Below are 335005 nucleotides of genomic sequence, written 5' to 3'. Positions count from 1 at the left end.
CATGGCGGCCCCTATCCCGCCAGCACCAACTTCGGCGCCACCAGCGTCGGCACCCTCTCCATCCGCCGCTTCATGCGCCCGGTCTGCTTCCAGAACCTGCCCGACGCGCTGCTGCCGGAAGACGTGCTGTCCACAGACCTGCGCGGCTGACCCCTTTCCCCTTTTCCAGGAGTATTCCCATGATCGCCCCCGATACACTGCGCGAGATCATCCGCCACGGCCTTTTGTCCTTCCCGGTCACCCCGTTCGACGGCGAGGACAATTTCGCCCCCAAGCCCTTCGCGGCGCATCTGGAATGGCTGTCGGGCTTCCCCGTCGCCGGGTTGATCGTCGCGGGCGGCACGGGTGAGCTGTTCTCGCTGACCCCGGCCGAGGTGGTGGAGGTGGTGCGCACGGCGCTGTCCGTGTCGGGCACCGCCCCCGTGATCGCCGGCTGCGGCTATGGCACGAAGATCGCCTGCGACATGGCACGCGAGATCGAGGCGGCGGGCGGCGACGGTATCCTGCTGCTGCCCCATTACCTGACCGAGGCGCCGCAAGAGGGCGTGGCCAACCGCATCCGCGCGGTGTGCAAGGCCACCAACATGGGGGTGATCGTCTACAATCGCGGGCAGGCGCGGGTGTCGGCGGAAACACTGGCGCAGCTGGCGGATGAATGCCCCAACCTCGTCGGCTTCAAGGACGGCACCGGCGATATCGACATGGTGCGCCGGGTGACGGTGATGCTGGGCGACCGGCTGTCCTATATCGGCGGGATGCCGACGCATGAGCTGTTCGCGCAGGCCTACAAGGGGGCGGGAATGCCAACCTATTCGTCGGCCGTGTTCAACTTCGTGCCCGAAACCGCGCTGGAATTCCACGGCGCGCTGATGGCGGGCGACGATGCCACCTGCACCCGGCTGCTGCGTGACTTCTACTATCCCTTCGCCGCCATCCGCGACCGCAAGACCGGCTATGCCGTGTCCGCAATCAAGGCCGGGGTCGCGCTGCGCGGCTTTGCCACCGGCGCGGTGCGCGCCCCGCTGACCGACCTGACCGGCGAAGAGGTCGAGATGATGCAGGCGCTGATCGCCGGTCGCAGCTGATGGCGCGGATCGAACCGGGTGCGCTGGCGGCCTTTGCACAGGCGCTGCTGGCGAGCGCGGGGATGGAGGCGGACAAGGCTGCCGCCACCGCCGCCGTGCTGGTCGAGGGCGACATGATCGGGCATGACACCCATGGTGTCGGCCTGCTGCCCTGGTATATCGACGAGCTGGCAGCGGGGCGGCTGGCGGGGGCTGGCAGCTATGACGTGGTCGCCGATCGCGGCGCCAGCTTCGTGTGGAACGGCAACAGCCTGCCCGGCGCCTGGCTGCTGACCGAGGCGCTGGACCTGGCCTGCGAGCGGGCGCGGGAGTTCGGGGTGGTGACGGGGGTGATCGGCAATGCCCATCACACCTGCGCCCTGTCGGCCTTCATGCGCCGGGTGACGGAGCGCGGGCTGATCGTGCAGATGCACGTGTCGAACCCCGCCGCCTCGCGCGTGGCGCCCTATGGCGGTACCCAGCCGGTGCTGACGCCGAACCCGATTGCGGCGGGGTTTCCGACCTCGGCCGATCCGGTGCTGATCGACGTGTCCTGCTCGATCACCACCACGACCATGACCCAAAGCCTTGCCGCGCGCGGCGAGCGCTTCCCCGAGCCTTGGGCGCTGACCGCTGCGGGCGAGCCGACCGACGACCCGCGCGAGGTGACGGAACGGGGCGGGTCGATGATGCCGCTTGGCGGCGCGCTGAAGGGCCACAAGGGCTATGGGCTTGGGCTGATGGTGGAGTTGCTGGGGCAGGGGCTGTCGGGCCGGGGCCGGGCCAATACACCGGCAGGGCCGCTGGCGCAAAGTGCCTTCCTGCAGGTAATGGACCCCGAGGCCTTTGCCGGCCTTGCCGCCTTTACCGCGCAATCCGACCATCTGGCCGATCTGTGCCGCAGCAACCCGCCTGCCGCCGCCAATGGCGGCCCGGTGCGGGTGCCGGGCGATGCGGCGGCGGCCAAGCGGCGACGCGCATGGGCCGAAGGCGTGCCGGTTGCGGATGCACTGTGGCAGCGGCTGGCGGGGATTGCCGGGGCAGCGGGCGTTGCGGTGCCCGCGGCCGCGTGAGCCCCCCTGCGTCAGCAGGGCCGCAGCATCTCACGCACCCGGCGCAGGACCGGGTTGGCATTCTCGCGCGACCAGCTGGCGAACATGTCGGCATGGCAGGCCAGCGGGCGGGGCAGGGGGCGGAACACGATATTGTCGAAGCTGGCATTGCGCGCGCAGGTCGGGACGATGGCCAACCCGATCCCGGTGCTGACCAGCGACAGGATCGCCTGCGAATGGGTCATCTGCAGCACCACCCGCGGCGCGATACCGGCCTTGTGCAGCAGCCCGGCCAGCATGTCATGCAGATAGCGGGCGGCAGGCGCGAACATGATGAAGGGCTCGCCCTGCAGCGTCTCGGCGGGCGGGCGGCGACGGCTTGCCAGCGGGTGGCCTTGCGGGATCGCCAGCATCATCGGCTCATGCGCGATGCGGAGGCTGTGGATCATGGGGCTGGCGTCCAGCGGGCGCGACAGGCCAAGGTCGATGCGCCCGGCGCGCAGGGCCTCGTCCTGCTCTGCGGTTTCCAGCTGGATCAGCTCCAGCTCCACCCCTGGCAATTCTGTCCGCGCCATGCTCACCAGCTGCGGCAGCACCTCATAGGTTGCCGCGCCGACGAAGCCCACGGTCAGCTTGCCGGACACCACCCGCGCCGCGCGCCGCGTGGCGGTGACCGCGGCGTCAGTCTGGGCCAGCAGGCGTCTGGCCTCGACCAGGAATGCATGGCCCGCGGGGGTCAGCGTCACCCGGCGGCTGGTGCGGTCGAACAGGCGCACGTCGAGCTGCTGTTCCAGTTGCTGGATATGCCGGCTGAGCGGCGGCTGCGAGATGTTCAGGCGCAGCGCGGCGCGGCTGAAATTCAGCTCTTCGGCCAGGATCACGAAGTAGCGGACTTGCAGCAGCTCGATCATCTATTCTGTTTCCGTATCGATTCTGGTCAAAACCGATCTTGGACTTGATGGCGCGAACCGCAATAGCCTTGCCCAACTCCCGCATCATCGAAGGCTGCCCCACATGACCACGACCCCTGACAAGATCGTCTGGATCCGCCTCTCGGCCATCCATCTGCCGCTGAAGAACCCGATCAGCGATGCCAAGGTGCTGACCGGCCGGCAAAAGCCGCTGACCGAGGTCGCCTGCCTCTTTGCCGAAATCGAGACGGTGGAGGGCCATTCCGGCATCGGCTTCAGCTATTCCAAGCGCGCGGGGGGGCCGGGGCAGTTCGAACATGCCAAGGAGATTGCGCCGGTGCTGCTGGGGGAAGACCCCAATGACATCGCCAAGCTGTGGACCAAGCTGGCCTGGGCCGGCGCCTCGGTCGGGCGCAGCGGGCTGGCGGTGCAGGCGATTGCCGCCTTCGACATCGCGCTGTGGGACATGAAGGCCAAGCGGGCGGGGCTGCCGCTGTCCAAGCTGCTGGGGGCGCACCGGGATTCGGTCCAGTGCTACAACACGTCGGGCGGGTTCCTGTCCTCGCCGCTGGAAGAGGTGCTGGACAATGTGGAGCGGTCCATCGAAGAGGGGATCGGCGGTATCAAGATCAAGGTCGGCCAGCCCGACATGGCCGAAGACCTGCGCCGGGTGGAGGCAGTGAACAACAAGATCGGCGGGCGGGTGTCGCTGATGGTCGACGCCAACCAGCAATGGGACCGCCCGGCCGCGATGCGCGCCTGCCGGCAGCTGGAGGCCTTCAACCTCGTCTGGATCGAAGAGCCACTGGATGCCTATGACAGCGAGGGCCATGCCGCGCTGGCGGCCGCGCTGGACACGCCGATTGCCACCGGCGAGATGCTGGCCAGCGTCGCCGAGCATATCGACCTGATCCAGAAGAACGCGGTGGACTTCATCCAACCCGATGCGCCCCGCGTCGGCGGCATCACCCAGTTCCTGCGGATCTGCGCGCTGGCCGAGCAGAAGAAGCTGAAGCTCGCCCCGCATTTCGCCATGGAGATCCACCTGCATTTGGCAGCGGCTTACGAGTTCGAGCCTTGGGTCGAGCATTTCGACTGGCTGGACCCGCTGTTCAACGAGCGGCTGGAAAACAGGAACGGCCGGATGATCGTGCCAAGCCGCCCCGGGCTAGGCTTCACCCTGTCCGATCAGGCCTTGGCGTGGAAACGCGCCGATGCCGAATTCGGCAAGCGTCCCTAGGCCGCAGAGCCCCTGCCAGGATTCAAGCCGTAGCGTGGGGGGAATGCTGCAGGGGGCACTCACAAACTCAGGTCATGACATCAGCCTGCTTCCACTTGCCGCGGAACAGGCGGATGTGGAAGGCGGGCAGCTTGACCAACTCTTCGGCCAGCAGCAGCGAGAAGACCCAGACGGCAGAGAGGTCGAACCACAGGATCATCACCGCCGTCGCCGGCACACGGAACAGCCATTGCGACCAGATGAAGACATGCATGACATAGACCGTCTCGCCCCCGGCCCGCAGGGTGTTGCCGCAGACCGCGTTCGATTCCTTGGGGAAGGGCAGCAGCAGCAGGATCGGCAGGAACTGCGCCAGCGTCGCGCGGGTCTCGGGGTGCAGGTCGGGGTAGAGGATCGGCGTGACCAGCCAGACCAGCAGATAGATCAGCGCGACCAGCGCCGCCGTCACGAAGGCCGCGCGCCAGGCGCTGCTGAGGAAGCGGTCAAGGGCGGGGCCGCGCTGGCCTTGGCCGATCAGTTGCGCGACGATGATGCCCGTGGCCTGTGCCCAGGACATGCCGATGGTGCCGGCGATCATCACCCAGGGCATGATCAGCACCATCGCCGCGAACTGGTTCACGTTGAGGCTGGCGAAGATCATCGTGCAGACGCTGCTGGACAGGGTGGCGCTGATGAAGGTTGCGGCGATGGGCAGGGCGAACAGCAGATGGCCCCTGAAGGCGGGCCAGAACGCCTCCCGCAGCCAGCCCGCGACCCCCAGATAGCTGCCGAAGTGCCGGTGAAACATCAGCGCCAGAAACGCCGTCCGCAGCGCCGAGCCAATCGCGCTGCCCGCGGCGGCGCCGCTGACGCCCATCTCCGGCAGGCCGCCAAGCCCGTGGATCAGCGCGATGCTGGCGCCCACGTTCACCGGCAGCGAGATCAGGTAGCTGTAGAAAGGCAGGCGCGTTCTGCCGCAGGCGTTGAAATGGCTCGACAGGACCAGCGCCACGGCCTCGGCAAGGATCACCAGTAAGAACACGTTCAGGTAGCGCCGGGCATCTGCCGCGATCTGCGGGGTATGGGCGAGGCTGTCCAGCAACCTTCCGCCGTAAAGCAGGACCAGCACGGCCCCGGCACCGGCAACGGCAAGGTTGATGAACAGCCCGCAGTAGAAGCCGGACTTCATCCCCACCTCGCGGCCCGAACCGAAGGCCTGCGCCAGCCGGATCTGGGTTGCCATGGCGAAGGCCGAGAGCATGCCAAGCAGCAGGTTCGCGACGGACCCGGCCACGCCCATGGCGGCAATGGCCGCCTCGCCCAGGCCGGCAACGACATAGGTGTCGATCACGACGATGCCGTGCAGCATGATCGCCATCATCGTCATCGGCCAGGCCATCAGCAGCACGGTGCGATTGGTCGGGGGCGGCAATTCGAGGCGGGAGCTGGACATTCGGGTGGGGGCGTTCTTGTTGGGCGCGCTGCCGCGCGCTGCACGGGGCGGGCAGCGCGGCGTGGCCGTGCCGGGGGCACAGGAAAGGTCAGGCAGACGCGGGATCCGGCTCGAAGTAATGGGCGCTGTCGGCGGTGATGCCCTCGATGGTGGCATCGAGGCGCGAGAGATGGAGCATCCCGGCGGCGACGGCAGCCTCGGCATCCCCCGCCTTGATGGCGCGGACGATCTCTTCGTGATCTGCGATCAGCTGCGGCATCCGTTCGCCCTGGCGCAGGCTGAGGATGCAGAGCCGGTCGACCTTGCTTTTCTCGGCCGAGATCACCTCGAAGGCGAAGGCGACGCCCGCGACGCGGCACAGGGCTTCGTGGAACTCGTAGTCCAGCCGGCTGAAGTTGCGGTAGTCGCCGCTTTGGGCGACCGTGCGCTGTTCGGCCAGGCAGGCGTCCAGCAGCGCCGCGCTGGCCGCATCGCAGCACTTCACCGCCCGGCGCAGCACCTCGGCCTCGACAGCGGCGCGCACGAAGCGCGACTTCTCGATCTCGCGCGCGGAAAAGCGCTTCACCTCGGTGGCGCGCTGCGGGCGGATCACCAGCAGGTCGAGGTTCTCCAGCCGGCTGAACGCATCGCGGACCGGCTGGCGCGACACGCCAAACTGCGCGGCGATGTCGGCCTCGGAAATCTTGTCACCGGGTTTGAGGCGCAGGGAATGGATCTCTTCGTAAAGGTAGTCGAAGATCTGTTCGACGCTGGTCCGTCGATCCCGGGCTGTGGGCAACTGCATCACTCAAACATCCTCTGCCATCTGGCCAAATACCGTGTAGCGCCCGGCCGCGGCGCGTGCGCGGGGCGGGGTGGCGCCATCCTTACCATCTGGGCACCTTTCGCACATAGTCCGGCACATATTTCAGCATCTCGTCCGTGTCATCGCGGTCGACGACCATCACCCGGTTGTAGAGATCGTGCAATTCGGCGACCGCCTCATGGTCAAGCTCCACCCCAAGGCCCGGGCCCTCCGGCACCTGCAGGGTGCCGTCCCGGAACTGCGGGCGGCCGCCCTTGACGATTTCCTTGCTGGACCACGGATAATGGGTGTCGCAATCATAGGTCAGGTTCGGAGTGGCGGCGGCAACGTGGCACATGGCCGCCAGCGAAATGCCAAGGTGGGAGTTGGAGTGCATCGACACCCCAAGCCCCGCCGCGCGGCACATCTCGCCCAGATGGATCGCTCCGGTCGCCCCGCGCCAGTAGTGATGATCGGACAGGATGATCTGCACGGCGTCCTTCTTGACCGCCTCGATGATCTGCTCGAACTCCACCACCACCAGATTGGTGGCCAGCGGCATGTCGATCTGGGCTGACAGCTCTGCCATCGCATCCATGCCGCGGCAGGGGTCTTCGAGGTATTCGAGCACGCCGCTGAGCTGATCGACCACGCGCTTGGCGGTCGGCACGGTCCAAGCGCCCATCGGGTCGATGCGCAGAGGATGGTGGGGGAAAGCCTCGCGCAGCTTCAGCATCGTCTCGACCTCAAGGTCCGGCTCCAGCACGCCGCCCTTCAGCTTCAGCGAGCGGAAGCCGTATTCGCCGACGAAGGTGCGGGCCTGTTCGACAAGGGCATCGGGCGTCATCACCTCGCCCATGATGTCGGGGCCGAAGGTCAGGTCGCGCTTGGCGAACTTGAAGAACAGATAGGCGCCGAACGAGACCGTCTTGCGCTTGGCACCGCCGAGGATGTCGTAGAGCGGGCGGCCGACCTCCTTGCCGCGGATGTCGAGAAGGGCGATCTCGAAGGCGCTGTAGACGACATCGACAAGCTGGTGATCGGCAAGCGCGGTGGGGGCATTGATGCCACCCGCATCCGGCAGGGCGCGTTCGATGCGGGCGCGAAGGTCGCGCAGATCGTAGGGGTCGAGGCCTTCCAGCAGCGGCGCAACCGTTTGCAGGCCGGCCAGCGTGCGCTTGGCACCGTAGGTTTCCGACAGGCCGACAAGGCCGGTATCGGTCTTCACCTGAATGATGGATCGCAGGAACACCGATTGGTGGACGCCCTTGGTATTGGCCAGGGGCACGTCCGGAACGGCGATCGGTGTGACGGTTATTTCGGTGACTCTCATGACGGCTCCCCGGCCCGGCGATTCCTGAAACTATCACTAGTATCCCAGATGCACGACTAGTATACCAGTCTAAACTTCGCTCGAATCGCAGGCATTCCGATGGCTGCCTCGAACGGAGGAGGGGTGGAGGGCGCGCCAGCGACAGGGGTGCGCAGAGAACGGGAGGCGTGATGGCTGGGGTTCGTCTGGAGGGCATCGTCAAGGCCTATGGCGCGTTGCAGGTTGTGCATGGCATCGACCTTGAGGTGGCGGAGAAAGAGTTCGTGGTGCTGGTCGGCCCCTCGGGCTGCGGCAAGTCCACCACGCTGCGGATGATCGCCGGGCTCGAGGAGATCTCGGATGGCGACCTGACCATCGACGGGCGCCGGATGAACCGCGTGGCCCCCAAGGACCGCGACGTCGCGATGGTGTTCCAGAACTACGCGCTCTACCCCCACCTCAACGTCGCCGACAACATCGCCTTCGGCCTGCGCATCCGCAAGGAAAGCAAGGCCAACATCGCCGCGGCGGTGAAGGAGGTCGGCGGCATCCTGGGCCTGACGGAGTATCTGGAGCGGCGCCCTGCGGACCTGTCGGGCGGCCAGCGCCAGCGCGTCGCCATGGGCCGGGCGATCGTGCGGCGGCCCAAGGTGTTCCTGTTCGACGAGCCGCTGTCGAACCTCGACGCCAAGCTGCGCACCCAGATGCGGGCCGAGATCAAGCGCCTGCACAAGCGCCTTGGCGCGACCAGCATCTATGTCACCCACGATCAGGTCGAGGCGATGACGCTGGCCGACCGGATCGTGGTGATGAACAACGGCCGGATCGAGCAGATCGGCACGCCGACGGACCTGTTCCTGCACCCTGCCAACGTGTTCGTGGCGGGCTTCCTTGGCTCGCCGCCGATGAACATGGTGACGGCGCGGATCGTGGAGGGCACCGCCGGCCCGGTCGCCGAAGTCGCGGGTGCCCGCATTCCGCTTGCGCCACTGCCCGCCCTGCAGGGCAGTGCCGGGCGCGAGGTCATCCTGGGCATCCGGCCCGAGTTTGTGGAACTGGCCGCTGCGGACGCACCGGGCGCGGTTCTGGTGGATCTGGATCTGGTCGAGACGCTGGGGTCCGAGGCGCTGCTGCACACCACGCTGGCGGGCGAGCCCTTCGTGATCCGCACCAACACCGTCGGGCGGGCAACGGCGCTCGACAGCGCCGCGGCTTTCACCATCGCGCCGCATCTGATCCGGGTGTTCGATGCCAGGACCGGCGACGCGCTGGCGGGGCAGGGGACCGCGCCATGAGCGAGACCTCCGACATCCCCGGCCAACGCACCGAAACCATCGTCATCGAGGCACGCGAGGCGCAGCGGGATCGCCGCACCGGCCGCGTGCAGCGCATCGGCGACCATCTGAAGCGCGAATGGCAGCTGTATGTGATGCTGCTGCCGACGATCATCTGGCTGGTCATCTTCCTGTACAAGCCGATGTACGGCCTGCAGATCGCGTTCAAGGATTACAGCCTGTTCCGCGGCGTGGCCGGCAGCGCCTGGATCGGGCTGGAGCATTTCGACACGCTGTTCAACAACGACCAGTTCCTGCGGGCGCTGCGCAACACCGTCATCATCAGCTTCTACGGGCTGATCTTCGGCTTTCCGGTGCCGATCATCCTGGCGGTGATGTTCAACGAGGTCCTGCATCAGAAGTTCAAGAAGACCGCGCAGACCATCGTCTACCTGCCGCACTTCATCTCCTCGGTGATCATCGCGGGGATCGTCATTACCGCCTTCTCGCCCTCGGCGGGGATCGTGAACACGATGCTGGGCTGGTTCGGGATGGACCCGGTCTACTTCCTGACCAAGCCCGAATGGTTCCGCCCGATCTTCGTGGGCACTGGCATCTGGCAAGAGGCGGGCTTCCAGTCCATCGTGTACCTTGCGGCCATCGCCGGGATTTCGCCCACGCTGTACGAAAGCGCCGTTGTCGACGGGGCCTCGCGCTGGCAGATGATCTGGAAGATCACGCTGCCTTCGATCCTGCCGACGATCATCATCATGCTGATCATCCGCATCGGCAACATGCTCGAAGTGTCGTTCGAGATGATCATCCTGCTGTATCAGCCCGCGACCTACGAGACCGCCGATGTGGTGAACACCTTCATCTACCGGCAGGGCATCCAGGGCGGGCAATACGACCTTGCCGCCGCCGCGGGCCTCTTCAACGCCGTCGTGGCCTTTGCGCTGGTGATGACCGCCAACACCATCTCGAAGCGCTATTCGCGCACGTCACTGTGGTGAGGGGGACAACGCCATGGCCAACATGAATCTCTATTCGCGTGGGGACCGGCTGTTCGTCATCGTCAACATGGCGCTGATCGGGCTGTTCACCATCTCCACCCTCTATCCATTCATCTACATCGCCTCGCTGTCGCTGAGCACCGGGTTCGAAGCGCGGGCCGGGAACGTGGTGCTGACACCCGTGGGTTTCACGCTGGAGGCCTACAAGCAGGTGCTGTCCGAGCCGGAGTTCTGGACCTCGTACCGCAACACCTTCATCTACACGATCGGCGGCACGCTGATGAGCCTGCTGTTCATCATCCCCGGCGCCTATGCGCTGTCGCGGCCGCAGCTCTATGGTCGGCGGTTCTGGAACCTGATGGTGGCCTTCACCATGTGGTTCAACGCGGGCCTGATCCCGTTCTTCCTGAACATGCGCGACCTTGGCCTGCTGGACAGTTACTTCGGCATCATCATCGGCTTCGCGGTCAACGGCTTCAACATCATCTTGCTGCGCAACTTCTTCGAGGCGATCCCGCAAAGCTTTGAAGAGGCGGCCCGGATGGACGGCGCCAACGAATTTCAGGTGCTGTGGAAGGTCTATATCCCGCTGTCGAAACCCGCCATCGCCACCGTTGCGCTATTCTGCATCGTGGCGCGGTGGAACGGATTCTTCTGGGCGATGGTCCTGTTGCAGGACAAGGACAAGATCCCGCTGCAGGTCTACCTGCGGCAGGTCATCGTCGCGCTGTCGGATGACGAGGAATTCGCCAACACGCTGATGAGCTCTGCCTATTCGTTCGAAACGGTCAGCGCCGCGATCATCGTCTGTTCGATCATCCCGATCCTGATCATCTACCCCTTCCTCCAGAAGTATTTCAGCAAGGGCATCTTGCTGGGCGGGGTGAAGGAATGACCGTGTTTCGCAAAGAGGAGGAGACTATGCGAAATCTGACGCTGACCCTTGCCATTCTGGGCACCACGGCGCTGACCGCGCCGGCCTGGGCGCAGGACGCCCACAAGATCGTCGACGAACCGCTGGAGCTGACGATTCACATGCACTGGCCGCGCTCGCAGGGCTATGACGAGACCTACCCGGTCGAGCGGGCGGCGCGCGAGATGACCAACATCCATCTCATCGACCGGACGGCGGGCAAGAACTCCACCGACCATAACGAGGCGATGAACCTGCTGCTGGCGCAGGGTGACCTGCCCGACATCGTCGGCGGCAACCGGATCAAGGATGCGGTCAACCAATACGGGCCCGAAGGCGCCTTCGTGCCGCTGAACGACCTGATCGAGGAGCACGCCCCGAACATCAAGGCGTTCTTCGACGAGCGGCCAGAGCTGTTTCAGGCGATCGCCTCCTGGGATGGCAATGTCTACTACATCCCCTACCTGCCCGACGGGAAGTTCGGCCGCGCCTGGTATGTCCGGCAGGACTGGCTGGACAAGCTGGGGCTGGAGCAGCCGACGACCGTGGAGGAATATTACACGGTCCTGAAGGCGTTCCGCGAGCAAGACCCCAACGGCAACGGCAAGAAGGACGAGATCCCCTTCTTCGCGCGCCAGTGGGAAGAGGTCATCCGCCTTGTCACCCTGTGGGACGGCCGGTCCAGCGGGTCGGACACCTATCACGACTTCTTCGTCGATGAGGGCGAGATCCGGCACCCCTATGCACAGGTCGAGTATCGCGAGGGCATCAAGAACATCGCCCAGTGGTATGCCGAGGGGCTGATCGACCCCGAGATCTTCACCCGCGGCGCCAGCTCGCGCGATTATCTTCTGTCGGAAAACCTTGGCGGATCGACCCATGACTGGTTCGCCTCGACCTCGGGCTACAACGTGGCGCTGCAGGACCGGGTGGAGGGGCTGAACTTCATCCCGTTCCTGCCGCCTGCCTCGGTCAGCGGCGTGCGGATGGAAGAGCACCGCCGCATCCCGATCAAGCCCGATGGCTGGGCGATCAGCTACATGAACGAGAACCCGGTCGAGACGATCAAGTATTTCGACTTCTGGTTCACCGAGGAGGGCCGCCTGCTGGCCAATTTCGGTGTCGAGGGCGAGACCTGGGACATGGTCGACGGCGAGCCGGTCTACAAGCCCGAGGTGCTGAACAGCGACTCGCCGGTCAACAGCCAGATGTATCTGGTCGGCGCGCAGATCCAGCGCGGCTACTGGCAGGACTACCGCTATGAAATCCAGTGGACCAGCGAAGAGGCCCTGGCGGGGATCGAGCTTTACGAGGCGAATGACCTCTTGATCCCCGACTTCCTCGGCGTGTCGTTCACCAAGGAAGAACAGGCCGTCTATGACCGCCACTGGCCGTCGATCATGACCTACATGCTGGAACGCCAGCAGGCCTGGATCCTGGGCACCGGCGATGTCGAGGCGGATTGGGACAGCTACACCAACACGCTGAACAAGATGGGCTACCAGGACGTCATCGACGTGATGAACTCGGCCTACAAGCGGCAATACGGCTGATCCTTCCGGGGCGCGGCCTTGGTCGCGCCCCTTCCAACCGAACCTGACGAGAAAGCGATCCGATGTCCGGCAATACCCTTCCTGCGCTCGATGAACCCAAGACCGGGGGCCTGACCGTCCGCTATGCACCGGCCGAGGCCGCCGAGGTCGTCGAGAACCCGCCGCGGTTTTCCTGGCTGCCGGTGATCGAGGACGAGGCGACCTATGTGCTGCGGATCTCGGCCGATCCTGGGTTTCCGGCCGGCAGCACCCGCACCTACGCTCGCCTGCCGCTGAACTTCTTCACGCCCGATGCGGTGCTGGACCCCGGCACGCATCACTGGTCCTACGCCGTCTGCGACCCGGCAACCGGCGCCCCGGTGACGGGCTGGAGCAAGACGCGCAGCTTCCATCTGGCGACCGGCCTGCCCGAAACGCCGTTGCCCGCCCGCGATCGGCGCTTCAAGGGTGCCAGCCGCGCGCACCCGCGCCTGTGGCTGACGCCGGACCGGCTGGCGGCGTTCAAGGAGGCCGTCGCGGCTGATCCCGATCATTGCACCTGGGCGACGTTCTACGAGGCCTCGGCGCGGCCCTGGATGGACCGCGAGATCATGGCGGAACCTGTCGGCTACCCCGGGCACAAGCGCATCGCCTCGGTCTGGCGGCAGACCTATATCGACTGCCAGGAACTCCTGTACGCGATCCGCCACATGGCCATCGCCGGGCAGGTGACAGGCGATCCCGCGATGCTGGAGCGGGCGAAGGCGTGGCTGCTGAGCGCGGCCGCCTGGAACCCCGCCGGCACCACCTCGCGCGTCTATACCGACGAATGGGCGTTCCGGGTGAACCTGGCGCTGGCCTGGGGCTATGACTGGCTGCATGACCAACTGACCGAGGACGAACGCGCGCTGGTCCGCAAGGCCCTTCTGGTGCGCACCCGCGAGACCGCCGACCACATCATCAAGAACGCCAAGATCCACCTGTTCCCCTTCGACAGCCACGCTGTGCGCGCCGTGTCGGCCGTGCTGATCCCCGCCGCGATCGCGCTGCTGGATGACGAACCCGAGGCCGAGGAGTGGCTGCACTATTCGGCAGAGTTCCTGTTCACCCTCTACTCGCCCTGGGGCGACGAGGACGGTGGCTGGGCCGAGGGGCCGCACTACTGGATGACGGGCATGGCCTATCTGATCGACGCGGCCAACCTGCTGAAGGGCTACTCGGGCCTCGACCTCTACCGCCGGCCGTTCTTCCAGAAGACCGGGGATTTCCCGCTGTACACCAAGGCGCCGGACACCCGCCGCGCGACCTTTGGCGATGACAGTTCGCTTGGCGATCTGCCTTCGGTCAAGATCGGCTACAACCTGCGCCAGTTCGCCGGGGTCACCGGCAACGGCGCCTATCAGTGGTATTACGACGAGATCCGCCGCACCAACCCGGGCACCGAAAAGGCCTTCTACAACTGGGGCTGGTGGGACTTCCATTTCGACGAGATGCTGTACCGGTCCGACTTCCCGATCATCGAGGGCGCGGGCCCGGCTGAGGGCGACAGCTTCCGCTGGTTCAAGGGCACCGGCTGGGTGGCAATCCAGCACCGGATGCAGGAGCCGGGCGAGCATCTCCAGTTCGTCATGAAATCCTCGCCCTTCGGGTCGGTCAGCCACAGCCACGGCGACCAGAACGCCTTTTGCCTTGCGGCCTTTGGCGAGGATCTGGCGATCCAGTCCGGGCATTACGTCGCCTTCAACAGCACCATGCACAAGCACTGGCGCCGCGACACCCGGTCGAAGAACGCCATCCTGATCGACGGCAAGGGCCAGTATTCGGGCGACAACAAGGCAGAGGCGATGGCCGCCGCGGGCCGGATCGTGACGGCCGAGGAGCGGGGCGACCATGTGTTCATCCGCGGCGATGCGACCGCCGCCTACAAGCTGCTGTCGCCTGCGGTGACGTCGGTGCTGCGCGACGTGTATGTGGTGAACAAAGAATACCTCGTCATCGTCGACAACATCGACGCGGATGAACCCGTCGCCATCGACTGGCTGCTGCACGCCAGTGCGCCAATGGCCCTTGGCGACAGCTCATTCCGCTACACGGGGGATCGGGGGGGCTTCTACGGCCAGATCCTGTGGTCCGAGGCCGGCGCGCCGAAGCTGTCGCAGGAAACCGGTTTCCCCGGCGTCGATCCGTCCGAGATCGAGGGGCTGCCGGTCAGCACCTGCCTGACCGCCCGCTTCCCCAAGGCGGTGCGCCACCAGATCGCCACGCTGATCGTGCCCTATCCGGCGGCCGCGCCGCGCCGCGTGTTCTCGTTCCTCGATGACCAGGGCTACGACTGCAACCTCTACTTCACCGATGCCGAGGACCGGACCTTCAAGGTCGTGCTCCCCAAGACGTTCGATGTCGGCCGCGTGCCGGCCGCCAGCCCTGCCAAAAAGGAAAACGCATGAAACTCAACGGAAAAACCGCAATCGTCACCGGCGGCGGCCGCGACATCGGGCGCGCCTGCGCGCTGCGGCTGGCGGCGGAAGGGGCAAGTGTCGCCATCAACTACTTCTCCAGCAGTGCGGGCGCCGAGGCGGCCGCCGAAGAGATCCGCGCCAAGGGCGGCAAGGCCTTCGCCCTTCAGGGCGACCTGAGCGCCGAAGCGGATGTGGCGGCGCTGGTCGGCCGGACGGTAGAAGAGTTCGGCGGCGTCGACATCCTCGTGAACAACTCCGGCGGCATGATCGCGCGCAAGAAGATTACCGAAATGTCGCTGGACCACTGGCGCGCGGTCATGGACCTGAACCTGACAAGCACCTTCCTCATGATCAAGGAATGCCTGCCGCATATGTCGGCAGGGGCCATCGTCAACCTTGCCAGCCAGGCGGGGCGCGATGGCGGCGGGCCGGGGGCGATCCCCTATGCCACCTCCAAGGGGGCGGTCATGACCCTGACGCGCGGGCTCGCCAAGGAGCTTGGCCCCAGGATCCGCGTCAATGCGCTTTGCCCCGGCATGATCGACACCGATTTCCACAACGTCCACACCAAGGACGAGGTTCGCCGCAATGTCGAGGCGGCCACCCCCGTCAAGCGGCAGGGCACTCCCGAGGATATCGCGAACCTCGTGCTGTTCCTCGCCTGCGAGGACTCGGCCTTCATCACCGGGGCCAATGTCGATATCAATGGCGGCATGTTCTTCAGCTGACATCGGACAAGGAACGCGAAGATGACCAAGTATCCCGTTGTAACGACAGGCGAAGGTGTGACGCGGCAGGTGCTGGCCGATCACCCGGATCTTATGGTGGTGGCGTTCCGCTTTGCAGCCGAGGGCGCGGAGGGCGCGCTGCATAACCATCCGCATGTGCAATCGACCTTCGTCGAAAGCGGCCGGTTCCGGTTCTTCCTTGGCGAGGAGGAACGCGAGGTGGGCCCCGGCGACAGCTTCGTCATTCCCTCGGGCCTGACCCATGGCTGCGTTTGCCTGACGCCGGGCACGCTGGTGGATTGCTTCACCCCGCGCCGCGACGACTTCCTGTAGGCACTGCTGCCGTCAGCCCCGCCCCTCCGGCAGCAGCATCAACTGCAGATGGCTCCCCGCGCCCGTGCCAACGTGAAGGCTGTTCACCGCGACACGGGTGCGGCGCGAGGTGCCCTCGGGCTCCCCCGTGTTGGGGTTGATGTCGTATTTTGGGAAGTTCGACGACGAGATGTCCAGCCGGATCCGGTGCCCCTTGGCAAAGCGATTGGCAGTGGCAAAGGGCGTGATGGTGATGTCGAACGCGCCTTCATCGGCCCCGACCGGTTCCGGCGCGTCGAACCCGTTGCGGTAGCGCACCCGGAAGATGCCGTCGGTGATGTTCAGCGCATAGCCGCGCGGATAGTCGGCCGAGGGCGGATAGACATCGACCAGCTTGGCGGTGAAATCGGTGTCGGGCGCATCGGTCGACACCCGCAGCCGCGCCGTCACCGGGCCTGCGATGACCATGTCTTCCACAAGCGGCGCGGTCTCGAAGCTCAGTACATCGGGCCGTGCCGTCAGCGGCATCCCCGGCGCGGTGCAGCCGAAGAGCCCCTCCGCCTCCACCTGATCGAAGCCGCCGCCCGCGAAGATCGGCTCGCCCGAGGTCAGCGATCCGCCGATGGTCGGCACCGGGCTGCGCGGGTCATAGTCGTAGGACAGCACCGCATCCGCGCCCGCGTCCTCGCCAAGGCTCATGTCGGCGCGCAGATGCAGGGTCAGCGGCACCGCCTCGGGCACTGGCCAGTCGGTGGTCTCGATCCAGCGCCCGCCGTGGTCCAGGTGGCCCTCGGCCGTCTTGCGCCCGGTTCCGCCGCCCATCACGAACAGATGCACCCGTCCGTCCAGCACCGGCGCCGGTTCATCCTTCAGCCAGCGCGCGAAGAACTTCAGCCGATAGGCCAGCCAGTCGCTGTCCACCTGCCCATCGAAGGTCGCCTCCGCCCCGAAATCTACATCGCCAAACACCCGTTCGGACCGGTTGCCGTGGGTCCAGGGGCCCATGATCAGCGTCAGCGGCCGGGCCGCATCGCCCTTCAGGCCGGTGAAATTCTCCAGCGTGGTCTGCACATAGGCGTCATACCAGCTCGACATGAAGATGATCGGCACCTTGGGGAAGGTGTCGTAATAGCCCGCCGCCCACAGGCCCGTCTTCTTCCAGAACGCATCGAAGGTGCCGTGCTGCCACTGGTCCAGCAGATAGGCCTCGTAGTCCGGATCCCATTTCACCGGCGAGCGGCCCTTGGTCCAGGGCGTGCGCGCCATCCAGCCGTGCAGATCCTCGGCCTCGATGGCGCGCAGGATCGCGGGGTCGGCCACGGAAGCCGGGCTTTCCATCGCGCGGTTATAGGCCCAGGTGGCCTGCTTCATCTCCAGCGCGCCGCCCTGGCGGATGCCGCAGGTGAAGGCGTTGGAAAAGCCGCCCGAATCCACCGCCATGCAGGCAAGGCCCGGCGGGTTGAGGCAGGCCAGCGCCATCTGCACATGGGCGTCATAGCTGAGGCCCATGGTGCCGATGCGCGAATTGCTCCACGGCTGCGCGTCGATCCAGACCATGGAATCATAGCCGTCCTCGGCCTCGTTCACATATTTGGTGAATGCGCCCTCGGATCCATAGCGGCCCCGGCAGTCCTGCCAGATGACGATATAGCCTTCGCGCACCAGCAGCCGTGCAAGCTCGGGCCGGCTGTAGGAGGTGGGGCGCGCCACGGACAATTCTGTCCGCGGCGTGCCCGACTTGTCATAGGGCGTGCGTTCGAAGATCACCGGAAGCGGTGCGTCGAGGGGGCGGCCGCCCTTTGCCGGGCGGTAGATGTCGGTGGCAAGATGCACACCGTCGCGCATCGGGATCATCACATCACGATGGACGACGATGCCGTCTTCCACCGGCTCCGCGGGCGAGAGGGCGACCTGCAAGTTCATTCCACGCTCCGCACGTTCTGGGGCAGCGTGTCTTCGGAAAGGCCCGCCGAGATTTCCAGCCCGTCGCGCAGGCCCCAGTGGATTACCTGCCAGTACAGCGGCACGACCGGTGTTTCGGCGAAGACAAGCCGCGTTGCGCCTTCGAGCATGGTGATCCGCGTGGCCTCATCGAACTCCTGGTTCGCCGCGTTCACGGCCGCGTCGAACTCGGGGTTCGAGAAGCGGACGCGGTTGAAGGCGCCGACGCCGGCATCCTTGTCATAGCTGTGCAGCAGCGCCTGCAGGCTGGGGCCAGAGGTCGGGGTGGAGGACCCGAGCGAGAACACGAACGCGCCGTAATCGCCTGCCGTCGCCGCCTTGGAATAGACGTTGTAAGGGAAGACCTGCACGCCGGTCACCTTCAGCCCGCCGCGGGTCAGCATCTGGCCAAGCGCCTGCGCCAGATCGGCATCGCCTGGGAAGCGGTCGTTGGAGGAAGAGATGGTGATGCCGAAGCCTTCGGGATAGCCCGCCTCGGCCAGCAGCGCGCGGGCCTGTTCCGGATCGGGCTGGTCGGGGGTCACGTCGGCGGCATGGCCCCCCAGCACCTCGGGCACCAGTTGCCCGGCGGGAACGCCCGATCCGCCAAGGATGCGGTCCACGATCAGTTGCCGGTCGATCATCAGCGATACGGCCTTGCGCACGCGGGGGTCCTTGAAGGGGTTCTCGGACAGCGGCTCGCCGTTGATGTCTGTCACGCCGGGGGCGGTATCGCCGCGCATCGACAGGCCCAGATAGATGATGCGGCCCGACTGCGCCGAATAGATGTTGAAGCCTTCGCTGTTCTCGATCGTGGCCACGTCGGTCGGCGGCACCGCGTCGATCACGTCCACCGCGCCCGACAGCAGGGCCGCCACCCGCGCGGCATCGTTCGAGATGAAGCGCACCTCGACATCCTTGAACTCGGGCGCGTCGCCGTAGAAGCCGTCATAGGCCTCAAGGTCCAGCGCCTCGCCCGGGGTCCAGGACACGAACTTGTAGGGCCCGGTGCCGACAGCCACTTCGGCGGTCATGAAATCCTCGCTGCTCCGGCCTTCGGAGGCGGCTTTCGAGATGATGAAGACCCGCCCGATGTCTTCCATCAGCGTCGGCGCGGGATCTTTGGTGGTGATGCGGATGGTCAGGTCATCGACCTTTTCCATGCCCGCGACCGCGGACACCTGATCGGTATAGGGCGCGGGCGAGTTCGGCACCTCATCCGCCCGCTCCAGCGAGAAGATCACGTCATCGGCGGTGAAGGGGTTGCCGTCGTGGAAGGTCACGCCCTCGCGCAGCTTGATCTCCCAGGTGATCGCGTCGATATTCTGCCAGCTTTCGGCAAGGCCGGGGCTGACCTGCAGGTTCGCGTCGAACTCCACCAGACGCCCGAAGATCATCGTCGAGGTCATCTGGTTGTTGCCGGTCCGCGAGAATTGCGGGTCGATCGAGGATTGCTCGCTCGACCGGCCGATGGTCAGGTCCTGCGCCAGCGACGGCAGGGCCGTTCCGCACAGCAGCGCCGCGAGGGCGGCGGATTTCATGGTGGTCATCGGTAGTCTCCCTGTTGTCATTGTTGTGTCTGGGTCTGGGTTTCAAGTGGCAGCCGCCCTTGCCCGCCATTCAGGTGGCAGGCGGCGCGGTGCCCGGCGGCGACGTCCAGCAGCGGCGGGCGCGTGGTTGCGCAAATCTCCATCGCAAAGGGGCAGCGTGGGTGGAAATGGCAGCCCGAAGGCGGGTTCACCGGCGAGGGGATCTCGCCCTTCACCGGCGAGAAGCTGCGCGCCCGCCGGTCCAGCCGCGGGATCTCGTGCAGCAGCGCCTCGGTATAGGGGTGGCGGGGTGTGTCGAAGATCGCGTCGGTCGAGGCCTCTTCCACCACCCGGCCCAGATACATGATCACCACGCGGTCCGAAATGTGGCGCACAACCGACAGGTCATGGCTGATGAACAGCAGCGTCAGGCCCAGTTCGGCGCGCAGCTGCATGAAGAGGTTGATGACCTGCGCCTGGATCGACACGTCCAGCGCGGCGATGCTCTCGTCGCAGATCAGGAAATCGGGGTTCACGGCCAGGGCGCGCGCAATGCCGATGCGCTGCCGCTGCCCGCCCGAAAACTGGTGCGGGTAGCGATCCGCCATCGCCGGATCAAGGCCGACGCGGGCCAGCAGATCCTCGACCAGCTTGCGCGTGCCGCCGCGGGGCACCAGCCCATGGACGCGCGGCGCCTCGCCGATGATCTCGCGCACCCGCTTGCGGGGGTTCAGCGAGGACATCGGATCCTGAAAGATGATCTGCGTGGCCAGCCGCATGTCCCGCGCCGCCTTGCCGCGAAGCTGGGCGATGTCCTTGCCGTCATGCTCCACATGGCCCGAGGTGGGCGGCAGCATCCCCGCGATGACCCGGCCAAGGGTAGACTTGCCGCAGCCGGATTCGCCCACCAGCCCCACCACCTCGCCCTTGCGCACCTCGAGGTCCACCGCGTCGAGCGCGTGGACGGCCGGCGGCGGCGCGGCGAGCCCGAGGCGGATCGCCAGCCGGTCGGCAAAGTCGGTCTTGCGCTGGAAGCGCTTGGTCACGGCGACGGCGCGGGCGGCGGGGGGCGTCTGGATCATGTCGGTCATGCGCGCACCTCGGCGGCGTCTTGCAGCGGATGGAAACAGCGCCAGCCATGCCCGCCGGCCAGCGTCTCCTGCGGTTCGGTCCGGCAGATGTCGGTGGCAAAGGCGCAGCGGGGGCGGAAGGGGCAGCCCTCGGGCCGGCCAAGCGGCGGCGGTGCAGTTCCGGGGATCTGCCGCAGCGGCTGCCCACGCACATTCGCCATCGGGGTCGAGCCGATCAGGCCGGCGGTATAGGGGTGGCGCGGGGTGTCCAGCACCTCGTCGATGGTGCCACGCTCGACGATCCGGCCCGCATACATCACTGCCACCCGCTGTGCGAGCGCGGCGACCACGCCCAAGTCATGGCTGATCCAGATCAGGCCGAGGCCCATCTCGGCCGCCAGTTTCTGCACCTCGGCCAGGATCTGGCTCTGGATGGTCACGTCCAGCGCGGTCGTGGGTTCATCCGCAATGATCAGGTCGGGCTCGTGCAGCAGGGCGATGGCGATGGCCACACGCTGCCGCATCCCGCCCGAAAACTCGTGCGGATAGGCGTCGATCCGTTCTGCCGGGCGCGGAATGCCGACCTTGCCAAGCGCCTCGACCGCCTTGGCCCGTGCCTCGGCGCGGCTGACATTGCGGTGGGCGCGCACCGTCTCGATCATCTGGGTGCCGATGCGCAGCACCGGGTTCAGCGTCATCATCGGATCCTGAAAGATCATGGCGATGCGGTCACCGCGCAAGCTGCGCAGCCGCGCGGGCGAGGCGGTGCGCAGATCCTCGCCGTTGAACTCGATCCGCCCCTCGACCACGCGGCCGGGTGCGTCCACCAGCCCGATCAGCGAAAACCCGGTGACGGACTTGCCCGACCCGCTTTCGCCCACCAGGCCCAGGATCTCGCCCCGGCGCAGCTCCAGATCCACCCCGTCCACCGACTTGACCATACCCCTTGGTGTATCGAACCAGGTTTTCAGCCCTTCGACCTTCAGCAGCGGTGCGGTCATGTTTCCAGCCTCGGGTTCAGCACTTCGCGCAGCCGGTCGCCAACGATGTTGACCGAGAAGACGATGGCAAGCAGCAACAGCCCCGGATAGACGCTCATCCAGTACAGCCCCGCCAGCAGCACCTGATAGCCATTGGCGATCAGCAGGCCGAGCGAGGGTTCGGTGATCGGCAGCCCGATCCCGAGGAAGGACAACGTCGCCTCGGCGGCGATGGCGTTCGCCACCTGGATCGTGCCGATCACGATCAGCGGCGGCAGGCAGTTGGGCAGGATATGCGCCGCAAGGATGCGGGTGGAGGACAGGCCAAGGCAGCGCGCCGCCTCGACATAGTCCTTGCCGGTTTCCACCAGCGCCGCGCCGCGTACGGCCCGCGCGAAATAGGCCCATTGCACGAAGACCAGCGCCAGGATCACCTTCCACGTGCCCTGACCGAAGACCACGAGGATCATCAGCGCCACAAGGATGGTCGGAAAGCCCAGCATCAGGTCCACGAAGCGCATGATGAAGGCATCCATGCGCCCGCCCATATAGGCCGCGATCAGGCCAAGCGTCGTGCCGACCACCAGCGCGAGCAGGCCCGAGGTCAGGCCCACGGCAAGGCTGGTGCGCAGCCCGTAGAGCATGGCCGAGAACATGTCGCGGCCCTGCGTGTCGGTGCCCAGCCAGTAGGTCATGCCCGACAGGCTGTCGCTGCCCGGCGGCAGGCGGCTGTCGAAGAAGTCGATGGCGCCAAGGTCATAGGGATCTTGCGGCGCGATCAGCGGGGCCAGCAGCGCGGCGGCTACCAAGGTTAGGCAGACCAGCGCGGCGGCGGTGGCCTTGGGGCTGGCAAGGATGCCGCGCAGGATGCGGGCGAACATCGTCTCGCCGGACAGAAGCGCCCCCATCATGCCCGCCCCCGGATCCGCGGGTCGAGCAGCGAGTAGAGCACGTCCACAAGGAAGTTGATGACGATGAACATCGCCACGATGACGAGGATGTAGGCGACCACCACCGGCCGGTCGAGCGCGTTGATCGAGTCGATGATCAGCTTGCCGACGCCGGGCCAGGCAAAGATGGTTTCCGTCACCACGGCAAAGGCGATCAGCGATCCGAACTCCACCCCGATCACCGTGACGATGGGGATCAGGATCGTCTTGAACACATGCACGAACAGGATCCGCCGCTCACTCAGCCCGCGGGCGCGGGCGAATTTCACGAAATCCAGCGGCATGGTTTCCTGCACGCCGGTGCGCGTCAGCCGGATCACCAGCGCGATCTGCGCCAGCGCCAGGTTGGTTGCCGGCAGGATCAGGTGGGTGATCCCGTCCCATGTGGCAAAGCTGGTGCGGATGCCAAGGATGGTGCCGGTCTCGCCGCGCCCGGTAGAGGGCAGCCAGCCCAGCCAGACCGAGAAGATCATCACCAGCATCATGCCCTGCCAGAAGTTCGGCAGCGAAAACCCAAGGATGGAGCCGGTCATCACGCTTTCATCGACCAGCGTGCCGGGCCGCGTCCCCGCCCACAGCCCCAGCGGCAGGCCGATCACCAGCGACAGCACCAGCGCGGTGATCGTCAGCTCCAGCGTTGCCGGCAACCGCTCGAAGATCACCGTCAGGGCAGGGCGGTTGAAGACGAAGGAATTGCCAAAATCCCCGGTCAGCGCCGAGGTGAGGAAGGTCACGTATTGCAAAGGCAAAGGCGCATCGAGGTTCAGCGAGGCCGCGACCTGCGCCCGTTCCGCCGCCGTGGCATCGCCGGGCAGCAAGATCTCCAGCGGATCGCCGATGGCATAGACGCCGAGGAAGACGATCACGGACGTGACCAGCAGCACGATCACGGCCTGGATCAGTCGCCGGAATATGAAGACGGTCATACCGCGACCGCCCGTTGACGCGACCGCGCCACCGCCCGAGTGGATGCCATTTTGCTTGTTTACCTTCCCGTTACGCAACGACATTGCAGAACGATTCGCGGCTATGCAAGACTATGAGGGACGCCGCTTGACCTATGACGGATTCGCATAGATGCATTTCAGCCTGCTAGAGACCTTCCGCGCCGTAGTGGAAAAGGGCACGACTCAGGCCGCGGCCGAGGCGCTTGGCCTGTCGCAATCCGCGGTCAGCCGCCGCATCGCGCAGCTGGAGGAAGAGCTTGGCCTGCCGCTGTTCGTGCGCGACCGGGGCCGGCTGATCGCCACCCGCGAAAACCGGCTGCTGCAGGGCCAGATCGCCGGGCTTGTCGACCACGGCGCGCGGTTGACGCAGCGCGCGGGCGAGCTGAAGGCCGGCAACTATGCGACCGAGATGCTGCGCGTCGCCTTTCCCGCCAGCCTGACCATGTCGATCGTGCCGACGATCCTGGCGGAGTTTCTGGAGCAGACTGAAAGGGTGCAGGTCGAGCTGCATACCGGCGCCTATGACACGATCGAGCGGATGATCCTCGACGAGCGCGCCGAGGTCGGATTTCTGCGGATGCCCACGCAGCGCACCGGCCTTGGCACCACCCCGGTGATCGAGGTGCCGACCGTTTGCGTGATGCCGCGGGGCCACCCGCTGGCCGCGCGCAAGGTGGTGTCCATCGGCGATCTTCACTCCATCCCGCTGATCCTGCTGGGGCGGATGCGGCTGCCGCGGCGCGATATCGACGAGGCGTTCTGGGAGGTTGGCCTGCGCCCGCTGGTGCGGGTCGAGGCGCATTCGGTGCAATCTGCCTGTGCGCTGGCGGCCCGCGGCCTCGGCGTGACGCTGGTCAACGAGCTGATGGCCCGGGACTTCGCCCACCTGCCCATCGAGATCCGCCCGCTGAAAGAGCGGCTTCTGCACCGCTTCGCCTTTGCCGTGACCGATGGCGTTCCGCCGACCGAGATTGCCCGGCAGTTCATGGAGACCAGCATTGCCCGGTTTCGCAGCCTGCTGTCAGAGGGACCGAAGCCCGGCTAAGAGCCGCGGCAGCGGGCCTGCGAGCTCCAGCGTGGCCCCCGACTGCAGGCTGGCCGAGGGCACCGGCGAAGTGCCACAAACCATGCGGGCGGTGCGGGAACGTCTCGGCAAAGCCCGCGGCCGCCAGCGTGCCATCATGCGCGGCCAGCTGGGGGCTGCAAGGGCACGCGGCGGGTCAGGGCGCGCCGGGCGGCTGGTCGGCTTGCAAGACCGGCGCAGGCGGCGCAATCGCCACGGGGGCGGCGGGGGGCGGCAAGGCCTCGGTGCGGGTGGGCAACTCGCCGTCGATCAGATCTTCGATGAACAGCGACAAGAGCTGCGGGCGGCCGGTGACGCCTGCCTTGCGATAGATCGCGTTGGTCTGCGCTTTCACCGTGCCTTCCGAGGTCTGGCGCAGTGCGGCAATCTCGGCGGTGGACATTCCCTTGACCGCGAACAGCGCCACGTCGCGTTCCGCCGGGGTCAGCCCCCAGCCGGTGAAGCGCTCGTCCAGCAATTCCATGAACGCGCCCGAGGCGCGGCGCAGCTTTTCCTCGGCGACCCGGCGCCCGCGGATGCTGCGCGCCAGCGTCAGCCCCCCAAGCGCCAGCCCCAGCATCAGCCCGAGCGCCGCCCCGATCTCCAGCAGCTCTCGGTTCTGCCAGCTGATCGGCGCGACATAGATCCCCAGCACTGACAGCAGGATGTCGGACACGAAGAAGACGGCGCAGGCCGCCTGTACCGCCAGAATGAAAAGGACCGCGACGAGGCTTTTCATCGCGCGGGGCCCATGGCTTCGAGGGCTGTCATGGCCGCGCCTCAGTCATCGTCGCCGTCGCTATCGTCGTCATCGTCGTCGCGATCATCGTCCCGGTCGTCGTCACGATCGTCGTCGTCGTCATCATCGTCATCATCATCGTCGTCATCCCCCGACGATCCGCCGGGTGCGCGGCCGCCCGGCGATCCCCCCTTGCCACCGTCATCACCACCGGCCGTGAACGGGTTGGTCGGCGCCCCGCTTGGCGAGATCCACAGATCGCGCAGGATCTCGCCGGTGCGGGGGTCGAGGATGATCTCGCGGGTGCCGGCGGGGCCGCTTGCATAGATACGGGCGCGGCCGAGCAGGGTCCGCGTGGTCGAGACCTCCGGGAATCCCTCCGACCGCAGCTCCCGCGCGATGCGCTCCGCCAGCGTCTGCGAAAGCGCCGCCGTCGGCGACAGGGCCATGGCCAGAAGGGCGCTCAGGAGGATGCGGCGGTTCACTGCGGTGTCCATGGGGTCAGCGGGCGGGGTGCCAGCTTGCGGGGGTGGTTCATCGAGTATTCCCAGAACGGGGGCAAGGCGGCAAGCGCCGCCGCCCAAGCCGGGGTCGCCCCGCGCAACGCCTTGCGCGGGGCATCGGTTCGGTTGGCGGCGAGAGCAGGCAGAACTCCACCCGTCCCTCAGTCGTCATCGCCGGCGCGATCATCGTCGCGATCATCGTCGCGATCATCGTCGCGGTCGTCGTCACGATCATCATCGCGATCGTCGTCGTCGTCACGGTCGTCGTCATCGTCCCGCCCGTCCGAGTCGTCATAGCCGTCCCGCGAGTCGTCATCGCTGGAGCGATTGCGCGAGGGGCTGTCATCGCGGCCGCGGCCGCCGCGGTCCAGATAGACGCCGGGGGTGGTGTTCTCGCCGGGGCGGACGGTGTCGATCTCGGTCTTGATCACGTGGCCGGTGCGGCTCGCCACGTCCAGTTCCAGTTTTTCGGTGCCGCGGATCGCCTCGATCTCGGTGACGCCGCGGCCGGGCTTGACCTCGATGCGGGTGTAGCCCTGATCCTTGAGGTCGGCGACGATACCGGCGACGGGCGAGATCGGGGCGGTCTGCGCCTGTGCGGCGCCCGCCATCAGCACCAGCGCCGAGGCGGTGACAAGAAGTCGGCTCATTGGAATGCTCCTGTGCTTCGGGAAGACCGGATGTGGTCTTCCCCCAGACAGGGCCATTCGAACGGCGCCAACAATTGCCCCGGGGTTTAGGTCCGGGGTTCTATATCCCCGGACCCAGCCCGATATGCCTTGGGTTTATGCCGTCTGCCGCTCACGAAGCGCCAATAACGCGCCGAGGTGACTGGCCGTCAGATCTTCATGTCAAAGCCAAGGTGCTTGGCCACGGTGAAGATGTCCTTGTCGCCGCGCCCGCACATGTTCATCACGATGATATGGTCGGCGGGCAGCGTCGGCGCGATCTTGATGACATGGGCCAGCGCATGGCTTGGCTCCAGCGCCGGGATGATGCCTTCCAGCCGGCAACAGGTCTGGAACGCGGCCAGCGCCTCGGCGTCCGTGATGCTGACATATTCGGCGCGGCCGATCTCGTGCAGCCAGGCGTGCTCCGGCCCGATGCCGGGATAGTCGAGCCCGGCCGAGATGGAATAGCCCTCGAGGATCTGGCCATCCTCGTCCTGCAGCAGATAGGTGCGGTTGCCATGCAGCACGCCCGGGCGCCCGCCGGTCAGCGAGGCACAATGCTCCATCCGGTCATCGACGCCCTTGCCGCCGGCCTCGACCCCGATGATGCGGACAGAGGCGTCATCGAGGAACGGGAAGAACAGCCCCATCGCGTTCGACCCGCCGCCGATGGCCGCGATGATCGTGTCGGGCAGGCGGCCCTTGCCCTCATGCTCTTCCAGCTGCCAGCGGGTTTCCTTGCCGATGATCGACTGGAAATCACGCACCATCGCCGGGTAGGGGTGCGGGCCGGCCACGGTGCCGATGCAATAGAAGGTGTCGCGCACATTGGTGACCCAGTCGCGCAGCGCGTCGTTCATCGCGTCCTTCAGCGTGCCGCGGCCCGAGGTGACGGGGATCACCTCCGCCCCCAGCAGCCGCATCCGGAACACGTTGGGCGCCTGCCGTTCGACATCATGCGCGCCCATGTAGACCACGCATTTGAGGCCAAAGCGCGCGCAGACCGTCGCCGTCGCCACGCCGTGCTGGCCGGCGCCGGTTTCGGCGATGATCCGGCTCTTGCCCATCCGCATCGCCAGCAGGATCTGCCCCAGCACGTTGTTGATCTTGTGCGCGCCGGTGTGGTTGAGCTCATCCCGCTTCATGTAGATCTTGGCGCCGCCAAGCTCTTCGGTCAGCCGTTCCGCGAAATACAAAGGCGAGGGACGGCCGACATAGTTCTTCCACAGATCGTCCATCTGCGCCCAGAACGTCTCATCGGTCTTGGCCCGCTCATACTCCGCCTCCAGCTGCAGGATCAGCGGCATCAGCGTTTCCGACACGAAGCGCCCGCCGAAGATGCCGAAGCGGCCGTTTTCATCGGGGCCGTTCATGAAGCTGTTGATCAGGTCGTCGGGCATCTGTCGTCCTCCGTTGCGCACTTGCTGATCTAGCGCCCCGGCCCCTTGGGGTAAAGCGGCACAATGGCCCCGCCAGCCCACAGACCGTTGATCACGCCCTCGTTATCCGGGCCCCCGCAACTTCCCTGCAACTGCGTCCGTACCTTCACCATCGACCGACAGGCCCTGCGGACCTCCGCAGCGCCATCGACTTGAAAAATGGAGAGACACATGACCCGCCTTATCGCAGCCCTGCTGCTGACCACCGCCCCGGCCTTTGCGGATACCGCTGTTGGCCTTTCGGGGGACAAGACGCTTCTGATGATCGACACCTCCACCGCGACCGTCACCGGCGAAGTCGAGGTTCAGGGCGTGGACAGCCTTCTGGGCATCGACCTGCGCCCGTCGAACAACACCCTTGTCGGCGTGACCGCCGACCACGTGATCGTCGTGATCGACCCGGCGACGGGCGAGACCACGGAACTGTCGACCATGGACACCATGCTGCCGTCGACCGATGGCCCTGTCATCGTCGACTTCAACCCGATGGCCGACCGTCTGCGCTTCATGACCGGCACCACCAATCACCGCGTCAACGTCGATACCGGCGAAGTGACCGTCGATGGCGCGCTGGCCTTCGAGGCGGGCGACATGCATGCGGGCGAGGCACCGAACATCGTGGCCGCCGCCTATATCAACAGCTATGGCACGCCCGAGGCGACCGGCATGTATGACATCGACGCGACCCTTTCGGCGCTGATCAAGCAGACCGCGCCGAACGATGGCACGCTGGCCGCTGTCGGCAAGCTGGGGCCGGCGCTGGAAGGCCCGGTGGGCTTTGACATCGCCACCACCGCCGAGGGCGCGAACACCGCCTGGCTGGCCGCGATGGGCGGGATCCACACCGTCGATCTGGAAACCGGCGCCGTCATCGAAAGCTGGGAGCTGACCGGCGCCTCGGGCGAGATCCGCGACATCGCCATCCTTCCGGCGATGTAAGCGGCAAGTCGTAACGAGTGCAGTTGTAATCAGTCTGGTGACGAGTGCGGGCGCGAGGGGGAAATCCTCGCGCCCTTTTCTATCCGGCCGCGGCAATGAAGGCGGCAATGGCGGCGGGGTCCTTGACGCCGGGCGCCGATTCCACGCCCGAAGACACATCGACCTGCCGCGCGCCGGTCAGCCGGATCGCCTCGGCGACGTTCGCCGGGGTAAGCCCGCCCGCCAGCATCCACGGCCGCTCCCACTCGCGCCCCGCAATCAGCCGCCAGTCGAAGGCAAGGCCATTGCCGCCGGGCAGGGCGGCGCCCTTGGGGGGCTTGGCGTCGATCAGGATCTGGTCGGCCACCTGCGCATAACCGGCAATCGCCGCAAGGTCCGCCTCCTCGGCGATCCCCAAAGCCTTCATCACCGGCAGGCCATAGCGGGCGCGGATCTCGGCGACGCGGGCGGGGCTCTCATGGCCATGAAGCTGCAGCATGTCCAAGGGCACCGCCTGCACGATGGCATCGAGCGCGGCGTCCTCGGCATCCACCACCAGCGCCACCTTGGCGATGCCCATCGGCACCTGCAGCGCCAGCGCGGCGGCTTGGGGCAGCGTCAGGTTGCGAGGGGAGCGGGGGAAGAACACGAAACCCATATAGGTCGCACCCGCCATCGCGGCGGCGTCGACATGGGCGGCCTCGGTCAGGCCGCAGATTTTCACGCGGGTATGCATGCGCGGGGTTTAGCGGCTGCGGGCGCCGCCCTCAAGCAGCGCCAGAACCTCGTCCTTGGGCTGGCCATTGCTGCCCTGCAGCCGGTTCACCTCGGATTTCAGCTGCGCGGCCTCGCGCCGGTGCTGGCTGGCGGCGCTGCGATGCTTGGCCTCGCGCGCCCATTCCCAGACGAAGCCGATGAGCAGACCGGCCAGAACACCCGCAAAGATCACCAGGAACAGCGGCAGCTGGATCGCCCAGTCAAGGCCAAGGAACGTCCCCGCATCCTCGGGCAGTAGCCGCAGCGTCACCGGGGCACGGTTGGCCAGCGCCACCGTCAGCAGCACAAGGGCCAGCAGTCCCAGAAGGGCCAGTCGCAGCACACGTATCATCGCAGGGTCATCCTTCGCCGTTCAGCCGGTCTCGCAGCGCCTTGCCGGTCTTGAAGAACGGCACATGCTTTTCCTCGACCGAAACGGCCTCGCCGGTGCGCGGGTTCCGTCCGGTGCGCGCATCGCGCCCCTTGACCGAGAATGCGCCAAAGCCGCGCAGCTCGACCCGGTCGCCCCGCGCCATCGCTTCGGTGATCTCTTCAAAGATCGTGTTCACGATCCGCTCTACATCCCGCTGGAACAGGTGCGGATTCTCTTCGGCAATCATCTGGATCAGTTCGGACCGGATCATGTGAGTCCCCTTGCAGGCATCGGCAGCCCCCGCCGTATTGCGCGACTATAGGCGCAAACAGGGCCGGCACAAACAGGAAAGCCATTGGAATAGCGCGGGTTTTGCCGTGATCCGCGGGGAGTCGCCCATAGCGGCCCGGTGCCCCTGCGATGCTGCGGCGCGGCGCCGTCGCCGGGTGCGGGCCGCAAGCGGGCCGATTCGCCGCCCCCGCAATGCAAAACGGCCCCACCCGGGAAGGGTGGGGCCGCGATGTTCGCTTGCGCGAGGGTGCCGAGCTTACTTGTCGCCGCCCTTGAGAGCCGCACCGAGGATATCCCCCAGCGAGGCGCCCGAGTCCGACGAGCCATACTGCTCGACGGCTTCTTTCTCTTCCGCGATCTCACGCGCCTTGATCGACAGGCCCAGACGACGGGTCTTCGAATCGACGTTGGTCACGCGCGCATCGACATGGTCCCCGATCTGGAAGCGTTCCGGGCGCTGTTCAGCCCGATCCCGCGACAGATCCGAGCGGCGGATGAACGACTTCATCTGGTTGTACTCAACCTCGATGCCGCCTTCCTCGATCGCCGTCACGGTGACGGTGATGATCGAGCCGCGCTTCACGCCGTCAACCGCATCCGAGAACGTGTCGGCGTCGAGCGCCTTGACCGAGAGCGAGATGCGCTCCTTGTCCACGTCGACTTCGGTCACGGCGGCTTTCACCATGTCGCCCTTGCGATAGTTCGCAATGGCATCTTCGCCGCGCTGGTCCCAGCTGAGGTCCGAGAGGTGGACCATGCCGTCGATGTCGTTGTCGAGGCCGACGAACAGACCGAATTCGGTGATGTTCTTGACTTCGCCTTCGATGACGGTGCCGACCGGGTGGGTTTCGGCAAACACTTCCCACGGGTTGCGCATGGTCTGCTTGAGACCCAGCGAAACGCGGCGCTTGGCGGTGTCGATTTCCAGCACCATGACATCCACTTCCTGCGAGGTGGAGACGATCTTGCCGGGATGGACGTTCTTCTTGGTCCAGGACATTTCCGAAACGTGGACCAGACCTTCGACACCGGCCTCCAGCTCGACGAACGCGCCGTAGTCGGTGATGTTGGTCACGCGGCCCTTGTGGACCGAAGTGATCGGATAGGCCTTCTCGACGGCATCCCACGGATCGGCCTGCAGCTGCTTCATGCCAAGGCTGATGCGGTGGGTTTCCTTGTTGATCTTGATCACCTGGACCTTGACGGTCTCGCCGATGTTCAGGATCTCGTTCGGGTGGTTGACGCGGCGCCAGGCCATGTCGGTCACGTGCAGCAGGCCATCGACGCCGCCGAGGTCCACGAACGCACCGTATTCGGTGATGTTCTTGACCACGCCGTCAACGACTTCGCCTTCGGCCAGCTTGCCGATGACTTCGGCGCGCTGCTCGGCCCGCGATTCTTCAAGGATCGCACGACGCGAGACAACGATGTTGCCACGGCGACGGTCCATTTTCAGGATCTGGAACGGCTGCTTCAGGCCCATCAGCGGGCCGGCATCGCGCACGGGGCGCACGTCGACCTGCGACCCCGGCAGGAACGCAACAGCGCCGCCCAGGTCGACCGTGAAGCCGCCCTTGACGCGGCCGAAGATGGCGCCCTCGACGCGCTCTTCCTTCTCGTAGGCTTTCTCCAGCCGGTCCCAGGCCTCTTCGCGGCGGGCTTTCTCACGGCTGATGACGGCCTCGCCACGGGCGTTCTCGACGCGGTCCAGATAGACCTCGACGATGTCACCCACGGCGATGTCCGGGTTTTCGCCCGGGTTCGCGAATTCTTTCAGATCGATGCGGCCTTCCATCTTGTAGCCGACATCGATGATGGCCTGGCCCGCCTCGATGGCGATGACCTTGCCTTTGACGACCGATCCCTCGTCGGGGGTATCGATCTCGAAGCTCTCCTGAAGAAGGGCTTCAAATTCTTCCATAGTCGCTTTGGCGCACATGCGTGTCAGTTTCCTTTGTAAGCGTTTTTCTGGCCTTGCGGTTGGCTCCGCCGGTCTTTGGTTGCCCAAAATGATGAAAGGCCGCGGCGGCCCCGGTTCCCCGGCGCTGCGCGACTTCCGTCTACTGGATGGCGCGCCTATAGCCGCAAGCGCCCTTGCACGCAAGCGAAAGCGCGGCCCGTCGCCCAGGCCGCGCCTTGATTTTCAGGCCGATGCCGCGGTCAGGCGATCTCGGTGACCATGTCCTGCATCGGCTTGCGAACCTTCTTCTGCCCCAGCAGCCAGTCGCCCTCCTCCGCGCGGTAGCCAAGCGGCAGCAGCGTGACCGAGCGCAGGCCGCGGGCGCGCAGGCCCAGGATCTCGTCGACCTGATCGGGGTCGAAGCCCTCCATCGGCGTCGCGTCCACCGCCTCGAAGGCCGCCGCGGTCAGCGCCATGCCGAAGGCGATATAGGCCTGACGGGCGGCGTGCTGGTAGTTTTCTTCAGCGCTGCGGGGCAGATACATCGCCTTCAGCCGGTCGTAATAGCCGGTCATCACCCCCGTCGCTTCGCCGCGCTGGCGGGCGGTCTCGGTCACCACGGCGTCGATCCGCTCGGCGGTGTAATTGTCCCAGGCCGCGAAGATCAGCACATGGCTGCCATCGGTGATCTGCGCCTGATCGAAGGCCACGGCCCGCAGCAGCGCCTTCACCTCGGGATTGGTGACGACGATCACTTCGAAGGGCTGCAGCCCGCTGGACGTGGGCGCCAGCTGCACCGCTTCCAGAATACGGTCCACCTTGTCCTGCGGCACGGCGCGGGCCGGGTCCATCTTCTTGGTGGCATAGCGCCAGTTCAGCTTTTCGGTCAGCATCGGTGTTCCTTTCACATGCCGCGGCGCGGCACTGCAAAGATGGGGATGCGGAACCCCTGCGGAAGGAAAGAAACCTCGCCGGCCCGCACAGGCCCTGTGCAGACACGCAGGTCCGCCCGCTCTCCCGACCGTGCGGGAAGCCGATCAGCGACCCCGTAGCACCGTCCGGCCGATGCCTGCAGGGTCAGTCGCAGGGACGCGAGATCACCACATACTCCGGCGCCGGAAACCGCTCGTCGCCGCGCAGGAATTCTTCGGCCCGCCCGCCCGGTGGGGTGGAGTCTATCCGGCCCCAGGGCTGGCCAAGGCTGCCCGGGTCCAGCCGCAGCGTCTGGCAGATGCCCTGGCTGGTCACCTGCGCCTCGCCCGCCTCGCGCAGGTCGATCCGGTAGCCCGCCTTGCGCCCGGCGCCGGTGATCCCGAAGGTCAGCGGGGCGGCCAGTTCCACGGTGCCGTTCTGCGGCTCGCCGTCCTCCGCCCAGATGTCACCGGGCGCGAGGCTGACCCGGTAGCTGCCCGGCGGCACCAGCACCCGGAAGAACCGCCCGCCCTCGATGAACGCGGCCAGCGCCGCCTCGCCGGTGGCGGCATCGGTCAGCAGCAGCGAGCGATCCTCGCCGTCAAGGGTCTGCACCTGCAACGGAAACACCGCGGGCAGGCCAGTGCGGTTCCACAGCAGCCCATGGTCGCTGCCCGCGTTGGCGGGGAGTGCCGCCAGCAGCAGCGCGGCAAGGAAGGGAGGGCGTTTCAGCATCCCGCAAAGATGGGGCCGAAGCGGCAAAAGGCCAAGCCTCAGCCCCGCCTCGCTCGCACCGCCGCCACGGCGCGCGCCACCGCCTCGTCAATGCTCAGCGCCGAGGTGTCGAGGATCAGCGCATCCACGGCAGGCCGCAGCGGCGCATCGGCGCGGCCCATGTCGCGGGCATCGCGCTCCACCACCTCGGCCAGCACGGTGGCATAGGGCAGGGGCGCCGCCTCGCCGCCCAGTTCCTGCCAGCGCCGCCCGGCCCGAACCTCGGCGCTGGCGGTCACATACAGCTTCACCTCCGCCTCGGGGCAGATCACGGTGCCGATGTCGCGCCCGTCCAGTACCGCCCCGCCCTCGCGCCGGGCAAAGCGCCGCTGAAAGTCCAGCAGCGCCGCCCGCACCTCGGGAACTGCGGCAACCCGGCTCGCAGCCTGCCCGGCCTCGGCACTGCGCAGATCGCCGCGGGCCAGATCCCCGGGCGTCAGCGCGCAGGCGGCGACGGGGTCCGCCCCCTCGGCGACCTTGGCGCCGACGGCACGGTACAGAAGGCCGGTATCCAGATGCGCGAACCCGAACCGCTCCGCCACCGCGCGGCCGATGGTGCCCTTGCCGGCCGCGGCCGGACCGTCGATGGCAACGGTAAAGATCATGCGGTCCCCTTCAGCGCGAGATGTCGGCGCCAAGTGCGGCCATCAGCCCCTCGAACGCCGGGAACGAAGTGGCGATGGGCGAGCCGTCATCCACCGTCACCGGCCTCTGGCTGGCCAGCCCGAGCACCAGGAAACTCATCGCGATGCGGTGGTCGATATGGGTCGCACAGGTCGCGCCGCCGGGCACGCCGCCGGGGCCCATGCCATGCACGATCAACGTGTCCTCATCCTCCTCGATGCGCACGCCGCAGGCCTCCAGCCCCCGCGCCATCGCGTCGATGCGGTCGCTCTCCTTGACCCGCAACTCCTTGACACCGCGCATGATTGTGGTGCCTTCCGCAAAGGCGGCAACCACGGACAGCACCGGAAATTCGTCGATCATGCTGGCGGCGCGATGGGCCGGAACCTCGATGCCCTGCAGCGCCGAGAAGCGCACCCGCAGGTCCGCCACCGGCTCGCCGCCCTCTTCGCGGGGGTTTCCGAATTCGATATCCGCGCCCATCTCGACCAATGTTGTATAAAGACCATTCCGGGTCAGGTTCTGGCTGACACCAGGCACCGATATGTCGGAATTCTCCACGATCAGCGCCGCGCAGACCGGGAAGGCCGCGGACGAGGGATCGCGCGGAACCGCCACGGTTTGCGCGCGCAGTTCCGGCTGGCCGACAAGGGTGATGACCCGGCCCTCGGCCGTGTCCTCTACATGAAGATCGGCCCCGAAGCCCTTGAGCATCCTTTCAGAATGGTCGCGGGTGGGCTCCGCCTCGATCACCACCGTCTCGCCCGGCGCATTCAGCCCCGCCAGCAGCACCGCCGATTTCACCTGCGCCGAGGGCACCGGCGTGCGGTAGCGCACCGGCACCGGATCGGCGGCGCCCACCACCGTCATCGGCAGCCGCCCGCCAGAGCGCGCGTAAGCCCTTGTGCCAAAGAGAGAAAGCGGGTCCGTCACCCGCGCCATCGGCCGTTTGCGCAAGGAGGCGTCGCCAGTGAATGTGGCGGTGATCGGCGAGGTCGCCATGCAGCCCATGATCAGCCGAACCCCGGTTCCTGAGTTGCCGCAGTCAATGATATCAAGGGGTTCCGCGAAGCCACCGACGCCGACGCCCTGAACCGTCCAGTGCCCTGCGCCATGCCGCACAACCTCGGCGCCGAAGGCGCGCATGGCGCTGGCGGTGTCGAGCACGTCCTGACCTTCCAGAAGGCCGGTCACCACCGTCTGCCCCACCGACAAAGCGCCCAGAATCAAGGCCCTGTGGCTGATCGACTTGTCGCCGGGCACTTCGGCACTGCCGGTCAGCGGGCCGGATCTGCGGGCGGTCATCGGGATCGGGGCGGCGTGGCCGGACATGGGCTTGCTCCTTGGCAGGTCTGCGCCCGGGGTGATACCGCATGCCGCCCCCCCCGTCCATCACGGCATGTGGAAGCCATACAGAACCCATACATATGTCATATGCATAGCGAAACTCTCAGGAACTCGGCCCCGCTTTGCCTTTTCCAAATATCCTCGGGGGTCCGGGGGCAGACAGCCCCCGGCGGCCGGCCAGGGGCGCAACCTAAGCCGCCGCGGCAGACGGCTCCGCCAGCGCCACGATATCCATCATGATCCGGTTCAGCTCGAAATCCTTCGGCGTGTAGACCCGGGCCACCCCCTGCGCGAGCAGGGCCGCCGCGTCCTCCTCCGGGATGATCCCGCCCACCACCAGCGGCACATGGCCAAGGCCCGCCGCCGCCATCCGCTCCAGCACCTCGGCGATCAGCGGCAGGTGGCTGCCCGACAGGATCGACAGGCCCACCACATGCGCCTGCCGCTCCACCGCCGCCTCGACGATCTGCGCCGGCGTCAGGCGGATGCCGTCATAGCTGATCTCCATCCCGCAATCGCGGGCGCGGAAGGCGATCTGCTCGGCGCCGTTGGAATGGCCGTCGAGGCCGGGCTTGCCGACGAGGAAGGTCAGGCGGCGGCCGAGTTTCGACGACACCGCATCGACGGCCTCGCGGATCGGCTCCAGCCCTTCGGTGCGGTTCGAGGGGCTGCGCGACACGCCGGTCGGGCCGCGGTATTCGCCATGCACCTGCCGCATCACCCCGGCCCATTCGCCGGTGGTGGCCCCGGCCTTGGCGGCCGCGACCGAGGCCGGCATGATGTTGCGCCCGGCACTGGCCGCCGCGCGCAGGTCGGCGAGCGCCGCCGCCACCGCCGCGCCGTCACGGGCGCGGCGCCAGGCGTCCAGCCGGGCGATCTGGTCCTGCTCCACCGCCGGATCGACCGTCATGATCCCGCCATCGGTTCCCAGCAGCGGCGAGGGTTCGGCCTGCTGCCAGCGGTTGACGCCGACCACGATGGTCTCGCCCGTCTCCACCCGGCCGAGGCGGGTGGCGTTGGATTCGACCAGCCGCGCCTTCATGTAGTCGATGGCGGCAATCGCGCCGCCCATCGCGTCGAGCGTCGCCAGCTCGGCGCGGGCGCCGTCCTTCAGCGCCTCCACCCGTGCCGCGATCACCGGGTTGCCGTCGAAGAGGTCGCCATATTCCAGAAGGTCGGTTTCATAGGCCAGGATCTGCTGCATGCGCAGTGACCATTGCTGGTCCCAGGGGCGGGGCAGGCCAAGCGCCTCGTTCCAGGCGGGCAGCTGCACGGCGCGGGCGCGGGCGTTCTTGGACAGCGTCACCGCCAGCATCTCGATCAGGATGCGGTAGACGTTGTTTTCGGGCTGCTGCTCGGTCAGGCCGAGGCTGTTGACCTGCACGCCATAGCGGAAGCGGCGGAATTTCTCATCCTCGATGCCATAGCGGGTCTGGCAGATCTCGTCCCACAGCTCTGTAAACGCGCGCATCTTGCACAGTTCGGTGACGAAGCGGATGCCGGCGTTGACGAAGAAGCTGATGCGGCCGACCATCGCCGGAAACTCCGCCTCGGGCACCTTGCCCTTCAGGTCGTCCAGCACCGCCACAGCGGTCGCCAGCGCGAAGGCCAGCTCCTGCTCGGGCGTCGCCCCTGCCTCTTGCAGATGGTAGGAACACACGTTCATCGGGTTCCATTTGGGCAGATGCACGGCGGTATAGGCGGCGACATCGGTGATCATCGCCAGGCTGGGCTTCGGCGGGCAGATATAGGTGCCGCGGCTGAGGTATTCCTTGACCAGATCGTTTTGCACGGTGCCCTGCAGGGCAGAAACGTCGGCGCCTTGCTCCTCGGCCACGGCGATATAGAGCGACAGCAGCCAGGGCGCGGTGGCGTTGATCGTCATCGAGGTGTTCATCTTGTCCAGCGGGATGCCGTCGAACAGCGCCCGCATGTCGCCCAGATGCGTCACCGGCACCCCGACCTTGCCGACCTCGCCCCGCGCCAGTTCGTGATCGCTGTCATAGCCGGTCTGGGTGGGCAGGTCGAAGGCGACCGAGAGGCCGGTCTGCCCCTTCGCAAGGTTGGCGCGGTAGAGCGCGTTCGATTTGGTCGCGGTGGAATGGCCGGCATAGGTGCGGAACAGCCAGGGCTTGTCGCGGGCGGGGGCGGTGTCGGTCATGCGGTGCTCCGAATCCGGGGGCGGGCGGCCCGGCAAGATAGTTGCGCTGAAAATGGTGATAGGCGAAAGAATGTGTCGCTGTCAATTCGCCGCGCTGCGGCGGGGATGTGCCGCGCTGCGGCTGGGGATTTTTGTTGCAATGCGCCGGGGCGCCGATCACAGACTGGTGATGCCGACGGATTTTGGCGCCGGTGCGTAACCAACAGGTTCTTTCATGCTGACTCGTTCCCTGCTGTCCCTCGGGGTTGCCGGCGCGCTTTGCGCGGCCATGGCTTTGCCCGCCGCCGCGCTTGATCGCCGCGTCAAGATCGTCAACCAGACCGGCTACACGATCGTGGAATTCTATGCCTCCAACACCGGCACCAGCGACTGGCAGGAGGATATCCTCGGGCCCGACGTGCTGCCCTCTGGCTCCTCGGTGATGGTCAACATCGACGATGGCACCGGCTATTGCAAATACGACCTGCTGGCGGTGTTCGAGGATGGCGACGAGGTGGTGCGGAGCGATCTGAACGTCTGCGAGGTGGGCACCTTCACCTACAACTAGGGGTGGACCCGAGGCCGCAGGCCGGGTGGCGCGCCCGGCCTGCTGGTCATAAAATTACAAAAACGTAACGTTCCATATTGCATTGTTGCGCGGCCAAACGTATTTCCTGCTGCATGAGGCCGCGCGATTCTGCGCTGCGGCACACCCCGTTTCGGCCAAGGAGTACTGTCATGGCTCTTGATACCCAGACCGAGATTGCGCCCTATGACGCGCCCGAGAAGGACCTTTACGAGATCGGCGAGATGCCGCCCCTCGGCCATGTGCCGGCACAGATGTATGCCTGGGCGATCCGGCGCGAGCGGCATGGCGAGCCCGATACCTCGATGCTGGTCGAGGTGGTGGACACGCCCGAGATCGACAGCCACGAGGTTCTGGTGCTGGTGATGGCCGCGGGCGTCAATTACAACGGGATCTGGGCCGGCCTTGGCGTGCCGATCAGCCCGTTCGACGGCCACAAGGCACCCTATCACATTGCCGGGTCCGATGCCTCGGGCATCGTGTGGAAGGTCGGCGACAAGGTCAAGCGCTGGAAGGTGGGCGACGAGGTCGTCATCCATTGCAACCAGGATGATGGCGACGACGAGGAGTGCAACGGCGGCGATCCGATGTTCTCGCCCAGCCAGCGGATCTGGGGCTACGAGACGCCCGATGGCAGCTTCGCGCAGTTCACCCGTGTGCAGGCGCAGCAACTGATGCACCGCCCGCGGCACCTGACCTGGGAGGAGAGCGCCTGCTACACGCTGACCCTGGCCACCGCCTACCGGATGCTGTTCGGGCACCGCCCGCATATCCTCAAGCCCGGCGACAATGTGCTGGTCTGGGGCGCGTCGGGGGGGCTTGGCTCCTATGCGATCCAGCTGATCAATGCGGCGGGGGCGAATGCGATCGGGGTGATCTCGGAAGAAGACAAGCGCGAGTTCGTCATGGGCCTTGGCGCCAAGGGCGTGATCAACCGCAAGGACTTCAGCTGCTGGGGCCAGATGCCGAAGGTCGGCACGCCGGAATATGCCGCCTGGTTCAAGGAGGCGCGCAAGTTCGGGGCGGCGATCTGGGAGATCACCGGCAAGGGCAACAATGTCGACATGGTGTTCGAGCATCCGGGCGAGGCGACCTTCCCGGTGTCAGTCTTCGTGGTCAAGCGCGGCGGCATGGTGGTGATCTGCGCCGGCACCACCGGGTTCAACCTGACCTTCGACGTGCGCTACCTGTGGATGCACCAGAAGCGGGTGCAGGGCTCGCACTTCGCCAACCTCAAGCAGGCGGCAGCGGCGAACAAGCTGATGCTGGAGCGGCGGCTGGATCCGTGCATGTCGGAAGTGTTCCCGTGGGACGAGATCCCGGGCGCGCATATGAAGATGCTGCGCAATGAGCACAAGCCGGGCAACATGGCGGTGCTGGTGCAGAGCCCGCGTGCTGGCCTGCGGACCTTCGAGGACGCGCTGGAGGCGGGGCGGCCGGCGTGAGCTGGCGGTAGGGAGAGAGAAGAGCGCCCGTCCCGGGGAGGGGCGGGCGTTTTCGTTGGGGTGGAGGCTTGCGAGGCGAGATAGAAACGCCAGTCAAACACCACAGTCAGAGGGCGGTGCCCGTCCGCCGGGTGGGCGAGCAACGGCAGTTCTAGGCACTTTATGGTGCGGCACCTCCCTACCGTCGTTCTAGGCACTGGCGTTGCGGAGCGCCCGCCCGAGGGGGCGGACGGGCGCTGCCCGGCGGCGCTGAAGCGCCTTGTTCCGGGCAAGAGGGGGCTCTGCCTCCCGACGCTGCGCGCGTTGCCGGGCAAGAGGGGGCGCTGCCCCCCGGCGGCCGTTGGCCGCTCCCCCCGGGATATTTGGAAAAGGCAAAGGGCCAGGGCGCGGGGCTGGCTGAGGGCGCGCCGGGTCTGGTGCGCGCCCGCGCCCTTCGCTAGGGTCGCCGCCGATGACCGGCACCGCGCTCACCTTCTCTCCTGATCAGGCCGAAGCCTGGGACCGTCTGGCCGAAGCGCTGGAGGGGGCGGGGGTCGATATCGTCGGCAGCTCCACCGACCGGGTGGAGGAGGGCGCGCCGCGCACCATCATGGCGGTGGTGGGCAAGGCCGGGTCGGGCAAGACCATGCTGCTGGCCGCGCTGACCAAGGCGCTGGACGAGGCGGGCGTCGACATCATCTCGGGCGATTACGAGGGCAAGCGCCGCAAGGACCGGCGCACGCTGGCGATTCTGGCGCCGACCAACAAGGCGGCGAGCGTCTTGCGCAATCGCGGCGTGCCGGCGACGACGATCCACCGCATCCTTTATAGCCCGGTCTATGACCCGGAATATGAGCGCATCGCCGAATGGCTGGCGAATGGCGGCGAGCGCCCGGTGGTCGAGGGGCTGAGCGAGACGGCGCTCGACCGGGCCAAGGCCTTCTATGAGCAGGTGAAATCGGTGCCGGGGGCGCTGGCCGCGGCGGGCCTGCGCGGGTCTGATTTCATCCTTGGCTGGAAGCGGCGCGAGGACCCGCTGGATATCGGGCTGATCGACGAATGCTCGATGCTCGATGACCGGCAGTTCGAGGACCTGAAGGAGATTTTCCCGACGCTGGTGATGTTCGGCGATCCGGCGCAGCTGGCCCCCGTGAACCAGTCGGGCGCGATGGCCTTTGACCGTCTGCCCGAGGGGCAGCGGCTGGAGCTGCACCGCATCCACCGGCAGGAGGGCGACAACCCGATCCTCGACCTGGCCCATGCGCTGGCCGATGAGGACCTGACCTTCGAGCGGTTCGAGCGGATGGTGGAGGAGGCCGCGAAGCGCGACCCGCGCGTGGTCTGGGCCGAGCGGGTGGAGAGCGACCTGATGGCGCGCTCGCCGGTGTTGGTCTGGCGCAACCAGACGCGGATCCGGCTGATCCAGGCGTTTCGCGGCGCGTTCGGGGCGCCGCTGGATGCGCTGCTGCCGGGCGAGCCGTTGATCTGCGACGGGATCGAGCTGCCGCTGAAGCACCGCAAGAAGCGGATTGACCTTGAGGCGCGGGGGCTGATCAAGGGCGCTCAGGTGATCTATCTGGGGCCGGGCAAGAAACCGGGCTTCAGCCGTATCCACGTGATCGGGGCGGAGGAGCCGCAGGTCTCGGCCGCGTCGATCATCAAGATCGAACTGCCGGGCGAGGAGGAGCCGTTCATCCCCTATGCCGCGCGGATGGGGGCGGCCTTCCTGCACGGGGCGGCGGTGACGATCCACAAGGCGCAGGGCTCGCAATGGGAGAACGTGCAGGTCTTCGCGCCGGACCTCTACGCCGCCTCGCGCGCCGGGCGGTCCGAGGCGGGCATCCCGCTGTGGAAGCGGCTGGCCTATGTGGCGATCACCCGGGCCGAGAAGCGGCTGCTGTGGGTGGTGCGCAACCGGCTGTCGCGCCCGGTGGCGGGGCTGACGGTGGAGGACCTGCCGCAGAATGCCGCGCCGCTCGCGTTGCTGCGGGAAGAGGAGTGAGGGGCTCAGCGCGCTCTGCGGCTGGCCCGAACCGAGGGCGGCGCCCGGCCGCCGGGTGGGCGAGCTACGCTCGTTCTAGGCACTTTATGGTGCGGCCTACCTCCACAGAACTTCTAGGCGGAACCGTGGAATAGCGCCCGCCCGAGGGGGCGGACGGGCGCTGCCCGGCGGCGCTGAAGCGCCTTGATTCCGGGCAAGGAAGGGGAGTGGTTGGGGCTTTCCTCTCCTCCGCCCGCGCGGCTATCCTGCCCCCATCAAAGGAGGCCCCCCATGCGCTGTGTTTTCGTCCAGTTCCGCTGCCAGCCCGGCAAGACCTATGAGGTGGCTGACGCGATCTATGCCCGCGAGGTGGTGAGCGAGCTTTACTCCACCTCGGGCGAATATGACCTGATCGCCAAGGTCTACATCCCGGAGGAGGCGGATGTGGGCCATTGGCTGACCGAGGCGCTGTTCGATATTCCGGGGATCAGCAGGACGCTGACCACGATGACGTTCAAGGCGTTTTGAGTGGGCAAGGCGTTCTGAGCGGGCAGGCGTCCAGAACATAAGGCATTTTCGGGGCACCGCTGCCCCGTTCAGCGCTTCTGGCGCCCCTGTGGCCGAGTTGCACTAGCGCGATTGTGACTTTGCCGCTACAAAAGTTGTAATGACGGAAAACCGTCAACAGGCAGTGAACATATGAGGTCGGGATGGGCAGGTCCCCAAAGGCGCTTTGCGGCGCATTTACGCGCGCGGCGCTGGTCGGCGCGCTTCTGGTGGCGGGTGCGCCACTGGCAGCGCAAGAGCGGATGACGCTCGGCATCGGCCGGATGTTCAGCAACGACTATCTGGGCGATGGCGAGGATCGCTGGCGCACGGGTGGCTATCAGATGAGCATCCTGCGCGGCCCGATGTGGGATGGCATGCTGCCGGCCCAGCCGGGCAGCCTGCTGGAATTCCGCCTGCGGTCGGAAATCATCGCGCCTTCGGAACTCTCCACCCCGCCGGCCTGGGACCGGCGCTATGCCGGGGTGCTGTCCTTCGGCCTGCACAGCCATTTCGCGCTTGGCACGGCCGAGGCAACCGCCGGGCTCGACCTGGTGGCGATGGGGCCGAAGACCGGCGTCGGCAGCGTGCATGACTGGCTGCACGAGCAGGTCTCGGCGCCGGCGGTCAGCGTGGTCGATGACCAGATCGGCAACCGCATCGTGCCGACGCTGTCGGGCGAGCTTGGCCGGACCTTTGCCCTTGGCAGCCATGCCGAGTTGCGCCCCTTTGCCGAGGCGCGGCTGGGGGATGAGACGCTGGTGCGCGTCGGGGCCGACCTCAACTTCGGCCAGATCGAGCGCGGGGCGTTGTGGTCGCGCGATACCGTGACCGGGCACCGCTATGTCTCGATCTCGGGCAATTCCGAGCCGGGGGCCAGTTTCGTGCTGGGGGGCGACGCGGCCTATGTCGCGGACAGCGTCTATCTGAACGGCGGCGGCAATGATCCCGATCCCGAGGAGAACCGCTTCCGCGTGCGCGCCGGGATGCAGGTGCGGGGCGAGCGGATGGGGCTGTTCTATGGCGCGACCTGGCTGTCGGAAGAGTTCGAGGGCCAGCCTGAAGGGCAGGTGCTGGGGTCGATGCGGTTTCGGATGAACTTTTGACGCTGCGGCAGGCGCGCGCGCTTCCCAACATGAGGAACGCGTGCTAACATTCTGATATAACGGCCCTAAGGCCGAAAACAAGAAACGACGACGGCAGGTATTTCAGGCAATGAGAACGGGCTCTTCCGGCACGTTTGTCATCTCTTGGTCGCAGACGGAACTGGACGGCATTCGCGCCGCGCCGCTTCCCTCGCTGATCGTTGGCGCGCAATGGCGCTGGTGGGGCGAGGCAGTGCGGGTGGACGGGCCGGCCGGGCTTTTGGTCCTGCACAGTGCCGAGGGGGAGGCAGACCTACGCAGACGGGCCGCGCGCGCGGTGCGTCGGCTGATCGGCGCGGCGGGCTTTGGCGCCGCCCCCGAGAGCGACCCTGATACGCAAGTCGAAATCAATCCCTATGGCGATGCCGGCGTGCCCGAGCAGGGCTTTGTCGTCACCGATGGCCTCACCGCCTGGCAGGTGACGGTGATCGCGGTGGAGGGCAGTGCGGCGCGGCTGCTGATGGTCACCGGAGAGATGCCGCCCCCGGGGCGCGAGCTGTGGGTGGTGAACCGCACGCTGGACGGGGCGGAGGCGATGACCCGCGGGCCGCGGTCCGAGGCGGGGGTGATCTGCTTCACCACCGGCACGCTGGTCGATACCCCGCAGGGCCCGCGCCCGGTGGAGCGGATCCGCGCCGGCGACCGGCTCTGGACCCGCGATGATGGCGCGCAGCAGGTGATCTGGACCGGCAGCCGGCGGATGACCGGCGCGCGGCTTTATGCGATGCCCGAGCTGCGGCCGATACGTATTCGCCGGGGCGCGATGGGCGAGGACCGGCCGGAAGCCGACCTGATCGTCTCGCCCCGCCACCGGATGCTGCTGCGCGGCCCGGCGGCGATGGCGCTGTTCAACACGCCCGAGGTGCTGGTGGCGGCAGGCGACATGATCGACGGGGCCCGCGTGCATGTGGATCACAGCCTGCGCGAGGTGACCTATGTGCATCTGCTGCTGGAGCGCCACCAGATCATCCGCGCCAACGGGCTGGAGACCGAGAGCTTCCACCCCGCCAATGCCGCGCTGGACATGCTGGACCCGGTGCAACGCCGCGGGCTGGCCGCGCTGCTGCCGCAGGTGGAGGCGGACCCCCGCAGCTATGGCGACTACGCCCGCCGCAATCTGAGCGCGCCGGAGGCGGCGATCCTGCGGCATGAGGCGGCGTGAGGGATACTTGTACGGTCAAAGGGCGGTGCCTGTCCGCCGGGTGGGCGAGCAACGCCCGTTCTAGGCACTTTATGGTGCGGCCTACTTCCAACGGCGTTCTAGGCACGGCGGTTGGCTAGCGCCCGCCCGAGGGGGCGGACGGGCGCTGCCCGGCGGCGCTGAAGCGCCTTGATTCCGGGCAAGAGGAAGCAGCCCCGTATTGGGAACCCAGCCCCTCCCTGTTGACTCCCCGCCCCGCCCCTGTATAAGCCCGCCGTCCCGGACCCGTTTGTCCGGGGCTTTTTCATTGGTGTTGGTGGCCCTCGCAAGGGGATGCCTGTCGGCCAAGGGGGAACCCCCAAGGCAAAGGACAACGCCCTTCGAACCAAAAAACGCCGCCGGCCTGCCCGGGGGCACCAAGAACAACAACGAAGGAGATCAGCGGTGACCAAACGCACCTCTGCCAAGTACAAACTCGACCGCCGCATGGGCGAGAACATCTGGGGCCGTGCCAAATCCCCGGTGAACAAGCGTGAATACGGCCCGGGCCAGCATGGCCAGCGCCGCAAGAACAAGCTGTCGGACTTCGGCACCCAGCTGCGCGCCAAGCAGAAGCTGAAAGGCTACTACGGCGACCTGACCGAAAAGCAGTTCCGCAAGATCTTTGGCGAGGCCGAGCGCGTCAAGGGCGACACCGGCGAGAACCTGGTGGGTCTGCTGGAGCGGCGTCTGGATGCGGTGATCTACCGCGCCAAGTTCGTTCCGACCATCTTTGCCGCCCGTCAGTTCGTGAACCACGGCCACGTCACCGTGAACGGCCAGCGCGTCAACATCGCGTCGTTCCGGGTGAAAGAGGGCGACGTGATCGCCGTCCGTGACCGCTCGCGCCAACTGGCGATCGTGCTGGAATCGGTGAGCCTGACCGAGCGCGACGTGCCGGACTATCTGGAAGCCGACCACTCGAAGATGACCGCCACCTTCGTCCGTACCCCCTCGCTGGCCGATGTGCCCTATGCGGTGGTGATGGAACCGAACCTCGTGGTCGAATACTACGCCAAGAACTGATGCGGGCAGGCGCTTCGGCGCCGTCCCGTCAGCCTCACACGAAAGGGCCGCGGCGCAAGCCGGCGGCCCTTTTGCCATGCCGGGGGTCGGAGTCGCGGGTGCAGCAACATGCTGCTGGCATTGGCCCCCCCGGGCGGCTAGAAAGCCGGAAGTTTCGGAGTGTTCACCATGTCAGATCAGATCCGCCCGCAGCCCGGCATTCTTGATATCGCGCTTTATGCAGGCGGGGCTGGCCATGTGGCAGGCCTCTCCGATGCGATCAAGCTGTCCTCGAACGAGAATCCGTTCGGTGCCTCGGAAAAGGCCAAGGACGCGTTCCTGCGGTCGGTCCACAAGCTGCACCGCTATCCCAACACCGACCATGCCAGCCTGCGCGCCGCGATTGGCGAGGTCCACGGGCTCGATGCCGCGCGGATCATCTGCGGGGTCGGCAGCGACGAGATCATCCACTTCCTGTGCCAGGCCTATGCCGGGCCGGGGGATGAGGTGGTGTTCACCGAACATGGCTTCCTGATGTACCGCATCTCGACCATGGCCGCCGGCGCGACGCCGGTCGAGGTGCGTGAGCGCGAGCGGGTGACGGATGTCGATGCGATCCTGGCCGCCTGCGGGCCGGCCACAAAGCTGGTGTTCATCGCCAACCCCAACAACCCTACCGGCACGATGATCGGCCTGTCCGAGATCGAGCGGCTGGCCGACGGGCTGCCGCCGCAGGCGATCCTGGTGCTGGACGGGGCCTATGCCGAATATGTGGCGGGCTATGATGGCGGTGCCTGGCTGGCGACGACGCGGCCCAATGTGGTGATGACGCGGACCTTCTCGAAGATCTACGGGCTTGGCGGGCTGCGGATCGGCTGGGGCTATGGGCCCAAATCCATCATCGACGTGCTGAACCGCATCCGCGGGCCCTTCAACCTGTCCACCGCGCAGCTGGAGGCGGCCGAGGCTGCGGTGCGCGATCAGGACTGGGTGGATCGCTGCCGGGCGGACAATACGCGGCTGCGGGCCTGGATGGCCGAGGCGCTGGCGGAAAAGGGTGTGCCGTCAGACACTTCCACAGCGAACTTCATCCTTGCCCGCTTTGCCGATGAGGCCGAGGCCGCCGCCTGCGACACCTGGCTGCAAAGCCAGGGGCTGATCGTGCGTCGGGTGTCGGGCTACAAGCTGCCGAATTGCCTGCGCATCACCGTAGGCGATGAAGCCAGCTGCCGGCGGATTGCCCATGCCATCGGCCAGTTCAAGGCGCTGGCCAAGCCGCGCCCTGACCCCGAGACAGGGGCGGCGGAAGGCGGGGCTGCATGATCTATGACCGGGTGGCGCTGATCGGGCTGGGGCTGATCGCCTCGTCGATGGCGCATGCGATGCGGGCGCATGGGTTGGCGGGGCGGATCGTGGGCCATGCGCCGAGCGCGGAAAGCCGGGCCGCGGCGCTGGCGATCGGGTTTTGCGACGAGGTGTTCGCCACGGCCGCCGAGGCGGTGCAGGGCGCGGATCTGGTGGTGCTGTGCGTGCCGGTGGGGGCCATGGGCTCGGTCGCGGCCGAGATCGGCCCGCACCTGAAGCCGGGGGCGACGGTGACGGATGTGGGGTCGGTCAAGCAGGCGGTGATCGCCGCTGTGGCGCCGCATCTGCCCGAGGGCGTGGATTTCGTGCCGGGTCACCCGATTGCCGGGACCGAGCATTCCGGGCCCTATTCGGGCTTCGCCGGCCTCTTCCGCAACCGCTGGTGGCTGCTGACGCCGCTGCCGGGGGGCGACCCTGCCGCCACGGCGCAGCTGCGCGGACTGTGCGAGGGCATGGGCGCCAATGTCGATGAGATGGAGGCGGAGCATCACGACCTGGTGCTGGCCGTCACCAGCCACACTCCGCACCTGATCGCCTATACGATGGTGGGGGTGGCCGACGATCTGGCCCGCGTCACCGACAGCGAGGTGGTGCAGTATTCTGCCGCGGGCTTCCGCGACTTCACCCGCATCGCCGCCAGCGACCCGACGATGTGGCGCGACGTGTTCCTGACCAACAAGGACGCGACGCTGGAGATTCTCGGCCGGTTCACCGAAGAGCTGTTCGCGCTGCAACGCGCGATCCGCACCGGCGATGGCGAGATGCTGTTCGACTATTTCACCCGCACCCGCGCGATCCGCCGCGGCATCATCGAGGCGGGACAGGATACTGCTGCGCCGGATTTCGGCCGCAGCAAGGCCGGCAGATGAAGCTCGCGGCGCGGGCGCTGCTGGCCGCGCTTTTGATGCTGGGGCAGGTGAGCGGCGCGTGGGCCGAAGCGCCCGCTGCCGCGCCGCGCCCGCTGCCGCGGCCTGTGGCCGCGCCTGTGACGGCGCCCGTCGCCGCCGAGGCCGTCTTGAAAGCTGTCGAAGCGACCGTGCGACGGCCCAAGCCGCGGCCGGGAACGACGGCTGTCGCGGTGGCGGCCCCGGCTGGCCCCGCTCTGCCGGGGCTGCGGCCACGCCCGCGACCGGTGGCGGCGCTGCGCACCGAGGTGGTGCAGGTCTCGTCCGCGACCATCGCCTATGCGCCGACGAGTGCCCGGCCCGAACCGCGGCCCGAGAACCTGCAGCGCCGGTCGGCCGTCGCCGCGGCGGGCTTCCGCACCCAGCCGGTGCCCGAGGCGACCACGGGGCGCAAGGGATCGGTCTGCGGCAATCCGGGCATTCGCGGCACCACCATTCCGCCGATCAAGGCGCAGGTGCAGGGCTGCGGGCTGAAGGACGGGGTGATGGTGACGTCGGTTTCCGGCGTGAAGCTGTCGATGCCCGCGACCATCGACTGCGCCACCGCGGTGGCGCTGAACCGCTGGGTGGAGCGGGGGGTGAAGCCCGCCGTCGGTCGGCTGGGGGGCGGCGTCACCCAGTTGCAGGTGGCGGGGCATTACACCTGCCGTCCGCGCAACAACCAGCGCGGCGCCAAGATTTCCGAGCATGGGCGCGGCAAGGCCATCGACATTTCGGCGGTGACGCTGGCCAATGGCGTGTCGATCACCGTGCTGAAGGGCTGGAACGAGCGCGAGCACGGCAAGATCCTGAAGGCGATGCACAAGGCCGCCTGCGGGCCGTTCGGCACGGTTCTGGGGCCGAACGCGGATGTCTATCACCGCGACCACCTGCATCTGGATACGGCAGCGGGTCGCCGGACCGCGTACTGCCGCTAAATCCGGGGTGCGATGCCGATGGGCAGCGGGCCAAGCGTGATCCACCCGCCGGACAGCACCAGCGGCACCTGCAGGCGGTCCGGATCGGTGCCCGAGACCGCGGCCAATTGCTCCAGCGCGGCGGCGTAGGTCGGTGCGAGTTCCGCGCGGACCAGCCCCGTGGCGACGGCCAGCGCCAGGATCTCGCGCCAGTGATCCGCGTCGATCTCGATCCGGCCCTGCAGACGGCCATCGCCGCCGCGGGTAAGCTGGCCACTGGCGGTCAGGGACAGATCGCCCCAGCGCAGCGACAGATCGCGCAGGTCCAGCGCCACCGGGCGCGGCGGGGCGCTGGCGGCGTGACGGTCCAGCGGCCGGTCGAGGGTGAGGGCGGCGTTGAGGCGCAGCCAGTCCATCGCCTCGGGCAGCGTGCCCTCGGGATCGGCCGCGGCGCGCAGGCCGGGGGAGAGGGTCAGCCCCAGCAGTTCGGCCCCAAGGTCATGCACAAGGCGGCCCGCATCTGTTGCGCGGGTGGCCAGCCGTGCCTCGGTCAGGCGGACGCCAAGGTCGGCGCCTGCGCTGATGGCGAGATCCTCGGCGACGAGAACGGTGCGGTCCAGCGGCAGGTCGGCACTGACCCCGACCACGGCCGAGGCGCGCATGTCGGTGCTGGTGATCGTCAGCGGCAGGCCGTTGAGCGTCAACGTCTGTTCGTTCGGCCAGACCGCGATCAGATGGGTGGGGCGGTAGGCGAGCATGAACAGCTGCACGAAGGGGGCGGACCATTCGACGGCGCCGCTGCGCAGGGCCACGGGTTCCACCGTCAGATCGAAGCGGCTGGGAAAGCCGTGCAGCGTGATCTCGGCCGGGCCGGCGATGCCCTGGGCTTGCAGATCGGCCAACGCCGCCTCGGCCCCGCGCCGCATGGCGGTGGAGCCGGCGACCCAGTAGCCGCCGTAAAGCACGGCCGCCGCCGTGGTGATCCAGAGAAGCGCGCGCATCAGCCGGGGCCTTTCCTGTGCCGTTGCGCTGGTGTTTACAGGGGGGCGGGCGCAGGGGCCAGAGCGGAGGGCATCACATGTGGGTATTCGGCTACGGCTCGTTGATCTGGCAGCCCGAATTTCCGGTGGCCGAGGCGGTGGCGGCGCGGCTGGAGGGGTGGCACCGCAGCTTCTGCATGCGGTCGATCCATCACCGCGGCAGCGAGGCGGCGCCGGGGCTGGTGCTGGCGCTGGATGCGGCGGAGGGGGCGGCCTGCCTTGGGGTCGCGTTCCGGGTGGAGCCGGGCTCCGAAGCCGGGACGCTGGCAATGCTGCGGGAACGCGAGCTGGTAAGCTCGGCCTATCTGGAGCGGATGCTGGAGGTGGCGCTGACCGACGGGCGGACCGTGGAGGCGTTGGCCTATGTGATCGACCCCGCGCATGCCCAGTATTGCGGCGGCCTGCCGCTGGAGGAGCAGGCGCAGATCATCGCAAAGGCGCAGGGCGGGCGCGGGCCGAACCGCGACTATCTGTGGAATACCGCCGCGCATCTGGACCAGCTGGGGCTGGGGGATCCCGACCTTGACTGGCTGGCGGCGCGGGTGCGGGCACTTGCGCAACGGTGATCGCCGCGGGAATGCTGCACTGCCGATAACGGTTGGCACTGGCCGCGGCGAACCCTATTGTCGCGCCAAGGCAGACAGTTGTCGGACCAAGGTGGACAGCTGGGCCAAGGTATACTGGCGGGAGACCTCATGCAGCAGCCCCATATCGACCGGGCCCCGCAGGGCAGGGGCCTGAAGGACCGGATCCTCAAACAGCCCGAGCCCTCGTTCTCGCAGCCGGTGCGGCAGGCCGTGCTGATGCTGATCGTGACCGGGCTGGTCTGTACCGGGGCGTTCCTGGCCTATACCTCCATCGCCTCGATCTTCGCCTCGAACCCCTGGCTGAACGGGCTGATCATCGGGGTGTTCGTGCTGGGGATCCTGGCCTGTTTCTGGCAGGTTGTGGTGCTGGCGCAATCGGTCAGCTGGATCGAGGGCTTTGCCGCCGGCAATCCCGGGCATGACTTCGCCGCGCCGCCGCGGCTGCTGGCGCCGCTGGCCGCGCTGCTGCGGTCCCGCGGGGCACGCGGGCAGATTTCCAACTCCTCGGCGCGGTCGATGCTGGAATCGGTCGAGGCGCGGATCGAGGAAGCGCGGGATATCACCCGCTATCTGGGCAACCTGCTGATCTTCCTGGGCCTTCTGGGCACCTTCTATGGCCTCGCGATCACCGTTCCGGCGGTGGTGGAGACGATCCGATCCTTGGCCCCGCAGGAGGGCGAGAGCAGCCTTGCGGTGTTCGACAAGCTGATGCGCGGGCTGGAATCGCAGCTTGGCGGCATGGGCACGGCGTTCTCCTCGTCGCTGCTCGGCTTGGCGGGATCGCTGGTGATCGGGCTTCTGGAGCTGTTCGCGGGCCACGGCCAGAACCGGTTCTACCGCGAGCTGGAGGAGTGGCTGTCCTCGATCACCAAGCTGAGCTTTGCCGGCCCGGATGGCGAGGGCGCCACCGATCAGGCCGCGATGGCGGCGATGATGGACCATATGGCCGAGCAGATGGAAGTTCTGCAGACGCTGGTCGCGCAGGCCGACGGGGGCCGCTCGGCCGTGGATGAGCGGCTGGCGATGCTGGCCGGATCGGTGGAGCGGCTGGCGCGGCAGATGGAGGCCAATGCCGGCACCGCCGCGCTGCTGGACCGGATTGCGGGCGGGCAGGAGCGGATGATCGCGGCGCTTGAGGCGCAGGCCGAGGCGGGCGGACAGGGCGCCGATGCCGAAAGCCGGATGCGGCTGCGGTCGATCGACGTGCAGATGCTGCGGCTGCTGGAAGAGGTGGCCGCCGGGCGGCAGGAATCCATCGGCGAGTTGCGCGGGGATCTGGCGGCTTTGACCCGGGCGGTGCGCGGGCTGGCCGATCCTGCCCATGTGACCGGGCGGAGGGGCTGAGATGGCGCTGTCGCGGCGCAGCGGGCGGGGGCCGTCGAATATCTGGCCCGGTTTCGTCGATGCGGTGACGACGCTGCTGATGGTGCTGATGTTCATCCTGACCATCTTTACCGTCGTGCAATCGGTGCTGCGCGACCAGATCAGCAGCCAAAGCACGGAACTGGACGAGTTGGCGGCGCAGGTCGCGGGCCTTGCCGATGCGCTGGGGCTGGAGCGGGCGCAGGTGGCGCAGCTGCAGGCCGGGCTGGCGGCGGCGGGGGATGCGGCGGCGGCGCAGGAGACGCTGATCGCGTCCTTGCGGGGCCAGATCGAGGACCGCACCGCAGAGCTTGGCGCGGCCGAGAGCCGTATCACCAGCTTCGAGGCGCAGGTGGCGGCGCTGATCGCCGACCGGGACCGTGCGCTTGGGCAGGTGGCCGAGCTGGACGCGGCGCAGGCGGAATTGCTGAGCGAGCAGGAGGCGCTGAACCTCGCGCTGGCCGCGGCGCGGGATGAGACGGATGCACAGGCCGAGGCGGCGCGGCTGGCCGCGGCCCGGCGCGAGGCGCTGGAGGCGCTGATTGCCGATCTGCGGAACCGGACCGCGACGGCGGAGGCTGCGGCTTCGGCGGCGCAGGTGCAGATTTCCGAGGCCGAGGCCGCGCAACTCGCCGATGCCGCCGCCGCCGAGGCGCTGCGCGCGCGGCTGCAGAATGCCGATGCCGAACTGACGGCGATGACGCTGGCGCTGGAGGAACAGCGGCAACGGGCCGAGGACACGCTGACCCTGCTGGCCGCGGCCGAGGCGGCGAAGCGCGACCTCGACCTGCAGCTGGCCGAGGTGGCGGAGACGACCACCGAGGCGGAGCGGCAGGCGGCGCTGCTGGCTGTGGCGCAGGCCGAACTGGCCGAGGCGCGCGATGTGTCGGCCGACGGCCAGCGGCAGATCGCGGTGCTGAACGAACAGCTGGCGGCGATGCGCGGCCAGCTTGGGGCGCTGCAGGACCTGCTCGATGCCTCGGCCGCGCGCGACAGCGATGCCTCGGTGCAGATCGAGACGCTTGGCGGCCAGCTGAACTCCGCGCTGGCGCAGGTCGCCGCCGAACAGCGCCGCCGCGCCGAGCTGGAGGAGGCGGAGCGCAAACGGCTGGAGGCGCAGGCGCAGGATCTGGAGCGCTACCGGTCGGAATTCTTCGGGCGGCTGTCGCAGCTGCTGGAGGGCCGCGAGGGGGTGCGGGTGGTCGGCGACCGCTTCGTGTTCTCCTCCGAGGTGCTGTTCCGCACCGGGTCTGCCGATCTGGCGGTCGAGGGCCGGGCGCAGATCGCCGGGGTGGTGGCGATCCTGAACGAGGTGGCGGGGGAGATCCCGGCAGAGCTTGACTGGATCATCCGGGTGGATGGCCACACCGACAATGTGCCGCTGTCGGGCCAGGGTGAGTTCGGCGACAACTGGGAGCTGAGCCAGGCGCGCTCGCTGTCGGTGGTGCGCTACATGATCGACGGGCTGGGGTTCCCGCCCTCGCGGCTGGCGGCCACGGGGTTCGGGGAGTGGCGGCCTGTGGTGGAGGGGGATAGCCCCGAGGCCCGGGCGGCGAACCGGCGGATCGAGCTGAAGCTGACAGAGCGGTAACGCAGTGACCCTGCGCGAAAATCTGCCGTGCGCAACGCCCTAAACGGCTGAATGACGCTGATCCTGCATGGGCAACCCGTCAATGGGTTGACCCGACAGCGCCCTGCGCTCAACCTATAGATGAGATTCAATGGTGTTGCGACGTTTCGCGCGCCAAGTCCCAGTGCCCCCCGAGAGTTATCTCTTTTCACATCTCGCGAGAGGTCAACGTGATCCTATCGAAAGTTAAAGACAGGGCTCAGGCCCTTGGCTACGCCATTCAATCGAAACGCGCTGTCGCCCGGGGGCAAACTGTCGTTGCTCACCACGGTATTCAGCGCAGCGGATCGAACTACCTGCTCATGTGTTTGCGCAGCCTTCGGGTCCCGGTAATCAATTCGATCGATCCGGACCGCAGCAAGCCGAGCCACAAGCACTTTCGCTGGCAGGCTGACAAAAGCACCATCCTCGATCAGATCAGGGACGAGTATGGAAATGACCTTGTCGCTTCGTCGCTGACGGAAATCGAGGCGTTCGCGCGGTATCCGGCCCGTTGCCGGCATATCGTGATCCGCAAGGACGAAGCAGGGTGGCTGAAGTCGATCATGAACTGGGGACTGAGTTGCCAGTGGTTTGCGGACAAGTCCGAAGCCATGCAGGCGGCCCCTGAGCTTCTCGCAGACTTCCGGGCATATTATGGGGTCTGGCAGGGTCTGGCGGATGAAAATCCGGACTATGTCCGCATCCTGCGGTTCGAGGATATCATCGCGCGACCGACACTGCTTGGTGAAATCCTTGAAGCGTTGGATGTGCCGTTTGATGCGCAGAACTTCTCGGGCCGATTTGATGAAGTTCCGCGGTCTCCCAGGGCGCGTCAGCAAATCGTATCCGCGTCCGACATTGCAGGTCTGGGTTTGGCGGCTTTGGATGCATCGGAGCAAGGGCGCGGCACAAGGCATTAGCCCTTCCGCCAGGCGGTTGTCCTTGGGCGGCCGCCGAGGGGCCGCGGAAGTGCCGAGCGGTCCCACCCCTGGTATGCTGTTAGCCGGAATTGAAGGCCCGTAGCGGAGGGCCCTAAAGCAAAACCCCCGCCACTGGCGGGGGTCTGCGTCTTGTCTTACTCCGCCGTCAGCAGCGGCGGCTTTTGCCCGGTCAGCCTTGGTTTCACCGGCTCGGAGATGTCGAGCACGATGCCGCCATCGCGCACACCGACGCGGACCACGCCGCCCTTGGTCAGCTTGCCGAACAGCAACTCTTCCGCCAGCGGTTTCTTGATGTGCTCCTGGATCACCCGGCCGAGGGGGCGGGCGCCCATCTTGTCGTCATAGCCCTTTTCGGCCAGCCAGGCGGCGGCTTCCGGGGTCAGTTCGATATGCACATGCCGGTCGATCAGCTGGGCCTCGAGCTGCAGCACGAACTTGTCGACCACCTGCATGATCACCTCGCGCGGCAGCGGGGCGAAGCTGATGACCGCATCGAGACGGTTGCGGAACTCGGGCGTGAAGGTGCGCTCGATGGCGGCGGTATCCTCGCCGGTGCGACGCTCGCGCCCGAAGCCGATGGCGGATTTGGACATTTCCGACGCGCCGGCATTCGAGGTCATGATCAGGATCACGTTGCGGAAATCCACCGTCCGGCCGTTATGGTCGGTCAGCTTGCCGTGGTCCATCACCTGCAGCAGGATGTTGTAGACGTCCGGATGCGCCTTTTCCATCTCGTCCAGCAGCAGCACGCAATGCGGATGCTGGTCGATGCCGTCGGTCAGCATTCCGCCCTGGTCGAAGCCGACATAGCCGGGAGGCGCGCCGATCAGGCGGCTGACCGCGTGTTTCTCCATGTATTCCGACATGTCGAAGCGCAGCAGTTCCACCCCGAGGCTGTCGGCCAGTTGCTTGGCCACCTCGGTCTTGCCGACGCCGGTGGGGCCGGCAAACAGGTAGTTGCCGATCGGCTTTTCGGGCTCGCGCAGGCCGGCGCGGGCCAGCTTGATCGCCGAGGCCAGCGCCTCTATCGCCTTGTCCTGCCCGAAGACCACCCGTTTCAGGGTCTTTTCCAGATCGCGCAGCACCTCGGCATCGTCCTTCGACACGTTCTTGGGCGGGATGCGGGCGATGCGGGCCACGACGGCCTCGATCTCCTTGGATCCGATGGTCTTGCGGCGCTTGCTGTCGGCCAAGAGATGCTGGGCCGCGCCCGCCTCGTCGATCACGTCGATGGCCTTGTCGGGCAGCTTGCGGTCATGGATGTAGCGCGCCGCCAGTTCCACCGCCGACTTGATCGCGTCATGGGTGTAGCGGATGTCGTGATGCTCCTCGAAATAGGGCTTGAGGCCCATCAGGATCTTGACGGTGTCATCGACCGAAGGCTCGTTCACGTCGATCTTCTGGAACCGGCGGGCGAGGGCGCGGTCCTTTTCGAAGTGCTGGCGGAACTCCTTGTAGGTGGTGGAGCCCATGCAGCGCAGCTTGCCGCCCTGCAGCGCGGGCTTCAGCAGGTTGGAGGCATCCATCGCCCCGCCCGAGGTGGCGCCGGCGCCGATCACGGTGTGGATCTCGTCGATGAACAGGATCGCGTCGGGGTGATCCTCCAGCTCTTTCACCACCGCCTTCAGCCGTTCCTCGAAATCGCCACGATAGCGGGTGCCGGCCAGCAGCGCGCCCATATCGAGCGAGTAGATGGTGGCGCCCGACAGGATGTCGGGGGTCTGGCCGCGGGTGATCTTCAGCGCGAGCCCCTCGGCGATGGCGGTCTTGCCGACGCCGGGATCGCCGACCAGCAGCGGGTTGTTCTTGCGGCGGCGGCACAGCACCTGGATGCAGCGTTCCACCTCCTGCTCGCGGCCGATCAACGGATCGACCTCGCCCTTGCGGGATTTGGCGTTGAGATCGACGCAGTATTTGGCCAGCGCGGATTCCTTGGCATCGCCGCCACCCGAGGGGGCTGCGCTGCCGGTGCTGCCGGTTTCCGCCTCATCCTCGGTCGCGCCGGTGATCGGGCGGCTTTCGCCGAAGGATGGGTTCTTCGCGACGCCGTGGGCGATGAAGTTCACCGCGTCATAGCGCGTCATGTCCTGCTCTTGCAGGAAATAGGCGGCGTTGGATTCGCGTTCGGCAAAGATCGCCACCAGCACATTGGCGCCGGTCACTTCGGTGCGGCCCGAGGATTGCACGTGGATCGCCGCGCGCTGGATCACGCGCTGGAAGGCGGCGGTCGGCACTGCCTCGGAGCCCTCGACATCGGTGACGAGGGTGGAGAGGTCATCGTCGATGAACTCCACCAGCGTGCGGCGAAGGTCGTCGAGATCGACGTTGCAGGCCCGCATCACCTTGGCGGCGTCGGGTTCGTCGATCAGCGACAGGAGCAGATGTTCAAGCGTCGCAAGCTCGTGCCGGCGTGCATTGGCAAGCGCCAGGGCGGCATGGATGGCCTGTTCGAGTGTGTTCGAAAACGACGGCACGTGCGTGCTCCTTTCCTCAGGGTCGGAAGGGGGCGGAGCCCCGAGGGACATGTCCCTGCCGACCGTGGCCTCATGGTCTTAAAGTTCGGTGGAAATCGCCGGGCTTCAAGTCTTATTTCGAAGATTTGGTCTGTGGCCTTCGCACAGACGCAAAATGTGAACAGATTGCGACGATCCGTTCGTGCCCGCATCGCCAACCCGGCGACAAAAGCGTCAGAAGCGGTCCTTGGCAGCGCGGATCGCGCCGAAAACCGCGGCATCTTCTGCACCGGCCAGTCCAAGCGCGGATTTCACCGCGGCATGTCCCGCCCGCAAGAAGGGGTTGGTTTCAAGTTCCTCGCCCAGCATCGAGGGCACGGTGGGCCGCCCCTCGGCCCGTGCAGCCTCGATGGCTGCGATGCGGGATATAAGCGCGGGATTGCCGGGTTCAATGGTGCGGGCAAAGCGGGCGTTGCCGGCGGTGTATTCATGGCCCGAGCAGACGGTGGTTTCGGGCGGCAGCGCGGCGAGGCGCGACAGGCTGGCCCACATCATCGGCGCCGTTCCCTCGAACAGCCGCCCGCAGCCAAGCGCCATCAGGCTGTCGCCGGTGAAGACCATCGCGGCGGCAGGCAGGTGATAGGCGACATGGCCGACGGTATGGCCGGACACGTCGATCACATCGGCGCGGGTGCCGCAGAGGGTGAACTGCTCGCCCGGGGCCACGGCCCTGTCCAGCGGCGGAAGGCGGTGCGCGTCGGCGGCGGCGCCGGTGACGCGGGCGCCGGTGGCGGCGACCATCTCGGGCACGCCCTGGATGTGGTCGGGGTGGTGATGGGTCAGCACGATGTCGGTCAGGCTCCAGCCGTGATCCGCCAGCGCGGCAAGGATCGGCGCGGCTTCGGGCACGTCGAAGCAGGCGGTTTCCCGCGTCTCGGCGTTGTGGACGAGGAAGGCGTAATTGTCGGAAAGGCAGGGGATGGTGACAAGCTGCAGCATGGCGTTCCTCTGGGATCCGGGTATGGTGAGGGCCGACTTTGCCCAACGGAGCCGGCCGGCGCAATGCATCTTGATGTTCTGGACCTGCGCAATTTCTATTACCGCACGCAGCTGGGGCGGGTGGCGCAGAAGGCGATCCGCGACCAGATGGTCGCGCTCTGGCCCGAGGCACAGGGGCAGACCGTGGCGGGCTTCGGGTTCGCGGTGCCGCTGCTGCGCCCCTACCTGTCGACCGCGCGGCGGGTGATCGGGCTGATGCCGGCGCCGCAGGGGGTAATGCCCTGGCCGGCGGGTTTGGCCAATGTGTCGGTGCTGTGCGAAGAGGTGCAATGGCCGCTGGAGACGGGGATGGTCGACAAGCTGGTGCTGATGCACGGGCTGGAGACATCCGAGCATCCGACGGCGGTGCTGGAGGAGTGCCGGCGGGTGCTGGGGCCGGGGGGGCGGGCGATCTTCATCGTGCCGAACCGGGCCGGGCTCTGGGCGCGGCGGGACGTGACGCCCTTCGGCTTTGGACGGCCCTATACGCTGGGGCAGCTCGATGCGCAGCTGCGCCGGGCCGGGTTCGTGCCCGAGCGGCATCTGGCGGCGCTCTATATCCCGCCGACCAGCCGGCGGTTCTGGCTGCGGTCGGCCCCGATGTGGGAGCGGATGGGGACCAGGATCAGCTCTGCCCTCGCCGGCGGGGTGCTGATGATCGAGGTCTCCAAGCAGGTCTATGCGCCGACGCGGCCGGGGCTGGCGGCGGCGGTGCGGCGGCCCTTGCGGGTGCTGGAGGGGGCCGCGCAGCCGGTGCCGGGGACGGTCGCGGGCGCCTTGCCGAGCGCGTAGGGCCGGGGGCCTGACGCGCGGCCGGACCTTTGCGGCGCTGCGCATGCGAGGTGAATCGCCGCAGTGCGGCGCGGGCCGCATCAGGCGGACGCTGCAAGAATATCGACCCCTGCCGGGGTGTTAGCGCACAACACCCCCGTTTTATTTTACACCTTTTTGCTGACCCCCGGCCAAGTCCCAGACAAATCGACGTTTTTGGCCGATGCCGGGACGCTCTTGGCGGTTGCGACACGGGCTTTGCTCTGCTAAACCCGCGCCGAATTTGGGTGTGTGGCGGAACTCCGCGCAGACCACGGGTCGCCCTCTACCTGCAGGGAGCAGGTCCGGGGCAAAGACATCGGAAGGGTGGACGTGTCCGAACCAGCTTCTATCTCCGCAAACATCGCCGGGCGCTATGCGACGGCCGTTTTCGACCTTGCGAAGGAAGGCGGCAGCCTTGCGACGCTGGAGGCCGACGTTTCGGCACTTGGGGCTGCGCTGAAGGACAGCGCCGAATTCCGCGACCTGATCGTATCGCCGGTCTACAGCCGCGACGAGCAGGCGCGCAGCATCGCCGCCATCGTGGCGAAGATGGGCCTGTCGCAGCTGATGGCCAACACGCTGGCGCTGATGTCGGCCAAGCGCCGGCTGTTCGTGCTGCCGCAGCTGGTCACGGCGCTGAAGGACCGCATCGCCGCCGAGAAGGGCGAAGTGACCGCGGATGTGACCGCGGCCTCGCCGCTGTCGGCCGCGCAGTCCGAACGCCTTGCAGCCGCACTTTCCAAAACGGTCGGCAAGACCGTCATCCTGAACACGGCCGTCGATGAAAGCCTCATCGGTGGTCTTATCGTCAAGGTTGGCTCGAAGATGATCGACACGTCGGTCGCCTCGAAGCTCGCCTCTCTCCAGCATGCCATGAAAGAGGTCGGATAATGGGAATCCAAGCAGCCGAGATCTCTGCGATCCTCAAGGAGCAGATCAAGAACTTCGGCCAGGACGCCGAAGTTGCCGAAGTGGGCCGCGTGCTCAGCGTCGGTGACGGGATCGCACGGGTCCACGGGCTCGACAATGTCCAGGCCGGCGAGATGGTCGAATTCCCCGGCGGTATCCGCGGGATGGCGCTGAACCTCGAGGTCGACAACGTCGGTATCGTGATCTTCGGCTCGGACCGCGACATCAAGGAAGGCGATGTCGTCAAGCGGACCCAGTCGATCGTGGACGTGCCGGTAGGCAATGGCCTGCTGGGCCGCGTCGTCGACGCACTTGGCAACCCGATCGACGGCAAGGGCCCGATCGTCTCGACCGAGCGCCGCGTGGCCGACGTCAAGGCCCCGGGCATCATCCCGCGCAAATCGGTGCATGAGCCGATGGCGACCGGCCTGAAATCGGTCGACGCCATGATCCCGGTCGGCCGTGGCCAGCGCGAGCTGATCATCGGTGACCGCCAGACCGGCAAGACCGCCATCGCGCTCGACACGATCCTCAACCAGAAATCCTACAACGAAGCCGCCGGCGACGACGAGAGCAAGAAGCTCTACTGCGTCTACGTCGCCATCGGGCAGAAGCGCTCGACCGTGGCGCAGCTGGTGAAGAAGCTGGAAGAAAGCGGCGCGATCGCCTATTCGATCGTCGTGGCTGCCACCGCCTCGGACCCGGCGCCGATGCAGTTCCTGGCGCCCTATTCGGCGACCGCCATTGCGGAATTCTTCCGCGACAACGGCCGCCATGCCCTGATCATCTATGATGACCTTTCCAAACAGGCCGTCGCCTACCGCCAGATGTCGCTGCTGCTGCGCCGTCCGCCGGGGCGCGAGGCCTATCCGGGCGACGTGTTCTACCTGCACTCCCGCCTGCTGGAGCGGTCGTCGAAGCTGAACGAGGATTTCGGCTCGGGCTCGCTGACCGCCCTGCCGATCATCGAGACGCAAGCCGGTGACGTGTCGGCCTATATCCCGACCAACGTGATCTCGATCACCGACGGCCAGATCTTCCTGGAAACCGAGCTGTTCTATCAGGGCGTCCGCCCCGCCGTGAACACCGGTCTGTCGGTGAGCCGCGTCGGCTCTGCGGCCCAGACCTCGGCGATGAAGTCGGTGGCCGGCCCGGTGAAGCTGGAACTGGCGCAGTACCGCGAGATGGCGGCCTTCGCGCAGTTCGGGTCTGACCTCGACGCCTCGACCCAGCGGCTGCTGAACCGCGGCGCGCGCCTGACCGAGCTGATGAAACAGCCGCAATACTCGCCGATGACCAACGCGGAAATCGTGATCGTCATCTTCGCGGGCACCAAGGGCTATATCGACGGCGTCCCGGTCAAGGAAGTCGGCCGCTGGGAAGCGGGCCTGCTGTCCTATCTGCGCAACAACCGCAAGGACCTGCTGGACGACATCACCCGGAACGACCGTAAAGTTGCGGGCGATCTTGAAAAGTCGATCCGCGCTGCTCTCGACGAGTACGCGAAAACCTTCGCCTGAGCGGGGGAGAGGACAGGGTTATGCCTAGCCTTAAGGACCTGAAGAACCGGATCGGAAGCGTGAAATCCACGCGGAAGATCACGAAAGCGATGCAGATGGTCGCGGCCGCAAAACTGCGCCGTGCCCAGGAGGCCGCCGAGGCCGCGCGTCCCTATGCCGAGCGGATGAATGCCGTCGTCGCGGGGCTTGCCTCCTCGGTCGCCGGGTCCGAAGGCGCGCCGCGCCTTCTGGCCGGCACCGGCGCCGACAAGGTGCATCTGCTTGTCGTCATGACCTCGGAACGGGGTCTGTGCGGCGGTTTCAATACCGTCATCGTCCGGCTGGCCCGGGCGAGGATCAACGAATTGCTGGCGGCCGGAAAGACGGTGAAGATCCTCACCGTCGGCAAGAAGGGCCGCGAGCAGCTGAAGCGCGACTTTGGCCAGTACTTCATCGGCCATGTCGACCTGTCCGAGGTCAAGCGCATCGGCTATGACAACGCGCAGGGCATCGCCCGCGACATCCTCGCCCGCTTCACCGCGAACGAGTTCGATGTGGCGACGATCTTCTACAACCGCTTCCAGTCGGTGATCAGCCAGATCCCGACCGCGCAGCAGGTGATCCCGGCGGTGTTCGAAGGCGGGGCGGAAGCCTCGTCGCTTTATGACTACGAGCCTTCCGAGGAGGGTATCCTGGCCGATCTGCTGCCGCGCTCTGTCGCCACGCAGATCTTTACGGCGCTGCTGGAAAACGGGGCTTCGGAACAGGGTGCGCGGATGAGCGCGATGGACAATGCCACCCGCAACGCGGGCGACATGATCAACAAGCTGACCATCGTCTACAACCGCTCGCGCCAGGCCGCGATCACCACGGAACTCATCGAAATCATCTCGGGCGCCGAAGCGCTCTGACGGAACCGGAGAAACCACATGGCAAACGCAACTGGCAAAGTCACGCAGGTGATCGGCGCCGTCGTCGACGTGCAGTTTGAAGACAAACTGCCGGCTATTCTGAACGCCCTCGAAACCGTCAACAACGGCAAGCGCCTGGTTCTGGAAGTCGCCCAGCATCTGGGCGAGAACACCGTGCGGACCATCGCCATGGACGCCACCGAAGGCCTCGTGCGCGGCGCCCCGGTGACCGACCTTGAAATGCCGATCTCGGTTCCGGTGGGCGACGCGACGCTTGGCCGGATCCTGAACGTGATCGGCGAGCCGGTGGATGAAAAGGGCCCGGTCAACGCGACCGAAACCCGCGCCATCCACCAGCCGGCCCCGCTGTTCGACGAACAGTCCACCGAAAGCGTGGTTCTGGTCACCGGCATCAAGGTGATCGACCTGCTGGCGCCCTATGCCAAGGGCGGCAAGATCGGCCTGTTCGGCGGCGCCGGCGTGGGCAAGACGGTTCTGATCATGGAACTGATCAACAACATCGCCAAGGTGCACTCGGGGTATTCCGTGTTCGCCGGCGTGGGCGAGCGGACCCGTGAAGGGAACGACCTCTACCACGAGATGATCGAGTCGGGCGTTATCAACCCCGACGATCTGACGGCCTCCAAGGTGGCCCTTGTCTATGGCCAGATGAACGAGCCGCCGGGCGCCCGTGCCCGCGTCGCGCTGACCGGCCTGACCCTGGCCGAGCAGTTCCGCGACCAGTCCGGCACCGACGTGCTGTTCTTCGTGGACAACATCTTCCGCTTTACCCAGGCGGGTTCGGAAGTGTCGGCCCTGCTGGGCCGGATCCCCTCGGCCGTGGGCTATCAGCCGACGCTGGCGACCGACATGGGCGCCCTGCAAGAGCGGATCACCTCGACCAAGAAGGGGTCGATCACCTCGGTGCAGGCCATCTACGTTCCGGCCGATGACCTTACCGACCCGGCGCCTGCCGCCTCGTTCGCGCACCTCGATGCCACCACGGTGCTGTCGCGTGCGATCTCGGAACTGGGCATCTATCCGGCCGTCGACCCGCTCGACTCGACCTCGCGCCTGCTCGACCCGGCGGTGATCGGCGAAGAGCACTACAAGGTTGCCAACGACGTGCAGCAGATCCTTCAGCGCTACAAGTCGCTGCAGGACATCATCGCCATCCTCGGGATGGACGAGCTGTCGGAAGAGGACAAGCTGACCGTGACCCGCGCGCGGAAAATCCAGCGCTTCCTGTCGCAGCCCTTCGACGTGGCGAAGGTCTTCACCGGCGCCGACGGCAAGCAGGTTCCGCTGGAGGACACCATCAAGTCGTTCAAGGCGGTTGTGGCCGGTGAATACGACCACCTGCCGGAAGCGGCCTTCTACATGGTGGGCGGCATCGAAGAAGTGATCGCCAAGGCGCAGCGTCTCGCCGCCGAAGCGGCGTAAGGGGGCACAATGGCCGACACGATGCAGTTCGACCTCGTCTCGCCCGAACGGAAGCTGACTTCCGTTCAGGCGCGCGAGGTGCGCATTCCCGGTGCCGATGGCGATCTGACCGCCATGCCGGGCCATGCGCCGATGATCACGACGCTGCGGCCGGGCATCCTGACCGTGATTTCGGCCGAGGGCAGCACCGAGTATGCGGTGACCGGCGGCTTTGCCGAGATCACCGGCGACAGCGTGTCGGTGCTGGCCGAGCGCGGGTTGCCGACAACCGAGATGACCCAGGAAGTGTATACGACCATGGTCGTCGAAGCGAAGCGGCAGCATGAGAGTGCCCGCGAGGAAGCTGGCGAGGAAGCGGTGGAAGCCGCCGCCAAACTGCTGGCCGACATGGTGGCCATGGGCACGCATATCGGGCTCGACCCGAACCAAGCGTCGCTCTGACCTTGGCGAACGGTGTTTTTGCAAGGCCCCGGGAAACCGGGGCTTTGTGCTTTTCAGTGAAGCCTTTACACGTCAGACTTGCACAAAGAAGGCAGGGCGGGGGCGGTCGATGCGGCGACTGAGCAAGTTTCTCGTGGGGGTCGATCAGGGCTCCATCGTTCTGTTCTCCGACTACCAGCATGGCGGCGCGATGTGGACAGGCTCCGGCCCGCGCGAGCTGCGCCAGCTTGTGTCCTTCTCTGAGCGCTATTCCACGCCGCCTGCGGTGCAGGTGACGATCTCGATGTGGGATATGGACAAGAAGTCGAACCAGCGCGCCGACATTTCCGCCGACATGATCACGGAAGAGGGCTTTGCCGTGGTGTTTCGTACCTGGGGCGACACGCGGGTCGCCCGGGTGCGCGCCGACTGGCTGGCGATCGGCGAGCTGCCCAGTGACGATGACTGGGAAGTTCGCTGACCGCCACCAAGGCCCAGCTTTGGCTTTACCCGCGGGTGTAGAGGCCTTCGTAGATCGGCACGAGCGTGTCGGTCTCGAACAGCGAGGACACGCTGGTGCCGTTCCAGGTGTTCAGGATCGCCTGCGCGAACATCGGCGCGGTCGGCACGATGCGGATATTGGCGCAGGCCTTGACGGCGGCGGTCGGCTCGATGGAATCGGTGATCACCAGGTTCTTCATCACCGATTTGGAAATGCGCTCCACTGCCGGTCCCGACAGCACGCCGTGGGTGATGTAGCTGTGAACCTCGGTCGCGCCTGCTTCCATCAGCACCTCGGCGGCCTTGCACAGCGTGCCGGCCGTATCGCACATGTCATCGACGATGATGCAGGTCTTGCCCGCCACGTCGCCGATCACCGTCATGCCCGCCACTTCGCCGGCCTTCTCGCGCCGCTTGTCGACGATGGCCAGCGGCGCGTTGATCCGCTTGGCCAGTTCGCGTGCCCGCGCCACGCCGCCCACGTCGGGCGAGACGATCATCAGCTCGTCCATCCGGTTCTTGAAGTTGTGCTCGATATCCAGCGCGAAGATCGGCGCGGCATAGAGGTTGTCCACCGGGATGTCGAAGAAACCCTGGATCTGGGCGGCATGCAGGTCCAGCGTCAGCACCCGGTCGATCCCGGCCTCGGTGATGAGGTTGGCGACCAGCTTGGCCGAGATCGGGGTGCGGGCCTTGGAGCGGCGATCCTGCCTTGCATAGCCGAAATAGGGGATCACCGCGGTGATGCGCGCGGCCGAGGAGCGGCGCAGCGCATCGGTGATGATCAGCAATTCCATCAGGTTGTCATTGGCGGGGTTCGAGGTGGACTGCACGATGAACATGTCCTCGCCGCGGACATTCTCGAAAACCTCGACGAAGATTTCCTGGTCGTTGAACCTCTCGACCCTTGCGTCGACCAGCCCCACGGACATGCCGCGATGCATGGACATGCGGCGGGCGATGGAAGTCGCAAGCGATCGGTTGGCATTGCCGGAGATGATCTTCGGCTCGGTGATGACGGGCATTGGAGGTCCTTCGCGGCAGTCGAATGACGGATTCGTGACGTTGCCCCCGCCTTAGCACCCGGCTAGCCTTGCCGCAAACCGCTCCTGCTGTTTTCGCTGCGCCGCGGTGAAATCAGGCGCCGGTGTCACGGGGGAAACGGGAGCGCCATGCGCGATGATCTGAGGTCGGCGGCCTTCGTGCAGCAGTTCGGGCAGGGGCCGCGGCCCGCGCTTGGCATCCATTGCTCGCTGGCGCATTCGGGGACTTGGGCGCCGCTGATGGCGGCGCTTGGCGGGCAGCTGACGATGACCGCGTTCGATCTGCCGGGGCATGGCCGATCTGCCGACTGGGAGCCGGGGCTGTGGGGTGGCGCGAATTATCTGGGGGCGGCGACTGCCACGGCGCTGGAGCTGCTGCGGCAGGCCGAGGGGCCGGTGGATGTGATCGGCCATTCCTTCGGCGCACTGGTGGCGCTGGCGGCGGCGCTGGAGGCGCCTGCGCGGGTGCGGACGCTGACCCTGATCGAGCCGGTGCTGTTCGCGGCGCTGCAGGACGGGCCGCATTGGCCGGTCTATCTGGCGGAGTCCGCGCCGTTCCGGACGGCGATGCAGGCAGGTGACGCGGCTTTGGCGGCAGAGCTGTTCGTGGGGCTTTGGGGCAACGGCCTGCCTTGGGAAAGCGTCGATGCCCGCCAGCGCGGCAACTTCATCCGGCGCATCGGTCTGCTGGCCGCGATTGCCCCGGCGAATGAGGGGGATTCGGCGGGGCTGATGCGGCAGGGCCGGCTGGAGGCGCTGGCGATGCCGGTGCTGCTGATCCGCGGCGACCGTTCCCCCGCCTCGATCCCGGCGGTGATGGAGGTGCTGGCTGGCCGGATCCCCGGCGCGCGGCTGGAGGTGGTGGCGGGGGCCAGGCATATGCTGCCGCTGACCCATCCGGGAGAGGTGGCGGCGTTGATCGCGGGGCTGCTCAGCCGCGGATAAGCGATACGAAGGCGTCCACGTCTGCGTCTGTCGTGGACCACGAACAGACCAGCCGCGCGGCCAGCGACTCATTGTCCGGCCCATCCATCGACTGATCGCCGGGCCAGAGATAATAGGCCGCGCCCGCCGCCTGCGCCCGCTTGTGGCCTGCGCGGGGGAAGGCGGCGAAGACCGAGTTCGCCTCGCAGGGATGCACAAGGCTGGTCTGCGGCGCCGCCAGCAGCGCCGCCGACAGCCGCGCCGCCGCCGCATTGGCCCGGCCCGCCAGCCGCAGCCAGAGACCGTCGGTCAGGTAAGCTTCCATCTGCGCCGACAGGAACCGGTGCTTGGAGAACAGGTGCCCGCCGCGCTTGCGGCGCAGCTCGAACTCGCGGGCCTTGGCGGGATCGAAGATCACCACCGCCTCGACCCCCATGCAGCCGTTCTTGGTGCCGCCGAAGGACAGCACATCGACGCCGGCCTTCCAGGTCATCTCGGCCGGGGTGGCGCCGGTGGCGACGATGGCATTGGCGAAGCGGGCACCGTCCATATGCACCGGCAGGCCGAAGCCGCGGGCGACGGCGGCCAGTGCCTTCACCTCGGACGGGAAGAACACGGTGCCATTCTCGGTGGCGTTGGTAATCGTGACCATGCCGCGCTGGACGTTGTGGATGCCGCCGCGGCCGATGAAATTGATCGCCTTGTGCAGCGCGTCCGGCGTCATCTTGGCATGGGCGCCCTCGACCAGCACCAGCTTGGCGCCGCCGGTGTAGAACTCCGGCGCGCCGCATTCGTCCTCCTCGACATGGGCGTTGCGATGGCAGAACACCGCGCCCCAGGGCTGGGTCAGGATCGCCAGCGACAGCGCATTGGCCGCGGTGCCGGTGGCCACCAGATAGACCGCCGCCTCGGGCGCCTCGAAGATCTCGCGGATCTTCGCACGCACCCGCCCCATGATCTCGTCATTGCCATAGGGCGCGGCATAGCCGGTATTGGCGGCCTGCAGCGCGGCCATCACCTCGGGCGCGGCGGCTGAGGAGTTGTCAGAGGCGAAGTTCATTCACAGGTCCTCGATGATGTAGTCGTCCCAGTCTTCTTCGGGGACGTTGAATTCCGGCACCGTCCAGCCCTGCACCGATTGGCCCGCGGCATGGACCGAGTTCGGATCGCCCGAGATCAGCGGATGCCAGTCGAACAGCGGCTGGCCCTGATGGCGCAGGCGATAGGCGCAGGTGGAGGGCATCCAGTAGGCGATCTTGTTGATGGTCTTGGGCGACAGGCGCACGCAATCGGGCACGAACTGGTGGCGGATCTCGTAATTGGTGCAGCGGCAGCTTTGCCCGTCCAGCAGCTTGCAGGCGATGTTGGTGAAGGCGATCTCGTTGTTGTCTTCGTATTCGATCTTGTTCAGGCAACACTTGCCGCAGCCGTCGCAGAGCGCCTCCCACTCGGTGGGGTTCAGGCGGTTCAGCGGCAGCGTCCAGAACTCGGGGCGGAGGGGAGGGGCAGGGCGTGTCATCGGGCGGGACAGTGCAGTATGCGGGCGCGGAAGGGAAGGGGCGGGTGTCTCACAGCCCGGCGAGGATGGTGCGGGCCTGCGCGCAGTCCGCCGCCATCTGGTCCATCAGTGCCGGCAACCCGTCGAACTTCATCTCGGGGCGCAGATAGTCCACGAAAGCGACGGAGAGGTGCTTGCCGTAGAGATCACCCGAAAAGTCGAACAGGAAGCTCTCCAGGTTCGGGGTGTTCGTCCCGAACATGGGCCGCACGCCAAGGCTCGCCGCCCCGCCATAGCTGCCGGCCTGCGGCCCCTCGAGCACATCGACCTTCACCGCGTAGACGCCAAGGCGGGGCAGGTGCAGCCCGTCGACGCCCATGTTCGCGGTGGGATAGCCAAGCTCACGCCCACGCTTTTCGCCGTGGATCACCTCGCCCTCGATCCGGTGCCAGTGGCCCATCATCCGGGCGGCATCGCGGGGGCGGCCTTCCGACAGGGCGGTGCGGATCGCGGTCGAGGAAATCTCCTGCCCCTCCAGCCCCACCAATTCGGCGATGGTCACGCCGAAGCCGAAGCGGGCGCCGAACGCCTGCAGCTTGGCGACGGTGCCGCGGCGGCCCTTGCCGAAGCAGAAATCGGCGCCGACGGTGACGTTGGAGACGCCGAGGCCCTCGGCCAGAACCTCGCGGGCGAAATCCTCGGCCTCCATCCCGGCAAGGCGCGCGTCGAAGGGCAGTTCATACAGCCAGTCCACGCCCAGCTTTTCCAGCCGGTTAGCCCGCGATTCGGCGTTCATCAGGCGGAAGGGGGGCGCATCGCGGGCGAAATATTCGCGGGGATGCGGCTCGAAGGTCAGCACCCCCAAAGGGGCGCCGGGGCGGCGCGCCTGTGCAAGCACCGCCTGATGCCCGATATGGACGCCGTCGAAATTGCCCATTGCAATGGACGCGCCGCGGTCGGCATCGGAAAGCCCGGTCCAGTCGGTCAGTCTGCGCATCGTCCCCCGGGGCGGGGAGCGGCCCGCCGGATCAGTCGAATTTGCGGCTTGGCGCCAGAACCACGGCCTCGCCCTTCAGGACGACGGTATCGCCCACGGCGCAGTGGGTTTCAAGGGTCACACGGCGCTTGGCATGGTCGATGGCGATGACCTTCACCTCGGCATAGACCATGTCGCCGGGACGGACGGGGGCCATGAACTTCAGCGTCTGGCCAAGATAGACGGTGCCGTGGCCGGGCAGCTGCTCGCCTATCACCGCCGAAATCAGGCCGGCGGTCAGCATCCCATGGGCGATGCGCCCGCCAAAGATGGTGTCCTGCGCATAGGCTTCATCCAGATGCACCGGGTTGCGGTCGGTCGAGACCTCGGCGAACAGCTCGATGTCGCGGTCGGTCACCTCCTTGCGCAGGTAACGCACCATGCCGATCTCGAGATCCTCGATGCAGATCGTGCCGCGGGGTGAGTTGTCCAGCATCATTCCGATTCCCGACCTTGGGGCTATGTTGCAGTGCAGCATAGCACTGCGGGCGCCGGGCGCGCAACAGCCATAGGGTAACTAATTATCGTTTGATGGCTTAATATGGCAATAATGTTACTTTACGGATGCCGGGCGACCGCTCAGCGAAGGCGGCCAATCGCGTATTGGGGCACCAGCTGCTGCGCTTCCAGCCAGCTGTCCAGCGCGGCGGCCTCGGGATTTTCCACATCGTTTCCAAAGGCTTCTGCGGCAAGGCCGCCGGTGATGAACACCGTGTCGATACCCTCCCCCAGCCCACCTTCCACATCGGTGCGGATGCCGTCGCCGATGGCCAGCAGGCGGGGGTTGCCCGGGCCGCCGAGATCGGCGAGGCGGCGGCGGGCGAGGTCGTAGATGGGGGGGTGCGGCTTGCCGAAATAGAGGCTTTCGCCGCCCATCTCGGTGTAGAGCTGCGCGAGGGCGCCGGCGCAGTAGATGCGCTGGTCGCCCATGTCGACCACGATGTCCGGATTGGCGCAAAGCAGCTTCAGCCCGCCCGTCTTGGCCAGCAGGAACCGGGCGCGGTAATCGTCGGGCGTCTCGGTCAGGTCATCGAACAGCCCGGTGCAGACGATACCCTCGGCTTCCTCCAGCGGCACCCGCTCGATGGCGGGGGCATCCGCCCACCCGGACGGGATCTCATTGAAAAAGTTCAGGTCCTTGTCGGCACCGACGAACCAGACCTTGCGGCCGACAGCCCCGGCGAACATCGCGTCCTGTGCCGCATCGCCCGAGGAGACGACGACGTCCCAGGCATCGCGGGGCACGCCCATCCGGTCCAGTTGCACGATCACGTCGGCATTGGGGCGGGGGGCGTTGGTCAGCAGCACCACCTTGCCGCCGCCCGCCCGGAACGCCTGCAGCGCCGCCACGGCGGCCGGATAGGGGGCGATGCCGTTATGCAGGCACCCCCACAGATCGCAGAGCAGCGCGTCATAGTCCGCGGCGATTTCGGACAGCGAGGAGAGGATGCGGGTCATGGGGGGAACCTTCGGGGGAGGGGTGGAAAGCATATGGAAACGATATGGTTTCCATATGGCAGTTTTGCGGGCATCCCCGCAGCGCGGACAAGGGGCGCCCGGTGGGGCGCCCCTTGTCGGATCAGAGCTTCAGCGCCGGGATGATCTGCTTCTTGCGGCTCATGATGCCCGGCAGCACGACTGTGTCGCCGGTGACGGTGCAGCCGAAGCTGGCCTCGGCGATGCGCTTGACCAGGTCGTTGGGGACCAGCAGCGTCGCCTCTTCACGCAGGATGTCGATGACGAACAGCATGACATGCTCGGCGCCGTCTTCGGCGGCCACGGCGGGCATGGCGGCCATCAGGCTGGCCTTGCGGTCGAGCACGATGCGGGGCGAGGTGGTTTCCAGGACCGAGATCCGCAGCTCGGTGCCGTCGATGGTGTATTCCTTGCTATCCATCCGCAGCAGTTCCGCGTCCGAGAAGGCCGAGACATCGGATTTGGCGGCGAAGAGTTCGGCGGCGAAATCCGGGATCGAGACGCCCAGATCGGCGGCCAGCGCTTCGGCCACGGCCTTGTCATGCGGAGTGGTGGTGGGCGAGCGGAATTCCAGCGTGTCGGACAGGATGCAGGACAGGATCGCACCCTTGATGCCGCGCGGGGCGCGGGCCAGATCCGCGCCGATCAGGTCGTGCAGGATGGTCGCGGTGCAGGCCAGCGGTCGGATGGTGATGTCGATCGGGGTGCGGGTCTTGAGGCCGCCGACCAGCATGTGATGGTCGATGATGCCGAGGATCTTGGCATCGTTGATCGAGGGCGGCAGTTCTGCCGGGTTGTTGGTGTCGACGATGACCACGCTGTCCTCGGCGGTGACATCGGCGATGATCTGCGGCTTGGGCAGGTCCCAATGGGTCAGCATGAACGCCGCTTCGGTGTTCGGCTCTCCCAGCAGCACCGGGATGGCAGGGGTGCCGTTCACCTCGGTCAGGTACCAGGCCCAGATGATGGGCGAGCCGGTGGAGTCGGTGTCGGGGGATTTGTGGCCGAGAACCTTGATCATGAAATAGTCCCTTCGGGTCATGCCGCACTGGCAGAATGGAATGCGCCCGCCTTATAGGCGCTGCAGCATGGGTTGTCACCGGGGAAGGGGGGCGTGGTCTCGCCGGGGACGGGTGGACGGCCGGTGTCGGCGAAGAGGGGGGCGCTGCCCCCCGCGGCCGTTGGCCGCGCCCCCCGGGATATTTGGAAAAGGCAAAGGGGAAGGGGCGCGGTCAGTCGAGCGGGGTCTGCTGGTGCTGGACGATCTTCCAGCCGGACTCGCGCCGCACCCAGGCCGAGGAGCAGGCGGCGCGGTAGGGTGCGGCGCCTTCGCGGTTCGCTGTGGCGACGTAGCCAAGCACGCAGAGCCCGTCGGTTTCGGCCAGATGGCGGCCGGCCATGTCCACCTCGCGCCAGCGCGGGGCGGCCTCCAGGCTGGCGAGGATCGCCTCGCCCTGCAAGATGCCGGGCCCGGGCAGGACCATCATGCAGGATGGGTCCATCGACTTGCGGTATTCGGGGAGGCCGCCGGTCCAGAGGGCGGCTTCCAGGGTCCAGATCGGTGCGGTCATGGCGGGGCTCCTGTCTGCTGGCGGGTCAACGCCGTCAGAAGGGCTGGCGTTCCAGCTCCCACCCGTCCGCGGCCAGCAGGGTCAGCACGCCATCGGGGCCGGAGAGATGCGCGGCGCCGGCGGCGACGACCAGTTTGCGGGGGGCAGTGCCGTCCCCGGCCTCGGCCTCGATCACCTCCATCCAGGCGCGGTTGCGTTCGGTGAGGAGGGCGCGTTCGAGGAGGTCGAAATCCGCCTCGGCCTGCACGGGATTGGCGCCGGGGGCACCCAGCGTCATCATGCGGGAAAACTCCCAGATACGGCGGTGTTCCTCGGCGAAATAGGCGGCAGTGAGGGTGGCGAAGACATCCTCGGCGGCGCCCGCAAGCGGCAGCGAGGCGCGGATCATGTCGAGCTGCTGGTCCATGGTGAAGCGGGCGAAGATGTCGAAGACGGTATCATAGGCTTCGAGCGCGCGGGTGGGGGTGCCGGCCTTTGCGGCGCTGTCCATCAGCATCTTGTCGAGGCCCTGCATCTGCTGGCCGGGCTGCGGGATGGCGCAGGCGGGCATACCCAGCATCATCGCCACATACCAGGGCTGCATCTTGGCGGCCATCATGCCGGGGACGCCACGTTCGGACAGTTCGGTGGAAAGTTGCGCCCACTCGTCAGGGGTGAGGCGTTCCAGCAGGCTTGGCCCCTCGGTGAGGAACAGCAGGTCGGGGCGGCGGCCGAGTTCGGCCTGCATCCTGGCCATTTCTGCCTCGGTCGCTTCGACCAGCAGCACATCGGCGGCCTCGACGGTGGGGGCGAGGTTGTCCATCACGGCGGTCATCCGCGGGTCGAACATATGCAGAGTGCCGATCACCGTGATCTCTGCCGCGCCCTTGCGGGCAAGCCAGTGATTGCCCTCGGGGTAGGACTGCCCCTCCATCGCGGCGGCGAGTGCCTCTGCCTCGGGCGCGGGGAGGTCCACGAGGAGGTCGGTGCCAGCGCAGGCGGGGCGGGCCGTCGCCTCGGGTGCCGTCTGGTTCTCGGTCTGGCCCTCAGTCTGGAGCTCTGTCTGGGCCGGAACGCCGACCGGCAGCGCGACAAGGGCGAGGGTGCAAAGGAAGCGGCGGAGCATCGGGAACCTCGCGGATGGCAGGGGCGGACGCAGCCCCCATCCCAAGCTGGCACCTGCGGGGGCAGGTTTCCAGACCGACGCGCGATTTTCGGATCATTTTGCCGTGGGCGGGGAGTTGACACGGCATGGTGACCCGCTTACCTCTGCATCGCGTTAGCACTCACCCAAGACGAGTGCCAACGGATCTTAACCTGGAACCTAGGGAGTGTTACCAGATGGCTTTCAAACCGCTGCATGACCGCGTGCTGGTCAAGCGTGTGCAAGGCGAAGAAAAGACCAAGGGCGGTCTGATCATCCCCGACAATGCCAAGGAAAAGCCTGCCGAGGGCGAAATCGTCTCTGTCGGCGAGGGCGCGCGCAAGGATTCGGGCGAGCTGATCGCAATGTCGGTGAAGGCGGGCGACCGCGTTCTGTTCGGCAAGTGGTCGGGCACCGAAGTGACCGTCGACGGCGAAGAGCTGCTGATCATGAAGGAAAGCGACATTCTGGGCATCCTCTCCTGAGGGATTTCGGGTTCGGATGCCGGGGGGTGACCCCTGGTGCCCTGAGCCCGGCCCCAAGGCTGATGCAAGAACCGCTTTCCTCCCCGTAACCCAAGACAACCAGGAGCAAATCCAATGGCTGCCAAGGACGTCAAATTCGATACCGATGCCCGCAATCGCATGCTGCGCGGCGTCAACATCCTCGCGGATGCTGTCAAGGTGACGCTGGGCCCGAAAGGCCGTAACGTCGTCATCGAGAAATCGTTCGGTGCCCCGCGCATCACCAAGGACGGTGTCTCGGTCGCCAAAGAGATCGAACTGGAAGACCGGTTCGAGAACATGGGCGCCCAGATGGTGAAGGAAGTCGCTTCCCGCACCAATGACGAGGCCGGCGACGGCACCACCACCGCCACCGTGCTGGCCCAGGCCATCATCAAGGAAGGCCTGAAGTCGGTCGCAGCGGGCATGAACCCGATGGACCTGAAGCGCGGCATCGATCTCGCCACCACCAAGGTCGTCGCGGCGATCAAGGCGGCTGCCCGTCCGGTGAAGGACACCGACGAAGTCGCGCAGGTCGGCACCATTTCGGCGAACGGCGAAGCCTTCATCGGCCGCCAGATCGCTGACGCGATGCAGAAGGTCGGCAACGAGGGTGTCATCACCGTCGAAGAGAACAAGGGGATGGAGACCGAGGTCGAAGTCGTCGAGGGCATGCAGTTCGACCGTGGCTACCTGTCGCCCTACTTCGTGACCAACCCCGAGAAGATGGTTGCGGATCTGGAAGACGCGCTGATCCTGCTGCACGAGAAGAAACTCTCGTCGCTGCAGCCGATGGTGCCGCTGCTGGAAGCCGTGATCCAGTCGGGCAAGCCGCTGATCATCATTTCGGAAGACGTCGAAGGCGAGGCTCTGGCCACGCTGGTCGTCAACAAGCTGCGCGGCGGCCTGAAGATCGCTGCCGTGAAGGCTCCGGGCTTCGGCGATCGTCGCAAGGCGATGCTGCAGGATCTGGCGATCCTGACCGGTGGTCAGGTCATCAGCGAAGACCTCGGCATGAAGCTGGAGAATGTCACCATCGACATGCTCGGCAAGGCCAAGAAAGTCTCGATCACCAAGGACAACACCACCATCGTCGATGGCGGCGGTGACAAGGCCGAGATCGAAGCCCGTGTGTCGCAGATCCGCGCGCAGATCGAGGAAACCACCTCGGACTATGACAAGGAAAAACTGCAAGAGCGCGTGGCCAAGCTGGCTGGCGGCGTTGCGGTGATCCGCGTTGGCGGCATGACCGAGACCGAAGTGAAAGAGCGCAAGGACCGCGTCGATGACGCCCTGAACGCGACCCGTGCGGCCGTGCAGGAAGGCATCGTTGTCGGCGGCGGCGTGGCCCTGATCCAGGCTGGCAAGGCGCTTGAAGGCATGGTCGGTGAAAACAGCGACCAGACTGCCGGCATCGCCATCGTCCGCAAGTCGCTGGAAGCTCCGCTGCGCCAGATCGCGCAGAATGCTGGCGTCGACGGTTCGGTCGTGGCTGGCAAGGTGCGCGAGTCGAATGACCCGGCCTTTGGCTTCAACGCCCAGACCGAAGAATATGGCGACATGTTCGCTTTCGGCGTGATCGACCCGGCGAAAGTCGTGCGGACCGCGCTGGAAGATGCAGCCTCGATCGCGGGCCTGCTGATCACCACCGAAGCCATGATCGCTGAAAAGCCGCAGGACAAGTCCGGCGCTGGCGGCGGCGGCGGCATGGGCGGCATGGGCGGCATGGACGGCATGATGTAACTTCGGTATATCTTTTACCGGAACGGAAAGGGGCCCTTCGCGGGCCCCTTTTGCTTTGCAGAGGACTCCGCCGCCGCCTAGGGTGCTGGTTGGCGCGCTAACAGGGAGGGAATGGGTCATGTGGCTCTATTCCGCGATGTCTGGTGTATTTCCTCGTAGTTTCATGGCGAAGGTGTTCTTCGTCGCATTCGTCGGAACGCATGTTCCGTTGCTGGCACTGCTGGGATGGGCCCTCGGCCATCCGCATATGCTTGCGGGCGGAAGCTTGCATGTGCTGGGGGTCGCGCTGGTCGCCACCCTGCTTGGCACCGGGGCCACCTTGCTGGCGCTGCATGCGATCCTGAAGCCGATCTACCGGGTCGAGGAAACGATCCGCGCCTTCGAGACGGCGGGCACGGCAGAGCCCTTGCCGTTTGGCTATCACGACCAGGTGGGGCGGCTGATGTCGAGCACCAACCGGCTGATCCTTGCAGTGGATGATCGCATCGATATCGAACGCCGCGCCGCCGAGACCGACCCGCTGACCGGCCTTCTGAACCGCCGCGGCTTTGACGCGCGGGTGGCCGAAGGCACGCCGGGGGCTATGCTGATGCTGGATATCGACGGGTTCAAGGCGGTCAACGACCGCTATGGCCATGCCGTGGGCGATACCGTGCTGCGCGATGCCGCGGTGATCCTGACTGGCACGCTGCGCCGGCGCGACGTGCTGGCCCGGCTCGGGGGCGAGGAGTTCGGGGTGTTCTTGCCCGGACTGACCATCGGCGATGCGCGCGAGGCGGCGGAGCGGCTGCGCTCGGCCGTGGCGGGGCAATTGCGCGCCGAGCAGGAGCCGGTGACGATGTCGGTGGGGGTGGCGATTGCGCGCGCCGGGCTTAGCCGTGCGGCGCTGATCGCGGAGGCCGACCGTGGCCTTTACGCCGCAAAGCAGGGCGGACGGAACCGGGTCTGCATGGCGGTTGTTGCCCAAGGCGGAATGGCGACGGCATAGACCCTCGCGCCGCGATTGCGGCTGCGTCCCGGCGGAAGCGCGGGCGGCCGGACATCAGGGGCGCTGCCCCGGGAAGGGCGCGATGAGACTGTTCCAGTGCCAATGCTGCGGCCAGGTGCTGCACTTTGAGAACACAAAATGCCTGCGCTGCGGGCGCAATGTCGGCTATCTGCCCGAACGCGGCCAGATGCTGGCTGTCGAGCCCGAGGGCTCGGTCTGGGTGATTGCGGGGGACGGCGTGCCCGGCGAGGGCAAACCCAGCGATGACCGCAAGGACGATTCCGGCGCCGCGGGCGACCTTGGCGATCACGCGGCAGGCTACCGGTTCTGTGCCAACTGGGAGCGCAGCGCCTGCAACTGGATGCTGCCCGCGGGCGAGGGCGAGGCGTTCTGCCTTGCGTGTTGCCACAACCGCACCGTGCCCGACCTGTCGGACGCCGTGAACCATGCCCGCTGGCAGAAGATCGAGGCGGCCAAGCGCCGGCTGGTTTATTCGCTGCTGCGCCTTGGCCTGCCGCTGCCGCGGCCCGGCGAGGGCCATCCCGAGCCGCTCGTCTTCGATTTTCTGGCCGATGCGCCGGGCGCAAGCGAGCGGGTGCTGACCGGCCATGCTGACGGGGTTGTCACCATCTCGCTGACCGAGGCGGATGACGCCACGCGCGAGAAGATGCGCACCGACATGGGAGAGGCCTATCGCACGCTGCTGGGGCATTTCCGCCACGAGGTCGGGCATTACTACTGGGATATCCTGGTGCGTGATGGCGGGCATCTGGACGAATTCCGGGCGCTGTTCGGCGATGACACCGAGGATTATGCCGCGGCGCTTGGTCGGCATTATGCCAATGGCGCGCCCGCGGGCTGGCAGGAGGGGCATGTCAGCGCCTATGCCACGATGCATGCCTGGGAGGATTGGGCCGAGACCTGGGCGCATTACCTGCATATGGTCGACACGCTGGAAACGGCCGCTGCCTTCGGACTCAGCGTCGAGCCGGAGCTGGATGACGATGGCGAGCTGAGCGCCGAGCTGGATTTCGACCCGCACAAGGTGCGGCGTGTCCGGCGGCTGCTGGGGGCGTGGATGCCGCTGACGGTGGCGCTGAACGCGCTGAACCGCTCGATGGGACAGTCGGATCTTTATCCCTTCGTGCTGCCCCCGGCCGTGCTGAAGAAGCTTGGCTTCGTGCATGACCTTGTCGTGCAGGCGCGAGCCGCCCCGGGATAGCGCGAATTCTGCACAAGTTGGGCGCAACTGCTTGCGGAAGCGGCGCCATTCCTGCATCGGTTTGTCCGAAGATTGCGCTGCGCTGCAGCGTGGATTGCGCCGGTGCGGCGAGAGTGCAGACTGCGCATAGGCAGGCTGCTGCGCGGGCCGGGGCTTGTGATGGGGATTGGGGACGCCAATGGAACTGCGCGAAGTCGAAGAGCGGGACCACATCTTTGTGTCGATCCTGCTGCAGACCGCTTTCGAGCGGCCCGAGGAATCGCGGCTGGTCGAGGCACTGCGCAGCGCGGGCGATCTGGCGCTGGAGCTGGTGGCCGAGGAAGAAGGTCAGGTCATGGGCCATATCGCCTTTGCGCGCCTGACCGCGCCCGAGGGCTGGTGGACGCTGTCACCGGTCTGCGTGATGCAAAGCCGACAGGGCCGCGGGCTTGGCGGCGAGATCATCCGCCACGGGCTTGAGCTGTGCCGCCAGCGCCACGCCAAGGCGGTGGTGGTGGTGGGCGGATCGGCCTATTACGGGCGCTTCGGGTTCTCGCTGAAGGCGGCCGAATACCTGACCACGCCCTATGCCCGGGAATACACGCTGGTCTATCCCATCGCCCCCGGCACCGCCGGCGCGCATGAGCGGCTGATCTACCCCGAGCCCTTCGCGGGTCTTTAATTCGGATAGCGGATCGCCACGATCTCCAGCGTCACCGCCCCGGCGGGGCGCGGCCAATCCACCAAGTCACCGATCCCGGCCCCGATCAGCGCCTGCGCCAGCGGCGAATGCGGCGCGATCTTGCGATGGGCGGCGTCGGCCTCATCCTCTCCGACAATCGCATAGACGGTGGCGCGGCCAGTCTCGTCCCGCACGGTGACCTCGGCGCCAAAGGCCACGCGGTCCCGTGGCTGGCTGGCCGGATCGAGCGGGATCGCGCCGGCGATGCGGGCCTGCAGGTAGCGGATGTCCCGCTCGGCGCTGGCTTCGGGCAGCTTGTCGAGCCGGTCGGCGCGGGCCCGCAGCCGCGCCAGTTCCTCCTGCGCGGCGGCAAGGCGGGCGTGCAGCTGCGCAAGGCCGGCGGGCGTTACATGGTTGGGATGCGCGCTGACCGGCAGGTCCGGCAGCTGCGGGGCGGCGTCGGGCGCATCCTCGCGGACGAAGGCGCGGCTCATCGGGGGGATCGGGACTGAAGCATCCGCCAAGATTGCGACAGGGCGCGGGGGATGTCCATGCGCAGCTGGCCTCGCCCGTGGGCCTTGCGCGGGGGCTTGTGCGAGCTGGGGGCGCGGGGCAGGCTGGCCTGATGCGCCTGATCCTGCTGGTAAGCCTTGCGATGGTGGCCTTTGCCGCGAACTCCCTGTTGAACCGGCTGGCGCTGGTCGAGGGCGGCATGGGGCCGGCGAGCTTCGCCGCCGTCCGGCTGGCGGCGGGGGCCCTGATGCTGGCGGGGCTGGTCTGGGCGCGCAGGGGGGGCTTGTCTCTGGCGGGGCAGGGTCGGCTGCGGGCCTTTGGCGCGGTGACGCTGGCGGTCTACATGATCGGGTTTTCCTATGCCTATCTGACGCTGGAGGCGGGGACCGGCGCGCTGATCCTGTTCGGCGGGGTGCAGGTGACGATGTTCGCCGGGGCGCTGGCGCTGCGCGAGCCGGTGCCGCTGCGGCGGTGGGCCGGAACCGGGCTGGCGCTGGCGGGCCTCGCGCTGCTCGCCGTGCCGGGGATGGGGGCGGCGCCCGACCCGATGGGCGCGGCGCTGATGGCGGCGGCGGCCATGGGCTGGGGGCTTTACTCGCTGGCCGGGCGGCGGGCCGGCGATCCGCTCAGCGCGACGGCGGGAAATTTCGTGCTGGCCTTGCCGCTGGCACTGCTGGTGCTGCTGGCGATTCCCGAAGGCGAGCGGGTGAGCGGCGCGGGGTTCGCCGCGGCGGTGGCATCGGGCGCGGTCACCTCGGGCCTCGGCTATGCGCTGTGGTATGCGGTGCTGCCGCGGCTGGCCGCCAGCGTGGCGGCGGTGGCGCAGCTGACGGTGCCGGTGCTGGCCGCGCTGGCAGGCGCCGTGCTGCTGGCCGAGGTGCCGGGGCCGCGGTTCTGGGCCGCGGCCGCGCTGGTGATTGCCGGGGTGCTGCTGTCGGTGCTGCGGATCAGCCGCGGGCCGAGTTTGCCCTGAGCGGTTTCACGCGGTTGACATGGCCCATCTTGCGGCCGGGGCGCGCCTCGGCCTTGCCGTAAAGGTGGATCGCGGTGCCGCTGTCGCGGGCGAGTGACGGCACCTGGTCCACATCATCGCCGATAAGGTTCAGCATCTCCACATCCGCAAAGCGGCTGCCATCCCCCAACGGCCATCCGGCCACCGCGCGGATATGCTGCTCGAACTGGTCCACGGCGCAGGCGTTCTGCGTCCAGTGGCCCGAGTTGTGGACGCGGGGGGCGATCTCGTTGACGATCAGGCCCTTGGGCGTCACGAACAGCTCTACCCCCATCACGCCGACATAGCCAAGCGCATTCAGGATCCGGGCCGCGATCAGCACCGCATCGCTGCGGAGCGAGGGCGGAATATGGGCGGGCACCGTGGTGGTGTGCAGGATGCCGGACTTGTGGACATTCTCGCCGGGGTCGTAGGCGGCAATCTCGCCGCCGGGGCCGCGGGCGGCGATCACCGAGATCTCGCGGCTGAAGTCGATGAAGGCTTCCAGCACCGCGGGCTGACCGGCCATCGCGGCCAGCGCGTCTGCTGCGTCTTCGGGCGCCATGATCCGGGCCTGTCCCTTGCCGTCATAGCCAAGGCGGGTGGTCTTGAGGATCGCCGGTGTGCCGATGCGTTCCAGCGCGATTGCCAGATCGGCGGCGTCCTCGACCGAGCACCAGGGTGCGGTGGCCAGCCCCTCGCCGTTCAGGAAGGTCTTTTCCAGCAGCCGGTCCTGGCTGATCGCCAGCGCGCGGCGGTTGGGGCGGATCGGGCGCAGGCTCTCGATGAGATCGAGGGCCGAGGTGGGGATATTCTCGAACTCATAGGTCACCACATCGACCGAGGCGGCAAAGGCGGCCAACGCCTGCGCATCCTCATAGGGCGCGGTGGTGACGCGGTGGGCGACATCGGCGGCGGGCGGGTTCGCGGCGGGCTCAAAGATATGGGTGCGCAGGCCAAGGCGGCTGGCGGCAACCGCCAGCATCCGGCCGAGCTGGCCGCCGCCAAGGATGCCGATGGTAGCGCCGACGGGAAGGGGGGCATCAGTCATCGGCGGGTTCCTCGGGGATCGAGGCGGAGAGGGCCTCGCGCCAGGCATCCAGCCGGGCCGCCAGCGCGGGATCGTTCAGCGCCAGGATGCCGGCGGCCATCAGCCCGGCATTGGCGGCGCCGGCCGCACCGATGGCCATGGTGGCGACGGGGTATCCCTTGGGCATCTGCACGATGGAATAGAGGCTGTCCACGCCCGACAGCGCCCTTGTCTGCACCGGCACGCCGACAACGGGAATCCGCGTCTTGGAGGCCATCATGCCGGGCAGATGCGCCGCGCCGCCCGCGCCGGCGATGATAACCTGCAGTCCGCGCTCAGCGGCGGTCTTGCCATAGGTCCAGAGCCGGTCGGGGGTGCGATGCGCCGAGACGATCCTGGTCTCATAGGCGATGCCAAGCTCATCGAGGATCACCGCCGCCTCTTTCATCGTGGGCCAGTCCGACTGGCTGCCCATGATGATTCCGACCTTCACGCCCATTGCATCCCCCGGAAAAATAAGTGCGCACTATAGCGGGGGCGTGCCGGGGCGCAATGGCGCCTCAGGCGATGATGTCCGGCGTCAGCTCATCCTCGATCCGGGCAATCTGGTCCTTGAGACCGAGCTTTTGCTTCTTCAGCCGGCGCAGGGTCAGCTGGTCGCCGCGGCCGCTGGCCTCCAGTGCATGGATGGCGTCGTCAAGATCGCGGTGCTCGCGCCGCAGAACGCCGAGTTTGACCCGCAGCACATCCTCATGGTTCATTTCCCCGTGCGCATGCATGTCCATATGGGCGTTCATCTCGATCCTGCTGGCAGCTGAGTCGTTGCGCGGGCATTTCCGAAACATAGCAATTTCCGCTGCTTGCGGGAAGTGTGCTGTAAGGCGCCGCAAGCGGCGCGCCGCCGAGCACCGGCCTCTTGCCGAGCCCGCGATCCGTGCCCATATCTGATGGGAAGGGGCTGCCGGAACCGGGGCCCTGACTGCAATGTCGCTTGGACGAGGACTTGCCCGATGACGAAACTGACCTTTGGGGCGCATCCCTATCTGCTGGGCTTCGATCAGCTGGAACGGCTGGTGGAGCGGACGGCGAAAGCCGGCAGCGAGGGCTATCCGCCCTTCAATATCGAACAATCGGGTGAGAATGCCTATCGGATCACCCTGGCCGTGGCCGGGTTCCGCGAGGAGGATCTGGCGATCACGGTCGAGGATCGGCAGTTGCTGGTTCGCGGCCGGCAGGGCGAGGACGATGCAACGCGCATCTACCTGCATCGCGGCATTGCCGCGCGGGCCTTCCAGCGCAGCTTCGTGCTGGCCGAGGGGGTCGAGGTGGCAGGTGCGGCGCTGGAGAACGGTTTGCTGCATATCGATCTGAATCGCGCAGTGCCCGAGCCGGTGGTGCAGACCATCCGCATCGGGCGCAAATGACAGGAAAGGGGAGACGCAATGAACACCACTTTTGAATTCGGCCCCGAAGCCGGCGAGCGCATCGTCTACGTGCGCAGCGTGGCGGTGACGGACCTGCCGGGCGAGGTTCAGGCGCAGGCAGAGGGGCTGGAGACGCTTTATGCCGTGCATGACGCGGCGGGCGAGCGGCTGGCGCTGGTGCGCGACCGCAAGATGGCCTTCCTGCTGGCGCGGCAGAACGACCTGGCACCGGTCAGCGTTCACTGACTTCGGGCAAACGGACACGACAAAAGGCGGCCCATAGGGGCCGCTTTTTTGCTGGCGAGGATGGCGGGACGGCAGGACACGTCGGCGCGCAAATCGGGGTAGGCCGGCCTAGGCTTGCTGCGAGCTTTCGCTGCTGCCGTCCTGCGCATAGGCCGGCGCGTAGTTTTCGTTGTCCGAGTCGCGGTCGGCGTCGGCAAGGGCCTCGGCGAGGCAGGCGGCGATGCGTTCCGGGGTGCTTGGCTTGGTGCAGATCCGCGCCCGGCTGAACGCTTCCAGCAGGCTGGCAGGATCGGCGCGGCCGGTGTGGAACACGAAGGGCACGCCCTGTTCGTCAAGGTAACGCGCCAGCGGAAACACCGTCTCGCCGTTCAGGTCCACATCGAGGATTGCGCCATCGACCTTCATCTTGCGAACAAGGTCGAGCGCGGTACCCAAACGATAACAGGGGCCGACGACTGCCGCCCCCAGATCTTCCATGGTCATGGCTAGATCGAGCGCCAAGAGCGCCTCGTCCTCCACCACCATGATCTTCTTGCCTTCGAGCATGTTCCTAGTCCTTGCCTGTCGCCGTGACCTCGACCTTGTCTGCGCTGCTGAACGGAAATCTCAGCGTTGCGGTCAGTCCTTGTTCGCCCCAGCGTCGTTCCATCGTGGCCTTGGCCTGTTGCAGCGACAGGTCTATCATCGTCGATCCGAAGCCGTCGCGTCCGGGCTGTGGCGGTCCGTCCTCGGCAAGCCGCTCTTGCCATACCACAACCAGCGTATCATCGGAAGCAAACGTCCAATCGACCGTCAGGGTTCCCGAAGCTGTAGACCAAGCTCCATATTTCATACTGTTGGTTGCCAACTCGTTAAAAATCAGGCCCATCGGCGTCAGCAATCGGGCGGGCAGCACCAGTTTCGGGCCGCTCAGGCGCAAGATCGCCGCGGGCGGGCAGTAGGGCCGCACCACGGCCTCCAGCAAGTCACCGAACGGCGCGGTGCGCATCAGGTTCTGCCCGCTCGACAATTCATGCGCGCGGGCAAGGGCCTGGATGCGCGAGCGGGTCTTCTGCGCGGCGATCCTGGGGTCGCTCTCGCTGCGGGCGGTGACCGAGATGATCGACATCGTCACCGCGAAGAGGTTCTTCACCCGGTGGCTCAGCTCATGCGAGACCAGCTCGGCGCGGTCGCGCTGCACCTCGATCTCGCGCTGGTATCGCAGACGGGATTCGCTGCGGGCGCTGCGGAAGGCCAGCATCGCCGCCAGCACGATCAGCCCCAGCACCGCCAGCCCGATCATGCCGAGCGTGCGCTTGGCCCGCAGGCGTTCGCTATCGGCCCGTGCATAGGCGGCGTCCATCAGCGCGCTTTCCTCGCGGCGGATAGCCGAACTGGTCGCGCGCAGGGGTTCCATCGCGTCGCGGGGGCTGGGGTTTGACGTTGCCGCCGGCGCCAGGGCGGCAGAGAGGGCCGCCATCCGCTGCGCGGCCAAGGCGCCCAGCCGGCGCCCCTGCGCCGACAGATCGCTGCCAGCCCGGTCGAGCGAGGCCTGCATCTGCGCAGCGGCAGCGGGCAGTGCGGCCTCGGCGGCGCGGAACGGGGCTTCGGCCGCGGGATCGCCCAGCAGGACACCGCGCTGCGCGGATTCCGCCTCATAGAGGATCAGCATCAGGGTATTGACCTGCGTGAGGGTCTCGCGCGCCTCTGTCATTTCCTGCCGGGCGATGTTCTCGGCATGAAAGGCCCGGGTCACGGTCAGCGCCCCGGCGGCAAAGAGCGCTGCCAGAACCACCAGCATCAGCAGGCTGACCAGGGTGCGCGGGGCAAGGGACCAAGGCGGGCGCGCTGCATTCCTCACGAGGGTGCCCCCCGGGGCGGGTTGGAGGCGGTGGCGCACCGCCGGTTGACTGCTGCTAGCGTCAACGCGGGGGGCGGGATCGGGTTTCACCTGCAGCATGACACAACACGGACATGCGAACGGCGCGGCAACCTTCGTCGCCGCGCCGCCGGGTTGGGTTGGGGCAGGTCAGCCGCGGCCGATCAGGCCCATGCTTTCCAGCTTCAGGATCACCTGATGCGCGCAGTTGTCGACATCGACATTCTCGGTCTCGACGCGCAGTTCGGGGCTTTCGGGCACTTCATAGGGGTCGGAGATCCCGGTGAACTCCTTGATCTTGCCCTCGCGCGCCAGCTTGTAGAGGCCCTTGCGGTCGCGTTTCTCGCACTCCTCGATGCTGGTCGCCACATGCACTTCGACGAAGGCGCCGTATTGCTCGATCATCTCGCGCACGGCGCGGCGGGTCGCGGTGTAGGGCGCGATCGGCGCGCAGATGGCGATGCCACCATTCTTGGTGATCTCGGAGGCGACATAGCCGATCCGCTTGATGTTGATGTCGCGGTGCTCTTTCGAGAAGCCAAGCTCGGACGACAGATGCTTGCGCACCACGTCGCCGTCCAGCAGCGTGACCGGGCGGCCGCCCATCTCCATCAGCTTGACCATCAGCGCATTGGCGATGGTGGATTTGCCCGAGCCGGAAAAGCCGGTGAAGAACACCGTGAAACCCTGGTTGGCGCGGGGCGGACGGGTGCGGCGGAGTTCCGTGACCACGTCGGGGAACGAGAACCATTCGGGGATCTCGAGCCCCTCGGCCAGACGGCGGCGTAGTTCGGTGCCCGAGATGTCGAGGATGGTGGCGCCGGCCTCGACCTCGTCGCGCGGTTCGTACTGGGCCCGCTCTTGCACAAAGACCATCTGTTTGAAGTCGACCATCTCGACGCCGATTTCATCCTGATACTTTGCGAACATTTCCTGCGCTGCGTAGGGGTCGTAGAAATCCTGCCCGGCCGAGTTCTTGCCGGGGCCGGCATGGTCGCGCCCGACGATCATGTGGGTGCAGCCGTGGTTGCGGCGGATGATGCCGTGCCACACCGCCTCGCGCGGGCCGGCCATGCGCATGGCGAGGTTCAAGAGGCTCATGGTGGTGGTAGTGGCGGGATACTGGTCCAGCACCGCCTCGTAGCAGCGCACGCGGGTGAAGTGGTCGATATCGCCCGGCTTGGTCATGCCGACGACCGGGTGGATCAGCAGGTTGGCCTGCGCCTCGCGCGCGGCGCGGAAGGTCAGTTCCTGGTGGGCGCGGTGCAGCGGGTTGCGGGTCTGGAAGGCCACGATGCGGCGCCAGCCCATCTTGCGGAAGAAGGCGCGCAGTTCATTCGGGGTGTCGCGGCGGGCCTTGAAGTCGTAATGCACGGGCTGCTGGATGCCGACCACCGGGCCGCCCAGATAGATCGGGCCGGCCTGATTGTGCAGGTAGTTCACCGCCGGATGCGCAAGGTCATCGGCGCCAAAGACCATCTCGGCCTCGCGGGCCTTGTTGGGGGTGTATTTGTCGGTCACCGACAGGATCGCAAGGATCACGCCTTCCTGATCGCGCAGCGCGATGTCCTGGCCGGGCTCGACCGTGCCGGCAAAGGCTTCGCTGACATCGAGGGTGATCGGCATCGGCCACAGCGTGCCATCGGCCAGCCGCATCTCCTCGACGACGCCGGTGTAATCCGCCTCGGTCAGGAAGCCCTTCAGCGGGTTGAAGCCGCCGTTCATCAGCAGTTCCAGATCGCAGATCTGCCGCGGGGTCAGATCCCAGGAGGGCAGCGTCCCGGCCTCATGCTTCAGCTTCTGGGCGGATTCGTGGGAGACATAGAGCTCCGGGATCGGAGCAAGGTTCGGAAGGGACATGACGGCTTGCCTTCAGTTTGAAATTCGCGGGGGAGCACCGGAAATGGACGGTTTCCAGCGCACCTATCTACGGAAAGCGGTGGAATTCAAGCCGAACGGGCGGATGTGGCCGAAAAAGGGACTGGAGCGGCGTGTTTTCGCCGCACTGCAGCACGTCATTCCGGTTCTGCCGCCAAAAACCGCTCAGCGTCCGGCCATGAAGCCCATCGCCGACAAGGAGACACGTTGGCGGAAGGGCTTGGCTGGTCAGGTCCCCCACGGAATGATGCCGGGGAACACGGTCGGTCTTCACCGCTACAGTGCCGCAGAGCCCCGCTCCCCGTCCCTTGCGCCTCCAAGGTCGATCAGATGCTGGTTCTTCGCCCGCAGCGCGGCGGCGGCGTCATCATAGAGGAAGGGCAGGAAGGCAAAGCGCCGGCCCTTGGTGACGCGGCTGACCGTATGCAGCAGCGCGCAGGAGAACACCACCGCGCCGCCCGCCGGAGCCTTGAAGCTGCGCGGCCCGTATTCGGGAAAGCTGACCTCGCCGCCCTCGAAATCATCGTTGAGGTTGATCGAGACCGCAAAGCGGCGATGCGCGGTGCCGGCGGTGGTGTTGTCGCGGTGGGGCGCGAAATGGCCGCCTTCGGCCCCGTCGTAGCAGCTGACGATATAGCGCTCCATCCGGGTTGCGTGGAACATGTGGACCTTGGCGATCTCGGGGACGACCTTCTTCAGGATCCGCGCCTGCAGCGTGGCGATCAGGTCCTTGTCCTCCAGCGTGATGTCGCGGCGGACCTTGTGGTGGCTGTCATTGACGGACACGGTCTTGCCATCGCGCTGGCGCATGAAGCCCGACAGCTCGCCGCCCTGAGCGTCGTAGAGGTCGATCAGGTGGCGGCAGAGCCCCGGCTCGAACACCCGCGGCAGGAACAGGATCGGGGCCTGCAGTTCGATTCCGGCAAAGCGGCCGGGCGGGGGCAGGTCCGCCAGCACCGCCATAAGCCGCGCCATATCGCTGCCACCCGGCGCGAAGGGGATCGTGTCGATGACCCGCATGGTCGGGTCGATCACCACCCATGCGCCGATCCGCTCGCCCTCTGCCGACAGCATTCCGTAGAGGCCCGACACAAGAAGGTCATGGTCCCAGAAGAACCGGTAGCCCGGCATCCGGTTGGCCACCCGCTGCAGGCTCTCGTCCGCCGGGTCTGTCGAGACGCCGAAGAAACTGGCGAAGGCGTCGTTGAAGAGGTCTGGCCGCTCATCGGCGGCGCGCAGGCGCAACGCCGCCGCATCGGAGGCTGCCGAATGGAAGAAGCACAGCACCAGATAGCGCCCGGCGGCGGCATCGAAGGTGTAGCGCGGGTTGCCGGCCGAGCGTTGCGCAAAGGTCGGGGCGGGCTCGCCCGGCGCGGGCATCGGGGGCTGGCTCATGGGTGCGTCATCCTTGTCACCTTGAGGCGAGAATGGGGCCGAGAGCTTGCCGATTTGTCAACCGCGCCGCAGGGATGCGGCGCGGCTTCGGTTTCAGTGCGCCGCCAAAAAGCGTTCAGCGTCCAGCGCCGCCATGCAACCCATGCCGGCCGAGGTGACGGCCTGGCGGTAGATATGGTCGGTCAGATCGCCCGCGGCAAAGACGCCGGGAATAGAGGTGGCGGTCGAGCCGGGCTCTACCTTCACATAGCCGCCCGAATGCAGCGCCAGCTGGTCCTTGACCAGTTCCGAGGCGGGGGAGTGGCCGATGGCGACGAAGAAGCCGGCGCAGGGAATGTCGGCCACTTCGCCGGTCTGCACGTTACGGGCGCGGACGGCTTCGACCCCCAGCGGCGCCTCGGTGCCCAGAACCTCGGTCACCTCATGGTTCCACAGCAGCGCAATCTTCTCGTGCTTGAACAGGCGGTCCTGCATGATCCGCTCGGCGCGGAGGGTGTCCCGGCGGTGGATCAGCGTGACCTTGCTGGCGAAGTTGGTCAGGAACAGCGCCTCTTCCACGGCCGTGTTGCCGCCGCCGATCACCACGACCTCCTTGCCGCGATAGAAGAATCCGTCACAGGTGGCGCAGGCCGAGACGCCAAAGCCCTTGAACTTCTCTTCCGACGGCAGCCCCAGCCAGCGCGCCTGCGCGCCGGTCGCCAGGATCACCGCATCGGCGGTATAGGTAGTGCCGCTGTCCCCCTGCGCCGTGAACGGGCGCTGCGAGAGGTCCAGCGACAGGATGGTGTCGCCGATGATTTCCGTCCCCATGGTTCGGGCATGGGTTTCCATCTTGACCATCAGGTCGGGGCCCATGACCGAGGACTCGCCCGGCCAGTTTTCCACATCGGTGGTGATGGTCAGCTGCCCGCCCGGCTGGATCCCCTGCACCAGAACCGGCTGCAGCATCGCCCGCGCGGCATAGACGGCCGCCGTGTAACCCGCGGGGCCCGAGCCGATGATCAGAACCCGGCTGTGCTTGGTCTCGCCCATGATGTCGTCCCTCCTGCGGGGCACCCTTGCGCCCCGGTCCCGGCCGATATAGAGCCGCCGGCGCGGCACGAAAACCCCGGATCTTGCCGCAGCGGGCAGTTGCGCAGGGCAAGGCTTGCGTGGGGGCGACGGGCGCACAGCTCCGGCGGTCTGGCCCGCAGGGTGCGTAATCGCGCGCCGCAGGGTCGGTTTTGGCGCACGCTATGCTGCAATGGCAACGCGCGCCCGTGAAACTTTATTGCGCCGCCCCGGTTGCAGGGGTAAGTAACGACAAAATTCCGAAAGAGGAACGCAATGGCTGGCCACAGACTCGACGAGATCGACCGCAAGATCCTTGCCGAGCTGCAGGCGGACGGGCGCATGACCAATGTGGAACTGGCCCGCCGGGTGGGCATCTCGGCGCCGCCTTGCCTGCGCCGGGTCCGCACGCTGGAGGAAACCGGCTTCATCCGCGGCTTTCATGCCGATGTGAACCCGCGCGAACTGGGCTTCGAGGTTGCCGTCTTCGCCATGGTGCGGCTGCACAGCCAGGCCGAAACCGACCTGTCGGCCTTTGAGGCGCGCTGCAAGGCCTGGCCGCTGGTGCGCGAGTGCCACATGCTGAACGGCGAGATCGACTTCATCCTGAAATGCGTCTCGCCCGATCTGTCCAGCTTCCAGACCTTCCTGACCGGTGCGCTGACGGCGGCCGACAATGTGGCCAGCGTCAAGACCAGCCTGGTGATCCGCTGCGCCAAGGATGATCCGGGCGTGCCCTTCGAGGTGCTGGAAGACCGGCTGAACCGGACGGCCTGAGTCAGCCGGCCAGCAGGTCTTCGGCCTCGAACTTGGTCAGGCGCGGGTAGGACGGCGCGCCAAACCCGTCCAGCGCCATGCCGCGTTCTCGCAGATGCGGGAACAGCGACAGGAACAGCGACAGAAGCTGCGGGTCCATCATCTGGGCAAAGCCCATACCGGGGTGGAAGCTCTCGATCTCGATCCCGCTGGCGCTGAGCGTGGCCTGCCGGCCAAGCACAAGGTGATGCACGGTGACGGGGGTGGAGGGCGCAACCTCGATCACGCTGTCGCCGTCCTGCAAGGCACGGACCGGCACATAGGCTTCGGTGCCGCCCACCACAGGGCGCAGGCGCGCGTCGCGGCGCAGAACCCGCGCATGCGGGCCCAACACCACATCTGTGATCGGCCGGGCCATGCCGAAGCTGTCGGCCATGATCCGCGTCAGCCGTGCAGGCTCGGCCGCCGGCACGGGGGCGCTGCTGCCGGTATCGCTGTTCGCGGCGGGGTAAAGCGTGATGCTGCCGGACCAGAGCAGCGGTTCGGGCTCCCCCTCGGCGGTGGTGACAAGGGTTCCGGGCAGCAGATCCTCCACCGCGACCGGGCCTTGCGGCGTGGCGATCAGCGTGCCGCGGGCGACGGCCGAGAAAGCCTGCTCGAACAGCGGCATCGCCGGGGCGAGGCGCGAGAGGGTGCCGATTTCACCGCACGTCCGCAGGAAGGACGCCTCGTAGCGCCGCGCCAGAGGCATGGCGCGCAGCGGGCGCCGTTCAGCGCGGGTGGCCCAGTCGGGATGGGCCTTGGACATTGCTTCGGCGCCTGGCGTCGCAAGACCGGCGGCGGCGCGGTTGGGATAGGACATGCGATCAGCCTTTCGCTGGCCACATCTGCATCAGTCCTCGCAAGGACGGGGGAGATGCAGAGGCGGCAGGATCCGTCAGAGTCGTTGCAAGTATGCTGGCGGCTCGGGGCTACATTGAGGCAAGGCTGCGGCATTGTTTCGGCGGATGCACCGAGGGCGCGGAATCCCGCCGGTCGGCGCCGTGCTGCGCGGGAATCGGGCGGGTTGGGAAGGGGCAGACCTGCCGCCACTCCGTCAGCCGCGGGCAGCGGCGCGGAGCGGCTGGACGGCGGCGGCGCGCGGGGCGCGGATCGGGGCGGCGGCTTTCTTGTGCTGCCAGGGCATCAGCGTCGGGTTCGCGGCTTCACGGGCGGTTTCGGCCAGGATCGAGATCATCCAGCGGCGTTGCGGTTTCATCTTTGTGCTCCCTCATCCTGCGGGCGGTTCGTGCCCGTCTTGGCGCCTTTGTCGCCCGCCTTTGCGGCGGCGGCATGGCAACAGCGCGGCAGGGATCGGGTGGTTCCGCGGCGGGATCTGTCAGAGCCGGATGGCAGAGATCAGCCGGCCATAATCAGCCTCACCCGCGTGAACAGACCGGCGGTAGGAGTAGAAGCGCGCCGGGTCCGAATAGGTGCAATGGCGCGTCCATTCGGCCTCGGCCACGCCCGCCATCCGCAGGCGGTGCAGCGAAAAGCCCGGCAGGTCGAACTGCATCCGGTCGCCGCTGCCGCCCGCAAAGAAGCGGGCATTCTCACCATCCTCGGCCAGAAACTCGGCCAGGAACTCCGGCCCGACCTCATAGGCGCGCTGGCTGATGGTGGGGCCGATCACGGCCACGATGCGCCCCCGCCGCGCGCCAAGCGCCTCCATCGCCTCCAGTGTCGCCTCGAGGATGCCGCCAAGCGCGCCGCGCCAGCCGGCATGGGCGGCGCCGATCACGCCAGCGGTTGTGTCGGCGAACAGCACCGGCTGGCAATCGGCGGTCAGGATGCAAAGCGCGAGGCCGGGCACTGCCGTCACCAGCGCATCGGCGCGCTGTGCGACGGTCAGTGGGCCGGTGACCGTCACCACCTCGGAGGAATGGACCTGATGCACGCCGATCAGCTGCGCGGGTTGAACCCGCATCGCGGCGGCGACGCGGGCGCGGTTCACCGCCACCGCCTCGGTCAGGTCGGTCGAGCCATGCCCGCAGTTGAGACCCGAAAAGATGCCGGATGACGCACCTCCCCTGCGGGTGAAAAAGCCGTGGCGCAGGTCGCCAAGCGCGGGGGCGGTCAGGATTTCAAGGGTCATGTCATCAGGCGGAGGGCTCGAAACCGGGAGGGGGTGAGTGGTGCTGCGGGTGGATGGCCAGTGCCTTGAACACCCTTCCCATTTCGCCGGGGTGGGTCAAGCGGCGATGCGCCGCGAGGTGGCTTTCCAGCGCCGGGCCGCTCAGGCCCTGGGCCAGCCGCTCGGCCCGGGCGGCGATGCCAAGCCGCTCCAGCAGCACGCCTTGCGGCACGAGGGCGCTGGCCGCGGCCCCGGCGCCGCGGGCGGCGGCGGCCAGCGGTTCGAAGTCGACATGGGCGGTCAGGTCGGCTTCGCCGGGTGCGGCGAAGGGATCGGCCGTTGCGTGGTCCTGCACCGCCTGAAACGTGTCGCCAAGGCTGTGCCAGCCGCCATAATCCACGATCAGCGCCGCGCCGCCATGGCGGGCGATGCGGGCGGCGATGGCGGCGGCGATGGCGGGCGCGGCAGGGCAGATTTCCACCACATCGCCCTCCTTGGTATCCGCCAGCCGGTGGGCCAGCGCCGCCAGCGGGGCAGGGGTGGAGAGGCCGGGTTGCAGGGCACCCTCGGGCGAGAGGCCCACCAGCCGCTCGCACCAGCCGGGGTCCGCGCGGACGAACTGGCGGATCGGCAGCGCGTCGAAGAACTCGTTCGCAAGCAACAGCAGCGGCGCCTCGGGCAGGGTGTCGATGCCGTCATGCCAGGTGACCTGTTGGTCCGCGAGGGTCTCTCGCTGCCGGGCGCGCAGGGTGGCCGAGGCCTCGACCAGATGCACCCGCGCGGCGGCGAACATCCCCGGCACGGCGCGCAGGGTGCGCAGCACATCCGCCATCAGCGTGCCGCGGCCCGGCCCGATCTCGGCCAGCACGAAGGGCGTGGGGGAGCCCTGGTCCAGCCAGGCCTGCGCCAGGGCCAGCCCCAGCAGCTCGCCGAACATCTGGCTGATCTCTGGCGCGGTGGTGAAATCGCCGCCGCGGCCGAAGGGGTCGCGGGTGGAGTAATAGCCATGCTCGGGGTGCAGCAGGCAGTCGGCCATATACTCGGCCAGGGTGATCGGCCCGCCGGCTTCGATGCGGCGAGCCAGCAGATCGGCCAGCGGGGTCATGCCGGGGTGGCGGCCTGCCGGCGCGCGCGCAGGATCAGCCAGACCCCCACCGCAATCATCGGCAGCGACAGCAGCTGCCCCATCGACAGGCCGGTGCCGCCCAGTTGCAGCGCATTGCCCATCGGGTTGCCTTGGGTGATGAATTGCGGATCGGCCTGCCGGAAGAACTCCACAAAGAACCGCGCCGCGCCATAGCCGGCAATGAACAGGCCGGTCACCGTTCCCGGCAGCTTCAGCGCCCCGGCCCGCACCGCCAGAAGCAGCACCAGCCCCAGCAGCAACCCCTCCAGCCCCGCCTCGTAGAGCTGCGAGGGATGGCGGGCGCACAGGCCATAAACGATGCCCTCGCAGGTCTGCGCCGCCTCGCCGGGGAAGATCACGCCCCAGGGCATGTCGGTCGGGCGGCCCCAAAGCTCGGCATTGATGAAATTGGCAATGCGGCCGAAAAACAGCCCCGCCGGTGTGGCGAGGGCCAGCGCGTCGGCCAGCTGCAGCATCGGCACCCCGTGGCGGCGGCAGAACCACAGCCCTGCCAGCACGACGCCCAGAAAGCCGCCATGGAAGGCCATGCCGCCCTGCCAGACCTTCGGAATGTCCCAAGGGTTGGCCAGAAAATACCCCGGCTGGTAGAACAGCACGAAGCCGATCCGTCCGCCCAGGATCACCCCCAGCACGATGGCGGTCAGCAGATCCTCGACCCGTTCCACCGGCATCGGCGCGCGGCCCGCGGGCCACAGCCCCGGCCGCCGCATCAGCGCAACCACGATCCGCCAGCCGGCGATCAGCCCGGCAATATAGGCCAGCGCATACCAGCGCAGCGAAAAGGCGAAGCTGCCGATCTCGATCGTGAAGATCTCGGGCGACAGGAAGTCGGGGAAGAGGATGGCAGAGTTCATGGCAGTCCTTCTGGCCGCGGCCTTTGGCGGAGGAGTGACCGCAGGCGGCGCCCACTGTCAACCCGCAGCCCACCTGCGATTCATGGCCGCGCCGGGCGCCTGCGGCTTGCCTCGGCGGCTGGCTGTGCCCATATAAGCTCAAATCCCCGGGAGACCCAGATGCAGAGCAACAACAAGTTCTTCGACGACATGTCCAAGCTGATGACCAATGCCATGGGCGTGGCCCAAGGCGCCAAGACCGAAGCCGAGACAGCGATGAAAAGCTGGTTCGACCGCTGGCTGGCGGATCGCAACTTCGTGACGCGCGAGGAATTCGATGCGGTGCGGGCGATGGCCCAGAAGGCCCGCGAGGAGAACGAGGCGCTGTCGGCGCGCCTTGCCGCGCTGGAAGCGGCTGCCAAACAGGGCTGAACCGCGCCTGACTTAAAGCACACCGCAATTCGGGGGCAGCGCACCCGATTGCGGTGTTTTGCTTTTCGTCCACAACATATCGTGGGCCACCCCGAGAATCCCCTTTACACAAGCCGCCCGCCCTTGCACCATATCTTGTAAGGGCATTCGGAGAACACCGCCTGTCCTTGTGAATGCACCCTGCCGCTAGGCGATCCTCCTCGTCTCCGGCACAAGGCAAGAGGCGCGGCATGTCGCTTTCCGAAGACTTCCTGCTCTCCGACGACCTTCACCCCATCGACATCGTCGAGACGCTGGCCGAACACCATGAATGGGATTTCGACCGCGTCACCGAGGATCAGATCGCCATGGCCGTCGAGGGCCAGTGGCGGACCTATTCGCTCACCCTCGCCTGGTCGCCCCAGGATGAGACGCTGCGGCTGATCTGCACCTTTGAAATGGAGCCGCCGGCGCACCGGATGGCCGATCTCTACGAGGTGCTGAACCGCATCAACGACCAGGTCTGGTCCGGCGCCTTCACCTATTGGGCCGAGCAGCGGATGATGGTCTGGCGCTATGGCCTTGTTCTGGCAGGCGGACAGGTCGCGGGGCCCGAGCAGATCGACAAGATGATCGGCACCGCGGTGATCGCCGCCGAACGCTTCTACCCCGCCTTCCAGCTGGTCGGCTGGGGCGAGCAGACGCCCGAGTCGGCGATGAAGGTCGCCATTGCCGAGGCCTACGGCCGCGCCTAAGCTCCGGCCCCGTCAGGGATCACCGGAAGGACGGGCGAATGGATATGGAAACGGTCAAGGCCCGCGGTCTGGTTCTGCTGGGCTGCGGCAAGATGGGCTCGGCGATGCTGGAAGGCTGGCTGAAGCAGGGCCTGCCAGCAAGCAACGTCTGGGTGATCGACCCGCGCCCCTCGGACTGGCTGATGGCGACCGGCGTGCAGATCAACCAGCCGTTGCCGGACAGCCCCGCCATCGTGCTGATCGCGGTCAAGCCGCAGATGATGGCCGAGGCGTTGCCGACCCTGCAAGGCATGGGTAACGGGCCGACGCTGTTCCTGTCGGTGGCCGCCGGCACCACGATTTCCCATTACGAACAGGTGCTTGGGGCGGAGACCCCCATCGTGCGGGCAATGCCGAACACCCCCGCCGCCATCGGCCGCGGCATCACCGCGATCACCGGCAATGCGCAGGCGACCGAAGAGCATCTGGCACTGGCCGAGGCGCTGCTGTCGGCTGTGGGCCAGGTGGTGCGGCTGGAGGGCGAGCATCAGATGGATGCGGTCACTGCCGTGTCCGGCTCCGGCCCCGCCTATGTGTTCCACCTGATCGAGACGCTGGCCGCCGCGGGCGAGGCGGAGGGGTTGCCGCCCGCTCTGGCGCTGCAACTGGCCAAGGCGACCGTTGGCGGGGCGGGGGCGCTGGCCGAGGCTTCGCCCGAAACCCCGGCGCAGCTGCGCATCAACGTGACCTCGCCTGCCGGCACCACGGCGGCGGCGCTGGCAGTGCTGATGGATGAGGAGGCGGGCTTCCCGCCCTTGTTGAAAAAAGCCGTGAAGGCAGCCGCGGATCGAGGGCGGGAGCTTGGTAAATGAGTGAAAAGGACAAGCCCGCCGAGATCGGCTTTGACGATTTCCTGAAGGTGGATATCCGCGTGGGCCGTATCACCCGCGCCGAACCCTTCCCCGAGGCGCGTAAGCCTGCCTACAAGCTGTGGATCGATTTCGGCCCCGAGATCGGGGAGAAGAAGTCTTCGGCGCAGATCACCAGGCACTACCAGCCCGAGGATCTGATCGGCCGTCAGGTGCTGGCGGTGGTGAACTTTCCGGCCCGGCAGATCGGCCCGATGCGGTCCGAGGTTCTGACGCTGGGGGTGCCGGATGCCGACGGCGAAGTGGTGCTGATCGGGCCGGGTAGTCAGGTGCCTCTGGGCGGCCGACTGTTCTGATTCCGAGGTTTTTCCGGAACCCGGCCGTCCGTTTGGGAGTTGCTTTGGCATAACCTTATCAAGGAGACTGCCATGAACTGGGATATCGTTGAAGGCAACTGGAAGCAGCTCAAGGGCTCGGCGAAAGAGCAATGGGGCAAGCTGACGGATGACGACCTCGACGTGGCCGCGGGCAAGCGCGACAAGCTGGCCGGCCTCGTGCAGGAAAAATACGGCAAGACCAAGGACGAGGCCGAGCGCGAAGTCGACAAGTACTTCGGCGATCGCGAGCTGTGATCTGATCCACTATACGAAAAAAGGGGCCTTCGGGCCCCTTTTTTATGCGTCGCCGGTGGCGATGCGCCAATGGCGGCGGCAGAGCGACTCGTAGGTCTCGTTGCCGCCGATCTGCACCTGATCCCCCGCCACCAGCACCTGTCCGTCAGACCCCCGCCGCACCACCATCGTGGCCTTGCGCCCGCAATGGCAAATGGTGCGGACCTCGCGCATTTCATCGGCGAGGGCCAGTAGCGCGGCAGAGCCCGGAAACAGCTCGCCCCGGAAATCCACCCGCAGCCCGTAGCACATGATCGGCACGCCCAGATCATCGACGGCGCGGGCAAGCTGCCAGACCTGCGCCGGGGTCAGGAATTGTGCTTCATCAACAAAAACACAGGCGCAGGGGCCCGCGGCCATCCGATCCTTGATCTTTTCAAACATATTCGAGGTTGCGCCGAAGCCATCCGCCTCTGTGCCGATCCCGATGCGGCTGGCGATGCGGCCGGGGCCGGCGCGGTCGTCGAGCCGGGCGGTCAGCAGATAGGTCTGCATCCCGCGTTCGAGGTAGTTGTGCGATGCCTGCAGCAGGATCGTGGATTTCCCGGCATTCATCGTCGAGTAATGGAAATACAGCTTGGCCATGCCGCCACCCCATAAAGCGCGGGGCGGAGTGCTGCAAGCACCCCGCCCCTTGGCCGAATGGTCAGTCCGTCAGGCTCAGGCGGCCTGTTCGCTGCGCGGGCGGCGCGAAGGGCGCTTGGCCGGGCGCTTGCGGGCACCGTCAGCGGCCATCGGCTTGCCGTAGCCGCCCTGCTTGGGCGCGCCCGAGGGTTTTTGCCCCGGTTTGCGCTGAGGGCGGGCACCCGGCTGCGGCGTCTGCGCCACCGGAACCTCGCCGCCGATCACCGGGATCGGGGCCTTCATGGCCTTTTCGATGGCGCGCAGATCGCCGACTTCCAGCGGCGAGCAGAAGGCGACGGCCTTGCCATCCTTGCCGGCGCGGGCGGTGCGGCCGATGCGGTGGACGTAGTTTTCCGGCACGTTCGGCAGGTCGTAGTTGTAGACGTGGCGCACGTCGGGGATGTCGAGCCCGCGGGCGGCGACGTCGGTGGCGACAAGCACCTTGATCTCACCGGCGCGGAACTGCGCGAGGGTGCGCTCGCGCTGGCCCTGGCTCTTGTTGCCGTGGATGGCGCCGACCGAAAAGCCCCACGAATCCAGCAGCTTCATCAGCTTTTCCGAGCCATGCTTGGTGCGGCCGAAGACCAGCGCCAGCTCTCCGGGGTGCTTGGCGACATAGTCGGCCAGCAGCTTGGCCTTGTCGCCCTGGTTGGTGAAGTGGACGCCCTGGGTGATCTTTTCGGCAGCCCGGCCCGGCGGATCGACGGCGACGCGGACCGGGTCGGTCAGGTAGCTGTCGGCCAGCTCTTCCATCAGCTTGGGCATGGTGGCGGAGAACAGCAGCGTCTGGCGGTCGCGCGGCAGCAGCCGGGCGATCTGGCGCAGGGTGTGGATGAAGCCGATGTCGAGCATCTGGTCAGCCTCGTCCAGCACCAGATATTTGGTGTCGGCGAGGGTCAGGGCGCCGCGGTCCAGAAGGTCCATCAGGCGGCCCGGGGTGGCGATCAGCACATCGACGCCGCGCTTGAGCTTTTCAACTTGCACGTTAATCGAGGCGCCGCCGACGATGCGGAACACGCGGATCGGGGTGCCGTCGGCATAGGCGGTGATGTTGTCCGAGATCTGGGTGGCCAGCTCGCGCGTCGGGGCAAGGATCAGCGCGCGCACCGATTTGGGGGTCGGGCGCTTGCCGTATTCGATCAGCCGCGTGACCATCGGCAGGCCGAAGGCGGCGGTTTTGCCGGTGCCGGTCTGTGCGAGGCCCAGAAGGTCGCGGCCCTTGACGATATAGGGGATGGCTTCCGCCTGGATCGGCGTCGGCTTGGTCAGGCCCATGGCGGCCAGATTTTCGAGGACCTGTTTGGACAGGCCGAGATTGTCGAAGTTTTCCAAAGGTTTATCCGTAGTATGCGCCGGAGGGGGCGCAGCAAATGTCAACCCCGGAAGGCTCCGGGGCAGTGCGGCGGGGCGCGGGCAGACGTGCCCGCTGGACCCCTGGCGTGACATGGGAACCTGATCTCCGAGCCTGTCGCCTTCAAGGTGGCGGGGCTGCTCACGCGGCAGCGGGCTTCGGATGGTTGGCAGATGGGGCAGATTGCCGCGCATGTCAAGGGTTTCGGTGAACGGGGATGTGACCGGGGCGACGCTGTTGAGGGGATGCAAGCTGGGGTATGATGGGCGCAACAAGGGACGCCGGAAAGGCGCCACGAGCAGAACGGAGCCAGGATGTTCAAGCGATTTCAGATGGTTGCAGCCGCTGCGCTGCTGGCCGTGCCGATGGGGGCAGGCCCGGCGCGGGCCGAGCCGCAGATGTGTTCGGCGGTGGTCGAGGGCGTGGCGGTGACGCTGGGCTATAACGACGAGGCGGATGTCTGGTCCTCGCGCCGCGAGCGCTGGGGGCTGGACGAGGGCACCTGCCCGGCGCGGGTGATCATCGCCCATATGGCACCTGAACTGACGGAGCAGGAGCGGGGGGTATTCTGCCTGCAGCATGACCCGATGCTCAATGGTTTCAGTGGCTTGGCGATGGGCGAGCGCGACGCTTACGGGCTGTGCGAGACCACGGGGCGGGCCTGCAAGTTCGTCAATTCCACTGCGGAGGGCGCCAAGGATGTGGCCGGGATTGCGGTCACCACCGGGGTGGAGGCGGTGCGCCACAACTCGGGTGCGGTGATCCTGTCGGGATCGACCTCGGGCCTTGCTGCAACGCTGTCGGGCCTCGGAACGACGGTGGCGGGGGTGATGAGCGCGCCGGTGGCGCTGGCCGGGGCGGCGGCGAGCGTGGTGGTGGTTGGCGGGGCCGTGTGGGTGTGTTCCGACTGATCCGCGGGGGGCGGAACCCGTCTGGACCCCATACGGACGCTATATGTAAAGCTTTTTAATCAGCCATTGGCAGTCTTGGGGGCAGGTGTTTGCCCCGGAGACTGCCGATGACTGAGCTTGCGAAGCTGACCAAGACCCAGCGTGAGAATTACCACTACATGGCCGATGCGATGCGGCGGCTGGAATGGGACCTGCATCATACCATCGAGCAAAGCCGGAAGATCCCGGTTGGCTGGCACGCCATCGCCGAGCAGCGCTACCCCAAGCGCAAGGTGAAGGTGACGATGCTGGTCGAGGAGGACGTGGTGCGCTTCTTCAAGTCGATGGGCACCGGTTATCAGGGCCGGATGAACGAGGTGCTGCGGGTCTGGATGCATGGCCGCCTGGCGGGCATCATCCGCGGCGCCGACACGATGGATTACTACAAGCGCCGGGTGGTCGATCTGGAATGCGACGGGCCGCGGCCGGAGTGGGGCGAAGTGCAGGCGGAGGAGGACCGGATGGCGGAGGAGATGGGGAGGATGTTGGGGGAGTAGCTAGTGCAGGTGGAGGGCGGGGCCCGTCCGCCGGGTGGGCGAGCGACGGCGGGTCTAGGCACTTTATGGTGCAGCATCTCCCACCGTGGTTCTGGGCGGAACCGTAAGGAGCGCCCGCCCGGGGGGGCGGACGGGCGCTGCCCGGCGGCGCCAAGGCGCCTTGATTCCGGGCAAGGGAAGGGAAGGGGCTTTGCGGGGCTGGCCCCCAGCCCTCGGCATAGCCTCGGGCGTTCACGGTTGAAACGCTCCACTGGAGCGTTTCCTTTCCCGGCTCGTCCGGCCCTCGGCATGGCCTCGGGCGTTCGGCGCTGAAAACGCTCCACTGGAGCGTTTTCGCCCCGGCAGAGCCGGGGCCGCGCCTCACCCCTGCAGCGTCCTGACCCCGATGCCCTCATCCCGTGCCTTCATCGCCTCCACCGCGGCGATGCTGGCGGCGGCGGTGGTGAAATAGGGGATCTTGTCATAGAGCGCGACGGCGCGGATGTCGCGGCTGTCGCTGATCGCCTGGCGGGTTTCGGTGGTGTTCAGCACCAGCGCGATATCGCCGTTCTTGAGCATGTCCACGATGTTCGGGCGGCCCTCATAGACCTTGTTCACCAGTTCCGAGGCGATGCCGGCCCCGGTCAGGAACTCGGCGGTGCCGCGGGTGGCAACGAGGGTGAAGCCCATCGCCACCAGATCGCGGGCGGCGGCGGCAAGCTCGGGCGTCTTGTCCATGTCCTTGACCGACAGGAACACCCGGCCCTCTTCCGGCAGGATCGTGCCTGCGCCCATCTGCGCCTTGAGGAAGGCCAGCGGGAAGGTGCGGTCCCAGCCCATCACCTCACCGGTGGAGCGCATTTCCGGCCCCAGCAGGGTGTCGACGCCGGGGAAGCGCGCGAAGGGCAGCACCGCCTCCTTGACCGAGTACCAGGGGGTCTGCGGGTCGGCGAGGGTCATCGGGTCGGCATAGGGCAGCGGCGTATCGGGGCCGACGCCCTTGGGATAGGGGGCGCGCATCGGGAAGGCCGCCAGCTTCTCGCCGGCCATCACCCGGGCGGCGATGGAGGCAATGGCGCTATCGGTGGCCTTGGCGACGAAGGGCACGGTGCGGGAGGCGCGGGGGTTCACTTCCAGCACATAGATCTCGCCGTCCTTGATGGCGAATTGCACGTTCATCAGGCCGACGACGTTGAGGCCGCGGGCCATCGCCTCGGTCTGCACCTTCAGTTCGGCCACGGTCTCGGCGCTCAGCGAGTAGGGCGGCAGCGAGCAGGCGCTATCGCCGGAATGGACGCCCGCCTCCTCGATATGCTGCATGATCCCGGCGACATGCACGTCGGTGCCGTCGCAGATGGCATCGACATCCACCTCGATCGCGCCCGACAGGTAGCTGTCGAGCAGCACCGGGCTCGAGCCCGAGACCTGCACCGCCTCGCGGATGTAGCGCTCCAGCTGGGCATCGTCGCGGACGATTTCCATGGCGCGGCCGCCAAGGACGTAGGAGGGGCGGATCACCAGCGGGTAGCCGACGCGGGCGGCGATGGCGAAAGCCTCGTCGCGCGAGCGGGCCATGCCGTTGACCGGCTGACGCAGGCCAAGCTGGTTCAGCAGTTGCTGGAAGCGCTCGCGGTCTTCCGCAAGGTCGATGGCGTCGGGCGTGGTGCCAAGGATCGGGATGCCCTCATCCTTCAGCGCCTGCGCCAGCTTCAGCGGGGTCTGGCCGCCGAACTGCACGATGACGCCGTGGAGGGTACCGTTCTCCTGCTCGACCCGCAGGATTTCGAGGACGTGTTCGAGGGTCAGCGGTTCGAAATAGAGCCGGTCCGAGGTGTCGTAGTCGGTGGACACAGTCTCGGGGTTGCAGTTGACCATGATCGTCTCGTAGCCGGCCTTGGTGAGGGCATAGCAGGCATGGCAGCAGCAATAGTCGAACTCGATGCCCTGGCCGATGCGGTTGGGGCCGCCGCCGAGGATCACCACCTTCTTGCGGTCCGAGGGGCGGGCCTCGCATTCCACGTCGCCCATCGCGGGGGATTCGTAGGTGGAATACATGTAGGGGGTCTGCGCCTCGAACTCGGCGGCGCAGGTGTCGATGCGCTTGAAGACGGCGGTGACGCCAAGGTTGCGGCGGGCGCGGCGCACCTGCGCCTCGTCGCGCCCGGTGAGGGTGGCGAGGCGGGCATCGGTGAAGCCCATCATCTTGAGCCGGCGCAGGCCGGGGGCGGTGATCGGCAGGCCGGCGGCGCGGATCTCTGCCTCGGCATCCATGATTTCGCGGATGCGGGCGAGGAACCACGGATCGAAGCTGGTGGCGCGGTTGATCTCGTCATCGCTGAGGCCGTGGCGCATGGCTTGCGCGATCAGGCGGATGCGGTCGGGGGTCTGGGCAGAGATCGCCTTGATGATGGCAGCCTGCTCGGGGGCGCCGGGGATGGTGATTTCATCGAAGCCGGAGAGGCCGGTTTCGAGCGAGGCCAGCGCCTTTTGCATCGATTCGTGAAAAGTGCGGCCGATGGCCATGACCTCGCCCACCGATTTCATCGCGGTGGTCAGCTCGGCCTTGCTGCCGGGGAACTTCTCGAAGGCAAAGCGCGGGATCTTGGTCACGACATAGTCGATGGTCGGCTCGAAGCTGGCGGGGGTGACCTTGGTGATGTCGTTGTCGAGCTCGTCCAGCGTGTAGCCGACGGCGAGTTTCGCCGCGATCTTGGCGATGGGGAAGCCGGTGGCCTTGGAGGCCAGCGCCGAGGAGCGGCTGACGCGCGGGTTCATCTCGATGACCACCATGCGGCCATCGGCGGGGTTGATCGCCCATTGCACGTTCGATCCGCCGGTTTCCACCCCGATCTCGCGCAGCACGGCGATGGAGCCGTTGCGCATGATCTGGTATTCCTTGTCGGTGAGCGTGAGGGCCGGGGCGACGGTGATGCTGTCGCCGGTATGCACGCCCATCGGGTCGATATTCTCGATGGCGCAGACGATGATGGCGTTGTCGGCGGTGTCGCGCACCACCTCCATCTCGAATTCCTTCCAGCCCAGCAGGCTCTCGTCGATCAGCACCTGCGCGACCGGCGAGGCGTCGAGGCCGGTGCGGACGATCGCCTCGTAGTCGTCGCGGTTGTAGGCGACGCCGCCGCCGGTGCCGCCAAGGGTGAAGGCGGGGCGGATGATGGCGGGCAGGCCGACATATTCGATGGCGGCGATAGCCTCGGCCACGCCGGCGTTGATGTCATACTTGCCGTTCGGCAGCTTGGGCGCGGCGATGATGGTGGCCTTGGGATTCTCCAGCCCGATCCGGTCCATCGCCTCGCGGAACAGCTTGCGGTCCTCGGCCATCTCGATGGCCTCGCGCTTGGCGCCGATCAGCTCGACCCCGAACTTCTCCAGCACGCCCATGTCGGCCAGCGCCAGCGCGGTGTTGAGGCCGGTCTGCCCGCCCATGGTCGGCAGGATCGCGTCGGGGCGTTCCTTCTCGACGATCTTGGCGACGATTTCCGGGGTGATCGGCTCGATATAGGTGGCATCGGCCATTTCCGGGTCGGTCATGATCGTGGCGGGGTTGGAGTTGACCAGGATGACCCGGTAGCCTTCCTCGCGCAGGGCCTTGCAGGCCTGGGCGCCGGAATAGTCGAACTCGCAGGCCTGACCGATGACGATGGGTCCGGCTCCGATGATCAGGATAGACTTGATATCGGTTCTTTTCGGCATGGTGGACCCCTTCGTTCTTCGCGGCAAAAGGCACCCGGACGAGGGGTCCGGGCGCGCAAATTGGGGCGGTTATAGTCGGGGGGCGGCGCGGTGCAAGCGCGATTCCGGCGCGCCTGCGCAATTCGGCGGCGGGGTCTGGCCCTGTATGCGGGGCTTTCAGCGGCTGCGGGGCAGGCGCGCCAGCGCAACGAGGGTGAGCGCCAGCACGGCGGACCAGGTCAGGGTCGCAACCAGGGTGACCAGCAGCAGCCGGTCTGGCGCGGCAGAGCTCAACTGCAGCCAGAAGGCGGAGGAGGCGAACCAGACCGCAGCCAGCACCGGCAGCGCGAGCCGCATCGGCAAGGCGAGCGCCAGCGCCGGAACCAGCAGCAGCGGCCCCAGCAGATAGTGCTGCCAGTTGAGGGGGCCGAAGAGGAACAGTGCCGTGAACATCCCCAACAAGGCCAGCCCGTCGGCTTCGCGCCCCTTGCGGGTCAGCGTCAGCCAGGCCGCGGGGAGCGCCACCGCCAGCGCCGCCAGCGCGGCAGCCCGGCCCAGCCAGGCGGGCATCGGCACGATGAAGCCGGTCCCGGCAACCTCGAGCATCTGCACCCCGCCGGGCTCGCTTGCCCCGAGCCGGTCGGCGGCCAGCAGCGCCAGAACCCGCGGCGAGGGGTTCACCAGACCCCAGAAGGTGGTGGCGGAGGCGCCGTTCATCTGCGCGAGGAAGGCGGCGTGCAGCGCTCCGCCAAGGGAGAGCGAGGCCAGCGCCAGCCCGGCCGCGCAGATCGCAAAGGCCATCGCCGCACGGTGCCGCCGCCGCGCGAGCATCAGCAGCACGAAGGCGGCGGGTGTGAGTTTGAGCGCGGCGGCCACCGCCAGCGCGGCCCCGGCCCGGCCCGGCCTCTGCGCCATGATCCGGAAGGCGAGAAGGATCAGGAAGGTCGCGGTGATGGTCGGCTGGTTCAGGCTGACCCCGGAAATTGCCGGCACCGAAAAGGCCAGCACGCTGACCCCCCACAGGATGAAGACCGGGTAGGGAACCTCGGCTGGCCGCACCAGCCGCTCTGCCAGCAGCACCGAGCCTGCCATCATCGCAAGATGCGCCGCAAGGACAGCGTCAAAGAACGTCTGCGCCGACATCACCTTGGTCAACGGCGCGATCAGCCCGGCCCAGAGCGGCGGGTAGATATAGGGGAAGGCGGCGGCTGTGCCCGGGGCGCCCAACTGGTCGAGATAGGGCTGCCATTCGGGCGCGGTGCTGCCGAAGAACAGCGGCGGCGCAGCGTAGACCAGATCGGGTTGCCCCTCGGCCAGGAAATGCGCGGCAAACCACAGCGCCGCCAGATCATTGGGCCATTCGCCCCGCCAGGCCAGGAAGGCCATGACGACCCAGGCCCCCAGGATCGCCAGAGACAGCCGGGACGCCGCCCGCGCATAGCCAGGCGGCAGCTGAATGAAAGAGAGGGCTTGCTGAGTCATCACTGGCACACGCATTGAGGAGGCTTCTGCGCCAGATAAGAGGAGAATGCGGCGCGAGTTTGGCAATTGGTGCCAGATTGCAGACAATCACCGGCAAGGCGATCCCTTGACTTCCCGGCCCCGCCGCGGTGTATCGGCCGCGACGCCAGATGCCTCGGGGAAGGGGACGACCATGCACGCCTATCGCAGCCATACCTGTGCCGCACTCAACAAGGATCACGCCGGCGAGGCCGTGCGCCTGTCGGGCTGGGTGCACCGGGTGCGCGACCATGGCGGGGTGCTGTTCCTCGACCTGCGCGACCATTACGGCATGACCCAGATCATCTGTGACGGCGACAGCCCGGCCTTTGCGGCGCTGGAAAAGGTGCGCGCCGAATGGGTGGTGCGGATCGACGGCACGGTGAAGCTGCGCGATGCCTCGCTGGTCAATGCCAAGATCCCGACCGGCGAGATCGAGGTCTATGCCCGCGAGATCGAGGTGCTTGGCCCGTCGGAAGAATTGCCGCTGCCGGTGTTCGGCGATCAGGAGTATCCCGAGGAGACCCGGCTGACCTATCGCTTCCTCGACCTGCGGCGCGAGGGGCTGCATCGCAAGATGATGCTGCGCTCCAACGTGGTGCGGTCGATCCGCAACCGGATGTGGGACAGCGGGTTTACCGAGTTCCAGACGCCGATCATCACCGCCTCCAGCCCCGAAGGCGCGCGCGACTTTCTGGTGCCCTCGCGCCTGCATCCGGGCAAGTTCTACGCGCTGCCGCAGGCGCCGCAGCAGTTCAAGCAGCTGATCATGGTGGCGGGGTTCGATCGGTATTTCCAGATCGCGCCCTGTTTCCGCGACGAAGACCCGCGCGCCGACCGCTCGCCCACCGACTTCTACCAGCTGGATGTCGAGATGAGCTTCGTGACGCAAGAAGATGTCTTCGCCGCCGTGCAGCCGGTGATCCAGGGGCTGTTCGAGGAATTCGCGCCGGACAAGACCGTTCATGCCGACTGGCCGCTGATCCCCTACAAGGACGCGCTGCTGAAATACGGCTCCGACAAGCCCGACCTGCGCAACCCGATCGAGATGCAGGTGGTCAGCGAGCATTTCGCCGGATCGGGCTTTGCGATCTTCGCCAGGCTGCTGGAGCAGGAGGGCACCGAGGTCCGCGCCATCCCGGCGCCGGGCGGCGGGTCACGCAAGTTCTGCGACCGGATGAATGCCTTCGCGCAGCAGCAGGGGCTGCCGGGGATGGGGTATATCTTCTGGCGGAAGGCCGAGGATGGCAGCATGGAAGCCGCCGGCCCCCTCGCCAAGAACATCGGGCCCGAGCGGACCGAGGCCATTCGTGTGCAGCTTGGTCTGGGCGAGGGCGACGCCGCCTTCTTCCTCGGCGGCAAGCCGGAGACCTTCGAGGCCGTGGCAGGCCGGGCCCGCAACGAGATCGGGCGCGAGCTGGGGCTGGTCGAGGAGGGCTGCTTCCGCTTTGCCTGGATCGTCGATTTCCCGATGTTCGAGAAGACCGACGACGGCAAGATCGACTTCAGCCACAACCCGTTCTCGATGCCGCAGGGCGGCCTTGCCGCGCTGCAGGGCGATCCGCTGCAGGTGCTGGCCTATCAGTATGACCTGGCCTGCAACGGCTATGAGCTGATTTCGGGCGGCATCCGCAACCACACGCCCGAGATCATGTTCAAGGCCTTCGAGATTGCGGGCTACCCGGCCTCGGAAGTCGAAAAGCGCTTTGGCGGCATGGTGAAGGCGTTCAAATACGGCGCGCCGCCGCACGGGGGCTGCGCGGCGGGCATCGACCGGATGGTGATGCTGCTGGCCGATGAGAGCAATATCCGCGAGGTCATCATGTTCCCGATGAACCAGCGCGCCGAAGACCTGATGATGGGCGCGCCGAGCGAGCCGATGAACGAGCAGCTGCGCGAGCTGCGGCTGCGGGTAATCCCGAAGGACTGAGATTTCGGCAGTCTGACAAGGGCCCGGCCATCGCGCCGGGCCTTTTCGTGTCTGGGGCACCGCCGGGGATGCTGCACAAGCGAATTTTACCGCGCTGCGGCGGGTTCTCTGGCAGGGTGCGCGGAGCCCTTTCCCAGCCGGATTCGCTATGCCCTCGGTCTCCACCATCGCCGCGATCCGTTTCGGCAGCGGTCTTGTGCCGCGCGAGGCCGGGCCCGCGCCCGCGCCGCTGGATGCCGCTGCCTTGCTGGGGGATCTGACCGCGCCCGATACCATGGCCGCGCGCTTTCCCGTGATCACCCGGCCCGAGGCCGAGGAACTGGCCCGGCAAGTGCGCCCCGCAAGGCGCGCGGCGCAAGCGGGCACCGAGGCTGGCGATCCGGAACCGGAGCTGGCTTACCGCGCGCTGCGCCAGCAGCTGCGCGTGGCCACCAATCGCGGCGCGCAGCTGACCATGGCGCGCACCGTTGCCGCCGAGATCGGCTTTCGCGAGCGGCTGGTGCAGTTCTGGGGCGACCATTTCGCCACCCGTGCCCGCGGGCCAGAGCTGGGACCGATGGCGCAGGTCTTTGCCGATGAGGCGATCCGCCCGCACCTGGCCGGGCGCTTCCCGGACATGCTGAAGGCGGCGGCGCTGCACCCGATGATGCTGGTCTATCTGGACCAGACCTCCTCGGTCGGGCCGAACTCCGCCTCGGGGCGCAAGCGCGGCGGGCTGAACGAGAATCTCGCGCGCGAGATGCTGGAGCTGCACACGCTGGGTGTGGGCGGCAGCTATGCGCAGGCCGATGTGCGGCAACTGGCGCTGCTGCTCACCGGGCTTTCCTGGACCTACCGCGCCGGCTGGCATTTCGATCCGACCAAGGCCGAGCCGGGGGCCGAGACGGTTCTGGGCGAGGCTTACGGCGGCGCGGACCCGGCCGACGTGACCGAGATCCACGCGGCGCTGGAGGATCTGGCGCTGCATCCCGAGACCGGGCGGCACCTGGCGCGGAAGCTGGCGGTGCATTTCACCTCTGACGATCCCGATGCGGGGATGGTGGAGGCGATGGCGGCGGCCTATGCGGAGGGTCAGGGGGCGCTGATGCCCGTTTATGCAGCGATGCTGGAGCATCCTGCGGCCTGGGACACGTTCGGCGCCAAGGCCCGGCAGCCGCAGGATTTTCTGGTGGCGGCGCTGCGGGCGCTGGGGGTGACCGGCGAGCAGGTGGCGGCGCTGGAGCATGGGCCGGCAAACAACCATCTGCTGGGACCGCTGCGGCTGATGGGCCAGCCCTTCGCATCGCCGCCCGGCCCCGACGGCTGGCCCGAGGCGGCGAGCGACTGGATCAACCCGCAGGGCCTTGCGGCGCGGATCGAATGGGCGATGAAGGGGCCGCGCTTCTGGGTCAACCCGCTGCCAGACCCGCGCCGGTTGCTGCGCGCCGCGCTGGACGATGCTGCGGGCGAGCGGCTGGCCTGGGCCGTGGGCCGGGCCGAGACCGTGGCCGAGGGCACTGGGCTGATCCTGGCCTCGCCCGATTTCAACCGCCGATAGGAGGATGCGATGCTGAACCGACGGTTGTTCTTGCAAGGCTCGGCGCTGATCGGCTGCTCTGCCGCGGCGCACCCGCTGCTGTCCACCGCCACCTTTGCCGCGGCGCCGGGCGAGAACCGGCTGGTGGTGATCATCCTGCGCGGAGCGATGGACGGGCTGGATCTGGTGCAGCCGCGCGGCGATGCGGGCTTTGCGCGCTATCGCCCCGGCCTTGCCGCGCTGGCGGTGGGGGCTGAGGACGGAGCGCTGCCGCTGGATGATTTCTGGGCCGCGCATCCGGGGCTGGCCAAGCTGATGCCGCTGTGGGCTGCGGGGGAGCTGGGGTTCGTTCACGCGACATCGACCCCCTACCGCGACAAGCGCAGCCATTTCGACGGGCAGGACCTGCTGGAGGCCGGCACCGGCATGGATGTGCCGGTGGGCATGGCGCGCGAGGGCTGGCTGAACCGGATGCTGCAGGGGATGCCGGGGGTGCAGTCGCAGACCGCGTTTTCGGTCGGGGCCGAGGAGATGCTGATCCTGTCGGGGGCGGCGCCCTCGGCCAGCTGGGCCCCGGCCTCGCGGCTCGACCTGTCGGCGCAGGCGCGGCTGCTGCTGGACCATGTCTATCACGACGACCCGCTGTTCCGCGATGCCGCGACCGAGGCGGTGGAGATCAGTGCCGATATGGCGCCGGGAGATAAAATGGGCGGCGATGCCAACCGCCAGCCGCTGAAGCTGGCCGAGTTTGCCGCGGCCCGGCTGCGCGAGGAAACGCGGATCGCGTCGTTTTCGGTGGGCGGCTGGGACACGCATCGCAACCAGCCCGGCGCGATGAAGGCCGGGCTGCGGCGGCTGTCGGAGACCGTGCTGGCGCTGAAGGACGGGCTGGGGCCGGTCTGGGGGCAGACCACGGTGCTGGCGATGACCGAGTTCGGCCGCACCGTGCGCGAGAACGGCTCGATGGGCACCGACCATGGCACTGGCGGCGCGATGCTGGTCGCGGGCGGCGCGGTGCGCGGCGGGCGGGTGCATGGGCGCTGGCCGGGGCTGGCCGAGGCCGACCTTTACGCCGGGCGAGACCTGATGCCGACGAGCGACGTGCGCGCCTGGGCCGGCTGGGCGATGCGCGGGCTCTATGGGCTCGACGCCGGGCTGATCGAGGGCAGCGTGTTCCCGGGGCTGCAGATGGGCAGCGATCCGGGGCTGCTGCTGTAGGCGCTGCGCTGCGTGGCTGGGGGCCGGGGGCTGTCTGCCCCGCAGGAAACGAAAGAAGGCGGGGGGGCCTTCTGCCCCCCGCGCCCCCCGAGGATATTTGGACCAGAACGAAGGGAAGGGGCGCGGGGGTTGTGGCGCGAGGGGGCGTGCAACTCCTGTCGGGCGACGCAAAATCGCCCCGTGACGGCGCCTTGCGGGCGGCATAGGATCGGGGGACGGCGGACGGGCAGGGGCAGGGGCCCCGGCGGACCGGGTTTGAGCGGAGAGAGATCAGATGCAGCGCATGTTCGGCGAGCCGGTGGTGGATTGGACAGCGCCGCCGCGCCCGGGGCCAGAGGCGCTGGAGGGGCTTTGGGCGCGGCTGGAGCGGCTGGAGCCCGAGGACCATGCGGCGGACCTGTTCCGCGCCAATTCCGCCGATGATGCAATCTGGGACTATCTGCCCTATGGGCCCTTCGCTTCCCTGGCGGGCTATCACCGCTGGATGCGCGAGGTGGCCGGACAGGCCGATCCGTTCTTCTATGCGATCCGCGATCTGGAGACCGGGCATCTGGGCGGGGTGGCAAGCTATCTGCGGATCACGCCCGAGGTGGGCTGCATCGAGATCGGCCATATCAACCTGGCGCCGGAACTGCAGCGCACCCGCGCCGCAACCGAGGCGCTGGTGCTGATGATGGACTGGGCCTTTGGCGCGGGCTATCGGCGGTTCGAGTGGAAATGCGATGCGCTGAACATCCCCTCGCGCCGGGCGGCGCAGCGGCTGGGCTTCAGCCATGAGGGCACCTTCCGGCAGGCGACGATCGTGAAGGGCCGCAACCGCGATACCGCCTGGTTCGCGGTGACCGATGGCGACTGGCCGGCGCTGGCCGAGGCGTTCCGGGTCTGGCTGTCGCCGGGGAACTTCACCGATGCCGGGATGCAGATCGAACGGCTGTCCGACCTGACGGCGCTGGTGCGGGTGAGCTCGGACCCGGCGCTGGGGTAAGAGGCTCGCTCGGCGCGCGAATGGTGCGGAGGGGTGATTTTCGTGAAGAAGGCGGGGGGCTGTCTGCCCCCCGCACCCCCCGAGGATATTTTGACCAGCAAGAAGGATGGTGTGCGCTGCCGCGGGGGACGTCGCGCCTTGGATCGTGGCCGCATCGATGGGGCCGACGTTGGGCGCAAGCTCCCCGGGGATGGACTGCGGGGGCAGGGCGCGGGGGCCGCGGATTTCCGCCGCGTTGGCTGATGTCGCCCCTGGGGCGCCGCGGATCTGGCGAGGGCGCCCGGCGTGCAGATTGCAGGCGCAACGCCCAAGACCGCCCCTGATCGGGGCAGGCTGCGATGCCGGGCTGCAGGCGTGCCGGGTGGATGGGGGCGCGCATGACGTGCCGGCGCCTGTCGAGGCCGGGGCCAAGCGGTTCAGGGGCGCGAAGCTGCGGGTGCAGGGTGCGCCGTCCGCCTTGGTGCCGGGTCTTGGGCGCGCGGCCGGGCCGGGCCGATCTGATGGGCGCCCGGTTCACCTGTCTGCACGACACCGTCTGCCCGCGCGCTGCCCTCGCCTCAGATCGGGGCGCCAGCGGCGAGGCGGGCTTGCACCAGGCGGCTGAGGCGGGAGTGGTCGGCGCGGGTTTCGCGGCCTGCGGCGCGGTCCTGTTGCAGGGCGGTGGCGGCTTCGGCGAGGGGGCGGTCATGGCTGATCCGGGCGAGGCCGCCGAGGAATTGTGCGACATAGTCGAGGGTGGCTGGAGTGCCGGTGGCGGCAGCCGGGTTGCAGGGTGCAGAGTCCAGCGCGGTTGCGGCATGCGGGGATCCGGACGGCAGGGGGCCCGCTTCCACGTTCCCCTCCTCCTCGGTTCCGGCAAGCAGGCCGGCGGCCAGCACCAGATCGTCGCGCAGGGCCAGGAGGTCGGGGTGAACGATCTCGCCGGGTAGGGCGCGGGGGCCGCTGGGGCGCTGCGAGGGCGGCAGGGCGGCCAGCACGGCGGTCTGGAACAGGGCGAGGCTTTCGATGGGCTTGGGCAGGAAGCCGTCCGCCCCCGCCGCCAGCGCCAACGCCTCGAGATCATCCGAGCCGGAGGTGCCGAGGATCACCGACATCCGCGGCTGCAGCGCCGCAAGTTCGCGGATCAGGTCGGCGCCGGAGCCATCGGGCAGGCCCATGTCGACGATCACCGCCGAGGGCCGGTAGGTGGCCAGATGCCGATGCGCGGCGCGCAGGCTGTCGGCGCGGCGGATGCGGGCGCCCGAGCGCAGGCAGAGGAGCCGCATCGCCTCGGACGCGAAGCGGCTGTCCTCGACCAGCAGCACGGTCAACCCCTGCAACGGGCGCGCGGCCGAGGGTGCGGGATGGGTCATGTAGGCGGAAACGTCATGGTGCGGGGCGGGGGGCAGGTCATCGGTCATGGCGGCAGCCTTTGGGGGTGTTGCAGGGCGGGGGGTGTCCTTCTGGTCATCCACGACTCGCAGTAGAGCGCGGCAATGGCTAACAGGCGGTAAACCGGGCCGAGGCGGCGCGCCGGCCCGGCACGCGGCGATGCGCCGCTTGCACATGCCGGTGAGAATCGCGCCAGCGGCGATGCGCCGCTTGCACATGCCGGTGAGAATCGCGCCAGCGGCGATGCGCCGCTTGCACATGCCGGTGAGAATCGCGCCAGCGGCGATGCGCCGCTTGCGCGGGGGGGGCGCCCTGCCGCATAAGGCGGGCAAAGCGCGAGGAGAGCCATCATGATCGGACGCCTGAACCATGTCGCCATTGCCGTGCCGGACCTGACCGCGGCGGCGGAGCAGTATCGCAGCACCTTGGGCACAAAGGTCGGCGCGCCGCAGGACGAGCCCGATCATGGCGTGACCGTGGTGTTCATCGAGTTGCCGAACACCAAGATCGAGCTGCTCTACCCGCTGGGCGAGAACTCCCCTATCACCGGCTTCCTGGAAAAGAACCCGGCGGGGGGCATCCATCACATCTGCTATGAGGTGGATGACATCCTGGCGGCGCGCGACCAGCTGCAAGCCTCGGGCGCGCGGGTGCTGGGGACGGGCGAGCCGAAGATCGGCGCGCATGGCAAGCCGGTGCTGTTCCTGCACCCGAAGGATTTCAACGGCTGTCTTGTCGAGCTGGAGCAGGTCTGATGTCGATCACCTCTGCCATCGTCCTCTTCGCCGTCCTGTGGTTCCTGACCTTCTTCGTGGTGCTGCCGATCCGCTTTCAAAGCCAGGCCGAGGCCGGGTCGGTGGTGCCGGGCACACCGCCCTCGGCGCCCTCCACCGAGATGGTGGGGCGCAAGGCGCGGCTGACCACGCTGATCGCGGCGGGGCTGTGGTGCGTGCTGGCCGGGGTCATCGTGTCGGGCTGGATCACCGTGCAGGATTTCGACTGGTTCCACCGGATGGGGCCGGGCGGCGGGTGGTACGGGAACCAGCCGGACTGACCTTCAGCTCAGGTCCATCCGCAGCGTGCCGGTCCGGTAATCGCCGCGGATGATCCAGCCGGGCTCCTGAATCTCCGGGTGCCCGTCGGCCCAATCGCGGTAGCGGTCGTTGCTGACGATCCGCGCGCCCAGATCGCGGGCGGCGGCGAGAACCGTGGGGTCGGCGGGGCTGCCCTTGGGGACCACCATCACCCTGTCTTGCGGCAGCCCCAGCATCCGGGCAAGCGCCCGGTCATTGAGGTGCCGGCCCGAGATCAGGTAGCCGGCATTGGCATCGAAGACCACGCCGGGGGTGTAGCCGTGGCGGATCAGCTGGTCCAACACCTCCTGCAGCGTCTCGATCTGCGGGATATTGCCGTTCCAGTGCATCACGTTCGATCCGTCGACGACGATGCATTTCTGCCGGTCCTTGCCAAGCGCGGCGCGCAGCAGCAGCCAGAGGCTTGCCAGCGTGCAGGGCACGGCCAGCAGCAAGAGGTCCGCCAGCCCGGGCAGCGCGAAGCCGGCGGCGAGGGCGGTGAGCGAGAGGCCAAGCAGGATCAGCGGGGTGGTCATGGCGCAGGAGTAGCGCGGGGCCCGGCGGCTGCCAAGCCGCCAAAAGCGGCATCGGCTGCCAAGCCGCCATAAGCGGCATCGGCTGCCAAGCCGCCATAAGCGGCATCGGCTGCCAAGCGGCCAGTCGCGGTCAGCTTGCCCGGGCTTCGGCAGCGACGGTCTTGTGATAAAGATGGGTGAAGGTCGCGGCCCCCAGCAGCGGCACCAGCAGGTTCACCACCGGGATGGTCAGCGGCATCGCCATCAGCACCCCCGCCAGCCAGATCCGCCCCGAATAGCGCCGCCGCATCGCCGCCGCGCCCTGACGCCCGATCCGGCGCATCGCGACCAGCGTGAAATACTCGCGCCCCAGCAGATAGCCGTTCACCGCCCAGAACAGCACCGGCGCGAAGGGGCCGACGAAGAAATAGGCGATCATCGCCAAGAGGTTGACCGCAACCAGCACGCCGAAGAAGTTGATGGCGTCGATCAGCCCGTCGAAGAAGGGCGTGCCCTGGGCCGGGGGCAGGCCGGGGTAATGCTTTGCCTCCACCGCCTCGGCGACGTCATCCAGAAAGAAGCCGGTAAAGGCCGAGGCGACCGGCACCATCAGGAACACCGAGAGCGCGATCATCAGCAGGATCGAGCCCCAGGACAGCAGATCGTCGATCCATCCGACCTCGCCGACGATCGGCAGGGTCATGGTGTCGGGGGTGGCCCAGCCGATCAGATAGATGAAGGCGGTGTAGAGCGCGAAGAGCAGCGCCAGCGTCAGGCCGAGGCCGAGCAGCAGCACGCGCAGGAAGCGCCGGTCGGTGAGTTGGCCAAGGGCGGCGGTGAAGCTGGCAAAGATCATTCGGAAACCCAGGCGACGGTGGCGGAAAGGTCGGGGCGGGGGCGTTCCGGCGGGGCCACGGTTTCGGTGCCGATATGGACGAAGCCGGCGATGCGCTCGCCCGGGCCGAGGCCGAGGCCGGTAAGGAACGCCGCGTCATAGGCCGGCCAGCCGGTCAGCCAGCACGCGCCCCAGCCCGCGGCGAGGGCGGCGTTGACGAGGCTGAGGCAGACGCAGCCCGCCGACAGCTCCTGCTCCCAGGCCGGCACCTTGTCTGTGGGGCGGGGCACGGCGACGACGGCGACGCAAAGTGGGCTTTCCGAGAATTGCGAGACGCCCTTGGCGGTCTGTTCCGGCGGCTTGCCCGAGGCCTCCCCCAGATCGGCGGCCAGTTGCGCCAGCCGGGCCAGCGCCGCGCCTTCCAGCACCATCAGCCGCCAGGGCTCCAGCTTGCCATGGTCGGGCACGCGCAGCCCGGCGGTCAGGATCGGCTCCAGCGCCGTGCGGTCCGGCCCCGGCGCGGCGAGGGTCTTGGCGGGGCGCGAGCGGCGGGTCAGCAGGAAGTCGAGCGCGGCTTGGTTGGGGGCAGGCATGGGGGTCTCCGGAAGGCTTAGAGGAACATCGCGGCCAGTGCGTCGATCTGGCTGGTGTGGAAGGCGCTTGCGGCAGGGCCGGGCTGCCGGGCGGCGAGGGTGGCGGCCAGCGGGTCGGGCGCGCGGATGCCGCTGCCCGACAGCTCTTCCATCACGGCATGGCCGCAGAAGGGGACATGCACCTCGGAATAGCCGCCCTCATGCACCAGCACGAGGCGGCTGCCGCAGAGTTCCCCCGCGGCGGCCTTGGCCATGCGGGTCAGTTCGCGGAAAGTCTCGGCGGTGGCAAGCATCCGCCCCAGCGGGTCCATCGCCGAGGCGTCATAGCCGCAGGCGACCACGATCACCTCGGGCCGGAACCGCGCCAGAAGCGGCAGGATAATGCGGTCCATCACCTGCAGATAGCTGTCATGCCCGGCGCCGGGCGGCAGCGGCAGGTTGACGTTGAAGCCATGCCCGCGCCCAGCCCCCCGCGCCATCGCGTCGCCGGTATCCAGCGGATAGTTGCGCTCCTGATGGATCGAGAGGGTCAGGACCTCCGGATCCTCCCAGAAGATCGCTTCCGTGCCATTGCCGTGATGCACGTCCCAGTCGATGACCGCGACGCGGCGGGCCAGCCCCTCGGCCTGCACCGCGCGCACGGCGATGGCGATGTTGTTCAGCAGGCAAAAGCCGTTAGGGAAATCGGGCAGCGCATGATGCCCCGGCGGGCGCGAGAGGGAATAGGCATTGGCCAGATCACCCTTCAGCACGGCGCGCAGCGCGCCGGTCGCCAGCCCCGCCGACAATGCCGCAATCTCATAGCCGCCGCGGCCGAAGGGGGTGCGCAGGCCAAGCTCGCCGCCGCCCGCGTCCGAGGCGGCCTTGAAGGCATCGAGGTAGCTGGCGGGATGGACGCGCAGCAGCTCCTCGCGCGTGGCTTCGGGCGCCGATTGCACCGACAGCTCGCGCATCAGGCCGCTCACCTCCAAGAGGTTCTTCAGCCGCCGCTTGGTCTCGGGGCTTTCGGGCAGCCCGCCGCCCGGTTGCACGAAGCCGCCCACGGGCAGGGTCAGGGCGTAGTTTCCCCCGCCATGCCAGAAGCAGCGCTCGTCGGTGAAAAAGCCTGTGCCTGCGGTCATCGGGAGCCTCCGGGGGAAGGGGGGACGGATCTGGCGCGGAGCCTAGCCTTGGGCTACCCAAGTGACCAGAGACGAAAGGACCAAGGATGACGGGTGACCTGACCGCGCTGGCGCTGCCCGGTGCCGAGTTCGCGGTGCGGGTGACGCCCCGCGCCTCGCGCAATGCCGTGCTGGCGGAAGGCGGCGAGATCCGGGTCTATGTCACTGTGGTGCCGGAGGATGGGAAGGCCAATGCCGCCGTGCAAAAGTTGCTGGCAAAGGCGCTTGGGGTCGCGAAATCCCGGCTGGTGCTGATCCGCGGCGCCACCTCGCGCGACAAGCTGTTCCGGCTGGATTAGCCCGTCTTCAGCGTCGCCTTCATCCGGTAGACGCCCTCGGGCAGGTCCAGCGAGGCCGCCAGTTCCCGCACCTGCGCCAGCGACAGGGTGATGGTCACCACCTCGTCGCGGCGGGCATCGTATTGCTGGACGGTGACGCAATCCTCGAAGCCCTGCACCGTCACATCCTCTTGCAAATGGGTGGAGCCTTCATCGACCAGGGTGATGACGGTCGCGTCGAAATCGTGCTCGATGGTGAACATGGCGGGCCTCCGTGGGGACTGCGGATGGGAGGATGATGACAGGGATCTGGCGGGACTGCACCCCCGAAAGCTGAGGTCGGACGAGTTGGATCCGGGCGGGAAAAGGCGAGGCACTGCCTCGCCCCCGCCCGCGCTGTGGCGGTTGCCTCGGTGCCGCTGGCCACGCGAGACCGTATGAGGCCAGCGCCCGACCTGGCGGGCGAGAAGCGCCCGCCAGAGGGTGATGAGCGAACAGAAACCTTCCAGTGGAAGGTTTCCGCGAAGAACGCCCGGCCAAGGAATGCACAGCTTGGGCCGGGCCGGGAGGGCGGGCGCTGGCCGGGCCCTTTGGGGCCCGTCCGGTGTGGGTTGATACGGCGGTTTGTGGCCAAGGCGATGGCCTTCGCCAAGGGGAGCTACGCAGGTGCCCGGGATTTCGGGCGCAGGCCAAGCGGCACTGTAGACTCGTAGCCCACCCTTCAAGGAGCCCCCATCACCCCCGCGTGAGCGCTGCGAGAGCCCCTTCCCCCGCCTCGCAACCATCGGTAATTTGCCCGCCAGAGGTCCGCGTCCCCGCGCCCCGAAACTGGACCTGACAAGGAGCCGACCCCGGATGCGCTTGCCTGACTTCCTGCCGTCATTCCCCGGCCTGCGGCTGGCACCCGTCCTCGCCGCCAGCCTGCTGGCGCTCGCCGCCTGCGCGCCGCTGCCCGCACCCTCCCCGGTCTACACGCCCGCCCCGGACCCGGTCTATGAGGGCCAGGCGCTCTCGCCCAGCCAGGCCGCGCAGAACTTCGTCGCCGTGGTGAACCGGATGGAGCCGGTGATCCTGTCGGAATGCCTCAAGCGCGCCCGCGGCGCCAATTGCGACTACCAGATCGTGGTCGATGACCGTCCCGGCCAGTCGCCCAACGCCTTCCAGACGCTCGACGAGGCCGGCCGTCCGGTCATCGCCTTCAACCTGCCGCTGATCGCCGAGGTCCGCAATGTCGATGAGCTGGCCTTCGTGATGGGGCATGAGGCCGCGCATCACATCGCCGGCCATATCCCGCGCCAGCAGCAGACCGCCTCGACCGGTGCGATCCTGTTGGGCGGGCTGGCGGCGGCCTACGGCTATGACGAGGCCACGGTGCGCAGCGCCCAGAACATCGGTGCCGGTCTCGCGGGGCGCGCCTATGCGAAGAACTACGAGCTCGAGGCCGACCAGCTTGGCACCGTGATCGCCTGGAACGCGGGCTTCGATCCCGAACGCGGCGCCATGTTCTTCACCCGCCTGCCAGATCCGGGCGACCGCTTCATGGGCAGCCACCCGCCCAATGCCGCGCGGGTCGATATCGTGCGCCGCACCGTCGCCGACCTGCGCGCGGGCCGCGGGATGTGAGCCGGCCCAGCGGGAAACCGCCGCGCCGACCGGGCCCGCCCGCCGCTTGATCTGGATCATGGCAGCGGCGGCCCCCCATCGGCATCTTCTTGGCATCCGGTCCCAGCGATCCGGCCAGAAAGGAGCGCCCATGTGTGAAGCCCGCACGCTCAACCGCCACGCCGCGCTGGTCAGCCGCATGGCCGAAACGCTTGGCCTCGACCTGAGCCAAGCCACCCGTGAGGGGCGGCTTTCGGCCGAGACCTGGCGCGATGCGGTGATGTCCTGCACCTGCTGCGCCGATCCGGGAGATTGCATGACCTGGCTCGCCGAGCACCAGGACACCGGGGCCGAGGCCCCGCCGGACTATTGCCGGAACACCGATCTGATGGCGCGGCTGGCGCAGGGCAAGGAGGCGCGCAATGGGACTGCAGGGTGATGTCGGAACGCATCTGTGGCTGACCCGCGGCATGGCGGCGCGGGTGGGCGTCTCGCTGGACGCAGTGCTGCATGAGGGCACGCTGACCCGGGCCGATTTCGCGGGCATGGTCACGCGCTGCCGCAGCTGCAGCCAGCCGGCCGATTGCCTGGCCTTCCAGACGGCAGGCGGCGCGGCCTGCGCCGAGGCGCCCGACTACTGCGCCAACCGGGCGCTGCTCGCGGAGTTACAGGATCTGGGCTGAAAAGCCCGGGAAAGGTCCGCGCCGCAGGTCCTGCGGGGGCAGGCAGCGGCGCGAGGGACGGGGCGGGGTCTGGAGGGGCCGCGCCCCGTCCGCATTTTGGGGGCGGTCTTCCCTTTGGCCGCCGTTTCGTGGCACTTCCGGCAACAGGAGGCAGCCCATGCGCACCATTCTCGACGTCGCCACCGACCGCGGCTCCCGCTACGCCGTCACCGATGCGCCCGCCGCCAGCCGGGCCGAGGCGCTGGCGGTGGTGGCCGCGCTGAAGACATCCCGCCGTTTCGCTCGCGCTACCCATAACAGCTGGGCGGTGCTGCTGGACGGGCCGGAGGGCCGCGAGCCGGTGAAGGCCGACGATGGCGAATCCGGCGCCGGCGCGGTGATCCTGCGGATGCTGGAGCGGGCAGGGCGGGTCAATCACGTCGTCATCGTCACCCGCTGGTATGGCGGGGTGAACCTTGGCGGCGACCGCTTTCGCCATGTGCAGACGGCAGTGCGCGCGGCGCTTGGCGAGGGCGGTTGAAACGCGCCTGCCGCCGGGGAATGTCGGAACAGCTTTGGCCTGCCTGCGTTGTGTCTGCATCATCCCAGCCAACTGGAGGATCACGACATGACAGACCAATATACCAGCAGCGCGAGCCAGCCGCAGATCTCGTCCTCGGACGTGAACGGCACCAAGGTGTACAGCCCCACCGGCGACAAGCTTGGCCATATCGACGAGCTGATGATCGACAAGCAGTCGGGCAAGGTGGCCTATGCGGTCATGGGCTTTGGCGGCTTTCTGGGCATGGGCGAGGATCACCATCCGATCCCGTGGAGCAAGCTGCGCTACGACACCGAGCTGGACGGCTATGTGACCGACATCACCAAGGACCAGCTGGAAGGTGCCCCGGTGCGCAATGACAACTGGCGCAGCGACCGCCAGTGGGAAGAAGGCTATTTCACCTACTACGGCGCAGCCCCCTACTGGGTGTAATCGCCAAGGGCCCCCGCAGCCCGCTGAACGGAAAACCCCGCGCCAAGGCGCGGGGTTTTGCTATGTGGTGCTTGCGGAAATGCAATTATTGGCGGGCTTTCAAAGATAGCTTTGCCACTGGACTATCACAAACACGACTTTTTCGCCTTTACGCCCGCGTCCCCCACAGATCATACTCCCCGGCCTCGTCGACCGTCACCGGGACGATATCCCCCGGCGCCAGCCCCTCGAAGCCCTCGTCGATGAACAGATTGCCGTCGATCTCGGGCGCGTCCGCCATGGTGCGGCAGGTCGCGCCCTCGCCGTCCACCGCATCGACGATCACCTGCTGCACCGTGCCGACCTTGGCCGCCAGCTTCGCCTCGGAAATCGCCTGCGCCTTTTCCATGAAGCGGTCCCAGCGGTCCTGCTTCACCTCGGCCGGCACATGATCCGGCAGCGCGTTCGACCGCGCCCCGGCGACGTTCTCGTACTGGAAGCAGCCGACGCGGTCGAGTTGCGCCTCGTCCATCCAGTCCAGCAGCGTCTGGAATTCCGCCTCGGTCTCGCCGGGATAGCCGACGATGAAGGTGGACCGCAGGGTGATCTTCGGGCAAACAGCCCGCCAGGCGGCGATCTCGTCCAGCGTCTTCGCTGCCGCCGCCGGCCGCGCCATCCGCCGCAGCACGTCCGGGTGCGCGTGCTGGAACGGGATGTCGAGATAGGGCAGGATCGTCCCCTCGGCCATCAGCGGGATCAGGTCCCGCACATGCGGATAGGGATAGACGTAATGCAGCCGCACCCAGGCCCCCAGCTTGCCCATCTCGCGCGCCAGATCGGTGATGTGGCTACGCACCTCGCCGCCCTTCCAGGGATGCAGGTCATGCCTGCGGTCCAGCCCGTAGGCAGACGTGTCCTGCGAGATCACCAGCAGCTCGCGCACGCCAGCTTCCACCAGCTTTTCCGCTTCGCGCAGCACGGCATGGGCAGGGCGGCTTACCAGCTTGCCGCGCATGTCGGGGATGATGCAGAACTTGCACTTGTGGTTGCAACCCTCTGAAATCTTGACGTAACTGTAATGCCGCGGGGTCAGCGACACCCCCGTCGCCGGCAGCAGGTCGATGAACGGATCGGGGCTTGGCGGCACCGCCTTGTGCACCGCATCCAGCACCGCCTCATACTGATGCGGCCCGGTCACGGCCAACACCGAGGGGTGCGCGCCAGTGATGAACTCCGGGTCCGCGCCGAGACAGCCGGTCACCAGCACGCGCCCGTTCTCGCGCAGCGCCTCGCCGATCGCCTCCAGGCTCTCGGCCTTGGCGCTGTCCAGAAAGCCGCAGGTGTTGACGATGACTGCATCGGCGCCGCGGTAATCGGGGCTGATCGCATAGCCCTCGGCCCGCAGCCGGGTCAGGATCCGCTCGCTGTCGACCAGCGCCTTGGGGCAGCCAAGGCTGACCATGCCGATCCGGGGCTGACCCGGACGGATGGCGCCGGAGAAGACCGGGGCAGGCGCTAGATCGGGGCGAAGGCTGGGTGGGTTGGCGCTCATCGGCTGTCCCTGAGGATGGCGGGGACGGGCCCCTGAAACGTGTCTTCTGAAACGACAAGGGAAGAGCCGCGCCCTTCCCCTTCTTGCTGGCAAAAATATCCCGGGGGGAGTCCGCGTAAGCGGACGGGGGGCAGCGCCCCCCAACCCGGTATAGCCCTAGCGCCGACGGTCGCGGCGCGCGCTCATCGGCTGGAAGGCCACGCCCACATGCGCCTCGCAATAGGGCTTGCCCGGAATGCTGCCGAGGCCGCAGAACCAGAAGTCATCGGTCGCGGGGTCGCCGATCGGCCATTTGCAGGTGCGCTCGGTCAGTTCCATCAGCGTCAGCCGGCGGGCGCGCTTCTCGACCTCGCGGACGGAAGCCAGCGCCTCGGGGCTGATCTCGCCGGCAGAGGGCTGCGGCGGCAGCGGCTGGCCGGCGGGCACGATCTGCTTGCGGGCGGGGCTGACCGAAACGGGCGCGGCAGGCTGCACCGGGGTCGGCGCGGCGGCCGGGGCAGGGCGCGGCGGCTCGGCGCGCGCAGCGGCGGGGGCAGCTGCGACTGGCTCGTCCTCGACCTGCGGGGCGGCGCGCGGGGCAACCGCCTCGGGCCGCGGCGCGGCGGCAGGCTCGGGGCGCGCGGGCGCGGCCGGTTTCGGCTCGGGCGTCGCCGGGCCGCCGACGCGGTTCGACAGGCCCAGCCGGTGCACCTTGCCGATCACCGCATTGCGGGTGACCCCGCCAAGCTCCTTGGCGATCTGGCTGGCACTCTGGCCTTCGGCCCACATCTTCTTGAGCGTCTCGACGCGCTCGTCGGTCCAGGACATGGATGACCCTTCGGCTTGCCGGACACCCCGAGCTTGGGGCGGCCTTGCGAATTTCTGATGCTCCCGATCTAGTCAGGACGCCCGGTGATACAAGCTTGGGGGCGGAAGTTCAAGCCGCGTCGGGCACAGTCAGAGGGCAGCGCCCGTCCGCCGGGTGGGCGAGCTACCTTGGTTCTAGGCGCTTTATGGTGCGGCTTACCTCCCCCGTCGTTCTGCGCGGAACGGTTGGGAGCGCCCGCCCGGGGGGGCGGACGGGCGCTGCCCGGCGGCGCTAAAGCGCCTTGTTCCGGGCAAAAGAGGTGCATGCCATCCGGAAGACCCTCACACCCCGAGGCACCAGCGCAGCACCGCCTTTTGCGCGTGCAGGCGGTTTTCGGCCTCGTCGAACACCACCGAGTGCGGCCCGTCCATCACCGCGCTTGTCACCTCGTCATCGCGGTGGGCGGGCAGGCAATGCATGAACAGCGCATCGGGTTTGGCCAGCGCCATCAGCGCCTCGTTCACCTGATAGCCGCGCAACTGGTTGTGCCGCCGCTCGCGCGCCGATTGCGGGTCATGCATGCTGACCCAGGTATCGGCCACCACCAGGTCGGCACCCGCGACCGCCTGCGCCGGATCGCGCACCACCTGCACGTCGGATCCCTTCGACCGGGCGAAGTCCAGCCATTCCCGCTCCGGGTCCAGCGGCTCCGGCCCGGTGAAGGTGAAGTCGAAGCCGAACTGCCCCGCGGCATGCAGGAAGCTGGCGCAGACGTTGTTGCCGTCGCCGGACCAGACCACCTTCTTGCCGGCGATCGGGCCGCGATGCTCTTCATAGGTCATCACATCGGCCATGATCTGGCACGGATGGGTGCGGTTGGTCAGCCCGTTGATGACCGGCACCGTGGCATGCTCGGCCATCTCCTGCAGCGTCGCCTCTTCGAAGGTGCGGATCATGATCAGGTCGACATAGCGGCTGAGCACGCGGGCGGTGTCGGCAATGGTCTCGCCATGCCCCAGCTGCATCTCCTTGCCCGACAGCACCATGGTCTGCCCGCCCAACTGGCGCACGCCGACATCGAAGGACACCCGGGTCCGGGTGGAGGGCTTTTCGAAGATCAGCGCCACCATCTGCCCGGCCAGCGGCTGGTCGTCATCGGGCGTGCCGCGCGGGCGGCCATTGCGGGCGGCCTTCATCGCATGGGCAGAATCGATCATCTGCCGCAGGTCGGGGGCAGCGGTGGTGTGGATATCGAGGAAATGTTTCATCGCATCTGTCTTTCTTGCGGGGGTGCGGGGGCCCTTCGCCCTCTGCCGGCCACGGCCGGCGTCACCCCCGAATGTGGGATGTCAGGCAAGCCGGGTGGCGGCACGGTCCAGCCGCGCCACCGCCTCGGTGATCTCGCCCTCGGTGATGTTGAGCGGCGGCAGCAGGCGCAGCACATTGTCGGCCGCAGGCACGGTCAGCACATGTTCTGCATAGCCGGCCTTGACCATCTCGGCCGGGGCGACCTTGCATTTCAAACCCAGCATCAGCCCCTGGCCGCGCACGCCCTCGAGCACATCCGGATGCGCCGCGACCAGCCCTTCGAGCCGCTGGCGCAGCAGCGCCGCCTTGCGGTTCACCTCGGCCAGGAACGCCGGGTCGGCCACGATCTCCATCACCTTTGCGCCGACGGCGCAGGCCAGCGGGTTGCCGCCATAGGTGGAGCCGTGGGTGCCCGCGACTATGCCCGAAGCGGCGTTCTCCGTCGCCAGCACGGCGCCAAGCGGGAAGCCGCCGCCGATGCCCTTGGCGACCATCATGATATCGGGGGTGATCCCGGCCCATTCATGCGCGAACAGCCGCCCGGTCCGGCCCATGCCGCATTGCACCTCGTCGAGGATGAGGAGGGTGCCGGTCTCATCGCACAGCGTGCGCAGCGCCTTCAGGTCGGCGTCGGGCAGCGGGCGGATGCCGCCCTCGCCCTGCACCGGCTCGATCAGGATCGCGGCGGTGTCCGGGCCGATGGCGGCCTTCACCGCCTCCATGTCGCCCCAGGGCAGATGCACGAAGCCCGGCATCAGCGGGCCAAAGCCCTTGACCATCTTCTCGGCCCCCGAGGCGGCGATGGCGCCGGTGGAGCGGCCGTGGAAGCTGCCCTCGAAGGTGAGGATCTGGGTCCGGTTCGGCGCGCCCTTCTCATACCAGTATTTGCGCGCCATCTTGATCGCCAGCTCTGCCGCCTCGGTGCCGGAATTGGTGAAGAACACCGTGTCGGCGAAGGTGTGTTCCACCAGCATGTCGGCCAGCCGCTGCTGCTCGGGGATCTGGTAGAGGTTGGAGACATGCCACAGCTTGCCGGCCTGCGCGGTCAGCGCGGCGACCAGATCCGGATTGGCATGGCCAAGCACATTGACCGCGATCCCGGCGCCGAGGTCGAGATATCGGCTGCCATCCGCCTCGGTCAGCCAGGCACCCTCGCCGCTGGTGAAGGACAGCGGGGCGCGGTTGTAGGTCGGCAGGACGGACGCGATCATGGGTCAGCTCCATAAGGGAAGGCCAATGGGTGCCTCAGGCACCGGGCCAAGTCAACGAGGGACGATTGGGTGGGGTGTGGCCTGCGGCCACGGCAGATCGAAACGTCAGGCGCGGGTGGCGCGACGTCGGGACTGAGCAAGCGTGGCTGCGGTCTGGGCGATCATGGGCAGATGACTAGCGCATGGCGGGGCGTTGGGAAAGAGATTTTTGCGGGGGTGCTGGTGGAGAGGCCGGGGGTTTTCCACCCCCGGACCCCCGGAGGATATTTGGAAAAGGCAAAGGCAGGGGCGGCGGTTGCCTTGGGGGGCGAAAAGCCGGATAGGGGGAAGGGTTTTCAAGCGAGGCTTTGATGCTTTCCTATCAGCACATCTATCATGCCGGGAATCTGGCCGACCTGCACAAGCACGCGCTGCTGGCCTTCGTGCTGGACTACATGACCGCCAAGGACAAGCCGCTGAGCTATCTGGAAAGCCATGCCGGGCGCGGGGTCTATGCGCTGGACGGGGCCGAGGCGGCCAAGACCGGCGAGGCGGCGCAGGGCATTGGGCGGGCGCTGCGCGAGGGCTGGTTTCCCAAGGGCCACCCCTATCTGCGGCTGCTGGGGGAGGTGCGCGAGCAGTTCGGGCCGGACGCCTATCCCGGCTCGCCCTTGCTGGCGGCGCTGGCGCTGCGGCCGGGGGATGCCATGCATCTGGCCGAGCTGCATCCGCAGGAACATGCGGCATTGCTGGAGGTGATGGAGCCCTGGACCGGCAATTGCCACCGCGAGGACGGGATGGCGATGGTGCTGGCCCGCACCCCGCCCGAGCCGCGGCGGGGGATGTTGCTGGTGGACCCGAGCTTCGAGGTGAAGACCGATTACGAGACGATGCCGCGGTTCCTGGCCCAGGTGAACCGCAAGTGGAACGTGGGCGTGCTGATGCTGTGGTATCCGCTGCTGGCCTCGGCCCTGCACCGCCCGATGCTGGCGGCGCTGCAGGGAGCGTTCCCGGACGGGCTGCGCCACGAGGTCGCCTTCAAGCCCGCCCGGCCGGGGCATGGCATGGTCGGCAGCGGCGTCTTCGTGGTCAACCCGCCCTGGGGGATGGCCGAGGAGGCAGCGCGGCTGACGAAGGTGCTGGCCCCGGCGCGCTGAAGGCCCGCGCGCTGAACCTCAGTCCTTGGCGCGTTCCTGGTAGCTGTTGTCCTCGGTGTTGATCACCACCCGCGTGCCGGCGCTGATATGCGGCGGCACCATGACGCGCAGACCGCTGGTGGTCATCGCCGGCTTGTAGGAGGATTGCGCGGTCTGGCCCTTCATCACCGGTTCGGTCTCGGCGATCTCGACCGTCAGCTTCTGCGGCACTTCCAGCGCGATGGCGATGCCCTGATAGGTTTTCAGCGACACCCGCAGCCCTTCGGTCAGGTACACCTTCTGGTCGCCGACGACATCGGGGCTGACCGCCACCTGATCGTAGGAGACCGGCTCCATGAAGTGGAAGCCCTCGCTATCCTCATAGAGGAAATCATAGTCCCGCTCATCGACATGCGCCCGTTCCACCTGTTCCGTCGTGCGCCAGCGTTCCGAGACCTTCACCCCGTCGGAAATGCGGCGCATGTCGACCTGGGTGACGGGCGTGCCCTTGCCGGGGTGGAAATTCTGCGCGGTCAGAACCACGTAGAGCCGGTCTTCCAGCTCGACGACATTGCCCTTGCGCAGGGTCGAGGCGATGACTTTCACGTCGGGACTTCCTTGTTCCTGGTTGCGCCGCGTCGTAGAAGGCGCGCGTTTGCCGGTGCAGCTAGCGCATTTCGCGCCAAATCTCCAGCCGAAAGCCGATAGCCATGTCAACACCCGCCTCGCCCTGGTGGACGCCCCATGTCCATGCCGATCGCCGCCCGCTGCTGCTGGCGCGGGGGCGCATCCAGGGGGCGCTGCGTGGCTGGCTGGCGGGGGAGGGGTTCCTTGAGGTCGATCCCGCAGCGCTGCAGGTCAGCCCGGGGAACGAGGCGCATCTGCACGGGTTTGCGACGCAGATGATCGGCAATGACGGGCTGGCGCGGCCGATGTATCTGCACACCTCGCCCGAATTTGCCATGAAGAAACTGCTGGCGGCGGGGGAGGAGCGCATCGCCGCCTTCGCCCATGTCTGGCGCAACCGCGAGCGCGGCGTGCTGCACAGCCCGGAATTCACCATGCTGGAATGGTACCGGGTGGGCGAGCCTTACGCGGTGCTGATGGACGATTGCGCGGCTATGCTGCGGCTGGCGGCGGAGGCGGCGGGTTCGCGCGAGTTGCGGTTTCGGGACCGGGCTTGCGATCCGTTTGCGGAACCCGAACGGCTGGGGGTGGTGGAAGCGTTCGCCCGGTTTGCGGGCATCGACCTGATGGCGACGATGGCGGCGGATGGCAGCACCGATGCGGCGGCGCTGGCGGCGCAGATGGCGGCGGCGGGGCTGCGCTCGGCGGCGGATGACACCTGGTCCGACATGCTGTCGCGGGTGCTGGTGGAGAAGGTGGAGCCCAAACTGGGGCTTGGCCGGATGACCTTCCTCGACCGCTATCCCGCGGCCGAGGCGGCGCTGGCGCGGCCCTTGCCGGGGGACGCACGGCTGGCGGAGCGGTTCGAGCTTTACGCCTGCGGGGTGGAGCTGGCGAACGGCTTTGGCGAGCTCACCAACCCTGCGGAACAGCGCCGCCGCTTCGGGCTGGAGATGGACGAGAAGCACCGGGTCTATGGCGAGCGCTATCCGCTGGACGAGGAGTTTCTGGAGGCGCTGGCGCTGATGCCGGCGGCGAGCGGCATTGCGCTTGGGTTCGACCGGCTGGTGATGCTGGCAACGGGGGCGCCGCGGATCGACGATGTGATCTGGACGCCGGTGGCGGGGTGATCTCTGACCAGCTGAGGCAGAGGTTTCCGCTTGGAGCGCTTGCAGACAACTGGCCGCTCGGTTCAGGCGGAAAAAGGCGAGGCACTGCCTCGCCCCGCCCGTGCGTGACGAATGCACCCAGAGCCACCGGCAGCACGAAACCGATTGAGGCCAGCGCCCGACCTGGCGGGCGAGAAGCGCCCGCCAGGGGCGGGGCGGGCGCTGGCCGGGCCTTTGAGGCCCGTCCGGTGCAGGTGGGTATGTCCGCGCGTGGCGAAGGCGATGGCCTTCGCCAAGGAAAGCGGTGCGGGGAGGAGGGCGGCTGAGCTGGGCGCCAAGCGGCAAGGAAAATATCCGCCATGCCCTCCCCCCCCACCCCCTCTTGCCCTTTCCCCTTCCCCGGCCTAATCCAACCCCATGAAACTCCTCTTCCTAGGCGATGTCATGGGCCGCGCGGGGCGCGCGGCCATCACCGAGCGGCTCCCGGCCCTGCGTGCCGAGTGGGGGCTCGATTTCGTCGTGGTCAATGGCGAGAATGCCAGCAGCGGCGTCGGCCTGACCGGCGATCATGCCAAGGCGATCCTCGCTGCGGGGGCCGATTGCATCACACTGGGTGACCATTCCTTCGACCAGAAGGACATGATGCAGTTCATCGAGCAGGAGCCGCGGGTGCTGCGCCCGCTGAACTATGCCCGCGAGGCGCCGGGCAAGGGCGCGCGGCTGTTCAACGCGACCCAGGGGCGCAAGGTCTTTGTCGCGCAGGTGCTGGGGCAGGTGTTCATGAAGCGACCCTTCGACGACCCGTTCTCGGCCATCGACGCCGCCCTGCGCTCTCACCCCCTCGGCGGGCTGGCGCAGGCGAGCATCGTCGATATCCATGCCGAGGCGACCAGCGAGAAGATGGCGATGGGCCATTGGTGCGATGGCCGCGCCAGCCTGATCGTCGGCACCCATACCCATGTGCCCACCGGCGATGCGCAGCTTCTGGCTGCTGGCAGCGCCTACATGACCGATGCCGGAATGTGCGGCGATTACAACTCTGTCATCGGCATGGACAAGGCCGAGCCGATGCGCCGCTTCATCACCCAGATGCCGCGCGAGCGCTTTACCCCCGCAGCGGGCGAGGCCACCTTGTCGGGCGTCTATGTGGTGACGGATGACCGCACCGGCCTTGCCAAGCGCGTGACGCCGATCCGCGTCGGCGGGCGGCTGCAGGACGCCCGACCCTAAGCAAACCCTTGAGCGCCGCCAAAGCCGCATTTCCGCGCGGCTTTCCGGCCCGGCGCCGCTTTGCGGGGCGGCGCGGCAACGGCGCCCGCCCTTGCCGGCATGTCAGCCCTGCTGCCGCTTGTGCGGATGCAGCGCAAGCCGCATAAGGTGGGAGAAATTTCCCCTCAGGTGCCCCCGAATGTTCGACCTCGCCCTGTCCCCGCCGATCCCGGCCATTCTGGCGCTGGCCATCGTGTCAGGCATGTTCGTGCTGTTCGTGACCGAGATCTTCCCGACAGAGGTGGTCGCCATCGCCGGCGCGGCGCTGATGCTGGTCACCGGGCTGCTGCCCTACAATGACGCGGTGGCGGTGCTGTCCAACACCGCGCCCTGGACCATCGCCTTCATGTTCCTGATCATGGGCGGCCTCGTGCGCACCGGCGCGCTCGATGGGCTGACGCGGGTGGTCGAACGGCAGGCGGGCAGCCGGCCCAAGCTGACCATCGTGCTGCTGTTCGGCTTCGTCGTCGTCGCGTCCGGGTTCATGAACAACACCCCCGTGGTGGCGGTGATGATCCCCGTGGTCATCCAGATCGCGCGCAAGCTGTCGATCTCGCCGTCCAAGCTGTTGATGCCGCTGAGCTATTTTACCATCATGGGCGGGATGCTGACCCTGATCGGCACCTCGACCAACCTGCTGGTGGACGGGGTGGCGCGCGACCGCGGGCTCGCGCATTTCTCGATCTTCGAAATCGCGCCGCTGGGGATCGCCGTGGCCCTGTCGGGTGCGGTGTTCATGGCGCTGTTCGCGGACAAGCTGCTGCCCGACCGGGTGTCGATGAGCGATCTGCTCGCCGGGCGGCGGGCGATGAAATACTTCACCGAGGTCGCGGTGCCCGAAGACAGCGACGTGATCGGCACGCCGGTGCTCGACGTGCCGCTGTTCAAGCGCGAGGGGATCCGGGTCATCGACGTGCTGCGCGGCGATGCCAGCTTGCGGCGCGACATGGCCAGCGCGGTGCTGGCGGCGGGCGACCGGGTGGTGCTGCGCACCGAGATGGCCGACCTTCTGGACCTGCAGCAAAGCAAGACCCTGCGGCTGGTCGACAAGCTGAGCTCGGTGCAGACCGAAACGGTCGAGGTGCTGATCTCGCCCGGCTGCCGGATGATCGGCCGCACGCTGGGGGAATTGCGCCTGCGCCGCCGCTACGGCGTCTATGTGCTGGCCGCGCATCGTCGCAACCAGAATATCGGCCGCCAGCTCGATGATCTCGAGGTGCGGGTCGGCGACACGCTGCTGCTGGAAGGCGCCGCCGAAGACATCCAGCGCCTTGCAATGGACATGGAGCTGGTGGATGTCAGCCGCCCCACCGCCAAGCCCTTCCGCCGCCGCAACGCACCCATTGCCGTCGGCGCGCTGGTCGCCGTGGTGGTGCTGGCGGGGCTGGAGGTGGCGCCGATCCTGGCGCTGGCCGCGGTGGCCGTGGCCGTGATCCTCATCACCCAATGCATCGACGCGGATGAGGCCTTCTCCTTTATCGACGGCCGGTTGCTGGCGCTGATCTTCGCCATGCTGGCGGTGGGCGCGGCGCTGGATCATTCCGGCGCGGTCACGCTGATCGTCGATGCGGTTGCGCCCTGGCTGATGGGGCTCTCGCCGTTCCTGACCATCCTGTGCGTCTATTTCCTGGGGCAGGCGCTGACCGAACTGCTGTCGAACAACGCCGTCGCCGTGATCCTGACCCCGATCGCCATCGAGCTGGCGGCGACGCTGGGGATGGACCCGCGGCCCTTCGTGGTGGCGGTGATGTTCTCGGCCTCTGTGGCTTTTGCCACGCCGATCGGGTATCAGACGAATACGATGGTCTATGGCCCGGGCGGGTATCGCTTCACCGATTACATGCGCCTCGGCCTGCCGCTGAACATCGTGACAGGGCTCGTCGCCTGCGCGCTGATCCCGCTCCTGTGGCCGCTGTGAAAAGGATGACACCCATGCGCCGCATTTCCAGACCCCTCCGCGCCGCTGCGCTGGCCTTGCTGCCGGCGCTGGTGCTTGGCACCGCCCTCAGCGCCGCCCCCTGGCCGGTGCGCGCCGACCGCATCGGGCTGACCTCGCAAAAGCTCACCGTCTGGTTCGCCGACGGCGCGGTCTGCCGGGCAGCAATGCAGGTCGAGGGCGGGCAGGGCATGTTTACCGACTGCCCGCACCCCGCCCGCTTTGACGTGCGCATCCAGCGCCAGAGCTTCCTCGCGCCGGTGTTTGGCGATCTGGTCGCGCCGCTGGCCACGGTCACGGTGATCTCGGCCGACGGCCGGACGCAGGAGTTCCTGACGCCGGAGTCGCGGATGCCGGGATGGAAGCGGGACTAGCCACTGCGTAGGATGCTCCATAAGTGAGCAGATCATTCAAGATTGGTTTAACCACAGAAAAACATAGATTTTGCAGGAGTTTGTTTTGAAACGCACGCTGGCACTTTCGATGTCATTTCTGTTTGGCTTGGCCACACAGTCAATGTCCCAGAGCAGTCTGACACCACTCCCCGATCTTACCGTCGATAACATCGGCGATCAGTTACAAAGATGTTCGGCGCTCTATGCCGCTTCTCGGTCTGTGATCGCAGCGTCGCTTGTATCAACAGATGAACCGTTGGAAATGTCACGACTACAAGACCTGCGCACACGCGCTGAAGACAATTCAGACGGCCTCCTGAAGGCTGCGGTGATATTTCTGACTGTCCAAGAAGGAAAATCAGACGCTGAAGCGGTCAACTTAGCCGTAGATAACCGAGATGGTTTCTCTGCTTTATACCTACGAAATCTGGCTGAATCAGGGGACGACCTGTCCACTATTGTGCGCAATGATCTGTGGGCTAATGATGTGGCATCCTGCGGTGCTTTAATCTCAAACATTGGGCCTATCATTGAGGGGATTTCGAAAAAATAACCGATGAGCTACTTAAGGACCATTTCGTTCGGGCGGGGAAAGGCGAGGCACTGCCTCGCCCCGCCCGCTGCGGGACATGTCACCCGGAGCCGCTTGCAACACGAAACCGAATGAGGACAGCGCCCGACCTGGCGGGCGAGAAGCGCCCGCCGAGGGCGGGGCGGGCGCTGGCCGGGCCCTTGAGGCCCGTCCGGTGCAAACTGCGATGTCACCGCATGGCGAAGGCGATGGCCTTCGCCATGGGGAGCGGGCTGACAGTCGTCCGCTTAACCGCCGTCCACGCCCCCCTCTCGCCCCTCCCTTGCGGCCCCCCCGCCCGCTGGCCTATAGAGGCGCGTGTTTCCAGACAGTGACGGGAGAGGTCATGGCAGGCCATTCAAAATGGGCGAACATCCAGCACCGCAAGGGGCGGCAGGACAAGCTGCGCTCCAAGCTGTTCTCGAAGCTGGCCAAAGAGATCACCGTGGCCGCCAAGATGGGCGACCCCGATCCCGACAAGAACCCGCGCCTGCGGCTGGCGGTGAAGGCGGCCAAGGCCGTCTCCTGCCCCAAGGACGTGATCGACCGGGCCATCAAGAAGTCGATGGGCGGCGATGCCGAGGACTATTCGGAAATCCGCTATGAAGGCTACGGGGTCAACGGCATTGCGATCATCGTCGAGGCGATGACCGACAACCTGAACCGCACGGCCTCGAACGTGCGCAGCTATTTCACCAAATGCGGCGGCAACCTTGGCCAGACCGGATCGGTCTCGCACAGCTTCGACCGGGTGGGCGAGATCACCTATCCCGCGACGACCGGCGACGCCGACACGGTGATGATGGCGGCGCTGGAGGCGGGCGCCGATGACGTGGAAAGCGACGATGACGGCCACTGGATCTATTGCCAGGTCGAGGCGCTGTCGGACGTGTCGGACAAACTTGAGGCGATCCTGGGCGAGTCCTCGGAATCCAAGCTGGTCTGGAAGCCGCAGACCCGCACCGAGGTCGATCTCGAAACCGCGCAGAAGCTGATGCGGCTGATCGACATGCTCGAAGAGGATGACGATGTGCAGGCGGTGACGCATAACTTCGACATCCCCGAGGACGTCGCGGCGCAGCTCTGATCTTTGGCCGGGGAGGGGGGCGCTGCCCCCCGTCGCCTGCGGCGACTCCCCGGGGATATTTGGGCCAGCAAGAGATTGCGGGCCTATTTTTCTTCGATATCCCCCTGCGGATCGGCGGTCGCAGGCAGCGCGGCCCGAACCTGTGCCCATGCGGCGTTCCCTGGATAAAGCGCCGATTGCAGCCAGGCGGTCGTCACCGCCTGTACCGCGGCCAGCCGCGCGGGGCTTTCATCGGTGGTCTCGCGCGCCTCGTAGTTCGGGATGCCGCCCAGCGAGTGCTCGCCGCCGAAAACCGTGAACAGCGCCTTCGGGGCGGGGGCGAGGTCATAGGCCTCGCGCCACCAGTCGGGGCCCCGCACCGTCATCGCGCCGTTGTCGGCATCGCCTGCCACGATCAGCACCGGCGGGGTCATCGCCCCGAAGTCGGGGTTCATGAACGGGAAGGTCTCGGCCGCAAAGGGGCTGAGATTGGCGCCGCCGCTGCCGGGCACCGCCATCAGCACCCCGGCCTTCACGCGCGGATCGACGAGGGACACGGGCGTTCCATCCGCCGGGTCGGGATGGGTGGCGCCCAGCAACATGCTGGCGGTCTGCGCGCCCCAGGAATGGCCCGCGACGGCGATGCGGCCATGGTCGAGCCGGCCGCGGAGTGCCGGAACAGTGTCCTCGATGGCCACCAGTGCGTCCAGGATCTGCACCAGATCCTGCTCCCGATACCGCCAGATCTCGGGGCGGCGCGGATCGTCCGATGCCAGCGCCAGCAGGCGCGAGTCGAGATGCGTCGGCTGGATCACCGCAAAGCCCTGCGCCGCCCAATGGTTCACCAGCGGCCCATAGGCATGCAGCGACTGGCCATGGCCATGCGAGAACAGGATCACCGGCAGGTCGCTGCCGGTGGCGGGCGCCGAGATGCGCAGCGCGATGTCGGTGCCGCGCCGGGGGGCGGGCAGCAGGATCGGCGCGACAGAGAGGACGGCGCGCGCGGGCAACTGTGCCCCGGGGGTGGGGTGTGTCATCGGAATGTCCTGCAAAAAGGGTGGCGGTCCGGGGGCGGACCGGCTAGACGGATGAAGCGGATCTTTGTTCCGCTTGATGGATATAAGCGGATCATTGTTCCGCTTGCAAGGGGCTGCACGATGGAGGCGGAGAAAAATCCGGCCGGGCAGGGCGCCGGCGAGGACCGCCCGATGCGCGCCGATGCCCGCCGCAACGAGGATGCGCTGCTGGCCGCGGCCAAGGCCGTCTTCGCCGCGCAGGGCGTCGATGCGCCAGTGCGCGACATCGCGGCCGCGGCCGGGGTCGGGGTCGCCACGCTCTACCGGCGCTTTCCCGGCCGGGCCGATCTGGTGGCGGCGGTGTTCCGGCATGAGGTGGATACCTGCGCCGAGGCGGCAGGGGCTCTCGCCGCCGAGCATCCACCGCTGGAGGCGCTGCGGCGCTGGCTGACGCTCTACACCGGGTTCATCGCCACCAAGGCCGGCCTCTCCAAGGCGCTGCATTCCCGCGACCCGGCCTTCGCGCCGCTGCCGGCCTATTTCGAGAGCCGGCTGGCCCCGGCTTTGGCGGGGCTTCTGAGGTCCGCTGCCGAAGCGGGCGACATTCGCGGCGATGTCGAGGCGTTCGACCTGCTGCGCGCGCTTGGAAACCTGTCGGTGCCGCCGCGGCATGAGGGCGACGGGCATACCGGCCGGATGCTGGGCCTGCTGATCGACGGGCTGCGCTTCGGGGCCGGCGCGTAGGGGGGCGCTGCCCCCCGCCGCCTGCGGCGTCTCCCCCCGGGATATTTTTGCAAAGAAGATGGGGGCAGGCGAGGCGCGTGCGGCAGATCGTATGTATGATATACATACGGGTTCAGTATGGGGTCCGCATCGCCGGAGTTGACCGCCGGGGGCGCCCGTGGTCCCCTGCGGCATGGATATCTGCCGCCCCTATCGCCAGATGGCCCGCAATGCCCTGCTGGCCAATCGCCGCCTGCACGCGGCCATTGCCCGCTGCCTGCTGCCGAGTGGCAGGCGCCGCGGGTGTCGTTCTTCCCTTCCTTGCGCGAAACGCTGGCGCATGTGCTGCTGGTCGATGAGTTCTATCTGATGGCAATGGAGGGCGGCGTCTGGACCGATGCCCTGGAGGCGGGGGTGGACGCCTGCGCCACTCCGGATGACTGGCTGGCGGCGCAGGAAAAGCTGGATCTGCGGCTGCTGGACCGGGCCGAGGTGCTGGTGCCTCAGGATCTGGCAACCATCGTGCAGATCCACCGGCCGGGGCGGGTGCAGCTGGAAACCCTAGGCGATACGCTGCTGCATCTGTTCTTGCACGACCAGCACCATCGCGGGCAGGTTCATGCCATGCTGGCCGGAACCGCGGTGCCGCCGCCGCAGCTTGACGAGTTCATCATGGCCGACGATGCGGCGGCGCGGGCCCAAGATCTTGCGTCGCTCGGCCGCGATGAGCGTTGGATCCTGCGGTAGCGCTCAGAACCCCAGCGAGGTGGCGCTGTCCTTCAGCAGCCGGGCAGAGGCGGCGAGGCCCTCGCTTTCCTCGGCCGTCAACTCGGGATGCAGATCCGCCAGCACCCCCGCCGCGCCCACGACGCGGGGCAGGGACAGCGCCACATCCCGCACCCCCAGCACCTCGGGTGTCAGCATCGACACGGTCAGCACGTCGCGCTGATCGGCGGCAATGGCGCGCACGATCCGGGCGAGCCCGGCGCCGATGCCATACCAGGTGGCGCCCTTGCCGGCGATGATCCGGTAGGCGGCGCGGCGCACCCCCTCATCAATCGCGGCGCGGGCGGCTTCGGTCAGCGGCCGGCCCATCTGATCGGCGAAAGCACCGATCGGCACCGATCCGGCGCGGGCGGTGGACCAGGCCAGAACTTCGCTGTCGCCATGCTCCCCCAGCACCAGTGCATGCACCGATTGCGGCGCGATGCCCAGATGCCGGGCCAGAAGCGAGCGGAAGCGCGCGGTATCGAGGATGGTCCCCGACCCGATCACCCGCCCCGGCGGCAGGCCCGACATCCGCGTCGCCGCCTGTGTCATCACATCGACGGGGTTGGAGGCGATGAGCAGGATTGCGTCCGGCGCAGCGCTTCGCACCGCGGCCACCACCTCGGCGAAGACCTCGGCATTGCGGCCCAGAAGTTCCAGCCGCGTCTCTCCCGGTTGCTGCGCCACCCCGGCAGCGAGGATCACCACGCCGGCCCCGGCCAGCGCCGGATAGTCCCCGGCCTCCACCACGCAGGCCGAGGCGAAGGGCACCGCATGGGCAATATCCTCGGCCTGCGCCTGCGCCAGCGCGGCGTTGCGATCCACCAGCACCACATGGCTGGCATGTCCCGTCAGCGCCAGCGCATAGCCCGCCGCCGATCCGACCATGCCCGCGCCGACGATTCCCACCTTCATCGCTGCCTCCTGCCTGCTGCAACCGCAGCCTGACAGATGCGGGGCCGCAGCGATACGCCCCCTTTCACGCTGCCGCGATGTTGCCATGCCCGTGCCATCTTCCGCTGGCGTGGCGGGCCGATTTTCGCTAGACTCGGTGGCAGACCCGGCAAACGGGCGACCCTGAGGCAGTGAAAGCGGTAAATCCATGACGGAAATGGTCTTCGGCACCATGCCGGCGCGAGTGGGCGAACCCGTCCTTCCGCGCTGGTGGCGCACAATCGACAAATGGTCCCTGTCCTCGGTCCTGTTGCTGTTCGGCATCGGGCTGCTGCTGGGGCTTGCCGCCTCGCCGCCGCTGGCCGAGAAGAACGGGCTGCATCCGTTCTACTATGTGGAGCGGCAGGCGCTGTTCGGCTTCATCGCGCTGCTGGTGATGCTGGCGGTCTCGATGATGTCGCCCTCGCAGGTGCGGCGGATCGGGGTGCTGGGGTTCCTCGTGTCTTTCGTGGCGCTGATGGGGCTGCCGTTCTTCGGCACCGATTTCGGCAAGGGCGCGGTGCGCTGGTTCAGCCTGGGCTTCGGCTCGGTGCAGCCGTCGGAGTTCCTCAAGCCCGGTTTCGTGGTGCTGGCGGCCTGGCTGATGGCCGCGGCGCAAGAGGTGAACGGGCCTCCGGGGCGGATCTACAGCTTCGTCATCGCGCTGGTCGTGGTCATGTTCCTCGCGCTGCAGCCCGATTTCGGGCAGGCCTGCCTCGTGCTGTTTTCCTGGGGCGTGGTCTATTTCATCGGCGGCGCGCCGTTCTTCCTGCTGATGGTGATCGTCGGGCTGGCCGTGGTCGGCGGCCTTGGCGCCTATAATGCGTCCGAGCACTTTGCCCGGCGGATCGACGGGTTCCTGTCGGCCGAGATCGACCCGCGCACCCAGCTTGGCTATGCGACGAACGCCATTCAGGAGGGCGGCTTCTTCGGCGTCGGCGTGGGCGAGGGCCAGGTGAAATGGTCGCTGCCCGATGCCCATACCGACTTCATCATCGCCGTCGCGGCCGAGGAGTACGGGCTGATCCTGGTGCTGGCGATCATCGCGCTCTACTCGCTGGTGGTGGTGCGCAGCTTCTTCCGGCTGATGCGCGAGCGCGATCCCTTCACCCGGCTGGCCGGGGCGGGGCTTGCCGCCGCCTTTGGCGTGCAGGCGATGATCAATATGGGCGTTGCCGTGCGGCTGTTGCCGGCCAAGGGCATGACGCTGCCCTTCGTCAGCTATGGCGGCTCGTCCGTCATCGCCTCGGGCATTGCCGTGGGGATGCTGCTGGCGCTGACAAGGTCGCGCCCGCAGGGGCAGATCGGTGATCTTCTGATCAAGCGGGGCCGGTGACATGGCCCGCGCCGCCACGACACCGCCCCTGCTGCTGATCGCGGCCGGGGGCACCGGCGGGCATATGTTCCCCGCGCAGGCCCTGGCCGAGGCGATGCTGGCGCGCGGCTGGCGGGTGACGCTGTCCACCGATGACCGCGGCGCGCGCTATGCGGGCGGCTTTCCGGGGGCGGTGCAGATCCAGCAGGTCGCCTCGGCCACCTTCGCGCGGGGCGGGGTGCTGGCCAAGGTCGGCACGCCCCTGAAGATCGGGGCTGGGGTCTTGGCGGCGGTGCGCGAGATGCGGCGCGACCGGCCGGCGGTGGTGGTGGGCTTTGGCGGCTACCCGTCGATCCCGGCGCTGGCGGCGGCGGTGCTGCTACGCTTGCCGCGGATGATCCATGAACAGAACGGGGTATTGGGCAAGGTCAACCGCATCTTCGCCACCCGTGTCGATGCCTTTGCCTGCGGCACCTGGCCGACCGACCTGCCCGAGGGCGTCGCCGGCACCCCCACCGGCAATCCGGTGCGCGCGGCGGTGCTGGAGCGCGCCGGCGCGCCCTACATTCCACCCGGGGATTATCCGCTCAGCGTGCTGGCCATCGGCGGCAGCCAGGGCGCGCGGATCCTGTCCGACATGGTGCCCGCGGCGCTGGCCTCGCTCCCCGATCCTCTGCGCAGCCGCCTGCGCGTCTCGCATCAGGCCCGGGCCGAGGATATGGCGCGGGTCACCGCCGCCTATGCCGAGGCCGGCATCGACGCCGACGTGCAGCCCTTCTTCACCGACATCCCCCGCCGCCTGTCCGAGGCGCAGCTGGTGATCTCGCGCTCCGGCGCCTCTTCCGTCGCCGACATCTCGGTGGTCGGGCGCCCGTCGATCCTGATCCCCTTCGCCGCGGCGGCGGGCGATCATCAGACCGCCAATGCCCGCGGGCTGGTCGAGGCCGGGGCGGCCATTCTGGTGCCCGAGTCCCGCGCGACCCCGGCTTCCCTTGCGGAACAGGTGGCACTGGTGCTGGACAATCCCGCCGCAGCGCAGCAAATGGCGCGGGCCGCGATGTCCTGCGGCATTCCCGACGCGGCAGAGCGGCTGGCCGCGCTGGTCGAGACCGTCGCCACGACCACGAACAAGAAAGCCCAGACATGAATGCTGCCACCAAACTTCCCGGAGAACTCGGGCCGATCCACTTTGTCGGGATCGGCGGTATCGGCATGTCGGGCATTGCCGAAGTGCTGATGACTCTGGGCTACCGGGTGCAGGGATCGGACCTGAAGGCCAGCAAGATCACCGAACGTTTGGTGGGCCTTGGCGCCACCTTCTTCGAGGGCCAGCGGCGCGAGAATGTGGCCGATGCCGCGGTGGTGGTCGTCTCCTCCGCGATCCGCCCCGACAACCCCGAACTGGTCGAGGCGCGGCTGCGCAAGCTGCCGGTGGTGCGCCGGGCCGAGATGCTGGCGGAGCTGATGCGCCTGCGGTCCAACATCGCCATCGCCGGCACCCATGGCAAGACCACGACCACGACGATGGTCGCCGCGCTGCTGGACAAGGGCGGGATGGACCCGACCGTGATCAACGGCGGCGTCATCCATGCCTATGGATCGAACGCGCGGGCCGGGGCTGGCGAGTGGATGGTGGTCGAGGCGGATGAGAGCGACGGCAGTTTCAACCGCCTGCCCGCCACCATCGCCATCGTCACCAATATCGACCCCGAGCATATGGAGCATTGGGGCAGCTTCGATGCGCTGCGCAAAGGCTTCTACGATTTCGTCACCAACATTCCCTTCTACGGCCTGGCCGTCTGCTGCACCGACCATGCCGAGGTTCAGGCACTGGTGGGCCGCGTCGCCGACCGCCGCATCGTGACCTTCGGCTTCAACGCGCAGGCCGACGTACGCGCGGTGAACCTGCGCTATGAGGCGGGGGTGGCGCATTTCGACATTGCGCTGCAGAACGAGGATCAGGTGATCGAGGGCTGCAGCCTGCCGATGCCGGGGGATCACAACGTGTCGAACGCGCTGGCGGCGGTGGCCGTGGCCCGGCATCTGGGGATCAAGAAGGACGAGATCCGCACGGCGCTGGCCAGCTTCGGCGGCGTCAACCGGCGCTTCACCAAGGTCGGCGAGGTTCTGGGCGGCGTCACCATCATCGACGATTACGGCCACCACCCGGTGGAGATTGCCGCGGTGCTGAAGGCGGCGCGGCAGGCCGTCGGCTCCAACCCCGGCGCGCGGGTGATCGCGGTGCATCAGCCGCATCGCTACACCCGCCTGCATGCGCTGTTCGAGGATTTCTGCACCTGTTTCAACGATGCCGATGTGGTCGCCATCGCCGAGGTCTATGCCGCGGGCGAAGAGCCGATCCCCGGCGCCAGCCGCGATGACCTTGTGGCCGGCCTGATCGCCCACGGCCATCGCCACGCCCGCGCCATCCTGTCCGAGGAGGATCTGGAACGGCTGGTGCGCGAACAGGCGCGGCCGGGCGATATCGTGGTCTGCCTTGGCGCCGGCACCATCTCGGCCTGGGCCAATGCGCTGCCGGCGCGGCTTGCGGGGGCGGCCTGATGGCGATTGCGACCTGCCTTGCGCTGGTGCTGATCTGGATGCTGGCCGCGAATGTGCCGCTGCTGGTCGCGGATCGCCGCCGCCGCGCGGCCGGGTATGCGCTGGTGCTGCTGGGGGTGCCGATCCTGGGCTATGTCACCTGGCAGGTGGGTCCGGTCTGGGGGCTGATCCTGCTGGGGCTCGGCGCGGCGATGCTGCGCTGGCCGCCGCTGACGCTGGGACGGGCGCTGTTGCATCCGGGGCAGGGGCGGGGCAACAAGGGCCTGTCCGACCCTGCCGAGTGAGCCCGCCCCTTTCTGGATCAGCTTCCATGCCTGCCTTTCCCGATGACATCCCCGTTCGCGGCACCCTGACGCCGAACCGCCCTTTGGCCGATCTGACCTGGCTGCGCGTTGGAGGCCCCGCGGACTGGTTGTTCCAACCCGCGGATGCCGAGGATCTGGCGCAGTTCCTCGCCGCGCTTGGCCCCGCGGTGCCGGTCTTCCCGATGGGCGTGGGGTCGAACCTGATCGTGCGCGATGGCGGGTTGCGGGCGGTGGTGATCCGGCTCGGCCGCGGCTTCAACTCCATCACCGTGGCGGACGGGCAGGTGACGGTCGGCGCCGCCGCGCTGGATGCCCATGTCGCGCGCCGCAGTGCCGAGGCGGGGCTGGACCTGACCTTCCTGCGCACCATCCCCGGCAGCATCGGCGGCGCAGTGCGGATGAATGCCGGCTGTTATGGCAGCTATGTCGCCGACCACCTGATCTCGGCCCGTGCCCTGACGCGCACGGGCGAGGCCGTGACGCTGACCCCGGGCGACCTGCGCTTTGGCTACCGCCACTCGCATCTGCCCGAAGGCTGGGTGCTGGTGGAGGCGACCTTCGCCGCCCCCGCCGGTGACCCGGCAGAGCTGGCCGCGCGGATGGACGAACAGCTTGCCCGCCGCGATGCCAGCCAGCCGGTGAAGGACCGCAGCGCCGGATCGACCTTCCGCAACCCCGCCGGCTTCTCCTCGACCGGGCGGGCCGATGACATCCACGACCTCAAGGCCTGGAAGGTCATCGACGAGGCGGGCCTGCGCGGCGCACGGCTTGGCGGGGCGCAGATGTCGGAAAAGCACCCCAATTTCCTGATCAATGCCGGGGGCGCCACCGCCGCCGATCTGGAGGGCCTGGGCGAGGAGGTGCGCAAAAAGGTTTTGCAGCACTCGGGAATTTCGCTACAGTGGGAAATCATGCGTATCGGGGAACCGTAACGCCGGGGCGCGGCATTCAGGCAAGGGCCGTGTTGACTAAAAGCGAATAATATCAAGGGGTCGCAAAAGATCCCGGAAATGGCGAACGTGGCGGGTATGTCGAGCAGGACAACCCCCAAGGTGGCGGTGCTGATGGGCGGACCCTCGGCCGAGCGCGAGGTGTCCCTGTCCTCGGGGCGTGAATGCGCAACCGCACTGCGGGTGGCAGGGTTTGAAGTGGTCGAGCTTGATGCCGGCCGCGACCTTCCCGCGCGGCTGGCCGAGATTGCCCCCGACGTGGTGTTCAACGCCCTGCATGGCCGCTGGGGCGAAGATGGCTGCGTGCAGGGGATGCTGGAATGGCTGGGCCTGCCCTATACCCATTCGGGCGTGCTGGCCTCGTCGCTGGCGATGGACAAGACCCGCGCCAAGGCCGCCTTCCGCGCCGCCGGGCTGCCGGTGGTGGACAGCGTGCTGGCCGCCAAGGCCGAGGTGATGGCCGCCCATGTGCTGCCCGCGCCCTACGTGGTGAAGCCCAACAACGAAGGCTCCTCGGTCGGGATCTACATCGTCCATGCCGACTCCAACGGCCCGCCGCAGCTCTCGGACGAGATGCCCGAGACGGTGATGGTCGAAACCTATGCCCCGGGGCGCGAGCTGACCTGTTCGGTGCTTGGCGACCGGCCGCTGTGCGTGACCGAGATCGTGACCGCGGGCTGGTACGACTATCACGCGAAATACGCGCCGGGCGGGTCCAGCCATATCCTGCCGGCCGACCTGCCGGACGAGATCACCGATGCCTGCCTCGACTACGCGCTGCGCGCCCACCGCGCGCTTGGCTGCCGTGGCCTGTCGCGCACCGATCTGCGGTGGGACGCCTCGCGCGGGCTCGCCGGGCTCGTGCTCTTGGAAACCAACACCCAGCCGGGCATGACGCCGACCTCGCTGGCGCCCGAACAGGCGCAGCATCAGGGCTTCGATTTCCCCGCGCTCTGCCGCTGGATCGTGGAGGATGCCTCTTGCAACAGGTAACCGCGCCCCTGCGCCGCGATCCCGCCCCCAGCCGGGCCGCCTACCGGATGCACCGGCTGTGGCTGACGCCGGTGTTCCGGGCGCTGCTGCGGGTGGGGATGCCGGCCTTCGTGGTGACGATGGGCTTTGGCCTTTACCTGTCCGACGATACCCGCCGCGCCGCGCTTGGCGACAAGGTCGCCGCGATGACCAAATCCGTGCAGGAACGCCCGGAATTCATGGTCACGCTGATGGCCGTCGATGGCGCGTCCGACCCGCTGGCCGCCGCGATCCGCAATCTGGTGGTGGTGGAGTTTCCGGTCTCGTCCTTCTCGCTCGACCTCGAGGCGATGCGGGCGCAGGTCGAAACCATCGACGCGGTGAAGTCCGCCGACCTGCGCATCCGCGCCGGCGGCATCTTGCAGGTCGATGTGACGGAACGCGACCCCGCGATGGTCTGGCGCTCGGCGCAGGGGCTGTATCTGCTCGATGACACCGGCCACCGCATCGCCGGGCTGACGGGCCGCGACGCGCGCCCCGATCTGGCGCTGGTGGCGGGCGACGGTGCCGACAGGGCCGTGCCCGAGGCGCTGGCGCTGATGGCCGCGGCCGAGCCGATCGCCGGCCGCATCCGCGGGCTGGTGCGGATGGGTGAGCGGCGGTGGGATCTGGTGCTGGACCGCGAGCAGCGCATCCAGCTGCCCGAGGACGAGCCGGTGGCGGCGCTGGAACGGGTGATCGCCCTCGACCAGGCCGAAGACATTCTCGAACGCGACCTGACGGTGGTGGACATGCGCAACATGCAGCGCCCGACGCTGCGTCTTGCGGGCGACGCGCTGGCCCGGCTTCGGGGCGAAGAGCCGACGCCCGTCACGCGGATCTCGGGCGAACTGGCGGGCAACTGATGCAGGCGGATGGCAAGGTCATGAGGGCAGAACAATGACGGATCTCTACCAGTCGCAACGGGCCATGCGGAACATGCGCCGCGCCGCCATGCAGCGGGGCGTGATCGCCATTCTCGATGTCGGCACCTCGAAGATCGCCTGCCTCGTGCTGCGTTTCGACGGGCCGGAACGGTTCCGCGAGGACGGGCTTGGCTCGATGGCCGGGCAATCCTCGTTCCGGGTGATCGGCGCGGCCACCACCCGCTCGCGCGGCGTGCGCTTTGGCGAGATCGACGCGATGCAGGAAACCGAGCGCGCGATCCGCACCGCCGTTCAGGCCGCGCAGAAAATGGCGAATGTCCGTGTTGACCATGTCATCGCCTGCCTGTCGGGCGCCCGCCCGCGCAGCTATGGCCTGGCCGGCGATATCGAGATTGCCGCCGAACAGGTGACCGAACAAGACGTGGCCCGCGTCCTGGCCGCCTGCGACGTGCCTGACTACGGGTCGGAGCGTGAGGTGCTGCACGCGCAGCCGGTGAACTTCGCGCTCGATCACCGCTCTGGCTTGGCCGATCCGCGCGGGCAGAATGGTCACCGGCTTGCCTGCGACATGCACCTGCTGACGGTGGAGACCACGGCGCTGCAGAACCTGCTCTACTGCATCAAGCGCTGCGATCTGGAACTGGCGGGGCTGGCCTCGTCGGCCTATGTCGCCGGGATCGCCAGCCTCGTTGAGGATGAGCAGGAGCTCGGCGCGGCCTGCATCGACATGGGCGGCGGCGCCACCGGCCTGTCGATCTTCATCAAGAAGCACATGATCTATGCCGATAGCGTCCGCATGGGCGGCGACCACGTCACCTCGGACATCGCCAAGGGCCTTCAGGTGCCGATGGCCACCGCCGAGCGCATCAAGACCTTCTATGGCGGGGTGATGGCCACCGGCATGGATGACCGCGAGATGATCGAGATTGGCGGCGACAGTGGCGATTGGGAGCGCGACCGCCGCAAGGTCAGCCGCGCCGAGCTGATCGGCATCATGCGCCCGCGCGTCGAGGAGATCCTTGAGGAAGTGCGCGCCCGTCTGGATGCGGCGGGCTTCGACAGCCTTCCCAGCCAGCAGATCGTGCTGACCGGCGGTGCCAGCCAGATCCCCGGGCTGGACGGTCTGGCAGCGCGGATCCTTGGCCAGAACGTGCGCCTTGGCCGTCCCTTGCGCGTGCAGGGCCTGCCGCAGGCGGCCACGGGATCGGCCTTTGCCTCTTCCGTCGGCCTGTGCCTCTTTGCCGCGCATCCGCAGGATGAATGGTGGGATTTCGAGATCCCGGCCGAACGCTACCCGGCGCGATCGCTCAAGCGGGCGGTCAAATGGTTCCGTGACAACTGGTAACAGCTAGATACAGGGTGCTTCGGCGAAATACCGCTGGGGTCACCCCGGCGAACGCTATATTTTGCGCTGTTTTTTGTTTTTTCCGTGACGTTCTGGCCAATGAGCGCTAGAATCATAAGAGTGCGGGGTAAAACGACCGGGCGCCGGGGGCAAATCGGCGGCAGAGGTCGGGCAGAACAAGACAGGCGGACCAGACCGATGACATTGAACCTGATGATGAGCGATCACGAAGAGCTGAAGCCGCGGATCACGGTCTTTGGCGTCGGTGGTGCTGGCGGCAACGCCGTCAACAACATGATCGACAAACAGCTGGAGGGGGTCGAGTTCGTCGTGGCGAACACCGACGCCCAGGCGCTGCAGCAAAGCCGCGCCGCCGCCCGCATCCAGATCGGCATGAAGGTGACCGAGGGTCTGGGCGCCGGTGCGCGCCCGACGGTCGGCGCCGCCGCGGCCGAGGAATCGATCGAGCAGATCGTCGATCACCTGGCCGGCGCGCATATGTGCTTCATCACCGCCGGCATGGGCGGCGGCACCGGCACCGGCGCGGCCCCGATCATCGCGCAAGCGGCGCGGGAACTGGGCGTGCTGACGGTTGGCGTTGTCACCAAGCCGTTCCAGTTCGAAGGCTCCAAGCGGATGCGCCAGGCCGAGGCCGGCGTCGAGGCGCTGCAGAAGGTCGTCGACACGCTCATCATCATCCCCAACCAGAACCTGTTCCGGCTGGCGAATGAAAAGACCACCTTCACCGAGGCCTTCGCGATGGCCGATGACGTGCTGTACCAAGGCGTGAAGGGCATTTCCGACCTGATGGTCCGCCCCGGCCTCATCAACCTCGACTTCGCCGACGTGCGCTCGGTGATGGACGAGATGGGCAAGGCGATGATGGGCACCGGCGATGCCAGCGGCGAAGACCGCGCCGTCCAGGCGGCCGAGAAGGCCATCGCCAACCCGCTGCTGGACGAAATCTCGCTCCGCGGCGCCAAGGGCGTGCTGATCAACATCACCGGCGGCTATGACCTGACCCTGTTCGAACTGGACGAGGCCGCGAACCGCATCCGCGAGGAAGTGGACCCGGACGCGAACATCATCGTCGGCTCGACGCTCGATCCCGACATGGAAGGCACGATGCGCGTGTCGGTCGTGGCAACCGGAATCGATGCCGCGCCGCAGGCTGCCGAGGTTCCGGTGCCGCGCCGCGGGATGGCCAAGCCGCTGCAGCCGCAGCAGCATCAGCCCGCCCCGCAGCCGGCCCCGCAGCAGCGGGCGCCGCAACCGGCCCCGCAGCCGGTGGCCGCCCAGGCCCCCGCGCCGCAGCCGTCCCGCGCGGCCGAGCAGCATGACCCGCAGGAAAGCTTCCACGGCTTCGCGCCCAAGACCTTCGAGGAAGAGCTGACCGAGCAACTGGCCGAAGACGAGATGCCGGCCCCGGCCTACCGCCCGCAGCCCGCGCCGCAGCAGACCATGCGCGACGTCTATGTGGATGACGACGCCTCGGCCTTCGTCGCCCCGCGTCCGCGATCGCCCGGCACGCCGTCGCCGGAAGCGCTGGCTCGCCTGCAGGCCGCTGTGCAGAAGGCCCCCGCCGGCGGTGGCACCGCGCCCCGCGGCCCGGTGCAGCGCGCCGCCGCGCCGCAGCCGCGCGCTCCGCAGCATGCGCCCCAGCCGGCCCCGCAGGCCGACAAGCCGCGCTTCGGAATCAACTCGCTGATCAACCGCATGACCGGCGCCCCGGCGGAACAGGCAGAGCGCTCGGCCCCGCCGATGCGGCAGCAGCCGCCCGTCACCTCGGCCTATGATGACGAGCAAGATGCAGATCCCGATCACGACCGCATCGAGATTCCGGCCTTCCTGCGCCGCCAGGCGAACTGAGGCCGATCACAGATCATGTTGCAAGAAGGCCGGAGCAATCCGGCCTTTTTCGTTTTTTGACAACTGCTTGCCGCGCTGCGGCACGGAGCCGGGCAAGATGCCGCCCAAACTGTTCGTTAATATTTCATTGCGTTGCAAACAGTGAATTGTGCTGACGCCGGCCCCGTCCTAACTCCAGTCTTGCCGCAGTCACTCCGCAGACAGCGCAGCCCGCGACGGGGGGAAACCTCGTGCAGCAGACCAGAGGTAGAGCCCGTGCAGACAACGATCCGTTCCGCAGTGACTTTCAAGGGCGTCGGCCTTCACTCCGGCGCGCCGGTCCGCATGACGATCCACCCCGCCTCGGCCAATTACGGGATCTGGTTCCGCCGCACTGATATCGACCGGCTCGACCCGCTGATCCCGGCCCGCTGGGACGCGGTCGTCGCCTCGCGGCTCTGCACGCTCATCGCCAACCGCGCCGGCACCACCGTCTCGACCATCGAGCATATCATGGCCGCGCTGGCTGGCACCGGCATCCATAACGCGCTGATCGAGATCGACGGGCCGGAAGTGCCGATCCTCGATGGATCGGCCGCGCCCTTCGTCGCCGGCATCATGGCCCGCGGCCTGCGCGAGTTGGACGTACCCGTGCGCGCCCTGCGCATCCTGGCCACCGTGGAAGTGCGCGACGGCGAGGCCGTGGCGCGGCTGGAGCCGGGCGGCGATGCGCTCGACATGCGGTTCGACATCGACTTCACCGACCGCGCCATCGGCCGCCAGACCAAGCAGCTGACGCTGGCCAATGGCGCCTTCGTGCGCGAGCTTTCGGACAGCCGCACCTTCTGCCGCCGCGCCGATGTGGAAACCATGCAGGCCAACGGCCTCGCCCTTGGCGGCACCTATCACAATGCCGTCGTCGTCGATGGCGACCGGGTGCTGTCGCCCGGCGGCCTGCGCCATGCCGATGAGCCTGTGCGCCACAAGATGCTGGACGCGCTTGGCGATCTGGCGCTGGCGGGCGGCCCGATCCTTGGCCGCTATGTCGGCCACCGCGCCGGCCATGCGCTGACCAACCGTCTGCTGCGCGAGCTGTTCCGCCGCCCCGAGGCATTCTGCATGGTCGAACTGGGCCGCGAGGCCGAGTCGTTCTTGCCCGGCGCCGGCCTGTCGATGGAAGACCTCCCCGCCTTCGCATGACCTGACCTAAAGGTGCGAAAGGCGTTTTGCGCCCCGGATTTTTCTGTGCTAGGACGGGGCGGAACCGGCGTCTCCGGGTGCGTGGGGCACCGGGGGGAAGGCCGCGGGAACAAGCCGCGAAGGCTGGGATAACGTGAAGCAGGAACGGGATAGGCAGGTCATGGCGCGCGGTCGTAGAGCGGCAAACCTTGCGGCGGGCCTTGTGCTTGCAGCGACCTTGGCAGCATGTGGTGGCGGCCGGCAGCGCGAGGTGCCGATCGAGGACCTCACGGCCGAGCAGATCTACCAGAAAGCCGAATTCGAACTCGAGACCAATGGCGAGCCCGAAGTGGCTGCGCAGCTGTTCTCCGAGGTCGAGCGGCTCTATCCCTATTCCGAATGGGCCAAGCGCGCGCTGATCATGCAGGCCTTCGCCTTCCATTCCGACCGCGACTATGAAAACAGCCGCGCGGCGGCACAGCGCTATATCGACTTCTACCCGGCCGAAGAGGATGCCGCCTATGCGCAGTATCTGCTTGCCCTGTCCTATTACGACCAGATCGACGATATCGGCCGCGACCAAGGCCTGACCTTCCAGGCCCTGCAGGCGCTGCGCGTGGTGATCGAGCAATATCCCGACAGCGAATATGCCCGTTCGGCGATGCTGAAGTTCGACCTCGCCTTCGACCATCTCGCCGCCAAGGAAATGGAAATCGGGCGCTACTACCTCAAGCGCGGGCATTATTCGGCGGCGATCAACCGCTTCCGCATCGTGGTCGAAGAGTTCCAGACCACCACCCACACGCCCGAGGCTCTGCACCGGCTGGTCGAATCCTACCTGTCGCTGGGTCTGACGGATGAGGCGCAGACGGCGGGCGCGATCCTTGGCTACAACTTCCAGTCCACCGAATGGTATCAGGACAGCTTCAAGCTGCTGACCGGCCGCGGCCTGAGCATGGAAGCCAAGGGCGACAGCTGGCTGGCCGGGGTCTATCGGCAGGTGGTCAAGGGCGCGTGGCTGTAAGCCGGGGGACCGGGTCGATGCTGCGCAGCCTCGACATCCGCGACATGCTGATCATCGAGCGTCTGTCGCTCGATTTTCATCCCGGCCTCAACGTGCTGACCGGTGAGACCGGGGCGGGGAAATCCATCCTTCTCGATGCGCTTGGCTTCGTGCTTGGCTGGCGCGGCCGCGCCGAACTGGTGCGGGCCGGGGCCGCGCAGGGCGAGGTGACGGCGGTCTTCGACCTGCCGGTGGGCCATGCCGCCCGCGCCGTGCTGGAGGAGGCGGGCCTTGCGCCCGAGGACGAGCTGATCCTGCGCCGCGTCAATGCCGCCGATGGCCGCAAGACCGCCTATGTCAACGACCGCCGCACCAGCGGCGAGGTGCTGCGGGCGCTGTCGGACACGCTGGTCGAACTTCACGGCCAGCATGACGACCGCGGCCTGCTGGATCCGCGCGGCCACCGCACCCTGCTGGACAGTTTCGCCGCCACCGATCCTCTGCGCGCCGCGACCCGCGCCGCATGGTCCGCCCTCGCCGCCGCCCGCAAGCGCATGGCCGCGGCCGAGGCGGCACTGGCCGCGGCCAAGGGTGAGGAAGACTACCTGCGCCATGCGGTGGCCGAACTCGACAAGCTCGATCCCCAGCCCGGCGAGGAAGCCAGCCTCGACACCCGCCGCCGCGCCATGCAGGGCGCCGCCCGTATCCGCGAGGATGTGCTGCGCGCCGTCCACGCCCTCGGCAATGACGGCGCCGAGGGGCTGATGCGCGACGCCACCCGCTGGCTCGACGGTGCCGCCGAGGCCGCCGACGGCCGACTGGACGCCCCCATGGCCGCCCTGACCCGCGCCACCATCGAGCTGGCCGACGCCGCGCAGGGGGTAGAGGAGGCCCTCGACGCCCTCAGCTTCGACCCTGCCGAGCTGGAGGCGGCCGAGGAACGCCTCTTCGCCATCCGGGCGCTGGCCCGCAAGCATGGCGTCCTCGCCGATGACCTCGGCACCTTCGCCGGCGACCTGCGCCTGCGCCTCTCCGCCATCGACGGCGGCGAAGGCAACCTGCGAGCCTTGTCGGCCGAGGTCGCCACCGCCACCGCCGCCTATGACGCCGCCGCCGCCGCCCTGACCGAGGCGCGGCGCGAGGCCTCCGGCCGGCTCGACCTCGCGATGGCCGCCGAGCTTGGCCCGCTGAAGATGGAACGCGCCGTGTTCCGCACCGACGTGACCCCCGGGGACGCTGGCCCCGAAGGCCGCGACGCCGTCGCCTTCACCGTCGCCACCAACCCCGGCGCGCCCGCAGGGCCCCTGAACCGCATCGCCTCGGGCGGCGAGCTGTCGCGCTTCCTGCTGGCGCTGAAGGTCTGTCTTGCCCAGGGCGCCGATGCGGTGACGATGATCTTCGACGAGATCGACCGCGGCGTCGGCGGCGCCACCGCCGATGCCGTCGGCCGCCGCCTCGCCCGCCTCGCCGAGGGCGCGCAGGTGCTGGTCGTCACCCACTCGCCCCAGGTCGCCGCCAAGGGCGCGCAGCACTGGCGGGTTGAAAAGCGGGTCACGGGCGAGGTCACCACCTCCAGCGTCGTGCCGCTGTCCCCCTCCGAGCGCGTGGACGAACTGGCGCGGATGCTGGCGGGGGAAAGCGTGACGGATGCGGCGAGGGACGCTGCAAGGGCGCTGCTGGACGGCTAGGCACCCTCTTCCCATTCTTGCTGGCGGAAATATCCCGGGGGTCCGGGGGCAGCGCCCCCGGCGGCCGGCCCAAGCCTCACCCCTCTACGGTAAAGCTCGCCGACACCACCTGCCAGCCATCCGCGCCCGGCACCATCACCGCATTCAGCACCGCGCCCACGCGGCCCGCATCGCTGCCATCGGCATGGCGGATCCCCGACAGCACGAAGCGCTGCATCAGCACCGCGCCGCCGGTGCCAAGCTCGCGCAACTTGGTGCGGCCCGTGACCAGCTTGGCCCGCGCGAACGCCCCCGCCAGCTCGCCCGCCAGCACATCGGTGATCGCCTGCCGCCCCTCGGCCCAGGCCCCGGTCAGCGTCAGGAGGTCCGCATCCTCGGCGAACATCGCCGCCAGCGTGCCGACATCCCGGCTGCCCCAGGCCAGCGAGAACGCGCGCGAGAACTGGTCGGGCGTGCCGAAGCTCATGGCCGCTCTCCGGCACCGGCAACGATCTTGCCCGGGTTCAGGATCCCGAGCGGGTCCAGCGCCGCCTTGATCGCGCCCATCACCTCCCAGCCCGCGCCATGCTCGTCATGCATCAGGTGGCGTTTGCCCATGCCCACCCCATGCTCGCCGGTCATGGTGCCGCCCATCCGGTGCGCCCGCGCCGCCATCCGCGCCGCGATCCACTTGGCGCGGGTCAGCTCCTCGGGGTCATTGCGGTCGACCAGCAGGATCGCGTGGAAATTGCCGTCCCCCACATGCCCCAGGATCGGCCCGATCATTCCCTGCGCGGCAATGTCCTTGCGCGTCTCCTCCACCGCTTCCGCCAGGCGCGAGATCGGCACGCAGATATCCGTCACCACCCCCATGCTGCCGGGCCGCAGCGCGAGGCAGGCCGGATAGGCGCCGTGGCGCATCTTCCACAGTCGCGAGCGGTCCTCGGGCAGGTCCGCCCAGGCAAAATCCGCGCCGCCAAGCTCGGCCACGATCTCGCCAAAGCGTTCCGCCTGCTCGCGCACCCCGGCCTCGGTGCCGTGGAACTCCACCATCAGATGCGGCAACTCGGGCAGATCCGCCCCGGCATAGGCGTTGAACGCCGCCGCCGTCGCCGCATCCACGAACTCGATGCGGGCAATCGGGATGCCCATCTGGATGGTCGAAATCACCGTATCCACCGCCGCCGCCAGATCGGCAAAGGCGCAGACCGCGGCGCTGACCGCCTCTGGCTGGCCCTGCAGCTTCAGCGTCAGCTCTGTCATCACCCCCAGCGTGCCCTCCGATCCCACGAACAGCCCGGTCAGGTCATATCCGGCCGAGGATTTGCGGGCGCGGCTGCCGGTGCGGATCACCCGCCCATCGGCCAAAACCACCTCGGCGGCCAGCACATTGTCGCGCATGGTGCCATAGCGCACCGCGGCGGTGCCGCTGGCCCGGGTGGCGGCCATGCCGCCAAGGGTCGCATTGGCACCGGGGTCGATGGGGAAGAACAGGCCCGTGTCGCGCAGATGCGTGTTCAGCGCCTCGCGGGTGATGCCGGGCTGAACGACCACCAGCAGGTCATCGGCCAGCACCTCCAGCACCGCGGCCATCCGGCCCATATCAAGGCTGATCCCGCCCTGCGCCGCCAGCGCGTGCCCCTCCAGCGAGGTGCCGGCGCCCCAGGGCGTGACCGGCACGCCGTTCGCGGCGCAGACCCGCACGATCTCGGCCACCTCTGCCGTGGTCTCGGGGAAGGCTACCGCATCGGGCAGCATCTGCGGGAAATAGCTCTCATTGGCCCCGTGCTGCTCGCGCATCGCCGCGGTCAGGCTCAGGCGGTCCCCCAGCAGCAGTTTCAGGGCGTCCAGCGCGTCATTCAGGGTCATGGCATCCTCGGCTTCCGGGAGGCGACATTAGGGCCGGGGCGGGGCCGGGAAAAGCCCTCCTCGCGGAGGGGGAGAGGGGTTCGGCTGAAATCCTCTGCTCCGTGTCCGGCTTGCGCTCTTCTCTTGCCCGGAATCAAGGCGCCTTGGCGCCGCCGGGCAGCGCCCGTCCGCCCCCTCGGGCGGGCGCTCTTCACCGCCAGTGCCTAGAACGCCGGTGGGAGGTGCCGCACCATAAAGTGCCTAGAACCAGCGTAGCTCGCCCACCCGGCGGACGGGCGCTGCCCTCTGACCGGGAATGCGGCTTCAGAACAGGCGGGACCCGCCCCTAAACCCGCTCCACCGTCACCCGGACGGTGTCGAAGGCGACATGGCCGGCGATCCGCGTCGCCTCGGCCAGCGGCGCGGGATAGCTCCAGCCGGCATCGGCCAGCTCGCCGCTGTTCAGAGCGATGGTGAAATACTCGGCCTCGCCCTTGCGCGGGCAGCTGCTGCGGCGGTCCGAGCCGTCCAGGAACGCCATCGCCAGATCGTCCCGCGGGAAGTAGATCACCGGCGGCAGCGTGCCCTCGGTCAACTCCAGCGCGGCGTCGCTTTCGCCCAAGACGGCACCTCCGGCGCGCACGACCAGCGTGCCCGGCAGCTTGCGGATATGGATCTGGCTGTTCATGGTCGGTCCCCCAGTGATGTGCCCCAGCGGACAGTATCGTAGTGTGTTTGTAACAGACTTGCGTCAGATCGGCGCGGTTGCGGCCATCAGCCACGCCCGTGCGGGCTCGGTCACCCGCGGCGCGATCCGCTCGGCCACCTCGGCATGATAGGCGTTCAGCCAATCGCGCTCGCCCGGTGCCAGCCTCTCTGCGACGATCAGCCGCCGGTCGATCGGCACCCATGTCAGGGTGCGGAAGGCCAGCATCGCGCGGTCATCGGCGCCTTGCAGGGCAGGGGCCTCTTCCACCACCACAAGATTCTCGATGCGGATGCCGAACGCGCCTTCGCGGTAATAGCCGGGCTCGTTGGACAGGATCATCCCCGGCTCCAGCGGCACTTCGGAGAGGCGCGACAGCCGCGCCGGCCCTTCATGCACCGACAGATAGGCTCCGACGCCGTGGCCGGTGCCGTGGTCGTAATCCATTCCGGCCAGCCATTGCGGATAGCGCGCCACCGCTTCCAGATCCCGCCCCGCGCGGCCCGCGGGCCAGCGCAGGCGGCTGATGGCGATCATGCCCTGCAGCACGCGGGTGAAGCAGTCGCGCTCCAGCGTGCCGACCTCGCCGACCGCAACGGTGCGGGTGATGTCGGTGGTGCCGTCGACATACTGCCCGCCCGAATCCACCAGCAGCAGCTCCCCCGGCCGCACGGGGCGGTCGGTGCCGGTGGTCACGCGGTAATGCACGATGGCCCCGTTCGGCCCCGCGCCGCAGATCGTGTCGAAGCTGATGTCGCGCAGGGCGTTGGTGGCGCGGCGGAAGCCTTCCAGCGCGGTCACCACGGCAATCTCGGTGAGGTGCCCCTTGGGCGCCTCTGCATCGAGCCAGGCCAGGAACTCCACCATCGCCGCCCCGTCACGCAGATGCGCCTCGGTCGTGGCGGCGATCTCGGCGGCGTTCTTGCGGGCCTTGGGCAGCAGGCAGGGATCCTCGGCATTGGCGACGGGGATGCCGTCACCCTGCAGCCGACCGGCCTCCTGCAGCTCCTGCACCACCCAGACCGGCACCGTGGCCGGGTCGATCCTGACCGGCCCGGTCAGCCCTTGCAGCGCGGCGCGCAACGAGTCAGGGCGGTGGGTGCGAACGGTGGCGGGAAGGGTCACGCCGCCGAGCTTGGCGGGGTCGATGAAGAGGTCAAGTTTTCCGCGTGAAGACAGGATCGCAAAGGCTTGAACAACCGGGTTTTTCGGCACGTCCGACCCGCGGATGTTCAGCAGCCACGAGATCGAGTCCGGCGCCGTCAGCACTGCTGCCTCTTGGCCTGCCTCGCGCAGGACGGCGGCGATGCGCGCCAGCTTGTCCTCGGCGCTTTCGCCAGCGAATTCCAGAGGTTGCGAGGCGATCTTACCGCAAGCGGGCGCCGGCTGATCCGCCCAGACTGCATCCACCGCATTCGCGACCGGCACCAGCCGGATCGCGGTTCCCTTAAGACCGGCCTCCAACTCCTTGATTTCCTTCGGAGTATGCAGCCACGGATCGAAGCCGATGGTGGCATCCGCCGTCAGCTGCCGGCGCAGCCAGTCGGCGGCCCGGGTCTCGGGCCAGTTCACCGGAGTGAAGGCCGCCGGATCCACCTGCGCATTCACCTGCACCCGGTAGCGCCCGTCGATGAACACCCCCGCCACATTCGGCAGCACGATGCAGAACCCCGCCGAGCCGGTGAAGCCGGTCAACCATGACAGCCGCTCGTCATGCGGGCTGACATATTCGCCCTGCCAGGCATCGGCGCGGGGTATCAGGAAGCCGTCGAGCCCCTTGGCGGCCAGATGGGCGCGTAGGGCGGCGAGGCGCGGCGGGCCGTCCTCGGGGCGGGTGGGGGCGTCGAAGCTCTGGAACATGCCCTACCGCCCGCCGGCATAGCGCTTGATGCCCATCACCCTTGCCCGGGCGCGGGGGTCGCTGTCGAACAGGCTGGCGAGCTGTTCGGTCATCGCGCCGGCCAGCTGTTCCACATCGGTGATGGTCACGGCGCGCTGGTAATAGCGGGTGACATCATGGCCGATGCCGATGGCGATCAGCTCCACCGCGCGGCGCTTTTCGACCATGGCGATCACGTCGCGCAGGTGTTTTTCCAGATAATTCGCGGGGTTGACCGAGAGCGTCGAGTCATCCACCGGCGCACCATCCGAGATCACCATCAGGATCTTGCGCACTTCGGGGCGGCCGATCATCCGGCGATGCGCCCATTCCAGCGCCTCGCCGTCGATGTTCTCCTTCAGCAGCCCCTCTTTCATCATCAGGCCAAGGTTCGGCCGGGTCCGCCGCCAGGGCGCGTCTGCGGATTTGTAAATGATGTGGCGCAGGTCGTTCAGCCGGCCCGGTTGCTGCGGGCGGCCGTTCGCCAGCCAGCGCTCGCGGCTTTGGCCGCCCTTCCAGGCGCGGGTGGTGAAGCCGAGGATTTCCACCTTGACCTGGCAGCGCTCCAGCGTGCGGGCCAGCACATCGGCGCAGATCGCGGCGATGGAGATCGGGCGGCCGCGCATCGAGCCGGAATTGTCGAGCAGTAGCGTGACCACGGTATCGCGGAACTCGGTGTCCTTCTCGACCTTGAACGAGAGGGGCGTGGTCGGGTTCGCCACGACGCGCGCAAGGCGCCCCGCGTCCAGCACGCCTTCCTCCAGATCGAATTCCCAGCTGCGGTTCTGCTGGGCCTGCAAGCGGCGCTGCAGCTTGTTGGCAAGCCGGCTGACCGCGCCCTTCAGCGGCTCCAGCTGCTGGTCGAGATAGGCGCGCAGGCGTTCCAGCTCTGCCGGTTCGGCCAGATCCTCGGCGCGGATTTCCTCATCGAACTCCGTGGCATAGACGGAATAGTTCGGGTCGGCGGCCGAATAGGGGGCGGGGGGCGGCGGCTCCATCGGGGCGTCGCCATCAGGCATCTCTGCCTCGTCGCCATCCTCCATGTCGGCCATGTCATCCATGCTGACCTGGGCCTGGCTGGCGTCTTGCTGCTGCTCCTGGCTGCGCTCGGGCGAGGCGTCGCTGTCCTCGGGGTCTTGCTCATCCGATTGCTGGCTGTCGCCGGTGTCGGGGTCCTGGTCCTCGCCGGGCTGGTCGGCGTCTTCATCTTCTTCCGCGTCGGGGTCATCGCCGAGTTGGTCGCCATAGCCGAGATCGGCGATGACCTTGCGGGCAAGGCGGGCGAAGGCGGCCTGATCCGACAGGCTGCCGTTCAGGCCATCGAGCGTGCCGGCGGCCTGCTGTTCGATGAAGGGGCGCCACAGCTCCATGACATTGGCGGCCGAGGCGGGCAGGTCGCGCCCCGTCGCCAGATGCCGCACGAGGTAGCCCGCGGCCTGCGCCAGCGGCGCGTCGGCGGCGGCGCGGATCTGGCCATAGCCCTTGCGATCCGCCTCATGCGCGATTTTTGCGTCGATATTTCCGAGGGTTCCGGGCATGTCGCGGGCGCCGACAGCCTCGCAACGCGCATTCTCCATCGCCTCGTAGAGGTCGCGCGCCATCTGGCCCTGCGGCTGATAGCGCGCGGCGACGCCGTCATCGTGATGGCGGCGGCGCAGGGCGAAGGCGTCGGCGGTGCCGCGGGCCAGCAGCACCTCGTCTTGCGTCATCCGGCGGCTGACCTGCGGCAGGCGCATGGTTTCCGCGGTCATGCCCGGAGGGTCGACCGAGAAGCTGACCGCGATATCGCGGTCGTCGGCCAGCGTCTTGGTTGCCTCGGCGAGGGCCTTCTTGAACGGGTCTGCCGGGTTGTCCGAAGGTTTCATTTCGGCGCCTCCAGCGCATATGGAAAGCGTATGGAACCTGTATGGTTTCCATACATACGTTTGCCCTCAGCGGATGCTCTTGCTCGCGGCACTTTCCGGCAGTTCCTCGGCAAAGCAGCGCTGGTAGAATTCGGCCACAGTCTGCCGTTCCAGCTCGTCGCATTTGTTCAGGAAGGTCAGCCGGAAGGCATAGCCCGTATTGCGGAAGATCTGGGTGTTCTGCGCCCAAGTGATGACGGTGCGCGGCGACATGACGGTAGAGAGGTCGCCGTTCATGAAGGCGGTGCGGGTCAGGTCGGCGACGGTGACCATCTGGCTGATCTCGCGGCGGCCCTTTTCCGTGTTGTAGGTCGGGTTCTTGGCCAGCACGATCGCCGCCTCGGCGTCATGGCTGAGGTAGTTGAGCGTGGAGACAAGGCTCCAGCGGTCCATCTGGCCCTGGTTGATCTGCTGGGTGCCGTGGTAGAGGCCGGTGGTGTCGCCAAGGCCGACGGTGTTTGCGGTGGCAAACAGGCGGAAGGACGGGTGCGGGGTGATGATCTCGTTCTGGTCGAGCAGCGTCAGCTTGCCATCCGCCTCCAGCACGCGCTGGATCACGAACATCACGTCGGCGCGGCCCGCATCGTATTCGTCGAAGACGATGGCGGTGGGGTTGCGCAGGGCCCAGGGCAGGATGCCTTCGTGGAACACGGTGACCTGCTTGCCGTCCACCAGCTTGATCGCGTCCTTGCCGATCAGGTCGATCCGGGAGACATGGCTGTCGAGGTTCACGCGCACGCAAGGCCAGTTCAGCCGCGCCGCCACCTGCTCGATATGGCTCGACTTGCCGGTGCCGTGATAGCCCTGGATCATCACCCGGCGGTTATAGGCAAAGCCGGCGAGGATGGCGAGCGTGGTGTCGGGGTCGAACTTGTAGGTGCTGTCGATGTCCGGCACCCGTTCCGAGCGGTCGGGGAAGCCGCGCACCTTCATGTCGGTGTCGATCCCGAAGACCTCGCGGACCGAGATGTCTTCGGTGGGTTTCGCGTTCTTGTCCAGCATTCCGTCCGCCATCATTGCCCCTTGCGCCGGGAGGCGCTTGTCAGTTGCGCCGCTTGGCGCTGTCTTGCCCGCGCGTGCGCGGCCCTCGAACGCCCCCGGGGGCGCGGTGATCCCCGGATTGATGGAACATATCGGCGGGGGGTGCAAGGGCGAGGGCTGCAGTGCAGCGGCGGCGGGTGGCCGGGGCAGGGTGCCGCCCCGGCGTGTGGGGTCAGTCGCGGAAGTTGCGGCTGTCCTTGATCTGGTCCCAGGCCCAGACGACCTCTTGCAACCGGTCCTCGTCGCTGCGGTCGCCGCCGTTCATGTCGGGGTGCAGGTCCTTGACCAGGCTTTTGTACTGCTTGCGGATCTCGGGCTTGGTCCAGGTGTCGCGGGCATCGAGGATCTCGATGGCCTTGCGCTCTGTCGGGGGCAGCTTGCGGGTGGCGCCGGTTCCGCCGCCGCGGCCCGGGTTCTGGGTGGCGTTGGTGCCGAGGATCTCCAGCGGGTCATCGACGCCGAGGCGTTGCCAGGCGCGGTCTTCCTCGCGGCGCTGGCCGAAGGGCTTGGTCTCGCGGCCCCAGAGCCGGTCCTTCTCAAGGAATTTCTGGAACTCCTCGTCGGTGGTGCCCTGGAAGAAGTTCCACTTAAGGTTGTATTCGCGCACATGGTCGCGGCAGAACCAGAAGAACTCGTCCAGATGGTCGGGCGATTTGGGCGCACGGTACTGGCCCTGCTCGGCGCAGCCCGGATGGTCGCAGGCGCGGGTCGACGACTCGAAGGCCCCCGACATGCCGCGCTTGCCTTTGGTGCGGCGCTTCTTGTCCGAGGACACGCGCAGATCGAAGTTGAAGGGGTCGTTCTTGGTCATGGGTACCCTGCGGTGCTGCCTTTCCGACTCGGGAGGGCAAGTTTAGGGTTTTTCACGCCGCTTTGAAGGGGCAGTGACGGTGCGGGTGCAAAATAGCGAGAAGGCGGGGCAGTTATGACGATATCGGAGGAGATACGCCAGCGGTTAGACGCGCGCTTTGCCCCGGAAGCGCTGGAGGTGGTCGATGAGAGCGAGAGCCACCGCGGCCATGGGGGCTGGCGCGAGGGCGGGCAGACGCATTTCCGGGTGCGGATTCGGGCGGGCGAGTTGGCGCCGATGTCGCGGCTGGCGCGGCACCGGGCGGTGCATGCGGCGCTGGGGCCGGAACTGATGGCGCGCCTGCACGCGCTGGCGGTGGACGCGGGCTAGTCGGCGGGGCCGAGGCGCGGGGCCTTGCCCGGCTCCGGCGCCGCCTCGACCTTGGGCGCATCCCCCAGCGGGGCGGTGGCGCGCAGGGCCGGGGCGGGCTCGTCCTCGGCGATGTCGTCCGCCTCGGGGGCGCGGGCAGGCTGGCCAAAGCTGCCGAGCCCGGGGGCGGCGACCAGCGGGCGCTGCTGGGGCGCAGGCGCCGGCGCGGCAGGGGCCGCCAGCGCGCGTGGCATTTCCACCGCGGCGACGGCGGCGGGGATGCGGCGGAAGGTCAGCAGGTTCTGATAGGTGGTGGTGCGGCTGGTGAAACCGGACCGCTCCTCGCAGGGCAGCGTGTCGGCGCGCAGATATTCCCAGCCGTCGCGGGCCATGTCGTTCATCAACTCGGTCATCGCATGGGCAAACCGCTCGGCCGTGGTCTTCAGCCCGCGGACCTTTTCGCCGCGGCCCGGTGCGGGGATCACCTTGTACTCGTATCGCTGCATGACGTCTTCGTCTCCCTTGCCCCATCGGTGCGGCATCGGTTGCCTATGGGCCACAGCCACGCCGATTGCGCAAGATCAAGGCGCGGGCGGCTCGGCGGTTTCATGCTTCCTAAAGGCGGGCAAAGGGGCAAGGCCATGAACATCCTCGTGATCCAGGGGCATCCGGACAGCGGCGAGGGGCATTTGTGCCACGCGCTGGCCGAGGCCTATGCCGGCGCGGCGATGGCGGCGGGGCACGGCGTGCGGTGCATCGACGTGGGGGCCGCGCCGGTGACGCTGCTGCGCTCGCGCGCCGAGTGGACGGGGCCGCCGCCGGATTGGGCGGCCGAGGGGCAGGCGGCGATCCTCTGGGCCGATCATCTGGTGCTGGTGTTCCCGCTGTGGCTGGGCGGGATGCCGGCGCGGCTGAAGGCGTGGCTGGAGCATGTGTTCCGCGAGGACTTTGCCTTCCGCCGCGGGGCCAAGGGGTGGGAGCGGCACCTGTGCGGCAAATCGGCAAGGATCGTGGTGACGATGGGGATGCCGGCGCCGGTCTACGGGCTGTGGTTCGGGGCGCATGGCACGGCGCAGCTGTCGCGGTCGATCCTGGGGTTCTCGGGCATAAGGCCGGTGCGGGAAACACGGGTGGGCATGGTCGAGGGGATGAGTGCGGCAGCGCGGGAGGCCTGGCTGGGGCGGATGCGGAAGCTGGGAGCGAAGGGGGGGTGAGCCCATCCGTTGATTGCCGATCCATCGCGCGCGGGTTAACACTTTGGTGACCACGGGGCGGGCAAGCTTCGGGCGGCAGCAGGGGCGGGCGGCATGGCGAACCATCTTTACTATGGCGACAATCTGGCCGTGCTGCGCGAGAGCATCCGCGATGAGAGCGTCGATCTGATCTATCTCGACCCGCCGTTCAATTCGAATGCCAGCTACAATGTACTGTTCAAGGGCGGCGACGGCGCGCAATCGGCGGCGCAGATCGAGGCGTTTGACGATACCTGGCACTGGAACGACAGCGCCGAAGAGGCCTTTGGCGAGGTGATGCGGGGCGGCAATGCGGCGGCCAGCACCATGCTGCGGGCGATCCGGTCCTTCCTGGGCGACAATGACATGATGGCTTATCTCGCCATGATGGCGGTGCGGCTGATCGAATTGCACCGGGTGCTGAAGCCGACCGGCTCGCTGTACCTGCACTGCGACCCGACGGCGAGCCACTATCTGAAGATCTTGCTGGATGCGGTGTTTGGGGCGACGAATTATCGGAACGAAATTGTCTGGCTTCGTTCAAGAAATCCAAAGGGTTCTCAGCATGGCGTGAAGCAGCTCGGGAAATCCACGGACACGATTTTCTACTTTGTCAAATCTGCGTCTGCGCCGCTTTACCGTGAACGTATTATGCGCCCACTCACCAGCACAGAGATCGAGGAGAAGTACGCGTTTGTCGACGAAGTAGGCCGTTGGGACGATGGGCCAGTCATGCGCTCGGGAAGCATGGGAGATCGTGAAAACCTTGTCTATGAGTACAAAGGCTTTACTCCCGGTCCCGCCGGATGGCGCATGGAAATCGAGAAGCTGAAAGAGCTCGATAGGAAAGGCAACCTGTATTGGACGTCAACTGGTCGGCCGCGCCGCAAGCTTCGCCCAGAAGATGACAAAGGAACCACTATCAGCAACTATTGGGACGACATTCCGCCGCTCAATTCACAGGCCAAAGAACGCCTCGGCTACCCCACCCAAAAGCCCGTCGCCCTGCTCGAACGCATTCTCAATGCCTCCTCCAATCCCGGCGATGTGGTGCTCGACCCGTTCTGCGGCTGCGGCACCACCGTTCATGCGGCGCAGAAGCTGGGGCGGCAATGGGTCGGCATCGACGTGACCCATCTGGCCATCGGGCTGATCGAAAAGCGGCTGCGCGATGCCTTTCCGGGGGTGGAATTCACCACCCACGGCGTGCCGCAGGATATTGGCGGCGCGCGCGAGCTGGCGGCGCGGGGCAAGTATCACGAGTTCGAAAAATGGGCGCTGTCGCTGATTGCGGCGCAGCCGGGCAACCTGTCGAAGAAGGGCGCCGACAAGGGCATCGACGGCAACCTGTGGTTCGGCGCGAAATCCGAGGGCCGCGCCATCGTCAGCGTCAAGGCGGGCGGCAATGTCGGCGTGGGCATGGTGCGCGACCTGCGCGGCGTGATCGAGCGCGAGGGGGCGGGGGTTGGCATCTTGCTGACGCTGACCGAGCCGACGCGCCCGATGCTGACCGAGGCGGCAGGGGCGGGGCAGTATGAGCTGCCGGGCTTTGCCCCGGTGCCGCGGCTGCAGATCGTGACGGTGGAGGAGGCGATGCGCCTGCGCGACCGCGCGCTGCGCCTGCCCGCGCGGCGCGATGACGCCTTCAAGCGCGCGGTGGTGGAGAAGGACCCCGGCGCGCAGGGGCGGCTGGACCTGTAGGGGGCCGGGGCCTTACAGCCCCAGCTTCCGCGCCACCATCTCGTTCACCACGGCCGGGTTGGCCTTGCCGCCGGTGGCCTTCAGCACCTGCCCGGTGAACCAGCCGGCGAGCTTGGCATTGGCGCGGGCCTTTTCCACCTGGGCGGGGTTGGCGGCGATGATCGCGTCCACCGCGGCCTCGATGGCGCCGGTGTCGGTGACCTGCTTCATGCCGCGGGCGGCGGCGATTTCGGCGGGGGTGCCGCCTTCGGTCCACAGGATCTCGAACAGGTCCTTGGCCATCTTGCCGGAAATCTCGCCCGAGCCGATCAGGTCCAGCACGCCGCCAAGCTGCGCGGCGGAGACCGGGCTTTCGGCGATGGTCAGGCTTTCCTTGTTCAGGCGGCCGAACAGCTCGTTGATGACCCAGTTGGCGGCGGTCTTGCCGTCGCGGCCCCCGGCTACCGCCTCGAAGAAGACGGCGTTCTCCTTTTCGGCGGTCAGCACCGAGGCGTCATAGTCGGTCAGCCCGAAATCGCCCATGTAGCGGGCTTTGCGGGCGTCGGGCAGTTCGGGCATGGTGGCGGCGATGTCATCGACCCAGGCCTGCTCGATCTCCAGTGGCAAGAGGTCGGGGTCGGGGAAGTAGCGGTAGTCATGCGCCTCTTCCTTGGACCGCATCGAGCGGGTTTCGCCCTTGTCGGGATCGTAGAGCCGGGTTTCCTGCACGATCGACCCGCCATCCTCCAGGATCGCGATCTGGCGGCGGGCCTCGTAGTCGATGGCGGCCTGGATGAAGCGCAGCGAGTTCATGTTCTTGATCTCGCAGCGGGTGCCGAGATGACTGAAATCCTGGGTCGCCTGATATTTCTCATACTGCCCCGGCTTGCAGACCGAGACGTTCACATCGGCGCGCAGGTTGCCGTTCTGCATGTTGCCATCGCAGGTGCCAAGATAGCGCAGGATCTGCCGCAGCTTGGCGACATAGGCCGCGGCCTCTTCGGGCCCGCGGATGTCGGGGCGGGAGACGATCTCCATCAGCGCGACGCCGGTGCGGTTGAGGTCGACGAAGGACATGTTCGGGTCCATGTCATGGATCGACTTGCCGGCATCCTGCTCGAGGTGGATGCGCTCGATGCGGACGAGGCGGGCGATCGTTTTACCATCGGGGCCGGGGCCCATGTCGACGATGACTTCGCCCTCGCCGACGATGGGGTGGTAGAGCTGGCTGATCTGGTAGCCCTGCGGCAGGTCGGGGTAGAAGTAGTTCTTGCGGTCGAAGGCCGAGCGCAGGTTGATCTGGGCCTTCAGACCCAGCCCGGTGCGGACGGCCTGCGCCACGCAAAATTCGTTCACCACCGGCAGCATCCCCGGCATCGCCGCATCGACGAAGGCGACATTGGCATTGGGCTCGGCCCCGAAGGTGGTGGAGGCGCCGGAGAACAGCTTGGCGTTGGACGCCACCTGCGCGTGGACTTCGAGCCCGATCACCAGCTCCCACTCGGCCTTGGCGCCGGAAATCACCTTGGGCTGCGGGGCGGTGAAGGTCAGGTCGAGCATGTCGGTGCCTCATGTCTGCGGATCGCGCCTTCATACGGCGCGTGCGCGGGCCGGGCAAGGGTGGAGGGGCAGCTGTCTGAAGCAGCCTCCTTCGGCAGTCCGGCCCAACAGAGGGCAGGGCCCGTCCGCCGGGTGGGCGGGCAACAGGGGTTCTAGGCGCTTTATGGTGCGGCCCACCTCCACCGTGGTTCTAGGCGCTGGCGTGGAAAGCGCCCGCCCGGGGGGGCGGACGGGCGCTGCCCGGCGGCGCAGAAGCGCCTTGATTCCGGGCAAGGGAAGAAAGGGGCCAGTCCTCCCGGAAAACAGGTTCCGAACCCGTTAACGCAATACTGCGGTTTCTGTCAGGTTTGCGCGGGTTTCCGCCGAGGAAGCAAGGAATCGCCTAAGCGGTTTTCCGCGAATTGTTTCGTTAGGGGGTTTGCGGGCAGAAGGGCGGCTGCCGGGTGCATGGGTCCGGTGCCACTGTTCAGGTCCAATGTCAGCTTTCCGCCTTCCCCGTTCGTTTGCGCTGTGTGCGTTCGTCTTTCTTGCGGCCTGCGTGCAGCCGGCCGAGGCTCCGGCCACCGCGCCGGTCACCCGTTGGGACCATCGCCCCGAGGCGCTGAGCTGGACCGAGGCGACGCTGACCGCGCTGGAAACCGACGGGGCCGTGCTGGCCACCACCGTTCCCTCCGACATCGCCACCTTCTGCCCGGGCTACGCGACGGCTTCGCTGGAAGAGCGTGAGGCGTTCTGGGTGGGGATGCTCTCGGCGCTGGCCAAGCATGAAAGCACCTGGAACCCCAAGGCAAGTGGCGGCGGTGGGCAATGGCTGGGGCTGATGCAGATCGCGCCGGGCACCGCGCGGGCCTATAATTGCGAGGCGACCTCGGCGAGCGCGTTGAAGGATGGCTCGGCCAACCTCGCCTGCGCGGTGAAGATCGCGGCGCGGCAGGTCGGCAAGGACCGCGCGATCCTGTCCAACGGGCAGGGCGGCTGGGCCGGCCTTGCGCGCGACTGGGCGCCGATGCGGTCTTCGGGCAAGGTTGCCGAGATGGCGGCCTGGACCAAGGCGCAGCCCTATTGCCGGGTGCCGGCCTCGCGCACCTGAGGGTTTCGGGACTTGAGGTGGATGGGCGGGCTTCGGCCTGCCCTTTTGCGTTCCGGGGGCTTTGGGGGCCGGCCGCGGGGGCTTTGCGCCCCCGCACCCCCGCAGGATATTTGAGAAATGCAAAGCTGGAAGGCGCGGGCGCGCGGGAGCTGTGTGGCCCCGGCGGGCCCGTCAGCCGCGGATCACGGCGGGGCGGCGCTTGGGCAGCAGCTTGCGCGTTGCGTCGATCATCGAGATGCCGCGGCCATCGGGCTGGCCAAGCGCCAGCGTTTCCGCCTTCAGCATCTCGATGCCCTCGGCCGAGGTTTCGGGCAGGCGCTCGGGCGGGATCGGGCGGCCGACGGTTACCCGGTAGGGCTGGCGGCCCTTGTTCAGGGTCTCGTGGAACAGGGTGATGTCGCGCAGGGTCGGGTGGATCAGGTCGAACAGGTAGAACAGCGCCGAGTTGCGGGCGCGGATGTTCAGCGGCACCACCGGGATGTCGAACTTGCGGGCGATCATTGCGGCCGAGGGCATCCAGTCGCGTTCGTAGAGCCGCAGGCCCCGGCGCTTGGCCAGCCGGCCCGAGGGGAAGATCACCCCGAGGCGGCCCTGGTCCAGCGCGGCGCGGGTCAGCGTCATCGTCTCGCGGGTCTTGGCGAGGGTGCGCTTGTCCATCCGCCATTCCACCGGCAGGATCAGGCTTTGCATCTGCGGCAGGATCCGCAGGATATCGGAATTGGCATAGATGAAGAGGTCGGGGCGCACCGATTGCAGCACCGACCACAGGATGATGCCATCGGCGATGCCGGTCGGGTGGTTGGCCACCACCATCGCCGGGCCGTTGCGCGGGATATTGTCGAGCCCGGTAACCTGCACGTCCTGCGCGATGATCTGCGCCATGGTCGCCATGATGCGCTCCGTCGGCTCATGCTCCACCGCCGTGCCGATGGCGACGGTCTTGGGATAGCCCAGAAGCCGGGTCAGCAGATGACGCGCAACGGTATGATGCGGACGCCCGGTGAAGAGCCACGGCGCGCGTTCCGCGATTAAGGGGTCGATCTTGTCCTGCATGGCACACTCCGAACACAGGCTGACAACAGGAATATGACAGCTTAGTTCCCTGCGCCAGAGGGCCGCGTTCCCGGCCGCGGGATCGGCGGAAGCCTGCCATGGGCGGTGTCCCGGGTGCCTTGGGGCAGATTCAGCTGGCCCGCCAGCCTGTGCAGCGCCAGCGCGACCAGCGCCAGCGCGAAGGGCAGCAGTGGCCAGAGCCCGATGCGCCACAGCGACAGCGCCGCCAGCAGCCCCGCCCAGAGTGCCAGATACTGCGCCGGCCTTGGCCGCAGCGCAGGGTCGGGATGGCCTGAAGGGGAGTCGGGACGGGAGCTGCGCATGGCAGAAAGAGGCCGCCGAATTGTGGCGGGATTGTGGCTGAAGAAATTGGGGTCCGGGATCTGCGGAAACAATGCAGGTACCGGTATGCAATTGTTGCTGAATTGCGGACAATACTGCTCCAATCCTTGCCGACCCGGGCAATTCTGCGGCGGCCGGGATGGCCGGGCCGCCGCAGGAAGCGCTGTGTTCGGGGCCGGTCAGGCGTCTCCGGCCTTGAGGATTCGCCCCACCATCTCCCCCGTATCGCGGCTGAGTCCCGGGCGCGCGGCGATGCTCTGCAGGGCCCCCTGCGCCTGCGCCTGGCGGTCCGTGTCATAGCGGGTCCAGGTCTCGAAGGCGGTGCTCATCCGTGCCGTGGTCTGCGGGTTCACCGCATCGAGCTTGATCAGCCAGTCGGCCAGCAGGCGGTAGCCGGCGCCCGAGGGGTGGTGGAAGCCGGCATGGTTTTCGGCCAGCGCGCCCATGACGGACCGGAAGCGGTTGGGGTTCTTCCAGTCGAAATCGGGGTGACGGGTGAGGGTGGTTGCGACCTCTGCCAGCCGGTCCGGCGCGGCGTGCAGCACCTGCACCATGAACCACTTGTCGATGACCAGCCGGTTTCCCTGCCAGCGCTGGTGGAAGGCGGTCAGTTCAGCCGCGCCGCGGCCAGCGTCCAGCAGGCAGGAGAGCGCGCCGAGGCTGTCGGTCATGTTGCCTGCCTGCGCATGGGCGCGGGTAGCGGCCTCGCCACCGTCCAGCCGGGTCAGGAGGCCAAGGCAGGCGAGGCGCAGGGCGCGCTGGCCGGCCGCGGCGGCGCCGGGGTCGAAGGGGCCGTTGTTGGCAAGGCTTGCGATCATGCCGGGCAGCACCGGGGCGAGGCGCTGCGCCAGCGCCAGTTGCAGGCGCTTGCGGGCGGCGTGGATGGCGTCAGGGTCGGGGACCACGCCGCTGGCGTGCAGGGTCTGGGCCATGTCATCCTCGGCCGGCATCCGCAGGCAGAGCGCGCGGAAGGCGGGGTCGAGGCATTCATCGCGCACCACCGCTTCCAGCCCGGCAAGCAGGTCGGCGGCGGGCTCCGCGCCCTCCGTGACCATCCGCGCCAGCACCTCCTTGGCAAGGCCGCGGCCCGCCTCCCAGCGGTTCACCGGATCGGTGTCATGGGCCAAGAGGAAGGCGCGCTCGCCGGGGGGCGCGGTGCGGTCGAGCACGACCGGGGCCGAGAAGCCGCGCAGGATGGAGGGGACGGGGCGGGCGGAGAGGCCTTCGAAACGGAAGCTCTGCTGGCCTTCCGTCATCTCCAGCACGGTGGTCGGCAGCACCTCGTCACCGTTGGGGGCCAGGAGGCCAAGCGCGATCGGGATCACCCGCGGCGGCTTGTCCGGCTGGCCGGGGGTGGGGGGCGTTTCCTGGCGGAAGGTCAGCGTGTAGGTGCCGTCCTGCCAGTCATCCTCCACCGCCAGCCGCGGGGTGCCGGCATCGGTGTACCAGCGCTTGAACTGGGCAAGGTCGCGGCCCGTCGCATCCTCGAACACCTTCAGCCAGTCCTCGATGGTGGCGGCATCGCCGTCATGCCGGTCGAAATAGAGGTCGAGCGCGGCCTTGTAGCCCGCGTCCCCCACCAGCCGCTTGAGCATCCCGATCACCTCGGCGCCCTTTTCGTAGATGGTGGCGGTGTAGAAATTGTTGATCTCGACATAAGCATCCGGGCGGACGGGATGCGCCAGCGGCCCCATATCCTCGCGGAACTGGCGGGCGCGCAGCGTCAGCACATCCTCGATCCGCTTCACCGGGGCAGAGCGCATGTCGGACATGAACTGCTGGTCGCGGAAGACGGTCAGCCCTTCCTTGAGGCACAGCTGGAACCAGTCGCGGCAGGTGATGCGGTTGCCTGTCCAGTTGTGGAAATACTCATGGGCGATGACCCGTTCGATGCGCTCATAGTCGGTGTCGGTTGCGGTATCGGCGCTGGCCAGCACCAGCTTGGAGTTGAAGATGTTGAGGCCCTTGTTCTCCATCGCGCCCATGTTGAAGTCATCGACGGCGACGATGTTGAAGACCTCGAGGTCATATTCGCGGCCATAGACCTGCTCGTCCCAGGCCATCGAGCGTTGCAGGGCGTCCATCGCGAAGGCGCAGCGATCCTCGTCGCCGGGGCGGACCCAGATGTTGAGGGGGGTGGCGCGGCCCGAGCGGGTGGTGAAGCTGGCGGAATGCGCGACCAGATCGCCCGCGACCAGCGCGAACAGGTAGGCGGGCTTGGGCCAGGGATCGACCCATTCCGCCCAGCCGGGGCCGGAGGCGGCGGGGTTGCCGTTCGACAGCAGCACCGGCATGTCCGATTCGATGCGCACCCGGAACGGGGCCATCACGTCGGGGCGGTCGGGGTAGAAGGTGATCTTGCGGAACCCCTCCGCCTCGCATTGGGTGCAGTAGATGCCGCCGGACATGTAGAGGCCTTCGAGCGCGGTGTTGGTTTCGGGAGCGATCTCGACCTCGGCCTCCAGCGTGAAGGCGGTGGCGGGGAGGAGGGCGGCGGGGATGGTCAGGCCTTCGGCATCGGGGGCGATGTCGGGGAGTGGCGCGCCGTTCAGGGAGAGGGAGATGAGGGTCAGGTTCTCGCCGTGGAGGTGGAGGGGCTGGCCTTCGGTGGTGGGCTTGAGGCTCAGGCGCGAGAGGACACGGGTGTGCTGCGGATGGAGGCGGAAGGTCAGCGCCACTTGCTCCACCGTGAAGGGGAAGGGAGCGTAGTCGGCGAGGAGGGTGGGCTCGGGAGCGGTATCGGTCACGGGATGCGTCCTTCTGGGGGAAGCCGGGGATCGGGGGAGCCTAGGGCGCGGCGAGGCGGGGTTCAACCTTGTGTGGGGGGAGGGGGTGAAGGAGCTCTCCGACCCCTCGTCCCTCGCTTCTTGCCCGGAACAAGGCGCTTTAGCGCCGCCGGGCAGCGCCCGTCCGCCCCCTCGGGCGGGCGCTTTGCGATGCCAGCCCCTAGAAATTCTGTGGGAGGGGTTGCACCATAAAGTGCCTAGAACCAGCGTTGCTCGCCCACCCGGCGGACGGGCGCTGCCCTCTGGAGTGCGGGCTGAAACGCGGATTCTGTCGAACGCACACCCCACACCCGCCCACCAAATCATCACCCACGGGCCAGAACCGGCCGACCCGCCGAAACCGCCGCCCGCTTTCTTGCGCCTCTGCGGCCGCTCGCCTAATGCTGGTCCGGCCCCTCTGCGGGCCATTTGCGAGGGAGAGACGCATGAGCGAACGCGTGGACCGCCACGGCCTGCAGGTCGATACGGCGCTGGCCGATTTCATCGAGACGGCGGCGCTGCCCGGGACCGGGGTAGACCCCGCGACGTTCTGGGCCGGATTTTCCGCGCTGATCCATGACCTTGGCCCGAAGAACCGCGCGCTTCTGGCGCGGCGCGAGGCGTTGCAAAAGCAGATCGACGCCTGGCACATCGCCCGGCGCGGGCAGGTGCATGACGCCGAAGCCTATACCGCCTTCCTGCGCGAGATCGGCTATCTGCTGCCCGAGGGGCCGGATTTCACGCTCGCGACCCGGAACACCGATCCCGAGATCGCCACGCTGGCCGGCCCGCAGCTGGTGGTGCCGATCACCAATGCCCGCTATGCGCTGAACGCCGCGAATGCCCGTTGGGGCTCGCTGTATGACGCGCTCTACGGCACCGATGCGCTGGGCGATGCGCCGCAGGGCAAGGGCTATGACGCGGGCCGCGGGGCGCGGGTGATTGGCTGGGCCAAGGACTTTCTGGACCAGGCGGTGCCGCTGGCGGGTGCCTCCTGGACCGCGGCGCAGGCGCTGACGGTTGCCGGGGGCGCGCTGCGGGTGCGGACCGAGGCGGGCGAGATTGGCCTTGCCGACGCCGCGCAATTCGCCGGCCATGCTGGCGACGCCGCCGCCCCCACGCAGGTGCTGCTCAAGCATAACGGCCTGCATATCGAGATCCTCATCGACCCCGCCAGCCAGATCGGCGCCACCGATCCGGCCGGCATCTCCGATGTCTGGCTGGAATCCGCGCTGTCCTCGATCATGGATTGCGAGGATTCGGTGGCCTGCGTCGACGCCGAGGACAAGGTGCTGGCCTATTCCAACTGGCTGGGCCTGATGAAGGGCGACCTGACCGAGACCTTCCAGAAGGGCGGCGAGACGCTGACGCGCCGCCTGAACCCGGATTTCGACTATGTCGCCCCGGACGGCTCGACCCTCACCCTCAAGTGCCGCGCGCTGATGCTGGTGCGCAATGTCGGCCATCTGATGACCACCCCCGCCCTCCATGACCGCGAGGGGCGTGAGGCGGGCGAGGGGCTGATGGATGCGATGGTCACCACGCTGCTCGCCATGCATGACCTGCAAAAGACGACCGGCCCGCGCAATTCGGTCTGCGGCTCGGTCTATGTGGTCAAGCCCAAGATGCACGGGCCCGAGGAAGTGGCCTTTGCCGATGAGATATTCACCCGCGTCGAACAGGTGCTCGGCCTGCCCGCCGATACCGTCAAGCTGGGGATCATGGATGAGGAGCGGCGCACCAGCGCCAACCTCAAGGAATGCATCCGCGCGGCGATGCACCGGGTGGCCTTCATCAATACCGGCTTCCTCGACCGCACGGGGGATGAGATCCACACCGCGATGGAAGCGGGGCCCATGGTCCGCAAGGGCGAGATGAAGGCGCAGCCGTGGATTTCGGCCTATGAGGACCGGAACGTCGATATCGGGCTGGCTTGCGGGCTGCAGGGCAAGGCCCAGATCGGCAAGGGCATGTGGGCCGCGCCCGACCTGATGGCGGCGATGCTGGAGCAGAAGATCGCGCATCCGATGGCCGGCGCCAACTGCGCCTGGGTTCCCAGCCCGACGGCGGCGGTGCTGCATGCGGTGCATTACCACAAGGTCGATGTCTTCGCCCGCCAGGCCGAGATCGCGGCGATGAACCGGCCGGCGCGGCTGGGCGACCTGCTGACGCTGCCGCTGGCGACCGGGCGCAACTACTCGGATGCCGAGATCCGGGACGAGGTGGAAAACAACTGCCAGGGCATCCTGGGCTATGTGGTCCGCTGGGTCGATCAGGGCATCGGCTGCTCCAAGGTGCCCGACATCCATGATGTGGGGCTGATGGAAGACCGCGCCACTTGCCGCATCTCGGCGCAGGCGCTGGCGAACTGGCTGCAGCATGGCGTGGTGTCCGAGGCGCAGGTGATGGACAGCTTGCGCAAGATGGCGGCGGTGGTGGACCGGCAGAATGCCGGCGATCCGGCCTATGTGCCGATGGCGCCCGATTTCAGCGGCTATGCCTTTCAGGCGGCCTGCGATCTGGTGTTTCTGGGGAATGTGCAGCCTTCGGGCTATACCGAGCCGGTGCTGCATGCCCGGCGCGAACGGATCAAGCAAGCCGGGGTCAAGGGAGCGAGCGCATGAGCCTGACACTGACTGCCGCACGGCAGATCATCGAGGTGGCGATGGAAACCGGGCGCGGGCAGGGCTGGAAGCCGCTGTCTGTCGTGGTGCTGGATGCGGGCGGGCATGTGCTGTCCTTCGACCGGCCCGACGGCGCCAGCCCCGGCCGGTTCGAGATCGCCCGCGCCAAGGCGTACGGCGCGGTGATGCTGGGCATGGGCGGCTGCGCGCAGATGGCGCGGGCCGAGGCGCAGGCCTATTTCATGGCGGCGGTGAACGGGGTGTTCGAGGGGAAGGTGCTGCCGGTGCCGGGCGGCGTGCTGGTGCGCGGGCCAAGTGGGGCGGTGATCGGCGCGGTGGGGGTGACCGGCGATACCTCGGACAATGACGCCGCCGCAGCCTCGGCTGGCATCCGCGCGGCGGGGTTTGTGGCCGAGGCCTGAGCCCCTCCGCGCTGCGGGCAGGTCCGGCGCGGCCCGATCTGCCCGTTTCCCGGGCATCTGCCCTGATGCGCGGCGCACTGTGCGCGAGGGGCCCTTTCGCGCCCGGACTTCTGCGCCTATCTTCGCCTCATGCGACAGACATGCAGGAAGGACGCCCCATGACGCGCCCGGTCGTCGGGATCATCGGCAATTCGGCATTGCTGAATGACAGCTACCCCGCCCATGCCGGCGGGGTGATGAACAGCCAGGCGGTTGCGCAGGTGGCCGATTGCATCCCGCTGCTGATCCCGGCCGACCCCCGCTACATGACGGTGCCCGAGCTCTTGGAGGTCTGCGACGGCTTCCTGCTGACCGGCGGGCGCCCCAATGTCCACCCCTCGGAATACGGCGAGGAGGAGACGCCCGCGCATGGCGCCTTCGACCGCTCGCGCGATGCGATCACCCTGCCGCTGATCCGCGCCTGCGTGGAGCGGGGCCAGCCGTTCTTCGGCATCTGCCGCGGCTTCCAGGAAGTGAACGTGGCGCTTGGCGGCACGCTCTACCCGGAAATCCGCGACCTGCCGGGGCGGATGAACCACCGGATGCCGCCCGATGGCACGCTGGAAGAGAAGTTCGAGCTCCGCCATACCGTGCGGTTCTCCGACGATGGCCCCTTCACCCGCCTGTTCGGCGCGCCGGAGGTAATGACCAACTCGCTGCACGGCCAGGGGATCAAGACTCCCGGCAAATGCGTGGTGGTGGACGGGGTCGCGCCCGATGGCACCGCCGAGGCGCTCTATGTCGAGGGCGCGCCGGGCTTCACGCTGTCGGTGCAGTGGCACCCGGAATGGAACGCGGCGAACGACCCGGTGTCGCGCCCGCTGTTCTGCGCCTTTGGCGAGGCGGTGCGGGCCTGGCGGAAGGGGCTCGTGCAGCCCGTGGCGGGGGTGGCGCGGCTGAGTGCGTGAGGGGTGGGGAGGGATTGTGGCTCACTTTATTGCGACGAGCCTCACCGGGCCGCGTCGAAGGTGTGTCACAGTTGGTCGCCGAAAAGTGCACGACAATCACACCGAAATAGTCGGTGGCGCCGTCATCATACCCGTCAAGTTCGCCGCAGACAGAAAAAGCCCGCAAATGTTCTGATAGCCAAAATTGACTGTTCGCAGAAGGTTTGGCTGAGCCTTTTCGCCATCTCTTTCTAGGAATGATTTGACAAGAAACAGCTCTGGGTCACCCTCAGCTTGATATGCCTCAGTCACGCCTTCTCCCTCCGCCGTTCCATAGGGTGCCCGATGCGTAAACCGATTCCTGAGTTCGTTCGAGTACCAAAGCCAGGTATCGCTGCTGAAACGCAGTCGATCTTTCCCTTTGCTTTTTCCGGTGCCCTCTCCGGTCCGCAGGAGGCTATTTCTTTCAAGCAGTCTTATGATTGGGAGGCATCGCAGATCGTCCGGATCTACTTCGTTGAGAAGTTTCGGCATTGAATCGATTGTGATGCCGCCGACTTTCTGCCGCAAAAGCTGAATCGCAAGAAATAATGCATAGTGATCTCTTGCTGCACTAAAGGCTTGGTAAAAGCTATGGACGAATGCAGACAGGTCGAAGCCACGGATGTGGCTATATCTTGCCGGTGCTGGATCGGTTGTGGAAAGGTGAGCGAGCAGCTCATTCTGGAAATACTCGGCCATGTTCACTATTGCGAAGTTCAACTGATGCAGCGAGAGGGAGACGTGGTTTGCCTGTATTGCAAGCTTTTCCATGTCGTTGAAAGATAGCGGGTCGGATGCGGAACGCCCTATCACGCTATAAACTTCTCGGCGCTTAATCGCCCTTGAAATTGACGAAGACACCATGCGCCATCTATATGAGGGATTGTTGTCAGGCGGATTCAGGCATTCAACAGCGGGCGCCCAGCGCCAGTGCATTGAAGCTGGGCCCCGCGTGACCTGTTTTACGCCGATGACGTCTATCATTCTGCTTTTGATGTATTGTTTGAATTTTTTGTGGGGTATCGGTGAGCTTCTGGTTAGCTGACCATCCTTTAAAATAGGGTAGATGAACGCCGTCGTGTCACTACAGGAGAAGGCGCACAATCCACCAGTAAGCAGAATTATCTCTTCTACTTCAAGGCGCCCGGACGAAATGAGCTCTGCGTTTACTTGAAAATCAAGCTTATCCATATCGACAGCATAAAGTTCAGTCTCGACTGAGTCTAGATGAACGGATATCAGCGCCCCGCTGAGCGGATGTTTCTCCCCCACCCCCCACCACCGCCTTGACCTTTCCCCCCCGCGCCGCCACGGTGCCGGCCGATCAAGGGAGCCCGTCATGGCCAGCCGCACCGCCCCGTTTGCACCGTTCGAATTCATGATCGCCTGGCGCTATCTGCGCGCCCGCCGTGCCGAGGGCGGGGTGTCGGTGATGACCTGGATCAGCCTGATCGGCATCACGCTGGCCGTCTTCGCGCTGATCGCGACGCTGTCGGTGCGCGCCGGCTTCCGGGCGGAGTTCGTCGATACCATCCTCGGCGCCAATGCCCATGCGACGGTCTACTCGGCCCCCGTCACCACCGAGACCGGCGCCACCGTCCGCACCATTGCCGACTATGAGGCGATGACCGCGCGGCTGGCCGAAGTGCCGGGCGTGACCAGCGCCGCGCCGCAGGTGCGCGGGCAGGCGATGGCCAGCGCTGGCGACCGCGCCGCCGCCGCGGATGTCTACGGCCTCAGCGCCGAAGACCTCGGTGCCATCCGCCGCGTCGCCGACCCCGAAACCTCGCAAGGCGATATCGCCCGCTTCGACGAGGGCATCGCCATCGGCTCGGTGATGGCGCAGGAGCTGGGGGTGGGCCCCGGCGACCGCATCCGCCTGATCCAGCCCAATGGCGCGCGCACCGCATTCGGCACCTCGGCCCGGGTGAATGCCTATGAGGTCGTCTATATCTTCACGGCTGGCCGCTATGACATCGACCGCACCCGCATCTACATGCCGTTCCTCGAGGCGCAGAGCTACTTCAACCGCGAGGGCGTGGCGGATGAGATCGAGGTGATGGTCGAGGACCCCGAAGAGGTGGACCGGCTGACCGTGCCGCTGCTGATGGCCGCGGGTCCGACTGCCTATATCTGGACCTGGCGCGACAGTTCCGGCAGCTTCCTGCGCGCGCTGGATGTCGAGGACAATGTGATGTTCATCATCCTGTCGATCCTGGTGCTGATCGCGGCGATGAACATCACCTCGGGCCTGATCATGCTGGTCAAGAACAAGGGCCGCGACATCGGCATCCTGCGCACCATGGGCCTGACCGAGGGCTCGGTGCTGCGGGTGTTCTTCCTCTGCGGCACGTTCACCGGGGTGATCGGCACGGCGATGGGGGTGGTGCTGGGCTGCCTGTTCGCGCTGTGGATCGACCCGATCTTTTCCTTCGTCAACTATGTCGCGGGCGGCGGAGTCTGGGACCCGTCAATCCGCGGCATCTACAACCTGCCGGCCAAGCTGCAACTGGCCGATGTGCTGAAGGCGGCGGGGCTGTCGCTGGGCCTCTCGTTCGTCGTCACGATCTTTCCCGCGCGCCGTGCCGCCCGGATGAACCCGGTGGAGGCCCTGCGCTATGAGTGAAACGGTGCTGGATCTGGTGGGGCTGGAGAAGGTCTACAACCGCGGCAAGCCGTCGGAAGTGGCGGTGCTGCGCGGAGTCGATCTGACCGTGGCGCGCGGCGAGGTGGTGGCGCTGGTGGCCCCGTCAGGCGCCGGGAAATCGACGCTGCTGCACATCGCGGGGCTGCTGGATACGCCCGATGCAGGCACCGTGGCCATCGAGGGCGAGGCGATGGCCCGGCTCGGCGACCGCCGCCGCACCGAGGTGCGCCGCCAGAAGGTCGGCTTCGTCTACCAGTTCCACCACCTGCTGCCCGAGTTCAGCGCCGCCGAGAATATCGTGCTGCCGCAGCTGGCAAATGGAGTTGGCCGCGCCGAGGCCGAGGCGCGGGCGTTGGAGCTGCTGGACCGCGTCGGCGTGCTGCCCCGCGCGTCCCACCGCCCCGCCGCGCTGTCGGGCGGCGAGCAGCAGCGGGTGGCCTTCTGCCGCGCGCTCGCCAATGCCCCGGCGCTGCTGCTGGCGGATGAACCGACCGGCAACCTCGACCCCGGCACGTCAGACCGGGTGTTCGGTGCGCTGATGGAGCTGGTACGCAGCACCGGCCTGTCAGCCCTGATCGCCACCCATAACCTCGAGCTGGCGGCGCGGATGGACCGGGTGGTGCGGCTGGATGCGGGGCGGGTGGTGGCCTGATCCGGATCAAGGCGCAGGCGCGGCGGATGGGGCAGGGTGGCGGCAGAGAGCCCGCCGGAGGATCCGCCCATGCGCCTGCTGCCGATCGCCTGCCTTGCCCTGTCCCTTGCGCCGCCGCCCGCCGCCGCGGACCCTGTCGCCGAGGGGCGCGCGGTCTGGGTGGACGCCTGCGCCAGTTGCCACGGCCCCGCGGCGCGCGGCGACGGGCCCATGGCCGGGATTCTGGTGCTGCCGGTGCCGGACCTGACCGGGCTGGCGGCGGCGAATGACGGCACCTTCCCGTGGCTGCGGGTGGTGCATCTGGTCGATGGCCGCAGCGGCCTGCGCGGGCATGGCGGGCCGATGCCGATCTTCGGCGCGCTGATGCGCGGCGATGCGGTGGCGGCCGAGGCGCCGGATGGCACGCCGCTGATCACAAGCGCCCGGGTGCTGGCGGTTGTGGCCTGGCTGGACAGCGTGCAAGTGAAATGACAGCGGGCGGAGGACGGGCGGCCTGAGATGGGCCCGGCCCGCACCCCAAGAAGGAGCGGCAACATGCGATATGGATCAGGGCTGGCCATCGTGGCCTCGGCCACGGCGGCGCTGCTGGCGGCGGCCTGCGCGGTGGTGCCGCCCGAAACCGGCGAACGCGCCTTTGCCGAACACTGCGTCAGTTGCCACGGCATCACGGCGCGCGGCGACGGTCCTGCCGCGGCGGGCCTGCCGGTGCCAGACCTGACCGGCATTGCCGCGCGCAATGGTGGGGTGTTCCCCCGCGCCGCGGTGATGACGACCATCGACGGCTACAGCCGCGGCCTCCATGGCGAGCCGGGCGCGATGCCGCAGTTCGGCGACCTGCTGCGCGGCCGCACCGTGCTCTATGACAGCGGCGACGGCATTGCCACACCCACACCCGAAACGCTGGTGGCGCTGGCGGAGTATCTGCAGCGGATCCAGGGGTGATGGCTCAGGTCTGATCCCACCGTGCCACCTCCTCCGCCACAAGATGCTGCAGGTGCCACAGGTTGCGGTCGCGCAGCCCGTATTCATCCATCTTGGCGACGGTGCTGTAGAGGTACTCCGCCCCCGATCCGGCATGGCCGCAGGCATGGGCCAGCCGCCAGGCCACGGTCTCGGGCGCAAGGCCCGAGACCACGATCGGCCCCGTCGGCCCGGCCCAGAAGGTCAGTGCCCGGATATCCTCCCCCTCGGCGCGGGTCTTGATCCAGCGCGCCATGCCGGCATGTTCGCGCCCCGGCATCTCGCGGCGCAGCAGCGCGTCCAGCCCCTCGGCCTCGTGCCCCGGCGCGATCTCCATCAGCAGGCCGGTGGTCGAGCCGCCCCGCTCCAGCGCCATCATCAGCCCCGGGATCTCGGGCGAGCCGCGCCAGCTGGTCAGTTCGAGGCAGAAGCTGCGATGCCAGCCATGCGCCACGGCGGGGCGGATGCGGCCCACGGCAAAGCCGGGGTTCCAGATCAGCGAGCCATAGGCGAAGATCCAGAGCGGGCCCTTGTGGCCGTGCAGGAGCTGCTGTGACAGCCCGGCATAGTCCTCATCGGTCAGCGGGGTGAAGCTGGGGTCCGGCCCCGGATCGGGCACCTCGCGCCGGGTGCGCTGCACCTGTTCGGGGGTGAGCGTCATCGGGCGCGTGACCCGGTGGAACACGCGCCGCGCGGGGCTGAGGGAGGGGAGGGAGGAGTCGGGCATGGCCTGCGCAATGTAGGATGTGCCGCCCCGGGGGCAAGGGGCGGCCTCTGTGATGGCCGGTCGCGCCCCATCCGCTGCGCCGCACCTGCCCCTCAGACGGCGCGGCTATTCGCCGGCGGGCAGGGCGGCCGCACGCTCTTCTGCCGGCAGCGTCGCGGCAATCCCCTGCGCCAGCACGCCAAAGCCTGCCGGTGTGGGGTGGATGGTGTCCTTGTAGAGATCGGGGTCCCAGCCGGAGATGTCCTGAACAAGGTGAACCCGCTCGGGCGCGGCGCCGGCCCTTGTGGTCAGATCCACGCCCATGTCCACCACTGCCGGGGCACCTGTGGAGTCCTCCAGTTCGGCCTTTGTCGGATACAGCCAGAAATCGGCTTCGCACGAGCACGTCGCCAGAAAGGTCGCCAGCTTGGCAAACGGGTCCTCTGCGGGCACCACAAGCTCCGCTGGTGTGGGCGGCGCCTGGGGTTTCAACAAGTACTTCTGGGCATAATAATAAAGAGCCGAGACCGGCCGTCCTCTGGGATGGTACAATTCGTCACGCCATGAGGAAGGCGAACTGAAATCGCCGCTGTTCAGGACAAAAACGATTCGGTCGCTTCCCGCCACGACTTCCGGATGATCCTCGAGATAGTTCAGCTCGTTCACAAGGCTCCAGCTTCCGGCGCTGATCGGCCAGACCTGCGCGCCGGTCGCTGCCCGAAGTTGCGGGGCAAGCCGCTCTGGCTCCCGGTAGGGGTTGCCACCCCAGACGATACTGTCGCCGACCAGCAGGATGTCCAGTCCGGGGCCCGGAATGAACGGGTCAGCCGTGCCCATATGCTCGGCATTGACGGCGTAGTCGCGGGAGTTCAGGAACGAGCCGGACTGGTTCGCCGCGGGGATATAACCCGTCCGGTTGTCCGCGTCATAGAGCGGGAAATCGATGAAGCCTGCCATACGCAATGCCACCTCTGCGATGGCTATGGCCCCGACTGCTCCAAATGCCAGTATTTTGACAACGCGCATGAGAATCCCTTTGTGCAATTCGCGTCTGCAGCATTTCACACATCCAGCTCTTCCACAAACCGCGCATTTTCCTGGATATACTGGAACCGCAGCTCGGGTTTCTTGCCCATCAGCCGTTCCACAAGGTCGCTCGTGTCCCCCGGCTCGTCCTCGTCGATGCTGACGCGGATCAGCTTGCGGGTCAGCGGGTTCATCGTGGTGTCCTTCAGGTCCTTGGCATCCATCTCGCCAAGGCCCTTGAAGCGCTGCACGTCGATCTTGCCCTTGCCGCCGAGGCCCTTGGCCATCATCCGTTCCTTCTCGGCATCGTCCGAGACGTAGATCCGCCGCGCGCCCTGCGTCAGGCGGTAGAGCGGCGGGCAGGCCAGATACAAATGCCCCTTGTCGATCATCGGGCGCATCTGGGTGAAGAAGAAGGTCATCAGCAGGCTGGCGATATGGGCGCCGTCGACATCGGCGTCGGTCATGATGATGATCTTGTCATAGCGCAGGTCATCGACGTTGAAGCGGGTGCCCATGGTCACGCCAAGCGCCTGGCAAAGGTCATTGATCTCCTGGTTGGCGCCCATCTTGGCGCTGGCGGCGCCGAGCACGTTGAGAATCTTGCCCCGCAGCGGCAGCAGAGCCTGCTTGGTGCGGTCGCGCGCCATCTTGGCGCTGCCGCCGGCGCTGTCGCCCTCGACGATGAACAGTTCGGTTCCCGCGCGGTTGCTGGCCGAACAATCGACCAGCTTGCCGGGCAGGCGCAGCTTCTTGGTGGCGGTCTTGCGCTGCGTTTCCTTTTCCTGCCGGCGCCGCAGCCGTTCCTCGGCCCGCAGCACCAGGAAGTCGAGGATCGCGCCCGCCGCCTTGGTATTCGCGGCCAGCCAGTTGTCGAAATGGTCACGCACCGCGGCCTCGACCCATTTCGCCGCCTCCTCGGTCGCCAGCCGGTCCTTGGTCTGGCCGACGAATTGCGGCTCGCGGATGAAGACGGAGATCAGGGCGCAGCCGCCCGCCAGCATGTCCTCGCGGGTGATGTCGGCGGCCTTGCGGTTCTTGACCAGCTCGCCGTAAGCGCGGATGCCCTTCAGGATCGCGGACCAGAAGCCGGATTCGTGGGTGCCGCCTTCGGGGGTCGGCACGGTGTTGCAATAGGACTGCAGGAAGCCGTCGCGCGCCGGGGTCCAGTTGATCGCCCATTCCGCGCTGCCCGGCACGCCGAATTTCTCCTGGAACTGCACTTTCCCGGCAAAGGGCTTCTCGGCATAGGTGGTGCTGCCGGCGAGTTGATCGCCAAGGTAGTCGCCAAGCCCGCCGGGGAAGTGGAATGTGGCCTCGGTCGGCGTCTCGCCATCGTTGACGGCGCTTTTCCAGCGGATTTCCACACCCGAGAACAGGTAGGCCTTTGACCGCGCCATCTTCAGCAGCCGCGCGGGTTTCATTTGCAGCGAGCCGAAGATTTCCGCATCCGGGTGGAAGGTCACCGTCGTGCCGCGCCGGTTCGGGGCGGGGCCGACCTTCTGCACCGGGCCCTGCGGGATGCCGCGGGAAAACTCCTGCACGTAGAGCTCGCGGTTCCGCGCCACTTCCACCCGCATGTGATCGGACAGCGCGTTGACCACCGAGGCGCCGACGCCGTGCAGGCCGCCCGAGGTCTGGTAGGCCTTGCCCGAGAATTTGCCGCCTGCGTGGAGCGTGCAGAGGATCACCTCCAGCGCCGACTTGCCGGGGAACTTCGGGTGCGGATCGACCGGGATGCCGCGGCCATTGTCGCGCACCGTCACCGAGTTGTCGGCATGCAGCTCCACCTCGATGCGGCTGGCATGGCCCGCCACCGCCTCGTCCATCGAGTTGTCCAGCACCTCGGCGACCAGATGGTGCAGGGCCCGCTCATCCGTGCCGCCGATATACATGCCGGGGCGCTTGCGCACCGGCTCCAGCCCTTCCAGCACCTCGATCGATGAGGCGTCATAGGTTTCGGGCTGACCGGAAAGCAGGTCGTTCATGGGGCCTCGTCTGCGGTTAAGCGGGGTTTTGGGGCTGCTCGGGTGTTTTGGTTGCCGGCGATTAGACCATGCGGCCCCGGGCGGGGCAAGGGAGGGTGGGGGGATGGGGGGGCTCCATGGCGGGGGAGGGGACGCGTGGATCTGCTCTCGCCGATCCCATGGCGGCGCCAATCTCTGCCGAAGCTTCAAACGGTCGGGTCGGGCGGGAAAAGGCGAGGCACTGCCTCGACCCCGCCCGTGCGGGACATTTCCCCCGGTGCCGATGGCAACACGAGACCGGATGAGGCCAGCGCCCGACCTGGCGGGCGAGAAGCGCCCGCCAAGGGCGGGGCGGGCGCTGGCCGGGCCCTTTGGGGGCGCGTCCGGGGCAAGATGAACTGTCAGCGCGTGGCGAAGGCGATGGCCTTCGCCAGAGAGGACGAAGCAGCGGCGCGGTCTATCCGAAAACGCCCTCTGCTCCAGCCTACTCCGCCGCGCGCGCCGCCCACATCGCCTTGAACGCCGGCCGCGCCTGGCAGGCCTCCAGCCAGCCTTTCAGCGCCGGGAACTCCGCCAGCAGCGGGGCATGGGCCTGCGCGTAGCGCACGCATTCGGCGGTGTTGATGTCGGCCACGGTGAAGCGGCCCCCGACCATGAAACCCTCCGCAGCCAGATGCGCCTCGAGCACCGCAAACGGGCGGCGCAGCTTGCCCGCCGCCGCCGCAACCACCGCATGGCCCACCGGATCACCCTCCTTGCCCTCGGCATAGGTGAAGCTGATATCCAGCGCCGCCGCCTCGATCCCGGTCGCGGCATAAAGCGCCCAGTTCATCATCTGCGCCTCTTCGGCCAGACCCAACGGGGCCAGCGGGCCGCCAGCCTTCCGCGCCAGATAGAGGTTGATCGCCAGCGATTCGTGCAGCACCAGCCCGTCATCCTCCATGCAGGGGATGGTGCCGGCGGGGTTCAGCTTCAGGAATTCGGGCGAGCCGGTATTCAGCGGCGCATCCGCCGCCAGCGGATCGGCGAGCTTGTATTTCTGGACCACCGGCACATGCCGCGCCCCGGTTCCCAATTCGATCCCCAGCTCGTTCATCAGCCAGAAGCTGCGCGTCGCGCGCGATTTGTAGATGCCATAGATCGTGAGCATGTGTCGCTCCATTCGGTTGCCAATGCGAAGCCTCTGTGCCGGCCCGAGGCCAGGAGCGCTTCTTGCGCGGACTGTGACGGTTTCTTGACCCGTATCAAGGCAAACTCTGCACAGGCGCCCATCATCGGCCAGTTCAAGAAGGGAGACGACCAGATGACAGCACCCCGTACCCCCGCGGCCACCGCAACCACGCCTGCCACCGATCCCGCCACCACCGCCCCGGCAAGCCCGCCCGCGCCCCATAGCGCCGCGCCGCCGGACGCGGCCTTGCAGCCCGCCACCGATGCTGCAGCCGATCCGGCCCCGCCCGGCATTGTCGTCACCGAAGGCGGCAAGGGCCTGGCCGAGGGGCCGCGCCGGTTTCCGACGGTCGATGCCAACACCATCCGCGAGGCGTTCGAATCCGGCCGCTACCCCTATCCGCGCCCGATGCCCACCCCTGCCTATGAGCGGGAAAAGCTGAAGCTGCAGGCCGAACTGCTCAAGGCCCAGATCTGGGCGCAAGAGACCGGGCAGAAATTCGTGATCCTGTTCGAGGGGCGCGACGCGGCAGGCAAGGGCGGCACCATCAAGCGGTTCATGGAACACCTGAACCCGCGGTTCGCACGCATCGTCGCGCTGAACAAACCCTCGGAGGTGGAGCGGGGCCAATGGTTCTTCCAGCGCTACATCCAGCAGCTGCCGACCGCCGGCGAAATGGTGTTCTATGACCGCAGCTGGTACAACCGCGCCGGGGTGGAGCGGGTGATGGGCTTCTGCTCGCCCTCCGACTATCTCGAATTCATGCGCCAGACCCCGGACCTGGAGCGGATGCTGGTCCGCTCGGGCGTGCAGCTGTACAAATACTGGTTCTCGGTCACGCGCGAGGAACAGCGCAAGCGCTTTGCCGCGCGCCATACCGACCCGCTGAAACGCTGGAAGCTTTCCCCCATCGACCTTGCCAGCCTTGATAAGTGGGCCGATTACACCGAGGCGAAGGAGGCGATGTTCTTCTACACCGATACCGCCGACAGCCCCTGGGTGATCGTCAAGTCGAATGACAAGAAGCGCGCACGGGTGAACTGCATGCGGCATTTCCTGTCCTCGATCGACTATCCCGACAAGGACCCTTCGGTGGCCACGCCGCCCGATCCGCTGATCGTGGGGCGTGCCAGCCACGTGATTCACGCCTCGGAACATATCCTCGGCGCCGCGCTGCACCCCAGTCAGCAGCGGGCGCGGGCGGCAACCCCGGCGCGCTGAAGGTCTGGCGCGTGGGCGCTTGACCTTGGCCGCCCCGCGCGCCACCTGTTGCCCTGAAGCAGGGGAGGCCGGGCATGGCGGATTGGGACGCGCGTTTCGCGCAGGACGGATATGTCTTCGGCAGCGCCCCCGCGGGCTTCGTCGCGCGGCAGGCCTGGCGGATCGCGCCGGGCAAGCGGGTGCTGTCGGCGGCGGAAGGCGAGGGGCGCAACGCGGTGTTCCTGGCCGAGCAGGGCGCCCGGGTCACGGCCTTTGACGGATCGGGCACCGGGCTTGCCAAGGCCCGGCGGCTGGCGGCAGAGCGGGGGGTCAGCCTCGATCTGCACCATGCCGACATTGCCGACTGGGACTGGGACGCGGCGCCCTTCGATGCGGTGCTAGGGGTGTTCTTCCAGTTCGCGCCGCCGCCCCTGCGCGCACAGGTCTTTGCGGGCATGGCCCGGGCGCTGAAGCCGGGCGGGTTGCTGCTGCTTCACGGCTACGCGCCGCGGCAGGTGGGCTACGGCACCGGCGGGCCGCCGCAGCAGGCGAACCTCTGGACGCTGGACCTGCTGCGCGAGGCCTTTGCGGGGTTCGAGATCCTGCACGCGGCGGATTATGACGCCGATCTTGCCGAGGGCGCGGGCCATCGTGGGCGCTCGGGCCTGATCGACTTCGTGGCGCGGAAGGCGGGGGTTTGATCCTGCGGCTCTCAACCCGCTCACTTCCTTTGCCCGGAATCAAGGCGCTTTAGCGCCGCCGGGCAGCGCCCGCCTCCCGGCCCGGCCACGGGCCGGGCGTTCTTCGCGGAAATCCTCCACTGGAGGATTTCTCTTGTCGCTCATCACCCCCCCCGGGCGGACGCTTTGCAACGCTTGCGCCTGGAAATTCGGTGGGAGATGTTGAACCATAAAGCGCCTAGAATCGTCGTTGCTCGCCCACCCGGCGGACGGGCGCTGCCCTCTGAAGGCGCAGATGATTGCCGGAGAACCCAATCTCTTGCCTCCGCCGCTCGCCCCTTCTGTATCCGTGATTGGAACCCCGCCGCAGGATTTGCTATGCCCGGCGCAGCGCAGGACAGGGACGCTTCAGATGACAATCGCTCGGGCAACACTCGCGGCAACGGCGCTGCTGGCTCTGGCGGCTCCAGCCTCCGCCCATCCTCACATGTTCGTCGATACCGAGCTGGAGGCGATCTTCGATGGCGGCGGCCGTCTGGCCGCGGTGCGGATCACCTGGATCTATGACGAGCTGACCACATTGCTGAGTGTCACCGATGGCGGCTATGACAAGGACGGCGATGGTACGCTGTCAGAGGCCGAAATGCAGCCGCTGCAGGGGTTCGACATGGAATGGGGCGCGGATTTCCTCGGCGATTTCCAGGTCAACCGCGGCGAGGAGCGGCTGGCGCTGGTGCCCGGCCCGCAGGACTGGACCTCGGACTGGAAGGACGGCCACCTGATCTCCACCCATGTCCGGCGGCTGGCGGTGCCGGTGGACCCGGCAACGGGGCCGCTGGTGCTCAAACCCTATGACCCGGGCTATTACACCGCCTATGCTATCATCGGCACGCCGGTCATCACCGGCCGCAGCGACTGCACCGCGCAGGTGTTCGAACCGGACCTGTCGGCGGCGCAGAAGGCGCTGGCGGCGGCGCTGGACGAATACACCCCCGACCAGTCGCTGGAGGAGATGGGCTATCTGATGATCGGCGAAAGCTACGCCGAGGAAGTGCGCCTGACATGCATGAAGTGACGACGGGGCGGGGACTGAGCACGAGGCTGGCTTTGGCCGCCGTGGTGCTGGCGGTCGTGCTGGCGCTGGCGGCGCTTTGGGCCTTGGACGGCTTCGACGCCATGGCGCGGGCGGCCACCGCCGGCCAGCGTTGGGCGCAGAACGAGATGGCGGGGGGCCTGCGCGCGCTGAAGGGCGGCGAGGCGGGGGCGTTCTGGGCGCTGATGGGCGTGGCCTTTGGCTACGGGGTGTTCCACGCCGCGGGGCCTGGGCATGGCAAGATGCTGATCGGAGGCTATGGCCTCGCGGCCGCGGTGCCGGTGCGGCGCCTGGTGGTGATCGCGCTTGCCTCCAGCCTCGCGCAGGCGACGACGGCGGTGGCGCTGGTCTATGCCGGGGTGCTGGCGCTCGGCTGGACCCGCCAGCAGGTGGTGGGGCTGACCGATGACACGCTGGCGCCGCTGGGGCATCTGGCGGTGGCCGCGGTGGGGATCTGGCTGGTGCTGCGCGGCGCGCGCGGGCTGAGGCGGTGGGGACGGGCGGGGTGGGGAGCGCGGGACCATGCAGGGCATGAGCACGCTGCCCATGACCAGGCTCACCACGGGCATGGCCACCACGAACACGCCCACCACGATCACCCGCACCACGGCGCTCCGGCCGCCGCCGCCCCTGCGCATTCGGGGCACGGTCCCCTCCACCCCCACGCCCCCGTCTGCGAGACCTGCGGCCACGCCCATGGCCCCAGCCTCGAGCAGGTGGCCGAGGTCCGCTCGCTGCGCGACGCCCTCGTGCTGATCGCCGGCATCGCGGTGCGGCCCTGTTCGGGGGCGCTGTTCCTGCTGATCCTGACCTGGCAGATGGGGGTCGCCGGGGCCGGGATCGTCGGTACCTATGTCATGGGCCTTGGCACCGCGCTGGTGACGGTGGGGGTGGCGCTGCTGGCGGGCGGGATGCGTGCCGGCACGCTGGCCTCGCTCGCCGGCACCCGAGGCTTTGCGCTGGCCGTCCCGGCGCTGGAGCTGGGGGCGGGGCTCGCGGTGGCGCTGATCGCCGGAGGGCTGGCGCTGGCGGCGCTGTAGGGGGGGGCAACGAGGGGATTGACCGCCCGCGCGACGATGTAGACCGCAGCCGTTTCGCACCATCAGAGGGCAGGGCCCGTCCGCCGGGTGGGCGCTGCCCGGCGGCGCCAAGGCGCCTTGTTCCGGGCAAGGGAGGAGGAAGCCTCGCGTGGCCGATCCGGGTGCCCAAGCTGGCAGCCCAGGCCAATACGCCGACTGATCGCATCTGGACCTTCCCTCGGCTTCCACGGTAAGCCACCGGCCATGACCGCGCGCCTGACATATCCCGCCCACGCCAAGGCCCTCCTTGTCCTCGGCCTGCCGCTGATCGGCAGCCATCTGGCGCAGATGGCGCTGCATGTCACCGATACGGTGATGCTGGGCTGGTACGGGGTCGAGGCGCTGGCAGCGGTGGTGCTTGGCGCCTCGCTGTTCTTCATCGTCTTCATCCTCGGCTCGGGCTTTGCCATTGCCGTCATGGGCATGGTCGCCGCCGCGCTTGGCCGCGGCGACGAGGCACAGGTGCGCCGCGACGTGCGCATGGGCCTCTGGCTGTCGCTGCTGTTCGGCCTCGCCGTCGCGCCGCTGATGTGGTGGTCGGGCGCGCTGCTGCGCGGCCTTGGCCAGGACCCGGTGGTGGCGCAGCTGGCACAGGATTACCTGCGCATCGCCGGGCTCGGCATGGTGCCGGCCCTGCTGGTGATGGTGCTCAAAAGCTATCTTGCCGCGCTGGAGCGGACGGCGGTCGTCCTTTGGGCCACGCTTGGCGCCGCGGTGCTGAACGGCTTCATGAACTGGGCGCTGATCTTCGGCAACTGGGGCGCGCCGGAACTGGGCGTGCGAGGCGCCGCCGCCGCCAGCCTTGCCTCGCAACTGCTTTCGCTGGCGGTGCTTGCCGGCTATGCCGCCTGGCACCCGGCGCTGCGGCGCTTCCACCTGTTCCAGCGCATCTGGCGCCCCGACTGGCAGGCGTTCCGGCAGGTGTTCCGCACCGGGCTGCCAGTGGGCCTGACCAGCCTCGCCGAAGGCAGCCTCTTCAACGCCGCCGCGGTGATGATGGGCTGGATCGGCACCATAGAGCTGGCCTCGCACGGCATCGCCATGGAGGCGGCGGCGCTGGCCTTCATGGTGCATCTGGGCCTGTCGAATGCCGCGACGGTGCGCGTCGGCCGGGCGCACGGGATGCGCGACGCGCAGGGGATGCGCGATGCGGCGCTGACCGCGATCGCGATGTCGATGGGCTTCGGCCTTGCCGTGGTGGCGCTGTTCCTGCTGGCGCCGGGGCTGATCATCGCGGCCTTCCTCGACATGAAGAACCCGGCCTCGGGCGCGATCGTGGTGGTCGGCACCATGCTGCTGGCGGTCGCGGCGCTGTTCCAGCTGTTCGACGCGCTGCAATGCATGGCGCTTGGCATCTTGCGCGGGGTGCAGGATACCGGCGTGCCGATGACGCTGGCGGTGTTCAGCTACTGGGTCGTCGGCATCCCGGCCAGCTATGTGCTGGCCTTCCCGCTGGGGATGGGCCCGGCGGGGGTCTGGCTGGGGCTGGTGGTGGGCCTTGCGCTCGCCTCGGCGCTGCTGATGGCGCGCTTCTGGTCGGGGCGTGCGCGGCGGGTCTGAGGCTACTCGCCGGTGTCTTCCGCCGGCTGGCCCTTCATGATCCGCTCTGCCTTCTTGCGCACCAGCACGGTGCGCAGGTCATGCATCGCCAGCAGCAGCGGGTCGGTCACATTCTCCAGCTGCTCATCGCTGGCCTTGGCTTGCACCCATTGCGCCGTCAGGTTCAGGTAATCGACGGCGCGGTGGATGTCGTCGATGTCGCGCCTGGCCAGCAGCGCCTGCCGATTGGCCAGCCACTCGCGGATCACGACCATATCGGCCGGCGTCAGCTTGCGTTCGCCATGCGCCTTGATCTCGCCGTTGCGGACATTGACCAGCGCGATCTGGTCCATCTCGATCCGGCGCTGGCGGTTTTCGGTATCGACCCGAAACACCGCCGCGCCATTCTCGCGGATGCGAAAGTAATAGTCGGGCAAATCGCCTGCCATGCCTTGCGCCTCCGCTTCTCGATCACGTCAACCCGGCGCAGAACGCCTGGATGCGGCGGCAGGCCTCGGTCAGGGCCTCGTCCGAGGTAGCGTAGCTGATGCGGAAGTTGGGCGACAGGCCAAAGGCCGCGCCGAACACCACCGCAACGCCGGTTTCCTCCAGCAGCGCCGTGGCGAACACCTCGTCATCGGTGATCGCGGTGCCCGCGGCGCTGGTCTTGCCGATGCAGCCGGCGATGGACGGGTAGACGTAGAACGCCCCCTCCGGCATCGGGCAGCGGATGCCCTCCGCCTCGTTCAGCATCCCCACCACCAGATTGCGCCGCCGCTCGAACGCGGCACAGCTTTCCGCGATGTAGTCCTGTGAGCCGTTCAGCGCCTCGACCGCCGCCCATTGGCTGATGGAACAGGGGTTCGAGGTCGATTGCGACTGCACCTTGCCGATGGCCTTGATCAGCATTTCCGGCCCGGCCGCATAGCCGATCCGCCAGCCGGTCATCGCATAGGCCTTGCTGACGCCATTGCAGGTCAGCGTGCGGTCATAAAGCCCGGGCTCCACCTGCGCGGGGGTGCAGAACTCGAAATCGCCGAACACCAGATGCTCATACATGTCGTCGGTCATCACCCAGACATGCGGGTGGCGCATCAGCACATCGGTCAGCTCCTTCAGCTCGGCCCGGCTGTAGCCTGCGCCCGAGGGGTTCGACGGCGAGTTGAAGATGAACCATTTGGTCTTCGGCGTGATCGCCGCCTCCAGCTGCTCGCCGGTGATCTTGTAGCCGGTCTGCATCGGGCCTTCGACGAAGACAGGCGTTCCGCCCGCCAGCAGCACCATATCGGGGTAGCTGACCCAATAGGGCGCGGGGATGATGACCTCATCCCCCGCGTTCAGCGTCGCCACCAGCGCGTTGTACAGCACCTGCTTGCCGCCGGTGCCGACCGTCACCTGCGCGGGCGTATAGTCCAGCCCGTTCTCGCGCTTGAACTTGGCGCAGATCGCCTTCTTCAGCTCGGGGATCCCGTCCACGGCGGTGTATTTGGTCTTGCCGGCATCGATCGCCGCCTTCGCCGCGTCCTTGATGTTCTGCGGCGTGTCGAAATCGGGCTCGCCGGCGCCAAGGCCGATCACGTCCTTGCCCGCGGCCTTCAGCTCGGCCGCTTTTTGCGTGACGGCGATGGTCGGCGAGGGTTTGACGCGCGAAAGGGTGTCGGAGAGGAAGGCCATGCGGGGGAACTCCGGTTTGTATCTGCCGGGGCCATGTCTTAGGCTGCTGCCGATGACCGATCAAGGACCAAAGGACAAAGCGATGAGCGACAATCCGATGGACGAGGGCGCAACCGCCGGCTGGTTCAGCGACGAAACCGCCACTTTCGGCGACCGCGTCACCGGCGCGCGCGAGGCGGCGGGGATGACGCGCGAACAGCTGTCGGCGCGGCTGGGGGTGAAGCTGAAGACGGTGGCCGCCTGGGAGGATGACATGTCCGACCCGCGCGGCAACAAGCTGCAGATGCTGTCGGGGATGCTGGGCGTGTCGATCCCCTGGCTGCTGACGGGGCAGGGCGACGGGCCCGAAGGCCCCGACGCACAGCGCAATGAGCTGGCGCCGCTTCTGGCCGAGATGCGCCAGCTGCAGGCGGATCTCGGCCAGATCGCGGGCCGGATGGGGCAACTCGAACAACGCCTGCGCGCCGCAACCGGCAGCGCGGCACAGCAGGAGATGACGGAATGACCGAAACGGCAGAGGCCCGGCTGAAGCGGATGCGGATGCGCAGCTGGCGGCGCGGCACCAAGGAGATGGACCTGATCCTCGGCCCCTGGGCCGATGCGCGGTTGGCGGGCATGTCGCCCGAGGCGCTGGACCTCTACGACGTGCTGCTGGAAGAGAATGACCAGGACCTTTACCCCTGGATCACCGGCCATGCGGTGCCCCCCGCGCATCTGTCCGCGCTTCTGGACGAGATCGGCGCCTTTGCCCGCACCCGCCTGTCGCCCGCCAGCTAGCGCCGACGGCCTCATTGCCGTTAACCGGAATTTTGCCTTTCCCCGCCAGTCTCCCTTCCGGGACGGGCAACTGGCGGAGACGCGCATGACGATGCATGTGGCAGGGCAACTTGCGGTGCAGGACACGGCAAAAAGGGGCTTCCATCTCGGCTATCTCGACAGCCTCGCGCTGGTCGAACGGCTGCACCGGCTGCTCCTCGACGTGATCAAGGATGAATTCGAACGGCTGGGCCAGCTGGAAATCAACGCGGTGCAGGCGCTCTTGCTGTTCAACATCGGCGAGAACGAGGTGACGGCGGGCGAGCTGAAATCCCGCGGCTACTACCAGGGCTCGAATGTCAGCTACAACCTGAAGAAACTGGTGGAGGCCGGCTTCATGCACCACCAGCGCTGCGAGATCGACCGCCGCTCCGTCCGCGTGAAGCTGACCCCCAAGGGCCGCGAGGTGCGCAGTGTCGTCGCCGCCCTCTTCGCCCGCCATGCCGAGGGGATGGAGGCCAAGGGCGTCATCGGCCTCGACGGCATCGACCTCGTCAACACCTCCCTGCGCCGGCTCGAACGCTACTGGACCGACCAGATCCGCTATATCTACTGAAGGGCGGCGGGGACGGGCGCCCGCCCGCCTGACCGCCCGACCCCGCTGGCGTCGGTCCGGCACCTCGGGGCCCGATGCGGCCCTGTGCCTTCCCTGTGCCGGGTCTGGCGTCTCGGCGCCCGCGCGGTCACAGCTTGCCCGCGCCGAAAAGAGCCCGCGCCCGCCCGCCTTCTCGCGGATCGGCTCTGCGCCGGGTTCAGAGGTCGTCTTCGATCCCCTTGCAACATAGCCAAGCCGCCGCTGCGCCGGGCGTTTCCGCTTCACGGCTCCGCGGCGGCATGGAGGCGCACATAGCACAGCGGCGCCGCCAAGCCCTCGGGGTAGGAATGGCGCGCCCTGACCCTGCCGCACCGCATCCTCCGCTTCGTTCTGGTCAAAATATCCTCGGGGGGAGCGCCCGGCACGGGCGCCGGGGGGCAGACGGCCCCCCGCCTTCGTCAGCCACGGGCCGCCCGGCAGCCCGCAAGGGCCTTCACCAATGCCCGGTATTGCCCATGCTCGCCCAGGGCTCGGCCGGCGCCAGCGCATCGCCCATCTGCAGCAGCTCGATCGACACATTGTCGGGGCTGCGCACGAAGGCCATATGCCCGTCGCGCGGCGGGCGGTTGATCACCACGCCATTGGCCTGCAGATGCGCGCAGGTGTCGTAGATATTCTCCACCGCATAGGCCAGATGCCCGAAATGCCGGCTGTCCGACGGGAGCCCGTCATCCCCGTCCCAGTTGAACGTCAGCTCCACCGGGCACTCGGCCTGGCCCGGAGGCGCCAGGAACACCAGCGTGAAGCGGCCCTTCTCGCTCTCGATGCGGCGGGTTTCCTCCAGCCCCAGCAGGCGGAAAAAGGCGATCGAGGCGTCAAGGTCCAGCACCCGGACCATGGTGTGAAGATAGCGGATCTGCATGAAATTTCTCCTGTTCGCGGCGCGTTGGCCAAAGACCAGTCTAGCGCCCTGCGCGGCAGGGGCGAGGGGCAACGCACGCGATGCGGCATTTCCCCGCCGCCCACCTCCGCATATAGCCGTTCACCCCAAGGCCCCACCCATATAGAGTAGCGCCGGAATCATGCCGCAGGAGGGACCGATGCCGCTGACCCCGGAACAACTGGCCGAGATCGAGGAGGCCCGCTCCGAACCCCGCCAAACCCTGCGCGCCACCGCCCCGGGGATGGAGGCGCATCTCTACACAGCGCATCCGGTGCTCGATCACGGTCTCGTCCGCGTCATCGACTACATGGGTGACGACGGCGCCATCACCCAGGCCGCCCGTGTCAGCTATGGCCGCGGCACCAAGTCGGTCTCGAACGATGAAGGGCTGATCCGCTACCTGATGCGGCACTGGCATTCGACCCCGTTCGAGATGTGCGAGGTGAAATTCCACGTCAAGCTGCCGGTCTTCGTGGCGCGCCAGTGGATCCGCCACCGCACCGCCAACGTCAACGAATACTCCGCCCGCTACTCGATCCTCGACCGGGAGTTCTACATCCCGGCGCCGGACCAGCTGGCGGCGCAATCCACCGTCAACAACCAGGGCCGCGGCGCGGTGCTGGAGGGGGCAGAGGCCGCCCGCGTGCTCGATCTGCTGCGCGAGGATGCGATGCGCAGCTATGACCATTACGAGGGCATGCTCAGCCAGGACGGCCAGCAGGGCCTTGCGCGTGAACTGGCGCGGATGAACCTGCCCGCCAATATCTACACGCAATGGTACTGGAAGATCGACCTGCACAACCTCTTCCACTTCCTGCGCCTGCGCGCCGATGCCCATGCGCAGTATGAGATCCGTGTCTATGCCGAGGCGATGTGCGAGATCGTCAAGGATTGGGTGCCGTTGGCCTATGGTGCCTTCGAGGATTACCGACTCGGCGCCGTGCAGCTCAGCGGCAAGGGCGCAGAGGCGCTGAGGCGCCGGCTGGCCGGCGAGGTGGTGACGCAGGAAAGCTCGGGGATGAGCAAGGGCGAGTGGCGCGAGTTTGTGGCGGAGTGGGGCTGAGCCGCCTTCAGGCCCGGGCGCGCGCCTCTGGCCGTGCCTCGGGCCGCGTTTGTGGGCTGACCACAAAGATCTGATTCTGGAATGCCGCCTTCAGCACCGCCTGCGCGGTGGTGTCCACGTCCAGCGCCTCGCGCGCCAGCCGCAGGTGCTTTTCCACCGTCGCCGGCGCCAGCCCCATGATCTGCGCGATATCGGCGGTGGTCTTGCCATCGCCGACCCATTCCAGCGCCTCGCGCTGGCGCAGGCTCAGCGCCCGGCGCGAGGTGGCGAAGGGCATCGCGGTGATGCGCAGATGGGTGATGTTGTTCAAGACCAGCAGCTCGCGCCCGTGCCGTGCCCAGACCTCGTCGACTTCGCCCTGCCGCAGCCCCTCGCGCGCGCAGAGCGCGATGGCGCCCTTGGCCCGGACCGAGGCATCGCGGAAGCTGATCGAATAACCGGCTTCGATCCGGTGGCGCTGGTTCAGGTCGCGCACCTGCCGCTCGGCCTCGGTCATGGCGCCGTTGCGCGAGCGCTCCTCGATCATCCGCCAGGAACAGGCGCCTTCGTTCTCGGCGGCCCAGCCGACCATCGGCGCATGCATGTAAAGCCCGCCTTCGATATAGTCGCGCAGATAGTCCGGGTTGTAGTTCGACAGAACCAGCAGATCGTCCTTGCTGCCAAAGGATTTGTGGGTGCGGAACCGGGTGAAGCCATACAGCAGCCGGTCAAAGCCGAACCCTGCCATGCGCGCCGCGTGCAGCGCCCAGACCTCCTCGATGGTGCCGGCCTGCATCAGCCGTTCCAGATGATCGATCATTCGGCACCTGCCCGCGGCGCAAACCGGCTCTCGGCCCGGGTCACCCGGCCCTGACATGGCATCGATATCTTCGGCGGGCAGACAGCCCGGGCAATCGTCGTCTTCATATGCGTTGGTCCCCGGCCAAATCTGCCACGCGGGTTCGGCCCTGTCGAGAGCGCCGTCGCTTTTCGCCGCCAAAGCGATGGTGAGGCCACTTTTCCCTGCGATCACCGCGCGGTAGGTAGGATCAGAATCGGCTAAGGGGCAAAGCATGGACGTGCAGGGAACGGATGTTCTGGTCATCGGCGGCGCGGTGATGGGGGCCTCGGTCGCCTTCTGGCTGACCCGGATGCAGCCGGGGCTGCGGGTGAGCGTGGTCGAAATGGACCCCAGCTATGCCCGGTCTTCGACCGCGCTGTCGGCGGCGTCGATCCGCCAACAGTTCAGCAACCCGGTCAACGTGCAGATCAGCCGCTTCGGGGTGGAGTTTCTGAGGGATTTTCAGGGCTCGCTGGGGCAGGACGTCGGCGTGCCCTCGCTGGGGCTCAAGGAGAACGGCTACCTGTTCCTGGCCGAGACAGAGGCAGGCGCGGCGCTGATGGAGGATCTGGCGGCGATGCAGCGCGGCCTCGGGGCCGAGACGCAGGTGCTGTCGCCGGCCGAGATCGCGGCGCGGTTTCCGTGGATCGAGACCGCCGGCCTGTCGGCGGCCAGCTACGGCCCGCGGCTGGAGGGGTGGTTCGACAATATGGGCCTGCTGGCCGGCTTCCGGGCGGCGGCGCGGGCGCAGGGCGCGCAGTTCGTCCGTGACCGGGTGACCGGGCTGGAACGGGTGGACGGGCGCGTGGTTGCGGCAACGTTGGAAAAGGGCGGGCGGGTCGAGGCGGCAAGCTTCATCTGCGCAGCGGGAACGGGGGCGGCTTCCGTTCTTAAGATGTTGGGCGAAGATCTGCCCGTAGAGCCCCGGAAACGCACGGTTTTCGTCGTCGACGCCCCCAATGCCCGCCACCCCGAAGCCCCCATGGTCATCGACCCCGCCGGCTACTGGATGCGCCCCGAGCACAGCCAGTGGCTGACCGCGACCGTGCCGACCGAGGATGGCCCTTGCGCGGCGGATGATTTTGAGCCCGATGCCGGCCAGTTCGAGGATCTGATCTGGGAGAAGATCTGGAACCGGGTGCCGGGCTTCGACGAGGCGAAGGTCACGCGGCTCTGGGCCGGGCACTATGCCTATAACACCCTGGACCAGAACGCCATTCTTGGGCTGCATCCGCATCTGGCGAACTTCTACCTGATGAACGGCTTTTCCGGTCACGGGCTGCAACAGGCCCCCGCCGTCGGCCGCGGCATTGCCGAACTGCTGCTGACGGGAGCGTATCAAAGCCTCGATCTGTCGCCCTTGGGGGTCGAGCGGGTGCTGGAGGGCCGGCCCTTCCTGGAACAGGCGATCGTGTGACCCCTCCGCCTGACAGCGTGCTTGCGCTCTGGGGCCTCACCGCGCCGCTGGAGCGGTTGACCGGCGGGCATCGCAATGCCGCCTGGCGCACGCGGGGGCGGGGGCCGGGTCTGGTGATCAAGAGCACGCGGCGCAGCGAGGCGGCGCTGCTCTGGCTGGGCGGGATGATGGATGCGGCCGAGGCGGCGGGCTTTGCGGTGCCGCGGCTGATCGCCTCGCGGCAGGGACGGCTGATCGAGGCGGGGTGGACTTGCGAGCCTTTCCTTGAGGGCCGGCCCTTCGCGCCGGCCGACCTGACAAGGATCGCGGGGCGCATCGAGGTGCTGCACCGCCTCTCGGCGGCGATGCCGCAGCGGCCGGGCTTTGCCAGTGCGCTGGACCTTGCAGGCGGCGCGGAGGCGGGCGGCGATGTGGACCTGCGGGCGATGCCGGCGCCGCTGGCAGAGGCCTGCCGCGCGGCCTGGGGCGCGCTGCGGGGGCTGCCGCGGGCCGGTATCCACGGCGACCTCGGCCCCGGCAACCTGCTGTGGGACGCGGATGGCCGCCCGGTGCTGCTGGACTGGGACGAGGCCCGGGTGGATGCGGTGCCGTTCGACACCGGCCCCTGCGGCGCTGACCTGCCGCCGCCGATGCGCCGGGCGTTGCTGGCCTGGGAAATTGCCTGCTGCTGGCAACTGGAGCCGGAGCGGGCGGCCGGTCTGGCAGGGGGCTTCCTGGCAGGCTGATCCCCGGACGCAGGAAGGGGCGCGGTGTCCCGCGCCCCCCTGTGACTGCAATCCGGGACAGGATTACATGTGGTCGGGCTTCGGCGTGTCGCCGGTGCGCACCGGCAGGATCGGGTGCACGACCTCGGGCTGCTCGCCGGTCAGGGTGCCGAGGAAGGCCACGATGTCATCGACATCGGTGTCATTCAGATCGGCACCAAGCTGCGAGGTGCCCATGATCTGCACGGCCTCGCGCAGATCCCAGACCACGCCCGAGTGGAAGTAGGGGGCGGTGATGGCGATGTTGCGCAGCGGCGCGGCGCGGAAGACATAGTCGTCATCCGCTGTCTCGGTCACCGCAAAGCGGCCGCGGTCACCTTCGGGCAGCACGTCGCCGCCGGGGCGTTCGATCAGGCCGAAGGGGTAGTATTCCTGCCCGCCGAAGTTCACGCCGGCATGGCAGGACGAACAGCCCTGATCCATGAACGCGGCGAGGCCGCGCTTTTCCTGCTCGTTCAGCGCGCCGTCAGCGCCCATCAGCCACTGGTCGAAACGGGCGTTGGGGGTGATCAGCGTCGCCTCGAAGCTTTCGATGGCGCGCGCGAAGTTGTCGAAGGTGATCGGGTCGGCCTCGCCCGGGAAGGCGGCGGCGAAGGCGGTCACATAGCCGTCCATCGACTTGAGGGTCGAGGTCACCATTTCGGGGGTGTTGTTCATCTCCACCCCGGCCTGCACCGGCCCCTTGGCCTGTGCGGCAAGGTCGGGCGCGCGGCCATCCCAGAACTGGGCGATGTTGAACACGGCATTGAACACGGTCGGCGAGTTGCGCGGACCCTTCTGCCAGCCGTGGCCGATCGAGGTTTCGAGCCCGTCCACACCGCCGATGCCGACATTGTGGCACGACTGGCACGAGAAGATGCCCGAGCTGGAGATCCGCGGATCGAAGAACAGCATCGCGCCAAGGTCGATCCGGTCGCGGGTCATCACGATGGTGTCGATGTCGGCCCCGCTGAGCGGGATGACCTCGAACATATCCTTGGCTTGGTCACGCAGGGCGGAATCGTCGGCCAGGGCAGGGGCGGCGAGCAGGGCCAGCACCGCTGCGGTCGACGTGAAATATCGTCTCATAAGGTAGTCCCTCCGGTTCATTCAGAACGTGGAACTATTCTAAGACAAACTCCTGACGATAAATTGATCTGGATCACGAAGCGCACCGATTGCGCCAGTCTGCCGCAGATAGTCAGGCCTGGAAGTAGTCCCGATACCAGGCGACAAAGCGGGCCACCCCTTCGGGCACCGCGGTTCGCGGGCTGTAGCCGGTCAGCGCCTGCAACAGGGCGCCATCTGCCCAGGTCGCGGGCACGTCGCCGGCCTGCATCGGCATCATGTTCAGCGTGGCGCTGCGGCCCGTCGCCGTCTCGATGGCGCGGATGAAATCCATCAACTGCACGGGCTCGGAGTTGCCGATATTGACCACGCGCCACGGCGCCACGGCCGACAGGCTGTCCCCCGGCGCAATCGACTCGGCGCTTTCGGGGCGGACGGGGGCGGCGTCGATCAGCAGGCGGATGCCGTGGACCAGATCCTCGACATAGGTGAAGTCGCGCTGCATGTCGCCGTGGTTGAACACGTCGATCGGCGCGCCTTCGAGAATCGCCTTGGTGAACTTGAACAGCGCCATGTCGGGGCGGCCCCAGGGGCCATAGACGGTGAAGAACCGGAACATGGTGATCGGCAGGCCGTAGAGATGCGCGTAGCTGTGCGCCATCGCCTCGTTGGCCTTCTTGGTGGCCGCATAGAACGACATCTGGCTGTCGGCCTTGGCGGTTTCCGCATAGGGCATTTCGGTATTCGCGCCATAGACCGAGCTGGTCGAGGCCATCAGCATATGTTGCGGCGGGTAGGCGCGGGCGGCCTCCAGCAGCTCGAAGGCGCCGATCAGGTTCGCCTCCAGATAGGCGCGGGGCTGGTCGATGGAGTAACGCACCCCGGCCTGGGCGGCGAGGTGGACGACCACATCGGGGCGCTCATCCGCCATCAGGCCCATCAGCAGGCCGGGCTCCTCGATCTTGGCATGGACGAAGCTGAAGCCGTCGGATTGCATCAGCATCGCGCGGCGCCGGTCCTTCAGCGCCACGTCGTAATAGTCGTTCAGGCTGTCGAGCCCGATGACGCGGAACCCATCCTCCAGCAGCCGCCGGCAGAGGTGATAGCCGATGAAGCCGGCCGCCCCCGTGACAAGAGCGGTGCGGGGGGCGGTGCTGGGTTCGGTCATCATCGGCTCCGGGGTGGACAGGGTCAGGCGTGGTCCTGCAGCATCTTGGTCAGGGTCGCGGTCTTTTCCGCGAGCAGCGCGGCATTGCCCGACGCCTCGACGTTCAGCCGCACCACCGGCTCGGTATTGGACGAGCGCAGGTTGAAACGCCAGTCCGGAAATTCAAGGCTGACGCCGTCCATGTCGTCGCGCAGGGTCGCGTCCGGCTCGAAGGCTGTGACGATGGCGGCGATGGCGGCCTTGGGATCGGCGATGTGGAAGTTGATCTCGCCAGAGGAGGGGTAGGCGGCGCGGCGCGCCTCGACCAGTTCCGCCAGCGGGACGCCGCGGCGGGCCATCAGCTCGGCGATCAGCAGCCAGGGGATCATGCCGCTGTCGCAATAGACGAAGTCGCGGAAGTAGTGATGCGCCGACATCTCGCCGCCGTAGACGGCGCCGGTGTCGCGCAGCGCCTGTTTCAGGAAGGCATGGCCGGTGCGGGCCTGCACGGCGCGGCCCCCCGCCTCGGCAATGACGGCGCGGGTGTTCAGCACGACGCGCGGATCGTGGACGATGGCGGCACCGGGGGTCTTGTCGAGGAAGATCGCCGCCAGCAGGCCAACGATATATTCTCCGGCGATGAAGTCGCCCTTGGCATCGAAGAAGAAGCAGCGGTCGAAATCGCCGTCCCAGGCCACGCCCATGTCGGCCCCGGCAGCGCGGACGGCGTCTGCAGTGACCGGCTGGTTTTCGGGCAGCAGCGGGTTGGGGATGCCGTTCGGGAAGCTGCCATCGGGGGTGTGGTGCAGGCGCAGGAAGGTCAGCGGCGCGCCGCGGGCAACCAGCGCCTCGGCGATGGCGTCGAAGGTGGGGCCGGCGGTGCCATTGCCGGCGTTCACCAGGATCTTCAGCGGGCGCAGCGCGGCGATATCGACGAAGGACAGCACCCGTTCGACATAGGCTTCGCGGGCGCCTTCAGCGGGGGCGACACTGCCGCCGGATTTCGGCTCGGCGAAGTCTTCGGATTCCGCCAGCGCCTTGATCGCCGCCAGCGCGCCCTTCGGGTCCAGCGGCGCCGATCCGCGGCCGACCAGCTTCATGCCGTTATAGTCCATCGGGTTGTGCGAGGCGGTGACCTCGATCCCGCCATCGGCATCGAAACGCGTGGTGGCGAAATACATCTCTTCGGTGCCGGCAAGGCCGAGGTCCAGAACCTCGACACCTGCCGCCATCAGCCCTTCAACCAGAGCGGTGCAGAGGCTTTGGGAAGAGGCGCGGCAATCGCGGCCCACCACCACGCGGCGGGCCCCCAGCACCTCGGCAAAGGCGCGGCCGATGCGGCGGGCGATGTTCTCGTCAAGGTCGATGCCAAGGCGGCCGCGAACGTCATAGGCCTTGAAGCAGGTCAGGTCGGACATGGAATTTCCCGGCAGGTCAGAGGGGGTTTTACAGTGATGATCGCGCATCTGCGCACCCGGAAAATCCCCCGCCGGCTCGGGCCGAACCTGCCCGCGGGTCGCCGTTTCCGGCCGGCCTGCGGGTGGGTGCCGGATCAATCGTTGTAATACTTCTTCCCGTAAGAGGCGTAGGCACCGTAGTTGTCCCCATATCCGTAGCGCCGCATCCCGGCTGCGTCGATCTGGGTCAGCACCAGACCCGAAACCCGCAGGCTTGCGGTTTCGAACAGCCGCAACGCCTCGGAGACCTGGGATTTCGAGGTCGAGTCCCATTTGACGACGAAGATGATCGCGTCGGCGTGCTGGCCGATGATCCGCACATCGGGAACGACCAGCACCGGCGGCGTGTCGATGATGATGAAGTCATAGATCGCACGCATGTCGGTAACAAAGCTGGCGAAGCTGTCGGACGAGAACACGTCGGCGGCGTTCGCCTTGGTTGCCTCGCCGATCAGCACGTCGCCGATGCGCTCGTCATGGTTGATCACTTCGTCCAGACGCTTTTCACCGGACAGCACCGCCAGCAGCCCCAGCTCCTGATCGAACTTGAAATACTGCCCGAAGACCCGCCGGCGGATGTCGCCTTCGACCAGCAGCACCTTCTTGCCCATCTGCGTCAGGTTCTGCGCCAGCGCCAGCGAGGTAGTGGTCTTGCCTTCGCCGGGGATCGCCGAGGTGCTGATGATCACCTGCGGCTGGCTGTCGAGGTTGGACAGCAGCACCGAGGTTCGCAGGTTTCGTACCGCCTCGGCGGCAGAGGAGGTCGGCTTGGCGAAAAGATAGCTGATCGCGTCGCTGCGCGAGCGGGACGGGATCTGCGGGATCTGGCCCATCACGGTGCGGCCGGTCAGATCTTCCAGTTCACGCGCGCTGCGGAAGGTGTTCTGGCCCGCCTCGCGCAGCAGCACGATGCCGGTGCCCAACATCAGCCCGAGGATACCCGACATCGCGAGGATCAACGATTTGCGGGGAGCAGACGGCGCGTTCGGGATCACCGCATCGGACAGCACCCGGCTGTCGGCCTGCTGGATCCCCTGCTGGACCGAGGTTTCCTTCATCCGGTTCAGGAAATATTCGTAGATCAGCCGGCTCGATTCCGCCTCGCGGGTGAACTGCTGCAAGGTGATCAGGTCGGCGGACTGACGCTCGATCTGGCCCTCGAATTCGATCAGGCCGGCGCGGAGCGAGGCAAGCTGATCCGCCGCACGGGTCGCTTCAAGCTCGGCGCGGGCCAGGATCTGTTCGAACCGCAGATCGAAGCTGCGGGCATCGGCTGGCGACAGCGTGCCCCGGCCTTCCTCCAGCAACCGGATCAGCACCGGGTCCTCGGAGACTTCGGCTCTCGCTGTGGGGGTCGTGGCGGCACCCAGGTCGTCGGCGCGCTGCTGCAAGGCCGCAGTCTGCGATTCAGAGGCCGAGATTCGGTCGCGCAGATCCTTTGCCTGCCGGTCGAGCGCGAGCAGGGTCTGTTCGTCGATCAGCTGGGTGGAGGCGCGGAAGTCCTGCAAGCGGGCTTCCGACGCTTCAAGCGAGACCTGCAGTTCGATGACCCGCTCCGACAGCCAGTCCGTCGCCTGCTCGGTCGCATCGAACTTCACCTGCAGCTGCTCGAGAATGTAAAGCTCGGCGATGGTATCGGCGATCCGCGCGGATTTGACCGGGTTCTCGGTCTGGACCGTGATCTGGAACACGTAGCTTTCAGCAACGTTCCTGATCGTGGTCCGCTCCAGCAAGGCCGAAACAACGCTGTCGAGGCGGCTTCTGTCTGCAAGTTCGGGATCCAGCGGTGCAGGCTCGGATCTGGGGAGAAGCGAGGTCACCGCGCCCTTGAGGCGCGCCATGACGCCCGGCTCGCGCAAGGAGGAATTGAACTCGGGGTCAGAGGGCAGATCAAGCTCCAGCACGACCTTGCGCATCAGCGAGCGCGCGCGGAGCACTTCCACCTCTGTGGTGATGACCGAGCTGTCGCCGCCCAGTCCCCCCAGCACGCCCTCGAGCCCGGAGACCTGCTCTTCACGGGTGTCAAGGATCACGACCGATGTGGATTGGTAGGTCGGAACTGCAACCACATAGGCGTAATAGCCCCCGATCAGCACCGTGATCATGGCGCAAAGAGCGATCCAGAGCTTGCCGCGCCAAAGGGTCGAGACGACGCCGGCAAGATCGATGGTGTCGTCCGTGACGACCTGCGGCGAAGGTTGCTGAACCTGCGCGGGATTGTGAAGCATTTTGGCCCCTCGTTGACGTGGCTGCGATGGCCCCCAGAAGCATTGGTGCCGAACTTGGGACGCGCTCAATCACTCTTAACCTACACGCGCCTAGGGATAACCGAGTTTTCCAGCTTCGCAAAGCGCGATGTTGCAGTGCAGCAACCCGGCGGTGGCTTTCCGCCAACGGTCTGACGGCTGTCGCTCCACAGCGCGGCGCAACGCCGCTGCGCGGGGCTCCAAGGTGCCTTCCCGGGGCTGCCGGGCCGGTGTTGGCGCCGTATCGGGCCGGCGGGCGCACCTTGCGCGATCTCTTTGCAGTTGCAGCAATTTCCTGGATGTGCGGCGGTTGCCCCGCCCTTCGCGAGGTTCTGCGCGCGCCCGATCCCGCCGCAGTTTCATTTTCCCGATTGCGCTGCACGCCGTGCTTGACGGCGGGGCTCGGCATCGGCTTCATTGTCTGACAAATGGACGAAGCCTGCGCGATTGATCCCCGGTCCGGTGACACACCAGAGCCGAGGGCCCGATCTCCGCGGCTTTGGCTGCTCCGGGGAGGGAGTGGGATGAACGCCAAGATCACGTACCCGGGCGACCGCGCATGACCGCGGCCGAATCGACAGCCGCCACGCTGAGCGTCGAGGGGCTGACGCTGGCCTTTGGCGGGCTGAAGGCGCTCGGGCATGTGTCGTTCCGCGCCGAGGCCGGGTCGATCCACGCGCTGATCGGCCCGAACGGCGCCGGCAAGACCTCGATGTTCAACTGCATCTCGGGCTTCTACCGGCCTTCGCAGGGTGTGATCCGGCTCGACGGGCAGGATATCAGCCGGCTGCGGCCCCCGGCGCGGGCCAAGCTGGGGCTGGCGCGGTCGTTCCAGAACATCGCGCTGTTCCGCGGCATGTCGGTGCTCGACAACATCAAGCTGGGCCGCCACTCGCACATGCGCACGAATCTTTTGCAGGCGCTGATCTATGCCGGCCCCGCCGCGCGCGAGGAGGAGGCCCTGCGGGCGGAAGTCGAGGAGCGGATCATCGACTTCCTCGAGATCGACCATATCCGCCACAAGCCGGTTTCGGTGCTGTCCTATGGCCTGCAAAAGCGGGTGGAGCTGGCGCGGGCGCTGGCGATGCAGCCGCGGGTGCTGATGCTGGACGAACCCGTGGCCGGCATGAACCGCGAGGAAACCGAGGACATGGCCCGCTTCATCCTCGACGTGAAGGAAGAATGGGGGGTCACGATCCTGATGGTCGAGCATGACATGGGGCTGGTGATGGATATTTCCGACCGGGTGACGGTGCTGAACTTCGGCCAGGTGATCGCCGATGGCCTGCCGGCCGAGGTGCAGGCCGATCCGCATGTGGCCGAGGCCTATCTGGGCAGCGGCGATCCGGCGGCCTTGATGCGGCGGCTGGCGGCCGAGGCGGGAGCAGGCGCATGACCGACTTGCTGTTCTTGCTGGAAGTGTCGCTGGCCGGCCTCGGCTCTGGCGCGCTGTTGTCGCTGACCGCGCTGGCCTTCGTGCTGATCTACAAGGCGACTCGGGTCATCAATCTTGCGGTGGGCGAGATCCTGATGCTGGGCAGCTACCTGTTCTTCGCCTTCGGGGCGGGGATGGGCCTGTCCGTGTGGCTGGCGCTGCCGCTGGCAGTGGCGGGCGGCGCGCTGACCGGCGCGGTGGTGGAGCGGGGGCTGATCCGGCCGATGCTGGGGGAAAGCCCGATTTCGGTGTTCATGGTCACGGTTGGCCTCGGATCCGTGCTGATCGGGCTGGTGGAGCTGATCTGGGGCACCGATCCGCGCAGCCTGCCACCCTTCATCGCCAACACGCCGGTGTTCCTGGGCGAGGCTTATGTGTCGCGCAAGATCCTGGTGGCGTTCCTCGTGGCAGGGGCGGTGATGGCGGCCTTCATGCTGCTGTTCCGCTACTGGCGCGGCGGCGTCGCCCTGCGCGCCACCGCCACCGATCAGGCGGCGGCCTATTCATGCGGCATCAACGTGCCCGGTGTCTTCTCGGCGGCCTGGACGGTCGGCTGCGGCATCGCCGCGGGGGCGGGGGTGCTGCTGGGCGCCATTGGCGGCATCTCGCCCTCGATGGGGGTGTTCGGGCTGTCGGCGCTGGTGGTGGTGATCGTCGGCGGGCTCGATTCCATCCTTGGCGCGCTGATCGGCGGGCTGGCGCTGGGGCTGATCCAGTCCTGGGCCGGAACCTATCTGGGCGGCGAGTATCAAAGCGTCGTCACCTTCGGGCTGCTGATCGTGGCGCTGATGGTCCGGCCCTATGGCCTGTTCGGCACCCATGAGATCGAGAGGCTGTAGATGATCATCGGCACCGCCAAGGAAACCTACCGCGCCGATGCGGCCCTGCTGACGACCCAGCCGCAGCGGGTCTGGATGGCGATCTTTCTGGCGGCGCTGCTGGCGCTGCCCTTCGTGCTGGATGCCTATTGGCTGTACCTCGTCTGCCTGGCGATGATCAATGTCGGCGCGGCGACCGGGCTGAACATCCTGACCGGCTATACCGGGCTTGTCAGCCTCGGGCAGGCGGCGTTCATGGCCGTCGGCGCCTATACCGTCGCCTGGCTGGAGCGTGAGCTGGGAACGCCGATGCTGGTGAACCTTACCGCTGCGGGCGGGGTTGCCGCCGCCGTGGGCGTGCTGGTCGGCATCCCCAGCCTGCGGGTCAAGGGGCTCTACCTCGCCATCGCCACCATCGCGGCCTCGTTCATCCTGCATTTCGTCTTCGTCCACTGGGTGCCCGTCACCGGCGGGGCCAGCGGCATCAATGTGCCGCCCGCCACCTTCTTCGGGGTCGAGCTGGTCACCTATTTCCGGCTCTACTGGGTGATCCTGCCGGTGACGGCGCTGATGGTGCTGGGGGCGGCGAACCTGTTCCGCACCCGCATCGGCCGCGCCTTCATCGCCGTGCGTGACCGCGACATCTCGGCCGAGGTGCTGGGGATCCCGCTCTTGCGCTACAAGCTGATGAGCTTTGGCATCGCCTCGTTCTATGCCGGCGTCTCCGGCGGGCTCTGGGCCTATTTCTTCCGGGTGGTCACGCCCGAAAGCTTCCCGCTGCTCGCCTCGATCTTCCTGCTGGCCGCGATCATCGTCGGCGGCATGGGCACCATCCTTGGCGGTATCATCGGCGCGATCTTCATGACGCTGGCCCCCGAGATGCTGCGCTTCGTGGTGGAATGGGTCAGCCCCTGGGTGCCGGGTGCCGGCACGCTGCTCTCGCCGCTGCGCACCGTGGTGTTTGGCGCGATGATCGTCGGCTTTCTGGTGTTCGAGCCGCAGGGCATCGCCGAGATCGTGGCGAGGGTCCGGCGTTATTTCCGGCTCTGGCCGTTCCGAACCTGACACGACACGACCATGCATGGGAGGAGAACCGCATGTTTTCACTGACAAGACGGCGCGTCACCGGGCTGATGGCCGGAGTGGCGCTGGTCGCGGGCCTTGGCGCGGCGCAGGCGCAGGAGGACGACATCGTCATCGGCGGGTCGATCCCGCTGACCGGCGTCTTCGCCTTTGCCGGCGTGGCGATCGAGGCCGGGATGCAGGACTATATCACACAGGTGAACGAGGCCGGCGGCATCGGCGGGCGCAACCTGCGGCTGGCCTATGAGGATACCGGCTACAAGGTCGACCAGTCGGTGGCGGTGTTCAACAAGCTGACCAGCCAGGACGAGATCCACCTTTACTATGGCGACTCCACCGGCTTCGCCAAGACCATCGCGCCCGAACTGAACCGCATGGGCGGGATGATCATGGGCGGCGCGTCCTTCGCGTCGGAACTGAACGACCCCGAGGAACATCCCTACATGTTCATGGCGGGCCCCGACTATTCCGAGATGATCGCCATCCTGATGGAATACATCGCCGAGGAAACCCCCGGGGCCAAGATCGTGCTGGTCAACTCCGACACCGAATTCGGCCGCGACCCGATTGAAAGCTCGCGCGCCAAGGCGGCGGAGCTGGGGCTGGAGATCGTCGAGGAGATCATCACCCCGCCGACCGCCGTCGATGTCTCGACCGAGGTGCTGAAGCTGCGCCGCGCCCGGCCCGACTATACCATCTTCCACGGCTATATCCTTGCGCCGCTGCCGGAATTCATGACCCAGGCCCAGCAACTGGGGCTGGAGACGAAGTTCATGGGCACCTTCTGGTCGATGGACAGCTCTATCTGGGACAGCGTGGGTGAACCTGCCGATGGCTTCATGGGCGTGATGCCCTACCGCTATTACTATGACGAGGAAGCGGATGCGCCGACGATGGCGAAGATCCGCGAGATGCGCCCCGACTATCAGGCGACCGGCTACATGCAGGGCTATCTCTCAGCGATGCTGATGGCGGAATCCGCGCGGCGGGTGCTGGATCAGGGGCAGGAGCTGACCGGCAGCAACCTCAAGGCGGCGATGAACACGATTGAGGATTTCGACACCGGCGGGCTGATCGGCATCCCGATCTCCATCCCCGGCAATTCGGTGCCGGTGGGCCGCGTCTATCAGTACAGCGCGGCCGAGAAGAAGATGCAGCCGGTCTCTGACTGGATCACCGTGACGGAATGACGGGGCGGAAATGACCGATATGGCCGCGGACACCATCCTCGAGATCGAGAATATCGAGGTCATCTACAACAAATCCGTGCAGGTGCTTCGCGGCCTGTCACTCCGGGTGCCGCGGGGCCAGGTGGTCACGCTGCTTGGCTCCAACGGCGCCGGGAAATCCACCACGCTCAAGGCGATCTCGCGGCTGCTGAGCCTCGAGAATGGCGAGCTGACCTCGGGGCGGATCCTGTTCGACGGGCAGGACACCGCCGGCGAGGCGCCGCACCAGCTGGTCCGCCGCGGGCTGTTTCACGTCATGGAGGGGCGGCGGATCTTCGGCGACCTGACGGTGGAAGAGAACCTGACCGCCGCCACCTTCGCCCTGTCGGGGCGGGGGGTGAAGCATGGCGGCTTCGATCAGGTCTATTCCTACTTCCCGCGCCTGCATGAACGCCGCCACGCCCGCGCCGGCTATCTGTCGGGCGGCGAGCAGCAGATGCTGGCCATCGGCCGGGCGCTGATCGCGCAGCCGGCGCTGATCTTGCTGGACGAGCCGTCGCTTGGTCTCTCGCCGCGGCTGGTCGAGGAAATCTTTACCATCATCGCGCGGATCAACCGCGAAACCGGGGTGTCGATGCTGCTGGTCGAACAGAACGCCGCGGTGGCCTTCGCCATCGCCCATTACGGCTACATCATGGAAACCGGCAAGATCCAGCTCGACGGGCCCACCGCGCGGCTGATGGCCGACCAGGATGTGCGCGAGTTCTACCTTGGCCATGCCGGGCACGGCGGCGAACGCAGCTACCGCGACATCAAGCATTACAAGCGCCGCAAGCGGTGGCTGTCGTGAGCGACGTGACGCCCGAGCTTCCCGCCCTGACCCTGCCGCAGATGCTGTGCGAGCAGGCCCGCCGCACGCCCACCCGCACCGCGATCCGGCAAAAGGACTTCGGCATCTGGCGGCCCTGCAGCTGGCAGGACTATTTCGCCCGCGCCTGCGATCTGGCCCACGGCTTGCGGGCCATCGGCGTGCCCGAAGGCGGGCATGTGGCGATCCTGTCGGAGAACCGCATCGAATGGGTGCTGGCGCAGCTGGGGGCCAATTGCGCGGGCGCGGTCGCGGTCGGCGTCTATCCCACCAGCCCGGCGGGCGAGGTCGCCTATGTTCTGGGTCATTCCGATGCGCAGGTGGTGATCTGCGAGGATCAGGAGCAGGTGGACAAGGTGCTCGACCGCCGCGCCGAACTGCCCGATCTGGCGCGGATCGTGGTGATCGAGACCAAGGGGATGCGCGCTTACCCGGACGGCGCGGTGATCAGCTTTGCGGAGTTGGAGGAGATGGGCCGCGCCCACCGCGCCGGGCAGCCGGGCATGGTCGATGCCGTGCTGGCCGCGCAGACGCTGCCGGATGTGGCGCTGATGATCTACACCTCGGGCTCCACCGGCAAGCCAAAGGGCGCGATGCTCAGCTATCGCAACCTGCGTGCGCAGGCGATGGCGATCGGCGGGCTGCTGGGGCTGTCGGCATCCGACACGCACCTGTCCTACCTGCCGCTGTGCCATGTGGCCGAGCAGATGACGACGGTCATGGCCCCGATCTATCTGGGCAGCACCATCAACTTCGGCGAGTCGTTGCGCACCGTGCAGGAGGACCTGCGCGAGGTCGCGCCCACCACCTTCCTCGGCGTGCCGCGGATCTGGGAGAAGCTGCATTCCGCCATCCATATCCGGATGCTGGAGGCGGGCGGCTATCGCCGCGCGCTCTATGACCGGGCGCTGGCCGCCTGCGCGCCCTTTGCCAACCTGCCGGCAGGGCAGCGCAGTCTGGGCCAGCGGCTGACCTTCGCGCTGTGGTATATCCTCGTGTTCCGCGCCCTGCAGAACTACATCGGCCTGCGCCGGGCGCGGGTGGCGATGACCGGCGCCGCGCCGATCTCGCCGCGCATCGTCGCCTATTTCCGCACCATCGGCGTGCCGCTGGTCGAGGTCTACGGCGCCACCGAAACCACCGGCGTGGCCCTGGGGCAAAGGCTGTCCCGCCTTGATCCCGGCGCGGTGGGTGAGGTGATCGCCAATGCCGAGGCGCGGGTGGGGGAACATGGCGAGCTGCAATTGCGCGGCGAGACCATCTTTGCCGGCTACTACAAGAACGACGCCGCCACCGCCGCGGCGCTGCAAGATGGCTGGCTGCATACCGGCGACGTGGTCGAGGAGAAGGACGGCCAGTTCCGCATCGTCGACCGGCTGAAGGACATCATGATCACCGCGGGCGGCAAGAACCTCAGCCCCTCGGAAATCGAGAATACCGTGAAGGGCAGCCCCTATATCAAGGAATGCATCGTCATCGGCGAGCGGCGCAAATACGTCTCGGCGCTGATCCAGGTGGATTTCGAGACGGCGGGCCGGTGGGCCGAGGAGCAGGGCATCACCTTCACCAACTTCCGCAACCTTGTCGAACGGCCCGAATTGCGCGCGCTGGTCGAGGCCGAGATCGCGGCCGCCAATGCCGAGCTGGCCGCCGTTTCGCATATCCGCCGCTTCCACCTGCTGACCAAGGAGCTGGACCATGACGATGACGAGGTGACGGCGACGATGAAGGTGCGCCGGTCGAGCATCGCACAGAAATACGCCGCCGAGATCGAGGCGCTCTATCCCGCCGGCTGACAGTCAGGAGACCCCCCATGATCGACCTGCGCCCCCGCCGCCCGTGGGAGACAGACGAGGCCGCCCAGTTCCGCGATATGGTGCGCCGCTTCTTGCTGGCCGAGGCGGTGCCGCGCGATGCCGCCTGGCGCGCGCAGAAATTCGTGGACCGGGATTTCTGGCGTCAGGCGGGGGAGCTTGGCCTTCTCTGCCCCGGCATCCCCGATGAGTTTGGCGGCGGCGGCGGGGACTTCGCGCTGGATGCCATCGTCGGCGAAGAGCTGTCCTATGCCGGGATCACCAGCTTTCAGCAGCTGATCCATGGCGGCATCGTCGCGCCTTATATCCTGCACTATGGCACCGGGGATCAGCGCCGCCGCTGGCTGCCGAAGATGGCCAGCGGCGAGATGATCGGGGCCATCGCCATGACCGAACCGGGCGGCGGGTCCGACCTGCAGGCGGTGCGCACCTCTGCGCGGCGTGAGGGCGGAACCTATGTCCTGAACGGCGCCAAGACCTTCATCACCAATGGCATCCTCGCCGATCTGGTCATCGTCGCCGCCCGCACCGGGCCGGAGCCGGGCGCGCGTGGCCTGTCGCTGATCGTGGTGGAAACGGCGGACCTCCCCGGCTTCCGCCGTGGCCGCAACCTTGCCAAGATCGGGATGCATGGCAGCGACACCGCCGAGCTGTTCTTCGACGATGTCCGCGTGCCCGCCGAAAACCGGCTGGGCGAGGTGGAGGGGCAGGGCTTCGTGCAGATGATGCAGCAGCTCCCGCAAGAACGCCTTGGCGTCGCCGTCGGCGCGCAGGCGATGATGGAGCGGGCGGTCGAGATCACGGTCGAGCACGCCCGCACCCGCACCGCCTTTGGCAAGACCCTGATGGAGCTGCAGAACACCCGCTTCACGCTGGCCGATTGCCTTGCCAGGGCGCAGGTCTCGCGCGCCTTCGTGGACCGCTGCATCACGGATCATCTGGCGGGCCGCCTGACCGCCGCCGATGCCTCGATGGCCAAGATGTGGACCACTGACCGCCAATGCGAGGTGATCGACGAGTGCCTGCAGCTGCATGGCGGCTATGGCTTCATGGAGGAATATCCCATTGCCCGGATGTATGCCGATGTGCGGGTGCAGCGGATCTATGGCGGCGCCAATGAGATCATGAAGGAAATCATCGCGCGCAGCCTTGGCTGAAGCGCCCTGCAGGAGAGACCGATGCCGATCCCCGACGCGTTCAAGGGCCTGCGCCTTCCCGCCATCGCTTCGCCGATGTTCCTCGCCTCGGGCCCGGACCTCGTGGTGGAAACCTGCCGCGCCGGGCTGGTCGGCACCTTTCCCGCGCTGAACCAGCGCAGCAGCGAGGGGTTCCGGGGCTGGCTGCACCAGATCCGGGACCGGCTGGCGGGGCAGCCCGCTGCCGCGCCCTTCGGCGTGAACCTGATCGTCCACAAGTCCAACCCGCGGCTGGAGGCGGACCTGCAGATCTGCATCGAGGAGAAGGTGCCGCTGATCATCACCTCGCTGGGCGCGGTGGCCGATCTGGTGGACCGGGTCCATGCCTATGGCGGGCTGGTGTTCCATGACGTGATCAGCGCCCGCCATGCCCGCAAGGCCGCCGAGGCGGGGCTGGACGGGATCATCGCCGTCGCGGCGGGGGCGGGCGGCCATGCCGGCACGCTCAGCCCCTTTGCACTGGTGCCGGAAATCCGGGCGGTGTTCGGCGGCACCATCATCCTCGGCGGCGCGATCAATACCGGGCGCGACATTGCCGCGGCGCGGATGCTGGGGGCCGACATGGCCTATCTCGGCACCCGGTTCCTGGCGACGGCGGAGTCGATGGCCGACCCCGCGCACAAGCAGATGATCGTGGACACCTCTGCCGCCGACATCCTCTACACCCCGCGGATCAGCGGCGTGCATGCCAACTTCCTGCGGCCCAGCATCGTCGCGGCCGGGCTCGACCCCGAGAATCTGCACGATGCCGGCGCGCTCGACATGGAGGGCGAGGCGAAGGTGTGGAAGCATCTGTGGTCGGCGGGGCAGGGGGTGGGTTCGGTCAGGGATGTTCCGACCGCCGCCGCGCTCTGCGACCGGCTGGTCACCGACTACCGTGCCGCGCTGGCGGAGTGTGCGGTCGAAGCCGCGCGATACTAAGGGGCGGGCGTCAGGCCCGCCCGCCGGAACGCAATCCCGAGACATGCTCGATGAACGAGCGCTCGACCGGATCATCCAGCCCGCGCCCCGATTTCTCGAACCCCCGGCGCCAGTCGTTGATGTGGCGCTGCATCCACAGCCGCGCCTCGGCGGCGTCATGGCGCGCCAGCGCGGCGATGATATGGGCATGGGCCTCGACATTGCGCTGCGGCGCGGCCTCGACCTTGGGCAAGATCACCCGCAGCGTCGGCGCGAACAGCAGGCTGGCCGGCTCGCGTGCCAGCTCCAGCACCCGGTTGCGCCCCGTCCTGGCGATCAGCGTATGGAACTCGGTGTCCAGATGGATCACCGCATCGGGGTCACCCAGTTGCGCGCGGCTGCGCTCCAGATTGTCCGTCAGTGCCGCGATGTCCTCGTCGGTGGCATGGCGCGCCGCCGCTTCGACCGAGGCCGTCTCCAGCGCCAGCGCCGCCTCCCACAGCTCGCGGAAGGAGGTCTGGTGCAGCACCAGCGCCCGGCTCATCCTTGTCGCAAGGTTGGTGTAGCGCGGCAGGCTGGCAAAAAGCCGCCGCGATTGGTCGCGCCGCAGCAGGCCGCTTTGCTCCAGCAGCCGGATCCCCTCGCGCACGGTGGAACGATTGACGCCGAACTGTTCGCAAAGTGTCGCCTCGGTGCCGACCGGATCGCCGGGGGCAATGCGGCCCGACACGATCTCGCGCTCGATCGCCTCGGCCAGCCGCAGATAGGCGGGCTGCGCTTCCAGCCGGGCGAAGGGTTCGGGGGCAGGTCTCTTGGCTTCGGTCATCTGCGTCCTGCGGGTTGGGTGCGCCCCTGCCGCGCTGTGGGATCAGGGTTCGTAGAAAGCCGGCGCGCCGCTGTCAACGCAGCTTCATCGTCCGGTGAAGACGGGGCGGCGCTTGCCCAGAAAGCCGGCGACGCCCTCGGCGAAATCCGCGCTGCGGGCGATGGCGAGGAACTCCGCCCGCTCCGCCTCCAGATGCGCGGCCAGAGGGGTGACCGCGCCGCCATCGCATAGCCGCCGGAACGCGGCGTAGGAGCGGGTCGGGCCGGCGGCCAGCCTTGCGGCCAGCGCGTCCAGCGCCGCCTCGAACCCGTCCGCCGGGGCGATCTCGGCAACAATGCCCCAGTCCAGCGCCTCGGCCGCGGTCAGCGCCCGGCTCAGCAGCATCATCTGCGCCGCCCGGCCTGCGCCGACCTTGCGCGGCAGGAACCACGAGGCGCCGCAATCGGGCACCGCGCCGATCCGGTCATAGGCGATCAGGAACTGCGCCCCTTCCTCGGCCAGCACCAGATCGGCGGCCAGCGCCAGGCTGAGCCCCGCGCCCGCCGCCGCCCCGCGCACCCCCGCGATCAGCGGCGCATCGAGCGCGCGCAGCGTCAGGATCGCGGCGTTCATCCCGTCAAGGATCGCGTTCAGCGCCGCCGCGGTCTGCGCAGGCTGCCCCGAAAAGCCGCTGACATCGCCGCCCGCCATGAAGGCGCGGCCTGCGCCGGTGAGCACCACGCAGCGCAGGGCGTCTTGCTGTGCCAGCGCCCGCGCCGCCTGCTGCAACCCCTCGGCCAGCGCCACGTCGATGGCGTTGAGCCGGGCAGGGCGGTTGAAGGTGATCCGCGCGATGCCGGTGGCGGGGTCGAAGCGGCTCAGGATCGGGGCGTCACTCATGCTGTCTCCTCCTCGGGATGGAACCGGCCGCCTTGCGCGGCCAGGGCGGGCGGAACCGCGAGCCCCAGGGCCGCGGCCTCCGCGGCAAAGGCGGCGGCCCCCACCCGGTCGATCATCGCCAGCGGCCCGCCGGTCCAGGCCGGGAAGCCGCCTTGCACGGCGCCGAGGTCCACGGCATCGGCATGGCCCGGCGCTGCCCGCACTGCACCTGCCGCGGCGAGCGCGCCCGCCACCAGAAGCCGCCGCGCGAGGGCCTGCAGGTCGGAGGCGGGCAGGGGCTCTGCCTCGGGCGCCGGCTCTCCCGCGGGACGCGGTGCCAGACCGATCCCCGCCGCCACCGCCGCATTCGCCACCCGCGCGGCGGGGATGCCCCCGGCAACCAACCGCGCCGCCTCCGCTGCCATCGCTGCGGCGCAGGCCTCCGCCGCATCGCCGGCCTCGGGGCGCACCCCCAGCCGCGCCAGCCGCTGCCGGGCGTCGAAGCGCAGCCCGATCAGGGCGCGCGCGACCGGGCCGGTGACCAGCTGCCCGAAATATTGCGACTCCACCACCAGCGCCTTGTCCATCGGCAGCCGCAGCCCTTCGTAGAGGCAGGACAGGATCGCCCCCGGCGCAGGATAGGCTGGCCCCGGATCCAGCGCCACGGCGGCATTGGCGGCGATGAAGGCGGCGAAGCCCTCGGCGCTGCCTATGGGCGGGCCCGGCATCGCAAAGCCCTTGGCATCCCAGGGCTGCTGCGCGGGCACCCGCCCCTCGGCCAGCATCCGCCGCGCCGCCGGGATCAGGTCTTCGGGCGCCACCAGCGCGTCCAGCAGCCCCGCCTCCAGCGCCGCCTCGGCCCCCATCGGCGCGCCCTGCAGCAGGATCGGAAGCGCCCGCGCCAGCCCGATCTGCCGCGGCAGCCGCTGGGTGCCGCCCGCGCCGGGCAGCAGCCCCAGCGTCACCTCGGGGAAGCCATACAGCGCCCGGTCATTGCGCGCCGCGATCCGGGCATGGCAGGCCAGCATCACCTCCAGCCCGCCACCAAGCGCCGTGCCGCTGGCCGCGGCGATCACCGGTTTGCCAAGCCGCTCCAGCCGCCGCAGCACATCCCCGATCCGCCGGATCTGCGCCGCCGCCGCGCCCGCCGTCATCCCATCAGCCCAAAGCCCCGGCATGATCCCCAGATCCGCCCCCGCGATGAAGCTGGTCTTGCCCGAGGCGAGGATCACCCCCGTAACCCGCGTATCCGCCGCCAGCGCCGTCACCGCGCCGTCCAGCGCCTGCGCAAAGGCCCAGTCGATCACGTTCATGCTGCGGCCCGGCATGTCGAGCGTGACAAGCGCGACGCCGGTGTCGTCAATCTCTGTGGTCAGCATCGCGCCCTCCTCAGACCCGCTCGATGATGGTGGCGACGCCCATCCCGGCGCCCACGCAAAGCGTGACCAGCGCCGTCGCCTTGCCCGTCCGCTCCAGCTCGTCCAGGGCTGTGCCAAGGATCATCGCCCCTGTCGCCCCCAGCGGATGGCCCATGGCAATCGCGCCGCCATTGACGTTGACGATGGCCGGGTCAAGGTCCAGCGCCTGCATAAAGCGCAGCGCCACCGCCGCGAAGGCCTCGTTCACCTCATAGAGGTCGATGTCCCGCGCCGTCATTCCCGCCCGGCGCAGCGCCTTTTCCGCCGCCGCTGCGGGGGCGGTCAGCATGATCGTGGGTTCCGAGCCGATCTCGGCAAAGGCCCGCACCCTCGCGCGCGGGCGCAGCCCCGTCGCCGCGCCCGCCTCGAGGCTGCCGATCAGCACCGCGGCGGCGCCATCGACCATGCCGCTGGAGTTGCCGGCGTGGTGCAGATGCGGGATCGCGGCCAGATCGGGATAGCGGGTCAGCGCGATCCGGTCGAACCCCGCCGCCCCCATCGCCGCGAAGGACGGGCGCAGCGCCGCCAGATCCTCGGCGGTGGTGCCGGGGCGCACGGTTTCGTCCCGGTCCAGCAGCACCTCGCCAAGCCCATCGCACACCGGCACCACCGAGCCGGCAAAGCGCCCCTCGGCCCAGGCCCGGGCGGCGCGGGCATGGCTCTGCGCCGCCAGCCCGTCCAGCGCCGCGCGGTCATAGCCCCAACGGGCGGCGATCAGGTCGGCCGAGATCCCCTGCGGCACGAACTGCGTGGCCCGCGCCACCGCCGGGTCCGCGCCCCAGGCCCCGCCATCCGACAGGATCGGCACCCGCGACATCGATTCCACCCCGCCGCAGATCACCATGTCGGCCTGCCCGGCCATCACCTTGGCGGCGCCCATGTTCACCGCCTCCAGCCCCGAGGCGCAGAAGCGGTTCACCTGCACCCCCGCCACAGTCTCGGCATAACCCGCGGCCAGCGCCGCGATGCGGGGCAGGCACTGGCCCTGCTCGCCGATGGGCATCACCACGCCGAAGATCACGTCATCGACGAGGCCCGTATCCGGCAGGCTGCGGTCCCGCAGCGCCCCCAGCACGGTGGTGGCCAGCCGCAGCGGCGTCACCTCATGCAGCGCGCCGTCCGGTTTGCCGCGCCCGCGCGGGGTGCGCAGGTGGTCGAAGATGAAGGCACCGCCCACCCCCGCGGCCTATTTCGGCGCCATGCGCAGCGCGCCGTCGAGCCGGATCGTCTCGCCGTTCAGCATCTCATTGCCAAGGATATGCAGCACCAGCGCCGCATATTCGGCGGGGCGGCCGAGGCGCGAGGGGAAGGGGACCGCGACGCCAAGACTGTCCTGCGCGGCTTGCGGCAGGCCCTTCAGCATCGCGGTCTCGAAGATGCCGGGGGCAATGGTGCAGACGCGGATGGCGTTCGCGGCGAGTTCCCGCGCCGCCGGCAGCGTCAGCCCGACGATTCCGCCCTTCGACGCGGCATAGGCCGTCTGCCCGATCTGCCCGTCATAGGCGGCGATGGAGGCGGTGTTGATCGCCACGCCGCGCTCGCCCGTCTCCAGCGGGTCGAGCGCGGCCGCACCGGCCGCGAAGAGGCGCAGCATGTTGAAGCTGCCGATCAGGTTGACCTCGATCACCCGGGCGAAATCCTCCAGCGGCATGGTGCCGGCCTTGCCGAGGATCTTCTTCGCCGGGCCGATGCCGGCGCAGTTGACCAGGATCCGCGCGGCCCCGTGCTGCGCGGCGGCCTCCGCCACTGCAGCCTCGGCGCTGGCGGCCGAGGCGACATCGCATTTCACCGCGATCCCGCCGATCTCGGCCGCGACGGCCGCTGCCGCCTCATGGTTGAAGTCCAGCAGCGCCACCCGCGCCCCCGCGGCGGCCAGCGCCCGCGCTGTCGCCTCGCCAAGGCCGGACCCGCCGCCGGTGACCAGTGCCGCTACTCCGTCGATCTTCATGCAAAATTTCCCTGAGTCTTCTGCCGGGCCGCGCGCGGGGGCGGGCCGGCAAGTTTGTCGGACAATGTGACAGCTATGCAAAGCGCCACCGTCCCTGTCAACGGGGTTGGGGCTTCAGGCGCGGCTCTGCGGGCTGACGGCGCCAAGCGCCCAGTCCTGAAAGGCGCGGCAGAGCGGGTTGGCGATCTTGCCCTCGGGCAGGACGACGTAATAGGCCAGATCGGTCGCCATCGGCGGACCGGCGACGATCTGCAGCCGGCCGTCGTGCAATTCCTGCTCGATCAGGTAGCGTGGCACCAGCGCCACCCCCAGCCCCGCCGCCGCCGCCTCGATGATCATCGAGAACTGGTCGAAGCGGTGGCCGCGGAAGGCATCCGCCGAATCCAGCCCGGCCGCGGTGAACCAGTCCGCCCAAAGCTTCGGCCGCGCCTCCATATGCAGCAGCGGCTGCGACGCCAGCGCCTCCGGCCCGGTCCCGGCCAGCGCCTTCGCCAGCGCGGGGCCAGCGACGGGCACCACGGTTTCCGAGCACAGATAGGTGCAGCTCGCCTGCGGCCAGACCGGCTGGCCGTAATGGATGGCAAGGTCGAACCCCTCGGCCGCCAGATCGAAGCTGCCCGCGCGCGAGGCGACGGTGACCTGCGTGCCCGGATGCGCCGCGAGGAAGCCCGGCAGCCGCGGCATCAGCCAGCGCGCGCCGAAGGTCGGCAGCGTCGCCACCGCCAGCACCCCGGTATGATCGCGCGAGCCAAGGGCGCGCAGGGTCATCTGCTCCACCTGCGCCAGCAGGCGCTGCACCTCGGGCAGCAGCCGCCGGCCGGCATCGGACAGGATCACCCGCTGGCGCACCCGGTCGAACAGCTTGATCCCCAACTGCGCCTCCAGATCCCGGATCTGGCGGCTGACGGCGCTTTGCGTCAGGTTCCGTTCCGCCGCTGCCTGGGTGAAGCTGCCATAGCGGGCGGCGGCCTCGAAACTTTGCAGGGCAGGGGTGTCGGGCACAAGGCTGCGGCGCAGGGTCATTCCGGTCTCGCATCATGTCAGGCGGGAAACGCGCGATCCGCCGGGGATATGGTGTGATATGATCATGACCGAAGGGCAGCGCAAGCCGTCGCCGCCGCCCGCCAGACAGCCTGAAGGGGACCGCCATGACCACGCTTGCCGCCAAAGCCACCGACATCCTTGCCCGCCTCGGCGCCGATCCGGCGCGCCATACCGGGGGCAGCATGGCCAGTTTCAGCCCGGTGACGGGCGAGCAGGTGGCGGCGCTGGTCCCCGACACGGCCGACACGACCGATGCCGCCATCGCCCGCGCCGGGGCGGCTTTCCTGGCCTGGCGTCTGGTGCCGGCCCCGCGGCGCGGGGAGCTGGTGCGGCTGCTGGGCGAGGAACTTCGCGCGGCCAAGGCCGACCTTGGGGCCCTCGTGTCGATCGAGGCAGGCAAGAGCCCGTCCGAAGGCGCGGGCGAAGTGCAGGAGATGATCGACATCTGCGACTTCGCCGTCGGCCTGTCGCGCCAGCTTTACGGCCTGACCATTGCGACCGAACGCCCGGGGCACCGGATGATGGAAACCTGGCATCCGCTGGGGGTGGTCGGCGTCATCTCGGCCTTCAACTTCCCGGTCGCGGTCTGGTCCTGGAACACGGCGCTGGCGCTGGTCTGCGGCAATCCGGTGGTGTGGAAGCCGTCGGAAAAGACCCCGCTGACCGCGCTGGCCTGCCAGGCGGTGCTGGACAAGGCGCTGGCGCGGTTCGGCGATGCCCCGGCGGATCTGAGCCAGGTGCTGATCGGCGGCGCCGATGTCGGCGCGGCGCTGGTCGCGCACAAGGGCGTGGCGCTGATCTCGGCCACCGGGTCCACCCGCATGGGCCGGCAGGTCGGGCCGGCGGTCGCGGCGCGGTTCGGGCGCACGATCCTGGAACTTGGCGGCAACAATGCCGGCATCGTCTGCCCTTCGGCCGATCTCGATATGGCGCTGCGGGCGATTGCCTTTGGCGCGATGGGCACCGCGGGCCAGCGCTGCACCACGATGCGGCGGCTGTTCGTGCATGACTCTGTCTATGACGCGCTGGTGCCGCGGCTGATCAAGGCCTATGGGTCGGTGTCGGTCGGCAACCCCTTGGAAACGCAGGCGCTTGTCGGCCCGCTGGTCGATGGCGCGGCCTTTGATGCGATGCAGGTGGCGCTGGAGGCGGCCCGCGCGGCGGGCGGCACCGTGCATGGCGGCGAGCGGGTGAGCGTCGGAACCGACGCCGCTTTCTACGCGCGGCCGGCTTTGGTGGAAATGCCGGACCAGTTGGGGCCGGTGTTGGAGGAGACCTTCGCGCCGATCCTTTACGTGATGAAATTCAGTGACTTCGAAGGCGTTCTTCACAAACATAATGAAGTTGGCGCCGGCCTCTCCTCCTCAATCTTCACCACTGACCTGCGCGAGATGGAAACCTTCCTCTCGGCCGCGGGATCCGATTGTGGGATCGCCAATGTGAACATCGGCACCTCGGGCGCGGAAATCGGCGGGGCCTTTGGCGGAGAGAAGGAAACTGGCGGCGGGCGCGAGAGCGGCTCGGACGCCTGGAAGGGCTACATGCGCCGCGCCACCAACACCATCAACTACTCGCGCGCGCTGCCGCTGGCGCAAGGCGTGGTCTTCGACATCGACTGACGCCGGCTTGCGGGACCGGCGCCCGATCGGGGTTGCTCCTTGCCGCCCCTTTTTGGATAACTGCCGTGCAGACAGCCTGTGTCGGTCGCCTCGAGTCTGCGGCGGGGGCCGACAACTGAAGGTTGAAATGCGGGGTGGCATCATGCGCAGATTGCGGCGATACCATGAAGCTGCATGAAGGAGCGCGGCCAGGTTGACAGATCACGGCGCCTTGGCAGAACCCGGGGGCGCGGCGGAAGCCGAGCCGCGGCGCGGCGGCGTGGGTGCCTGGCTTGCCGGGACCGTGGCGCTGGCGCTGGCCTATGCGCTTGGCGGCTGGACCGGAACCACGCTGGCGGTGCCGCCGGGCTATGCCACGATCATCTGGCCCGCCTCGGGCATCGCGCTGGCGGCGCTGCTGCTGGCCGGTCGGCGACTGTGGCCAGGGGTGTTCCTGGGGTCCTTCCTGATCAACTGCCATATCGGCGGGGTGTTCGAGCGCGCCTTCGATCCGGCGGGCCTGGTGATACCGGGGCTGATCGCCATCGGTGCCCTGCTGCAAGCCCTGCTGGCCACCACGCTGGTCCGGCGACGGTTCGGCCGGCCGCTGGGGCTTGGCTCGGTGAACGACGTGCTGGGGCTGGTGCTGATCCTTGGCCCCGTCGGCTGCCTCGTCTCGGCCTCGTTCGGGACTGGCGCCTTGTGGCTGATGGGCCGGCTGCCAGCCGGATCTGTGTTCCAGAACTGGCAGACCTGGTGGCTGGGCGATCTTTTCGGGGTGCTGATCGTGGTGCCGCTTGTGCTGTTCGCGCCCTGGTGGCAGCGGCCCCCGATCCTGTGGCGCGGGCACTCTGTCGCGCGGATGAGCGTGATGGGCCTTTTGCTGGTCTCGCTCTGCCTCGGCGCGACCTTTTACGCCTGGGCCACCCTCAGCCATGTGCTGTATCAGCGCAATACGGCGTCCTTTACCGCGCTGGTCGATGACACCACGCGCCTGCTGCGCCACCGCCTGCAATCCTATGCCCATATCCTGGATGCCGGATCGGGCCTGCTGGCCGCCTCCAACCGGATGGAGGCGGTGGAGTGGCGGCGCTTCGTGACCGAGTTGGACATTACCGAGACGCTGCCGGGCCTGTCCGGCCTCGGGCTGATCATGCCGGTGGCGGCCGCGGATGTGCCTGCCTTCGAGGCGGCGTCCCGCGCCGATCTGGGCCAGCCCTTCGAGGTGCATCCCGATACCGGTCTGCCCGAGCGGCTGGTGGTGCGCTATGTCGAACCGCTGGAGACGAACCGCGCGGCGCTTGGCATCGACCTTGGGTTCGAGCAGGGGCGGCGGGCGGCGGCGTTGCAGGCCCGGGATACTGGCGACACCACGATCTCGGCGCCGATCACGCTGGTGCAGGACGCGAATTCCGGGCCGGGCTTCGTGATGCTGCGGCCGGTCTATCGCGGCGGCGGCGTGCCGGTGACGCTGGCCTCCAAGCGCTCATCCTTTGCGGGCTGGATCTATGCGCCTTTCGTGGCAGAGACGTTCTTCCGTGCTGCGCTTGGCGACGACGCGCTTCGGCTGGCGCTGACAGTGGCGGACGAGGCCGCGACCGGGGCGGAGCAGCAGGTGTTCCGCAGCGACCCGAACGCCGGCGCAAGCCCCCCGGGCTTTTCCGAACAGCGCATCTTGCCGATCTATGGCCGCGAATGGCAGCTGTCCTATGCCAGCACCCCCGCCTTCGATGCCAGCGTGGCGCGCGGCGAGCCGGTACTGGTGCTGCTGGTCGGCTTCGCGCTCAGCGGGCTGATCGGCACGCTGCTGTCGGTGGTGCTGCGGCGCGCCGAGATCGTGACCGAGCAAGTGGAAATCAAGACCCGCGAGCTGGCGACGCAAGAGGAGCATACCCGCTCGATCATCGACACGGCGATGGTCGGGATCTTGCTGCTGGACGCCGGCGGGCGGATCCTGGCGCTGAACCGCGCCGCCGAGCCGATCTTCGGCGCCGCGCCCGCCGATCTCCTGGGCCGGCCGCTGACCGATCTGGTGCCGATCGAATCCATCGCCCGGCTGTGGCTGCCCTCGGCCGCCGACACCGCCGCACTGTCGCCGCAGGGCCGGCGCTTCCGAATCCCGCGCGAGGGCGGGCAGGATGTCTATGTCGAGATCCAGCTGAACAGCTGGCGCACCGATGACGGGCAAAGCCGTTTCACCGCGATCATCCGCGACATCACCGTGCGCCAGCTGGCCGAGATGCGGCTGCAACAGGCCGAACGCCGCTGGAACATGGCGCTGACCGGCGCCCATATCGCGGTGTTCGACGTGAACCTGATCGAACGCAGCCAGATCGTGTCGGACAACTGGCTGACGCTGATGGGATACCCGCCCTATGCCGATGGGTCCTCGCTGAACATCCGGAGGATCTGGGAGGAGGGAGTTCACCCTGAGGACCGGCCGATTGTGGCGGCGGCCGATCTGGCCTGCATCTCGGGCCAGACCGAGCGCTCGGTGACCGAATACCGGGTGCGGTTGCCCGATGGCAGCCAGCGCTGGATGCGGTCCGAGGCGCTGGTGCCCGAACGCGACGCCGATGGCACCGCGCTTAGGCTATTGGGGGTGCAGATCGACGTGACCGAGTTGAAGGGCGCGCTCGAGGCCCTGCGCCGCAGCGAGGCGCAGTTCCGCTCGGTGATCGACCTCGCGCCGGTGGGGATGGCCCTCCTGGACCGCGACGGCCGTTTCGTGCAGGTGAACGGGGCACTGTGCCGCTTTTCCGGCTATGGCGAGGAGGAGCTGTGCGGCAGCCTGCTGGGCGACCTTGCCGCGCCCGACACCGCCGCGCTCGACCCTGCGGTGATGTCGCGGCTGCTGGAGGGCTCGCTGGGCGTCCATCAGTCGGAATACGCCTATCTGCGCCGTGACGGCCGCATGGTCTGGGGCCTTCTGAGCATCTCGCTGACGGGCGGAGAGCCCGGCGATGCGGCGGTGTTCATCGCGCAGATCCAGGACATCACCGACCGCAAGGAGATGGAGCAGATCAAGAGCGATTTCGTCGCCACTGTCAGCCACGAGCTGCGCACGCCGCTGACCTCGATCAAGGGCGCGCTGGGGCTGGTTCTGGGCTCGATGGCCGCAGACCTGCCGCCGCAGGCCGAACGGCTGCTGTCGATCGGCCAGAAGAACTGCGACCGGCTGATCACGCTGGTGAACGACATTCTCGACCTTGAAAAGATCTCGTCGGGCCAGTCCCGCTTTACCTTCGTCGAGGCCGATATCGGCGCGCTGGTGGAGCAGAGCCTGGCCGCGACGCAGCCCTTTGCCGCCGACCTTGGCGTGACGCTGATCGCCACCGATCTGGATGGCAGCCTGCGCGCGCTGGTCGATGTCGACCGCTTCCAGCAGGTGATGGCCAACCTTCTGTCCAACGCCGCGAAATTCTCGCCCCGCGGTGGCACGGTCGAGGTGGGCGTCGCGCGCGATGGCGGGCAGGTGCGGGTGACGGTCACCGACCGCGGCGCCGGCATCCCGGCCGATTTCCGCGACCGGATCTTCTTGCCGTTCTCGCAGGCCGACAGCTCCTCGACCCGGGCGAAGGGAGGCACGGGCCTCGGCCTCAACATCTCGCGCCAGATCGTGGAGCGGATGGACGGCGGTATCGGCTTTGACAGCGCGCCGGGCGAGACCGTGTTCTGGTTCGTGCTGCCGCTGTCGAGTGTGCCGCCCGCCCTGCCCGAAGACCCGGGGGCGCAGCCCGCCGCGGCAGAGCGCCCGGACCATGTGCCGGTGATCTTGCATGTCGAGGATGACGGCGATTTCGCCGAGGTGTTCCGGTCCGCCTTTGGCGAACGGGCCGAGGTGCTGGGGGCGGCGAACCTTGCCGAGGCGCGGCGCCTGCTGCGCGAGCGCCATTTCGACCTGATCGTGATCGACTGGGAATTGCCCGATGGCAGCGGCGTCGCTCTGCTCGACCAGATCGACCAGCAGCAGCGCGGCGTGCCGGTTTACGGGCTGAGCGCGCGCGACCAGCCGGCGGTCGATCCGCGGATCTTGCGCCACATCACCAAGTCGCGGGCGCGCCTCGACAAGCTGGTGGCCGACTTCCTTGAGGCCGCCGCCTGACTGACCTTGCGGAAGCGGTCGCCGATCTGACCGAACGGGCGGCTGGCGCATCCTGTCTGCCTCTATTTCGCCGTAAAGGGGGGGCAGCTTGCCCGAATAAGCACCAGATTCGGTCCAGAATTCGCCCACGATGTTCGGCACGCTCTGATCTTGAGCAGCTATCCCTATTCTGGGCGCTGCGGGACAGGGAGTGGCGGGCCGCAAGGTTCCGCTTCTGGGCAGGTCTAGAAGGACGGGCCCTCAGGGCACGAGGCAGGGTGGGCGTATGTTTGATCTGAGCGCAGTGGGCCGAGCTTTCCCAGCCTCCACGACTCCGCTGGCCCTGCTCGGGCTGGCGCTGCTGGCGGCGAGCCTTGTCATAGTGCTCATGCGCAGCAAGCACCGCTTCGGCATCTTGCACGGCCAGATGGAACGCTATCGGGCCGCGGTGAACGAGCATTGCATGGTCAATATCACCGATGCCTCGGGCATGATCACCGATGTGAACGACAGGTTCCTGCAGGTCACCGGCCTGACCCGCGACGAGGCTGTCGGCAAGCATGTGCAGGACCTGCCGGCGCTGCTCAACGAGCCAGGCCGGACCGAGCAGATCAAGTCACTCGTCTGTGCCGGAAAATCTTGGTCTGGGGAAACTGCCTGGCGGCAGTCCGGCGGCAAGCTGTGCTGGACCCATTCCACACTGATGCCGGTGGTGAACCGGCGCGGGAACGTGGCCGAAATCTTTGCGATCCGCACCGACATCACCGCCGTCAAGATGGCCGATGCCGAGACCCAGCTGCGCGCTACGCTGGACCTGCTGCAAGACGAGGTCTGGATGTTCTCGCCAGGCGATCTGCGTTTCATCTACCTCAACCGCAAGGCCATCACCCGGCTGGGCTGGGAGGGGCAGTGCTACGAGGGCCGCACCCTGGCCGATGTCGGCTGGATGGCCGATCTTCGCCATGTCGGCCGCGATCTGCACCGTCTGAACAGCGGCGAGGAAAGCGCGCTGACCTACGAGCTGCAGGACCGCGAGGACCGCACGCTGGAGATCACGCTGCAACTGGTTGCCCCGGCGGGCAACCCGGCACGTTATGTGGCCGTCCTGCGCGACATCACCGAGCGGCAGGCTGCGGCTCGGGCCAAATCGCAGTTCGTGGCGATGGTCAGCCATGAGTTGCGCACGCCGCTGACCTCGATCAAGGGCGGGCTCGGGCTGCTGACGATGACGGCGGCCGCCGAAATGTCGGAACGCTCGCGGTCCATCCTGACCATCGCGCAGCGCAACACCGACCGGCTGATCGTGCTGATCAACGACATTCTTGACCTGGAAAAGATCGACGCGGGGATGATGGACTTCCGCATGGAGCATACCGACCTGACGGGGGTGATCCGCGAGGCCATCGAGATGAACGGCGGCTATGGCGCGCAGTTCGGGGTGCAGTTCCTGGGCGTCGGGCTCGACCGGCCGGTTATGGTCGATTGCAGCCCGGAGCGGTTGTTGCAGGTGCTGACCAACCTGATGTCGAATGCCGCGAAATTCTCCAAGCCCGGCGATGCGGTGCAGGTGGGGCTGACGGACCTTGGCAGCAAGATACGGATTTTCGTCAAGGACCATGGCGCAGGCATCCCGCTGGAAGCGCAGCCGCGGATCCTTGAACGCTTCACCCAAGCCGACAGTTCGGACCGGCGCAAGGTGGGCGGGTCGGGCCTTGGCCTCAGCATCGTGAAGGCCATCGTCGAGCGCCATGGCGCCGAGATCCGCTTTGACAGCCGCCCGGGGCAGGGCAGCGAGTTCTACTTTGATCTGGAGCGGCACAGCGCGCGCAACGTCGCCTGACCCGGCCCGCGCTGCCGCGCAGCATTGACGTTTTCCGCCCGGCCCTGCATCTGCGGGGTGCAGACTTTTCCGCATCCGGCAGCAGCCGGCGACAGGATGACAAGCCGATGACCCAGCTTCGCAAGATCCTTCACGTCGAGGACGATGTCGACATCCAGGAGATCGCCGCCATCGCGCTGGAGGCGGTCGGCGGGTTCGAGATCGTGCAGTTCACCTCGGGCGCAGACGCCATTGCGGCGGCGCAGGGCCACGCGCCCGACCTGTTCTTGCTGGATGTGATGATGCCCGGGCTTGGCGGTGAAGAGACGCTGCTGGCGCTGCGCGCGCTGCCGGGCCTCGGCGAGGTGCCGGCGATCTTCATGACCGCCAAGGCACTGGAGGCGGATGTGCGGGCGCTGTGCGATCTGGGCGCGCTTGGAGTGATCACCAAGCCCTTCGATCCGATGAGCCTTGCCGGCGAGATCAAGACGCTGTGGCGCGCCTCTGGCCGGCCCTGATCCGCGCCCCGGTCAACGCCCCGCCTCGGCCAGGATCAGCGCCATCTCTCCCAACATGTCATCGGCCAGCGAGACCACCATCCGCACGGTCGTCGGTGGCTCGCTGCGGTCGATGTAATCCGTCGCGGCAAGCTCCACGCGCTGGCTGAGCATCCCCAGATCGGCGAAGCCAAGCGTTGCGGCCACACCCACCGTCTTGTGGGCGGCAAAGCAGATCGCGCGCACGGCGCCCACGCGATCTGCCTCGGGCAAGGTGCCCGCTTCAAGACTGTCGCGCAGCGCCTCGCACTCTGTCATCCGGATCTCGAGAACGTCGAGGAAGCGAATGCGCAGCGCCGACAGCCGGTTCGCGATCATGCTGCGGGTATCTAGGGACACAGAGTCACGTTCCACGGGCACTCTCCACGACTTCCCCTAAGGTTAACCCGGGTCAGTCGCGCCATCAAGCCAGTCTGAACTGGCTCCAATGCTCGCCCGACCGCCCGTCTTCCGCCTTCGGCGCATCCTGCTCGGCATTCTCGATGGCCACATACAGCGCATCGACAGCCCCGCGCCCCGCCCGCACCAGCCCGACCCGCACCGGTGAGCCGACGCGCAGACGGAACTTGAGCGGCACGCCGCGGCTGTTGGTCAGCGCCATCTCCTCGACGATCAGGTTGGCCGTGCCCTCGATCACCTCAAGGTCCAGCGCGCCGCGGCCATGCGCGACACAGACATAGACCCCGTTGCCGGCATAGGACACGAAGCGCTCATGCGAGCGCAGGGCAGTGGAGACCGCCTCGGCCACGTCGGTCAGCAGGTAGCGGAAGTCGATGGGCGAGGTCGAGGCATAGATCGTCTCGATGCCGACGATCTTGAAGGCGAAGATCGAGGTGGCGAACAGCCCGCTGCGCGACAGCTGCAGCAGGTAGTTTTCCAGCGCCTGCAGGTCGATCACCGCATCCACGTCGGGGATCGAGATCGGCTCGTTCAGGTCGACGAACCGTTCCCGCTCCAGTTGCGCGCGCAGCGTGGCGACGGCCGAGCGGTTCTCGGTCAGCGCCCGCTCGCTTTCCACCATCTTCGCGGCCAGCCGGATCCGCGCGCCAAGCTCGACCGGATCGAACGGCTTGGTCACATAGTCGGTGGCGCCGGCAGAAAAGGCACGGTCGATATAGGACTTTTGCGACATTGCGGTGATCATCACGATCGGCGCCGCGGCATAGATCGGGTTGCGGCGGATCGCGCGGCACAGATCAATGCCATCGACTTCGGGCATCTGGATATCCAGCAGGAAACAGTCGAACGGGATCCGCGCGGCGGCGATATGCTCGAGTGCCTGCGCGGCAGAGCTTGCCACCGTCAGATCCGCAAAGCCCGCTGCGCCAAGGCTGGCCGACAGCAGCTCCAGGATCATCTCGTCATCATCGACAGCCAGAATGCGCATTTCTCGACCTTCCTTGTCCGGGACACAAATCGTCCGGGCCCGGCGGCAGGCCCGGCCGGATCCATGTCCCGCCTGTTCTTCATCCTCAGATTGAGCGGCGATTGGGGCGACATTGTGACGTTGATGATGAATCGTCGTGGCTTTGCAAAGGCATGTCCCGGATCGTCGGTCGCAATGGCGCAGAGCGCCTGTCGGCTCAGCTTAAACGAATCTTCAGCCAGTGGCGAGAGGCTCGACCCCGACGGGCGCGCCGAGGGCCGGCCGTCATCGATTCGCCCCGCGCCCGACGCGCGCCCCAGCCGGAGACGCCGCCGAATGACTTCGCAGACCCGCGTGCTGATCGTCGATGACAGCCCGACGATCCGCAACCTGATCCGCCGCCGGCTCGATGGCGACCCGCGCATCCTTGTGGTGGGCGAGGCGTCGGACCCGTTCGATGCGCGCGAAAAGATCAAGTCGCTGCGCCCCGACGTGTTGACGCTGGATGTGGAAATGCCGCGGATGAACGGGCTCGAATTTCTGGAAAAGCTGATGCGGCTGCGCCCGATGCCGGTGGTGATGATCTCGACCGAGACCCATCGCGGATCCGCCGCCGCCATCGAGGCGCTGGCGCTTGGCGCGATCGAATGCATCGGCAAGCCAGCCGCCGACCGCCTGCCCGAAGGCTTCCTGCACCTTGCCGATCTGCTGGTCGTCGCGGCCCGGGCCCGCGTGCGAGAGCCGGGCCCCCGCACCATTGCCGCCCCGCCCGGCGATTTCCGCTGGAACGGCCGCTATGTTCTCATCGGCTCCTCCACCGGCGGGGTCGATGCGCTGGAAACCGTGCTGACAGGCTTTCCGCGCGACTGCCCGCCGACCCTCATCACCCAGCACATGCCCGAGGGGTTCCTCGCCAGTTTCGCGCAGCGCCTTGCGCCGCGGATCGCGCCGAAGATCGCATTGGCCTCGGAGGGCGCGCCGCTGCTTGCGGGTCAGGTCTATCTGGCCCCGGGCGGAAACGCGCATCTGACTCTGATCCCCGGCGAGCAGCCACGTTGTCGGCTTCTGGCGGGCGACAAGCGCAGCGGTCATCGCCCCTCGGTCGATGTGCTGTTCGAAAGCGCCCGGCCGATCGCGCCCCGCTGTGTCGCGGTGATCCTGACCGGGATGGGCCGCGACGGGGCCGAGGGCATGGCGGCGCTGCGTGAGAGCGGCGCCCGCACCTTCGCACAGGACGAAGCGACCTCGGTGGTCTTCGGCATGCCCCGGGTCGCCCTTGAGATCGGCGCCGCCGAACGGGCGGTGCCGCTGGGGCGGATCGCCGGCGAAATCCTCGCCTTGGCCGGCAAGGATGCGGTGGCGCGCGAGAGGATCGCAAGATGACCCATGCCCCGCGTCACGCCGTCGAAGAACGCCCGCGCCACATTACCCAAGGCGAATACGCAGTGGGGGACGGCGCGCATGGCTCGATCAGCACCATCCTCGGCTCCTGCGTCGCCACCTGCCTCTATGATCCCGCCGGCAGATTTGGCGGCATGAACCATTTCCTGCTGCCCGAAGGCACCGGATCTGGCGCGCCGGCGGCGAGTTTCGGCATCAACGCGATGGAGCTGCTGATCAACGCATTGATCAAGGCCGGGGCGCAGCGCTCTCGCCTGCAGGCCAAGGTATTCGGCGGCGCCCGGATGATCGCCGGCCTGTCGGATGTCGGCGCACGCAATGCCGAATTCGTGATGGATTTCCTGCGCCGCGAGGGGATCGCCTGCACCGGCCAGAGCCTTGGCGGAACCCAGGCGCGCCGGGTGCAGTTCTGGCCCGCCGAGGGCCGCGCGCGCCAGAAATTGCTGGGCGAGGCAATGGTGATCGAGACGGTGCCGGCTGCCAAGCCCGGCAATGAGGTGGAGCTGTTCTGACCGCGCCCGAGGGCGTCGGCGCCCGCAACGGCAACGTCGTGCTGGATCTCCGGCGACCCATCAACCTGCGGCGGCATCGAGGGCGCCCCGGGGGCAGCTCCGGCCCGCCGAGGGCGGCGCGCGCCAGAACGCGGCACGGGGATCGCAGGGCCGCGAGCCCCTCCCGCGTGCCGCGGGGCACGGCCTGGCGCGCCGGCGGGTGCTTTTGCAGATCACCGGGCGCGCAAACGTCCTCTCCCACAGGCGTGCAAACGCCGCGCAACGCCGTGCGGACCCGTGCGCGTGATGCAAACGCATTCTTTGGACTGGGTCCGAGATCTCCTTCCCGCGCCCGAAACCGCTTCAGGAGCTGCATCACAGCGCCTGGCGCAAGCGAGTGCAGAGGCACTGCGCTCGCAGTTCTGCGACCAGACCCACGGCTTGAGCGAGCGCCAGCCGGGCGCAGAGGCGTCCTGCGCCGATTCACCGCCGCCACGCGGCGCCGTTCCACCGTCCCGGTCCCGGCGCGCATGGCGAGAACCACCCAGGCTGCCAGATATCGGGGATCTTCTTGCGTGCCCCCAAGTGCTGCCCCACAGCGCCTGGCGCAGCCGAGTGCAGAGGCGCGGCGGTCGCAGTTCTGCGACAAGACCCACGGCTTGAGCGAGCGCCAGCCGGGTGCAGAGGCGCCTGGGCCGATCCACAGCCGCCACGCGGCGCCTTTCCAGAGTCCCGGTCCGAGCGCGCGTTGCGAGTACCCCCCGGCCGCCAGATCCTGGCGATCTCCTTGGCGTGCCCCACGGTGCCCTCAAGCGCTGCCCCAGAACACTTGGCGCAGCCGGATGCAAAGGCCCTGCGCGCACGGCGCGCCTCGGACTTCCGAACCCCGCGGATTTCCAGCGTCCGGGGGCGATTGCGCGTCGCACATGCCCTCACGGCTGTTCCACTGTCCTCAGGCGGATCGTGATCTGCGGGCAGGGTGCCTTGTGACGGGGTGGCAGAGCACCCGTCTTGGGCGTCAGGGCGTCAGGGCGTCGGACCCGGCCTCAAAACCACATGATCTCGCCCTGGGTGTCTGGCTGGCGCATCGCGGGAGGCGCCCCGGGCGCGAGGTTGGTCACCAGCTCATGCAGGCGCAACCGCGACAGGATTGGCACCGCATGCAGGCGCACATTCGGCGGCATCTCGCCCGAGACGGCCGCCATCAGCCGCCCCAGATCCTCGAGGCTCTGGGTGATGCGGTCGATTCCTTGCAGCCCGCGGATTGCCTCGATATCGGTGTGCTCGGCGAAATGACACAGCGACAGCGCGGTCTGCACCCCGGCCGAGAGCTGGGCGAGGGTGTCAAGCTCATCGGCGACGCGCTGCGCCAGCGCATCCAGCGGCATGTCGCGATGCGCAAGGCCTGCCGCGACTGCGCAGCCGGGCCCTGCGGCGCCTTGGGTCGCGGACTGCGCAGAGGCACCGCGAGAGCGCGGGGAGGGGAGAGGTTTCACAGCCGCCCCACAACCGCTTCGATGCAGCTGCGCAGCTCTGGTGGCAAGAAGGGTTTCTTGAGGAAATTGTTCATGCCGAGCCGGCGCCCGGTCTCGACCAGTTCGCGGTCGGCGCGGCCCGTGATCAGGATGAAGCCCACCCCCTTTGTGCGGGGATTCCCGCGCAGCGCCTGCAGCAGTTGCAGCCCGTCCATCCCAGGCATGTTGTAGTCGGAAATCACCAGATGCACCGGCGCCTTCTCGATTGCGGCCAGGGCGCCGGGGCCGTCGCTGGCATAGCCGACCTGACGGATACCCATCGCATCGAGCGCCTGGGTGATGAGACCGCGGCTGGTGGACATGTCATCCACCACCATGATCCGCAACTGATCCCTGAGTGCCATGCCTTGCCCCTTGCTATTTGTGTTCTGCCGCAGGCGGCAGGCGGTAGGTGGTGATGCCGGCGGTGACGAAACGCGAGTGCGGCGCGACGGGAACCCGCTCGGAATGACCGACGAACAGCCAGCCGCCCGGCGCCAGCGCCTCTGCAAAGCGATGCCAGAGCCGATCCTGCGTCTCGGCGTCGAAGTAGATCACCACATTGCGGCAGAAGATCGCGTCGAAGGGTGCGCGCATCGGCCAGGGCGCGTGCAGGTTCAACTCGTGAAAGCTGACCAGAGCCTGCGCCGCGGGAATCAGCCTGAACTGCCCGCCCGCCGTTTCGAAGAAGCGCTTGCGCAATCCCGTATCGACGCCCGATACCATCTGCGCGTCATAGGTGGCGCTTCGGCCCTTCTCCACGACCATCGGGTCGATATCTGTCGCGAGAATCCGCAGGTCATGGTTGGCGGCGTCCGGCATCAGCTCCAGCACCGTCATCGCCATCGACCAGGCTTCCTGCCCGTTCGAACAGCCGGCTGACCACAGCCGCACGCGTCCGCCGGCCCGCGCCTTTGACAGAAGCGGCGGCAAGACCTCGTTGCGCAGGGTCTCGAAATGATGCGACTCGCGGAAGAAATGCGAGACATTGGTGGTCAGCGCCGAGATCATCCGCCGCCGTTCGTCGCGCCCGGCATCGCTTTGGACCAGCGCGAGGTAGCTGTCATAGTCGGGCAGATCGAGCGCGCGCAGGCGTTTGGCCAGCCGCGACTGCACCATGCTGGTCTTGCCGGGCGCGATCACGATCCCGGCCTCGGCATGGGCGATGCGGGCGATCGCGGCCATTTGCGCGCCATCGGGAAGGCTGGCGCCGCCGGAGTGGTGGAAGAGGGTGGTCATGCGGCCTCGGTCTGATAGGTCGGCAGCACGGCCGAGAGGTCGAGCACCCGGATCATCCGGCCATCGACGATGGTCAGCGCCTGCACGAAACTATGCGCGCAATCGGCGGCCAGTTCCGGCGGCGGCTGCAATTCGGTACGGGGCAGCGCGAGGATGTCGGACACGGCATCGACCAGCAGCCCGACGCTCTGCCCGCCGGCATGCACGACGATGATCACGTTGCGGGCGTCCCCTTCGACCGGAGGCATCCCGAGCCGCGAGGCGAGGTCGATCACCGGCAGCACCGTGCCGCGCAGGTTGATGACCCCGCGCATGAAGGGCGGCGAATGGGGCAGCGGGGTCGCGCGGGTCCAGCCGCGGATTTCACGCACCGACATGATGTCGACGCTGTATTCCTGTTCGGCGAGGCGGAAGGACAGCAGTTCGACTTCGGTGCTGGACTGGGATCTGGTCTCGATCATGATGTCATCCTGCAAGGGCCAAGATTGTGTCGGCAGAACGGGTGCGGCCGGTCGCGTTCTCGACAAGGTCGCCCGGGTCGAGGATCAGGGCGATCTGGCCGTCGCCGAGGATGGTGGCGGCGGCGACGCCGGGGATGTTGCCATAGCTGTGCTGCAACCCCTTGATCACCACCTGCCGCTGCTCGAGGATCTCGTCCACGACCAGCGCGGCGCGGCTGCCGTCTTCTTGGGCCGTCAGCAGCACGATGCCGCCCTCGTAGCTGGCCTTGGGGCCGCGATAGGCAAGCTCGGTGCCAAGGTCGTAGAGCGGGACAAAGCCGCCGCGGATGTGGATCACGCTGGTTTCGGGGCCGAGCGAGCGGATGTCATGGGCCGAGAGCGTCGCCGTCTCGACGATGGAGGACAGCGGGATCACCAGCGTCTCGCCGGCGACGCGCACCACCATGCCGTCCAGCACCGCCAGCGTCAGCGGCAGGCTGATCGAGAAGCGGGTGCCCTGGCCACGCTCCGACGTGATGGCGATACGGCCGCCAAGGGCACCGATGGCCTGCTTGACCACATCCATGCCGACCCCGCGGCCCGACAGGGCAGAGATCTGGTTGGCTGTCGAGAAACCCGGCAAGAACAGAAGGTTGTCGATTTCGGCATCGGTCAGCACCGCATCGGGCGCGACCAGCCCCTTGCGGATGGCGATTTCGCGCACCCGGGGCCGGTCGATCCCGGCGCCGTCATCGGCGACCTCGATCACCACGCGTCCCGACCGATGCTGTGCCGAGAGGGTGACGACGCCTTCCTCGGGCTTGCCAGCCTCGCGGCGGCGATCCGGGGTTTCCAGCCCGTGATCGACGGCGTTGCGGATCATGTGGGTCAAGGGGTCGGCGAGGCGCTCGATCACCGTCTTGTCCACCTCGGTGCCTTCTCCCTCGCTGCGCAGCCGCACTTCCTTGCCGACGGCGGCCGAGGCTTCGCGCACGATCCGGGCCATGCGCTGGAACAGCGGCTTGACCGGCTGGGCGCGGATCATCATCACGCTGTCCTGGATGTCGCGGGTCAGCATCATGAAGGCTTCGAGCCCGTTCATCACCGCCGAATTCGCCGGCAGCCCGGCCTCGGTCACGCTTTGTGCGAGCATCGCCTGGTTGATCACCAGCTCGCCCACCAGGTTCACCAGCCGGTCGATGCGGTCGAGATCGACGCGCACGGTGGCGGCCGCCGCTTCGGCAGGGGCTGCCGCGGCGGCGGCCACGGCGGGTGCAGCGAGCCGGTCCGGCGCCGGGTCTGTCGGGCGCTCGGAAGGGAGTGCGATGGGCTGGATCGGCAGGGCGGACGAGGCCGTCGCAGCCGAGGCAAGGGGAGGGACGATGAGGTCCGGCACGAGCGAGAGGCAGGGCGGCGATATGGCAGGGGCGCTGGCGGCCTCCGGCTTGGGCTCGGGCGCTGCAAGCCCAAGCTCTGCGGCCACCTCCTGCGCTTCGGCGATCGTGATTTCGGCCACGTCTTCGACGAAATCGAAGACGGCGCGGATGTCGCTTTCCTCGATCCCGCCGGTCAGCTGCACCGTCCAGCCGAGGCAGGAGGTTTCCGGCATCAGCGCGTCCAGATCGGGCAGGGCCGACAGGTCGCACGTGATGCTGGCGCTGCCCAGCTCGCACAGCGCGCGCAGCAGATGGAAGGTCTCGTTCCCCGAGGCATAGAGCGCATCTAGCGGGCGCAGGCGCACCGTCCAGCAGCGGCCGTCCGCTTCGGCGAGATCGGCGGCATCGCCCAGATCCGGCAGCGCCAGATCGAAGCTGAGGCCCATCGGCGCGAAGGCAACCTCTTCCTCTTCAAGCTCGGGCGCGCGCTCTCCCATCAGCGCCTCGACGGCGATCAGCAGGGTTTCCGAGCCGGGCGGCGAGCCGCTGGCATCGTCGCGGGCAAGGCGCACATGGTCGGCCAGCATGTCGGCGGCCTGGAAGAACAGCTTCATCGCCTCGTGGTCGACGACCAGTCGGCCGCAGCGCAACTCGTCCATCACCGTCTCGAACCGGTGCGCGAAGGCGACCAGCACCGTCAGCCCGAAGGCCCCCGCTCCGCCCTTGATCGAATGGACGGCGCGGAACACCACGTTGATCGTTTCGGTATCCTGCGAGCCATCGCCTTCCAGATGGTCCGCCATCACCGACAGCGCATCTTGCAGGCTTTCCAGCAGTTCCTCGCATTCCACGAAGAACGAGGCGCGGATTTCTGCCATCGGGTCATGTGTCATGCGGCTGTGCCCTCTACCCGGTGACCATCTGCAGCGCCTTGACCAGCTTGGGCGGATCGAAGGGCTTCACGATCCAGCCGGTGGCGCCTGCCGCGCGGGCGCGGGCCTTCAGCTCCGGAGCGCTTTCGGTGGTCAGCACCAGAATCGGGGTGCCGCGATGCCGGTCCTGGCCCCGCACCGCCTCGATGAAGCCAAAGCCGTCGAGCCGGGGCATGTTGATGTCGGAGATGATGGCGTCGGGGGCGATGCCCTCCAGCACCTCGAGCCCGTGCATCCCGTCTTCGGCAAGGTGCAGGGTGAAACCGGCCTCGGTCAGCGCCAGTTTCAGCATGTCGCGGATCGTGCGGCTGTCATCGACGGCGAGGATGGTCAGGCTCATGCCGCGCCCTCCGGTTCGAGTTGGCCCAAGTCAAGCTGGCCCGATTCAAGCTGGGCGGGCGCGAGGCCGAACATCGCCACCGCATCCTCGAAGGCCTGCGAGCGGGGGCTGATGCGCAACGGTTGCCCGGCGGCGCGCCAACTGGCGGCAGCGGCCAGCAGCACCTGCAGGCACAGACCCCCCAGATGGGCGACATTGCCCGCGTCAAGGTCCAGCGCCTGCCCCTTGCGGGCGCGGATCGCCTCGGAGAGCGGGCTGGCCGCCGGCAGGTCGAGCCGGGGCGCAAGCGAGAGCGGCGCGGTCATTGCGCCAGCCCCGCACGATGGTCGCGTGCAATATGATCGGTCGTAGCGTTCACCTTGTCCCCTCCGTCCGTTCGGGTGAGACAAGGCTTAGGGGCGCCGGGTTAAGATAGGTTTGACGGCAGAGTCAGTTTTCCTGCCGCGGGGCTGCGCCCATCCGCTGCGCCAGATAATGGGCGCAGCCAGTCAGCGCGGCGAAGTCATCCTCGATCACAAAGACCGGGAAATCCGCCATCAGCGGGGCAAAGCGGCCCTTGTCGCGGAAGGCCGCCGCAAAACCGAACTCCTCCAGCCAGGGCACCAGCGCGCGGGCCATGCCGCCGATCAGATGCACGCCGCCAAAGGGCAGGTGGATCAGCGCCAGATCGCCCGCGACCGCGCCCAGCATCCGCACTGCGGTGGCCACGGTCTGGCGGGCCCGGTCCTCGCCCGCCTCCAGCGCGGCAAGGATAGCGGCCGAATCACGCGCCCCGGTCTCGCCGGCCTCGCCCGCCAGCCAGGCGTCGATATGGGCGATGCCGCGGCCCGAGAGCACCTCTTCCACGCCCGGAAAGCCATGCCCCCGCGCCACGAAGCGCGACAGCCGCAGATCGGCGTCACCCCGCACCGGCAAGGTGACATGGCCGCATTCTGACGGCACCACCACGCGCCCACCCGGCCCTTCATGCACCGGGGCGGCGTTGAAGCCGGTGCCGACGCCGATCACCAGCTGTGAGCCGCCTGCCTCTGCCGCCGCCGCAATGATCGTGCGATGCGCCCCCGGCGCCAGATGGCCAAGCGCATGGCCCTGCGCCTGCAGGTCGTTGAGCACCGCCACCGTGCGCGCGCCGGTCGCGGCGGCGAGCCCGGCCCCGTCCATCGCCCAGTCAAGGTTGGTCAAGCGGCCGATGCCACCGCGCACCGGGCCCGCGACGGCAACGCAGGCGCCGTCGGGCACGGGGCAGCCCTCATCGGCGCGGAACTGCGCCAGCACCGCATCCAGCCCCGCAAAGCCGGTATTGGTGTAGCGGCGCACCGAATCCGGCATGATCCGCCCGGCCTGCGCCAGCGCGACACGGGTATTGGTGCCACCGACATCGGCAACAAGGCAAAGCGGGGCATCGGTCATCAGGGTCTCCGGGTCAGGGCATCTGCAAGGGCAAGATAGGATGCCTTGGGCCGACGTGACAGGGTATCCCAGTCGACATGCACCAGCCCGAAGCGTTTGTCATAGCCATCGGCCCATTCGTAATTGTCCAGCAGCGACCAGCAGAAGAAGCCTTTCAGGTTCACACCTGCATCTCGCGCCCGGCCCGCCGCGGCCAGATGCGCGTCCATGAAGGCGATGCGCTCGGCGTCATTCACCGCGCCCTCCACGACCCGGTCGGGCCAGGCCATCCCGGTCTCGGTCACGTGGATCGGCAGGTCGCCCACCGCTGCGCCGGTGCGGCGCAGGAACTGCTCAAGCCCGTCCGGGTAGATCTCCCAGCCGGATCCGGTCTTCGGCCCCGGTCCCGGCACCTCGCGTGACGAAGGCCAAGGCTGGCTCGGCGCCGCCTCATGGAAGCGGCGGGTGTAGTAGTTCAGCCCCAACCAGTCCAGCGGCTGCGCGATCTGCGCCATGTCGCCCTGCCAGCCGTGCGGCAGATGCGGCTCCAGCCCCTCCAGCGCCTCGGCGGGGTAGCTGCCCTTGGTGATCGCCTCCAGGAACCAGCGGTTGAAGATCGCGTCCTGCCGGGCCGCCGCGGCGTGGTCCTCGGGCGCGTCACTCGCCGGCGCGCAGACCTCCATGTTCAGCACGATCCCCAGGTCCCGGTGCCCGTCGGCCCGCAGCGCCTGCACGGCCGTGCCATGCGCCAGCAGCACATGATGCATGGCATGGGCGGCGGCGCGGATATCGCGCAGCCCCGGCGCGTGGATGCCGAGGAAGTGCGACAGCCAGGCCACGCACCACGGCTCGTTGACGGTGGCGGTGGCGGTGACACGATCCCCCAGACGGCCCATCACCAGCCGCGCATAATCGGTGAACCAGCCCGCCACATCCGGGTTGGTCCAGCCGCCGCGCATCGCCAGCGCCGACGGCATGTCCCAGTGATACAGCGTCAGCCAGGGCTGCAGCCCCCGCTCCAGCATCCCGTCCACCAGCCGGTCGTAGTAATCCATCCCCTCGGCATTCACCGCGCCGCGCCCCTCGGGCAGCACCCGCGCCCAGTTGACCGAGAAGCGGTAGGCGTCGAAATTGCCGTCCCGCACCAGATCCAGATCCTCGGGCCAGCGGTGGACATGCTCGCAGGCGCGTGCGCCATCCTCGGCGCGGATCACGTTGCCCGGGGTTGCTGCGAAAGTATCCCAATGGCAGGGGCCAGCGCCGCCAAGCGCCGAGCCCTCGATCTGATAGGCCGAGGTTGCGGTGCCGAAGACGAAGTCTTCGGGGAAGTCGCCTCTGCGGAAGCGCATGGTCATCTCCTTTGGGATAGTGCGGCCTGCGCCTGCTGCGGCGCGGGGCCGGTGGACTGCCCGACGACCAGCGTCGCCTCCATCAACCGGCTGCGCGGGGTGCGGTCCGGGTCCGCCACCAGCTCCAGCAGCATCGCCGCCGCCAGCCGCCCCGCCTCGCGCACGGAAGAGCGGGTGGCGGTGAAGATCGGATCGGCCCCGTCGCCATTGCGAAGATAGCCAAGATCGTCGTCATGGGTCACGATCGACACGTCGCGCCCCATCTTCAGCCCGGCATCCTCGATCGCCCGCCGCACGCCGAGGGCCGAGATCATCGAGGCGGTCAGGAAGGCGGTGGGCGGGTCCGGCAGGCGCAGCATCTCGGCCGCCGCCTCATGCCCGTAATTCTCGGTCATCTCCGACGAGCGCATCAGCGCCGGATCGGGTGCCACGCCCCGCGCCAGCAGTGCCGCCTCATAGCCCCGGCGGCGGCGGGCCGCGAAATCCATCTCCTCCAGCCCGTTGACCAGCGCGATGCGCCGATGCCCGAGGTCGAGAAGGAAATCCGTCGCGCGGCGAAAGGCGCGGGTGTTGTTCACGTCCAGCCAGGAATAGGGCAGGGCGACCCCGCTGGCGCGGCCATGCACCACGAAGGGCAACCCCAGTTCCGTCAGCAGCGCGATGCGCGGGTCGTTCAACTCGGGCCCGTGGACCAGGATCCCGTCCACATTCCGCTTGGCGGCGATGTCGCGGTAGGTGCGCGCCTCGCGGTCGTCATCGACCACCGACAGGATCATGTCATAGCCCTTGGCCGCATAGGTTTCACCGGCCCCCGCAATAAAATCGGCAAAGACCGGGTTCACGATCTCATGCCGGGTGGAGACCGGGATCACATGGCCAATTGCCATCGCGCGCCCCGTCGCCAGCCCCTTGGCGCGGGTGCTGGGGCGGTAATGGTGCGCCGCCGCCGCTTCCTGCACCCGTCTGCGCGTCGCCTCGCCGACCTCGGGGTAACCGTTCAGAGCGCGGCTCACCGTGGTCTGCGACAGGCCGAGGATCTGGGACAGTTCCTTGAGGTTCATGCGGATATCCAAAGCGCTTTGGCAGTGATGGCGGAGCGTAAGGCCAGCCTCTTCCCGCGTCAATTCCCCGCAGCTAGCGATTTTTTCTGCACCTGCAAAGGGGTTCTTGCCGGTCCGGCCCCTGCGCGGCGGGGCGTTGACAACTCGCCCGATCCGGGTGATCTTCCGCCAACACCAAAGCGCTTTGGCTGCCATCATGCCCGATGGCCGCGCCCATGCGCACTGTCTGGGAGGATGGAATGAAAGCTGGCCGTTCCGCAGGGCTCGCCCTGCTCGCGCTCACCGCGGTTGCCGCCCCGCTAGGCGCCGCCGCGCAGGATCTGGTCTTCGCCCCGGGCGAGGATCCGCGCTTCGACTGGGCCAGTTACGAGGCATTCAAGCAAGACCTCTCCGGCCAGACGCTCACCCTCTTCGGCCCCTGGCTTGGCCCCGACAAGGAGCTGATCGACAGTGTGGTCGCCTATTTCGCCGCCGCAACCGGCGCCGATGTGCGCTATTCGGGGTCCGACAGCTTCGAGCAGCAGATCGTCATCGACACCGGCGCCGGCAGCCCGCCTGACATCGCCATCTTCCCGCAGCCCGGCCTTGTCGGCGACCTTGCCAGTCGCGGCCATATCACGCCGCTGGGGCAGGAGACCTCCGACTGGGTGCTGGAAAACTATGCCGCCGGCCCGTCCTGGGTGGACCTTGGCACCCATACCGGCCCCGATGGCACGGATGACTTCTACGGCCTCCTCTACAAGGTCGACCTGAAATCGCTGGTCTGGTTCGTGCCTGAGAACTTCGAGGATGCCGGCTACGAGATCCCCGAGACGATGGAAGACCTCAAGGCCCTGACCCAGCAGATCGTGGACGAGGGCGAGACCCCCTGGTGCATCGGCCTCGGGTCAGGCGCCGCCACCGGCTGGCCCGCGACCGACTGGGTCGAGGACCTGATGCTGCGGATCAACACGCCCGAGGATTACGACGCCTGGACCCGAGGGGATCTGCCCTTCGATGACCCGAAGGTCGTCGCCGCCATCGAGGAATTCGGCTGGTTCGTGCGCAACGACGATTTCGTGCAGGGCGGCGCCGGTGCCGTCGCCTCCACCGATTTCCGCGACAGCCCCAAGGGTCTGTTTGCCTCGCCCCCCGGCTGCTACATGCACAAGCAGGCCTCGTTCATCCCCTCCTTCTTCCCCGAGGGCACTGAAGTCGGACTCGATGCCGACTTCTTCTACTTCCCCGCCTATGCCGATCAGGATCTGGGCAAGCCGGTTCTGGGCGGTGGCACCACCTTCGCCATCACCCGCGATACCGAGGCGGCCCGCGCCTTCATGGCATTCCTGCAAACCCCGATCGCGCATGAGGTGTGGATGGCGCAATCGGGCTTCCTGACCCCGCTGAAGACTGCCAACCCCGAGGTCTACGGCGATCCGACCCTGCGCAAAATGGCCGATATCCTGTTGGCCGCCGACACCTTCCGCTTTGACGGATCGGACCTGATGCCGGGCGCGGTCGGGGCTGGCGCCTTCTGGACCGGCATGATCGACTATGCGGGCGGCGCCGATGCCGCCGAGGTCGGCGCGATGATCCGCAAGACCTGGGACTCGCTCAACTAAGGCCCGTTTCAGGAGGTCTGCATGGAACAGCTGGCGCTCGCCTCTGCCACCATCGTCATCGGCATCTTCGGCTGCGTCGCGTGGTTCTGGGGCAGCAACTGGCTGCTGGACCGGGCGCTGCCGCCGCGCGGGGCGAACGCCGGGCGCAATATCGGCCGGGCGGCGCGGGTGCGGCCCTGGCTGTTTCTCGGCCCGGCGCTGCTGGTGCTGGCCGTCTATCTGGTCTGGCCGGTGTTCCTGTCGATCTGGCTGTCGCTGCACGATGCCTCGGGCCAGCGCTTCGTCGGCCTTGGCAACTGGCGTTGGCTGATGGCCGACGGCAAGTTCCGCGAGTCGATGGGCAACAACCTGCTGTGGCTGCTGATCGTGCCCGCCGCCGCCACCTTCTTCGGCCTCATCGCCGCCAGTCTGACCGACCGCCTCCGCTGGGGCAATCTGGCCAAGTCGCTGATCTTCATGCCGATGGCGATCAGCTTCATCGGCGCCTCGGTGATCTGGAAGTTCATCTACGATTTCCGCGGCGAGGGGCAGGCGCAGATCGGCCTCTTGAACGCGGTGGTCGAGGGGTTCGGCGGCGCCCCGCAGACCTGGCTGACGCTGACCCCCTGGAACAACCTGATGCTGATGGCGGTGCTGATCTGGATCCAGACCGGCTTTGCCATGGTGATCCTCTCGGCCGCCCTGCGCGGCATCCCCGAGGAGACGGTGGAGGCGGCGGTGCTGGACGGTGCCTCGCCGCTGCAGATCTTCCTCAAGATCAAGGTGCCGCAGATCTGGGGCACCATCGCCGTGGTCTGGACCACGATCACCATCCTGGTGCTGAAGGTGTTCGATATCGTGCTGGCGATGACCAATGGCCAATGGGGCACGCAGGTGCTGGCGAACCTGATGTTCGACTGGATGTTCCGCGGCAATGACACCGGGCGCGCCTCGGCCGTGGCGCTGGTCATCATGCTGCTGGTCACGCCGATCATGATCTGGAACATCCGCACCGCGCGGCGGGAGGGGATGTGATGGAAGGCATGGCCGGAACGAAATCGCGCCTCACGTGGGCGGTGAACCTTGCGGCGCTGCTGCTGGTGGTTTTGTGGACGATCCCGACGCTTGGGTTGCTGATCTCGTCGTTCCGCGACCGCGACCAGATCGCCGCCTCGGGCTGGTGGAAGGCGGCGCTGCCGGCCGAGCAGAACGAGATCTTCCGCGCCCCGCCCCCCGAAACCGCCGTGCCGGATGGTCCTCTCTGGGTGCTGGACGGCAATGTCTTCGGCGAGGCGGGCGGCAGCGTCGCCGCCTTCGGCCTGTCGGCACGGGAGCCCAAGGCCTTTGCGCCGGGCGAGACCGCGACGGGCCGGGCGGGCGATACGCTCACCGTGGCCGAGGATGGCGCCTTCCGCATCACCTACCCGGAAGCGCCAGAGGCAGGGCGAGGGGATCGCATCTTCGTCACCACCACCACCCCGCCGCGGCTGACGCTGGAGAATTATGAAACCGTCGTCGTCGCCCAGGGGCTGGGGCGGGCGTTCCTCAACACCTTCACCGTGACGATCCCCGCGACGGTGATCCCGATCCTGATCGCCGCCTTTGCCGCCTATGCGCTGGCCTGGATGCGCTTTCCGGGCCGGGCGCTGATCCTTGCCGGCATCGTCGGCCTGCTGGTGGTGCCCTTGCAGATGACGCTGATCCCGCTGCTGCGTCTGCACAACGCCATCGGGCTCGACAAGGGCTATCTGGGCATCTGGCTGGCGCATACCGCCTTCGGCCTGCCAATGGCCGTCTACCTGCTGCGCAACTACATCGCCGGCCTGCCGCGCGAGATCATTGAAAGCGCCCGCGTCGATGGCGCGACCGACTTCGAAATCTTCCGCCGCATCGTCCTGCCGCTGTCTTTTCCGGCATTGGCGAGCTTTGCGATCTTCCAGTTCCTCTGGGTATGGAACGATCTGCTGGTGGCGACCGTTTTTCTGGGCAACGCGCCCGACCAACTGGTGATGACCGGCGTGCTGCGCGAACTCCTCGGCTCGCTCGGGGGCGAATGGGAGATTCTGGCGGCCTCGGCCTTCGTGTCGATCTCGATGCCGCTGCTGGTTTTCTTCGGATTGCAAAGATATCTCGTGCGCGGCCTGCTGGCCGGCTCGGTGAAAGGTGGCTGACATGGACTTCAGGAAAGACGCGGACTGGTGGCGGGGTGCGGTGATCTATCAGATCTACCCCCGCAGCTTTCAGGATGCGAATGGCGACGGCATCGGTGACCTTCTAGGCATCGTCGGCCGCTTGCCGCATATCGCCAGCCTCGGCGCCGATGCGGTCTGGATCAGCCCGTTCTTCCCCTCGCCGATGAAGGATTTCGGCTATGACGTGTCGGACTACCGCGACGTGGACCCGATGTTCGGCAGCCTCGCCGATTTCGACCAGGTGATCGCCACCGCGCATTTCCTGGGGTTGAAGGTGATGATCGACCTCGTGCTGTCGCACACCTCGGACCAGCATCCCTGGTTCAAGGAAAGCCGCAGCAGCCGCGACAACCCCAAGGCCGACTGGTATGTCTGGGCCGACCCCAAGCCCGATGGCACCGTGCCCAACAACTGGCTGTCGATGTTCGGCGGCACCTCGTGGCACTGGGACAGCCGGCGCGAGCAGTATTACCTGCACAACTTCCTGACCAGCCAGCCCGACCTCAACTTCCACTGCGCCGAGGTGCAGGACGCGCTGCTGGACGTGGCGCGCTTCTGGCTGGAGCGGGGGGTGGATGGCTTCCGGCTCGATACCATCAATTTCTACATGCATGACAAGCAGTTGCGGGACAATCCTCCGCTGGCCAAGGAACTGCGCAACGCCAAGACCGCGCCGGCGGTGAACCCCTATAACCACCAGATGCACATCCACGACAAGAACCAGCCGGAAAACATTGAATTCCTTCGGAAACTCCGCGGCCTGATGGCTCCGCACAACGCCGCCGCGGTGGGCGAGGTCGGCGACAGCCAGCGCGGGCTGGAAATCCTGGGCGAATACACCCGCGGCGATGACCGGATGCAGATGTCCTATGCATTCGAGTTCCTGTCGGGCAGCGACCTCACCGCCCAGACCATCGCCGATGTCTTTGCCGAGGTGGACCGCGTCGCCCATGACGGCTGGGTCTGCTGGGCCTTTTCCAACCACGACGTGGTGCGTCACGTCACCCGCTGGAACCTGACGCTGGCCTCGGCGCGGACCTATGCCACGCTGATGACCTGCCTGCGCGGGTCGATCTGCCTCTATCAGGGCGAGGAGCTTGGCCTGCCCGAGGCCGAGGTCGCCTTCGAGGATCTGCAAGATCCCTATGGCATCGAATTCTGGCCCGAGTTCAAGGGCCGCGACGGCAGCCGCACGCCGATGCCCTGGGACGGATCTGCGGTCAATGCCGGCTTCTCACCGGCCAAGCCCTGGCTGCCGGTGCCGTCCTCGCACTACCATCTCGCGGTTTCCACCGCCGAGCAGGACCCCGCCGCGCTGCTGCACCACTACCGCCGCGCGCTGGCCTTCCGCCGCGGCCACCCGGCGCTGCGGGTCGGCGCGATGACCGATGTGACCGTGACCGGCGAGGTGCTCAGCTTCCGCCGCCAGACCGATGCCGAAACCATCCTGTGCTTCTTCAACCTGTCGGACGAACCCGCGACGGTCCCGGTGCCCGAAGGCAACTGGGTGACGATTGCCGGCGAGCTGGGATCGGCCCGGCCCTTGCCCGACCATACGCTGCATCTGGGGTCCTGGCAGGCCAGCATCCTGCTGCTGGATCGGCACCATCCCGAACGCCACCAAGGGGGCCAAGATGGCCGGAGTTGAGCTTCAGGGGATCGGCAAATCCTATGGCGAGGTGGCGGTGCTGCAAGGCATCGACCTTAGCATCGCGGCGGGGGAGTTCGTGGTCTTCGTCGGCCCCTCGGGCTGCGGCAAGTCCACCCTGCTGCGGATGATCGCGGGGCTGGAGCGGATCACCGCGGGCACGCTGCATATCGACGGGCAGGTGGTGAACGACGTGCCGCCCGCGCAGCGTGGCATTGCCATGGTGTTCCAGTCCTACGCGCTCTATCCCCACATGACGGTGCGCGAGAACATGGAATTCGCGCTGAAGATCGCGCGGAAATCCAAGGCGGAAATCGCGGCGGCGGTCGACAACGCCGCCCGCATCCTGCAACTGACGCCGTACCTCGACCGTCTGCCCAAGGCGCTGTCGGGCGGCCAGCGCCAGCGCGTCGCCATCGGCCGCGCCATCGTCCGCGACCCCAAGGTGTTCCTGTTCGACGAGCCCTTGTCGAACCTCGACGCCGCGCTGCGGGTGGCGACGCGGATCGAGATCGCGCAGCTGAAGGAACGGCTGCCGGGCCGCACCATGATCTACGTCACCCATGACCAGATCGAGGCGATGACGCTGGCCGACCGCATCGTGGTGCTGAACGCCGGCGGCATCGCCCAGGTCGGCACGCCGCTGGACCTCTATGACCGCCCCGACAACGAGTTCGTCGCGCAATTCATCGGATCGCCTGCCATGAACCTGCTGCCCGCCACGCTGGTGGGCACAGGGGCGACAAGCCGCGTGCAACTGCCGGGCGGCGCCGAGGTGACGGTGCCGATTGCGACCGCCGCCGCCTTGCAAGGGCAGGTGGTCAAGCTGGGTGTGCGCCCCGAGCATCTGGACTTCGCCGCGCCGGGTGCCCCCGCCCTGATCGAGGCGCCGGTGGAGGTCGCCGAGAAGCTGGGCGATGTCACCGTGGTCTATGTCACCATGCCGGGCGAGGCAGAGGCGGTCATCGCCAAGCTGCCCGGCACCGCGCCGGTGGCGCGCGGCGCGGTGCTGCGGCTGACCGCCGATCCGGCGCGGATGCACCTGTTCTACGCGGGGAAGAGCCTGCGGCGGGGGTGACTCCCCTCACACCGTTTCCGGCAGCGCCCGCCCGGTCTCGGCCAGTTCCGCCTCCAGCGCCTCGCCCCGGCGACGGAAGCGGCGGGATTTGAGGGTGCGGCCGGCGGCGCGGTGCAGCAGGGCGTTCAGCCATAGTCGGCCGCGCGCGTCCAGAACCTCGCCCAGACGGCGGATATAGGGCGCGTGCTGGCGGCGGGCGCGGTAGGCCTGCCAGAACAGCGCGGGCGTGAAGCTGCCCTCGCAGGCGGCGGTCAAGAGCGGGGCCAGCAGCTCCATCTCTTCCAGCGCGCCGGCCGGGTCGGGGCCGATCCACGGGCAGGGCAGCATGGTGACGAAACCGCGTGTGAACAGGCTCGCATGCATCGCGTCGGGATGGTGCTGGGGGTCATAGATCACATGCACTGGCCCCGCGCCCTCGATCATCTCGGGGGCATAGCCATAGCGGTCGGTGAAGGACAGCCGCCGCTTGGCGCGGAAGCGGTCGTCCCAGCCGGTGACGCGCGGGTCCAGCGTCGCCTGCGGCGCGGCCAGGATCACCGTGGCGCCCGGCGCCGTCACCGCATAGGCGGCGGCGGCATAGCCGCCCATCCCGGCGCCCCAGAACACCACGCGGTCGAAATCCTCGAAGAAGGCGTCATCCACCTGCCGGTCGAAGAAGCGATAGACGGCGCGGTCGCGGTACCAGCTGTCCTCGAAGGCGATCAGGCACAGGCTCGACCAGCCCTTCGCCTTGGCGATCTGGTGGCCAAGCGGCTTATGCCCCGGCCGCGCGCGGATCGAGGCCAGCGTCTCGAAGGTGACCAGCAGCACCGGCCCCTCATCGGAAAACAGCGCGCCGTGGCGTTTGCCAAGCGGCTCGTAATAGCCCTCGTCCTCGCCAAGCGCCTCCAGCGCCTCGATCAGATCGAGGTCGGTCTGATCCGCCAGGTCGAGTGCCATGTCCTGCGCCATCTGCGGGTCGCTCCCTCGTGTCATCGGCTTTGGAGGGCACCGTTCTGGTGCCTTCGCTCGGTCGGTCTTTGCTGAGGGCTATTTCAGCCCTGCAATGGGGCCTTTTCAAGTATGGCGCCGGGGTAAAACTGTGGCGAAGTCGAGCAACTTGCCGTCACTGTGCGGGGCGAGGGCCTAATCCCTGGCAGGTTGCGCCACTGTTTCCGCCGCGCGCCGCGCGTGGTGCAGGAAGATCGCCAGCCGCTCGGGTGACATCGGCCGAGTCGGCGGCGTCAGCAGCAGCCGCCCGAACAGCGCGCGGAACGGCTCGTCGCGCATCAGCGCCGCGAACCGGGCGCTTCGCCAGCGCACGGCGGCGGCGTGCAGCGGCCCCAGCACCCGGTCGGCGCGCAGCTCGGCCAGCAGCGGCGCGGCGCGGGCGGCGGCGGGGGCGATGGAGCGGTCTTCCACCGTGTCGAAATTTCGCTCCACCCAATAGGACATGTCGAAGGTCGAGGCGTCGCGGTTCGCCCGCCCGCGCCCGCATTTGACGATGTAGCTTTCCATTGCGCCAAGTGCGTAGTGGTTCAGCTGATGCGTCCGGTATTGCTGCGACGAGGGCGGGGTATAAAGGCCGATACGGGCATAGCGGGCGGGCAGCGGCGCGCCGGTGCCACCGATCCAGACCTGAGCCGCCAGCCGCTCCGGATCGGGCTGGCGGGGGCGGTGAACCCCCAGCCGTGCATAGCTTTTATCGTTTCGGAACAGCGTCTTGATCATCGAGGCGCGCCAGGGCCAGGCCATGCCGGGCGGGGCGGCGCGGGTGAATTGCGCGGTCACTGGCGCATCCTCGAAGCCGATCACCCCGCCATTGCCGAACAACCGCCAGGTCATCGCGAAGGCGGTCGCCTGCGGGAAGGCGGCCAGCAGCGCATCCAGGCTGCCATCGTCCAGATGGATGGTCACGAACTCGTCGATGTCGATCGGCATCACCCAATCGGCCTCGGCCATCAGGGGGTGACCTTCCGCCGCATTCAGCGCCGCCCATTGCGGACCCTTGGGGAAGGGCCCCGCCTGCGGCACATGGGTCAGCAGCCCCATCGCCTGCAGCCGGTCGAGCATCGCATCGGTGCCATCGCTGCAATCGTTGGAAAACGCCAGCACATCGGTGAAGCCGACGCTGCGATGGAAGGCCAGCCATTCCAGTAGATACGCGCCCTCGTCCTTGACCGTCAGGATCGCCAGCCGCCGCATCTGCCCGCCTTCCAGGATATGGCCTTTCAAGATATGGCCTTTGCCTTGCCCGGCCTTGACTTAGGGGGGGCTAATTGGTTTCTGGCACAGGAATACTGCACGCGCGAAGGCGCGCCAATGAAAGATCTGCACCGATGAACGATCAGCCGCCCGAAGACGGCTCCGGCAGCGGCGAGTCCGGCAGCCAGAAGGGCACCATCCTGCGCGCCCGCAATGGCGACGTGATCGGCTATGATGCCAGCGGTCTGGTGATGCGCCTGTCCGACAAGGTGATCGCGGACATTGGCCGTCGCTTGGGTGCGCTGCCCGCAGGCGCGGCGCAGGCGGTGCAGGCCGAGGGGCTGGACCCCTCCGTCCTCGGCGATGTCGATGCCTGGAACCTGCGCCAGACGGGCGAGTGGTATGTGTTCTCGGCCAACCTTCCGGGCGAGCAGGGGGCGCGGCAATATCGCTGCCTCGTCGAGGCCGACAGCGCCGAGGAGCAGGTCAGCATCGTCGCCGATGCGCCGGGCGCGTTGCTGGGGGTCTTCTCCCTCGGCGGGGCGCGGGCGACCAAGGCGCTGCCCCGGGTGCCGCGCTTCCCCTATCACATCCTCGCCCCCGCCGACGATATCGGCGCGGTGGGCATGGGCGGCGTCGAACCCGCCCGCGTCCTGAGCCACCTGAACACCCTGCGCGAGGTCACCCGCGACGCGCTGCTGGCCGAGGTGCTGCTGGCCGACCGCCGCCGCAACCACCGCGCGCTGCCGCTCTATATGGTGCGCGCGGAAACCGATGGCTCGCCCTCCGTCGCCGCGCTGCGCGAGGGGCAGGCGGTGGCGAACCTCCTCACCGCCGCCCGCAGCCTCAAGGCCGCTGCCGACCGCATGGCGAAGCCGGCGCGGATCCTGTGCATCCGGCTCGATTACACGCTGGAGGATGTGCAAAGCGATGCCGTGGCCTTCCGCGATGGGATGCTGGCGCTGCTCGATGAGATCACCGAGGGGGTAGGCAAGATGGGCTTCCACAAGCCGGTCTTCCTCGCCACCTTCGATTGCGGCACGCCGGGCCTGTCCGACCATCCGGCGCTCCGCGCGCAATGGGATCTGGCCTGGAACCATGGCGAGCACGACCTTGTCTTCGCCGCCCCCGGCTATGGCTTCGCGCAGGACAGCTATGGCCGCCCGACGCCCGAGGCGATGCTGCAGATGGCCGAGATGGACGCGCTGGCGGTGACGGCGATCTATGAGGACCGACCCTGGTTCTGCCCGACCTTCCTGCTGGCGGAGCGTGAGGGCGAACGGCTGATCCGCGTCCGCGCCCGCGCGCTTGGCCCGCTGGTGATCGACGCTGCCGACCCGTTCGGCGCAGGCCCCACGGCGGGCTTCCGGCTGGAGGGACAGGGCGCCCCGCACATCACGCAAGTGGCGCTGGCCGAGGATGACCCACAGGATCTGCTGCTGAGCCTCGATGCCCCGGCCACCGATGATCTGCACTTGCTCTACGGCTTCTCTGCCGCCCCGCGGGCTGCGGACGATCCGGCAGCCGCCCATCCCGCCGCCGCAGGCAGCCTGCGCGACGACTGGCAGGGCGCGGCCGAGGACGGAACGCCGCTTCACCGGTGGGCGCTGCCTTGCGCGCTGCCGGTTCATTGAGGGGGGCGCGGACATGCTGATCCTCGACGCCGACCTGCCCGCCGCCGCCCTGCTGGGGGCCGAAGCCCCGGCCCTCGCCGTCGCTGTCACCTCCGTGGGCGGCAGCTGGTATCAGGCGGCGCCCGATTGGGTCACGCTGGACGCAGGCGCCATCACCGAATGGCGCCCGCGCGCGGGGCAGGGGCTGGCGTTGCCCGCGCAGCCCAACCGTGGCAATGGCAAGCTGGACCCGGCGGGCCTGCGCCTGATCCCCGCCACCAATTGCGGCTTCTGCATCGCGGATGCCGCCGCCGATGCCGCGGACTTCTCCTTCGCCGTACTCTGCCGCCCCGGCGCGGAAGAGCTGCGCACCCTGCTGACGCTGAATCTGCAGGGCGCGAAGAACTACCTGTTCCTGTCGCATCAGGCGGGGCAGGTCAGCTTCAAGAGCCAGTCGGAGTCGGGCGAGGTCTCGCTCCCGATGCCCACCGGCACCGACCTCCTCCTCATCGCCGGCTTATCGCGTGGGCGCTTCTTCCTGCGGGCCGGCGGCGAGGTCGCGCAATCGGCCACCCCGCCCGACACCGCCATCACCGGCCCCGCCGACCTGTTCATCGGCTGCCGCAGCCACCGTGAGGGGCTGCCGAAGACGCTTGGCGACGGCCATATCGCGCAGGTGTTCTTCTGGCCCGTCAACATCCTAGACCCCAAGGAACAGGCGGGCGCAGGCCAGCTTGCGGCGCTTGAGGATTACCTGTTCTGGGAGGCCTGACATGGGCTTTTCCCGCCAAACGACCCAGGGCGACAATATCTGCCTGATCTGGATCGACGACATGATCGACGTCGTCACCTGGCGGGACACGTTCGGCCTGACGATCCAGACCCCGCATATCGACCGGCTGATGGCGGAAGGCACCCGCTTTGCCAATGCCTATGCCACGGTGCCGCTCTGTGCGCCCTGCCGGGCAGAGCTGGCCACCGGCCTCTCGCCCTTCGTCAGCGGGCTGGTGGACCTCAACCGCTTCTGGCGCGATGTCTACCCGCCCACCGGCGCCTGGCAATACGACCTGCGCCGCGCGGGCTTTCGCACCTTCCAGACTGGCAAGGTCGATGCCAACTACCGGCTCAGCCCCTATGAATATCACCGCATCCTGTTCCATGTGGAAAAGGGCTGCGCCGACAATTCGCAGCGCTCCAGGGTGATGGATTACCTGCCGCAGGGCCCCGGCATCCGCGGCATCAACCATCCTGATGACGATGGCTCGCAGGACCACGTGTTCTACGACAACATGGTCTCCACCAACGCCATCGCCCATCTGGCCGAGGCGGACCCGGCCCGCCGCCACCTGTTCCAGCTGGGCTTCAAGCACCCGCATTACAACCTCGAATGCCCCGATCGCTTCTACCAGCTCTACGACCCTGCCGCGATCCGCTGGCCGGCCATCGCCGCGCCCGAGGATTACTTCGGCCCGCAGCCGGGGATGGCGGTCTACGAGGCGGCCTATATCGCCAATGGATCCTGGACGCCGGAAAAGAACGGCGACGAGGCCTGGCGGCAGGTGGTGCGCGCCTATTTCGCCGCGATCAGCCATGTCGACCATGAGATCGGCCGCTTCATGGACGCGCTGCGCGCCTCGCCCTTTGGCGGCAATACCACGGTGATCCTGCTGTCGGACAATGGCTTTAACCTTGGCAATCATGACAGCTTCCACAAGATGAGCCAGTGGGACAGCGCCGCCCATGTGCCCTTGGGGATCTGGAACGCGAAGATGGCGGGCGGGGCGGTGGTGGATGTGCCGGTCTCGCTCGGGAATATTCCCAAGACGGTGATGGACCTTGCCGGCCTGCCGCCGCGCCCGGGCTGGACCTCGGGGCAAAGCCTGCTGCCGCTGATCGACCCCAGCTTCGGGGGCTATGACCGCAGCCTCTCGCCGGTGACCTCGGTGTTCGGCACGCTCTCGGTGCGGCCCTCGGTGGAGGGGCTGACCCACCTGCGCTATTTCCGCTACCCCAACGGCGAGGAGCATATCTACGACGTCGTCGCCGACCCCGGCGAGACGCAGAACCTTGTGACCGAAGACCCCGCCCGCGCCCGCCTGCCCGAGATGCGGGACGAGCTGGTGCGCGGCGCGCTGCGGCTGGGGCTTGACCTGCGCGGGCTGGAGAACCCGGCCTGCGGCGTCAATGCGATGATGGCGGTGGATGGGTCGGTGGTGATGGCGGGCGGCATCGGCGACACCAGCTACTGGGCCTATGGCAAGGATGCCGAGAACATCCGCGAAGAGAAGGACGGCGGCACCGATACGCTGTGGTACATGGCCGGCCCCGACGACTATGTGCTGCGCGTGCCGGCCAATGTGGAAAAGGTCCGCATCGCCACCGTGCTGGCCCGCACCGAAGACAGCCCGCATGTGTCCAAACCCGTGCGCATCGTCGCCCATCCCGACAGCCCGATCCACTTCGAGACGTCGGAGCGGGTCAGCGTCGAGGTCCGCGGCAGCCGCGGCGACGATGTGTTCATCGGCGCGCAATATGCCAGCAGCACCTTTCATGGCGGGGCGGGGGATGATGAGTTCATCGCCGTGTCGAACCGCGGATCTGTCCGGCATTTCTTCTATGGCGGGGCGGGCAATGACATCCTGCGCGGCGGATCGGGGCGCGATGTGCTGGATGGCGGCACCGGGGATGACCTGATCATCGGCGGGCCGGAAGGGTCGAACCTGATCCATGGCGGCCACGGCAATGACGTGATCCGCGACGGCAAGGGCAACTCCACCATCCATACCGGGCCGGGCCGCAACCTTGTCACCTCGCAGGGCGGCAATGACACCATCCATGTCGGGCCCGGCGAGAATGACATCACCTGCGGCCCGGGCGAGGTGACGTTCAAGGTCGCCTATGGCGGCGTCACCCGTATCCACGGCTGGCGCGGGGCCTATACGCTCGACCTCTCCACCTGGCCCGATGTGCCGGGCATGGCCCCGCTGCCGGGCGGGGTGCGGGTGCAGCTTGGCCTCTCGGTGGTGGAGGTCATGGGCAAGGACGTGACCGCCGAGACCTTGGCCGAGCGCATCGTGCCGCCGAGTGCCCCCACGCCAGACAGCGGCAAGCGCCGCCGCAAGAAAGGCTGAGCATGGACGAGTTCGAGGACGATCTGGACGAGGACGAAGGCGACGAGGCCCCCAAGCGTCCCGAGGGCGCGCTGAAACCCATCCCCCGCTCGCGCAAGCCGGAGCGGTTTACCGGCACGTCCGACATCTACGCCACCGTCGATTTCCCGCTGAAGAAGCACATCAGCCCGCATGGCCAGGTCACCGCCGTGTCGATGATGAAGGACGAAGGCCCGTATGTCCTCGAATGGATCGCGCATCACCTCGCGGTCGGCTTCACCGATATCCTCGTCTATACCAATGACTGTTCGGACGGCACCGATGACATGCTGATCCGGCTGGAGCAGCTTGGCCTCGCCCATCACCGCCGCAACGATATCCCCGAGGGGATCCGCCCCCAGCCCTCCGCGCTCAGTTACGCGCAGGAAGACCCGGTGGTGCAGGCCGCCGACTGGCTGATGGTGTTCGACGCCGACGAGTTCCTGTCGATCCGCCACGGCGACGGCACGCTGGACGACCTGATCGCCGCGGTGGCGGAGCAAGAGGCGAACGGCATCGTCATCACCTGGCGCATCTTCGGCTCGGGCGGGGTGATCGACTGGTCGCGCGATCCGGTGACCGAGCAATACCTGATGGCAGCCCCCACAACCTGGAACAAGGGCTGGGGCGTGAAGACGCTGTTCAAGTTCGATGCCGACTATTGGAAGCTGGGCATCCACCGCCCCAAGCTGAAGAACAAGGTGATCGACACCGCCTTCCCGGACCATGTGAAATGGCTCACCGGCTCGGGCAAGGTGATGGACGATTATTTCAAGTTCCGCGGCTGGCGGTCAATCACCCGCACCGTGGGCTATGACTGGGTGCAGCTGAACCATTACGCGGTGAAATCGGTGGAAAGCTACGCGATCCGCCGGCTGCGCGGCAACGTCAACAACAAGGCCGACAAGTACAACCCCGACTATTGGGCGCTGCAGGACCGCAACGAGGTGCGCGACGACACGATGCTGCGCTACACGGGCCGGCGCGATGCGATCATCGAGCAGCTGCTGACCGACCCGGTGCTGCACCGCCTGCATTTCGCCGCGCTGGACCGGGTGGAGGCGCGGCTGGCCGAGATCCGCCAGACAGAAGCCTATGCCAACCTGCGCGCCGGGCTGGAGGTGGCCTCGAAAATCCCGATCAGCCAGATCACCGCCAAGCCGCCGCAGGCCCGCGACAAGGAAAAGATCGCGGCGCTGATGTCCGACGTGGAAAAGCGCCGCAATGCCAAGGCCAAGGACGAGCGCAAGGCCGAGCCGAAGGAGCCCGCCGACGTGATGCCGGGCGGGCTCTACCTGCCGGGCCCGTTGGACGCGGCGGAAGACATCGCTCTTGAGTGGACCGCGAACCACATGGTCGAGCTGCCGGCCGACCCGCGCATCTTCACCCCGCAGGCGCTGGCGCTGATCGGGGCAGGACGCTTCGAGCGCGCGCTGGCCCGCCGCCTGCCGGGGCTGCTGCCCCCGCAAGGACGGCTGCTGGACATCGGCGCGGGCTGCGGGTTCCTGCCCGCGCAACTGGCGCGGGCGCGGGGCGGCTTGCAGATCACGCTCATCGAGGATGATCCGGGCCTGCGCGCCACCCTCGCGCGCGTCATAGCCCGCAATGGCCTCGCGGGGCGCGCGGATTTCGTGCTGTCCGATGACGCGCTGCCGGGCGAGGCCCCGGCCACCGCCGCCCTGGTCGCACAGCACCGCCCCGACATCCTCCTCCTCTCCGATCCCCGCCTCGCCGGCGACCCGCTCACCGCCCTCGTGGCGGCGCTGGACCCGCTCCCCGCCATCATCCTCATCACCGGCCGGCTGTTGGAGCATGGCTTCCCCTCCCTCGGCCCCGCCGAGGAGGCGCTGGCACAGCGCGGCTACGCCCCGGCCTTCGGCTTCGAACCCTCGGTCGCGCGCGGTTTCGCACGGGCAGGGGGCGCTGCGCCCGCCTGAATCCCTTGGGCCACACTGCACCCATTTTGAACGAAATGCCCCAAGGGCTCTTTGCTTTTCAAGGCACTGGCCCGTATAGTTTCGCATAACAAAAGGCGGCGGGGACGGCATGGACAACACCAAGGCCAAAGTGGCCGCGATGACGATGTTGCGCGGGGATTACTTCTACCTCGAACGCTGGGTGGAGTATTACGGCCGGCATCTGGGGCGCGAGCATCTCTATGTGCTCAGCCACGGCAACGACCCCGAGCATCGCCGCATCGCCGAGGGCTGCAACGTCATCAACCTGCCCTATGATGCCACCCGCTACAGCTTCAACCAGCGCCGCTGGCAGATGCTGTCGCTGTTCACCTCGGGCTTCACCCGTTACTATAATTGGGTGCTCTGCGGCGATGTCGATGAGATCGTGGCGGTGGACCCGGCGGTTTCGGACAGTCTGTCCGACTACCTGATGCGCTTTGGCGAGGAGAAGGCGCCGCGCGTCATCACCCCCTTCGCCATCGAGCTGGTGCACAACCCCGCGCTGGAGCCTGAGGCGCTGGACGGCCGCAACATCCTCGACGTGCGCCGCATCTTCCGGCTGAACGCCAATTACGCCAAGCCCTGCATCACCCGCAACAAGATCACCTTCGGCCCCGGTGGGCATTTCGCCTCGGAAAAGGAAGGGTATCTGGACCCCGACCTCTACCTCTTCCATCTGCGCTTCGTGGATTACCAGATGACCCATGACCGTCTCGCGGTGCGCAAGGAACAGCGCCATATCCAAAGCGGCGACCTGGCCGAGGTGGAGCGCAAGGTGACCGGCTGGGACACCGCCTGGGACAGCTACCTGGACCTGTCGCGCAAGACCCCGGCCGCGGAAACCGTGGACTTCCCCGAGTTCCGCAAGGAGATGGTCGAGGGCCGCCACCCCAAGAATGACGGCGCGTTCTGGATGATGGGTGGCGGGCGCAGTTCCGAGGTCTATCGCCTGCCCGAACGGTTCGCGGCACTGTTCTGAGCGGGTGAGGGCAGGGGATGGAGCAGCCGGCAGAAACAGACGAGGATGACGGGGCCGCCACGCTGGCGATGCCACCGGTCGCCACGATGGATGCGGCGCCGGGGCTCGATACGTTCCTGCTGGAGGGGGCCGAGGGCAACCTGTGGTTCGAACGCCGCGGCCCGGTGCTGTTCGTCACCTTCGACAACCTCGCCACCCTCGACACGCCCTATCCGCGCCAGCCCTGGATGCATGCCCGCATCGCGTCTCTGGGATATTCGCTGCTGGGGGTGCAAAGCTTCCGCAAGGACTGGTTCCGGCAGGAGAGCGCCCCCTATCTGATCCGCGGCCTGCAACAGCGCGGCTTCTTCGCGCAGTTCGATACCGTGGTGCTGGTCGGCGCCTCGATGGGCGGGTTCGCCGCGCTGAATTTCGCGCCGCTGATCCCCGGCGCGCAGGTGCTGGCCTTCAGCCCGCAATCCACCATGAGCCGCGAGATCTGCCCGTTCGAGAAGCGCTTTTCCCACCCGGTCACGCGGATGAACTGGACCGACCAGCCCTTCCTCGATGCCGCCGCGGCCATCCCCTACGTCCAGAACGCCGTCATCCTCTACGACCCCTTCGTGCCCGAGGACCGGCTGCACGCCGCGCGTCTGAAGGGGCCCGGGGTGCGCTTCCTGCGCCTTGGCCATTCCAGCCATCAGGCGATCCGCACCGTGGTGAAATCCGACGCGTTGCCGCAGATGCTGCGCGAATTTGCCGAAACCGGCGATGTCGGGGCCGAATTCTGGCGCAACCTGCGCCGCCGCAAGGGCCTGCGCACCTGGCGGCGGAACTTCATCGAGACGCTGGCGCAGCGCAATCATCCGCGGCTGCTGCTGCGCGCCTGCGATTACATGCTGGCAGAGGGCAGCTACCTGTTTGCCCACACCGCCCGCCGCAAGCTGCTGGAACAGCACCCGGATCTGGCAAAGGGGAGGGCGCAATGACCCCTTATGACGACCTGCCCCAAAGCAGCTTCTGGCGCCCCGCCGTGGCCGAGCGCGACCCGCTGCAGATCGAGGGGCTGTGGACACCGAAGTTCCGCATCGCCCGGCGCGACCGCATCGTCACCGCGGGCTCGTGCTTTGCGCAGCATATCGGCCGGGCGCTGGCGGCGCGTGGCTATCACTGGCTGGATGCCGAACCCGCGCCCTCCCGCCTGGCCGAGGCTCTGCGCGGCCAGTTCCACTATGGCACCTTCAGCTTCCGCACCGGCAATATCTACACCACCAACATGCTGGCGCAGTGGCTGGACTGGGCATTCGGCGACACGCCCCCGCCCGAGGATCTGTGGGACAAGGACGGCCGCGTCTTCGACCCCTTCCGTCCGGCGGTGGAGCCCGGCGGCTTTGTGACCCGCGAGGAAGCGCTGGCCTCGCGCGCGGCGACGCTTTCCGCGATCCGCCGCGCAGTGACGCAGGCGGATGTCTTCGTCTTCACGCTCGGCCTGACCGAAAGCTGGCAGCATTCGCGCAGCGGCGTGGAATACGCCATCTGCCCGGGCACGGTGGCCGGCAAATTCCGCCCGCGCTATCACCGCTTCGTCAATCAGGGCTATGATGCGGTCCTGTCCCGGATGCGCGATGCGCTGGCGCTGCTGCGCACCCATAACCCCAGGCTGCGGGTGCTGCTGACCGTCTCGCCGGTGCCGCTGACCGCCACCGCCAGCGGCACGCATGTGCTCAATGCGACCAGCTACTCCAAATCGGTGCTGCGCGCCGTGGCGGGGACGCTCGCGCAGGAAGATCCCGGCGTCGATTACTTCCCCTCCTACGAGATCATCACCGGCACCCCGTTCCGCGGCATGTTCTATGCCGGCAACCTGCGCTCGGTCCTGCCCGAGGGTGTGGGCTTCGTCATGGACAGTTTCTTCGCCGATCAGGCGCGGGTGTTCGGCGCGCCGGCCACGGCAGAGCCCACGCCAACGCCCGAAACCCGTGCCGAACGCCAGTCCCGCGAAGAGACCGAACAGGGGGATGCCGAGGCCGCCCTGCACTGTGAAGAGGAGTTGCTGGGTGCCTTTGCCAAGTGATCCGATCCGCCTGTGCATCTTCGGCGACAGCCATATCGCCTGCCTGCGCCATGCGGTGAAGGGGCGCGCGCTGACCGATCCGCCGGTCGATCTGGAGTTCTGGGGCACCGTCGGCCACCGCTTCCACAAGATCAGCCTGCAAGACGGCGCGCTGGTCCCCGATGACGAGACGACCGCGGACCGCTTCGCCGCCGTCAACCTGCACGGCCGCCGGAGGCTGCGCCCCGAGGAGTTCGAGGCGATCCTGTTCATGGGCGCGCGCACCCGGCTGAACATGCTCTTCGCCGAATTCCTGCACCGCGCCCGCCACCCGGACCTGTTCTTGTCCACCGGCGTGCGGCGCGAGATGATCCGCGCGCATCTGACCGACCAGCGCCCCTATGGCTTTGCCCGGGCCTTCGCGGCGCAAGGGGCCGCGCAGATCCTGTTCGCGCCGGTCTCCTTCCCGACCGAGGGGATCAGCACCGAGTATCTGGACAGCTTTCCGGATGCCGTCCACGGCACCGCCGCCGATCGCGCGGCGATCTGGGCGCTGGTGCGCGAGGTGATGGCCGAGGATGGCATCACGCTTCTGCCGCAGGCAGACCGCAGCGTGACCCTTGGCTGCTTTACCGCCGCCGCCTATGCAACGCGCCATGCCGCGACGCGCGGCGACAGCACGCACAAGAACGGGGCATATGGCCGGCTGGTGCTGCGCGGGCTGATGCAGGCGCTTGCGCCGCTTCGTAAAACCGACGAACAGGCGGCATAGGGATGCCGACACATGCCGCGCGCAGCCGGGAAGATCGGCAGCATGAAACCGGACAGGAAGGACGCTTTTGAATGGAACTGAACCGACGCCCGGTTGCCTCGCTGTGGATCGGCGAGCGCCTGCATTACCTCAACCAGCTGTGCCTGAAATCGCATCTGCTGCAGGGGCACCCGACCACGCTCTACTGCACCGATGACGTGAAGAACGCGCCCGAAGGAGTGGAGCTGCGCCCCGCCTCGGACATCATGGAGATCGACATGAAGGTGGTGAAGGAGACCTCGCCCTCGTTCCTGTCGAACGTGTTCCGCTACAAGATGATCAAGAAGACCGGCGCGATCTGGATCGATTGCGATGCCTTCTGCCACCGGCCCTTCCCCGAGGACATGGACTATGTGTTCGGCGGCCACGGCATGATCGGCGCGCTGAACTGCGGCGTGGTCGGCCTGCCGCAGGATTGCGCGCTGATGGACGCGCTGCTGGACTATTACGACAACCTGCCCGCCTATCCCGAGTGGTGGCCGAAACGCCTGCGCAAGAAGATGGACGCGCTGGACCCGTCGGTGCCGCTGTCGATCCGCATCTACGAGGTGGAGCGCACGGCCTTCGGCCCCCAGGCCTTCACCCATTTCGCCAAGAAGACCGGCGATTTCGAGAAAGCGGCCCCGCGCGAGGTGCTCTACCCGGTGCCGTTCCAGCTCAATGACGTGTTCTACGACCCCTATGGAAGGGTCGAGGGGCATTTCACCGATGCCACGCTCTCGGTGCATCTCTACACCAACGGCACCAAGCCCTACTGGCGCAAGAACCCGCCGCTGCCCGGCAGCTATGCCGCGCGGATGTGCGAAGAGGTGGGCATCGACCCTGCTGCCGCACTGGAGGAATAGGCCGCACGGCCCCGGCGCAGCCCGGGGCCGTCATTCCACGGTGAAGAACCAGGGCAGCATCCGCGCGAACTCGGCATTGGTGAACGTCCGCGGCTCCAGATCGAACTGCGCCATATGGCCGATCATCCGCGTCAGCGGAAAGATCGTCTCGGCGCGGTGATAGGGCGGGCGGCCCTGATAATCGTCGATCAGCACGGTCAGGGGGCGGCGGCAATGCAAGGCGGCCGCCACGAGGCAGCCAAGCCGGAAGCGCCCGTCGATCATCACCAGGTCGGGATCGAAGCCCAGGCCCTGCCACGGCTGCATCGGGTAGCTGTGGAACTTGCCCCAGTCGCGCGGCCGCGTCGGCTTGCCCCAGGGGCCGGTCGGCCCGATATCCAGCCAACGGATTTCCACCCCCGGCCGGGCAAGGCCCTCGCTTTCCAGATGGTCCGCAATCTTCGCGGCCCAGTCGCGGTCGCTCTCGATGCTCAGGATCCGCGCGGTGGTCTCGCCCGCGGCGAAAACCGTCGAGCCGCCGGTGCCATATTCCAGGATGGCACCGGCCGCGCGGTAGCGCTCTTGTACGAAGGCCTTCACCTCTTGGGGGAACCACATCACCGGGCGGAATGCGCCCTGTGGCGCCTCGGCTCCAACCGCGTTGCTCATCCCTGGTCCCCCTGCAGCGCCCACGCCCCACGCGCCTCTGCCGCCATGCCGCGCCTCCTGCCTAGCCCAACCCGCAGGGCTGCGGCATCGGTGCCGAACGCTAGCATCCGGCCCTGCCTGCGGCAACTGCCGCGAGGGGGGAACCGCCGGCCGCCATTGCCCGCCCGCAGCCGCTATGCCATTCTGCGCAAAAGCGGAAACCGGGGCGGGCGGCATGGCTGGAACCATCATGGACGAGACCAAGGCGCCCGGCGCCGCGGTGACGATGATCAAGGGCGACTACTTCTTCCTGCGCCGCTGGCTGGCCTATTACGGCGCGCAGTTCGGGCGCGAGAACCTCTTCGTGCTCAGCCACGGCAACGACCCCGAAACCCGCCGCATCGCCGAGGGCGCCAACGTCATCCACGTCCCCTATGACGAAAGCCGCACCAAGGTGGAGATGCGCCGTTGGGCGATCCAGTCGGCCTTCACCAGCGGCCTGCTGCGCTATTACAACTGGGTCATCTGCGGCGATGTCGACGAGGTGGTGCTGGTCGATCCCGAGGTGGCGCCGGACCTGCTGACCTATGTCACCTCGTTCAAGCCGCGCTACACGCCGGCGGTGTTCTGCCCGCTGGGGATCGAGATCATCCACAATCCCGCCATTGAGCCCGACCCGGTGGCCGAGGACGCGCCGATCCTGTCGCGACGGCGGCTGTTCCGGCTGAACGCCAACTACTCCAAGCCCTGCCTGACCCGCAGCCCGATCCAGTTCTCGCCCGGCGGGCATTCGTGCAACATCCACAAGCGAACGGTCGACCCGAACCTCTACCTCGTGCATCTGCGCTTCTTCGACCATGACACCACCATGGCCAGGCTGGAAAGCCGCCGGCAGATGAAGGTGCTGGAGGCGGCGACCATCGGCAGCGACAAGCCCCGCCGCAGCACCTGGGAGAAGGACGGCGAGACCTATGAGCGGCTGTCCAAGCTGGAGCCGGTGGCGGAGACGGTCGACTTCGCCGAGTTCCGCAAGCTGATGGTCGAGAAGAAGCGCGAGGTGACCCCGGGCGGGCACTGGTTCTTCGGCGGCGGGCGCAGCAAGGAGCTCTACCGGTTGCCGGAGCGGTTTACGGGGCTGGTGTAACGGGCCTTGGCAGAGAAAAAGAAGGGGGGCGCTGCCCCCCGTCCTTCGGACTCCCCCCGGGATATTTTCGCCAGCAAGAAGCTGGAAGGGTTCAGAAGAACGCCTGCAGCCCGGTGATCGCGCGGCCGAGGATCAGCGCGTGCACGTCATGGGTGCCCTCATAGGTGTTGACCGTCTCGAGGTTCACCATGTGGCGCATGATCTGGAAGTCTTCCTGGATGCCGTTGCCGCCATGCATGTCGCGCGAGGCGCGGGCAATCTCCAGCGCCTTGCCGCAATTGTTGCGCTTGACCAGCGAGATCATCTCGGGCGCCGCCTCGGCCGTGTCCATCAGCCGGCCGACGCGCAGGCTGGCCTGAAGGCCAAGGCTGATCTCGGTCATCATGTTCGCCAGCTTCAGCTGGTAAAGCTGGGTCTGCGCCAGCGGCCGGTTGAACTGCTTGCGGTCGAGGCCGTAGCTGCGGGCCGCGTGCCAGCAGAACTCGGCGGCGCCAAGCACCCCCCAGCTGATACCATAGCGGGCGCGGTTGAGGCAGCCGAACGGGCCCTTCAGCCCTTCGACATGCGGCAGCAGCGCGTCCTCGCCCACTTCCACATCCTGCATCACGATCTCGCCGGTGATCGAGGCGCGCAAGGACAGCTTGCCGCCGATCTTGGGCGCGCTGAGGCCCTTCATGCCCTTGTCGAGCACGAAGCCGCGGATCTTGCCACCATGCGCCTCTGACTTCGCCCAGACCACGAACACGTCTGCAATGGGCGAGTTGGAGATCCACATCTTCGCGCCATTCAGCACATAGCCGCCGTCGGTCTTGCGGGCGACGGTCTTCATGCCGGCGGGGTCGGACCCGGCATCGGGCTCGGTCAGGCCAAAGCAGCCGATCCATTCCCCGGACGCCAGCTTGGGCAGGTACTTGCGGCGCTGTTCCTCGGAGCCATAGGCATAGATCGGATACATCACCAGGCTCGATTGCACAGACATCATGCTGCGATAGCCGCTGTCGACCCGCTCCACTTCCCGCGCGACAAGGCCATAGGCGACATAGCCGGCGCCGAGCCCGCCATATTCCTCGGGGATGGTCACGCCCAAAAGCCCCATCTCGCCCATCTCGGCAAAGATCGCGGGGTCGGTGTTTTCCTCGCGATAGGCGGCGATGACCCGCGGTTGCAGCTTTTCCTGCGCATAGGCGCGGGCAGCGTCCCGCAGCATCCGCTCTTCCTCGGTCAGCTGGTCTTCCAGCCGGAACGCGTCTTCCCAGTCGAAGCGGCCGAGATCGGGGGCGTCCTTGGCCTTGAGCTTGGGGCGATCTGCTTGGGTCATGGCGGTCCTCGGCTGTGCTGTGCAGGCGTGCTGCGATGGTCCCTTTTAGACCCGCCGCTTGCCGGGTTCAAATGAATAGGCTTTACAGGGTCATGAGGGAAACTCATCAACAGGCCCCGCCATGCGCCATGCCTACACGCCGACGCTGCCCGAATTGCAGGCCTTCGTGCAGGCAGCGGAGACCGGGTCCACCACCCGCGCCGCCGCCGCCCTCGGGCTCACGCAAAGCGCGGTCAGCCGCTCGCTCAACAGCCTCGAGGCGCGGCTGGGGGTGCGGCTGTTCCACCGGGTGCGGCAGCGGCTGATCCTGTCGGATGCCGGGCGCGCCATGCTGCCCGAGGCGGGGCGGATCCTCGCCGATCTCGATGCCGCGGCGCTGACGGTGATGTCCTTCGGCGGGCATTCCGAGGTGCTGCGCATCGCGGCGCTGCCGACCTTCGGCGCGGTCTGGCTGATCCCTCGGCTGCGCCGCTTCGCCGCCGGCGCGCCCGACGTGACCTTCGACATGACCGCGACGCTGGAGCCGGTGGATTTCGACCGCGCCCCCGTTGACCTCGCGGTGCTGCGCGGCCCGCCGCGGCCGGGGCTGCGAACGGCCGTGCTGGTGCCCGAACGGCTGGTGGTGGTGGCGGCGCCGCGGCTGCTGGGCGAGGGGCCGCTGGAGGATGCAGACCTCGCGCGCCTGCCGCTGCTGCAACAGGCGACGCGGCCGAACCTGTGGCTGGACTGGTTTCTGGATGCCGGGATGGACCCGATCACCATCCTGCGCGGCGCGCGGTTCGAGCAGTTCGGGATGGTGCTGGCGGCGGCGCGGGCGGGGATGGGGGCGGCGCTGGTGCCCGAGGTGCTGGTGGGGGCGGACCTTGCCGGCGGCGCCCTGCGGCTTGCCTCGCGCCGCTCGATGCCCGGGCGCTGGCCCTATGCGCTGAGCTGGCCGGAGCGGAGCGAGGAGCGCGCCAGCTTCCGCGCCTTCCGCGACTGGCTGGTGACGGAGGCCGAGGGTTAGCGGCCCATCCAGCGCGCGACCAGCGGCGCCAGCAGGATCACCACGAAGATCCGCAGCAGATGGTGCGCCACCACGAAGGCCACATCCGCCCCGGCAACGATGGCGATCACCGCCATTTCCGCCTGCCCGCCGGGCAGGAAGGCCAGCAGCAGGTCCAGCGGCGGCGCGTCCGACAGCAGGCTGACCAGCGCGAACACCGCCAGCGAGATGGCCGCCAGCATCAGCGAGAAGGCGATGCCGGCGCCGACATCCACCCGCAGCTCGCGCCAGGTGATGCCGGAATATTTTGCACCGACCGCGATGCCGATGAAGAATTGCGAGGCCATGATCACCTCGGCCGGCGGGCGGGAATGGATGATGCCCGACAGGCTCAGCGCCGCAGTCAGGATCAGCGGGCCGAGGATCGAGGCGCCGAAGAGGCCGATGCGCTCGCCGCCCTTCCAGCCGACGAGGCCGGCGAGCGCCATCAGCGCGATTTCATGCAGAGGCACCTGCGAAAACGGGATGCCCGGCGGCAGCGTCAGGTCCGCGCCCCAGGCCAGATGCAGGATCACCGGCGCGGCGGTGACGATCACCAGCACGCGGGTGGCATGGATCAGGCTCATGGCGCGCACGTCGCCGCCCGCCTCGGCGCCGAAGACCAGCATGTCCTGCAAGCCTCCGGGCATGGCTGCGTAGAAGGCGGTGGGATGGTCGAAGCCCATCTTCCGGAAGAACGGATAGCCGACCGCCCCGATCGCCAGCACGAAGACCGGGACCATCGCCAGCGTGATCCCGTAGGAGGGCAGCGCCGCCAGCATCCCCGGCGTCACCGTGGCGCCGATGGCGACGCCCAGGAAGGTGCGCATGAAGATGCCCACCGCCCCCATGTCGGCCATCGGTGCCCCCGCCAGCGCGACGATCAGGCAGGCGAGCATGGGCCCGAGCAGGAAGGGCAGCGGCAGGTTGAGGAGGAGGAAGGCTATGGCACCGATGCCCGCGGCGATGAGGGTGAGGAGTCGTTTGCGGGGGAGCGTGCGGATCATGCGGCAAGATGTCCGCGGTTGTGGGGGCGGATGCAAGGGGGGGAGTTACGGGGGGAGGGTGATGTGGTTTGTGAGGAACGCCGCCCAAGCCCTTGGAATTTATCCCGAAACCGGCGTTCCGCCATTAGGGTGGATCACCTGCCCGGTGACATAGCTCGCATCCTCGCAAGCCAGGAACAGAAAAGCCGGAGCGATTTCATTGGGTTGCGCCGGCCGCTTCATCGGGGTGTCGTTGCCGAAGTCCGCCAGGTCTTCCTCGGGCGTCGTTTCCGGGATCAGCGGCGTCCAGACCGGCCCCGGCGCGACGCCGTTCACCCTTATGCCGCGATCCGCGAGGTTGAGGGAGAGGGCGCGCAGAAGGCTCAGCTCGGCACCCTTGCTGGCGGAGTAGTCGATGAGCAGATGGTTGCCGCGATAGGCGTTGACCGAGGTGGTGAAGATCACCGATGCGCCGGGGGCGAGGTGCGGCAGCGCCGCCTGCACCAGCCAGAGGTAGCCGAAGACATTGGTGCGGAAGAGCGCCTCTACCTGATCCTCGGTGATCTTCAGCACGTCGTCCTCGATGGTCTGGATGCTGGCATTGCAGACCAGCACGTCGAGGCGGCCGAAGTGGTTCACAGTCTCGGCGATGGCCGCGAAGCACGATCCCCGATCCGCCGCGTCGAGCTGCAGCACCAGCACCTCGGCGCCCTCGGCGCGGGCCTCGGCCTCGACCTCGCGCGCCTCGGCCTCGTCGCCATGCCAGGGGATCACCACGCTGGCGCCCTCGCGCGCGAACAGCCGCACCACGGCGCGGCCGATGCCCGAGGCGCCGCCCGAAACGAAGGCGACGCGGCCGGCCAGGCGGCCGGAGCCGGGGTAGCGGGGGGCGAAGTCGGCGGGGGCATTGCGGTCCATGGGCGGCTCCTCTTGGGGGATGCCGGAACAGCGGCGGGGCAGGGGAAAAGTTCCCGCCGAAAAGTTGCGCGGCGCCCGGAACAAACAGGCACCGCAGCCGGTTCTTGACGGACCGGCGCCGCCGCCCTGCGCGCCGCGTTTCCCCGCTTTGGAGTGCCGCCCGTGACCGACGCCCCTGCCGATCCGCCTGCCCTCATGACCGGCGAGATGCTGCATTTCCCGCGCAGCTGGGGCGCGGAGCCGCTGGGGGACGGGCGCTGGCTGTTCGGGATCTGGGCGCCGTCCGTTGCAGAGGTGGCGGTGAGGGTTGGGGGGAGCGACACGCCGTTGCAGCGCCAGCCGGACGGCTTCTGGCGCGGCGAGGCGGCGGGAGAACCCGGCGCCGAGTATGGCTTCGTCCTCGACGGCAGCGTCCGCCCCGACCCGGCCGCACGGGCGCAGGCGGGGGATGTGCATGGGCCGTCGCTGCTGCTTGATCCGCGCGGGTTTCGCTGGGACCAGCCCTGGGCCGGGCGGTCTTGGGAAGAGGCAGTGATCTATGAGCTGCATATCGGCACCTTCACCGAGGAAGGCACCTTCGCCGCCGCCGCGCGCCGCCTGCGAGATCTGGCCAAGCTCGGCATCACCGCGATCGAGCTGCTGCCGGTCGGCCAGTTCACCGGCAGGCATGGCTGGGGTTATGACGGGGTGCTGCCCTATGCGCCGCACCGAAACTACGGCAGCCCGGACGATCTGAAGGCGCTGATCGCGGCGGCGCAGGACCACGGGATCATGGTGCTGCTGGACGTGGTCTATAACCATTTCGGCCCGGACGGCGCCTATCTGCACGCCTATGCGCCGGAGTTCTTCGACACGCAGCGGCACACGCCCTGGGGCGCCGGGATCGACTATTCGGGTCCGCCGGTGCGGGCGTTCTTCATCGAGAATGCGCTGTATTGGCTGACCGAATACCGGCTGGACGGGCTGCGGCTGGATGCCACCGACCAGATCGAGGACCCGTCGGAGCCGGAGCTGCTGGTGGAGCTGGCGCAAAGGGTCCGCGCCGCCGATCTGGGCAGGCCGATCCACCTGACCACCGAGGACAACCGCAACATCACTCGCCTGCATGAGCCCGAGGCCGAGCTGTACACGGCCGAGTGGAACGACGACTACCACCACGCCATCCATTGCCTGCTGACCGGCGAGGACGAGGCCTATTACGCGCCCTATGCCGCCGATCCGATGGCCGATCTGTGCCTCGCTTTGGAATGTGGCTATGTGGAGCAGGGCCAGCCGCGGCCGGGCACCGAAAAGCTGCGGGGCGAGTCTTCGGCGCATCTGCCTTGGCCCAGCTTCATCAACTTCAACCAGAACCATGACCAGACCGGAAACCGGGCCCTGGGTGAGCGGCTGACGGCGCTGGCCGAGGATGCGCCCTTGCAGGTGGCCCATGCGCTGCTGCTGTGCGCGCCGTTCACGCCGCTGCTGTTCATGGGCGAGGAAGAAGGCTCGCGCGCCCCTTTCCTGTTCTTTGCCGATTTCCACGGCGATCTGGCGGAGGCTTTGCGGAAGGGCCGCGCCAAGGAATTCGCCGGGTTCAAGGGCTTTGCCGAACGGGCGCCCGATCCGCTGGACCCCGCCACCCGCGACGCCTCGCGCCCCTTTGCAGAAAGCGGCAGCGCGCGGGCGGCGGAGTGGCGCGAGCTGACGGCGCGGCTGCTGGCGCTCCGGGCCGGGGGCATCGTGCCGCTGCTGAAGTCCGGCCGCGCGGGCGATCCTGTCGTCACGCGCATGGGCGAGCGGGCGCTGCGGGCGGAATGGCCGTTCGTGGCGGGGCGGCTGATCGTCACGGCGCGGTTCGGGCCGGATGCGGGCATGGAGGCGGACGTTATGGAGGCGGATGTGCCGCTGCGCGCCCCCGATCTGGGGTTCGAAACGGAGGAATGTGGATTTGCGGTCTGGGTGGAGGTGTGACGATGGCGGACAGGGTGCCGGTGACGGCGACATATCGGCTGCAGCTGCGCGGCGGGGTCGGGTTTGCCGAGGCCGAGGCAATCCTGCCTTACCTGCGCGGGCTGGGGATCAGCCATCTGTTTCTGTCGCCGGTGCAGGTGGCGCGCGAGGGATCGACCCACGGCTATGACATCACCGACCCGACCCGGATCGACCCGGTTCTGGGCGGGCGCGCGGGGTATTCGCGGCTGGCGGCGGCGGCGCGGGCGCAGGGGATGGGGCTGATCCTCGATGTGGTGCCGAACCATATGGCCTTCGACGTGGCGACGCCGTGGCTCGCGGATGTGATGCGGCATGGCAAGGACAGCCGGTTCGCGCGGCATTTCGACATCGACTGGGGCGGGGGCGGGTTGCTGCTGCCGATGCTGGAGGGCGATCTGGCAGAGGCGCTGGCGGAGGCTGTGGTGGAGGAGGCGCCAGAGGGCCCTGTGCTGCGGATCGGCGCGCTGGTGTTGCCGCTGGCGCCGGGGACGGAACTTGGCACCGGGCCCGAGGCGATGCAGGCCCTGCATGACGCGCAGAACTGGCGGCTGCGGCATTGGCGGTCGGAAGAGCGGCGGCTGAGCCATCGGCGGTTCTTCAACGTGACCCAGCTGATCGGGGTGCGGGTCGAGGAGCCGGCGGTGTTCGAGGATGTCCATGCGCTGATCTTCGAGCTGGTCGCGGCGGGCGAGGTCGATGGGCTGCGCATCGACCATATCGACGGACTGGCGGACCCTGCGGCCTATCTGGCGCAGCTGCGCGGCCGGGTCGGCGATCTGCCGGTGTGGGTGGAGAAGATCCTGACCGGGGACGAGGCTTTGCGGGGTTGGCCGGTGCAGGGGACCACCGGATACGAGGCGGCGCGGTCGATTGCCCGGGTGCTGTCGTGGCCGGATGGTGTGGCGGCGCTGGACAGCGCGTGGCGCGGGGCGACGGGCTATGAGGGCGGTTTCGCGGCGACGCTGGCGCAGGCCAAAGAGGACGTGCTGGCGGTCGATCTGCGGGCAGAGGTGACGGCGCTGGTGGGGCTGGCCACGGCCGCCCTGGGCGCGCAGGACCGGGCCGCGCAGGACCGGGCCGCGCTGGCGGCGGCCGTGCGCGCGCTGCTGGCGGCGTTCCCGCGCTATCGGACCTATCTGGACGGCGGCGAGGCGCATCCCGAGGATCTGGCGCTGATGGCCGCGACTGTAGAGGCCGCGCAGGGGGCGGGGCTGGTGCCGGCGCTGGCGCGGCTGATCACCGGGCCGGGGGCGGATGCCGCCTTCCGCACCCGGTTCCAGCAGGTGACCGGCGCGCTGACGGCCAAGGCGCATGAGGATACCGCCGAGTTCCGCTTCAACCGCTACCTCGCGGCGAATGAGGTGGGGTCGGACCCGGATGAGCCGGTGATGTCGGTGGAGGAGTTCGCGGCGTGGTTCGCGCGGCGGACCCAAGAGGCGCCGGACGCGATGGTGCTGACTTCGAGCCATGACACCAAACGGGCCGAGGATGCGCGGATGCGGCTGGTGGCGATGTCGCACGCGCCGGAGGACTTCGCGGCGCTCTGGGAGGCGGCGGAGGCGCTTCCCGCGGAAGGCGTGGCCGCCAATCTGCGCTGGTATATCGTGCAAAGCTGGCTGGCGGTGTGGGAGCCGGGGCGGACGGATGTGCCGGACCGGCTGGCCGAGCACGTGCGAAAGGCGATGCGCGAGGCCAAGGAGGTCACGACGCATACCGAGCCGGACGAGGCCGCGGAGGCCGCGGCGCTGGACTGGACGGCGGCGCTCTGCGCGGCTTGGGCAGAGGCTCCGCCCGCGGAAGTTGCGCGCCTGCACGCCCGCGGCTCGGTGCTGTCGCTGGCGCAGATGGCGATGAAGTTGCTGCTGCCGGGCGTGCCCGACACCTATCAGGGCACCGAGGACGCGGCGTTCCACCTGACCGACCCCGACAACCGGCTGCCGGTGGACTTCGCAGCGCTGGCCGCTGGCGGGCCGGTGACGGCCTTCGGGCAGGCCAAGACCGCGCTGCTGCGCCAGATGCTGGCGCTGCGGGCGGCGGAGCCGGAGCTGTTCACGCAAGGCGAGGTGCGGGTGACGGGCGAGGCCGGCGGGCCGCTGGAGGTGGTGCGGGCGCATGCCGGGAAGGCAGTGCGGCTGGCGCTCGACGCGGGCGGGACCGGGGAGCTGGTGTGGAGCTTCGACGGGGGCGTTACGGGGAATGTGGCGGTGTGGGTGGAGGCGGGGTAGGGGTAGGCCGGGAGGGGGCGAGCAAGCTTGCTGGCTTCGACTTCAAGCCTAGGTGAGCAGGGCCACCGCCGTAAGGGTCGCGAGGCTATCCAAACAATAGTCTTGACCTAGACTTTGGGTATATCATGTGTATCCCCATGGCGTTCGAGGTCTTGAACCTGAACGGAATCTTGCTCTGCAGTTCTGGATGTTTGTTCAACTCGTCAATCAGAGCAAAAAATCCAGTGCTTTCATGATAGACGGCTTGGATCAACGTTATGCCCTGCTCCGGATTCCTTGAATATCTATAGAAGAACTGGCTTCCGAAGGATTTCTTTCCGTGAGTCATGGTGCGGCCGGAGCCAAGTAGTTTTGCCATCTCATTCGGAAACTTGTCGGCTTTTCTATCATTGGTCAACATGACTATGCCGACAACAGCTTCGGCAGACAAGCAAGCCTTGTTTTCCTCAGACCAATAAGCGTAAGCTTGCTTCGCCGACCACTTTGCAAAGTTTTGCGACGTCTTCTCTGTCAACTCAAGTTTCGTCGCGTGACCGGTTATCAGACCAACTGGCGTCGAGATTGGGGTTGATGTCATTCTCTTGTATATCTTGGGGAATGCACGCGCGACGGATCTTGCCAGATTGATCTCATGGGTGCTGGGTTTGCACCCGCCGAATAGAATTTCGTTCCTGCCTGACATACAAACGAAAGCTGCAAGGGCGTCGAGATGGCCTGATCCGTTGTTGCATCTTTTACAAGACGCAAACGCATATCCTTCGGGCCTTATTTTGCCATGGAAAATCGATTTTGGCGGCGCATGTTCCACATTCTCGGCGGGCCGGGCGCCACCGCAGAGGACACATGCCTTTCCCTCCCAGATGCGTCTGTTTCCTGCCCGCACCGCGTCCGCCCTAGTCAAAGCCGAGTCAATACTTCCGGCAACGTTCCTGTACGATAGTCTACGGCCGGCAGGGCGGCCAACGCAACTCGGTAGTACCACTCCCTACCAGTGCCCTCTCGGGTACTGGCACGGCCAACTGAAGATTGCAGTGGAATATTCTCGGTTGGCGAAAATCTGCTGTCGGCCGTTTGGCGTTGCCTCAGTAAATACGGATCTCCGCGCTTCGCGCTAGATCCGAGTCATGTCTCCCCCAGCGGCAGGGTCATGTCCCAGCGGTCGAGGCCGGGGCCGAAGCCGTCTTGGGTGATGCTGTTTGTGATGAAACCCAGGCCTTCGTAGAAGCCGTGCGTGTGCTGGCTGGTGGAGAGTGCCAGCCCGGTGATGCCGGGCAGGGATCGCGCAAGGTCCAGCCGGGCCTGTGTCAGCCGGGTGCCGAGGCGCTGGCCGTGGCGGGCGCGGGCGACCATGCCCCAGGTGAAGCTGGCACGGCCTTCGGCCTCGATGATCAGGCCGCCGCAGGCGATGACCTCTCCGGCTTTCGTCAGCACCAGATAGGGGCGGTCCGGGGCGGGCAGGGTTTCGAGGAAGGCGCAGAACTCCGCCCGCTCTTCGGGGGCGAAGAAGGGCGGGGTGTTGCCGTCGAAGATCGCCAGGCAGGCGGCGAGATCTTCGGGGCGGTAGGGGCGGGGTTGGATCTCGGTCATGCGGGCAGGTGTAGCGGGCCGGGGGCGGGGTTGGCCAGCGGGCTTTGCTGCGCCGCTAGCGCCCGGCGAGACCCGGCCAGTCCTGTACGAAGGCGTCGCGCGTCAGCAGGCCGGGCGAGCTCTCGCTGCGCTCTCGCGCTTGCGTCAGCCGCACGAAGACCAGCGTCCGCTTGCCTTGCGTAGCCCAGCCGACATACCAGCCCCAGCCCCGCGCATAGTCGAAACTGCGATCCGCGCGCCGGGGATAGGCGCCGCCGGTCTTGCCGTGGAGCACCCAATCGCCCACCTCCTGCTGCTCGACGAGGGCGCGGGTGTGCTCCATCGCCTGCGGCGCGGCGGGCAGGGTGCCCTGCACCAGCGCGCGCAGGAAGGCAGCCTGTCCGTGCGGCGAGACCTGCAGCGAGGAGGCGATCCAGGCCCGGTCGAGCCCGTTGCCGGGGCCCGGATCGCCCGAGACATCGGCATTGCCATAGCCGAAGGCCTGCGCGTAGCGGGCCAGCGTGCCCGCCCCCATCGCATGGGTCAGGCGCTGCGAATACCAGACCACCGAATAGCGCATCCAGTCCGCGGGATCTGTGTCGCGCGTCCAGTTGGCGCCGCCCCAGTCGGGATCGCCGGGCCGGAAGGCCATCACCGGGGCATGGGCGTCGCTCAGCAGCCCGGCATCATAGGCCATCACCGCCAGCGGGATCTTGAAGGTCGAGGCCGGGGTGGTGCGGCTGTGGCAATCACCCTCCTCGACCAGCACGGCGCCGGTGGCGGCATCGGTGACCAGGGTGCAAAGCGCTTGTGGCTCTGCCCACGCCGCGGCGGGGGGCAGCAGCAGGGCGAGCGAAAGGATCATGGCGCGCAAGACGGCTCTCCGGGCGATTGCTGCGCGCGACACTGCCATGGCGGCGGGGCGAAGTCAGCAGCGGGCGGGCAGGAGCGGCGGGTTCCGGCCGGGCTGCGTGAAAGGAGTTGCGCGTTGGTCAGCCGCGCCCCTGAGCCTTATGGTCGGCCTTCACTCTGGCTGCATCAATGCGCCAGCATTTCCTCGGCCACCTCGGTGGCGGTCATCGAGGACGGGTAGTAGGTCGGCCAGTTGGTGACCTCCGCCAGCAGCGCGGCGCGGTCATCGCCCCAGTAGAGGTGGTAGTGGCCGGCCTTTTCCGGGAAGATGCCGTGATCGGAGAACTGGATGAACTCCGGGGCCGCGTCATCGCCTTCGGTCTTGGCGAAGATGTAGCGCACGCCGCGGTTGCCCGACTCGTAGGTCAGCACCTCATGGCCGTCCTCCTCATAGGTGCCGGCCAGCGCCTGATCGCCCTGATGGAAGGTCACGCTGCCCCCGTCGATCACGATGCGGTCCACATCGGTGCGATAGCCGATCTCGTAATAGGCGCGATACTCCTCGGCGGTCTTGTCACCGTGTTCGGCCTTGTGGGCCATGACCGCATCCAGCGTGCCATCTTGCAGCAGCGGGAAGACCGACTGCCAGTCGCCTTCCCAGTCCGACAGGGCGCGGGCCTCGATCTGCGCATCCTCGAAGATGCCTTTGCGGATGTCTTCGGACACGTGGTCATGGTCGTGCGAGTGGTCATGGGCGTGATCGTGGGCCGCCTCTGCTGTGCCCGATTGCTGCGCCGCGAGCGGGGCGGCCATCAGGAAGACGCCTGCCGTGATCAGGCAAGCCGTGCGTGTGACGTGATTTTTCATGGTCTACCTCTGCTTTGGTGCCGGCGACGGGGGCGCGGCCGACGCTGGAGCGTGGTATGTTATACTATAACAAGTTTCAAGTAGGTTTTCTGCCGGGGTCTTCCCGGGTCACCGGAAGGGGCCGCTGCGCGGACCGCGCCCGGGGGCGAAAATGTCGTCGCAATGCCAGGTTCGCCTGGAACATTTTGCGATCCTCGGCGTTCTTGGGAATAGCACTCTGCTGCCCCCCGGAACGCCCCTCCACCCTCCCTGCATCCCCCCGAGGTTTCCATGCGCCCCCAGCAAACCCCCCGCCCGCACTCCGTCCCGCAAACCCGTGGCGGCGATCCTTCGGCCGGCGCGCTGGCGATCCTTCTGGCGGGCGGCAAGGGCAGCCGGCTGCACGAGCTGACGACTGCCGAATGCAAGCCGGCGGTATTCTTTGCCGGCAGCCGCCGCATCGTGGATTTCGCGCTGGCGAACGCCCTGCGCTCGGGCCTGAAGGACATGATCGCCTGCACGCAATACCGCCCCGACACGCTGATCCGGCATTTGCGCGGGCGATGGGCGCCGGCCTTCGACGCGGCGGGGGGCGGGCTGGGTATCGCGCATGGGCCCGATGTTACCGGGCATTGCGACGGATACATCGGCACCGCCGATGCGGTGACGCGCAACATCGCTGCCATCGACGCGCGGGTGCCGCGGTATGTGATGGTGATGGCGGCGGACCATGTCTGCCAGATCGACTTTCGCCCGATGATCGAGGCGCATGTGGCCAGCGGGGCTGAGATGACCGTGGCCGCGCATGTGGTGCCGCGCACCAGCGGGACCGAGTTCGGGATCTTGTCTGCCGATGCCAGCGGGCGGGCCACCGCCTTTGTCGAGAAGCCCGCCGATCCGCCGGGAATGGACGCCGATCCGGCCTATGCGCTGGCCAGCATGGGGATCTATGTCTTCAACTGGCCTTGGCTGCGGGCGCGGCTGCTGGAGGATGCGGCCGATGCCGGGTCTGGGCATGATTTCGGTCATGACATCCTGCCCGCCGCGGTGCGGACAGGCGCGGTGAATGTCTGGCGGCTGACCGGGCAGGGCGCGGACCTGCGGCCCTATTGGCGCGATGTCGGCACGCTGGACGCCTACCGCGTGACGCAGCTGGACTTTGCCGGGGCCGCGCGTCCCTGCGCCATGCCCGACAGCGTGCTGCCGCAGGGCAACGGCGCACAGGCGCGGCCGTTCGGCGCGATGATGTCGGGGGTCGATCCCTGGCCGAAGGAGAGCGTGATCCTGCCCGGAGGGTCGGTCGCGCGCGGTGCGCGGGTGGTGCGGGCGATCGTGGCGCCCGGCGCACATGTGCCGGCGGGCCTGGTGATCGGCGAGGACGCGCGCGAGGATGCGCGCTGGTTCCGCTGCAGCGCCGGCGGCACGGTGCTGATCACGGCAGCAATGCTCGCCCGGCGCGAGGCCCATGTCGTGCGCCCGGTCTTCGGCGCACAGCGGTCGCACAGCATGGGGGCGGTGTGATCATGCGCGACGACGTGTCGCGCAGCTTCGACCTGTCGGCGGGCCGTGCCCACAAGATGGGCGCCGAGTTCGACGGTGAGGGCACCAACTTTGCGATCTTCTCGGAGAACGCCACGGCGGTGGAGCTGTGCCTCTATGACAGCGATGCCCGCAACGAGGTGCAGCGGCTGGAGCTGCCGGCGATGGAGGGCGGGGTCTGGTTCGGCTATCTGCCGGGTGTGAAGCCGGGGCAGGCCTATGGCTACCGCGTCCATGGCCCCTATGCGCCCGAGGAGGGCCACCGCTTCAACCCGAACAAGCTGCTGCTCGATCCCTATGCGCGCGAGCTGCATGGCCGCTTTACCTGGGACGATGCGATGTTCGGCTACCAGGTCGGCACCGACGACCTGACCTTCGACTCGCGCGACAGCGGCCCGTTCATGCCCAAGGCGGTGGTCGTCGATGCAGCCTTCGACTGGGAGAGCGATGCGGCGCTGCGCACCCCCTGGGAGCGCAGCCTGGTCTACGAGGCGCATGTCAAGGGCCAGACCTTCCGGCATCCGGGCGTTGCCGAGGAGGACCGCGGCACCTTCCGCGGCCTTGCCAGCGCGCCGGTGATCGAGCATCTGCAGCGCATCGGCGTGACCGCGATCGAGCTGTTGCCGGTGCAGGGCTTCCTGCACGACCGCCACCTGATCGAGAAGGGGCTGGCGAATTACTGGGGCTACAACTCGCTGACCTTCTTTGCGCCGCACCGGCCCTATCTGGCGACGGGCTACCTGCGCGAGGTGAAGGAGGCGGTGAAGCGCTTCCACGCCGCCGGGATCGAGGTGATCCTCGACGTCGTCTACAACCACACCGCCGAGGGCTCGGAGCTTGGGCCGACGCTGTCGTTCCGTGGCATCGACAATGCCAGCTACTACCTGCTGGCCGAGGACAGGCGGCATTGCTTCGACGTCACCGGCACCGGCAACACCCTGAACGTCGCGCATCCGATGGTGCTGCGGATGCTGATGGACAGCCTGCGCTACTGGGTCGAGGTGATGCATGTGGACGGCTTCCGCTTCGACCTCGCCTCCACCCTCGGCCGCGAGGCGACGGGATTTGAGCGCGAGGGCGCCTTCTTCGCGGCGCTGCGGCAGGACCCGGTGCTGTCGGGGATCAAGCTGATCGCCGAGCCCTGGGACGTGGGCGAGGGCGGCTATCAGGTCGGCGGCTTCCCCTGGCCGTTCCGCGAGTGGAACGACAAGTTCCGCGACGATGTGCGCGGCTTCTGGCGGCGCGATGGGCTGTTGCAGGACATGCCGCAGCGGTTGCTGGGCTCGCCGGTGCAGTTCAACCACTCGCACCGGCCGGCGACCTCCTCGGTCAATTTCGTCGCGGCGCATGACGGCTTCACGCTGTGGGACACGGTGTCCTACAACGACAAGCACAACGACGCGAATGGCGAGGGCGGGGCCGATGGCCATGGCCACAACATCTCGGACAACCTTGGGGCCGAGGGGCCGACCGACGATCCGGGCATCATGGAGGCGCGCCAGCGCCGGGTGCGGGCGATGCTGGCCACCGTGCTGCTGAGCCAGGGGGTGCCGATGATCCTTGCGGGAGACGAAGGCGCGCGCACCCAGCAGGGCAACAACAACGCCTATTGCCAGGACAACAACACCACCTGGACCGACTGGGAGCATATCGACGACGATCTGGTGCAGGTGGTGGCCGACCTGATGGCCTTCCGGCAGGAGGGCGAGGGGCTGGCGAAGTTCCGCTTTGCGCAGGAAGAGGGCGCGCCGGACCTGCCGGGGGCGGTGCAGGTCGGTTGGCTGCATCCCTCGGGCGTGGCGATGAGCGACGATGACTGGTCCGACGGTGATCTGAAGACGCTGGTGCTGGTGATGGACCGCGCCGAGGGGGCGAGGCTGGTGATGGCGTTCAATGCCGGGGACGACATCGAAGTGACGCTGCCCGAAGGGCAATGGCGGCGGCGGATCGACACGTCCGCGACGCCGGTGGCGGTGGACGAGGTGCAGGAGGGCACCGTGATGCTGGGCTGGCAGACAGTGTCGGTCTGGGTGGAGGAGTGAGGGGGGCTCCGCAGCTGCCTGTGGCTCCGGCAGAGGCTCGGTCGACGTCACCCCGAACCTGATGACGGGATGCGCCATGGTTGCCTATCAGAGTTCGGCACCGTCCGTAAAATTCTGATGTGCCCGCCTCCCTTCGCGGGAACATAGGTGTCCACCGGGGCGGTCCCATCAGAATTTGGCACCGTCCGGGTTGGCGGCCCCCCTTGCCCTGCGGCCCCGCGCCTTCGGGCAACCGGCGCGGGTGACTTGCCACTGGCAAGCGGCCTGATCGCGCCGGGGCGCCTTCCCTGATGATCTCTCTGGACGTGGCCGTCGCTCACCTTGCCTTTCAAGTGGCCCACACGACCACTCGCCCCCGCCTTACATCCCCCCTCTCTATCGGTCAGGATGCGCCCCAGCCCGCCCGATTCTGGCGGGCTGCTGCCGAGGGGACGCTTCGCCAATGGTCTTTCGCTTCCTGCACGCCTCGGACCTGCATCTGGGCAAGCCGTTTGGCGGCTATCCCGAGGGCATCCGCGGCCGCTTGCGCGAGGCGCGGCATGGGGCGATCGGCCGGCTGGCAGTGGCCGCGCGGCAGGGCGGGGCCGGGGTGATCTTGCTGGCGGGCGACACGTTCGACGCCGAAACCCCGGCGCCCGACACGCTGCGGCAGGCGCTGCAGGCGATGGCGGGGGCGGGCGACCTGACCTGGGTGCTGATGCCCGGCAACCATGACAGCCTTGCCGGGGCCGAGCTGTGGCGGCGGATCGGGGCTGGTGCCGCACCTAACCTTCTGCTGGCGCTGGAGCCTGCGCCCATCGCGCTCGCGCCCGGCAGCGTGCTGCTGCCCGCGCCCTGCACGCAGCGCCGGCCGGGGCGCGACCTGACCGAGTGGTTTGGCGCATCCACGCCGGAGGGCCAGCACCGCATCGGCCTTGCCCATGGTGCGATCACCGATTTCACCGGCGAGGAGGGCACGCTTGGCATCATCCCGCCGGACCGCGCCGCGCTGTCGGGGCTGGATTATCTCGCGCTTGGCGACTGGCACGGGCGACGCGAGATCGGCCCGCGCACCTGGTATTCGGGCACGCCCGAGGCAGAGGCGTTCAAGCATCCGGGACCGGCGGGCGCGCTGCTGGTGACGCTGGCCGCACCCGGCGCTCTGCCGCAGGTGGCGCCGGTGGCGACCGGGGCGCTGGATTGGCAGATGGTGGAGCTTGCCTTGCTGCCGGGCGAGGGCGAGGGCGCGCTGGCGGCGGCGCTGCCGCCGGTGGCGGCGCGGCGCGACACGCTGGTGAAGCTGGTGGCGCGGGGGCGGCTGGCCTTGCCCGAACGCGCGGCGCTGAGTGCGGCCTGCGCCGCGGCGGCGCCGGATTTTGGCTGGTTCGATGCCGATTTCGCGGGGCTGGCGACCGAGGCGCGGCCCGATGACCTCGACCTGATCGACCGCGGCGGCGCCCTGCGCGCAGCGGCCGAGGCACTGCTGGCCGAGGCGGAGAACCCGGCGCTGGCGGCGGCAGAGCGTGAGGTCGCGGCGGCGGCGCTGTCGCGGCTGTTTGCGTTGTCGCAAGAGGCGCTGGCATGAAGGGGGCTGGGGCATGAAACTCCGCGCCATCACCCTGACCAATGTGCGCCGCTTTGCCGGGCGCAGCGCGGCGCTGGAGGCCATCGGCGATGGCATCACCGTGCTGGCCGAGTGCAACGAATTCGGAAAATCCACCTTCTTCGACGCTCTCCACGCGCTGTTCTTCGAAAAGCACCGCAGCAGCAAGCAGGCGGTGAAGTCGCTGCAACCCCATTCGGGCGGCGCGCCGGAGGTTGCGGTGGAGGTGGAACTCCCCGCGGGGCGCTTCTTGATCACCAAGCGCTGGCTGAGCCGCCCGACCGCCCGCGTGACCGATGCCGCGGGGCGCGTGGTGGCGCAGGATGACGAGGCCGAGGCCTGGATCGAGCGGCTGATGGCGGGCGGCCCCTCGGGTCCGACAGGTCTGCTCTGGGTGCGGCAGGGTGTGGCGGGGCTGGAGCCCGAGGGCAATGCGGCAGAGCGCGAGCGGCTGCTGGCGACGCGGCGCGATCTGATGTCCTCGGTCGCGGGCGAGATCGACGCGATGACCGGCGGGCGGCGGATGGATGCGGTGCTGGCGCGGGCGGGGGAGGAGTTGGCGCTTCTGGCAACGGGTTCGGGCCGGCCGAAGACGGGCGGCGCGTGGGAAAAGGCGCTGACCGAGGCCGAGGCGCTGGCGGTCCGCGAGGCGGATTTGGCGCGGCTGGCGGCGGCGCTGTCGGGCGCGCTGAAGGACCGGCGCGAGGCGGAACGGCAGCGGCAGGCGATCGACGCGGCGGAGGCGCAGGCGGCGCGCGAGGCGGCGTTGCGCGGCGCGCGGGCGGCATTCAAGGCGGCCGAGGATCATGCAGGGCGGGTGGCCCGCGCGGCGCAGGCGCTGCGGGTGGCGGAGCTGGGGGCGACGGGCGCGAACCGCGATCTGCAGGCGCTGGTGGCGCAGGGCGAGCGGCTGGCCGCCGCGATGGCAACGCAAGAGCGGGCGGCGGGGGATCTGGCGCGGCGCAGGGAGGCCGCGACCGCGGCGCGGGGCGATGAGGCGCGGGCGGCGGCTTCCTTGGCCTCCGCGTCCGGCGCGGCGGTGGCGGCGCGCACCCGGCTGCAGGCGGCGCAGCGGGCGGAGTTGGCGGCGGCAGCCGCGCGGCGGCTGGCGGATCTGACCGAGCGGTTGACGCGCGCCGAGGGCTTCCGGGCGCGGCAGGAGGCGGCCGCGGCGCGGGCGGCGGCGCTGACGGTGACGGCGAAGCAGGTGGCGGCTGCGGAAAGCGCCGCAACGGACCACGCCCGCCTTGCTGCACAGGCCGAGGCGCGGGCGCTGGTGCTGCGCTTTGCCTATGACGGGCCGGGGCGGGCGATGTTGGCGGGCGCGCCGGTGGAGGCGCCGCTGCGGTTGACCGCTGCGGCGGTTCTGGACCTGCCGGGGCTGGGGCGGCTGACCGTCGATCCGGGCGCGCGGGCCGAGGATGACCTGCCGGCGCGGCTGGCGGCGGCGGACGTGGCCTTGGCGCGGGCGCTGGCGGCGTGTGGAGCGGAAACTGTCGGCGCTGCACGGGCGCGGCTGGCCGAGGCGGATGCAGCCCGCGAGGCGGCGCGGCAGGCGGGCGAGTTGCTGGCGAGCCTCGCCCCGGCGGGGCTCGAGGCGTTGCGGGCCGAGGCGGCGAAGGCGGCCGAAGTGGCGGGCGGCGCGGTGGAAGCTGTGGAGGTCGACCTGCCGGCACTGGAGGCGGCGCAGCGGCAGGCCGAGGCGGCGGAGAGTGTGGCGACGGCGGCGGCAGGGGCTGTTCGCAGCGCGGCCGGGGTGGCAAGCGATGCGCTGGCGCGGGCCGAGGCGGCGGAGCAGGCTGCGGCGGCGGCTGTGGCGGCCGCGCAGGCCGAGGCGGCCGGGGACCATCCAGACCGGCTGGCGGCGGCGCAGGCGGCAGTGGCCGCGGCGCAAGCGGGGCTGGACGAGGCGGTGCAGGCCCATGCGGCGCTGGTCGCTGCCGCGCCGGATCTGCAGACGGCGCAGGCCGGGCTGGAACGCGCCGAAAGCGCCGCTGCCCGCGCCGCGAAGGAGAGCGGCGATCTGGCGCGGCGGGTGGCCGAGCTCGATGGCTTCATCCGCTCGCAGGCCGACCTCGGCATCGAGGAGGAGCTGGAGGAGGTGCGCGGCCGCCTGACCGAAGCCCGGGCCCGCGCCGCCCGCCGCGAGGCCGAGGTGCGGGCGCTGACCCGGCTGCGCGAGGCGCTGGCGGCGGCGCGGATCGCGGCGCGCGAGGCCTATTTCGGGCCGGTGCGGCAGGAACTGGCGCCGCTGCTGGCCATCCTGCACGAGGGCGCCGATCTCGCGCTGGATGACCGCAGCCTGCTGCCGGTCAGCCTGACGCGGGATGGTCAGCCCGAGCCGCTGGAGATCCTGTCTGGCGGCACCGCCGAGCAGATCGCCATCCTGACCCGGCTGGCCTTTGCGCGGCTGTTTGCGCGCTCTGGCCAGACTGTGCCGATCATCCTTGATGACGCGCTGGTGCATTCCGATGACGACCGGATCGAGGCGATGTTCACCGCCCTGCACCGGGTGGCACGCGACCAGCAGATCCTGGTGCTGACCTGCCGGCAGCGGGCCTTTGCCAGCCTGGGTGGCACAAGGGCCGAGGTGCGGATCACGGCGGTGTAAACTGCGGCCTACTCCATCTGGTTCCGAAGAAGTCTGCGTCGTTTCCGCGTTTCTTCGAAGGCTCTTCACCAAATGGCCTGTCACGCGCCGATCTTCGCCAAATTCCATCCCGCAGATACCCTATAACTTGCCGCATCGTTTCGCACATGCAGCAGGGAGCCGCGGGCATGAAAGTTGTCGTTCTGGGCGCAGGGGTCATCGGGGTCACATCGGCCTGGGAACTGGCGAAGGCCGGGCATGAGGTGGTGGTCATCGACCGCCAGCCAGCCCCGGCGCTGGAGACCAGCTTTGCCAATGCCGGTGAGGTCAGCCCCGGCTACTCGGCGCCCTGGGCGGCGCCCGGCATCCCGGCCAAGGCGCTGAAATGGATGTTCATGAAGCATGCGCCGCTGATCGTGCAGCCGCGCCCGGACCTCGCCAAGCTGGGCTGGCTGGCGCAGATGCTGGGCAATTGCACCAGCGCCGCCTACAAGGTCAACAAGGGCCGGATGGTGCGGCTGGCCGAATACAGCCGCGATTGCCTGATCGCGCTGCGGGCGGAAACCGGCATCGACTATGACCAGCGGATGCAGGGCACCTTGCAGCTGTTCCGCAGCCAGAAGCAGGTCGATGCCGCGGCCAAGGACATCGCGGTGCTGCAGGCCGATGGCGTGCCGTTCGAGGTGCTGGACCGCGCCGGCTGCCTGGCTGCCGAGCCGGGGCTGGCCGGGGCCGCGGACCGGATCGCGGGCGGGCTGCGCCTGCCGGGTGACGAGACCGGCGATTGCTTCAAGTTCACCGGCGCGCTGGCCGCGCTGGCCGAGGCGCAGGGGGTGACGTTCCGCTATGGCGTTGAGATCACGCGGCTGACCGCGGCCGGGGGCCGCATCGTCTCGGTGGAGACCATCGCCGGGACTGTCACCGCCGATGCCTTCGTGGTGGCGCTGGGGCCCTACGCGCCGCGGCTGCTCGCGCCCTTGGGGATCAAGCTGCCGGTCTATCCGGTGAAGGGCTATTCGATCACGCTGCCGATCGTGGCGGCGGACCGGGCGCCCGAGTCCACCGTGATGGACGAGACCTACAAGGTCGCGATCACCCGGCTTGGCGACCGCATCCGCGTCGGCGGCCTGGCAGAGATTGCCGGGTTCGACCTGTCGCTGCCTGTGGCCCGGCGGGCGACGCTGGAGAAATCGGTGGGCGAGCTGTTCGCCGGGGCCGGGGATGCCGGACAGGCGACCTTCTGGTGCGGCCTCAGGCCGATGACGCCGGATGGCACGCCGGTGGTGGGGCGCACGGAGATGGCGAACCTCTATCTCAACACCGGGCATGGCACCTTGGGCTGGACGATGGCGGCCGGGTCGGCGCGGGTGCTGGCCGATACCGTGTCGGGCCGCGCGGCAGAGATCGACGCCAGCGATCTGGGGCTGGCGCGCTATGCGCGGGCGGCCCGGGCGCAGGGGGTGGCTGCACGGCCGGTGACCGTGGCGGGGTAAGGGATACCTTCGGCTGACGCCGGTTGGAGCGCCGCTCGCGCCCCGGGCTGCAACAGAGCTGTTGTGCCCGCCCCCCGCGAAACCCAGCTGGGGGCGGGCACATCGTGCTCTCTCACGCCATGCCCGCGGGCCCACGCTGGAGGCGTCGTCGGTTACGAGGCGGCTTCGATCACCGCGCAGGCGAGGCGCTCACCCGCCGCGCCCGCAGGCTGGCTGGTGTAGTCATCCGGCTCGGCATGGATCATCAGGGTCCGGCCGATCACGCTGGTCGGGCCGCCGTCAAGATCCACATAGCTGTTGAAGACCTCGGCCATCAGGATCCCGTCCGACGCGACATACTGGTTGGGCATGTCGCCCGAATGCGGGCCGGTTTCGGACATGTAGCCGTGATCCGCCTCGGACGGGTTGAAATGGCCACCCGCGGATTCGAAGCGGTGGTCATGCTCGCAGGTCTCGCCCTCATGGATGTGGAAGGCGACCCATTTGCTGGCGGGCAGGCCGGTGACCTCCATCCCGATCAGCACGCCATGCGGGGTGCCGGTCAGGGTGGCGGTACCGATCTCGGCACCCTCGGCGTCGACGAAGCTGGCGGCGGCGGCGGGAACCTCGGGCGCGGGCGCGGTCGGGGTCTCCTGCGCCGGGGCCTGCTGCGCGGCGGCGGGGAAGGCGAAGGATGCGGCCAGAAGGGCGGCGGGGATGGCGGTGCGGAACATGGGGTCTCTCCCTTTTGGGTGGGGGCGCGGGGGCCTCTGGGGGATAAACGGGCAGCGCGGCGTGATGTTCCGGGATGCGGGGGGTGGGGGGATCACAGGCGCGTTGGCGGTCGAGCAGTTTGGGCCTCTTCCGGCGCGATAAGGCGGCTTGCCAGTGGCAAGTCGACCGCGTCGGTTGCCCGAAGGCGCGGGGCCGCAGGGCAAGGGGGGTGAAGCCTGGCCCGAAGGGTTCCAAATTCTGCTGTGCCCGCCCCCCCGCAGGGCGGGCACAGCAGATTTCACGGGCGGCCGAAATTCTGCGGGGCAAGCGTCGCGCGGAATGGTCGGAGGTCTCCGCTCGCAGCAGGCCTCGCATCCCGAAGGACATCACCTTTACACATCGATCTCGGGGCCTTGTCCCCCGCGCCATTCCCCGGCAGGATCTCGCCCGCCGCGAGGGCCCCCCCCGCCGGCACCCATCTTGTCTGTCCCCCCGGAGGCCCATGCAGACCATCAACCGCAATATCAAGCAGACCGCCATCTTGCTGCTGCTGGGGGCGACGCTGCTGGCGATCCTCGCCGGCTCGTCCACCTTCATCAGCTTCCGCAGCGACGCCGCCTTCGAGCGGACAATCGCCGAACGCCAGCTGCGGCGCTCTGCCTCGGACCTGCTGGCGGCGCTGCAAGACGCCGAGACCGGCCAGCGCGGCTATCTCATCACCCTCGATCCGGCGTTCCTCGAGCCCTATCAGGGCGCGCGGACCCGTATCCTTGAACTGCGCTCTGCGCTGGAGCAGTGGCTGCAGGACGATGCCGGCCGCGGCGCGGACGTGCTGGCCGAGCTGGATGCGCTGATCGAGCTGCGCCTGGGGCTGATCGAGAGCACGCTGGAGGCTGCGGGCGCCGGCGATGTCGCCGCCGCGCGCGCCATCGTGGCGCAGGGGCAGGGCAAGCCGGCGATGGACCGGATCCGCGATCTGCTGGGCGAGATCATTGCGGCGTCGGACGTGCGGACCTCGACCCTTGTGCAGGTGCAGGGGCGGATGAACCTCTGGCTGAAGACCGCCTCGATCCTTGGCGGGGTCGCGATGCTGGCGGTGGTGGGCTCGGCCTTCGTGCTGCTGGCGCGGCAGTTGCGCGCGCTGCGCGCCGCCGAGGACCAGCTGCGCCGGCTCAACAGCGGGCTGGAGGGCCGGGTGCGCCAGCGCACCGAAGACCTGATGCGCGCCAATCAGGAAGTGCAGCGCTTCGCCTATATCGTCACGCACGATCTGCGCGCGCCGCTGGTCAACATCATGGGCTTCACCAGCGAGCTGGAAACCGCGCTGAAGCCGCTGCAGGCCTATGTGCTGGCCGATGGCGAGACGGTGACCGAGGACAATATCCGCGACGCCCGCCTTGCCGCCGCCGAGGATCTGCCCGAGGCGCTGGCCTTCATCCGCTCCTCCACCCGCAAGATGGACGGGCTGATCAACGCGATCCTGAAGATCTCGCGCGATGGCCGGCGCGAGCTGAAGCCCGAGACGGTGGACCTGAAGGCCCTGGCCGAGCAGGCGGCCGCCAGCGTCGCGCATCAGCTGGGCGAGACCGGGGGCGAGGTCGAGATCGACATCCGCGTGCGGCCGCTGGTCACCGACCGGCTGTCGGTGGAACAGGCGCTTGGCAATCTTGTCGACAATGCGGTGAAGTATGCCAGCCCGGATCGACCCTTGCAGCTGAGGATCCGCGCCGTGCCGGACGGGCCGCGCATGGTGCGGGTCGAGGTCGAGGACAATGGCCGTGGCATTTCCGAGGCAGACCATGAACGGGTGTTCGAGCTGTTCCGCAGATCAGGCACGCAGGACCGGCCCGGCGAGGGAATCGGACTTGCACATGTGCGAACCGTTGTGCGAAATCTTGGCGGCGAGATCACCCTGCGCTCGGTTCACGGGCAGGGATCGACATTCACCCTGCATCTGCCCGTCGATCTGCGCGCAGTTCTGGAGACGGTAAGGACATGAAGGCATTGGGCAAGGAAGTCACCATCGTGATGGTCGAGGATGACGAAGGTCATGCCCGGCTGATCGAGAAGAATATCCGCCGCGCCGGGGTCCATAACGAGATCATCCCCTTTGCCGATGGCACCTCTGCGCTGGATTTCATCCTGGGCACGGACCGCAGCGGCGAGGCGGCCATCGGCCGCTATCTGTTGATCCTTCTGGACCTGAACCTGCCCGACATGACCGGGATCGACATTCTGGAACGGGTGAAGACCAATCCGCATACCAAACATCTGCCGGTGGTGATCCTGACCACCACCGATGACGAGGCCGAGATCAAGCGCTGCTACGATCTGGGCGCCAATGTCTACATCACCAAGCCGGTGGAGTATGAGAGCTTCGCCAATGCCATCCGGCAGCTTGGCCTGTTCTTCGCGGTCCTTCAGGTTCCGTGACCGCCGCCCCCGCCACCACGGTGCGCGTGCTGTATGTCGATGACGACCCCGTCCTTGCCCGCCTTGTGGAAAAGGCGCTGGGGCGCGCCGGCATCGAGATCTGCCATGCCGAGGATGCTGACAGTGCCGAGGCGCTGATCGCTGATCGGCGCTTCGATGCGCTGGTGCTGGACCATTACCTGCCCACCGGCACCGGGCTGGATATCCTGCGCCGGATGCGGGCGGGCGGCGGGCGCATCCCCACCATCTATGTCACCGGCTCCAGCGAGGCGACGGTGGCCATCGACGCGCTGAAGGCGGGGGCGGATGACTATGTCATCAAGTCCACCGGCGAGGATTTCACCGCCCTGCTGCGCCGCGCCATCGACCAGGCCATCGCGAAGGCCGAGCTGCTGGCCGCGAAAGAGCGTGCCGATGCCGAGACCCGCGCCGCGCGCGAACGGGCGGAAATGCTGCTGGCCGAGGTGCATCACCGCGTCGCCAACAGCCTGTCGATGGTCACCTCGCTGCTGCGCCTGCAAGCCTCGGCCGCCTCGGATGAGGTGCGCAGCGCGCTGGCCGAGGCGCAGACCCGCATTGCCGCGATCTCGGGCGTGCATCGCAGCCTCTATCTGGGCGACGACGTGCTTACCGTTACGCTGGATGCCTATCTGCAATCGATGCTGCAGGATTTCCGCAAGACCATTCCCGAATGCATCCGCCTGACCATCGAGGCCTGCCCGCTGAAGATCAGCGCCGACCGCGCCGTCAGCCTGGGCATCGTGGTGTCGGAACTGGCGACCAATGCCGCGAAATACGCCTGGCCCGAGGGCGGCGCGGGCGAGTTGCGGGTGGAACTGACGGAACCCGAGCCGGGGCTGGCGCGGCTGCGCGTCAGCGATGACGGCATCGGCAGCGACCCCGCCGGCCGGACCATCGGCACCGGGCTGGGGCAGAAGCTGATCCGCGCCATGGCCGAGCGGCTGGAGGGCAGCGTGGCACAGCCCGCCGTGCCGAGGGGCACCACCGTCGAGGTCAGCTTCCGAGTGTAGGCGCGGTTTTTTGCGCCTCTGCGACAGGGACGCGCGGCTTTCGCATCGGCTGCGACCATCTGCCCCTCGCCTTGCGGCCCTCCCGCCCCATCTTGCCGGGAACAACTCCCTGCCTGCCGACTTGCCTGAACAGGCGAGCCACTGGCAGGGGCGCGCGCCGCGCTGCGGTGCCCCGGAACGACAGGAGACCCGATGTTCGAGAGCTTTGACGCGATTTTGCTGGCAAGGATCCAGTTTGCCTTCACCATCGCCTTCCACATCGTCTTTCCTGCCTTCACCATCGGGCTTGCCAGCTACCTGGCGGTGCTGCTGGCGCTGTGGCTGAAGACCGGCCGCGGCGTCTATCTGCGCCTCTTTGACTTCTGGAAGACGATCTTCGCCATCTCCTTCGGCATGGGCGTCGTATCGGGGATCGTGATGTCCTACCAGTTCGGCACCAACTGGTCCGCCTTCTCCGACAAGGCCGGCCCGGTGATCGGCCCCTTGATGGGCTACGAGGTGCTGACCGCGTTCTTCCTCGAGGCAGGCTTCCTCGGCATCATGCTGTTCGGGCGGGAACGCGTCGGCAAGGGCCTGCATTTCATGGCAACCGCGATGGTGGCCTTCGGCACGCTGCTGTCGGCGACCTGGATCTTGGCGGTCAACAGCTGGATGCAGACGCCGCAGGGCTTTGCCATCAACGATGTCGGCCAGTTCGTCCCCGTCGACTGGTGGCAGATCATCTTCAGCCCCTCCTTCCCCTACCGGCTGATCCATATGGTGCTGGCCGCCTACCTGACCACGGCACTGGTCGTGGGCGCCGTCGCCGCCTGGCACAAGCTGCGCCGCCGCGACTGGCCCGAGGTCCACACCATGTTCAGCATGGCGATGGGGATGATCCTGGTGGTGGCGCCGCTGCAGATCTTCATGGGCGACCTGCATGGCCTCAACACGCTGGAACACCAGCCGATCAAGGTGATGGCGATGGAGGGGCATTTCGAGAGCCATCCCAACGGCGCGCCGCTGATCCTGTTCGGCTTCCCCGACCGCGAGGCGCAGACCGTGCATTGGTCGATCGAGATCCCGAAACTCTCGAGCCTGATCCTCAAACACGACCTGAACGCCCCGATGGACGGGCTGGATACGGTGCCGCGCGAGATGCAGCCGCCGGTGGAGATCGTGTTCTGGTCGTTCCGCATCATGGTCATGCTGGGCTTTGCGATGCTGGGCTTGGGCCTGTGGTCGCTGCTGGCGCGGCTGCGCGGGCGGCTGCATGACAGCCGCAACCTGCACCGCTTTGCGCTGGCGATGGGGCCCGCGGGCTTCGTCGCGGTGCTGGCCGGGTGGATCACCACCGAGGTCGGGCGTCAGCCCTGGACCGTCTATGGCCACATGCTGACCGCCGACAGCGCCTCGCCGATCTCGGCCGCCGCGGTGGGCGCCTCGCTGGTGGCGTTCATCATCGTCTACTTCGCCATCTTCGGCACCGGCGTCGTCTATATCCTACGGCTGATGGCGCGGCTGACGGAAGTGGATGAGGATGACCTGACCGACGGCCCGCTGCGCACCGCAGGCATCACCCCCGGACCCGCCCAGAAGGAGAGCCATCATGGACATTGACCTGCCGACAGTCTGGGCCGGGATCATCGCCTTCGCGGTGCTGGCCTATGTGGTGATGGACGGGTTCGACCTTGGCATCGGCATCCTGTTCCCGCTGTTCCCCGAAAAGGAGGACCGTGACGTGATGATGAACTCGGTCGCGCCGGTCTGGGACGGGAACGAGACATGGCTGGTGATGGGCGGCGGCGGCCTTCTGGCGGTGTTCCCGCTGGCCTATGCGACGATCCTGCCGGCGCTTTACGCCCCGCTGACGGTGATGCTGCTGGCGCTGGTGTTCCGGGGCGTGGCCTTCGAATACCGCTGGCGCAGCGATACCGGCAGCCGCCGCTGGGACGTGGCCTTCTTCGGCGGATCTGCCGTGGCGACCTTCACGCAGGGCATCGCCCTTGGCGCGCTGGTGCAGGGCATCGCAATCGAGAACCGCGAATATGCGGGCGGCTGGTGGGACTGGCTGACGCCGTTCTCCATCGCCACGGGCTTCGCGCTGCTGGCGGGCTATGCGCTGCTGGGGGCCTGCTGGCTGGTGCTGAAGACCGAAGGCAGCCTGCACGCCTCAGCCCGCAAGCTGGCGATACGGGCGGGGGTGGTGACGCTGGCGGGGATGGGGGTGGTCAGCCTCTGGACGCCGTTCCTGAACCCCGGCTATCTGGAGCGTTGGTTCGGCTGGCCGACCGTCGGCTTCAGCCTGGTGGTGCCGCTGCTGGTGGCGGGCGCCGCCTATGGCCTGTGGCGCGGGCTGACGCGGGGGCCGGACTGGCTGCCGTTCCTGTCGGCGCTTGGCCTGTTCGTGCTGGGGTTCGCAGGTGTCGGGATCAGCTTCTATCCCTGGATCGTGCCCTTCGCGCTGACCATCGAGGAAGCGGCCGCCCCGGATGAGAGCCTGGTCTTCCTGCTCTGGGGCTCTGTCGCGCTGCTGCCGATGATCCTTGGCTACACCGCCTATGCCTATTGGGTGTTCCGCGGCAAGCTGCGCCACGGCGAGGGGTATCACTGATGGCCGGGCAGGGGGAGAAGGGGCAGGGGGAGGGCTGGCTGCGCCGTATCGCGTGGTTCGTGGGGCTATGGCTGGCCGGCTTCGCCGCCGTCAGCGCGCTGGCCTATGTCATCCGGCTGGCGATCATGCCGTAAGGCATAGCCCCGCTCCAGCTCGATCAGCCGCTGCTTGCGCCACAGCCCGCCGCCATAGCCGGTCAGCGCGCCATCGGCGCCGATGACCCGGTGGCAGGGGATCACCAGCGCGATCTGGTTGGCGCCATTGGCCCGTGCCACGGCGCGGGCGGCCTCGGGGCAACCCATGTCCCGCGCGATGTCACCATAACTGCGGGTGGTGCCGGGCGGGATCTGGCGCAGGATCTCCCACACCGCCCGGGTGAAGGCACTGCCATGCAGGGCCAGCGGCGTGTCGAACCGGGCACTCGTCCCGGCAAAGAAGGCGCCAAGCTCGTCCGCCATCTGGTCAATCGGCTGAGGCCGCCCAAGCCCGATCCCGCCCGCCATCTTCCGCAGCCGCGCGAGTTCCGCCGGCAGCGCCTTGCGGTCCGCGAACTCCAGCAAGTGCAGCGACCGCTTGTCCGCCACCGCGATCATCGGGCCGATGGGCGTGTCGATCCAATCCGCCTGCAGCAGCGCGCCCTTCATCTCGGCAGGCGCCGCCCCTAGCAGCCGGGCAAAGGCGGCCCGAAAGGCGGCGGGGCTGTCGAAGCCCGCATCGAACTGCGCCTCGATCACCCGGCCCCCTGCCGCCAGCGTCGCCATCCCCTCGCGCAGCCGCCGCTGCCGGGCCATCTCGAGGAACGTCATCCCGAACTGCCGCCGGAAGCTGCGCCGCACGGTCGAGGGATCGAAGCCCAGGCCCGCCACATCCGCCTCGCGCCAGCGCCGCGCCGGGTCCGCCTCCAGCGCCGAGGTCAGCGCGGCGATGCAAGGGTCTGCGGCGGCCTCGGGCGCGAGCGGATGGCAGCGCAGGCAGGCGCGGAACCCCGCGGCAAGGCAATCGGCGGGGGAGGAAAAGAACCGGCAATTGGCGCGCAAGGGTTTGCGCGCCGGGCAGGTCAACCGGCAGAAGATCCCGGTGGAGGTGACGCCGACATAGGCCCGCCCGTCAAAGGCCGGATCGCGCGCCAGCAACGCGGCATAGAGCACGTCCTCGGACGGCAGCGTCAGGGCCAGAAGCGGGGCAGGGGCAAGATGATGTGTCATGCCTGAAGGCTACCCCAGCCCGCCTTGCCTGTCCGCCTGTTTCCGGGCGGCTATTGCGCTTCTGCATCGGCCTCGCTCAGCCTTGGTCGGCCTCCGCCTCCACCAGCCCGGCCAGCACCTTGTCCACCGTCATCGGCAGGCTGCGCACCCGCACCCCGCAGGCGTTGTGGACCGCATTGACGATGGCCGCCCCCGCCCCGCAGATCCCCAGCTCGCCGATGCCCTTGGCCTGCATCGGCGCCCAGTCGTCGCGCTCTTCCAGGAAATGCACCTCCAGCGCCGGCACGTCGGCATTCACCGGCACGTGGTATTCGGCCAGGTCGCGGTTGACGATATGGCCATCACGCGCGTCATGGACCAGCTCTTCGGTCAGCGCCATGCCGATGCCCCAGATCATCCCGCCAAGCGCCTGTGAACGCGCCGTCTGCGCGTTCAGCACCCGGCCGATGGCGAAGGTGCCCAGCATCCGCCGCACCCGGATCTCACCCGTGATCGCATTCACGCCCACCTCGGCAAAGGCCGCGCCCCAGGTCGCCTGCCGCGCCTTGTCCTCCGCCTCGCCGGGGATCAGGTGGCCCTCGGCCTGCATCGCCGCACCGCCCATCAACGTGGACAGCGGCACCTTGCGATTGTCATGGATGGCGTGCCCGTCCTTCAGCGTCAGCTCGGGCTCGGGGCAGCCCATCGCCTCCGCCAGCCGGCTGCGCAGTTCGAGGCAGGCCAGATACACCGCCGACCCGGTCGAGGCCGCACCGAACGACCCGCCCGACCCCGAACTGGCGGGCAGGTCAGTATCGCCCAGAACCGTCTCCACCGATCCCATCGGCAGCCCCAGCATCTCGGCCGCGATCTGGCTCAGGATCGCATAGCTGCCGGTGCCGATATCGGTCATGTCGGTTTCCACCAGCGCCGTGCCGTCAAGGCTCAGGCTCACCCGCGCCTTGGCCTCCATCACCGTGTTCACGCGCACCAGCGACGACATGCCCATCCCGATCCACCACTCGCCCTCGCGCCGCGCGCGGGGGCTTGCATGGCGATGCTCCCAGCCAAAGCGGCGGGCGCCTTCGGTCAGCGCCTCCGCCAGCTTGTGCGAGGAAAACGGCCGCCCGGTCCCCGGCTCGACCTTGGGGATGTTGCGCAGACGCAGGGCAACCGGGCAAAGGCCCAGCTTGTCCGCCAGCTCGTCCATCGCGCATTCGAAAGCCGTCGCCCCCACCGCCTCGCCCGGCGCGCGGACCGAGGCCGCAACCAAGCGATGCACCCGCGCGACACGGTGGACGACGCGGCGATGCGCGGCCTCGTAGGTGAAATGGGTCGCCTGCTGCACGGGTTCGGAAAACTTCTGCCCCGGCAGATTCGATACCAGCGCCTCATGGCCGATCATGGTCAGCCGGCCCTCGTCATCGGCCCCCATCTGGATGCGCTGCAGCGTTTCGGAGCGGCGCGAGGTCGTCTCCATCGATTGCGGACGGGTGCAGACCACTGACACCGGCCGCCTCATCTGCTGCGCCGCGATCGCCGCCGCCACGGTTTCGGGTGAGATACCCAGCTTGCTGCCGAAGCCACCCCCGACATGCGGGGCAAGGATGCGGATGTCTTCCGGCTCGATCCCAAGCGCGGCAGCGACCTGCCCCTGCGCCGAGGCCAGCATCTGAAGCGTGCTGTGCAGCACCAGCTTGCCGCCCTGCCATTCGGCCAGCGAGGCATGGGGCTCCATCGGTGCGGAAGACATCGAGGCGGTGCGGTAGATCCGGTCGATCACGGTATCGGCCGCCTCGAGCGCGGCATCTGGCGCGCCGGTCTCCGATTGCTTCTTCTGGGGCAGCTCAACCTCGGCGGCGGGGTCCTCGGGACCCGTCACCGCGCCCGGCTCTTCGGCATAGTCCACCGTCAGCCTCAACGCGGCATGGCGCGCCTGTTCCAGCGTCTCGGCCACCACCAGCGCGATGGGCTGGCCGTGATAGACCACCCCGGCCGCATCGGCCTTGGGCGGCTTGGTCGTGGCGCCCTGGCCCGAAAAACGCACCAGCCGCGGATCGTCGATCACCGCCAGCACGCCGGGCATCTCCAGCACTGTGGCGCTGTTCAGCGTGGTGACGCGGCCGCGGGTGATCGTCGCGCGGACCAGCGCGCCATGCACCATGCCCGGCGCCTGTTGGTCGCCGGTATAGACGGCACGGCCGGTGACCTTCAGTGCGCCCTCGGGCCGCGGCTCGCCCCGGCCAAGCACGCCCTGCGCCATGCCGTCGAGCCGGTGATCGGCGTCGGGCCCATCGTGAGTCATCTCGCGGGTCATGCGCGGTCTCCTTCGGTGTCCTCGGCCGTCGCTTCGGCCAGCACCGCGGCGAGGGTGCGGCGGGCGAGCGGGATCTTGAAATCGTTGTCGCCCTGGCCCTTCGCCTCGGCCAGCAGCAGGTCCGCGGCGCGGTCGAAGAGGGCCGCCGAAGGCACCTCGCCGATCAGCGTGCCCTCCACGTCGGCGCTACGCCAGGGCATATGCGCCAGCCCGCCAAAGGCCAGCGCGGCGGCGGCTATGCGGCCTTGCTCCATCCGCAGGCAGGCCGCGACCGAGACCAGCGCAAAGGCATAGGACGCGCGGTCGCGCACCTTGCGGTAGATCTGCCGCCCGCCTTCCGCCGGGGGCAGCAGCACCGCGGCGATCATCTCGCCCGGCTCCAGCACGGTTTCCACATGCGGCGTGTCGCCCGGCAAACGGTAGAACGCCGCCAGCGGCACCTGCCGCCGCCCGCCGCCAGGGGCGAGCAACTCGACCTCCGCCGACAGCGCGCGCAAGGCAACCGCCATGTCACTGGGATGGGTGGCGATGCAGGCCTCGCTGGCCCCAAGGATCGCATGGATGCGGTTGAACCCGCCAATCGCCGCGCAGCCGCTGCCCGGCTCGCGCTTGTTGCAGGGCATCGCGGTGTCGTAGAAGTAATAGCACCGCGTCCGCTGCAGCAGGTTGCCGCCCGTGGTGGCCTTGTTGCGCAGCTGCCCGCTGGCGCCTGCCAGCAGCGCCCGCGACAGCAGCGGCCAGTGCCGCCGCACCAACGGATCGGCGGCAAGGTCGGAATTGCTGACCAGCGCCCCGACGCGAAGCCCGGCGTCGGTCAGGGTGATCCCCCGCAGATCCAGCCGCGAGATATCCACGAGCCGCGCCGGGGTCATCACCTCATGCTTCATCAGGTCCAGCAGATTGGTGCCCCCGGCGATGAAGGCGGTGCCCGGCGTCTCGGCCTCGGCCAGCGCGTCCTTGCACGACCCGGCGCGGATGTAGTCGAAGGCCCTCATGCCGCATCCTCCCGCTCGGCCGCAGCCAGCCGGATGGCGGCGACGATGTTGGGATAGGCCGAACAGCGGCAGAGGTTCCCGCTCATCCGCTCGGCAATCTCCGCCTCGGTCGGCAGCGCAGGCCCGTCCAGCGTTTCGGACACGTGGCTCGGCCATCCCGCCCGGATCTCCTCCAGCATCGCGGTGGCCGAGCAGATCTGCCCCGGCGTGCAATAGCCGCATTGGAACCCGTCGGTCTCGAGGAACGCCGCCTGCAGCGGCGACAGCGCCTCGGGCGTCCCCAGCCCCTCGATGGTCGTGACCGCATCCCCATCATGCATCACCGCCAGCGACAGGCACGAATTGATCCGCCGGCCATTCACCATCACCGTGCACGCCCCGCACTGCCCGTGATCGCAGCCCTTCTTGGTGCCGGTCAGCCCGGCATGACTGCGGATCGCATCGAGCAGCGTGGTGCGTGGATCGAGGTCGAGGCTGTGCTTGGTATCGTTGATCGTCAGGGTCACATGCATCGGGCGCGCCTATCTTGCTCGTGGGGCTGGATGGACCGCGCGGCGGCGGTGGCGAGGCGTGGCCGCCGGGGCGGCTTGCAGGGCCAACCCCGCCGCCCCGCGCCGGGTTCCCCCAGCCGTGGCGTCCGTGCAAGCCTCCGCCCCGGCCCCCTCCCGCCCTCGCGCGAAGGTGATGCGCGCGGATCCACCAGCCGCAGCCGCTCCAGCCCCCGGCCCCCTCCCGCCCTCGCGCGAAGGTGATGCGGAGTGACCCCGCCGGGGCTACGCGCCGCCCCATGCTGCGCATACTCTCCACAAGCCCGCGCGATCCCCCCGCGAGGCGGAGCCGAGGGATCAGAATGACGCCGACTGACGACGCCGCCGACGCCGCCCGCGCCGGGCACCCCGCTCTGCCGCCGATCCAAGCCCCCCTCCCCGCCCACCCCGAACGCCAGGGCCTGCGCCACGCGCGAGAGCTGGAGCGGCATCTGGCCTTCCTCGACACCTTCACCGGCACCGCATTGGGCGTGCTGGCGGCGGCCTCGGGCATCTACACCTATCTCGGCGTACGCTCGCTGCTGGACGATACCGGCGCCTGGACGACCTTCGCGGCGCTGTCCTATTCCATCGCGGTGTCTGTCGGGATCTTCGTGTTCTGGTCCTACCTGCTGCGCCTTCTGCCCGCCGTCCGCACCGCCGCCTCGCGCGTGGGCCTCTTGCTGTCGATGGCGCTTGGCTGCGTGGCGATCATCGCCATGTCCTCCTGGCTGAACGCCGCGGCCCTCGCCGGGGCGGCGGCGGTAGAACAGCACCTGGCCACCACCGTGCAGACCTATCAGGGCGCGCTGGAGCGTGCCCATTCCAACGCCATCGCCGGGCAGAGCCTCGGCCGCGACGTCGCCCGCGTCCGCCAGAGCTTCGGCGACCTGTCGGAGCAGGAGGCGGTGGGCAACCTCTCCGGCCTCGCCGGGCAGGGCGCGGTGTTCCGGGTGCTGACCCAGAAGGCGGCAGAGCTTGGCGGGCTCGAGGCGCAGATCGCCGCGCAGGATGGCCCCGTCGCCGCCGCCTTCGCCGAGGGCAACACCATCCTCAGCCGGATGCGCGCACTGACGGTCGAGCCGGGTGCGGTCGACGCGCGCTCGGTGCGCTTCTCGGAGGAGGCGGTGCGCCTCTCCGGCATCATCGCGCAGCTGCGCCAGCTGAACGTGGCCCCGCTCGTGGCCCGCGCGGCGCAGGATCTGGCGGATTCCGTGGTTCTCCCCGATCTCGACGGCGGCAGCGAGCTTGCCCGCTCCAGCCAGGCCAGCACCATCGATTCCGTCCTGCAACTGCTGCGCCAGCGCGCTGAAACCCTGAACGGTGCCGCCGCCGAGGTGATCGCGCTGCCTGCCCCGGATGAGATCCTCTATACCCCCGTCTCCGCCGCCGATGCGGTGATCCGCTATGCCGGCAACTTCATCCCCAGCTGGGCCGGCGCCATCGCCATCGACCTCTTGCCCGCCGTGCTGGTCTTCATCGTCATGGTCACGCAATCGGCGATCCGCACCGGGCGCGGCGAGGGCACGGCCGAGGATACGATGACCGTCGCCGACCTGCGCGCCGCCATTGCCGCCGCAAGGGCGCTGCAAGAGCCGGTCTATCTGCCGGGCGAGCCGCTGCCCCGCGACGCTGCGGGCCGCGAGGCGCCCTATCCCGGCCCGCGGGGCTAAGGCGTGTTCTTCCGCCGCGCCCGGGCCGCTGCCGGGACCGATTCCGCTGTCCCTGTGTCCCGCGCCACCCCGCAGGGCGCGCTGAAACTGATGCTGGTCGCGCAGATCGGCATCGGCGCGGCGCTGCTGTGGATCGACCTCAATGCCTCTGCCCGCTCCGGCGCCACCGCGCCGCAGTTGTTCGCCCCGCCCGGCACCGGCCCCGAGACGCGGCCCTACGCGCCCGACCGGCGCCCCGGCACCCCTGCGATGCGCGAGATGCCCCAGCGGCTGGAGTTCGGCACGGAAGGCGCGGCCATGACCCTGATCGGCCAGATCGCCCCCGGCGACGCACAGCGCTTTACCGATTACATCGAGGCCAAACGGGCCGAGGGCGCCCGCCCCACCGCCTTGCAGATCGACAGCTCCGGCGGCTCCGTCGCCGACGCGCTCGCCATCGGCCGGCAGGTGCGGGCGCTGGCGATGACCACCGCTGTCGGCGAGGGCGCCGTCTGCCTGTCGGCCTGCCCCTACATCCTCGCGGGCGGCACCACCCGCAGCGCCGATCCGGCAGCGGTGGTCGGCGTCCACCAGCATTACTTCGGCGAGAACACCCTGCTGCCGGCCTTTCTGGCCGTCGAAGACGTCCAGCGCGGGCAGGGCGCGGTGATCGAGTATCTCGATGAAATGGGCGTGGACACGTTGCTGATGGCCCCGGCCCTGAAAACCCCGCCAGACGAGATCTTCGTGCTGGATGCCGAGGATCTGCGGCGCTACCGGCTGGTGACGGACGCGCCAGACACCGAGGGCTGACGGGCGGGCGTTTTCGGGTCACCGGCCGGGGTGATGATCCGTCCGGCTCCCGGCGCCGGAGGTCAGGAAGTCGACAACCACCCGGACCGCAGGAAGCTGTCCGCGCCGATGGGGCATCAAGAGCGTCGTCACGACCTCGCCGGCGGTCCAGCCCGGCAGCACACGCATCAGGCTGCCCGCCTCGAGCCCCGGGCGGCAGAACTCATCCGGCAGACAGACCAGCCCGAACCCTGCAGCCGCCGCTTTCAAAAGTACCGTCGATTCATCGGCGATCATCCGCGGCCGGGGCGCGACCTCCGCCACCTCGCCCCGCGGACCTTGCAGCCGCCACCGCTCGGCCGGACCGACCATCAGTCCGTCATGGCCCGGGATCTGGCCCGGATGGTCCGGCTGTCCGTGTGCCCCGAGATAGGCCGGGGCGGCGACGAGGATCAGCGACTGGCTCCCGATCCGCCGCTGGAGCAGCGCGGAATCGGGCAGCGGCGCAAAATGGCTTCGGATCGCAATATCGAAGCCCTCCTGAACCAGATCGACGAAGCGGTCGGTCGCGTGCAACTGCACCACGAGTTTCGGGTATGCCGCCGCGAGCCTTGGCAGCAGGTCCGCCAGCAGCGTCTGCGCGGTCGGAACCGAGGCGGTCAGCCGCACGGTCCCGGTCGGCTCGGCCAGCCTGCGGCGCACGACCTCTTCGGCGCTTTCCGCCTCGATCAGCGCGGCGCGGGCATGATCGAGGAAATCGCGCCCGGCCTCGGTCAGCGCCAGACTGCGCGAGGTGCGGTGCAGCAGGCGCGCGCCCAGATCCGCCTCGAGCGCCGCAACCCGCTTGCTGATCGTGGACTTGGGTATCCTCAGCTGCCGCGAGGCCGCGGAAAACCCGCCATGTTCGATGACACGGACGAAAAGGTGAAGGTCGTTGAGGTTCAGCATCTGGCGCCCATCGTTCACAGATGTGGACGATATGGTGCAGATTGCCAGACTTCAAGCTGATCGTCCCGGAAGGTACATCGTCGGTGCAAGGCCACGCGCCTTTTCAGATGGAGATGAACATGGACCCGATCCTTCTTTACGGCTTTCCCTCCGGCAGCTCGATGGGCCTGATCGCCGCCCTCGAATGGCTTGGCCAGCCCTACCGGCTGTGCCGGGTTGATATGCTGGGCGAGATGCGGAGGCCGCCCTACACGCGGATCAACGCCCGCGTCGAAACGCCCGTGCTGATCACCGCAGACGGCCGCCCCCTGACAGAGACCATGGCAATTGCCGCCCACCTTGAAGCGCGCGATGCCGGACGGCGGATCAGTTTTGATCCGCGCTCGGAGGAAGCGGACCTGATGCATCAACTGATGGCGTTCCTCAACAGCGGTTTCACCGGGGCCTTCGGCCCGCTGTGGGCGGCGATGGAAATGGACCCGCCGGATCCGGACTATCAGGCCGCGCTGCGTCGTCTGGGCCGCGATGCGGTGATCGAGCGGCATGACCGGCTGGAGGAAATGGTGGGCGATGGACCGTTGCTGATGGGGGTGAGGCCGAGCCTCGCCGACGCGCTGCTGGTCGGCGTGGCGCGCTGGCTGGAGCTCCACGAGGTGGCCGATATCGCCCGATGGCCGAAGCTGAAGACGATCCGCCAGCGCCTCGGGGAAGACCCGGCCGTGCGCTACGCACAGGCGGTTGAAGATGCTGAGGCGCCCGCGGGGACGGGCGCGTGCAGGGGCACGGTGCCCCTCGACGAAGTCATCGGCCGGTTCGGACGCTAGACGTTGCCCTCCCACGGGATGGACGCCGGGGCCTGGCTACCGGCGGCCAATGTTGCGCGCCATCGACCATGGTGCTGAAACGGCCGGGACGACGTCATTGGGGCGCAAAGGATCGCAGCGGCTCGCCCCCGCCGGTGGCTGGGCGGTCGCCGCCATGCCGGTCTTTCCGCAAGCGGGCGCCCCCCGCCAGCCAGCCGGCGAGGGGCAGGTCGGGACCAGACCCGCGCGGCAAATCGTATGTAGGGGAGCCACATAGGTTCCATATCGTTTCCGTATCCCGAAAATCACGCCGTTTCAGGGACTTGATCCCGGTTTCGGCCCGGTGCCTCCAAGACCCGGAAACCTGCTGCAAGACCCCCTGACGCCTGACCGCTTGCAGCCGCTCCCCTGCCGGGACAGACTGCCGGGCCGGCAGGCGAAAGGCCCACCGCAGTGCATATCGACCTCAACAGCGACCTCGGCGAGGGATTTGGCGCATGGGCCATGGGCGACGATGCCGCGATGCTGGACATCGTCACCTCGGCCAGTATCGCCTGCGGCTTCCACGCTGGCGACCCTACCGGCATCCTAGGCACCCTGCGCGCCGCGGCGGCGCGTGGCGTGGCGTGGCTGTCGGGGCCCATGTCTTCTACCGCGATCTGGCCGGGTTCGGGCGGCGGGCGATGGATGTCGGCTCCGAGGATCTGACCACCGAGGTGATCTACCAGATCGGCGCTTTGCAGGCGCTGGCAGCAGCGGCGGGGACGCGCGTGACCTACGTCAAACCCCACGGCGCGCTCTACAACACCATCGCCGGCGATTCCCGGCAGGCCGATGCGGTGATTGCCGGGGTACTGGCGGTGGACCCGTCCTTGCCGCTGGTCTGCCTCGCCGGGGCGCCGGTGCTGGACCGGGCGCCGGCGGCGGGCCTGCCGGTGGTGGCCGCCGCGGCGCCGCTGCTGGTCCGGGATGCCGGGCCGCCGGGGCTGGCGGGGCAGGGCGTCTCCGCCCCGGGCTCCGCCGACCGAGGCGCGCTGGCCGCGGCGAACCGTGCGGTTGGCAATCCCCTGGGCGCGCCCTGCCTCGAGATCACGCTGGGAGGGGTGGACCTGCTGGCCGCGAGGCCCCCGCCCTTCTGGCCCTTGCCGGCGCGGCCGCCGCGCTGCGGCTCACCGGGGCGCAAGGGCAGACGGCCCGCACCTTTGGCGCGCCCTTCGAACTCGCGCCCGGCGACGCTTCTGGATCGCGCCGCCCCGCGCCGGGCTGCGTAACTATCTGGCGGCGAAGGGTGGATTTGTCGCCACCCCGGTTCTGGGCAGCGCCGCAAGCGAGACGCTCTCGGGCATCGGTCCCGCGCCCGTGCTGCGCGGCGACGGGGTCGCCATCGGCTGCGTCGCCGGCGAGAGCACGCCTCCCGCCACGCCCGGCTTCGCCCCCCCGGCGCCCGGTGACACCGTCACCCTCGATATCCTCCCCGGCCCGCGCAGTGACTGGTTCACGCCCGAGGCGCTCCGGTGATCGCGGTGCTGGCCGATCATCACCTCGACCTTGCCGGCCAGCTGCCCCCCGGCGCGCGGCTGCGCTTGCGGCTGCTGGAGCCCTTTGCCGAGGCCTGAGCCCGGCCCGCTCGCAGGGTCGCTTGCTTGACCCGCCGGGCAATTGTGCTAGGCATTGCCGCGGCTGGGCCTGTAGCTCAATGGTTAGAGCAGGGCGCTCATAACGCCTTGGTTGGGGGTTCAAGTCCCTCCGGGCCTACCAATTCCCAGCCGATCTGCCTGCGCACCTGCTGCCTGGATTATGCCCGAAATCGGTCCGGGTTCGGCCTTGGCCATGCCCCTGTGCCGCCTTAACGATCCATCAAGAGTTCAGTCCTAGCGTTGGTGCGAAGCATGTGAGGGGGCGGCCATGGTCAAGGCAGGACGGAATCGGATCGGGGGCGACCACTTCGCGGCAGCGCGCATGGCGGCAACCCGGGTCTGGCGTGGGACGGGCGGCAGCTATGCCGACTGGCCCGAGGCGCTGAAGCTGCCCGCCGGGGCAGGGCGGGCGGCCTCCGGCTGGTGGATCGCCGCCGCAGCGCCCTTCGGGCTTGCCGCCTGGGCGGCGCTCGGCTGGCTGCTGTTCGCAAGCTGATGCGGATGCTGCCCGGGCCGCGGCATGACTAGCCCGGGCCTGCACCGCTTCGGGATGCCGTGCGCAGCCTTCGCACGGATTGCGCCAGACCGGTCTGGCCGGAGGCGCCACGCGCAGGCCGGCGGAGCATCCCCTCTGTTCGCGCGTGATGCCGGTGATCGACAGGCCGAGGCTCCCACGCGCGGGTCGGCGAAGGACGCCTTGTGCCGAAAGACCTCGGCACGACGTCCAAGATCAGTCCCATGCCCCGCGCCGCCGCAGCCAGCAGTGGTCGTTAGCCCCGCAGGCCGGGCCCCGTGTCAGCCAGGCGGCGATTTCCCTGGCATCGGGTCAGGCGTGAAATGCCAGCCCGCACACGGCCAACCAAACAAGGAACGGCCCGCCCCAGTCAGGGCGGGCCGCAATTCAGATGGCCTCGGCAAGCACCGCATCAGCCGTTGCAGGCCAAACCCGGTGCCGTTGCCTGACCAGCGTCAAGCATGCCGGCGGCTGTCTCAGTTCGAGCCGGGCGCGGTCGGCTCGTTGGTCTGGCTCAGCGGCTCGTCGGCGATGGCTTCCGCCTTGGCTTCGGCTGCGTTCTCCATCACGGCGGTGCCGTCGCGGAATTCCAGCGCAGTCATCGGCGCGGTGGCCAGGCTCAGCACATCGGCTTCGGAGACGGCGATCATCACGCTGTCATCCCCGACGCTGGCGATCCCGGTGGCATCGAGCTGCACTTCGTTGCCGTTTGCCAGCGCGAAGATGATGTAGTCCACCACACGCTCGCCAGTGATCGCGGCGGTGGTGATGTTCCCCAGCATCGCGTTGTCCGAGGAATAGACCGGCCAGCCGCCCATCGGACCAGCGCCACCGGTCGACGGACCGACCACTTCAGTCGAGTTGCCCGACATGTCGATCACGGTGATCGGCAGCGAGTTGTCCTGCACCTCGCCACCGCCGGTGGCTTCCTGAGCGAAGGCAGCGCCCGACATGCCAAGGGCGACGACAGAGGCGAGCAGGGCAGATTTGTTGAAACGTGTCATAGGGATGTCCTTTCGGAACTTGTTACGTTCTATGGCTCACCAACGCCCCCACACCGCTTTCGTTCCCACCCCACGAAGCCGTGATCACAGCCCGCGCGATGCTCACTGGCCCGACAAAATCGCCCCGCCGGCCGCAGGGCCGTTGCCCGCAGGCGCGGCTTGCGCTATCGGGCCGGACAGCAGCCGCGCTGATGCGGGGCGGGATCACGGCAAGAAGGGGTGCGGCGATGAGCGGCGGCAAGAACGGGCTGACCTACGCGGCGGCGGGCGTGGATATCGACGCGGGCAACGCGCTGGTGGAGCGGATCAAGCCGGCGGCGAAACGCACCGACCGGCCCGGTACCATGTCGGGCCTTGGCGGCTTTGGCGCGCTCTTTGACCTCAAGGCCGCGGGCTACAGCGACCCGATCCTTGTGGCTGCGACCGACGGGGTCGGCACCAAGCTGCGCATCGCCATCGACACCGGCAATGTCGACACGATCGGCATCGACCTGGTGGCGATGTGCGTGAACGATCTGGTCTGCCAGGGGGCAGAGCCGCTGCTGTTCCTCGACTACTTCGCCACCGGCAAGCTGGACGTGGACCAGGCGACGCGGATCATCGAGGGCATCGCGCAGGGCTGCGCGGACAGCGGCTGCGCGCTGGTGGGCGGCGAGACGGCAGAGATGCCGGGCATGTATCACAAGGGCGACTTCGACCTTGCCGGCTTCGCGGTCGGCGCGATGGAGCGCGGGACAGCCCTGCCGGCCGGCGTGATGGCGGGCGATGTGCTGCTGGGGCTTGGCTCCAATGGCGTGCATTCCAACGGCTACAGCCTCGTGCGCAAGGTCGTGGAGATGGCGGGCCTTGGCTGGGACGCGCCGGCGCCGTTTGCGGAAGGCGAGCTGGGGCAGGCGCTGCTGGCGCCGACGCGGCTTTATGTGCGCCAGGCGCTGGCGGCGATCCGCGCGGGCGGCGTGCATGGCCTTGCGCATATCACCGGCGGCGGGCTGACCGAGAACCTGCCGCGGGTGCTGCCCGAGGGGCTGGGGGCCGAGATCGACCTGGCCGCGTGGGAATTGCCCCCCGTGTTCCGCTGGCTGGGGGCGACCGCGGGCATGGAGCAGGCCGAACTGCTGAAGACCTTCAACTGCGGCATCGGCATGATCCTTGTCGTGGCCGAAGACCGCGCCGGTGCGCTGGCGGACCTGCTTGCGGAGGAGGGCGAGACCGTCACCGTTCTGGGCGAAGTCGTGCCGGGGCAGGGGGTCAGCTACCGGAACCGCCTGCTGTGACCGAGCCGGTTCGCGTTGCCATCCTGATCTCGGGCGGCGGGTCGAACATGATCCGGCTGGTCGAGAGCATGGAGGGCGACCATCCCGCCCGTGCCGTTCTGGTCGCCTCCAACGACGCCTCGGCGGCGGGGCTGGAACGGGCAGCGCGGCTTGGCGTGCCCACCGCCGCCATCGACCACCGCCCCTTCAAGGGCGACCGCGCCGCGTTCGAGGCGGAACTGCTGAAGCCGATCCTTGCCGCGCGGCCCGACATCCTGTGCCTTGCGGGCTTCATGCGGGTGCTGACCCCGGCTTTCGTCGCGCGCTTCGACGGGCGGATGCTGAACATCCACCCCTCGCTTCTGCCGCTTTACCCGGGCCTGCACACCCACCAGCGCGCGCTCGAGGCCGGCGATGCCGAAGCGGGCTGCACGGTGCATGAGGTGACGGCGGTGCTCGATACCGGGCCGATCCTGGGGCAGGCGCGGGTGGCCATAGAGCCCGGCGACACGGCGGACACCCTCGCCGCGCGGGTGCTGGCGATGGAACATCGGCTCTACCCCGCTGTGCTGCGCCGCTTCGCCTCCGGCGACCGCACTCCGGTCTGGCTGTAACGCGCCCGTGCTTTCGCTTTTCTTTCGCCAGCCATTGGCCTAAGCCAGCAGGATGCAGCGGGATGACCCCGCGCCCCGGACGTGAAGGCCGCGATGCAGACCATCCTCACCACCGAAGACCTTGCCCGTTTCTGCGAAGCCGCCAAGGCCGAACCCTATGTCACCATCGACACCGAGTTCCTGCGCGAGCGCACCTACTGGTCCAAGCTGTGCCTGATCCAGATGGCGCTGCCCGGCAAGACCGGCGATGCGGTGCTGGTCGATCCGATCGCGGGGGGCGAGGGGCTGTCGCTGGAACCGCTCTATGACCTGTTCCGGCATGAGGCGACGGTGAAGGTGTTCCACGCCGCGCGGCAGGATCTGGAGATTTTCTTCGTCGAGGGCAAGGTCTTCCCCAAGCCGCTGTTCGACACCCAGGTTGCGGCGATGGTCTGCGGCTTTGGCGAGCAGGTCGGCTATGAGACGCTGGTGCGCAAGATCGCGCGCGAGAACCTCGACAAGACCAGCCGCTTCACCGACTGGTCGCGGCGACCCCTGTCGGATGCGCAGAAGGTCTATGCACTGGCGGACGTCACCCATCTGCGGGTGATCTATGAGTTCCTCTCCAAGGAGCTGGCGCGCACCGGCCGCCAGCCTTGGGTCGAGGAGGAACTGGCGATCCTGCTGGCGCCGGAAACCTACATCACCCTGCCCGATGAGGCCTGGGAGCGGGTGAAGACCCGCACCACCTCGGCCCGGTTCCTGGGCGTGGTGCGCGAGCTGGCGAAGTTCCGCGAAGTCTTCGCGCAGGCCCGCAACATCCCGCGCAGCCGCGTCTACAAGGACGATGCACTGCTGGAGCTGGCCTCGACCAAACCGGCGAATTACGAGGATCTGGGCCGTTCGCGCCTGCTGCTGCGCGAGGCGCGGCGGGGGGAGATTGCCGACGGCATCCTTGCCGCGGTGAAGGCGGGGCTGGAAGCCAGGCCCGAGGACCTGCCCAAGCCGCAGGACGAGCGGGACCAGCTGCAGGTCAACTCGGCGCTGGCCGATCTGCTGCGGGTGCTGCTGAAGGCGAAGTCCGAAGAGGCGGGGGTGGCAGCCAAGCTGATCGCGTCCTCGTCCGAGCTGGACGTGATCGCATCCGGCGGGCGCGAGGTCGATGCGCTGAAGGGCTGGCGCCGCGAAGTGTTCGGCGCCGATGCGCTGCGGCTGTGCAAGGGCGAGATCGCGCTGTCGGCCAAGGGCGGCGCGGTGCGGGTCGTGCCGGTCTAGGGACCGGCCTCTCCTCGCCGGCTCCCGGCTTACCGGCTTGACGTCATCGAGTTGCGCGCCGCGACCACGACCACGCGGTTCACCCCGGCAAGGGTCTGGTCGCTGAGGAAGCGCCCCGCGGTCAGCTCGCGCGATTGCGGGGTGGACTGGCGGGTCAGCTGGTTCGGCTTGTCCACCACGAAGCGGTAGGTCAGCACGCCGTCCACCGGAACCTCGTCCGGGTCCAGCGCGATCAGCTCGGCATTCCACCAGCCTTGCGTCGGCGGCAGGCCCGCCACCGACAGGATCGCCCCGCCCGGCATCTGCTTCAGCTCCATCCGCGTCAGCTGATCCACCGGCACGCGGCCATCGGCCACCAGCTCCACCTGCGAAATCGTGGTTGGCTGGCTTTGCGCGCCGCCGAACCAGTTGAACGGGTTGATGCGGCTGTCCCGGATCGTTCCGCAGGCGGCGAGCGAAGTGGCAAGCGTCAGCACTAGGACTAGTCTCATCCGGGGTCCCCCTGTTCCTCGCCCCTTGGGTAGCCTATCCGGGGGGCGTTGAAAAGAGAGGGAGATGCTGCGTTCGTGCTGCTCTGTTCGGGCGGGAGAAGGCGAGGCATTGCCTCGCCCCGCCCGTGCGAGACCTCTCGCCCGGAGCCGCTGGCAACGCGAGACCGATTGAGGACAGCGCCCGACCTGGCGGGCGAGAAGCGCCCGCCAGGGGCGGGGCGGGCGCTGGCCGGGCCTTTGAGGCCCGTCCGGAGCCAGTGGAGAGGGCACGGCATGGCGAAGGCGATGGCCTTCGCCAAGTCAACGGGCAGCAGATCCTGCGTCAATGCGCCTCGGACTGCCGCCCACGCCACTCCGCCGCACTGGACCTCCCGGTCCGCGCCCACTAGCTATGCCCCAACGCCCAGCCTCAGGAGACACCGCGATGGCCACCCCCGCCTTTGAAGACATCGCCGACACCTTCGAATTCCTCGACGACTGGGAAGACCGCTACCGCCATGTGATCGAGCTCGGCAAGGCGATGCCGCCGCTTGACCCCGCCTTCCGGGTGCCGGCGACCAAGGTCGAGGGCTGCGCCAGCCAGGTCTGGCTGCTGCCGCGGATCGAGGGGCAGGGGCCCGCCGCGCGCTTCGACTTTCAGGGTGAGAGCGATGCGATGATCGTGCGCGGGCTGATCGCAGTGCTGCATTCGCTCTATTCCGGGCTGACGGTGGCCGAGGTCGCCAAGGTGGACGCCCCCGCCGAACTGGCGAGGCTGGGGCTGGACCAGCACCTCTCCTCGCAACGCTCCAACGGCGTGCGGGCGATGGTGGAGCGGATCGGGATGCTGGCGCAGGCCGCCGCGAAGGGCTGATGGCGGCCACAGCCGCCGGCCGCTGACCTACTCTGCCGGCGCCGTCATGGGCTCCAGCACCGTCACGCCGGTCGCGGCGGCCCGGGCCAGCCCCGGGTCCAGCGACATCGGCAGATACTCGCCCCGCCGCCACAGTTCCGACAGGTCATCATACCAGCGCGACAGCGGATGCCCCGACTGCCCGGTGGAGATGATGAAGACCGAGCTGTCCGGGTCGGCGAAGTTGTACACGCCCCGGTAGCCAGCCCCATGCACGTTCAGGTAGGGCTGCGGCCCCTCGCCCGCCGTCATCCCCCGCATCAGCGTGAAATCCCCGCCCGAGGTGGACTGGCGGATGTTCACGAACCACTTCAGCACCGGCACCTCACCCAGAACCGGATGGTCATGCGTCGCCTGATGGGCGTCGCCCCACCGCCAGCTTTCCACGTTCGGGCCATAGCGTTCCGTCAGATCCAGCAGCGCATCGTCCAGCGACAGGCGGGCGATGTCGGTGCAGCTCTCCACCGGCGAGGATTGCAGGATGTCGCACCAGCGCCCGGCGCCCTCGGCATTGCGGAACACCCGCTCGATGAACAGCGGCTCCATCCGGGCGAAGCTGGTCGCCAGCGGGCCAAGCTCGTCCTGGATCAACCGGTGCTGCAGGGCCCGCATCCAGGCGGCATAGATCAGCGGTTCGGGCAGATGCTCATTCATCTCGCCGTTCCATTCGGCCAGCAGCGCCAGCGCCCGTTCGCGCCGCGCCTCGGGCGTGCCGGCGGGGGCGGCCTCGCCGGTGAACCACAGGTCGGCGGCAACCAGCGGCAGCAGGCTGCGCGCGGCGGGGCTGGTGGTGTCGAGCTGCGCCGCGATGAAGCTTTCGCGGCTATGCACCTCGCGCTCCTGCATCAGCCGCTGCCAGCGCTGGATGCGCTGGCTGTCGCCCCAGTCGAAGCTGACATGGTCCGGGAACGGGCGGTCGATAGTCTTGTTGTTGGTGTTGCCCAGAATGCCACCCTCGGGGTCCACCACCCGCGGGTTGCCGTCATAGGGCAGGCGTCCGGTCCACCGGTTCTGCGGCTTCCAGCCAAGCGCCGGCATCCGGCCTTGGGTTTCATGCGCGGCGTCGCGGGCAGGCAGGCGGCCCACTGTCACCATCGCCACCCCGTCCTGATCCGCCAGCACCAGGTTCTGCGAGGGCGCGACGACCAGTTCCCCGGCCGCGATCCCCTCGTCGATGCTCTGCGAGGTCATCAGCCGGATCGCCGCGGTCATCGAGGTGTCATTCGCATCCAGCAGCGTCCAGGCCAGCGCCGCCACATGGCCGCCGGGGGTGACGCTGCCGATGTCGTAATGCCCGCCCGGCAGCACCGGGCCATTCTCGGTCCAGCGCAGGGTCAGCGTGACGGGCGCCGCGTCCTTAACGTTGACGATCACCCGGCGGCTGCGGAACGGCTCCCATCCCTGCGGGGTGCGGTATTCGGTGGCATCGGCCGGGTTCAGCTCCTCGATCAGCAGGTCCTGATCGTCGGCATAGGAGGAGGTGAGCCCCCAGCCAAGCCCGGCATTGCGCCCGACCAGCACCGCAGGCACCCCCGGGATCGTGCCACCGATGACCCCGCCAGAGGCCAGCTCCAGCCGCGCCAGGTACCACAGCGCCGGGGCACTGAAGCCCAGATGCGGGTCGCTGGCCAGAAGCGAGCCGCCCGCCGCCGCCCGCTCCGGCGCCGCCGCCCAGGCGTTCGACGCGCCCTCCAGCCCGCGGTCCGGGAAGGGTGAGAACGGCCCCAGATCGGCATGGCGCACCGCCGCGCCGCTGGCCGGCACACCCGGCACCAGCTGCGCAAAATCCGGCAGCTCCATCACGCCGCCGCCCGGCGCCGCCGGCATCAGGTCGCGCGGCCAGTCCCGCGACAGCAGCGACAGCCGCGCCCGCAGCACCTCGGTCGACAGGTGCGAAGACAGCTGCACCCCGATCAGCTTGAGGATCGCCAGCGAATCGGCGGGCTGCCAATAGGCGATCTCGGGCTCGAACAAGAAGAACTCCGGCGCGCCGCGGCCGCGGCTCTCGGCATTGACGACGCTGATCCATTCATTGACGCCGCGGGCATAGGCCTCCAGCGCGATGCGGGTCTGGTCATCCTGCGCGGGGACCGAGGCGGCGGCGAGGCTGTAAAGGTCCAGCCGCCGCATCAGCTCATCAAGCTTCACCGTGCGGGCGCCGAAGATCTCGGACAGGCGGCCCTGCGCGGTGCGGCGCAGCATGGTCATCTGCCACAGCCGGTCCTGCGCATGGGCATAGCCAAGGCCGAAATACACATCGGCATCGCGGCCGCCAAAGACATGCGGCACATTGCCGGTATCGCGCACGATCTCCACGGGGGCCGACAGCCCCTCGACCGTGCGCCGGTCGTCATAGTCGGGCAGGGATCCCCCCGCGACATAGTAGATCAGCAGGGCACCGGCGATTGTCACGGCCAGAAGCGCCGTGACGATGCGCAGGAGCCACCGGAAGAGCATGAGCATCGGCATGGGTCGCATGTTGACGGCGGGGACAGGCCGGATAGTTAGGACAGAACGGCCAAGGCCGCAATGGCAGAGGAGAGCACGATGGCGAAGCTGGCATTTCTGGGCCTGGGGGTGATGGGCTACCCGATGGCGGGGCATCTCACGGCCAAGGGGCATGAGGTGACGGTCTACAACCGCACCGCCGCGAAGGCAGAGGCTTGGGTGGCGGCGCATGGCGGAGCGGCGGCGGCAACGCCCGCGCAGGCTGCGGCGGGGGCCGAGCTGGTCTTTGCCTGCGTCGGCAATGACGATGACCTGCGCGCGATCTGCCTCGGGGATGACGGCGCCTTCGCGGGCATGGCGAAGGGCGCGGTCTTCGTCGATCACACCACCGTCTCGGCCCGGGTGACGCGCGAGCTGTCGGCAATTGCCGCCGAGCAGGGCAAGGGCTTCGTCGATGCGCCCGTGTCGGGCGGGCAGGCGGGCGCGGAAAACGGCGTGCTCTCTGTGATGTGCGGCGGGACCGAGGTGGATTATCTGGCGGCCGAGCCGGTGATCGCCGCCTATGCCCGCATCTGCCGCCGCCTCGGCGACAGCGGCGCCGGGCAGCTGGCGAAGATGGTCAACCAGATCTGCATCGCCGGTGTGGTGCAGGGGCTGGCCGAGGGCTTGAACTTCGCCGAGCGCGCCGGGCTGGACATCGAGGCGGTGGTCGAGGTGATCAGCCAAGGCGCCGCCGGCAGCTGGCAGATGGCCAACCGCCACAAGACCATGGCCGCCGACCAGTTCGAGTTCGGCTTTGCCGTGGACTGGATGCGCAAGGATCTGGGCATCTGCCTCGATGCCGCCGACGAGACCGGCGCCAGCCTGCCGATGACCGCGCTGGTGGACCAGTTCTACAAGGACGTGCAGCGGATGGGCGGCGGGCGGTGGGACACCTCCTCGCTGATCCGGCGGCTGCGGGGCTGATGCGGGGCAGGGGGGCGCTGCCCCCCGTCGCCTGCGGCGACTCCCCCCGGGATATTTGGAAAAGGCAAAGACCAAAGCGCGGCGCGGCCCCCTTTGCCTTTTCCAAATATCCTCGGGGGTGAATTGGCGCGGAACGCGCCAAGAGGGGGCAGAAGGCCCCCTCCCTTCTTCGACATCGGGGGCAGAAGGCCCCCTGCGCCTTGTCTCAGCGCCGCTGCTGGCGGTCGAGGAAGGCTAGCCGCTCGAACAGCGCCACATCCTGCTCGTTCTTCAAAAGGGCGCCGTGCAGGCGGGGCAGCAGGCTGCGGCCATCGCCCTTCAGGTCTTCGGGGGTCAGATCCTCGGCCAGGATCAGCTTCAGCCAGTCCAGCACCTCGGAGGTGGAGGGCTTCTTCTTCAGCCCCGGCTGCTCGCGCAGGGTATAGAAACGGGTCAGCGCCTCGGTCAGGATCGCGTCCTTGATGTCCGGGAAATGCACCTGGACGATGGCGCGCATCGTCTCGGCGTCGGGGAAGCGGATGTAGTGGAAGAAGCATCGGCGCAGGAAGGCGTCGGGCAGCTCCTTTTCATTGTTCGAGGTGATGATGATGACCGGGCGATGCTGCGCGCGCACGGTCTCGCCGGTCTCGTAGACATGGAATTCCATCCGGTCGAGTTCCTGCAGCAGGTCGTTCGGGAACTCGATGTCTGCCTTGTCCACCTCGTCGATCAGCAGCACCACGCGGCTAGGTGCCTCGAAGGCCTGCCACAGCTTGCCCTTGCGGATGTAGTTCGCCACGTCATGCACCCGGGCATCGCCCAGCTGGCTGTCGCGCAGCCGGCTGACCGCGTCATATTCATACAGCCCCTGCTGCGCGCGGGTGGTGGATTTCACATGCCATTCGACCATCGGCAGGTTCAGGCTTGCCGCCACCTGCCGCGCCAGCTCGGTCTTGCCGGTCCCCGGCTCGCCCTTCACCAGCAGCGGGCGCTGCAGAGTCACCGCCGCATTCACCGCTACCGCCAGATCCTCGGTGGCGACGTAGCTTTCGGTTCCGCTGAATTTCATGTGTGTTTTCCGCCCGATCTCGCCCGAAGTTCAGGCAGACCCTAGACGGCGGGGCAAAACGCTGCAAGCGCGCGGTAGCCTAGTGACAAGCCTTCCGCCTTGGGCTATGGGGTGCCGCAAGGAGTGCCGGATGACGAGCGACACCGCCAAGCGTTCCGGCCGAATGGAGGGAGCAGAGATGAAGGCAGAGGTCTTTCTTCCCGAGGATTACCGCCCCGCAGAGGGCGAGCCTTTCATGAATGAGCGGCAGCGCGAGTATTTTCGCCGCAAGCTGCACATCTGGAAGCAGGAGCTGATCGACCAGTCGGCCGAGACGCTGGAGGGTCTGCAGGACTCGGCCCGCAACGTGCCCGACATCGCCGACCGCGCCAGCGAAGAGACCGACCGGGCGCTGGAGCTGCGCACCCGGGATCGCCAGCGCAAGCTGGTCGCCAAGATCGACGCTGCGCTGCGGCGCATCGACAATGGCGAATATGGCTATTGCGAGATGACCGGCGAGCCGATCAGCCTCAAGCGGCTGGACGCGCGCCCGATCGCCACGATGACGCTGGAAGCGCAGGAACGGCATGAACGGCGCGAGCGGGTTCATCGCGACGACTGACGGCAGATGCACAACAATCAGGAATAACCGGGCACCGGGGTCGCAAGGCTCCGGTGCGCTGCTTTTGGGGGACAAGGAATGCTGATCGGCGCGAAGGTGACGGTGCTTGGCGCCGGGGTGGCGGGGCTGACGGTGGCGCGGGCGCTGGCGCTGCGCGGCGCCGAGGTGACGGTGCTGGAACAGGCCGCCGAGATCACCGAGGTCGGCGCCGGGCTGCAGATCAGCCCCAATGGCGCTTGCGTCCTGAAGGCGCTTGGCCTTGGCGAGGCCATCGAGGCGGCGGGGATGCGCGCCGAGGCGGTGGAGCTGTGGGATGGCGGGTCGGGCACCCGCGTTCTGCGGCTCGATGTCGGCAAGTTGCAGCCGGGCGCCCCCTACCGCTTCGTCCACCGCGCCGACCTGATCGACCTGCTGGCCGTGGGCGCGCGCGAGGCGGGGGTGCAGATCCGCCTGCTGCAGCGCATCGACAAGGTCACGCTGGGGGCGCATCCGCCGCGGATCACCACGGCGCAGGGGGCCGAGGTCGAGTGCGGGCTGCTGATCGGCGCCGACGGGCTGCATTCGCGCCTGCGCGAGGCGCTGAACGGCGCCGTCGCGCCCTTCTTCACCCATCACGCCGCCTGGCGGACGGTGATTCCCGCCGGGCCCGACATTCCCCCGGTGGCGCAGGTGTTCATGGGGGCCGGGCGGCATCTGGTCAGCTATCCGCTGCGCGGCGGCACCCTGCGCAACATCGTGGCGGTGGAAGAGCGGCACCGCTGGGTCGAGGAAAGCTGGTCGCTGCGCGATGACCCGATGGCGCTGCGCATCGCCTTCCGCGACTTCTGCCCCACGGTGCGCGGCTGGCTGGAGCAGGTGGAGGACCCCTATCTCTGGGGCCTGTTCCGCCACCCGGTCGCCAAACGCTGGCAGACCTCGGGCCCCGAGGCGGGCGGCTGGGGCGCCGCGATCCTCGGGGACGCCGCCCACCCGACGCTGCCCTTCCTCGCCCAGGGCGCGGTGATGGCGCTGGAGGATGCCTGGGTGCTGGCGGATGCGCTGGCGAGCCATGACACCCCCGCCGCGGGCCTCGCCGCCTATCAGCAGCGCCGCGAGGCCCGCGCCGCCCGCGTCGTCGACGCCGCCACCCGCAACGCCCGCCACTATCACCTTGCCGGCCTGCCGAGAGCCGTGGCGCATCTGGGGCTGCGGGCGGCCGGGGCGGTTGCGCCGGGACGGTTGTTGGGGCAGTTTGATTGGCTGTATGGGTATGATGTGACGGGGTGAGGGGGGCTGAATGCCTAGCCACGGATTCATCTATATAATCACGAACAGCGCAGATCCGAGCGTTGTCAAGGTGGGGCGGACCAATGACCTCCGACGCCGGGTAAATCAACACAACGGCGCTTCAAATGTACTCGGCGTTTGGACTTTGAGTTGGTCAATGGAAGTGCCGGACAGCCAACGGGCAGAGAGTTTGGCGCTGGCATCACTGAGCCGTTGGAAAGTTCCAGGGAAGCGGGAACAGTTCCGATGTGGGCGGAAGAAGGCAGAGGAGGAGATTTCGGTAGCGCTGGCCGAGTGGTCGCATTGGGGTCGCAAAGAGAAATCCCGACGCAAAGAAAAGGCATCTCGAGAACAGGCAGCTCGGAGGCTCTCGCGTGAGGTCGAAGAACATGCCAGAGCCGTTCGGGCGCGAAAAGTTGCGGATGAAAGGACATTCGAGATGCTATGTCTTTCTTATCCAGACAGAAAAATTAAGTATGATCGAGCCAAACGCATATTAGCAGGAACGGAGAGAGTACCATATCCGTTTAAGCCAAACGATCTATACTTGGTGCTCCTGCTCGCTCTTGGACTTTTCTACTTTTTCACCGATGCAGGGCCGTGGGAGTGGGCTCGACTGCCTGTCGCAGTCGCGTACACCTATGGCGTTTTCGCGGTTTTTGAGTCGTGGGGGAGATTCGACGAATGGCAAAAAAATCGCGACCCAGATTCCCAACGCGGTGTGATCGAGAGCTTTGAAACCGTCTACCCTGACGGATTACCTCCACGAAGTGCTCGAGACCTTTGTCACATCGAGGTCTAAACAACGAAGTTCTGCTGTGCCCACCCGGGCGGGCCCATCAGAATTTCGCACCCTCCGGACCAAGCTTCACCCCCCTTGCCCTGCGGCCCCGCGCCTCCGGGCAAGCCGACCGCGTCGGGAAGAGCCCTCACGGGGAGCGAGGCGCCCCGGGACCCCCATCCCCCTCAAAACGCGTTGAAGATCACGAACATCGCCGCCTTGATCATCGCATAGACCACGGCATAGACGATCAGCAGCGCCGCAAGGCCGGTGGCCGATCCGGCAAGGATCCAGACCCCGTCGCGCTCCAGAATGCCAAGGGCGATCAGGCAGATGGCGAAGGCCGGCAGCATGTTCCCCAGCGGGATCGGCAGCACCAGCACGATGGCGAGCACAAGGCACAGGCCGCCGACGATCCGTTCGGCCGTGGGCGAGCTGAGCGCGGGCAGGCGCGGCACCAGCAGCCTTTCGGCCCGCTCCAGAATTGGTGTCACCCGTGTGATCAGCGCCGCGAAATCCTCGCGCAGCATCGAGCGCTTGCTGATGAAGGGCGGCAGCCATGGCCGTATCCCCAGCATCATCTGCGCCGCAAGATACAGCAGCGGCAGGCCGAGGATGCCCGAAGTTCCGGGCGGGGCGGGCAGAACATTGGGCAGCGCGAAGACCAGCAGCAGGGCCCCAAAGGCGCGGGCCTGCAGGATCTGGACCAGATCGGCGACAGAGATCCGCTCGCGCGTGCCGTCCTCCGCCAGCTCGGCCAGGATCAGCGACAGCCTCCTCTTGGGCGGCGCGGCCCGCCGCACCCATCGACGGCGCCCCATGGGATCACCGCCGGGCGAAGCCTCGGCAGCCATGCCGGCGCTGCCCGGTAGAGGGCCCAGTGCAGGGTCCGGCACATCCGTGCCAGAGGTGGTGTCTTCGGGCTTCGCCGGGGGCTCGGGGGTCATGGACATCCAGTATGCGCAAAAACGGTCGCGGCCATGCCGGCCGATATGCTCTGGAGGCTAGCGAAGTTCCCAAGCCGTTGAAAGATGCGCCTGGACACGATCTCGCGCGTCCGGATGCGGCGCCGGGGTGGCCCTCAGCCCACCTCCACCCACACCGGCACATGGTCCGAGGGCTTTTCCCGCCCCCTGACCTCCTTGTCGATCCCCGCTGCCGTCAGCATGTCGGCGGCTTGCGGGGTCAGCAGCAGGTGGTCGATGCGAATGCCGTTGTTCCGCTCCCAGGCCCCGGCCTGATAGTCCCAGAACGAGTAATGCCCCGGCCGCGGCTCGCGGGCGCGGAAGGCGTCGGTCAGGCCGAGGTTCAGCAGCCGCCGATACGCCTCGCGCGTTTGCGGCAGGAACAGCGCGTCCTCGGTCCAGACCTCGGGGCGGGCGGCATCCTCGGGCTGGGGGATCACGTTGTAATCCCCGGCAAAGATCGCCGCCTCCTCGGCCGCGATCACCTTACGCACCCGCGCCTCCATGCGCGCCATCCAGGCCAGCTTGTAGTCGTATTTCGGCCCCGGCGCCGGGTTGCCGTTGGGCAGGTAGAGGCCGCAGACCCGCAGCGCCCGCTCGCCGATCACGATGGCCTCGATCCAGCGCGCCTGCACGTCCTCGTCATCGCCGGGCAACCCGCGGCGGATATCCTCCAGCGGCAGCCGCGACAGGATCGCCACGCCGTTGAAGCCCTTCTGGCCGTGCGTCTCCACCCGGTAGCCCATGTCCTCGAAGATCTCGGCCGGGAAGCCCTCGTCCACCGACTTGATCTCTTGCAGCACCACCACTTCGGGCGTGGCCTCGGCCAGCCAGACCGGCAGCGCCTCGATCCGGGCCTTGATGCCGTTGATGTTGAAGGTCGCGATCTTCATGGGGGCCTCCAGGCGGTTGCCTTTCGGTTGTAGGGGCGCGGGGGGCAGGGGGCAAGCGCCCGGGCCTTTTGGCGGCCTACCGGGCGGCGGCCAGCCACAACGCATCCAGCGCGGCAAGCTCGGCAGGATCAAAGCGCCCCGCCTCCTCCCAATAGCGGCCCGAGGGCACGAGATACCCAAGCTCCGCCTCGCGGGCCAAGGCCCGGTCGGCGGTGGCAGGATCATGGGGCAGGGGGCGCGCCTCTGCCAGCCCGGCAGGCACGGCGCGCGGAAAGGTCAGCCGCGACGGCCCGTCCGACAGGTTCACCAGCACGCAGCCCTGCCGCGCGGCGAGGATCGCCAGCCGCGTGGCCTTCGCCTCCAGCGACTGAAGGGTGATGTCGGCGCGCAAGGGATCGGGCGTGCCGGTGCCGTAGAAATGCGTGGGGCCGGTGGCCGGATAGTGCATGTCGCAGCCGAGGAACCCGATGCAGCGCGGCCGGTATTCGGCCAGCAGCCAGTAGGCGGCGGTGAAGGCCATCGTCGCCCCGGCATAGACGAAGCCGCCATAAAGGTTCTGCGCCGGCACGAACTCGGCTTCCGTCACGATCCGCCCGGCCGCCGGGGCCGGAGGCATCCGCTCCGCCGGAAAATCCCAGGGATGCACCAGCTCATCCCAATCCGCCCGCACGCGCCAGGCGTTGTTGATCGCCACGATCCGGTCGAAGGGTGCGCGCCCCCAACCCTCGCAGGCGGTGACACCGGGGCCGGAGCCAAGCAGCAGGATCGTGGTCATGGGATCGCCTCGTGGGAATGCCGCTCAGCTTTCGCGCGCTACCAGCAGCTTGTCGATGCGCATTCCGTCAAGGTCCACCACCTCGAACCGCCAGCCGGCATGGCGGAAGCTTTCGCCAAGCGCAGGCAGGCGGCGCATCTCGTCCAGCACGAAGCCCGCGACCGTGTCGAAATCGCCCTCGGGCCGGCGCAGCGACAGGTGGTCGGCAAACTCGTCGATCGGCATCCAGCCGGCGACCAGCCAGGACCCGTCCTCGCGCTGCACCATCGCCGGTTCGTCGGCCTCGCCGTCCTCGAAGGTGCCGGTGATCGCCTCCAGGAGGTCCATCGGCGTCACGATCCCCTCGAAGTTGCCGTATTCGTCATAGACCAGCACCATATGCGCCGGCGACTGGCGCAGCTGCTCGATCACCACCGAAGCGCCGGCCACGTCCATGACCACCGGCACCTCGGTGACCAGACCCCGCAGCGGCCCGGCCTCGGGTGTCCAGGCCAGCAGGTCGCGCGCCCGGATCACGCCGATGATCTCGTCCTCGCCGCCCTCGCGTACCGGCAGGCGCGAGCGGCGGGTGGCGCGGGCCCGCGCCAGCGCCTCCTCCAGCGGATCGCCAAGGTCGATGATGTCCACATCCCGCCGCCGGGTCATCAGCGCCCGGGCGGATCGGTCGGCCATCCGCATCACCCCCGCGATCATCTCGCGCTCGCCCGGTGCCAGCACCCCGGCCTGCTCGGCCTCGGCCATGATCATCCGCACCTCCTCATCGGTCATCTGGCTTTCGGTGACGCCCGACTGGCCCAGAAGCCGCAGCACGGTCTTGCCCGACAGGTCGAGCACCCAGACGATCGGCGTCGTCACCCGCGCGACGATGGCCATGGCGGGGGCGATGCGGCTGGCGACGGCTTCGGGGTTGCGCAGCGCGATCTGCTTGGGCACCAGCTCGCCCACGATCAGCGACAGATAGGTGATGGCGGCAACGACAAGGCCCACGCCGACGGAGGCCGCCAGCGCCGGCGGCATCCCCGCTTCGGCCAGCGTGCCCGACAGGCGCAGCCCCAGCGTCGCCCCCGAGACCGCGCCCGACAGCACCCCCACCAGCGTGATGCCGATCTGCACCGCCGACAGGAAGCGTCCCGGATTCTCCTGCAGCCGCAGCGCGGTTACCGCGCCCTTGCTGCCCGCGCCCGCCAGCACCCGCAGCCGCGTCGGCTTGGCCGATACGATGGCAAGTTCTGACATCGCCAGCGCGCCGTTGCACACCGTCAGCATCAGCACGATCAGAAGTTCGAAAATCATCGGGCGGTCCCAGTCATCTGGGGCACGCCCCGTTCCGGCAGGGCAGAATCGCCGCCCGCGCAAGGACACCCCCGCCCGGCCGGTTGGCAGGCAGGGGGCTGGTTCGGCTGGGGTCTGTGGGGCCGGGGGTCACAGCGAGAAACTGGTCCCGCAGCCGCAGGAGGAGCTGGCATTGGGGTTCTCGATCACGAACCGCGCCCCGATCAGCTCTTCGGAAAAGTCGATCACCGCGTTCTGCAAGAACGGCAAGGACACCGGATCGACCAGCACCTTCTGGCCCTGCGCCTCCAGAACCAGATCGTCCGGTGCAGGGTCATCGAGCCTTATGTCATACTGGAAGCCCGAGCAGCCCCCGCCCTCCACCGCGACGCGCAGGGCCTTGGCACCGCCGCCCGCGTTGATCTCGGCCAGCCGCGCAAAGGCGCGGGGCGTGACTTGGGGGGGCAATTGCAGGTCCATCGCGGCAAAATCCGTATCATTCCGGTGATATCAGGCATATAGGATGCCCGCAAAGGCCGGACAAGAACAGCCCCGCAATGCAGGGGCCGCGCCGGCATGTGCGTTTTGACAACACCCGGGGACCCATGCTTGCACCCTATGCCTGCCAGCCCGAGGCCAGCCGCGGCCGGCTGCACCCTGAACACATGTCCACCTTCCGCTCGCCGTTTCAGCGCGACAGGGACCGGATCATCCATTCCTCGGCCTTCCGCCGCCTGAAACACAAGACCCAGGTGTTTGTGGAGCATGAGGGCGATTACTACCGCACCCGCCTGACCCACACGATCGAGGTGGCGCAGGTGGCGCGCACCATCGCCGGGCAGCTGGGGCTGAACACCGATCTGGCCGAGGCGGTGGCACTGGCCCATGACCTCGGCCACCCGCCCTTCGGCCATACCGGCGAGGATGCGCTGGCGCTGCTGATGCAGCCCTATGGCGGCTTCGATCACAACGCCCAGGCGCTGCGGATCGTCACCCGGCTCGAACGGCACTATGCCGATTTCGACGGGCTGAACCTGACCTGGGAGACGCTGGAGGGGATCGCCAAGCACAATGGCCCCGTCACCGGCCCCCATGCCAGCGGCAGCCATGCGGTCGGCAGCGGGCCGCTTCCCTATGCCCTGGCCGAGGTGAACGGGCTCTGGGATCTGGACCTCGGCACCTTCGCCTCGGCCGAGGCGCAGGTGGCGGCGGTCGCCGACGATGTCGCCTACAACCACCATGACCTGCATGACGGCCTGCGCGCCGGGCTCTTCACCGAGGCCGACCTGATGGAGCTGCCGGTCACCGGCCCCGCCTTCGCCGAGGTCGACCGGCTCTGGCCCGGGCTCGACCCCGCGCGGCGGCGGCACGAGGCGCTGCGCCGGGTCTTCGGGGTGATGGTCGAGGATGTGATCGCCGTCGCCCGGGGCCGACTGACGGCCAGCAACCCGCAATCGGTCGAGGAGATCCGCGCGATGGACGGGCCGATCATCCGCTTCTCCAAGCCGCTCTACCAGAACCTCAAGGCGATCAAGTCCTTCCTCTTCACCCGCATGTACCGCGCGCCGCCGGTGCTGGTGGAACGCAGCCGCGTTACCGCCGTGGTCAATGACCTTTTCCCGCTGTTCCTGTCGCAGCCGGGCCTGCTGCCCGCGGACTGGCAGGGCGATATCGCGCAGGCCTTCGCCAGCAATGACGCGAAAACCGCTCTGGCCCGCGTGGTCCTCGACTACGTCGCCGGCATGACCGACCGCTTCGCGCTGCAGGAACACGCGCGGCTGATGGGCGAGGGGCACTGACCCTCCCCTTTGCCCGGAATCAAGGCGCCTTGGCGCCGCCGGGCAGCGCCCGTCCGCCCCCCCGGACGGGCGCTTCCAACGGTTCCGCCTAGGAATCCTGTGGAGGTAGGCCGCACCATAAAGCGCCTAGAACCCCTGTTGCGCGCCCACCCGGCGGACGGGCGCGGCCCTCCGACAGTCCCTGCCCCTCAAAGCTACCCCCCGTTGACGCCGCCCGCAGCCTCTGGCATCCCCGCAGGCAGCAAAAGGTGATGAAATGAACCTCTTTTCCGATATCCGCGCGCTGGTGATCCGCAACCTGGAGGCGATGGTGGCCGCGGGCGACCTGCCCGCCGGGCTCGACATGGCCGCCGTCTCGGTCGAACCGCCGCGCGATCCGGCGCATGGCGACATGGCGACCAACGCCGCGATGGTGCTGGCCAAGCCCGCCGGCAAGTCCCCCCGCGCCATTGCCGACGCTCTGGCCGCGCGCCTGGCCGCCGATCCGCGCATCACCACGGCCGAGGTCGCGGGCCCCGGCTTCCTGAACCTGCGCCTTGCGGACGCCGAATGGCAGGGCGTCGTCCGCGCCGCGCTGCAATCCCCCGAAACCTTCGGCCAGTCGGACATGGGCCAGGGCCGCAAGGTCAATGTGGAGTTCGTGTCCGCCAACCCCACCGGCCCGATGCATGTCGGCCATACCCGCGGCGCGGTGTTCGGCGATGCACTGGCATCGCTGCTGGCCTATGCGGGGCATGAGGTGACGCGGGAATACTACATCAACGATGGCGGCGCGCAGGTCGACGTCCTCGCCCGCTCTGCCTATGAGCGCTACCGCGAGGCCAACGGGCTCGAGCCCGAGATCCGCGAAGGCCTCTATCCCGGCGACTACCTCGTCCCGGTCGGCGAGGCGCTGAAGGCCAAATACGGCGACAGCCTGCTGGGCAAGCCCGAGTCCGACTGGATCGACGATATCCGCGGCTTCGCCACCGAAGCGATGATGGAGATGATCCGCTCCGACCTCGCATTGCTCGGCGTGGAAATGGACATCTATTCCAGCGAAAAGGCCCTCTACGGCACCGGCAAGATCGAGGCGGCGCTGGACACCCTGCGCGGCATGGGCCTGATCTATGAGGGCATCCTCGAACCGCCGAAGGGCAAGACCCCCGAGGATTGGGAGCCGCGCCAGCAGACCCTGTTCCGCTCGACCCTGCACGGCGACGATGTCGACCGCCCGGTGATGAAATCCGACGGCAGCTGGACCTATTTCGCCCCCGACATCGCCTATCACTACGACAAGGTGCAGCGCGGCTATGATGCGCTGATCGACGTGTTCGGCGCCGATCATGGCGGCTATGTCAAGCGCATGAAGGCCGCCGTCTCGGCGCTGTCGAACGGCCGGGTGCCGCTGGACATCAAGCTGATCCAGCTGGTCAAGCTGTGGAAGAACGGCGAGCCGTTCAAGATGTCCAAGCGCGCCGGCACTTTCGTCACCCTGCGCGACGTGGTCGAACAGGCGGGCGCCGATGTCACCCGCTTCGTGATGCTGACCCGCAAGAACGACATGGCCCTCGATTTCGACTTCGACAAGGTGCTGGACCAGTCCAAGGACAACCCGGTCTTCTATGTCCAATACGCCCATGCCCGCATCAGCTCGGTCCTGCGCAAGGCCACCGAGGCCGGGCTGGCGGTGGATGACGCCACACTTTCCGCCGCTGATCTTTCGCAAAACGGGCATGAGGCAGAGCTTGGCCTCGCCCGCAAGATCGCCGAATGGCCGCGGCTGGTGGAAATCGCCGCCCGCAGCAATGAGCCGCACCGCATCGCCTTCTACCTCTACGAACTGGCTTCGGACCTGCACAGCCTGTGGAATCGCGGCAACGAAGAGCCGTCCCTGCGCTTCTTGCAAGAGGATTCCGGCGCATCGCAGGCGAAAATCGCCCTCGCCCGGGCCACGGGCGTTGTCATTTCCGCAGGTCTTGGTATCCTTGGCGTCACCCCGGCAGAGGAAATGCGCTGACAACAGGCGCAGACTGCCAGCCAGCTTTCGGGCCGGACAGGGGGAGGCGGGCAAGAAGAGGCGGCAGGCGCGCGTGATCGGCGTGGATCCGGGCCGCCCGGAAGGCGAGGCATGGCAGCGGATCCCAAGGGTTACGGGCAGTATCGGGGCGGCTACGCGCCGGCTGAACCCGTCTATGCCGAGGATGACTACGGCCAGCACGGTCATGGTCAACATGCCGAAGACCCCTATGCCACAGACATCTGGCACCCGGGCCTCGAAGAGGGCGATCTGCCGCCCCGGCGCAGCAAGATGGGCCGCGCCGCGCAAAAGCTGGTCAACAGTGCCGGCGCGCTGACCTCGCTGGCGCTGATCGTCGGGCTTGGCATCTGGGGCTACAAGCTCGCCGTGCGCGACGTCACCGGCGTTCCGGTGATCGCGGCGCTGGAAGGCCCGGCGCGCGTCGCGCCCGAAAACCCCGGCGGCGAACTGGCCCAGCATACCGGCCTTGCCGTCAACACCGTCGCCGCGCTTGGCGAGGCTGCGGGCACTGCCGATGAGCTGCGCCTTGCCCCGCGCCCCACCGGCCTTGCCGATGAAGACCTGCCGATGGCCGAGATGGGCACCGCCAGCATCGTGCCGCGCGACACGCTTGCCCCGGTCGAGGATCCCCTGCCGCTTGCCAATACCGGCCGGGCGCTCCCCGAACCCCTGCCCGACGAGGCGCCCGAGCCGATCCTCGAAGCGCCGGTCGTGACCGATACCGACGCCGCCGTGGCGCTTGCGCTGAACGAGGTCTTTGCCGATCCCGAGGCAGAGGCAACTGCCGCCGTCGCCTCCGCCGCCGTCGCCTCTGCCGACGTGATCGCCGCCTCGGTCCCCGGGGTCGTTCGCTCGCTGCGCCCGCCGCCGCGCCCTGCGGCCGCGCTGCCCACCGGCGTTGTGGCACTGGCCGCCGCCGATGCCGCGGCCGAGGCGGCGCTGCCGGGCTTCAGCGACATCGACCCCTCCACATTGCCCGCCGGCACGCGGCTGGTGCAGCTTGGCGCCTTCGATACCGAGGCGCTGGCCCGCGACGAATGGAACCGCATCGCCATGGACTTCGGCCCGCTGATGGCCGGCAAGGGCCGGGTGATCCAGCCTGCCGAAAGCGCCGGCCGCGCCTTCTACCGGCTGCGCGCCACCGGCTTTGGCGATCTGGCCGATGCCCGCCGCTTCTGCGCAGCGCTGGTCGGCAAGGACCTGCACTGCATCCCGGTTCAGGTGCGCTGATCGTGGCAACAGGCGCCACCATCCTCGGCTGCCTTGGCACGGAATTGTCTGCCAGCGAGGCGGCCTTTTTCCGCGAGGCCGATCCCTTCGGCTTCATCCTCTTCGCCCGGAACATCGAAAGCCCGGCTCAGGTCGCCCGCCTCACTGCCGGCCTGCGTCAGGCCGTGGGCCGCGACGCCCCGGTGTTGGTGGATCAGGAGGGCGGGCGCGTGCAGCGCCTGCGCGCCCCCCACTGGCACGAATGGCTGCCGCCGCTCGACCAGATGGCCGCCACGCGCGAAGGCGCCGCCGCCCGCGCCGTCTGGCTGCGCTACCGGCTGATTGCGGCGGAGCTGCGCGCCGTCGGCATCGACGCCAACTGTGCCCCCACCGCCGACATCGCCTGCGACGTGACCCACCCGTTCCTGCACAACCGCTGCTTCGGAACCGATCCCGCCACCGTGACCCTCGCCGCCCGCGCTTGCGCCGAGGGGCTGCTGGCCGGCGGCGTGCTGCCGGTGATGAAGCATCTGCCCGGCCACGGCCGCGCCAGTGCCGACAGCCACCAGTCGCTTCCAAGGGTCGAAGCCAGCCGCGCCGAACTGCTGGCGAATGACTTCGCCCCCTTCGCCGCGCTGTCGGGCCTGCCGATGGCGATGACCGCGCATATCGTGTTTTCGGCGCTGGACCCGGACCGCCCCGCCACCGCCTCGTCGCTGATGATCACCCTGATCCGGCAGGAGATCGGCTTTGACGGCCTCCTGATGACCGACGATATCGGGATGCACGCCCTGACCGGCGATTTCGGTGCCCGCGCCAGCGCCGCCCTCGCCGCCGGCTGCGATCTGGTGCTGCACTGCAATGGCGAGATGGACGAGATGCAGGCCGTCGTGGCCGCCTCCGGCACCCTGAGCCCCGCCGCCGCCGCCCGGGCCGAGGCGGCGCTGGCGCAGCGCCAGCAGCCCGCCCCCATTGACAGCGCAGCCCTTCACGCGGAACTCTGCTCGCTGCTTCACACAGGCGGCTGACCCATGGCGGAAGAGAGCTGGCAGACAGAGGTTGCCGAACGCCGCGCCTCCGAGGCGCTGATCGTCGATGTCGATGGCTTCGAAGGCCCGCTCGACCTGCTGCTGACCCTCTCGCGCAGCCAGAAGGTCGACCTGCGCAAGATTTCCGTCCTGCAACTGGCCGAGCAATACCTGCGCTTCGTCGAAGAGGCCAAGGCCCTGCGGATCGAGCTTGCGGCGGACTACCTCGTGATGGCCGCCTGGCTCGCCTTCCTCAAATCCCGCCTGCTGCTCCCCCCCGATCCCACCGAGGATGGCCCCTCGGCCGAGGATCTGGCCGCGCATCTGGCCTTCCAGCTGGAACGCCTGTCGGCGATGCGCGAGGCCGCCGCCCGCCTGATGGCGCGCGACCAGAAGGGCCGCGACTTCTTCGTGCGCGGAGCGCCCGACGAGTCCGGCGTGGTGCGCCGCGTGCGCTATACCGCCAGCCTTCTCGACCTGATGCAGGCCTATGCCCGTATCCGCACCCGCGACGAATTCCGCCCCTTCGTGATGGACCGCCACGATGTCTACACGATGGACACCGCGCTGGAACGGCTGCGCGGGCTGATCGGCTATGCCGGCGACTGGACCGACCTAGTGGCCTACCTGCCCGAGGGTTGGACTGCCGACCCCCTCCGCCGCCGTTCCGCCACCGCCGCCACCTTCGCCGCCACGCTGGAGCTGGCCAAGCGGGGCCTTATCGAACTGCGCCAGTCCGGCACGTTCGAGCCGATCTCGCTGCGCCGCAAGGATCCCTGAGCCATGGCCAAACCCGATGCCGAACGCACCCTGTTCGAGGCGCCCCCGATGGGCGAGCAGGAACGCATGGTCGAGGCGATCCTGTTCGCCGCCACCGATCCGGTGACGGTGGCGCAACTGGCGCAGCGGCTGCCGCATGGCTGCGACGCCGCCGAGGCCCTGGCCTACCTGCGCCGGCGCTACGAGGGGCGGGGGGTGCGGCTGCTGCGCGTCGGCGATGGCTGGGCCTTCCGCACCGCGCCCGACCTTGGCCACCTGATGCACCGCGAGGTGACGGAAAACCGCAAGCTTTCCCGCGCGGCGATCGAGACGCTGGCGATCATCGCCTATCACCAGCCCGCCACCCGCGCCGAGATCGAGGAGATCCGCGGCGTCGCCGTCAGCCGCGGCACGGTGGATCAGCTGCTGGAGCTGGACTGGATCCGCTTCGGCCGCCGCCGCATGACGCCCGGCCGCCCGGTGACCTTTGTCGTGACCGAAGCCTTCCTCGACCATTTCGGCCTCGAAAGCGCCCGCGACCTGCCGGGCCTGCGCGAGCTGCGCCAGGCGGGCCTTCTCGACAACCGCCCGCTGCCCGGCACCATGGGCCGCCCGGATGAGGATGAGGACGAGGCCCCCGGCCAGACCGAACTTTTCGAGGATTGAAACGGCGGCGATTCCGGCCCATCTCTAGGCGCAAGGCCGCAGCGGCCGCGGAGAAGCGCGATGAACCTGAACCAGATCGTTTCGATGATCATGAACACCCTGATGCGCAAGGCGGTCAACAAGGGCGTCAATGCCGGCATGGGCTACCTGTCCAAGGGCAAGAAACCCGCCAGCACCGCGGCGAAAACCCCTGTCTCGGACGGCCAGACCGCCGCCCAGTCCAAGGCCAGCCGCGACATGGCCAAGCGCGCCCGCCAGGCTGCGCAGGTCACCCGCCGCCTCGGCCGCTGACCGCGCAGCAAAACGGCGCCCGATCGGGCGCCGTCTGGTCCTTCACGCTGCCGAAGGCTCAGAACTTCCAGCCGACGCTGACGTCGTAGGTGGTCCGCTCGCCATCGCCGTCCAGGATGCCGCCCTGCACATAGGCGCCCTGCGGAATGGTATATTCGGCACTGAGGCCATACAGCGTGGCCTCGTCGCCCGCCTCGCGCGCCGTCACCACCGACCCCGTCACCGAAATCGGCTCGCTCGGCCGCCAGGTGCCATAGGCGGTCCAGGCCTCGATATCGCCGGGGCGGCGCAGGGTGGAGTAGTATAGCCCGCCCTCCATCTGCCCATACTCGGCCTTGCCGCCCAGGATCATGTTGAACCCGCTCGGCCCTTCGCCATCGACATACTCGGTCCCCGCGCTCAGCGTCACCGCGCCAAACTCGTAGGCCGCCGCCAGATCCGCCGCCGACACATCGTCGCCGCCGAACTGATGCACGGAGCCTGCCAGATCCAGCGCGCCCATCGAGGTGTCGTAGCGCAGGCCATAGGGGGTCTTGCCATCGGTCAGCGCATAGGCACTGACAAAGCTCGAGGTCGGCTGGCCGAAGCCGATGTCAAGGAACCGCGAGCCGCCCACCGGCGGGATGTCCATGAAATCGTCCAGCACCGCGCGCGGCGCGCCGACCTGCATCCGCCCGCCGGCAAGGCCAAAGCTGACGGCGCCATAGACGGCCAGATCGTCCACGGTGGTGGTGTCATAGCCGACCAGCCCGAAATCGGCGCCGATGCCGCCGCCGGTCGGGGCATAGCCAAAGCTGATATCGCCGTAGAGGATGCGCTCATCATCCTTGCGGTTCACCAGCAGCTCTGCCTCCACCACGCCGCGCAGGTAGAAGCCGTTCGGGGTGGTGAAGCCGCCACCGCCGCCGCCATAATTGCCGCTGTAGCTGTCATTGCCGAAGCTGGACCCGGTGGAGGTGCCGGAATAGTCGGAATAGCCGCCCGTGCCCGGGCCGGTCTGGTAACCCGTTGCGGGGTCATAGCCGGTGATCTGCTGCGCGGCCAGCGGTGCGGCGACGACCAGCAGGGCCGCAGCCGACAGAGTCGGGGCGCGCGATAGGATGGGGGTCAACATGCTCTGTCCTCGGGTGCTTTTTGTCGGGGCCCGGCTTGTGCCGGTGCCATTGAGATTGAATCTACCCCATATCTGGCGGAAGTGCATCCCGTTTTTGTCAATTAGTGGTGATCGGCGGGGAGTGGCTCAGGCGTGAGTCCTCCCTGATCTCCGCTGGCACCCCGCCGTGCCGGTGGCCGTCTTCAGAATTTCGGCCGTCGACGAAATTCTGATGTGCCCGCCCCCCCCGTGGCGGGCACATACATGTGCCCACCGGGGCGGACACCTCAGAATTTGGCACCCTTCGGACCAAGCCGCACCCCCCTTGCCCTCCGGCTTGCGCCTCCGGTCAACCGCCGCGGTCGGCTTGCCACTGGCAAGCCGCCTGATCGCGCCGGGGCGCCCTACCTGCGAAAGGCGGCGATGGGGGCAGGGGCAGCCCCCTCACTCCACCGCCGGCACCGCCTTCAGATAGCTCGCAATCGCTGCCCGCTCCGCTTCCGGCAGCCGCGCGAGGTTCGACACCACCAGCGCCATATGCCCGCCGGCGCTGTCATAGTCGGGCGTGAAGCCCGAGGTGAGGTATTCCACGATCTCGCCCTCCGACCAGTCGAGCGCGCCCGGCGTGATGTTCGGCACCCCGCCGCGCCCGTCCGGGCTGGGAACGCCCGCCAGCCAGCGGCTGCGGTCCATGTTGCCAAGCGCCCCGCGCGGGGTGTGGCACTCGCCGCAATGGCCAAGCGCCTCCACCAGATAACGCCCGCGCGTGGCCTCGGGGGACAGGTCGCCCGCAACCACCCAGTCGTCCTTCAGGAACAGCAGCTTCCAACCGCCAAGCGAGGCGCGGATGTTGAAGGGAAAGCCCACATCATGCGGCCGGCTTGGCTCGGGCGAGGGCGGCAGGGTCGCCCAGAAGGCGTGCAGGTCGGCCACGTCCTGCAGCTCGGCCCTGGCATAGCTCGCATAGGGGAAGGCGGGGTAGTAATGCGCGCCGCCCGGCGAGGTGCCCCGAGTCATCGCGCTGGCAAACTCCTGCAGGCTCCAGCTGCCGATCCCCTGCTCGGGGTCGGACGAGATGTTGGGCGCGATGAAGGTGCCAAAGTCGGACGGGAACTCCTGCCCCCCCGCCAGCACGCGCTGGTCCGCCCCGGTCGCCCCCGGCGCCATGTGGCAGCTGGCGCAGCCCGCGGCATGGAACACCGCTTCGCCGCGCTCAGGCTCCCCCGCAAGGCCCTGCAAGGCAGCGGCAGAGACCTGCTGCGGCCGGGTGATCCACAGGCCAAGCCCGCCCCCCGCGGTGATCAGCACAAGCAGGGTCAGGATCGGGCGGCGCATCGGCGGGCTCCTTGTGGGCGGGCAGCGTCAGGCGAGAGGGTGCCCGCCCGCCGCCGCCGCCGCAACCACGGCGCATCCCCCTCACGGAAGCGTTACGGCAGCCGCGGCCCGCGCTGCGCCTTCGGGTCCATCGTCAGCGCCTCGGGCCACAGCCCCAGCCACTCGATCCCGACGATGGCCAGGCAGATCGCCACCACGACGGCCACCAGAATGACCCGCCCCATCGAGGGCGGATGCCGCACCCAATGCGCCGCCCGCATCAGCCAGGTCAGGTTCACGGCGTCTGCTCGGGGAAACGCACCTTGCCGATGAAGGGCAGGTTGCGGTTGCGCTGCGCGAAGTCGATGCCATAGCCGACCACGAATTCGTCGGGGATCTCGAACCCGGTCCAGCGCGCCCTGACCGGCACCTCGCGGCGGCTCGGCTTGTCCAGCAGCGCGCAAACCTCCAGCCGTGCCGGCTCGCGGCTCTCCAGCAGGCGCAAGACGTGGCTGAGGGTGAAGCCGGTATCGACGATATCCTCGACCACCAGCACATCGCGCCCGGCAATCTCGCCGCGCAGGTCCTTCAGGATCCGCACCTCGCGGCTCGACTCCATGCCGTCGCCGTAGCTGGAAGCCTCGAGGAAATCCACTTCCACCGGCAGGTCGATCTCGCGCACCAGGTCGGCGATGAACACGAACGACCCGCGCAGCAGCCCCACCACCACCAGCTTGTCGGTGCCGGCAAAGGCCTGTTCGATCTCCTTGGCCAGCGCCTCCACCCGCGCGGCAATGGTCTTGGCCGAGATCATCTCGTCGATGACATAAGGTCGCGCCGTGATCTGTGCGGACATGGTTTTCCCTTGAACTGACCCGCGGTATTTACGACATGAAATACCGAAGGTCACGCAGAACGGCTCCCGAGACGGACAAAGGCGGGCCGCGGACCACAGAGGACAGATCCCTTCATGCCCACCCATTCGGAAACGCGGCCGCTGCCCTGGACAGCGCAGCAGATGTATGATCTCGTCGCCGATGTCGAGCGCTACCCCGAATTCCTGCCCTGGAACTCCGCCGCCCGCCTCCGTGCGCGCCGCCCGGGCGAGGAGGGCTCGGAAGTGCTGGAGGCCGACCTGGTGATCTCGTTCAAGGTGTTCCGCGAACGCTTCGGCAGCCGCGTCGTGCTCTGGCCCGAGACGCGCAAGATCGACACCGAATATCTCGACGGCCCGTTCAAGTACATGCGCTCGACCTGGGCCTTCCGCGACCTGCCGACGGGCGGATCGGAAGTGGCGTTCTTCGTGGATTTCGAATTCCGCAACCCGATCTTGCAGCGCATCATCGGCGTGGTCTTCGGCGAGGCGATGGCGCGGATCGTGCGCGCCTTCGAAAAACGCGCCGCCGAGCTTTATGGCCCCCGGTAAACAGGAAGGGGGGCTTCCGCCCCCCTCTTGGCGCCAGGGCGCCAATTCACCCCCTGAGGATATTTTGAAAAGGCAAAGGCAAGAGCGCTCTTCTCCTTTGCCTTTTCCAAATATCCCGGGGGGAGACGCCGGAGGCGGCGGGGGGCAGCGCCCCCCTTCCGCGCGATGTTTCGGGCGCGCGATGTTACGGGATGATCCGCGTGTATTTCGTGCCCTCGACCGTCGCCCCGGCGATCAGGCCGGCCTGGCCGAAGATCAGCGCGATCACCGGCGCCAGCGAGGTGGTGGTGTCCACCCCCAGCGATCCGGCATTGTCGGCCACCGCGTATTTGGCATCCGCCCCCGCGACCCAGCCCGGCGAGGCGCGGAACTGCGCCAGCGCATCGGGCGTCATGAAGAACAGCGCATGGGCATATTGCTGCGCACCGATCTGCAGCCCGAAACTGGCCTGCGTCGCCGAGTAATAGTCCACCGTCACATCGTTGATCCGCAGCGCACCGCGGCCATAGGCGCCGCCGAAACCAAGCCCCGCCTCGGTCATCAGCGGCATGTAAAGGACGCCCACCGATTTTTGCGTCAACTCCACCGTGCCGGGATAGCGGCTGCGCAGGTAATCGCGCGTCGCATCGACCCGCGCGTCCAGCTGCTGCGCCCCGTTGCCGCCGATGCCGTTGCCGCAGGCGGCCAAGGCCAGCCCTGCAGCCCCCGTCACCACGAACCCGCGCCGCGACAGCGTCCCTGAAACTCTGTTCATCTGCCTGCCCCTTGTCTGTTGCTGCATCTCGGCCTGTCCCGACCGTAGCGCACAAACTGTAGTCCGGATTGACGCAGATGTCACCGAAAGATCGGGGGTGCGGCGGAAGATCGCCCGCCGCGAACCGACCGTCTCAGCCCTTCAGCGCCCGCGCCACATCGGGCGCGAAATAGGTCAGGATCCCGTCACAGCCCGCGCGCCGGAAGGCCAGCAGGCTTTCGGCGATCACCGCCTCCTTGACCCAGCCGTTCAGCACCGCGCCCTTGATCATCGCGTATTCGCCCGACACCTGATAGGCGAAGGTCGGCACCCCGAAGGCCTGCTTCACCCGGTAGCAGATATCCAGGTAAGCCATCCCCGGCTTGACCATCACCATGTCCGCCCCCTCGGCCAGGTCGCGGGCGACCAGCCGGATCGCCTCGTCCGAGTTTCCGGGGTTCATCTGGTAGGTCTTCTTGTCGCCCACCAGCCGGTCCGACGCGCCCACCGCATCGCGGAACGGGCCATAGAAGGCGCTGGCATATTTCGCGGCATAGCTGAGGATCGTCACATCGGCATGGCCCGCAGCCTCCAGCGCCGCGCGCATCGCGCCGATGCGCCCGTCCATCATGTCCGACGGGCCAAGGATATCCGCCCCCGCCTCGGCCTGGGCCAGCGCCATCTTCACCAGCGCCTCCACCGTCTCGTCATTCAGGATCACCCCGTCCCGCACCAGCCCGTCATGGCCATTGGCGTTATAGGGGTCGAGCGCGATGTCGGTCATCACCGCCACTTCGGGCACCGCGGCCTTCACCGCCCGGATCACCTTGTTGGACAGGTTCTCGGGGTTCCAGGCCTCCTCGCAGGCCTCGGTGCGCAAGGAGGGGTCGGTATAGGGAAACAGGCAGATCGCCGGGATCCCCAGCTCTGCCGCCGTCTCGGCGGCGCGCACAGCACCTTCCAGCGTCAGCCTTTGCACGCCGGGCATCGAGGCGACCGGGGCATCCGCCCCCGGCACATCGGTGATGAACAGCGGCCAGATCAGGTCCTTCGCCGTCAGCGCGTTTTCCTGTGCCAGATCGCGCAGCGCGGCGGTGCGGCGCATCCGGCGCAGGCGGGTCGTGGGGAAGGGGGCAAGGACAGGAAGCATCGGCTGGCCTTTCAACTGGCACCTGGCGGGCATGTCATCTTGCCCTTGGCGGGCATGGGCGAAGGGGTTACACGGGAACGCGGCCCGATGCAAAGCCGACATCCTGCCGCGATGCCGCAGGCACCTTCGGGCGCTGCCACTCACGAGACGAGGACCGACTTTGGATTTCATGAGCCTCGTCTATGAACTGATCGACCTGCGGTCGTTTTCCAACCTCTGGTACTGGATCGCGCTGGCCTTCACCTGGTCGCGCACCTCGCACTGGATCCTCGGCGTGCCCTGGGACATGGTGCAGCGCGCCCGGCGCATCGGCGGCCAGGCAGAGCTGGATTTCCAGATGATGCTGCGCATCAACCTCAACCGCATCGGCTATATCTCGTCTGTGGCCGGCACGGCGGCGGTGGCGATTGCCGCGGCGCTGCTGACCACGCTGGCAATGCTGGGCTTCGGCTATGGGGTGGAATTCTGCCAGGCGCTGTTCCTGATCGCCTTCCCGATGTCGCTGGTCGGCCTGATGTCGCTGCGCATGGCGCATTGGATCGACAGGGCCGGGATCGAGGGCGCGGCGCTGCACAAGGCGCTGACCTGGCACCGGGTGCGGGTGCAGGCGATCGGCCTGACCTCCATCTTCATCACCGCGATGTGGGGGATGCTGCAGAACCTCAATATCAGCGTGCTGCACTGACGCCCTTGTTTCGCGGCCCCCTTGGTTGACAATCTCCGCCCGCCCGATAGGTGATGCGCCATGACCACTCCCCGCCCCCTGATCCTGTCCGGCGCGCCCGAGGGCTTCGATGCCCGCCTGCTGGCGCGCGAACTGGAGTGCGGCTTGCCCGTCTGCCATGTCGCCCGCGATGACAAGCGGATGGAGGCGATGCGCGCTGCCCTTGCCTTCTTCGCCCCCGCCGTGCCGGTGCTGTCGCTGCCGGCCTGGGACTGCCTGCCCTATGACCGGATGTCGCCCAACCCCGATGTCTCGGCGCAGCGGATGGCGACGCTGGCGGCACTGGCGCAGGGGATCGGCGCGCCGTTCATCCTGCTGACCACGCTTTCCGCCGCGACCCAGCGGCTTCCGGCGCGCGAGGTGATCCGGGATGCCGCCTTCACGGCGAAGGTCGGCGGGCGGGTGAACGAACCCGCGCTGCGCGGCTGGCTGGCGCGGATGGGCTTCTCGCATTCCGCCACGGTGTCCGAGCCCGGGGATTATGCCGTGCGTGGCGGCATCATCGACATCTATGCGCCGGGGGCGACCGGGCCGGTGCGGCTCGACCTGTTCGGCGACGTGCTGGACGGGGCGCGGCGGTTCGACCCTGCGACCCAGCGGACCACGGAAAAGCTGGCCCGGGTGGAGTTTGCGCCGGTGTCCGAGGTGATCCTGGACGAGGCGGCGATCACCCGGTTCCGCCAGAATTACCGCATCGAGTTCGGCGCGGCGGGCACCGACGATCCGCTCTATGAGGCCGTGACCGCCGGGCGCAAGCACGCCGGGATCGAGCATTGGCTGCCCTTCTTTCATGAGCGGCTGGAGACGGTGTTCGACTATCTGCCGGACGCCTCGGTTATGCTCGATGACCAATTGGACGCCGCCCGCCTGTCGCGGTGGGAAGGGATCGCCGACCAATATGACAGCCGCCGCGAGGCGCTGCGCCGCAAGGACCGGACCGAGAGCACCTACAAGCCCTGCCCGCCGGGCCTTCTGTATCTCGACGATGCAGGATGGGCGGGCGCGCTGGCCGGGCACCGGGTTGTGCAGTTGTCTGCCTTGCCGCAGCCGGTGGGGCTTGGGGTGCTGGATGCCGGGGGGCGGATCGGGCGGAATTTCTCGGCAGAGCGCCAGTTGGAGAATGTAAGCCTTTTCGGGGCCTTGGCGGACCATCTTAAAGCAAAGTCGGGGGAGGGCCAGGTCGTCGTCGCCTCCTACTCCGAAGGCGCGCGCGAGCGGCTGCGGGGCCTGCTGGACGATGAGGGCGTGAAGAACGTCATCGAAATCAAGGATTTCCGCGACGTTCCTAGCGCACGCGGCGGATTGTTCCTGACCGTCTGGGCGCTGGAGCAAGGGTTCGAGGCCGAAGGGCTGACCGTCGTGTCGGAACAGGACGTTCTGGGCGACCGGCTGATCCGTCCGGTGAAAAAGACCAGGCGCGCCAAGGACTTCCTGACCGAAGCTCAGACGCTGTCCCCCGGTGACCTCGTTGTGCATGTCGATCACGGCGTCGGCCGCTACAAGGGCCTCGAAACCCTGACCGTCACCGGCTCGGCGATCGAATGTGTCTCGCTGGAATATGCAGGCGGCGACAGGCTTTACCTCCCGGTCGTCAACATCGAACTGCTCAGCCGGTTCGGGCACGAAGAGGGGATGCTCGACAAGCTGGGCGGCGGCGCCTGGCAGGCGAAGAAGGCCAAGCTCAAGGAGCGCATCCGCCAGATCGCGGAACGGCTGATGCGGGTGGCTGCCGAGCGCGCGCTGCGCCATGCGCCGATCATGCAGGCGCCGCATCATGACTGGGAGGCGTTCTGCGCGCGGTTTCCGTATTCCGAGACGGATGACCAGCTGACCGCGATCAATGACGTGATCGGCGATCTGGAGCAGGGCAGCCCGATGGACCGGCTGATCGTCGGCGATGTCGGCTTTGGCAAGACCGAGGTGGCGATGCGCGCGGCCTTTGTCGCGGCGATGTCCGGCGCGCAGGTGGCGATCATCGCGCCGACGACGCTGCTGGCCCGCCAGCATTACAAGACCTTTGCCGAGCGCTTCCGCGGCACGCCGCTGACGGTGCGGCCGCTGTCGCGCTTCGTGTCGGCCAAGGATGCCGCGACCACCCGCGCCGGCCTCGCCGATGGCACGGTCGATATCGTCATCGGCACCCATGCGGTGCTGGCCAAGGGGGTGAAGTTCCGCAACCTCGGCCTGCTGGTGATCGACGAGGAGCAGCATTTCGGCGTGACCCACAAGGAACGCCTGAAGGAGATGCGGTCGGAGATCCACGTGCTGACGCTGACCGCGACGCCGATCCCGAGGACGCTGCAACTGTCGCTGACCGGGGTGCGCGACCTGTCGATCATCGGCACCCCGCCGGTGGACCGCCTGGCGATCCGCACCTATGTGACCGAGTTCGACACCGTGACCCTGCGCGAGGCGCTGCTGCGCGAGCATTATCGCGGCGGGCAGAGCTTTTACGTGGTGCCGCGGATCAGCGACCTGCCCGAGATCGAGGCCTTCCTGACCGACCACGTGCCCGAGGTCAGCTTCATCGCCGCCCACGGCCAGATGGCGGCGGGCGAGCTCGATGACCGGATGAACGCTTTCTATGACGGCAAGTATGATGTGCTGCTGGCGACGACCATCGTGGAATCGGGGCTCGACATCCCGACCGCCAACACCATGATCATCCACCGCGGCGACATGTTCGGTCTCTCGCAGCTCTACCAGATCCGCGGCCGGGTGGGGCGCGCCAAGACCCGCGCCTATTGCTACCTGACCACCAAGCCGCGCTCGCCGCTGACGCCCTCGGCCGCGAAACGGCTGCGGCTACTGGGCAGCCTCGACAGCCTTGGCGCCGGGTTCTCGCTGGCTTCGCAGGACCTTGACCTGCGGGGGGCGGGGAACCTGCTGGGCGAGGAGCAGTCGGGCCATATCCGCGAGGTCGGCTATGAGCTCTATCAGGCGATGCTTGAGGATACGATTGCGCGGCTGAAATCGGGCGAGTTGCAGGGCACCGTCGAGGATGACGGGCAATGGGCGCCGCAGATCAACCTGGGCGTGCCGGTGCTGATTCCGGAGGAGTATGTGCCGGATCTCGACGTGCGGCTGGGGCTTTACCGGCGGCTGTCGCAGCTGACCACCAAGGTGGAGCTGGAGGGCTTCGCGGCCGAGCTGATCGACCGCTTTGGCCCGCTGCCGCGCGAGGTGAACACGCTGATGCTGGTGATCCGCATCAAGGCGATGTGCAAGAAGGCGGGGATCGCCAAGCTCGATGCCGGGCCGAAGGGCGCGACCGTGATGTTCCACAACGACAAGTTCGCCAATCCGGCGGGGCTGGTGGAGTTCGTGCATGCCGAGCGCGGGGCGGCGAAGATCAAGGACAACAAGATCGTGCTGGCCCGCGACTGGCAGACCGAGGCCGACCGCATCAAGGGCGCCTTCGCCATCGCCAAGGATCTGGCGGAAAAGCTGATCGAGGGGCGGAAGGCGAGCAAGCCGGTGGTGGTGGAGGCGCCGAAGGCGGCCGTGAAGGTTGTTCCGAAGGCGGTGCCGAAGCGGCGGTGAGGGCTGAGGGGCGCTTCTATCTGCACCCTTCTTCTGCCCTTCCTTGCCCGGAATCAAGGCGCCCTGGCGCCGCCGGGCAGCGCCCGCCTCCCGGCCCGGCCACGGGCCGGGCGTTCTTCGCGGAAATCCTCCACTGGAGGATTTCTTGTCGCTCATCACCCCCCTCGGGCGGGCGCTACTCAACCGTTCCGCGCAGAACGCCGGTGGAGGTGGGCAGCACCATAAAGCGCCTAGAACTGGCGTTGCAGCGCCCACCCGGCGGACGGGCGCTGCCCTCTGACTGGGCGGGCTTTACCCCGTCGTCACCGTCCGCCGCATCAGCACCCAGGCAATCGCCGAACACACCAGCACCCCCACGATCAGCGGCATCGCGGTACCGTCGAACATCAGCCCCAGCGGCGCTGCGATCACCACCGCGAGGATGGTGGACACCGCGGCGACGATGGAGGCGGCCATCCCGGCGATATGGCCCATGCGTTGCAGGGCCAGCGCGTTGAGGTTGCCGAAGGTGATGCCGGCCATGAAGAACACCGAGGTGACCCAGAAGAAGAAGGCCGGGAACTCGGCCCAGGCCGGCAGGGCGCCGGTCAGTGCCAGCCCCAGCATGACCGCGGAAACCAATGTCTGCATCATGTAGGCCATCACCGCGATCCGCCGCATCCCCAGCCGCACCACCAGCTTTGCGTTCAGGATCGACCCGGTGCCGGCCAGCAGCGCCATGGCCGCGAACCACAAGGGGAAGCTGTCGCCGCGCCCGTAGGTTTCGGAAAACAGCTGCTGCGCCGAGGAGAGGACGGCGAACATCTGGCCGAAGCCAAGCGTCATCACCACGGTGTAGACCCGCACCTCGCGGTCGGCCAGCACCTCGCGCGCGGCGGCGGCGAGGCTGACAACGGTCAAGGGGCGGCGCTTGGCGGGAGGCAGGGTTTCAGGCTGGCGCAGGTTCAACCACAGCACGCCGATCAGCCCGAACACGATGAAGGCGCCGAAGATGCCGCGCCAGCCGGTGACGGCGATGACCACCGCCCCGATCGAGGGGGCGACGGCCGGGATCAGGATGAAGATCATCATCACGAAAGAGGTGACGCGGGCCATCTCGCGGCCCTGATAGAGGTCGCGGATCAGGGCAAGGCTGACGATGCGCGGGCCAGCGGCGCCGAGGCCCTGCAGGAAACGGGCGAGCAGCAGCATCTCGATGCTTTGCGCGCGCCAGGCGAGCACGGCGCCGATGATGTAGAGTGCGAAGCCGCCGGTGATGGCGATCTTGCGCCCCGTGGCATCCGAGATCGGGCCGGCGAAGAGGGTGCCGACGCCCATGCCAAGCACGAAGGAGGTGAGGATCAGCTGGGCGCGGTTCACATCGTTCGGCACCAGCTCTGCCGCGATCTGCGGCAGGGCGGGCAGCATCGCGTCGATGGAAAAGGCGATGATGGCGAAGAGGGTGGCGAGCATCGCCACGAATTCGGGCATCGGCAGGCGGCGGATGCCCGCTCCGGCGTCGGGGCCGCTTTCAGGTGGCGTGTCACTCATCGGGGGTCTCTTCCGTTTGGGAAAGCCCTTGCGTGACTTCCGCGATCACCTGCGCCCAAAGCGCCGGTTGCTGTGCGCCCATCAGGGCATGGCGGTCCGCGACGATGAAGGTGGGGACCGAGGTGACGCCGCGGCTGCGGGAATGGGCAATGCGCTCTGCGATCAGGTCGCGGTCGGCATCGCTGGCCAGCAGGCGGGCGGTCAGCGCCTCGTCCATCCCGGCCTGCACGGCGATGCGGGTGAGGGTGGCGGCGTCGCCGATATCCTGCCCCTCGCGCCAATAGGCCCGATACAGCGCCGAGACCATCGCCGCCTGCCGCCCCTCCAGCGCCGCCCAATGGGTCAGGCGGTGGGCCTTCATCGTGCTCGGGGTGCGGGTGATGGCGGGCATGTTGAACTGCACGCCGGCTTTCTCGGCCATGGCCAGCAGCGGTTCGTGGACGCGGGTGATCGCCGCGACGTCGCCGAAGCGGGCGGCCATGTATTCCAGCCGGTCCATGCCTTCGGGCGGGACGCTGGGGTCGATCTGGTAGGGGTGCCATTCTACCGTGAAGGGATGCTGGGGATGCGCTTCCAGCGCGCGGTCCAGCATCGCCTTGCCGAGGTAGCACCAGGGGCAGGCGTAGTCAGCGATAATGTCGAGCCGGATCAAGGGGATGTCTTTCGATTGTGGTCGGTCCAGCCGTCCCGCAGCGCGCGGCGGTTGGCCTTGCCATTGGCGTTTTTCGGCAGGGCGTCAACTTGCACCCAGATCCGCGGTTCCTTGTAGCGGGCGAGGCGGGTGCGGGCGTGCTCCTGCAGCTCTGCCTCCGTCACCTCGGATGAGGCGACGTAGAAGACCGCAATGACGTTGGCGCCGGTTTTCACCGGCAGCTCTACCGCCGCCACCTCGGTGATGTCGGGATGGGCGGCGATGGCCGCCTCCACCTCCAGCGGCGAGACGCGGAAGCCGCCGGCGTTCATCATGTCATCGGCCCGGCCGAGATAGGTGATGGCGCCGTCCGCCGCCATCTTCACCGTGTCGCCGGTCACGAACCAGTCGCCCAGCATCCGCGCGGCGGTCTCGGCGGGATCGTCGAGATAGCCGAGGAACAGGCCGGGATCGG

315 protein-coding genes, 1 tRNA gene and 1 pseudogene (1 of these 317 cut by a window edge) are annotated in these 335005 nt (G+C 67.9%); 174 read left to right on the top strand and 143 right to left on the bottom strand.

Annotation, left to right across the window (positions count from 1 at the left end):
* Positions 1-182 precede the first annotated feature (182 nt).
* Positions 183-1085 (top strand): 5-dehydro-4-deoxyglucarate dehydratase, encoded by a 903-nt coding sequence (locus GVY41_RS08825; protein ID WP_373283286.1) that lies wholly within the window; start codon positions 183-185, stop codon positions 1083-1085.
* Positions 1085-2137, top strand: coding sequence for an Ldh family oxidoreductase (locus GVY41_RS08820; RefSeq protein WP_161344861.1), 1053 nt, complete (start codon positions 1085-1087; stop codon positions 2135-2137). The genes GVY41_RS08825 and GVY41_RS08820 overlap by 1 nt, the downstream gene beginning before the upstream one ends.
* A gap of 11 nt (positions 2138-2148) precedes the next feature.
* On the opposite strand, the gene GVY41_RS08815 is transcribed toward GVY41_RS08820, so the two are convergent.
* On the bottom strand, positions 2149-3027 hold the full coding sequence (locus tag GVY41_RS08815; protein ID WP_161344863.1) for a LysR family transcriptional regulator: 879 nt from the start codon (positions 3025-3027) through the stop codon (positions 2149-2151).
* 103 nt (positions 3028-3130) lie between these two features.
* On the opposite strand from GVY41_RS08815, the gene GVY41_RS08810 reads away from it, so the two are divergent.
* Positions 3131-4267 carry an L-talarate/galactarate dehydratase gene (locus GVY41_RS08810; protein WP_161344865.1) on the top strand — a complete coding sequence of 379 codons (1137 nt, stop codon included), beginning with the start codon at positions 3131-3133 and terminating at the stop codon, positions 4265-4267.
* A 67-nt stretch (positions 4268-4334) separates the two neighbouring features.
* Here the strand turns inward: GVY41_RS08810 and GVY41_RS08805 are convergent, their stop codons facing one another.
* The 3 genes from GVY41_RS08805 to GVY41_RS08795 all read right to left on the bottom strand — a co-directional run bounded on the left by GVY41_RS08805 (position 4335) and on the right by GVY41_RS08795 (position 7816).
* A complete protein-coding gene (locus GVY41_RS08805; protein ID WP_161344867.1) occupies positions 4335-5699 on the bottom strand; it encodes an MATE family efflux transporter in 1365 nt (454 codons plus the stop codon).
* 88 nt (positions 5700-5787) lie between these two features.
* Positions 5788-6483: a GntR family transcriptional regulator gene (locus tag GVY41_RS08800; protein ID WP_161344869.1), complete on the bottom strand. Its 696-nt coding sequence runs from the start codon at positions 6481-6483 to the stop codon at positions 5788-5790.
* Positions 6484-6565: 82 nt separating this feature from the next.
* The gene (locus tag GVY41_RS08795; RefSeq protein WP_161344871.1) at positions 6566-7816 is read right to left on the bottom strand and encodes an enolase C-terminal domain-like protein; all 1251 of its coding nucleotides are present in this window, start codon (positions 7814-7816) and stop codon (positions 6566-6568) included.
* Between the two features lie 170 nt (positions 7817-7986).
* On the opposite strand from GVY41_RS08795, the gene GVY41_RS08790 reads away from it, so the two are divergent.
* The 7 genes from GVY41_RS08790 to GVY41_RS08760 all read left to right on the top strand — a co-directional run bounded on the left by GVY41_RS08790 (position 7987) and on the right by GVY41_RS08760 (position 16047).
* The gene (locus GVY41_RS08790; RefSeq protein WP_161344873.1) at positions 7987-9090 is read left to right on the top strand and encodes an ABC transporter ATP-binding protein; all 1104 of its coding nucleotides are present in this window, start codon (positions 7987-7989) and stop codon (positions 9088-9090) included.
* Positions 9087-10082, top strand: coding sequence for an ABC transporter permease (locus tag GVY41_RS08785; RefSeq protein ID WP_161344875.1), 996 nt, complete (start codon positions 9087-9089; stop codon positions 10080-10082). Before GVY41_RS08790 ends, GVY41_RS08785 begins: the two co-directional genes overlap by 4 nt.
* A 13-nt stretch (positions 10083-10095) precedes the next feature.
* A complete protein-coding gene (locus GVY41_RS08780) occupies positions 10096-10977 on the top strand; it encodes a carbohydrate ABC transporter permease (protein ID WP_161344877.1) in 882 nt (293 codons plus the stop codon).
* Between the two features lie 26 nt (positions 10978-11003).
* Complete coding sequence (locus GVY41_RS08775) at positions 11004-12548, top strand: type 2 periplasmic-binding domain-containing protein (protein WP_161344879.1); 1545 nt, start codon at positions 11004-11006, stop codon at positions 12546-12548.
* Between the two features lie 62 nt (positions 12549-12610).
* Positions 12611-14974 (top strand): DUF4962 domain-containing protein, encoded by a 2364-nt coding sequence (locus GVY41_RS08770; protein WP_161344881.1) that lies wholly within the window; start codon positions 12611-12613, stop codon positions 14972-14974.
* Entirely contained in the window at positions 14971-15714 is a 744-nt protein-coding gene (locus GVY41_RS08765) for an SDR family NAD(P)-dependent oxidoreductase (protein WP_161344883.1), read from the top strand. Before GVY41_RS08770 ends, GVY41_RS08765 begins: the two co-directional genes overlap by 4 nt.
* Before the next feature lie 21 nt (positions 15715-15735).
* Entirely contained in the window at positions 15736-16047 is a 312-nt protein-coding gene (locus tag GVY41_RS08760; protein ID WP_161344885.1) for a cupin domain-containing protein, read from the top strand.
* 12 nt (positions 16048-16059) lie between these two features.
* Here GVY41_RS08760 and GVY41_RS08755 read toward each other — a convergent pair whose 3' ends face one another.
* Genes GVY41_RS08755 through GVY41_RS08730 form a run of 6 tightly spaced genes read right to left on the bottom strand, consistent with a single transcriptional unit; the run spans position 16060 to position 23422 of the window.
* Entirely contained in the window at positions 16060-17949 is a 1890-nt protein-coding gene (locus tag GVY41_RS08755) for a CocE/NonD family hydrolase (RefSeq protein WP_202456085.1), read from the bottom strand.
* Positions 17946-19517 (bottom strand): ABC transporter substrate-binding protein, encoded by a 1572-nt coding sequence (locus tag GVY41_RS08750; RefSeq protein ID WP_161344887.1) that lies wholly within the window; start codon positions 19515-19517, stop codon positions 17946-17948. The genes GVY41_RS08755 and GVY41_RS08750 overlap by 4 nt, the downstream gene beginning before the upstream one ends.
* 17 nt (positions 19518-19534) lie before the next feature.
* Positions 19535-20587, bottom strand: coding sequence for an ABC transporter ATP-binding protein (locus GVY41_RS08745; protein WP_161344889.1), 1053 nt, complete (start codon positions 20585-20587; stop codon positions 19535-19537).
* The gene (locus tag GVY41_RS08740; RefSeq protein ID WP_161344891.1) at positions 20584-21567 is read right to left on the bottom strand and encodes an ABC transporter ATP-binding protein; all 984 of its coding nucleotides are present in this window, start codon (positions 21565-21567) and stop codon (positions 20584-20586) included. Before GVY41_RS08740 ends, GVY41_RS08745 begins: the two co-directional genes overlap by 4 nt.
* Positions 21564-22457, bottom strand: a complete 894-nt coding sequence (locus tag GVY41_RS08735) for an ABC transporter permease (protein ID WP_202456086.1) — start codon at positions 22455-22457, stop codon at positions 21564-21566. The genes GVY41_RS08740 and GVY41_RS08735 overlap by 4 nt, the downstream gene beginning before the upstream one ends.
* Positions 22454-23422, bottom strand: coding sequence for an ABC transporter permease (locus GVY41_RS08730; protein ID WP_161344893.1), 969 nt, complete (start codon positions 23420-23422; stop codon positions 22454-22456). Before GVY41_RS08730 ends, GVY41_RS08735 begins: the two co-directional genes overlap by 4 nt.
* A 151-nt stretch (positions 23423-23573) precedes the next feature.
* On the opposite strand from GVY41_RS08730, the gene GVY41_RS08725 reads away from it, so the two are divergent.
* Positions 23574-24488, top strand: a complete 915-nt coding sequence (locus tag GVY41_RS08725) for a LysR family transcriptional regulator (protein WP_161344895.1) — start codon at positions 23574-23576, stop codon at positions 24486-24488.
* A gap of 175 nt (positions 24489-24663) precedes the next feature.
* Here GVY41_RS08725 and GVY41_RS08720 read toward each other — a convergent pair whose 3' ends face one another.
* The 4 genes from GVY41_RS08720 to trpB all read right to left on the bottom strand — a co-directional run bounded on the left by GVY41_RS08720 (position 24664) and on the right by trpB (position 27819).
* Positions 24664-25245, bottom strand: coding sequence for a helix-turn-helix transcriptional regulator (locus tag GVY41_RS08720; protein WP_161344897.1), 582 nt, complete (start codon positions 25243-25245; stop codon positions 24664-24666).
* A gap of 41 nt (positions 25246-25286) precedes the next feature.
* Positions 25287-25730, bottom strand: coding sequence for a hypothetical protein (locus GVY41_RS08715; protein ID WP_161656882.1), 444 nt, complete (start codon positions 25728-25730; stop codon positions 25287-25289).
* A gap of 179 nt (positions 25731-25909) precedes the next feature.
* Complete coding sequence (locus GVY41_RS08710) at positions 25910-26398, bottom strand: PepSY domain-containing protein (RefSeq protein WP_161344899.1); 489 nt, start codon at positions 26396-26398, stop codon at positions 25910-25912.
* A gap of 188 nt (positions 26399-26586) precedes the next feature.
* A complete protein-coding gene (gene trpB, locus GVY41_RS08705; RefSeq protein ID WP_161344901.1) occupies positions 26587-27819 on the bottom strand; it encodes a tryptophan synthase subunit beta in 1233 nt (410 codons plus the stop codon).
* Positions 27820-28029: 210 nt separating this feature from the next.
* Here trpB and GVY41_RS08700 point away from each other — a divergent pair, with 210 nt between their 5' ends.
* Positions 28030-28797 carry a DUF4394 domain-containing protein gene (locus GVY41_RS08700; protein ID WP_161344903.1) on the top strand — a complete coding sequence of 256 codons (768 nt, stop codon included), beginning with the start codon at positions 28030-28032 and terminating at the stop codon, positions 28795-28797.
* Between the two features lie 79 nt (positions 28798-28876).
* Here the strand turns inward: GVY41_RS08700 and GVY41_RS08695 are convergent, their stop codons facing one another.
* The 9 genes and pseudogenes from GVY41_RS08695 to GVY41_RS08655 all read right to left on the bottom strand — a co-directional run bounded on the left by GVY41_RS08695 (position 28877) and on the right by GVY41_RS08655 (position 37914).
* Complete coding sequence (locus GVY41_RS08695; protein WP_161344905.1) at positions 28877-29512, bottom strand: phosphoribosylanthranilate isomerase; 636 nt, start codon at positions 29510-29512, stop codon at positions 28877-28879.
* A gap of 9 nt (positions 29513-29521) precedes the next feature.
* The gene (locus tag GVY41_RS08690) at positions 29522-29884 is read right to left on the bottom strand and encodes a LapA family protein (protein WP_170301151.1); all 363 of its coding nucleotides are present in this window, start codon (positions 29882-29884) and stop codon (positions 29522-29524) included.
* A 7-nt stretch (positions 29885-29891) separates the two neighbouring features.
* Positions 29892-30179: pseudogene (ihfB, locus tag GVY41_RS08685) on the bottom strand (integration host factor subunit beta); the annotation flags it as partial.
* 273 nt (positions 30180-30452) lie between these two features.
* On the bottom strand, positions 30453-32135 hold the full coding sequence (gene rpsA / locus GVY41_RS08680; RefSeq protein WP_161344910.1) for a 30S ribosomal protein S1: 1683 nt from the start codon (positions 32133-32135) through the stop codon (positions 30453-30455).
* 221 nt (positions 32136-32356) lie between these two features.
* Positions 32357-32989 (bottom strand): NAD(P)H-dependent oxidoreductase, encoded by a 633-nt coding sequence (locus GVY41_RS08675; RefSeq protein WP_161344912.1) that lies wholly within the window; start codon positions 32987-32989, stop codon positions 32357-32359.
* A 184-nt stretch (positions 32990-33173) separates the two neighbouring features.
* On the bottom strand, positions 33174-33743 hold the full coding sequence (locus GVY41_RS08670) for a hypothetical protein (RefSeq protein WP_161344914.1): 570 nt from the start codon (positions 33741-33743) through the stop codon (positions 33174-33176).
* Positions 33744-33781: 38 nt separating this feature from the next.
* Positions 33782-34387: a (d)CMP kinase gene (locus GVY41_RS08665; RefSeq protein ID WP_161344916.1), complete on the bottom strand. Its 606-nt coding sequence runs from the start codon at positions 34385-34387 to the stop codon at positions 33782-33784.
* A gap of 10 nt (positions 34388-34397) precedes the next feature.
* A complete protein-coding gene (gene aroA / locus GVY41_RS08660; protein WP_161344919.1) occupies positions 34398-35738 on the bottom strand; it encodes a 3-phosphoshikimate 1-carboxyvinyltransferase in 1341 nt (446 codons plus the stop codon).
* 205 nt (positions 35739-35943) lie between these two features.
* Positions 35944-37914: a protein meaA gene (locus GVY41_RS08655; RefSeq protein ID WP_161344922.1), complete on the bottom strand. Its 1971-nt coding sequence runs from the start codon at positions 37912-37914 to the stop codon at positions 35944-35946.
* Positions 37915-38128: 214 nt separating this feature from the next.
* On the opposite strand from GVY41_RS08655, the gene GVY41_RS08650 reads away from it, so the two are divergent.
* The 10 genes from GVY41_RS08650 (at position 38129) to GVY41_RS08605 (ending at position 48947) form a co-directional block, all read left to right on the top strand.
* Positions 38129-38461 (top strand): hypothetical protein, encoded by a 333-nt coding sequence (locus GVY41_RS08650; protein WP_161344924.1) that lies wholly within the window; start codon positions 38129-38131, stop codon positions 38459-38461.
* A 170-nt stretch (positions 38462-38631) separates the two neighbouring features.
* A complete protein-coding gene (ccrA, locus tag GVY41_RS08645) occupies positions 38632-39924 on the top strand; it encodes a crotonyl-CoA carboxylase/reductase (RefSeq protein ID WP_161344926.1) in 1293 nt (430 codons plus the stop codon).
* Between the two features lie 451 nt (positions 39925-40375).
* Complete coding sequence (locus GVY41_RS08640) at positions 40376-41905, top strand: ATP-dependent DNA helicase (protein ID WP_161344928.1); 1530 nt, start codon at positions 40376-40378, stop codon at positions 41903-41905.
* 270 nt (positions 41906-42175) lie between these two features.
* Positions 42176-42412 (top strand): Lrp/AsnC family transcriptional regulator, encoded by a 237-nt coding sequence (locus GVY41_RS08635; RefSeq protein ID WP_161344930.1) that lies wholly within the window; start codon positions 42176-42178, stop codon positions 42410-42412.
* 182 nt (positions 42413-42594) lie between these two features.
* Positions 42595-43536, top strand: a complete 942-nt coding sequence (locus tag GVY41_RS08630) for a lipid A-modifier LpxR family protein (RefSeq protein WP_161344932.1) — start codon at positions 42595-42597, stop codon at positions 43534-43536.
* A gap of 109 nt (positions 43537-43645) precedes the next feature.
* Complete coding sequence (locus GVY41_RS08625) at positions 43646-44737, top strand: Hint domain-containing protein (protein ID WP_161344934.1); 1092 nt, start codon at positions 43646-43648, stop codon at positions 44735-44737.
* Positions 44738-45160: 423 nt separating this feature from the next.
* On the top strand, positions 45161-45781 hold the full coding sequence (rpsD, locus tag GVY41_RS08620; RefSeq protein ID WP_161344943.1) for a 30S ribosomal protein S4: 621 nt from the start codon (positions 45161-45163) through the stop codon (positions 45779-45781).
* Positions 45782-45949: 168 nt separating this feature from the next.
* On the top strand, positions 45950-47083 hold the full coding sequence (hisC, locus tag GVY41_RS08615) for a histidinol-phosphate transaminase (protein WP_161344945.1): 1134 nt from the start codon (positions 45950-45952) through the stop codon (positions 47081-47083).
* Positions 47080-47994 (top strand): prephenate/arogenate dehydrogenase family protein, encoded by a 915-nt coding sequence (locus GVY41_RS08610; protein WP_161344947.1) that lies wholly within the window; start codon positions 47080-47082, stop codon positions 47992-47994. The genes hisC and GVY41_RS08610 overlap by 4 nt, the downstream gene beginning before the upstream one ends.
* Complete coding sequence (locus GVY41_RS08605) at positions 47991-48947, top strand: extensin-like domain-containing protein (RefSeq protein WP_161344949.1); 957 nt, start codon at positions 47991-47993, stop codon at positions 48945-48947. Before GVY41_RS08610 ends, GVY41_RS08605 begins: the two co-directional genes overlap by 4 nt.
* Here GVY41_RS08605 and GVY41_RS08600 read toward each other — a convergent pair.
* Complete coding sequence (locus tag GVY41_RS08600; protein ID WP_161344951.1) at positions 48944-49927, bottom strand: DUF2125 domain-containing protein; 984 nt, start codon at positions 49925-49927, stop codon at positions 48944-48946. The two genes, GVY41_RS08605 and GVY41_RS08600, sit on opposite strands and share 4 nt — an antisense overlap.
* 77 nt (positions 49928-50004) lie before the next feature.
* Here GVY41_RS08600 and GVY41_RS08595 point away from each other — a divergent pair, with 77 nt between their 5' ends.
* The 4 genes from GVY41_RS08595 to GVY41_RS08580 all read left to right on the top strand — a co-directional run bounded on the left by GVY41_RS08595 (position 50005) and on the right by GVY41_RS08580 (position 54447).
* On the top strand, positions 50005-50532 hold the full coding sequence (locus GVY41_RS08595; RefSeq protein WP_161344953.1) for a gamma-glutamylcyclotransferase: 528 nt from the start codon (positions 50005-50007) through the stop codon (positions 50530-50532).
* Positions 50533-50661: 129 nt separating this feature from the next.
* Entirely contained in the window at positions 50662-51897 is a 1236-nt protein-coding gene (locus GVY41_RS08590; RefSeq protein WP_373283282.1) for a biopolymer transporter ExbB, read from the top strand.
* A 1-nt stretch (position 51898) separates the two neighbouring features.
* Positions 51899-53506: a peptidoglycan -binding protein gene (locus GVY41_RS08585; RefSeq protein WP_161344955.1), complete on the top strand. Its 1608-nt coding sequence runs from the start codon at positions 51899-51901 to the stop codon at positions 53504-53506.
* Between the two features lie 209 nt (positions 53507-53715).
* Positions 53716-54447: a hypothetical protein gene (locus tag GVY41_RS08580; RefSeq protein ID WP_161344957.1), complete on the top strand. Its 732-nt coding sequence runs from the start codon at positions 53716-53718 to the stop codon at positions 54445-54447.
* 155 nt (positions 54448-54602) lie between these two features.
* On the opposite strand, the gene clpA is transcribed toward GVY41_RS08580, so the two are convergent.
* Together clpA and gloB are read right to left on the bottom strand one after the other, a co-directional pair.
* The gene (gene clpA, locus GVY41_RS08575) at positions 54603-56942 is read right to left on the bottom strand and encodes an ATP-dependent Clp protease ATP-binding subunit ClpA (protein WP_161344959.1); all 2340 of its coding nucleotides are present in this window, start codon (positions 56940-56942) and stop codon (positions 54603-54605) included.
* A 213-nt stretch (positions 56943-57155) separates the two neighbouring features.
* Positions 57156-57920: a hydroxyacylglutathione hydrolase gene (gene gloB / locus GVY41_RS08570; protein ID WP_229725995.1), complete on the bottom strand. Its 765-nt coding sequence runs from the start codon at positions 57918-57920 to the stop codon at positions 57156-57158.
* Between the two features lie 63 nt (positions 57921-57983).
* Between gloB and GVY41_RS08565 the strand changes: the two genes are divergently transcribed.
* From GVY41_RS08565 to GVY41_RS08535, 7 genes are all read left to right on the top strand, one after another.
* Entirely contained in the window at positions 57984-58751 is a 768-nt protein-coding gene (locus tag GVY41_RS08565; RefSeq protein ID WP_161344963.1) for a class I SAM-dependent methyltransferase, read from the top strand.
* A gap of 351 nt (positions 58752-59102) precedes the next feature.
* A complete protein-coding gene (locus GVY41_RS08560) occupies positions 59103-59663 on the top strand; it encodes a F0F1 ATP synthase subunit delta (protein WP_161344965.1) in 561 nt (186 codons plus the stop codon).
* The gene (gene atpA, locus GVY41_RS08555) at positions 59663-61201 is read left to right on the top strand and encodes a F0F1 ATP synthase subunit alpha (protein WP_161344967.1); all 1539 of its coding nucleotides are present in this window, start codon (positions 59663-59665) and stop codon (positions 61199-61201) included. Before GVY41_RS08560 ends, atpA begins: the two co-directional genes overlap by 1 nt.
* A 20-nt stretch (positions 61202-61221) precedes the next feature.
* Positions 61222-62091: a F0F1 ATP synthase subunit gamma gene (locus GVY41_RS08550; protein ID WP_161344969.1), complete on the top strand. Its 870-nt coding sequence runs from the start codon at positions 61222-61224 to the stop codon at positions 62089-62091.
* A gap of 18 nt (positions 62092-62109) precedes the next feature.
* Complete coding sequence (gene atpD / locus GVY41_RS08545; protein ID WP_161344971.1) at positions 62110-63534, top strand: F0F1 ATP synthase subunit beta; 1425 nt, start codon at positions 62110-62112, stop codon at positions 63532-63534.
* Positions 63535-63543: 9 nt separating this feature from the next.
* Positions 63544-63975, top strand: coding sequence for a F0F1 ATP synthase subunit epsilon (locus tag GVY41_RS08540; protein WP_161344973.1), 432 nt, complete (start codon positions 63544-63546; stop codon positions 63973-63975).
* Between the two features lie 109 nt (positions 63976-64084).
* Positions 64085-64435: an H-type lectin domain-containing protein gene (locus GVY41_RS08535; protein WP_161344975.1), complete on the top strand. Its 351-nt coding sequence runs from the start codon at positions 64085-64087 to the stop codon at positions 64433-64435.
* Between the two features lie 25 nt (positions 64436-64460).
* Here the strand turns inward: GVY41_RS08535 and GVY41_RS08530 are convergent, their stop codons facing one another.
* Entirely contained in the window at positions 64461-65480 is a 1020-nt protein-coding gene (locus GVY41_RS08530; protein WP_161344977.1) for a ribose-phosphate pyrophosphokinase, read from the bottom strand.
* 147 nt (positions 65481-65627) lie between these two features.
* Between GVY41_RS08530 and GVY41_RS08525 the strand changes: the two genes are divergently transcribed.
* A complete protein-coding gene (locus GVY41_RS08525; protein ID WP_161344979.1) occupies positions 65628-66443 on the top strand; it encodes an alpha/beta fold hydrolase in 816 nt (271 codons plus the stop codon).
* Here GVY41_RS08525 and GVY41_RS08520 read toward each other — a convergent pair.
* From GVY41_RS08520 to GVY41_RS08485, 8 genes are all read right to left on the bottom strand, one after another.
* On the bottom strand, positions 66430-67482 hold the full coding sequence (locus GVY41_RS08520; RefSeq protein WP_161344981.1) for a threonine aldolase family protein: 1053 nt from the start codon (positions 67480-67482) through the stop codon (positions 66430-66432). The genes GVY41_RS08525 and GVY41_RS08520 overlap by 14 nt on opposite strands.
* The gene (locus GVY41_RS08515; RefSeq protein WP_161344982.1) at positions 67483-67941 is read right to left on the bottom strand and encodes a YcgN family cysteine cluster protein; all 459 of its coding nucleotides are present in this window, start codon (positions 67939-67941) and stop codon (positions 67483-67485) included. It lies immediately after the preceding gene.
* A 49-nt stretch (positions 67942-67990) separates the two neighbouring features.
* Positions 67991-68917, bottom strand: coding sequence for a bifunctional riboflavin kinase/FAD synthetase (locus GVY41_RS08510; RefSeq protein WP_161344984.1), 927 nt, complete (start codon positions 68915-68917; stop codon positions 67991-67993).
* Positions 68918-68948: 31 nt separating this feature from the next.
* Positions 68949-69392: a MaoC family dehydratase gene (locus GVY41_RS08505; protein WP_161345527.1), complete on the bottom strand. Its 444-nt coding sequence runs from the start codon at positions 69390-69392 to the stop codon at positions 68949-68951.
* Positions 69393-69535: 143 nt separating this feature from the next.
* A complete protein-coding gene (locus GVY41_RS08500; RefSeq protein WP_161344986.1) occupies positions 69536-70414 on the bottom strand; it encodes a TIGR01459 family HAD-type hydrolase in 879 nt (292 codons plus the stop codon).
* Positions 70415-70535: 121 nt separating this feature from the next.
* A complete protein-coding gene (locus tag GVY41_RS08495) occupies positions 70536-71453 on the bottom strand; it encodes a manganese-dependent inorganic pyrophosphatase (protein ID WP_161344988.1) in 918 nt (305 codons plus the stop codon).
* A gap of 211 nt (positions 71454-71664) precedes the next feature.
* Positions 71665-72003 (bottom strand): nuclear transport factor 2 family protein, encoded by a 339-nt coding sequence (locus tag GVY41_RS08490; protein ID WP_161344990.1) that lies wholly within the window; start codon positions 72001-72003, stop codon positions 71665-71667.
* A 34-nt stretch (positions 72004-72037) separates the two neighbouring features.
* Complete coding sequence (locus GVY41_RS08485) at positions 72038-73108, bottom strand: TraB/GumN family protein (protein WP_161344992.1); 1071 nt, start codon at positions 73106-73108, stop codon at positions 72038-72040.
* A gap of 215 nt (positions 73109-73323) precedes the next feature.
* On the opposite strand from GVY41_RS08485, the gene groES reads away from it, so the two are divergent.
* The 5 genes from groES to GVY41_RS08460 all read left to right on the top strand — a co-directional run bounded on the left by groES (position 73324) and on the right by GVY41_RS08460 (position 78243).
* Positions 73324-73611: a co-chaperone GroES gene (groES, locus tag GVY41_RS08480; protein WP_066810924.1), complete on the top strand. Its 288-nt coding sequence runs from the start codon at positions 73324-73326 to the stop codon at positions 73609-73611.
* Between the two features lie 114 nt (positions 73612-73725).
* Complete coding sequence (groL, locus tag GVY41_RS08475) at positions 73726-75372, top strand: chaperonin GroEL (protein ID WP_161344994.1); 1647 nt, start codon at positions 73726-73728, stop codon at positions 75370-75372.
* A 118-nt stretch (positions 75373-75490) separates the two neighbouring features.
* Positions 75491-76360 (top strand): GGDEF domain-containing protein, encoded by an 870-nt coding sequence (locus GVY41_RS08470; protein WP_161344996.1) that lies wholly within the window; start codon positions 75491-75493, stop codon positions 76358-76360.
* 82 nt (positions 76361-76442) lie between these two features.
* Positions 76443-77582, top strand: coding sequence for a zinc-binding metallopeptidase family protein (locus GVY41_RS08465; protein ID WP_161344998.1), 1140 nt, complete (start codon positions 76443-76445; stop codon positions 77580-77582).
* Positions 77583-77760: 178 nt separating this feature from the next.
* Positions 77761-78243 (top strand): GNAT family N-acetyltransferase, encoded by a 483-nt coding sequence (locus GVY41_RS08460; RefSeq protein ID WP_161345000.1) that lies wholly within the window; start codon positions 77761-77763, stop codon positions 78241-78243.
* Here GVY41_RS08460 and GVY41_RS08455 read toward each other — a convergent pair.
* A complete protein-coding gene (locus GVY41_RS08455; RefSeq protein ID WP_161345002.1) occupies positions 78240-78737 on the bottom strand; it encodes a GreA/GreB family elongation factor in 498 nt (165 codons plus the stop codon). The genes GVY41_RS08460 and GVY41_RS08455 overlap by 4 nt on opposite strands.
* 131 nt (positions 78738-78868) lie before the next feature.
* Here GVY41_RS08455 and GVY41_RS08450 point away from each other — a divergent pair, with 131 nt between their 5' ends.
* On the top strand, positions 78869-79729 hold the full coding sequence (locus GVY41_RS08450) for a DMT family transporter (RefSeq protein WP_161345004.1): 861 nt from the start codon (positions 78869-78871) through the stop codon (positions 79727-79729).
* Here the strand turns inward: GVY41_RS08450 and GVY41_RS08445 are convergent.
* The 3 genes from GVY41_RS08445 to GVY41_RS08435 all read right to left on the bottom strand — a co-directional run bounded on the left by GVY41_RS08445 (position 79704) and on the right by GVY41_RS08435 (position 81574).
* Positions 79704-80798: a 5-(carboxyamino)imidazole ribonucleotide synthase gene (locus GVY41_RS08445; RefSeq protein ID WP_161345006.1), complete on the bottom strand. Its 1095-nt coding sequence runs from the start codon at positions 80796-80798 to the stop codon at positions 79704-79706. The genes GVY41_RS08450 and GVY41_RS08445 overlap by 26 nt on opposite strands.
* The gene (gene purE / locus GVY41_RS08440) at positions 80791-81276 is read right to left on the bottom strand and encodes a 5-(carboxyamino)imidazole ribonucleotide mutase (protein WP_161345008.1); all 486 of its coding nucleotides are present in this window, start codon (positions 81274-81276) and stop codon (positions 80791-80793) included. The genes GVY41_RS08445 and purE overlap by 8 nt, the downstream gene beginning before the upstream one ends.
* A gap of 61 nt (positions 81277-81337) precedes the next feature.
* Positions 81338-81574: a YdcH family protein gene (locus tag GVY41_RS08435; RefSeq protein WP_373283281.1), complete on the bottom strand. Its 237-nt coding sequence runs from the start codon at positions 81572-81574 to the stop codon at positions 81338-81340.
* 213 nt (positions 81575-81787) lie between these two features.
* Here GVY41_RS08435 and GVY41_RS08430 point away from each other — a divergent pair, with 213 nt between their 5' ends.
* Positions 81788-82201 carry an Hsp20 family protein gene (locus GVY41_RS08430; RefSeq protein WP_161345010.1) on the top strand — a complete coding sequence of 138 codons (414 nt, stop codon included), beginning with the start codon at positions 81788-81790 and terminating at the stop codon, positions 82199-82201.
* A gap of 18 nt (positions 82202-82219) precedes the next feature.
* Positions 82220-82447, top strand: coding sequence for a DUF1150 family protein (locus GVY41_RS08425; RefSeq protein WP_161345012.1), 228 nt, complete (start codon positions 82220-82222; stop codon positions 82445-82447).
* Positions 82448-82555: 108 nt separating this feature from the next.
* Here the strand turns inward: GVY41_RS08425 and GVY41_RS08420 are convergent, their stop codons facing one another.
* From GVY41_RS08420 to trxB, 5 genes are all read right to left on the bottom strand, one after another.
* Positions 82556-82993: a response regulator gene (locus GVY41_RS08420; protein WP_161345015.1), complete on the bottom strand. Its 438-nt coding sequence runs from the start codon at positions 82991-82993 to the stop codon at positions 82556-82558.
* Between the two features lie 4 nt (positions 82994-82997).
* The gene (locus GVY41_RS20585) at positions 82998-84287 is read right to left on the bottom strand and encodes a sensor histidine kinase (RefSeq protein ID WP_161345017.1); all 1290 of its coding nucleotides are present in this window, start codon (positions 84285-84287) and stop codon (positions 82998-83000) included.
* 168 nt (positions 84288-84455) lie between these two features.
* Entirely contained in the window at positions 84456-86165 is a 1710-nt protein-coding gene (locus tag GVY41_RS08410; protein WP_161345019.1) for a bifunctional sulfate adenylyltransferase/adenylylsulfate kinase, read from the bottom strand.
* A 294-nt stretch (positions 86166-86459) separates the two neighbouring features.
* The gene (locus GVY41_RS08405; protein WP_161345021.1) at positions 86460-87578 is read right to left on the bottom strand and encodes a 2OG-Fe(II) oxygenase; all 1119 of its coding nucleotides are present in this window, start codon (positions 87576-87578) and stop codon (positions 86460-86462) included.
* A gap of 93 nt (positions 87579-87671) precedes the next feature.
* Positions 87672-88610 carry a thioredoxin-disulfide reductase gene (gene trxB, locus GVY41_RS08400; protein WP_161345023.1) on the bottom strand — a complete coding sequence of 313 codons (939 nt, stop codon included), beginning with the start codon at positions 88608-88610 and terminating at the stop codon, positions 87672-87674.
* Between the two features lie 294 nt (positions 88611-88904).
* Between trxB and GVY41_RS08395 the strand changes: the two genes are divergently transcribed.
* A complete protein-coding gene (locus GVY41_RS08395; protein ID WP_161345025.1) occupies positions 88905-89405 on the top strand; it encodes an Lrp/AsnC family transcriptional regulator in 501 nt (166 codons plus the stop codon).
* Between the two features lies 1 nt (position 89406).
* On the opposite strand, the gene GVY41_RS08390 is transcribed toward GVY41_RS08395, so the two are convergent.
* From GVY41_RS08390 to lgt, 5 genes are all read right to left on the bottom strand, one after another.
* Positions 89407-90246, bottom strand: a complete 840-nt coding sequence (locus GVY41_RS08390) for a Hint domain-containing protein (RefSeq protein ID WP_161345027.1) — start codon at positions 90244-90246, stop codon at positions 89407-89409.
* A 234-nt stretch (positions 90247-90480) separates the two neighbouring features.
* Positions 90481-90642, bottom strand: a complete 162-nt coding sequence (locus tag GVY41_RS08385) for a hypothetical protein (RefSeq protein WP_161345029.1) — start codon at positions 90640-90642, stop codon at positions 90481-90483.
* A 120-nt stretch (positions 90643-90762) separates the two neighbouring features.
* Positions 90763-91518 (bottom strand): peptidoglycan editing factor PgeF, encoded by a 756-nt coding sequence (gene pgeF / locus GVY41_RS08380; RefSeq protein WP_161345031.1) that lies wholly within the window; start codon positions 91516-91518, stop codon positions 90763-90765.
* 4 nt (positions 91519-91522) lie between these two features.
* Positions 91523-92602 (bottom strand): class I SAM-dependent methyltransferase, encoded by a 1080-nt coding sequence (locus GVY41_RS08375; RefSeq protein ID WP_161345033.1) that lies wholly within the window; start codon positions 92600-92602, stop codon positions 91523-91525.
* Positions 92599-93498: a prolipoprotein diacylglyceryl transferase gene (gene lgt, locus GVY41_RS08370; RefSeq protein ID WP_161345035.1), complete on the bottom strand. Its 900-nt coding sequence runs from the start codon at positions 93496-93498 to the stop codon at positions 92599-92601. The genes GVY41_RS08375 and lgt overlap by 4 nt, the downstream gene beginning before the upstream one ends.
* 159 nt (positions 93499-93657) lie before the next feature.
* On the opposite strand from lgt, the gene GVY41_RS08365 reads away from it, so the two are divergent.
* The 5 genes from GVY41_RS08365 to GVY41_RS08345 all read left to right on the top strand — a co-directional run bounded on the left by GVY41_RS08365 (position 93658) and on the right by GVY41_RS08345 (position 96123).
* Positions 93658-93909 carry an accessory factor UbiK family protein gene (locus GVY41_RS08365; RefSeq protein WP_161345048.1) on the top strand — a complete coding sequence of 84 codons (252 nt, stop codon included), beginning with the start codon at positions 93658-93660 and terminating at the stop codon, positions 93907-93909.
* 230 nt (positions 93910-94139) lie between these two features.
* Positions 94140-94643 carry a type III secretion system chaperone family protein gene (locus GVY41_RS08360; protein ID WP_161345050.1) on the top strand — a complete coding sequence of 168 codons (504 nt, stop codon included), beginning with the start codon at positions 94140-94142 and terminating at the stop codon, positions 94641-94643.
* Between the two features lie 38 nt (positions 94644-94681).
* Positions 94682-95494, top strand: a complete 813-nt coding sequence (gene proC, locus GVY41_RS08355) for a pyrroline-5-carboxylate reductase (RefSeq protein WP_161345052.1) — start codon at positions 94682-94684, stop codon at positions 95492-95494.
* Positions 95491-95847 (top strand): tRNA-binding protein, encoded by a 357-nt coding sequence (locus GVY41_RS08350; RefSeq protein WP_161345054.1) that lies wholly within the window; start codon positions 95491-95493, stop codon positions 95845-95847. Before proC ends, GVY41_RS08350 begins: the two co-directional genes overlap by 4 nt.
* A gap of 72 nt (positions 95848-95919) precedes the next feature.
* Entirely contained in the window at positions 95920-96123 is a 204-nt protein-coding gene (locus GVY41_RS08345) for a CsbD family protein (RefSeq protein ID WP_161345057.1), read from the top strand.
* Between the two features lie 42 nt (positions 96124-96165).
* Here GVY41_RS08345 and GVY41_RS08340 read toward each other — a convergent pair whose 3' ends face one another.
* Positions 96166-96747 (bottom strand): thymidine kinase, encoded by a 582-nt coding sequence (locus tag GVY41_RS08340; RefSeq protein WP_161345059.1) that lies wholly within the window; start codon positions 96745-96747, stop codon positions 96166-96168.
* A 75-nt stretch (positions 96748-96822) separates the two neighbouring features.
* Positions 96823-98118, bottom strand: a complete 1296-nt coding sequence (locus GVY41_RS08335) for a DEAD/DEAH box helicase (RefSeq protein ID WP_161345061.1) — start codon at positions 98116-98118, stop codon at positions 96823-96825.
* Between the two features lie 333 nt (positions 98119-98451).
* On the opposite strand from GVY41_RS08335, the gene GVY41_RS08330 reads away from it, so the two are divergent.
* Together GVY41_RS08330 and GVY41_RS08325 are read left to right on the top strand one after the other, a co-directional pair.
* Positions 98452-99048, top strand: a complete 597-nt coding sequence (locus GVY41_RS08330) for a hypothetical protein (protein ID WP_161345063.1) — start codon at positions 98452-98454, stop codon at positions 99046-99048.
* 107 nt (positions 99049-99155) lie between these two features.
* Complete coding sequence (locus GVY41_RS08325; RefSeq protein WP_161345065.1) at positions 99156-99584, top strand: BrnA antitoxin family protein; 429 nt, start codon at positions 99156-99158, stop codon at positions 99582-99584.
* Positions 99585-99944: 360 nt separating this feature from the next.
* On the opposite strand, the gene carB is transcribed toward GVY41_RS08325, so the two are convergent.
* Entirely contained in the window at positions 99945-103274 is a 3330-nt protein-coding gene (gene carB / locus GVY41_RS08320) for a carbamoyl-phosphate synthase large subunit (RefSeq protein ID WP_161345067.1), read from the bottom strand.
* Positions 103275-103430: 156 nt separating this feature from the next.
* Positions 103431-104735: a glycosyltransferase 87 family protein gene (locus tag GVY41_RS08315; RefSeq protein WP_161345069.1), complete on the bottom strand. Its 1305-nt coding sequence runs from the start codon at positions 104733-104735 to the stop codon at positions 103431-103433.
* 172 nt (positions 104736-104907) lie between these two features.
* Here GVY41_RS08315 and aspS point away from each other — a divergent pair, with 172 nt between their 5' ends.
* The 4 genes from aspS to GVY41_RS08295 all read left to right on the top strand — a co-directional run bounded on the left by aspS (position 104908) and on the right by GVY41_RS08295 (position 110402).
* The gene (gene aspS / locus GVY41_RS08310; RefSeq protein WP_161345071.1) at positions 104908-106683 is read left to right on the top strand and encodes an aspartate--tRNA ligase; all 1776 of its coding nucleotides are present in this window, start codon (positions 104908-104910) and stop codon (positions 106681-106683) included.
* A gap of 148 nt (positions 106684-106831) precedes the next feature.
* Positions 106832-108220 (top strand): DUF1800 domain-containing protein, encoded by a 1389-nt coding sequence (locus GVY41_RS08305; protein ID WP_161345073.1) that lies wholly within the window; start codon positions 106832-106834, stop codon positions 108218-108220.
* 9 nt (positions 108221-108229) lie between these two features.
* Complete coding sequence (locus tag GVY41_RS08300; protein ID WP_161345075.1) at positions 108230-109417, top strand: DUF1501 domain-containing protein; 1188 nt, start codon at positions 108230-108232, stop codon at positions 109415-109417.
* Between the two features lie 274 nt (positions 109418-109691).
* The gene (locus GVY41_RS08295) at positions 109692-110402 is read left to right on the top strand and encodes a GNAT family N-acetyltransferase (protein WP_161345077.1); all 711 of its coding nucleotides are present in this window, start codon (positions 109692-109694) and stop codon (positions 110400-110402) included.
* 557 nt (positions 110403-110959) lie between these two features.
* On the opposite strand, the gene GVY41_RS08290 is transcribed toward GVY41_RS08295, so the two are convergent.
* Positions 110960-111754 (bottom strand): response regulator, encoded by a 795-nt coding sequence (locus GVY41_RS08290; protein WP_161345531.1) that lies wholly within the window; start codon positions 111752-111754, stop codon positions 110960-110962.
* Between the two features lie 369 nt (positions 111755-112123).
* On the opposite strand from GVY41_RS08290, the gene mce reads away from it, so the two are divergent.
* Positions 112124-112528, top strand: a complete 405-nt coding sequence (mce, locus tag GVY41_RS08285) for a methylmalonyl-CoA epimerase (RefSeq protein WP_161345079.1) — start codon at positions 112124-112126, stop codon at positions 112526-112528.
* Positions 112528-112827, top strand: coding sequence for a DUF1467 family protein (locus GVY41_RS08280; RefSeq protein ID WP_161345081.1), 300 nt, complete (start codon positions 112528-112530; stop codon positions 112825-112827). The genes mce and GVY41_RS08280 overlap by 1 nt, the downstream gene beginning before the upstream one ends.
* Positions 112828-112830: 3 nt before the next feature.
* Here the strand turns inward: GVY41_RS08280 and GVY41_RS08275 are convergent, their stop codons facing one another.
* From GVY41_RS08275 to GVY41_RS08260, 4 genes are all read right to left on the bottom strand, one after another.
* Positions 112831-113382, bottom strand: a complete 552-nt coding sequence (locus GVY41_RS08275; protein WP_161345083.1) for an NYN domain-containing protein — start codon at positions 113380-113382, stop codon at positions 112831-112833.
* Positions 113383-113512: 130 nt separating this feature from the next.
* The gene (locus tag GVY41_RS08270; RefSeq protein WP_373283285.1) at positions 113513-114214 is read right to left on the bottom strand and encodes an EI24 domain-containing protein; all 702 of its coding nucleotides are present in this window, start codon (positions 114212-114214) and stop codon (positions 113513-113515) included.
* Complete coding sequence (locus GVY41_RS08265) at positions 114214-114789, bottom strand: nitroreductase family protein (protein WP_161345087.1); 576 nt, start codon at positions 114787-114789, stop codon at positions 114214-114216. Before GVY41_RS08265 ends, GVY41_RS08270 begins: the two co-directional genes overlap by 1 nt.
* Before the next feature lie 17 nt (positions 114790-114806).
* Positions 114807-115910, bottom strand: coding sequence for a class II histone deacetylase (locus GVY41_RS08260; RefSeq protein ID WP_161345089.1), 1104 nt, complete (start codon positions 115908-115910; stop codon positions 114807-114809).
* 86 nt (positions 115911-115996) lie between these two features.
* Between GVY41_RS08260 and GVY41_RS08255 the strand changes: the two genes are divergently transcribed.
* Complete coding sequence (locus tag GVY41_RS08255; protein WP_161345091.1) at positions 115997-116248, top strand: DUF167 domain-containing protein; 252 nt, start codon at positions 115997-115999, stop codon at positions 116246-116248.
* On the opposite strand, the gene GVY41_RS08250 is transcribed toward GVY41_RS08255, so the two are convergent.
* A complete protein-coding gene (locus GVY41_RS08250) occupies positions 116245-116490 on the bottom strand; it encodes a hypothetical protein (RefSeq protein ID WP_161345093.1) in 246 nt (81 codons plus the stop codon). The two genes, GVY41_RS08255 and GVY41_RS08250, sit on opposite strands and share 4 nt — an antisense overlap.
* A gap of 592 nt (positions 116491-117082) precedes the next feature.
* Between GVY41_RS08250 and GVY41_RS08245 the strand changes: the two genes are divergently transcribed.
* The 5 genes from GVY41_RS08245 to GVY41_RS08225 all read left to right on the top strand — a co-directional run bounded on the left by GVY41_RS08245 (position 117083) and on the right by GVY41_RS08225 (position 119485).
* Positions 117083-117850, top strand: coding sequence for a M48 family metalloprotease (locus GVY41_RS08245; RefSeq protein ID WP_161345095.1), 768 nt, complete (start codon positions 117083-117085; stop codon positions 117848-117850).
* A gap of 130 nt (positions 117851-117980) precedes the next feature.
* On the top strand, positions 117981-118268 hold the full coding sequence (locus tag GVY41_RS08240) for a DUF6455 family protein (RefSeq protein WP_161345097.1): 288 nt from the start codon (positions 117981-117983) through the stop codon (positions 118266-118268).
* Positions 118252-118512 (top strand): DUF6455 family protein, encoded by a 261-nt coding sequence (locus tag GVY41_RS08235; protein ID WP_161345099.1) that lies wholly within the window; start codon positions 118252-118254, stop codon positions 118510-118512. The genes GVY41_RS08240 and GVY41_RS08235 overlap by 17 nt, the downstream gene beginning before the upstream one ends.
* 157 nt (positions 118513-118669) lie before the next feature.
* On the top strand, positions 118670-119032 hold the full coding sequence (locus tag GVY41_RS08230) for a YigZ family protein (RefSeq protein ID WP_161345101.1): 363 nt from the start codon (positions 118670-118672) through the stop codon (positions 119030-119032).
* A gap of 87 nt (positions 119033-119119) precedes the next feature.
* Positions 119120-119485: a PRC-barrel domain-containing protein gene (locus GVY41_RS08225; RefSeq protein ID WP_161656880.1), complete on the top strand. Its 366-nt coding sequence runs from the start codon at positions 119120-119122 to the stop codon at positions 119483-119485.
* Between the two features lie 148 nt (positions 119486-119633).
* On the opposite strand, the gene rimO is transcribed toward GVY41_RS08225, so the two are convergent.
* The 4 genes from rimO to GVY41_RS08205 all read right to left on the bottom strand — a co-directional run bounded on the left by rimO (position 119634) and on the right by GVY41_RS08205 (position 124322).
* Positions 119634-121016, bottom strand: coding sequence for a 30S ribosomal protein S12 methylthiotransferase RimO (rimO, locus tag GVY41_RS08220; RefSeq protein WP_161345103.1), 1383 nt, complete (start codon positions 121014-121016; stop codon positions 119634-119636).
* A gap of 156 nt (positions 121017-121172) precedes the next feature.
* Positions 121173-121823, bottom strand: a complete 651-nt coding sequence (locus GVY41_RS08215) for a GcrA family cell cycle regulator (RefSeq protein WP_161345105.1) — start codon at positions 121821-121823, stop codon at positions 121173-121175.
* Between the two features lie 321 nt (positions 121824-122144).
* Positions 122145-123071, bottom strand: a complete 927-nt coding sequence (argF, locus tag GVY41_RS08210; RefSeq protein ID WP_161345107.1) for an ornithine carbamoyltransferase — start codon at positions 123069-123071, stop codon at positions 122145-122147.
* Positions 123072-123152: 81 nt separating this feature from the next.
* A complete protein-coding gene (locus tag GVY41_RS08205) occupies positions 123153-124322 on the bottom strand; it encodes an aspartate aminotransferase family protein (RefSeq protein WP_161345109.1) in 1170 nt (389 codons plus the stop codon).
* A gap of 350 nt (positions 124323-124672) precedes the next feature.
* Between GVY41_RS08205 and rlmJ the strand changes: the two genes are divergently transcribed.
* Complete coding sequence (gene rlmJ / locus GVY41_RS08200; protein WP_161345111.1) at positions 124673-125458, top strand: 23S rRNA (adenine(2030)-N(6))-methyltransferase RlmJ; 786 nt, start codon at positions 124673-124675, stop codon at positions 125456-125458.
* An 18-nt stretch (positions 125459-125476) separates the two neighbouring features.
* Here rlmJ and efp read toward each other — a convergent pair whose 3' ends face one another.
* The gene (efp, locus tag GVY41_RS08195; RefSeq protein WP_161345113.1) at positions 125477-126043 is read right to left on the bottom strand and encodes an elongation factor P; all 567 of its coding nucleotides are present in this window, start codon (positions 126041-126043) and stop codon (positions 125477-125479) included.
* A 104-nt stretch (positions 126044-126147) separates the two neighbouring features.
* Between efp and epmA the strand changes: the two genes are divergently transcribed.
* From epmA to GVY41_RS08165, 6 genes are all read left to right on the top strand, one after another.
* Positions 126148-127194, top strand: a complete 1047-nt coding sequence (epmA, locus tag GVY41_RS08190; RefSeq protein ID WP_161345115.1) for an EF-P lysine aminoacylase EpmA — start codon at positions 126148-126150, stop codon at positions 127192-127194.
* Positions 127195-127590: 396 nt separating this feature from the next.
* Positions 127591-128403, top strand: a complete 813-nt coding sequence (locus tag GVY41_RS08185; protein WP_161345117.1) for a TIGR00282 family metallophosphoesterase — start codon at positions 127591-127593, stop codon at positions 128401-128403.
* 178 nt (positions 128404-128581) lie between these two features.
* A complete protein-coding gene (locus GVY41_RS08180; protein WP_161345119.1) occupies positions 128582-130360 on the top strand; it encodes an SLC13 family permease in 1779 nt (592 codons plus the stop codon).
* 14 nt (positions 130361-130374) lie between these two features.
* Positions 130375-130752 carry a hypothetical protein gene (locus GVY41_RS08175; RefSeq protein WP_161345121.1) on the top strand — a complete coding sequence of 126 codons (378 nt, stop codon included), beginning with the start codon at positions 130375-130377 and terminating at the stop codon, positions 130750-130752.
* Between the two features lie 85 nt (positions 130753-130837).
* Entirely contained in the window at positions 130838-131326 is a 489-nt protein-coding gene (locus tag GVY41_RS08170) for a hypothetical protein (RefSeq protein WP_161345123.1), read from the top strand.
* Positions 131327-131690: 364 nt separating this feature from the next.
* A complete protein-coding gene (locus GVY41_RS08165) occupies positions 131691-132431 on the top strand; it encodes a YebC/PmpR family DNA-binding transcriptional regulator (protein ID WP_161345125.1) in 741 nt (246 codons plus the stop codon).
* An 83-nt stretch (positions 132432-132514) separates the two neighbouring features.
* On the opposite strand, the gene GVY41_RS08160 is transcribed toward GVY41_RS08165, so the two are convergent.
* Positions 132515-133447, bottom strand: coding sequence for an alpha/beta hydrolase family protein (locus GVY41_RS08160; protein WP_161345127.1), 933 nt, complete (start codon positions 133445-133447; stop codon positions 132515-132517).
* A gap of 120 nt (positions 133448-133567) precedes the next feature.
* Between GVY41_RS08160 and GVY41_RS08155 the strand changes: the two genes are divergently transcribed.
* Positions 133568-134170 carry a TetR/AcrR family transcriptional regulator gene (locus tag GVY41_RS08155; protein ID WP_161345129.1) on the top strand — a complete coding sequence of 201 codons (603 nt, stop codon included), beginning with the start codon at positions 133568-133570 and terminating at the stop codon, positions 134168-134170.
* Between the two features lie 117 nt (positions 134171-134287).
* Positions 134288-134896 (top strand): DinB family protein, encoded by a 609-nt coding sequence (locus GVY41_RS08150; RefSeq protein WP_237422075.1) that lies wholly within the window; start codon positions 134288-134290, stop codon positions 134894-134896.
* Positions 134897-134899: 3 nt separating this feature from the next.
* On the opposite strand, the gene GVY41_RS08145 is transcribed toward GVY41_RS08150, so the two are convergent.
* The gene (locus tag GVY41_RS08145) at positions 134900-135832 is read right to left on the bottom strand and encodes an L-lactate dehydrogenase (protein WP_229725994.1); all 933 of its coding nucleotides are present in this window, start codon (positions 135830-135832) and stop codon (positions 134900-134902) included.
* Between the two features lie 187 nt (positions 135833-136019).
* Here GVY41_RS08145 and GVY41_RS08140 point away from each other — a divergent pair, with 187 nt between their 5' ends.
* From GVY41_RS08140 to recN, 12 genes are all read left to right on the top strand, one after another.
* On the top strand, positions 136020-137186 hold the full coding sequence (locus GVY41_RS08140; RefSeq protein WP_161345133.1) for a peptidoglycan glycosyltransferase FtsW: 1167 nt from the start codon (positions 136020-136022) through the stop codon (positions 137184-137186).
* A 1-nt stretch (position 137187) separates the two neighbouring features.
* On the top strand, positions 137188-138312 hold the full coding sequence (locus GVY41_RS08135) for a UDP-N-acetylglucosamine--N-acetylmuramyl-(pentapeptide) pyrophosphoryl-undecaprenol N-acetylglucosamine transferase (protein ID WP_161345135.1): 1125 nt from the start codon (positions 137188-137190) through the stop codon (positions 138310-138312).
* Positions 138309-139727, top strand: a complete 1419-nt coding sequence (gene murC, locus GVY41_RS08130) for a UDP-N-acetylmuramate--L-alanine ligase (protein ID WP_161345137.1) — start codon at positions 138309-138311, stop codon at positions 139725-139727. Before GVY41_RS08135 ends, murC begins: the two co-directional genes overlap by 4 nt.
* The gene (locus tag GVY41_RS08125; protein WP_161345139.1) at positions 139727-140011 is read left to right on the top strand and encodes a DUF2484 family protein; all 285 of its coding nucleotides are present in this window, start codon (positions 139727-139729) and stop codon (positions 140009-140011) included. Before murC ends, GVY41_RS08125 begins: the two co-directional genes overlap by 1 nt.
* 26 nt (positions 140012-140037) lie before the next feature.
* Positions 140038-140964 (top strand): UDP-N-acetylmuramate dehydrogenase, encoded by a 927-nt coding sequence (murB, locus tag GVY41_RS08120; RefSeq protein ID WP_161345141.1) that lies wholly within the window; start codon positions 140038-140040, stop codon positions 140962-140964.
* Positions 140965-141060: 96 nt separating this feature from the next.
* Positions 141061-141975 carry a D-alanine--D-alanine ligase gene (locus GVY41_RS08115; RefSeq protein WP_170301148.1) on the top strand — a complete coding sequence of 305 codons (915 nt, stop codon included), beginning with the start codon at positions 141061-141063 and terminating at the stop codon, positions 141973-141975.
* On the top strand, positions 141963-142859 hold the full coding sequence (locus tag GVY41_RS08110) for a cell division protein FtsQ/DivIB (RefSeq protein ID WP_229725993.1): 897 nt from the start codon (positions 141963-141965) through the stop codon (positions 142857-142859). Before GVY41_RS08115 ends, GVY41_RS08110 begins: the two co-directional genes overlap by 13 nt.
* Positions 142860-142893: 34 nt before the next feature.
* A complete protein-coding gene (gene ftsA, locus GVY41_RS08105; protein WP_161345143.1) occupies positions 142894-144225 on the top strand; it encodes a cell division protein FtsA in 1332 nt (443 codons plus the stop codon).
* A gap of 198 nt (positions 144226-144423) precedes the next feature.
* Positions 144424-146094 (top strand): cell division protein FtsZ, encoded by a 1671-nt coding sequence (ftsZ, locus tag GVY41_RS08100; RefSeq protein WP_161345145.1) that lies wholly within the window; start codon positions 144424-144426, stop codon positions 146092-146094.
* A gap of 255 nt (positions 146095-146349) precedes the next feature.
* On the top strand, positions 146350-147273 hold the full coding sequence (gene lpxC / locus GVY41_RS08095) for a UDP-3-O-acyl-N-acetylglucosamine deacetylase (protein ID WP_161345147.1): 924 nt from the start codon (positions 146350-146352) through the stop codon (positions 147271-147273).
* A gap of 160 nt (positions 147274-147433) precedes the next feature.
* Positions 147434-148276, top strand: a complete 843-nt coding sequence (locus tag GVY41_RS08090) for an outer membrane protein assembly factor BamD (protein WP_161345148.1) — start codon at positions 147434-147436, stop codon at positions 148274-148276.
* 17 nt (positions 148277-148293) lie between these two features.
* Positions 148294-149943, top strand: a complete 1650-nt coding sequence (recN, locus tag GVY41_RS08085; protein ID WP_161345150.1) for a DNA repair protein RecN — start codon at positions 148294-148296, stop codon at positions 149941-149943.
* A 76-nt stretch (positions 149944-150019) separates the two neighbouring features.
* Here the strand turns inward: recN and GVY41_RS08080 are convergent, their stop codons facing one another.
* The 7 genes from GVY41_RS08080 to GVY41_RS08050 all read right to left on the bottom strand — a co-directional run bounded on the left by GVY41_RS08080 (position 150020) and on the right by GVY41_RS08050 (position 158111).
* A complete protein-coding gene (locus tag GVY41_RS08080) occupies positions 150020-150409 on the bottom strand; it encodes a Cif family virulence factor (RefSeq protein WP_161345152.1) in 390 nt (129 codons plus the stop codon).
* Positions 150406-151791: an FAD-binding oxidoreductase gene (locus GVY41_RS08075; RefSeq protein WP_161345154.1), complete on the bottom strand. Its 1386-nt coding sequence runs from the start codon at positions 151789-151791 to the stop codon at positions 150406-150408. The genes GVY41_RS08080 and GVY41_RS08075 overlap by 4 nt, the downstream gene beginning before the upstream one ends.
* A gap of 325 nt (positions 151792-152116) precedes the next feature.
* On the bottom strand, positions 152117-152458 hold the full coding sequence (locus tag GVY41_RS08070; protein WP_161345156.1) for a DUF427 domain-containing protein: 342 nt from the start codon (positions 152456-152458) through the stop codon (positions 152117-152119).
* 63 nt (positions 152459-152521) lie between these two features.
* The gene (locus GVY41_RS08065; protein WP_161345158.1) at positions 152522-154336 is read right to left on the bottom strand and encodes an aminopeptidase P family protein; all 1815 of its coding nucleotides are present in this window, start codon (positions 154334-154336) and stop codon (positions 152522-152524) included.
* Between the two features lie 3 nt (positions 154337-154339).
* A complete protein-coding gene (gene cobT / locus GVY41_RS08060) occupies positions 154340-156220 on the bottom strand; it encodes a cobaltochelatase subunit CobT (RefSeq protein WP_161345160.1) in 1881 nt (626 codons plus the stop codon).
* Between the two features lie 66 nt (positions 156221-156286).
* The gene (gene cobS, locus GVY41_RS08055; RefSeq protein ID WP_161345162.1) at positions 156287-157261 is read right to left on the bottom strand and encodes a cobaltochelatase subunit CobS; all 975 of its coding nucleotides are present in this window, start codon (positions 157259-157261) and stop codon (positions 156287-156289) included.
* Between the two features lie 211 nt (positions 157262-157472).
* The gene (locus GVY41_RS08050) at positions 157473-158111 is read right to left on the bottom strand and encodes a J domain-containing protein (protein WP_161345164.1); all 639 of its coding nucleotides are present in this window, start codon (positions 158109-158111) and stop codon (positions 157473-157475) included.
* 114 nt (positions 158112-158225) lie between these two features.
* Here GVY41_RS08050 and GVY41_RS08045 point away from each other — a divergent pair, with 114 nt between their 5' ends.
* A complete protein-coding gene (locus tag GVY41_RS08045) occupies positions 158226-158480 on the top strand; it encodes a BolA family protein (RefSeq protein ID WP_161345166.1) in 255 nt (84 codons plus the stop codon).
* Here GVY41_RS08045 and GVY41_RS08040 read toward each other — a convergent pair.
* Positions 158477-158965 (bottom strand): DUF4177 domain-containing protein, encoded by a 489-nt coding sequence (locus GVY41_RS08040; RefSeq protein WP_161345167.1) that lies wholly within the window; start codon positions 158963-158965, stop codon positions 158477-158479. The genes GVY41_RS08045 and GVY41_RS08040 overlap by 4 nt on opposite strands.
* A 135-nt stretch (positions 158966-159100) precedes the next feature.
* Here GVY41_RS08040 and GVY41_RS08035 point away from each other — a divergent pair, with 135 nt between their 5' ends.
* Both GVY41_RS08035 and GVY41_RS08030 read left to right on the top strand, forming a co-directional pair.
* Positions 159101-159673: an NAD(P)H-dependent oxidoreductase gene (locus GVY41_RS08035; RefSeq protein WP_161345169.1), complete on the top strand. Its 573-nt coding sequence runs from the start codon at positions 159101-159103 to the stop codon at positions 159671-159673.
* Positions 159674-159766: 93 nt separating this feature from the next.
* The gene (locus GVY41_RS08030; protein WP_161345171.1) at positions 159767-161392 is read left to right on the top strand and encodes a DNA methyltransferase; all 1626 of its coding nucleotides are present in this window, start codon (positions 159767-159769) and stop codon (positions 161390-161392) included.
* A gap of 12 nt (positions 161393-161404) precedes the next feature.
* Here GVY41_RS08030 and gatB read toward each other — a convergent pair whose 3' ends face one another.
* Positions 161405-162931: an Asp-tRNA(Asn)/Glu-tRNA(Gln) amidotransferase subunit GatB gene (gatB, locus tag GVY41_RS08025; RefSeq protein ID WP_161345173.1), complete on the bottom strand. Its 1527-nt coding sequence runs from the start codon at positions 162929-162931 to the stop codon at positions 161405-161407.
* A gap of 538 nt (positions 162932-163469) precedes the next feature.
* Between gatB and GVY41_RS08020 the strand changes: the two genes are divergently transcribed.
* Positions 163470-164021, top strand: coding sequence for a transglycosylase SLT domain-containing protein (locus GVY41_RS08020; protein ID WP_229725992.1), 552 nt, complete (start codon positions 163470-163472; stop codon positions 164019-164021).
* 171 nt (positions 164022-164192) lie between these two features.
* Here GVY41_RS08020 and GVY41_RS08015 read toward each other — a convergent pair whose 3' ends face one another.
* The 3 genes from GVY41_RS08015 to pepN form a co-directional block, all read right to left on the bottom strand.
* Positions 164193-165074, bottom strand: coding sequence for a lysophospholipid acyltransferase family protein (locus GVY41_RS08015; RefSeq protein ID WP_161345177.1), 882 nt, complete (start codon positions 165072-165074; stop codon positions 164193-164195).
* Positions 165075-165115: 41 nt separating this feature from the next.
* Positions 165116-165397 carry a hypothetical protein gene (locus tag GVY41_RS08010; RefSeq protein WP_161345179.1) on the bottom strand — a complete coding sequence of 94 codons (282 nt, stop codon included), beginning with the start codon at positions 165395-165397 and terminating at the stop codon, positions 165116-165118.
* A gap of 198 nt (positions 165398-165595) precedes the next feature.
* The gene (pepN, locus tag GVY41_RS08005) at positions 165596-168163 is read right to left on the bottom strand and encodes an aminopeptidase N (RefSeq protein ID WP_161656879.1); all 2568 of its coding nucleotides are present in this window, start codon (positions 168161-168163) and stop codon (positions 165596-165598) included.
* Between the two features lie 464 nt (positions 168164-168627).
* On the opposite strand from pepN, the gene GVY41_RS08000 reads away from it, so the two are divergent.
* The 3 genes from GVY41_RS08000 (at position 168628) to GVY41_RS07990 (ending at position 172174) form a co-directional block, all read left to right on the top strand.
* Positions 168628-170805, top strand: a complete 2178-nt coding sequence (locus GVY41_RS08000; protein ID WP_161345181.1) for a malate synthase G — start codon at positions 168628-168630, stop codon at positions 170803-170805.
* Positions 170802-171227 carry a GlcG/HbpS family heme-binding protein gene (locus GVY41_RS07995; protein ID WP_161345183.1) on the top strand — a complete coding sequence of 142 codons (426 nt, stop codon included), beginning with the start codon at positions 170802-170804 and terminating at the stop codon, positions 171225-171227. The genes GVY41_RS08000 and GVY41_RS07995 overlap by 4 nt, the downstream gene beginning before the upstream one ends.
* 158 nt (positions 171228-171385) lie before the next feature.
* Positions 171386-172174 carry a gamma-glutamyl-gamma-aminobutyrate hydrolase family protein gene (locus GVY41_RS07990; RefSeq protein ID WP_161345185.1) on the top strand — a complete coding sequence of 263 codons (789 nt, stop codon included), beginning with the start codon at positions 171386-171388 and terminating at the stop codon, positions 172172-172174.
* Between the two features lie 96 nt (positions 172175-172270).
* Here GVY41_RS07990 and GVY41_RS07985 read toward each other — a convergent pair whose 3' ends face one another.
* Positions 172271-173386 carry a hypothetical protein gene (locus GVY41_RS07985; protein WP_161345186.1) on the bottom strand — a complete coding sequence of 372 codons (1116 nt, stop codon included), beginning with the start codon at positions 173384-173386 and terminating at the stop codon, positions 172271-172273.
* Positions 173387-173534: 148 nt separating this feature from the next.
* Between GVY41_RS07985 and GVY41_RS07980 the strand changes: the two genes are divergently transcribed.
* The 4 genes from GVY41_RS07980 to GVY41_RS07965 all read left to right on the top strand — a co-directional run bounded on the left by GVY41_RS07980 (position 173535) and on the right by GVY41_RS07965 (position 176436).
* Complete coding sequence (locus GVY41_RS07980; protein WP_161345188.1) at positions 173535-174821, top strand: lipoprotein-releasing ABC transporter permease subunit; 1287 nt, start codon at positions 173535-173537, stop codon at positions 174819-174821.
* A complete protein-coding gene (locus GVY41_RS07975) occupies positions 174814-175494 on the top strand; it encodes an ABC transporter ATP-binding protein (protein WP_161345190.1) in 681 nt (226 codons plus the stop codon). Before GVY41_RS07980 ends, GVY41_RS07975 begins: the two co-directional genes overlap by 8 nt.
* Positions 175495-175563: 69 nt before the next feature.
* Positions 175564-175965, top strand: coding sequence for a c-type cytochrome (locus GVY41_RS07970; RefSeq protein ID WP_161345192.1), 402 nt, complete (start codon positions 175564-175566; stop codon positions 175963-175965).
* A 63-nt stretch (positions 175966-176028) separates the two neighbouring features.
* On the top strand, positions 176029-176436 hold the full coding sequence (locus tag GVY41_RS07965) for a c-type cytochrome (RefSeq protein WP_161345194.1): 408 nt from the start codon (positions 176029-176031) through the stop codon (positions 176434-176436).
* 4 nt (positions 176437-176440) lie between these two features.
* Here the strand turns inward: GVY41_RS07965 and GVY41_RS07960 are convergent, their stop codons facing one another.
* The 4 genes from GVY41_RS07960 to GVY41_RS07945 all read right to left on the bottom strand — a co-directional run bounded on the left by GVY41_RS07960 (position 176441) and on the right by GVY41_RS07945 (position 181303).
* Entirely contained in the window at positions 176441-177181 is a 741-nt protein-coding gene (locus GVY41_RS07960; protein WP_202456089.1) for a gamma-glutamylcyclotransferase, read from the bottom strand.
* 105 nt (positions 177182-177286) lie between these two features.
* Positions 177287-178117 (bottom strand): hypothetical protein, encoded by an 831-nt coding sequence (locus tag GVY41_RS07955; protein ID WP_161345196.1) that lies wholly within the window; start codon positions 178115-178117, stop codon positions 177287-177289.
* A 104-nt stretch (positions 178118-178221) separates the two neighbouring features.
* On the bottom strand, positions 178222-180174 hold the full coding sequence (parE, locus tag GVY41_RS07950; RefSeq protein WP_161345198.1) for a DNA topoisomerase IV subunit B: 1953 nt from the start codon (positions 180172-180174) through the stop codon (positions 178222-178224).
* A gap of 463 nt (positions 180175-180637) precedes the next feature.
* Positions 180638-181303, bottom strand: a complete 666-nt coding sequence (locus GVY41_RS07945; RefSeq protein WP_161345200.1) for a glutathione S-transferase family protein — start codon at positions 181301-181303, stop codon at positions 180638-180640.
* A gap of 153 nt (positions 181304-181456) precedes the next feature.
* Here GVY41_RS07945 and ppk2 point away from each other — a divergent pair, with 153 nt between their 5' ends.
* The 5 genes from ppk2 (at position 181457) to GVY41_RS07920 (ending at position 186936) form a co-directional block, all read left to right on the top strand.
* Positions 181457-182545 carry a polyphosphate kinase 2 gene (ppk2, locus tag GVY41_RS07940; protein WP_161345202.1) on the top strand — a complete coding sequence of 363 codons (1089 nt, stop codon included), beginning with the start codon at positions 181457-181459 and terminating at the stop codon, positions 182543-182545.
* Positions 182546-182619: 74 nt separating this feature from the next.
* The gene (locus tag GVY41_RS07935; protein WP_161345204.1) at positions 182620-183225 is read left to right on the top strand and encodes an SAM-dependent methyltransferase; all 606 of its coding nucleotides are present in this window, start codon (positions 182620-182622) and stop codon (positions 183223-183225) included.
* Between the two features lie 391 nt (positions 183226-183616).
* Positions 183617-184279: a DUF1007 family protein gene (locus GVY41_RS07930; protein ID WP_161345206.1), complete on the top strand. Its 663-nt coding sequence runs from the start codon at positions 183617-183619 to the stop codon at positions 184277-184279.
* On the top strand, positions 184267-185337 hold the full coding sequence (locus tag GVY41_RS07925; RefSeq protein WP_161345208.1) for a nickel/cobalt transporter: 1071 nt from the start codon (positions 184267-184269) through the stop codon (positions 185335-185337). Before GVY41_RS07930 ends, GVY41_RS07925 begins: the two co-directional genes overlap by 13 nt.
* Positions 185338-185580: 243 nt before the next feature.
* Entirely contained in the window at positions 185581-186936 is a 1356-nt protein-coding gene (locus GVY41_RS07920; protein WP_161345210.1) for an MATE family efflux transporter, read from the top strand.
* Between the two features lie 2 nt (positions 186937-186938).
* Here GVY41_RS07920 and GVY41_RS07915 read toward each other — a convergent pair whose 3' ends face one another.
* Both GVY41_RS07915 and GVY41_RS07910 read right to left on the bottom strand, forming a co-directional pair.
* Positions 186939-187364, bottom strand: coding sequence for a hypothetical protein (locus tag GVY41_RS07915; protein ID WP_161345212.1), 426 nt, complete (start codon positions 187362-187364; stop codon positions 186939-186941).
* A gap of 22 nt (positions 187365-187386) precedes the next feature.
* Positions 187387-188589 (bottom strand): pyridoxal phosphate-dependent aminotransferase, encoded by a 1203-nt coding sequence (locus GVY41_RS07910; protein WP_161345214.1) that lies wholly within the window; start codon positions 188587-188589, stop codon positions 187387-187389.
* Positions 188590-188671: 82 nt separating this feature from the next.
* On the opposite strand from GVY41_RS07910, the gene GVY41_RS07905 reads away from it, so the two are divergent.
* From GVY41_RS07905 to GVY41_RS07895, 3 genes are all read left to right on the top strand, one after another.
* A complete protein-coding gene (locus GVY41_RS07905) occupies positions 188672-189094 on the top strand; it encodes a helix-turn-helix domain-containing protein (protein WP_229725991.1) in 423 nt (140 codons plus the stop codon).
* On the top strand, positions 189091-189366 hold the full coding sequence (locus tag GVY41_RS07900; protein WP_161345216.1) for an FAD assembly factor SdhE: 276 nt from the start codon (positions 189091-189093) through the stop codon (positions 189364-189366). The genes GVY41_RS07905 and GVY41_RS07900 overlap by 4 nt, the downstream gene beginning before the upstream one ends.
* A gap of 91 nt (positions 189367-189457) precedes the next feature.
* A complete protein-coding gene (locus tag GVY41_RS07895) occupies positions 189458-189961 on the top strand; it encodes a MarR family winged helix-turn-helix transcriptional regulator (RefSeq protein WP_161345544.1) in 504 nt (167 codons plus the stop codon).
* 472 nt (positions 189962-190433) lie between these two features.
* Here the strand turns inward: GVY41_RS07895 and GVY41_RS07890 are convergent, their stop codons facing one another.
* Positions 190434-190862, bottom strand: coding sequence for a VOC family protein (locus tag GVY41_RS07890; protein ID WP_161345218.1), 429 nt, complete (start codon positions 190860-190862; stop codon positions 190434-190436).
* A 178-nt stretch (positions 190863-191040) separates the two neighbouring features.
* Between GVY41_RS07890 and thyX the strand changes: the two genes are divergently transcribed.
* Positions 191041-191946 carry an FAD-dependent thymidylate synthase gene (gene thyX, locus GVY41_RS07885; protein WP_161345220.1) on the top strand — a complete coding sequence of 302 codons (906 nt, stop codon included), beginning with the start codon at positions 191041-191043 and terminating at the stop codon, positions 191944-191946.
* A gap of 7 nt (positions 191947-191953) precedes the next feature.
* On the opposite strand, the gene GVY41_RS07880 is transcribed toward thyX, so the two are convergent.
* Entirely contained in the window at positions 191954-192745 is a 792-nt protein-coding gene (locus tag GVY41_RS07880; protein ID WP_161345222.1) for a helix-turn-helix transcriptional regulator, read from the bottom strand.
* A gap of 253 nt (positions 192746-192998) precedes the next feature.
* On the opposite strand from GVY41_RS07880, the gene GVY41_RS07875 reads away from it, so the two are divergent.
* Positions 192999-194183 carry an NAD(P)/FAD-dependent oxidoreductase gene (locus GVY41_RS07875; RefSeq protein WP_161345224.1) on the top strand — a complete coding sequence of 395 codons (1185 nt, stop codon included), beginning with the start codon at positions 192999-193001 and terminating at the stop codon, positions 194181-194183.
* Positions 194180-194908 (top strand): phosphotransferase enzyme family protein, encoded by a 729-nt coding sequence (locus GVY41_RS07870; protein ID WP_161345226.1) that lies wholly within the window; start codon positions 194180-194182, stop codon positions 194906-194908. Before GVY41_RS07875 ends, GVY41_RS07870 begins: the two co-directional genes overlap by 4 nt.
* 63 nt (positions 194909-194971) lie before the next feature.
* Here the strand turns inward: GVY41_RS07870 and GVY41_RS07865 are convergent, their stop codons facing one another.
* From GVY41_RS07865 to GVY41_RS07850, 4 genes are all read right to left on the bottom strand, one after another.
* On the bottom strand, positions 194972-196015 hold the full coding sequence (locus tag GVY41_RS07865; protein ID WP_161345228.1) for a cytochrome-c peroxidase: 1044 nt from the start codon (positions 196013-196015) through the stop codon (positions 194972-194974).
* A gap of 112 nt (positions 196016-196127) precedes the next feature.
* Entirely contained in the window at positions 196128-197162 is a 1035-nt protein-coding gene (locus GVY41_RS07860) for an NAD-dependent epimerase/dehydratase family protein (protein WP_161345230.1), read from the bottom strand.
* A 23-nt stretch (positions 197163-197185) separates the two neighbouring features.
* Entirely contained in the window at positions 197186-198559 is a 1374-nt protein-coding gene (locus GVY41_RS07855) for a phosphohexomutase domain-containing protein (RefSeq protein WP_161345232.1), read from the bottom strand.
* 134 nt (positions 198560-198693) lie between these two features.
* Positions 198694-200826 carry a GumC family protein gene (locus GVY41_RS07850; RefSeq protein ID WP_161345234.1) on the bottom strand — a complete coding sequence of 711 codons (2133 nt, stop codon included), beginning with the start codon at positions 200824-200826 and terminating at the stop codon, positions 198694-198696.
* Positions 200827-201403: 577 nt separating this feature from the next.
* Here GVY41_RS07850 and GVY41_RS07845 point away from each other — a divergent pair.
* Genes GVY41_RS07845 through GVY41_RS07810 form a run of 8 tightly spaced genes read left to right on the top strand, consistent with a single transcriptional unit; the run spans position 201404 to position 210148 of the window.
* Positions 201404-202240, top strand: a complete 837-nt coding sequence (locus GVY41_RS07845; protein ID WP_161345236.1) for an ABC transporter ATP-binding protein — start codon at positions 201404-201406, stop codon at positions 202238-202240.
* Positions 202237-203118 (top strand): branched-chain amino acid ABC transporter permease, encoded by an 882-nt coding sequence (locus GVY41_RS07840; protein WP_161345238.1) that lies wholly within the window; start codon positions 202237-202239, stop codon positions 203116-203118. The genes GVY41_RS07845 and GVY41_RS07840 overlap by 4 nt, the downstream gene beginning before the upstream one ends.
* Complete coding sequence (locus GVY41_RS07835; protein ID WP_161345240.1) at positions 203119-204162, top strand: branched-chain amino acid ABC transporter permease; 1044 nt, start codon at positions 203119-203121, stop codon at positions 204160-204162.
* Between the two features lie 32 nt (positions 204163-204194).
* Positions 204195-205370, top strand: coding sequence for an ABC transporter substrate-binding protein (locus GVY41_RS07830; RefSeq protein WP_161345242.1), 1176 nt, complete (start codon positions 204195-204197; stop codon positions 205368-205370).
* Positions 205371-205389: 19 nt separating this feature from the next.
* Complete coding sequence (locus GVY41_RS07825; RefSeq protein WP_161345545.1) at positions 205390-206199, top strand: ABC transporter ATP-binding protein; 810 nt, start codon at positions 205390-205392, stop codon at positions 206197-206199.
* Positions 206196-208013: an AMP-dependent synthetase/ligase gene (locus tag GVY41_RS07820; protein ID WP_202456091.1), complete on the top strand. Its 1818-nt coding sequence runs from the start codon at positions 206196-206198 to the stop codon at positions 208011-208013. The genes GVY41_RS07825 and GVY41_RS07820 overlap by 4 nt, the downstream gene beginning before the upstream one ends.
* A gap of 17 nt (positions 208014-208030) precedes the next feature.
* Positions 208031-209188, top strand: a complete 1158-nt coding sequence (locus GVY41_RS07815; protein ID WP_161345244.1) for an acyl-CoA dehydrogenase family protein — start codon at positions 208031-208033, stop codon at positions 209186-209188.
* A gap of 21 nt (positions 209189-209209) precedes the next feature.
* Positions 209210-210148 carry an NAD(P)H-dependent flavin oxidoreductase gene (locus tag GVY41_RS07810; RefSeq protein ID WP_161345246.1) on the top strand — a complete coding sequence of 313 codons (939 nt, stop codon included), beginning with the start codon at positions 209210-209212 and terminating at the stop codon, positions 210146-210148.
* A 10-nt stretch (positions 210149-210158) separates the two neighbouring features.
* On the opposite strand, the gene GVY41_RS07805 is transcribed toward GVY41_RS07810, so the two are convergent.
* The 6 genes from GVY41_RS07805 to GVY41_RS07780 form a co-directional block, all read right to left on the bottom strand.
* Positions 210159-210953 carry a FadR/GntR family transcriptional regulator gene (locus tag GVY41_RS07805; protein ID WP_161345248.1) on the bottom strand — a complete coding sequence of 265 codons (795 nt, stop codon included), beginning with the start codon at positions 210951-210953 and terminating at the stop codon, positions 210159-210161.
* A gap of 84 nt (positions 210954-211037) precedes the next feature.
* On the bottom strand, positions 211038-211832 hold the full coding sequence (locus GVY41_RS07800; RefSeq protein WP_161345250.1) for an enoyl-CoA hydratase-related protein: 795 nt from the start codon (positions 211830-211832) through the stop codon (positions 211038-211040).
* Positions 211829-213190, bottom strand: a complete 1362-nt coding sequence (locus tag GVY41_RS07795; RefSeq protein WP_161345252.1) for an enoyl-CoA hydratase-related protein — start codon at positions 213188-213190, stop codon at positions 211829-211831. Before GVY41_RS07795 ends, GVY41_RS07800 begins: the two co-directional genes overlap by 4 nt.
* A gap of 10 nt (positions 213191-213200) precedes the next feature.
* Positions 213201-214406, bottom strand: a complete 1206-nt coding sequence (locus tag GVY41_RS07790; RefSeq protein ID WP_161345254.1) for an acetyl-CoA C-acetyltransferase — start codon at positions 214404-214406, stop codon at positions 213201-213203.
* Positions 214407-214415: 9 nt separating this feature from the next.
* A complete protein-coding gene (locus tag GVY41_RS07785; protein ID WP_161345256.1) occupies positions 214416-215177 on the bottom strand; it encodes an SDR family NAD(P)-dependent oxidoreductase in 762 nt (253 codons plus the stop codon).
* Positions 215178-215291: 114 nt separating this feature from the next.
* Positions 215292-216200: a LysR family transcriptional regulator gene (locus tag GVY41_RS07780; protein ID WP_161345259.1), complete on the bottom strand. Its 909-nt coding sequence runs from the start codon at positions 216198-216200 to the stop codon at positions 215292-215294.
* Positions 216201-216325: 125 nt separating this feature from the next.
* Here GVY41_RS07780 and amaB point away from each other — a divergent pair, with 125 nt between their 5' ends.
* The 4 genes from amaB (at position 216326) to GVY41_RS07760 (ending at position 224240) form a co-directional block, all read left to right on the top strand.
* Positions 216326-217840, top strand: coding sequence for an L-piperidine-6-carboxylate dehydrogenase (gene amaB, locus GVY41_RS07775; RefSeq protein ID WP_161345261.1), 1515 nt, complete (start codon positions 216326-216328; stop codon positions 217838-217840).
* 193 nt (positions 217841-218033) lie between these two features.
* Positions 218034-221924: a PAS domain S-box protein gene (locus GVY41_RS07770; protein WP_161345263.1), complete on the top strand. Its 3891-nt coding sequence runs from the start codon at positions 218034-218036 to the stop codon at positions 221922-221924.
* 265 nt (positions 221925-222189) lie between these two features.
* Positions 222190-223743: a PAS domain-containing sensor histidine kinase gene (locus GVY41_RS07765; protein WP_161345266.1), complete on the top strand. Its 1554-nt coding sequence runs from the start codon at positions 222190-222192 to the stop codon at positions 223741-223743.
* 107 nt (positions 223744-223850) lie between these two features.
* On the top strand, positions 223851-224240 hold the full coding sequence (locus GVY41_RS07760) for a response regulator (protein ID WP_161345268.1): 390 nt from the start codon (positions 223851-223853) through the stop codon (positions 224238-224240).
* 12 nt (positions 224241-224252) lie between these two features.
* On the opposite strand, the gene GVY41_RS07755 is transcribed toward GVY41_RS07760, so the two are convergent.
* Both GVY41_RS07755 and GVY41_RS07750 read right to left on the bottom strand, forming a co-directional pair.
* Positions 224253-224633: an Hpt domain-containing protein gene (locus GVY41_RS07755; RefSeq protein ID WP_161345270.1), complete on the bottom strand. Its 381-nt coding sequence runs from the start codon at positions 224631-224633 to the stop codon at positions 224253-224255.
* Between the two features lie 49 nt (positions 224634-224682).
* The gene (locus GVY41_RS07750; protein WP_161345272.1) at positions 224683-225666 is read right to left on the bottom strand and encodes a response regulator; all 984 of its coding nucleotides are present in this window, start codon (positions 225664-225666) and stop codon (positions 224683-224685) included.
* A 315-nt stretch (positions 225667-225981) separates the two neighbouring features.
* Here GVY41_RS07750 and GVY41_RS07745 point away from each other — a divergent pair, with 315 nt between their 5' ends.
* Both GVY41_RS07745 and GVY41_RS07740 read left to right on the top strand, forming a co-directional pair.
* The gene (locus GVY41_RS07745) at positions 225982-227028 is read left to right on the top strand and encodes a protein-glutamate methylesterase/protein-glutamine glutaminase (protein ID WP_161345275.1); all 1047 of its coding nucleotides are present in this window, start codon (positions 225982-225984) and stop codon (positions 227026-227028) included.
* Positions 227025-227558 (top strand): chemotaxis protein CheD, encoded by a 534-nt coding sequence (locus GVY41_RS07740; protein ID WP_161345277.1) that lies wholly within the window; start codon positions 227025-227027, stop codon positions 227556-227558. Before GVY41_RS07745 ends, GVY41_RS07740 begins: the two co-directional genes overlap by 4 nt.
* Before the next feature lie 1025 nt (positions 227559-228583).
* On the opposite strand, the gene GVY41_RS07735 is transcribed toward GVY41_RS07740, so the two are convergent.
* The 10 genes from GVY41_RS07735 to GVY41_RS07690 all read right to left on the bottom strand — a co-directional run bounded on the left by GVY41_RS07735 (position 228584) and on the right by GVY41_RS07690 (position 237177).
* Entirely contained in the window at positions 228584-228925 is a 342-nt protein-coding gene (locus GVY41_RS07735; protein ID WP_161345279.1) for a hypothetical protein, read from the bottom strand.
* 104 nt (positions 228926-229029) lie between these two features.
* The gene (locus GVY41_RS07730; RefSeq protein WP_161345282.1) at positions 229030-229416 is read right to left on the bottom strand and encodes a response regulator; all 387 of its coding nucleotides are present in this window, start codon (positions 229414-229416) and stop codon (positions 229030-229032) included.
* Between the two features lie 13 nt (positions 229417-229429).
* Positions 229430-230290, bottom strand: coding sequence for a CheR family methyltransferase (locus GVY41_RS07725; protein WP_229725990.1), 861 nt, complete (start codon positions 230288-230290; stop codon positions 229430-229432).
* Positions 230287-230751 carry a chemotaxis protein CheW gene (locus GVY41_RS07720; protein WP_161345284.1) on the bottom strand — a complete coding sequence of 155 codons (465 nt, stop codon included), beginning with the start codon at positions 230749-230751 and terminating at the stop codon, positions 230287-230289. The genes GVY41_RS07725 and GVY41_RS07720 overlap by 4 nt, the downstream gene beginning before the upstream one ends.
* 4 nt (positions 230752-230755) lie before the next feature.
* Complete coding sequence (locus GVY41_RS07715) at positions 230756-232999, bottom strand: chemotaxis protein CheA (RefSeq protein ID WP_161345286.1); 2244 nt, start codon at positions 232997-232999, stop codon at positions 230756-230758.
* A gap of 13 nt (positions 233000-233012) precedes the next feature.
* A complete protein-coding gene (locus tag GVY41_RS07710) occupies positions 233013-233378 on the bottom strand; it encodes a response regulator (protein ID WP_161345289.1) in 366 nt (121 codons plus the stop codon).
* The gene (locus GVY41_RS07705) at positions 233375-233683 is read right to left on the bottom strand and encodes an STAS domain-containing protein (protein WP_161345291.1); all 309 of its coding nucleotides are present in this window, start codon (positions 233681-233683) and stop codon (positions 233375-233377) included. Before GVY41_RS07705 ends, GVY41_RS07710 begins: the two co-directional genes overlap by 4 nt.
* Positions 233684-233807: 124 nt before the next feature.
* Positions 233808-234788: a glucokinase gene (locus GVY41_RS07700; RefSeq protein ID WP_161345293.1), complete on the bottom strand. Its 981-nt coding sequence runs from the start codon at positions 234786-234788 to the stop codon at positions 233808-233810.
* Positions 234788-236116, bottom strand: a complete 1329-nt coding sequence (locus tag GVY41_RS07695; protein WP_161345295.1) for a GH1 family beta-glucosidase — start codon at positions 236114-236116, stop codon at positions 234788-234790. The genes GVY41_RS07700 and GVY41_RS07695 overlap by 1 nt, the downstream gene beginning before the upstream one ends.
* Before the next feature lie 2 nt (positions 236117-236118).
* On the bottom strand, positions 236119-237177 hold the full coding sequence (locus GVY41_RS07690) for a LacI family DNA-binding transcriptional regulator (RefSeq protein WP_161345297.1): 1059 nt from the start codon (positions 237175-237177) through the stop codon (positions 236119-236121).
* 239 nt (positions 237178-237416) lie between these two features.
* Here GVY41_RS07690 and GVY41_RS07685 point away from each other — a divergent pair, with 239 nt between their 5' ends.
* Genes GVY41_RS07685 through GVY41_RS07665 form a run of 5 tightly spaced genes read left to right on the top strand, consistent with a single transcriptional unit; the run spans position 237417 to position 243675 of the window.
* Entirely contained in the window at positions 237417-238778 is a 1362-nt protein-coding gene (locus tag GVY41_RS07685) for an ABC transporter substrate-binding protein (protein ID WP_161345299.1), read from the top strand.
* 21 nt (positions 238779-238799) lie between these two features.
* Positions 238800-239792 carry a carbohydrate ABC transporter permease gene (locus GVY41_RS07680; RefSeq protein ID WP_161345302.1) on the top strand — a complete coding sequence of 331 codons (993 nt, stop codon included), beginning with the start codon at positions 238800-238802 and terminating at the stop codon, positions 239790-239792.
* Entirely contained in the window at positions 239792-240928 is a 1137-nt protein-coding gene (locus tag GVY41_RS07675; protein ID WP_161345304.1) for a carbohydrate ABC transporter permease, read from the top strand. The genes GVY41_RS07680 and GVY41_RS07675 overlap by 1 nt, the downstream gene beginning before the upstream one ends.
* Position 240929: 1 nt before the next feature.
* The gene (locus tag GVY41_RS07670) at positions 240930-242597 is read left to right on the top strand and encodes an alpha-glucosidase (RefSeq protein ID WP_161345306.1); all 1668 of its coding nucleotides are present in this window, start codon (positions 240930-240932) and stop codon (positions 242595-242597) included.
* Positions 242584-243675: an ABC transporter ATP-binding protein gene (locus GVY41_RS07665; protein ID WP_161345308.1), complete on the top strand. Its 1092-nt coding sequence runs from the start codon at positions 242584-242586 to the stop codon at positions 243673-243675. Before GVY41_RS07670 ends, GVY41_RS07665 begins: the two co-directional genes overlap by 14 nt.
* Before the next feature lie 6 nt (positions 243676-243681).
* Here the strand turns inward: GVY41_RS07665 and GVY41_RS07660 are convergent, their stop codons facing one another.
* On the bottom strand, positions 243682-244614 hold the full coding sequence (locus GVY41_RS07660; RefSeq protein WP_161345310.1) for a phosphoadenosine phosphosulfate reductase: 933 nt from the start codon (positions 244612-244614) through the stop codon (positions 243682-243684).
* 186 nt (positions 244615-244800) lie between these two features.
* On the bottom strand, positions 244801-245889 hold the full coding sequence (locus GVY41_RS07655; protein WP_229725989.1) for a glycosyltransferase family 2 protein: 1089 nt from the start codon (positions 245887-245889) through the stop codon (positions 244801-244803).
* 104 nt (positions 245890-245993) lie between these two features.
* Here GVY41_RS07655 and GVY41_RS07650 point away from each other — a divergent pair, with 104 nt between their 5' ends.
* The 9 genes from GVY41_RS07650 (at position 245994) to GVY41_RS07610 (ending at position 257246) form a co-directional block, all read left to right on the top strand.
* Positions 245994-247493 (top strand): hypothetical protein, encoded by a 1500-nt coding sequence (locus tag GVY41_RS07650; protein ID WP_161345311.1) that lies wholly within the window; start codon positions 245994-245996, stop codon positions 247491-247493.
* Between the two features lie 13 nt (positions 247494-247506).
* Positions 247507-248244 (top strand): hypothetical protein, encoded by a 738-nt coding sequence (locus GVY41_RS07645; RefSeq protein WP_161345313.1) that lies wholly within the window; start codon positions 247507-247509, stop codon positions 248242-248244.
* A 1-nt stretch (position 248245) separates the two neighbouring features.
* Positions 248246-250603 (top strand): sulfatase-like hydrolase/transferase, encoded by a 2358-nt coding sequence (locus GVY41_RS07640; RefSeq protein WP_161345315.1) that lies wholly within the window; start codon positions 248246-248248, stop codon positions 250601-250603.
* A 2-nt stretch (positions 250604-250605) separates the two neighbouring features.
* Entirely contained in the window at positions 250606-252558 is a 1953-nt protein-coding gene (locus tag GVY41_RS07635) for a glycosyltransferase family 92 protein (RefSeq protein WP_229725988.1), read from the top strand.
* A 109-nt stretch (positions 252559-252667) separates the two neighbouring features.
* Positions 252668-253558, top strand: coding sequence for a glycosyltransferase family protein (locus GVY41_RS07630; protein ID WP_161345318.1), 891 nt, complete (start codon positions 252668-252670; stop codon positions 253556-253558).
* 17 nt (positions 253559-253575) lie between these two features.
* Positions 253576-254526 (top strand): hypothetical protein, encoded by a 951-nt coding sequence (locus GVY41_RS07625; protein WP_161345320.1) that lies wholly within the window; start codon positions 253576-253578, stop codon positions 254524-254526.
* Complete coding sequence (locus GVY41_RS07620; RefSeq protein ID WP_161345322.1) at positions 254523-255611, top strand: GSCFA domain-containing protein; 1089 nt, start codon at positions 254523-254525, stop codon at positions 255609-255611. The genes GVY41_RS07625 and GVY41_RS07620 overlap by 4 nt, the downstream gene beginning before the upstream one ends.
* Positions 255595-256362, top strand: a complete 768-nt coding sequence (locus tag GVY41_RS07615; protein WP_161345324.1) for a hypothetical protein — start codon at positions 255595-255597, stop codon at positions 256360-256362. The genes GVY41_RS07620 and GVY41_RS07615 overlap by 17 nt, the downstream gene beginning before the upstream one ends.
* Positions 256363-256433: 71 nt before the next feature.
* A complete protein-coding gene (locus GVY41_RS07610; protein ID WP_229725987.1) occupies positions 256434-257246 on the top strand; it encodes a hypothetical protein in 813 nt (270 codons plus the stop codon).
* A gap of 30 nt (positions 257247-257276) precedes the next feature.
* On the opposite strand, the gene GVY41_RS07605 is transcribed toward GVY41_RS07610, so the two are convergent.
* Complete coding sequence (locus tag GVY41_RS07605; RefSeq protein ID WP_161345326.1) at positions 257277-257894, bottom strand: hypothetical protein; 618 nt, start codon at positions 257892-257894, stop codon at positions 257277-257279.
* 214 nt (positions 257895-258108) lie between these two features.
* Here GVY41_RS07605 and GVY41_RS07600 point away from each other — a divergent pair, with 214 nt between their 5' ends.
* Positions 258109-259017, top strand: coding sequence for a glycosyltransferase family 2 protein (locus tag GVY41_RS07600; protein WP_161345328.1), 909 nt, complete (start codon positions 258109-258111; stop codon positions 259015-259017).
* A 91-nt stretch (positions 259018-259108) separates the two neighbouring features.
* On the opposite strand, the gene GVY41_RS07595 is transcribed toward GVY41_RS07600, so the two are convergent.
* Positions 259109-260335 carry an acyl-CoA dehydrogenase gene (locus GVY41_RS07595; protein ID WP_161345330.1) on the bottom strand — a complete coding sequence of 409 codons (1227 nt, stop codon included), beginning with the start codon at positions 260333-260335 and terminating at the stop codon, positions 259109-259111.
* Positions 260336-260456: 121 nt separating this feature from the next.
* Here GVY41_RS07595 and GVY41_RS07590 point away from each other — a divergent pair, with 121 nt between their 5' ends.
* Entirely contained in the window at positions 260457-261341 is an 885-nt protein-coding gene (locus GVY41_RS07590) for a LysR substrate-binding domain-containing protein (protein ID WP_161345333.1), read from the top strand.
* Here the strand turns inward: GVY41_RS07590 and GVY41_RS07585 are convergent.
* On the bottom strand, positions 261338-262366 hold the full coding sequence (locus GVY41_RS07585; protein WP_161345335.1) for an AbrB family transcriptional regulator: 1029 nt from the start codon (positions 262364-262366) through the stop codon (positions 261338-261340). The genes GVY41_RS07590 and GVY41_RS07585 overlap by 4 nt on opposite strands.
* 99 nt (positions 262367-262465) lie before the next feature.
* Positions 262466-263263 (bottom strand): SDR family oxidoreductase, encoded by a 798-nt coding sequence (locus tag GVY41_RS07580; RefSeq protein ID WP_161345336.1) that lies wholly within the window; start codon positions 263261-263263, stop codon positions 262466-262468.
* Between the two features lie 162 nt (positions 263264-263425).
* On the opposite strand from GVY41_RS07580, the gene treZ reads away from it, so the two are divergent.
* Entirely contained in the window at positions 263426-265216 is a 1791-nt protein-coding gene (treZ, locus tag GVY41_RS07575; RefSeq protein WP_229725986.1) for a malto-oligosyltrehalose trehalohydrolase, read from the top strand.
* 2 nt (positions 265217-265218) lie between these two features.
* On the top strand, positions 265219-267462 hold the full coding sequence (gene treY, locus GVY41_RS07570) for a malto-oligosyltrehalose synthase (RefSeq protein ID WP_161345338.1): 2244 nt from the start codon (positions 265219-265221) through the stop codon (positions 267460-267462).
* Positions 267463-267547: 85 nt separating this feature from the next.
* On the opposite strand, the gene GVY41_RS20190 is transcribed toward treY, so the two are convergent.
* The 4 genes from GVY41_RS20190 to GVY41_RS07550 all read right to left on the bottom strand — a co-directional run bounded on the left by GVY41_RS20190 (position 267548) and on the right by GVY41_RS07550 (position 270747).
* Positions 267548-268345, bottom strand: a complete 798-nt coding sequence (locus GVY41_RS20190) for a hypothetical protein (RefSeq protein ID WP_211374366.1) — start codon at positions 268343-268345, stop codon at positions 267548-267550.
* 239 nt (positions 268346-268584) lie between these two features.
* Positions 268585-269049, bottom strand: coding sequence for a GNAT family N-acetyltransferase (locus tag GVY41_RS07560; protein ID WP_161345342.1), 465 nt, complete (start codon positions 269047-269049; stop codon positions 268585-268587).
* Positions 269050-269104: 55 nt separating this feature from the next.
* Positions 269105-269893, bottom strand: coding sequence for a class D beta-lactamase (gene blaOXA, locus GVY41_RS07555; protein ID WP_161345559.1), 789 nt, complete (start codon positions 269891-269893; stop codon positions 269105-269107).
* Between the two features lie 173 nt (positions 269894-270066).
* Complete coding sequence (locus GVY41_RS07550) at positions 270067-270747, bottom strand: metal-binding protein ZinT (protein ID WP_161345344.1); 681 nt, start codon at positions 270745-270747, stop codon at positions 270067-270069.
* Positions 270748-271017: 270 nt separating this feature from the next.
* Here GVY41_RS07550 and GVY41_RS07545 point away from each other — a divergent pair, with 270 nt between their 5' ends.
* The 5 genes from GVY41_RS07545 to GVY41_RS07525 all read left to right on the top strand — a co-directional run bounded on the left by GVY41_RS07545 (position 271018) and on the right by GVY41_RS07525 (position 279972).
* Positions 271018-272247, top strand: coding sequence for a sugar phosphate nucleotidyltransferase (locus GVY41_RS07545; protein ID WP_161345346.1), 1230 nt, complete (start codon positions 271018-271020; stop codon positions 272245-272247).
* Between the two features lie 2 nt (positions 272248-272249).
* The gene (gene glgX, locus GVY41_RS07540) at positions 272250-274307 is read left to right on the top strand and encodes a glycogen debranching protein GlgX (protein ID WP_161345348.1); all 2058 of its coding nucleotides are present in this window, start codon (positions 272250-272252) and stop codon (positions 274305-274307) included.
* A 442-nt stretch (positions 274308-274749) separates the two neighbouring features.
* Positions 274750-275871, top strand: coding sequence for a metallophosphoesterase family protein (locus GVY41_RS07535; RefSeq protein WP_161345350.1), 1122 nt, complete (start codon positions 274750-274752; stop codon positions 275869-275871).
* 13 nt (positions 275872-275884) lie between these two features.
* A complete protein-coding gene (locus tag GVY41_RS07530) occupies positions 275885-278500 on the top strand; it encodes an AAA family ATPase (protein ID WP_161345352.1) in 2616 nt (871 codons plus the stop codon).
* A 134-nt stretch (positions 278501-278634) separates the two neighbouring features.
* Complete coding sequence (locus tag GVY41_RS07525) at positions 278635-279972, top strand: D-amino acid dehydrogenase (RefSeq protein WP_331250893.1); 1338 nt, start codon at positions 278635-278637, stop codon at positions 279970-279972.
* Between the two features lie 152 nt (positions 279973-280124).
* On the opposite strand, the gene GVY41_RS07520 is transcribed toward GVY41_RS07525, so the two are convergent.
* Positions 280125-280685 carry a superoxide dismutase family protein gene (locus GVY41_RS07520; RefSeq protein WP_161345356.1) on the bottom strand — a complete coding sequence of 187 codons (561 nt, stop codon included), beginning with the start codon at positions 280683-280685 and terminating at the stop codon, positions 280125-280127.
* Between the two features lie 482 nt (positions 280686-281167).
* Between GVY41_RS07520 and GVY41_RS07515 the strand changes: the two genes are divergently transcribed.
* The 5 genes from GVY41_RS07515 to cydB all read left to right on the top strand — a co-directional run bounded on the left by GVY41_RS07515 (position 281168) and on the right by cydB (position 286722).
* Positions 281168-282664, top strand: coding sequence for a sensor histidine kinase (locus GVY41_RS07515; protein WP_161345358.1), 1497 nt, complete (start codon positions 281168-281170; stop codon positions 282662-282664).
* Positions 282661-283098 (top strand): response regulator, encoded by a 438-nt coding sequence (locus GVY41_RS07510; protein ID WP_161345360.1) that lies wholly within the window; start codon positions 282661-282663, stop codon positions 283096-283098. The genes GVY41_RS07515 and GVY41_RS07510 overlap by 4 nt, the downstream gene beginning before the upstream one ends.
* Positions 283095-284129 carry a sensor histidine kinase gene (locus tag GVY41_RS07505; RefSeq protein ID WP_229725985.1) on the top strand — a complete coding sequence of 345 codons (1035 nt, stop codon included), beginning with the start codon at positions 283095-283097 and terminating at the stop codon, positions 284127-284129. Before GVY41_RS07510 ends, GVY41_RS07505 begins: the two co-directional genes overlap by 4 nt.
* A gap of 192 nt (positions 284130-284321) precedes the next feature.
* Positions 284322-285728 (top strand): cytochrome ubiquinol oxidase subunit I, encoded by a 1407-nt coding sequence (locus GVY41_RS07500; RefSeq protein ID WP_161345362.1) that lies wholly within the window; start codon positions 284322-284324, stop codon positions 285726-285728.
* Positions 285718-286722 carry a cytochrome d ubiquinol oxidase subunit II gene (gene cydB / locus GVY41_RS07495; protein WP_161345363.1) on the top strand — a complete coding sequence of 335 codons (1005 nt, stop codon included), beginning with the start codon at positions 285718-285720 and terminating at the stop codon, positions 286720-286722. The genes GVY41_RS07500 and cydB overlap by 11 nt, the downstream gene beginning before the upstream one ends.
* 65 nt (positions 286723-286787) lie before the next feature.
* Here cydB and GVY41_RS07490 read toward each other — a convergent pair whose 3' ends face one another.
* The 4 genes from GVY41_RS07490 to GVY41_RS07475 form a co-directional block, all read right to left on the bottom strand.
* Positions 286788-287927: a bifunctional transcriptional activator/DNA repair enzyme AdaA gene (locus GVY41_RS07490; protein ID WP_161345364.1), complete on the bottom strand. Its 1140-nt coding sequence runs from the start codon at positions 287925-287927 to the stop codon at positions 286788-286790.
* A 76-nt stretch (positions 287928-288003) separates the two neighbouring features.
* Positions 288004-290223 (bottom strand): xanthine dehydrogenase family protein molybdopterin-binding subunit, encoded by a 2220-nt coding sequence (locus GVY41_RS07485; RefSeq protein WP_161345365.1) that lies wholly within the window; start codon positions 290221-290223, stop codon positions 288004-288006.
* Positions 290220-291218: an FAD binding domain-containing protein gene (locus GVY41_RS07480; RefSeq protein WP_161345366.1), complete on the bottom strand. Its 999-nt coding sequence runs from the start codon at positions 291216-291218 to the stop codon at positions 290220-290222. Before GVY41_RS07480 ends, GVY41_RS07485 begins: the two co-directional genes overlap by 4 nt.
* Positions 291215-291730 carry a 2Fe-2S iron-sulfur cluster-binding protein gene (locus tag GVY41_RS07475; protein WP_161345367.1) on the bottom strand — a complete coding sequence of 172 codons (516 nt, stop codon included), beginning with the start codon at positions 291728-291730 and terminating at the stop codon, positions 291215-291217. Before GVY41_RS07475 ends, GVY41_RS07480 begins: the two co-directional genes overlap by 4 nt.
* A gap of 338 nt (positions 291731-292068) precedes the next feature.
* Here GVY41_RS07475 and GVY41_RS07470 point away from each other — a divergent pair, with 338 nt between their 5' ends.
* Together GVY41_RS07470 and GVY41_RS07465 are read left to right on the top strand one after the other, a co-directional pair.
* On the top strand, positions 292069-293418 hold the full coding sequence (locus tag GVY41_RS07470) for a hypothetical protein (protein ID WP_229725984.1): 1350 nt from the start codon (positions 292069-292071) through the stop codon (positions 293416-293418).
* Positions 293419-293421: 3 nt separating this feature from the next.
* A complete protein-coding gene (locus GVY41_RS07465; protein ID WP_331250891.1) occupies positions 293422-294210 on the top strand; it encodes a COG3904 family protein in 789 nt (262 codons plus the stop codon).
* An 18-nt stretch (positions 294211-294228) separates the two neighbouring features.
* Here the strand turns inward: GVY41_RS07465 and GVY41_RS07460 are convergent, their stop codons facing one another.
* A complete protein-coding gene (locus tag GVY41_RS07460) occupies positions 294229-295137 on the bottom strand; it encodes a LysR substrate-binding domain-containing protein (RefSeq protein ID WP_161345368.1) in 909 nt (302 codons plus the stop codon).
* 119 nt (positions 295138-295256) lie between these two features.
* Here GVY41_RS07460 and GVY41_RS07455 point away from each other — a divergent pair, with 119 nt between their 5' ends.
* The 7 genes from GVY41_RS07455 (at position 295257) to GVY41_RS07430 (ending at position 298073) form a co-directional block, all read left to right on the top strand.
* Positions 295257-295961, top strand: a complete 705-nt coding sequence (locus GVY41_RS07455; protein WP_161345370.1) for a glutathione S-transferase family protein — start codon at positions 295257-295259, stop codon at positions 295959-295961.
* A 432-nt stretch (positions 295962-296393) separates the two neighbouring features.
* Positions 296394-296648: a LamB/YcsF family protein gene (locus tag GVY41_RS20325; RefSeq protein ID WP_229725982.1), complete on the top strand. Its 255-nt coding sequence runs from the start codon at positions 296394-296396 to the stop codon at positions 296646-296648.
* Positions 296567-297211, top strand: a complete 645-nt coding sequence (locus tag GVY41_RS20320) for a LamB/YcsF family protein (protein ID WP_229725981.1) — start codon at positions 296567-296569, stop codon at positions 297209-297211. Before GVY41_RS20325 ends, GVY41_RS20320 begins: the two co-directional genes overlap by 82 nt.
* A complete protein-coding gene (locus tag GVY41_RS20700) occupies positions 297183-297458 on the top strand; it encodes a 5-oxoprolinase subunit C family protein (RefSeq protein WP_373283284.1) in 276 nt (91 codons plus the stop codon). Before GVY41_RS20320 ends, GVY41_RS20700 begins: the two co-directional genes overlap by 29 nt.
* Positions 297455-297556, top strand: coding sequence for a biotin-dependent carboxyltransferase family protein (locus GVY41_RS20515; protein ID WP_161345375.1), 102 nt, complete (start codon positions 297455-297457; stop codon positions 297554-297556). The genes GVY41_RS20700 and GVY41_RS20515 overlap by 4 nt, the downstream gene beginning before the upstream one ends.
* 66 nt (positions 297557-297622) lie before the next feature.
* Positions 297623-297698, top strand: a tRNA-Ile gene (locus tag GVY41_RS07435).
* 147 nt (positions 297699-297845) lie between these two features.
* The gene (locus tag GVY41_RS07430) at positions 297846-298073 is read left to right on the top strand and encodes a hypothetical protein (protein WP_161345377.1); all 228 of its coding nucleotides are present in this window, start codon (positions 297846-297848) and stop codon (positions 298071-298073) included.
* Positions 298074-298567: 494 nt separating this feature from the next.
* On the opposite strand, the gene GVY41_RS07425 is transcribed toward GVY41_RS07430, so the two are convergent.
* Positions 298568-299095: a hypothetical protein gene (locus GVY41_RS07425; protein ID WP_161345379.1), complete on the bottom strand. Its 528-nt coding sequence runs from the start codon at positions 299093-299095 to the stop codon at positions 298568-298570.
* Positions 299096-299322: 227 nt separating this feature from the next.
* On the opposite strand from GVY41_RS07425, the gene purM reads away from it, so the two are divergent.
* From purM to rnd, 3 genes are all read left to right on the top strand, one after another.
* A complete protein-coding gene (purM, locus tag GVY41_RS07420; protein ID WP_161345381.1) occupies positions 299323-300369 on the top strand; it encodes a phosphoribosylformylglycinamidine cyclo-ligase in 1047 nt (348 codons plus the stop codon).
* Positions 300366-300962: a phosphoribosylglycinamide formyltransferase gene (gene purN / locus GVY41_RS07415; RefSeq protein WP_161345383.1), complete on the top strand. Its 597-nt coding sequence runs from the start codon at positions 300366-300368 to the stop codon at positions 300960-300962. The genes purM and purN overlap by 4 nt, the downstream gene beginning before the upstream one ends.
* 93 nt (positions 300963-301055) lie before the next feature.
* Complete coding sequence (gene rnd / locus GVY41_RS07410; RefSeq protein ID WP_161345385.1) at positions 301056-302216, top strand: ribonuclease D; 1161 nt, start codon at positions 301056-301058, stop codon at positions 302214-302216.
* A 29-nt stretch (positions 302217-302245) separates the two neighbouring features.
* Here rnd and GVY41_RS07405 read toward each other — a convergent pair whose 3' ends face one another.
* Positions 302246-302707, bottom strand: a complete 462-nt coding sequence (locus GVY41_RS07405) for a hypothetical protein (protein ID WP_161345386.1) — start codon at positions 302705-302707, stop codon at positions 302246-302248.
* 424 nt (positions 302708-303131) lie between these two features.
* Between GVY41_RS07405 and GVY41_RS07400 the strand changes: the two genes are divergently transcribed.
* Positions 303132-303560, top strand: coding sequence for a SufE family protein (locus tag GVY41_RS07400; protein WP_161345388.1), 429 nt, complete (start codon positions 303132-303134; stop codon positions 303558-303560).
* 27 nt (positions 303561-303587) lie between these two features.
* Here GVY41_RS07400 and GVY41_RS07395 read toward each other — a convergent pair whose 3' ends face one another.
* Entirely contained in the window at positions 303588-306062 is a 2475-nt protein-coding gene (locus GVY41_RS07395) for a penicillin acylase family protein (RefSeq protein ID WP_161345565.1), read from the bottom strand.
* Between the two features lie 84 nt (positions 306063-306146).
* On the opposite strand from GVY41_RS07395, the gene GVY41_RS07390 reads away from it, so the two are divergent.
* A complete protein-coding gene (locus GVY41_RS07390; RefSeq protein WP_161345390.1) occupies positions 306147-307013 on the top strand; it encodes an NAD(P)-dependent oxidoreductase in 867 nt (288 codons plus the stop codon).
* Between the two features lie 205 nt (positions 307014-307218).
* Here GVY41_RS07390 and GVY41_RS07385 read toward each other — a convergent pair whose 3' ends face one another.
* A complete protein-coding gene (locus GVY41_RS07385) occupies positions 307219-308061 on the bottom strand; it encodes an AAA family ATPase (RefSeq protein WP_161345392.1) in 843 nt (280 codons plus the stop codon).
* Between the two features lie 178 nt (positions 308062-308239).
* Here GVY41_RS07385 and dksA point away from each other — a divergent pair, with 178 nt between their 5' ends.
* The 3 genes from dksA to GVY41_RS20695 all read left to right on the top strand — a co-directional run bounded on the left by dksA (position 308240) and on the right by GVY41_RS20695 (position 310730).
* Positions 308240-308662 carry an RNA polymerase-binding protein DksA gene (gene dksA, locus GVY41_RS07380; RefSeq protein WP_161345567.1) on the top strand — a complete coding sequence of 141 codons (423 nt, stop codon included), beginning with the start codon at positions 308240-308242 and terminating at the stop codon, positions 308660-308662.
* A 78-nt stretch (positions 308663-308740) separates the two neighbouring features.
* Complete coding sequence (locus GVY41_RS07375) at positions 308741-309928, top strand: FAD-dependent monooxygenase (RefSeq protein WP_161345394.1); 1188 nt, start codon at positions 308741-308743, stop codon at positions 309926-309928.
* Positions 309929-309938: 10 nt separating this feature from the next.
* Positions 309939-310730: a GIY-YIG nuclease family protein gene (locus GVY41_RS20695; protein WP_161345396.1), complete on the top strand. Its 792-nt coding sequence runs from the start codon at positions 309939-309941 to the stop codon at positions 310728-310730.
* Positions 310731-310894: 164 nt separating this feature from the next.
* On the opposite strand, the gene GVY41_RS07365 is transcribed toward GVY41_RS20695, so the two are convergent.
* From GVY41_RS07365 to GVY41_RS07345, 5 genes are all read right to left on the bottom strand, one after another.
* Positions 310895-311656, bottom strand: a complete 762-nt coding sequence (locus GVY41_RS07365) for an exopolysaccharide biosynthesis protein (protein WP_229725980.1) — start codon at positions 311654-311656, stop codon at positions 310895-310897.
* 134 nt (positions 311657-311790) lie between these two features.
* A complete protein-coding gene (gene xth, locus GVY41_RS07360) occupies positions 311791-312567 on the bottom strand; it encodes an exodeoxyribonuclease III (protein ID WP_161345398.1) in 777 nt (258 codons plus the stop codon).
* 76 nt (positions 312568-312643) lie between these two features.
* On the bottom strand, positions 312644-313342 hold the full coding sequence (locus tag GVY41_RS07355; RefSeq protein WP_161345400.1) for a hypothetical protein: 699 nt from the start codon (positions 313340-313342) through the stop codon (positions 312644-312646).
* 24 nt (positions 313343-313366) lie between these two features.
* Entirely contained in the window at positions 313367-314635 is a 1269-nt protein-coding gene (locus GVY41_RS07350) for a hemolysin family protein (protein WP_161656877.1), read from the bottom strand.
* A gap of 129 nt (positions 314636-314764) precedes the next feature.
* Entirely contained in the window at positions 314765-315094 is a 330-nt protein-coding gene (locus tag GVY41_RS07345; protein WP_188816023.1) for a HesB/IscA family protein, read from the bottom strand.
* A 125-nt stretch (positions 315095-315219) separates the two neighbouring features.
* On the opposite strand from GVY41_RS07345, the gene GVY41_RS07340 reads away from it, so the two are divergent.
* The 7 genes from GVY41_RS07340 (at position 315220) to GVY41_RS07310 (ending at position 322386) form a co-directional block, all read left to right on the top strand.
* A complete protein-coding gene (locus GVY41_RS07340; RefSeq protein ID WP_161345402.1) occupies positions 315220-316413 on the top strand; it encodes a deoxyguanosinetriphosphate triphosphohydrolase in 1194 nt (397 codons plus the stop codon).
* A 256-nt stretch (positions 316414-316669) separates the two neighbouring features.
* The gene (argS, locus tag GVY41_RS07335; protein ID WP_161345404.1) at positions 316670-318412 is read left to right on the top strand and encodes an arginine--tRNA ligase; all 1743 of its coding nucleotides are present in this window, start codon (positions 316670-316672) and stop codon (positions 318410-318412) included.
* 111 nt (positions 318413-318523) lie between these two features.
* The gene (locus GVY41_RS07330) at positions 318524-319663 is read left to right on the top strand and encodes an SPOR domain-containing protein (protein ID WP_161345406.1); all 1140 of its coding nucleotides are present in this window, start codon (positions 318524-318526) and stop codon (positions 319661-319663) included.
* Positions 319663-320670, top strand: coding sequence for a beta-N-acetylhexosaminidase (gene nagZ / locus GVY41_RS07325; RefSeq protein WP_161345575.1), 1008 nt, complete (start codon positions 319663-319665; stop codon positions 320668-320670). Before GVY41_RS07330 ends, nagZ begins: the two co-directional genes overlap by 1 nt.
* A gap of 3 nt (positions 320671-320673) precedes the next feature.
* Complete coding sequence (locus GVY41_RS07320) at positions 320674-321450, top strand: segregation and condensation protein A (RefSeq protein WP_161345408.1); 777 nt, start codon at positions 320674-320676, stop codon at positions 321448-321450.
* Positions 321451-321453: 3 nt separating this feature from the next.
* On the top strand, positions 321454-322095 hold the full coding sequence (gene scpB / locus GVY41_RS07315) for an SMC-Scp complex subunit ScpB (protein ID WP_161345410.1): 642 nt from the start codon (positions 321454-321456) through the stop codon (positions 322093-322095).
* A gap of 60 nt (positions 322096-322155) precedes the next feature.
* Positions 322156-322386 carry a hypothetical protein gene (locus GVY41_RS07310; protein ID WP_161345412.1) on the top strand — a complete coding sequence of 77 codons (231 nt, stop codon included), beginning with the start codon at positions 322156-322158 and terminating at the stop codon, positions 322384-322386.
* A 58-nt stretch (positions 322387-322444) separates the two neighbouring features.
* On the opposite strand, the gene GVY41_RS07305 is transcribed toward GVY41_RS07310, so the two are convergent.
* From GVY41_RS07305 to hpt, 4 genes are all read right to left on the bottom strand, one after another.
* Positions 322445-323500, bottom strand: coding sequence for a hypothetical protein (locus tag GVY41_RS07305; protein WP_161345414.1), 1056 nt, complete (start codon positions 323498-323500; stop codon positions 322445-322447).
* Positions 323501-323923: 423 nt separating this feature from the next.
* Positions 323924-324814: a c-type cytochrome gene (locus tag GVY41_RS07300; protein ID WP_161345417.1), complete on the bottom strand. Its 891-nt coding sequence runs from the start codon at positions 324812-324814 to the stop codon at positions 323924-323926.
* A 92-nt stretch (positions 324815-324906) separates the two neighbouring features.
* Positions 324907-325092: a hypothetical protein gene (locus GVY41_RS07295; RefSeq protein ID WP_161656876.1), complete on the bottom strand. Its 186-nt coding sequence runs from the start codon at positions 325090-325092 to the stop codon at positions 324907-324909.
* Positions 325089-325637, bottom strand: coding sequence for a hypoxanthine phosphoribosyltransferase (gene hpt, locus GVY41_RS07290; RefSeq protein ID WP_161345577.1), 549 nt, complete (start codon positions 325635-325637; stop codon positions 325089-325091). Before hpt ends, GVY41_RS07295 begins: the two co-directional genes overlap by 4 nt.
* A 126-nt stretch (positions 325638-325763) precedes the next feature.
* On the opposite strand from hpt, the gene GVY41_RS07285 reads away from it, so the two are divergent.
* The gene (locus GVY41_RS07285) at positions 325764-326219 is read left to right on the top strand and encodes a type II toxin-antitoxin system RatA family toxin (RefSeq protein WP_161345419.1); all 456 of its coding nucleotides are present in this window, start codon (positions 325764-325766) and stop codon (positions 326217-326219) included.
* Positions 326220-326403: 184 nt separating this feature from the next.
* Here GVY41_RS07285 and GVY41_RS07280 read toward each other — a convergent pair whose 3' ends face one another.
* Positions 326404-326973 (bottom strand): lipid-binding SYLF domain-containing protein, encoded by a 570-nt coding sequence (locus GVY41_RS07280; protein WP_161345421.1) that lies wholly within the window; start codon positions 326971-326973, stop codon positions 326404-326406.
* Between the two features lie 133 nt (positions 326974-327106).
* Positions 327107-328102 carry a porphobilinogen synthase gene (hemB, locus tag GVY41_RS07275; RefSeq protein WP_161345423.1) on the bottom strand — a complete coding sequence of 332 codons (996 nt, stop codon included), beginning with the start codon at positions 328100-328102 and terminating at the stop codon, positions 327107-327109.
* Between the two features lie 169 nt (positions 328103-328271).
* Between hemB and GVY41_RS07270 the strand changes: the two genes are divergently transcribed.
* A complete protein-coding gene (locus tag GVY41_RS07270) occupies positions 328272-328787 on the top strand; it encodes a component of SufBCD complex (protein WP_161345425.1) in 516 nt (171 codons plus the stop codon).
* A 60-nt stretch (positions 328788-328847) separates the two neighbouring features.
* Entirely contained in the window at positions 328848-332369 is a 3522-nt protein-coding gene (mfd, locus tag GVY41_RS07265) for a transcription-repair coupling factor (RefSeq protein WP_161345427.1), read from the top strand.
* A gap of 291 nt (positions 332370-332660) precedes the next feature.
* Here mfd and GVY41_RS07260 read toward each other — a convergent pair whose 3' ends face one another.
* The 3 genes in view from GVY41_RS07260 to GVY41_RS07250 are tightly spaced (each overlapping or abutting the next) and all read right to left on the bottom strand, a layout consistent with a single transcriptional unit that may run on beyond the window.
* Positions 332661-333899, bottom strand: a complete 1239-nt coding sequence (locus tag GVY41_RS07260) for a multidrug effflux MFS transporter (protein ID WP_229725978.1) — start codon at positions 333897-333899, stop codon at positions 332661-332663.
* Positions 333892-334551, bottom strand: coding sequence for a DsbA family oxidoreductase (locus tag GVY41_RS07255; RefSeq protein WP_161345429.1), 660 nt, complete (start codon positions 334549-334551; stop codon positions 333892-333894). The genes GVY41_RS07260 and GVY41_RS07255 overlap by 8 nt, the downstream gene beginning before the upstream one ends.
* Positions 334548-335005: the end of a class I adenylate-forming enzyme family protein gene (locus GVY41_RS07250; protein ID WP_161345431.1), read on the bottom strand. Its footprint extends 1081 nt past the window's final position; the window shows 458 of its 1539 coding nt (coding positions 1082-1539); the start codon falls outside the window, past its right edge; it ends in the stop codon at positions 334548-334550. The genes GVY41_RS07255 and GVY41_RS07250 overlap by 4 nt, the downstream gene beginning before the upstream one ends.

The organism is Frigidibacter albus (assembly GCF_009908165.1).
GTDB classification, from domain to species: Bacteria; Pseudomonadota; Alphaproteobacteria; order Rhodobacterales; family Rhodobacteraceae; genus Frigidibacter; species Frigidibacter albus.
Note: the sequence above shows the minus strand (reverse complement) of the source record. Positions and strands in the feature narration are given on the sequence as shown.

Excerpts from the sequence above, each read along its gene's own strand:
- GVY41_RS07355 (WP_161345400.1), bottom strand. The coding sequence starts at position 313,342 with ATGACCACGATCCTGCTGCTTGGCTCCGGCCCCGGTGTCACCGCCTGC.
- GVY41_RS08350 (WP_161345054.1), top strand. The coding sequence starts at position 95,491 with ATGAGTGAAAAGGACAAGCCCGCCGAGATCGGCTTTGACGATTTCCTG.
- GVY41_RS08630 (WP_161344932.1), top strand. The coding sequence starts at position 42,595 with ATGGGCAGGTCCCCAAAGGCGCTTTGCGGCGCATTTACGCGCGCGGCG.
- GVY41_RS08565 (WP_161344963.1), top strand. The coding sequence starts at position 57,984 with ATGCATCTTGATGTTCTGGACCTGCGCAATTTCTATTACCGCACGCAG.
- gatB (WP_161345173.1), bottom strand. The coding sequence starts at position 162,931 with ATGCTCGACCTGACCTTCACCGCCCCGCAGCCCAAGGTGATTTCCGGC.
- GVY41_RS08180 (WP_161345119.1), top strand. The coding sequence starts at position 128,582 with ATGTTCGACCTCGCCCTGTCCCCGCCGATCCCGGCCATTCTGGCGCTG.
- GVY41_RS08455 (WP_161345002.1), bottom strand. The coding sequence starts at position 78,737 with ATGAGCCGCGCCTTCGTCCGCGAGGATGCGCCCGACGCCGCCCCGCAG.
- GVY41_RS07425 (WP_161345379.1), bottom strand. The coding sequence starts at position 299,095 with ATGACACGTTTCAACAAATCTGCCCTGCTCGCCTCTGTCGTCGCCCTT.
- GVY41_RS07365 (WP_229725980.1), bottom strand. The coding sequence starts at position 311,656 with ATGACCCCCGAGCCCCCGGCGAAGCCCGAAGACACCACCTCTGGCACG.
- GVY41_RS07605 (WP_161345326.1), bottom strand. The coding sequence starts at position 257,894 with ATGAGCAACGCGGTTGGAGCCGAGGCGCCACAGGGCGCATTCCGCCCG.
- GVY41_RS08755 (WP_202456085.1), bottom strand. The coding sequence starts at position 17,949 with ATGAACTTGCAGGTCGCCCTCTCGCCCGCGGAGCCGGTGGAAGACGGC.
- pgeF (WP_161345031.1), bottom strand. The coding sequence starts at position 91,518 with ATGACCCTTGAAATCCTGACCGCCCCCGCGCTTGGCGACCTGCGCCAC.
- GVY41_RS08460 (WP_161345000.1), top strand. The coding sequence starts at position 77,761 with ATGGAACTGCGCGAAGTCGAAGAGCGGGACCACATCTTTGTGTCGATC.
- GVY41_RS08740 (WP_161344891.1), bottom strand. The coding sequence starts at position 21,567 with ATGACCGCACCGCTGCTGAAGGTCGAAGGGCTGAAAACCTGGTTCGAT.
- GVY41_RS07780 (WP_161345259.1), bottom strand. The coding sequence starts at position 216,200 with ATGACCCTGCGCCGCAGCCTTGTGCCCGACACCCCTGCCCTGCAAAGT.
- GVY41_RS07455 (WP_161345370.1), top strand. The coding sequence starts at position 295,257 with ATGGACCCGATCCTTCTTTACGGCTTTCCCTCCGGCAGCTCGATGGGC.
- GVY41_RS07340 (WP_161345402.1), top strand. The coding sequence starts at position 315,220 with ATGCTTGCACCCTATGCCTGCCAGCCCGAGGCCAGCCGCGGCCGGCTG.
- GVY41_RS08035 (WP_161345169.1), top strand. The coding sequence starts at position 159,101 with ATGAACATCCTCGTGATCCAGGGGCATCCGGACAGCGGCGAGGGGCAT.
- GVY41_RS08250 (WP_161345093.1), bottom strand. The coding sequence starts at position 116,490 with ATGTTCACCATCGAGCACGATTTCGACGCGACCGTCATCACCCTGGTC.
- rlmJ (WP_161345111.1), top strand. The coding sequence starts at position 124,673 with ATGCTTTCCTATCAGCACATCTATCATGCCGGGAATCTGGCCGACCTG.
- GVY41_RS07310 (WP_161345412.1), top strand. The coding sequence starts at position 322,156 with ATGAACCTGAACCAGATCGTTTCGATGATCATGAACACCCTGATGCGC.
- GVY41_RS08240 (WP_161345097.1), top strand. The coding sequence starts at position 117,981 with ATGTGTGAAGCCCGCACGCTCAACCGCCACGCCGCGCTGGTCAGCCGC.
- GVY41_RS07600 (WP_161345328.1), top strand. The coding sequence starts at position 258,109 with ATGGCTGGAACCATCATGGACGAGACCAAGGCGCCCGGCGCCGCGGTG.
- GVY41_RS08625 (WP_161344934.1), top strand. The coding sequence starts at position 43,646 with ATGAGAACGGGCTCTTCCGGCACGTTTGTCATCTCTTGGTCGCAGACG.
- GVY41_RS07890 (WP_161345218.1), bottom strand. The coding sequence starts at position 190,862 with ATGCAGATCCGCTATCTTCACACCATGGTCCGGGTGCTGGACCTTGAC.
- GVY41_RS08770 (WP_161344881.1), top strand. The coding sequence starts at position 12,611 with ATGTCCGGCAATACCCTTCCTGCGCTCGATGAACCCAAGACCGGGGGC.
- GVY41_RS07690 (WP_161345297.1), bottom strand. The coding sequence starts at position 237,177 with ATGAACCTCAAGGAACTGTCCCAGATCCTCGGCCTGTCGCAGACCACG.
- GVY41_RS08295 (WP_161345077.1), top strand. The coding sequence starts at position 109,692 with ATGCAGCGCATGTTCGGCGAGCCGGTGGTGGATTGGACAGCGCCGCCG.
- GVY41_RS07865 (WP_161345228.1), bottom strand. The coding sequence starts at position 196,015 with ATGAGACGATATTTCACGTCGACCGCAGCGGTGCTGGCCCTGCTCGCC.
- GVY41_RS07665 (WP_161345308.1), top strand. The coding sequence starts at position 242,584 with ATGGCCGGAGTTGAGCTTCAGGGGATCGGCAAATCCTATGGCGAGGTG.
- GVY41_RS07965 (WP_161345194.1), top strand. The coding sequence starts at position 176,029 with ATGCGATATGGATCAGGGCTGGCCATCGTGGCCTCGGCCACGGCGGCG.
- GVY41_RS08385 (WP_161345029.1), bottom strand. The coding sequence starts at position 90,642 with ATGAAACCGCAACGCCGCTGGATGATCTCGATCCTGGCCGAAACCGCC.
- GVY41_RS08420 (WP_161345015.1), bottom strand. The coding sequence starts at position 82,993 with ATGCTCGAAGGCAAGAAGATCATGGTGGTGGAGGACGAGGCGCTCTTG.
- GVY41_RS08535 (WP_161344975.1), top strand. The coding sequence starts at position 64,085 with ATGCGGCGACTGAGCAAGTTTCTCGTGGGGGTCGATCAGGGCTCCATC.
- dksA (WP_161345567.1), top strand. The coding sequence starts at position 308,240 with ATGAAGGCAGAGGTCTTTCTTCCCGAGGATTACCGCCCCGCAGAGGGC.
- GVY41_RS08165 (WP_161345125.1), top strand. The coding sequence starts at position 131,691 with ATGGCAGGCCATTCAAAATGGGCGAACATCCAGCACCGCAAGGGGCGG.
- GVY41_RS07980 (WP_161345188.1), top strand. The coding sequence starts at position 173,535 with ATGGCCAGCCGCACCGCCCCGTTTGCACCGTTCGAATTCATGATCGCC.
- murC (WP_161345137.1), top strand. The coding sequence starts at position 138,309 with ATGAATGCTGCCACCAAACTTCCCGGAGAACTCGGGCCGATCCACTTT.
- GVY41_RS07835 (WP_161345240.1), top strand. The coding sequence starts at position 203,119 with ATGATCATCGGCACCGCCAAGGAAACCTACCGCGCCGATGCGGCCCTG.
- GVY41_RS07795 (WP_161345252.1), bottom strand. The coding sequence starts at position 213,190 with ATGCTGACCACAGAGATTGACGACACCGGCGTCGCGCTTGTCACGCTC.
- GVY41_RS07375 (WP_161345394.1), top strand. The coding sequence starts at position 308,741 with ATGCTGATCGGCGCGAAGGTGACGGTGCTTGGCGCCGGGGTGGCGGGG.
- GVY41_RS08305 (WP_161345073.1), top strand. The coding sequence starts at position 106,832 with ATGCCCTCGGTCTCCACCATCGCCGCGATCCGTTTCGGCAGCGGTCTT.
- GVY41_RS08780 (WP_161344877.1), top strand. The coding sequence starts at position 10,096 with ATGGCCAACATGAATCTCTATTCGCGTGGGGACCGGCTGTTCGTCATC.
- GVY41_RS07625 (WP_161345320.1), top strand. The coding sequence starts at position 253,576 with ATGGAGCAGCCGGCAGAAACAGACGAGGATGACGGGGCCGCCACGCTG.
- GVY41_RS07300 (WP_161345417.1), bottom strand. The coding sequence starts at position 324,814 with ATGCGCCGCCCGATCCTGACCCTGCTTGTGCTGATCACCGCGGGGGGC.
- GVY41_RS08790 (WP_161344873.1), top strand. The coding sequence starts at position 7,987 with ATGGCTGGGGTTCGTCTGGAGGGCATCGTCAAGGCCTATGGCGCGTTG.
- GVY41_RS08750 (WP_161344887.1), bottom strand. The coding sequence starts at position 19,517 with ATGACCACCATGAAATCCGCCGCCCTCGCGGCGCTGCTGTGCGGAACG.
- GVY41_RS07270 (WP_161345425.1), top strand. The coding sequence starts at position 328,272 with ATGAGCCTCGTCTATGAACTGATCGACCTGCGGTCGTTTTCCAACCTC.
- GVY41_RS08760 (WP_161344885.1), top strand. The coding sequence starts at position 15,736 with ATGACCAAGTATCCCGTTGTAACGACAGGCGAAGGTGTGACGCGGCAG.
- rpsA (WP_161344910.1), bottom strand. The coding sequence starts at position 32,135 with ATGTGCGCCAAAGCGACTATGGAAGAATTTGAAGCCCTTCTTCAGGAG.
- GVY41_RS08160 (WP_161345127.1), bottom strand. The coding sequence starts at position 133,447 with ATGACACACCCCACCCCCGGGGCACAGTTGCCCGCGCGCGCCGTCCTC.
- GVY41_RS08515 (WP_161344982.1), bottom strand. The coding sequence starts at position 67,941 with ATGACACGCCCTGCCCCTCCCCTCCGCCCCGAGTTCTGGACGCTGCCG.
- GVY41_RS07805 (WP_161345248.1), bottom strand. The coding sequence starts at position 210,953 with ATGACCGAAGCCAAGAGACCTGCCCCCGAACCCTTCGCCCGGCTGGAA.
- purM (WP_161345381.1), top strand. The coding sequence starts at position 299,323 with ATGAGCGGCGGCAAGAACGGGCTGACCTACGCGGCGGCGGGCGTGGAT.
- GVY41_RS07280 (WP_161345421.1), bottom strand. The coding sequence starts at position 326,973 with ATGAACAGAGTTTCAGGGACGCTGTCGCGGCGCGGGTTCGTGGTGACG.
- GVY41_RS07550 (WP_161345344.1), bottom strand. The coding sequence starts at position 270,747 with ATGAAAAATCACGTCACACGCACGGCTTGCCTGATCACGGCAGGCGTC.
- GVY41_RS07590 (WP_161345333.1), top strand. The coding sequence starts at position 260,457 with ATGCGCCATGCCTACACGCCGACGCTGCCCGAATTGCAGGCCTTCGTG.
- GVY41_RS08595 (WP_161344953.1), top strand. The coding sequence starts at position 50,005 with ATGTGGGTATTCGGCTACGGCTCGTTGATCTGGCAGCCCGAATTTCCG.
- GVY41_RS07390 (WP_161345390.1), top strand. The coding sequence starts at position 306,147 with ATGGCGAAGCTGGCATTTCTGGGCCTGGGGGTGATGGGCTACCCGATG.
- GVY41_RS07975 (WP_161345190.1), top strand. The coding sequence starts at position 174,814 with ATGAGTGAAACGGTGCTGGATCTGGTGGGGCTGGAGAAGGTCTACAAC.
- proC (WP_161345052.1), top strand. The coding sequence starts at position 94,682 with ATGGATATGGAAACGGTCAAGGCCCGCGGTCTGGTTCTGCTGGGCTGC.
- GVY41_RS08330 (WP_161345063.1), top strand. The coding sequence starts at position 98,452 with ATGTTCAAGCGATTTCAGATGGTTGCAGCCGCTGCGCTGCTGGCCGTG.
- GVY41_RS07640 (WP_161345315.1), top strand. The coding sequence starts at position 248,246 with ATGGGCTTTTCCCGCCAAACGACCCAGGGCGACAATATCTGCCTGATC.
- GVY41_RS08695 (WP_161344905.1), bottom strand. The coding sequence starts at position 29,512 with ATGCATACCCGCGTGAAAATCTGCGGCCTGACCGAGGCCGCCCATGTC.
- GVY41_RS08265 (WP_161345087.1), bottom strand. The coding sequence starts at position 114,789 with ATGCCTGCCCCCAACCAAGCCGCGCTCGACTTCCTGCTGACCCGCCGC.
- GVY41_RS07320 (WP_161345408.1), top strand. The coding sequence starts at position 320,674 with ATGGCGGAAGAGAGCTGGCAGACAGAGGTTGCCGAACGCCGCGCCTCC.
- GVY41_RS07710 (WP_161345289.1), bottom strand. The coding sequence starts at position 233,378 with ATGAGCCTGACCATCCTCGCCGTCGATGACAGCCGCACGATCCGCGAC.
- cobT (WP_161345160.1), bottom strand. The coding sequence starts at position 156,220 with ATGAAACCTTCGGACAACCCGGCAGACCCGTTCAAGAAGGCCCTCGCC.
- atpD (WP_161344971.1), top strand. The coding sequence starts at position 62,110 with ATGGCAAACGCAACTGGCAAAGTCACGCAGGTGATCGGCGCCGTCGTC.
- GVY41_RS07520 (WP_161345356.1), bottom strand. The coding sequence starts at position 280,685 with ATGTTCCGCACCGCCATCCCCGCCGCCCTTCTGGCCGCATCCTTCGCC.
- GVY41_RS08785 (WP_161344875.1), top strand. The coding sequence starts at position 9,087 with ATGAGCGAGACCTCCGACATCCCCGGCCAACGCACCGAAACCATCGTC.
- GVY41_RS07560 (WP_161345342.1), bottom strand. The coding sequence starts at position 269,049 with ATGACCGAGATCCAACCCCGCCCCTACCGCCCCGAAGATCTCGCCGCC.
- GVY41_RS07650 (WP_161345311.1), top strand. The coding sequence starts at position 245,994 with ATGAACGATCAGCCGCCCGAAGACGGCTCCGGCAGCGGCGAGTCCGGC.
- GVY41_RS08010 (WP_161345179.1), bottom strand. The coding sequence starts at position 165,397 with ATGCGCAGCTCCCGTCCCGACTCCCCTTCAGGCCATCCCGACCCTGCG.
- GVY41_RS08430 (WP_161345010.1), top strand. The coding sequence starts at position 81,788 with ATGACGAAACTGACCTTTGGGGCGCATCCCTATCTGCTGGGCTTCGAT.
- GVY41_RS08745 (WP_161344889.1), bottom strand. The coding sequence starts at position 20,587 with ATGACCGACATGATCCAGACGCCCCCCGCCGCCCGCGCCGTCGCCGTG.
- GVY41_RS08655 (WP_161344922.1), bottom strand. The coding sequence starts at position 37,914 with ATGACCGACACCGCCCCCGCCCGCGACAAGCCCTGGCTGTTCCGCACC.
- GVY41_RS07500 (WP_161345362.1), top strand. The coding sequence starts at position 284,322 with ATGTTCGAGAGCTTTGACGCGATTTTGCTGGCAAGGATCCAGTTTGCC.
- GVY41_RS07670 (WP_161345306.1), top strand. The coding sequence starts at position 240,930 with ATGGACTTCAGGAAAGACGCGGACTGGTGGCGGGGTGCGGTGATCTAT.
- GVY41_RS08150 (WP_237422075.1), top strand. The coding sequence starts at position 134,288 with ATGGGGTCCGCATCGCCGGAGTTGACCGCCGGGGGCGCCCGTGGTCCC.
- GVY41_RS07530 (WP_161345352.1), top strand. The coding sequence starts at position 275,885 with ATGAAACTCCGCGCCATCACCCTGACCAATGTGCGCCGCTTTGCCGGG.
- GVY41_RS08205 (WP_161345109.1), bottom strand. The coding sequence starts at position 124,322 with ATGATCGCGTCCGTCCTGCCGACCTACAACCGCGCCCCGCTGTCCTTC.
- GVY41_RS07470 (WP_229725984.1), top strand. The coding sequence starts at position 292,069 with ATGACGCCGACTGACGACGCCGCCGACGCCGCCCGCGCCGGGCACCCC.
- GVY41_RS08075 (WP_161345154.1), bottom strand. The coding sequence starts at position 151,791 with ATGACCCTGAATGACGCGCTGGACGCCCTGAAACTGCTGCTGGGGGAC.
- GVY41_RS08290 (WP_161345531.1), bottom strand. The coding sequence starts at position 111,754 with ATGACCCATCCCGCACCCTCGGCCGCGCGCCCGTTGCAGGGGTTGACC.
- ftsA (WP_161345143.1), top strand. The coding sequence starts at position 142,894 with ATGACGGATCTCTACCAGTCGCAACGGGCCATGCGGAACATGCGCCGC.
- GVY41_RS07840 (WP_161345238.1), top strand. The coding sequence starts at position 202,237 with ATGACCGACTTGCTGTTCTTGCTGGAAGTGTCGCTGGCCGGCCTCGGC.
- GVY41_RS07715 (WP_161345286.1), bottom strand. The coding sequence starts at position 232,999 with ATGACACATGACCCGATGGCAGAAATCCGCGCCTCGTTCTTCGTGGAA.
- parE (WP_161345198.1), bottom strand. The coding sequence starts at position 180,174 with ATGAACGACCTGCTTTCCGGTCAGCCCGAAACCTATGACGCCTCATCG.
- GVY41_RS07900 (WP_161345216.1), top strand. The coding sequence starts at position 189,091 with ATGACCGAAACGGCAGAGGCCCGGCTGAAGCGGATGCGGATGCGCAGC.
- GVY41_RS08300 (WP_161345075.1), top strand. The coding sequence starts at position 108,230 with ATGCTGAACCGACGGTTGTTCTTGCAAGGCTCGGCGCTGATCGGCTGC.
- GVY41_RS08525 (WP_161344979.1), top strand. The coding sequence starts at position 65,628 with ATGCGCGATGATCTGAGGTCGGCGGCCTTCGTGCAGCAGTTCGGGCAG.
- aspS (WP_161345071.1), top strand. The coding sequence starts at position 104,908 with ATGCACGCCTATCGCAGCCATACCTGTGCCGCACTCAACAAGGATCAC.
- GVY41_RS07620 (WP_161345322.1), top strand. The coding sequence starts at position 254,523 with ATGACCCCTTATGACGACCTGCCCCAAAGCAGCTTCTGGCGCCCCGCC.
- GVY41_RS07705 (WP_161345291.1), bottom strand. The coding sequence starts at position 233,683 with ATGACCGCGCCGCTCTCGCTTGCGCCCCGGCTCGACCTGCCGGCGGCC.
- lgt (WP_161345035.1), bottom strand. The coding sequence starts at position 93,498 with ATGAACTCTGCCATCCTCTTCCCCGACTTCCTGTCGCCCGAGATCTTC.
- amaB (WP_161345261.1), top strand. The coding sequence starts at position 216,326 with ATGACCACGCTTGCCGCCAAAGCCACCGACATCCTTGCCCGCCTCGGC.
- GVY41_RS08640 (WP_161344928.1), top strand. The coding sequence starts at position 40,376 with ATGACCGGCACCGCGCTCACCTTCTCTCCTGATCAGGCCGAAGCCTGG.
- recN (WP_161345150.1), top strand. The coding sequence starts at position 148,294 with ATGCTGCGCAGCCTCGACATCCGCGACATGCTGATCATCGAGCGTCTG.
- xth (WP_161345398.1), bottom strand. The coding sequence starts at position 312,567 with ATGAAGATCGCGACCTTCAACATCAACGGCATCAAGGCCCGGATCGAG.
- GVY41_RS08185 (WP_161345117.1), top strand. The coding sequence starts at position 127,591 with ATGAAACTCCTCTTCCTAGGCGATGTCATGGGCCGCGCGGGGCGCGCG.
- GVY41_RS08065 (WP_161345158.1), bottom strand. The coding sequence starts at position 154,336 with ATGTTCCAGAGCTTCGACGCCCCCACCCGCCCCGAGGACGGCCCGCCG.
- GVY41_RS08690 (WP_170301151.1), bottom strand. The coding sequence starts at position 29,884 with ATGATACGTGTGCTGCGACTGGCCCTTCTGGGACTGCTGGCCCTTGTG.
- glgX (WP_161345348.1), top strand. The coding sequence starts at position 272,250 with ATGCGCGACGACGTGTCGCGCAGCTTCGACCTGTCGGCGGGCCGTGCC.
- GVY41_RS07785 (WP_161345256.1), bottom strand. The coding sequence starts at position 215,177 with ATGAAGATCGACGGAGTAGCGGCACTGGTCACCGGCGGCGGGTCCGGC.
- trpB (WP_161344901.1), bottom strand. The coding sequence starts at position 27,819 with ATGCCCGACGACCTGATCAACAGCTTCATGAACGGCCCCGATGAAAAC.
- GVY41_RS08700 (WP_161344903.1), top strand. The coding sequence starts at position 28,030 with ATGACCCGCCTTATCGCAGCCCTGCTGCTGACCACCGCCCCGGCCTTT.
- GVY41_RS08040 (WP_161345167.1), bottom strand. The coding sequence starts at position 158,965 with ATGCAGCGATACGAGTACAAGGTGATCCCCGCACCGGGCCGCGGCGAA.
- GVY41_RS08590 (WP_373283282.1), top strand. The coding sequence starts at position 50,662 with ATGCAGCAGCCCCATATCGACCGGGCCCCGCAGGGCAGGGGCCTGAAG.
- GVY41_RS08520 (WP_161344981.1), bottom strand. The coding sequence starts at position 67,482 with ATGAACTTCGCCTCTGACAACTCCTCAGCCGCCGCGCCCGAGGTGATG.
- GVY41_RS08510 (WP_161344984.1), bottom strand. The coding sequence starts at position 68,917 with ATGCGCAGACTGACCGACTGGACCGGGCTTTCCGATGCCGACCGCGGC.
- GVY41_RS08280 (WP_161345081.1), top strand. The coding sequence starts at position 112,528 with ATGTCGATCACCTCTGCCATCGTCCTCTTCGCCGTCCTGTGGTTCCTG.
- GVY41_RS08805 (WP_161344867.1), bottom strand. The coding sequence starts at position 5,699 with ATGTCCAGCTCCCGCCTCGAATTGCCGCCCCCGACCAATCGCACCGTG.
- GVY41_RS07830 (WP_161345242.1), top strand. The coding sequence starts at position 204,195 with ATGTTTTCACTGACAAGACGGCGCGTCACCGGGCTGATGGCCGGAGTG.
- GVY41_RS07490 (WP_161345364.1), bottom strand. The coding sequence starts at position 287,927 with ATGACACATCATCTTGCCCCTGCCCCGCTTCTGGCCCTGACGCTGCCG.
- GVY41_RS07930 (WP_161345206.1), top strand. The coding sequence starts at position 183,617 with ATGACAATCGCTCGGGCAACACTCGCGGCAACGGCGCTGCTGGCTCTG.
- GVY41_RS07995 (WP_161345183.1), top strand. The coding sequence starts at position 170,802 with ATGAGCCTGACACTGACTGCCGCACGGCAGATCATCGAGGTGGCGATG.
- GVY41_RS08080 (WP_161345152.1), bottom strand. The coding sequence starts at position 150,409 with ATGAGCTTCGGCACGCCCGACCAGTTCTCGCGCGCGTTCTCGCTGGCC.
- GVY41_RS07825 (WP_161345545.1), top strand. The coding sequence starts at position 205,390 with ATGGCCGCGGACACCATCCTCGAGATCGAGAATATCGAGGTCATCTAC.
- GVY41_RS08030 (WP_161345171.1), top strand. The coding sequence starts at position 159,767 with ATGGCGAACCATCTTTACTATGGCGACAATCTGGCCGTGCTGCGCGAG.
- GVY41_RS08360 (WP_161345050.1), top strand. The coding sequence starts at position 94,140 with ATGTCGCTTTCCGAAGACTTCCTGCTCTCCGACGACCTTCACCCCATC.
- GVY41_RS07905 (WP_229725991.1), top strand. The coding sequence starts at position 188,672 with ATGAGCGACAATCCGATGGACGAGGGCGCAACCGCCGGCTGGTTCAGC.
- GVY41_RS08435 (WP_373283281.1), bottom strand. The coding sequence starts at position 81,574 with ATGAACGCCCATATGGACATGCATGCGCACGGGGAAATGAACCATGAG.
- carB (WP_161345067.1), bottom strand. The coding sequence starts at position 103,274 with ATGCCGAAAAGAACCGATATCAAGTCTATCCTGATCATCGGAGCCGGA.
- GVY41_RS07925 (WP_161345208.1), top strand. The coding sequence starts at position 184,267 with ATGCATGAAGTGACGACGGGGCGGGGACTGAGCACGAGGCTGGCTTTG.
- GVY41_RS08145 (WP_229725994.1), bottom strand. The coding sequence starts at position 135,832 with ATGAAGGTGGGAATCGTCGGCGCGGGCATGGTCGGATCGGCGGCGGGC.
- rnd (WP_161345385.1), top strand. The coding sequence starts at position 301,056 with ATGCAGACCATCCTCACCACCGAAGACCTTGCCCGTTTCTGCGAAGCC.
- GVY41_RS07405 (WP_161345386.1), bottom strand. The coding sequence starts at position 302,707 with ATGAGACTAGTCCTAGTGCTGACGCTTGCCACTTCGCTCGCCGCCTGC.
- GVY41_RS08135 (WP_161345135.1), top strand. The coding sequence starts at position 137,188 with ATGGCCCGCGCCGCCACGACACCGCCCCTGCTGCTGATCGCGGCCGGG.
- GVY41_RS07635 (WP_229725988.1), top strand. The coding sequence starts at position 250,606 with ATGGACGAGTTCGAGGACGATCTGGACGAGGACGAAGGCGACGAGGCC.
- GVY41_RS07745 (WP_161345275.1), top strand. The coding sequence starts at position 225,982 with ATGACTTCGCAGACCCGCGTGCTGATCGTCGATGACAGCCCGACGATC.
- GVY41_RS08230 (WP_161345101.1), top strand. The coding sequence starts at position 118,670 with ATGCGCACCATTCTCGACGTCGCCACCGACCGCGGCTCCCGCTACGCC.
- GVY41_RS08720 (WP_161344897.1), bottom strand. The coding sequence starts at position 25,245 with ATGAAAAGCCTCGTCGCGGTCCTTTTCATTCTGGCGGTACAGGCGGCC.
- GVY41_RS08245 (WP_161345095.1), top strand. The coding sequence starts at position 117,083 with ATGCGCTTGCCTGACTTCCTGCCGTCATTCCCCGGCCTGCGGCTGGCA.
- purE (WP_161345008.1), bottom strand. The coding sequence starts at position 81,276 with ATGGGCGTGAAGGTCGGAATCATCATGGGCAGCCAGTCGGACTGGCCC.
- GVY41_RS07910 (WP_161345214.1), bottom strand. The coding sequence starts at position 188,589 with ATGGCCTTCCTCTCCGACACCCTTTCGCGCGTCAAACCCTCGCCGACC.
- GVY41_RS07480 (WP_161345366.1), bottom strand. The coding sequence starts at position 291,218 with ATGAGGGCCTTCGACTACATCCGCGCCGGGTCGTGCAAGGACGCGCTG.
- ppk2 (WP_161345202.1), top strand. The coding sequence starts at position 181,457 with ATGACAGCACCCCGTACCCCCGCGGCCACCGCAACCACGCCTGCCACC.
- GVY41_RS08675 (WP_161344912.1), bottom strand. The coding sequence starts at position 32,989 with ATGCTGACCGAAAAGCTGAACTGGCGCTATGCCACCAAGAAGATGGAC.
- GVY41_RS07875 (WP_161345224.1), top strand. The coding sequence starts at position 192,999 with ATGGACGTGCAGGGAACGGATGTTCTGGTCATCGGCGGCGCGGTGATG.
- GVY41_RS07400 (WP_161345388.1), top strand. The coding sequence starts at position 303,132 with ATGGCCACCCCCGCCTTTGAAGACATCGCCGACACCTTCGAATTCCTC.
- GVY41_RS08140 (WP_161345133.1), top strand. The coding sequence starts at position 136,020 with ATGACGGAAATGGTCTTCGGCACCATGCCGGCGCGAGTGGGCGAACCC.
- GVY41_RS08315 (WP_161345069.1), bottom strand. The coding sequence starts at position 104,735 with ATGACTCAGCAAGCCCTCTCTTTCATTCAGCTGCCGCCTGGCTATGCG.
- GVY41_RS07740 (WP_161345277.1), top strand. The coding sequence starts at position 227,025 with ATGACCCATGCCCCGCGTCACGCCGTCGAAGAACGCCCGCGCCACATT.
- mce (WP_161345079.1), top strand. The coding sequence starts at position 112,124 with ATGATCGGACGCCTGAACCATGTCGCCATTGCCGTGCCGGACCTGACC.
- GVY41_RS07760 (WP_161345268.1), top strand. The coding sequence starts at position 223,851 with ATGACCCAGCTTCGCAAGATCCTTCACGTCGAGGACGATGTCGACATC.
- GVY41_RS08000 (WP_161345181.1), top strand. The coding sequence starts at position 168,628 with ATGAGCGAACGCGTGGACCGCCACGGCCTGCAGGTCGATACGGCGCTG.
- GVY41_RS07695 (WP_161345295.1), bottom strand. The coding sequence starts at position 236,116 with ATGCGCTTCCGCAGAGGCGACTTCCCCGAAGACTTCGTCTTCGGCACC.
- epmA (WP_161345115.1), top strand. The coding sequence starts at position 126,148 with ATGTCAACACCCGCCTCGCCCTGGTGGACGCCCCATGTCCATGCCGAT.
- GVY41_RS07535 (WP_161345350.1), top strand. The coding sequence starts at position 274,750 with ATGGTCTTTCGCTTCCTGCACGCCTCGGACCTGCATCTGGGCAAGCCG.
- GVY41_RS07750 (WP_161345272.1), bottom strand. The coding sequence starts at position 225,666 with ATGCGCATTCTGGCTGTCGATGATGACGAGATGATCCTGGAGCTGCTG.
- GVY41_RS08215 (WP_161345105.1), bottom strand. The coding sequence starts at position 121,823 with ATGTCCTGGACCGACGAGCGCGTCGAGACGCTCAAGAAGATGTGGGCC.
- aroA (WP_161344919.1), bottom strand. The coding sequence starts at position 35,738 with ATGTCCGGCCACGCCGCCCCGATCCCGATGACCGCCCGCAGATCCGGC.
- GVY41_RS08725 (WP_161344895.1), top strand. The coding sequence starts at position 23,574 with ATGCATTTCAGCCTGCTAGAGACCTTCCGCGCCGTAGTGGAAAAGGGC.
- GVY41_RS08775 (WP_161344879.1), top strand. The coding sequence starts at position 11,004 with ATGCGAAATCTGACGCTGACCCTTGCCATTCTGGGCACCACGGCGCTG.
- ccrA (WP_161344926.1), top strand. The coding sequence starts at position 38,632 with ATGGCTCTTGATACCCAGACCGAGATTGCGCCCTATGACGCGCCCGAG.
- GVY41_RS07330 (WP_161345406.1), top strand. The coding sequence starts at position 318,524 with ATGGCAGCGGATCCCAAGGGTTACGGGCAGTATCGGGGCGGCTACGCG.
- GVY41_RS07915 (WP_161345212.1), bottom strand. The coding sequence starts at position 187,364 with ATGGCAGGCGATTTGCCCGACTATTACTTTCGCATCCGCGAGAATGGC.
- GVY41_RS07385 (WP_161345392.1), bottom strand. The coding sequence starts at position 308,061 with ATGAAATTCAGCGGAACCGAAAGCTACGTCGCCACCGAGGATCTGGCG.
- GVY41_RS20695 (WP_161345396.1), top strand. The coding sequence starts at position 309,939 with ATGCCTAGCCACGGATTCATCTATATAATCACGAACAGCGCAGATCCG.
- GVY41_RS07765 (WP_161345266.1), top strand. The coding sequence starts at position 222,190 with ATGTTTGATCTGAGCGCAGTGGGCCGAGCTTTCCCAGCCTCCACGACT.
- GVY41_RS08090 (WP_161345148.1), top strand. The coding sequence starts at position 147,434 with ATGGCGCGCGGTCGTAGAGCGGCAAACCTTGCGGCGGGCCTTGTGCTT.
- GVY41_RS08425 (WP_161345012.1), top strand. The coding sequence starts at position 82,220 with ATGAACACCACTTTTGAATTCGGCCCCGAAGCCGGCGAGCGCATCGTC.
- GVY41_RS07395 (WP_161345565.1), bottom strand. The coding sequence starts at position 306,062 with ATGCTCATGCTCTTCCGGTGGCTCCTGCGCATCGTCACGGCGCTTCTG.
- GVY41_RS08765 (WP_161344883.1), top strand. The coding sequence starts at position 14,971 with ATGAAACTCAACGGAAAAACCGCAATCGTCACCGGCGGCGGCCGCGAC.
- GVY41_RS07610 (WP_229725987.1), top strand. The coding sequence starts at position 256,434 with ATGGAACTGAACCGACGCCCGGTTGCCTCGCTGTGGATCGGCGAGCGC.
- GVY41_RS08070 (WP_161345156.1), bottom strand. The coding sequence starts at position 152,458 with ATGAACAGCCAGATCCATATCCGCAAGCTGCCGGGCACGCTGGTCGTG.
- GVY41_RS07855 (WP_161345232.1), bottom strand. The coding sequence starts at position 198,559 with ATGTCCGACCTGACCTGCTTCAAGGCCTATGACGTTCGCGGCCGCCTT.
- GVY41_RS07720 (WP_161345284.1), bottom strand. The coding sequence starts at position 230,751 with ATGATCGAGACCAGATCCCAGTCCAGCACCGAAGTCGAACTGCTGTCC.
- GVY41_RS08470 (WP_161344996.1), top strand. The coding sequence starts at position 75,491 with ATGTGGCTCTATTCCGCGATGTCTGGTGTATTTCCTCGTAGTTTCATG.
- GVY41_RS07685 (WP_161345299.1), top strand. The coding sequence starts at position 237,417 with ATGAAAGCTGGCCGTTCCGCAGGGCTCGCCCTGCTCGCGCTCACCGCG.
- GVY41_RS08635 (WP_161344930.1), top strand. The coding sequence starts at position 42,176 with ATGCGCTGTGTTTTCGTCCAGTTCCGCTGCCAGCCCGGCAAGACCTAT.
- GVY41_RS07350 (WP_161656877.1), bottom strand. The coding sequence starts at position 314,635 with ATGATTTTCGAACTTCTGATCGTGCTGATGCTGACGGTGTGCAACGGC.
- GVY41_RS07920 (WP_161345210.1), top strand. The coding sequence starts at position 185,581 with ATGACCGCGCGCCTGACATATCCCGCCCACGCCAAGGCCCTCCTTGTC.
- GVY41_RS08345 (WP_161345057.1), top strand. The coding sequence starts at position 95,920 with ATGAACTGGGATATCGTTGAAGGCAACTGGAAGCAGCTCAAGGGCTCG.
- GVY41_RS08255 (WP_161345091.1), top strand. The coding sequence starts at position 115,997 with ATGACGGGTGACCTGACCGCGCTGGCGCTGCCCGGTGCCGAGTTCGCG.
- GVY41_RS08155 (WP_161345129.1), top strand. The coding sequence starts at position 133,568 with ATGGAGGCGGAGAAAAATCCGGCCGGGCAGGGCGCCGGCGAGGACCGC.
- GVY41_RS08540 (WP_161344973.1), top strand. The coding sequence starts at position 63,544 with ATGGCCGACACGATGCAGTTCGACCTCGTCTCGCCCGAACGGAAGCTG.
- GVY41_RS07725 (WP_229725990.1), bottom strand. The coding sequence starts at position 230,290 with ATGACCACCCTCTTCCACCACTCCGGCGGCGCCAGCCTTCCCGATGGC.
- GVY41_RS08325 (WP_161345065.1), top strand. The coding sequence starts at position 99,156 with ATGACTGAGCTTGCGAAGCTGACCAAGACCCAGCGTGAGAATTACCAC.
- GVY41_RS08175 (WP_161345121.1), top strand. The coding sequence starts at position 130,375 with ATGCGCCGCATTTCCAGACCCCTCCGCGCCGCTGCGCTGGCCTTGCTG.
- GVY41_RS07675 (WP_161345304.1), top strand. The coding sequence starts at position 239,792 with ATGGAAGGCATGGCCGGAACGAAATCGCGCCTCACGTGGGCGGTGAAC.
- GVY41_RS08800 (WP_161344869.1), bottom strand. The coding sequence starts at position 6,483 with ATGCAGTTGCCCACAGCCCGGGATCGACGGACCAGCGTCGAACAGATC.
- groES (WP_066810924.1), top strand. The coding sequence starts at position 73,324 with ATGGCTTTCAAACCGCTGCATGACCGCGTGCTGGTCAAGCGTGTGCAA.
- blaOXA (WP_161345559.1), bottom strand. The coding sequence starts at position 269,893 with ATGATCCTTTCGCTCGCCCTGCTGCTGCCCCCCGCCGCGGCGTGGGCA.
- GVY41_RS08795 (WP_161344871.1), bottom strand. The coding sequence starts at position 7,816 with ATGAGAGTCACCGAAATAACCGTCACACCGATCGCCGTTCCGGACGTG.
- GVY41_RS08500 (WP_161344986.1), bottom strand. The coding sequence starts at position 70,414 with ATGACCCGCATCCTCTCCTCGCTGTCCGAAATCGCCGCGGACTATGAC.
- GVY41_RS07735 (WP_161345279.1), bottom strand. The coding sequence starts at position 228,925 with ATGCCGCTGGATGCGCTGGCGCAGCGCGTCGCCGATGAGCTTGACACC.
- GVY41_RS08650 (WP_161344924.1), top strand. The coding sequence starts at position 38,129 with ATGCTGACTCGTTCCCTGCTGTCCCTCGGGGTTGCCGGCGCGCTTTGC.
- trxB (WP_161345023.1), bottom strand. The coding sequence starts at position 88,610 with ATGGGCGAGACCAAGCACAGCCGGGTTCTGATCATCGGCTCGGGCCCC.
- GVY41_RS07985 (WP_161345186.1), bottom strand. The coding sequence starts at position 173,386 with ATGGATAAGCTTGATTTTCAAGTAAACGCAGAGCTCATTTCGTCCGGG.
- GVY41_RS08125 (WP_161345139.1), top strand. The coding sequence starts at position 139,727 with ATGGCGATTGCGACCTGCCTTGCGCTGGTGCTGATCTGGATGCTGGCC.
- GVY41_RS07645 (WP_161345313.1), top strand. The coding sequence starts at position 247,507 with ATGCTGATCCTCGACGCCGACCTGCCCGCCGCCGCCCTGCTGGGGGCC.
- GVY41_RS07960 (WP_202456089.1), bottom strand. The coding sequence starts at position 177,181 with ATGCCCGACTCCTCCCTCCCCTCCCTCAGCCCCGCGCGGCGCGTGTTC.
- GVY41_RS08225 (WP_161656880.1), top strand. The coding sequence starts at position 119,120 with ATGACAGACCAATATACCAGCAGCGCGAGCCAGCCGCAGATCTCGTCC.
- GVY41_RS07595 (WP_161345330.1), bottom strand. The coding sequence starts at position 260,335 with ATGACCCAAGCAGATCGCCCCAAGCTCAAGGCCAAGGACGCCCCCGAT.
- GVY41_RS07895 (WP_161345544.1), top strand. The coding sequence starts at position 189,458 with ATGCATGTGGCAGGGCAACTTGCGGTGCAGGACACGGCAAAAAGGGGC.
- GVY41_RS07860 (WP_161345230.1), bottom strand. The coding sequence starts at position 197,162 with ATGACCGAACCCAGCACCGCCCCCCGCACCGCTCTTGTCACGGGGGCG.
- ftsZ (WP_161345145.1), top strand. The coding sequence starts at position 144,424 with ATGACATTGAACCTGATGATGAGCGATCACGAAGAGCTGAAGCCGCGG.
- GVY41_RS07945 (WP_161345200.1), bottom strand. The coding sequence starts at position 181,303 with ATGCTCACGATCTATGGCATCTACAAATCGCGCGCGACGCGCAGCTTC.
- GVY41_RS08735 (WP_202456086.1), bottom strand. The coding sequence starts at position 22,457 with ATGATGGGGGCGCTTCTGTCCGGCGAGACGATGTTCGCCCGCATCCTG.
- rimO (WP_161345103.1), bottom strand. The coding sequence starts at position 121,016 with ATGAGCGCCAACCCACCCAGCCTTCGCCCCGATCTAGCGCCTGCCCCG.
- GVY41_RS08600 (WP_161344951.1), bottom strand. The coding sequence starts at position 49,927 with ATGCGCGCGCTTCTCTGGATCACCACGGCGGCGGCCGTGCTTTACGGC.
- GVY41_RS07585 (WP_161345335.1), bottom strand. The coding sequence starts at position 262,366 with ATGATCCGCACGCTCCCCCGCAAACGACTCCTCACCCTCATCGCCGCG.
- GVY41_RS07815 (WP_161345244.1), top strand. The coding sequence starts at position 208,031 with ATGATCGACCTGCGCCCCCGCCGCCCGTGGGAGACAGACGAGGCCGCC.
- hemB (WP_161345423.1), bottom strand. The coding sequence starts at position 328,102 with ATGCTTCCTGTCCTTGCCCCCTTCCCCACGACCCGCCTGCGCCGGATG.
- hisC (WP_161344945.1), top strand. The coding sequence starts at position 45,950 with ATGTCAGATCAGATCCGCCCGCAGCCCGGCATTCTTGATATCGCGCTT.
- GVY41_RS08610 (WP_161344947.1), top strand. The coding sequence starts at position 47,080 with ATGATCTATGACCGGGTGGCGCTGATCGGGCTGGGGCTGATCGCCTCG.
- GVY41_RS08810 (WP_161344865.1), top strand. The coding sequence starts at position 3,131 with ATGACCACGACCCCTGACAAGATCGTCTGGATCCGCCTCTCGGCCATC.
- GVY41_RS07475 (WP_161345367.1), bottom strand. The coding sequence starts at position 291,730 with ATGCATGTGACCCTGACGATCAACGATACCAAGCACAGCCTCGACCTC.
- GVY41_RS08465 (WP_161344998.1), top strand. The coding sequence starts at position 76,443 with ATGAGACTGTTCCAGTGCCAATGCTGCGGCCAGGTGCTGCACTTTGAG.
- GVY41_RS08820 (WP_161344861.1), top strand. The coding sequence starts at position 1,085 with ATGGCGCGGATCGAACCGGGTGCGCTGGCGGCCTTTGCACAGGCGCTG.
- cydB (WP_161345363.1), top strand. The coding sequence starts at position 285,718 with ATGGACATTGACCTGCCGACAGTCTGGGCCGGGATCATCGCCTTCGCG.
- GVY41_RS08550 (WP_161344969.1), top strand. The coding sequence starts at position 61,222 with ATGCCTAGCCTTAAGGACCTGAAGAACCGGATCGGAAGCGTGAAATCC.
- GVY41_RS07430 (WP_161345377.1), top strand. The coding sequence starts at position 297,846 with ATGGTCAAGGCAGGACGGAATCGGATCGGGGGCGACCACTTCGCGGCA.
- GVY41_RS08275 (WP_161345083.1), bottom strand. The coding sequence starts at position 113,382 with ATGACCACCCCGCTGATCCTGCTTGGCCTCTCGCTCACCGCCCTCGCC.
- GVY41_RS08390 (WP_161345027.1), bottom strand. The coding sequence starts at position 90,246 with ATGTCCTATCCCAACCGCGCCGCCGCCGGTCTTGCGACGCCAGGCGCC.
- GVY41_RS07850 (WP_161345234.1), bottom strand. The coding sequence starts at position 200,826 with ATGCTTCACAATCCCGCGCAGGTTCAGCAACCTTCGCCGCAGGTCGTC.
- GVY41_RS08015 (WP_161345177.1), bottom strand. The coding sequence starts at position 165,074 with ATGCAGGACAAGATCGACCCCTTAATCGCGGAACGCGCGCCGTGGCTC.
- GVY41_RS08530 (WP_161344977.1), bottom strand. The coding sequence starts at position 65,480 with ATGCCCGTCATCACCGAGCCGAAGATCATCTCCGGCAATGCCAACCGA.
- GVY41_RS07545 (WP_161345346.1), top strand. The coding sequence starts at position 271,018 with ATGCGCCCCCAGCAAACCCCCCGCCCGCACTCCGTCCCGCAAACCCGT.
- GVY41_RS08710 (WP_161344899.1), bottom strand. The coding sequence starts at position 26,398 with ATGAGCCGACTTCTTGTCACCGCCTCGGCGCTGGTGCTGATGGCGGGC.
- GVY41_RS07305 (WP_161345414.1), bottom strand. The coding sequence starts at position 323,500 with ATGTTGACCCCCATCCTATCGCGCGCCCCGACTCTGTCGGCTGCGGCC.
- GVY41_RS08045 (WP_161345166.1), top strand. The coding sequence starts at position 158,226 with ATGACGATATCGGAGGAGATACGCCAGCGGTTAGACGCGCGCTTTGCC.
- GVY41_RS08585 (WP_161344955.1), top strand. The coding sequence starts at position 51,899 with ATGGCGCTGTCGCGGCGCAGCGGGCGGGGGCCGTCGAATATCTGGCCC.
- GVY41_RS08450 (WP_161345004.1), top strand. The coding sequence starts at position 78,869 with ATGCGCCTGATCCTGCTGGTAAGCCTTGCGATGGTGGCCTTTGCCGCG.
- GVY41_RS08485 (WP_161344992.1), bottom strand. The coding sequence starts at position 73,108 with ATGCTCCGCCGCTTCCTTTGCACCCTCGCCCTTGTCGCGCTGCCGGTC.
- cobS (WP_161345162.1), bottom strand. The coding sequence starts at position 157,261 with ATGCTGGACAAGAACGCGAAACCCACCGAAGACATCTCGGTCCGCGAG.
- gloB (WP_229725995.1), bottom strand. The coding sequence starts at position 57,920 with ATGCTGCAGCTTGTCACCATCCCCTGCCTTTCCGACAATTACGCCTTC.
- GVY41_RS07630 (WP_161345318.1), top strand. The coding sequence starts at position 252,668 with ATGGACAACACCAAGGCCAAAGTGGCCGCGATGACGATGTTGCGCGGG.
- argF (WP_161345107.1), bottom strand. The coding sequence starts at position 123,071 with ATGAAACATTTCCTCGATATCCACACCACCGCTGCCCCCGACCTGCGG.
- GVY41_RS08490 (WP_161344990.1), bottom strand. The coding sequence starts at position 72,003 with ATGACCGCACCGATCTGGACCCTGGAAGCCGCCCTCTGGACCGGCGGC.
- GVY41_RS08050 (WP_161345164.1), bottom strand. The coding sequence starts at position 158,111 with ATGACCAAGAACGACCCCTTCAACTTCGATCTGCGCGTGTCCTCGGAC.
- GVY41_RS07485 (WP_161345365.1), bottom strand. The coding sequence starts at position 290,223 with ATGACCCGCGAGATGACTCACGATGGGCCCGACGCCGATCACCGGCTC.
- GVY41_RS07730 (WP_161345282.1), bottom strand. The coding sequence starts at position 229,416 with ATGGCACTCAGGGATCAGTTGCGGATCATGGTGGTGGATGACATGTCC.
- GVY41_RS07970 (WP_161345192.1), top strand. The coding sequence starts at position 175,564 with ATGCGCCTGCTGCCGATCGCCTGCCTTGCCCTGTCCCTTGCGCCGCCG.
- murB (WP_161345141.1), top strand. The coding sequence starts at position 140,038 with ATGCCTGCCTTTCCCGATGACATCCCCGTTCGCGGCACCCTGACGCCG.
- GVY41_RS07285 (WP_161345419.1), top strand. The coding sequence starts at position 325,764 with ATGCCCACCCATTCGGAAACGCGGCCGCTGCCCTGGACAGCGCAGCAG.
- scpB (WP_161345410.1), top strand. The coding sequence starts at position 321,454 with ATGGCCAAACCCGATGCCGAACGCACCCTGTTCGAGGCGCCCCCGATG.
- GVY41_RS08815 (WP_161344863.1), bottom strand. The coding sequence starts at position 3,027 with ATGATCGAGCTGCTGCAAGTCCGCTACTTCGTGATCCTGGCCGAAGAG.
- GVY41_RS07990 (WP_161345185.1), top strand. The coding sequence starts at position 171,386 with ATGACGCGCCCGGTCGTCGGGATCATCGGCAATTCGGCATTGCTGAAT.
- GVY41_RS07660 (WP_161345310.1), bottom strand. The coding sequence starts at position 244,614 with ATGGCACTCGACCTGGCGGATCAGACCGACCTCGATCTGATCGAGGCG.
- argS (WP_161345404.1), top strand. The coding sequence starts at position 316,670 with ATGAACCTCTTTTCCGATATCCGCGCGCTGGTGATCCGCAACCTGGAG.
- GVY41_RS08730 (WP_161344893.1), bottom strand. The coding sequence starts at position 23,422 with ATGACCGTCTTCATATTCCGGCGACTGATCCAGGCCGTGATCGTGCTG.
- GVY41_RS08665 (WP_161344916.1), bottom strand. The coding sequence starts at position 34,387 with ATGATCTTTACCGTTGCCATCGACGGTCCGGCCGCGGCCGGCAAGGGC.
- GVY41_RS07510 (WP_161345360.1), top strand. The coding sequence starts at position 282,661 with ATGAAGGCATTGGGCAAGGAAGTCACCATCGTGATGGTCGAGGATGAC.
- GVY41_RS08375 (WP_161345033.1), bottom strand. The coding sequence starts at position 92,602 with ATGACCCCGCTGGCCGATCTGCTGGCTCGCCGCATCGAAGCCGGCGGG.
- GVY41_RS08340 (WP_161345059.1), bottom strand. The coding sequence starts at position 96,747 with ATGGCCAAGCTGTATTTCCATTACTCGACGATGAATGCCGGGAAATCC.
- GVY41_RS08365 (WP_161345048.1), top strand. The coding sequence starts at position 93,658 with ATGCAGAGCAACAACAAGTTCTTCGACGACATGTCCAAGCTGATGACC.
- GVY41_RS07260 (WP_229725978.1), bottom strand. The coding sequence starts at position 333,899 with ATGAGTGACACGCCACCTGAAAGCGGCCCCGACGCCGGAGCGGGCATC.
- GVY41_RS07460 (WP_161345368.1), bottom strand. The coding sequence starts at position 295,137 with ATGCTGAACCTCAACGACCTTCACCTTTTCGTCCGTGTCATCGAACAT.
- GVY41_RS07700 (WP_161345293.1), bottom strand. The coding sequence starts at position 234,788 with ATGACCGATGCCCCGCTTTGCCTTGTTGCCGATGTCGGTGGCACCAAT.
- GVY41_RS07800 (WP_161345250.1), bottom strand. The coding sequence starts at position 211,832 with ATGAGTGACGCCCCGATCCTGAGCCGCTTCGACCCCGCCACCGGCATC.
- mfd (WP_161345427.1), top strand. The coding sequence starts at position 328,848 with ATGACCACTCCCCGCCCCCTGATCCTGTCCGGCGCGCCCGAGGGCTTC.
- GVY41_RS08235 (WP_161345099.1), top strand. The coding sequence starts at position 118,252 with ATGGGACTGCAGGGTGATGTCGGAACGCATCTGTGGCTGACCCGCGGC.
- GVY41_RS08670 (WP_161344914.1), bottom strand. The coding sequence starts at position 33,743 with ATGCTGAAACGCCCTCCCTTCCTTGCCGCGCTGCTGCTGGCGGCACTC.
- GVY41_RS07955 (WP_161345196.1), bottom strand. The coding sequence starts at position 178,117 with ATGGCAGGCTTCATCGATTTCCCGCTCTATGACGCGGACAACCGGACG.
- GVY41_RS08115 (WP_170301148.1), top strand. The coding sequence starts at position 141,061 with ATGTCGAGCAGGACAACCCCCAAGGTGGCGGTGCTGATGGGCGGACCC.
- GVY41_RS07515 (WP_161345358.1), top strand. The coding sequence starts at position 281,168 with ATGCAGACCATCAACCGCAATATCAAGCAGACCGCCATCTTGCTGCTG.
- thyX (WP_161345220.1), top strand. The coding sequence starts at position 191,041 with ATGCCGCTGACCCCGGAACAACTGGCCGAGATCGAGGAGGCCCGCTCC.
- treY (WP_161345338.1), top strand. The coding sequence starts at position 265,219 with ATGGCGGACAGGGTGCCGGTGACGGCGACATATCGGCTGCAGCTGCGC.
- GVY41_RS08605 (WP_161344949.1), top strand. The coding sequence starts at position 47,991 with ATGAAGCTCGCGGCGCGGGCGCTGCTGGCCGCGCTTTTGATGCTGGGG.
- GVY41_RS07845 (WP_161345236.1), top strand. The coding sequence starts at position 201,404 with ATGACCGCGGCCGAATCGACAGCCGCCACGCTGAGCGTCGAGGGGCTG.
- GVY41_RS07935 (WP_161345204.1), top strand. The coding sequence starts at position 182,620 with ATGGCGGATTGGGACGCGCGTTTCGCGCAGGACGGATATGTCTTCGGC.
- GVY41_RS07580 (WP_161345336.1), bottom strand. The coding sequence starts at position 263,263 with ATGGACCGCAATGCCCCCGCCGACTTCGCCCCCCGCTACCCCGGCTCC.
- GVY41_RS08505 (WP_161345527.1), bottom strand. The coding sequence starts at position 69,392 with ATGCTGGACAACTCACCCCGCGGCACGATCTGCATCGAGGATCTCGAG.
- GVY41_RS07880 (WP_161345222.1), bottom strand. The coding sequence starts at position 192,745 with ATGATCGATCATCTGGAACGGCTGATGCAGGCCGGCACCATCGAGGAG.
- GVY41_RS08405 (WP_161345021.1), bottom strand. The coding sequence starts at position 87,578 with ATGAGCCAGCCCCCGATGCCCGCGCCGGGCGAGCCCGCCCCGACCTTT.
- atpA (WP_161344967.1), top strand. The coding sequence starts at position 59,663 with ATGGGAATCCAAGCAGCCGAGATCTCTGCGATCCTCAAGGAGCAGATC.
- GVY41_RS08395 (WP_161345025.1), top strand. The coding sequence starts at position 88,905 with ATGGCTGGCCACAGACTCGACGAGATCGACCGCAAGATCCTTGCCGAG.
- GVY41_RS08495 (WP_161344988.1), bottom strand. The coding sequence starts at position 71,453 with ATGATCAAGGTTCTCGGCCACAAATCCCCCGACACCGACTCCACCGGC.
- GVY41_RS07345 (WP_188816023.1), bottom strand. The coding sequence starts at position 315,094 with ATGGACCTGCAATTGCCCCCCCAAGTCACGCCCCGCGCCTTTGCGCGG.
- groL (WP_161344994.1), top strand. The coding sequence starts at position 73,726 with ATGGCTGCCAAGGACGTCAAATTCGATACCGATGCCCGCAATCGCATG.
- GVY41_RS08260 (WP_161345089.1), bottom strand. The coding sequence starts at position 115,910 with ATGACCGCAGGCACAGGCTTTTTCACCGACGAGCGCTGCTTCTGGCAT.
- GVY41_RS07680 (WP_161345302.1), top strand. The coding sequence starts at position 238,800 with ATGGAACAGCTGGCGCTCGCCTCTGCCACCATCGTCATCGGCATCTTC.
- GVY41_RS08445 (WP_161345006.1), bottom strand. The coding sequence starts at position 80,798 with ATGACTGATGCCCCCCTTCCCGTCGGCGCTACCATCGGCATCCTTGGC.
- GVY41_RS08410 (WP_161345019.1), bottom strand. The coding sequence starts at position 86,165 with ATGTCCCTTCCGAACCTTGCTCCGATCCCGGAGCTCTATGTCTCCCAC.
- GVY41_RS07810 (WP_161345246.1), top strand. The coding sequence starts at position 209,210 with ATGCCGATCCCCGACGCGTTCAAGGGCCTGCGCCTTCCCGCCATCGCT.